Source organism: Mesorhizobium sp. LMG17149 (assembly GCF_024518695.1).
Classification (GTDB): domain Bacteria; phylum Pseudomonadota; class Alphaproteobacteria; order Rhizobiales; family Rhizobiaceae; genus Mesorhizobium.
The window spans coordinates 1-456,714 of the sequence record NZ_JANIFL010000005.1 but is presented as its reverse complement, the minus strand read 5'-3'; the positions used below and the strand labels follow the sequence as shown (position 1 = coordinate 456,714).

Annotated in this window: 431 protein-coding genes, 3 tRNA genes, 1 pseudogene and 1 riboswitch (1 of these 436 only partly in view); of the genes and pseudogenes, 234 read left to right on the top strand and 201 right to left on the bottom strand. The window is 63.4% G+C overall.

What is annotated here, in order from left to right:
- From NP945_RS14285 to NP945_RS14275, 3 genes are all read left to right on the top strand, one after another.
- Positions 1–1,014, top strand: partial view of a glucoamylase family protein gene (locus tag NP945_RS14285; RefSeq protein ID WP_127266934.1) — the 3' portion only. It extends 336 nt beyond the left edge of the window; only the last 1,014 of its 1,350 coding nucleotides appear in the window; its start codon lies off the left edge, out of view; the stop codon is at positions 1,012–1,014.
- Entirely contained in the window at positions 1,004–2,536 is a 1,533-nt protein-coding gene (locus tag NP945_RS14280) for a mercuric reductase (protein WP_256746697.1), read from the top strand. The genes NP945_RS14285 and NP945_RS14280 overlap by 11 nt, the downstream gene beginning before the upstream one ends.
- Positions 2,537–2,763: 227 nt before the next feature.
- Positions 2,764–3,939, top strand: coding sequence for a glycosyltransferase family 4 protein (locus NP945_RS14275; protein WP_256746696.1), 1,176 nt, complete (start codon positions 2,764–2,766; stop codon positions 3,937–3,939).
- 100 nt (positions 3,940–4,039) lie between these two features.
- Here NP945_RS14275 and NP945_RS14270 read toward each other — a convergent pair whose 3' ends face one another.
- From NP945_RS14270 to NP945_RS14260, 3 genes are all read right to left on the bottom strand, one after another.
- The gene (locus NP945_RS14270; protein WP_256746695.1) at positions 4,040–5,014 is read right to left on the bottom strand and encodes a hypothetical protein; all 975 of its coding nucleotides are present in this window, start codon (positions 5,012–5,014) and stop codon (positions 4,040–4,042) included.
- A gap of 233 nt (positions 5,015–5,247) precedes the next feature.
- On the bottom strand, positions 5,248–5,823 hold the full coding sequence (locus tag NP945_RS14265) for a DUF1349 domain-containing protein (protein ID WP_256746694.1): 576 nt from the start codon (positions 5,821–5,823) through the stop codon (positions 5,248–5,250).
- Between the two features lie 77 nt (positions 5,824–5,900).
- A complete protein-coding gene (locus NP945_RS14260; RefSeq protein ID WP_256746693.1) occupies positions 5,901–7,340 on the bottom strand; it encodes an aldehyde dehydrogenase family protein in 1,440 nt (479 codons plus the stop codon).
- A gap of 269 nt (positions 7,341–7,609) precedes the next feature.
- Here NP945_RS14260 and NP945_RS14255 point away from each other — a divergent pair, with 269 nt between their 5' ends.
- From NP945_RS14255 to NP945_RS14230, 6 genes are all read left to right on the top strand, one after another.
- Positions 7,610–8,269: a TetR/AcrR family transcriptional regulator gene (locus tag NP945_RS14255; protein ID WP_256746692.1), complete on the top strand. Its 660-nt coding sequence runs from the start codon at positions 7,610–7,612 to the stop codon at positions 8,267–8,269.
- Positions 8,270–8,479: 210 nt separating this feature from the next.
- Entirely contained in the window at positions 8,480–10,891 is a 2,412-nt protein-coding gene (locus NP945_RS14250; protein ID WP_127266941.1) for an FAD-dependent oxidoreductase, read from the top strand.
- An 82-nt stretch (positions 10,892–10,973) separates the two neighbouring features.
- A complete protein-coding gene (locus NP945_RS14245) occupies positions 10,974–12,227 on the top strand; it encodes a sarcosine oxidase subunit beta (RefSeq protein WP_128287591.1) in 1,254 nt (417 codons plus the stop codon).
- Between the two features lie 9 nt (positions 12,228–12,236).
- Positions 12,237–12,503, top strand: coding sequence for a sarcosine oxidase subunit delta (locus NP945_RS14240; protein WP_127272032.1), 267 nt, complete (start codon positions 12,237–12,239; stop codon positions 12,501–12,503).
- Positions 12,500–15,376, top strand: a complete 2,877-nt coding sequence (locus NP945_RS14235; RefSeq protein WP_256746691.1) for a sarcosine oxidase subunit alpha family protein — start codon at positions 12,500–12,502, stop codon at positions 15,374–15,376. Before NP945_RS14240 ends, NP945_RS14235 begins: the two co-directional genes overlap by 4 nt.
- Positions 15,369–15,908, top strand: coding sequence for a hypothetical protein (locus NP945_RS14230; RefSeq protein ID WP_256746690.1), 540 nt, complete (start codon positions 15,369–15,371; stop codon positions 15,906–15,908). Before NP945_RS14235 ends, NP945_RS14230 begins: the two co-directional genes overlap by 8 nt.
- A gap of 20 nt (positions 15,909–15,928) precedes the next feature.
- Here NP945_RS14230 and NP945_RS14225 read toward each other — a convergent pair whose 3' ends face one another.
- The 15 genes from NP945_RS14225 to NP945_RS14155 all read right to left on the bottom strand — a co-directional run bounded on the left by NP945_RS14225 (position 15,929) and on the right by NP945_RS14155 (position 32,306).
- Positions 15,929–16,414: a hypothetical protein gene (locus NP945_RS14225; protein ID WP_256746689.1), complete on the bottom strand. Its 486-nt coding sequence runs from the start codon at positions 16,412–16,414 to the stop codon at positions 15,929–15,931.
- Positions 16,415–16,531: 117 nt separating this feature from the next.
- Entirely contained in the window at positions 16,532–17,092 is a 561-nt protein-coding gene (msuE, locus tag NP945_RS14220; protein ID WP_127256266.1) for an FMN reductase, read from the bottom strand.
- Positions 17,093–17,155: 63 nt separating this feature from the next.
- Entirely contained in the window at positions 17,156–18,403 is a 1,248-nt protein-coding gene (locus NP945_RS14215; RefSeq protein ID WP_128307108.1) for an SfnB family sulfur acquisition oxidoreductase, read from the bottom strand.
- Positions 18,404–18,427: 24 nt separating this feature from the next.
- Positions 18,428–19,234, bottom strand: a complete 807-nt coding sequence (locus tag NP945_RS14210) for an ABC transporter ATP-binding protein (RefSeq protein WP_128307107.1) — start codon at positions 19,232–19,234, stop codon at positions 18,428–18,430.
- Positions 19,235–19,313: 79 nt separating this feature from the next.
- Positions 19,314–20,651: an ABC transporter substrate-binding protein gene (locus NP945_RS14205; protein ID WP_256746688.1), complete on the bottom strand. Its 1,338-nt coding sequence runs from the start codon at positions 20,649–20,651 to the stop codon at positions 19,314–19,316.
- Between the two features lie 82 nt (positions 20,652–20,733).
- On the bottom strand, positions 20,734–21,774 hold the full coding sequence (locus tag NP945_RS14200; protein WP_256746687.1) for a branched-chain amino acid ABC transporter permease: 1,041 nt from the start codon (positions 21,772–21,774) through the stop codon (positions 20,734–20,736).
- A 3-nt stretch (positions 21,775–21,777) separates the two neighbouring features.
- Positions 21,778–22,677: a branched-chain amino acid ABC transporter permease gene (locus tag NP945_RS14195; RefSeq protein ID WP_256746686.1), complete on the bottom strand. Its 900-nt coding sequence runs from the start codon at positions 22,675–22,677 to the stop codon at positions 21,778–21,780.
- Positions 22,674–23,609, bottom strand: coding sequence for an ABC transporter ATP-binding protein (locus NP945_RS14190; protein WP_127808172.1), 936 nt, complete (start codon positions 23,607–23,609; stop codon positions 22,674–22,676). Before NP945_RS14190 ends, NP945_RS14195 begins: the two co-directional genes overlap by 4 nt.
- A gap of 112 nt (positions 23,610–23,721) precedes the next feature.
- Positions 23,722–24,825 carry a dimethylsulfone monooxygenase SfnG gene (gene sfnG, locus NP945_RS14185; protein ID WP_127270760.1) on the bottom strand — a complete coding sequence of 368 codons (1,104 nt, stop codon included), beginning with the start codon at positions 24,823–24,825 and terminating at the stop codon, positions 23,722–23,724.
- Between the two features lie 166 nt (positions 24,826–24,991).
- The gene (locus NP945_RS14180; protein WP_256746685.1) at positions 24,992–26,452 is read right to left on the bottom strand and encodes an FAD/NAD(P)-binding protein; all 1,461 of its coding nucleotides are present in this window, start codon (positions 26,450–26,452) and stop codon (positions 24,992–24,994) included.
- Positions 26,449–27,621 (bottom strand): FMNH2-dependent alkanesulfonate monooxygenase, encoded by a 1,173-nt coding sequence (gene ssuD, locus NP945_RS14175; RefSeq protein WP_256746684.1) that lies wholly within the window; start codon positions 27,619–27,621, stop codon positions 26,449–26,451. The genes NP945_RS14180 and ssuD overlap by 4 nt, the downstream gene beginning before the upstream one ends.
- 239 nt (positions 27,622–27,860) lie before the next feature.
- Positions 27,861–28,799, bottom strand: a complete 939-nt coding sequence (locus NP945_RS14170; protein WP_128302819.1) for a sugar ABC transporter substrate-binding protein — start codon at positions 28,797–28,799, stop codon at positions 27,861–27,863.
- A 14-nt stretch (positions 28,800–28,813) separates the two neighbouring features.
- On the bottom strand, positions 28,814–29,809 hold the full coding sequence (locus tag NP945_RS14165) for an ABC transporter permease (protein ID WP_256746683.1): 996 nt from the start codon (positions 29,807–29,809) through the stop codon (positions 28,814–28,816).
- Positions 29,809–30,807, bottom strand: coding sequence for an ABC transporter permease (locus NP945_RS14160; protein ID WP_245463572.1), 999 nt, complete (start codon positions 30,805–30,807; stop codon positions 29,809–29,811). The genes NP945_RS14165 and NP945_RS14160 overlap by 1 nt, the downstream gene beginning before the upstream one ends.
- Positions 30,804–32,306, bottom strand: coding sequence for a sugar ABC transporter ATP-binding protein (locus tag NP945_RS14155; RefSeq protein WP_256746682.1), 1,503 nt, complete (start codon positions 32,304–32,306; stop codon positions 30,804–30,806). The genes NP945_RS14160 and NP945_RS14155 overlap by 4 nt, the downstream gene beginning before the upstream one ends.
- Positions 32,307–32,645: 339 nt before the next feature.
- On the opposite strand from NP945_RS14155, the gene NP945_RS14150 reads away from it, so the two are divergent.
- The 4 genes from NP945_RS14150 to NP945_RS14135 all read left to right on the top strand — a co-directional run bounded on the left by NP945_RS14150 (position 32,646) and on the right by NP945_RS14135 (position 36,231).
- Positions 32,646–33,320: a GntR family transcriptional regulator gene (locus NP945_RS14150; protein ID WP_127322224.1), complete on the top strand. Its 675-nt coding sequence runs from the start codon at positions 32,646–32,648 to the stop codon at positions 33,318–33,320.
- A gap of 19 nt (positions 33,321–33,339) precedes the next feature.
- Complete coding sequence (locus NP945_RS14145; protein ID WP_256746681.1) at positions 33,340–33,669, top strand: L-rhamnose mutarotase; 330 nt, start codon at positions 33,340–33,342, stop codon at positions 33,667–33,669.
- Between the two features lie 235 nt (positions 33,670–33,904).
- Complete coding sequence (locus tag NP945_RS14140; RefSeq protein WP_256746680.1) at positions 33,905–35,416, top strand: UxaA family hydrolase; 1,512 nt, start codon at positions 33,905–33,907, stop codon at positions 35,414–35,416.
- A gap of 68 nt (positions 35,417–35,484) precedes the next feature.
- Positions 35,485–36,231, top strand: a complete 747-nt coding sequence (locus tag NP945_RS14135) for an SDR family NAD(P)-dependent oxidoreductase (protein ID WP_256746679.1) — start codon at positions 35,485–35,487, stop codon at positions 36,229–36,231.
- Positions 36,232–36,245: 14 nt separating this feature from the next.
- Here the strand turns inward: NP945_RS14135 and NP945_RS14130 are convergent, their stop codons facing one another.
- The 6 genes from NP945_RS14130 to NP945_RS14105 form a co-directional block, all read right to left on the bottom strand.
- Positions 36,246–37,151 carry a dihydrodipicolinate synthase family protein gene (locus NP945_RS14130; RefSeq protein ID WP_256746678.1) on the bottom strand — a complete coding sequence of 302 codons (906 nt, stop codon included), beginning with the start codon at positions 37,149–37,151 and terminating at the stop codon, positions 36,246–36,248.
- Positions 37,152–37,158: 7 nt separating this feature from the next.
- A complete protein-coding gene (locus tag NP945_RS14125; RefSeq protein ID WP_256746677.1) occupies positions 37,159–38,871 on the bottom strand; it encodes an IlvD/Edd family dehydratase in 1,713 nt (570 codons plus the stop codon).
- A gap of 14 nt (positions 38,872–38,885) precedes the next feature.
- Positions 38,886–39,665: an SDR family oxidoreductase gene (locus NP945_RS14120; RefSeq protein ID WP_256746676.1), complete on the bottom strand. Its 780-nt coding sequence runs from the start codon at positions 39,663–39,665 to the stop codon at positions 38,886–38,888.
- A gap of 15 nt (positions 39,666–39,680) precedes the next feature.
- A complete protein-coding gene (gene araH, locus NP945_RS14115; RefSeq protein WP_256746675.1) occupies positions 39,681–40,631 on the bottom strand; it encodes an L-arabinose ABC transporter permease AraH in 951 nt (316 codons plus the stop codon).
- An 11-nt stretch (positions 40,632–40,642) separates the two neighbouring features.
- Complete coding sequence (gene araG / locus NP945_RS14110) at positions 40,643–42,154, bottom strand: L-arabinose ABC transporter ATP-binding protein AraG (protein WP_127267762.1); 1,512 nt, start codon at positions 42,152–42,154, stop codon at positions 40,643–40,645.
- 68 nt (positions 42,155–42,222) lie between these two features.
- Complete coding sequence (locus NP945_RS14105; protein ID WP_027039820.1) at positions 42,223–43,212, bottom strand: arabinose ABC transporter substrate-binding protein; 990 nt, start codon at positions 43,210–43,212, stop codon at positions 42,223–42,225.
- A gap of 200 nt (positions 43,213–43,412) precedes the next feature.
- Between NP945_RS14105 and NP945_RS14100 the strand changes: the two genes are divergently transcribed.
- Entirely contained in the window at positions 43,413–44,159 is a 747-nt protein-coding gene (locus NP945_RS14100) for a FadR/GntR family transcriptional regulator (RefSeq protein WP_127267761.1), read from the top strand.
- An 8-nt stretch (positions 44,160–44,167) separates the two neighbouring features.
- The gene (gene dgoD, locus NP945_RS14095; RefSeq protein ID WP_256746674.1) at positions 44,168–45,316 is read left to right on the top strand and encodes a galactonate dehydratase; all 1,149 of its coding nucleotides are present in this window, start codon (positions 44,168–44,170) and stop codon (positions 45,314–45,316) included.
- A gap of 190 nt (positions 45,317–45,506) precedes the next feature.
- On the opposite strand, the gene NP945_RS14090 is transcribed toward dgoD, so the two are convergent.
- Both NP945_RS14090 and NP945_RS14085 read right to left on the bottom strand, forming a co-directional pair.
- A tRNA-Ala gene (locus tag NP945_RS14090) sits at positions 45,507–45,582 on the bottom strand.
- 172 nt (positions 45,583–45,754) lie between these two features.
- On the bottom strand, positions 45,755–46,144 hold the full coding sequence (locus NP945_RS14085) for a TIGR02300 family protein (protein ID WP_256746673.1): 390 nt from the start codon (positions 46,142–46,144) through the stop codon (positions 45,755–45,757).
- Between the two features lie 206 nt (positions 46,145–46,350).
- Between NP945_RS14085 and aroA the strand changes: the two genes are divergently transcribed.
- From aroA to rpsA, 4 genes are all read left to right on the top strand, one after another.
- Positions 46,351–47,721 (top strand): 3-phosphoshikimate 1-carboxyvinyltransferase, encoded by a 1,371-nt coding sequence (gene aroA / locus NP945_RS14080; RefSeq protein ID WP_256746672.1) that lies wholly within the window; start codon positions 46,351–46,353, stop codon positions 47,719–47,721.
- A 2-nt stretch (positions 47,722–47,723) separates the two neighbouring features.
- Entirely contained in the window at positions 47,724–48,671 is a 948-nt protein-coding gene (locus NP945_RS14075) for an Abi-alpha family protein (RefSeq protein ID WP_256746671.1), read from the top strand.
- Between the two features lie 12 nt (positions 48,672–48,683).
- Complete coding sequence (cmk, locus tag NP945_RS14070; protein ID WP_256746670.1) at positions 48,684–49,325, top strand: (d)CMP kinase; 642 nt, start codon at positions 48,684–48,686, stop codon at positions 49,323–49,325.
- Positions 49,326–49,534: 209 nt separating this feature from the next.
- Positions 49,535–51,232, top strand: coding sequence for a 30S ribosomal protein S1 (rpsA, locus tag NP945_RS14065; protein ID WP_013528183.1), 1,698 nt, complete (start codon positions 49,535–49,537; stop codon positions 51,230–51,232).
- A gap of 104 nt (positions 51,233–51,336) precedes the next feature.
- On the opposite strand, the gene NP945_RS14060 is transcribed toward rpsA, so the two are convergent.
- The 4 genes from NP945_RS14060 to NP945_RS14045 all read right to left on the bottom strand — a co-directional run bounded on the left by NP945_RS14060 (position 51,337) and on the right by NP945_RS14045 (position 55,319).
- Positions 51,337–52,044, bottom strand: a complete 708-nt coding sequence (locus NP945_RS14060) for an SDR family NAD(P)-dependent oxidoreductase (protein WP_236383291.1) — start codon at positions 52,042–52,044, stop codon at positions 51,337–51,339.
- A gap of 184 nt (positions 52,045–52,228) precedes the next feature.
- A complete protein-coding gene (locus tag NP945_RS14055; RefSeq protein ID WP_256746669.1) occupies positions 52,229–53,806 on the bottom strand; it encodes a 5-guanidino-2-oxopentanoate decarboxylase in 1,578 nt (525 codons plus the stop codon).
- On the bottom strand, positions 53,803–54,450 hold the full coding sequence (locus NP945_RS14050; protein ID WP_236383290.1) for a TetR family transcriptional regulator C-terminal domain-containing protein: 648 nt from the start codon (positions 54,448–54,450) through the stop codon (positions 53,803–53,805). The genes NP945_RS14055 and NP945_RS14050 overlap by 4 nt, the downstream gene beginning before the upstream one ends.
- Entirely contained in the window at positions 54,447–55,319 is an 873-nt protein-coding gene (locus NP945_RS14045; RefSeq protein ID WP_127328869.1) for a dimethylarginine dimethylaminohydrolase family protein, read from the bottom strand. Before NP945_RS14045 ends, NP945_RS14050 begins: the two co-directional genes overlap by 4 nt.
- A gap of 213 nt (positions 55,320–55,532) precedes the next feature.
- Here NP945_RS14045 and NP945_RS14040 point away from each other — a divergent pair, with 213 nt between their 5' ends.
- The 8 genes from NP945_RS14040 (at position 55,533) to NP945_RS14005 (ending at position 62,258) form a co-directional block, all read left to right on the top strand.
- On the top strand, positions 55,533–56,348 hold the full coding sequence (locus NP945_RS14040; RefSeq protein WP_127320830.1) for an ABC transporter ATP-binding protein: 816 nt from the start codon (positions 55,533–55,535) through the stop codon (positions 56,346–56,348).
- Positions 56,349–56,402: 54 nt separating this feature from the next.
- Positions 56,403–57,203: a transporter substrate-binding domain-containing protein gene (locus tag NP945_RS14035; RefSeq protein ID WP_023811511.1), complete on the top strand. Its 801-nt coding sequence runs from the start codon at positions 56,403–56,405 to the stop codon at positions 57,201–57,203.
- Between the two features lie 156 nt (positions 57,204–57,359).
- Positions 57,360–58,073 carry an ABC transporter permease gene (locus tag NP945_RS14030; RefSeq protein WP_256746753.1) on the top strand — a complete coding sequence of 238 codons (714 nt, stop codon included), beginning with the start codon at positions 57,360–57,362 and terminating at the stop codon, positions 58,071–58,073.
- The gene (locus tag NP945_RS14025) at positions 58,073–58,882 is read left to right on the top strand and encodes an ABC transporter permease (RefSeq protein ID WP_027039831.1); all 810 of its coding nucleotides are present in this window, start codon (positions 58,073–58,075) and stop codon (positions 58,880–58,882) included. The genes NP945_RS14030 and NP945_RS14025 overlap by 1 nt, the downstream gene beginning before the upstream one ends.
- Before the next feature lie 131 nt (positions 58,883–59,013).
- Positions 59,014–60,015: an Ldh family oxidoreductase gene (locus NP945_RS14020; protein WP_164749058.1), complete on the top strand. Its 1,002-nt coding sequence runs from the start codon at positions 59,014–59,016 to the stop codon at positions 60,013–60,015.
- Between the two features lie 240 nt (positions 60,016–60,255).
- On the top strand, positions 60,256–60,537 hold the full coding sequence (locus tag NP945_RS14015; RefSeq protein ID WP_127270320.1) for a hypothetical protein: 282 nt from the start codon (positions 60,256–60,258) through the stop codon (positions 60,535–60,537).
- Positions 60,538–60,734: 197 nt separating this feature from the next.
- The gene (locus NP945_RS14010) at positions 60,735–61,187 is read left to right on the top strand and encodes a DoxX family protein (protein ID WP_256746668.1); all 453 of its coding nucleotides are present in this window, start codon (positions 60,735–60,737) and stop codon (positions 61,185–61,187) included.
- 93 nt (positions 61,188–61,280) lie between these two features.
- A complete protein-coding gene (locus NP945_RS14005) occupies positions 61,281–62,258 on the top strand; it encodes a complex I NDUFA9 subunit family protein (protein WP_256746667.1) in 978 nt (325 codons plus the stop codon).
- 27 nt (positions 62,259–62,285) lie between these two features.
- On the opposite strand, the gene NP945_RS14000 is transcribed toward NP945_RS14005, so the two are convergent.
- Positions 62,286–63,659, bottom strand: a complete 1,374-nt coding sequence (locus NP945_RS14000; RefSeq protein WP_127270315.1) for a cytochrome P450 — start codon at positions 63,657–63,659, stop codon at positions 62,286–62,288.
- 205 nt (positions 63,660–63,864) lie between these two features.
- Between NP945_RS14000 and NP945_RS13995 the strand changes: the two genes are divergently transcribed.
- The 4 genes from NP945_RS13995 (at position 63,865) to NP945_RS13980 (ending at position 70,927) form a co-directional block, all read left to right on the top strand.
- Positions 63,865–64,434, top strand: coding sequence for an NADPH-dependent FMN reductase (locus tag NP945_RS13995; RefSeq protein ID WP_256746666.1), 570 nt, complete (start codon positions 63,865–63,867; stop codon positions 64,432–64,434).
- Positions 64,435–64,558: 124 nt separating this feature from the next.
- Positions 64,559–67,144, top strand: coding sequence for a caspase family protein (locus NP945_RS13990; RefSeq protein WP_256746665.1), 2,586 nt, complete (start codon positions 64,559–64,561; stop codon positions 67,142–67,144).
- Between the two features lie 161 nt (positions 67,145–67,305).
- Positions 67,306–69,777, top strand: coding sequence for a DNA topoisomerase (ATP-hydrolyzing) subunit B (gyrB, locus tag NP945_RS13985; protein WP_127322107.1), 2,472 nt, complete (start codon positions 67,306–67,308; stop codon positions 69,775–69,777).
- A gap of 232 nt (positions 69,778–70,009) precedes the next feature.
- The gene (locus tag NP945_RS13980) at positions 70,010–70,927 is read left to right on the top strand and encodes a hypothetical protein (RefSeq protein ID WP_256746664.1); all 918 of its coding nucleotides are present in this window, start codon (positions 70,010–70,012) and stop codon (positions 70,925–70,927) included.
- A gap of 77 nt (positions 70,928–71,004) precedes the next feature.
- On the opposite strand, the gene NP945_RS13975 is transcribed toward NP945_RS13980, so the two are convergent.
- The 10 genes from NP945_RS13975 to NP945_RS13930 form a co-directional block, all read right to left on the bottom strand.
- Positions 71,005–72,402 (bottom strand): NAD(P)(+) transhydrogenase (Re/Si-specific) subunit beta, encoded by a 1,398-nt coding sequence (locus tag NP945_RS13975; protein WP_127331420.1) that lies wholly within the window; start codon positions 72,400–72,402, stop codon positions 71,005–71,007.
- A gap of 6 nt (positions 72,403–72,408) precedes the next feature.
- On the bottom strand, positions 72,409–72,834 hold the full coding sequence (locus NP945_RS13970; protein WP_127267394.1) for a proton-translocating transhydrogenase family protein: 426 nt from the start codon (positions 72,832–72,834) through the stop codon (positions 72,409–72,411).
- Positions 72,834–74,102 (bottom strand): Re/Si-specific NAD(P)(+) transhydrogenase subunit alpha, encoded by a 1,269-nt coding sequence (locus tag NP945_RS13965; protein ID WP_256746663.1) that lies wholly within the window; start codon positions 74,100–74,102, stop codon positions 72,834–72,836. Before NP945_RS13965 ends, NP945_RS13970 begins: the two co-directional genes overlap by 1 nt.
- A gap of 84 nt (positions 74,103–74,186) precedes the next feature.
- Positions 74,187–74,411 carry an aa3-type cytochrome c oxidase subunit IV gene (locus NP945_RS13960; RefSeq protein ID WP_127267396.1) on the bottom strand — a complete coding sequence of 75 codons (225 nt, stop codon included), beginning with the start codon at positions 74,409–74,411 and terminating at the stop codon, positions 74,187–74,189.
- A 195-nt stretch (positions 74,412–74,606) separates the two neighbouring features.
- On the bottom strand, positions 74,607–74,756 hold the full coding sequence (locus NP945_RS13955; protein WP_013528205.1) for a DUF3096 domain-containing protein: 150 nt from the start codon (positions 74,754–74,756) through the stop codon (positions 74,607–74,609).
- A 119-nt stretch (positions 74,757–74,875) separates the two neighbouring features.
- On the bottom strand, positions 74,876–75,655 hold the full coding sequence (locus NP945_RS13950) for a hypothetical protein (RefSeq protein WP_256746662.1): 780 nt from the start codon (positions 75,653–75,655) through the stop codon (positions 74,876–74,878).
- Between the two features lie 150 nt (positions 75,656–75,805).
- Positions 75,806–78,118, bottom strand: coding sequence for a bifunctional diguanylate cyclase/phosphodiesterase (locus NP945_RS13945; RefSeq protein ID WP_127267398.1), 2,313 nt, complete (start codon positions 78,116–78,118; stop codon positions 75,806–75,808).
- Between the two features lie 144 nt (positions 78,119–78,262).
- Complete coding sequence (locus NP945_RS13940; protein WP_256746661.1) at positions 78,263–81,757, bottom strand: indolepyruvate ferredoxin oxidoreductase family protein; 3,495 nt, start codon at positions 81,755–81,757, stop codon at positions 78,263–78,265.
- A 219-nt stretch (positions 81,758–81,976) separates the two neighbouring features.
- Positions 81,977–82,513 carry a hypothetical protein gene (locus tag NP945_RS13935; RefSeq protein ID WP_256746660.1) on the bottom strand — a complete coding sequence of 179 codons (537 nt, stop codon included), beginning with the start codon at positions 82,511–82,513 and terminating at the stop codon, positions 81,977–81,979.
- A complete protein-coding gene (locus tag NP945_RS13930; protein ID WP_127271073.1) occupies positions 82,506–83,117 on the bottom strand; it encodes a CGNR zinc finger domain-containing protein in 612 nt (203 codons plus the stop codon). The genes NP945_RS13935 and NP945_RS13930 overlap by 8 nt, the downstream gene beginning before the upstream one ends.
- Before the next feature lie 149 nt (positions 83,118–83,266).
- Between NP945_RS13930 and NP945_RS13925 the strand changes: the two genes are divergently transcribed.
- The 4 genes from NP945_RS13925 (at position 83,267) to NP945_RS13910 (ending at position 87,771) form a co-directional block, all read left to right on the top strand.
- A complete protein-coding gene (locus NP945_RS13925; protein WP_256746659.1) occupies positions 83,267–84,172 on the top strand; it encodes a branched-chain amino acid ABC transporter permease in 906 nt (301 codons plus the stop codon).
- A 186-nt stretch (positions 84,173–84,358) separates the two neighbouring features.
- Positions 84,359–84,943 carry a TRAP transporter small permease subunit gene (locus NP945_RS13920; protein WP_127266510.1) on the top strand — a complete coding sequence of 195 codons (585 nt, stop codon included), beginning with the start codon at positions 84,359–84,361 and terminating at the stop codon, positions 84,941–84,943.
- Positions 84,940–86,724 carry a TRAP transporter large permease subunit gene (locus NP945_RS13915; RefSeq protein WP_174800303.1) on the top strand — a complete coding sequence of 595 codons (1,785 nt, stop codon included), beginning with the start codon at positions 84,940–84,942 and terminating at the stop codon, positions 86,722–86,724. The genes NP945_RS13920 and NP945_RS13915 overlap by 4 nt, the downstream gene beginning before the upstream one ends.
- 18 nt (positions 86,725–86,742) lie before the next feature.
- Entirely contained in the window at positions 86,743–87,771 is a 1,029-nt protein-coding gene (locus NP945_RS13910) for a zinc-dependent alcohol dehydrogenase family protein (protein WP_164748951.1), read from the top strand.
- 84 nt (positions 87,772–87,855) lie between these two features.
- Here NP945_RS13910 and NP945_RS13905 read toward each other — a convergent pair whose 3' ends face one another.
- Positions 87,856–88,965 carry a TRAP transporter substrate-binding protein gene (locus NP945_RS13905; RefSeq protein ID WP_013528215.1) on the bottom strand — a complete coding sequence of 370 codons (1,110 nt, stop codon included), beginning with the start codon at positions 88,963–88,965 and terminating at the stop codon, positions 87,856–87,858.
- 262 nt (positions 88,966–89,227) lie between these two features.
- Here NP945_RS13905 and NP945_RS13900 point away from each other — a divergent pair, with 262 nt between their 5' ends.
- Positions 89,228–90,001 carry a gamma-glutamyl-gamma-aminobutyrate hydrolase family protein gene (locus tag NP945_RS13900; RefSeq protein WP_127266508.1) on the top strand — a complete coding sequence of 258 codons (774 nt, stop codon included), beginning with the start codon at positions 89,228–89,230 and terminating at the stop codon, positions 89,999–90,001.
- Here the strand turns inward: NP945_RS13900 and NP945_RS13895 are convergent, their stop codons facing one another.
- The 5 genes from NP945_RS13895 to NP945_RS13875 form a co-directional block, all read right to left on the bottom strand.
- On the bottom strand, positions 90,002–90,406 hold the full coding sequence (locus tag NP945_RS13895; protein ID WP_256746752.1) for a hypothetical protein: 405 nt from the start codon (positions 90,404–90,406) through the stop codon (positions 90,002–90,004).
- A 77-nt stretch (positions 90,407–90,483) separates the two neighbouring features.
- Positions 90,484–91,467 (bottom strand): 2-hydroxyacid dehydrogenase, encoded by a 984-nt coding sequence (locus NP945_RS13890; RefSeq protein ID WP_256746658.1) that lies wholly within the window; start codon positions 91,465–91,467, stop codon positions 90,484–90,486.
- Complete coding sequence (locus NP945_RS13885) at positions 91,464–92,486, bottom strand: LacI family DNA-binding transcriptional regulator (protein ID WP_081738944.1); 1,023 nt, start codon at positions 92,484–92,486, stop codon at positions 91,464–91,466. The genes NP945_RS13890 and NP945_RS13885 overlap by 4 nt, the downstream gene beginning before the upstream one ends.
- 77 nt (positions 92,487–92,563) lie before the next feature.
- A complete protein-coding gene (locus tag NP945_RS13880; RefSeq protein WP_164748949.1) occupies positions 92,564–93,448 on the bottom strand; it encodes a DMT family transporter in 885 nt (294 codons plus the stop codon).
- A 192-nt stretch (positions 93,449–93,640) separates the two neighbouring features.
- Entirely contained in the window at positions 93,641–94,048 is a 408-nt protein-coding gene (locus NP945_RS13875) for a DUF2000 family protein (protein ID WP_127331396.1), read from the bottom strand.
- Between the two features lie 49 nt (positions 94,049–94,097).
- On the opposite strand from NP945_RS13875, the gene NP945_RS13870 reads away from it, so the two are divergent.
- Positions 94,098–94,967 carry an AraC family transcriptional regulator gene (locus NP945_RS13870; protein WP_256746657.1) on the top strand — a complete coding sequence of 290 codons (870 nt, stop codon included), beginning with the start codon at positions 94,098–94,100 and terminating at the stop codon, positions 94,965–94,967.
- Positions 94,968–94,991: 24 nt separating this feature from the next.
- Here the strand turns inward: NP945_RS13870 and NP945_RS13865 are convergent, their stop codons facing one another.
- Positions 94,992–95,462, bottom strand: a complete 471-nt coding sequence (locus NP945_RS13865) for a MarR family winged helix-turn-helix transcriptional regulator (protein WP_127396003.1) — start codon at positions 95,460–95,462, stop codon at positions 94,992–94,994.
- Positions 95,463–95,528: 66 nt separating this feature from the next.
- On the opposite strand from NP945_RS13865, the gene NP945_RS13860 reads away from it, so the two are divergent.
- A complete protein-coding gene (locus NP945_RS13860) occupies positions 95,529–95,714 on the top strand; it encodes a hypothetical protein (protein ID WP_127266502.1) in 186 nt (61 codons plus the stop codon).
- Here the strand turns inward: NP945_RS13860 and NP945_RS13855 are convergent.
- A complete protein-coding gene (locus NP945_RS13855) occupies positions 95,678–96,409 on the bottom strand; it encodes an intradiol ring-cleavage dioxygenase (protein WP_256746656.1) in 732 nt (243 codons plus the stop codon). The two genes, NP945_RS13860 and NP945_RS13855, sit on opposite strands and share 37 nt — an antisense overlap.
- Positions 96,410–96,604: 195 nt before the next feature.
- Here NP945_RS13855 and NP945_RS13850 point away from each other — a divergent pair, with 195 nt between their 5' ends.
- Both NP945_RS13850 and NP945_RS13845 read left to right on the top strand, forming a co-directional pair.
- Positions 96,605–97,645, top strand: a complete 1,041-nt coding sequence (locus NP945_RS13850) for a GTP-binding protein (protein WP_256746655.1) — start codon at positions 96,605–96,607, stop codon at positions 97,643–97,645.
- A gap of 257 nt (positions 97,646–97,902) precedes the next feature.
- Positions 97,903–98,877 carry a WD40 repeat domain-containing protein gene (locus tag NP945_RS13845; protein WP_256746654.1) on the top strand — a complete coding sequence of 325 codons (975 nt, stop codon included), beginning with the start codon at positions 97,903–97,905 and terminating at the stop codon, positions 98,875–98,877.
- A gap of 6 nt (positions 98,878–98,883) precedes the next feature.
- Here the strand turns inward: NP945_RS13845 and NP945_RS13840 are convergent, their stop codons facing one another.
- Positions 98,884–99,336, bottom strand: coding sequence for a hypothetical protein (locus NP945_RS13840; protein ID WP_256746653.1), 453 nt, complete (start codon positions 99,334–99,336; stop codon positions 98,884–98,886).
- Between the two features lie 156 nt (positions 99,337–99,492).
- Here NP945_RS13840 and NP945_RS13835 point away from each other — a divergent pair, with 156 nt between their 5' ends.
- From NP945_RS13835 to NP945_RS13820, 4 genes are all read left to right on the top strand, one after another.
- On the top strand, positions 99,493–100,872 hold the full coding sequence (locus NP945_RS13835) for an aspartate aminotransferase family protein (protein ID WP_256746652.1): 1,380 nt from the start codon (positions 99,493–99,495) through the stop codon (positions 100,870–100,872).
- Positions 100,869–102,290, top strand: coding sequence for a glutamine synthetase family protein (locus NP945_RS13830; protein ID WP_372337967.1), 1,422 nt, complete (start codon positions 100,869–100,871; stop codon positions 102,288–102,290). Before NP945_RS13835 ends, NP945_RS13830 begins: the two co-directional genes overlap by 4 nt.
- An 86-nt stretch (positions 102,291–102,376) precedes the next feature.
- Positions 102,377–103,612 (top strand): putative DNA modification/repair radical SAM protein, encoded by a 1,236-nt coding sequence (locus NP945_RS13825; RefSeq protein WP_256746651.1) that lies wholly within the window; start codon positions 102,377–102,379, stop codon positions 103,610–103,612.
- Positions 103,613–103,614: 2 nt separating this feature from the next.
- A complete protein-coding gene (locus NP945_RS13820; RefSeq protein WP_256746650.1) occupies positions 103,615–105,072 on the top strand; it encodes a UdgX family uracil-DNA binding protein in 1,458 nt (485 codons plus the stop codon).
- A 62-nt stretch (positions 105,073–105,134) separates the two neighbouring features.
- Here NP945_RS13820 and NP945_RS13815 read toward each other — a convergent pair whose 3' ends face one another.
- The 4 genes from NP945_RS13815 to NP945_RS13800 all read right to left on the bottom strand — a co-directional run bounded on the left by NP945_RS13815 (position 105,135) and on the right by NP945_RS13800 (position 109,631).
- A complete protein-coding gene (locus tag NP945_RS13815) occupies positions 105,135–106,400 on the bottom strand; it encodes a glycerate kinase (protein ID WP_128307372.1) in 1,266 nt (421 codons plus the stop codon).
- The gene (locus NP945_RS13810; RefSeq protein WP_127331376.1) at positions 106,397–106,900 is read right to left on the bottom strand and encodes a heme-degrading domain-containing protein; all 504 of its coding nucleotides are present in this window, start codon (positions 106,898–106,900) and stop codon (positions 106,397–106,399) included. Before NP945_RS13810 ends, NP945_RS13815 begins: the two co-directional genes overlap by 4 nt.
- Positions 106,901–107,095: 195 nt before the next feature.
- Positions 107,096–108,412: a guanine deaminase gene (gene guaD / locus NP945_RS13805; protein WP_256746649.1), complete on the bottom strand. Its 1,317-nt coding sequence runs from the start codon at positions 108,410–108,412 to the stop codon at positions 107,096–107,098.
- A 1-nt stretch (position 108,413) separates the two neighbouring features.
- The gene (locus NP945_RS13800) at positions 108,414–109,631 is read right to left on the bottom strand and encodes a urate hydroxylase PuuD (RefSeq protein ID WP_256746648.1); all 1,218 of its coding nucleotides are present in this window, start codon (positions 109,629–109,631) and stop codon (positions 108,414–108,416) included.
- Positions 109,632–109,793: 162 nt separating this feature from the next.
- Here NP945_RS13800 and NP945_RS13795 point away from each other — a divergent pair, with 162 nt between their 5' ends.
- The 3 genes from NP945_RS13795 to NP945_RS13785 all read left to right on the top strand — a co-directional run bounded on the left by NP945_RS13795 (position 109,794) and on the right by NP945_RS13785 (position 113,093).
- Positions 109,794–110,714 carry a LysR family transcriptional regulator gene (locus tag NP945_RS13795; RefSeq protein ID WP_027039874.1) on the top strand — a complete coding sequence of 307 codons (921 nt, stop codon included), beginning with the start codon at positions 109,794–109,796 and terminating at the stop codon, positions 110,712–110,714.
- 103 nt (positions 110,715–110,817) lie between these two features.
- Complete coding sequence (locus NP945_RS13790; protein WP_256746647.1) at positions 110,818–111,831, top strand: LLM class flavin-dependent oxidoreductase; 1,014 nt, start codon at positions 110,818–110,820, stop codon at positions 111,829–111,831.
- Positions 111,828–113,093: an LLM class flavin-dependent oxidoreductase gene (locus NP945_RS13785; protein WP_256746646.1), complete on the top strand. Its 1,266-nt coding sequence runs from the start codon at positions 111,828–111,830 to the stop codon at positions 113,091–113,093. The genes NP945_RS13790 and NP945_RS13785 overlap by 4 nt, the downstream gene beginning before the upstream one ends.
- Positions 113,094–113,105: 12 nt before the next feature.
- On the opposite strand, the gene xdhC is transcribed toward NP945_RS13785, so the two are convergent.
- The 4 genes from xdhC to uraH form a co-directional block, all read right to left on the bottom strand.
- Positions 113,106–114,116 carry a xanthine dehydrogenase accessory protein XdhC gene (gene xdhC / locus NP945_RS13780; protein WP_256746645.1) on the bottom strand — a complete coding sequence of 337 codons (1,011 nt, stop codon included), beginning with the start codon at positions 114,114–114,116 and terminating at the stop codon, positions 113,106–113,108.
- A 73-nt stretch (positions 114,117–114,189) separates the two neighbouring features.
- Positions 114,190–116,550 (bottom strand): xanthine dehydrogenase molybdopterin binding subunit, encoded by a 2,361-nt coding sequence (xdhB, locus tag NP945_RS13775; RefSeq protein ID WP_256746751.1) that lies wholly within the window; start codon positions 116,548–116,550, stop codon positions 114,190–114,192.
- 208 nt (positions 116,551–116,758) lie between these two features.
- Complete coding sequence (gene xdhA / locus NP945_RS13770) at positions 116,759–118,240, bottom strand: xanthine dehydrogenase small subunit (RefSeq protein ID WP_256746644.1); 1,482 nt, start codon at positions 118,238–118,240, stop codon at positions 116,759–116,761.
- 3 nt (positions 118,241–118,243) lie between these two features.
- The gene (uraH, locus tag NP945_RS13765; protein WP_127328582.1) at positions 118,244–118,618 is read right to left on the bottom strand and encodes a hydroxyisourate hydrolase; all 375 of its coding nucleotides are present in this window, start codon (positions 118,616–118,618) and stop codon (positions 118,244–118,246) included.
- Positions 118,619–118,821: 203 nt separating this feature from the next.
- Here uraH and puuE point away from each other — a divergent pair, with 203 nt between their 5' ends.
- From puuE to NP945_RS13695, 14 genes are all read left to right on the top strand, one after another.
- A complete protein-coding gene (gene puuE, locus NP945_RS13760; protein WP_256746643.1) occupies positions 118,822–120,240 on the top strand; it encodes an allantoinase PuuE in 1,419 nt (472 codons plus the stop codon).
- Positions 120,241–120,250: 10 nt separating this feature from the next.
- Positions 120,251–121,114 carry a bifunctional allantoicase/(S)-ureidoglycine aminohydrolase gene (locus NP945_RS13755; protein WP_256746642.1) on the top strand — a complete coding sequence of 288 codons (864 nt, stop codon included), beginning with the start codon at positions 120,251–120,253 and terminating at the stop codon, positions 121,112–121,114.
- The gene (locus NP945_RS13750) at positions 121,111–121,602 is read left to right on the top strand and encodes an ureidoglycolate lyase (RefSeq protein WP_256746641.1); all 492 of its coding nucleotides are present in this window, start codon (positions 121,111–121,113) and stop codon (positions 121,600–121,602) included. The genes NP945_RS13755 and NP945_RS13750 overlap by 4 nt, the downstream gene beginning before the upstream one ends.
- Before the next feature lie 67 nt (positions 121,603–121,669).
- On the top strand, positions 121,670–122,263 hold the full coding sequence (locus NP945_RS13745; protein ID WP_127269858.1) for a nucleoside deaminase: 594 nt from the start codon (positions 121,670–121,672) through the stop codon (positions 122,261–122,263).
- An 82-nt stretch (positions 122,264–122,345) separates the two neighbouring features.
- The gene (locus NP945_RS13740) at positions 122,346–124,331 is read left to right on the top strand and encodes a CocE/NonD family hydrolase (RefSeq protein WP_256746640.1); all 1,986 of its coding nucleotides are present in this window, start codon (positions 122,346–122,348) and stop codon (positions 124,329–124,331) included.
- Between the two features lie 154 nt (positions 124,332–124,485).
- On the top strand, positions 124,486–126,072 hold the full coding sequence (locus NP945_RS13735; RefSeq protein ID WP_256746639.1) for an ABC transporter substrate-binding protein: 1,587 nt from the start codon (positions 124,486–124,488) through the stop codon (positions 126,070–126,072).
- 15 nt (positions 126,073–126,087) lie between these two features.
- The gene (locus NP945_RS13730) at positions 126,088–127,047 is read left to right on the top strand and encodes an ABC transporter permease (protein WP_127268156.1); all 960 of its coding nucleotides are present in this window, start codon (positions 126,088–126,090) and stop codon (positions 127,045–127,047) included.
- Positions 127,048–127,056: 9 nt separating this feature from the next.
- Positions 127,057–127,881 (top strand): ABC transporter permease, encoded by an 825-nt coding sequence (locus NP945_RS13725; RefSeq protein WP_127268157.1) that lies wholly within the window; start codon positions 127,057–127,059, stop codon positions 127,879–127,881.
- A complete protein-coding gene (locus tag NP945_RS13720) occupies positions 127,881–129,536 on the top strand; it encodes an ABC transporter ATP-binding protein (RefSeq protein WP_127268158.1) in 1,656 nt (551 codons plus the stop codon). The genes NP945_RS13725 and NP945_RS13720 overlap by 1 nt, the downstream gene beginning before the upstream one ends.
- A gap of 183 nt (positions 129,537–129,719) precedes the next feature.
- Positions 129,720–131,309 (top strand): ABC transporter substrate-binding protein, encoded by a 1,590-nt coding sequence (locus NP945_RS13715; protein ID WP_256746638.1) that lies wholly within the window; start codon positions 129,720–129,722, stop codon positions 131,307–131,309.
- Positions 131,310–131,407: 98 nt separating this feature from the next.
- Positions 131,408–132,247, top strand: a complete 840-nt coding sequence (locus NP945_RS13710) for an alkaline phosphatase family protein (protein WP_256746637.1) — start codon at positions 131,408–131,410, stop codon at positions 132,245–132,247.
- 159 nt (positions 132,248–132,406) lie between these two features.
- Entirely contained in the window at positions 132,407–132,973 is a 567-nt protein-coding gene (locus NP945_RS13705) for a sigma-70 family RNA polymerase sigma factor (RefSeq protein ID WP_127268161.1), read from the top strand.
- On the top strand, positions 132,970–133,638 hold the full coding sequence (locus tag NP945_RS13700) for an anti-sigma factor (RefSeq protein ID WP_127808228.1): 669 nt from the start codon (positions 132,970–132,972) through the stop codon (positions 133,636–133,638). The genes NP945_RS13705 and NP945_RS13700 overlap by 4 nt, the downstream gene beginning before the upstream one ends.
- Complete coding sequence (locus NP945_RS13695; RefSeq protein ID WP_256746636.1) at positions 133,628–135,058, top strand: S8 family serine peptidase; 1,431 nt, start codon at positions 133,628–133,630, stop codon at positions 135,056–135,058. The genes NP945_RS13700 and NP945_RS13695 overlap by 11 nt, the downstream gene beginning before the upstream one ends.
- 11 nt (positions 135,059–135,069) lie before the next feature.
- On the opposite strand, the gene NP945_RS13690 is transcribed toward NP945_RS13695, so the two are convergent.
- Positions 135,070–135,564, bottom strand: coding sequence for a hypothetical protein (locus NP945_RS13690; protein WP_127271222.1), 495 nt, complete (start codon positions 135,562–135,564; stop codon positions 135,070–135,072).
- Positions 135,565–135,698: 134 nt separating this feature from the next.
- On the opposite strand from NP945_RS13690, the gene NP945_RS13685 reads away from it, so the two are divergent.
- Complete coding sequence (locus NP945_RS13685) at positions 135,699–136,607, top strand: LysR family transcriptional regulator (RefSeq protein ID WP_256746635.1); 909 nt, start codon at positions 135,699–135,701, stop codon at positions 136,605–136,607.
- 164 nt (positions 136,608–136,771) lie between these two features.
- A complete protein-coding gene (locus NP945_RS13680) occupies positions 136,772–138,016 on the top strand; it encodes an NAD(P)/FAD-dependent oxidoreductase (protein ID WP_256746634.1) in 1,245 nt (414 codons plus the stop codon).
- Positions 138,017–138,102: 86 nt separating this feature from the next.
- Here the strand turns inward: NP945_RS13680 and NP945_RS13675 are convergent, their stop codons facing one another.
- Positions 138,103–139,125 carry a LacI family DNA-binding transcriptional regulator gene (locus NP945_RS13675; RefSeq protein ID WP_127267792.1) on the bottom strand — a complete coding sequence of 341 codons (1,023 nt, stop codon included), beginning with the start codon at positions 139,123–139,125 and terminating at the stop codon, positions 138,103–138,105.
- Positions 139,126–139,488: 363 nt separating this feature from the next.
- On the opposite strand from NP945_RS13675, the gene NP945_RS13670 reads away from it, so the two are divergent.
- The 5 genes from NP945_RS13670 (at position 139,489) to NP945_RS13650 (ending at position 146,046) form a co-directional block, all read left to right on the top strand.
- The gene (locus NP945_RS13670) at positions 139,489–140,844 is read left to right on the top strand and encodes an ABC transporter substrate-binding protein (protein ID WP_127267791.1); all 1,356 of its coding nucleotides are present in this window, start codon (positions 139,489–139,491) and stop codon (positions 140,842–140,844) included.
- Positions 140,845–141,070: 226 nt separating this feature from the next.
- Complete coding sequence (locus tag NP945_RS13665) at positions 141,071–142,084, top strand: carbohydrate ABC transporter permease (protein ID WP_127267790.1); 1,014 nt, start codon at positions 141,071–141,073, stop codon at positions 142,082–142,084.
- A gap of 1 nt (position 142,085) precedes the next feature.
- Positions 142,086–143,240 carry a carbohydrate ABC transporter permease gene (locus tag NP945_RS13660; RefSeq protein ID WP_128307300.1) on the top strand — a complete coding sequence of 385 codons (1,155 nt, stop codon included), beginning with the start codon at positions 142,086–142,088 and terminating at the stop codon, positions 143,238–143,240.
- A 4-nt stretch (positions 143,241–143,244) separates the two neighbouring features.
- Positions 143,245–144,909 carry an alpha-glucosidase family protein gene (locus tag NP945_RS13655; protein ID WP_256746633.1) on the top strand — a complete coding sequence of 555 codons (1,665 nt, stop codon included), beginning with the start codon at positions 143,245–143,247 and terminating at the stop codon, positions 144,907–144,909.
- Positions 144,910–144,933: 24 nt separating this feature from the next.
- Complete coding sequence (locus NP945_RS13650) at positions 144,934–146,046, top strand: ABC transporter ATP-binding protein (RefSeq protein ID WP_127328567.1); 1,113 nt, start codon at positions 144,934–144,936, stop codon at positions 146,044–146,046.
- 77 nt (positions 146,047–146,123) lie between these two features.
- Here NP945_RS13650 and NP945_RS13645 read toward each other — a convergent pair whose 3' ends face one another.
- The 3 genes from NP945_RS13645 to NP945_RS13635 form a co-directional block, all read right to left on the bottom strand.
- Entirely contained in the window at positions 146,124–146,360 is a 237-nt protein-coding gene (locus NP945_RS13645; RefSeq protein ID WP_023813652.1) for a DUF680 domain-containing protein, read from the bottom strand.
- Positions 146,361–146,427: 67 nt separating this feature from the next.
- Positions 146,428–146,628, bottom strand: coding sequence for a DUF680 domain-containing protein (locus tag NP945_RS13640; RefSeq protein WP_256746632.1), 201 nt, complete (start codon positions 146,626–146,628; stop codon positions 146,428–146,430).
- 71 nt (positions 146,629–146,699) lie between these two features.
- Positions 146,700–146,897 carry a DUF680 domain-containing protein gene (locus tag NP945_RS13635; protein ID WP_027039902.1) on the bottom strand — a complete coding sequence of 66 codons (198 nt, stop codon included), beginning with the start codon at positions 146,895–146,897 and terminating at the stop codon, positions 146,700–146,702.
- A 509-nt stretch (positions 146,898–147,406) separates the two neighbouring features.
- A riboswitch (cobalamin riboswitch) is annotated at positions 147,407–147,609 on the top strand.
- A 114-nt stretch (positions 147,610–147,723) separates the two neighbouring features.
- On the opposite strand from NP945_RS13635, the gene NP945_RS13630 reads away from it, so the two are divergent.
- The 8 genes from NP945_RS13630 to NP945_RS13595 all read left to right on the top strand — a co-directional run bounded on the left by NP945_RS13630 (position 147,724) and on the right by NP945_RS13595 (position 155,463).
- On the top strand, positions 147,724–148,971 hold the full coding sequence (locus NP945_RS13630) for an aromatic ring-hydroxylating dioxygenase subunit alpha (RefSeq protein WP_127397674.1): 1,248 nt from the start codon (positions 147,724–147,726) through the stop codon (positions 148,969–148,971).
- Positions 148,972–148,996: 25 nt separating this feature from the next.
- Complete coding sequence (locus tag NP945_RS13625) at positions 148,997–150,097, top strand: hybrid-cluster NAD(P)-dependent oxidoreductase (protein WP_256746631.1); 1,101 nt, start codon at positions 148,997–148,999, stop codon at positions 150,095–150,097.
- A gap of 129 nt (positions 150,098–150,226) precedes the next feature.
- Entirely contained in the window at positions 150,227–150,658 is a 432-nt protein-coding gene (locus tag NP945_RS13620) for a PqqD family protein (protein WP_127320475.1), read from the top strand.
- Positions 150,659–150,707: 49 nt separating this feature from the next.
- Complete coding sequence (locus tag NP945_RS13615) at positions 150,708–151,757, top strand: serine kinase (protein WP_256746630.1); 1,050 nt, start codon at positions 150,708–150,710, stop codon at positions 151,755–151,757.
- Complete coding sequence (locus tag NP945_RS13610) at positions 151,754–152,506, top strand: glycosyltransferase family A protein (RefSeq protein ID WP_256746629.1); 753 nt, start codon at positions 151,754–151,756, stop codon at positions 152,504–152,506. The genes NP945_RS13615 and NP945_RS13610 overlap by 4 nt, the downstream gene beginning before the upstream one ends.
- Before the next feature lie 55 nt (positions 152,507–152,561).
- Positions 152,562–153,314, top strand: coding sequence for a glycosyltransferase (locus tag NP945_RS13605; RefSeq protein WP_256746628.1), 753 nt, complete (start codon positions 152,562–152,564; stop codon positions 153,312–153,314).
- On the top strand, positions 153,314–153,991 hold the full coding sequence (locus tag NP945_RS13600) for a glycosyltransferase family A protein (protein WP_127328592.1): 678 nt from the start codon (positions 153,314–153,316) through the stop codon (positions 153,989–153,991). The genes NP945_RS13605 and NP945_RS13600 overlap by 1 nt, the downstream gene beginning before the upstream one ends.
- Complete coding sequence (locus NP945_RS13595) at positions 153,988–155,463, top strand: nucleotidyltransferase family protein (RefSeq protein ID WP_256746627.1); 1,476 nt, start codon at positions 153,988–153,990, stop codon at positions 155,461–155,463. Before NP945_RS13600 ends, NP945_RS13595 begins: the two co-directional genes overlap by 4 nt.
- Positions 155,464–155,482: 19 nt before the next feature.
- On the opposite strand, the gene NP945_RS13590 is transcribed toward NP945_RS13595, so the two are convergent.
- The 8 genes from NP945_RS13590 to NP945_RS13555 form a co-directional block, all read right to left on the bottom strand.
- Positions 155,483–155,890 (bottom strand): type II toxin-antitoxin system VapC family toxin, encoded by a 408-nt coding sequence (locus NP945_RS13590; protein ID WP_127267349.1) that lies wholly within the window; start codon positions 155,888–155,890, stop codon positions 155,483–155,485.
- On the bottom strand, positions 155,887–156,120 hold the full coding sequence (locus NP945_RS13585; protein WP_127267350.1) for an AbrB/MazE/SpoVT family DNA-binding domain-containing protein: 234 nt from the start codon (positions 156,118–156,120) through the stop codon (positions 155,887–155,889). The genes NP945_RS13590 and NP945_RS13585 overlap by 4 nt, the downstream gene beginning before the upstream one ends.
- A gap of 100 nt (positions 156,121–156,220) precedes the next feature.
- Positions 156,221–156,967 carry an FAD-binding oxidoreductase gene (locus tag NP945_RS13580; protein ID WP_127320468.1) on the bottom strand — a complete coding sequence of 249 codons (747 nt, stop codon included), beginning with the start codon at positions 156,965–156,967 and terminating at the stop codon, positions 156,221–156,223.
- Positions 156,964–157,575: a sulfite oxidase-like oxidoreductase gene (locus tag NP945_RS13575; RefSeq protein WP_256746626.1), complete on the bottom strand. Its 612-nt coding sequence runs from the start codon at positions 157,573–157,575 to the stop codon at positions 156,964–156,966. Before NP945_RS13575 ends, NP945_RS13580 begins: the two co-directional genes overlap by 4 nt.
- 150 nt (positions 157,576–157,725) lie before the next feature.
- Complete coding sequence (locus NP945_RS13570; RefSeq protein WP_256746625.1) at positions 157,726–159,246, bottom strand: DegQ family serine endoprotease; 1,521 nt, start codon at positions 159,244–159,246, stop codon at positions 157,726–157,728.
- Between the two features lie 248 nt (positions 159,247–159,494).
- Entirely contained in the window at positions 159,495–160,214 is a 720-nt protein-coding gene (locus NP945_RS13565) for an MBL fold metallo-hydrolase (RefSeq protein ID WP_256746750.1), read from the bottom strand.
- A 35-nt stretch (positions 160,215–160,249) separates the two neighbouring features.
- Positions 160,250–161,416, bottom strand: a complete 1,167-nt coding sequence (locus NP945_RS13560; RefSeq protein ID WP_256746624.1) for a diphosphate--fructose-6-phosphate 1-phosphotransferase — start codon at positions 161,414–161,416, stop codon at positions 160,250–160,252.
- 100 nt (positions 161,417–161,516) lie between these two features.
- Positions 161,517–162,284: a L,D-transpeptidase gene (locus NP945_RS13555; protein WP_127322091.1), complete on the bottom strand. Its 768-nt coding sequence runs from the start codon at positions 162,282–162,284 to the stop codon at positions 161,517–161,519.
- 237 nt (positions 162,285–162,521) lie between these two features.
- On the opposite strand from NP945_RS13555, the gene NP945_RS13550 reads away from it, so the two are divergent.
- Together NP945_RS13550 and NP945_RS13545 are read left to right on the top strand one after the other, a co-directional pair.
- Positions 162,522–162,644, top strand: coding sequence for a hypothetical protein (locus NP945_RS13550; protein ID WP_127270199.1), 123 nt, complete (start codon positions 162,522–162,524; stop codon positions 162,642–162,644).
- A 96-nt stretch (positions 162,645–162,740) separates the two neighbouring features.
- Positions 162,741–163,364, top strand: coding sequence for a LysE family translocator (locus NP945_RS13545; RefSeq protein ID WP_127270197.1), 624 nt, complete (start codon positions 162,741–162,743; stop codon positions 163,362–163,364).
- A 52-nt stretch (positions 163,365–163,416) separates the two neighbouring features.
- Here the strand turns inward: NP945_RS13545 and NP945_RS13540 are convergent, their stop codons facing one another.
- Positions 163,417–166,206: an autotransporter outer membrane beta-barrel domain-containing protein gene (locus NP945_RS13540; RefSeq protein ID WP_256746623.1), complete on the bottom strand. Its 2,790-nt coding sequence runs from the start codon at positions 166,204–166,206 to the stop codon at positions 163,417–163,419.
- A 225-nt stretch (positions 166,207–166,431) separates the two neighbouring features.
- On the opposite strand from NP945_RS13540, the gene NP945_RS13535 reads away from it, so the two are divergent.
- Positions 166,432–167,754: a tetratricopeptide repeat protein gene (locus tag NP945_RS13535; protein WP_256746622.1), complete on the top strand. Its 1,323-nt coding sequence runs from the start codon at positions 166,432–166,434 to the stop codon at positions 167,752–167,754.
- A gap of 82 nt (positions 167,755–167,836) precedes the next feature.
- Entirely contained in the window at positions 167,837–169,291 is a 1,455-nt protein-coding gene (gene xylB / locus NP945_RS13530; RefSeq protein WP_256746621.1) for a xylulokinase, read from the top strand.
- 212 nt (positions 169,292–169,503) lie between these two features.
- Here xylB and NP945_RS13525 read toward each other — a convergent pair whose 3' ends face one another.
- Entirely contained in the window at positions 169,504–169,866 is a 363-nt protein-coding gene (locus NP945_RS13525) for a nuclear transport factor 2 family protein (protein WP_127269938.1), read from the bottom strand.
- A gap of 112 nt (positions 169,867–169,978) precedes the next feature.
- Between NP945_RS13525 and xylA the strand changes: the two genes are divergently transcribed.
- The 3 genes from xylA to NP945_RS13510 all read left to right on the top strand — a co-directional run bounded on the left by xylA (position 169,979) and on the right by NP945_RS13510 (position 172,414).
- Complete coding sequence (gene xylA, locus NP945_RS13520) at positions 169,979–171,304, top strand: xylose isomerase (RefSeq protein WP_127380251.1); 1,326 nt, start codon at positions 169,979–169,981, stop codon at positions 171,302–171,304.
- Between the two features lie 252 nt (positions 171,305–171,556).
- On the top strand, positions 171,557–172,033 hold the full coding sequence (locus NP945_RS13515) for a GNAT family N-acetyltransferase (protein WP_127322172.1): 477 nt from the start codon (positions 171,557–171,559) through the stop codon (positions 172,031–172,033).
- Between the two features lie 177 nt (positions 172,034–172,210).
- A complete protein-coding gene (locus NP945_RS13510) occupies positions 172,211–172,414 on the top strand; it encodes a hypothetical protein (RefSeq protein WP_256746620.1) in 204 nt (67 codons plus the stop codon).
- A 14-nt stretch (positions 172,415–172,428) separates the two neighbouring features.
- Here the strand turns inward: NP945_RS13510 and NP945_RS13505 are convergent, their stop codons facing one another.
- On the bottom strand, positions 172,429–173,409 hold the full coding sequence (locus NP945_RS13505) for a GlxA family transcriptional regulator (RefSeq protein ID WP_256746619.1): 981 nt from the start codon (positions 173,407–173,409) through the stop codon (positions 172,429–172,431).
- A 132-nt stretch (positions 173,410–173,541) separates the two neighbouring features.
- On the opposite strand from NP945_RS13505, the gene NP945_RS13500 reads away from it, so the two are divergent.
- The 7 genes from NP945_RS13500 (at position 173,542) to NP945_RS13470 (ending at position 181,391) form a co-directional block, all read left to right on the top strand.
- Positions 173,542–174,459: a 3-keto-5-aminohexanoate cleavage protein gene (locus NP945_RS13500; protein ID WP_127269383.1), complete on the top strand. Its 918-nt coding sequence runs from the start codon at positions 173,542–173,544 to the stop codon at positions 174,457–174,459.
- Between the two features lie 21 nt (positions 174,460–174,480).
- Entirely contained in the window at positions 174,481–175,110 is a 630-nt protein-coding gene (locus tag NP945_RS13495) for an HD domain-containing protein (RefSeq protein ID WP_127269384.1), read from the top strand.
- Positions 175,107–176,210 (top strand): carnitine 3-dehydrogenase, encoded by a 1,104-nt coding sequence (locus NP945_RS13490; protein WP_127269385.1) that lies wholly within the window; start codon positions 175,107–175,109, stop codon positions 176,208–176,210. Before NP945_RS13495 ends, NP945_RS13490 begins: the two co-directional genes overlap by 4 nt.
- 4 nt (positions 176,211–176,214) lie before the next feature.
- Positions 176,215–177,378 carry an acyl-CoA dehydrogenase family protein gene (locus NP945_RS13485; RefSeq protein WP_256746618.1) on the top strand — a complete coding sequence of 388 codons (1,164 nt, stop codon included), beginning with the start codon at positions 176,215–176,217 and terminating at the stop codon, positions 177,376–177,378.
- A 3-nt stretch (positions 177,379–177,381) separates the two neighbouring features.
- The gene (locus tag NP945_RS13480) at positions 177,382–179,460 is read left to right on the top strand and encodes an acetate--CoA ligase family protein (protein WP_256746617.1); all 2,079 of its coding nucleotides are present in this window, start codon (positions 177,382–177,384) and stop codon (positions 179,458–179,460) included.
- On the top strand, positions 179,453–180,235 hold the full coding sequence (locus tag NP945_RS13475) for a carnitinyl-CoA dehydratase (RefSeq protein ID WP_256746616.1): 783 nt from the start codon (positions 179,453–179,455) through the stop codon (positions 180,233–180,235). Before NP945_RS13480 ends, NP945_RS13475 begins: the two co-directional genes overlap by 8 nt.
- 217 nt (positions 180,236–180,452) lie before the next feature.
- Positions 180,453–181,391, top strand: coding sequence for an alpha/beta hydrolase (locus NP945_RS13470; protein WP_256746615.1), 939 nt, complete (start codon positions 180,453–180,455; stop codon positions 181,389–181,391).
- Positions 181,392–181,426: 35 nt separating this feature from the next.
- Here NP945_RS13470 and NP945_RS13465 read toward each other — a convergent pair whose 3' ends face one another.
- From NP945_RS13465 to NP945_RS13445, 5 genes are all read right to left on the bottom strand, one after another.
- Complete coding sequence (locus NP945_RS13465) at positions 181,427–183,085, bottom strand: FAD-binding dehydrogenase (protein ID WP_256746614.1); 1,659 nt, start codon at positions 183,083–183,085, stop codon at positions 181,427–181,429.
- Between the two features lie 40 nt (positions 183,086–183,125).
- A complete protein-coding gene (locus NP945_RS13460) occupies positions 183,126–184,112 on the bottom strand; it encodes a Gfo/Idh/MocA family protein (RefSeq protein ID WP_256746613.1) in 987 nt (328 codons plus the stop codon).
- 69 nt (positions 184,113–184,181) lie between these two features.
- Positions 184,182–184,757: a YceI family protein gene (locus NP945_RS13455; protein WP_256746612.1), complete on the bottom strand. Its 576-nt coding sequence runs from the start codon at positions 184,755–184,757 to the stop codon at positions 184,182–184,184.
- A 68-nt stretch (positions 184,758–184,825) separates the two neighbouring features.
- Complete coding sequence (locus tag NP945_RS13450; RefSeq protein WP_256746611.1) at positions 184,826–185,398, bottom strand: cytochrome b; 573 nt, start codon at positions 185,396–185,398, stop codon at positions 184,826–184,828.
- Positions 185,399–185,454: 56 nt separating this feature from the next.
- Positions 185,455–186,345 carry a LysR family transcriptional regulator gene (locus NP945_RS13445; RefSeq protein WP_127266811.1) on the bottom strand — a complete coding sequence of 297 codons (891 nt, stop codon included), beginning with the start codon at positions 186,343–186,345 and terminating at the stop codon, positions 185,455–185,457.
- Positions 186,346–186,441: 96 nt separating this feature from the next.
- On the opposite strand from NP945_RS13445, the gene NP945_RS13440 reads away from it, so the two are divergent.
- On the top strand, positions 186,442–187,437 hold the full coding sequence (locus NP945_RS13440; protein ID WP_256746610.1) for an aldo/keto reductase: 996 nt from the start codon (positions 186,442–186,444) through the stop codon (positions 187,435–187,437).
- Positions 187,438–187,581: 144 nt separating this feature from the next.
- On the opposite strand, the gene NP945_RS13435 is transcribed toward NP945_RS13440, so the two are convergent.
- On the bottom strand, positions 187,582–188,184 hold the full coding sequence (locus tag NP945_RS13435) for a nucleotidyltransferase family protein (protein WP_256746609.1): 603 nt from the start codon (positions 188,182–188,184) through the stop codon (positions 187,582–187,584).
- A 273-nt stretch (positions 188,185–188,457) separates the two neighbouring features.
- Here NP945_RS13435 and NP945_RS13430 point away from each other — a divergent pair, with 273 nt between their 5' ends.
- Entirely contained in the window at positions 188,458–190,938 is a 2,481-nt protein-coding gene (locus NP945_RS13430) for an autotransporter domain-containing protein (RefSeq protein WP_256746608.1), read from the top strand.
- 78 nt (positions 190,939–191,016) lie between these two features.
- On the opposite strand, the gene pheT is transcribed toward NP945_RS13430, so the two are convergent.
- The 8 genes from pheT to infC all read right to left on the bottom strand — a co-directional run bounded on the left by pheT (position 191,017) and on the right by infC (position 197,984).
- Positions 191,017–193,425 (bottom strand): phenylalanine--tRNA ligase subunit beta, encoded by a 2,409-nt coding sequence (pheT, locus tag NP945_RS13425; RefSeq protein ID WP_256746607.1) that lies wholly within the window; start codon positions 193,423–193,425, stop codon positions 191,017–191,019.
- Positions 193,422–193,844: a GFA family protein gene (locus tag NP945_RS13420; RefSeq protein ID WP_256746606.1), complete on the bottom strand. Its 423-nt coding sequence runs from the start codon at positions 193,842–193,844 to the stop codon at positions 193,422–193,424. The genes pheT and NP945_RS13420 overlap by 4 nt, the downstream gene beginning before the upstream one ends.
- Positions 193,841–194,938 carry a phenylalanine--tRNA ligase subunit alpha gene (gene pheS / locus NP945_RS13415; RefSeq protein ID WP_256746605.1) on the bottom strand — a complete coding sequence of 366 codons (1,098 nt, stop codon included), beginning with the start codon at positions 194,936–194,938 and terminating at the stop codon, positions 193,841–193,843. The genes NP945_RS13420 and pheS overlap by 4 nt, the downstream gene beginning before the upstream one ends.
- 142 nt (positions 194,939–195,080) lie before the next feature.
- Positions 195,081–195,482: a 50S ribosomal protein L20 gene (gene rplT / locus NP945_RS13410; protein WP_023672281.1), complete on the bottom strand. Its 402-nt coding sequence runs from the start codon at positions 195,480–195,482 to the stop codon at positions 195,081–195,083.
- A gap of 37 nt (positions 195,483–195,519) precedes the next feature.
- Complete coding sequence (gene rpmI / locus NP945_RS13405; protein WP_006201248.1) at positions 195,520–195,723, bottom strand: 50S ribosomal protein L35; 204 nt, start codon at positions 195,721–195,723, stop codon at positions 195,520–195,522.
- 181 nt (positions 195,724–195,904) lie between these two features.
- The gene (locus NP945_RS13400) at positions 195,905–196,549 is read right to left on the bottom strand and encodes an isoprenylcysteine carboxylmethyltransferase family protein (RefSeq protein ID WP_027039944.1); all 645 of its coding nucleotides are present in this window, start codon (positions 196,547–196,549) and stop codon (positions 195,905–195,907) included.
- A gap of 141 nt (positions 196,550–196,690) precedes the next feature.
- Positions 196,691–197,317: an isoprenylcysteine carboxylmethyltransferase family protein gene (locus tag NP945_RS13395; protein ID WP_256746604.1), complete on the bottom strand. Its 627-nt coding sequence runs from the start codon at positions 197,315–197,317 to the stop codon at positions 196,691–196,693.
- A 130-nt stretch (positions 197,318–197,447) separates the two neighbouring features.
- A complete protein-coding gene (gene infC / locus NP945_RS13390; RefSeq protein ID WP_013528312.1) occupies positions 197,448–197,984 on the bottom strand; it encodes a translation initiation factor IF-3 in 537 nt (178 codons plus the stop codon).
- A gap of 205 nt (positions 197,985–198,189) precedes the next feature.
- Between infC and NP945_RS13385 the strand changes: the two genes are divergently transcribed.
- The 4 genes from NP945_RS13385 (at position 198,190) to NP945_RS13370 (ending at position 201,561) form a co-directional block, all read left to right on the top strand.
- Complete coding sequence (locus NP945_RS13385; protein WP_256746603.1) at positions 198,190–198,960, top strand: carboxylesterase; 771 nt, start codon at positions 198,190–198,192, stop codon at positions 198,958–198,960.
- A complete protein-coding gene (locus NP945_RS13380) occupies positions 198,960–200,102 on the top strand; it encodes a benzoate/H(+) symporter BenE family transporter (RefSeq protein WP_256746602.1) in 1,143 nt (380 codons plus the stop codon). Before NP945_RS13385 ends, NP945_RS13380 begins: the two co-directional genes overlap by 1 nt.
- Before the next feature lie 118 nt (positions 200,103–200,220).
- Entirely contained in the window at positions 200,221–200,703 is a 483-nt protein-coding gene (locus NP945_RS13375) for a DUF2852 domain-containing protein (RefSeq protein WP_127266800.1), read from the top strand.
- A gap of 99 nt (positions 200,704–200,802) precedes the next feature.
- Positions 200,803–201,561, top strand: a complete 759-nt coding sequence (locus NP945_RS13370; RefSeq protein ID WP_256746601.1) for a M48 family metallopeptidase — start codon at positions 200,803–200,805, stop codon at positions 201,559–201,561.
- A 5-nt stretch (positions 201,562–201,566) separates the two neighbouring features.
- Here the strand turns inward: NP945_RS13370 and NP945_RS13365 are convergent, their stop codons facing one another.
- Positions 201,567–201,785 carry a hypothetical protein gene (locus NP945_RS13365; RefSeq protein WP_127289588.1) on the bottom strand — a complete coding sequence of 73 codons (219 nt, stop codon included), beginning with the start codon at positions 201,783–201,785 and terminating at the stop codon, positions 201,567–201,569.
- Between the two features lie 112 nt (positions 201,786–201,897).
- On the opposite strand from NP945_RS13365, the gene NP945_RS13360 reads away from it, so the two are divergent.
- The 6 genes from NP945_RS13360 (at position 201,898) to NP945_RS13335 (ending at position 207,638) form a co-directional block, all read left to right on the top strand.
- Complete coding sequence (locus tag NP945_RS13360) at positions 201,898–202,557, top strand: phosphoribosylanthranilate isomerase (RefSeq protein ID WP_256746600.1); 660 nt, start codon at positions 201,898–201,900, stop codon at positions 202,555–202,557.
- Positions 202,558–202,649: 92 nt separating this feature from the next.
- A complete protein-coding gene (trpB, locus tag NP945_RS13355) occupies positions 202,650–203,870 on the top strand; it encodes a tryptophan synthase subunit beta (protein ID WP_127380276.1) in 1,221 nt (406 codons plus the stop codon).
- A gap of 63 nt (positions 203,871–203,933) precedes the next feature.
- A complete protein-coding gene (gene trpA / locus NP945_RS13350; protein ID WP_256746599.1) occupies positions 203,934–204,773 on the top strand; it encodes a tryptophan synthase subunit alpha in 840 nt (279 codons plus the stop codon).
- 45 nt (positions 204,774–204,818) lie between these two features.
- Positions 204,819–205,745: an acetyl-CoA carboxylase, carboxyltransferase subunit beta gene (gene accD, locus NP945_RS13345; protein WP_013528321.1), complete on the top strand. Its 927-nt coding sequence runs from the start codon at positions 204,819–204,821 to the stop codon at positions 205,743–205,745.
- 119 nt (positions 205,746–205,864) lie between these two features.
- Positions 205,865–207,190 carry a folylpolyglutamate synthase/dihydrofolate synthase family protein gene (locus NP945_RS13340; RefSeq protein WP_256746598.1) on the top strand — a complete coding sequence of 442 codons (1,326 nt, stop codon included), beginning with the start codon at positions 205,865–205,867 and terminating at the stop codon, positions 207,188–207,190.
- Positions 207,191–207,218: 28 nt separating this feature from the next.
- A complete protein-coding gene (locus NP945_RS13335) occupies positions 207,219–207,638 on the top strand; it encodes a VOC family protein (protein ID WP_127268386.1) in 420 nt (139 codons plus the stop codon).
- Positions 207,639–207,690: 52 nt separating this feature from the next.
- On the opposite strand, the gene NP945_RS13330 is transcribed toward NP945_RS13335, so the two are convergent.
- The 14 genes from NP945_RS13330 to NP945_RS13265 form a co-directional block, all read right to left on the bottom strand.
- On the bottom strand, positions 207,691–207,909 hold the full coding sequence (locus NP945_RS13330) for a plasmid stabilization protein (protein ID WP_127268387.1): 219 nt from the start codon (positions 207,907–207,909) through the stop codon (positions 207,691–207,693).
- 68 nt (positions 207,910–207,977) lie between these two features.
- Positions 207,978–208,259, bottom strand: coding sequence for a cupin domain-containing protein (locus NP945_RS13325; protein WP_127268388.1), 282 nt, complete (start codon positions 208,257–208,259; stop codon positions 207,978–207,980).
- 131 nt (positions 208,260–208,390) lie between these two features.
- The gene (trxA, locus tag NP945_RS13320; protein WP_013528326.1) at positions 208,391–208,714 is read right to left on the bottom strand and encodes a thioredoxin; all 324 of its coding nucleotides are present in this window, start codon (positions 208,712–208,714) and stop codon (positions 208,391–208,393) included.
- 75 nt (positions 208,715–208,789) lie between these two features.
- The gene (gene addA / locus NP945_RS13315) at positions 208,790–212,311 is read right to left on the bottom strand and encodes a double-strand break repair helicase AddA (protein WP_256746597.1); all 3,522 of its coding nucleotides are present in this window, start codon (positions 212,309–212,311) and stop codon (positions 208,790–208,792) included.
- On the bottom strand, positions 212,308–215,442 hold the full coding sequence (gene addB, locus NP945_RS13310; protein ID WP_256746596.1) for a double-strand break repair protein AddB: 3,135 nt from the start codon (positions 215,440–215,442) through the stop codon (positions 212,308–212,310). Before addB ends, addA begins: the two co-directional genes overlap by 4 nt.
- On the bottom strand, positions 215,439–216,167 hold the full coding sequence (locus NP945_RS13305; protein ID WP_127267521.1) for a nucleotidyltransferase family protein: 729 nt from the start codon (positions 216,165–216,167) through the stop codon (positions 215,439–215,441). Before NP945_RS13305 ends, addB begins: the two co-directional genes overlap by 4 nt.
- Positions 216,164–217,675, bottom strand: a complete 1,512-nt coding sequence (gene tsaE / locus NP945_RS13300; RefSeq protein WP_256746595.1) for a tRNA (adenosine(37)-N6)-threonylcarbamoyltransferase complex ATPase subunit type 1 TsaE — start codon at positions 217,673–217,675, stop codon at positions 216,164–216,166. The genes NP945_RS13305 and tsaE overlap by 4 nt, the downstream gene beginning before the upstream one ends.
- Before the next feature lie 8 nt (positions 217,676–217,683).
- Entirely contained in the window at positions 217,684–220,239 is a 2,556-nt protein-coding gene (locus tag NP945_RS13295) for a PAS domain-containing sensor histidine kinase (protein WP_256746594.1), read from the bottom strand.
- A gap of 199 nt (positions 220,240–220,438) precedes the next feature.
- Positions 220,439–221,839, bottom strand: a complete 1,401-nt coding sequence (gene ahcY / locus NP945_RS13290; protein ID WP_023810629.1) for an adenosylhomocysteinase — start codon at positions 221,837–221,839, stop codon at positions 220,439–220,441.
- A gap of 181 nt (positions 221,840–222,020) precedes the next feature.
- Positions 222,021–222,317, bottom strand: coding sequence for an HPr family phosphocarrier protein (locus NP945_RS13285; protein WP_027039963.1), 297 nt, complete (start codon positions 222,315–222,317; stop codon positions 222,021–222,023).
- A complete protein-coding gene (locus NP945_RS13280) occupies positions 222,314–222,715 on the bottom strand; it encodes a PTS sugar transporter subunit IIA (RefSeq protein ID WP_256746593.1) in 402 nt (133 codons plus the stop codon). Before NP945_RS13280 ends, NP945_RS13285 begins: the two co-directional genes overlap by 4 nt.
- A gap of 164 nt (positions 222,716–222,879) precedes the next feature.
- The gene (locus NP945_RS13275; protein WP_164748904.1) at positions 222,880–223,326 is read right to left on the bottom strand and encodes an HPr kinase/phosphorylase; all 447 of its coding nucleotides are present in this window, start codon (positions 223,324–223,326) and stop codon (positions 222,880–222,882) included.
- 32 nt (positions 223,327–223,358) lie between these two features.
- Positions 223,359–225,143: a sensor histidine kinase gene (locus NP945_RS13270; protein ID WP_013528336.1), complete on the bottom strand. Its 1,785-nt coding sequence runs from the start codon at positions 225,141–225,143 to the stop codon at positions 223,359–223,361.
- A gap of 143 nt (positions 225,144–225,286) precedes the next feature.
- A complete protein-coding gene (locus NP945_RS13265) occupies positions 225,287–225,988 on the bottom strand; it encodes a response regulator transcription factor (protein WP_013528337.1) in 702 nt (233 codons plus the stop codon).
- A 343-nt stretch (positions 225,989–226,331) separates the two neighbouring features.
- Between NP945_RS13265 and NP945_RS13260 the strand changes: the two genes are divergently transcribed.
- The 4 genes from NP945_RS13260 to NP945_RS13245 all read left to right on the top strand — a co-directional run bounded on the left by NP945_RS13260 (position 226,332) and on the right by NP945_RS13245 (position 229,773).
- A complete protein-coding gene (locus NP945_RS13260; protein ID WP_256746592.1) occupies positions 226,332–227,957 on the top strand; it encodes a phosphoenolpyruvate carboxykinase in 1,626 nt (541 codons plus the stop codon).
- Between the two features lie 84 nt (positions 227,958–228,041).
- Positions 228,042–228,479: an alternative ribosome rescue aminoacyl-tRNA hydrolase ArfB gene (gene arfB / locus NP945_RS13255; protein WP_023810634.1), complete on the top strand. Its 438-nt coding sequence runs from the start codon at positions 228,042–228,044 to the stop codon at positions 228,477–228,479.
- Between the two features lie 88 nt (positions 228,480–228,567).
- The gene (lysM, locus tag NP945_RS13250) at positions 228,568–229,041 is read left to right on the top strand and encodes a peptidoglycan-binding protein LysM (protein WP_027039967.1); all 474 of its coding nucleotides are present in this window, start codon (positions 228,568–228,570) and stop codon (positions 229,039–229,041) included.
- Between the two features lie 102 nt (positions 229,042–229,143).
- Positions 229,144–229,773, top strand: a complete 630-nt coding sequence (locus tag NP945_RS13245) for an alpha-ketoglutarate-dependent dioxygenase AlkB (protein WP_127328524.1) — start codon at positions 229,144–229,146, stop codon at positions 229,771–229,773.
- On the opposite strand, the gene coaA is transcribed toward NP945_RS13245, so the two are convergent.
- From coaA to hisB, 9 genes are all read right to left on the bottom strand, one after another.
- Positions 229,760–230,719: a type I pantothenate kinase gene (gene coaA / locus NP945_RS13240; protein ID WP_127266882.1), complete on the bottom strand. Its 960-nt coding sequence runs from the start codon at positions 230,717–230,719 to the stop codon at positions 229,760–229,762. The two genes, NP945_RS13245 and coaA, sit on opposite strands and share 14 nt — an antisense overlap.
- Positions 230,720–230,743: 24 nt before the next feature.
- Positions 230,744–231,067 (bottom strand): phosphoribosyl-ATP diphosphatase, encoded by a 324-nt coding sequence (locus NP945_RS13235; RefSeq protein ID WP_127398493.1) that lies wholly within the window; start codon positions 231,065–231,067, stop codon positions 230,744–230,746.
- A 70-nt stretch (positions 231,068–231,137) separates the two neighbouring features.
- Positions 231,138–231,932 carry an imidazole glycerol phosphate synthase subunit HisF gene (gene hisF, locus NP945_RS13230; RefSeq protein WP_164873921.1) on the bottom strand — a complete coding sequence of 265 codons (795 nt, stop codon included), beginning with the start codon at positions 231,930–231,932 and terminating at the stop codon, positions 231,138–231,140.
- Positions 231,929–232,765, bottom strand: coding sequence for an arginase family protein (locus NP945_RS13225; protein WP_256746591.1), 837 nt, complete (start codon positions 232,763–232,765; stop codon positions 231,929–231,931). Before NP945_RS13225 ends, hisF begins: the two co-directional genes overlap by 4 nt.
- The gene (gene hisA / locus NP945_RS13220; RefSeq protein ID WP_127380293.1) at positions 232,762–233,505 is read right to left on the bottom strand and encodes a 1-(5-phosphoribosyl)-5-[(5-phosphoribosylamino)methylideneamino]imidazole-4-carboxamide isomerase; all 744 of its coding nucleotides are present in this window, start codon (positions 233,503–233,505) and stop codon (positions 232,762–232,764) included. Before hisA ends, NP945_RS13225 begins: the two co-directional genes overlap by 4 nt.
- Positions 233,506–233,509: 4 nt before the next feature.
- Positions 233,510–233,800: a DUF1330 domain-containing protein gene (locus NP945_RS13215; RefSeq protein WP_127380294.1), complete on the bottom strand. Its 291-nt coding sequence runs from the start codon at positions 233,798–233,800 to the stop codon at positions 233,510–233,512.
- An 87-nt stretch (positions 233,801–233,887) separates the two neighbouring features.
- On the bottom strand, positions 233,888–234,538 hold the full coding sequence (hisH, locus tag NP945_RS13210; RefSeq protein ID WP_127320231.1) for an imidazole glycerol phosphate synthase subunit HisH: 651 nt from the start codon (positions 234,536–234,538) through the stop codon (positions 233,888–233,890).
- 1 nt (position 234,539) lies between these two features.
- Complete coding sequence (locus NP945_RS13205; protein ID WP_027039976.1) at positions 234,540–235,016, bottom strand: DUF2628 domain-containing protein; 477 nt, start codon at positions 235,014–235,016, stop codon at positions 234,540–234,542.
- Between the two features lie 4 nt (positions 235,017–235,020).
- Positions 235,021–235,620 (bottom strand): imidazoleglycerol-phosphate dehydratase HisB, encoded by a 600-nt coding sequence (gene hisB, locus NP945_RS13200; protein WP_127266875.1) that lies wholly within the window; start codon positions 235,618–235,620, stop codon positions 235,021–235,023.
- Between the two features lie 228 nt (positions 235,621–235,848).
- Here hisB and hslV point away from each other — a divergent pair, with 228 nt between their 5' ends.
- From hslV to NP945_RS13170, 6 genes are all read left to right on the top strand, one after another.
- Positions 235,849–236,400 carry an ATP-dependent protease subunit HslV gene (hslV, locus tag NP945_RS13195; RefSeq protein ID WP_256746590.1) on the top strand — a complete coding sequence of 184 codons (552 nt, stop codon included), beginning with the start codon at positions 235,849–235,851 and terminating at the stop codon, positions 236,398–236,400.
- 71 nt (positions 236,401–236,471) lie between these two features.
- Entirely contained in the window at positions 236,472–236,984 is a 513-nt protein-coding gene (locus NP945_RS13190; protein ID WP_256746589.1) for a GNAT family N-acetyltransferase, read from the top strand.
- Positions 236,981–238,141, top strand: coding sequence for a hypothetical protein (locus NP945_RS13185; RefSeq protein WP_256746588.1), 1,161 nt, complete (start codon positions 236,981–236,983; stop codon positions 238,139–238,141). The genes NP945_RS13190 and NP945_RS13185 overlap by 4 nt, the downstream gene beginning before the upstream one ends.
- A 52-nt stretch (positions 238,142–238,193) precedes the next feature.
- On the top strand, positions 238,194–238,793 hold the full coding sequence (locus NP945_RS13180; RefSeq protein ID WP_256746587.1) for a DUF2585 domain-containing protein: 600 nt from the start codon (positions 238,194–238,196) through the stop codon (positions 238,791–238,793).
- Between the two features lie 4 nt (positions 238,794–238,797).
- The gene (hslU, locus tag NP945_RS13175) at positions 238,798–240,108 is read left to right on the top strand and encodes an ATP-dependent protease ATPase subunit HslU (protein WP_127328515.1); all 1,311 of its coding nucleotides are present in this window, start codon (positions 238,798–238,800) and stop codon (positions 240,106–240,108) included.
- Between the two features lie 232 nt (positions 240,109–240,340).
- Positions 240,341–241,300, top strand: coding sequence for a DUF1402 family protein (locus NP945_RS13170; RefSeq protein WP_256746586.1), 960 nt, complete (start codon positions 240,341–240,343; stop codon positions 241,298–241,300).
- A 246-nt stretch (positions 241,301–241,546) separates the two neighbouring features.
- On the opposite strand, the gene NP945_RS13165 is transcribed toward NP945_RS13170, so the two are convergent.
- The 3 genes from NP945_RS13165 to NP945_RS13155 all read right to left on the bottom strand — a co-directional run bounded on the left by NP945_RS13165 (position 241,547) and on the right by NP945_RS13155 (position 244,285).
- Positions 241,547–242,785, bottom strand: coding sequence for an NAD(P)/FAD-dependent oxidoreductase (locus NP945_RS13165; RefSeq protein ID WP_256746585.1), 1,239 nt, complete (start codon positions 242,783–242,785; stop codon positions 241,547–241,549).
- A complete protein-coding gene (locus NP945_RS13160) occupies positions 242,782–243,096 on the bottom strand; it encodes a MocE family 2Fe-2S type ferredoxin (RefSeq protein ID WP_027161041.1) in 315 nt (104 codons plus the stop codon). The genes NP945_RS13165 and NP945_RS13160 overlap by 4 nt, the downstream gene beginning before the upstream one ends.
- Positions 243,097–243,193: 97 nt before the next feature.
- Positions 243,194–244,285 carry a fatty acid desaturase family protein gene (locus tag NP945_RS13155; RefSeq protein WP_256746584.1) on the bottom strand — a complete coding sequence of 364 codons (1,092 nt, stop codon included), beginning with the start codon at positions 244,283–244,285 and terminating at the stop codon, positions 243,194–243,196.
- Between the two features lie 169 nt (positions 244,286–244,454).
- On the opposite strand from NP945_RS13155, the gene NP945_RS13150 reads away from it, so the two are divergent.
- The 9 genes from NP945_RS13150 to NP945_RS13110 all read left to right on the top strand — a co-directional run bounded on the left by NP945_RS13150 (position 244,455) and on the right by NP945_RS13110 (position 252,873).
- Positions 244,455–245,486 (top strand): LacI family DNA-binding transcriptional regulator, encoded by a 1,032-nt coding sequence (locus tag NP945_RS13150; RefSeq protein ID WP_127270620.1) that lies wholly within the window; start codon positions 244,455–244,457, stop codon positions 245,484–245,486.
- A 302-nt stretch (positions 245,487–245,788) separates the two neighbouring features.
- Positions 245,789–246,730, top strand: a complete 942-nt coding sequence (locus NP945_RS13145; RefSeq protein ID WP_256746583.1) for a sugar ABC transporter substrate-binding protein — start codon at positions 245,789–245,791, stop codon at positions 246,728–246,730.
- A gap of 112 nt (positions 246,731–246,842) precedes the next feature.
- Positions 246,843–247,919, top strand: a complete 1,077-nt coding sequence (locus NP945_RS13140; protein ID WP_027039989.1) for an ABC transporter permease — start codon at positions 246,843–246,845, stop codon at positions 247,917–247,919.
- Positions 247,920–247,921: 2 nt separating this feature from the next.
- Positions 247,922–248,689 carry an ATP-binding cassette domain-containing protein gene (locus NP945_RS13135; protein ID WP_023810655.1) on the top strand — a complete coding sequence of 256 codons (768 nt, stop codon included), beginning with the start codon at positions 247,922–247,924 and terminating at the stop codon, positions 248,687–248,689.
- 112 nt (positions 248,690–248,801) lie between these two features.
- Positions 248,802–249,797 carry an inositol 2-dehydrogenase gene (gene iolG, locus NP945_RS13130; protein WP_256746582.1) on the top strand — a complete coding sequence of 332 codons (996 nt, stop codon included), beginning with the start codon at positions 248,802–248,804 and terminating at the stop codon, positions 249,795–249,797.
- A gap of 32 nt (positions 249,798–249,829) precedes the next feature.
- Entirely contained in the window at positions 249,830–250,624 is a 795-nt protein-coding gene (locus NP945_RS13125) for an SDR family oxidoreductase (protein ID WP_256746581.1), read from the top strand.
- Between the two features lie 190 nt (positions 250,625–250,814).
- Complete coding sequence (locus tag NP945_RS13120; protein ID WP_127808287.1) at positions 250,815–251,081, top strand: type II toxin-antitoxin system Phd/YefM family antitoxin; 267 nt, start codon at positions 250,815–250,817, stop codon at positions 251,079–251,081.
- Positions 251,078–251,500: a type II toxin-antitoxin system VapC family toxin gene (locus NP945_RS13115; protein ID WP_256746580.1), complete on the top strand. Its 423-nt coding sequence runs from the start codon at positions 251,078–251,080 to the stop codon at positions 251,498–251,500. The genes NP945_RS13120 and NP945_RS13115 overlap by 4 nt, the downstream gene beginning before the upstream one ends.
- Before the next feature lie 281 nt (positions 251,501–251,781).
- A complete protein-coding gene (locus NP945_RS13110) occupies positions 251,782–252,873 on the top strand; it encodes a 3-deoxy-7-phosphoheptulonate synthase (protein ID WP_256746579.1) in 1,092 nt (363 codons plus the stop codon).
- A 196-nt stretch (positions 252,874–253,069) separates the two neighbouring features.
- On the opposite strand, the gene NP945_RS13105 is transcribed toward NP945_RS13110, so the two are convergent.
- A complete protein-coding gene (locus NP945_RS13105) occupies positions 253,070–253,705 on the bottom strand; it encodes a LysE family translocator (RefSeq protein WP_128306113.1) in 636 nt (211 codons plus the stop codon).
- A 129-nt stretch (positions 253,706–253,834) separates the two neighbouring features.
- Between NP945_RS13105 and NP945_RS13100 the strand changes: the two genes are divergently transcribed.
- Positions 253,835–254,536, top strand: coding sequence for a YafY family protein (locus NP945_RS13100; protein ID WP_256746578.1), 702 nt, complete (start codon positions 253,835–253,837; stop codon positions 254,534–254,536).
- A gap of 12 nt (positions 254,537–254,548) precedes the next feature.
- On the opposite strand, the gene NP945_RS13095 is transcribed toward NP945_RS13100, so the two are convergent.
- Entirely contained in the window at positions 254,549–255,658 is a 1,110-nt protein-coding gene (locus tag NP945_RS13095; RefSeq protein ID WP_256746577.1) for a Gfo/Idh/MocA family protein, read from the bottom strand.
- A gap of 155 nt (positions 255,659–255,813) precedes the next feature.
- Here NP945_RS13095 and NP945_RS13090 point away from each other — a divergent pair, with 155 nt between their 5' ends.
- From NP945_RS13090 to phnN, 9 genes are all read left to right on the top strand, one after another.
- A complete protein-coding gene (locus tag NP945_RS13090; RefSeq protein ID WP_164762714.1) occupies positions 255,814–256,659 on the top strand; it encodes a MurR/RpiR family transcriptional regulator in 846 nt (281 codons plus the stop codon).
- 141 nt (positions 256,660–256,800) lie between these two features.
- Entirely contained in the window at positions 256,801–258,735 is a 1,935-nt protein-coding gene (gene iolC / locus NP945_RS13085) for a 5-dehydro-2-deoxygluconokinase (protein WP_256746576.1), read from the top strand.
- A 34-nt stretch (positions 258,736–258,769) separates the two neighbouring features.
- The gene (gene iolD, locus NP945_RS13080; RefSeq protein ID WP_256746575.1) at positions 258,770–260,620 is read left to right on the top strand and encodes a 3D-(3,5/4)-trihydroxycyclohexane-1,2-dione acylhydrolase (decyclizing); all 1,851 of its coding nucleotides are present in this window, start codon (positions 258,770–258,772) and stop codon (positions 260,618–260,620) included.
- Between the two features lie 223 nt (positions 260,621–260,843).
- Complete coding sequence (iolE, locus tag NP945_RS13075; RefSeq protein ID WP_027040000.1) at positions 260,844–261,761, top strand: myo-inosose-2 dehydratase; 918 nt, start codon at positions 260,844–260,846, stop codon at positions 261,759–261,761.
- 58 nt (positions 261,762–261,819) lie between these two features.
- Complete coding sequence (locus NP945_RS13070; RefSeq protein WP_256746574.1) at positions 261,820–262,038, top strand: DUF3329 domain-containing protein; 219 nt, start codon at positions 261,820–261,822, stop codon at positions 262,036–262,038.
- A gap of 197 nt (positions 262,039–262,235) precedes the next feature.
- Complete coding sequence (gene iolB, locus NP945_RS13065; RefSeq protein WP_256746573.1) at positions 262,236–263,048, top strand: 5-deoxy-glucuronate isomerase; 813 nt, start codon at positions 262,236–262,238, stop codon at positions 263,046–263,048.
- Between the two features lie 153 nt (positions 263,049–263,201).
- The gene (locus NP945_RS13060; protein WP_128289661.1) at positions 263,202–263,909 is read left to right on the top strand and encodes a DUF1045 domain-containing protein; all 708 of its coding nucleotides are present in this window, start codon (positions 263,202–263,204) and stop codon (positions 263,907–263,909) included.
- Between the two features lie 13 nt (positions 263,910–263,922).
- Positions 263,923–265,062 (top strand): alpha-D-ribose 1-methylphosphonate 5-triphosphate diphosphatase, encoded by a 1,140-nt coding sequence (locus NP945_RS13055; protein WP_127269078.1) that lies wholly within the window; start codon positions 263,923–263,925, stop codon positions 265,060–265,062.
- A complete protein-coding gene (phnN, locus tag NP945_RS13050; protein WP_256746572.1) occupies positions 265,059–265,688 on the top strand; it encodes a phosphonate metabolism protein/1,5-bisphosphokinase (PRPP-forming) PhnN in 630 nt (209 codons plus the stop codon). The genes NP945_RS13055 and phnN overlap by 4 nt, the downstream gene beginning before the upstream one ends.
- A gap of 39 nt (positions 265,689–265,727) precedes the next feature.
- On the opposite strand, the gene NP945_RS13045 is transcribed toward phnN, so the two are convergent.
- The 4 genes from NP945_RS13045 to NP945_RS13030 all read right to left on the bottom strand — a co-directional run bounded on the left by NP945_RS13045 (position 265,728) and on the right by NP945_RS13030 (position 270,463).
- The gene (locus NP945_RS13045; protein ID WP_256746571.1) at positions 265,728–266,627 is read right to left on the bottom strand and encodes an aldose 1-epimerase; all 900 of its coding nucleotides are present in this window, start codon (positions 266,625–266,627) and stop codon (positions 265,728–265,730) included.
- A gap of 24 nt (positions 266,628–266,651) precedes the next feature.
- Positions 266,652–267,647 carry an ABC transporter permease gene (locus NP945_RS13040; protein WP_256746570.1) on the bottom strand — a complete coding sequence of 332 codons (996 nt, stop codon included), beginning with the start codon at positions 267,645–267,647 and terminating at the stop codon, positions 266,652–266,654.
- 53 nt (positions 267,648–267,700) lie between these two features.
- Positions 267,701–269,245 carry a sugar ABC transporter ATP-binding protein gene (locus NP945_RS13035; protein WP_256746749.1) on the bottom strand — a complete coding sequence of 515 codons (1,545 nt, stop codon included), beginning with the start codon at positions 269,243–269,245 and terminating at the stop codon, positions 267,701–267,703.
- Positions 269,246–269,500: 255 nt separating this feature from the next.
- Positions 269,501–270,463 carry a sugar-binding protein gene (locus NP945_RS13030; RefSeq protein ID WP_127330493.1) on the bottom strand — a complete coding sequence of 321 codons (963 nt, stop codon included), beginning with the start codon at positions 270,461–270,463 and terminating at the stop codon, positions 269,501–269,503.
- A gap of 574 nt (positions 270,464–271,037) precedes the next feature.
- Here NP945_RS13030 and NP945_RS13025 point away from each other — a divergent pair.
- The 5 genes from NP945_RS13025 to NP945_RS13005 all read left to right on the top strand — a co-directional run bounded on the left by NP945_RS13025 (position 271,038) and on the right by NP945_RS13005 (position 279,169).
- Complete coding sequence (locus NP945_RS13025) at positions 271,038–272,147, top strand: LacI family DNA-binding transcriptional regulator (protein WP_256746569.1); 1,110 nt, start codon at positions 271,038–271,040, stop codon at positions 272,145–272,147.
- A gap of 338 nt (positions 272,148–272,485) precedes the next feature.
- Positions 272,486–274,843 (top strand): EcoAI/FtnUII family type I restriction enzme subunit R, encoded by a 2,358-nt coding sequence (gene hsdR / locus NP945_RS13020; RefSeq protein ID WP_256746568.1) that lies wholly within the window; start codon positions 272,486–272,488, stop codon positions 274,841–274,843.
- Complete coding sequence (locus NP945_RS13015; protein ID WP_256746567.1) at positions 274,840–276,306, top strand: class I SAM-dependent DNA methyltransferase; 1,467 nt, start codon at positions 274,840–274,842, stop codon at positions 276,304–276,306. Before hsdR ends, NP945_RS13015 begins: the two co-directional genes overlap by 4 nt.
- An 8-nt stretch (positions 276,307–276,314) precedes the next feature.
- The gene (locus tag NP945_RS13010) at positions 276,315–278,009 is read left to right on the top strand and encodes a restriction endonuclease subunit S (RefSeq protein ID WP_256746566.1); all 1,695 of its coding nucleotides are present in this window, start codon (positions 276,315–276,317) and stop codon (positions 278,007–278,009) included.
- On the top strand, positions 278,006–279,169 hold the full coding sequence (locus NP945_RS13005) for an SIR2 family protein (RefSeq protein ID WP_256746565.1): 1,164 nt from the start codon (positions 278,006–278,008) through the stop codon (positions 279,167–279,169). Before NP945_RS13010 ends, NP945_RS13005 begins: the two co-directional genes overlap by 4 nt.
- A gap of 194 nt (positions 279,170–279,363) precedes the next feature.
- Here the strand turns inward: NP945_RS13005 and NP945_RS13000 are convergent.
- The 3 genes from NP945_RS13000 to NP945_RS12990 form a co-directional block, all read right to left on the bottom strand.
- Positions 279,364–279,440, bottom strand: a tRNA-Arg gene (locus NP945_RS13000).
- A gap of 266 nt (positions 279,441–279,706) precedes the next feature.
- A complete protein-coding gene (locus NP945_RS12995) occupies positions 279,707–280,630 on the bottom strand; it encodes a DUF1003 domain-containing protein (protein ID WP_256746564.1) in 924 nt (307 codons plus the stop codon).
- A gap of 384 nt (positions 280,631–281,014) precedes the next feature.
- A complete protein-coding gene (locus tag NP945_RS12990) occupies positions 281,015–281,899 on the bottom strand; it encodes a D-alanyl-D-alanine carboxypeptidase family protein (RefSeq protein ID WP_256746563.1) in 885 nt (294 codons plus the stop codon).
- 425 nt (positions 281,900–282,324) lie between these two features.
- On the opposite strand from NP945_RS12990, the gene NP945_RS12985 reads away from it, so the two are divergent.
- The 4 genes from NP945_RS12985 to NP945_RS12970 all read left to right on the top strand — a co-directional run bounded on the left by NP945_RS12985 (position 282,325) and on the right by NP945_RS12970 (position 286,991).
- On the top strand, positions 282,325–284,139 hold the full coding sequence (locus tag NP945_RS12985) for a methyl-accepting chemotaxis protein (RefSeq protein WP_256746562.1): 1,815 nt from the start codon (positions 282,325–282,327) through the stop codon (positions 284,137–284,139).
- A 344-nt stretch (positions 284,140–284,483) separates the two neighbouring features.
- Positions 284,484–285,584 (top strand): hypothetical protein, encoded by a 1,101-nt coding sequence (locus NP945_RS12980; protein WP_256746561.1) that lies wholly within the window; start codon positions 284,484–284,486, stop codon positions 285,582–285,584.
- Positions 285,585–285,937: 353 nt separating this feature from the next.
- Entirely contained in the window at positions 285,938–286,558 is a 621-nt protein-coding gene (locus NP945_RS12975) for a nucleoside triphosphate hydrolase (protein WP_128307774.1), read from the top strand.
- 85 nt (positions 286,559–286,643) lie between these two features.
- Positions 286,644–286,991 carry a hypothetical protein gene (locus NP945_RS12970; protein WP_256746560.1) on the top strand — a complete coding sequence of 116 codons (348 nt, stop codon included), beginning with the start codon at positions 286,644–286,646 and terminating at the stop codon, positions 286,989–286,991.
- Between the two features lie 18 nt (positions 286,992–287,009).
- On the opposite strand, the gene NP945_RS12965 is transcribed toward NP945_RS12970, so the two are convergent.
- From NP945_RS12965 to NP945_RS12955, 3 genes are all read right to left on the bottom strand, one after another.
- Positions 287,010–287,714 (bottom strand): glutathione S-transferase N-terminal domain-containing protein, encoded by a 705-nt coding sequence (locus tag NP945_RS12965; RefSeq protein WP_256746559.1) that lies wholly within the window; start codon positions 287,712–287,714, stop codon positions 287,010–287,012.
- Positions 287,715–287,874: 160 nt separating this feature from the next.
- The gene (locus tag NP945_RS12960; protein ID WP_256746558.1) at positions 287,875–289,083 is read right to left on the bottom strand and encodes a beta-ketoacyl synthase; all 1,209 of its coding nucleotides are present in this window, start codon (positions 289,081–289,083) and stop codon (positions 287,875–287,877) included.
- A gap of 5 nt (positions 289,084–289,088) precedes the next feature.
- Positions 289,089–289,343, bottom strand: coding sequence for an acyl carrier protein (locus NP945_RS12955; protein ID WP_013528393.1), 255 nt, complete (start codon positions 289,341–289,343; stop codon positions 289,089–289,091).
- Between the two features lie 222 nt (positions 289,344–289,565).
- Here NP945_RS12955 and NP945_RS12950 point away from each other — a divergent pair, with 222 nt between their 5' ends.
- From NP945_RS12950 to NP945_RS12930, 5 genes are read left to right on the top strand one after another with little or no spacing between them, the layout of a single operon-like run.
- Entirely contained in the window at positions 289,566–290,405 is an 840-nt protein-coding gene (locus tag NP945_RS12950) for an urease accessory protein UreD (protein ID WP_256746557.1), read from the top strand.
- Between the two features lie 28 nt (positions 290,406–290,433).
- Entirely contained in the window at positions 290,434–290,736 is a 303-nt protein-coding gene (locus NP945_RS12945; protein ID WP_127269528.1) for an urease subunit gamma, read from the top strand.
- A 10-nt stretch (positions 290,737–290,746) separates the two neighbouring features.
- A complete protein-coding gene (locus tag NP945_RS12940; protein ID WP_256746556.1) occupies positions 290,747–291,001 on the top strand; it encodes a DUF1272 domain-containing protein in 255 nt (84 codons plus the stop codon).
- Between the two features lie 33 nt (positions 291,002–291,034).
- The gene (locus tag NP945_RS12935) at positions 291,035–291,622 is read left to right on the top strand and encodes a HupE/UreJ family protein (protein WP_256746555.1); all 588 of its coding nucleotides are present in this window, start codon (positions 291,035–291,037) and stop codon (positions 291,620–291,622) included.
- Positions 291,623–291,630: 8 nt separating this feature from the next.
- Positions 291,631–291,936 carry an urease subunit beta gene (locus NP945_RS12930; protein ID WP_027040029.1) on the top strand — a complete coding sequence of 102 codons (306 nt, stop codon included), beginning with the start codon at positions 291,631–291,633 and terminating at the stop codon, positions 291,934–291,936.
- Positions 291,937–291,956: 20 nt separating this feature from the next.
- Here NP945_RS12930 and NP945_RS12925 read toward each other — a convergent pair whose 3' ends face one another.
- Both NP945_RS12925 and NP945_RS12920 read right to left on the bottom strand, forming a co-directional pair.
- Entirely contained in the window at positions 291,957–292,445 is a 489-nt protein-coding gene (locus NP945_RS12925; RefSeq protein WP_127808317.1) for a hypothetical protein, read from the bottom strand.
- A 129-nt stretch (positions 292,446–292,574) separates the two neighbouring features.
- Positions 292,575–292,958 (bottom strand): hypothetical protein, encoded by a 384-nt coding sequence (locus tag NP945_RS12920; RefSeq protein WP_127383078.1) that lies wholly within the window; start codon positions 292,956–292,958, stop codon positions 292,575–292,577.
- Between the two features lie 167 nt (positions 292,959–293,125).
- Here NP945_RS12920 and ureC point away from each other — a divergent pair, with 167 nt between their 5' ends.
- The 8 genes from ureC to NP945_RS12880 all read left to right on the top strand — a co-directional run bounded on the left by ureC (position 293,126) and on the right by NP945_RS12880 (position 299,357).
- On the top strand, positions 293,126–294,838 hold the full coding sequence (gene ureC, locus NP945_RS12915) for an urease subunit alpha (protein ID WP_128289909.1): 1,713 nt from the start codon (positions 293,126–293,128) through the stop codon (positions 294,836–294,838).
- Positions 294,839–294,930: 92 nt separating this feature from the next.
- Positions 294,931–295,524: a hypothetical protein gene (locus tag NP945_RS12910; RefSeq protein ID WP_127396918.1), complete on the top strand. Its 594-nt coding sequence runs from the start codon at positions 294,931–294,933 to the stop codon at positions 295,522–295,524.
- A 45-nt stretch (positions 295,525–295,569) separates the two neighbouring features.
- On the top strand, positions 295,570–296,175 hold the full coding sequence (locus NP945_RS12905; RefSeq protein ID WP_127383543.1) for a glutathione S-transferase family protein: 606 nt from the start codon (positions 295,570–295,572) through the stop codon (positions 296,173–296,175).
- Positions 296,172–296,765 (top strand): urease accessory protein UreE, encoded by a 594-nt coding sequence (gene ureE / locus NP945_RS12900; protein ID WP_256746554.1) that lies wholly within the window; start codon positions 296,172–296,174, stop codon positions 296,763–296,765. The genes NP945_RS12905 and ureE overlap by 4 nt, the downstream gene beginning before the upstream one ends.
- Positions 296,758–297,429, top strand: coding sequence for an urease accessory protein UreF (locus NP945_RS12895; protein WP_256746553.1), 672 nt, complete (start codon positions 296,758–296,760; stop codon positions 297,427–297,429). Before ureE ends, NP945_RS12895 begins: the two co-directional genes overlap by 8 nt.
- On the top strand, positions 297,426–297,866 hold the full coding sequence (locus tag NP945_RS12890) for a DUF3995 domain-containing protein (RefSeq protein WP_256746552.1): 441 nt from the start codon (positions 297,426–297,428) through the stop codon (positions 297,864–297,866). Before NP945_RS12895 ends, NP945_RS12890 begins: the two co-directional genes overlap by 4 nt.
- Positions 297,863–298,507 (top strand): urease accessory protein UreG, encoded by a 645-nt coding sequence (gene ureG / locus NP945_RS12885; protein WP_127268409.1) that lies wholly within the window; start codon positions 297,863–297,865, stop codon positions 298,505–298,507. The genes NP945_RS12890 and ureG overlap by 4 nt, the downstream gene beginning before the upstream one ends.
- Before the next feature lie 82 nt (positions 298,508–298,589).
- Positions 298,590–299,357 (top strand): class II aldolase and adducin N-terminal domain-containing protein, encoded by a 768-nt coding sequence (locus tag NP945_RS12880; protein WP_127268410.1) that lies wholly within the window; start codon positions 298,590–298,592, stop codon positions 299,355–299,357.
- A gap of 269 nt (positions 299,358–299,626) precedes the next feature.
- Here NP945_RS12880 and NP945_RS12875 read toward each other — a convergent pair whose 3' ends face one another.
- Positions 299,627–300,259 carry an HAD family phosphatase gene (locus tag NP945_RS12875; protein ID WP_256746551.1) on the bottom strand — a complete coding sequence of 211 codons (633 nt, stop codon included), beginning with the start codon at positions 300,257–300,259 and terminating at the stop codon, positions 299,627–299,629.
- Between the two features lie 258 nt (positions 300,260–300,517).
- Here NP945_RS12875 and NP945_RS12870 point away from each other — a divergent pair, with 258 nt between their 5' ends.
- Entirely contained in the window at positions 300,518–301,477 is a 960-nt protein-coding gene (locus NP945_RS12870) for a sugar-binding transcriptional regulator (RefSeq protein WP_127268413.1), read from the top strand.
- Positions 301,478–301,514: 37 nt separating this feature from the next.
- On the opposite strand, the gene NP945_RS12865 is transcribed toward NP945_RS12870, so the two are convergent.
- The gene (locus NP945_RS12865; RefSeq protein ID WP_013528411.1) at positions 301,515–301,700 is read right to left on the bottom strand and encodes a hypothetical protein; all 186 of its coding nucleotides are present in this window, start codon (positions 301,698–301,700) and stop codon (positions 301,515–301,517) included.
- 110 nt (positions 301,701–301,810) lie between these two features.
- Between NP945_RS12865 and gcvA (NP945_RS12860) the strand changes: the two genes are divergently transcribed.
- From gcvA (NP945_RS12860) to NP945_RS12815, 10 genes are all read left to right on the top strand, one after another.
- Positions 301,811–302,716 (top strand): transcriptional regulator GcvA, encoded by a 906-nt coding sequence (gcvA, locus tag NP945_RS12860; protein WP_127318224.1) that lies wholly within the window; start codon positions 301,811–301,813, stop codon positions 302,714–302,716.
- Between the two features lie 224 nt (positions 302,717–302,940).
- The gene (locus NP945_RS12855) at positions 302,941–304,251 is read left to right on the top strand and encodes a sugar ABC transporter substrate-binding protein (RefSeq protein WP_256746550.1); all 1,311 of its coding nucleotides are present in this window, start codon (positions 302,941–302,943) and stop codon (positions 304,249–304,251) included.
- A 124-nt stretch (positions 304,252–304,375) separates the two neighbouring features.
- A complete protein-coding gene (locus NP945_RS12850) occupies positions 304,376–305,248 on the top strand; it encodes a carbohydrate ABC transporter permease (protein WP_013528414.1) in 873 nt (290 codons plus the stop codon).
- An 11-nt stretch (positions 305,249–305,259) separates the two neighbouring features.
- Positions 305,260–306,084 carry a carbohydrate ABC transporter permease gene (locus tag NP945_RS12845; protein ID WP_023810705.1) on the top strand — a complete coding sequence of 275 codons (825 nt, stop codon included), beginning with the start codon at positions 305,260–305,262 and terminating at the stop codon, positions 306,082–306,084.
- Positions 306,085–306,153: 69 nt separating this feature from the next.
- Positions 306,154–307,152: an ABC transporter ATP-binding protein gene (locus NP945_RS12840; protein ID WP_127272484.1), complete on the top strand. Its 999-nt coding sequence runs from the start codon at positions 306,154–306,156 to the stop codon at positions 307,150–307,152.
- Between the two features lie 2 nt (positions 307,153–307,154).
- Positions 307,155–307,925 (top strand): L-iditol 2-dehydrogenase, encoded by a 771-nt coding sequence (locus tag NP945_RS12835; protein ID WP_127268861.1) that lies wholly within the window; start codon positions 307,155–307,157, stop codon positions 307,923–307,925.
- Between the two features lie 146 nt (positions 307,926–308,071).
- Positions 308,072–309,550: a mannitol dehydrogenase family protein gene (locus tag NP945_RS12830; protein WP_127272483.1), complete on the top strand. Its 1,479-nt coding sequence runs from the start codon at positions 308,072–308,074 to the stop codon at positions 309,548–309,550.
- A gap of 15 nt (positions 309,551–309,565) precedes the next feature.
- On the top strand, positions 309,566–310,249 hold the full coding sequence (locus tag NP945_RS12825; RefSeq protein ID WP_256746549.1) for an HAD-IA family hydrolase: 684 nt from the start codon (positions 309,566–309,568) through the stop codon (positions 310,247–310,249).
- A complete protein-coding gene (locus tag NP945_RS12820; protein ID WP_256746548.1) occupies positions 310,246–311,832 on the top strand; it encodes an FGGY-family carbohydrate kinase in 1,587 nt (528 codons plus the stop codon). Before NP945_RS12825 ends, NP945_RS12820 begins: the two co-directional genes overlap by 4 nt.
- Before the next feature lie 167 nt (positions 311,833–311,999).
- Entirely contained in the window at positions 312,000–313,403 is a 1,404-nt protein-coding gene (locus NP945_RS12815) for an MATE family efflux transporter (RefSeq protein WP_256746547.1), read from the top strand.
- 117 nt (positions 313,404–313,520) lie between these two features.
- Here the strand turns inward: NP945_RS12815 and NP945_RS12810 are convergent, their stop codons facing one another.
- From NP945_RS12810 to NP945_RS12800, 3 genes are all read right to left on the bottom strand, one after another.
- Positions 313,521–313,808: a hypothetical protein gene (locus NP945_RS12810; RefSeq protein ID WP_127268438.1), complete on the bottom strand. Its 288-nt coding sequence runs from the start codon at positions 313,806–313,808 to the stop codon at positions 313,521–313,523.
- 226 nt (positions 313,809–314,034) lie between these two features.
- Positions 314,035–314,493, bottom strand: coding sequence for a nuclear transport factor 2 family protein (locus NP945_RS12805; protein ID WP_127415094.1), 459 nt, complete (start codon positions 314,491–314,493; stop codon positions 314,035–314,037).
- 87 nt (positions 314,494–314,580) lie between these two features.
- A complete protein-coding gene (locus tag NP945_RS12800; RefSeq protein ID WP_256746546.1) occupies positions 314,581–314,940 on the bottom strand; it encodes a hypothetical protein in 360 nt (119 codons plus the stop codon).
- A gap of 80 nt (positions 314,941–315,020) precedes the next feature.
- Here NP945_RS12800 and NP945_RS12795 point away from each other — a divergent pair, with 80 nt between their 5' ends.
- The 3 genes from NP945_RS12795 to NP945_RS12785 all read left to right on the top strand — a co-directional run bounded on the left by NP945_RS12795 (position 315,021) and on the right by NP945_RS12785 (position 317,818).
- A complete protein-coding gene (locus NP945_RS12795; RefSeq protein ID WP_127808341.1) occupies positions 315,021–315,599 on the top strand; it encodes a TetR/AcrR family transcriptional regulator in 579 nt (192 codons plus the stop codon).
- A 44-nt stretch (positions 315,600–315,643) separates the two neighbouring features.
- Positions 315,644–316,909 (top strand): beta-ketoacyl-ACP synthase II, encoded by a 1,266-nt coding sequence (gene fabF / locus NP945_RS12790; protein WP_256746545.1) that lies wholly within the window; start codon positions 315,644–315,646, stop codon positions 316,907–316,909.
- Between the two features lie 93 nt (positions 316,910–317,002).
- Entirely contained in the window at positions 317,003–317,818 is an 816-nt protein-coding gene (locus NP945_RS12785) for an oxidoreductase (protein ID WP_256746544.1), read from the top strand.
- A 22-nt stretch (positions 317,819–317,840) separates the two neighbouring features.
- Here the strand turns inward: NP945_RS12785 and NP945_RS12780 are convergent, their stop codons facing one another.
- From NP945_RS12780 to speB, 4 genes are all read right to left on the bottom strand, one after another.
- Positions 317,841–318,488 carry an amino acid ABC transporter permease gene (locus tag NP945_RS12780; protein ID WP_127320424.1) on the bottom strand — a complete coding sequence of 216 codons (648 nt, stop codon included), beginning with the start codon at positions 318,486–318,488 and terminating at the stop codon, positions 317,841–317,843.
- Positions 318,485–319,141, bottom strand: a complete 657-nt coding sequence (locus NP945_RS12775) for an amino acid ABC transporter permease (RefSeq protein ID WP_256746543.1) — start codon at positions 319,139–319,141, stop codon at positions 318,485–318,487. Before NP945_RS12775 ends, NP945_RS12780 begins: the two co-directional genes overlap by 4 nt.
- Positions 319,142–319,147: 6 nt before the next feature.
- Positions 319,148–319,954: a transporter substrate-binding domain-containing protein gene (locus NP945_RS12770; protein WP_256746542.1), complete on the bottom strand. Its 807-nt coding sequence runs from the start codon at positions 319,952–319,954 to the stop codon at positions 319,148–319,150.
- Positions 319,955–320,039: 85 nt separating this feature from the next.
- Positions 320,040–321,101, bottom strand: a complete 1,062-nt coding sequence (speB, locus tag NP945_RS12765; protein ID WP_127269240.1) for an agmatinase — start codon at positions 321,099–321,101, stop codon at positions 320,040–320,042.
- Positions 321,102–321,307: 206 nt separating this feature from the next.
- Between speB and gcvA (NP945_RS12760) the strand changes: the two genes are divergently transcribed.
- From gcvA (NP945_RS12760) to NP945_RS12725, 8 genes are all read left to right on the top strand, one after another.
- Positions 321,308–322,282, top strand: a complete 975-nt coding sequence (gene gcvA, locus NP945_RS12760) for a transcriptional regulator GcvA (RefSeq protein WP_127808347.1) — start codon at positions 321,308–321,310, stop codon at positions 322,280–322,282.
- Positions 322,283–322,418: 136 nt separating this feature from the next.
- Positions 322,419–323,723: a nicotinate phosphoribosyltransferase gene (pncB, locus tag NP945_RS12755; RefSeq protein WP_256746541.1), complete on the top strand. Its 1,305-nt coding sequence runs from the start codon at positions 322,419–322,421 to the stop codon at positions 323,721–323,723.
- Positions 323,724–323,891: 168 nt separating this feature from the next.
- On the top strand, positions 323,892–325,334 hold the full coding sequence (locus NP945_RS12750; RefSeq protein ID WP_256746540.1) for a hypothetical protein: 1,443 nt from the start codon (positions 323,892–323,894) through the stop codon (positions 325,332–325,334).
- A 128-nt stretch (positions 325,335–325,462) separates the two neighbouring features.
- Complete coding sequence (locus NP945_RS12745; protein ID WP_128287691.1) at positions 325,463–326,767, top strand: ABC transporter substrate-binding protein; 1,305 nt, start codon at positions 325,463–325,465, stop codon at positions 326,765–326,767.
- Between the two features lie 38 nt (positions 326,768–326,805).
- Positions 326,806–327,687 carry a branched-chain amino acid ABC transporter permease gene (locus NP945_RS12740; protein ID WP_127321453.1) on the top strand — a complete coding sequence of 294 codons (882 nt, stop codon included), beginning with the start codon at positions 326,806–326,808 and terminating at the stop codon, positions 327,685–327,687.
- The gene (locus NP945_RS12735) at positions 327,684–328,646 is read left to right on the top strand and encodes a branched-chain amino acid ABC transporter permease (protein WP_256746539.1); all 963 of its coding nucleotides are present in this window, start codon (positions 327,684–327,686) and stop codon (positions 328,644–328,646) included. Before NP945_RS12740 ends, NP945_RS12735 begins: the two co-directional genes overlap by 4 nt.
- Positions 328,643–329,371: an ABC transporter ATP-binding protein gene (locus tag NP945_RS12730; RefSeq protein WP_127321451.1), complete on the top strand. Its 729-nt coding sequence runs from the start codon at positions 328,643–328,645 to the stop codon at positions 329,369–329,371. The genes NP945_RS12735 and NP945_RS12730 overlap by 4 nt, the downstream gene beginning before the upstream one ends.
- Positions 329,368–330,087, top strand: a complete 720-nt coding sequence (locus NP945_RS12725; protein ID WP_256746538.1) for an ABC transporter ATP-binding protein — start codon at positions 329,368–329,370, stop codon at positions 330,085–330,087. Before NP945_RS12730 ends, NP945_RS12725 begins: the two co-directional genes overlap by 4 nt.
- On the opposite strand, the gene NP945_RS12720 is transcribed toward NP945_RS12725, so the two are convergent.
- Positions 330,088–331,482, bottom strand: coding sequence for a sodium:proton antiporter (locus tag NP945_RS12720; protein WP_256746537.1), 1,395 nt, complete (start codon positions 331,480–331,482; stop codon positions 330,088–330,090).
- Between the two features lie 244 nt (positions 331,483–331,726).
- Entirely contained in the window at positions 331,727–332,341 is a 615-nt protein-coding gene (pncA, locus tag NP945_RS12715) for a bifunctional nicotinamidase/pyrazinamidase (protein WP_128309136.1), read from the bottom strand.
- 245 nt (positions 332,342–332,586) lie between these two features.
- Here pncA and NP945_RS12710 point away from each other — a divergent pair, with 245 nt between their 5' ends.
- Genes NP945_RS12710 through NP945_RS12685 form a run of 6 tightly spaced genes read left to right on the top strand, consistent with a single transcriptional unit; the run spans position 332,587 to position 339,729 of the window.
- Positions 332,587–333,441 (top strand): xanthine dehydrogenase family protein subunit M, encoded by an 855-nt coding sequence (locus NP945_RS12710; protein WP_256746536.1) that lies wholly within the window; start codon positions 332,587–332,589, stop codon positions 333,439–333,441.
- The gene (locus tag NP945_RS12705; protein ID WP_256746535.1) at positions 333,438–336,272 is read left to right on the top strand and encodes a molybdopterin-dependent oxidoreductase; all 2,835 of its coding nucleotides are present in this window, start codon (positions 333,438–333,440) and stop codon (positions 336,270–336,272) included. Before NP945_RS12710 ends, NP945_RS12705 begins: the two co-directional genes overlap by 4 nt.
- Positions 336,269–337,810 (top strand): 6-hydroxynicotinate reductase, encoded by a 1,542-nt coding sequence (locus NP945_RS12700; protein WP_256746534.1) that lies wholly within the window; start codon positions 336,269–336,271, stop codon positions 337,808–337,810. Before NP945_RS12705 ends, NP945_RS12700 begins: the two co-directional genes overlap by 4 nt.
- Positions 337,810–338,694: a UPF0280 family protein gene (locus NP945_RS12695; RefSeq protein ID WP_256746533.1), complete on the top strand. Its 885-nt coding sequence runs from the start codon at positions 337,810–337,812 to the stop codon at positions 338,692–338,694. Before NP945_RS12700 ends, NP945_RS12695 begins: the two co-directional genes overlap by 1 nt.
- Positions 338,687–339,271 (top strand): amino acid synthesis family protein, encoded by a 585-nt coding sequence (locus tag NP945_RS12690; RefSeq protein ID WP_127271009.1) that lies wholly within the window; start codon positions 338,687–338,689, stop codon positions 339,269–339,271. Before NP945_RS12695 ends, NP945_RS12690 begins: the two co-directional genes overlap by 8 nt.
- Complete coding sequence (locus tag NP945_RS12685) at positions 339,268–339,729, top strand: MarR family winged helix-turn-helix transcriptional regulator (protein ID WP_127271007.1); 462 nt, start codon at positions 339,268–339,270, stop codon at positions 339,727–339,729. Before NP945_RS12690 ends, NP945_RS12685 begins: the two co-directional genes overlap by 4 nt.
- A 40-nt stretch (positions 339,730–339,769) precedes the next feature.
- Here the strand turns inward: NP945_RS12685 and NP945_RS12680 are convergent, their stop codons facing one another.
- From NP945_RS12680 to NP945_RS12670, 3 genes are read right to left on the bottom strand one after another with little or no spacing between them, the layout of a single operon-like run.
- A complete protein-coding gene (locus NP945_RS12680; protein WP_127267673.1) occupies positions 339,770–340,738 on the bottom strand; it encodes a substrate-binding domain-containing protein in 969 nt (322 codons plus the stop codon).
- The gene (locus NP945_RS12675) at positions 340,735–342,051 is read right to left on the bottom strand and encodes an ABC transporter permease (RefSeq protein WP_256746532.1); all 1,317 of its coding nucleotides are present in this window, start codon (positions 342,049–342,051) and stop codon (positions 340,735–340,737) included. Before NP945_RS12675 ends, NP945_RS12680 begins: the two co-directional genes overlap by 4 nt.
- A complete protein-coding gene (locus tag NP945_RS12670) occupies positions 342,048–343,631 on the bottom strand; it encodes a sugar ABC transporter ATP-binding protein (RefSeq protein WP_256746531.1) in 1,584 nt (527 codons plus the stop codon). Before NP945_RS12670 ends, NP945_RS12675 begins: the two co-directional genes overlap by 4 nt.
- Before the next feature lie 220 nt (positions 343,632–343,851).
- On the opposite strand from NP945_RS12670, the gene NP945_RS12665 reads away from it, so the two are divergent.
- Positions 343,852–344,871, top strand: a complete 1,020-nt coding sequence (locus NP945_RS12665) for a LacI family DNA-binding transcriptional regulator (protein ID WP_127267670.1) — start codon at positions 343,852–343,854, stop codon at positions 344,869–344,871.
- Positions 344,872–344,903: 32 nt separating this feature from the next.
- Here NP945_RS12665 and NP945_RS12660 read toward each other — a convergent pair whose 3' ends face one another.
- From NP945_RS12660 to NP945_RS12650, 3 genes are all read right to left on the bottom strand, one after another.
- The gene (locus tag NP945_RS12660; RefSeq protein ID WP_256746530.1) at positions 344,904–345,905 is read right to left on the bottom strand and encodes an LLM class flavin-dependent oxidoreductase; all 1,002 of its coding nucleotides are present in this window, start codon (positions 345,903–345,905) and stop codon (positions 344,904–344,906) included.
- A 68-nt stretch (positions 345,906–345,973) separates the two neighbouring features.
- A complete protein-coding gene (locus NP945_RS12655) occupies positions 345,974–347,143 on the bottom strand; it encodes an AI-2E family transporter (RefSeq protein ID WP_127267668.1) in 1,170 nt (389 codons plus the stop codon).
- Between the two features lie 252 nt (positions 347,144–347,395).
- Complete coding sequence (locus NP945_RS12650; RefSeq protein ID WP_256746529.1) at positions 347,396–348,457, bottom strand: LLM class flavin-dependent oxidoreductase; 1,062 nt, start codon at positions 348,455–348,457, stop codon at positions 347,396–347,398.
- A gap of 300 nt (positions 348,458–348,757) precedes the next feature.
- Here NP945_RS12650 and NP945_RS12645 point away from each other — a divergent pair, with 300 nt between their 5' ends.
- Complete coding sequence (locus tag NP945_RS12645) at positions 348,758–349,186, top strand: DUF6481 family protein (protein WP_023761392.1); 429 nt, start codon at positions 348,758–348,760, stop codon at positions 349,184–349,186.
- 128 nt (positions 349,187–349,314) lie between these two features.
- Here NP945_RS12645 and sugE read toward each other — a convergent pair whose 3' ends face one another.
- Together sugE and NP945_RS12635 are read right to left on the bottom strand one after the other, a co-directional pair.
- Positions 349,315–349,629, bottom strand: coding sequence for a quaternary ammonium compound efflux SMR transporter SugE (gene sugE / locus NP945_RS12640; RefSeq protein WP_013528463.1), 315 nt, complete (start codon positions 349,627–349,629; stop codon positions 349,315–349,317).
- Between the two features lie 206 nt (positions 349,630–349,835).
- A complete protein-coding gene (locus NP945_RS12635) occupies positions 349,836–349,961 on the bottom strand; it encodes a hypothetical protein (RefSeq protein ID WP_013528464.1) in 126 nt (41 codons plus the stop codon).
- Between the two features lie 210 nt (positions 349,962–350,171).
- On the opposite strand from NP945_RS12635, the gene NP945_RS12630 reads away from it, so the two are divergent.
- The 3 genes from NP945_RS12630 to NP945_RS12620 all read left to right on the top strand — a co-directional run bounded on the left by NP945_RS12630 (position 350,172) and on the right by NP945_RS12620 (position 352,542).
- Entirely contained in the window at positions 350,172–350,981 is an 810-nt protein-coding gene (locus NP945_RS12630; protein ID WP_027040094.1) for a transglutaminase family protein, read from the top strand.
- A 129-nt stretch (positions 350,982–351,110) separates the two neighbouring features.
- Positions 351,111–352,076: a cation diffusion facilitator family transporter gene (locus NP945_RS12625; RefSeq protein ID WP_256746528.1), complete on the top strand. Its 966-nt coding sequence runs from the start codon at positions 351,111–351,113 to the stop codon at positions 352,074–352,076.
- 61 nt (positions 352,077–352,137) lie between these two features.
- Positions 352,138–352,542: a GFA family protein gene (locus tag NP945_RS12620; protein WP_127269361.1), complete on the top strand. Its 405-nt coding sequence runs from the start codon at positions 352,138–352,140 to the stop codon at positions 352,540–352,542.
- Between the two features lie 20 nt (positions 352,543–352,562).
- Here NP945_RS12620 and NP945_RS12615 read toward each other — a convergent pair whose 3' ends face one another.
- A complete protein-coding gene (locus tag NP945_RS12615) occupies positions 352,563–353,834 on the bottom strand; it encodes a DNA recombination protein RmuC (RefSeq protein ID WP_127269360.1) in 1,272 nt (423 codons plus the stop codon).
- A 103-nt stretch (positions 353,835–353,937) separates the two neighbouring features.
- Here NP945_RS12615 and def point away from each other — a divergent pair, with 103 nt between their 5' ends.
- Genes def through truA form a run of 4 tightly spaced genes read left to right on the top strand, consistent with a single transcriptional unit; the run spans position 353,938 to position 356,723 of the window.
- Entirely contained in the window at positions 353,938–354,468 is a 531-nt protein-coding gene (def, locus tag NP945_RS12610; protein ID WP_127269359.1) for a peptide deformylase, read from the top strand.
- 4 nt (positions 354,469–354,472) lie between these two features.
- On the top strand, positions 354,473–355,426 hold the full coding sequence (fmt, locus tag NP945_RS12605) for a methionyl-tRNA formyltransferase (RefSeq protein ID WP_256746527.1): 954 nt from the start codon (positions 354,473–354,475) through the stop codon (positions 355,424–355,426).
- A complete protein-coding gene (locus NP945_RS12600; protein ID WP_127271002.1) occupies positions 355,423–355,929 on the top strand; it encodes a GNAT family N-acetyltransferase in 507 nt (168 codons plus the stop codon). Before fmt ends, NP945_RS12600 begins: the two co-directional genes overlap by 4 nt.
- Positions 355,930–355,952: 23 nt before the next feature.
- The gene (gene truA, locus NP945_RS12595; RefSeq protein WP_256746526.1) at positions 355,953–356,723 is read left to right on the top strand and encodes a tRNA pseudouridine(38-40) synthase TruA; all 771 of its coding nucleotides are present in this window, start codon (positions 355,953–355,955) and stop codon (positions 356,721–356,723) included.
- Here truA and NP945_RS12590 read toward each other — a convergent pair.
- The gene (locus NP945_RS12590; protein ID WP_256746525.1) at positions 356,690–357,325 is read right to left on the bottom strand and encodes a transporter; all 636 of its coding nucleotides are present in this window, start codon (positions 357,323–357,325) and stop codon (positions 356,690–356,692) included. The genes truA and NP945_RS12590 overlap by 34 nt on opposite strands.
- A gap of 5 nt (positions 357,326–357,330) precedes the next feature.
- On the bottom strand, positions 357,331–358,524 hold the full coding sequence (gene dapE, locus NP945_RS12585; protein ID WP_127273255.1) for a succinyl-diaminopimelate desuccinylase: 1,194 nt from the start codon (positions 358,522–358,524) through the stop codon (positions 357,331–357,333).
- 126 nt (positions 358,525–358,650) lie between these two features.
- Here dapE and NP945_RS12580 point away from each other — a divergent pair, with 126 nt between their 5' ends.
- Entirely contained in the window at positions 358,651–359,691 is a 1,041-nt protein-coding gene (locus NP945_RS12580; RefSeq protein WP_256746524.1) for a 2-dehydropantoate 2-reductase, read from the top strand.
- On the opposite strand, the gene NP945_RS12575 is transcribed toward NP945_RS12580, so the two are convergent.
- The 4 genes from NP945_RS12575 to dapD all read right to left on the bottom strand — a co-directional run bounded on the left by NP945_RS12575 (position 359,594) and on the right by dapD (position 362,040).
- Entirely contained in the window at positions 359,594–360,367 is a 774-nt protein-coding gene (locus NP945_RS12575) for a hypothetical protein (RefSeq protein WP_127318320.1), read from the bottom strand. The genes NP945_RS12580 and NP945_RS12575 overlap by 98 nt on opposite strands.
- A gap of 13 nt (positions 360,368–360,380) precedes the next feature.
- Positions 360,381–360,758, bottom strand: coding sequence for a DUF805 domain-containing protein (locus NP945_RS12570; RefSeq protein WP_023810766.1), 378 nt, complete (start codon positions 360,756–360,758; stop codon positions 360,381–360,383).
- On the bottom strand, positions 360,751–361,113 hold the full coding sequence (locus NP945_RS12565; protein ID WP_127318322.1) for a DUF805 domain-containing protein: 363 nt from the start codon (positions 361,111–361,113) through the stop codon (positions 360,751–360,753). The genes NP945_RS12570 and NP945_RS12565 overlap by 8 nt, the downstream gene beginning before the upstream one ends.
- A gap of 72 nt (positions 361,114–361,185) precedes the next feature.
- A complete protein-coding gene (dapD, locus tag NP945_RS12560) occupies positions 361,186–362,040 on the bottom strand; it encodes a 2,3,4,5-tetrahydropyridine-2,6-dicarboxylate N-succinyltransferase (RefSeq protein WP_127269742.1) in 855 nt (284 codons plus the stop codon).
- A gap of 227 nt (positions 362,041–362,267) precedes the next feature.
- On the opposite strand from dapD, the gene NP945_RS12555 reads away from it, so the two are divergent.
- Entirely contained in the window at positions 362,268–363,113 is an 846-nt protein-coding gene (locus tag NP945_RS12555) for an LOG family protein (protein ID WP_023810769.1), read from the top strand.
- A 101-nt stretch (positions 363,114–363,214) separates the two neighbouring features.
- On the opposite strand, the gene NP945_RS12550 is transcribed toward NP945_RS12555, so the two are convergent.
- Complete coding sequence (locus tag NP945_RS12550) at positions 363,215–363,931, bottom strand: pyrimidine 5'-nucleotidase (protein ID WP_127808367.1); 717 nt, start codon at positions 363,929–363,931, stop codon at positions 363,215–363,217.
- Positions 363,932–364,091: 160 nt separating this feature from the next.
- Between NP945_RS12550 and NP945_RS12545 the strand changes: the two genes are divergently transcribed.
- The 3 genes from NP945_RS12545 (at position 364,092) to NP945_RS12535 (ending at position 366,660) form a co-directional block, all read left to right on the top strand.
- The gene (locus NP945_RS12545; protein WP_127269432.1) at positions 364,092–364,853 is read left to right on the top strand and encodes a GGDEF domain-containing protein; all 762 of its coding nucleotides are present in this window, start codon (positions 364,092–364,094) and stop codon (positions 364,851–364,853) included.
- A 194-nt stretch (positions 364,854–365,047) separates the two neighbouring features.
- Positions 365,048–365,224 (top strand): hypothetical protein, encoded by a 177-nt coding sequence (locus NP945_RS12540; RefSeq protein WP_256746523.1) that lies wholly within the window; start codon positions 365,048–365,050, stop codon positions 365,222–365,224.
- Positions 365,221–366,660 carry a GMC oxidoreductase gene (locus NP945_RS12535; protein WP_256746522.1) on the top strand — a complete coding sequence of 480 codons (1,440 nt, stop codon included), beginning with the start codon at positions 365,221–365,223 and terminating at the stop codon, positions 366,658–366,660. Before NP945_RS12540 ends, NP945_RS12535 begins: the two co-directional genes overlap by 4 nt.
- A gap of 10 nt (positions 366,661–366,670) precedes the next feature.
- On the opposite strand, the gene phhA is transcribed toward NP945_RS12535, so the two are convergent.
- Positions 366,671–367,507 carry a phenylalanine 4-monooxygenase gene (phhA, locus tag NP945_RS12530; RefSeq protein WP_256746521.1) on the bottom strand — a complete coding sequence of 279 codons (837 nt, stop codon included), beginning with the start codon at positions 367,505–367,507 and terminating at the stop codon, positions 366,671–366,673.
- Positions 367,508–367,646: 139 nt separating this feature from the next.
- Between phhA and NP945_RS12525 the strand changes: the two genes are divergently transcribed.
- A complete protein-coding gene (locus tag NP945_RS12525; protein ID WP_256746520.1) occupies positions 367,647–368,123 on the top strand; it encodes an Lrp/AsnC family transcriptional regulator in 477 nt (158 codons plus the stop codon).
- 116 nt (positions 368,124–368,239) lie between these two features.
- A complete protein-coding gene (bchE, locus tag NP945_RS12520) occupies positions 368,240–369,799 on the top strand; it encodes a magnesium-protoporphyrin IX monomethyl ester anaerobic oxidative cyclase (protein WP_256746519.1) in 1,560 nt (519 codons plus the stop codon).
- A gap of 8 nt (positions 369,800–369,807) precedes the next feature.
- Here the strand turns inward: bchE and argB are convergent, their stop codons facing one another.
- Both argB and NP945_RS12510 read right to left on the bottom strand, forming a co-directional pair.
- Positions 369,808–370,701, bottom strand: coding sequence for an acetylglutamate kinase (argB, locus tag NP945_RS12515; protein WP_013528489.1), 894 nt, complete (start codon positions 370,699–370,701; stop codon positions 369,808–369,810).
- 159 nt (positions 370,702–370,860) lie between these two features.
- The gene (locus tag NP945_RS12510) at positions 370,861–372,360 is read right to left on the bottom strand and encodes an amidase (protein WP_256746518.1); all 1,500 of its coding nucleotides are present in this window, start codon (positions 372,358–372,360) and stop codon (positions 370,861–370,863) included.
- Between the two features lie 151 nt (positions 372,361–372,511).
- Between NP945_RS12510 and NP945_RS12505 the strand changes: the two genes are divergently transcribed.
- From NP945_RS12505 to msrB, 4 genes are all read left to right on the top strand, one after another.
- Positions 372,512–373,051: a sigma-70 family RNA polymerase sigma factor gene (locus tag NP945_RS12505; protein WP_127267227.1), complete on the top strand. Its 540-nt coding sequence runs from the start codon at positions 372,512–372,514 to the stop codon at positions 373,049–373,051.
- Positions 373,048–373,776, top strand: coding sequence for an anti-sigma factor domain-containing protein (locus tag NP945_RS12500; RefSeq protein WP_256746517.1), 729 nt, complete (start codon positions 373,048–373,050; stop codon positions 373,774–373,776). Before NP945_RS12505 ends, NP945_RS12500 begins: the two co-directional genes overlap by 4 nt.
- Before the next feature lie 224 nt (positions 373,777–374,000).
- Positions 374,001–374,558, top strand: a complete 558-nt coding sequence (locus NP945_RS12495) for a fasciclin domain-containing protein (protein ID WP_027040113.1) — start codon at positions 374,001–374,003, stop codon at positions 374,556–374,558.
- Between the two features lie 212 nt (positions 374,559–374,770).
- A complete protein-coding gene (msrB, locus tag NP945_RS12490; RefSeq protein ID WP_127267220.1) occupies positions 374,771–375,274 on the top strand; it encodes a peptide-methionine (R)-S-oxide reductase MsrB in 504 nt (167 codons plus the stop codon).
- Between the two features lie 176 nt (positions 375,275–375,450).
- Here the strand turns inward: msrB and NP945_RS12485 are convergent, their stop codons facing one another.
- Together NP945_RS12485 and NP945_RS12480 are read right to left on the bottom strand one after the other, a co-directional pair.
- On the bottom strand, positions 375,451–377,049 hold the full coding sequence (locus NP945_RS12485) for a DHA2 family efflux MFS transporter permease subunit (protein WP_127808376.1): 1,599 nt from the start codon (positions 377,047–377,049) through the stop codon (positions 375,451–375,453).
- Between the two features lie 22 nt (positions 377,050–377,071).
- A complete protein-coding gene (locus NP945_RS12480; RefSeq protein WP_256746516.1) occupies positions 377,072–378,271 on the bottom strand; it encodes an HlyD family secretion protein in 1,200 nt (399 codons plus the stop codon).
- A gap of 132 nt (positions 378,272–378,403) precedes the next feature.
- On the opposite strand from NP945_RS12480, the gene NP945_RS12475 reads away from it, so the two are divergent.
- Positions 378,404–379,138 (top strand): TetR/AcrR family transcriptional regulator, encoded by a 735-nt coding sequence (locus tag NP945_RS12475; protein ID WP_256746515.1) that lies wholly within the window; start codon positions 378,404–378,406, stop codon positions 379,136–379,138.
- A gap of 23 nt (positions 379,139–379,161) precedes the next feature.
- Here the strand turns inward: NP945_RS12475 and yihA are convergent, their stop codons facing one another.
- From yihA to NP945_RS12460, 3 genes are all read right to left on the bottom strand, one after another.
- Positions 379,162–379,821: a ribosome biogenesis GTP-binding protein YihA/YsxC gene (yihA, locus tag NP945_RS12470; RefSeq protein WP_024502094.1), complete on the bottom strand. Its 660-nt coding sequence runs from the start codon at positions 379,819–379,821 to the stop codon at positions 379,162–379,164.
- Positions 379,818–380,456 (bottom strand): CatB-related O-acetyltransferase, encoded by a 639-nt coding sequence (locus tag NP945_RS12465; protein WP_256746514.1) that lies wholly within the window; start codon positions 380,454–380,456, stop codon positions 379,818–379,820. Before NP945_RS12465 ends, yihA begins: the two co-directional genes overlap by 4 nt.
- 124 nt (positions 380,457–380,580) lie before the next feature.
- Positions 380,581–380,895, bottom strand: a complete 315-nt coding sequence (locus tag NP945_RS12460) for a hypothetical protein (protein ID WP_256746513.1) — start codon at positions 380,893–380,895, stop codon at positions 380,581–380,583.
- Between the two features lie 177 nt (positions 380,896–381,072).
- Between NP945_RS12460 and NP945_RS12455 the strand changes: the two genes are divergently transcribed.
- Genes NP945_RS12455 through NP945_RS12445 form a run of 3 tightly spaced genes read left to right on the top strand, consistent with a single transcriptional unit; the run spans position 381,073 to position 384,360 of the window.
- Positions 381,073–381,537, top strand: coding sequence for a MarR family winged helix-turn-helix transcriptional regulator (locus tag NP945_RS12455; protein ID WP_256746512.1), 465 nt, complete (start codon positions 381,073–381,075; stop codon positions 381,535–381,537).
- Positions 381,530–382,822 carry an HlyD family secretion protein gene (locus tag NP945_RS12450; protein WP_256746511.1) on the top strand — a complete coding sequence of 431 codons (1,293 nt, stop codon included), beginning with the start codon at positions 381,530–381,532 and terminating at the stop codon, positions 382,820–382,822. The genes NP945_RS12455 and NP945_RS12450 overlap by 8 nt, the downstream gene beginning before the upstream one ends.
- On the top strand, positions 382,819–384,360 hold the full coding sequence (locus tag NP945_RS12445) for a DHA2 family efflux MFS transporter permease subunit (RefSeq protein ID WP_256746510.1): 1,542 nt from the start codon (positions 382,819–382,821) through the stop codon (positions 384,358–384,360). The genes NP945_RS12450 and NP945_RS12445 overlap by 4 nt, the downstream gene beginning before the upstream one ends.
- Positions 384,361–384,743: 383 nt before the next feature.
- Here the strand turns inward: NP945_RS12445 and NP945_RS12440 are convergent, their stop codons facing one another.
- The 4 genes from NP945_RS12440 to rpmH form a co-directional block, all read right to left on the bottom strand.
- A complete protein-coding gene (locus NP945_RS12440; protein ID WP_127271417.1) occupies positions 384,744–385,304 on the bottom strand; it encodes a fasciclin domain-containing protein in 561 nt (186 codons plus the stop codon).
- Between the two features lie 179 nt (positions 385,305–385,483).
- Positions 385,484–387,283 carry a membrane protein insertase YidC gene (gene yidC / locus NP945_RS12435; RefSeq protein ID WP_127270245.1) on the bottom strand — a complete coding sequence of 600 codons (1,800 nt, stop codon included), beginning with the start codon at positions 387,281–387,283 and terminating at the stop codon, positions 385,484–385,486.
- Positions 387,284–387,297: 14 nt separating this feature from the next.
- Positions 387,298–387,651, bottom strand: coding sequence for a ribonuclease P protein component (gene rnpA / locus NP945_RS12430; protein WP_027040126.1), 354 nt, complete (start codon positions 387,649–387,651; stop codon positions 387,298–387,300).
- A gap of 16 nt (positions 387,652–387,667) precedes the next feature.
- A complete protein-coding gene (gene rpmH, locus NP945_RS12425; protein WP_008833937.1) occupies positions 387,668–387,802 on the bottom strand; it encodes a 50S ribosomal protein L34 in 135 nt (44 codons plus the stop codon).
- Between the two features lie 278 nt (positions 387,803–388,080).
- Between rpmH and NP945_RS12420 the strand changes: the two genes are divergently transcribed.
- Complete coding sequence (locus NP945_RS12420; protein ID WP_256746509.1) at positions 388,081–389,583, top strand: HAMP domain-containing sensor histidine kinase; 1,503 nt, start codon at positions 388,081–388,083, stop codon at positions 389,581–389,583.
- Between the two features lie 219 nt (positions 389,584–389,802).
- Positions 389,803–389,879: transfer RNA gene (locus NP945_RS12415), tRNA-Arg, on the top strand.
- A 445-nt stretch (positions 389,880–390,324) separates the two neighbouring features.
- Here NP945_RS12415 and NP945_RS12410 read toward each other — a convergent pair.
- Together NP945_RS12410 and NP945_RS12405 are read right to left on the bottom strand one after the other, a co-directional pair.
- On the bottom strand, positions 390,325–391,065 hold the full coding sequence (locus NP945_RS12410; protein WP_206516808.1) for a hypothetical protein: 741 nt from the start codon (positions 391,063–391,065) through the stop codon (positions 390,325–390,327).
- Between the two features lie 172 nt (positions 391,066–391,237).
- Positions 391,238–391,474, bottom strand: a complete 237-nt coding sequence (locus tag NP945_RS12405) for a hypothetical protein (protein WP_127318860.1) — start codon at positions 391,472–391,474, stop codon at positions 391,238–391,240.
- A gap of 262 nt (positions 391,475–391,736) precedes the next feature.
- On the opposite strand from NP945_RS12405, the gene NP945_RS12400 reads away from it, so the two are divergent.
- From NP945_RS12400 to NP945_RS12385, 4 genes are all read left to right on the top strand, one after another.
- On the top strand, positions 391,737–393,152 hold the full coding sequence (locus tag NP945_RS12400) for a LuxR C-terminal-related transcriptional regulator (protein WP_256746508.1): 1,416 nt from the start codon (positions 391,737–391,739) through the stop codon (positions 393,150–393,152).
- 290 nt (positions 393,153–393,442) lie between these two features.
- Positions 393,443–394,207, top strand: a complete 765-nt coding sequence (locus tag NP945_RS12395) for an SDR family NAD(P)-dependent oxidoreductase (protein ID WP_256746507.1) — start codon at positions 393,443–393,445, stop codon at positions 394,205–394,207.
- 196 nt (positions 394,208–394,403) lie between these two features.
- Positions 394,404–395,912: a multicopper oxidase family protein gene (locus tag NP945_RS12390; RefSeq protein WP_256746506.1), complete on the top strand. Its 1,509-nt coding sequence runs from the start codon at positions 394,404–394,406 to the stop codon at positions 395,910–395,912.
- Between the two features lie 26 nt (positions 395,913–395,938).
- Positions 395,939–396,475, top strand: a complete 537-nt coding sequence (locus NP945_RS12385) for a cytochrome c (protein ID WP_256746505.1) — start codon at positions 395,939–395,941, stop codon at positions 396,473–396,475.
- A 71-nt stretch (positions 396,476–396,546) separates the two neighbouring features.
- On the opposite strand, the gene NP945_RS12380 is transcribed toward NP945_RS12385, so the two are convergent.
- On the bottom strand, positions 396,547–397,248 hold the full coding sequence (locus tag NP945_RS12380; protein WP_127268040.1) for a GntR family transcriptional regulator: 702 nt from the start codon (positions 397,246–397,248) through the stop codon (positions 396,547–396,549).
- A gap of 238 nt (positions 397,249–397,486) precedes the next feature.
- On the opposite strand from NP945_RS12380, the gene NP945_RS12375 reads away from it, so the two are divergent.
- From NP945_RS12375 to NP945_RS12335, 9 genes are all read left to right on the top strand, one after another.
- Positions 397,487–398,527, top strand: a complete 1,041-nt coding sequence (locus tag NP945_RS12375; RefSeq protein ID WP_128369683.1) for an ABC transporter substrate-binding protein — start codon at positions 397,487–397,489, stop codon at positions 398,525–398,527.
- 79 nt (positions 398,528–398,606) lie between these two features.
- Positions 398,607–399,689, top strand: a complete 1,083-nt coding sequence (locus NP945_RS12370; protein ID WP_256746504.1) for an ABC transporter ATP-binding protein — start codon at positions 398,607–398,609, stop codon at positions 399,687–399,689.
- Positions 399,689–400,615, top strand: a complete 927-nt coding sequence (locus NP945_RS12365; protein ID WP_127268037.1) for an ABC transporter permease — start codon at positions 399,689–399,691, stop codon at positions 400,613–400,615. Before NP945_RS12370 ends, NP945_RS12365 begins: the two co-directional genes overlap by 1 nt.
- Positions 400,612–401,412, top strand: a complete 801-nt coding sequence (locus NP945_RS12360) for an ABC transporter permease (RefSeq protein WP_127328093.1) — start codon at positions 400,612–400,614, stop codon at positions 401,410–401,412. The genes NP945_RS12365 and NP945_RS12360 overlap by 4 nt, the downstream gene beginning before the upstream one ends.
- A gap of 48 nt (positions 401,413–401,460) precedes the next feature.
- On the top strand, positions 401,461–403,047 hold the full coding sequence (ggt, locus tag NP945_RS12355) for a gamma-glutamyltransferase (protein WP_256746503.1): 1,587 nt from the start codon (positions 401,461–401,463) through the stop codon (positions 403,045–403,047).
- 90 nt (positions 403,048–403,137) lie between these two features.
- Entirely contained in the window at positions 403,138–404,664 is a 1,527-nt protein-coding gene (locus NP945_RS12350; RefSeq protein WP_256746502.1) for an acyl--CoA ligase, read from the top strand.
- 2 nt (positions 404,665–404,666) lie between these two features.
- Entirely contained in the window at positions 404,667–405,647 is a 981-nt protein-coding gene (locus tag NP945_RS12345) for a 2-dehydropantoate 2-reductase (protein ID WP_256746501.1), read from the top strand.
- A gap of 95 nt (positions 405,648–405,742) precedes the next feature.
- Positions 405,743–406,126 carry a VOC family protein gene (locus NP945_RS12340; RefSeq protein WP_127328086.1) on the top strand — a complete coding sequence of 128 codons (384 nt, stop codon included), beginning with the start codon at positions 405,743–405,745 and terminating at the stop codon, positions 406,124–406,126.
- A 104-nt stretch (positions 406,127–406,230) separates the two neighbouring features.
- Positions 406,231–406,464: a hypothetical protein gene (locus NP945_RS12335; RefSeq protein WP_256746500.1), complete on the top strand. Its 234-nt coding sequence runs from the start codon at positions 406,231–406,233 to the stop codon at positions 406,462–406,464.
- An 85-nt stretch (positions 406,465–406,549) separates the two neighbouring features.
- Here the strand turns inward: NP945_RS12335 and NP945_RS12330 are convergent, their stop codons facing one another.
- The 15 genes from NP945_RS12330 to NP945_RS12260 form a co-directional block, all read right to left on the bottom strand.
- Entirely contained in the window at positions 406,550–407,608 is a 1,059-nt protein-coding gene (locus NP945_RS12330; RefSeq protein WP_256746748.1) for an aminopeptidase, read from the bottom strand.
- 177 nt (positions 407,609–407,785) lie between these two features.
- Positions 407,786–408,757: a branched-chain amino acid ABC transporter permease gene (locus tag NP945_RS12325; RefSeq protein WP_127267612.1), complete on the bottom strand. Its 972-nt coding sequence runs from the start codon at positions 408,755–408,757 to the stop codon at positions 407,786–407,788.
- A gap of 22 nt (positions 408,758–408,779) precedes the next feature.
- Positions 408,780–409,667, bottom strand: a complete 888-nt coding sequence (locus tag NP945_RS12320) for a branched-chain amino acid ABC transporter permease (RefSeq protein ID WP_127321083.1) — start codon at positions 409,665–409,667, stop codon at positions 408,780–408,782.
- A 7-nt stretch (positions 409,668–409,674) separates the two neighbouring features.
- Positions 409,675–410,385, bottom strand: coding sequence for an ABC transporter ATP-binding protein (locus NP945_RS12315; protein ID WP_127267608.1), 711 nt, complete (start codon positions 410,383–410,385; stop codon positions 409,675–409,677).
- On the bottom strand, positions 410,378–411,157 hold the full coding sequence (locus NP945_RS12310; protein ID WP_127380924.1) for an ABC transporter ATP-binding protein: 780 nt from the start codon (positions 411,155–411,157) through the stop codon (positions 410,378–410,380). The genes NP945_RS12315 and NP945_RS12310 overlap by 8 nt, the downstream gene beginning before the upstream one ends.
- A gap of 12 nt (positions 411,158–411,169) precedes the next feature.
- Positions 411,170–412,378, bottom strand: a complete 1,209-nt coding sequence (locus NP945_RS12305) for an ABC transporter substrate-binding protein (RefSeq protein WP_027040146.1) — start codon at positions 412,376–412,378, stop codon at positions 411,170–411,172.
- Positions 412,379–412,584: 206 nt separating this feature from the next.
- Complete coding sequence (locus NP945_RS12300) at positions 412,585–414,348, bottom strand: ABC transporter ATP-binding protein (RefSeq protein WP_256746499.1); 1,764 nt, start codon at positions 414,346–414,348, stop codon at positions 412,585–412,587.
- Positions 414,349–414,559: 211 nt separating this feature from the next.
- The gene (locus NP945_RS12295; RefSeq protein WP_128306890.1) at positions 414,560–415,504 is read right to left on the bottom strand and encodes an acetamidase/formamidase family protein; all 945 of its coding nucleotides are present in this window, start codon (positions 415,502–415,504) and stop codon (positions 414,560–414,562) included.
- Positions 415,494–417,137, bottom strand: a complete 1,644-nt coding sequence (locus NP945_RS12290; protein WP_256746498.1) for an ABC transporter substrate-binding protein — start codon at positions 417,135–417,137, stop codon at positions 415,494–415,496. The genes NP945_RS12295 and NP945_RS12290 overlap by 11 nt, the downstream gene beginning before the upstream one ends.
- A gap of 34 nt (positions 417,138–417,171) precedes the next feature.
- Positions 417,172–418,092: an ABC transporter permease gene (locus tag NP945_RS12285; protein WP_127268209.1), complete on the bottom strand. Its 921-nt coding sequence runs from the start codon at positions 418,090–418,092 to the stop codon at positions 417,172–417,174.
- Entirely contained in the window at positions 418,089–418,955 is an 867-nt protein-coding gene (locus tag NP945_RS12280) for an ABC transporter permease (protein ID WP_197031628.1), read from the bottom strand. The genes NP945_RS12285 and NP945_RS12280 overlap by 4 nt, the downstream gene beginning before the upstream one ends.
- A 19-nt stretch (positions 418,956–418,974) precedes the next feature.
- On the bottom strand, positions 418,975–419,592 hold the full coding sequence (locus NP945_RS12275; RefSeq protein WP_127268207.1) for an ANTAR domain-containing response regulator: 618 nt from the start codon (positions 419,590–419,592) through the stop codon (positions 418,975–418,977).
- On the bottom strand, positions 419,589–420,683 hold the full coding sequence (locus NP945_RS12270; RefSeq protein ID WP_128363158.1) for a transporter substrate-binding protein: 1,095 nt from the start codon (positions 420,681–420,683) through the stop codon (positions 419,589–419,591). Before NP945_RS12270 ends, NP945_RS12275 begins: the two co-directional genes overlap by 4 nt.
- 176 nt (positions 420,684–420,859) lie before the next feature.
- Positions 420,860–421,357, bottom strand: a complete 498-nt coding sequence (locus tag NP945_RS12265) for a hypothetical protein (protein WP_127328068.1) — start codon at positions 421,355–421,357, stop codon at positions 420,860–420,862.
- Between the two features lie 162 nt (positions 421,358–421,519).
- A complete protein-coding gene (locus tag NP945_RS12260) occupies positions 421,520–422,389 on the bottom strand; it encodes a helix-turn-helix domain-containing protein (protein WP_256746497.1) in 870 nt (289 codons plus the stop codon).
- Between the two features lie 92 nt (positions 422,390–422,481).
- Here NP945_RS12260 and NP945_RS12255 point away from each other — a divergent pair, with 92 nt between their 5' ends.
- Together NP945_RS12255 and NP945_RS12250 are read left to right on the top strand one after the other, a co-directional pair.
- Positions 422,482–424,026, top strand: coding sequence for a 4-hydroxyphenylacetate 3-hydroxylase N-terminal domain-containing protein (locus tag NP945_RS12255; RefSeq protein WP_256746496.1), 1,545 nt, complete (start codon positions 422,482–422,484; stop codon positions 424,024–424,026).
- Between the two features lie 6 nt (positions 424,027–424,032).
- Complete coding sequence (locus NP945_RS12250) at positions 424,033–424,542, top strand: flavin reductase (RefSeq protein ID WP_127328062.1); 510 nt, start codon at positions 424,033–424,035, stop codon at positions 424,540–424,542.
- 75 nt (positions 424,543–424,617) lie between these two features.
- Here NP945_RS12250 and NP945_RS12245 read toward each other — a convergent pair whose 3' ends face one another.
- The 6 genes from NP945_RS12245 to NP945_RS12220 all read right to left on the bottom strand — a co-directional run bounded on the left by NP945_RS12245 (position 424,618) and on the right by NP945_RS12220 (position 431,731).
- Positions 424,618–425,274, bottom strand: a complete 657-nt coding sequence (locus tag NP945_RS12245; protein WP_127266743.1) for a methionine ABC transporter permease — start codon at positions 425,272–425,274, stop codon at positions 424,618–424,620.
- Entirely contained in the window at positions 425,255–426,352 is a 1,098-nt protein-coding gene (locus NP945_RS12240; protein WP_256746495.1) for a methionine ABC transporter ATP-binding protein, read from the bottom strand. The genes NP945_RS12245 and NP945_RS12240 overlap by 20 nt, the downstream gene beginning before the upstream one ends.
- Positions 426,353–426,440: 88 nt before the next feature.
- Complete coding sequence (locus NP945_RS12235; RefSeq protein WP_127396249.1) at positions 426,441–427,295, bottom strand: MetQ/NlpA family lipoprotein; 855 nt, start codon at positions 427,293–427,295, stop codon at positions 426,441–426,443.
- A 252-nt stretch (positions 427,296–427,547) separates the two neighbouring features.
- Complete coding sequence (locus NP945_RS12230) at positions 427,548–429,035, bottom strand: aldehyde dehydrogenase (RefSeq protein ID WP_256746494.1); 1,488 nt, start codon at positions 429,033–429,035, stop codon at positions 427,548–427,550.
- The gene (locus NP945_RS12225) at positions 429,032–430,225 is read right to left on the bottom strand and encodes a cytochrome P450 (protein ID WP_256746493.1); all 1,194 of its coding nucleotides are present in this window, start codon (positions 430,223–430,225) and stop codon (positions 429,032–429,034) included. Before NP945_RS12225 ends, NP945_RS12230 begins: the two co-directional genes overlap by 4 nt.
- A 57-nt stretch (positions 430,226–430,282) precedes the next feature.
- Positions 430,283–431,731: an APC family permease gene (locus NP945_RS12220; protein WP_256746492.1), complete on the bottom strand. Its 1,449-nt coding sequence runs from the start codon at positions 431,729–431,731 to the stop codon at positions 430,283–430,285.
- A 173-nt stretch (positions 431,732–431,904) separates the two neighbouring features.
- Here NP945_RS12220 and NP945_RS12215 point away from each other — a divergent pair, with 173 nt between their 5' ends.
- From NP945_RS12215 to NP945_RS12190, 6 genes are read left to right on the top strand one after another with little or no spacing between them, the layout of a single operon-like run.
- Positions 431,905–432,675 (top strand): IclR family transcriptional regulator, encoded by a 771-nt coding sequence (locus NP945_RS12215; RefSeq protein WP_256746491.1) that lies wholly within the window; start codon positions 431,905–431,907, stop codon positions 432,673–432,675.
- Entirely contained in the window at positions 432,675–433,955 is a 1,281-nt protein-coding gene (locus NP945_RS12210) for a Tm-1-like ATP-binding domain-containing protein (RefSeq protein ID WP_256746490.1), read from the top strand. Before NP945_RS12215 ends, NP945_RS12210 begins: the two co-directional genes overlap by 1 nt.
- Positions 433,952–434,620, top strand: a complete 669-nt coding sequence (locus tag NP945_RS12205; RefSeq protein WP_256746489.1) for an HAD-IA family hydrolase — start codon at positions 433,952–433,954, stop codon at positions 434,618–434,620. The genes NP945_RS12210 and NP945_RS12205 overlap by 4 nt, the downstream gene beginning before the upstream one ends.
- Before the next feature lie 20 nt (positions 434,621–434,640).
- Positions 434,641–435,990, top strand: coding sequence for an aminotransferase class III-fold pyridoxal phosphate-dependent enzyme (locus NP945_RS12200; protein WP_256746488.1), 1,350 nt, complete (start codon positions 434,641–434,643; stop codon positions 435,988–435,990).
- A gap of 34 nt (positions 435,991–436,024) precedes the next feature.
- The gene (locus NP945_RS12195; protein WP_256746487.1) at positions 436,025–437,317 is read left to right on the top strand and encodes an aminotransferase class III-fold pyridoxal phosphate-dependent enzyme; all 1,293 of its coding nucleotides are present in this window, start codon (positions 436,025–436,027) and stop codon (positions 437,315–437,317) included.
- Positions 437,314–438,336: a phosphotransferase gene (locus NP945_RS12190; protein WP_256746486.1), complete on the top strand. Its 1,023-nt coding sequence runs from the start codon at positions 437,314–437,316 to the stop codon at positions 438,334–438,336. The genes NP945_RS12195 and NP945_RS12190 overlap by 4 nt, the downstream gene beginning before the upstream one ends.
- A 27-nt stretch (positions 438,337–438,363) precedes the next feature.
- On the opposite strand, the gene hpaH is transcribed toward NP945_RS12190, so the two are convergent.
- From hpaH to NP945_RS12165, 5 genes and pseudogenes are all read right to left on the bottom strand, one after another.
- A complete protein-coding gene (hpaH, locus tag NP945_RS12185) occupies positions 438,364–439,170 on the bottom strand; it encodes a 2-oxo-hept-4-ene-1,7-dioate hydratase (RefSeq protein WP_256746485.1) in 807 nt (268 codons plus the stop codon).
- Complete coding sequence (locus tag NP945_RS12180; protein ID WP_256746484.1) at positions 439,167–440,039, bottom strand: fumarylacetoacetate hydrolase family protein; 873 nt, start codon at positions 440,037–440,039, stop codon at positions 439,167–439,169. Before NP945_RS12180 ends, hpaH begins: the two co-directional genes overlap by 4 nt.
- Before the next feature lie 235 nt (positions 440,040–440,274).
- A pseudogene (hpaD, locus tag NP945_RS12175) lies at positions 440,275–441,254 on the bottom strand (3,4-dihydroxyphenylacetate 2,3-dioxygenase).
- A 14-nt stretch (positions 441,255–441,268) separates the two neighbouring features.
- Positions 441,269–442,786 carry a 5-carboxymethyl-2-hydroxymuconate semialdehyde dehydrogenase gene (gene hpaE / locus NP945_RS12170; protein ID WP_256746483.1) on the bottom strand — a complete coding sequence of 506 codons (1,518 nt, stop codon included), beginning with the start codon at positions 442,784–442,786 and terminating at the stop codon, positions 441,269–441,271.
- An 11-nt stretch (positions 442,787–442,797) separates the two neighbouring features.
- Positions 442,798–443,184, bottom strand: coding sequence for a 5-carboxymethyl-2-hydroxymuconate Delta-isomerase (locus NP945_RS12165; RefSeq protein WP_127266759.1), 387 nt, complete (start codon positions 443,182–443,184; stop codon positions 442,798–442,800).
- A 214-nt stretch (positions 443,185–443,398) separates the two neighbouring features.
- Between NP945_RS12165 and hpaR the strand changes: the two genes are divergently transcribed.
- The gene (hpaR, locus tag NP945_RS12160) at positions 443,399–443,794 is read left to right on the top strand and encodes a homoprotocatechuate degradation operon regulator HpaR (protein WP_127276380.1); all 396 of its coding nucleotides are present in this window, start codon (positions 443,399–443,401) and stop codon (positions 443,792–443,794) included.
- Positions 443,795–443,885: 91 nt separating this feature from the next.
- Here the strand turns inward: hpaR and NP945_RS12155 are convergent, their stop codons facing one another.
- The 4 genes from NP945_RS12155 to NP945_RS12140 all read right to left on the bottom strand — a co-directional run bounded on the left by NP945_RS12155 (position 443,886) and on the right by NP945_RS12140 (position 449,815).
- Positions 443,886–445,016 carry an aminomethyltransferase family protein gene (locus NP945_RS12155; protein ID WP_306283139.1) on the bottom strand — a complete coding sequence of 377 codons (1,131 nt, stop codon included), beginning with the start codon at positions 445,014–445,016 and terminating at the stop codon, positions 443,886–443,888.
- 53 nt (positions 445,017–445,069) lie between these two features.
- Positions 445,070–445,846 (bottom strand): ABC transporter substrate-binding protein, encoded by a 777-nt coding sequence (locus tag NP945_RS12150; protein WP_256746481.1) that lies wholly within the window; start codon positions 445,844–445,846, stop codon positions 445,070–445,072.
- Positions 445,847–445,971: 125 nt separating this feature from the next.
- Positions 445,972–447,729 carry a hydantoinase B/oxoprolinase family protein gene (locus tag NP945_RS12145; protein ID WP_127320872.1) on the bottom strand — a complete coding sequence of 586 codons (1,758 nt, stop codon included), beginning with the start codon at positions 447,727–447,729 and terminating at the stop codon, positions 445,972–445,974.
- Between the two features lies 1 nt (position 447,730).
- The gene (locus NP945_RS12140) at positions 447,731–449,815 is read right to left on the bottom strand and encodes a hydantoinase/oxoprolinase family protein (protein ID WP_256746480.1); all 2,085 of its coding nucleotides are present in this window, start codon (positions 449,813–449,815) and stop codon (positions 447,731–447,733) included.
- A 220-nt stretch (positions 449,816–450,035) separates the two neighbouring features.
- Here NP945_RS12140 and NP945_RS12135 point away from each other — a divergent pair, with 220 nt between their 5' ends.
- The 5 genes from NP945_RS12135 (at position 450,036) to NP945_RS12115 (ending at position 456,464) form a co-directional block, all read left to right on the top strand.
- Complete coding sequence (locus NP945_RS12135; protein WP_256746479.1) at positions 450,036–450,863, top strand: ferredoxin--NADP reductase; 828 nt, start codon at positions 450,036–450,038, stop codon at positions 450,861–450,863.
- A 153-nt stretch (positions 450,864–451,016) separates the two neighbouring features.
- On the top strand, positions 451,017–452,066 hold the full coding sequence (deoC, locus tag NP945_RS12130; RefSeq protein WP_127380899.1) for a deoxyribose-phosphate aldolase: 1,050 nt from the start codon (positions 451,017–451,019) through the stop codon (positions 452,064–452,066).
- A 71-nt stretch (positions 452,067–452,137) separates the two neighbouring features.
- Positions 452,138–454,510 carry an aldehyde dehydrogenase family protein gene (locus NP945_RS12125; RefSeq protein WP_256746478.1) on the top strand — a complete coding sequence of 791 codons (2,373 nt, stop codon included), beginning with the start codon at positions 452,138–452,140 and terminating at the stop codon, positions 454,508–454,510.
- Positions 454,511–454,693: 183 nt separating this feature from the next.
- Positions 454,694–455,425, top strand: a complete 732-nt coding sequence (locus tag NP945_RS12120) for an SDR family oxidoreductase (RefSeq protein WP_256746477.1) — start codon at positions 454,694–454,696, stop codon at positions 455,423–455,425.
- A gap of 193 nt (positions 455,426–455,618) precedes the next feature.
- The gene (locus tag NP945_RS12115; protein WP_256746476.1) at positions 455,619–456,464 is read left to right on the top strand and encodes a fumarylacetoacetate hydrolase family protein; all 846 of its coding nucleotides are present in this window, start codon (positions 455,619–455,621) and stop codon (positions 456,462–456,464) included.
- Positions 456,465–456,714 lie beyond the last annotated feature (250 nt).

Genomic DNA, 456,714 nt, shown 5'->3' with positions numbered 1-456,714 from the left:
CGCGTCTGGCGCTGCGAACTGTCGATGGTGGATACGGCATTGCTGATATCGGGCATGCTGGTGGCGGGCGCCTATTTCTCCGGTGACGATGACGAGGAAGCCGAAATCCGCCAACTGGCCGAGGCGCTCTACCGGCGCGTCGACTGGCGGTGGGCACAAGGCTCAAGCCCGACCTTGCGACAAGGCTGGAAGCCGAAGAGCGGCTTTCTCCACTATGGCTGGGAGGGCTACAACGAAGCCACGATCCTCTACATCCTGTCGATGGCTTCGCCCGACAGCCCGACCTCGGACAACAGCTACGAGGGCTGGACGGCGACCTATCAGTGGGAAAACATCTACGGCTACGACGTGCTGTATGGCGGTCCGCTGTTCATGCACCAGTTCTCGCATGCCTGGATCGATTTCGCCGGCATCCGCGACGCCTTCATGCGCGAGAAGAACTCGGACTATTTCGAAAACAGCCGCCGCTCGACCTATCTGCACCGCGACTATGCACGCCACAACCCTTACGGCTATGGCGGCTACGACGAGAACCTTTGGGGTCTTTCGGCGGGCGACGGGCCAGGCGGCTTTCGCACCAGCGTGGAGCGACAGCGCCGGCGGTTTTCCGGCTATGCCGCGCGCGGCGCGCCGTTCGGGCCCGATGACGGGACGATCGCGCCTTGGTCCTATCCGGCATCACTGCCTTTCGCCCCGGAGATCTGCTTGGCGGCGTTGCGCCATCTCGGTGACCGCTACCCCGAGGTGATCGGTAATTTCCGACTGCCGAGCGGTTTCAACCCGACATTGGCGAACCGGCGTAAGTTCGGGAGGCACGGCTGGGTGTCGGAAGGCCACTATGGGCTGGATCAAGGCATCGTGGTGATGATGATCGAGAACCATCGGTCAGGGTTGATCTGGAGACTGATGCGGTCAAATCAACACATCCGCAACGGCCTGCGCAAGGCCGGGTTCAATGGCGGCTGGCTGTCTCAGCCAGCAAGCCCGGCGTCGGGTGGCGGCGATGTCGCGTGACCGGACCAGGGCTACCGCCTTTCCTGTCGATCACAACGACATTGAGCTGATCAAGGGCGCCCATCCGCCGCACTGGAAGAACCCGCAGCCGGACGATCCCTACAATATCGTGGTCATCGGTGCCGGGCCGGCTGGGCTGACCGCCGCCTACGAAGCGGCCGGCCTCGGCGCAAAGGTCGCGCTCATCGAGCGCAACCTGATCGGCGGAACTTGCGTCAATGTCGGTTGCATCCCGTCGAAGTCGATCATCCGCACCGCAAGGCTTTATGCCGACATGCGCGATGCCGAGAATTTCGGCGGCGACATGCCGGACCGTCTTCACGTCAACTTTCAGCGCGCCATGACGCGGATGCGGCAGATCCGGCAGCGGATCAGCCGCGCCGATGCCGCCGATAGCCTGGTTTCCGAAGGCATCGACCTTTATTTCGGCGAAGCGCGGTTTTCCGGAAGGGACACTGTCACGGTCGCCGGACAAATCTTGCGTTTCAGAAAGGCGCTGATCGCGACAGGCGCGCGCCCGAGGCTGCCGACGATCCCGGGGCTTGCCGACGCCGGCTATCTCAGCAACGAGACCATGTTCGATCTCACGGAGTGCCCGAAGCGGCTTCTGGTCATCGGCGGCGGACCGCTCGGTTGCGAGGCGGCGCAGGCCTTCTGCCTGCTGGGCGCGAAGGTCATCCAGGCGCAGCGCGAACCGATGTTCCTGCCCGGTGAGGAACGCGATGCCGCCCAGATCCTTTCGGATGCGCTGGCGCGCGAAGGTGTCGAGGTTCGCCTCAACACCGAGGTGGTGGCGATACGAACGGAAGGCGACAAGAAGCTCGCCGACCTGGTGTGCGACGACATCACGACGACGATTTCCGTCGATGAGATCATCACTGGCATCGGCCGATCGCCCAATGTCGACGGCCTCGACCTGGAAAACGCCGGGGTGGCATACGATGCCGACGGTATCAAGGTGGACGACTGTCTCCTCACCACAAATCCGCGCATCTATGCGGCGGGCGATGTCTGCCTCGCCTACAAATTCACCCACACCGCCGAGGCGACAGCCCGCATGGTCGTACGCAATGCCCTGTTTCTCGGACGCAGGAAGCTGAGCGAACTGGTCATTCCGTGGTGCACCTATACCGATCCGGAGATCGCCCATGTCGGCCTCTATCCGGCGGAGGCGCGCCAGAACGGCATCGCGGTCAAGACCTATACAGTGCTGATGCACGATGTCGCCCGTGCGGTGATGGACGGCGAGGAGGAGGGTTTTGTCAAAATCCACGTCAGGGAGGGGTCCGACCGCATCCTGGGCGCCACGGTCGTTGCCAGCCATGCCGGCGAGATGATCAATGCGGTGTCGCTGGCGATCAAATCGGGCATGGGATTGCGTGCGCTGGCCGACGTCATCCATCCATTCCCGACGCAGGCGCAAGGCATCAAGATGGCCGGCGACGCCTATCGGCGGACAAGGCTCACCTCATCGTGGAAGCGTCTGGCGGGCCGCTGGTTGGCGTGGTCCAGGCGATGGTGATATTCCGGCAGCCTGCCGCAACTGGTGCATCTGACAATCAGCGACGATGCGGCGCTTGACGAAAGCCTCGTTCGGCTGAACAAGTCGAAGCCGATTGTTATGGTTTGGGGCCGTCGCGCATGCCGTCTGGAATGAAGCCTCCGGCGCAAAGCCCAGAGTGCCCCGCTTTGAAACCCGCGGGCGCACAACCGCTTGACGCTGTCTCCGCGGCGAAAGCCGGACAACGTGTGCTGGTTGTGTCCCACGATCCAGCCTTTCCGCCGATCTCCGGCGCGGATCTGAGGAACTACCGCAATGCTGAGTCTGCTGCGCAATTCGGCTCGGTCTGCCTGGTGTCTGTGCTGCCGCAGGCGACGGAAACAACCGATCCGTCGATCCGCACCGAAGCCTTGTCGATCAAGGGAGAGGCCCGCTCCGCCTCGATCGGGTGGTGGCGTATAAGGGCGGAGCGTCGCATCTCGCGCGTCGCCTTGACGCGGCTGGAGACACTGGTTCGGGACTTCCGCCCGGACACGGTGCTGATCGAGGGCATCGGCCTGTTCAAGCTGCTGCGGCCTTTGCGGGCACTGACGAAACAGCTCATCCTCGACATGCACAATGTCGAGTCCGACCTGGCGGGACAGTTGCGGCACGTCGATGCGAAGCGGGCTGCGGTGGCGACGATCAGCGAGGGCCTTGGCATCAGGCGTCTCGAGAGAAAGGCGCTTGCCCTTGTCGACAGGGTCTGGGTCTGCTCGAGCCAGGATCGAGAGCGGTTGATGGCGCTTTCCCGGCACAAGTTGCCGATCGATGTCGTTCCAAACGGAATTCCGCACGCCGGGCACAGCCCCGAAACGCTGCCTGCCGAGCCCGTATCCGACGAAGGCTTTCCGGTGATCCTGTTCGTCGGCCATCTCGGCTATCCGCCAAACGTCGATGCCGTCCAGAGGTTAGCCGGCTCCATACTTCCGCGCATCCGACTGGCCTTGCCGACCGCGACACTGATTCTCGCCGGGCGCAACCCGACAACGGCCGTGCAAGCGCTGGCAGGATTGCCTGGCGTGGAGCTCGTCGAAGACCCCGAAGACATGGCGCCGCTTCTGTCGAGAGCGCATCTCACCATCATCCCGCTTGCGGCAGGCGGCGGCACCCGCATCAAGATTCTGGAGGCGATGGCGTGGGGCGTGCCGGTGATCGCCACGCCTCTGGCGGCCGAGGGCCTGGACCTGGTCGACGGGGAGGAACTGCTGCTGTCGGATACCGATGAAGGACTTGCCGAGACGGCTGTCGGACTTTGCCTGGACGCGGACCGCAGGGCACGGCAGCGCATCCGCGCGCATCAAGCGGTTTGGGCAAGGTTCGGCCCAGAAGCCATCCGCAATGCCGTCCTCGGCGGGCTGGGGCTGGACGAGGCTGGCACATGATCCCTCGCTCCACCAGATATGGAGGAGCGACATCGCTCCACATCGCTTGCAGGAGCTCCGCTTCGCACCGCGTCCAACCGGAATTTCGTGGCCTGCCCTATCAGGATGCGTGCAGAAGCTCTTGCCGAATGGGTCCGAGATAGGTTTGCGGATGCAAGCGTCGCCAAACATGGTCCCGGTCGGTCAGATGCGCGACCTGCTCTATCCAGCGTCTCGGCGCATCGGGGTCCCTCACCTCATGCCAGTCGTCGACGATAATGACAGGCAGGCCCTGGTAGAGCGGGTCGAGCGGCGAGGTCCTGGTGACGACGATGCAGCCGAGATAAAACAGTTCCCATGTCCTATGGCAGTCCAGGCCGTTGCCTTCGGTGGACAGCACGAGCGGGTATTGCGAGTACAGTTGCCAGATCGAGCGCTGCGAGACGCGTTTCGTCAGGAAATCGACGTGCGGACATCCGCCCAGGGCATCAAGCAGTTCCCGGCGCTGCCTCGAGCCATTGCTGATGCTGAAATCAGAGAACAGCCTGGGCGGACGGCGGTCCACATGATCCTGCCGGGCGCGTATGATTTCCAGTTGCTTCACAAGCCCTGCCGGCGTGGCAAGAGACCTAGGCGTGTGAAGATCGAGCCCGATCGGGAAAGGCTTCACCCTAGGGTGAGTGCCATCACAATTCTGGCTGTACCAGGAGACCAGGAAAGGGTTGGCGAGAAGCTGGTCGACGGTGTCCTTCGCCAGATCCGACGGCACCGAAGCATCCCCATCGGTCGTCAGCAGTGTGAACGGTGCCGCGATCGTCGGCAGCACGATCCTGACGAACGTGTCGAGGTCGCAGGTTTGCGCATCCCTGGACAAGGTGCTCAGGCGCAGCCAGACGATGCCATGCGCGCCGCTGTAATGTTGGCGAAAAAATGCCTCGCTCTGCGTCGATGCAGTTGGCGCGTTGCGATACCAGCGCGGCCCGGCGAAATCGCAGAAATGCCCGATGCCCTGCGACCACAGCACGGGCGGAACGCCAAGAAACCTTAGCGCCCTGGAGTAGACGGCTCTTTTGACAGCCCTTCGAAACCTGCCCATCGGCAACTCCTAGCGCGGATGCCAATAGCGTTGCAACGTCCTGCCTTGCACCGCCTTGAGCCGAACCAGGGGCCAAAAATTTCGAACCGTCTGGCGGCATCGCAACTGGCTGACGATCTCGCCGGCTGCAGTGCCGCGACGAACTCCCGGCACGGCCGGAGGCACGCGGCGGTCTACAGACTTGATTGTGGCAAAGGTCGAAGTGCTTGCGGTTCAGCGCAAGACCGCACGTCTCAATCGTGCAATTCCCGCGATATCGGCGGACCGAGGGAGAAATCCGAGAACGTTACCTCAAAGCCTTCGCGTTGCGGCGAACAGCACATCATGCCGATATCGACCGTCTTCGAGGTCGGGAAATAGGCAAGCCGCACAGGCTTCCAGTGGCTGTCGGAAGCGTCGAGGTACTGGACGCGGATCGCCTCGGCGTGACGGGTCAACCGGATCCTGACGCCGTTCGGATCGGCATGAATGGCGACCAGCGACCAGTCTGACGTGTCGTTGGTGACGACGACGGAGAAATAGGCAAGGCCGTCGGTGTACTCGATACCGGCCTTGATCCAGTGCGTTTCGCTGAGCCGGACCATCAGCCCGGCCTGATCATAGAGGACCTCGTAGTCGCCTTTGACCGTGACTTCGGCGCTGAAATCGCCCTCGACAGGCCGGTGCAGGAAGTGGCCGTTGTCGCGCCAGAAACCGTAGAAGGTCTCGCGCCAGAAATCGGTCTCCTTGCCGGTGCGCACACGAACGCTATCGCCCTCGATGGCGTGGTGCGGCGGCGGGTTAAGCCAGGTCAGGTTCTGCACTGTCATCCCTTCGCGCCGCTCCAATCCAGATGTGCATGGCGGTGTGCCGGTCCGATCAGTCAGGCTGATCGGTCGACGGCCGATCAGCCTGCGAACGTATAGGCCGTCTTCACCGTGGTGTAGAACTCCGCCGCATAGTGGCCCTGCTCGCGCGGCCCATAGCTCGAGCCCTTGCGGCCGCCGAAGGGAACATGGAAATCGACACCCGCCGTCGGCAGGTTGACCATCACCATTCCGGCCTCCGAATTGCGCTTGAAGTGCGTGGCATGCTTGAGGCTCGAGGTGCAGATGCCGGAGGTCAAGCCGAAAGGCGTGTCGTTGGCGACGGAAAGCGCTTCGTCATAGTCCTTGACGCGAATGACGCTGGCGACAGGTCCGAAAATCTCCTCGCGCGAACTGCGCATGGCATTGGTGGCCTCGATGAGCAATGCCGGCTGCAGGTAGAAGCCTGGCGTCTTGCGGTCGAGCCGCTCGCCGCCGAAGGCGAGCGTGGCACCTTCCCTGACGCCGATGGCGATATAGTCCTCGTCCTGCTTCAGCTGCGTCGCGTCGACGACAGGACCGATCTGGGTCTGCGCGTCGAGCGCATCGCCGATGACCAGTTTGCTCATGCGGTCCTTGAGGGCATCGACGAAACGGTCGTGAATGCCGTCCGCCACAATCAGCCTGGATGACGCGGTGCAGCGCTGGCCGGTCGAGAAGAAGGCGCCATTGAGCGCGCAATCGACGGCGATCGCAAGATCGGCATCGTCGAGCACGACCAGAGGGTTCTTGCCGCCCATTTCAAGCTGGAACTTGCGCATGTGTTCGATGCTTGCCGCGGCAACGCGCTTGCCGGTACCGACCGAGCCGGTGAAGCTGATGGCGTTGACGTCGGGACTGTCGAGCATCGCCTGACCGACGACCGAACCCTTGCCCATGACGAGATTGAGCACGCCCTTTGGCAGGCCGGCGCGATGCAGGATGTCGACAATGGTCCAGGCGCTCTCGGGAACCAGCTCCGCCGGCTTGAAGACGACGGTGTTGCCGTGGGTTAATGCCGGAGCGATCTTCCAGGCCGGAATGGCGATCGGAAAATTCCATGGCGTGATGATGCCGACCACGCCGACCGCCTCGCGCGTCATCTCGACGCCGACGCCCGGTCGCACGCTCGGCACGACCTCTCCGGTCAAACGCAACGTTTCGCCGGCAAAGAAATCGAAAATCTGGGCGGCGCGAATGGTCTCGCCGATGCCTTCTGCCAGCGTCTTGCCTTCCTCACGCGCGAGGTTGCGGCCGATCTCGTCCTTGCGCGCCAAAATCTCGTCGGAGGCCTTTTTCAGCACCGCGTGACGCGCCAGCGGACCCGAACGAGACCAAGCCGGGAACGCTGCCTTGGCCGCGGCGATCGCCTGCTGGGCCTGTTCGACACCCGCCGAGGCATAGTCGCCGACGATGTCGCCGGTATCCGAGGGGTTGATGTTGCGCGAACCGGCCTCGCCGACCCACTCGCCATCGATGAGGTTCTTTCGAAACAGCGTCATATCGTGTGTTCCTGCTTGTTGGCCGCGCGGGCATCTGTCTGAACTGGTATTTGCCAGACAATTGCCTCGCGGGAAAGCAAACAGTGAACCAGCAGCCGCGACAAAAATCCCCCCGCTTGCGCCGCGCGGATGGCGGGTGACGACATTGCCTCATCGAGCCTCGATGCGGCCAACATCCATGGTGCGTCGTCCGGCTTGGGCCGATTTCCTCTATACACTTCTGTCCATAGCCTTGATTTGCCTGAGGCAGCATGTCATGCGTCGTGCCGATGGCAGCTCTCGAAACGACGATTCAGCGCGCCGGCGCCACCGGCAATATCAAGGCCACTCGCGAAGACTGGCTGAAGCTTGCGCTCGAAACATTGATCTCTGACGGTGTCGAACGCGTCCGCGTGCAGACGCTTGGACAGAAGCTCGATGTGTCGCGTTCCAGCTTCTACTGGTATTTCAAGAGCCGGCAGGATCTGCTCGACCAGCTGCTGGATTACTGGCGGCAGACCAACACCAAATTCATCGTCGAACGCGCCAGGCGGCCATCCGCCACCGTCATTCGCGGGGTGATGAGCATTTTCGAATGCTGGGTGGACGAAAGGCTGTTCGATCCACAGCTGGATTTCGCGATCAGGGCCTGGGCCCGCCGCTCGCCCGCCATCCGGCGCGCCCTCGACGAGGCCGACGAGGAGCGTGTCAACGCCATCCGCGACATGTTCATGCGCCACGGCTATGAGGAAGAAGACGCGTTCGTGCGAGCCCGCGTGCTGTACTTCATGCAGATCGGCTATTACTCGCTTGAGCTCAACGAGCCGATGAGCAGCCGCCTGCCTCACGTCGCCGGCTATCTGCGCAGCTTCACCGGCCAGGAGCCTCCGGCGGAGGATGTCGAAGACTTCTCGCGCTATGTCGAGAAGACGCTTTCGCGCAACCGATAGTAAGGCCCGCTCGGCCGCCGCGGCCTGACGATTTCGCTTAGCGCATCCCAATAGCAAGCACGTTTGCTGCCGACAGCAGCAGAGGGCCCCTCTGCTGCATCGGCGCAGAGCGGAGTCATGGGCCGCTCATTCCATCGCCTTTCCAAGCTCTAGACACATATGTACAATACCGATAGGGTTCGCCCCACTGAATGGGTGGAGTGCGACAGGATGAAATCCCAATACAGGGCGATCGTCATCGGCGGCGGCGTGGTTGGAGCCTCGGTGCTCTATCACCTGGCGAAGTTCGGCTGGAACGACGTCGCGCTGATCGAACGCGAGGTACTGACAGCGGGATCGAGCTGGCATGCGGCCGGCGGGTTCCATGCGCTGAACGCCGATCCCAACATCGCCGCCCTGCAGGCCTACACGATCGACCTGCTCTCCGAAGTCGAGAAGGAATCGGGCCAGAGCATCGGCATGCACATGACCGGCGGCATCTCGGTCGCCTCGGCGCCGGAGCGCTGGGAATGGCTCAAGGCCTCCTACCGCATCTTCCAGACCATGGGCATCGACGATGTCCACCTGGTCGGTGTCGATGAGATCAAGCAGCGCTGCCCGATCCTCAACACCGACGGCATGCTGGGAGGCCTCTATGCCGCGCGCGAGGGCCATATCGATCCCTCGGGCGTCGTGCACGCCTATGCCAAGGCAGCCAGGCTGCGCGGCGCCGACATCATCGAGCACAACCGGGTGCTGGATCTCAACCGCCGCGCCGATGGCGGTTGGGACGTGGTCACCGAGAAGGGCACGGTGATTGCCGAGCACGTCGTCAATGCCGGCGGACTGTGGGCCAAGCAGGTTGGCAGGATGGCCGGCATCGACCTGCCGGTATCGCCGATGGAGCACCATTATCTCGTCACCGAGGCGCTGCCCGAAATCCAGGCGCTGGACAAGGAATTGCCGCTGATCGTCGATCTCGAAGGTTTCACCTACATGCGCCAGGAGCAGAAGGGTCTATTGCTCGGCATCTACGAGATCAACCACAAGCACTGGAACATGGACGGGGCGCCCTGGGACTACGGCATCGAATTGATCCAGGAAGACACCGACCGCATCGCCGACGAACTGGCGCTCGGCTTCAGCCGTTACCCCTGCCTGGAGACAGCCGGCATCAAACGCTGGGTGAACGGCGCCTTCACCTTCTCGCCGGACGGCAATCCGCTGGTCGGCCCGGTGCGCGGCGTGCCCAATTACTGGGTGGCGTGCGGCGTCATGGCCGGTTTCCTGCAAGGCGGCGGCGTCGGCAAGTCGCTGGCCGAATGGATGATCCATGGCGAGCCGGAAGCCGATGTCTACGGCATGGACATCGCCCGCTATGGCGACTTCGCCTCCAACCGCGAATACATCAGGCAGACCACCGGGCAGTTCTATTCGCGCCGCTTTGTCATGAGCTATCCCAACGAGCAGTTGCCGGCGGGACGGCCCTTGAAGACGGCCGGGGCGCATGACGCGATGGAGGCCGCGGGCGCGCGCTGGGGCAATTCATGGGGCATGGAAGTGCCGCTCTATTTCGCGCCGCAAGGCTTCGTCGAGACACCGACGCTGAAGCGCTCCAACGCCTTCGACATTGTCGCACAGGAATGCCGCAAAGTGCGCGAAGGTGTCGGCCTGCTCGATATATCAGCCTTCTCGCGCTACGAGATCATCGGGCCGCAGGCCGAAGCCTGGCTCGACCGGCTGCTCGCCTGTGCGCTGCCCAGGCCGGGTCGCGCAAAACTCGCGCCGATGCTGGGTGAAAACGGCAAGCTCAAGGGCGACCTCACCGTCTTCAATTGGGGTGATGGCTCCTGGTGGATCATGGGATCCTACTATCTGCGCCAGTGGCATATGCGCTGGTTCGAGCAACATATGAGCGATGGCGTCACCGTTCGCGACATTTCGGACGCCGTCGTTGGTTTCTCGCTCGCCGGTCCCAATGCGCGAATGCTACTTGAGCGCCTCACACATCAGGACGTTTCGCACCAGGCGTTCGGCTTTCTCGCCTGCAGGACGTTCGATGTCGGACTGGTGCGGGCGAAGGTCGGACGACTGTCGGTCATCGGCGAACTCGGCTACGAGATTCATTGCCGGGCCAATGAGCACATGGGCCTGCGCCGCGCGCTACTTGCCGCAGGCAGCGATCTGGGAGTCACCGAATACGGCTTCAGCGCGGTCAATTCGCTGCGGCTCGAAAAGAGCTTTGGCATCTGGTCGCGCGAATTCACGCAGGACTATACGCCTGATGAGACCGGCATGGACCGCTGGGTCGCCTTCGACAAGGGCGATTTCATCGGCCGCGAGGCGGCCCTGAAAGAGCAGAAGGCTCCATCGAGGCGCACGCTGGTGACGCTCGAAATCGACGCGGCGGATGCCGATGCCAGCGGCTACGAGCCGGTCTGGAACAGAGGCAGGCTGGCCGGCTTCGTCACCTCCGGCGGCTATGGCCATACGGTCGGCAAGAGCCTCGCCATGGCGCTGGTCGAGCGCGAAGCGGCCGATATCGATACGCCGTTGACAACCCACATCGTCGGCGTCGAAAGAGATGCGCGCGTCATCGCTTCGTCGCCATATGATCCACTGGGCAAGGCGATGCGGGCATGACCGATCGAACCGATGACGTCGGTGCGAAAGACCATTCGATGATCCACATTTCTTTCCGAACATCAGGCCTGTCCGGCACGTCATGACCACACGCTATTCCGCCCTGTCGCTGTTCAAGGAGGGCCTGGCTGGCCAGACCGGCTGGCAACCGGCCTGGCGATCGCCCGAGCCGAAGCCGTCCTACGACGCCATCGTCATCGGCGGCGGCGGCCATGGGCTGGCGACGGCCTATTACCTGGCAAAGAATCACAATATCACCAGGGTGGCCGTGCTGGAAAAAGGCTGGATCGGCGGCGGCAACACAGGGCGCAACACCACTGTGGTACGCTCCAACTACTATTATCCCGAAAGTGTCGAACTCTACGGGCTGGCGCACCAGCTCTATGAGGGATTGTCGAAAGACCTGAACTACAACGTCATGCTGTCGCAGCGCGGCATGGTCAATCTGTGCCACTCGACTGCCGAGATGGAGATCGGGGCGCGCACCGTCAACGCCATGCAGATCAACGGCATCGATGCCGAGCTGTTTTCACCTGACGATGTGCGCCGGGTGGCGCCGATCTATAATTTCTCAGCCGATGCGCGCTTCCCGGTGTTCGGCGGCATCTGGCAAGGCAGGGCCGGTACGGCGCGCCATGACGCCGTCGCCTGGGGCTACGCGCGGGCGGCGAGCCGGCTCGGCGTCGATATCATCCAGAACTGCGAGATCACCGATTTCATCGTCGAGGGCGGCCGCTGCCGCGGCGTCCAGACTTCGCGGGGCGCGATCCGTGCCGAGCGTATCGGCATGGCGGTGGCCGGGCATTCCTCGGTGCTGGCGGCCAAGGCCGGCTTCCGGCTTCCGATCAATTCCTATGCGCTGCAAGCCTGCGTGTCCGAACCGGTCAAGCCGATCCTCGACACGGTGGTGCTGTCGCCCGGCTGCGGCGTCTATGTCAGCCAGTCGGACAAGGGCGAGATCGTCATCGGCGGCGGCCTCGACCGCATTCCTTCCTATGCGCAGCGCGGCAATTTGCCGACGCTGGAGGCGGTGATTGCCGGCGTGCTGGAGATGTTCCCGATCTTTGGCCAGCTCAAGCTGATGCGGCAATGGGCAGGTATCGTCGACGTGGTGCCGGATTCCTCGCCGATCATCGGCGAATCGCCGCTGCCCGGCCTGTTCCTCAATTGCGGCTGGGGCACGGGCGGCTTCAAGGCCATTCCCGCCGGTGGCACGCTGCTGGCGCAATTGCTAGCGTCAGGCAAACACAACGACATCAGCCGCCCCTTCGATCTCGATCGCTTCGCCACCGGCCGGCTGATCGACGAAGCGGCCGGCTCCGGCATCGCGCATTAGAGGTTTGCCATGCAGCTCTTTCCTTGCCCATTCTGCGGCCCGCGCGACGAAACCGAATTCCACTATGGCGGCGATGCCGGCAATGTCAGGCCGGATGGCATCGACGTGCCGACCGATCGCTGGGCTGGCTACCTCTATCTGCGCGGCAACCCGAAAGGCACGGCGCGCGAGATCTGGGTCCACATGATTTGCGGCGAGTTCTTCGTCATGGAGCGGGACACCGTCACCCACAAGGTGCTGTCTTCGGCCGCTCTCGACGGGGAGCATGCCGCGTGACCGCCTCACGTCTTGCCACCGGCGGCAGCGCCATCGACCGCTCGCGCCCGATCCGCTTCAGCTTCGACGGAACCATCGTGCAGGGCTTTGCCGGCGACACCATCGCCTCGGCGCTGCTGGCGGGTGACGTCGCGGTCGTCGGCCGCAGCTTCAAATACCACCGGCCGCGCGGCATATGGGGCGCCGGCGTCGAGGAGCCCAACGCGCTGGTCGATATCGGCGGCTCGCGGGCGACGCCCAACACGCGCGCCACGACCGAGCCGGCGCGCGACGGACTGGTGGCGAAAAGCGTCAACGCCACGCCCAGCGCACTGGCCGACCGCAACGCCTTCCTGGACCGTTTTGCGCGCTTCATCCCGGCCGCGTTCTACTACAAGACCTTCATGTGGCCGGACTGGCACAGGTTCGAGCCGCGCATCCGCGCCATGGCGGGGCTGGGCACGGTCGATGCTGACTGGACCTCGCCCGGCACGGCCGACCAGATCAACCATCATTGCGACGTGCTGGTGGTGGGCGCGGGACCGGCAGGGCTGGCGGCGGCAAGACTGGCGGCCGGCGCTGGTCTGACCGTCACACTGGTCGACGACCAGCAGAGCCCCGGCGGATCGCTTGGCTATCGTGCCGGTGAGATCGATGGCAAGCCGGCGGCCGTATGGGTCAAGGAGACGATTGCCGAGCTTGCCGCTGGCGGTCACCTCATCCTGCCTTCGACCACCGCCTTAGGCATTTACGACCACAATCTGGTCGGGCTGAACCAGCGTCATTTCGACGGCCGGCCGGATATGCTGTGGCGGGTCAGGCCGCGCCAGATCGTGCTGGCGACCGGCGCCATCGAACGGCCGCTGCCTTTCGCCAACAACGATCTGCCGGGCATCATGTCGGCGGATGCGGCGTTCGCCTATCTGAGGCGCCACGCTGTGCTGGTCGGCCGCCGCATCATCGTCGCCACCAACAATGACAGCGCCTATGAGGTGGCGGGGGCGCTTGCCGAGGCCGGCGCCGAAGTCAGGCTTGTCGACATCCGGCGCAACGGCACGCCTGCCGCGCCGGCCAATGCCCGGTTGATCAAAGGGCGTTCTCTCGCATCCGCCAGCGGCAAGCTGCGCGTCGACGGCGTGACGCTCGACGACGGCACGAGGTTCGATGCCGATTGCGTCCTGGTCTCCGGCGGGTGGACGCCGACCATCCATCTCTTCGGCCAGGCCAAGGGCAAGCTCGCCTGGAGCGATGCGCGCGCCGCCTTCCTGCCAGGCGATCCGGTCGACGGCATTGCTGTTGCCGGTGCCGCTGCCGGCGCGGTCTCCTTGTCGGATGTGTTTGCCGGCGTGGGAAAGGCATTCGCTGGCCAGGCGAACGCGGCAACACCACGCAGCACCGGGCCGGAGGCGACGGCCGGCATTCTGGCGGCATGGCCAATGCCGGGCTCGAAGGGACGCATCTGGATCGACTACCAGAACGACGTGACGGTGAAGGACGTCGAGCTGGCGGCGCGCGAAAACTTCGTCTCGGTCGAACATCTGAAGCGCTACACCACGCTCGGCATGGCGACCGACCAGGGCAAGACCTCCAACCTGCCCGGCCTGGCGCTGATGGCCGGTATCACCGGGCGTACGGTGCCGGAGGTTGGCACCACCACCTATCGGCCGCCATTCACGCCGGTGCCGCTGGCAAGCTTCGCCGGCGCGCGCGTCGGCGAATTGATGGCGCCGGTGCGCCGGCTGCCGCTCGAAAATGTCCACCGCGCCAATGGCGCCGTCTTCCAGGAATATGGCGGCTGGCTGCGCCCGGCCCACTATGGCGGCTACGCGGACGCGGAGCGTTCGATCGCGGACGAGGCGCTACGCGCCCGTCAGTCGGTCGCGCTGTTCGACGGCTCGACGCTCGGCAAGATCGAGGTGACCGGACCGCAGGCGGCCGCGTTCGTCGATTTCCTCTATTACAACACCATGTCGACGCTGAAGCCGGGCCGCTGCCGGTACGGCTTCATGCTGTCGGAAAACGGCGTGGTCTTTGATGACGGCGTTCTGGTACGGCTCGACGAACATCGCTTCGTCGTCTCGTGCTCGTCCTCGCATGTCGCTGCCGTTCACGCCCGGCTGGAGGAATGGCGCCAGGACCGCTTCGGACGCGGCGCCGTCTACATCCACAACGCCACATCGGACATGGCGACGCTGACCGTCTCGGGGCCAAACTCCCGAAAACTGCTCGAAGCGCTTGGCCTCGGTCTTTCGCTCGGCGATGCCGACCTGCCGCATATGGCGATCGCTCATGGAAGCTATGCAGGCGACGAGGTCCGCATTGCCCGCGTCAGCTTCACCGGCGACAGGAGCTATGAGATTTCGATCCGGGCCGATCGCGCCGAGCCGTTATGGGCGCATCTGCGCAAGGCGGGCCAGGCGTTCGACGCCGTCGTCATCGGCCTGGAGGCGCTGATGATCCTGCGGGCCGAGAAAGGCTTCATCGTCATCGGCAAGGACACTGACGGCACCACGCTGCCGCATGATCTCGGCGTCGACGGCCCGCGCGTCAAGCGCCAGACCGAGTTCGTAGGCCGCCGCTCGCTGTTCACCGAAGAGGCCTCGCGTGACAACCGCATGCAGCTTGTCGGATTGGCGGTGCCGCAAGGCGAAGCGCCGCTGCCTACCGGAGCGCATGGCATCAAACGGAGCGACGGCAGATTGCGCAGCCAAGGCTTTATCACCTCGAGCTACCACAGCCCGACGCTCGGCCGCCCGGTTGCGCTTGGCCTGATCGAGCGCGGTGCGACGCGGCATGGCGAGACGATAGACATCCAGCATCTCGGCAAGATCAGCAACGCGACGATTACCGCCCCTTGCGCCTTCGACCCGGCAGGAGACCGGCTGCATGCGTGATCTCGCGGAAAAATGGTCCATTACTCCGGACTGGCAGAGCGCAGTCATCGCCACGCCGGGTCTTGCGATACGAGCCGTCCTCGACCTCAACCAGTTGATGGTCAGCGGCGACCTCGACGCGTGGACACGGGCTTCCAGCATCGGCGGGACTGGCGTGGGTGCCTTTGGTATCGCACAGGGCGACCGCTACGCGGCGCGGCTGGCGCGCGACCGGTTGCTCGTCGTATCGAAGAGCCCGCTCGCCATCGCCACGGGCTGGCATGCAGACGGGTTCGCGGTGACGGCGATCAGCGCTGGGTTGCAAATATTCGAGGCCGAGGGCATGGCGCTCGACGCTTTCATCGCGCGTGGAACGACGCTCGATCCCGCGAAGCCAAGTGCCAGTGCAGCACTTTCCTTCGCCGGCATCAGCGCCGTCGTCTATCGTCTTGACGGCAAGCTGCGCATCCATGTCGACCGTGGCCTTGCCGCTTATCTCTGGACATGGATGGAAACGGCCGCCGGCAACATCGCGACCGGATCAACCGACTAGCCGACGGCAGTGCGATCCGGTCAGAGCGTAAACGACCAGAACAGGCAGGCCAGCGTTGCGGCGGCAAAGACCACGAAGAACAGGCTGCGCAGCAGAACGTTGCGGCGCAGCTCGTTCATGACGAAGTGACAACCGACGACCGCCGCGGCAAACAGGAACCGCCAGTTCAGCAGCGCCCACACGGCGCTGCCCTGCCCGAACGCCCATCTGGCGACCAGACAGCCGACGATGGTCGCAAACAGCGCGATCACGGTCCAGAAAAGGGCGTCGGCGGCATGGGTCAGGACGATGCCGGCCGCCCTGATCGGCAGGATCATCATCAGCATCGCGCTGAAGAAATAGACAGCGGCAATCGGGATGAACACGCCGGCGTCGGCAATGCCGTCAAGGCGCCTGACGCCGATCGCGCCATAGGGATAGCCGTGCCTGGCCACAGCCAGGCTCAACGCCATGAGCAAGGCGGTCAGCACGGCGACCAGTGCGAAGGATGTGAGGGCTTTGCTCATGACGTTCCTGTCCCAGACGAATCAGACAGGAACGTTTTTAGCGGGCAGCCGTAAATTGCGTAAGCGAGATCAATCACCACGCCAATTTCGATTGCGGCGGAATCCGCCGACGGCAAGCTATTCAGCGGCGATCCTGCCGGCCGAGCGGTTGGCCAGCACGAAGCCGACCTCGTCGACCGCCTGCGCCGCACGCTTCAGGATCGCCTCGGAGCGCAGCACACCGTCGGTGAAATCCTTGTCGGTGGCGTAGACGGCGGTCGGCAGGGCAAAGGCCTCGAAGAAGCCGAACAGCGGCCGCAGCTGATGCTCGACGATCAAGGCATGGCGCTCGCCACCGCCGGTCGCCGTCAACACGATGGGCTTCCCCCGCAGCGCTGCCGGATCGATCAGATCGAAGAAATGCTTGAACAGGCCGGTATAGCTGCCCTTGTAGGTCGGCGAGCCGACGACGAGCACGTCGGCGGCGAGGATTTGTTCCAGGATCGCGCGCGCCTGGCCGTCGAGATCGCGGGCCCATTTCGCCGTTCCCAGCGACGGACCGAGGTCCTCGATATCATAGGTGCTCGCCGACAGGCCGTGGCTGGCGGCGATGTCCCTGGTGACCAGGTCGACGAAGGCGCGCGTCTTTGACGGCCTGGTGATGTTGCCGGAAAAGCCGACGACTGTTGGATTTGACATGGCAGTGGGCCTCTTGGATGGTCGAAGGTTTGACGTGGCAGGCCGCCCGCCCGCCGGTGGGAATCAGCTCCAGGCGTGCAGCGGCGGATTTTCGCCGTTGAGGAAATATTTGCCGAGGATCGAATATTTCCAGCGCACCGGATCGTGCAGCGTGTGCGTGCGCGCATTGCGCCAATGCCGGTCGAGATTGTGTTCGGCCAGCGTCGAGCGGGTTCCCGCAAGTTCGAACAGCCTGTTGGTCGCGGCTATGGCGATCTCGGTCGACAGGATTTTTGCCTCGGCGGTGACGATCTGGGCGTGCGCCACCGTGTCGGCGGTCGGATCGATCACTGCCCGGTCGATCGCATGACCGGCCTTTTCGAGCAGCGCCTGCGCCGCGTGCAGGCGCAGCGTCAGGTCGCCAATGGCCTGAATGGTGTAAGGATCGTCCCAGGCGTTGTCGACGCCGCTGTCGATCCAGGCGCGGCTTTTGGTCCTGACGAAATTGACGGTCTCGTCGATCGCCGCCTGGGCGATGCCGGTGTCGACCGCCACCTGGATGATCTGGAAGATGGCGCCGTCGGCGGTCGGCCTGTCGTAGCCCTTGTAGCCGGGTACCAGATGGGTCTTCGGCACCTTGACGTTGTCGATGATAACGGTGCCGGACAGCGTCGTGCGCTGGCCGAAGCTCGACCAGTCGTCGATGACCGTCAGCCCGGGTGCGGCACGGTCGGCGATCGCATACCAGGCGCGGCCCTCGTCATCGAGCGCCACGATCGGCACGAGATGGGCAAGCAGCGCGCCGGACGAATAGAATTTGCGGCCGTTGACAACCACATGATCGCCGGCATCGGTGAAGCGGGTCTCAAAATCGGCGGCGCGCTTGGAGCCGAACTCGGAAAAGGCGTTGCCGAACCGCGTGCCTTTCAACGCTTCGGCAAACAGCAGCTTCTGCTGGTCCGCGTCGGACACGGTGCGAATGGCGGCGACAACACCGAGATGGTTCTGGGCAACCTGGCCGATCGAGGAATCCGCCGCCGAGATGATCTCGATTACCTTCGCCAACGTCGCATAGGACACCTCCGGCCCACCGAATGCCTTGGGTACATTGATCGACCACAGGCCGCTTTGCGAAAAGGCATCGAGTTCGGCGACCGGCCAGATCCGCTCGCGGTCGCGCTGGGAGGAGTCCTTGACGAATTCGGCGGCGAGTGCGTGGGCAATCGCAATCGCCTCGGCATCATCCTTGATGATGTGCGCTGGGGCGGTCGGCCTTGCGACTGGCGGCACGGCGGCGGAAGCCTTGTCGGTTTTGACGGTCGAAACGGTCATTTCACTGCTCCTTGGGATTTTGGCTCAGGCAACGGCGTGGAGATGGGCGGGCCTGGTGGCGGGTGACACCTGTTGCCCGGGGGTTGATTGACCGAGATAGAAGGCCCTGATGTCCTCGCGCTGGCGAAGTTCGACGGCAGCGCCGGCGAGAACGGAAACGCCGTTTTCGAGCACGGTGGCGTGGTCGGCGTATCTGAGCGCGACCGCCGAGTTCTGCTCGGCAACCAGGATCGACAGGCCGGTCTCGCGGTTGAGTTTTTTCAAGCTCTGGAAGATGTCCTGGACGATGAGCGGCGCGAGTCCCATCGACGGTTCGTCGAGAACCAGCAAACGCGGTCGCGACATCAGCGCCCGGCCGATGGCGGTCATCTGCTGTTCACCGCCGGAGGTCAGGCCGGACAATGTCCGGCGCTTTTCCCGAAGCCTCGGGAAATAGCCGTAGATCCGTTCGAGATCCCCGTTGATCTCGGCGCGGCTCCCGCTGCGGCCGATTCCGCCGGCGATCAGATTCTCCTCGACGGTGAGGCTTTTGAAGCAGTGGCGGCCTTCCAGCACCTGGACCAGCCCGGCGCGCACCAGATCACCCGGTTTGCGGCGCGAGACATCGGACCCTTCATAGCGGATGGTGCCGGCATTGACCTGGCCACGTTCCGCCGGCAGCAGGTTGGAGACGGCCTTCAGCGTCGTGGTCTTGCCGGCGCCATTGGCACCGAGCAGCGCCAGTATTTCGCCGCGCCTGAGCTCAAAACTGACGCCATGCAGCGCCGTGATGGCGTGGTTGTAGGTGGCATGGACCGCGTCCATGGCAAGAATGACGTCATCGTTCGGCATAGGCTGTTCTTTCACGGTTCGGAAACCGAAAGAGGCCGGGCGCCACGGAACTTGGTCCGCGACGCCCGGCACTGACTGATCAGTTGGTGGTCACAGCATTGGCATCGTCGGCAGTGCGCAGCTTGATGCCCTTCTCGGCAGCGTAGGCCTCGGCGGACTTCTCGATGATCGGCCGCAGCAACGCCCAGTCCGGCGCGATCCAGTCGGAGACGACGTTCCACTTCTTGCCGTCCCACTGCTGGAAGGTCACGTAGCCTTCGCCTTCGTGATTGTCCCAGCTGACATTGATCGAATGGAACAGGTCCTTGGCGCCGAGCGCCTCGACCTTGGCGGGATCAAGCTTGAGATGCTCGAAGCCCCAGCGGACCTCGTCGCCGGTCAGCGTGCGGTGGCCGAACTTCTCCTGCGCGACCCGGATCGCCTCGACATTGAGGATGCCGTTGACAATGCCGAGATTGTGGTAGACCGAGCCGATGCGCGCCTTGTCTTCAAGGTTGCCCTTGGAGGCGCCGTAGACCGTCTTCACGATCTCCTGCACCACCGGGTAGGAGTTGCCGGAAGCCTGCGTGGTGATGGCGGTGTAGCCCTTGGCGGCGTCGCCGGCGGGGATCACGTCCTCTTCGGAATTCGACCAGACATTGCCGACGATATGGTCGACGGGGAAGCCGACCTTGACCGCCGTCTTCAGCGCCACCGGGTTCATCACGCCCCAGCCGCGCAGGACGACGAAGTCCGGCTTGGCGCGGCGGATGGTCAGCCACTGCGACTGCTGTTCGTTGCCGGGATGCGGCACCTCGATCTGCTGCACGGTGAAGCCGTATTTCTGCGCCAGCAGTTCATAGATCGGGATGGTTTCCTTGCCGTAGGGCGACCCATGATAGAGCACGACGATCTTCTTGCCCTTCAGTCTGTCGATGCCGCCTTCCTTGGAGGCGATGTAGTTCACGATGCCCGAGGTTTCGCTGTAGGGATTGAGCAGCAGCGGGAACACGTAAGGGAAGACACGCCCGTCGGTGGAGTCGGTGCGGCCGTGGTTGACGGTGATCAGCGGCACCTTGTCGGCGGTGATGCGATCGATCATGGCATAGGCGATGCCGACCGAGAGCGGGTTCCAGGCGGCGGCACCGGCATGGCTCTTCTGCCGCTCATAGCATTCGACACCACGCTCGACCTCATACTGGGTCTCGCATTCGTCCCAGGTCAGTTTGACGCCGTTGACGCCGCCGTCACGGATGTTGATGAGGTTGAGATAGTCGATGAAACCGCCGAAGAAGCCGGTGCCGCCGGCCGCATAAGGCCCGACGCGATAGCTCTGCAGCGGGAAATATTGTTCGTCGGCGTGCGCGGCGGGCAAGGCCACCGACACGATCATCGCCGCGGACAAAGCCGCCGCCTTGATTGTGCTGAGGAAAGTCATGGTCGAGATACTCCCGGTATGGGCCGTCTTGGGTTCGGCCCCTTGTTCATTTTCGGATTGGATTCATTTTCAATGCATCAGCTCAAGTCGGCTGCCAGGCGAACAGGAGCCGTCTTCGGACCCTGTCCCACAGCGCCACCAGCCCGTCAGGTTCAAGGATCAGAAACAGGATGATGAGCGCGCCCAGCACGATGCGCTGGCTCATGTCGAGCACGCCCGAGTCGAAGAGATCGCCAAGCAGAAAGCCGCCGAGGCGCGACAGAGCGAGTGGAAAGACCACGATGAGGGCGGCGCCGAAAAACGCGCCGCGGATCGAAGCCAGACCACCGATGATGATGATGAACAGGATCTGGAACGACCGGTCGAGATCGAAGCCATCCGGCTCGACGGTCCTCAGGTACGCGAAGGCCCAGATGACGCCGGCAACGCCGATGATAAAGGACGAGATGGCGAAGGCCAGCAGCTTGGTCTTCAGGACCGGGATGCCGATGATGCGGGCGGCGGTTTCATTGTCGCGGATGGCGATGAAGTTGCGCCCGGTCTGCGACGAGACCAGCCGATGGGCGAGGAAGGTCAGGACGGTGACGATGGTCAGCGCGAACAGATAGCGGCCGATGGCGCCGTCGAGCGCGAAACCTGAAATCGACAGTCTCGGCGCGTCGATGACGCCTGACGCCGAGTTGTTGGAGAACCAGCTGAACTTGGTCAGCGCCCATTGCACGAAGAACTGCGCGGCAAGGGTCGAAACCGCGAGATAAAAACCCTTCAGGCGCAGGCTCGGCAGGCCGAAAACGACGCCTATCGCGGCCGCCACTATGCCGGCCAGGAAGATGCTGCCGACCAGCGGCAGGCCTTCGACACGCAGGTTGAAATTATAGGCAGCAAAGGCGCCGGCCGCCATGAAAGCAGCACTGCCAAGCGACACCTGGCCGGCATAGCCGGTCAGGATGTTCAAGCCCACGCCGGCGAGGCTGAGCGCCAGGAAAGGCAGCAGGATGGCCTCGAACAGATAGCTTGAGCCGATCAGCGGCACGACGCCGTAAGCGAAAGCGAGCAAAAGCACGGGCACGACCCATTTCGGCAGCGCCGGCGCGGCGGCGAAATCGCTTGTTATCGCGGTCATCGTTCAGATCCTCTCGACGAGCTTCTGACCGAACAGGCCGGAAGGGCGGATCAGCAGGAAGACGAGCGCGACGACATAGGCAAACCAGCTCTCTATGCCGCCGCCGAAATAGTCGCCGATATAGACTTCGGCGAGCTTCTCGCTGGCGCCGATCAAGAGGCCGCCGACGATGGCGCCGAGGATGGAATCGAAACCGCCGAGCACCAGCACCGGCAGCGCCTTGAGCACCACCAGCGACAGCGAGAACTGCACGCCCAGGCGTGCGCCCCACAGCAGTCCCGCCACCAGCGCGACGAGGCCGGCAGCAGCCCAGACGGTGGCCCAGATCAAGGGCAGCCTGAGGCCGACCGCGAGAGCGGCGAACTGGTCATCCGCGACCGCGCGGAACGAGAGGCCGATGCGGGTGTAGCGGAAGAACAGCGACAGCAGCAGGACCATGCCGGCAGCGACCACGGCCGCGAAGATGTCGAACTGGCTGATCAGCACGCCGCCGATTTCCAGCGGCACGTCCTCGATGCCGAGATCGAGGCCATGGACCTGCGTGCCCCAGATCAGCTGGGCGGCGCCCTCGATGATGTAGGACAGGCCAAGCGTTGCCATGAACAGCGTGATCGGCGGCTTGTTGGTCAGCGGCCGCAGCACCGTACGCTCGATGGCGACACCCATCGCCACCATGATGGCGAAGGTGATCACCAGCGCCAGCGCGAAGGGAACGCCGCGCTCGACAAGGCTGACGAAGGTGAGTGCGGCGAACAGCAGCATCGCGCCTTGCGCGAAATTGAGCACGCCCGAGGTCTTGTAGATGAGCACGAAGCCGATCGCGACAAGCGAATACATGACGCCTGAGAGCAGGCCTCCGACGAGCACTTCGATGAAGAACTGGCAGTCGAAACCGGCGATCATATGCCTGCCCCGTCTTCATTGTCCGAGGCGACGCCGAGATAGGCATCGATGACGCGCTGGTCGTTCCTGACCTCATCGGGCGTGGCGTCGGCGATCTTGCGGCCGTAGTCGAGAACGGCGATGCGATCGGACAGACCCATGACAACACCGACATCGTGCTCGATCAACACCACGGTGGTGGCGAAACGATCGCGCGCGGCACGGACGAAAGCCGCCATCTCGCTCTTTTCGCTCGCTGTCATGCCGGCCATCGGCTCGTCGAGCAAAAGCAGGCGCGGCTCGGCCACCAGAGCGCGGGCCAATTCGACACGCTTCTGCAGCCCATAAGGCAAGGTGCCGACAAGACGGTCGCGAATGGCGGTGAGATGGAGGAATTCGAGGACCTGTTCGGCACGGCTGCGTGAATCGCGCTGCTCGCCACGCGAGCGGCCGATGCCGAGCACCTGGCCGGCAAAGTTGGAGCGGACCTTGTAGGCAAGGCCAGAGGCGACATTGTCGAGGACGCTGAGGCCCTTGAACAGTGCAAGGTTCTGGAAGGTTCTGGCGACGCCGAGATGGGCCAGCCGCTGCGTCGGGACCTGGGCATAGAAGGTACCGTCGAGCTGGACATGGCCACGATCCGGCCTGTAGACGCCGCTGATGACGTTGATCAGCGAGCTCTTGCCGGCCCCGTTAGGGCCGATGATGGCACGGATCTCGCCTGGTAGAACCGACAGGTCGATATCGGCAAGTGCGACGACGCCGCCAAACGACAGGCTTATGCCCTGAAGCGCGAGCAAGGGAGAGGCGGCGTCGGCAACGGACCCTGCCGGCCTGGCGGCATCTTCGAACGACTGCTCCGACCGCAGGCCTGACGGCAAGCCGCGTGCAAAGACTTCCGGCGCATAGACCGAAGCGTCCATCACTCCGAGCGTATAACTGGGCAACGGCATTCCAATCGTCCTCGATTAGGCGCGCAAAATCCTATTGCCGCCCGACGGATCAGCGCGCCGGGCAAGCTTCATGTGTGCAGGCCGGCGCCTGCCCGGCGTGCCTATGGGGTGACTACTCCGCCGCCAGCGACGCCGCCGCCTCGGCATCTTCCAGTTCGCGAACGAGTGGGATGACATGCTTGCCGAAATACTCGACCTCTTCCTGGAAGTGCAGGAAACCGAGCAGGATGAGATCCGCACCCGCGCGCTTCAGGTCGACGACGCGTTGAGCGACCTGCCTGGGGGTGCCGATCAGGTTGGAGCGGAAGCCGTCATTGTACTGGACCAGGTCGTCGAAGGACGATTTCGCCCAATTGCCCTCACCTTCCGGCGAGGCCTTACCGGCGTTCTTGACCTCATGGCCGAAAGCATTGACCGCTTCGGGATTGGCCTTGGCGATGATTTCGGCGAGCACCGTCTTGGCCTCCTCCTCGGTCTCGCGAACGACAGCGAAAGCGTTGACGCCGACCTTGACGGAATGGTTGTTGGCCTTCGCCTTGGCCCTGAGGTCGTCGACCTGCTTGGCGATTTCAGCCGGCGTGTTGCCGTTGGTGAAGTACCAGTCCGAAACCCGTGATGCCATGTCGCGTGCGGCGCGCGACGAGCCACCCTGGAAGATTTCGGGCAGCGGCTGCGGCGGCTTCGGCTTCAGCGAATATTCGTTGAAGCGGTAGAAATCACCACGGAAGGTGAAGCTGTCTTCAGTCCATATTCCGCGCAGCGCACGAATGAATTCTTCCGAGCGGCGGTAGCGCTCGTCATGGTCGAGCCAATGCTCGCCAATGGCGTGGAACTCGCCGCGGAACCAGCCGGAGACAAGATTGATCGCGACGCGGCCGTTGGTCAGGTAGCTGATGGTGGCGATCTGCTTGGCCGCCAGCGCCGGGTTCCATGGCCCGGGCAGGATCGCGGCGATGACCTTGAGCGTGGTGGTCGCCGCCAGCAGATCATGGCTGAACGCCACCGATTCATGCTGTTCGTCGGCGCCGTAGCCAGCGGTGAAACGGATCTGGCTGAGCGCGTAGTCGAAGCCGGACCTCTCGGCGATCTGCGCCAGCTTGCGGTTATACTCGGCCGAATGGTTGGTGCGCTGCTCGATGTTGGAGATCACCAGGCCGCCCGAAACATTCGGCACCCAGTAGGCAAACTTGATCGCGTCGGTCTCTGCGTGTGCCATGAAATGTCTCCCATTCAGGCCGTGTCATTGATCGATCCGGCCGCAGCCGGACTTCGCCGATATTTATTATGTTTATAGAATATATATACAAAGAAGGATTTTCCGTTTTTGGGGCACTCTTGGGGCGGAAATACCAATTTTCGCTGCCGAACCCGGCCTGCAGATGTCAGCCCGCAAGAGGTCCATGCGCGGCATGGGCGCCGATCGCCTGCGCTGACGGCAGCGTAACCAGCAGCTTGGCAATTTCCCCCGCGACCGCCTGGGCATGGCGGGCGACTTCCGGCAGACCCATGAGCTCGCCGAAAGTGCCTCTTGCCAGCGGGCCGGCGACCAGGAGTGTCGCAACCGCCTCACCGTCCGAGCCGATTGCGCGGCTGTCGAGACTTGTCTCGATGCCAAGTCCATATTGGTCCGTCCTGATCAAGCCGGCTTCCGCCAGCGAGCTCAGCGCCGGGTTCAGCTGTAATGCCTGCCCATGAGCCGGACCCGTAGTGTTGATGACGGCATCGAAGCGCGTCGTCTCGATCCGTGTCTGCCCGCGTCGTTGAAAGCTGACAGCCAGGCTGCCGTCCTCATCGTTCGACGCGACAAGCCTGGCGGCAATGGTGTCGAATGTTCCGGCCGCATGACGCCGGTCGAGCACCGCCGCCACCTGCGGAGCGATCCTGAAGCGATGCACGTCCCAGAACACGCGCAGCCGGCGGACCAGCCTTGCCCGCTCCGGCGGGGCAAGTGCGGCCCACAGCACCGGCCCCTGCAGGCGCAGTTGGTCGAAGACCGACTGCCAGTTGACATTGGCCGCTCTCGCAGCTGTCAGCGTCGCGCGAATGGCCCTGAGCAGGCCGAGCGCCGTCGTGGCCGGCGCGGATGCAAAATCGCCAAAAGGCTCGCCCCTGACATCGGGGGGTCCGCGCGAGCGTAAGCCGCGGCGCGACAGCGCGAGGATGCGGCCGCGATGGCCACGACGGTCGAGTTCGGCGACCATGTCGGCAGAGGTCAGCCCGGAGCCGACGATCAGCACCGACGCCTCCGGACCAATCCCGGCAAGCGCCGCTGGTGCGTACGGGTCGGCGATGAAACCCGGTGCTTCCGTCAGATGGATCAGCGCGGCTGGAATCGCGGGCTGTGGGTGCGTCGCTGCCAGGACGACGATATCGGCAGCGACCAACCCACTGGACGTATGCACGGTCCAGCCCGCGCCACTGGCATCGCGCGTCACGCGTATGGCGAGACCTTCGACATGACGGACAAGGCCGGAACCGAGATACGGCGCCAGATGCTCGGCGACATAGCGGCCGAACACGCGCCGGCGCGGAAAAGCGTCGCCGTTCTTCCAGATGGCATCCGGGTCGTGTTCGAGTTCTCCGCTGCCAGTCAACCAGCGTGCAAAATGCTGCGGGTCGTCGGGAGCCATGCTCATCCTGACTGCGGGGACATTGACCCGGTGCGACGGTTCCTCGCTGGAATAGGCAAGGCCGCCGCCGAGCGCTGGTCGCGGCTCGATGACGGAAATCGACAGGCGCTCCGATTGAGGTGCTCGCGCCAGGTGCCACGCCACCGCCGCGCCGGAAAAGCCGCCGCCAATAATGGCGACGCGCAACCGCGAGGACGCAGGAAGCAAGTTCACGAGGCGCTGGCGAGCGACTTCGGCCGGTGGTCGCCGGCGATGGTTTCGCCGAACGGACCGGTGTTGACGGACGAGCCGGCTGCCTTGACCAGATGGTCGGTCGGCAGTTTCGGCAGCACCAGCTCACCAAAGCGATAGGCTTCTTCGAGATGCGGATAGCCGGAAAGGATAAAGGTATCGATGCCGAGGCGCCGGTACTCGTCGATGCGCTCGGCGATCGTGTCGGGATCGCCGACAAGTGCGGTCCCTGCGCCGCCGCGCACCAGGCCGACGCCGGCCCACAGATTGGGCGCGATCTCGAGCTTAGCGCGATTGCCGCCATGCAGTGCGCTCATCCGCGCCTGGCCGACCGAATCCATGCGGGCAAAGACCTTCTGCGCCGAGGCGATCGTCGCATCGTCGAGCCGGCTGATCAGCCTGTCGGCCGCGGCCCAAGCCTCCTCGGTGGTTTCGCGCGCGATGACATGCAGCCTAATGCCGAAGGAGAGATTGCGGCCGGCCTTCTGCGCCAGTTCACGCATGCCGTCCAGCTTGCGCTCGACATCGGCTGGCGGCTCTCCCCAGGTCAGGTATTTGTCGATCTCCTGCGCCGCCACCACGGACCCAGCGTCGGACGACCCGCCGAAATAGAGCGGCGGATAGGGCGTCTGCACCGGCGGAAACAGCAGCCTTCCATCCTCGATGCGGAAATGCTTGCCCTGATGCTCGACCGTCTCGCCGCTCAGCACCCGCTTGTAGATGCGAAGAAATTCCTGCGTCACCTCGTAGCGCTCGGCATGCGACAGGAAAATGCCGTCGCCCTTGTTCTCCAGCGGATCTCCGCCGGTGACGACGTTGATCAGCAGGCGGCCATTGGAGATGCGATCCAGCGTCGCAGTCATGCGCGCGGCCAGCGTCGGCGACTGCAAACCGGGCCGCACGGCGACAAGGAAACGCAAGCGTTCGGTCATCGGCACGAGGGCCGATGCGATCACCCAGGAATCCTCGCACGAGCGGCCGGTCGGCAACAGCACGCCATAGTAGCCGAGCGTGTCGGCCGCCTTCGCCACTTGCGTCAGATACGGCAGATCGACCGATCTGCCGCCCTCGGCCGTGCCGAGATAACGGCTGTCGCCATGCGTCGGCAGAAACCAGAGCACCTTGATGCGGTCTGGCACGACCCGGCTCATGGCCTTTCTCCCGCTGCCTGCCGAAGGCGGCCGGATATGCCTGCTTTGGTGAGTGGCTGATGCAAAGGAGTAGGCATGGCGTGGTCCTGTCCGGGTGGAAACCAGATCGCCAGTGCAGATTGCTTATTCCACAAACTCTGTAGAGTTAGTTTATTCCAATTCTGCCGCCGCTATTAGAATTTCTCTCTCTGGCAAGGAAAGGGGGCCGGCCCGAATACACCGGGCCGGCCCCCTTCGTATCAGAACGCTGGTTCGACCGCGTTGACGTTGTCCTTGGTGACGACGGTCAGCGGGATGGGCAGCCGGTCCTTGACCTGCTTGCCGTCGATGATCTCGGCCATCGTGTTGATTGCCAGGCGGCCGTCCTCGACGGGCGACTGGACGATGGTCGAGTACATTTCATTGGTGCGGATCGATTCGAACGCATCCTTCTGGCCATTGATGCCGACGATCGGCGGTGCGGCCTTGGAGGGGTTGGCCTCCTTCCATGCGTCGATGAAGCCGCGGGCCATCGTGTCGTCATTGGCGTAGACGCCGCTGATCTGGTCGCCGAAGCGTGTGATCAGATCGCGGCTGACCACCAGCGCCTTTTGCTGGTCGAAGTCGGCGTTGACCGTGTCGAGCACCTTGATGTCGGCATTGGTTTCCTTGAGACGGTCGGTGAAGCCGCTGACGCGTCCGATCGTGGTGCCGTTGCCGGCCTGGCCGGCGATGATGACGACGGAGCCCTTGCCGCCGAGCGCCTTGCTCAGCGAGTCCGCCGCCAGCTTGCCTTCCTCGTAGACATCAGGCCCGGTGAACGACTTGATGAACGGCTTGGCATCGTCGCTCATCGGCGAATTGATGAGGATCGCCGGAATGTTCGCCTGCTGCGCGCGCGCCAGCCCCGGTATGTATGCCTGCGGGTCGAGCGGCCACAGGATGATGCCGTCGACCTTGCGCGCAACGCAGGTGTTGAGCTGCTCGGTGCCTTTCTGGACATCAAAATCCTGGCTGAGGCTCAGGATCTCGATGCCGAGTTCCGCGGCACGCGCCTGAAGCGCCTTGTTGGCCGGCGTCGCGTAGGCATGCGAATCCGCTGCCGTCACGTAGCAGACCGTCTTGGCGCTGGCCCAGCCCGTCGATGCCAGCACAGCCGCCATGGCGGCGACGTGAAGCATGCTTTTCTTGCCAATCATGTGTTTCCTCCCAATCATGTGGTTCCTCCTTGAGTGATTGGATTGTCGCGAACGAGCGCCGGGCGCGTGCCCGGAGCCCTCCCCTTGGTGGTAACGGCCCGATCGAGCACGACGAGCAGGATCAGGATAAGCCCGGACACGACCTGCTGGACGTATGCGGGAACGGACTGGAACTCCATCGCGATGGTCAGCGAGCCGATCGTCAGCACGCCGCCGAGCGTGCCGAGCGCGGATCCCCTGCCGCCTTCGAGACGAGTTCCGCCGACAACGACCGCGGCAATGACGGCGATCGTCAGCTCCGAGCCGAAGACAGGCGAGCCGGTGTTGGTGACGAGGCTCTGGAGAACCCCCGCCAGGCCGGCAAGCGTGCCGGCAAAGACAAAGCCGAGAAAGACGATACGGTCCGAGGCGATACCGCTTTCCTTGGCAGCCGCCGGGTTGGACCCCACCGCAAAGACGTTGCGGCCCGGTATGGTGCGCGTCAGCCAGAAATGCAGCAGCACGATCAGGGCGATGAACAGCGCGCTGCGGAGGGTGAAGACATCGAGATAGATCTTGGCCAGCGCCAGGGAGAGCATGATATCGGCCCCGGTCACCGGCTGGCTGTTGGTGATCCAGTGCGCGAGCGAGCGGAAGATGAGCATCGTCGCGAGCGTCAGCACGAGCGAATTCACCTTCAGGCCGACGACCAGCATGCCGTTGACGGCGCCTGCCAGGGTACCGACCAGGATGCCGACGATCGCCGCAGGCAGGATGCCGATCTCTCGCTGCAGGATGACCGACACGATGCCGGCCAGGGCAAACACCGCGCCACCGGAGAGGTCGATCTGGCCCGATATCAAAAGCACCGTCAGGCCGATGGCGATCAGGCCGATCGTCGCCGCCCGGTCGAGGCCGAGGCCGAGGGTCGATGCCGAGAGGTAGCCGGGGACCACCAGCGCGGAAATGACGAGCGTCAGACCGAGAATGACGATGACGCGATACTGCGAGACAAGCGAAAGAAAACGCATCACGACACGCCCCGCTTGCGCAGCGCCGCATCCATGCCAACGGCGCCGACGATCAGGATGCCGAGCACGAAACCCTGGATCGGCGTGCGCACACCGTCGAGCACCATGACGTTGGTCAACAGTTGCACGAAGATGAGGCCGGCGATGGCCCGTGGCACCGATCCGAAGCCGCCGACGATCGACACGCCGCCGACCACCACCGCCGTGATGGCACTGAATTCGTAGCCGCCGCCGATGAGCGGCCGCGCGCTCTGCAGCGTCAGCCCGAGCAGGCCGCCGCTGATGCCGGAAGCCAGTGCTGTGATCACGAAGGCGCCAGCCTTCACGGCCTGCACCGGAACCGCACTTGCCTCGGCGGCGCTGTAATTGCCGCCGGTGGCAAGCGTCCATCTGCCCCAGAAGGAGCGGGACAGGACGAAATGGCCGACAAGAGCAATGACCAGGAAGATCAGCACCACGACCGGAATGCCGAACAGCCGGCCCTTGGCGAATTCGGCGGAGGCGGGATTGCTGCCATAGACAATGACCCCGCCGACAGCCGCCTGGACGATGCCCAGTCCGATCGTGCCGATGCCGAGCGTGGCGATGATGGGGTTGATGCCGACATAGCCGACCAAGACGCCGTTGAGCAGGCCTATGAGGCCGGCAAGGCCGACGGCCAGGACGAAGGCCGGCAGCGGCCCGATCACTGGCTGCAGCCCGAGCGACAGGATGGCGCCGCAGGCGATGGTGGCCGGCACCGAGAGGTCGGCCAGGCCGCCGACCACGAGCACGAAGGTCATGCCGACGACGACGATGCCGACGATGGACATCGAGGTCAGGACGTTGAGCAAATTGCCTGATGTGAAGAAGGCGGGGCTGACGAAGGAGCCGTAGAGCATCACGGCGAGGATGGCGAAGGCCAGCCCCGCCTTCGACAGGACACCGACAAGCCTGCTGCCGCGCGTAAAGCGGTCGTTGCGGTTCACACCGCCGATCTCCATGGCAGCTTCGGTCACGCCATCTCCTCCCCGGTGGCCAGCGCCATGATGCGTTCCTCGCTCAATTCGCTGCGCAGGAGAGGCTCGGAGGCGTGTCCATCGCGCATCACCACCACGCGGTCGCAGACGCCGAGGATTTCGGGCAGTTCCGAGGAGATCATCACCACCGCCATGCCGCCTGCGACGAGTCGGCCGATGATGTGGTGGATCTCGGCCTTGGCGCCGACGTCGACGCCCCGCGTCGGCTCGTCGAGGATCAAGACCAGGGGCTTGGCGGCAAGCCATTTGGCGATGACCGCCTTCTGCTGGTTACCGCCCGACAGAAGGCTGATGCGCCGTTCGCCGTCGGGCGGTGAAATCGAAAACTGCTTGACCGAGTCCGCGGCAAGCGCGTGATCGGCGCTGCGGCTGATGCGCCCGAAACGGCTCAGGCGGCGCAGTATGGGCAGGCTGATGTTTTCCCGGATCGACATTCCAGGCACGACGCCGTCGCCCTTGCGATCTTCCGGAACATAGGCAATGCCTGCCCTGACCGCCTGGGATGGCGAGTTGATCGAGACCTCGCGTCCGTTGACGCTGACTGTGCCTTCGACAAGCCGCGACAGGCCGAAGATCGCGCGGGCGACCTCGGTGCGGCCAGCGCCCACCAGCCCGGTCAAGCCCAGTATCTCGCCGGCGCGTACATCGAAGCTGACATCGCGGATGCGCGCGCCGTCGCTGATGCGTTCGACGCGCAGCACCGACTTGCCGATCTCGGCCGGGCTTTTCGGGAAGACATTGCTGACTTCGCGACCGACCATCAGCCTGATCATGTGAGCGGCATTTATGCCTTCGATCGGCCGCGTCTCGATCATTGATCCGTCGCGCAGCACAGTCACCTCGTCGGCAATTTCGAGCACCTCCTTCAGTCGGTGGCTGATATAGATGATGGCGATTCCGTCATCGCGCATCTTGCGCAAGATCCGGAACAACGCCGCCGTCTCATGCTCGCTGAGGCTGGATGTCGGTTCGTCCAGGACGATGATCCTGGGCTGCGCCGCGTAGGCCTTGGCGATCTCGACGAGCTGCTGCTGGCTGATCGACAGGTTGCCGAGCCGTTCACGCGGGTTGATGGCCGCTCCGAGCTCATCGAGGACGGCGGCTGCAGCCCGGATCATCTCGCCCTTGCGCAGAAAGGTCCACTTGCCCGGCATGCGGCCGAGATAGACGTTTTCGGCGACGCTCAGGTCGGGGACCAGATTGATTTCCTGATGCACCATGCGGATGCCCAGCGCCTGGGCATCGGCGGGCCGGCGCATGCGCACTTCGGCGCCGCCGACCCTGATTGCGCCGCTGGTGGGTGCGTAGGACCCGTTGAGCACTTTCATGAGCGTCGATTTGCCGGCGCCGTTCTCACCCACGACCGCATGAACGGTGCCGAATTTCACGGCGAAATTGACGTTGGACAGAGCCTTCACGCCCGGGAACGTCTTGCTGATGCCTCGCATGTCCAAGGCGCAATCGGCGGCGACAGTCATATCTGGCTAGGTTCCTCCTGGCGGCCGGCCGATCGTCCTCGGTATCGGCCATCGATATGTTAGTATAATAGTCGCTTCAACACAGCTCGACCCCTCTTCGAACTGGCTTGAACGTCCGGGCTTTTGAACACGCGACTCAGTCCAGGCTCTCGGTTGCGGTTGAATTTCTCACCGCGGATGATGACTATTGCACTAATATAATAGTTCTGGCAAGGTGGATTTCCGGCGGTCGTTATGAACATCGTGTCCACCGACACCCGACCGCTTCCATTGGATGCGTTCCGATTGACATTCTAGTATTATCTGGCCATTTCTGGTGAACGAAGACACGGATTTGCAATGGACCTGGATCCTTCGACGCTCAATCGGGCTCTTCCGCTCCGCGATCAGATCTACCACAAGATCCGCAACCTGATCGTCGTCGGGCAGCTGAAGCCGGGAGAGGTCATCAACGAAGTCGCCATCGCGGAGGCCCTGGGGGTGTCGCGCACCCCGGTGCGCGAAGCGGTCAAGCGCATCAGCGACGAGGGCCTGGTCAAGATCTTGGCACAGACCGGCACCTATGTCGCTCCGATCAGCCGGGCCGACCTGGAAGAAGCCTATGTCATTCGGCGGGCACTGGAGATGGAGAGCGCCCGACGCGCGGCCGCCAAGTTCACAGCGGCGGCCAGCGAGTTGCTGGAAGACAACATGGCGGCGCACCGGCTCGCCATATCGCGAGGCAGATATGCCACCGCGATACAGCTCGACGATGTCTTTCACCGCACCATCGCCGAGATCTGCGGCCTGCCGATGATCTGGAGAGCCGTCGACATCTCAAAGGCACAGATGGATCGCGGCCGCTATCTCGCCATCCCCAGACCGGGCTATGGAGAACAGACGATCGAGCAGCACGAGGCCATTTTCGACGCGCTCAAGCGCCACGACGCCGAGGGTGCGGCGCAAGCGATGGAACACCATCTCGAGACGTCGTTCCGCAACACGCTCGAAGTCGCCGCCGACCTTCTCGGCTGAAGCCCTGCGAGCCACCGGCATGCAAAGAATGGGACTTTGTATCGGCGTGAAAGCAGAGGCGATCGCGGACTACAGGCGCGTCCACGCCGCTGTCTGGCCCGACGTCCTCGAGGTCATCAGCGGCGCCAACATCCGCAACTATTCGATCTTCCTGCGCGAACCGGAGAACCTTCTGTTCGCCTGCTGGGAGTATCACGGCAGCGACTTCGTCAAGGATGCGGCGCGAATGGGCGAGTCGCCGGCGATGCGCAAATGGTGGGAGCTGTGCGACCCCATGCAGACGCCACTGCCGACGCGCGCCGACGGCGAATGGTGGGCGGCGATGGAAGAGGTCTTCCATCTCGACTGACCGTGTCCCGGCCGGGCGGCGATCCGTTGTTTCATCCAGCCGTTTGCCGCCCTCAAACTGCGCCGCAAGGCGCACTCATCGCACGCCACTCACCTGACCGATCCGCCGCAACGCCCTGCAGTCCAGGCCTTTCGCAACCGCACCTTGACCACTGACATTCTATTATATTAGTATTCCAAATCACTTTTGCCTCTCGACGCTCCTTGTCGGGGAGAGCTTTTTCAGAGTTTAGGTCATGGCACGGTTCATCAAGCTGTCGGATACCGACAACATTCTTCTGGCGGTCGATCCGTTGAAGATCGGCGACAAAGCCGGGGACGTGGCAGCGAAGGCGCGCATACCGCGCGGGCATAAGATGGCGCTGCGCGACATCGGCTCGGACGAGCCTATCGTGAAATACGGCCAGACCATTGGTTTTGCGCGGGAACCCATTGTCGCCGGCGACTGGGTTCACGAGCACAATGTGTATCTGCGCAATTTCGAACGCGACTACGTCTTCGGCACCAATACCAGGCAAACCGAGATCGTTGCCGAGGCCGAGCGCGCTACTTTCATGGGTTACCGCCGGCCGAGCGGCAAGGTGGGCACGCGCAACTTCATTGCCGTGCTGACGTCGGTGAACTGCTCTGCCAGCGTCGCCCGGTTCATCACCGACGAGGTCAATCGGTCCGGCATCCTGCGCGACTATCCCAATGTCGACGGCATCATCGCCCTCGTCCACGGCACCGGCTGCGGCATCGACACCAAGGGTCCCGCTTACGACCTGCTGAAGCGCACGCAATGGGGCTTTGCCACGAACCCCAATGTCGGCGGCGTGCTGATGGTCGGGCTCGGCTGCGAAGCGTTCCAGATTCCGCGCTGGATGCAGTCGTACAACATCGAGGAGAGCACGATTTTCCGCACGATGACGATCCAGGAAACCGGCGGCACGCGAAAGACAGTCGAGGCCGGCGTCAAGGCGATCGTCGACATGCTGCCTACGGTGAACGCCGCCGAAAGGACGCCGCAACCAGCCTCCGAACTGGTGCTAGCACTGCAATGCGGCGGATCGGACGGCTACTCCGGCATCAGCGCCAATCCGGCACTGGGTGCTGCGGTGGACCTGCTTGTCGGGCAAGGCGGCACGGCCGTGCTCTCGGAGACGCCCGAAATCTATGGCGCCGAACATCTTCTCGCCTTGCGCGCCGAGAGCCGCGCGGTGGGTGAAAAGCTGATCGAGCGCATCCGCTGGTGGGAGGATTATACCGCCAGGCACGACATGGAGATGAACAACAACCCTTCGCCCGGCAACAAGCTGGGTGGGCTGACGACCATCCTGGAGAAATCGCTCGGCGCCTCCGCCAAGGGCGGCACCACCAATCTGCGCGCAGTGCTGGAATATGCCGAGCCGATCAACGAGCGCGGCCTCGTCTTCATGGATACGCCTGGCTACGATCCGGTCTCGGCCACCGGGCAGGTCGCCGGCGGCGCCAACATATTGTGCTTCACCACCGGCCGCGGTTCGGCCTTCGGCTGCAAGCCGACGCCCTCGATCAAGCTTGCCTCCAACACCTTTATCTTCGAGCAGATGCGCGAGGACATGGACATCAATTGCGGGGATGTACTGGACGGCGTCTCGCTGGCCGAGAAGGGCCGGGAAATCTTCGCCGAGATCCTGCGCGTCGCATCCGGCGGGCGCACCAGGTCGGAAGCGCTCGGCTATGGCGACAACGAGTTCGTGCCATGGAGCCTTGGCGCAACCATGTAGCGATATCGCCCGCCTGCACAGGCCGGCCTTTATCCCGGAAGTAGCTCAAACGGAAAGAACCGCTCGACATGAACAGGATCGATCTTGACGGCCAGCACGCTGTGGTCACCGGCGGCGCCCAGGGCCTCGGCTTTGCGATGGCCAGACGTTTCGTCGCCTCCGGCGCGACGGTAACCTTGTGGGATCTCGATGAGGCCCGCCTCGAAACCGCCAAGAAGGAACTCGGCAACGCCGCCACGACGGAGACCGTGGACGTCGCCGATTGGGCGTCGGTGGACGCGGCGCGCGCCAGGACCGAAGAGTTGGCCGGCAAGATTTCCATTCTGGTCAATTCCGCCGGAATTGCCGGCCCGGCCGCCCCGCTCGACGTCTACGACATCGAGACGTGGAAGAAGGTCATCGACGTCAACGTAAACGGTACGTTCTACGTCAATCGCGCCGTGGCTCCCGGAATGAAGGAGCGCAATTACGGACGGATCGTCAACATCGCTTCGGTGGCCGGCAAGGAAGGCAACCCCAACGCCTCCGCCTATTCAGCCTCGAAGGCGGCGGTCATCGGCTTGACCAAGTCGCTCGGCAAGGAACTGGCGCAGTACGACATCGCCGTGAACTGCATCTCGCCGGCCACGGCACAGACGCGCATCCTCGAACAACTGACGCCGGAGCACATCGAATATATGCGCTCGCGCATTCCGCGCGGCCGCCTGCTGGAGGTTGACGAAGCCGCGGCGATGGTCGCCTGGCTCGTCTCCAAGGAGAACAGCTTTACAACCGCCTCCACGTTCGACCTGTCGGGTGGACGGACGACCTACTGAAAGGCAGTTGCCGTTCAGCCAGGCAACCGACCCAGACCAATCGCAAAGCGCTCCACCATTGCGAGGCCAGGCTCGCCTGGCCGCATCGCCGGAGCCCGGTCATGTACCGGGATGCCGGCGCGGGCGCCGAACAGCCGCTTGCCGTAACAGACCAGGCTCTCGATGCCTTGCATGACGAAGACGGCAGCCGGCAATATTCTTGCATATTCAGCCTCGGCCGTGACTTCGTCTCCGGCGCGGAACGCATGATAGGCGCGCACGGCATAGTCGGCGCAATCCGGCGCCAGGATCATGCCGCGGCAACCGATGCGGAAATTGTCGATCAGTTCCAGGCCGCCGCGTCCGTTGAAAACCGGTATCCGGCCTTCGGTGCGCTCGATCAGCCCGGCGATGTCGGTGACCGGACCTTCGCCCTTGATCAGCCTTATGTTGGGATGCAGCGTGACGAGTTCGCGGATTTCGTCCGATGACAGGCCGCGCCCGAAAAAGGCCGGCGCGTTCTGGATCGCCACCGGCAGGTCGGTCGCCTCGGCGACGCGGCCGAAGAACTTGATATATTCCGGCGCACCATAGGATCCGGCTGGCGGCGGCTGCAGGATCACCCAATCCGCTCCGACGCTTTCGGCATGGCGAACCTGCGCCACCTGCTCAGCCACAGAAGAACCGAAGATGGTGAAGGCGAGCGGCACTTTTCCTGCGGTGTCTTCCGCCGTCCAGTCCATGATCGTCCGACGCTCGGCCTCGGTCAGCTTGGCGACTTCCGTTGCCAGGCCGAGCGCCGCCATGCCGTGCACGCCGGTCGCGAGGCAGATCTCGACCTGCCGACGCATCGCCGCGCGGTCCAGCTGTTCGTTCACGTCAAAGAGCGCGTAGAGAATGGCGTGAATACCGTGGAAATCATCTGGTTTGAATTTTGTCACGCGTACCTCAATGGCTTTCGCGTGGAATGGCATGGCCACGGCTTCCGACGAGAAAGTCGAGGTCGGCGCCACGATCCGCCTGCAGGACATGGTCGACGTAGAGGCCTTGATAGCCGCCGCGCATCGCCGGGACGGGCGGTAGCCAGGATTCACGACGCCGCGCCAACTCCTGTTCCGACACGTCGAGATGCAGCTTCCTCGCTTCGACATCGAGCTCGATGAAGTCGCCGCTCCTGACCAGCGCCAGCGGGCCGCCGATAGCGGCTTCGGGTGCGGCATGCAGAACGACAGTGCCGAAGGCGGTACCGGACATGCGGGCGTCGGAGATGCGGATCATATCGCGGACGCCTTGCTTCAGCAGCTTCCGAGGCAGCGCCATGTTGCCGACTTCGGCCATGCCAGGATAGCCTTTCGGCCCGCAATTCTTCAGCACCATGATCGACGCATCGTCGATGTCCAGCAAGGGATCGTCGACGCGCGCCTTGTAGTCGTCGATGTCCTCGAAGACGACGGCGCGGCCGCGATGCTTCATCAGCGCTGGCGAGGCGGCGGACGGCTTGATAATGGCGCCGTCGGGCGCCAGATTGCCGCGCAGCACCGCGATGCCGCCGTGCGATGTCAGCGCCTTGTCGCGCGGGCGGATCACCTCCGGATTGTAGTTTTGGGCGTCAGTGATGTTCTCGCACACGCTCTTGCCGGTGACGGTCAGCGCGTCGAGATCAAGCAGATCGGCCATCTCCTTCATGACGGCCGGAATGCCACCGGCGTAGCAGAAATCCTCCATCAGGAAACGGCCGGACGGCATCAGGTCGAGGATGGTCGGCACATCGCGGCCATATCTGTCCCAATCGTCCAGCGTCAGCTCGGTGCCGACGCGGCCGGCGATTGCCAGCAGATGCACGACCGCATTGGTCGAGCCGCCGATCGCGCCATTGATGCGGATCGCGTTGGCGAAGGCTTGTCTGGTGAGGATAGCCGACAGGCGCAGATCCTCATTGACCATCTCGACGATGCGCCGTCCGGTCATGCGGGCGATGCGGCTGCGGCGTGCATCGACTGCCGGATAGGCGGCGTTGCCCGGCAGCGCCAGGCCGAGCGCCTCGACCATCGAGGCCATGGTCGAGGCCGTGCCCATGGTCATGCAGTGACCGGGTGAGCGCGACATGGCGCTCTCGGCATTGGCGAAATCCTGCTCGCTCATCACGCCGGCGCGAACGTCTTCCGAAAACTTCCACACATCGGTGCCGGAGCCGATCTCGCGGCCCTGGAACCGGCCATTGAGCATCGGTCCGCCGGAGATGACGATCGACGGCAGGTCGCAGGAGGCAGCCCCCATGACCAGCGACGGCGTGGTCTTGTCGCAGCCGGCCATCAGCACGACGCCGTCCATCGGGTTGCCGCGGATCGCCTCCTCGACATCCATCGAGGCGAGGTTGCGAAACAGCATCGCCGTCGGCCGCAGATTGGACTCGCCGCAAGAGAAGACCGGGAATTCGAGCGGCAGGCCGCCAGCTTCCAGCACGCCGGCCTTGATGTGCTCGATCAGAGCACGGAAATGCACGTGGCAAGGCGTGAATTCGGAGAATGTGTTGCAGATGCCGATCACCGGGCGGCCGTCGAAGGCATCATCGGGCAGGCCGTTGTTCTTCATCCAGCTGCGGTGAATGAAGGCATCCTTGCCCAGCCCGCCGAACCAGTGCTGCGATCGTCTCTTGGTCATGGTCTTTCCGGCGTTCAGGCGGGATGCTGGAGCTGGCTCAGTCCACCGTCGACGACGAGCGTGGCCGCGTTCATGAACGGGCACTCGTCGGAAATCATGAACACTGCGGCAAGCGCGATCTCGTGCGCCGTGGCGATGCGGCCGCCGGGGTGCAGTGCCATGGTGTTGGCGCGTGCTGTGGCCGGGTCGGCAAAGCTGTTCCAGTAATCGATCGCCTTCTGCGTCTCGACATAGCCCGGCGCCAGCGCGTTCACGCGCACGCCTTGCGCCGCATATTCGAGTGCCAGCGATTTGGTCAGGCCGAGCAGCGCGTGCTTGGCGACCGGATAGGGGAAGGTATGCGGGATGATGGTGAAGCTGTGCGTCGAGGCGATGTTGAGGATGGCGCCGCCGCCGCTCGCGATCATGCCCGGCAGCACCGCCTTGCTGCAGTTCCAGGCTCCCTTGACGTTGACGTCGAAGTTGCGGTTCCACTCTTCCTCGGTCGCCTCGAGCGGCGTCGAGAACACATTGACCCCGGCATTGTTGATCAGCGCGTTGATCGGGCCGATCTCGGCAGCCGCTTGGCTGACGGCAGCCGCAATCCCGGCGCTGTCGCTTATGTCGGCCGCAACATGTCCGACATGGCCTTGCGGTGCGGCAAGGCCGGCGACTGCCTTGTCCAGCAGTGCGGCATCGCGGTCGACCAGGAATAGTTTTGCGCCTTCGGCCAAACAGGCTTCGGCGATGGCAAGCCCGATGCCTTGCGCTGCACCCGTCAGGAAGATGCGTTTGCCGGAAAGGCGCTCAGCCATTTTTGTTCCTCCAGCCTATCGCCGACCCAGTGCCGATGAGCGCAGATTGTCGAGCAGCACGGCTAGCAGCAAAATAACGCCGCGCACGATGTACTGGTAGAAGGCCGGGATGTTGAGCAGGTTCATGGCGTTTTCGGCGATTCCCATGATCAGCACGCCGACGATGACGCCCGACATGGTGGCGCGGCCGCCGGCGAGCGAAACGCCGCCGAGCACGCAGGCCGAGATAACCGAAAGCTCGAGCCCGACCGCCGCGTTGGGCTGGCCCGAGGTGATGCGCGACGCCAGCAGGATGCCGGCGATACCGCAGACGACGCCTTGCAGCGCAAAAATCCAGATGCGCGTCCGGTCGACATTGACGCCGGCAAGCCGCGAGGCCTCCGGATTGCCGCCGATGGCCAGCGTGTTCTTGCCGAAAACGGTCCGGTTGAGGACGAAGCCGAAGATGCAAAACAGGATGGCAAGCACCCAGACCGGCGTCGGTATGCTGAGCAGTTTCGAGAGCGCCAGCTGATAGAAATCCGGGCTGTTGATGCCGACGGCGCGGCCGTCGGACGCGATCAGCGCAAAGCCGCGCACGATCTGCATGGTGGCCAGCGTCGTGATCAGCGCGTTGATGCGAAATTTGGCGATGACAACGCCGTTGATGAAGCCGACGAAAGCGCCGCAGGCGATTGCCGCCAGCAGGCCAAGCAGGATCGAGCCGGTGTAATTCGAGGCCATCACAGCGACCATGCCGGCAAAGGCGACGATCGAACCGACCGACAAGTCGAAGTCGCGCGCGGCGAGGCAGAACATCATGGTGCAGGCGACGATGCCGACGGTGACCACCGACTGCAGCAGGCCGAGCATGTTGCGGTCCGTAAGGAAGTTCGGCACCAGAGCCGACACCAACGCGAAGGCGACGACAAAGATGACGACGAGCCCCTGTTCGCCGAGCAGGATTTTTTTCAACTGGTCGGTCATGCCAAAAGTCCTCAGGATGCGATCGCGTCGGGGGTTTTCTGATCGGGGAGAGCGGCAGCCAGGATCGCCCTTTCGGCGAACTGGTCGCGGGTGAGCTCGGCGCTGACGCGGCCGCCGCACATCACCAGGATGCGGTCGCAGATGCCCATCACCTCCGGCAGTTCGGAAGAGACGACGACGATCGCCATGCCATCCTCGGCAAGCTGGTACAGTAGCTCATAGATCTCGGATTTGGCACCGACATCGATGCCGCGCGTCGGTTCGTCGACAATGAGAACCCGCACGCCCTGTTCGGACAGCCAGCGGCCGAGGATGACCTTCTGCTGGTTGCCGCCGGAGAGGTTGATGATGTCCTGCTTGCGCGACGGCGTGCGCACCTTCAGCTTCTTGATAAAGGTCTCGGCCGTGGCGATCTCGCTGGCGCGGTTGAGCACGCCGAAGCGTGTGTGATGGCGCCGCGACGAGATGTTGATGTTCTCCTCGACCGAGCGCCCCTGGATGATGCCGTCATGCTTGCGATCCTCCGAGCACAGCACGATGCCGGCCCGGATCGTGCCACGCGGATCGGTGGCGCGAACCAGCTTGCCGTCGACGGTGATGGTGCCGCCCGAGCGCGGATCGGCGCCATAGACCAACCGCATCAGCTCCGAGCGCCCGGCGCCGATCAGGCCGAAGAAGCCGACGATCTCGCCTGCCCTTGCCTCGAAACTGGCCGGTGTCTGCAGTTTGGGGCCGCTGAGAGCGTCGACCTTCAGGCGGACATCGCCTGTTTTTCGTGCGCGAAAACCCCAGATATCCGAAATCTCGCGGCCGACCATCTCGGCGACGACCTGATCGCGGGTGACGCCTTTCAGCGACGCGTGGTGCGCCGCGAGCTTGCCGTCGCGCAGCACGGTCAGGCTGTCGCAGAGCCGGAACACCTCGTCGAGCCTGTGCGAGACGTAGATGATGACCTTGCCCTCGCTGCGCAGGCGATTGATCAGGGCAAACAGGATTTCGCTTTCGCGCGAGGACAGCGACGAGGTCGGTTCGTCCAGCGCGATAACGCGTGCGTCGAGCATGACCGCCTTGGCGATCTCGACCATCTGGCGTTCGCCGATCGACAGCGTCTTGACCTTGCGGCGCATGTCGATGTCGATACCGGCCGATTTCAGCTTGGCGCCGACGTCGTCCAGCATCCGGCGACCGGCGATGATGCCGGCGTTGGCGGGGAAACGACCGAGGCTGAGGTTTTCGGCAACGGTGAGTTCAGGAACGAGTTGCAGTTCCTGATGAATGACAATGACGCCATTGTCGAAGGCATCCCGGGTCGAGGTATAGGCTTGAACCCTGCCGTCAATGCGGATCTCGCCCTGATCGGCATGCTGGTCGCCGGAGAGGATCTTGATCAGGGTGGATTTGCCGGCGCCGTTCTCGCCCATCAGGCCATGCACGGCGCCTTTGTCGACGCCGAACGAGACGTCCGACAGCGCCTTGACGCCCGGATAGGTCTTGGTGATGTGCGAGAAGTCGAGAAAGGACACGAGCCGATCCTTTTGAGCCATGACAAACAGGCGGCGGGATGAGCCGCCGCCTGTTTGTACAGGGAGGATTATTCGATGCCGAGGCCCTGGCGGACCTTCTGGTAGTCGTCACGCTTGGCGAGTGCACCGGAAGTCAGGATCAGCTTCTCCGGTTCCTTGTTGTTGGCAACCCAGTCATACATGTTGAGCGCCGTCTCGTAGCCATGACGCTTCGGCGAGATGATCACGGTGCCGACGAAGCCAGTGGCGGTCGGCTTCTTGAACTCGTTGATTGCGGAATCCGCGCCGCCAATGCCAACGCCGATCACGCTGTCAGCGGGGATGCCGACGCTTTCGGAAGCACGCACTGCGCCGAGCACCGCCTCATCGTTGAGGCCGAAGGAGACCCATTTCTTGATGTCGGCATGGGCGTTGAGCACGACCGTTGCGGCGTTGAGGGCGGCTTCGGTGTCGGTCTTGGCCTGTGGCGCGTCGAAGATGTTCTCGGCCTTGAAGCCGTTTGCCTTCAGCACCGAGATGGCACCTTCGACGCGGTCGACCGCGGTCGGCAGTTGGTCGTAGGAGACGCGGATGGCGCCGACCTCGTCGGCCTTCCAGCCGCGTGCCTTCATTTCGTCGACGATCGCCTGGCCGACGGCTTCGCCGATCTTGGTGGCCGAAATGCCCATATGCGGCACGTCTTCCAGCGCCTTGCCGTCGGCGCCGACCAGACGGTCGTCGACAGTCATCAGCTTGAGATTGTTGGCGGCGGCCTTGGCGACGATGCCGGGGCCAAGCTTCACGTCCGGTGTGCAGACGATGAAGCCCTGGGCGCCCTGGGCGCCGAGATTGTCGATCGCCGACATCAGCTTCTCACCGTCCTCGGCGCCGATCTTGACCAGGGTAAAGCCCTTCTCCTTGGCGGCCTGGTCGGCGAACTTCCATTCGTCCTGGAACCACGGCTCCTCGGGCTGTTTGACGATGAAACCGATCTTGGTGTCCTGAGCATATGCAGCGATGGTCGTGACGGACAGCACGGCAAGCGCGCCCGCGACGAGCGCGGTCTTCAAAAGTCGCATGATTACCTCCCAGCGATAGACCGGGCGCTCAGCCCGGATGCCGGAGTCTCTAATCGCTTTTATCATACTCGTCAATTGATCTGGTATGATAATTAATGTACATGCTCTGACCAGCGATCGCTGGCGCAATTGATCCGCATCCGTTAAGGGCGGACCGGCTGTGCGAAACCAGCGGTTCGCCGCCTTGGAGGAGGGCTGAGGTGACCGAGATTCTGAAAAAAGCCCCGGGAGATACGACCACTCGCCGCCCGCGCGTGATGCCGGATGTGACCAAGGCGATAGCCTCTGACATCTTCTCCGGGCGCTATCCGGCCGGCTCCTCCTTGCCGACCGAAAACGAGCTCGGCGTCGAGTATGGCGTCAGCCGCACCGTGATCCGCGAAGCCCTGAAGGTGCTGGCCGCCAAAGGGCTGGTGCTGTCGCGGCCACGCATCGGCACGATCGTCTGCAACGAGGACGACTGGAACATCATCGACCCGCAGGTGCTCGCCTGGCACGCGCCGCACGCGCTGGACGACAAGCTCTTCGACGCCATCCTCGAAACGCGCCGCGCCATCGAACCGCTGGTCGCAGAACTCGCCGCCACCCGCGCGACGCTACAGGAAATCGCCGATCTCGAAGCGGCATGGCGAGGCATGGCCGGCGCTGGCGAGGACCTCGCCGCCTTCTCGCGCAGCGACATCGCTTTCCACCAGATCGTCTATGCCGCGAGCCACAACCCGATCTTTCGCCAGATCGGTAATCTCATCGACACCGGGCTGAAATTCTCGCTCGAGGCGACGGCGGTGATTTCGCTCGACCGGCGCATGGAGGCCGTGGCGGCGCACCGCGAGGTGGTCGAGGCGCTGCGCATGCGCAATGCCGAGGCGGCACGCGGGGCGGCAAACAAGATCCTCGACCTCGCGGCGCGCGACCTCGGCAGCGCCAAGAAACTCAAGAGCAACTGAGACTGCGCATGAAAATCATCTCGCTCACCACCTACATCGTTCCGCCGCGCTGGCTGTTCCTGAAAATCGAGACCGATGCCGGCGTCACCGGCTGGGGCGAGCCGGTCGTCGAGGGCCGGGCACTGACCGTCGAGGCAGCGGTCAAGGAGCTTGGCGATTACCTCATCGGCAAGGATCCCCGCCTGATCGAGGACCACTGGACGGTGATGCACCGCGGCGGCTTCTACCGTGGCGGGCCGATCCTGATGAGCGCCATTGCGGGCATCGACCAGGCACTGTGGGATATCAAGGGCAAGGCGCTCGGCGTGCCTGTGCATGAATTGCTCGGCGGCAAGCTGCGCGACACGATCAAGGTCTATTCCTGGATCGGCGGGGACCGGCCGGCGGAAATCGCGGCGGGTGCCCGGGAAATGGTTGCGCGCGGTTTCCTGGCGTTGAAGATGAACGGTACCGAGGAGTTGCAGATCGTCGACAGCCACGACAAGATCGATGCCGCTGTCGAACGCGTCGCCATGGTGCGCGAGGCCGTGGGGCCCAACATCGGCATCGCCGTCGATTTTCACGGCCGCGTGCACCGGCCGATGGCGCGCGCCCTGGTCAAGGAGCTGGAGCCCTACAGGCTGATGTTCATCGAGGAGCCGGTGCTCAGCGAAAACCGCGAGGCGCTGAAGGAGATCGCCGCGCTTGGCTCGACGCCGATTGCGCTCGGTGAGCGGCTCTACAGCCGCTGGGACTTCAAGTCGGTGTTCGAGGAAGGTGTCGTCGATATCATCCAGCCAGACCTGTCGCATGCCGGCGGCATCACCGAATGCCGCAAGATCGCGGCGATGGCGGAAGCCTATGATGTGGCCGTGGCGCCGCACTGCCCGCTCGGGCCGATCGCGCTTGCTGCGTGCCTGCAGCTCGACGCGGTCAGCTACAACTGCTTCATCCAGGAGCAGAGCCTCGGCATCCACTACAATGCCGCCAACGACCTGCTCGACTATGCCGCCAACAAGGATGTCTTCCGCTACGAGGATGGTTATGTCGCCATTCCCGACGGACCGGGACTGGGTGTCGAGATCGACGAGGACTATGTCAAGGAACGCGCCAAGGAAGGCCATCGCTGGCGCAATCCGGTCTGGCGCCACAAGGACGGCTCCTTCGCCGAGTGGTGATCGGGCTGCCTTTCAGTCTCTAAGCGCTCCATGAACAGTGAGGACTTTGTCCGGCGAGCCATCGCTCTCAAGAAATGGCTCGTTCGTTCCGTTGATGGAGGCGCTTTCAGCGGCGTTGCCTGAACTGGCCACCAAGCGCAACGGCCGCAGTGCGGCACATTCATCGGCTGCGAATTGCAGAGGAACTGTTTGGTGGAGCCAATCGGGATCGAACCGACGACCTCTTGAATGCCATTCAAGCGCTCTCCCAACTGAGCTATGGCCCCACTTCCGGCAGTCAACCGGCGCCGTTTCCGGCGAAGAGATCCGGCGCGGGTTGGAGACCGCGCCGTTAGTGCAGGCGGCTTCTAACCCCGCCCTTCTCAGATATCAAGCCTTCGAGAGCCGCTTTTTCTTCACAGGCCTCGAAAGCCCGCAAACGCCCGCTTTCAAGGCCGATCAGACCTCGTCGTCGTCGTCGCCGACGCCGATCATGTCGGCGACATCGTCGTCTTCTTCCTCTTCGTCGGCAAGGAAGGTGTCATCTTCGTCGTCGCCGAGATCGACGTCGTCCTCGTCGTCGCCAAGATCCGGCAGGTCGTCGCCCTTGACGTCCTCATCAGCCTCTTCGAGCGAGACGACCTCAACGCCTTCTTCTTCCTCGGCGTCCACTTCCTTCTCGGCCACTTCCTCTTCCTCCTCGAGAGCGGCAATCTTGCCTTCCTCGAAATAGGAACGCGGATAGGTCTTGCCGGTGTAGGGCGAGACGATCGGGTCCTTGTTCAGGTCGTAGAATTTTTGGCCCGTCTCCGGGTCGATACGTTTTGTGCCAAGTTCGGTTTTTGCCACGGCAAGCCTCGTCAATAAAAGAGTGGTCCCCTTAACCACAGTTTGCAGCGGTGTCAAAGCGAAAAGCCGGCGTCACAAAACCATGCATTGAAAGGCCTCGCATCAAGTGACGACCATGGGGATGACCATTTCGCCCCACCGTGATACGAGACCGCCGCAACAAATGAAAAGCGCCGGCCTGCCGGCATTCCGTCCAGGGAAATTCCATGTCTCACGCCGCCGCCCCCAAGCCGGCCACCGCCCGCCAATCCCCAGCCCTTTCCGGCATCGCGCGCGTGCCGGGCGACAAGTCGATCTCGCACCGTTCCTTCATGTTCGGCGGCCTCGCCTCCGGGGAGACCCGCATCACCGGCCTGCTCGAAGGCGAGGACGTGATGCGCACGGGTGCGGCCATGAAGGCAATGGGCGCGCATATCGAGAAGAACGGCGACGAGTGGGTGATCCGCGGCACCGGCAATGGGGCGCTGCTGCAGCCGGAAGGCCCGCTCGATTTCGGCAATGCCGGCACCGGCTCGCGGCTGACCATGGGCCTTGTCGGCACTTATGACATGGAGACGACCTTCATCGGCGATGCCTCGCTGTCGGGTCGGCCGATGGGCCGCGTGCTCGAACCCTTGCGCCAGATGGGCGTGCAGGTGCTGAAGGCGACGCCGGGCGACCGCATGCCGATCACGCTGCATGGGCCAAAGCATGCCGCGCCGATCACCTACCGCGTGCCGATGGCCTCGGCGCAGGTGAAGTCCGCAGTGCTGCTTGCCGGGCTGAACACGCCGGGCATCACCACCGTCATCGAACCTGTCATGACGCGCGACCACACCGAAAAGATGCTGAAAGGGTTCGGCGCCAATTTGTCGGTCGAGACCGACGAGCGCGGCGTGCGCCACATCTTCATCGAAGGCCAGGGCAAACTGACCGGCCAGACGATCGCCGTGCCGGGTGACCCGTCCTCGGCCGGCTTCCCGCTGGTGGCCGCACTGATCGTGCCGGGTTCGGACATCACAATCGAAAACGTGCTGATGAACCCAACCCGCACCGGTCTTCTGCTGACGCTGCAGGAAATGGGCGGCAAGATCGACATTTTGAACCCGCGCAATGCCGGTGGCGAGGATGTCGCCGACCTGCGCGTGCGTTACTCCGAACTGAAAGGCGTCATCGTGCCGCCCGAACGGGCGCCGTCGATGATCGACGAATATCCGGTGCTCGCCGTCGCTGCCAGCTTCGCCGAGGGCGAAACGCTGATGCAGGGGCTGGAAGAACTGCGGGTGAAGGAGTCCGACCGGCTGTCGGCCGTCGCCAACGGGCTGAAGCTCAACGGCGTCGACTGCACCGAGGGCGAGGCCTCGCTTGCCGTGCGCGGCAAACCGGGCGGCAAGGGGCTTGGCGGCCATCCCAACGGCCAGGACACCACCGTGCAGACCCATCTCGACCACCGCATTGCCATGAGCTTTCTGGTCATGGGGCTGGCGACGGAAAAGCCGGTGACCATCGACGATCAGGCGATGATCGCGACGAGCTTTCCGGAATTCATGGGACTGATGACAGGGCTGGGCGCGGAGATTGAAGAGCGAGGGGGTTAAAAATGGGCGAGAGCGACTCTCAAAGAAAAATTGGAATAAATATCGACGTTGGTGTAGGCGCCAAGGCCGAAATAAAAGCTGAAATCCCGCCTCAATCCTCCGGCCGCTTGCTAGATGCGCTGACGGATTTAATCCGGCCGATGTCAGAAGCACGAGGCCTGCGCGCAGATCAGATCAGGCTTCAACGCGAAGATGTTCTCATTGAGATAGCCAAGCGCGCTCGACAACGCTTGGATATTGAAGGTGGCCAATTTAGCCCAATTCCCAACAAGATACTGGTACCAGCTCTGGAGAAAGCATCCCTCGAAAGCGCTGACGACAATGAAATGATTGAAAGATGGGCAGAGCTTATCGCCAATGCGGCCAAAGGTAACGGAATATCTCCGCATCTAGTAAACATACTCTCTGAACTTTCTTCGAGTCAGGCAGAACTTCTGGAGAAAATATTTTGGGAAGGCAATGCAACCGACGAGGTCGATTACAAGCCAGAACAGAAGGATAAGAAGTATATTGAATATGTAAATTCTATTGTTACTGAGCGGCCTATTGCACACCATCCTCGCAACTCACTGATTCTTAGTGGTGCCATTCGTAAGATTATCGATGTAAACGACCCTTATGAGTCATTTTTCTACTTCTCCCAATGCGTTTTGCCTGGCCCAGGGTCTTTTTACATGAGCGCCACCATCTCTAGCAAAGAATTTAGCATTATAGATCAGATACGTGACGCTTACGACGATGAGGATATTCGAGTTGACATCTCAGTACTTAGCAATTTGTCTCTAATTGAGAAACAAATTATTGCGTTCGACTCCAAGGATTCTACCATATTGTGCTCTATTGAGCTCTATCGCATATCATCTTTTGGCTACTATTTTTTGAGAAAATGTTCAAGAAACATCAGAGAATTCTTGGAAGATTTAGCAAGATCTGAAGATGAACCGTTATAATACGGAAAAGTGATGACCGTAATCGCCATCGACGGACCCGCCGGCGCCGGCAAAGGCACGCTGGCCCGACGGCTTGCCGACCACTACCGGCTGAACCTGCTCGACACCGGCCTCACCTACCGTGCCGTGGCCTATGCGCTGATCCAGCACGCGCTGCCGCTCGACAATGTCTCGGCCGCCGAAACCGCTGCCCGCCAGGTCAATCTGGCGAAGCTCGACCGGGCGGTGCTGTCAGCGCATGCGGTCGGCGAGGCAGCCTCGAAGGTCGCCGTGTATCCGACCGTGCGGCGCATCCTCGTCGAAAAGCAGCGCGATTTTGCCAAGACGCCGCCGGGTGCGGTGCTCGACGGGCGCGATATCGGCACCGTGGTGTGCCCCGACGCCGACATCAAACTCTATGTGACGGCGAGCGCAGAGGTGCGGGCACGGCGGCGGCTGGCGGAGATCGAGAGCATCGGCGGCACCGCTGATTTCACCGAGATCCTCGCCGATATCGTGCGCCGCGACGAGCGCGACATGGGCCGTGCGGACTCACCTTTGAAGCCGGCGACCGACGCGCACTTGCTTGATACCAGCGAAATGGCTATAGAAGCCGCGTTTCTTGCAGCCATGGCGATCATAGACGACGTGCTGGCCAAGAGAGACAAGGCCTGATCCGGGTTTTTCCCTCGTGTTTCCGTTGTCGGAGGCGAAGAAAATACCCATATCGGGCACGAACCAGCCTGCCAGCATTCTTCATGCGCCGGAATTGCCGCTTAAAGAGCGGCCCAGGGTTTTTGTAGCCCGGAACGCCAGCAGGCCAACGCAACGCTAACCTACGGCGCCCGTCCCGCTTCTAGATGCGGGGCACTCCAGGAGAAACAATGTCAGCTGCAAATCCCACTCGCGATGATTTCGCGAGCCTGCTCGAAGAATCATTTACCACAGGCCATTCCGGCGAAGGTCAGGTCGTCAAGGGTACGATCACCGCGATCGAAAAGGACATGGCCATCATCGACGTCGGCCTCAAGGTCGAAGGCCGCGTGCCGCTGAAGGAATTCGGCGTCAAGGGCAAGGACACCACCCTCAAGGTCGGTGACACCGTCGAAGTCTATGTCGAGCGCATCGAAAACGCGCTTGGCGAAGCGATGCTTTCCCGTGAGAAGGCCCGCCGCGAAGAGAGCTGGGTCCGTCTCGAAGAGAAGTTCACCAAGGGTGAGCGCGTCGAAGGCGTCATCTTCAACCAGGTCAAGGGCGGCTTCACTGTCGACCTCGACGGCGCCGTGGCCTTCCTGCCGCGCAGCCAGGTCGATATCCGCCCGATCCGCGACGTCTCCCCGCTGATGCACAACCCGCAGCCCTTCGAGATCCTCAAGATGGATCGCCGCCGCGGCAACATCGTGGTGTCGCGCCGCACCGTGCTCGAAGAGAGCCGCGCCGAACAGCGTTCGGAAATCGTGCAGAACCTCGAAGAAGGCCAGGTTGTCGAAGGCGTCGTCAAGAACATCACCGACTATGGTGCGTTCGTCGACCTCGGCGGCATCGACGGTCTGCTGCATGTCACCGACATGGCATGGCGCCGCGTCAACCATCCGACCGAAATCCTCAACATCGGTCAGACGGTCAAGGTGCAGATCATCCGCATCAACCAGGAAACCCACCGCATCTCGCTCGGCATGAAGCAGCTCGAGAGCGATCCGTGGTCCGAGATCGGCACCAAGTTCCCGATCGGCAAGAAGATCAAGGGCACCGTCACCAACATCACCGACTACGGCGCGTTCGTTGAGCTGGAGCCGGGCATCGAGGGTCTCATCCACGTTTCGGAAATGTCGTGGACGAAGAAGAACGTGCATCCCGGCAAGATCCTGTCGACGACCCAGGAAGTCGACGTGGTGGTGCTCGAGGTCGATCCGGCCAAGCGCCGCATCTCGCTCGGCCTCAAGCAGACGCTCGAGAATCCGTGGCAGGCTTTCGCCTCGAGCCATCCGGTCGGCAGCCAGGTCGAGGGCGAGGTCAAGAACAAGACCGAGTTCGGCCTGTTCATCGGCCTCGAAGGCGACGTGGACGGCATGGTGCACCTTTCCGACCTCGACTGGACCCGTCCGGGCGAGCAGGTCATCGAAGAGTACAATCGCGGCGACATGGTCAAGGCGCAGGTGCTCGATGTCGACATCGACAAGGAGCGTATCTCGCTCGGCATCAAGCAGTTGGCCAAGGATACGGTCGGCGAAGCGGCGACTTCAGGCGAACTGCGCAAGAACGCGGTCGTCACCTGCGAAGTCATCGGCGTCAAGGATGGCGGTCTGGAAGTGCGGCTGGTCGACAGCGGCATCGAGACCTTCATCAAGCGCTCCGATCTGAGCCGTGACCGCGACGAGCAGCGCCCCGAGCGCTTCACCGTTGGCCAGAAGGTCGATGCCCGCGTCATCGCCTTCGACAAGAAGACCCGCAAGCTGCAGGTCTCGATCAAGGCGCTGGAAATCGCCGAAGAGAAGGAAGCGGTCGCTCAGTACGGCTCGACCGACTCCGGCGCTTCGCTGGGCGACATCCTGGGTGCCGCGCTGAAGAAGCAGGGCAGCTAAGCTTCGGCTGTCTGCCGCGCCTCGCGCGCGGCCTCAACAAAAACCCCGCCGGAGCGATCCGGCGGGGTTTTTCTTTGACTTGACCGACGTGAAGGGTTGGAAGGTTACGCCCTGCCGTAAAGCGGCACCAGCGTGCCGCTCATCGCCTGATTGGCCGGCGAGGCAAGGTAGGCGATGGCCTCGGCGGCGGCTTCGAGGCTGACCCATCTGGTGACATCGGCATCCGGCATGTCGGCGCGGTTTGCCGGCGTATCGAGTGTCGACGGCGCCACGGCATTGACCAGGATGCCCCTGTGCTTCAGCTCTTCGGCCATCGCCACCGTCATCGCGGCAACCGCCGCCTTGCTGGCGGCGTAAGCGACCATGCCAGCGCCGCGCCGCGGATCGAGCCCGGCGCGCGCCGTGACGTTGACGATGCGGCCCGCCGTGTCCGACGACAGCATTGAGCGGATCGCGGCGCGGCAGCACAGGAAGGCGGTGCGTGCATTGGTGTCCATCATCTCGGCAAAGGACGCCGACTCGATCTTTTCCACCGGTGCGGCGGTGAAGCCGCCGGCCAGGTGGATTGAGCCCCACAGGCCTGGAACCTGACTGTAGAACGCTTCGACCTTGGCAGGGTCCGAGAGATCGACATTGTGCACCAACTGGACACGGTCATGCGCGGCGAAGGGAAAATGCGCTGGTGCGGCGGCATGGGCGTTGGGCACATGGCAGATCGCGCCGTCACTCAGCAGTTTGCCGACAACCGCACCGCCGAGCGCACCGGTTCCACCGGTCACGACGATATGCTTGCCTTCAAGTGTTTCCGTCATCTTGGACGCTCCTGTCATTTTTTATCGTTAGGTCGTTTCTGTGCCGCCGACGCGAAGCGTCGCGCCTTTTGCCCCGTCACTCAATTGACATCTCGACATGGCAGTTGTCGCGTCTTTGCATGCGTCCGCCCACCGGCCGGCCGTGGTTCAGGGCGGCGAGACGGGAAATACGTAGCACCGTCCTTCAGTCAACCGTGATTTCGATGACGCGCGGCAGTCCGGTGGCCCGGGCGCGCTTCAACGCGTCCGCGAGAGCGTCGATGTCGGCAAGCCGTTCGGCGCCGATGCCATAGGCCTCGGCCAGCTTGCAGAAATCCGGCGGCGCCGGCGATACGCCGACCGGCTCGACACCGACATCGAGCATCGAGGTTTCAATCTCGCGGTAGCCTCTGTTATTCCAGACGACGAAGATGACCGGCGCCTGCGCGTCGAGTGCGGCGCCCAATTCCGGCAACGTGAACTGGAAGCCGCCGTCGCCGGTCAGGCAGACAACCGGCGCATCGGGTATCGCAAGGGCCGCGCCAATCGCCGCCGGCGGGCCATAGCCGAGCGCGCCGAAGCCGGTGGCGGCATTGAACCAGCCGCCTGGGCGGTCGTGGTCGTAATAGAGGTTGGCGGCATAGATCGGCTGCGTCGAATCGCCGACGATGAGCGCGCCCGGCAAGGTGTCGCGGATCATCTCGACGGCGCGCACCTGTGCCTGCAGTGTCGGATTGAGCTCGGCAAAGGCTGCTTCCCGGGCGGCGGCGGCGCGTGTCGGCCCACCTTCGCTTGCCGGGATATGGCCCGTCTGCAGAAGCAGCGCTTCGAGCGCCTCGGCGCAATCGGCCTGGATCGAAACGGTTGCCGGGCGGCGGGCAAGCTGGTCGGCGCCGATATCGATACGGATCAGATTGGCGGGCAGGACAAAACCGCCATCGCTGTAGCCGTCATAGTCGGTCGGGCCGAATTCGGTGCCGGCGGCAATGACCAGGTCGGCGTCGGCCATCAGCGCCCGTACCGCCTTCAGGCTGGGACTGGCCGGCACGCAAAGCGGATGACCATGCAGCAGGCCGCGCGCATTGGTGGTCTGGACGACCGGCGCTCCCAGCCGCTCGGCCAGACGCCGCAGTGGCGCTTCGGCGCGTTTGGCGCCGCCGCCGACCAGGATCAGCGGGCGGCGCGCGGCACCGATGAGTTTGGCCGCGCTGGCAATTGCGGCACCTTCCGGCGCGGGTGGGGTCACATTGCTCAGCATGGCAGCGATGCCATCCGCCGACTTGACCATGACGTCGGTCGGGATCTCGATATGGACGGGGCCGGGCCGGGCCGATGAAAACAGGGCAAAGGCCTGCGCCAGGGCACCGGGCAATTCGCTGGCCTCGGTAACGCGCTGCGAAAACAGCGCCACCTTCTCCATCATGCCGCGCTGGTCCGGCAATTCATGCAGATGGCCCAGCCCCTTGCCCAGCGTCGGCGTGGCGTTGACGCCTGATATGATCAGCATCGGTACCGAATCGGCGCGTGCCTGCCCCATGGCGGTGATGGTGTTGGTGAGCCCCGGTCCGGTGATGACAAAGGCGACGCCCGGCTTGCCGCTGGCGCGCGCATAGCCATCGGCCATGAAGCCGGCGCCCTGTTCGTGACGCGGCGTGACGTGGCGGATATTCGAGCGCGCCAGCCCGCGGTAGAGCTCGACCGTGTGGACGCCCGGAATCCCGAACACCGTGTCGACGCCATGCGCTTCAAGCAGCGAGATGAGGGCTTCGCCGAGTGTCGTCATTGGTTTTCCTCCCCGTCCGGCGCGAGGCCTAGTTCGGCCTCGACAGTCTTGATGCCGATCGCCGCCAATTCGCCGGCCGAGAACATCTCGCCGGCCAGGCAGCCTTCGATCCAGAGTCCGTCGATGATCGCATTAATCGCGATGGCATGGTGGCGCAATTGGCTTGCGTCCGGATTGCGCCGTTCGGCGGCGAGCACCTCAGCCACAACCGCCTCCACCTCATTGCGAAAACCAAGGTAGCCTTCGCGGTGGGCGTGGGCCAAGGTCGGATCCGCTCTGGCGCGGCCGATGAAGGTTGCCCAGAGCGAAAACACCCGCGCATCGATGATCGGCGCATTGAGGTTGGCGGTGACGAAAGCCGCAAGGCGCTGGCGAGGCGAGGCATTCTCCATGACCAAAGCCGCTTTCGCCTGCTCGGTCATGCGGCCCATCAGCGCTGCATAGGCTTCCTGCAGCAATTCTTCCTTGCCGGGAAAATAGTGCCGGATCAGCCCAGCGGTGACGCCGGCACGCAATGCGATGGTGCGCAAGGTGGCGCCCTGCAGGCCATGTTCCGCCACGCTGTCCAGAGTGGCCTCGATCAGATCCTGCCGCCGCCGCTCCTCGCCCTCGCGACGGAACCTGCGGCGGGATGGCATATTCATTGGCGCAGGATCGGTCGCGTCAGGCATGTCGGCCCGCCCTCGCAGGCGATGCAGAGCGCATCCGCCTCGAAGATTTCGACCGTGCAGCCGGCGGCTTCCATCGCGGCTTTGGTCTTTGGAAAGCCTGCAACGGCAATGACCTTGTGTGGGCTGGTCGGCAGCACGTTCAGGCTAAGGCCGTTGGAAGCCGCGAACTCTTCGGCGTCGCCTTCGACCAGCCGGATGTTGCGCGCCTTCAGCATCTGATAGAACGGGGCCGGCAAAAGCGGTGAATAGACCAGTGCGAGGTCGTCGGCCAGCGGGCTGATCACCGACATCAGATGCAGGCACGCCTCTTCGCCTTGCCACAGCGGCAGATCAAAGCCGTAGACGGAAACGCCCAGCGGCGTCAGCAGGTTGGAAACCTGCTGGATGCCTTCCTGGTTGGAGCGGACACCGCGCCCGATCACCAGCGTGCGGGCATCGAGCCATACACAATCACCGCCTTCGACCTGGCCAGGAACCTCGACGCGGCCCAGGATTGGAATACCCAGCCTTCGGTAGGTTTCCTCATGCAGCGAGGGCTCCCTGGCGCGCAACGGCTTGCCCATGGACAGGATCAGCGCGCCGCGATCGGTCATCAGCGACGGGTCGTGCGTGAACACCGAATCCGAAAGTCCATCCGCCGTGTCCTCGATCCATTCGATTTCGGCACCGGAAGCCGCCACCAGTTCAGCAAGGAGCGCGTGCTGCGATGCCGCTTTCGCCGGATTGAAACCCGGGCCATAGTGCCAAGCAGCCCTGTCGGCATTGCGCATGGCGTTGGCCGCCGACCGCATCAGCACGCGGCGCAGCGGCGCCGCCATGGACTGTGATCCGAAAGCGCTCATCGAAGTCCTTTTTCGCTGAAAAAAATCGAGAAAATTTCATGGAAGGCTATTTATACACTTGCACAACAAGCTCGCAAGTGCCGTAATAAGCAGGATTGACGGGCTCGCGCCGTTGGGTCCATGCTGAAGTCTGGAGCGGGGCAGTACAGCGTATATGTTGATTAGCCGGATAGACGTTCGACGAACCGCCACCGACCCTGTAGAGGTCACCCAGTGAGCGTGGTGGAAGCTGCCACAGTCCAATCCGGCAAGGCGCATGACGGCGCCGCCGAAGCCATCCACGTCGAAAACCTGCACAAGAAGTTCGGTGAGCTGCATGTGCTGAAGGGCGTCTCGCTGTCGGCGCGCGACGGCGAGGTCATCGCCATCATCGGCGGCTCGGGCTCCGGCAAATCCACCCTGCTGCGCTGCATCAACTGCCTGGAAAACCCGACCAGCGGCATCATTCGCGTCAATGGCGAGGAGATCAAGCTCAAGGCCGACAGCCACGGCCACACCATTCCGGCCGACCGCAAGCAGATCGAGCGCATCCGCTCCAAGCTCGGCATGGTGTTCCAGAACTTCAACCTGTGGAGCCACATGACGCTGATCGAAAACGTCATCGAGGTTCCCGTACATGTGCTTGGCGTCAAGCGCGATGTGGCGATCGGCGAGGCCGAGAAACTGCTCGCCCGTGTCGGTCTGGCCGAAAAGCGCGACGTCTATCCGGCCTATCTGTCGGGCGGCCAGCAGCAGCGCGCGGCGATCGCCCGTGCGCTGGCCATCAATCCGCGCGTCATGCTGTTCGACGAGCCCACCTCCGCACTCGATCCCGAGCTGGTCGGTGAGGTGCTGAAGGTGATCGGCGACCTGGCGCGCGAAGGCCGCACCATGGTGCTGGTCACCCACGAGATGAAGTTCGCCCGCGAGGTCGCGACGCATGTCGTCTATCTCTACAATGGATTGGTCGAGGAAGAAGGCCCGCCCGAGCAGATCTTCGGCGCGCCCAGATCCGAAAGGCTGAAGCAGTTCATCCGCAACATCGGCTAGAACAGGCCGGGACGGAAGAAAACCGGGAACCAACAACAAACTGGGAGTCATGAAATGAAGACCGTTCTGAAGACATTTGCCGCAGCGCTGCTGCTCGGCGTCGCAGCCATGGGCGTGGCCAAGGCCGATCCCGTCAAGATCGGCGTCGCCGCCGAGCCTTATCCGCCCTTCACCTCGCCCGATGCTTCGGGCAAGTGGGTTGGCTGGGAGATCGACTTCATCGATGCCGTCTGCGCCGAGGAGAAGCTCGATTGCGTCATTACTCCGGTCGCCTGGGACGGCATCATCCCGGCACTGACGACCAAGAAGATCGACCTCATCGTCTCCTCGATGTCGATCACCGCCGAGCGCGCGAAGACGATCGATTTCTCGGACAAGTACTATAACACGCCGACCGCGATCATCGGCCCCAAGGACCAGAAATTCGGCTCCGCCCCGGACGACCTCAAGGGTAAGATCGTCGGCGTGCAGGTTTCGACGGTGCACGCTGTCTACGCCAAGAAGCATTTTGGCAGCACAGCCTCCGAGATCAAGGAATACCAGACCCAGGACGAAGCCAACAACGATCTTGCCGCCGGCCGCCTCGATGCGGTTCAGGCCGATTCCATCGCGCTTGGCGAGTTCCTGAAATCCGACCAGGGCAAGGCCTGCTGCGACCTGAAGGGCATGGTCGCTCCCGATGACGAAGTGCTCGGACCGGGCGTCGGCGCCGGCGTGCGCAAGGAAGACACCGAACTGAAGGGCAAGATCAACGCCGGCATCAAGGCGATCCGCGCCAACGGCAAATATGACGAGATCTCGAAGAAATACTTCGATTTCGACATTTACGGCGGCGGCGGCGCGCAGTCGAACTGACGATCCTCGCATGAGCCGTGGGGCATGGCGTCAGCGCCATGCCCCACCTGCCCGATCTTTCCCAGGCATGTTTGCCGCCGACACAGCCGTCGGCGGTTGGCCAGCACTTCGGGGGCGACGCTGATCGACGCACTTCTTTCGGCCTCCGCGGCCGGCATCACCGAGCTTCTCTCGCCCTACCCGCCAGGCTGGGGCGGGACGCTTCTGGTCGGGCTGCTGCACTCGATCGAGATCGCGCTGGGCGCCACGTGCCTCGGCCTTCTGATCGGCACCGGCGGCGCCTACGGCAAGCTTTATGGCGGGCCGGTGGTGCGCGATCTCCTGGCGGTCTACACCACCATCGTGCGCGCCGTGCCCGAACTGGTGCTGATCCTGCTGCTCTATTACGCCGGAACCGACCTGATCAATCAGGCGCTGACGGCCATGGGCTATCAGCGCGTCGATGTGAGCGGCCTTGCCGCCGGCATCGCCGTGCTCGGCTTCGTCCAGGGCGCCTATTCGACAGAGGTGATACGCGGCGCGATCCTGGCCATTCCGCAGGGCCAGATCGAGGCCGCCCGCGCCTATGGAATGTCTCCGGGCCTGCTGTTGCGGCGCATCACCTTGCCGTCAATGCTGCCCTTCGCCATACCGGGCCTCGCCAATCTCTGGCTGATCGCCACCAAGGATACCGCGCTATTGGCGGTCGTCGGCTTCTACGAACTGGCGCTGGCGACGCGGCAGGCGGCGGGTGTCACCAAAGCCTATTTCACCTTCTTTTTCGCGGCGGGCGTGCTCTATCTGCTTTTGTCGCTGTTCTCCAACCTCGTCATCGGCCGGGTCGAGACCTGGTCGCGGCGCGGCATGCCTTCGCTCAAGGACGCGCGCTGATGGCCAACGAGGCTGCCATCATCAACGTCGTCGCGCGAACATCGCTGTGGCTGCAGCCGCACCGCATCGTGCTGATCCTGATCGCACTGGGCCTTGTTTTGTCGGCTGCCTTTTTCATGCGCTGGGACTGGCTGCCGCAATATTATGAAATGGGCTTGATCGGCATCTGGCGGTCGCTGTGGATCCTGGCCGTCACCTGCGTGCTGGGCTTTCTGCTCGCCGTGCCGCTCGGGCTGGCGCAAGCCGCCGGCTCATTCTGGTTCGCCGCGCCTGCCAAGGTGTTCTGCACGGTGATCCGGGGCACGCCGCTGCTGATCCAGCTCTGGCTGCTCTATTACGGCCTGGGTTCGCTGTTCCCGCAATATCCGTGGATCCGCGAATCCTGGATGTGGCCATATCTCAGGCAAGCCTGGCCCTATGGCGTGCTGGCGTTGACCCTGTCTTTCGCCGGCTATGAGGGCGAGGTGATGCGTGGCGCCTTTGCCGGTGTGCCCAAGGGGCAACTGGAGGCGGCGCGTGCCTTCGGCATGAGCCGCTGGAAGGCATTCCGGCGGATCTGGCTGCCGCAGGCCATCTACCGGGCGCTGCCGACGCTGACCGGCGAGACCGTGCTGCAGTTGAAATCGACGCCGCTGGTGGCAACGATCAGTGTCATCGACATCTTCGCCGTTTCGTCCAAGGTGCGGCAGGACACCTACCTCACCTATGAGCCCCTGCTGCTGCTGGCGCTGATCTACATGACGATCACCGGTATTCTGGTCTTCGCCTTCAGCAGGATAGAAGCCAGGATTCCCAACAAGATTGGTTAGAGGGGAGTAGGGGAGTAGGGGAGTAGCCAGCCACTATTCACGTTCACAATTCCATCCCCATTCGCTATTCACTGCTCACCAATCCCCTATCCCCTATTCCCTTACTCCCCTATTCCCCTAGGATTGCCATCATGCAACTCAGTCTCGACCAGGCAAAAGGACTGTGCCGGATGGCGGCACTTGGCGCTGGCGCCAATGAGGAAGCGGCACAATCGCTCACTGCTTCGATCATATCAGCCGAGGCCGAAGGGCTTTCCTCGGTCGGTCTGTCGCATTTCATCGACTATCTCGAGGCGCTGGAAGCCGGACGCATCGACGGCAATGCCGACCCGGTTATCACCCGGCCGGCGCTTGCGGTCTATCTCTCCGATGCACGCCGGGGGCTGGCGCATACCGGCTTCGACCGCACTATCGACGACCTCGCCAAGGCGGCAAAGCTGTTCGGCGTCGCCATCTTCTCGCAGAAGAACGCCTATACATGCGGCGCGCTCGGCTATTTCACCGGAAGACTGGCAACACTCGGGCTGGTGTCGTTCGCCGCCACCAACGGCCCGGCCGTGCTTGCCGGCTCGGGCTCGGTCAAGCCAGTCTACTGCACCAACCCGATGTCGTTTGCCGCCCCCGCCGCCGACGGGGCGCCGCTGGTCATCGACCAGTCGTCGAGCGCCACCGCTTTCGTCAACATCCGCAAAGCGGCCGAGGAGGGCAAGACGATCCCTGAAGGCTGGGCGCTGGACGCCAGCGGCAACCCGACCACCGATCCCGCCGCCGCCATGAAGGGCGCAATGCTCGCCTTCGGCGGCCAGCGCGGCGCCAACATCGCGCTGATGGTCGAGGTGCTGGCGGCGGGCCTGTCGGGCGCCAACTGGTCGCTCGACGCGCCATGGTTCAGCGGCGGGCCGGACAGCCCCGGCACGGGACTATTCGTGCTTGCTATCGAACCCAAGCTGCTCGATCCGGATTTCGAGCAGCGGATGAAGGACCAGCTCGACCGGCTGCGGCGGCGCTTCGGTGTGCATGTGCCCGGTCGTGCCCGCGCAGAGGCCGCCGAGAAGGCGCAAGCGCGGGGCATCACGGCATCCAAGGCGGTGGTGCAGCGCATTTCCGAATTCGCCGCACGCTATTCTTCCTGAATAGTTTTTTATATCAAATAGTTATCTGACATCTGCCCGCCGCAGGCGCGGCGCGGTGCGATTTTCTTTGCGCGCTGCTGAACCTTTCCGCGCCTTGCTGCGACCCAGCTTTGTCCAGGGCAAGGCGAGCTTGCCCGATCCACACCGGGGGAAGCAACAAACCGAAATCGAAAGCCTGCATCACGCGAAGGCCGGTCCTTCGCGCCTCGGAAACCTCAACCCAAATCAAAGGAAATTGTCATGACCAACACCAAGATCACCATGCTGACCGCCGTCCTTCTGCTCGGCTCGTTCATGGGTGCCACACAGGCAGCCACCCTGAAGGCCGCGCCGGCCAAGCCGACCAGCCCGGGTGTCATCGCCGCCCCGAGCGGCGGCGCCACCGAAGACCATTACTGCAAGAACGGCCATGCAAAATTCGCCAATTGCAGCGCCGATTTCGTCGCCGCCTGCAAGAAGGTTGGTGGCACCATGTCGGATGTTCAGGGCTGGGGTGGGCGTACTTGCTTCACGCCCTCCTGATACCGTCTCAGGTCAGGCCGCTCCGTCGGCCCCTGACTTCGCATGGATGTCACCCGGAAAACCCCGCTTTGGCGGGGTTTTCTGCGTTTTGATCGCACAATGAATAAAACATTCTTGTTTTGGTCAACTTTTGTTTATTTGACTTCGGCCGACCCGACCGGCCGTTTGCGCTGATTGAGCAAAACAGAGGAGCTATAATGTCGGCAAGCACGGACAACCCCCGCAACGCCCTTGTCATCCCGGTCCTTGGCAGGTTTTACGCGTCTCTGCACGATGGTGCCGAAACCGTTCTTCGTGTCGTCGCCGGCGGGTTTTTCGCCATCCATGGTTCGCAGAAGATCACCAATCCTTTCGGCGCTGCCGAGATGGTCGAGGGTCTCGGTTTCTATCCGGGCGCGTTGTGGTCGTTGCTTCTGGCCTGCACTGAATTCTTCGGCGGCATCTTCATTGCCATCGGGTTTTTGACGCGGCCGGCCGCCTTTGCCGGCCTGTTCGTGCTGCTGGTCACGGTCTGGTTCCACTGGGTCACGATGGACCAAGGCTATTCGGGCGCGGAAAAGTCGCTGCTTTGGGCGGCGATCCTGCTCTTTTTCGTCATTCGCGGCGGCAACCGCCATTCGGTCGACGCCCGTATGGGCAAAGCGTTCTGACAGGCTGATAGCGACGACGCGTCGCCCTTTGCCTTTGGCACGAAACGGATTATGAAACGGCTTCAGCCAAGCTTGCGAGCGCCGGAGCCAGCCATGACCGAAATCCTGCAGACCCCAAAGCTCGTCGTCGTCTTTGGCGGGTCAGGCTTTGTCGGCCGCCATGTCGTGCGCGCGTTGGCCAAGCGCGGCTATCGCATCCGGGTCGCCTGCCGGCGGCCCGATCTTGCCGGCCATTTGCAGCCGCTTGGCAATGTCGGCCAGATCCAGCCGGTGCAGGCCAATGTGCGCGTGCGCTGGTCGGTAGACCGCGCCGTGCAGGGCGCCGACCACGTCGTCAATCTGGTCGCCATCCTGCATGAGAGCGGCCGGCAGAAATTCTCCGCCGTGCACGAGTTCGGCGCCCGCGCAGTGGCCGAGGCCGCACGCTCGGTCGGCGCCGGCCTGACCCACATTTCTGCGCTTGGCGCCGATCTGGACTCCGAATCAGACTACGCGCGCACCAAGGCGCTTGGCGAAAAGGCTGTGCTGGAGACGATCAAGGACGCCGTGATCTTCCGGCCGTCGATCAATTTCGGACCCGAAGACGGCTTCTTCAACCGCTTCGCCAACATGGCGCGCTATTCGCCGGTGCTGCCGCTGATCGGCGGCGGCCAGACCAAGTTCCAGCCGGTCTATGTCGGCGACGTGGCCGAAGCGGTGGCGCGCTCGGTCGACGGCAAGGTGGATGGCGGCCAGATCTATGAACTTGGTGGACCGAAGGTGCTCACCTTCAAGCAGTGCATGGAAGAGCTGCTCGACGTGATCGAGCGCAAGCGGCTGCTGGTGCCGATGCCGTGGTGGGTGGCCAACATCCAGGCCTCGGTCCTCGGCCTGTTGCCCAATCCGCTGCTGACCAAGGACCAGGTGACGCAGTTGCGCGAGCACAACATCGTTTCGGACGCCGCCAACAAGACCAACAGGACGCTTGCAGGGCTCGGCATCCAGCCGCAATCGATCGCGACGATCCTGCCCAGCTATCTCTGGCGCTACCGCGCCGCCGGCCAGTTCCAGCAACGCAAGCCTGCTGCTTGATTTATCACAACCGTCTGAAGCTGTGTCTCATGCCTGTCGCGGCGTGACCCGCATCGGCAGACCGCCTTGCGGCTGCGTGGTCAGTTTCTGTACCGGCCAGGGTTTGGTTTCGGCTGTCGTGTCGAAGCGGAAGCGCGACAGCATGATCGCCAGCGCGATGATCGCCTCCTGCATGGCGAAGCTGGCGCCGATGCAGACGCGCGGACCCGCGCCAAACGGCAGATACTGGAAGCGGTCGATCTTTTCGCGATTTCCCGGATGGAAGCGCTCCGGCAGGAAGGCATCCGGCCGATCCCACAGTTTCCTGTGGCGATGCACGACCCAGGGCATCACCAGCACCGCGGCGTGCTTGGGAATATGAAGATCCTTCCACATTTCCGGTTCGATCGGCTCGCGATTGATCGACGGCGCCGGCGGATACAGCCTGAGCGCTTCGTCGAAAGCCGCACGCGTGAACGGCATGGCATCGAGCCATTTCGTCGGATCGGGCTCGCGCGCCAACACCTGGTCGATCTCCTGCTCGACCCGGTCGCGCTCCCACGGCGATTCAGCCAGGCAATACAGTGTCCAGCCCAGAGCCCGCGCGGTCGTCTCATGGCCGGCGCCGATGAAGGTGATGATGTTGTCCTCGACCTCGGCCCGCGTCAGTCCATCGGGTCCCTCGGCCTTGAGCAGCAGCGTCAGGAAATCCTGCGGCACGGCATCGGGGTCGCGCTTGAATTTCGCTTCGCGCATCTTGACAGTGTCGGTGACGATCTTGCGGAAATAGGCCATGGTCTTGCGGCCGCGGATACGGGTCAGCCTCGGCAGCCAGTCGGGCGCGCGCAACAGATCGAGCGGATCGACGCGACCCATGGTCTCGAACAGGCGGTCGATCTCGTTGGCGAAACTGCCAGGCTCGCCCGATATCTCGCCGGAAAACAGCGTCTCGGCCAGGATGTCGTAGGTGAGCAGCGTCATGTCATGGGCGATGTCGGACGTGCCGCCGTCTTCGTAGCGGGCGACGAAGTCCAGCGTGCGTCTCAGCATCGGCTGGGCGAAGCCGAAGATGTGGCGCGGCGTGAACACCGGCGCCATCGCCTTGCGCGACCGCTTCCAGACCTCGCCCTCGGCGGTCAGCAGGCCATCGCGCAGGATCGGCCGCAGGATCTTCTGACGCACCGTCGCCATCTTGTAGTTCCTGGCGTTGTCGACCAGCACATGGCGGATCAGGCCGGGATCATTGGCGACGATCAGATGTCCACCAACACCACTGGCCGAGATCCACGGCTCGTTGTAGGTGTGCTCACCCCACAATTCGAGCGGGTTGCGGTAGACGATGCGGATCATCTCCAGCGTCGAGGGCGGCGTGGTGCGCGGCTTCGGCGCCGGGGGAATGAAGGGGGCGGGCTGGATGTCCATGGGCTGCTCCGCTGATACCCCAATGTAATGGCTGGCAATGCGGGCGTCCATGTGACCGAACGGCAGGCGCAAATATGCAGCCCGAGGCGTCACGGCAGGCGATCCGTTCAGCCGATTGTGACCGCCTCCATGGCGGTGCCGCCTTGTCCGCGGCCGTGCCCTGCCGTAGGTCACCAACAGATACCGCCAGACCTAGGAGCCCGCCTTGAAGCACCAGTTGAACATCATCATCGGCAGCACGCGACCAGGCCGCGCCGGACCGGTTTTTGCCGAGTGGCTGGACACGTTCGCGCGCGAGCATGGAAAATTCGAGCCGGTACTGACCGACATCGATACGTTCAAGCTTCCGGTGCTGGACGAACCGCACCATCCAAGGCTCGGCAATTACAAGAACGACCATACCAAGGCCTGGTCGAAAGCGATCGATGCCGCCGACGCCTTCGTCTTCGTGGCGCCGGAATACAATTATTTCGTGGCGCCGGCGATCGTCAACGCGGTCGATTATCTCTCGCGTGAATGGAAGTACAAGCCTGCAGCCATTTTCAGCTATGGCGGCGTCTCCGGCGGCCTGCGCGCGGCGCAAGCGCTGAAGCCGTTGCTGACATCGGTCGGCGTCATGCCGATCTCGGAAGGCGTCGCGCTGCCGATGTACCAGAAACTGCTCGATGAGAACGGCGCTTTCAACGCCAGCGAACAGGTGCAGGGCGGAGCCAAAACCATGCTCGACGAGCTGTTGCGCTGGAGCGAGGCTTTGAAGCCTATGCGGGTTGCCTGAAAACGCTGGTCTTCCGCAAAAAGCCCGGCTTGCTCATGGCATAAAGAGGTGGAATGTTTGCGCAAATGGACAAGCCGGGGGGCGGTTCGACTTGCGCTTGCTTTTTGCCTTGCTGCTGATGCTCATGAGCACCGCCGCCGCGGTGGCTGAGCGACGCGTGGCTTTGATCATAGCCGAGGACGGCTACCGCCTGGTTCGGCCGCTCGCCAATCCGGTCCATGACGGCGAGGCGATGGCAGCGGCGCTGAAGAAGCTCGGCTTCGAGGTCATCCTCGAAACCAATCGCGACCTGCGGCGAATGCGCCGCGCGCTCGACGATTTTCGCCTGGATGCCAAAGGCGCCGACGTGGCGCTGGTCTACTTCTCCGGCCACGGCGTGGAAATCTCGGGCGACAACCGGCTGCTCCCGATCGATGCCGACGCCTCCTCGCTCGATGCGCTGGAGAAGACCAGCCTGCCGCTGGAAGAGGTGCGCGACAGCGTGGCCGCCACGGCCAAGGTCGGCCTGATCATGCTCGACGCCTGCCGCAGCGATCCCTTTTCGGGAAGCAGCGGTGAAGGGCGCGGCGCGACATCGCTGGCAAAGGATGTCTCCGACAAGGTGAAGCCGGGTCTCGGCCGGATTGGCCGCGCCGAAAACATCCTGTTCGCCTTCTCCGCCGCACCGGGCGAGACGGCTGCCGACGGCACCGGCCAGAACTCGCCCTTCACGACAGCGCTGACCAAATATCTCGGCACCGACGGGCTCGAGATCCGCTCGGTGCTGACGCTGGTGCAGCAGGAGGTCTACGATTTGTCGCGGGGCAAACAGCTGCCTTACGTCGAGAGCGGCCTGCCGAAGCTGTTTTTTGCCGCGGCCGCCAAGCAACAATTGCCGGAGCGCGAGCGCCTGTTGCTTGCCATGGCCGACGTGACGCCGGAAATGCGCGGTGAGGTCGAGCAGGTCGCCAGCGATGCCGACATGCCGCTGGCGCCTCTCTACGGCGTGCTGATCAGCTCCGACGCCAGCCACCTTTCCGCGGACAGCCTGAATGCCCGGTTGCGCGAGGCGGCCGACGCCTTCGTCAAGGTGCGCGGCGAAATGAGGACGCTGGCCTCCGATGATCCGCAGGTGACGGAATTGCGCCGGCAGGCCGAGGAGCAGCTTTCGCTCGGCGCCTTCGATGGGGCTCGCGCCATCCTCGCAAAGGCCGCCGACATCGACAATGTTTCGCGCAACGCCTTGAGGGCCAACTTCGTCAACCGCACGCTGTCCGAGGCGGCGACGCGTTTCCTGTCGGGCGGTGCGGCGCGTGCCGACCTCGACTATGCCACGGCCATCAAGGACTATGAATCGGTGCTGGTCCTCTACGGCGAGGCCGGGCAAACCGATCTGACCCTGGACCAGGCCGACCGCCAGATTCGAACGCTGGACGAGCTCGGCAAGCTCTACACCCTTGTCGGCAACACCGATGCGGCAGGCCGCGCCTTTGCAGCGCTGGTGTCCAATCTCGAGCTGCGTTCGGCCCGGGAAACCGACCCGAGCGTCAAGCGCGATTTTGCCGTCAGCCACATCAAGCTCGGCAACATCAAGCTGGCGCAAGGAGACCTGCCGGAAGCGCTGGAAAACTATCGGACCGCCAGAACCATGCTCAGGGATTTGACCGCTGCCGAACCCGATCGGCTGTCATGGTTCAGCGACTTCGCCATGGCCGACGACAAGATCGGCAATGTGCTTGTGACGCAAGGCGATCTGGCTGGGGCCTCGCAGATCTACCAGGAAGGCTTGTCGGTCAAGAAGCAGCTTGCCGACAACGAGCCGGAGCGCGCCGAACTGCAGCGCGACCTGACGATCAGCTATGACGAGATCGGCGGCCTTGCCCGGGTCATGGGGCAACTGGACAACGCCCAGATGGCCTACGAGGAGAGCCTGAAGATCCGATTGGCATTGGCCGAAAAGAAGCCGCAGGATGCCGAACGGCAGCGCGATGTGTCGGTCAGCCATGATACGATCGGCGACCTCAAGCGCGAGCGCGGCGATGCGGCGGGCGCACTCGCGTCCTATAAAGCGGGCCATGCGATCGTCGAACAATTGGTGGGCCGCGACCCCGACAACAGTGAGCTGAAGCGCGACCTGTCTGTCGGCAACGCAAAGATGGGCAATGCGCTGAGCGATCAAGAGGACTGGCCGACAGCCCTCGCCGCCTATAGGCAAGCCCTCTCGATAGCCCGCATGCTGGCGGCCAGTGACCCTGCCAACGCCGACTGGCAACGTGACCTTTCGGTCAGCCTGGAGAAGGTCGCCGGCATTCTGGCGATTCAGGGCGACCGCGCCGGAGCGCTCAAGGCCTATACAGACAGTTTCGCTATCGCCGACCGGCTGGCCAAGCTCGACCCTGCCAATGCCGACTGGCAACGCGACCTGTCGATCACCCTGTCCGAGATCGGCATGCTCAAGGCCAAGCAGCGCGACGTCAAAGGCGCGCGGCAGGCTTTCCAGGACAGTCTCGACATCCGCCAGAAGCTCGCCCGGTCCGACCCAAACAACGCCACCTGGCAGCGCGACCTGGTGGTTGCCATGATCGACTACGCTCAGGTCGCCAAGAACCCCAAGACGGTGCTTTCGCAGGCGCTGGACATGACGCTGGAGCTCGACCGCAGCGGGCGGCTGGCGCCGCGATACAAGTTCATGATCAAGTTTCTCAGGGACCGGCTGGCCAAAGTGAAATAGGGCCTGACGGGAGGCTGCCATGGACAGCCGGCTCATTCCCCGTGAAATGCCTGCAAACCTTGGAAAAACCGCCTTTTGCGCCTATATCTAGTGCATATCAGAGGCGCGATTCGGAGCGGGTTTTTCGCGCCGTGCAAGCGGCATCCAGACAACAGGTTTTCATGAGCGATCAGATCGACAACAACAACGGCGCTGAAGCCGAATACGGCGCCGATTCCATCAAGGTTTTGAAGGGGTTGGATGCTGTCCGCAAACGCCCCGGAATGTATATCGGCGATACCGACGACGGTTCGGGCCTGCATCACATGGTCTATGAAGTGGTCGACAACGCCATCGACGAGGCGCTGGCCGGTCACGCCGATCTCGTCACCGTGACGCTCAACCCCGATGGTTCGGTCACCGTGATCGACAATGGCCGCGGAATTCCGACCGATATCCACACCGGAGAAGGTATTTCGGCGGCCGAAGTGATCATGACGCAGCTGCATGCCGGCGGCAAGTTCGACCAGAATTCCTACAAGGTCTCGGGCGGCCTGCATGGCGTCGGCGTCTCGGTGGTCAACGCGCTGTCGGCGTGGCTGAAGCTGAAAATCCGCCGCAACGGCCAGATCTTCGAGATGAGTTTCACGCATGGCAATGCCGACGCGCCGCTGAAGGCGACCGGCAGCTATGAGCAGGACAAGCAGCCGGGCACCTATGAGGGCCGCAGCGGCAGCCAGATCACCTTCTTCCCGTCGGCCGAGACCTTCACCATGGTCGAATTCGACTTCGGCACGCTGGAACACCGGCTGCGCGAGCTTGCCTTCCTCAATTCCGGCGTGCGCATCATTTTGACCGATGCCCGTCACGCCGACGTCGTGCGCCATGAGCTGCACTATGATGGAGGCCTCGAGGAATTCGTCAAATATCTCGATCGGGTCAAGAAACCGCTGATCGACAAGCCGATCGCCATCCGGGCGGAGCGCGACGGGATCACCGTCGAAGTGGCGATGTGGTGGAACGACAGCTACCACGAGAACGTGCTGGCCTTCACCAACAACATCCCTCAGCGCGATGGCGGCACGCATCTGGCCGGCTTTCGCGGCGCGCTGACGCGCCAGATCACCGGCTATGGCGAATCCTCCGGCCTGACCAAGAAGGAAAAGGTCTCGCTGATCGGCGACGATTGCCGCGAAGGCCTGACGGCGGTGCTTTCAGTCAAGGTTCCAGATCCGAAATTCTCCTCGCAGACCAAGGACAAGCTGGTCTCGTCGGAAGTCCGTCCTGTCGTCGAAGGCCTGGTCAACGAAGCGCTCGGCACCTGGCTGGAAGAACATCCGAGCGAAGGCAAGGTGGTCGTCGACAAGGTGATCCAGGCCGCGGCGGCGCGTGAAGCGGCGCGCAAGGCGCGCGATATCACCCGCAAGAGCTCGCTCGGCGTCACTTCCCTGCCCGGCAAACTGGCCGACTGCCAGGAACGCGACCCGGCGAAGTCCGAAATCTTCATCGTCGAGGGTGACTCCGCCGGCGGCTCGGCCAAGGGTGGGCGTTCGCGCCAGAACCAGGCGATCCTGCCGTTGCGCGGCAAGATCCTCAATGTCGAGCGGGCGCGCTTCGACCGCATGCTCGGCTCCGACATGATCGGCACGCTGATCACGGCGCTCGGCACCTCGATCGGCAAGGACGAGTTCAACGCCGACAAGCTGCGCTACCACAAGATCATCCTGATGACCGACGCCGATGTCGACGGTGCCCATATCAGAACCTTGCTGCTGACCTTCTTCTTCCGGCAGATGCCGGAGCTGATCGAGCGCGGCCATCTCTATATCGCCCAGCCGCCGCTCTACAAGGTGACGCGCGGCAAGAGCTCGCAATACATCAAGGACGAGAGCGCGTTCGAAGAGTTCCTGATCGGCTCGGGACTGGAGGAAGCATCGCTTACGCTCGGCTCGGGCGAGGTTCGCATCGGGCAGGACCTGCGCGGAGCCATCGACGACGCACTGGCGGTGCGCCAGCTGATCAACGGCCTGCACACGCGCTACAACAGAGGCGTCGTCGAACAGGCGGCGATCGCCGGCGGGCTCAACCCGGACGTGTTCACCGATCTCGGCCGCGCCAACGCCATGGCGGAGCGGATTGCAAAACGCCTCGACATCATTGCCGAGGACACCGAGCGCGGCTGGACCGGCCGCATGTCGACCTCGAATGAAGGTGTCGGCGGCTATGTGTTCGAGCGCACGGTGCGGAGCGTCAAGGAATACGCGCATCTCGATCTGGCGCTGATCAATTCGGCCGACGCACGCCAGCTCGACCGCTACGCACAGCGCCTCAGCGAGGTCTACGGCTCGCCGCCGGTGCTGCGCCGCAAGGATGTCTCCGAAACCATCTCGGGGCCGCTGGCGATGCTCAATGCGGTCTTTGCAACCGGCCGCAAGGGCCTGACAATGCAGCGCTACAAGGGTCTCGGCGAGATGAATGCCGAACAGCTGTGGGAAACCACGCTCGATCCGAACGTGCGCTCGCTGCTGCAGGTCAAGGTCAATGACGCGACCGACGCGGATTCACTATTTTCGAGGCTGATGGGCGACGAGGTCGAACCCAGGCGCGAGTTCATCCAGGACAACGCGCTGTCGGTCGCCAATCTGGATATCTGATCCGGACGTTAAATTCTGAATTGGCGCGCTGCGGCGCGCCAATTGTTCCACCGGCGGCAACAAAATCATTTTACAACGCCCCGGAACGGAAGTCTCTGCGGGACATTGTGACAACATCGATCACAATTTCTTACAGGAGGCCTTCATGGGACGCGGCATTTTGCTCTGGTTGCTCGGTATTCCGATCCCGATCATCATTCTGATCATGCTGTTCGTACGGTAGGGGGCTTCCATGCAGTCCACCCTATCGGCTGTCGACGTTTCCACTTCAACAGAATCCTCCTCCACCGCCGTCAGTTGGGGACCGATCATCGCCGGTGCCTTCGCGGCTTCGACGTTGACCTTCATCCTCATGCTGCTCGGTTCGGGGCTGGGATTGACCATGGTGTCGCCATGGTCGGGATCCGGCGCATCTGTCACCACTTTCGCGGCGTCCACCGCCGTCTGGCTTGTCATCGTGCAATGGCTGTCCTCTGGTGTCGGAGGCTATCTTGCCGGGCGGCTGCGCACCAAATGGGTCGGCATCCACACCGATGAGGTCTATTTCCGGGACACCGCACACGGCTTTCTTGCCTGGGCGCTGGCCACCTTGCTCGTCGTCGGCGTGCTTGGCTCCGCCCTTTCCGCAGCAATCGGTTCAGGCGTGCAGGCGGTGTCCACCGTCGCGTCTGGCGCTGCCATGGGTGCATCGGCGGGGGCTTCGGCCAATGCCGGCAGCGCATCGGTCGACAATGCGACATCCTACCTTGTGGATTCGCTGTTCCGTCCGGCCGATCCGGGCAGGCTGGCTGCCGCCAATCCAGACAGCGATACCGCCGCGACCGGGCAGGCCTCGCGCATCCTGATCGCCGGTGCGGCGGCAGGCGAGGTTTCGGCAGACGACAAGACCTACCTGTCGCAACTCGTCGCCGCTCGCACCGGTCTTTCGGAAGCAGATGCCAAGGCGCGGGTGGATGCGATCATCGCCAGGGCTCAGGACGCCAAGGTCAAGGCGCAGCAGGCCGCCGACACTGCCAGGAAGGCCGGTGCGACATTTGCCCTGCTTGGTGCGCTGTCGCTGGCCATCGGCGCCTTCATCGCCAGTGCTGCCGCGGCCCTTGGGGGCAGGCAGCGCGACGATGAGGAAGCGGTTTTTCTCACCAGCCGCTGAAGCGGCTCAGCATTGAAAAGCAAAAGCCCGGCCTTGCGCCGGGCTTTTGTGTTTGGGTCAGTCGCGCCGTGGCGAAATCAGTGGTCCATCGCCTTGACGATCTCTTCAGTCATCTTCTTGGCATCGCCGAGCAGCATCATGGTGCCGTCCTTGTAGAACAGCGTGTTGTCGATGCCGGCATAGCCGGAGCCGAGCGAGCGCTTGACGAACAGGCAGGTGCGGGCCTTGTCGACATCGAGGATCGGCATGCCGTAGATCGGCGACGACTTGTCGTCGCGCGCGGACGGGTTGGTGACGTCGTTGGCGCCGATGACATAGGCGACATCGGCCTGCGCGAATTCGGAGTTGATGTCCTCGAGTTCGAACACTTCGTCGTAGGGCACATTGGCTTCGGCGAGCAGCACGTTCATGTGGCCGGGCATGCGGCCGGCGACCGGGTGGATCGCGTATTTGACGTCGACGCCATTGGCCTTGAGCTTGTCGGCCATTTCGCGCAGCGCATGCTGCGCCTGGGCAACCGCCATGCCGTAGCCCGGCACGATGATGACTTTTTGGGCGTTCATCATCAGATAGGCGGCGTCGTCGGCCGAGCCCTGCTTGACCGTGCGTTCGATGCCGTCATCGGCGGCCGCTGCAGTCTCCCCACCGAAGCCGCCGAGAATGACCGAGATGAAGCTTCGGTTCATGCCCTTGCACATGATGTAGGACAAGATCGCGCCGGATGAGCCGACCAGCGCACCGGTGATGATCAGCGCCAGATTGCCGAGCGTGAAGCCCAGCGCCGCCGCCGCCCAGCCCGAATAGGAGTTGAGCATCGAGACGACGACCGGCATGTCGGCGCCGCCGATCGGGATGATGAGAAGGACGCCAAGGGCGAGCGAGGCGGCGACAATCAGCCAGAAGACCAGCTTGGACTCGGTGGTGACCAGCAGCACGATCAGCACGACGAGCGCGATGGCAAGTGCCGCGTTGATGAAGTGGCGTCCGCCGATCATGATCGGCTTGCCGGACATGCGGCCGTCGAGCTTGAGGAAGGCGATGACCGAGCCGGTGAAGGTGATGGCGCCGATGGCGACGCCAAGGCTCATCTCGATCAGCGCCTGGGCATGGATGTCGCCATCCGTGCCGATGCCGAAGCTTTCCGGCGCATAGATGGCGGCGGCCGCCACCATGACGGCGGCGAGGCCGACCAGCGAGTGGAAGGCGGCGACCAGCTGCGGCATCGAGGTCATGGCGATGCGGCGCGCGGTGACGGCGCCGACGCCGCCGCCGATGGCCAGGCCGAGCACGATCAGGCCGAAGCGGCCGGCCGAGGGGGTTGCCAGCGCCAATGTGGTGGCGATGGCGATGCCCATGCCGATCATGCCGTAGAGATTGCCCTGGCGGCTGGTGGTCGGATGCGACAGGCCGCGCAGCGCCATGATGAACAGGACGCCGGAGACGAGGTAGAGGAAGGACGCGAAGTTGGCGTTCATGGCGCTCTACTTGTCCTTCTTCTTGTACATGGCCAGCATGCGCTGGGTGACGAGGAAGCCGCCGAAGATGTTGACCGACACCAGCATCAGCGCGACGAAGCCGAAGCCCGCGGCAATGCCGGAGGCGGCGATGCCGACGGCAAGCAGCGCGCCGACGACGATGACCGAAGAGATGGCGTTGGTGACGGCCATCAGCGGCGTGTGCAAAGCGGGGGTCACCGACCAGACGACATAGTAGCCGACGAAGATCGCCAGCACGAAGATGGCGAAGCGGAAGACGAAGGGATCGATGGCACCGCCGGAGAGCGCATGCGCGGCATCACCCGCCGCGTCGGCACCACCAGGCGCGGTCGCCAGATTGTGCACTGCCAGCCGAACCGCGGCGGAGGCCTGGTCGAGCTGGTCGAGGGCTTTCTGCAGGGTCTGATCCATCACGCGATCCCTTTCGGCTTCGACGAGGGCGACTTGGATGCGGCCGGTTTCTTGGGCGCGGCTTTCTTGGGCGAAGCGTCGGCAACCATGGTTGTGGCCGGGATCGCCGCCGGTTCGACATAAGGCTGCTGGTCGGGCTTGGCGAAGGACGGATGCACGATCTTGCCGCCGTTAGTCAGCATCGTTGCCTTGACCAGATCGTCGTCCCGGTTGAAGGCAAGCGTTTTCGTCGTCTTGTCGACCAGCGTTTCGAGGAAGGCGAAGAGGTTCCGGGCATAAAGCAGCGATGCCGACGCCGCGATGCGGCCGGGCACATTGAGATGGCCGACAATCTTGACGTTGTTGGCGGTGGTGACGACCTTGCCGGCTTCGGCGCCCTCGACATTGCCGCCGCGCTCGACCGCCAGATCGACGAGAACCGAGCCTGGCTTCATCGAGGCGACCATCGCCGCCGATACCAGCTTGGGCGCCGGTCGGCCGGGAATAAGCGCGGTGGTGATAACGATATCCTGCTTGGCGATGTGCTCTGATGTGAGTGCCGCCTGCTTAGCCTGGTATTCCTTCGACATCTCCTTGGCGTAGCCGCCGGCCGTCTCGGCCGCCTTGAATTCCTCGTCCTCGACCGCAAGGAACTTGGCGCCGAGCGAGGCGACCTGTTCCTTGGCGGCAGGGCGCACGTCTGTTGCGGTGACGACCGCACCAAGGCGACGCGCGGTGGCGATCGCCTGCAGGCCGGCAACACCGACGCCCATGATGAAGACCTTCGCCGCCGGCACCGTGCCGGCCGCCGTCATCATCATCGGCAGCGCGCGATCATATTCCGAAGCCCCGTCGATCACCGCCTGGTAACCGGCAAGATTGGCCTGCGAGGACAAGACGTCCATCGACTGGGCGCGGGTGATGCGTGGCATGAATTCCATCGAGAAGGCGGTGACGCCAGCCTTGGCCAGGGCTGCCATAGCGGCATCATTGCCATAGGGATCCATGATGGCAATGACCGCTGTACCGGGTTTGTAGCTCTTCAGCTCGGCATCGCCGGGCCGACGCACCTTCAGCACGACATCGGCCTTGGCGACATCGGAAGCCTTGCCTATGGCGGCGCCGGCGCTCGCATAGTCGGCATCGACGATGCGCGAATTCAGACCGGCACCGGCCTCGACGACGACGTCGAAGCCCAACGCCGCCAGCCGTTTCACCGTATCGGGCGAGGCCGCGACGCGCGGCTCGTTGGCATCGAGCTCACGAGGGATGAAAACCGTCTGTCCCACCGCATGATCCTTTCGGCCGGAAGCTATTTCCCGCAAGACGCCGGCCGGCCTCGCGGCGGCGCCGTGGACAAGGTGTCGGAAAATCTATCGGAGGATAAAGGCGCCGACGGCCATAATCAGCACGAACAGGATGGTCGCCGAGAAGAAGCCGCCCGCGAAGAAGCCGAAGGCCATCGCCAGAAGCAGGGCTCCGCAGAAAAGCGATCCGTATTTGGCCAGCGCGAGGAAGCCCGCATAGGTGCGGTCATGCTCGGCATAGTCCATCTTCGCGCCCAGTTCGACAGGACCGGTCGGCGAGTGATCAGCCATAGGAATACCCCTTCGAAGACATCTTTCAGGCACATAGCGAAAAGCCGGGCCGAGAGCAATGGCGCTATTGCCGCACAACAGCGGACAACTGCCTCAACGGAAACTTGAAGCCGGCGGCCAACGCGCCGGAGCCGAACTCAGTGCGTGATGCGGAAAGATGCCCCAGAAGCGGTTGAGGCGGACGGTTGCAATCCCTCAGCCGGCTAGATGCGGAAATAGCCCGAGCAACCCGACGACGATCAGATAGAGCGCGACGATGTAGTTCAACAGCCTTGGCATGACCAGGATCAGCACGCCGGCGATCAGCGAGATAAGCGGGGTGAGCGCAAGTGTGGAAATGGTCATGACGGGTTCCTTTGGCATATCCGTGGATTCGGCGACCAATGGCGAGGACGACAAGGCGCCGAGCCATCAGAACGCGTATCCGGCCGGAAAGCTCCAGTGGTTCTGCGAAACGCCTAATCTCAGGCGGCTTCGCGAAAATATTTGGCAGTCGGCAGGATGGTCAGCGGCGCCAATTCTCCAGCACCAGGTGTCTCGAACAGCATACGCTGCTCCAGAGATGTGGATCGGAAGAATGGAAAGCGCGAGAACGACCGCTCGCGAATGGCAGCGACATTGGCGCGATAGAGCACGACCTTGTAGTTCAGGCCTGGATAGTCGCGCAGCTCGCCGATCTGCTCAGAACAGTAGATACGACGGTAGAAACCCGCATGTTCGGGCCGGATAGTCGAGAGACAGTAAGGTGCGTCGAAGTAGAAGCAGGCCATTCCGGCAAGGCGCAGCGTCAGGTACGGGATCTGCGGATAGACCTTCGACCAGTCTGGGTCGGCAGCAAAGCGGCTCGGATCGGCAAAGTGCGCCCCGGCAGCCAGCATCGGGCGCAGGATGTCGCCGTAGACAGTTGTAGACGGCGATTGCGGCGTGGCCCGGCTGGCATGATGAATGCGCACCGTGGAGACCAGGATGCCGTCAATATAGACGCCGAACTTGGAACAATTTTCAGCTTCGTCGAGCTCGTCATGCACAATATGTTCCGGGTTTTCCGGCACCATATCATTCAAGCGATAGGATTTGTAGCGTAACCTATAGATGTCTTCGAGGTCCTCTCCCTTGTCGCAGCGGCGATATTCCGTCCGCTCAAGCATCGCTGAAACATTGCGGGCGAAACTCGACATGCTGTCGGGCGAATTTTCTTCACCCCCGCCCGCCACATGGCCAAGCGCTTCCAACTGCACATCCATACTCAAACCCTCGTAAGTTTCCGCCGCAGTTCAACCTACGACGGGACCCTGAGATGTAAAAGATGAAAATGGAGCACACGTCGTTTACCGATCATTAACGTTAACGATCCGTAAATTTTTATGAAAAGGCGACATTCTTCCCGGCACCGGTCAGCGGCGTGCGGCTCTCTTGGCTGTATTGATGTCCTTGGCGAAAGGCCATACCGTGTTCGACATGGTCTCGATGCCGGAAGCGCTGAGCGCCGAACCGAACAGGAACCCCTGGACAAGGTCGGGCTTGACCTGCAGCGCCAGTATCTTGAGCTGCTCGAAGGTCTCTACACCCTCGACGGTGACCGAAAGCCCCAGCGGCCGCGATAGGTTGACGATACCCTTGAGCAGCTCGAGCGAACGGGGGTTCTGGGTGACGTCCATCAGGAACGAGCGGTCGATCTTGATCTTGTCGAGCGGCAGTTTGTGCAGATAGCTCAGGCTCGAATAGCCGGTGCCGAAATCGTCGAGCGCGATGCGTACGCCGATCTGCTTCAGCTCCTCGATATACTGGCGCGTCAGCGACTTGTCGTCGAGCAGCGCCGTTTCGGTGACCTCGATCTCGAGCCGGGAGGCGGCGAGGCCGGAGCCGGCCAACGCATCGCGAACCTTCTGGATGACGTCGCGGTTGCGGAAATCCTTGGCCGAGAGATTGACCGAGACGCTGGTCTGGTCCGGCCATTTGGCGCATTCGGCGCAGGCTGCCTGCAGCACGAAGGTGCTGATCTCGGAAATGATGCCCATTTCCTCGGCCAAAGGAATGAAGATGCTGGGCGAGATCGGCCCGAGATCGGGATGATCCCACCGGCACAACGCCTCGCAGCTGGCGATACGCATGGTGCTCATCGCCACGATCGGCTGATAGACCACCCTCAAGCCCTTGCTTTCCACGGCTGTACGCAGGTCCGCCTTCATCAGCTGACGGTTGCGGAAGGCGGCATCCATCGAGGCTTCGAACAGCCGCCAGCTGTTCTTGCCGAGCTCCTTGGCCTTGTAGAGCGCCAGGTCCGCCTTGACGATCATGGCGTCGACATCGGTATCCTTGACCCGTGACAGCACCGCGCCGCCGCTGGCCTGAATGCGCAGCCCGTGACCGGCGACGTCGACTTCCCCTTGCAGGCCGGCGAAAATCTCGTCGAGCTGGCTGGTCAGATGGCTCTCATCCTCGACGCGGTCGAAGAAGATCATGAACTCGTCGCCACCGAAACGGCTGACCGTGATATCTTGCCTGGCAATGGCGGCAAGCCGCTCGGCAACGGCATAGATCAAGCCATCGCCGATCGGATGGCCAAGCGTGTCGTTGACGCTCTTGAAATCGTCGAGGTCGAGCACCGCAAGGCCGCAGAGACGATCGCGATCGCCTGATACCATGGCCTCGCCTACCAGTTCATGGAAATAGGCGCGGTTGGGCAGGCCGGTGAGGTTGTCGTAACGTGCCATGAAGCGGATCTTGTCTTCCGCCTCGACACGGGCGGTGACGTCCTCGAAGGTGATGACGCCCAGTTCCTGGCTGCCTTCGCGCGCCGAGAACTCGTAATGCTGGCCGTTGGCGAGGGAAACCAGCACCTTGCGGTCGCGGCCCTCGCGCAGGGCACGCGTCAGCTGGGCCTCGATGTAGCGGCAATCCTTGGGCGCCAGCATGCCGCCGGCGACACCGCGCATCAACAGACCATGGATCGACCGGCCGAGCAGCGCGTCGGGCGACTTGAGCGACATCAGATGCGCGGCCTCGGCATTGGCCACCGCGACGCGGCCGTCCGGGCCGAGCATGACAAGGCCGTGCGACATGGTGTTGAGCGCTCGGTTGAAGCGCTGGGCGATGCGATTGGCCTTCTTTTCCTCGGACAGGGCGGCGAAAAGCACCTCGCGGACCAGATCGGCGAAGCGCTTGATAGCAAAAAGAAATGGCGCCGAAAGCAGGCCGAGAATGAAGTGATAGGGATCGCCCCGCAGGATGAAGCCCAGCGAGATCGGCCAAGTCATGGTCATAATGAAGATCACGACCATCCTGGGCGAACCATAGTTGCGGCCAGCAATAGACGTGGCGGAGGCAAGCGTCACGCAGACGGCAGCTATTTCCGCGAACGGGTCATAGGCAAGATAGATGCCGACAAAGCAGAAGGCGCCAAGCATGAAGCCATGCATCGAGCCGTACAGTATGTAGTCGTTCTCGCGGCGACGCGCCTCTTCCCAATTTTGAGGCGAAGGAGCGTGGCGATATTTCCTGATGTTGCGAAGACGAAGGAAGGCGACAGCCAGCAGTCCGAGGGTGACGGCGAGATAGGCCGGATCCATGGTTTTCCAGTAAACCAGCACGACCAGCAGGGTTTGGGCAAAGAATCCTATCGAAAGCGTCAACCCGTCGCGAAACAAGGTTTCCACGAACGGAATGTAGACGTCGACCGGAATCTCGTTCTTCTTTATCAGATTCAACGCCTGAATCCCAACCCTGGGGAGCCAAGCAGTGCCACATCCGCCTTAAGAAAGATTTAGAGAGGCCCCGCCGCTCCTGCCGTCAAGCCGGGTGACGTAACGGAAAGCAAGGAAATTGTCGTTCAGGTAAACAAGGCGTATCGATCATTCCGCGGCCTGAAGTTTCGGCCGCGCCAGCGTACTCGACAGGCGTTCGAGCAGCCTTTGGCGTTCGCTCAAGGCCTTGTCGGCGCTGGCTCGACGGACGTGGCCATAGCCGCGAATCAGGGCCGGCACCGAGGCCAGCGCAACCGCCGCATCGACCCTGGCCGGGGCCAGCGATCCGGCGATGAGCTCCAGATCCGCCTCATACTGCGCCAGCAGCCGCCGCTCCATGCGCCGTTCGGCGGTGTAGCCGAACAGGTCGAAGGCGGTGCCGCGCAGGCCCTTCATCGCCGACAGCAGGCGAAAACCCTTCATCATCCACGGGCCGAAGCTGGATTTCCTAGGGCTTCCGTCATTGCCGCGACGGCCCATGATCGGCGGCGCGAGGTGGAATTCGAGCCTTTCGTAGCTCTGGAACTGCTTGCCCAGTTCGGCGGCGAAAGAGCCGTCCGTGTAAAGACGCGCCACCTCGTATTCGTCCTTGATCGCCATCAGCTTGAACAGGTTCCTGGCGGCGGCCTGCGACACCGTGGTCGACCCAGGTATGGCCTTCGCTTCGGCGGCGCGCAAAACGGCCAGTTTTTCGGCATAACGCCTGCCATAGGCGGCGTTCTGATAGGCTGTCAGGAAGGCGACGCGGCGGGCGATGATATCGTCCAGTGTCTCGGCGACATCCGTGCCCGGGCCGGCCTTTCCAGCGACGGCTGGACCCGGCTGGGCAACGAGGCCGCGCACGAATTCCGGCTGATGGGCAGCGCGACGTCCCCAGCGGAACGCGGCGACGTTCATCGCCACGGCTTCGCCATTGAGCTCGATCGCCTTCTCGACCGCCTCGGCGGATAGCGGCAGCCCGCCATGCTGGAAGGCAAAGCCGAGCATGAACATGTTGGCGCCGAGCGAGTTGCCGAAAAGTGCCGTGGCGGTGCGGGTGGCGTCGAAGAAATGCGCCTTGTCGTCGCCCGCGGCCGCACGGATCGCCTTTTTCAGCCGCTCTATCGGCAACGAAAAATCCGCCGAGCGGGCAAATTCGCCAGGCATGATCTCGGCGGTGTTGGCGACGAAGATGGTGTGGCCCTCGCGCACCGCGGTCAGCACCTTCTTGGCGCCCGACACGACGAGATCGCAGCCAAGCACCAGATCGGCCTTGCCGGCCGAAACGCGGATGGCATGGATGTCGTCGGGGGTGCGGGCGATGCGGACATGCGTGAACACCGAGCCACCTTTCTGGGCGAGGCCGGCCATGTCGATCATGCCGCAGCCCTTGTCCTCGAGATGCGCCGCCATGCCAAGCACCGCACCTACGGTGACGACGCCCGTGCCGCCGACGCCGTCGATGATCGCCGCCCAGCCCTGCTCGCCAAGCGGGAATTGCGCCGGCACAGGCACGCCTTCCAGCGGATCGGCCTTGCCGGCCAGGCCCTCGGCCTTGCGGATCTTGGCGCCGTGCACAGTGACGAAGGACGGGCAGAAGCCGTTGACGCAGGAGAAATCCTTGTTGCAGCTCGACTGGTCGATCTTGCGCTTGCGGCCGAATTCGGTCTCGACCGGCTGGATCGAGACGCAGTTCGACTGCACGCCGCAATCGCCGCAGCCCTCGCAGACCAGCTCGTTGATGAAGACCCGCTTGTCGGGATCGGGGAAGGTGCCGCGCTTGCGGCGGCGGCGTTTTTCGGCGGCGCAGGTCTGGTCGTAGAGCAGCACGGAGACGCCTTTGACATCGCGCAGCTCGCGCTGGACGAGATCGAGGTCGTCGCGGTGATGGATGGTGGCGCCGGCCGGGAATTCGGCCTTGCCGGCATATTTGCCGGGCTCATCTGTGACGATGGCGATGCGGTCGACGCCTTCGGCGCGCACCTGCCTGGCGATCATGTCGACGGTCAGGCCGCCTTCGTGCGGCTGGCCGCCGGTCATGGCGACGGCGTCATTGTAGAGTATCTTGTAGGTGATGTTGGCATCGCTCGACAGCGCGAAGCGGATCGCCAGCGTACCGGAATGGTTGTAGGTGCCGTCGCCGAGATTCTGGAAGATGTGCTCGCGCTTGGAGAACGGCGCCTGGCCGACCCATTGCGCGCCCTCGCCGCCCATGGCCGTGAAACCGACGGTGTTGCGGTCCATCCACAGCGCCATGAAGTGGCAGCCGATGCCGGCCGCGGCGATAGAGCCGTCCGGCACCTTGGTGGACGAATTATGCGGGCAACCGGAACAGAAGAACGGTGTGCGCGAGCCGATGTCGGTGGCCTCGGTGAGCATTGCCTGGAACTGGCGCAGCTTCGCCACCCGCGCCGAAATCTCTTCGGACGGGCCGATGGTCCTGACGATCCTCTCGCCAAGCGCAATGGCGATCTCGTTGGGATCGAGCGCGCCCTTGGCCGGAAACAGCCAGTCGCCGCGCTCGTCCTTCTTGCCGATAATGACCGGTTGGGTGGCAGTGCCATAAAGGCTTTCGCGCAGCTGCACTTCGATCAGCGAGCGCTTCTCCTCGACGACGACAATGGTGTCGAGGCCGCGGGCGAAATCGGCGATGTGATGCAGGTCGAGCGGCCAGGGGCAGCCGACCTTGAACAGCCGCACGCCGATGCGGTTGGCGGCCGCCTCGTCGATGCCGATGTCCTCCAGCGCCTGACGGACATCGAGATAGCTCTTGCCCAGCGTGATGATGCCGATCTTCGGGTTGCGGCCGCCCGAATAGACGATGCGGTTCAGCCCGTTGGCAAGGATGAAGGCGGAAGCCGCGGCACGCTTGTGCTCATGCAGCCGCTCCTCCTGACCGAGCATATCGATCTCGTGGCGAATGTTGAGACCGCCTGATGGCATGTCGAAATCCGGCACGACGATGTTCAGCCGCTCGAGCGAGGCATCGACCGAGGCCGTCGATTCGATGTTGTCCTTGACGCATTTGATCGCCGCCCAGGTACCGGCAAAGCGCGACATGGCAAAGCCGTAGAGCCCGTAATCGATGATCTCCTGGACACCGGCGGGATTGAGGATCGGCACCATCGTGTCGACGAACAGGAATTCGGTGGCGTGCGCATTGGTCGAGGATTCGGCCATATGGTCATCGCCCATCAGCGCAAGCACGCCGCCATGCTTCGACGATCCGGCGAGGTTGGCGTGGCGGAACACGTCGCCTGAGCGATCGACACCCGGTCCCTTGCCGTACCAGACCGAAAAGACGCCGTCATGAGTGCCCTCGCCCAGCAGTTCCGTCTGCTGCGTTCCCCAGCAAGCGGTGGCGGCAAGCTCCTCGTTGAGACCCGGCTGGAAGACGATGTCAGCCTGGGCGAGCTGTTTCTTCGCCTTCCAAAGCTGCATGTCGAGGCCGCCGAGCGGCGAACCGCGATAGCCGGAGACGAAGCCGGCCGTGTTCAGGCCGGCGCGGCGATCACGCTCGCGCTGCATCAGCAGCATGCGGATGACCGCCTGCGCGCCGGACAGGAAGATGCGCTCCTTTGCGAGATCGAACTTGTCGTCGAGCGCGACGTCGTGCAGCGTCATCAGGCATTTCCTCTGCGGAGGCCACGCGGGGCAGGCAGCCAACGTCGGGGTCGGATGACGCATCCTTTCTCCCCTTGCAAGGCAGGTCAAACAAAATCGCAGATGCCAGGCAACGCGCAACGAACCGTCCGCGGCCATCCTGAATCGGGTATGAAACCGATCCACGGACATTGCCCGGCGCACGAAAATTTCAGCTGCGGCCCGGATGGCCTCGACGCGTCAGCCGCCCTTCGAGCAATCCGGCTTCGGTTCGCCCGGCAGCTTGCCGTCGGGATGGCCGACGAGATCGGGATTGGCGGTGTAGAGTTGGTCGATGACCAGCGGCCGGTCGGGCAGGATCGACTGGTCTTCCGTCGACATCAGCGTGGTATCGATCTTCTGCAGGACCGCGCCGTCGGCGCCCTTGATGCTGATGGCAATCGCATAGGGCTTGTTCTTGACGACGCAGGTCAGTGCCGGACTCTCCAGCGTCACCTTGTCGAGCTTCGGCCAGACCTTCTGCTCGACCACCAGAGGCGCGCCGCCGGCGGGATCCTGGAAGCTGGCGACTGCGACCTGGCCCTCTCCCATCGGCTTCAGCGGCCGCAGGGTCACGACATAAGTCGCCCTTGCGAGGCGGTAGTTGAAGACGAATATCTTACCGGAAATCTCGAACAGCTTGCCTTCGTCATTGCCGCTATCGCGGCAGGCGCCCAGCGCAACGGCCGCGATGAGTGCCGCGCCGACAAGGATCGAACGGGAAAGGCCGCTACGCATTCCTGACCTCATTTTCCGCCATGCGACGGCGACGATAGTGACGGCTTGCCTTCTGCCTGTTGCCACACACCGCCATGTCGCACCAAAGGCGGCTGGAATTGCGGCTTCTGTCGACGAACAGCCAGGTGCAATTGGGACAGATCCTCAGCCTCGCGACGGTGTCGTCACGCAGAAGCGACAACGCCGAAACCGCCAGTGCCGCCTCGAAGGCGATCGGCGTCAGGGGATCACCGAACGGCCTCCCCGGCGCACCGATCTCGGTCCGGCTGCCGGCAAGGCCATCGGCGCAGGCTCTCAGGAATCCGGGCAGATCAGTGGTGGCAACCGCGCCCTTCGACGCCGCTCCACGAAACAGCCGGTCGGTCGCCTCGCGGATCGACAGCACGACGGGTGCGATCGCCACCGCCGAGGATACCGCCAATGGCCTATCGCCAAGTTCGGCAGCGCGAAAGCGGCTCGCCGCATCGGCGAAGCGGGCAATCTCGGCCGGATCGTCGAAGCGATCGAAGGTTCGCCCCGGATCGCCGCGCAGCACGACGGTGTTCGCTGTGTCGAGCGCAAGCAGGCCGCCGGTGAAGCGGTGCGGGGTCCAGGATACCGTCATGGCGAAAATCTAACCTATAAATCGTATTTGACAAGTTAGATTCAGCGATGCACCCTCACTCTGGGCTGCGGCGATCTTCGCAGCCTTTTGAGCCTGTCGTTGGCCAGGACCGCTTCGCACTTTTGGGGCGGCATGCTTCGAGGTTTTGCATGCTCTATTTCTTCCAGCAGGTGCTGAACGGGCTGCATTCGGGCGCGCTTTATGCGCTGCTCGCCTTTGGCTATGTGCTGACCAACGGCATCCTGCACCGCACCAATCTCGCCTATGGCGCATTGTTCGCCTTTTGCGGCCAGACGATGATCCTGACCGCGGCCTTCGGCTATCAGATGCTGTGGCTGACGCTGCTGGCGGCGGTGGCGCTCGGCGTCGTCGCTGCGTTCCTCTATGCCGCGCTGATCAGCCACGTGCTGTCGCGCAGTGTCTTCGAACCTTTGGCCAACCGCACACCCAATGCAATCGTGGTGACGACGCTCGGCATCCTGCTGCTGCTGTCCGAAGCGAGCCGCATCGCCGCCGACACGCACGATCTGTGGCTGCCGCCGATGCTGGCGCAGCCTATCGTTTTCGCGCAGGGCGCCACCTTCAGGGCAACGCTGACGCTCATCCAGCTCATCGGCTGCGCCGTGGTGGTGGCGGCAATCGCGCTGGCCAGCTGGGCTTTTGCCCGGTCGAGCTTCGGACGGCGCTGGCGCGCCGTCTCCGACGACCCCAAGGCAGCCGCTATGTGCGGCGTCGAGGTGCGCGCGGTGTTCCGGCACGCGGTCCTGTTCGGCGGCTTCTGCGCCGCGCTGGCCGGTGTGATGGCCGGGCTCTATTACGGCAATGTCAGCTTCGGCTCGGGCCTCGTCTACGGCCTGAAAATCCTGTTCGTGACGGCGGTCGGCGGCTATCTCTCGCCATTGCGCGCGGCACTCGGCGCGGCCGCCTTCGGCATGGCCGAATCGCTGTGGGCCGGCTATTTCCCGGTCGAATGGCGCGATGCGTGGATGTATCTGTTCCTGGTCACGACGCTGATCCTGATCGGCGCCGGCCGCGACACCGGCAAAATCGCCTGAAACGTCAGACTTTGGTTGCATGACGCCAGGGCAGATCGCCGGTATTGGGCACTGTCTGCCATGCGATGATATTTGCTCCCTCTATCCTTGTTGACCCGTCAGTCCACGCGCGGCATACCGTTGGACCACGCGGCGTGACGGACAAAAGGGGGAAGCCGGCACGCCTCCGGTACAAGGGAGGAATGCATGGCAGGGCTTCTTGCTCTATCCAGGACAATTGATCGCGCCAACGAATTCATCGGCAAGTGGATATCGTGGCTGATCCTGCTGGCGATCCTGGTGAGCGCCGCCAACGCCATTATCCGCAAGGTGTTCGACATATCCTCGAACGCTTGGCTCGAGCTGCAATGGTATCTGTTCGGCGCCGCCTTCATGCTGGCCGCCGCCTATACGCTGAAGCAGAACGAGCATATCCGCATCGACGTCGTCTACGGCCTGTTTTCACGCCGCGTGCAGCACTGGATCGACCTACTCGGGCATCTCTTCTTCCTGATGCCGTTCGTGACGTTGATGGTGATCTATTTCGTGCCCTATGTGTCGCTGTCGTTTCGCAGCGGCGAGATGTCCAACAATTCCGGCGGTCTGATCATCTGGCCGGCCAAGGCCATCCTGCTCGTCGGTTTTTTCCTGCTCGCGCTGCAGGGCATCTCCGAGATCATCAAGAAGATCGCCATCATGCGCGGCGACATGGACGATCCCAATCCGTTCATTTCCGTGCATGAGCAGGCCGAACTCGAAGCCAAGGCGCTGGCCGACGAGGTGCGCTCGTGATGGAGTTCATCGCGCAGAACATGGCGCCGATCATGTTCGCCTCGCTGATCATCTTCCTGCTGATCGGCTACCCCGTCGCTTTTTCCTTGGCCGCCAACGGCTTGATGTTCTTCTTCATCGGCGTGCTGCTGTCGCCTTATTCCGGAGGATCGATCAACCTCGCCTGGCCGCTCCTGCACGCATTGCCGGATAATTTCTACGGCAGCCGGGTGATGTCGAACGACACGCTGCTGGCCATTCCGTTCTTCACCTTCATGGGCATCGTGCTCGAGCGATCGGGTATGGCCGAAGACCTGCTCGACACGATCGGCCAGCTGTTCGGGCCAATCCGCGGTGGCCTTGCCTATGCGGTGATCTTCGTCGGCGCGCTTTTGGCAGCGACCACCGGCGTGGTGGCGGCTTCCGTCATCGCCATGGGCCTGATCTCGCTGCCGATCATGCTGCGCTATGGCTATGACCGCCGGCTCGCATCCGGTGTCATTGCCGCCTCGGGCACGCTTGCCCAGATCATCCCGCCGTCGCTGGTGCTGATCGTGCTTGCCGACCAGCTCGGCCGTTCGGTCGGCGACATGTATGCCGGCGCGCTGATCCCCGGCCTCGTGCTCACCGTCCTCTATATGTCCTACATCCTGATCATGTCGATCATCCGGCCGAACTCGATGCCGGCGCTGCCGCTCGAGGCCCGTACACTCGGCCATGGCGTGATGTCGCTGCTGGTGGCTTTGCTGGTCACATTAGCGGTTTCCTACGCGGCGTATCGTTATCTGGCGCCGGCGCATGGCGACAATGCCGACATTCTCGGCGCGACTGCCGGAGTCCTGTTCATCTACATCGTCGCCATTGCCGACAAACGCCTGAATTTCAACATGATGTCCAGGCTCGCGCAGCAGGTGATCATCGTGCTGATCCCCCCGCTGGCGCTGATCTTCCTGGTGCTGGGCACCATCTTCCTGGGCATCGCCACGCCGACCGAAGGCGGCGCCATGGGTTCCGTCGGCGCCTTGATCATGGCGGCGGCAAAGGGGCGCTTGTCGCTTGACGTCGTCAAGCAGGCACTGGCCTCGACGACAAGGCTATCGTCCTTCGTGCTTTTCATCCTGATCGGCGCACGGGTGTTCTCACTGACCTTCTACGGCGTCAACGGCCACATCTGGGTCGAGCACCTTTTGACGTCGCTGCCGGGCGGCGAGGTCGGCTTCCTGATCGGCGTCAACATGCTCGTCTTCTTCCTCGCTTTCTTCCTCGACTTCTTCGAATTGGCGTTCATCATCGTACCGCTGCTGGCGCCCGCCGCCGACAAGCTCGGCATCGACCTGATCTGGTTCGGCGTGCTCCTGGGCGTCAACATGCAGACCAGCTTCATGCACCCGCCCTTCGGCTTCGCGCTGTTCTACCTGCGTTCGGTGGCTGCGCGCGTGCCCTATCTCGATCGTCTCACCGGCAAACAAATCGCGCCGGTGACCACCGGACAGATCTATTGGGGCGCGGTGCCCTTTGTCTGCATCCAGGTGATCATGATCGGGTTGACCATCGCCTTCCCGCAAATGGTGATGCACTACAAGGGAACGACCGTCGATCCGGGCACGATCGACTACCAGGTGCCGGAGATGCCCGGCCTGTCGCCGCTCGGCACGCCGCCGGCGGATGGCGCAGCGCCTGCCGGCGGCGGCACGGCTCCCGCCGCCCCCGATCTGTCGCAGCCGCCGAGCTTCGGCGACGCGCCGCCGGCCAAGCCGGCAACGCCACAGCCCGACCTGTCGCAACCGCCAAGCTTCAACTGAACCGGCATGGTCAAAACCATGAAAGCGGTGCGGCTGGAAGCAGTGGGCGGCATCACGCTGCGCGACGTCGACATGCCTGACATCGGTGCGGATGAGCTACTGGTGCGCATCGAAGCCTGCGGCGTCTGCGGCACGGATCGGCATCTGTTTCACGGCGAATTTCCGTGCACGCCGCCGGTGACGCCCGGCCATGAGTTCTCCGGTCTCGTCGAGGCGATCGGAAAATCGGTCTCGGGTTTTGCCATCGGCGATCGTGTCACCGGCGACCCCAACATCGCCTGCGGGCGCTGCGCGCGTTGTCACGCGGGACAAGTCAATCTCTGCAGCAATCTGCGCGCCATCGGCATTCATCGCGATGGCGGCTTTGCCGAATATCTTGCCTTGCCGCAGAAGCAGGCTTTCGTCCTGCCTGCGGGCCTCGATCCCATGCACGGTGCCTTCTGCGAGCCGCTCGGCTGTTGCCTGCACGGCGTCGACCTTGCCGGTATCAAACCGGGCAGCTCGGTGGTCGTGCTTGGCGGCGGCGTGATCGGCCTGCTCACCGTACAACTGGCAAGATTGGCGGGAGCCACGACCATCATCCTGTCGACCAGGCAAGCCTCGCGGCGCGCCCTCGCCGAGGACCTCGGCGCGACAATGACGATCGATCCAACCACCGCCGATGTCATCGATGCCATCGCCGGACCGGTGGGGCTGGTGCCAGGCGGTGTCGACGTCGTCTTCGAATGTGCGGGCGTGCGAGAGACCGTCGAGCAGTCGATGCGGCTGGCCCGCGCCGGTGGCACGGTCGTCATCGTCGGCGTGACGCCGCAAGGCGTGAAAGCTGAATTCGAGCCGTTCGACCTGCTGTTCCGGGAACTGAAGGTGCTCGGTTCCTTCCTCAATCCCTACACCCATCGCCGTGCCGCCGAACTCATTGCTTCCGGCACGATCGAGATCGATAGGCTGATCTCCAGGCAGGTGTCGCTTGAAGAAGCGCCAGCGGTGATCGCCAATCCGCCGGCGCCCGGCGAGGTCAAGGTTCTGGTGGTGCCGCGCCGAGGCTGAACCGCCGGTTTCGCCTCCGGTATATACAGAAAAGCTCCCTGAGCGGGTTCCGCCCAGAGAGCTTTTGAGCAGAAGTCCGGCCGACTACAGCTTGCCGTTGCGCTGCTGGACCATCATGAAGGTGTCGTAATTGTATTCGGCCACCTGCGCCCAGAGATAATGCTCCTTGCGGAAGCCCTTGATCGATTCCCAGATCTTCTTGAACGGGGCGTTGGAGGCTTCCATTTCGGTATAGACCTCGTTGGCCTTTTCGAAGCAGGCGGCCATGATCTCCTGGCTGAACGGGCGCAGTTTCGCGCCGCCGGCTACCAGTCGCTTCACCGCCGCAGGGTTCAGATAATCGTATTTCTGCAGCATGTTGGCGTCGGCCGCCTGCGCGGCAGTGTGCAGCAGCGACTTGTACGTCGGCGAAAGTTCTTCGTACTTCGCCTTGTTGAACATCAGGTGGACGGTCGGGCCGCCCTCCCACCAGCCGGGATAGTAATAATAGGGCGCGACCTTATAGAAGCCGAGCTTCTCGTCGTCATAGGGACCAACCCATTCGGCCGCGTCGATGGTGCCTTTCTCCAGCGCGGGATAGATATCACCGCCGGCGATCTGCTGCGGCACGACGCCGAGCTTCTGCACCACCTTGCCGGCAAAACCGCCGATTCGCATCTTGAGGCCGGAAAGGTCGGCCACCGTGTTGATTTCCTTGCGGAACCAGCCGCCCATCTGGACGCCGGTGTTGCCGCCCGGCAGGCCGAAAAGGCCCTGCGTGGCGAGAAACTCGTTGAACAGGTCGATGCCGCCGCCATGGTAATGCCAGGCATTCATGCCGCGTGCGTTGAGCGAAAAGGGAACCGCCGCACCGAGCGCCCATGTCGGGTCCTTGCCCCAGTAATAATATGCCACCGTATGACAGGCCTCGACCGTGCCGGCCGTGGTGGCGTCTGCGGCCTGCAGGCCTGGCACCAGCTCTCCGGCGGCGAAGACCTGGATCTGGAAGTTACCGTCGGTGGCTTCCGACAGCATCTTGGAGAACACCTCGGCACCGCCATAGATGGTGTCGAGCGACTTCGGGAAGGACGACGCCAGCCGCCACGTCACCTTGGGATTGGACTGGGCTATTGCGGGCGCCGCCAGCGTGGCCGCCGCCGCGGCGGCACCGACGCCGGTGACACCGGCCTTGCGAATGAATGAACGACGATCCATGAAGTTCCTCCCTTTTGGATCAACAGGCCGACGTCAGGAAATCCTCGGTTTCCGTGTCGGTTCGTTCGAGACAATACACGGGCAAGAAGTCGAGTCCAGCACGGCGGCCCGATTTGACGGCGAAGCCCGGCTGCCCTGCAACTATAGTCTAACAGGCCGTTTCGTGGCCCATGCGACACGCCGAAACTTGGCATGGAAAAACAACCGGGGATCGCCTATTTTAGCGGCAGGTATCCCTTGCCCAGATGGAACACAGAGCAAAATGCATCAGCCGCTCGTCGCCATATCGACCGACGTCCGTCAGTTCGACAACTACACCTGGCACGCCGCCCCGCAGCAATATCTGGAAGCGGCGATCACCGGCGCCGGCGTGTTCCCGCTGTTGGTGCCGTCATTTGGCGATCGGCTCGACTTCGACGAGCTCCTGTCGTCGGTGGACGGCGTCATGGTCACCGGCTCGAAATCCAATGTGCATCCCTCGCTCTATGGCGGCGACGCCAGCGAAGCCAATGGCCCCTATGATCCGGCGCGCGACGCCACGACGCTGCCGCTGATCCGCCGGGCGATCGAACGCGGCGTGCCGCTGCTCGCCATCTGCCGCGGCATCCAGGAATTGAACGTGGCGCTGGGCGGCACGCTCGGCACCGAGATCCAGGAGCGCGAGGGCTCGCTCGACCACCGCGCGCCGGTGAGCGACAAGCAGGACGAACGCTTCGCCATCCACCAGACCATTTCGATCAAACCTGACAGTTGCCTGGCCGGTGTGTTCGGTGCCGGCGACATCAAGGTCAATTCGCTGCACCGCCAAGCCATCGACCGGCTCGGTTCGAAGCTGCAGGTCGAGGCCGTCGCCACCGACGGCACGGTCGAGGCGGTTTCGGTGCGCGACGCCCGCGCCTTCGCCGTCGGCGTGCAATGGCACCCGGAATACTGGGTCAAGTCGGACAGCAATTCGGTGAAGATATTCCGGGCCTTCGGCGATGCGGTTCGGCTGCACGCCGCAGCGAAGGCTGGCGCGCGGGCCGCAGCGGAATAATCAGTCACCAGATTTCTTATCGCCTATGGCCGCCAGCGACAGCAGCGGCAGCGCTGGGGCATAGGATTCGTAGCCGTCGCCGTCGGCAGTCGCGAAGGTGACGATCGGATCGACGCCGTTGGCGCTGAAGGCGACCGTGCCGTCGTTTTGCTCGCGCCAGAACTTCGCCTGCTCTATGCCCGGCAAGAGCCGGCGGCATTTCGGAGCAACGGTGAGCAGCGACAAACCGTCCGAAATTTCGGCCCCGCGGCTGACTGCACAGACCGCCTCATCGCCATTGGCGACCAGCCTGTAGCTGTTGGACGGGGCAGCCTCGTTGGCCACGCTTTCCACGCCGCCGCCATGAAACAGCTGAATGCCACCAAACAGCGCTGCGGCAGCGATCAATGCGGAAAGTGCTTTCATCATTCTTCATCCACGTACACGGACAGGTTGAACAATGATTCCAAAGCGTTAAGCTGACGTTAATAAGTGTGGCAGCCTCAAGCTCGCGCCTTGACTTCCGCCGTCTCCGGCACCGGCGTCAACGGCCGACGCTCGGTGAACCAGGACACCAGATTGTCGACGCACAGATCCGCCATGGCGCGGCGGGTGTGGTCCGAGGCCGAGCCGACATGCGGCAGCAGCGAGGTGTTGGGCGCGTCGAGCAGCGCCTTGGGCACGTTCGGTTCGTCGGCAAAGACGTCGAGGCCGGCGGCGGCGATGGTGCCGGTGACAAGGGCTGCCGCAAGCGCTGCTTCGTCGACAGTGCTGCCACGGCCGATGTTGACGAAGACGCCGTTGGCGCCAAGTGCCGACAGGATTTCGGCATTGACCGCCTTCTCCGTCGAAGCGCCCCCCGGCGCGACCGAAATCAGCGTATCGACGGCCTCGGCAAGTCCTTTCAGGGTCGCATGGTACTGGTAGGGAAGACCTTCGATACGGCGCCGGTTGTGGTAGGCGACCGGCAAGCCAAAAGCTTCCAGACGCCGGGCGATGGCCTGCCCGATGCGGCCCATGCCGAAAATACCCACACTGCGCCCGCGCAAGGTCAGCCGGCTCAGCGGATAGTTGCCCTTGCGCACCCAGCTGCCGTCGCGCAGCCAGGTTTCGGCGCGCGGCAGATCGCGGATGGTGTTGATCAACAGCCCGATCGTGGTGTCGGCGACCTCCTCGGTCAACACGTCGGGCGTGTTGGTGACCATGATGTTCTTCGCTCGGGCATGGCCGACATCGACCGAATCATAGCCGACGCCGAAGGAGGCGATGAGCTCGAGGTTGGGTAATGCATCCATCATCGCCGCGTTGATGCCGGCAAACGAAGCGATGCCGCGCACATCGTTGCGCATCTCATTGGTGATGAGGGACGGATCGGCGCGTTCTATTCTGACACGCCTGAATGTGCGGTTGATGCGGTCGACCGCATGGTCGTTGAAATCGCCCGGCACCAGGATGGCGACGGTCTGCAACTGTTCGGCCTTGGTCATGCACGCTCCACCGGCTTGCCGGTCGACTGACGCACATGCAGTTCCGGCTTGATCAATTCCTGCGAGGGCCGCACCGTCTGGCCGTTGAGCTTGTCGAGCAACGCGCTGGCGGCGCGGCGGCCAACCTCGCGCTGGCCGTTCCAGACGGTGGTCAGCGCCGGCGTCGCGATCGCCGCCTCTTCGAGGTCGTCATAGCCGGTGACCGAGATATCGACGCCGGGCACCAGGCCGGCGCGCGCGATGCCGTTCATCAGGCCGATGGCGACGAGGTCGTTCCAGCAGCAGGCCGCCGTCGGTCTGTCCTTCAGCGCCAGGAACTGCCCGGCGGCCTCGAAGCCGGCCTGCTTGGTGCGCGGGCCGGCGATGCGCCAGGACGGCCTGACTTCCAGCCCGGCCGCCTCCATCGCGTTGACATAGCCCTGGTAGCGGTCGCGGCCGGTCGAGGTCTGGTCGGTGCCGCCGATCATGGCGATGCGCTTGTGGCCGAGCGAGATCAGGTGGTTGGTGGCGAGGCCTGTTCCATAGGAGTCATCGCCGCGAAAGACCGGCACGTCGGCACCCTCGACGGTGCGCGCGATCAGCACAGCCGGCAGGCCGTTCTCCTCGGCCATCAGGATGTCGGAAGCCGGCGTGCCGATGGCCGGCGACATGATGACGCCGTCGGCGCCGAGCTGCAAAAGCGTATCGATGAAGGTGCGCTGCTTTTCGAGCTGATCGTAATGATTGGACAGGATGAAGGTCTGCCGGCTGCGGTCGAGCTCGCTTTCGATTGAGCGCAGGATCTCGGCGAAGAATGGGTTCATGATGTCGTGGACGACGACGCCGACAATGCCGGAACGCGAGGTGCGCAGGCTGGCGGCGCGTCGGTTATAGATATAGCCGATGGCGCGGGCATGTTCCTTGATGCGGTCACGCGTGGTACCGGCAACCAGAGGGCTGTCGCGCAGCGCCAGCGAGACCGTGGCCGTGGACACGCCGAGCGCATCCGCGATCGTCGAAAGCTTGATTTTTTGTGCCAGCGACGTGTGCTCCCCGGACCTGAACTTTCAGACCTAAACTGTTTAAAGGCGGCGTTATGCCACCGATCGGGGGCAAATCAAAGTTTTTTTGCCAACGCCTCGGCCTCGACATCCGAGGCCGCGCGGCTCCGCAGCCGAAGCCTATGCTCGCGATGGACGATGTAGAGACCGCTGGCGACGATGATGGCGGCGCCGACCAATGTCCAGCGGTCGGGAAACTGCTTGAAGACGATCCAGCCGGAAATGATCATCCACACCATCTGCGAATAGGGATAGGGCGCCAAAGCCGTGGTTGTCGCCAGCCGGTAGGCCTGGACCAGCAGCCAGTGACCGACGCCGCCGAACACGCCGAGCATCAGCAGCACGAACCAGTGCCAACCGTCATGCGGCAGGGAAAACGAAAACGGCAGCAGGGGCAGAAGCAACAGCGCCGGTGCCAGCGCCGAAAACAGGATGAGGCTCTCCGATGTCTCGGTCGCCGACATGCGGCGCGTCATGATGACGTAGAAGCAGTTCGACAGCATCGAGCCGAGCGCGAAGAGATGTCCGATGCCGAAAACGCCGACGCCCGGCCGGGTGATGATGAGGACGCCGGCAAAGGCCGCCAGGATGGCCAGCCAGCGCCGCCAGCCGGCCCACTCGCCAAGCAGCGGACCGGCCAGTGCCGTGATCACCATCGGCCCGAAGAAATAGATCGAGGTGGTCTCGGCCAGTTGCAGGGATTTGAGCGCCAGGACATTGAATATGGTCGATCCAAACAGGAACGCGCCACGCAATATATGCGCCGGCAGGTTGACCGGACGAAACCGCACCGGTTGGCGCCAGCCGCGCAGCAGCGCGCCGACCAGCACGACATGCACGGCAAAGCGCACCCAGGCAACGACCAGCACGGAAACGCCGGCAAGGACGAGGTATTTGCTTGATGTGTCGAGGAAGGTGAAGAAGACATAGGTGGAAAGCATGCACATGATCGCCACCGGGGGCGTCGCGCTTTCTACATGTCTTTGGGGAGCACTCACTTGCAGGCCGGGTGGGAAGCTGGGCTGGAGCCCACCTTTGCGGGAATTGCCGGCTCCCGGCAAGCCAATTGTCGACTGCCGCGACATGAAAGCCTGCTGGCACAACAAGAGCCGCCGGCAGGCGTAGTGCCTTGGCTAGGCGTGCATGCGGGCGCCCTTGGTGATTTTATCGACCAGCTTCTTGTCGGCGCGAAGCGCGATCCCGACCACCTTGGCGTCTTCAGGCGCGAATTCGGCGAAGACGGCACGGTTGGCCGCGTCAAAGCCGGTCGAAAACATTTCCTCGACATAGAGCGAGGTGGTCACGCCGCGCTCCAGCGTGCGCCGGTGGATGGTGCCCAGCGTCGTCTGGTCGGCGGACAAAACGATGACCGGCTGGATCGACAGCGGGTTGTAGAGATTGCCGGCGCGGTCGCGATAGGGTTCACCGATGATATCGGGAAACTGCGCGACGATGCCGCTGGTCAGGAAAGCGGTGACGTTGAGTTTCTGCCAGACCGGCAGATCTTCCCTGAGCACGATTGCAAATTTCGTATCGAACATGAGACATTGGCCATTCGGTTTGTGCCCCAATGTGAGGCTGAAGGAGTCGATGTCGCACGATCTAGACAGCCAGGCCTTCAAGGGTCTTGGACGTTTGTGCATCGATGCGGCGGAAAACCGTATCATCTCCGCCCCCGATCCCGCAGGCATGGAGCGGATCGAGGCGCGCTTCCATGGCAGCGCGTTCGACCTCCATCGCCACGACACCTATGCGATCGGGGTGACGCTGCACGGTGTGCAGACGTTTCGCTATCTCGGCGCTGCGCGCCACAGCCTTCCGGGCCAGATCATCGTGCTGCATCCCGACGAGTTGCACGACGGCGGCGCCGGCACCGAGGACGGACTGCGCTACCGAATGCTCTATCTGGAACCGTCGCTGATGCTCGACTGCCTTGGCGGCGCGTCGCTGCCTTTTGTCAGGGATGGCGTGGTGACGGACGCCGCCTTTTGCGCAACGCTGCTTTCGGCGCTGGGTCCGTTGGAGCAGGAACTCGACGAGTTGTTCGTCGACGACTTCCTGACGGAACTGATGCAAGGCCTGATCCGGCATGGCGGCCAGTCGGCGAAGCCGATGACCAGGACGGCGTGGCGGGCGGCTGCGCTGGCGCGCGACTATCTCACGGAAAACCTGAACCGGCCGGTGCGTTCCGGCGAACTGGAAGCTGTAACCGGGCTTGATCGCTATGCCTTGTCACGGCATTTCCGTGCCGCTTTCTCCACCAGTCCACATCGCTTCTTGGTGATGCGCCGGCTTCAGCGGGCGCGGCGGATGATCGCCGCCGGCGAACCGTTGGCACAGATCGCGGTCGAAGCCGGCTTCAGCGACCAGAGCCATTTCATAAGGCAATTCAAGAAGGCGTTCGGCATGACACCGGGACGCTGGTCGTCGCTGATCCAGGGCTCTGCCGCGGCGGCTTGATCGCCTGCCGCAACAATCCGCCGGTCAGTCGTCCGACTCGGCGTCGTCGTCGATGAGCACCAGTTCCTCGTTCGAGAGGTTGGCCTCGATGCGGGCAAGCAGTTTGAACAGCGACTTCTGGTCCTTCTTGTCGAGACCCTTCAGCGCCAGCTTTTCGGTCTTCTTCACCGATTTCTCGATGGCGTGAATGATGTCGCGACCGGTGTCGGTGAGGAAAATATGCGCCTGACGGGCGTCGGCCGAGGAGGCGCGTTTTTCCAGAAAACCCTGGGCTTGCAGCCGGTTGATTGTCTTGGTGATGGTAGGCGGGCGCACGCCGAGGCGTCCGGCAAGATTGCCCGGCGTCTGGCCGTCCTCGCGGTCGAGCGCCAGCATGATCTGATCCTGGCCGGCATAGAAGCCGTGCGCCAGAAGCCGGGCCGCCAGCGCCGTTCTTGCCAGCCTTGCCGCCGAATGCAGCCGGCTCATTGTCGCAGTCTTATCCGCCTTGGCCATGGTCATCCCTCTTCGGCCGTACCGGTGCGGGCAGCATAGAGGCAGCCGGCCGGTTGGCAATCGACGATGAAAAAGATTCCGGAGCTTCAAACAGCTTTGCCGGCAAGCATTGTGGTGTCCGCCGTGGCTAATGCCAGATGTTTATTTCAGTTAGATGACAAACGAATTCCCAGCCGGAATTTTCGCCGCGAGCAAAGTGATGGAGTGACCGCCGCTCAGCCGGACTTCACCGCGATGATCATCAGCGCCTGATAGGCATCCTCCAGCTCGCGCAGCGCAGCCTGCGATTGCGGTCCGGCCCGCCTGGCTATGCCGTCCGCGGCATTCGAGGTGTCGCGCTCGCCCGACCGGTCGTTGTAGGGCGCGACAGCGGTGAAAATCTGCTCGCTGAGGCTGTCCGGGAAGAACAACTGTCCGGTCATCACCGAACTGTCGTCGGGAAAGACCTTGAAATGGATGTGGGTGGTGCGGCCGCGATACCAGCCGGGATAGATCGTGGCGAAGGAAACGATGCCACTCGCGTCGGTCCTTTGCCAACCACGCAGGAAGGTCTGGCCCGAGGTGTCGAGATCGCGGCCATCACCCTGTCCGGGATAGCCGGAATAGGCGCCTTGCGCGTCGCAATGCCAGATGTCGACACGAGCGCCGGCAAGCGGGCGGCAGCCCGCGTCGACAACCTGCAGCCGGACATTAAGGGCAATGCCCTTCTTGCCTTCGGTGACATCGGCGCGTTCTAGCTTCGGATCGAAATAGAACGGTCCCTCGGTCGCCTCGGGCGTGATGGTGCAGACACCGGCGCCGTTTTCGAACAAGGCCAGTCCGGCATAGGGTGAAGTCTGGTCTGCTATCGCGGCGGCGGGCAGGAAGGCACCACCGCCGGCGGTGACCGCGATCAAACCGAGCGCCTGGCGCCGGCTCATTGAGAACGAGGATGGCTTGCCGGACATATCTTGCCTCTCGAATTGGCCTCTGTCGCCCTGATCTAGGCGATCACAACGGCTTTCGCCAACGATTCGGCAATGCAGCAAGCCGGTTTGGCCCATCGGTTTGCCCCGTGCAAAAGCCCGGCGCACATCCTATATGGAGCCGACATTCCCTTTCTCAGGCCGAATTTCCGAGGCCCAGATAATTCGAGGCAAGCCATGAGCGACGCACAGACGCAGATCCCCGTAACCGTTCTCACCGGCTATCTCGGTGCCGGCAAGACGACGCTGCTCAACCGCATCCTGTCGGAAAACCACGGCAGGCGCTACGCCGTCATCGTCAACGAGTTCGGCGAAATCGGCATCGACAACGACCTGATCGTGGAATCCGACGAGGAAATCTACGAGATGAACAATGGCTGCGTCTGCTGCACGGTGCGCGGCGACCTGATCCGTGTCGTCGAGGGCCTGATGCGCCGACCCGGCCGCTTCGATGCCATCGTCGTCGAGACCACCGGGCTCGCCGATCCGGTGCCGGTGGCGCAGACCTTCTTCATGGATGACGACGTGCGCTCCAAGACCAGGCTCGACGCGGTGGTGGCGCTGGTCGACGCCAAGCACCTGCCGCTGCGGCTCAAGGATTCCAGGGAAGCCGAGGACCAGATCGCCTTCGCCGACGTCGTCGTGCTCAACAAGACCGACCTCGTCACATCAGAAGAGCTCGCCAAGGTCGAGGCGACAATCCGCGCCATCAATCCGGCGGCAAAGATCCATCGTACCACCCGCGCCGGCGTCGACCTGACCGAAGTACTCGACCGCGGCGCTTTCGATCTGTCCCGGGCACTGGAAAACGATCCACACTTCCTCGAAGCGCATGACGATCACGATCATCATGACCACGACCATGACGGCCACGATCATGACGGGCACCACCATCATGCGCATGCTTCCGACATCCATGACGTGACGGTGCAATCGGTGTCGCTGCGCGGCGGCGAGATGGACCCGAAGAAATTCTTCCCCTGGATCGAGAAGATCACCCAGATGGAAGGCCCCAACATCCTGCGGCTGAAGGGCATCATCGCGCTCAAGGGCGATGATGAGCGCTATGTCATCCAGGGCGTGCACATGATCATTGAGGGCGACCACCAGCGCGCCTGGAAGGACGGCGAGAAGCATGAGAGCCGGCTGGTGTTCATCGGCAGGGAACTCGACGCCGAGCGGCTGAAGAAGAGTTTTGACGCCTGCCAGGCGGCTTGATTTCCAGACTTTATAGCGCTAGCGCTGCCCCTCCTTCCTTCTCCCCTTGTGGGAGAAGGTGGCCGGGCGAAGCTCGGTCGGATGAGGGGTGTTCCAGCTTGGCGCTGACGGAGATCCGTCACCCACCCCTCAACCGTCTCGGCGCTGCGCGCCGATCCACCTTCTCCCACAAGGGGAGAAGGCCGGCCGCACCCAGCCGCGCTGGCGACCCAGCGAGGTTAGACGACCAGCATAAATCTCGAATGGAATAATCTCCCATGCCAACCGTCGCCCCGCTTGATCTCGAAGGCCATTGCATCGCCGCCGTCTTTCTCGGCGACGTGCCGCATTTTGCGATGGCCGACGGCGCCGTCCATCGGCTCGACCATGGCCACAAGACAGTTCAGGCCAATGACGGGGTGCTTGCCGCCTTCCATGATGCGGCCAATGACCGGCTGATCGCCGGCGGCGAGGACGGCAAGGTGTTTGCCGTGAAGGCGGGCGGCGAGGTCACGGAATTGGCAAGCGCGGCCAAGAAGTGGATCACCAGCGTTGCCGCCGGGCCGCAAGGCGCCATCGCCTATGCCTCAGGCAAGACCGCCTTCGTGCGCTTCGCCGACGGCAAGACCAGGGAATTCGTCCATCCGCGTTCGGTGGAGGGGCTGGCCTTCTCGCCCAAGGGCATGCGCTTCGGTGTCGCCCGCTACAATGGCGCGACGCTGCATTTCCCGGCCGCCGAGGGCAAGCCGGTCGAGCTCGAATGGGCCGGCGCCCACACCGGCATCACCTTCTCTCCCGATGGCGCCTTCCTCGTCACCACCATGCAAGAAAACGCATTGCACGGCTGGAAGCTCGCCGAAGGCAAGCACATGCGCATGACCGGCTATCCCGGCAAGGTCAAAAGCCTGTCGTGGAGTGTGAAGGGCAAATGGCTGGCGAGTTCCGGCGCGCCGGCGGCGATCGTCTGGCCGTTTTCAGGCAAGGATGGTCCAATGGGCAAGGCACCGCTGGAGCTCGGCACGCGCGGCAACGCCATGGTGACGGCTGTCGCCTGCCACCCGAGCCAGGATGTCGTTGCCGTCGGCTATGATGACGGGATGGTGATGGCGGTGCGTTTTGCCGACGCCAAGGAAGTGCTGTTGCGACGGCCGGGCAAGGGCGCCATCACCTCGATGATGTGGGACAAGGAAGAACGCCGGGTCGCCTTCGGTAGTGCCGCCGGCGATTGCGGCGTCATCGATATCACGGCCTGACCCCGCTCACTCCGCTCCGCACGACACTTTGCCGCTGATTTCAACCGGTTTGCCGTCCTGGTCCGTACCCGCCGCGGCGTCGTAGACGGCGAGCGTATAGTTCCCGTCGTAGACGCCTTCGTCGCTGGTCTTGGTCAGGATCGTCAGTTCGACCGAGTTGATCTTTTGCGCGACCTCGTGCTCACGATAGATGTTCAGCCGCAATTCCTTGCCGTCGAGCCAGTACTGCGTCAGGTTGGAATCCTCGAACACGGTCTTGCGCAGGCTGTCGCCGGCAGGCCGGCTCAGAATTTCGAGGTTGCCGCGAAAGTTGAAGGTCGGCCCGCCCATGCCTCTGGTGACGCCTGCCTCGACCTCGAATGTCGCCGCCGGGTCTTCGGTGGAGCACCAGATGCCACCCGACGCGAAGGCAGCGCCAGCCGACGACAGAAGCATTGCCACACACATGATCGTTCTCATTTTACCCCTCCACCTCAATTCCCGCTCATATTGGCGCTGACTTCGGCAGCACGGTCAAGCGCCGCTGCCAAAGGCTGAGCCAACGCAGGGCAGATGCGCGGCCAATTGCGGATGCGGACACGGATTGGCTAAGAGGGATCGACCAGAGGGGTTTTCATGCACAGCGACACGTCCAACACGTCCATCGGCGGCATCGGCCGCGACCGCATTGCCGATTTGCGCGAAACCGAGGGGGCAGCCTTCCGCAAGGCGCGGCCAAAATCGCAAGCCAAGATCGGCAACGGCCTGCCCGGCTTCTTCGGCGGCGTCCCGATGCACTGGATGAACGATTGGCCGACGCCGTTCCCGATCCTGGTCGACAACGCCAGGGGCGCTACGATCACGGATATCGACGGAAACAAGCTTGACGATTTCTGCCTTGGAGACACCGGCTCGATGTTTGGCCATTCGCCGCCACCGGTGGCTCGCGCCATCCGCCGCCAGGCCGGACGCGGCCTGACCTATATGCTGCCTTCGGAAGATGCGCTGGCCATTGGGCCGCTGCTGCAGCAGCGCTTCGGAATGCCATTCTGGCAGATCGCGACGACGGCGACCGACGCCAACCGCTTTGCGCTGCGTGTTGCCCGTGCCATCACCGGCCGCGAAAAAATCCTGGTCTTCAACGGCTGCTATCATGGCTCGGTCGACGAAACGATGGTGCGGCTGATCGACGGCAAGCCCGTCAACCGGCCAGGATTGGCGGGCGAGTTCCGCGACTTGACCCGCACGGCCAAGGTCATCGAGTTCAACGATGTTTCAGCACTCGAAGCCGCGCTTAGGGATAAGGACGTCGCCTGCGTCATCGCCGAGCCGGTGCTGACCAATTCCTGCATGGTGCTGGCCGATCCGGGCTACCATGACGCCCTGCGCAAACTGACACGCCAAACCGGCACGCTGCTTCTGATCGACGAGACGCACACGATCTCGACCGGCCCCGGCGGCTACACGAGGAAATATGGTCTCGACCCGGACTTCTTCGTGCTGGGCAAGCCGATCGCCGGCGGCGTGCCGGCCAGTGTCTGGGGCATGAGCGACGACGTTGCCTCACGCTACGCGGATTACAACAGGACCAAGGAGCCGGGCTATTCCGGCATGGGCACGACACTCTCGGCCAACCCGCTGCAGTTCGCGGCGATGCGCGCCACGCTCGAAGAGGTGATGACGCAGGAAAACTACGACCGCATGGATCATCTGGCGCGGCGGCTCGATGCCGGGCTGACCGGCGTGATCGATCGCTATCGCCTGCCCTGGCATGTTTCCCGCGTCGGCGCTCGTGTCGAGTTCATCTGTGCGCCCGGTCCGCTGCGCAATGGCGCCGAGGCGGAAATGGCGCATGCACCGGTACTGGAGGCCGCCATCCATGTCGCGCTGGTCAATCGCGGCGTGCTGATCGCACCCTTCCACAACATGATGCTGATCTCGCCGGCGACCTCGGCTGCCCAGGTCAACCGGCTGATCACCGCCTTCGGCGCGGTTGCGGCGAAGCTTGCGGCATGAGACAAGCGGCGATGGACCACCCCAACGTCATGATAACCTCACCTTCGGGCTCGACACCTGCCGAGGCGCAAGCCTTTCTCGACGCCCATCCCGAGATCGAGGCCTTCGATATCGTGCTGACCGATGCCAATGGCGTCGGCCGTGGCAAGATCGTGCGCCGGCATGAACTGAAGAGCATCTTCGAGGGCGGCCGCCATATGCCGATCTCGATCCTCGGCCTCGACATCACCGGCGAGGATGTGCACGAGACCGGACTGATCTGGACGACCGGTGATGGCGACCTCAGGGCATGGCCGATCCCCGGCACGCTGGTGCCGCTCTACGGTACGAGCCCGCCGCGCGGCCAGTTGCTGATGGCGATGTACATGCTCGACGGCCGACCGATGTCGTCGGATCCGCGCCTGGCGCTGGCTCGGCAGGTGGAGATCCTGGCGGCCAAGGGCCTCTATCCGGCCGGCGCCTTCGAGCTCGAATTCTTCCTGCTGGCCAATGAGCGCGACGCCGACGGCAAGGTGCAGCCGGCGCGCGCGGTGCTCGATGGCCGCGTCTCGGGCAAGACCGAAGTCTATTCGGTCGACCATCTGCACGGCATGGAGCCGCTGTTCTCCGACATCTATGCCGCGGCCAAGGCGCAAGGCATTCCGGCCGAGACGGTGATTTCCGAATATGCGCCCGGCCAGTACGAATTGACGCTGAACTACCGCAAGGATGTGATGCGGGCGGCCGACGATCTGGTCATGCTGAAGCGGCTTGTGCGGGCGCAGGCGCGCCGCCACGGCGTCACCGCCTGTTTCATGGCCAAGCCGATCGAGAAATATGCCGGCTCGGGCATGCATTTCCACGTCTCGCTGCAGGACAAGGCCGGCCGAAACGTCTTTGCCGAAGCCGGCGGCGAGAGCTGGTCGCTGCCGCTGCTGCAGGGGCTCGGCGGCCTGATCCAGACCATGGCGGAATCGATGCTGGTGTTTGCACCGCATTCCAATTCCTGGCGGCGTTTCGTCTCGCAATCCTATGCGCCGGTGGCGCCGACCTGGGGCGTCAACAACCGCTCGGTGGCATTGCGCGTGCCAGCGGGCGATGCCAAGAACCGGCGCATCGAGCACCGGCCGTCCGGCGTCGACGCCAATCCCTACCTGATCGCCGCGACCGTGCTCGCCGGCATCATCAAGGGCATGGATGAAGGCCTCGATCCCGGTCCCGAAACGACCGGCAACGGCTATGAGGCAGCGGTCACGCGCACGACCATGCCTGTCGACTGGCGCGCCGCGATCGAAGCGGCGCGGACGTCCAGCTTCCTGAAGAACGCGCTCGGCGAAGACCTGCACCGCACCTTCGTGGCGATCAAACAGTCCGAATATCTGCGGGTGGCACGCACGGTCAGCGAACTGGATTACCACCTCTATCTGCACGAGGTTTGATGGATTCATGATGGGCGGCGATCACTTTTTCGCCGCCTCCATCAAATGAGGTAGCGGATCTCCTGTTTAGAACATATCATGAACAGATGAGCGCACTTACCGTCCGTGACAAGCTGGCGATCCTCTCCGACGCCGCCAAATACGATGCCTCCTGCGCCTCTTCCGGTGCAGCGAAAAACGACTCGCTGAAATCAGGCGGCATCGGCTCCACCGAGGGCATGGGCATCTGCCATTCCTATGCGCCGGATGGCCGCTGCATTTCCCTTCTCAAGGTCCTGCTGACCAATTTCTGCATCTACGACTGCAGCTATTGCATCAACCGCTCGTCCTCCAATGTGCGGCGCGCCCGTTTCACCATCGACGAGGTGGTGAAGCTGACCATGGATTTCTACCGGCGCAACTACATCGAAGGCCTGTTCCTGTCCTCGGGCGTCATCCGCTCGCCGGACGAGACCATGGGCGAGATGGTCGAGGTGGCGCGCCGGCTGCGGCTGGAGGAGAAGTTCTCCGGCTATATCCACCTGAAAACCATTCCGGAAAGTTCGGCCGAACTGATCGAGAAGGCAGGGCTTTATGCCGACCGGCTATCGATCAATGTCGAACTGCCGACCGACGAGGGTGTGAAGCGGTTGGCGCCCGAGAAGAAGCCGGAGACAATCCGGCTTTCCATGGCCAGGCTGCGCCAGAAGATGGAGGAGAAGGCCGAGCCGACTTTGAAAACCAAAAAGCGCGAACGCTTTGCGCCGGGCGGCCAGTCGACGCAGATGATCATCGGCGCCGACAAGACATCCGACGACGGCATCCTTCACACCAGCGCGCGGCTCTATGGCAGCTATCATCTGCGGCGCGTCTATTACTCGGCTTTCAGCCCGATTCCGGATTCGTCATCGTCGCTGCCCTTGCTGAAACCACCGCTGATGCGCGAGCACCGGCTCTATCAGGCCGACTGGCTGATGCGGTTCTATGGGTTTTCGCAGCCGGAAATCCTTGCCGGGAGCAGCGACGGCATGCTCGATCTCGCCATCGACCCGAAGCTCGCCTGGGCGCTGCGCAACCGGGGGCAGTTTCCGGTCGACATCAACCGCGCCGACCGCGAAGCTCTGCTGCGGGTGCCGGGTCTCGGCACCAAGGTGGTGGCAAAGATTTTGGAGACGCGCCGGCATCGGCGCATGCGGCTGGAGGATGTCGGGCGGGTCTGCCAGTCGATCGCCAAGCTCAGGCCGTTCATCATCGCCGAAGGCTGGTCGCCTGGTGCGCTGACCGACAAGGCCGGCCTGCGCGACAAGATCGCCCACTCCTGCGAACAATTGTCGTTGTTCTGATCATGCGGCCGGCGGAACTCGATCTCGCCAGATACAGAGTTCGGCTCGACAGCGAGACGGATTTTGCCGGCTGGCGTGACGCGGCACGGCGGCTGGCCCTGAATGAGGTCAGGCCCGAGGACGTCTACTGGCATGTCGCGCCGGGCTCTGATCAGGCAGAATTGCCCGAAGTGCCTGCGCGCGCGCAACTCGTCGTGCCGCGCGACTTCATCGGGCATGCCGAAACGGCCTTCTGCCATTCCGATCCCGGCCGGTTTGCCTTTCTCTACCGAATGCTCTGGCGGTTGCGCGACGAGCCTAAACTGCTGGAAATCGCGTCGGATCCCGACACCAGGCGGCTTGAGGCCATGGAAAAGGCGGTTCGGCGCGACAGCCACAAGATGCATGCCTTCGTACGCTTCCGGAAAATCGGCGACGATGCCGATGAGCGCTATGTCGCCTGGTTCGAGCCGGATCATTTCATCGTCGAGCGCAACGCCGATTTCTTCGTCAGGCGTTTCACCGGCATGCGCTGGACGATCCTGACGCCCTACGCCTCCGCCGATTGGGATGGCGAAAGGCTGGCTATCGGACCGGGCGCGGCCAAGGGCGATGCGCCGGATCAAGACGACACCGAGGCGCTCTGGCGCATCTATTTCGAGAACATCTTCAATCCGGCGCGATTGAAGGTGAAGGCCATGCAGAAGGAGATGCCGAAGAAATATTGGCGGAACCTTCCCGAGGCTTCGCTCATTCCAGACATGATCGCAGGAGCGGACAAGGCCGCCAAGGACATGATTGCGAAGATGCCGACAACACCCGCGCCGCACCACGCCAAGGTGCAGGCACGGCATTGGCCGAAGCAGCCCGCCGAAGCACCGGAAGATGATGCAGACACGATTCCCGAGTTGCGTGAGGTAGCGAAAGGCTGCCGCCGCTGCCCGCTGTGGCGCGACGCGACGCAGACCGTCTTCGGTGAAGGTCCCGACAATGCCAAGGTGATCTTCGTCGGCGAACAACCGGGGGATCAGGAGGATCTTGCCGGCAAACCTTTCGTTGGTCCGGCCGGCAAGGTGTTCGATGCGATCCTGGATGATGCCGGTGTCGATCGGCAAAAGGTCTATGTCACCAACGCGGTCAAGCACTTCAAGTTCGAGCCGCGCGGCAAGCGCCGCATCCACTCCAAGCCGAATTCCGGTGAGATTCAGGCCTGCCGCTGGTGGATCGACCAAGAATTCGAGCTGATCAAGCCGAACCTCGCCGTGGCACTCGGCGCGACGGCGGCGATGTCGCTGCTCGGCAAGGCGATCCCGGTGACAAAGATGCGCGGACAAGTGATCGAGCGCGAGGACGGATTGCGCGTGTTCATCACCATCCATCCCTCCTTCATTCTGCGCATCCGCGAGTCCGCGGACAAGGAGGCTGAACGCGAACGGTTTCTGCAGGATATGAAGCTGGTGAAGCGGCTGATGGCCGCCTGATCAGTCTGTTTTCGCAATTCCGGACGGAAAACCGCTTCACACTTTTCCTGGAATTGCTTCAGCTACCTGATCAGAATCGCCCTGAGATCGTTGACATTCGTGCCGGTCGGGCCGGGTACGAAGAGATCGCCAACCGCGTTGAAGGCCGTCCAGGCATTGTTGCCGGCAAGCATGGCCTTGGCATCGACACCGGCCGAGCGCATGCGCGACACGGTCGAGCCATCGGCGAAGGCGCCGGCATTGTCTTCCGAACCGTCGATGCCATCGGTGTCGGCGGCCAATGCGTGGATGCCTTCGACGCCGTTGATGCCGATAGCAAAGGCGAGCAGGAATTCCGAATTGCGGCCGCCCTTGCCTTTTGCCCGTAGCGTGACGGTTGTCTCGCCGCCCGACAGGACCAACACCGGCTTCGAAAATGGTCGGTTGCGCGTCGCCACTTCACGCGCGATCGCGGCATGGACGCCGCCCACCTCGCGCGCTTCGCCCTCAATGGCATCGGAGAGGATAACGGCCTCGACACCCTGCCGTTTCGCTTCCGCAGCGGCGGCTTCCAGCGATACCCCGGCCGAAGCGATCAGATGCACCTCGTTGCGCGAAAAGCGTTCGTCATCCGGGCTTGGCGCATCGGCGGCCGGCGAATTGATGTGCGCCATCACCGAGGCCGGCAGTTTCATGCGATAGGCCGATATCGAGGCCAGCGCGTCGGCGCGACTGCCTGTATCGGGTACGGTTGGGCCGGAGGCGACCATTGCCGGATTATCGCCGGGAATATCGGAGACGATCAGCGACACCACCCTGGCCGGCCATGCGGCCGCTGCCAGCCTGCCGCCCTTGATGGTGGAAAGGTGCTTGCGGATGGTGTTCATCGCCGCGATCGGCGCACCCGAGGCGAGCAGCGCCTCGTTGACGGCGATCTCGTCGGCCAGCGTCAAGCTGCCGGCCGGCGACGGCAACAGCGCCGATCCGCCGCCGGAAATCAGCGCCACCACCAGGTCATCCTCAGTCAGATCCTGGACCTTGGCGAGCAGGCGCCGCGAGGCTTCCAGACCGGCAGCGTCCGGCACCGGATGCGCCGCCTCGATGATCTCAATGCGCTCGCAGGTCGCGCCATAGCCATAGCGGGTGACGACCAGCCCTTCGATAGGGCCGTCCCACGCTTTCTCGAACGCTGCCGCCATCTGCGCCGAGCCTTTGCCCGCGCCGATGACGATGGTGCGGCCCTTCGGCTTGGCCGGCAGATGATCCCGGATGGTTCGTTCCGGGTCGGCGGCGGCGATGGCGGCGTTGAAGATGGAGGTCAGGAATGCCTTGGGATCGAGCACGGTCATTCGGCGTCCCGAGGCAATGCCAGGCCGCGCTTGTCGACGCCCAAATGATCGCATAGCGCATCTACGACGACGCCGTGATCCTCGCGCTCCGGCAGTCCGGAGACGGCGATCACCCCGATGACGCCGGCGCCCTTGACGGTCACCGGAAAGCCACCGCCGGCCAGCACGTAGTCGGCAATATCCAGCCCTTCGCCGATCTTGAAGCTGCGGTCCGGGCGCTGCTGTTCCAACACCATACGATAGGTGCTTCTCAGGAACCGTTTGACCACATTGATCTTGCGCCGCGCCCAGTCGGGATTGGAAGCATTCGAGCCCGGCAGCGCGGCATAGAACAGCGGCCGATCCCACAGCCTGATATCGACAATGATCGGCATGGCCTCGGCCAGTGCCCGCTCACGGATCGCCGCGCCGATCTCGAAGGCGACGGCCTCGTCGAACGCCGGGAAGACCAGCGTCTCTTCCTGTTTCTGGATCAGAGCGATGTCGTCCGCAGCGGCCATTTTTGTTCTCCGAATCGTCACAAATCGTGTGTACGACAAGCTCCGCCCGGTCAAGGTCCCGTCGTCGCGGCCACCTTCTCCCCGAGGGGAGAAGAGACGAGCACGGGCCTCGGCTTCCTCCTCTCCCCTCGGGGAGAGGTCGGATTGTCCCGAATTGCCCTTCGCAATTCGGTTGGCAATCCGGGTAAGGGGGTCTTACCCCGCGATCATATCCGCCTTGGCTGCGCGCCCCGCCACATAAACCTCGCGCACGGTGCGGTCGTCGCCAAGCGTCTGCAGGAGAAACAGTTCCTGCGCCAGCGTCTCGACCGTTTCCATCCTGAGCCGCATCGCCGGCGTCGCCCTGGCGTCCAGCACGACGATGTCGGCATCGGTGCCCTCGTCCAGCGTGCCTATCTTTTCCGCCACCGACAGCGCCTCGGCATTGCCACGCGTCATCTGCCAGAAGGACTGGAACGGGTTGAGCTTCTCGCCGTTCAGCGCGATCACCTTGTAGCCCTCGTCCATGGTGCGCAGCATCGAATAATTGGTGCCGCCGCCGACATCGGTGGCGGCGGCGATGCGGAGCGGCTTGTCGCGGCGACGAAAGCGCTGATAATCGAACAGGCCGGAGCCGAGGAACAGGTTGGAAGTCGGGCAGAACACCGCCACCGAGCCACTGTCGGAAAGCGCATCCGCTTCGCGCTCCGAGAGATGGATGCAGTGCCCGAACAGGCTCTTTTTGCCCAACAGCCCGTAGTGCTCGTAAACGTCGGTATAGTCGCGCGACCACGGGTAGAGTTCCTGCGTGAAGGCAATCTCAGCGTGGTTCTCCGACAGATGCGTCTGCATGTGCAAATCGGGATGTTCGCGGCACAGCGCGGCCGCCATCTCCATCTGCTCCGGCGACGAGGTGATGGCGAAGCGCGGCGTGATGGCATAAAGCTGCCGTCCCTTGCCATGCCACTCCTTGATCAGCGCCTTCGTGTCGTCGTAACCCGATTGCGGCGTGTCGAGCACGCCGTCGGGCGCATTGCGATCCATCATCACCTTGCCGGCGATGTTGAGCATATTGCGGTCATGCGATTCGCCAAAGAAGGCCTCCGCCGAAGCCTTGTGCACCGAGCAGTAGGCGGCGACCGTCGTTGTACCGTGGCGCACCATTTCGTCGAGGAACAGCCGCGCGATACGGCGGCCATGTTGCGCGTTGGCGAACTTCGTCTCTTCCGGAAAGGTGTAGGTGTTCAGCCAGTCGAGCAGCTCAGCGCCATAGGAGGCGATGATCTGCATCTGCGGAAAATGCGCATGCGCGTCAATGAAGCCGGGCAGCAGCAGATGCGGCCGGTGGTCGATTTTTTTCGCTACCTCGCCGGCTTGCTTTTCAACATCGGCATAGGTGCCAGCGGCGACGATCCTGCCGTCGCGGATCAGCAGGCCACCATCCTCCTCGTAGCGCCAGGCGGCATGATCGTCGATGGTTTGCGGCCAGCGCACAAAGGAAAGCGTGCGGCCGCGCAGGAGTGTCGAGGTCATGCTACTTCCCCGCGCCTTCGAACCAGGCCACCAGCAGCGCCCGTTCCTTGTCGGTGATCTGCGAGACGTTTGCGGGCGGCATGGCGTGGCTGCGGCCGGCCTGCAGATAGATCTCGCGGGCGTGGTTGGCGATGTCGGCGTCGGTGTCGAGCATCACGCCCTTGGGCGCATGATAGATGCCCTCATAGACCGGCTCCGCCGCGTGGCACATCGAGCAGCGGCCGAGCACGGTGTCGCGTACGGCCGGGAAATGCGCTGAAGCGACATAGATTTGCGCCGCCGCAGATTCCCTGGGTTCGCCGGTCAGCACTTTCGGCGCGGTCGACAGCCAGATGATGACAATGAACAGGACAAGTGCCGCCATCCAGGTCCAGGTCGGGTTGCCCTTGCGCGCGTGGACCGAGTTGAAATAGTGCCGGATCAGCACGCCGATGATGAACACCAGCGAGGCGATGACCCAGTTGAACTCAGTGCCGAACGCCAGCGGATAGTGGTTCGACAGCATCAGGAACAGCACCGGCAGCGTCAGATAATTGTTGTGGAGCGAACGCTGCTTGGCGATCTTGCCGTATTTCGGATCGGGCTTGCGGCCGGCGATGAGGTCGGCGACAACGATCTTCTGGTTTGGGATGATGACCATGAAGACATTGGCCGACATGATCGTGGCGGTGATGGCGCCCAGATGCAGGAAGGCGGCGCGGCCGGTGAACAGGTGCGTCAGCCCCCAGGCAATGAACACCAGCACGCAGTAGAGCACCAGCATCAGGCCGGTATCGCTTTTTCCCAGCGGCGAGCGGCACAGCAGATCATAGACCACCCAGCCGACGCCGATCGTTGCCAGCGACAGCAGGATGCCTGTAGGCGCCGACATCGGCAGCACGTTGGGATCGATCAGGAACAGATCGGCTCCGGCGTAGTAGACGACGCACAGCATGGCGAAGCCGGACAGCCAGGTGGCGTAGGATTCCCATTTGAACCAGGTCAGGTGTTCCGGCATTTCGGCTGGTGCCACGAGATATTTCTGGATGTGGTAGAAGCCGCCGCCATGCACCTGCCATTCCTCGCCGAAGGCGCCGACGGGCATGCCGGGACGCTGGCGCAGGCCAAGGTCGAGCGCGACGAAGTAGAAGGACGAGCCGATCCAGGCGATGCCGGTGACGACGTGGAGCCAGCGCACGGCAAAACTCAGCCAGTCCCAGAAAATCGCGAAATCCATCATTGAAATCGTCCCTGCCGATCGGGCGACTTTACGGGTTGGAGCGCAAACGGAAAGAGGCGAGGTGCACGATGACTTTCAAAAAAAAATGGAAAATACTAGGGTAGTCACACGCAGCAGGATGGGAGCCGCCCGAAGGCGGCCTCAGGAAAGCCACTAAACCGCATGGCCTATCTCGACAACATTGCCGTCTTCGTTCGCGTGGTCGAACTCGGCAATCTGTCGGCGGCCGGGCGCGACATGCGGATTTCGCCGGCGGTCGCCTCCAACCGCATCAAGGAGTTGGAGAAGCACCTAGGCGTGCGTCTGTTCAACCGCACGACGCGGCAATTGATGCCGACCGAGCATGGCACGGTTTTTTACGGGGGCGCAAAGCAGGTGCTGGAGGCGATCACCGAAGCGGAAGCCGCGGTCTCGGCGCTTTCCGGTCAGCCGCGCGGCACCATCCGCGTCACCGCCCCCTTGGGCCTCGGCCGTCGGTTGGTGGCCTCGGGCATTCCCGATTTTCACGACAAATACCCAGACATCGAGGTGAGGCTGAGGCTTTCGGATCACAATGTCGACATCATGAAGGAAGGCATCGACGTCGCCTTCCGGCTCGGCATCATCGAGGATTCCAGCCTCAGGATGCGCGGCATCATGGAATGCGAGCGCGTGCTGGTGGCGGCGCCGAAATATCTCGAGGCGCGCGGCGAACCGATCGAGCCGCAGGAACTGATCGGCAAGAAGCACGACTGCCTGATGCTGCGTTATTCCGGCGCGCGCGAATATGTGTGGACGCTGCAGACCCCCACAGGCCCGCAGAAATTCGAGGTGCACGGGCCATATGACACCGACGATGGCGACGTGCTGACCGGCTGGGCGCTTTCAGGCCGCGGCATCATCAACAAGCCGCGCTTCGAGGTCGAGCCATTCATCCGCGACCGGCGGCTGAAGGTGATCCTGAGCAGCACGCCACCGACACCGGTGCAGTTCGCCGCCGTGTATCCGCACAAGAAGCTGCAGGATCCAAAAGTGCGGCTGCTGCTCGACTTCATGGCCGAGCGCTGCCAGCGACTGATCAACGATCTGCTAGCTGGGAAATAATGCTGGCCTCCACGTGACCGGCGGTTGGCCCAGCGCCAGCGGTTGCCATCCCCTGAAGTGGCGAACATAGTTCGGGTGGTATTTCGTCTCGCAGGCACCATCGATGGACAGCGGCGCCACAATGCATCTTGCCGTTTCGCTGTTTCCGGGGATCGCCGATCCATCGCCGGAACCGGGATTCAGCCGCCTGACTGGTTTCGTGCAAAAGGCCGAAGCAGCGGGCCTGGACATGGTGCTGCTTGCCGATTCCGCACCGGCGTCCGGCGGCGGTGCCGCGAACAGCCCGATGCCCTTCGAAGCGACCACTTTGCTGGCCGCATTGGCGACTGTCACAAGCAGGATCGGGCTCGTCGCCGCGGCATCGACCGTCGCCCACCAGCCATACAATCTGGCGCGCCGTTTCGCCTCGCTCGACATTATCAGCCATGGCCGCAGTGGCTGGAACGCAACCATGACGCAAGCGCCACGGGAAGCAGCCAATTTCAGCCGGCCCGGGGGATTTTCGCCCGACGATTTCCGCCGTCGCAGTGAGGAATGTATCGGCATCGTGCAAGGTCTGTGGCGGGGCTGGGATGCGGACGCGCTGCTGTTCGACCAGAGCGGCGGCCGCTTCCATGACCCCGAAAAGATGCATTTGCTCGACCATAAGGGCGAGTTCTTTTCCGTGCGCGGACCGCTGAACGTCGCACGCTCGCCGCAGGATACGCCAGTGCTCGTCTTGTCGGGCTTGAGCGAAGCCGACCTGGATATTGCCGCCCGCATCGCCGATGTCATCCTGCTGGATGACGGACCGGTGGAGGGCGCGACAGGACGCTATGACGATATCAGGCGCCGTGTCGCAGCCTGTGGACGCGACCCGGATGCCGTCAAGGTGCTGACGAACGTCGCGCCTACCGCCGATAGTAAGCCGGCTTCCGTCGCCGAGAGGCTGGAAGAGGAATTCCGGGCGAAAAGCTGCGACGGGTTCAACATCCTGATGCCGGGACAGCTTTCAGCGCTCGACGATTTCGTCGATCTGGTTTTGCCGGAACTGAGGCAGCGTGGCCTGTTTCGAGAGAACTATCGCGGCACGACGTTGCGCTCGCATCTCGGGCTTGCCGGCGGAGGTAACCGATGACCGCTCGCCAGATCAAGCTCGGCGCCTTCCTGTGGGCGACAGGCCACCACATCGCGGCCTGGCGCCATCCCAAGGCACACGTCACCGCCGGCACTGACATCGACCATTACATCGCGCTGGCGCGCACGGCGGAAGCGGCGAAGTTCGACATGATCTTCTGCGAAGATGCCGCAGGCCTGCGCGAAGCCAATGTCGGCATTGCCAGCCAGACTTCGCGCTCGATCGGCTTCGAGCCGATCAGCCTGCTTTCGGCGCTCGCCGTCCAGACCAGCCGCATCGGCCTCGTCTCGACAGCCTCGACAAGCTACAACGAGCCCTATGGCCTGGCGCGAGCCTTCCTGTCGCTCGACCATCTGAGCGGCGGCAGGGCCGGCTGGAACCTGGTCACCTCGGCCAGCCCTGTCGAGGCCGCCAATTTCGGCTCGACCGGCCTCAAGCCCCATGCCGATCGCTATGAGCGCGCGCGCGAATTCGCCGAGGTGGTAACCGGGCTCTGGAACGGCAAGCTCGATGGCGCTTCTGGATCCGGACATGACGGCCAGAGCTTTTCGGTTCGCGACCCGCTCGATCTGCCGCGTTCGCCGCAGGGCGCGCCGGTGATGGTCCAGGCCGGCGCCTCGGATGTCGGCCGCGACCTTGCCGCCCGCACCGCCGATGTGGTGTTCACCGCGGCGCAGACCTTCGAGGAAGCGAAGGCCTTCTACGACGATCTCAAGGGGCGTCTGGCGGCCTACGGGCGCGAGCCTGACGACATCAAGATCATGCCGGGCGTCGCGCCAGTGGTGGCGGAGACCGAAGCGGAGGCCCGTGAAAAATATGAGGAATTGCAGGCGCTGATCCCCGACGATGTCGGCGTTGCGCTTCTGTCCAGCTATCTCAGCATCTCCGATCTGTGGCGCTACCCGATCGACGGGCCGCTGCCGTATCTGCCGGAGAGCGAGGGGATGAAAAGTCGGCAGGCGCTGGTCATCGAGCAATCGCGCCGCGACGGCCTCTCTATCCGCGAGCTTGCCCGGCATTTCGCCGGCGCGCGTGGCCATTGGCGCATCGTCGGCACGGCGGCCCAGGTTGCCGATGAGTTGCAGGCGCGGTTCGAAGGCGGTGCCGCCGACGGCTTCAACGTCATGCCCTCTTATTTCCCCGGCGAACTCAATGCCTTTGCGATGCTCGTCGTGCCGGAACTGCAGCGGCGCGGCCTGTTCCGCACGGAGTACGAGGGCCGCACATTGCGCGACCAACTGGGTTTGAAACAGCCGGTTTAGCTGTGGCGCAGCCTAGCCTGCCATCACCCTGCCATGCGGAATTTGATGGTCGGCACTTGAGGTTGCATTGTGACTGACCAGCGCCGTCATGATCTCGGCCGCCGCCAGCGCCGCGATGACCTGCGGGCGCTTGTCCTTGACGGTGTCGCCGCCGATTGGCGAGACGAGGCGGGCAAACTCAGCTTGACTGCCATCCGCCGATTTCAGGAACCAGTTCCTGAACGTCGCTTTCTTGGTCTTCGAGCCGATCATGCCGACATAGGCGGTGTCGCCGCGCTTCAGCGCCTCGGCGACGATCAGGAAATCCAGCGCATGATCGTGGGTGAGGATGGCAAAGGCGGCGCCGGCAGGGGCATTTCGCACCATCGCTTCCGGCATAGCTGTCAGCCTGGTCTCGACGGTTTCCGGCATGCCTTCCAGTGCCTCGGCCCGCGTCTCGATGACGACGCAATGCACGGGGAGAAGTGCTATCGTCGACGCCAACGCCTGGCCGACATGGCCGCCGCCGAAGACGTAGACACGCGGCAAGTGAGCCTCCTCAGCTTCCGCAGCCGCAACCAGATCGGCGGCAAGGGCTGCATCGGCGAGCCGGATCAGCACTTCGACGCGCCCGCCGCAGCATTGGCCGATTTCCGGGCCTAGCGGGACGTCCAGGGTAGCGCAGACTTTGTCAACCTCGATGCGGGTTCCCCTCCTCCTCGAGGGGAGGGTGGCGGCGAAGCTGCCGGGTGGGGTCGGATCGACCGGGCTCAACGCCCTGGCGGTGCCTTCTGATAGGACCCCCTCTGTCGGCTTCGCCGACATCTCCCCCTCAAGGGGGGAGAAGAGCATCTGCCTCGCCTTGTCGATTGCCATGTATTCGAGCTGACCGCCGCCGATCGTGCCAAAGATCGCCGCCCGCGAGACGAGCATAAATGCGCCCTTCTCGCGTGGCGTCGAACCTTTCGTGCCAGCCACTTCGACCAGGGCAATCCGGTCGGCGCTGGCGAGAAAGGCTTTCAGGCTTTGCACTTTCGAGTTCATGGTTCGCATTCCCGTGCGGGAAATATAGGTTTTTTCGGCCCGGATTGCACGCATTGCCGACCCTGGGCCGGATTCAGGCGCCGGCCTCTTTCTTCAGTCGCTCAATCGCCATCAGCACCTGCTCCGGCGTTGCCGGCGCATCGAGGCGCGGACAGACCTTGTTGTCGGCGACGCTGGCCACCGCATCCGACAGCGCATGCAGCACCGACATGCCGAGTGGGAACGGCGGCTCGCCGACCGCCTTGGAGCGGTGGATGGTCGGCTCGCCGGCTTCCGGCCAGTCGGCCAAGGTGACGTTGAAGATCTTCGGCCGGTCGGAGGCGAGCGGGATCTTGTAGGTCGACGGCGCATGCGTGCGCAGCCGGCCCTTGGCGTCCCACCACAGTTCTTCCGTCGTCAGCCAGCCCATGCCCTGGATGAAGCCGCCTTCGATCTGGCCGATGTCTATAGCTCGGTTCAGCGAGCGCCCGCAGTCATGGAGAATATCGGTACGCTCGACCATGTATTCTCCGGTCAGCGTGTCGACCGAGACTTCCGAACACGAGGCGCCATAAGCGAAATAATAGAAGGGGCGGCCCTCGCCCTTGTCGCGGTTCCAGTGGATTTTCGGCGTCTTGTAGAACCCCGCCGCCGACAGCTGGATACGCGCCATATAGGCCTGCTTGACGAGGTCGGCGAAGGCGATTTCCTGGTTGCCGATGCGCACCCGGTTGGGCAGGAACAGCACCTGATCGCGCGGCACCTGGTATTTTTCGGCGGCGAAATCGGTCAACCGATCCTTGATCTGGCGAGCGCCGTTCTGCGCCGCCATGCCGTTGAGGTCGGAGCCGGACGACGCTGCCGTGGCCGAGGTGTTCGGCACCTTGCCGGTCGTGGTCGCGGTGATCTTGACCTGGTCGAGGTCGATCTGGAACTCTTCCGCCACCACCTGCGCCACCTTGATATAGAGGCCCTGCCCCATTTCGGTGCCGCCATGGTTCAGATGCACCGAACCGTCGGTGTAGACATGCACCAGCGCGCCGGCCTGGTTGTAGTGGGTGGCGGTGAACGAGATGCCGAACTTGACCGGTGTCAGCGCCAGGCCGCGCTTGATGAAACGGCTGTTGGCGTTGAAGGCCGATATCTCACGCCGCCGCCGCGCATAGCTGGCGCTTTCCTCCAACTCGGCGACGATGCGCTGGATGATGTTGTCCTCGACCGTCTGGTGGTAGGGCGTGATGTTGCGGCCCCCCTCGCTATCACCACTGGTGCCGTAGAAATTCTTTTTGCGGATTTCGAGTGGATCCTTGCCGACGGCAAAGGCCACCTCGTCGATGACGCGCTCGGCGCCAACCATGCCTTGCGGGCCACCGAAACCCCGAAACGCGGTGTTCGACACGGTGTTGGTGTAGAGCGGCGCCGACTGGGCATGCACCGCTGGCCAGAAATAAGTGTTGTCGCAGTGGAACAGCGCGCGATCGGTCACCGGGCCGGAAAGGTCCGACGAAAAACCGCAGCGCGCCGCGAACATGAAATCGACGCCGAGGATATTGCCCTCGTCATCGAAGCCGACCTCGTAGTCGACGAGGAAATCATGACGCTTGCCGGTGGCGATCATGTCGTCGTCGCGGTCGGGCCGGATTTTCACGGCGCGATGGTGTTTCTTCGCGGCGATCGCGGCCAATGCGGCAAACTGGTTGCCCTGCGTCTCCTTGCCGCCGAAGCCGCCGCCCATGCGGCGGATTTCCACCGTGATGGCGTTGCTCGGCACGCCGAGCGCGTGGCTGACCATATGCTGGACTTCGCTCGGATGCTGGGTCGAGGAATAGATGGTGACGTCCTGGTCCTCGCCGGGCACTGCCATGGCGATATGGCCTTCAAGGTAGAAGTGTTCCTGGCCACCGATGCGCATTTTTCCTTTTAGCCGGCGCGGCGCCTGACGGATCGCTGTAGCGGCATCGCCGCGCTTCAGCGTGAGAGGCGGCGTGACGAGCTTGTCCTTCTTCGGGTCAAGCGCGCCGATGTCGGTGACGAAGGGCAATTCCCTGTATTCGACCTTGGCCAGTCGCGTCGCGCGACGCGCCTGCTCGCGCGTCTCGGCAATGACGCAGAAGATTGGCTGGCCATAGAATTGCACCTTGGCGTCGGCAAGCACCGGCTCGTCGTGGCGGCCGGTCGGCGAAATGTCGTTTTCGCCGGGCACGTCCTTGGCCGTCAGCACGTCGACAACGCCGGGCGCTGTGCGCACCGCAGAAAGATCCATGCTGGTAATCGTGGCATGCGTGGCGCTGGAAAGCCCGAGGCAGCCATGCAGCGTGCCGGCCGGTTCCGGCATGTCGTCGATATAGACGGCGGTGCCACTGACATGCTTGTGGGCGGAGTCATGCCGTTGATCGGTGGCAACGCCGCCGGCGATCTTTTCAGCCTTGAGGTTGGGGGCAGCGTGCTTGTTCATCATGCGCGCCCTTTCCCTTCTCCCCGTTCACGGGGAGAAGGTGGCCCGAAGGGTCGGATGAGGGGCAGCGCCGACGTCGACAGCCTTGCAGACAAAGATCGACGACGGCGCCGCCCCTCATCTGCCTGCCGGCATCTTCTCCCCGTGAACGGGGAGAAGGACGCTACTCGCGACCGTTCGGCTGTTTGTTCACTGGCATTGGTGCTCATCATGCCGCCTCGTTGCGTGACACTTGGAATGGTGCCCGGGTATCCGTGGTCTCGGCGAAGAAGCGCAACAAAAGGTTGCGCGCCGCCAGTGCGCGATATTCGGCCGAGGCCCGCATATCGGTCAGCGGGGTGAAATCCCTGTCATATTCGGCCATCGCTGCCTCAACCGTCTGTTCGGTCCACGGCTTGCCGAGCAGCGCTTTTTCGACAGAAGACGCCCGCTTCGGCGTCGCCGCCATGCCGCCATAGGCGATGCGCACCTCCGCCACCGTGCCGTCCTTGGCCAGCGTCAGGAAGAAGGCGCCGAGGGCCGCGGTTATGTCCTCATCGCGGCGCTTGGTGATCTTGTGGACGGCGAATTTTGTGGCCTTGGGAGGAATAGGAACGTGCACGGCCTCGACGAATTCACCTAAGAGCCGGTCCTGTTTGCCATAGGCGATGAAGAAATCCTCCAGCGGGATCGTCCGCCGCTTCTTGCCCTTGCGCAGGGTGAGGCTTGCGCCAAGCGCGATCAAGGGCGGCGGCGTGTCGCCGATCGGCGAGCCGTTGGCGATGTTGCCGCCGATGGTGCCCATGTTGCGCACCTGTTCGCCGCCGATGCGATCGAACAACGGCCCCAGCGCCGGGATACGCTTCGCCAATGTCGCGAAGGCGTCAGTGTAGGTGACGCCCGCGCCGATCGAAATGACGCCGTTGTCTTCCGAGATGGTGCAAAGTCCGTCGAGATTGCCGATGAAAATGGCCGGCGAAATATCGCGCATATGCTTGGTCACCCATAGGCCGACATCAGTCGAGCCGGCAACGATGGTGGCGCCGGGTTCCTTGTCCAGCACGGCGGCGAAATCATCGACATCGGCCGGCACGACCAGCCGCGCCTTGGCCGAACCGATCTCGACCCGGGCGCCGTCATGCAGGGCCTCGAGCCTCGCGGTGATCGCCTTGCGCTCTGCGGCCAGCGGATCCTCCGCCGCCTTACCGTAGCTGGAGATGGCATGCGCGGCGCGCATGATCGCCTCGTAGCCGGTGCAGCGGCAGAGATTGCCTTGCAAGGCCTTTTCGATATCCGCGTTCGACGGATTCGATGACTTCATCCACAGGCCATAGAGCGACATCACGAAGCCCGGCGTGCAGAAGCCGCATTGCGAGCCGTGGAAATCGACCATCGCCTGCTGCACCGGATGCAGTTGGCCTGATACGCCGCGCAGATGCTCGACGGTCACGACATGGGTGGCGTCCAACGAGCCGAGGAAACGGATGCAGGCATTGACGCTTTCATAGACCAGCCCGCCGGCCGAGAGCTTGCCGACCAACACGGTGCAGGCGCCGCAATCACCCTCGGCGCAGCCTTCCTTGGTGCCGCGCAGCGACCGCTCTAGCCGCAGCCAGTCGAGCAGGGTCGCGTCTGACGCCACCGACGAAAGCGCGACGTCCCTGCCGTTGAGGATGAAGCGGATTTCTTTGCGGATGCTGATTTTGGCCATGCCTCAGCTCCCCCTGTATGTCGAGTAGCCGTAGGGCGAGACCAGCAGCGGCACATGATAGTGCACGGGCTCGGCCATGCCGAAGCGGATCGGTATTACATCGAGAAAGGCCGGTTTCGGCAGGCTCGACCCCTGCTGGCGCAAATAATCGCCCGCGGCGAAGACCAGTTCGTATTCGCCGGTGCGGAACTCCGCGCCGGCGAGCAGCGGCTTGTCGCAACGGCCGTCGGCATTGGTGACAACGGTCTTCAAATGTGTCCGTGCCTTGCCGTCGAGGTGATAAAGCGCGATCGACAGTCCCGCCGCCGGCTTGCCGGTCGCCGTGTCGAGGACATGGGTCGTCAGACGCCCGCCATCGGCATTCGACGTTTCTGCCATTGGCCGCCTCCCATTTCCGGTACGAGCGAATTGGCCCGGTACGATCAAGTATCAACAGTGAATTGTGCGCCAATTAAAGGCGATGCATAAGTCCCGGTCGAGCGGAGTGCGACAAAAACACTTTCAAAAATTTTCGGGGGAATGCGAGAGGCACCCTTTCGATATCCTGATCATACTTCGGGCCATGCCCGGCGGGAGGGACGATGCGTTACTGCAGAGACATGCGCGGCTATGGAGCCAATCCGCCGGACCCGAAATGGCCTGGCGGGGCACATGTCGCCGTGCAGTTCGTCGTCAACTACGAGGAAGGCGGCGAGAACTGCGTGCTGCATGGCGACAAGGCGTCTGAAGCCTTCCTGTCGGAAATCGTCGGCGCGGCACCCTGGATGGGCCAGCGTCACTGGAACATGGAATCCATCTACGAATACGGTGCCCGCGCCGGCTTTTGGCGGCTGCTGCGGCTGTTCACCGAGTCGCAAGTGCCGATCACCTGCTACGGCGTCGCCACCGCACTCGCCCGTTCGCCGGATCAGGTGGCGGCCATGCAGGAAGCCGGCTGGGAGATCGCCTCGCACGGGCTGAGATGGATCGACTACCGCGACCACAGCGCCGAAGATGAGCGCCGCGACCTCGAGGCGGCGATCAAGCTGCACTACGAAGTGACCGGCGCGCGCCCGACCGGCTGGTATACGGGTCGCACATCGATCAACACAGTGCGGATTGTGGCGGAAGAAGGTGGTTTCGACTATGTGTCGGACACCTATGACGACGAGCTGCCCTACTGGTTCGAGCATGAGGGCGGCGCGCAGCTCATCATTCCCTATACGCTCGACGCCAACGACATGCGCTTCGCCACGCCGCAGGGCTTCAACTCGGGCGACCAGTTCTTTGCTTATTTGAAGGACAGCTTCGACACGCTCTATGCCGAGGGCAAGGCCGGCCGGCCACGCATGATGAACATCGGCCTGCATTGCCGCCTCGTCGGGCGGCCGGGCCGGGTGGCGGCGCTGAAGCGCTTCGTCGACTATGTGAAGTCGCACGACAAGGTCTGGCTGGCGAGGCGCATCGACATCGCCAAACACTGGCAGGAGGTCAATCCTTATCAGCCGGCGGCACTCAGACCATCGAAGATGGAATTCGAGACCTTCGTCCACACTTTCGGCGGCGTGTTCGAGCATTCGCCCTGGATCGCCGAACGCGCCTACGAACTGGAACTGGGGCCGGCGCATGACACTTCAGGCGGCCTGCACAATGCGCTTTGCCGTATCTTCCGCTCCGCCAGCGAAACCGAGCGGCTTTCGGTGCTCAACGCCCATCCCGACCTTGCCGGCAAGCTGGCCAAGGCCAAACGGCTGACGGCGGAATCGACCAGGGAACAGGCCTCGGCCGGCCTCGACGCGCTGACCGACAAAGAGCGCGAACTGTTTTCCAAGCTCAACGCCGCCTACGTCACCACCTTCGGCTTCCCCTTCATCATCGCGGTGAAGGGCAAGACGAGGCAAGAAATCCTGGCGGAGTTCGAGGCGCGCATCGGCAACAGCCGCGGCGTCGAATTCGAGACCGCCTGCAAACAGGTCGAGCGCATCGCACTGCTCCGCCTCAAGGACATGCTTCCGCAATAGGTTTGAACCCATGGATACGATCAGGATGCCCGAGCGAACCTATTACGCACCACATGGCGGCCTCCCCGGCCAGAGCGAGCTTCTGACCGGTCGCGCCGTCTTCACCCAGGCCTATGCCGTCATTCCTCGGGGTGTGATGCAGGACATCGTCACCAGTGCCTTGCCGTTCTGGGACGAGACCCGCGTCTGGATATTGTCGCGACCGCTGTCGGGTTTTGCCGAGACGTTCTCGCAATACATAGTCGAGGTTGCGCCAGGCGGCGGCAGCGACCGGCCGGAACCCGATGCCGGTGCCGAAGGCGCGCTGTTCGTGGTCGAAGGCGAACTGACGGTTCTGCTTGCCGGCAAGAAGCATGTCTTGCGGCCCGGCGGCTTTGCCTTCCTGCCGCCGGCCAGCGGCTGGATGGTTCGCAACGAAGGCAAGGCCGACGTGCGCTTCCACTGGATTCGCAAGGCTTACGAGGCGGTCGACGGTCTCGATGTGCCGGAAGCCTTCTTCGCCAACGAACAGGAGATCGCGCCGACGCCGATGCCCGGCACCGAGGGCCGCTGGGCGACGACGCGTTTCGTCGATCCAGCCGATTTGCGCCACGACATGCACATGACCATCGTCACGCTTGAACCGGGTGCGGTCATTCCCTTCGCCGAGACCCATGTCATGGAGCACGGGCTCTATGTGCTGGAAGGCAAGGCGGTCTATCGCCTCAACCAGGACTGGGTCGAGGTCGAGGCCGGCGACTATATGTGGCTGCGCGCCTTCTGTCCGCAGGCCTGCTATGCCGGCGGCCCGGGCAAATTCCGTTATCTGCTCTACAAGGACGTGAACCGGCACGCCAAGCTCGGCGGCGTCGGTGTCCCTGGGCGGACGCCGTGACGCGGATCATTGCGCGGCCACTGACCCGCGAGAGCTTTGCTCCGTTCGGCGACGTCATCGACATGGGCGGCGACAACCACTACCCGATCAATGGCGGCCGCGCGGAACGCTATCACGATCTGGCGACCGCCGAGGCGATCGGACCGAATGCCCGCGTGCTAATCTCGATGGTGCGCGGCACGCCTTACGAACTGCCGCTGAAGCTGAGCATGGTCGAGCGCCACCCCTTCGGCAGCCAGGCCTTCATCCCGCTGTCGCCGCGTCCATTCCTGGTCGTCGTCTGCCATGACGGCGAGCAAGGGCCTGATGAGCCGCATGCCTTCATCACCGCACCCGGCCAAGGCATCAATTACCGGCGCAATCTCTGGCATGGCGTGCTGACGCCGCTCGGCGAGCCTCAGGATTTCCTGATCGTCGACCGTGGCGGCGACGGCTCCAATCTCGAAGAGTTCCATTTCTCGCACGCCTACGAGATCCATCTCCCTTAATTTTTTGTGCGTGTCGTTACCCCAAACCCGGGGGCACTTTGGGCGACATGCGGCAGGAGACCCCCTGATGACGGATATTTCGCTGATCGACCGCCTGCTCGACGTTATCGAGCACGACATCGTGCCGAAGACGGCCGACGGCGTCACCCATGGCAACAAGCTGTTCGGCGCCGCGATCCTGCGCAAGGACGACCGGTCGCTGGTGCTGGCCGAAACCAACAACGAGATGGAAAACCCGCTCTGGCACGGCGAGGTGCACTGCCTGAAGCGCTTCTACGAAATGCCCAGGGCTGAACGCGTCGATACGAAAGACGCCATCTTCATCGCCACGCACGAACCCTGCTCGCTCTGCCTGTCGGCTATCACCTGGACCGGCTTCGACAATTTCTACTATCTGTTCAGCCACGAGGATTCGCGCGACAGCTTTGCCATCCCGCACGACCTGAAAATCCTGAAAGAGGTCTTCACCCTCGATCCCGGCGGCTACAATGCCGAGAATGCCTACTGGAAGAGCTTTTCCATACGTCGGTTGGTGCGAACTTTGCCCGAAGCCGAGCGGCAACGGCTGGAAACACGTATCGGCGCGATTTCGGCGCGCTACGATGAGTTGTCCGGCGTCTATCAGGCGAATAAGGACGATAACGACATTCCGCTGAATTGACGCGGATTGACCAGCCGAATTCGTTGGCTGGCCCACGACGCGACCCCACCGGCTCCATCATCTGGCGATCCTGGAGCATGCCATGAAAACAGTCACCGAATTTTCCCGCAAGGTCGTCGAATTCCCGGACATGGGGATCGTCATGCCGGACGGCTGCCGGCTCTCGGCGCGGGTGTGGATGCCGGAGGATGCGGGCGACGATCCGGTGCCGGCGATCCTCGAACACCTGCCCTACCGCAAGCGCGACGGCACCATCTTTCGCGATCAGCTGACGCATCCCTATTTCGCCGGCCACGGCTATGCCTCGATCCGCGTCGACATGCGCGGCAATGGCGATTCCGAAGGGCTGATGGACGACGAGTATTCCGAGCAGGAATTGCAGGACGCCTGCGACGTCATCGCCTGGGCGGCAAGCCAGCCCTGGTGCAACGGCAATGTCGGCATGATGGGCATTTCCTGGGGCGGCTTCAACTGCCTGCAGGTGGCGGCCAAGCAGCCGCCGGCGCTGAAAGCCGTGATCAGCCTATGCTCGACCGTCGACCGCTATGCCGACGACATCCACTACAAGGGCGGCTGCCTGCTGATCGAGAACTTCGGCTGGGCCTCGACCATGCTGTCCTACTCGTCGCGGCCACCGGACCCGCTGCTGGCCGGCGACAACAGATGGCGCGATCTGTGGCTGACCCGGCTGGAGAACCAATCCTTCCTGGCGCCGCTGTGGCTGAAACACCAGCACCGTGATGCCTACTGGAAGCGCGGCTCGATCTGCGAGGATTTCTCCGCCGTCAAAGCCGCGGTGCTGTCGATCGGCGGCTGGCATGACGGCTACCGCAACACGGTCTCGCATCTGGCCAGCAACATCGAAGCCCCGGTCAAGGGCATTATCGGGCCATGGATCCACAAATACCCGCACTACGCAGGACCAAAACCCGCCATCGGCTTCCTGCAGGAGGCTCTGCGCTGGTGGGACCGCTGGCTGAAGGGTGTCGACACGGGTGTCGAGTCCGACCCGGCCTACCGCGCCTATGTCATGGACAGCGTGCGCCCAGCGCGCTGGCACCCCGAGCGGCCTGGCCGCTGGGTGGCGGAGCAGGAATGGCCATCGTCCAACATCAAGACGCAGACGGTCGATCTGATCCCCGCAACGGAAAAACCCGCCATCGTTGCCTCGCCGCAAAGCTGCGGCCTGGCCGGCGGCGAGTATTTTCCTTTCACCTTCGGCCCCGAACTGCCTGGCGATCAGCGCCCCGACGATGCCCTGTCGGCGTGTTTCGACCAGCCGGAACTCAGCGAGCCGATCGACATCGTCGGCGCCCCGGAGGTCGAGCTGCAGCTATCCTCTGATCGTCCGCAGGCCAACATCGCGGTCCGGCTTTGCGATGTGCATCCCGACGGCGCCTCGGAGTTGATCTCCTATGGCGTACTCAATCTGACGCACCGCAATTCGCACGAATTTCCGGAGGCGCTGGTGCCGGGTGAAACCGTGTCTGCGCGCGTAGTGCTCGATCAATGCGCCTACCGCGTGCCTGCCGGCCACCACCTGCGCGTTGCCGTTTCGAACGCCTATTGGCCTGCCATCTGGCCGTCGCCGGAGCCGGTCCGTCTGACCTTGTCGGCGGCGACGCTCCGCTTGCCGCTGCGGCCGCTGGCGACAGACGACGAAGCGGCGTTCGCCGAGCCGGAAGGTGCCACTCCCTGGGCAACGGAGACGATCCGCGCCAGCAATTCCGAGCGCCATATCGATCGTGACGAAAAGACGGGAATCGTGACGCTTTCCATCGTTGATGATTTCGGCGAGGTGCGCGATCTCGCTCATGGCCTGGCCAATGGCAGCATCGCCCGCGAGACCTGGACGATCCACCGCGATGATCCGCTGTCGGCCTCGGGGAAGACGCACTGGACGCAGACCCTGTCGCGAAACGGATGGTCGGTACGCACCGAAACGACAGCCGAAATGCGGTCGGACGCGCAAAACTTCATCGTCAGCGCCAGAATCGAGGCCTATGAGGACGAAACGCTCGTCTTCGAGCGCAATTTCGAGGAGAAGGTGCCGCGCGCGCTTCTTTGAGCACCGAGTTCATTGGTCCAATTGCGACGTACGATTTACGCCACGGCATGTCGCATTCGGTCTTGCTTACCGCTTTCCCTTGCGGTCATTATTCTCCTCACAAGAAATAAGAAAAACGACCGCAGAGTCGAACCAACAGAGTGAGGAACTCAAAATGTCGAACGAACTGGAATTTCTTAGCCGGCGTGTCGCGTCGGGCAAACTGAGCCGTCGTGATTTTCTCGGCCGGGCGGCGGCGCTCGGTATCTCCGCGCCCTTCGCCAACTCGCTGCTTTCAAGCGCTGCACGCGCGGCAGGTCCGGTCAAGGGCGGTACACTGAAAGCCGGCCTAGTCGGCGGTGAATCCACCAACAGCCTCGACCCGGCGCTGTTCATGACTCAGGTGCCGTTCGCCTTCGGCAAGATGTGGGGCGAATTGATTGTCGAGCTTTCGCCCGAAGGCAAGCTCGAGAATCGTATCGCCGAGGAGATCGGCTCGTCGGACGACGCCAAGGTGTGGACGCTGAAGATCCGCGACGGCGTCGAATTCCACAACGGCAAGACGGTGACCGCCGAGGACGTGGCCGCCACACTTGAGCGCCATTCCGACGAGAAGTCGAAATCCGGCGCGCTCGGCTACATGAAGGGCATCGAAACCATCAAGGCCAGCGGCAAGGAAGTCGTGCTGACCCTGAAGGAAGCCAATGCCGACCTGCCCTATTTGCTCAGCGACTATCACCTGATCGTCCAACCGAATGGCGGCAAGGACAAGTCCGACGCAGGCATCTCGGCCGGTCCTTACAAGGTCACGACCAATGAGCCTGGCGTGCGCCATGGCGGCGAGCGTTTCGCCAATTACTGGCAGGGCGACAAGATGGGCCACGCCGACCAGATCGAGATCATCGTCATCAACGATGCGACGGCGCGCACCGCCGCCCTGCAAGGCGGCCAGGTCAACATGATCAACCGCGTCGAGCCGAAGATCGTCGACCTGATCAAGCGCCTGCCCGGCGTCACCATCCGCAACCATGCGGGTCCCGGCCACTATGTCTTCATCGCGCATTGCAACACCGCACCCTTCGACAACAACGATCTGCGCATGGCGCTCAAGCTGGCCATCGACCGTGAAGAAATGCTCGACAAGATCCTGCGTGGCTACGGTTCGATCGGCAACGACTTCCCGATCAACGCTTCCTATCCGCTGTTTACCGAGATCGAGCAGCGCAAATACGATCCCGACAAGGCCAAGTTCCACTTCAAGAAGTCGGGCCATGACGGGGCCGTGCTGCTACGGACTTCCGACGTCGCCTTCCCCGGCGCCGTGGATGCCGCGCAACTCTATCAGCAGAGCGCGGCCAAGGCCGGCATCAAGTTGGAGATCAAGCGCGAACCGGGCGACGGCTACTGGTCGGAAGTCTGGAACAAGCAGCCCTTCTGCGCCTCCTACTGGGGCGGCCGCTCGACGCAGGACCAGATGTACTCGACCGCCTATCTATCGACGGCGGACTGGAACGACACGCGTTTCAAGCGTCCGGATTTCGACAAGATGGTGCTGGCGGCCCGGGCCGAACTTGACGAGACCAAGCGCAAGGCGATGTACCACGACATGGCTGTCATGGTCCGCGACGAAGGCGGCCTGATCTTGCCGATGTTCAACCAGTTCATCGACGCGACCGGTGCCAAGGTCGATGGCTGGGTCGACGATCCACATCAGGAACTGATGAACGGTTACGCCTTGGCGAAGTGCTGGCTGCAGGCCTGAGCCGGCTTTGCGGATATGTCTTCACCCATCCTGAAACTGATTGCCCAGCGCATCGCGCTGGGCATTCTCCTCTTGTTGGCCGTTTCGGTCCTGATTTTCGCCGGCACGCAGATCCTGCCCGGCGATGTCGCGCAAGCCATTCTTGGGCAATCGGCGACACCGGAGTCGCTCGCCAATTTGCGCGAGCAGCTCGGCCTCAACGATCCGGCCTATATCAGGTATTTCCGTTGGCTCGGCGGGGTGGTGACAGGCGACCTGGGTACCGCCATGTCGAGCGGCCAGGATATCGCCACGTCGATCAAGGGCCGGCTGTGGAACACGCTGTTCCTCGCCTTCTGGGCAGCGGTCGTCGCGGTGCCGCTAGCGATTATCCTCGGTCTGATCGCGGTGCGCTACCGCAATGGCTGGGTCGACAAGCTGATCTCCGGGCTGGCTCTGGCCTCGACCTCCTTTCCCGAGTTCTTCATCGGCTATGTGCTGGTCTATTTCTTCGCCGTGAAATGGCAAATCTTCCCGGGCATCTCGACCGTCTATGACGGCATGCCGTTCGGCGAGCGCATGCAGGCGATCGCTCTGCCGGCGGCAGCGCTGACGCTGGTCGTGCTCGCCCACATGATGCGCATGACACGCGCGGCGATCCTCAATGTCATGCAGTCGGCCTATGTCGAGACAGCGGAACTGAAGGGCCTGTCGGCCTTCAACGTCATCCGCAAGCACGCCTTCCCCAATGCCATCGCGCCGATCATCAACGTCGTCATGCTCAACCTCGCCTACCTGATCGTCGGCGTCGTAGTGGTCGAGGTGATCTTCGTCTATCCGGGCATGGGGCAGTATCTGGTCGACCACGTCACCAAACGCGACGTGCCGGTGGTGCAGGCGGTCGGCCTGATCTTCGCCGCCGTTTATATCAGCCTGAATATCATTGCGGACATAGCGGCGATCGTCGCCAATCCGCGTCTCAGACATCCGAAATAGGGGGCGGATATGCTCGATATCAAACGCATCCCCCTCCCCGCGCTGATCGGGATCGTGCTGACGGCATTGTTCGTGCTGGCGGCGATCTTCGCCCCCTGGATCGCGCCGCACGGCAATGGCGAAATCGTCGGCGACGTCTGGGAACCGATGTCGGCTGCCCATTTGCTGGGCACCGACAATCTCGGCCGCGATCTTCTGTCTCGCATGATCTACGGCGCCCGCATCACTTTGTTCATCGCGGTGCTGGCCACCGCACTGTCATTCTCGCTCGGCGCCATCCTCGGCTTCTCGGCGGCCGTCTTCGGCGGCTGGTTCGACACGCTGCTGTCGCGCCTCGTCGATCTCTTGATGTCGATCCCGACGCTGATCATGGGTCTCGTCGTGCTGTCAGTGCTGCCGACCAATCTGGTGACGCTGATCCTGGTGATGGGCATTCTGGATTCGACCCGCGTCTATCGCCTGTCGCGCGCGGTCGCCGTCGACATCAACGTCATGGACTATGTCGAGGCGGCGAAACTGCGTGGTGAGGGCAGCGGCTGGATCATCTTCCGCGAGATCCTTCCCAACGCATTGTCGCCGCTGGTTTCGGAACTCGGCCTACGCTTCATCTATGCCGTGCTGTTCCTGTCGACGCTGTCGTTCCTCGGCCTTGGCGTGCAGCCACCGGACGCCGACTGGGGCGGCATGGTCAAGGAAAACAAGGATGGCATCGTCTTCGGCATCGCGGCCGCGCTTATCCCGGCGGCGGCGATCGCCCTGTTGGCGATTTCCGTCAACCTGGTTGCCGACTGGGTGCTCAACCGGACGACCAGCCTCAAGGGAGGACGCGGGTGATGGCCGACACCAAAGCGAAATCAGGCCTGCTGCTCGACATCCGCAACCTGCGCATCGAAGCCACCGTCTTCCCGCCCGGCGAGCCGCCAAAGAACATCGTGTTGGTGCACGATGTCTCGCTGACGCTTGAAAAAGGCAAGGTGCTCGGCCTGATCGGCGAGTCCGGCGCCGGCAAGTCGACCATCGGCCTGTCGTCGATGGGCTATGGCCGCGGCGGCGTGCGCATCACCGGCGGCGAGGTGATCCTGAACGGCCGCGACATCCTCAAGGGCGGCAAGGACGGCTTCCGCAAATTACGCGGCCGCGAGGTCTGCTATGTCGCGCAATCGGCGGCAGCCGCCTTCAACCCGGCGCACCGGCTGATGGACCAGGTGGTGGAAGCCACGCTGCTGCACGGTACGGCAACGCGGGCCGAGGCCGAGAAGCGCGCGGTTGCGCTGTTCAAGAAGCTCAGCCTGCCGAACCCTGAAACCATCGGCGAGCGCTTTCCGCACCAGGTTTCGGGTGGCCAGTTGCAGCGCGTGATGACGGCGATGGCGCTGTGCTCCGAGCCGGACCTGATCGTCTTCGACGAGCCGACAACGGCGCTCGACGTGACGACGCAGATCGACGTGCTGGCGGCGATCAAGGATGCCATCCGCGACACCCATGTCGCTGCGCTCTACATCACCCACGACCTTGCCGTCGTCGCCCAGGTCTCAGACGAGATCATGGTGCTGCGCCATGGAAGGCTGGTCGAATGGGGCGGCACAAGGCAGATCATCAAGGAGCCGCGCCAGGAATACACCAATGCGCTGGTCTCGGTGCATGAGATCGAGCATCAGGAGCAGAAACCCGGCACGTCGCCATTCCTGTCGGTGAAGAACGTCACCGCCGCCTATGGCCGCAGCGACATCAAGGTGCTGAAGAACGTCTCGGTCGACATCTATCCGGGTCAGACGCTGGCCGTGGTCGGCGAGTCCGGCTCCGGCAAGTCGACGCTGGCGCGCGCCATCACGGGACTTTTGCCGCCCGAACAGGGCACCGTCACCTTCGACGGACGTCCGCTGGCCAACAGGCTGGCCGACCGGCCGAAGGAGGATTTGCGCCAGTTGCAGATGATCTACCAGATGGCCGACGTGGCGATGAACCCGCGCCAGACCGTCGGCACCATCATCGGCCGGCCGCTCGAATTCTATTTCGGCATACGCGGCCGCGAGCGCGACAGGCGCGTCGCCGAACTGCTCGACAAGATCGAGATGGGCAAGGGCTTTTCCGACCGCTATCCGGCCGAACTTTCCGGCGGCCAGAAACAGCGTGTCTGCATTGCCCGATCGCTTGCCGCCAAGCCGAAGCTGATCATCTGCGACGAGGTGACCTCTGCGCTCGATCCGCTGGTCGCCAACGGCATCCTCAAGCTGCTGCTGGAGTTGCAGAAGGAGGAGAACGTCGCCTATCTGTTCATCACGCACGACCTCGCCACTGTGAAGTCGATCGCCGATTCGATCGCGGTTATGTATCGCGGCGAAGTGGTGCGCTACGGCCCCAAGAGCCAGGTGCTAAGCCCGCCCTTCGACGCCTACACCGACCTGCTGCTCTCCTCGGTTCCAGAGATGGAAATCGGCTGGCTGGAAAAGGCAATCAAGGGACGGCGCATGGCCAGCGCGGGCAACTAAAGCAATTCGGGGAAAACTGGAACCGGTTCTCCCAGAAGAAGCGCATGGCGCTTCCCCCTGGGAATTGCACCAGACCAAGCCGCCACATGGGGCGCCGGCGACCGTCATCCGGATGCAACACTAGAACGCCAAACGTCCTTCGGGACGAGCGCCGCTCGCACGACTTTAAAACAGGGGTAGGACATGAAGACTGAACTCGATTATCTCGCCGAACTCGCCGGTCAAGGCCGGATATCGCGCCGCGCCTTTCTTGGGCGCGCCGCCGCGCTCGGCGTATCGGCGGCCCTGATGCCGGCGCTGGCCGGCAAGGCATTTGCCCAGACGGCGGTGAAGGGCGGTATCATCAAGGCCGGCCTGCAGGGCGGTGAATCCACCAACAGCCTCGATCCGGCGCTGAACCTCAGCCAGGTTACCTTCAGCTTCGGCAAGCTTTGGGGCGAGTATCTCGTGCGCCTCACCCCGGACAACAAGCTGGTCAACCTGATTGCCGAGGAGATTGTCGCCTCGGCCGACGCCAAGACATGGACAATCAAGATCCGCGACGGCATCGAGTTCCACAATGGCAAGACGGTCGGCGCGGAGGATGTTGCTGCCACCATTGAGCGCCATGCGGACGAGAAGTCCAAGTCCGGAGCACTCGGCATCCTCAAGAACATCAAGGGGATCAAGGCGAGCGGCAAGGAGGTCATCGTCACGCTCGGCGACGCCGATGCCGACTTCCCCTATCTGATGGCCGACTACCATCTCACCATCCAGCCGAATGGCGGCAAGGACGATCCGAACGCCGGCATCAGCGCCGGTCCCTATAAGGTTAGCGTCAACCAGCCCGGCGTGCGCCATGGCGGCGAGCGCTTCGCCAATTACTGGCTGGGCGACAAGGCCGGCCATGCCGACCAGGTCGAGATCATCGTCATCAATGACGCGACCGCACGGCTTGCCGCCCTGCAGGGCGGCCAGGTGCACATGATCAACCGCGTCGAGCCGAAGGTCGTCGATCTGGTCAAGCGCATCGCGGGCGTCTCCATCGAGAACGTCTCGGGCAAGGGCTACTACCCGTTCAACATGTTCTGCGACACCGCCCCCTTCGACAGCAACGATCTGCGGATGGCGCTGAAGCTTGCCATGGACCGCGACGAGATGCTGGAAAAGATCCTGCGCGGCTATGGCTCGGTGGGTAACGACTTCCCGATCAACGAGGCCTATCCGCTGTTTTCCGCCGACATCGAGCAGCGCAAGTTCGATCCGGACAAGGCGGCGGCAGCCTACAAGAAATCGGGCCACAGCGGCTCGATCGTGCTGCGCACCTCGGACGTCGCCTTCCCGGGCGCCGTCGATGCCGCACAGCTCTATCAGCAGTCCTGCGCCAAAGCCGGCATCAAGATCGAGATCAAGCGCGAGCCCGGCGACGGCTACTGGTCGGAGGTCTGGAACAAGCAGCCTTTCTCGCTCTCCTACTGGGGCGGACGCGCGACGCAGGACCAGATGTATTCCACCGGCTATGTCTCGACCGCCGACTGGAACGACACGCGCTTCAAGCGGCCGGAATTCGACAAGATGCTGTTTACCGCGCGCGGCGAGCTCGACCAGGCCAAGCGCCAGGCGATCTACCACGATATGGCAGTTATGATGCGTGACGAAGGCGGGCTGATCGTGCCCTTCTTCAACCAGTTCATCGACGCGGCCGCCACCAGCAGGATCGGCGGCTATGCCAAGAGCCCTATCGGCGAAATGATGGACGGCTACGCGCTTGCCGAGTGCTGGCTCAACGCTTGAGCGGACTCTGATCGTCCGATTTCATCTATCAAGAACGCCGTGTGCCCAAGACGGCACACGGCGTTCCCGTTTCAACTGCCAACCGCATGGAGCAGCCCGTGGCGCTCAAGTCCAAGCTTCTGCTGATCATCCTCGACGGCGTGCCTTACCGGAACTGGCGCCGGCTGATGGGCAATCTCGAAGGCTGGGTGCAATCGGGCGAGGCGCGCGTCTGGAAGATGCGCTCGGTGCTGCCGTCGACCTCGGCCTGCTGCTATGCGTCGATCCACACCGGGGTCTCACCGCAGGTGCACGGGATTCTCTCCAACGAGAACCGGTTCCGCGTCGAGCAGCCCGATATCTTCTCCGAAGTCAGCAAGGCAGGCGGCAAGACGGGGGCGGTGACGCATTCCTACTGGTCGGAATTCTTCCGCGCCTATCCGTTCGACGTGGTCGAGGACATGGAGTTCGACGAGCCAGGCGGGCCGATCACGCATGGCCGCTTCCACACCATGACCGGTTACAATCTTCGCAACCAGATGACGCCGAGCGATGTCGACCTGTTCGCGACGCTGACGATGCTGACGAAACGCCATGGCATCGACTACGGCATCCTGCACACCTGCACGCTGGACTCGATGGGACACCGCTTCGGCCACGACTGCCACGAGATGGACCATGCCGTCTATGCGATGGACGGGATGCTGGCCGCCTTCCTGCCGCGCTGGATCGAAGCCGGCTATGAGGTGATCGTCACCGCCGATCACGGCCAGACCGATCGTGGCCATCATGGCGGCCATGACGACGAGATGCAGGATTTCGCGCTGTACTATTTTGGACAAGGTAAGGGTCCGCAGGCCGACACGCTGCTCGACCAGCTGCAGCTGGCGCCGACAGTGCTGAGCCGGCTGGGTGTGGCAATGCCGGAGACGATGAAGGCTAAATCTTTCTTGGAGTGAGCGGGCGCAGAACTCTTCCCTTGGGGGGGGAAGGGAAGACCCTGCCTCTGGCAACACTTCCTTACTTCGGTTAGCCTCCGCAAAATTCCTTGGCGGAGGATGAACCTTTTTGGACCGATCAGCGACAGAGCAGACAGGAGCCAGGCGGCTCGACCGGCCATGACGGCAGCGACGGAGACCGATCGCGCTCTCGTCGACCGGGTCGCGAAGGGCGACCGTGCCGCCGTGCGGCTCCTGTTCATGCGTCACCACGCGCGGGTCTACCGCTTCGTGGCGCGCCAGACGGGATCGGAAATGATGGCCGACGATATCGCCAACGAAGTCTTCCTCGAGCTATGGCGCCAGGCGCCCGGCTTCGAAGGGCGTTCCGAAGTCTCGACATGGCTGCTCGGCATCGCCCGTTTCAAGGCGCTGTCCTTTCTGCGCAAGAAGAAGGAAGACTGGATCGACGACGAGGCCGCCGCCGCGGTGCCCGATGGCGCGGACACGCCGGAAGTCGTCACCATGAAGGAAGACAAGGCCGCCGCCCTGCGGCGCTTCGTCGACACCTTGCCCGAAGAGCATCGCGTGGTCATCGATCTTGCCTATTATCACGGACAGTCGGTGAGCGAGATCGGCGAGGTGCTCGACATTCCGGTCGCCACCGTCAAGACCCGGATGTTCTACGCCCGCAAGAAACTCGGCGAGGCCCTCAAGGCCGCCGGTTACGACAGGGGGTGGCCATGAGCGCCGCTGAAAAGATGTCGCGCCGCGACGAAATGGAAACGCTGCTGCCATTCTACCTGAACGGCTCGCTGGAAGGTTCCGACCTGGAAGCGGTCGAGGAGTGGCTGGCCAGCGATCCGGCCGCACTTGCCGCCCTTGGCGAGGCTGAAGCCGAATTCTCCGGCGCCACGGCCGCCAACGAAGCAATCCGGCCGCCGGCCGATGCGCTCAGCCGCTTTGCCAAGGCACTCGACGCCGAGGCCGGGCCTGCGCGCAAGCCGGCAGGATCGTCCTGGCTGGCGCAGGCCTGGGGCCGCTTCATGGCGGTGCCGGTCGGTGTCGCCTGGGCGGCAGCCGCGGTTCTGCTGGCTCTGGTCATGGTGCAGTCGTTTGTCGAACCCGGCGGCAAGGGCAATGATTTCGAGATTGCCGGCGCGCAAGACGATCCGGCGAAAATGCCGTTCGCCCTGGTCAAGTTCAAGCCGGATGCCAAGATGTCGGACATTTCCGCCTTCCTCGGCAGCAACGGGCTGAAGATCATCGGCGGACCGACCGCCGACGGCGTGTTCCGGCTTGGCATTCCGGCCGCGACAGCTGCCGACTACAACAAGCAAATCGGCCTTGTTGCCGCCCAGGCTTTCACGGAAACTGTGATCGAGGGAAGGAAACCCGTTGATGGCGGCTGAGGCGGTCATTCGATTTGCGGCAGTGCTTGCGACGGCGATGGCAATCGTCGTGCCCGCGTCGGCGCAGACCAACGACCCCAATCCAGACCAGACGAAAATCGACTGCCGCAACGGGACCAACGCGGCGGGCGCCGATTGCGCCAAGGATGGCAATGACACAAAGAGCGGATCGGACGCAGGCCAATCCGGCGCGGTCTTCCTGCCGGCGCTGATCGTCGACCTGTTTCCCAACCCGGCGGCGTCTCCAACACCGGTACCGACGCCCCGGCCGGCGCCCGCAACGCCGCCGGCCGATACTCAAGCCGGCCCCCCGCCCGGTGGCCCGATCGTCTCGCCGACCGATCTCATTGCGGTACAGCCGCCGCGCGCGGTGGTTGGCGATTTCGTGCCCGACGAGGTGCTGGTGACCGTCGACGGCGATGCCGGCGCCGTCCAGCAGATCGCCGCTTCTTTCGGCCTGCAGGTGCGCTCGCAGCGCCAGTCGCTTCTGCTCGGCACCACGCTGGTGCGCTTCGGCATTCCCGACGGCCGGCCCGTCGGCGTCGTGCTGGCGCAACTGGCCGCCGACGGCCGCACCCAGCGGCGCGAGCCCAACCATGTCTATTCGCTGCAGCAGGCCGCCGGCATCGTCAACTATGCGTTCGATCGTATCGCGCTCGATGCCAAACAGGCCAGCGGCGAAAACGTCCGCATCGCGGTGATCGACACCGGCATCGACGACACCAACCCGGCGCTGTCGGGCGTCATTGCCGGGCAGTTCGACGCCATGCCCGACGTGCCGATCGAAAAGCGCGATCACGGCACGTCGATCGACGGGCTGATCGCCGGCGTCGGCGTGCTGGAAGGCATGGCGCCGGGCGCAAAGATCTATCACGCCCGCGCCTTCGAGGGCGGCAAGTCGACCATGGACGTCATCCTGTCGGCGCTCGACTGGGCGGCGGAACAGGACGTGCGCATCATCAATATGAGCTTCGTCGGGCCGAAGAACGATTTGCTCGGCGTCGCCTGCCGCAATGCCCGCGCACTCGGCATGGTGCTGGTCGCCGCAGCCGGCAACAACGGGCCGAAGGCGCCCTATGGCTATCCGGCGGCTTTCGACGGCGTCATCGCAGTCACCGCAACCGACGCCAAGGACGGGCTGATGCCGCAGGCCAATCGCGGCGCCTATGTCTTCATCTCGGCGCCCGGCGTCGAGATGGTGGCGCCGAGCGGCGGCGGTTCGGACGTGGTCACCGGCACCTCGTTTGCGGCGGCGATCGTGAGCGGCGCTATCGCCAATCTCATCCATGCCGCGCCCGATCGCTCGGCCGACGACATCGAGAAGGCGCTCGCGGCGACGGCCAGGGATCTCGGCCCCAAGGGACGCGACGATGATTTCGGCTACGGTCTGCTGGACATCAGGGCGGCGGCAAAGGATTAGTCTGCGACAGGTCAAGTCGCGGCTTGCGGAGGACGCACCAGAAAATAGAGCGCGACGGTGTGCGTGATCATCAGCAGCGGCACGTAGATGATCGGGATCGCGTAGGTGGCGCCCAGTTCGCCCGCACGCTGGGGAAGGCCGACCTGGATGGCGTGGTAATAGTCTACGACGAGGTCGACAGTCCCGACCAGATTGAAGGCAACGACGAGCGCCCAGAAGATCCGAGGTATCCTTGCCGTGACCAGCGCCAGCATGGCCAGCACTCCTGTTATGAGGTCGCCGTAGGCAGCAAACACGGCAAAGCCGGCAGGCAAATCGGGGCCGACGACACCCGGAACGAGGAAGACCAGCCCGAAGAAGCGGAAGCTGTGCAGAGTGGCGACAGCGCGTTGCGTCGCGACCCGGTCCATAGACCTGAGCCACGGCAAACCGTATACGGCGAAGCAAAGCAGCCACGCGACATAGCCCAGAACAAGATGGATTTGGAACACGACCTCGGTTGACATCTGGCCTCTCTCGAAACTGGTTCACGCGACCTCCGACACCGCGTGAGACGCAGGGCAGCCCTTGGCGGACGACCTTGACCGACCTACTAAGCCCGCTTCCATAATTCGACCATCCGCTGTAATCACAACAACCCATGAAGCAGAACTACACAGTCCGGCACGGAGCGCTGGAGGGCGTCGAGGCATTCCTGGCCGTCGCCAGGCACCGCAACTTCCGCCGCGCCGCAGCGGAACTCGGCGTGACACCGTCCGCCGTGAGCCAGGCGGTGCGCGCGCTGGAAACACGCATGGGTGCGGCGTTGTTCGTTCGCACAACGCGGAGTGTCGGCTTGAGCGAGCCTGGCCAACGGTTCCTCGACCGTGCCGGCCCTGCTTTCGAAGAACTTGTGGCGGCCGGCGAGGCGGTGCGTGACATCGGCCGGCGGCCGACCGGTCTGCTGCGCCTGTCCGTACCCCGCGCCGTCGTGCCCTTGATCCTGGAGCCGATGATCGCGTCGTTCTGCCGGGCCTATCCCGAGATCGAACTGGAGATCGCCGCGAGCGACGAGATGGTCGATCTCGCGGCCGGCGGGTTCGATGCCGGTATCCGTCTTGGCCAGTTCATCGCGGTCGACATGGTCGCGGTGCGGCTAACCCCGTCATTTTCCTTCGTGGTCGTCGGCAGCCCTGACTATCTCAAACGCCATGGCCGCCCCGAACGCGTCGACGATTTGCGCAACCACGCCTGCCTGCGCTTGCGCCGTTCGAATGGCGCCATTGCTCCCTGGGCTTTCGTCGAGGGCAACGAGGCGATCGAGGCGATGCTCTCAGGCCCGCTGATTGCGCACGATTATCCGACATTGCTCGGGGCCGCGATGCGGGGCGTCGGGCTGGCGCAGACGCCTCGACCAATCGCTGAAGGTCCGATAGCCGAAGGTAAACTCGAACCGGTGCTGGACGGCATCGCCGCCACGACGCCGGGCGTCTTCCTGTATCATCCCGGCAAGCGCCAAGTCCTGCCGAAGCTGCGCGCCTTCATTGACCACCTCAAATCCGCGGCGTGAGATATCGGAATCCAGCCCCTTGCGGTGGCCTCCCCACTGCCGGCGTCGGGCGAGATTTTGATCGTGGCGTGAGCCGACAGAACTGCTATCTTGCCCTCGCACCTTCGGGGAGACTATGCGGACGCCATTTTTGGGCGACATGCACTAGCATCGGGATTGCGGCAATGACGAGTAACGCCAATGTCCTCGATGCGGTGGTCGTCGGGGCCGGCTGGGCCGGCCTGGGCATCAGCCATTCGCTGGCACGGCGGGGCCTAAGCCACAGGATACTGGAGAGAGGCCGCATCGGAGAGACCTGGCGCACACAGCGGTGGGACTCTTTCCGGATGAATACCCCCAACGTGCAGACCGTGATGCCAGGCGACTGCTATGACGGTTCGGATCCGTCCGGTACCCTGACGCGCGACGAATTCGTCGCACTCCTCGAGGATTTCGCCAAGCGGCACGGCCTCCCTGTCGAACAGGATACTGCCGTGACCGAACTCGCCAGTGGACACAATAATGGCGAATATAGGCTAACCACTTCACGCGGCACAGTTTTGGCGCGGAACGTGGTGATCGCAAGCGGCGACCTGAATTGTCCGGTGCGCCCAATTTGGGCCGGTTCGCTGCCGCCCGGCCTCTGCCAGATCGATGCTTCCGATTACCGCAGCGCCGCCGATCTCGCTGATGGAGCGGTGCTGGTTGTCGGAGGCGGCCAGTCGGGTGGCCAGATCGCAGAGGACTTGGCAGAAGCAGGCCGAACGGTCTTCCTTGCCACAAGCCGGGTTGGAAGACTCTCTCGGAGCTACCGAGGTCGCCACATTATGATGTGGCTTGTCGAGAGCGGGTTTCTCGACGTGCGTCGAGAGGAGATAATCCGTCTTGCGGAACGCATACCGGCTCGTGGTCTGCTTGGGGCAGAACGCACCATTAGCCTCCAAGCGCTCAGCGCCCGAGGTGTCGTGCTGCTTGGCGGGTTCGCAGGCGTCGAGGAAGGCGGCCGCCTCTCGTTCGCCGACGATCTCGAAGCCCATATTCGTTTTGCAGATGAAGCCTCCGCCAACGTCAAACGCTATATCGACGAATATATCAGTCGCTCCGGAATCGATGCTCCCGTTTCGGAACCCGATCCTGCGGAGACTGTCGCGGCATATCTGCCGGACCCTACTATTCGTTCTCTTGATGTTGCCGTGTCCGGCATAACGACCGTGGTGTGGTGTACTGGCTTCCGGGGTGATTTCAGTTGGGTGAACCTCCCTGGGGTGCTCGACTCGCAGGGACGGCCCGTTCATGAGGATGGCGTGGCTGCGCAGCCAGGCATCTACTTCGCCGGCTTAGATTTCGCCTCCACGCGCAAATCGGGCATAATATTAGCGATTGCCGAGGAGGCGCACCGCCTTGTCGAACACATCGTCGGGCGTTCGTGACGTACTGGACACAGCCGATCCATGATTGGGTAAACCGGGCGTCGCGTCTCAACTCGGTTCCCGCAGAGCATGGGTTTGATCTCCAGCTACGCAGGCGCCCCCGCCACGGATCCCCTGACCACCAGGTCGACCGGCCAGACCTCGCCTCGCGCCCCCTCCTCCAGTCCTGAAATCCGCGCCGCCAGCCGCTCGGCGACACGGGCGCCGGCGAGACGGATCGATGAACGCGTGGTCGACAGCGGCACCGAGAAATTCTCCGGCCTCAGCCAGGGGAAGACATCGTCATGGGCGATCAGCGAGACGTCGCTCGGAATGCTCAGGCCGAGGTCGCGTACGGCGCGCACGACGCCCAGCGCCATGATCAGGCTGGAGCAGGCGATCGCCGTCGGCGCGTCGTCCTCTTCCAGCAAACGCCTGGTGGCGCGATAGCCGTTCTCCTCGGTCATATCGACCGAGCAGACATGGCGTTCGCTCAATGACAGTCCGCTCGCGGCGAGCGCCCGGCGCACGCCGCGTTCGCGATGGATGGCGAAGGTCTCGCGGTCGTCACCGTTGATCAACGCCAGCCGCCGATGACCGAGTTGGATCAGCAGCCTGGCCGCCTCGTGGAAGGCGCCCTCATTGTCGATGTCGGTAAAGGCATAGTCGAAATCGAAACCTTCGCTGCGGCCATGGACGATGAAGGGAATGCCGAGCGTGTTGACCAGCGCCACGCGTCGGTCAGCGGGCCTTGGAGAGGAGATATAAACAGCGTCGACCTGCCGGTTGGCGACGATGCGCCGGTAGGTCGTCTCCTGGTCGTCGGCGTCGGCCGGCGACAGCACAAGGTCAAGCTCGTGCGAGCGGGCATAGTCACCAAGGCCGGACAGGAACTCGACGAAATGCGGATCGATGTCGACGGACGCACCGGTCGGCAGGACATAGCCGATCATGCCGGTCTTGCCGGTCGCCAGCCGGCGCGCGCTCGGATTGGGACGATAGCCATGGCGCTTGGCGGCATCCATGACACGCCTGCGCGTCTCCTCGTTGACCTCGGGATAGCCGTTCAGCGCACGGCTTACCGTGGTTTGCGAAAGTGCCAGCATATGGGCGAGCTGCTTGAGGTTCACGAAAGGTCTCCATTCCCTCAAAGCGCTTTTAAATTGAATCGACCCAAGTGCCCGCGGGGCCGAGCCATACCGAGCCGAACCATAGACGCGGTTCGGGCGTGTTTGAAACAAAAATTGCTGCTGCATCGCCATAATAGTATGTTGCAGCGCACTTTCAGGGGCGCAAATGCGCGAACCTAAATCGATTAATCCGCCAGCCTCTTGACTTCCCAGCAATTCAATGGCGTGATCGAAAAAGCCAAAGCGCTTTGGAAGGCTCTTCGAAAGGTTGCGGTTCCTTTCCGACTGAGTCACAGTCCTGCGGCGTCGGCGGGCGGAATGGAGGTTCCGTCCGGTGTGTGAGACCCACTGGGAGGAATACCGATGAAGAAAATGCTTTTGCTGGGTGCTGCGTTCGCCACGTTCGCCCTGAACGCGCCCGCGCAGGCCGAACTGAAGTTCAAGCCCGGCGAAGACAAGCGCTTCAACTGGGCGAACTACGAAGAGCTCAAGAAAGTCGACCTCAAGGGTGAGACGCTGTCGATCTTCGGACCGTGGCGCGGCGAGGACGAAGGCCTGGTGCGTGGCGTTCTCGACTATTTCTCAGAAGCCACCGGCGTCGAGATCAAATACTCCTCCTCGGAGAATTACGAGCAGCAGATCGTCATCGACACGCAGGCCGGCAGCCCGCCGAACATCGCCGTGCTGCCGCAGCCGGGGCTCATCCAGGACCTGGCGTCGAAGGGCCTTTTGACGCCGCTCGGTGACGACACCGCCAAATGGGTCAAGGACAATTACGGTGCCGGCCAGTCATGGGTCGATCTCGGCACCTTCAAGGACAAGGACGGCAAGCCGGGCTTCTTCGCCTTCCCTTACAAGGCTGACGTGAAGTCGCTGGTCTGGTATTCGCCGGATAATTTCGAGGAAGCCGGCTACAAGGTGCCGAAAACGCAGGAAGAACTTGCCGATCTCGAAAAGAAGATCATCGCCGATGGCGGCAAGCCGTGGTGCATCGGCCTCGGCTCCGGCGGCGCCACCGGCTGGCCGGCGACCGACTGGGTCGAAGACCTGATGCTGCGCACCCAGCCTCCGGAAGTCTACGACAAATGGGTGAAGAACGAGATCCCGTTCAACGACCCCGCAGTGGTCAATGCCATCGACATTTTCGGCAAGATCGCGACCGACGACAAGATGGTCGACGGCGGCGCCAAGGCGGTTGCGGCGACCGATTTCCGCGACAGCCCGAAGGGCCTCTTTTCGGTGCCGCCGAAATGCTACCTGCACCACCAGGCATCGTTCATCCCGACCTTCTTCCCGGAAGGCACCAAGGTCGGCCAGGACGCGGACTTCTTCTACTTCCCGCCTTATGCCTCCAAGCCTGAACTGGGCACGCCCGTGCTCGGCGCCGGTACGCTGGCGATGATCACCAAGGACAGCAAGAGCGCGCGCGCATTCATCGAATTCCTGAAGATGCCGCTCGCCCACGAGATCTGGATGGCCGAAGGCGGCTTCGTGACGCCGCTCAAGTCGGTCAACAAGGATGCCTATGCCAGCGACGCGCTGAAGAAGCAGGGCGAAATCCTCGCCAACGCCTCGACTTTCCGCTTCGACGGTTCCGACCTGATGCCGGGCAAGATCGGCGCCGGCGCGTTCTGGACCGGCATGATCGACCTGGTGGGCGGCAAGTCGGCGCAGGACGTCGCCACCGACATCCAGAAGAGCTGGGACGCGATCAAGTAGCGGTCGGCATGTAAGCGACCACCATTCTCGCACTGGATCCGGACCGTACTGGCCCGGATCCGACGGCGGCCCGTGCCGCAGCCTTTCGTCATGAGCGCATTGAAATGAAGCGCGATCGGCAATGTGCGCAAGCCGCCGATGACGCGCTCCAAACAACTGAATCGGCGCCTGGTCTCCGTTACCAAGGTCATTCCTTGTCGGGTCATGCGCAGGGGGAGAGGGACCCATGGCGGCTCAGATTTTCTCGGCCATAACAGTCATCATCGTCGGCGTCGGCGGTTGCGTCGCCTATTTCTGGGGCGCCAACAAACTGGTCGACCTGATATTCCCGTCACGCGGCGTCGCGGGTGCCGCGGCCATCGACAATCTGCGCCGGCAAGGGCTGGTCCGGCCATGGCTGTTCGTCGGCCCGGCGATGATCATCCTCACCATTTACCTGATCTATCCGGTGGTCGAGACGCTGCGGCTGTCGTTCCTCGATCGCAGCGGCATCAATTTCGTCGGCTTGGCGAACTATCAATGGGCGTTCGGCGATCGCGAGTTCCGCAACTCGATCCTCAACAACATCATCTGGCTGGCGGTGGTGCCGGCCGCCTGCACCTTCCTCGGGCTGATCATCGCCGTGCTTACGGACAAGATCTGGTGGGGCACGATCGCCAAGAGCCTGATCTTCCTGCCGTTGGCGATCTCCTTCGTCGGCGCCAGCGTGATCTGGAAATTCATCTACGAGTATCGGGGCGACGGCCAGACGCAGATCGGCATCCTCAACGCCATCATCCAGCATTTCGGCGGCCAGCCGCAGGTCTGGATATCGCTGCCGTTTTGGAACAATTTCTTCCTGATGATCATCCTGATCTGGATTCAGACCGGCTTTGCCATGGTCATCCTGTCTTCCGCCCTGCGCGGCATTCCCGAAGAAACGCTGGAAGCCGCCGTCATCGACGGCGCCAATCCGTTCCAGATCTTCTGGAAGATCATGGTGCCGCAGATTTGGGGCACCATCGCCGTGGTCTGGACCACGATCACCATCCTGGTGCTCAAAGTGTTCGACATCGTGCTGACCATGACCAACGGCCAGTGGAACAGCCAGGTGCTGGCCAATCTGATGTTCGACTGGATGTTCCGCGGCGGCGGCGATTTCGGCCGCGGCGCCACCATCGCCATCATCATCATGATTGCCGTCATTCCGATCATGGTCTGGAACATCCGCCAGGCGAACAAAGAGACGGGAGGACATTGAGATGGCCGTCGCGACCGGAAATTCCTTCGCCAGCCGTTTTGGCGTCCACATCGCCGTGCTCATCTTCGTCGCGATCTGGACCATACCGACGCTCGGCATCCTGGTCTCGTCGCTGCGCGACAAGAACCAGATCATCGCCTCGGGCTGGTGGAACTCGTTCGCCAGTTCCACCCAGACGGAAGCAGGCCGGCTCCCGCCCGCCTCGGCGCAAGTCGAGAAGGACGGCAAGTTCGTCCTCGAGGGCAATATCTTCGGCGACGGCGCCAAGCGCGACATCAGCGCCTTCGGGGTCAAATCGGCGACACCGACGCAATATCCCGCCGGCACGACAGCCGATCTCGGCGACGGCGTGACCTTGCAGCTCAATGCCGACGGCAGCTTCATCATGCATTCCCCGAAAGCATTCGAAGGCGATCGCGGCCAGCGCGTCTATTATGCTTCGTCGGCGCCGCCGAAATTCACCACCGACAATTACAGAACCGTGCTGTTCTCCGAAGGCATCGGACGGTCATTCATGAATTCCCTGACCGTCACCATTCCGGCTACCGTCATCCCGATCCTGATCGCCGCCTTTGCCGCCTATGCGCTGGCCTGGATGCGGTTTCCCGGCCGGGCGCTGCTGATCGCCGTCATCATCGGCCTGCTGGTGGTGCCATTGCAGATGTCGCTGATCCCGCTGTTGAAGCTCTACAACGGCGTCGGCGCTTTCTTCGGCATGCCGTCGAAGACCTATCTCGGCATCTGGCTGGCGCATACCGGCTTCGGCCTGCCCTTCGCCATCTACCTGCTGCGCAGCTACATTGCCGGCCTGCCGCGCGAAATCATGGAATCGGCGCGCATCGATGGCGCCAGCGATTTCGAGATCTTCGTCAAGATCGTCTTGCCGCTGTCGTTCCCGGTGCTGGCTTCGTTTGCCATCTTCCAGTTCCTGTGGGTATGGAACGATCTGCTGGTGGCGATGGTTTTCCTCGGTACAGAGGCAGACCAGATCGTGCTGACCGCCAAGCTCAACGCGCTGTTGGGCTCGCGCGGCGGCGACTGGGAGATTCTGACGACATCGGCTTTCGTGACCATCATCGTACCGCTGATCGTGTTCTTCTCGCTGCAGCGCTATTTTGTCCGCGGGCTGCTTGCCGGCTCGGTGAAAGGAGGCTGAGACGATGCAATCCGCTTTGAAGGCCAGCTCGAAGCCTGACCTCGCCATCGATCGCGACTGGTGGCGGGGCGCGGTGATCTACCAGATCTATCCGCGCAGCTATCAGGACTCGAATGGCGACGGCATCGGCGATCTCAAGGGCATCATAGGCCGCCTCTCCTACATCGCCGCACTCGGCGCGGATGCCATCTGGATCTCGCCGTTCTTCAAGTCGCCGATGAAGGATTTCGGCTATGACGTGACGGATTACTGCGATGTCGATCCGATGTTCGGCACGCTGGCCGATTTCGACGCGCTGACCGCCGAGGCACACAGGCTGGGCTTGAAGGTGATGATCGACGAGGTGCTGTCGCACACTGCCGACAGTCATCCCTGGTTCAAGGAAAGCCGGTCGAGCCGCAGCAACCCGAAAGCCGACTGGTACGTCTGGGCAGACGCCAGGCCGGACGGCACACCGCCCAACAACTGGCTGTCGATCTTCGGCGGCTCGGCGTGGCAATGGGACACCAGCCGCCAGCAATATTACATGCACAATTTCCTGGCCGAACAGCCCGACCTCAACTTTCACAACCACGAAGTCCAGGACGCATTGCTCGACGTCACCCGCTTCTGGCTGGAGCGCGGCGTCGACGGTTTCCGGCTCGATACCATCAATTTCTACTTCCACAGCCAGGGCCTGGAAAACAATCCGCCGCTGCCGCCGGAAGAGCGCAACGACCAGACCGCGCCGGCGGTCAACCCCTACAACTACCAGGACCATCTCTACGACAAGAGCCGGCCCGAGAACCTCGGCTTCCTCGAACGGTTCCGTGCCCTGCTCGATGAGTATCCGGCAACCGCAGCGGTCGGCGAGGTCGGCGATTCGCAGCGCGGGCTTGAAGTGGTTGCCGCCTACACCGCAGGCGGCAAGCGCGTGCACATGTGCTACTCCTTCGATTTCCTGGCGCCGGAAAAGATCAGCGCGGGCAAGGTCCGCTCGGTGCTGGAATCCTTCGGCAAAGTCGCCAGCGACGGCTGGTCGTGCTGGGCCTTCTCCAACCACGACGTGATGCGCCCGGCCTCGCGCTGGGCCGCCAATGAGGCCGACCCGACCGCCTACCTCAAGGTCATCTCGGCGCTGCTGATGTCGTTGCGCGGTTCGGTCTGCATCTACCAGGGCGAGGAGCTTGGGCTCGGTGAGGCAGAGCTGCGGTTCGAGGATCTGCAGGATCCCTATGGCATCCGCTTCTGGCCGGAATTCAAGGGCCGCGACGGCTGCCGCACGCCAATGGTGTGGGATGGCAGCGCCAAGAATGGCGGCTTCTCCCAGGCAAAGCCCTGGCTGCCGGTGCCGGCCAAGCATCTGGCGCAAGCGGTCAATGTCCAGCAGGGCGACGAGGCTTCGCTGATCGAGCACTACCGGCGCTTTCTCACCTTCCGGCGTGCCCATCCGGCGCTCGCCAAGGGCGACATCACCTTCATCGAAAGTGAGGGCGACACCGTCGCCTTCACGCGCCGCGCAGGCAACGAGCAGATCGTCTGCGTCTTCAATCTGGGAGCCGGGCCGGCCAAGGTTGACCTTGGCGGCCGATCGCTGCAACCTCTGCCCGGGCACGGATTTTCGGGGCAGGCGAACAGCGGTTCCATCGAGCTTGGCGGCTACGGCGCCTGGTTCGGGCGTCTCGACTGAATTCCAATCACTGGAGGAAACCAAATGGCCGATGTCACGCTAAGACAAGTGAAGAAGTCCTACGGCAATCTGAACATTCTCCACGGCATCGACCTCGATATTAAGTCGGGCGAGTTCATCGTCTTCGTCGGCCCGTCGGGCTGCGGCAAGTCGACATTGCTGAGATCGATCGCCGGGCTCGAGGAAATCACCTCCGGCGAGCTCAGAATAGCCGGCGAAGTGGTGAACGACGTGCCGCCGTCGAAACGGGGCATCGCCATGGTGTTCCAGTCCTACGCGCTCTACCCGCACATGACCGTCTACGACAACATGGCGTTCTCGATGAAGATCGGCAAAGAGAACAAGGCCGAGATCGACCGCCGCGTGCGTCAGGCCGCCGAGATCCTGCAGCTGACCAAATATCTCGACCGCCTGCCCAAGGCGATGTCGGGCGGCCAGCGCCAGCGCGTCGCCATCGGCCGGGCCATCGTGCGCAATCCGAAGGTGTTCCTGTTCGACGAGCCGCTTTCGAACCTTGATGCGGCGCTGCGAGTCGCCACCCGCATCGAAATCGCCAAGCTCAAGGAATCGATGCCCAACACGACGATGATCTACGTCACCCACGACCAGGTCGAGGCGATGACGCTCGCCGACCGCATCGTGGTGCTCAAGGACGGCCATATCGAGCAGGTCGGCACGCCGATGGACCTCTACAAGAAGCCCGGCAATCTGTTCGTTGCGCAATTCATCGGCTCGCCGGCCATGAATATCCTGCCCGCAACCATCGACAAATCAGGCAATCCGACCGTCGTCAGCCATGTCGGCGGACGCAAGGCAACCGTGCCGATCGCGACGCCGGCTTCGGCAAAGGGCGCTGCGGTGAGTTTTGGCGTGCGGCCGGAGGACCTGATCATCGCCAGCGGCGCGGACTATCTGTTCGAGGGGACGGTCGACTATGTCGAGCAGCTCGGCGAGGTGCAGCTGGTCTATGTCGACATCGGTCGCGCCGACCTGCCGCTGGTGACCAAGCTGCCCGGCAATGTCGAGGTCAAGCGCGGTTCGACATTGCGGCTGAGCGCCAATGGCGAGGACCTGCATATCTTCGACACCGATGGGCGGTCGTTTGCCCTTCATGAGGCTGAAGCGAAGGCGGCCTGACGCAGGACCGCGTCTTGGACGCAAAAAGAGCGGCGGGCCAGGCCCGCCACTCTTTTGTTGAAGATCAGCTTCGGCTGTTAACGGCCAAAGAGATTCCGGTCGCTGCCCTGAGGGGCGGACTTCTCTACGTCGCCCGACGAATTGAGCAGCTTCTCGACGAGGCCACCGCTGTTGCGGACCGAGCTCGTATGCGCGCTGTCAACCGAGGTAACCGCAGGCTGATTGGCGCCGTTGGAGCCAAAGTTGTCGCTGCCGGCGAAGGCACTGCCGGTGATGGCCAGAACGGCGGCGGCAGCAATAAGGATCTTGTTCATTTTAGTCTCCTGAATTCTGGATTTCGCCAGACGGCAGACACAGCTGCCGTCGCTTGCGAAATTGGTTTTAGCGACCGAAGAGGTTACGGTCGCTGCCCTGAGCGGGTGTCTCGGCAGCCGGTTCCGAGGTCTTGGTGGAAGCCGTGTACGACTGGTCCACAGCGGCGGCAGGCTGGTTGGCGCCGTTCGAACCGTAGTTGTCGCTGCCCGCGAAAGCGCTGCCGGTGATGGCCAGAACGGCGGCGGCAGCAATGAGGATCTTGTTCATCTTAAATACTCCTGAATGTCTGAATTTCGCCAGGGCAGCGGGCGAGCCCGCCGTCGACTGGGAATCGGCTGTTAGTTGTTGCCGAAGAGGTTGTGGTCAGCACCCTGGGCAGGCGCCTGAGCAGCCGGTTCCGACTTCTTGGTCGAAGCGGTGTACGAGCTGTCGACAGCAGTGGCTGCCGCGGCGTTCGAACCGTAGTGGTCGCTACCAGCGAAGGCGCTGCCGGAAATCGCCAGAAGGGCTGCGGCAGTGAGAATGATCTTTTTCATTTTTGTACTCCAGTATCGTCTTTTTCCGTCCGTCTAGCGGCGTGTCTTGGAAATGAAATCGCGTCGTTCGGACAGCCCCGATGTGGGAGGGCAACCCCGCCTTTTCCAATCACGAAGTTGTTCCGTGTGGACCATGAATCCACACCTTGAAATTGTGCCAGGGGAATCTAGAGATACATTTTTCTTCTTTATATCAGCATGTTAAGTTTAACCAGCCGATGGATCACTGACTGTTTCAAAGGCCCGGCGTTCACACCGTCCTGCACGCACCGTCAACAGAAACGAACCGTTCGGTTCGATTTTAGGTCAAGCTAATAGTCACTTTTCGAAACCGTTAACCTTTTTTGACCCCCGCCAAGGGTCGGATTCGGGAAGATCGCAGCCGGCAAATGGCCGCCCGGGAGGCGGGATTTCGGCCCGCGACGATCTGCGGTGACGTTTCGCATGCCGTGTCGCGCCGCATGGATACGATGTCGTTTTCATGCCGACGGCGCGCCAGCGATCGTGGTTAGATCATACCCATCTCAGGTGCCGCTTCGTGACGACGAGGCGGAGAATTGGGAAGCCGGTCAGAATCCGGCGCTGCCCCCGCAACGGTGGTGGAGTTCAAGTCGCAACGGGAGACCACTGGGCAACTGCCTGGGAAGGTGTCGCGATGGTCCGCAAGGACAACTCCAGAGCCCGGAAACCAGCCCGAGATTTTTAGACTCGACTGATCGCGGTGGGCGGTCAAGAGGTGGATAGCGCTGTCCGGCACCTAGCCGGCCTGCGTTTCAATCCTTCCTCCATCACCACCAGTTCAGTCCTTAGAAACTGAGGACAGGACATGGATACCCGCAACGACATGCTGAGGCTCCTGAAGGGGCGCCGGCAAGGCTTTTCGCTGGAGCAGCCCTTCTACACCGATCCAGACTACTTCAAGCTCGACATGGAGCTGATCTGGTATCGCGACTGGCTGTTCATCGGCCATGATTGCGAACTGCCGAAGCCGGGCAGCTACATCACCGTGCAGATCGGCGACTATCCGGTCGTCCTTGTCCGCGACCAGCAAGGCAAGATCAACGCCTTCCACAATTCCTGCCGCCATCGCGGCAGCCGCGTGTGCAACGCGGAAAAGGGTACGGCGGCAAAGCTCGTCTGCCCCTATCATCAGTGGACCTATGAGCTGGACGGCCGCCTGCTGTTTGCCCGCCAGATGGCCGACGGTTTCGACAAGAGTGATTTCGGCCTGAAGCCGGTCGCCTGCGAGAGCGTCGGCGGCTACATCTTCATCTGCCTGGCCAGGGAGCCGGCGGATTTCGCGCCGATGCGGGCGATGATCGAACCTTATCTTTTGCCGCACCGTTTGCGTGAGGCAAAGATCGCCTTTGAGAGCACGATCATCGAGAAGGGCAACTGGAAGCTGGTCTGGGAAAACAACCGCGAGTGCTACCACTGCGTCGCCAATCACCCCGAACTGTGCAAGACCTTCCCCGAGGCTCCGACCGTGACCGGCGTCCAAGGCGCCGACAGCGACCCTGAAATGGTCGCGCACTGGGCCAGATGCGAGGCATCAGGCTTGCCGAGCAAATTCCGCATCGATCCGGCAGGGCAGTACCGCGCCACCCGCGCGCCGCTGCTGCGCGATGCCGTCAGCTACACCATGACGGGAAAACGGGCGGTCCAGAAGAACCTGTCCGACAGCGTTTCAACCGACCGCATCGGCTCCTTGCTGCTCTACCACTATCCGACCACCTGGAACCATATCCTCGGCGACCACGCCGTCACCTTCCGCGTGCTGCCGATCAGTGCCACGGAAACCGCGGTGACGACGAAATGGCTCGTCCACAAGGATGCGGTCGAAGGCGTCGACTACGACCTCGCTGAGCTCACCCATGTCTGGACCGAGACCAACGACCAGGACCGCCGCATCGTCGAGGAAAACGCCTTCGGCATCCTGTCGCCGGCCTACGAACCAGGCCCCTATTCGGAGCTGCATGAGGGCGGCGTGATCCAGTTCGTCGAGTGGTACGCGTCGTTCATCGGGCCGCGCCTTGCCGAAGGCGGCCGGCCGGCCCTGCGCAGCGTCGCCTAGCTCAGGGGACAAGAGGATGAATGCGATGACGGACCTTGGCCTCTATCGCCATCTCGACCAGATGACGCCCTGGAACGACCGGCTGCAGGTGCTGGAAGTGATCGGCGTCAGCGACGAAGCGCCGGACGTGAAGACCTTCACCTTCCGCTCCGACAACCAGACCTGGTTCCGCTACAAGCCGGGCCAGTTCGTGACGCTGGAACTGCCGACATTGGACGGGCCGCTGATGCGCACCTACACGCTGTCGTCCTCGCCGTCGCGGCCATTCTCGATCGCGGTGACGGTCAAGGCGCAGGCGGGCAGCACCGGCACGCGCTGGATGTTCGACCATCTGACGCCGGGCTCGCACGTCAAGGCCTATGGGCCGACCGGTGATTTTTCGCTGCATAGCCACCCGGCGGCCAAATATCTGTTCATTTCGGCGGGCTCCGGCGTGACGCCGATGATGTCGATGCTGCGCTGGTTGAACGACTGTGCGCCATGGACAGATGTCGGCTTCGTCAACTGTGCGCGCCGCCCGGAAGAGATCATTTTCCGCAAGGAACTCGAGCTGCTCGGCAGCCGCATGCCCGGCCTGTCGCTCGGCTTCATGATCGAGGAGCGGTCGAGCCGCGAGGGCTGGTTCGGCCATATGGGCCGCATCGACGCGATCCGGCTGCCATTGCTGGCGCCCGATTTCCGCGAGCGCGAGATTTTCTGCTGCGGCCCCGATCCCTTCATGCGCGCCGTGCGCGGCATGCTGGACGCCGCCGGCTTCGACATGGCGAAATACCATCAGGAAAGCTTTGCTGCGCCTGCCGTGGAGGAAATCCCGGCGCCGTTCTCGCCGCTGGCGGAGGACGGCGCTGCTGCTGCCGTCGAGGCCGTGACACCTATCCGGTTTTCGCTTTCCGATGTCGATGCCGAATGCGTCGCCGGCCAGACCGTGCTGCAGACGGCACGCGCCTCTGGGGTGCGGATTCCCGCCGCCTGCGAGTTCGGCCTGTGCGGCACCTGCAAGGTGAGGAAGGTCGCGGGCGATGTCGAGATGAGTCACAATGGCGGCATCCTCGATCACGAAATCGAGGACGGCTTTATCCTCGCCTGTTGCTCGAAGCCGCTTTCGGCGCTTGAAATCGAAGCGTGACCGGCTGCGCTCCCCCGGAGCCTGCGCCATCTTGCCAAAAACCCTGCAAATGGTTAGACGCCTGCAACGGTGGGGTTGACCGTAAGGCCCGAAGATCATCTCCGCGGCCTGCTCGGCGGGGGAGCAAACATGCGACAATCCGGCATATATGCCATTGCCAGCAAGGATATCGTCTTTGAATCCTTCGACGGCGAAGCCGTCGTTCTTGACCTGACCACGGGCAAATATTTCGGCTTCTCTGATTCAGGCAGCAGACTTTGGGATGCACTGTCGTCCGGCGTGCCTGCCTCCGAACTGGTCGGCGCCGCGACCGGAATTGGCGCCCTCGATGCCGCCGCGATTGACGGCTTTGTTTCACAATTGCTCGAATTCGGTTTGCTGGCGGCCGTAACCGATGGCGTGGCAAGACAGGCTCCAAGCGAATTGCTGGCTCAGCTCGCCGCTGCCAGAGAGCCCCTCAAGGTCGACATCCATGACGATCTCGCCGATCTCATTGTCGTCGACCCCATCCACGAGGTCGAGGAGCCCCTCGGCTGGCCCGCGGTGAAGCAGGCCAACTGAAGCGCCCATCAGGTTCTCGTTGCCGGACAGCTCCGGAACAGGCAGGCCCATGCCGAACGTCACTCTCGAAAACTTGGTTGACTACGCACGTCATGTCCTGGCGCAAGCAGAGAGCAGCGCCGAGCATTATCCACTGACCCGCAAGGCGAGCTTGCCGCATCTGGATCTGACCGCGCATGTCAGCCCCGGCGCGTTGGCGGATGCCGTCGCTCATGGCTTTGTCAGTGCTCCGGGCAACCGAACGCCTGCCGACATCTGCCGCGTCTTCGTCGCACATCCCGGCATAGACGACATCGCGGCACCGGTCAGTTGGGGCCAGGGGCCCTTCACGCAGCATGGCTTCGCCACCCGGCTGGCGGAGGCCGGATTGCGCGGCAACCATTTTCACGACCTGGATTTCTGGCAGTTCTATGATCCGCAACGTCGCGTTGGCGTGCAATTGATGGCTTCGGCCGATGCCTTTCCACCGTGGGAGCCGGGAGCGCCGCTGCGGGCTTTCCTGCATTGGGAATATGCGGCACGCGGCATGCGGCTGGCCCATGCGGGGACGCTCGGGACTAAGGGCAGGGGCGTGCTGCTGGCCGGCGCGGGCGGGGCCGGGAAATCCGGAACCGTCGCCGCCGGCCTCCTCAACGGACTGGACAGCGTCGGCGACGACTATGTGCTGGTCGACCTCTCCAACGGCGTGACTGCCCGCCCACTGTTTTCAACACTCAAGCAGGATCCCCAGGGGTTCGTTCGGCTTGGGCTGAAGCATCGGCTGAAAGCGCATGGTCCGCTCAACTGGCAAGGCAAGCATGCTTTTCACATTGATGACATCGCGCCTCGGCCGGTGCCCGAAACTCTGGACATCATCGCGCTGCTGGTGCCACATATCGGCGGAGGCGAGGCAAGTTCGATCGTGCCGGTGTCGCGCAGGGATGCCATGATTGCCTTGGCGCCGTCGGGCATAGCGCAGATGCCGGGCGAGCGGGAGAGCGGCTTTCGCTTCTTCAGCGATCTGACCCGCCTGCTGCCGTGCTATCGTCTGTCGCTGGGGACGCAGCCACAGGAGATAGCCGGTACGATTGCGGACTTTCTCACGCGGGGCGCTTCGTGAAACTGAGCGTGATAATGCCCGTCTACAACCGTGAGCGCTATGTCGTTTCGGCATTGCGCTCGCTGGTGCGGCAGCGGGACGCCGCCGATCTCGACATCATCGTCATCGACGACGGCTCGACCGACGGCTCTGCTGAGGCCGTGCGCTCGATGATGCGCGAAAACGCCTGCATCCGACTGTTCCAGCAATCCAACATGGGCGTAGCCAGGGCGCGCAACGCCGGGCTGCGGCAACTGCCGCCGGATGCGGAGTTCGTTTCGTTTCTGGATTCTGACGACATCTCGCTGGCCGGACGGTTCAAGAAGGACCTCGCGCGCTTCAGAGCAGACCCCGGGCTCGAGCTAACCTACTCGCTGATGACGCTGGTTGATCGGATTGACGATGAGCGGCTGAAACCGGCAGTCGCCAGCCGCACGATGACGCTTCGGGGAATTTCGCTGAGCGCCGCCGTGTTCAGCAGAGGGCTTGTCGACCGGACGGGCGAGTTCGATGAGGATTTCGAGCAGGCTGAGGATACCGACTATCTGCTGCGCGTTTTCGAGGCGGGACCGAACTACGAATTGTTGGACGCCGTCGCGATCTACTACCGACGCCATGCCGGAAATGTCACCAAGGAACATAGCGGCAGGGTCCGCAACCACTTGCGTGCAATCCACAAGTCGATGCGGCGGCGCAAGGCCGATCCGGCACGGCGAGAGGTCCAAGGAATCTTCGAATTGAAGAGTCCCACCGATTGGCGGATGCTATGATGCTCGACACAATCAAGTCGGATCAGCCAAGCCCGGAATGCTGCCGGAGACGCCCATGAAGCTGAGCGTCATCATGCCGGTCTACAATCGCGAACAATTCGTTGGCCTCGCGCTGCGCTCGCTGCTCAGGCAGCGCGAAGACATCGATCTCGACATCATCGTCATCGACGATGGGTCGACCGATGGTTCGGCAGCCGTCGTACGGTCGTTGATCGACGAGGCCCCGTGCATTCGTCTTTTCCAGCAGAGCAATGGCGGCGTCACAAAGGCGCGCAATGCCGGGCTGAAGCAGTTGCTGCCGCAGACCGGCCTGGTGTCGTTTCTCGATTCGGACGACATCTCCCCGACGGGGCGCTTCAAGGCGGATCTCGCCTGCTTCGGAGAAGATCCTGGCCTGGACCTGACCTATTCGCGCATGACGCTGGTCGACAAGATAGATGGCGAGACGCTGGAGCCGGCCGCCGACAGCCACTCCATCACCGTGCGAGGGATCCACCTGTCCGCCGGGATCTTTGCGCGAAACCTCATCGAGCGCACCGGAGGTTTCGACGAGGATTTCAAACAGGCCGAGGACACCGACTATCTTTTGCGTATCTTTGAGAGCCAGACAAAATACGTTATGCCCGATACGGTGGCTCTCTACTACAGACGTCATCCCGGCAACATGACCAAGGAAGCCGATGTGCCCTTTCGCGAGTTCATGCGCGCCATTCACAAGTCGATGAAGCGTCGTAAGGCCGACCCCAACTTGCGCCGAGTGGAGGGAATCTTCGACTTCAAGGATCTCGCGCAGTGGCGGTTCCTTTGATGGCAGCCTACGGCGTCGTCATTCCGGCTTTCAACGCGGCCGCCACCATCGGCGCGGCCCTGAACTCCGTCCTGGCCCAGACGGCAAGGGCGGAGGCCGTCGTCGTGGTCGATGACGGTTCGACCGACGATACGGTTGCGGTGATCGATGCGATGAACTTGCCGGTGACGGTGCTGCGACAGGACAATGCCGGACCTGGCAGCGCAACGACCCGTGGCATTGCGGCACTCTCGACGCCGCTCATCGCGACGCTCGATGCCGACGATTTGTGGTTGGCGGACAAGATCGAAAAGCAGCTGGTCCATCTCGACCGTCATCCCGGGACAACGGGCGTCTTTACGCATTGGCGGACGTTTCGCGGCGACAGCCCCGATTTGCCCGATGCGACCAGTGGAGCTGGCTGGTCGCGCACGACGATGATGATCCGCCAAGAGGTGGTGCAGAGCGTCGGTCCCATCATCGACCCACCAGGCGGTCGCGGCGAGATGATCGACTGGATCGCCCGGGTTCGTGAGGCAGGCTTTGCCCTTGCCATGCTCGACGACGTGCTTGCATTGCGCCGCATCCGTCCGGGCAGCCTTTCCTACGGCCGCGATCCGGCACGCGACCGGGGCTACCTCCAGGTCGCAAGGCTCGCCATGCAGCGGCGAGCCCAGAACAAGGCAGGTTCCAGTTGAACGCCACGCCCGTTCGCCGCATCGGCCGCCGCTTCCCGGACTATGGCTGGTCGTGGCCCACCGGCCAGCTGGACCTGTTGCTGAAGGCGGCGCTGCTCTCCGATGAGGACGCAGCCGCTGCCTGTGCCGCGCGCTGGCTGGACGAGAACGACATCGATCTCGTCTCGTTTCGAGAACATCGCCTGCTCGCCGCCATCTCCGACAGGTTCGGCAGGAAGCTGGCCGGGCATGCCGCCCATCCGCGCCTCGTCGGCCTGCAGAAGATGCTGTGGACGAAGTCGCGCATGGCGATGCGCGAGGCCGAGCCGGCGCTGAAGGCGATGGCCGACGGCGGCGCCGACATCATGCTGATAAAGGGCGCCAGCCGCATTGCCTTGAACGCGTCGGCGCAGCGTGGCCGGGTGGCGCATGATATCGACATATTGGTGCGCCCGCGCGACATGGCTGCCGTCTTCGACATCTTGCGCGATCGCGACTGGCAGATCGCCTCGGGCGTCAGCGCGCAATATCTGCGAACCCGGTTGGCGTCGCTGCGGTCGATGAACTTCTTCAAGGGCCGTTTCGGTGACATCGACCTGCACCAGCTCGGCTATGACGGGTCGCAGACGAGCGCGGAAGACGACCTGGCGATCTGGCAACGGGCGGTCCCGGCACAATTCAGCGGCGTCGCGGTCTTCGTGCCGTCGCCGGCCGATCGCATGGCCCTGGCCATCGCCCATGGCGGCCTCGACGCCCATACCCACAGCGACTGGCTTGTCGACTGCGCGGTCGCCATCCATGGCGAAGACGTCGATTGGGACACGTTCCTCGACATCGTCGGCAGACGCGGCCTGGCGGTTCCAGCGGCGGTGGCGTTATCCTATCTGGCGTTTGAGATCGGCATTCCGGTGCCGGAACCGACAATGGTCAGAATCTTGGAGATGGCCGACGGGGCCGGCCTGTCGCGTTGGTCGTCGGTTCTGCAAGCCAAGCCGCGCACGGATTTCGGCGGTCTTGTCTGGCTGCCGCGCGGGCTTGCCAAGCAGTTGCGCCTGAAGCGGAAGAAGGGCCGGTTGCAACAGGAGCCACCCGCCAAACCTTGGCGCGGCAGACCGGCCGCGCGCAAGCCTCAAGCAGCATCGGCGCCTTTGGTGTTTTCGCAGGCCATCGCCTGTCCGCAAACGACCGGCGACATGATGCTCGAAATCATCGTCAGGATCGGCGTTCCGCCAGTCCGGCGCCGCATCGAGATGGAGATCAATGACGGTGGCGAGCATATTGCCCGCCTGCGCGCCATGGCCATCAGCCGGTCCGGCAGGGAACGCGTGCTGCATTTTCGCGGCAAGGTGACTCTCGACGGCGCGCGAGTTGCCTTGACGCTCGAGGCGCGACCATCGCGACAGTTTCGCGAGTGGAACGACGCGGCCACGGTGGCCGCCTATGGCGCCTTGCCTTTCCAGTTGCTGTCGGCGGATTTCTTTCCGGTCGGCTGAAGGAAGGCCCACCCGGCAGCTATAAGGCGTCGGGAGTGATCAGCCTCAAGGATGGGAAATAGGTCTGGTAGCGGCCGACATCACGGGTCAGAAGCGGAAGCTTGGTGACGGCGGCATGTGCGCCGATGAAGAAGTCAGGCAAGACGCCGGTCCTCGATCCTCCTGATCGGCGGTATTGCGTGAATACCTTTCCAGCAAGGAAAAGGGCGGCTCTTGGCATCGGAGCCATTTCGAGACCGGCCGCATCCAGAAATGCCTCAAGATCCTCGATTCTGATGTAGCGAACGGCAAGTTCTGCATAGACCGCATCATTGATCAACAATGGCCCATCGAGGCTTGCCGCCTCGAGTTGCGCGATCGACCAGCCCGCCCAATTGGGATCGTCCGTAACAAGGTCGAGCAGAACGTTGGTGTCGACGAACGTCACGCTCCGCCACGCGTCAGCGCCATGATAGCCTCGGTCGTGAGCCCCTCGCCGGCATGGCCGCGCAGATTGGCGAAGCGGCTCGCAGGCGGCTTTCTGTCAACCCGAGCCAACACCACGCTGCCATCGGCGGCGCGCCGGAAATCGACTCTGCTGCCCGGGACGATCCCCAGGAGGTCGCGGACGGGTTTGGGAATGGTCACTTGTCCCTTTGCCGTGACGGTGGTGGCCATCTTCACTCCTTGGTAATACCATATTCCGACAAGGTATTACCTCATCGGTCGATTTTCAAGGCTTGAAGCATCGTGTCTCGACCGAACCGCCAGAGTCCGTTCAAACTCCGTAGCGTTCGGTGCGAATGATTTCCGCTGCAACGCCGGCATCGATCAGCGCTTGGGCGGCCGCGGAAACGAAGGCGTTGGAGCCGCAGACGAAGGCGATGCCAGGCGGCTCCGGCAGCCGCGTCATGGCTTGAACCATCATCGCGACGTCTACCCGCCGCGCATAGTCGGCTGGACGGCGTGCGGCTTCGCGCGTCAGTGTCAGCATCAGGTCGAAGCCGTCCTGGCGTTCGTCGAGGGCGATCAACTCGTGACGAAAGATCACTTCGTCCCAGACCCGGACCGAAAAGACCAGGACGACGGGCACCGCTGAATTACGCGCGGCGCGGTGGCGGAGCATCGACATCAAGGGCACGACGCCCGAACCGCCGCCGACCAGAACAAGCGGTCCACTCTCATCCTCCGGCCAGACGAAATGCCCGCCAAGCGGCCCGCGCAGTTCGATTTCATCGCCCACTGCCGCGACCTCGTGGAAGAAGGGCGAGACCTCGCCATCGTCGAGTTTTTCGATCGCCAGTTCGATTGCGCCGCTCGTTTCGGGCGCGGAGGCGATGGAATAGGAGCGGCGCGCCTGATAGCCGTCCGGCGCCGTCAGCCTGACGTCGACATGCTGCCCGGCGCGATAGGCGAAGGGCCGAGACGGCTGGAAAAAGAAGCTGGTGACACGCGGCGTACGCTTTTCGATGCGGACGATACCGGCTGTTTGCCAGGGCGACTGCACTGCCGCCGCATCGCTCATGGATCGTCCGTGTAGCGCTGCTCGCGCCATGGGTCGCCATAGATGTGGTAGCCGCGCAATTCCCAGAAACCGGGCTCGTCTCGCGTGGTGAATTGCAGGCCGTTCAACCATTTGGCCGACTTCCAGAAATAAAGATGCGGCACCAGCAGCCTTGCCGGGCCGCCATGGTCCGGTGTGATCGGCTTGCCTTCGTAGAGCAGCGCCACCATGGCCTTGCCGGCGGTGAGATCCGTGACCGGTACGTTGGTGGTGTAACCGTCGAACGCGTGCGCCAGCGTGAAGCCGGTCGGCGGCTCCACACCCGCATCGGCAAGGATATCGTCGACCAGCACGCCCTGCCACGGCGTGTCGAACTTGGTCCATGCTGTCACGCAATGGATATCGCGTGTCATCTTGGTCATCGGCAGCGCGTTGAACTCGGTCCAGTTCCATTTCTTGATCGGGCGTGGCCCATGTTTCAGCGTGAAAGACCAATCCTCGGTACGCACGCGCGGCGTCGGACCGGCCGACAGCACCGGGAAACCCTGTTCCAGATACTGGCCTGGCGGGATGCGGGCATCGCCATCGGCTGGCGGGCGCCGTCCTGAAGAGAAACCTCGGGTGACCATAGCGGCAATCCCCATGCAATCAGGCCACTATCGGCCTGACGCAATGTTCTCGAAGATGCCGTGACGGGCAACCGAAATCTTGACGGGCGAAGACCGGCGGGATCGTCACCGATGGACCTGCCGCTCCCATGTTCACGTCAACGCCATTTCTCAGCCATTGGCAAAAGGCACCGCGATGTACATTTGAGCGTCGCCACGCTCGACCAGCAACAGCACCGATTTCCTGCCGGACTTGCCGGCCAAGGCGATCGCCTGGGTTACCTGCCTGGCGTTCTTGACCGGCACCTGATTGACGGCAACGATGATGTCGCCGGCCTGTATTCCGGAAGCAGCGGCCGCTTTGTCGGGGTTGACGCTGGCAACCACCGCGCCGTGCTGCTTGCCGGCTAGGTTCATCTGCTGGCGAATGTCGGGTGTTATATCCATCAAGCCGAGCCCTATCGCCGGAGCGCGCCCGGCGCTCGGCGCGTCGGACCCGTCGTCCAGGGACGCGGTCTTCGCATCGTCGCTGTTGTGGCCGACATCGACGGAAATCCGCATCGGCTTGCCCTTGCGCCAGACATCGACCGTTTCCCTGGCGCCCGGCGCGACATCGGCGACCGCCCGCGACAGGTCCTTGGGATCCTTCACGTCCTGCCCGGCAAAGCTGGTGATGACGTCACCCGTCTCGATGCCGGCGTTGGCCGCCGGCGAACCATCGTTGACCTCTGAGACCAGTGCGCCGCCGGAATGGTCGAGCCCGATGGCGCTCGCGACATCCGGTGTCACCTCCTGGATCTGTACGCCGAGATAGCCGTACTGGATGGAGCCGCCCTTCATCAGCTTGGCGACCACCTTCTGGGCCTGATCCGATGGAATGGCAAAGCCGACGCCGACGCTGCCGCCATTGGGTGAATAGATTGCCGTGTTGATGCCGACGACATTGCCGGCGACATCCACCAGCGGGCCGCCGGAATTGCCGTGGTTGATCGGCGCGTCGATCTGGATGAAATCGTCGAACGGGCCACTATGCAGGTCACGGCCGCGCGCCGAGACGATACCTGCCGTGACGGTGGTGCCGATGCCGAACGGGTTGCCGAAGGCCAGCACCTGGTCGCCTGGCATCAGCTTGTCGGAATCACCCCACTTGACGATCGGCAGGGGTTTGTCCGACTTGACCTTGAGTACGGCGAGATCGTTCTTGGCATCGCGGCCGATGAGCTTGGCCGGAAGTTCGGTGCCGTCGTCGAGCGTCACCTTGATCGAAGAAGCACCATCGATGACGTGGTTGTTGGTGACGACGGTGCCATCCGCGCCGACGATGAAGCCGGAACCCAGCGCCTCGGCGCGCTGCGGTTGCTGTTGTGGCGGCGTCTTGGGCGTCGGCATGCCCTGGTCACCGAAGAACTGGCGGAAATAGTCATCGAAGGGCGAGCCGCCGTCGAAAGGAGATGCATCGCTCATCGTTTCAGGTTGTGCCTTCATGACGGTGGTGACCGTCACCACCGCCGGCTTGTCGGCGGCAACGATGGGTGCGAACGAGCCATTGGGCGCGGTGATGCCGGCGACAGGCGTCTGGGTCGTCGGAATGGTGTTGCCCTCGCCTTGGGCGAAAGACATGACGAAGGGGGATATGATCAGCGCAGCGCCCAGCAAGGCCGCGACGCGATGCCTGCGAAGGATATCTGACATGGTCGTTTGTCCGGGCGAGAGTTGATCCAGCGCCGTGGCCTCTCCCGTGCGGGGAAATCGGTCATCGGCGTGTCGAGGTCGCAATTGCCCGTCTCGCCTACATGGCAGCCAACCGGATCGACGGCCTTGCATCTAGGGCGCGGATTGGCCCGATTTAGGGTTTCCGGGCGACCTTACGAAGATTTAATATCCGCACGGCGGCAGGTTCGCAAAGTCGTCGGGCCGCACCTTGCCGTCTCGCTGGAGCCTCAGCCACCGGCGGTTCGCTCGAGATAGGCCGTGGCAATATCGCGCATGCGCTTGCCGTCGAAGCTCGGTCCGTGTCCACCATGACCGATGCGGATCGGCAGGTCGAGCAGGCGCTGCATCGTGCTGACATAGGCGGCTCCGTCGGAATCCGGCAGGTCGTCGATCAGCATGGCGTCGTAGATGGCATCGCCGCTGAAGAACAGGCCGTCGACCTCGTCGAACAGCGCGATCGAATCCGGTGAATGGCCCGGCAAATGCAGCACGCGAAATTGCCGGTCGCCAAGATCGACGACATCGCCCTCGTCCAGGGTTCGCGTCAACGGCGCGGGCGGGATCCTGTAGTCGGCCGACTTCCATCCAGGCGCCGGCGGTTTCGAGACGGCACCCTCGAGGTCATGAAACATGTAGGCGTAGGTCGCGGCCTCATCCATGGTCTCGAACCGAGCCGCGCTCATCCTTGGCCCTGCCCGCAACGGGAATTCATGCAGCGAGCCGACGTGGTCGAGATGGATGTGGGTGGCAACGACCAGCAGCGGCTTGCCCTCCGCCGTCTCGATCTGCGGCGCCAGCGGACAGATGCCCATGCCGGTGTCGACGAGCAGGTCGGCATCGCGACCGCGCAGATGCCAGATATTGGCCCGAACATAGGCATGGACGAAGGGCTCGGTCAGCATCGTCGTCTTGTCGTCGACGACGCTCCTGCTGAACCAGTCGGGCATCACCTGTGAGCCGGGCATCAAGTGTGAGCCCGGCATCAGACGAAGGGCTTCCCGACCTTGTACTTTTCCGGCACCAGCCGCTTGAGATAGGCCATGCCGGCATCCGACAGCTGATTGACATCGGGCTTCATGAAATCGTCCGGCATGTGGCGTGTCTTGCCGGCGACGTTCTTGAGCGGCACTTTCTTCAGCACCGTTCTGGTGCCGTCATATTGCAACGCCACCGAGCCGCCGCCCTGTTCGGCGACGGTGACGGCGAAAGCGCCGGCATCGAACGCCTCCTGCGCGTCGACCGCGCTGATGGCGCCGATATAGCCGCGCGGCATGTAGCCGAGCGCATCGACGCGGGCCCGCTTGCCCGGCAGGCCTTCCGCCAACGCGCGCTCGAGTGCGGCCGGCAGGTCGCTGCCCGACAGCTTGACGTTGCCGTGCGCGTCGCGCTCGAGCTTGTCCGGCGGCACCAGGCTTTCGACCAGTGCCTTGCCGTCGGCGGTGCTGACCCCTTCCGAAACGGCGACGATGCAGCGCTTGTGGCGATCGAGCGTGGCACGCACGTCGTCGATGAAGCCGGCGGCTGAGAATGGGCGCTCGGGCACGTAGACGAGGTGTGGGCCGCTGTCGGGGTCGAGCTGCCAGGCGGCCGCGGCCGCGGTCAGGAAGCCCGCATGCCGGCCCATGACGATGCCGACATAGATGCCGGGCAGCGCACGAAAATCGAGATCGACGGACAGGAAGGCGCCGGCGACGAACTCGGCCGCCGAAATGAAGCCCGGCGTGTGATCGTTTTCCTCGAGATCATTGTCGATGGTTTTTGGCGCATGGACGAAGGCAATTGAGCCGCCGGCGGCATCGGTCAGGATCTGCTGGGTACCCGACGTGTCGTTGCCGCCGATATAGATGAAGGCGTCGGCGCCGGACTTCTTCAGGCCGTTGAGGATGACATCGCAATAGGCGGCGTCGGGCTTGTCGCGGGTCGAGCCGAGGGCGGCGCTCGGCGTGCCGGCAATCAGCCGCAGCCGGTCCTCGGGGATGGCGGAAAGGTCGACATAATTGCCGTCACGGATGCCGCGCACACCATGGATGGAGCCCAGCACCTTGGCACCGGGATGCCGCTTGCGGATCTCCAGTGTCGCCCCGACAACCGTCTGGTTGATGACGGCGGTTGGGCCGCCGCCCTGCGCGATGACAAACGTTCCAGCCATGCTTGATTTCTCCCGGCGCGATGGTTTTCAAGGCACCTTGGCCTGTCTTGCTGCATCGCGCAACGGGAGTTTCGAGCGGCGCCAACACGCCGCATAAGCGTCAGACGACGACGACCGGATTTTTTTTGGAGACGCGGCTGTAGAGGTCGATGATGTCCTGGTTGATCAGGCGCACGCAGCCCGACGACATCGCCTGGCCGATGCTCCACCATTCGGGCGAGCCGTGGATGCGATAGCCGGTGTCCTTGCCGTCCTGGTAGATGTAGAGGGCACGCGCGCCGAGCGGATTGGTGAGGCCGCCGGGCTGTCCGGCCTGCCACTTCACCAGTTCAGGCTTGCGGGCGATCATCTCCGGCGGCGGCGTCCAGGTCGGCCATTCCCTGCCGTACTGGATGTTGGCGCGGCCCGACCAGCGGAAACCATCCTTGCCGATGCCGACGCCGTAGCGAATGGCGTCGCCACCCGGCTGGACGAGATAGAGCATGCGCTCCTTGAGATGGACGACGATGGTGCCGGGCGCCTCGCCTGTCGTGTCGACGACGATCTGGCGGCGGAATTCCGGCTTGACCTTCAGATATGGCACTTCCGGCACGTTGAAGCCGCCGTCGGTCAGCCCGGCATACATGACGCCGGGGCTGGTGATGTTCTTGTCGACGCTGATGCTTGGCCGGATCGGCCGCACGGAACCCGTGGTGACGTCGTCGAGCTCGAGCGCCGGCAGACCCAAGCCCGAGGTCGAGCAACCGGCGGCGCTCAGCAGCGCGAGCGCCCCTGCCCCGGACAGGATGGCGCGGCGGGAAAGATGATGATCGGTTTCGATTGCGTCGCCATTTCGCGGCGGCGTCAGACCTTGCGGCAACTCACGCATATACCCAGACCCTACGCTGTCGGCGGGAAGCACGGTCCGGCCGGATAGCGGGCATTTTCATCATTCATGGTTGATAAAGCGTGAAGACCTTGCATAGCCTGCATTTGCGCATGGCCTTGACGATGTCCGACCTCTTGCCTGGGCTTGAACGAAGGCTGCTGCACAAAAAGACCTCGGTCGGGTCATATTCCCGGCGCCGGCGTTTCCTACTCCTCGAACCATCAGCGAGGGGCCTCCATGTGCAAGATCTTAAAAACCGACATCAAGCTTTTTGCCGCTGCCATTGTCGCGGCGGCAACCGTTCTCGGTGCCAATGTCAGCCTGGCCGATATCGTGAGCACGCTGAGCGGCGCGAACTGACACCGATCTGCCGCTGGCGCAGTCAGGGAAATCGCCTCTTTACATTCTCCTGGGCCTAAGGATTTATCCTCTTCTTTAAGCTCAAGGGAGACGAGCATGTCCTTCGAAAACTGGGCCGCCTTCGCCGCCGCGTCGACGATCCTCCTCATCATTCCGGGTCCGACCATCCTTCTCGTCGTGTCCTACGCGTTGGGCCAGGGCTGGCGCACCGCTCTGCCTATGGCAATCGGCGTGGCGCTGGGCGACTTCACCGCGATGACCTTGTCGATGCTGGGCATCGGCGCGCTGCTGGCAGCTTCGGCTGGTGTCTTCACCATCCTGAAGCTGATCGGCGCCGGCTATCTGATCTATCTCGGCGTGAAACTGTTTCGCGCCGGCGGCGCGCTGAAAGCCGAACCGCGCACCGACGCGGTCTCCTCGGCCAAGATGATGGCGCACGCCTGGCTGGTCACCGCGCTCAACCCGAAAAGCATCACCTTCTTCGTCGCCTTTCTGCCGCAGTTCCTCGACCGGCATGCCGATTTCTGGACGCAGATGCTCATCTTCGAGACGACCTTCCTGGCGCTCGCCTTCGCCAATGCCTTTGGCTATGCGCTGATCGCCTCACGCGCACGCAACGTGGTGCGCAATCCCAAGGCGATCCGGATCTTCAACCGCACCGGCGGCACGCTGCTGGTCGGCGCCGGCATCGCCACGGTGGCGATGCGTTCCAGCAATTAGGCTCTCTGTCTGACCATGCCCCCGAAACTGTTTTTCGGGGTCATGACCGGCCTTACCATTTGACGCTGAACCCAAGATTGCCTTCGAGTATCCGACGCTCGTCGCCGCCGAGATTGGTGGTGTAGTCGCCGGTGGCGAAGATGCTGACCTTGTCCGTCACCTTGGCGATCACACCGCCGCCGAACTCGAACGAGGTCGATCTGCCCTCGGTGGAGATATCGGTGGTGTCGAAATTGACATGGCTCGTGCCGCCGAAATCGTGCCAGATGTTGGCCTTGAGGTACGGCTGCAGCGCCATGCCATTGATCGTTGTTTCGCCTTGCAGCCGTGCGCCGAGCCGGCCGGTCACGTTGCCGTCGGTATCAAAGGAAACCGAAGCAAAGCGGTCCGATGCATCGTCGAGCGACAGTTGCTGCCAGACCAGTTGCGCCTGCGGTTCAAGCGTCCAGCCTTGCCCCAGCGCGATGGGATAGCCGCCTTCCAGCGAAGCGGTGACACCGGTCCCGCCGACGTCGATGCCGATGTCGCGCGATGATGTTGCGTCTCCGCCGAAGAAGGTGGCCATGAGGACGCCGTCCAGGTACCAGCCACCCTGACCGATCCGGGTCCAGTAGCCGCCGACGCTGGTGCCGTTGATATCCATGCTGCCGACGGACAGATTGTCCCAGCCCAGCGCCTGGCCGCGCACGTCGCCATTCATGCTGGCATAGGCGACGAACAGGCCGGCGCGATCGGTCTGGCCCGACGCGGTTTCGCGGCCGAACAGATCGAAGCCCGCCTGGAGGCCGAACAGGGTGCCGTCGAAGGACGGCGATACCGTTCCTGAATACGCCATCTTGCTGTCCTGGCCGAAGATGCGGCCCCAGACCGGCGACAGCTCGGTGTTCGACAACAGGCTCTGCTCGCCGCGCCGTTCGTGGAAGGTGCCGAGCGTCGTCATCGCCAGATGTTCGGCGACCGGGGGCAAGGCGGAATAGACCGGAACCTCGATGCGATAGAGCAGGATCTCCTCGCCCGCCGCCGGTGTCGGCAGGTCAGGCACATCCGTTGGCACAACCGGCGGCGGAGGGGGCGGATCCGCAACTGGTGCCGGCGGTGGTGCCGGCGGCGGCTCGGGCTCCGGATCGGCGGCCTGCACCGGCGGTGTCGGATCGACCGGCGGGTTGTTGATGTCGCCCTCGGTCGGAGGCGGCGTCGGCGGCAGCTCGGAAGGCGGCGGCGGCGGCGGTTCGGCCGCCGGCGGCTCTGGTTCCGGCGGCGCAGTAGGTTCCAGCGCCGGCGGGGCGGCGGCCGGAGGGGCCGGCGTGTTCAGCGTCGAGCGCAGGTACCAGTTCTCCTCGCTGCCGGCGCTGACGCCGCCCTTGAACAGATAATATTCAAAGGCACCGGCGGCGACCGGGGCGTCGAGCGCGAATGTCGTGGCGCCCGAGGTGGCGCCGTTGATTGCCTGGACGACCATGATGCCGTCCTGCGTGGTCGCAGCCCCCGCGCCGCCGAGATTGACCACGGAGATCCCGGTCGAACCGGAAGCCGTTCCGCTCGACAGGACCAACTTGTCGGATGCGGAGGAATCGTCACCGAGCTCGGTCTGGATAAGCAGCAGGCCACCCAGGCCGACATAGTTGCCCGAAATCGTCAGGCTGTCGGTGGCACCGGTGCTGCCATTGGTCAGGTCGATGCGGCCGGCATTGGTGACCTGCGCCAGCTGGCCCGCCGTAAAGGCCTGGATCGCCGTGTTGAAGCCGCCGCCATAAAGCGTGCTCGCGGCATCGACACTGAGCGAACCTGTGCCGGTGCCGCTATCGCCGAGCACCAGATTGCTGTCCATCGTCAGCTCGGTGTCGTTGGTGGCGTCGATGCTCTCCCAGTTCTGGAGCCGGCTGACCCCATCCAGTTTGACGTTGTCCAGGGTCAGCGCATCGGTGCCGAGGCCGCCTGATATGGCATTCGTGGCACCTAGATTGGCGTTGGTGAGGTTGCTGAGCCTGGCGGTGTCGTTGTCGCCGCCGAGATCGACGGCGCCATAGATGATGCCACCACCGTTCCAGACGAAATCGTCGGCGCCAAAACTCATCAGTATATCGCCACCGACCGTGCCGCCGGTGATCGTGACGCTGTCATTGCCGCCGCTGACGCTGATGTTGCCGCCGACGGTGCCGCCCGACAGGATGATCGTGTCCTTGTCGAAGCCGGTGACGAGGTTGCGGTCGATGGTGCCGCCGGACATGTTGAAGTAATTCTGGTCGAGCTTCATGTTGACGCGGCCGATGCGGCCACCGGTCATCACGGCGCGGTCGCCATCGTCGAAGAAATCGACGATGCGGCCGCCGGTCATGGTGAAGGTATCGAGGCCGTCGCCCTGGTTGAGCGAGCCGATCTGGCCGCCGCTCATGTTGAAGTCGTCGATGCCGGCGCCCTGCTGGACATTGCCGGCGACGGTCCCCGCGCCAATGGTGAAAAAATCCGTGCCGCCACCCTGATCGACGGTGCCGGTGATGGTGCCGGACTGCATGTCGATGCGGTCCGTGCCGACGCCAAAGCTGACATTGCCTGATATCTGCCCGGTGCCGCCGGCGGGAAAATTCAGCGTGTTATCGCCATCGGCATCGGTGAGGCTGCCGCCCGAGTCGCCGCTATCGCAGGTGTAGACGGTATTTCCGGCGATTGGGCCCAGCACGCATGCGGCAAACGCAGCTGAATTGGGCAGCAACGCAAAAGCTGTAGTTGAGAAGATGCTAATAAGCCACGGGTGTAGCGGCTGCGGCTTTCGCCGAAGCGAAGCAACTGCCACCTGAGCATCCCCCGAACGACTGTTCGGAGGCGAGTTCTTCATATGCCGCATCGCGTCCCCTCTCGATTCGCGATTCCAGCCCCCGCCAGCCGCCGTAATGAAGACACAATTCATTCGATTTTACAAAGCCTAATCTGCCCCGCATGGTTGCTAAACTGCAAAGACTACTGAAATGATCTGGCGTAGCGCGCGGTTGGCGTGTCCGTGGCCCATGCTTTAGGATCGGTTTGGGCCGAAGGATCGAGGCCCTGTCACGGATCGATGAAAGGACATCGCATGGCAACCAGGGACGCATTCGGCCTGGCGCTTTCGGGCGCGACGGCGGCGGGATCCACCCCCTACAGCCAGGCGGTGCGTGAACTGCAGTGCTTCATCGGCGACCCCGTAGCCTCCGTCGACCGCGCCATCGCGGAAGATCCCGGCTTCGTCATGGCGCATGTCTTCAAGGGCTATCTGTTCGGCCTCGCCACCGAGCGGGAGGCGACAGCGGTGGCCAAGGCTTGCCATGAGGCGTCACTGCCGCTTGCCGCGACCACGCGCGAGCGGGCGCATGTCACAGCCCTGGGTCATCTCGCCAACGGACGCTGGCATCAAGCCAGCCGCATTCTCGAGGACATCACCATCGAGACCCCGCGCGACGGGCTGGCGCTGCAGGTCGGCCACCAGATCGATTTCTTCACCGGCAATGCACGCATGCTGCGCGACCGCATCGCACGCGCCCTGCCGTCCTGGCAAAGCGGCATGCCCGGCTACCACGCCATGCTCGGCATGCACGCCTTCGGGCTGGAGGAAATGGGTGACTATGTCAGGGCCGAGCAGCTTGGCCGCGCGGCGGTCGACATCGAGCCGCGCGACGGCTGGGCGCAGCATGCCGTCGCCCATGTTATGGAGATGCAGAGCCGGCAAAGGGATGGCATCGCCTGGATGCTGACCAAGCCGGAAGCGTGGACAAGGGAGAGTTTCCTGCAGGTCCACAATTGGTGGCACCTGGCGCTGTTCCACTATGATCTCGGCGAGACCGACGCGGTGCTGGCCCTCTATGACGGCCCCATCTACAGCGTGCAATCGACGATGGCGCTCAACATGGTCGATGCCTCGGCAGTCCTGTGGCGGCTCGCCCTCGGCGGCGTCGATGTCGGCGACCGCTGGGCGGCGCTCGCCGCCAATTGGCATAAGGCCGGCGCCGGCAATTATGCCTTCAACGATGCCCACGCGATGATGGCCTTTGTCGGTGCAGGGTTAGATGCGCCGGCCCTCGCTTTGCTTGAGGCTCAGCGCGAGGCCATGCGTGGCAGCGACGACAATGCGGCTTTCACGCGGGATGTCGGCCATCCGCTGACGCTCGCCATCAAGGCATTCGGTGAGGGCAATTACGCCGAGACCGTGCGCCTGATCCGGCCGATCCGATCGATCTCCCATCGCTTCGGCGGCAGCCACGCCCAGCGCGATGTTATCGACCTGACGCTGATCGAGGCAGCGTTGCGCGCCGGTGACGGTGCGCTGGCCAGGGCGCTCACGGCCGAGCGTTCGATGGCGCGGCCCGACAGTCCGCTGTCAGCGCTGTTTGTGCGACGCGCCGCCGATTTGTCGGAGAATTGACCCGAAGCGGATCTTGTTTTAAAAACTGGCCAAGTCAGATTTTTTCGAGACCCGAAAAAATTAACTGGCGTGGGAGGAAGACATGTATCTGGGCCTCGATCTCGGAACGTCGGGCGTCAAGGCGCTGCTGATCGATGCCGGGCAAACCGTCATCGGTTCCGGCCATGGTTCGCTTGATGTTTCACGGCCGCATCCCGGCTGGTCGGAACAGAATCCCGAGCACTGGATCCGGGCCTGCGAAGACGCAATTGCCGAGCTCAAATCCTCCCATCCGGATGAACTCGCGGCAGTCAAGGGCATTGGCCTGTCCGGGCAGATGCATGGCGCCACGCTGCTCGACGCCGCCGACAAGGTGCTGCGTCCCTGCATCCTGTGGAACGACACGCGCAGCCATGCCGAGGCGGCTGTCCTCGATGCCGATCCGCGCTTCCGCGCTCTGACCGGCAACATCGTCTTTCCCGGTTTCACCGCGCCGAAACTTGCCTGGGTGAAAAACAACGAACCCGCTCTCTTCGCCAAGGTCGCAAAAGTGCTGCTGCCCAAGGATTTCCTGCGGCTCTGGCTTTCGGGCGAACACATTTCGGAGATGTCGGATTCTGCCGGTACCTCCTGGCTCGATGTCGGCAACCGGCGCTGGAGTACGGACCTGCTCGCAGCGACGTCGCTCGACGAGGAGCAGATGCCGTCGCTGGTCGAGGGTACGCACAAGGCAGGCGCACTGCGCAGTGAATTGGCCTCGAAATGGGGCGTCCAGGCCGGCATTCCAATCGCCGGCGGCGCCGGCGACAATGCGGCCTCGGCCTGCGGCATGGGCACGGTCGGCGCCGGCCACGCTTTCGTCTCGCTCGGCACATCGGGCGTGCTGTTTGCCGCCAACGCTTCCTACCTGCCCAACCCGGCTAGCGCGGTTCACACCTTCTGCCACGCCCTGCCGAACACCTGGCACCAGATGGGGGTCATCCTGTCGGCGACGGATTCGCTCAACTGGCTGTCCGAAATCACCGGGAAGAGCGCCGGCGAATTGACCACTGAGCTGGGCGACACATTGAAGGCGCCGAGCGGCGTGTCCTTCCTGCCTTATCTCTCGGGTGAGCGCACACCCTACAATGATGCCGCCATTCGCGGCGCGTTCGCCGGGCTGGCGCATGAATCGAGCCGTGCCGTGCTGACCCAGGCCGTGCTGGAGGGTGTAGCCTTTGCCTTCCGCGACAGCCTCGAAGCCCTGGCGAAAGCCGGCACGAGTTTGACGCGGGTGACGGCGATCGGCGGCGGCTCGCGCTCGCACTACTGGCTGAAGGCGATTGCCACCGCGCTTCAACTGCCTGTCGACATTCCCGCCGACGGCGATTTCGGCGCCGCCTTTGGTGCCGCACGGCTCGGCCTGGTCGCGGCGACGGGTGCCGATCCGCTTGAAATCTGTACGGCACCGAGGACGGATGCGACGATCGAACCGGACGCGGCGCTTGGCGGGGTCTATGCCGACGCCTATCAGCGCTACCGGGCGCTGTACCCAGCAATCAGGGCTGTAACCGCGTGAGTCAGTGCGAGGCGCCCCCCTCTGCCCTGCCGGGCATCTCCCCCTCTAGGGGGGAGATCGGCAGCGTTGACGGCTTTACTCGTCTTGCAAGGTTGATAATTAGCGAAGGCGGGAAAGACAGCCAATCTCCCCCCTTGAGGGGGAGATGGCCGGCAGGCCAGAGGGGGGCAGGCCAGAGGGGGGCGCTTCGCACCCGCCTCGCCCAGAAGTCCTTACTGCGCAGGCACCTTGTCGAGAAAGCCGGTGACGCTCTTCAGGCGGCCGTTCTCAATGATTCCGATGTCGGTACCTTCGATCACCGATGGCGTCCCCTCAGGCCCGAGATTCCACGAGAAGCGGATCTTGTCGGCAAAACCGTCCGGCGTGCCCTTCAGCGAGAACCGGAAGCCGGCAAAGCGCTGCTGCACGCCGTCGATCAGAGCCGCGACGCCTTCATGGCCGTCGCCCTGCATGAGCGGATCACGATAGCTGACGTCTTCCGTGAAGGTCGCCTTGAGCAATTCGGTCCGGCGGACGGCATCGCTTTCGTTCCAGGCGGTGATGTAGTTTTCAGCGATCTTGGTGAGGTCGGTCATGGTCTGTCTCCTTCATTTGACGGTTTTGACATGACCCTTTTCAACCGGCGCTGGCCTGAAACCAATTACGCCTGAGGTAATGGCGGCAGAACTTTGTGAGAGGACAGAAATCATGAGCAGCGGATTTTTCGGCGACATCAAGAAAATCAAATATGAAGGGCCGGATTCGACCAATCCGCTGGCCTATAGGTTCTACAATCCCGACGAGCTCGTCGCCGGCAAACGGCTGGAAGACCATCTGCGCTTCGCCGTCGCCTACTGGCACTCCTTTGCCTGGCCGGGCGGCGATCCGTTCGGCGGCCAGACCTTCGACCGGCCGTGGTTCCCCAAGGCAGGTGGCACCGACACGATGGAACTGGCAAAGCTGAAAGCGGACGTCGCCTTCGAGATGTTCTCGCTGCTCGGCGCGCCCTATTTCTGCTTCCACGACGCCGATGTGCGGCCGGAAGGCAAGGATTTTTCCGAAAGTGCCGCGCGCCTCGACGAGATCGCCGATTACTTCGCGGGGAAGATGAAGCAGACCGGCGTCAAGCTGCTTTGGGGCACCGCCAATCTGTTCTCCAATCGCCGCTTCATGTCGGGGGCGGCCACCAATCCCGATCCGGATGTCTTTGCCTACGCGGCGGCGACGGTAAAAAGCTGCATCGACGTCACCAAGCGGCTGAAGGGCGAAAACTACGTGCTGTGGGGCGGGCGCGAAGGCTATGAGACGCTGCTCAACACCGACCTCGCGCGCGAGCAGGAACAGGCCGGCCGGTTCCTCAGCATGGTCGTCGACTACAAGCACAAGATCGGTTTCAAGGGCACGATCCTGATCGAGCCGAAGCCGCAGGAGCCGACCAAGCATCAGTACGATTACGATGTCGCCACGGTCTACGGCTTCCTCAAGCGCTTCGGGCTGGAGAAGGAGGTCAAGGTCAATATCGAGCAGGGCCACGCCATCCTGGCCGGCCATTCCTTCGAGCACGAACTGGCTCTGGCCAATGCGCTCGGCATTTTCGGTTCGATCGATATGAACCGCAACGACTATCAGTCGGGATGGGACACCGACCAGTTCCCCAACAACGTGCCGGAAATGGCACTGGCCTACTACCAGGTCCTGCAGGCCGGCGGCTTCAAGACCGGCGGCACCAATTTCGACGCCAAGCTGCGCCGCCAGTCGCTCGATCCGCAGGACCTGCTGATCGGCCATATCGGCGGCATGGACTCTTGCGCACGTGGCCTGAAAGCCGCGGCCCGCATGGTTGAAGACAAGGCGCTATCGGCGCCGCTGGCCGAACGTTATGCCGGCTGGAACACGGCCGAGGGCAAGGCGATGCTCGCCGGCAAGCGCACGCTTGAGGATATCGCCGAGCGTGTCGTCAAGAAGAAGATCGAGCCGCAGCCGAGGTCCGGCCGCCAGGAACTGCTGGAAAATATCGTCAACCGCTACGTGTAAGGCGCGCGCCGCTCCATCTCTGGACCGACATCCGGCACCACTGGCTGAAAGCCGCCGCCATCGCTATCTGCTAGTCAGCCCACTTCGCGAGAGGCTGCCGAGGATCGCACAGATCTTCGGCAGCCAGCGTGAGATCAAGATGCCACGCGTGTCGCCGAAAGAGAGCCCGTGCGGCAGCCTTTATTTTTATGCATGTCGTCATCCCAAAACCGCTGGCACTTTTGGGCGACATGCATTGGCGGGAGACGGAAAATGGCAGAGGATCGAATCATCGTGCGCCCGGCGCAGGCGAGCGATATTCCGGCGTTGAAGCAGGTGCTGCAGGAAACGTTCGAAGGCACATGGCTGCCGAACATCACCGAAGCAGCGGCGCGGCGCTATGTCGAGACGGATATTGGCGGGCGCTATGTCGACCGGAGCTGGCCTGAGTTCGCCGTTGCCGAGATCGATGGCGAGGTCGCCGGCCTGATCCATTGGCGCGCCGATTTCATCGAGGCCCTGCACGTCATGGCATCCCGTCAAGGCCAAGGTGTCGGCCGCAAGCTGCTCTCCCATGCCGAACAGGCAATCGGCACCGCCGGGTTGGCGCAGGCGCGGCTGGAAACCGACACGTTCAACCTGCCGGCACAAGCCCTCTACAAGGCGGTCGGCTATGTCGAGAAAAACCGCTATCCAGACGACGAATGGGACAGTGGCTTTACCACGGTGCTGTTCGAAAAGCGGCTGTAGATCTCTCCTTGACCTGACCTGCCAAGGCGCAGGAACAGCTTTGCGCATGGCCCGGTCCCGCGACACGGTTTTGCCCTTCGACGCCCTTCAATGACCTCGCTCTTGCCTTCAAACAGCCGTCACGAATCTCGTATAAGACTGGCTTGTGGCGGGAGAGGAAGAAGGAGGCGAACCGATATGCAGAACGAACGTGAAATCGACGCCCTGCTCTCACCTGGCGAGGCTGGATCGATCATCGACCGGCTGATGGCGATGCCGAGGAAAACGGACGACGCCAAGATTTCGAATGAATGGGATCGCGCCGTGGCCAGCCGTTTCGAGACCCATCTGGCCAGACAGATGCGCTCGCAAATCGACGGCGACCGCCAGAACGCGGCCTGATCGCGCGTTGAAACCTACCCCCTCCGCAACCTGACCGGCGCTTCGCCGAAAGTCCTTGAAAACGCCCTCGAAAATGCCGCGGCGGACGAGAACCCGGTCCGCCCGGCAATGTCGGCCATGGCAACCCTTGTATCAATCACCAGCCGGCGCGCGGCACCGAGGCGCAGCCTGAGGTAATAGGCGCCCGGCGTCTCGCCGATCGATTTGCGAAAGATGCTCTCCAGGGTTCGCGCCGTCACGCCGGTGCGCTTGGCCACCGCTTCGATGGTCAGCGGCTGGTCTACATGCGATTCCATCAGCCGGATGGCTTGCGCAAGGCGCGGGTCGTAGCCATCGAGCCGGCCGAGCGAGACCAGCGGCTGTGCGTCGGTGGCGGCGCGCGCCTGGTCGTAGATGAAGACGCTGGCGACATCGAGCGCGACGGCCATGCCGAGCCGCGTGCGGATGAGATGCAGCATCAGGTCGAAGGTCGGTGACGCGCCACCCGACGTGAACACCGGCCCGTCGATGACATAGCGGTCAGGGCGGACATCGACGCCGGGGAAGGACGATGAAAAATCCTCCATGTCCTCCCAGTGGGTGGTGGCACTGCGCCCTTCCAGCAGGCCCGCGCGTGCGACCAGCCAGGTGCCCGCCTCGACGCCGCCGCAAGCACGCGCCGTGCGTGCGGCCCGGCGCAGGCCCGACAACAGAGCCGAGGTTGCATAGTTCTGGGTGCCGAAGCCAGCGACGACGACCAGAACGTCGGACGGCTCGGCCGCGTCGAAACGGCCGCTGACCGCCACCGGCAGGCCGCATGTGGTGACCGGAGCCTCGCCGGTCACCGAGACCAGCCTGAAATCGAACAGGGTCTCGCCGGAGATACGGTTGGCGGCGCGCAGCGGATCGACGGCAGATGCGACGCACATGATGGACGAGCCGGAAAACACCAGCAGCGTCACCTTGAGCGGCAGACGCTCGGCGCGAAAGATCGTTGGTTTTTCGCTTTTCGTCATGGAAGCTTCGTAAAACGCAAAACAGTTTCCGGCAAGTCGGGCATTGTTGATTAGTCTTTGTGCATGTCGTTATCCCAAAACCGGTTCCACTTTTGGGCGACATGCATAGTGTTTCTATCGGAGGAGAGTTTCATGCCGCTTGCGATGAACCGTGAGGTTTTCATTACCTGTGCCGTGACCGGGTCCGGCGGGTCGCAGGACCGCAGCCCTCATGTGCCGCGCTCGCCAAAGCAGATCGCCGATTCGGCCATCGACGCGGCCAAGGCTGGCGCCGCAATCGTGCACTGCCACGTCCGCGATCCCGAGACCGGCAAGCCCAGGCGCGATGTGCATCTCTACCGCGAAGTGACCGAGCGCATCCGCGAGGCCAATGTCGACGTCGTGCTGAACCTGACCGCCGGCATGGGCGGCGACATGGTGTTCGGATCGCCGGAAGCGCCGTTGCCGCTCAACGAAAAAGGCACCGACATGGGCGGCGCCACCAACCGCATGGAACATGTGCGCCAATGCCTGCCGGAAATCTGCACGCTCGACTGCGGCACCATGAATTTCGCCGAGGCCGACTATGTCATGACCAACACGCCAGGCATGCTTCGCGCCATGGGCGGCATGATGACGGCGCTTGGCGTCAAGCCGGAGATCGAGGCCTTCGACACTGGCCATTTGTGGTTCGCCAAGCAGCTGGTCGAGGAAAAGGTGCTCAACCCCGATGCGCTGGTGCAGCTCTGCATGGGCGTGCCGTGGGGGGCGCCGGACGACCTCAACACCTTCATGGCCATGGTCAACAATGTGCCGTCGACCTGGAACTGGTCGGCCTTTGCCATCGGCCGCAACCAGATGGCCTATGCTGCTGCGGCGGTGCTGGCCGGCGGCAATGTCCGCGTCGGTCTCGAAGACAATCTCTGGCTCGACAAGGGCGTACTGGCGACCAATGCGCAATTGGTCGAGCGCGCCGCCAGCATCGTCACCAATCTCGGCGCCAGGATCCTTGGGCCGGAAGAGGTACGGCAGAAGCTCAACCTCACCAAGCGGGCGCCGATCGCGGCATAAATTATTCGTCGGGAGGTCGGCATGACTACCGTAAAATTCACCGCAATGAAGGATGGCGACCGGGACGACTACGAGTTCCTGACCGCGCATGAGATCGATTATGCCGCCAGGACCGGCGAGCGGCTGCTCGATGCGCTGGTGCAGCTCGACGCGGGCCTATCGGGCTACAAGATCACCCGGCTCGGCCATTCGCTGCAGGCGGCGACGCGTGCCTGGCGCGACGGCGCCGACACCGACTGGATCGCCTGCGCGCTACTGCACGACATCGGCGACATCTACGCGCCATACAATCACGACGAATATGCCGCTTCGATCCTGAAACCCTTCGTGCGCGAACAATGCACTTGGGTGGTGGAGAAACATGGCGACTTCCAGCGGCTCTACTATGCCCATCACCTCGGCGGTAACCGCCATGCGCGCGACCGCTTTGCCGGCCACGCCTATTTCGACGATTGCGACCAGTTTTGCGAACGCTGGGACCAGTCCAGCTTCGACCCCGATTATGACACGCTGCCGATCGAATTCTTCCGGCCCTTCGTCCTCGAAGTCTTCGCCCGCAAGGCATACGACCCGTCCGTGATCCGCGCCGGCGAACGCGTGCCGCTCATAGATCCCACAACCGCCATGACCAGAACCGGAGCTTCCGCATGAGCATCATCAACAAGGCAGCCGCCATCGGTGGCGGCGTCATCGGCGCCGGCTGGGTGGCGCGGCTGCTGCTCAACGGCATCGACGTGTCGATCTTCGATCCCGATCCCGAGGCGTCGCGCAAGGTCGGCGAAGTGATGAAGGGCGCGCGCCGCGCCTACAAGCAGATGGTACCCGGCGGTTTGCCGAAAGAGGGCAAGCTGACCTTTGCCAAGACCATCGCCGAGGCAGTGGCCGATGCCGATTTCATTCAGGAAAGCGTGCCGGAACGGCTCGACCTCAAGCACCGGGTGCTCGCCGAGATCGATACCCACGCGCCGGCCAATGCGATTGTCGGTTCCTCGACCTCCGGCATCAAGCCAACCGACATGCAGGTGGCGATGAAGAAGCATCCGGAGCGGCTGGTCGTCGGCCATCCGTTCAACCCGGTCTATCTCCTGCCGCTGGTCGAGATCGTGGGCGGCGAGCAGACCTTTCCCGAGGCGATCGAGGTCGCCAAGGAGATGTATGCCTCGATCGGCATGAAGCCGGTCGTCATCCGCAAGGAGATCGAGGCCTTCGTCGGCGACCGCCTGCTCGAAGCGGCATGGCGCGAGGCGCTGTGGCTGATCAAGGACGGCATCTGCACGGTCGAGGAACTCGACGACATCATGCGCTATGGCTTCGGCCTGCGCTGGGCGCAGATGGGCATGTTCCAGGTCTATCGCGTCGCCGGTGGCGAGGCCGGCATGCGCCACTTCATGGCGCAGTTCGGGCCCTGCCTGAAATGGCCATGGACCAAGCTGATGGATGTGCCGGAGTTCAACGACGAACTGGTCGACCTGATCGCCACGCAGTCGGACGACCAGGCGCATGGGCTGTCGATCCGCGAGCTGGAAAAAATCCGCGACGACAATCTGGTCGCCATCATGGATGCGCTGTCGAAGCAGAACAAAGGCAAGGGCTGGGGCGCCGGCGCCCTGCACAAGGACTATACCAGGCAGCTGGCCAAGCTGGCGGCGAAGAAGCCCACGGCCTCCAAGGCTGCCGAGAAGGCCAAAGCCTTGAAACCGGTCAAGAAAGCCGAAAAGCCGAAGAAAAAGCCCGGCAAGAAGAAAGGCTGAGAGCATGGATTTCGGGCTGTCGGAGGAACAGAGGCTCATCATCGAGACGACGCGTGCGTTCGTCGAGAACGAGCTTTACCCGCATGAGCGCGAGGTCGAGCGCACCGGCGTGCTGCGCCGCGACCTGATCGAGGAGATCAAGGTCAAGGCGATCGAAGCCGGGCTCTATGCCGCCAACATGCCGGCCGATGTCGGCGGTGCTGGCCTCGATACGGTGACTTGGCTGCTCTACGAAAAGGAGCTTGGCCGCGCCAATTACGCGCTGCACTGGACCTGCGTGGCGCGGCCCTCCAACATCCTCCTGGCCGGCACGCCAGAGCAGCGCGAGAAATATCTGTTCCCCTGCATCCGCGGCGAGAAATGGGACTGCCTGGCGATGACCGAGCCGGGCGCAGGCTCCGATTTGCGCGGCATGAAGGCGACCGCCGTACAGGACGGCGACGACTGGGTGCTGAACGGCACCAAGCATTTTATCTCCCACGCCGACCTCGCCGACTTTGCCATCGTTTTCATGGCCTCAGGCGAAGAGGATTCGCCGCGCGGCAGGCGCAAGAAGATCACCGCATTCTTCGTCGACAAAGGGACGAAGGGCTTCACCGTCCGCGATGGCTACCGCAACGTCTCGCATCGCGGCTACACCAACGCCATCCTCGAATTCGACGATTGCCGGCTTCCCGCCGCCCAAGTGTTGGGCGAAGTCCACAAGGGGTTCGACGTCGCCAATTCATGGCTCGGCGCCACCCGGCTGCAGGTCGGCGCCACCTGCCTCGGCCGCGCCGAGCGGGCGCTTGGCCATGCCATCGAGTATGCCGCGCAGCGCCAGCAGTTCGGCCAGCAGATCGGCAAGTTCCAGGGCGTATCGTTCAAGCTTGCCGACATGGCGACCGAATTGAAGGCCGCCGACCTGATGGTGTTCGAAGCCGGCTGGAAGTACGATCAGGGCACTGTCACCGACCAGGACATGGCCATGGCCAAGCTGAAGGCCACCGAGATGCTTGCATACGTTGCCGATGAGGCGATCCAGATTCATGGCGGCATGGGACTGATGGACGATCTACCGCTGGAGCGCATCTGGCGCGACGCGCGCGTCGAGCGCATCTGGGAAGGCACGTCAGAGATCCAGCGCCACATTATTTCAAGGGCGCTGCTGCGTCCGTTCGGGGCATAACATATGCATAAACTTGAGCGTCTCCTGCGGCCGAAATCGATCGCCGTCTTCGGCGGTGCGCAGGCCGCGGCCGTCGTCGCGCAATCGATCAAGATGGGCTTTGCCGGCGAGATCTGGCCGGTGCATCCGACCAAGGACGAGGTCGCGGGCCGCAAGGCCTATCGTTCGGTCGCCGATTTGCCTGACGCGCCGGACGCCGCCTTTGTCGGCGTCAACCGGCATTTGACCATCGAGGTGATCAAGGCGCTGGCCGAGCGCGGCGCCGGCGGCGCCGTCTGCTTTGCCGCCGGCTTCCTTGAGACCGAGGCCTACGACGACGACGGCGAGCGGCTGCAGGCCGAGCTGGTTGCGGCAGCCGGCTCGATGCCGATCATCGGGCCGAATTGCTACGGCCTGATCAATTATGCCGACGGCGCGCTTTTGTGGCCCGACCAGCATGGCGGCATAAGACTGGCCGAGGGCGGCAAGGGCGTCGCCATCATCACCCAGTCCTCCAACATCGCCATCAACATGACGATGCAAAGGCGCGGCCTGCCGATCGCTTTCCTGATGACCGCCGGCAACCAGGCGCAGACCGGGCTGTCCGAAATGGCGCTTGGCCTGATCGAGGACGAGCGGGTCACGTCGCTCGGCCTGCACATCGAGGCTTTCGATTCGGTAGCCGGCTTCGAGCGGCTGGCAGCACGGGCGCGCGAGCTGAAAAAGCCGATCATCGCCATGAAGGTCGGCCGTTCCGAACAGGCCAGGCAGGCGACCGTCTCGCATACCGCGTCGCTGGCCGGCTCGGATGCGGCCTCGGGTGCGTTCCTGCGGCGGCTCGGCATTGCGCGTGTCGATTCGATTCCCGCCTTCATCGAAGCGCTGAAGCTGCTGCACATCACCGGACCTTTGCCCGGCTATAGGCTGTCGTCGATGAGCTGCTCCGGCGGCGAGGCCTCTGTCATGGCCGACAGCGCCGAAGGGCGCTGGGTCAATTTCCCTGTGCTGACCGACAGCCACCGCGCCCATGTCAAATCGACGCTCGGGCCGCTGGTCGCGGTCGCCAATCCCTTGGACTATCACACCTTCATCTGGAACAACGAGCCGGCGATGACCGCCACCTTCACCGCAATGGTGTCGGGCGGCTTCGACCTCAACATGCTGGTGCTGGATTTTCCGCGACCTGATCGTTGTTCGGTCACCGATTGGTGGGCGACGCTGCGCGCCTTCGAATCGGCGCTGAAGACCAACAAGGCGCATGGCGCGATCGTCTCGTCGCTGCCGGAAAACCTGCCGGAGGAGTACACCGCCGAACTGATGGCGCGCGGCATGGTGCCGTTGTTCGGCATTTCGGAAGCCATGGATGCCGCCGGGGCGGCGGCCTTCATCGGTTGGGCTTGGGCCGAACCACAGGCGCAGCCGATCGACACTTCTGCTGCCGGTGCGCCTCGTGGCGACCATGTCACGCCCGACGAGGCCGAAGCAAAATCGCGGCTGATCAAGGCCGGCCTGCCTGTGCCGAAGGGCGAACGCGCCGCCAATGCGGTCGAGGCGGTGATCTCTTCCATGGCGCTTGGCTTCCCGGTGGCGCTGAAGGCGCTCGGCGTCAGCCACAAATCCGAAGTTGGCGCCGTCAGGCTCAACCTCAGGGATGCCGAATCCGTCAGCACCGCGGCGCATGACCTGTTGCCGCTCGGCACCGGGCTCTATGTCGAGCGCATGGTGCGCGACGGTGTCGCGGAACTGATCGTCGGCTTCACCCGCGACCCGATGTTCGGCGCGGTGATGACCTTGGGCACCGGCGGCGTGCTGGTCGAACTGTTGCGCGACAGCGTCACGCTGATGCTGCCGGCAACCCGCGACGACATCGAGGCGGCATTGCGCGGCCTGAAACTGTTCCCGCTGCTCGAAGGCTATCGCGGCCGGCCGAAAGCCGATGTCGCGGCCGCCATCGATGCCATCTCGGGCATTGCCGGCTTCGTGCAGGAGAATGCCGGCGAGATCGAGGAACTCGACATCAACCCGCTGATCGTCTGTGCAGAGGGCAAGGGCGCCTGGATCGCCGACGCGCTGCTGGTGCTGGGAGAGAACAAGAATGTCTGACGTCATTTCTACCCGCCGCGAGGGCCCGATCCTCGAAGTCACCCTCGACCGGCCCAAGGCCAACGCCATCGACCTGAAGACCTCGCGGCTGATGGGCGAGACCTTCAAGGCGTTCCGCGACGATCCGGAATTGCGCGTGGCCATCGTCAAGACCGCCGGCGACAAGTTCTTCTGTGCCGGCTGGGACCTCAAAGCCGCTGCCGGCGGCGATGCCGTCGATGGCGACTATGGCGTCGGCGGCTTTGCCGGGCTGCAAGAATTGCGCGACCTCAACAAGCCGGTGATCGCTTGCGTCAACGGCATGGCGGTCGGCGGCGGCTTCGAGCTGGCGCTGTCCTGCGACCTCATCTACGCCTCCGATCATTCCTCCTTCGCGCTCCCCGAAATCCGCGCCGGCACGCTGGCCGACGCGGCAACGATCAAACTGCCGAAGCGCATCCCCTACCATGTCGCCATGGACCTTCTGCTGACCGGCCGCTGGATGGATGTGGCCGAGGCGCATCGCTGGGGCCTGGTCAACGAAGTGCTGCCCAAGGAGAAGCTCGAGGACCGTGTCTGGGAGATCGCCCGGCTGCTCGCAGGCGGCCCGCCGCTGGTCTTTGCAGCGATCAAGGAGACCGCGCGTGTGGCCGAGGCGCTGACCTTCCAGGACGCCATGAACAAGGTGACCCGCCGCCAGCTGCCGACGGTCGATGCCCTCTACGGCTCCGAGGATGGCATGGAGGGTTTTCGCGCTTTTGCGGAGAAGCGTGAGCCGGTTTGGAAGGGGAAGTAGTGGATACCGCCGGAACGATGGCGCTTACCCCCCTCTGGCCTGCCGGCCATCTCCCCCTCAAGGGGGGAGATTGGCAGCTTCGATCTCTGCACTCTTCTTGCGACGCAGAAGGTTGGCGAAAGTCTTCGCAACATCCGATCTCCCCCCTTGAGGGGGAGATGTCCGGCAGGACAGAGGGGGGCGCCCTGGCTCAGCCTTGGGCGCCTTTCCAGCACCCATGACCGATTACAAAATCCTCATCGACGCCGAGACCTGGGCGTTCATAGAGCGGACCAATTCCTACTATCCGCCCGACACGATCGATTACACGATCGCGCAGCAGCGCGGGATCTATGACCGCATGTGCCGCGAATTCTTTGCCGGCTATCCCGAAGGCGTGGCGGTCGAAACCTCAGCCATTGCGACGCCCACGCACGACATCCCGATCCGCACCTACCGAAGCACACACAAAGCTGCGGTGACGGTGCTCTATGTCCATGGCGGCGGCTTCATCCTCGGTGGGCTGGACAGCCACGACGATGTCTGCGCCGAGCTCTGTGCCCGCACCGGCTATGAGGTGGTCTCGGTCGATTATCGGCTGGCGCCGGAGCATCTGCATCCGGCGGCCTTCGACGATGCGATGAGCGCCTTCGAATGGGCCGCCGCCAATCGCGATCATCCTATCGTGCTGTGCGGCGACAGCGCCGGCGGCAATCTCTGCGCCGCCGTCAGTCACGCCACGCGTGACCGTTCGAAAAGGCCGTTTGGCCAGGTGCTGATCTATCCCGGCCTCGGCGGAGACCGCGCGAAAGGCTCCTATGTCAAGCACGCCGAAGCGCCAATGCTGACCGTGCGCGATCTCGAATTCTACAAGCATATCCGCACCGGCGGCGTTGATAGGACCGGGGACATCACGCTGTCGCCGCTCGCCGACACCGACTTCTCCAACCTGCCGCCGACTGTGCTGATCACCGCTGAGTGCGACCCGTTGTCGTCGGATGGTGAGGCCTATCACGACCTGGTCGTGGCGGCGGGCGGACGCGCAACCTGGTTCGAGGAAACGGGGCTGGTGCATGGTTATCTCCGAGGCCGGCACACGGTCGGCCGCGCCCGCGCAAGCTTCACCCGGATCGTCGATGCGGTGACCGCGCTTGGACAGGGCGATTGGCGCTGGTGATCGCGGCTGGACTCTGAGGACCGACCGGCCCCGGCTCATCCCACCGAAGCGGCCGCCGCACGGCCGGCGCTGCGGCCGGAAAAGATGCAGCCGCCGAGGAAGGTGCCCTCAAGCGCCGCATAACCATGCACACCGCCGCCGCCAAAACCGGCGGCTTCGCCGACGGCGTAGAGTCCCGCAACCGGCTGGCCATCGGCACCCAGCACGCGGCTGTCGAGATCGGTCTGCAGGCCGCCCAGCGTCTTGCGGGTCAGGATGTTGAGGCGCACCGCTATCAGCGGGCCGTTTGCCGGATCGAGCATCTTGTGCGGCTTGGCCGTGCGGATCAGCCGGTCGCCGAGATAGGCGCGCGCCCCGCGCAGAGCGGTGATTTGCATGTCCTTGGAGAACGGGTTGTCGAGCTGCCGGTCGCGGGCGCGCATTTCGCGCTCGACCTGGGCTACCTCAAGAAGCGGCTCGCCGCCGGCAAGCGCGTTCATGCGCGCGACCAGCGTCGGCAAGTCGGCCTCGACGATGAAATCCTCGCCCTTCTCCATGAACGCCTTGACCGGACCCGGAATGCCCGATGTGGCGCGGCCGAGCACCTGGCGCCAGCTCTTGCCGGTCAAATCGGGGTTCTGCTCGGAGCCCGACAGCGCGAACTCCTTCTGGATGATCTTTTTGGTCAGGATGAACCAGGAATAATCGAAGCCGGTGCTCATGATGTGGGAGAGCGTGCCCAGCGTGTCGAAACCGGGATAGAGCGGCACCGGCAGGCGCTTGCCGCGCGCATCGAGCCACAGCGATGACGGGCCGGGCAGGATGCGGATCGCATGATCGGTCCAGACCGGGGCCCAATTCTTGATGCCCTCGACATAGTGCCACATGCGGTCACGGTTGATGATCGAACCGCCGGCCCGTTCCGTGATCGCCAGCATGCGGCCGTCGACATGATCGGGCACGCCGGTGATCATGCGCTTCGGTGCGGCGCCCAGCCGTTTGGGCCAATTCTCCCGCACCAGTTGATGGTTGGCGCCGATGCCGCCGGAGGCGACGATCACCGCTTGCGCGTGAAGCTCGAAATCGCCTGATATTTCGCGCGAACTCTTGTGGCCGCGCTCGACAGCGCTGGGCTGCAGGATGTCGCCACGCACACCGGTCACAACAGCACCCGTCCGCGTCAGTTCATTGACGCGGTGGCGGAATTTGAAACTGATCAATCCGCGCTTTTGGGCCTCGCGCACGCGCTGGGCGAACGGTTCGAGCACACCGGGGCCGGTGCCCCAGGTAATGTGAAAGCGCGGCACCGAATTGCCGTGGCCGATTGCATTGCCGCCGCCCCGCTCGGCCCAGCCGACCACAGGAAAGAATTTCAGGCCGCGCTGCATCAGCCAGGAGCGTTTCTCGCCGGCGGCGAAGCCGACATAGGCTTCCGCCCATTTGCGCGGCCAGAAATCCTCCGGCCGATCGAAAGCCGCGGTGCCCAGCCAGTCTTCCAACGCCAGGTCATGCGAATCGCGGATGCGCATGCGCCGCTGCTCGGGCGAATTGACGAGGAAAAGGCCGCCGAACGACCAGAACGCCTGACCGCCCAGCGACTGCTCCGGCTCCTGGTCGACAATGATGATTTTCTTGCCGGCCTCGGCAAGCTCGGCGGCGGCAACCAGCCCTGCAAGACCGGCGCCGACAATGATCACGTCCGCATCGTCAGCCATCTTTCCTCCCAGAATTAGCCGGCTACTTCAATGCAAGGGGTCAGACTGTCTCCCAGCCTTCTTTGCCGCCGACGCGGAAGATGGCATCGATGACTTTCTGGTTGAGCACGGATTCCTCCAGCGTGAAGACGCGCTCCTTGCCGCCCTGTGCCGCACGCGCGAAGGTCTCGACCTCAAGCCGGTATTGCTGCGTGCCGGGAAAGCGGAACACTTGCGCCTCGGTGTGGTTCTGGTTGTGCAGTTCGACGCGGTGGTGGTCGTAAAGCCCGGCATTGAAAGGCGAGAACAGCTCGATGAAACCCTTCTCGCCGTGGAACACCATCACCTGGCGCGCCGCCATCTGCGTCGACAGATAGAAGGACAGCTCGAAGTCGCCGAAATCGGCGCGGATCGAGGAGTAGATGTCGGTGCCGAATGTCTTGTCGCGCTCGATCGTCGCCTGGACGCGCAGCGGCTCCTTGCCGGTCGAAAAGCGCGTCGATACGGTCGGGTAGACGCCGATGTCGGGCAACGCGCCGCCGCCGAGGTCGAGCTGGTTGCGCATGTTGCTGGGGTCGACATTGTAGTAGGAGAAGGCACCCTGCACATGGCGCAGCCGGCCGATGGCGCCGCTGGCGATGAGGTCGCGTACCTTGATCCATTGCGGGTGGTAGATGACCATGAAGGCCTCGCAGACCAGCACCTTTTTCTGGTCGCGCAGCTTGATCAGCGGCAGGATGTCCTTGGCGTCGAGCGCCAGCGGCTTTTCGACCAGCACGTGCTTGCCGGCTTCGATGGCCTTGGCCGCCCATTCGACATGCTGCGAGGTCGGCAACGGGATGTAGACGCCATCGACCTCGTCGGAGGCAAGCAGTTCCTCATAGGAGCCGAAGGCATGGCGCGCGCCGAAGCGCTCGGCCAGCGCCTTGGCCTTCGACAGGTCACGGCTGGCGATCGCCGACAGCACGCCGTTCTCCGCCTCGACCATCGCCGGCAACAAATGCTCGCGGCCGATCTTGGCCGTCGACAACACACCCCATCGGAACATCAGGCTTCTCCATCACGATTACAGGCAACGAGGTTTGCCCGAAATCGCCGGAAAAGCCAATGACGAGGGTCAGCCCCTTTTGCCGGTCAGCGTCATGTCGAAGTCGACGATGTTGGAATAGATTGGCGTGCCGACATCCATGCCGTAGCGCGACCTCAGCACCTTGCCGGTGACATGGAATTTGATCGTCCCGGCCTTGAGACCGCCAAGCTCGGCCGTGAACTTTTCCGGAAACGTCTTGCCGCGCGCCGTCAGCCGGCCGCTGACGAGGGCCGTGGTGTCGCTGGTTCGGGTCACGCTGGTAGAGCGGAACTGGATCTCCGGGTTGTTGGCGGCATCGAACACCGCGTCGGAGCGCAGGAAGGCATCGATACGGCCCTGGCCGGTGCCAACGCTTTCGGGAAAGATGGTGAAATTGACCTGCGAGCGCCCGACATCGCTGTTGTCGATGCGGATCGAGCCCTTGAAGCGGGCGAAGGCGCCATTCAGGCCGCCGCCGCCGACCTTGCCGATGGAGAAGTGGATGCTGGAGTTGGCCGGGCTGATCGAATAGCTGCCGGCGGCGTCGCCAAGCGCGACGGCCGCTGAAACAGGCATGGCGAGGCAAGCGGCGACCGCCGCAAATCCGAGAATGCGCGTGTACATGGGGATGTTCCTTGTTGGAGGCAGCGCATTCCTGCGCCCTCACTCCATGAACGAATGAACCGCTCGCTCTATTCCGGATCTGACGAAGGCGTGATCATGCGCATGAGCACGCCATCCCTGAGCTGGAAGTGATGCCGCAGTGCCGCCGCAACGTGGAGAGCCACAAGCGCCATGCCGGCATAGGCAAGATACCAATGCGCCGCCGCCCAGAAGCTTTCGGCACCATCCGATTCGGCCAGCGGCAGGTTCGGCATGACGAACAGGTTGAACGGCAGGCTGGGTATCTCCAGCATCGAGACCGACACCAGCGCCCAGCCGGACAAGGGCAAGGCAAGCTGAAACGCGTAGAGCGCAAAATGGGCCAACGGTGCCGCCCGACGTTCCAAAGTCCCGACCGAGCCCGGCAGCGCCGGCGTTGTATTGCCGCAGCGCCAGACGATGCGCAGGATGATCAGGCCGAGCAGCAGGAAGCCGAAGGATTTGTGCAGCTGGATCAGTTCGAAGGCGGTGCGCTGGCTGGTCACCCGCACCATGACGAAGCCGAGAGCGAACTGGCCGATGAAGATCAGCGCAATCAGCCAGTGAAGAATGATCGCGCCCCAGCCATAGCGGGTGGTGCTGTTGGTGATCGATGTTTGCATCGTTGGTGAACGACCGCGATGCCGGTTATCTTCCACCAAGGGGGGGCGAGCCCGCTCTATCCACTCACCTTGAAGAAATCGACAAACGCCCTGAGCGCTGGCCGCATCTGACGGCGGCTCGGATAATAGACAAAGAAGCCGTCGAAGGGCGGGCACCAGTCCTCCAGCACGCGGATCAGCCTGCCGTCGGCGAGCGGTGCGCGGACATAATCCTCAAAGACGAAGGCGAGCCCGGCGCCGTCGACCGCCGCCTGGGCGATCAGATGGTCCTCGTCGAGGATCAGCGGTCCCTCCACCGCCATCTCGATCGTCTCGCGGCCTTTCTCGAACTCCCAGCGGTAGAGGATGCCGCTGGAGAAGCGGAAGCGGATGCAGCGGTGGCCGGCCAGGTCGCGCGGGTGGCGCGGCTTGGGGTTGACCTCGAAATAGACCGGGGCGCCGACCACCGCGCCGCGAAGGTCCGGCCCGATGCGCACCGCGATCATGTCGCGCTGCAGGCTCTCGCCAAGCCGGACGCCAGCATCGAAGCCGCCTTCCACCACGTCGGTGAAGCGGTCCTCGATGACGATCTCCAGCACGATGTCGGGATAGGCCGACGCAAAGGCGCCCAGCCGTGGCGTCAGCGCCAAATGCGCTGCCGTGCGCGGCACGGTCAGGCGCAGATTGCCGGCCGGCCGGTCGCGCGTCTCGATTGCCGTCTCCAGCGCCAGGTCGATCTCCGACAGCGCCGGCCGCAGCCGCTCCAGCAACTGCGCACCTTCTTCGGTCGGCGCGACGCTGCGTGTGCTGCGCGCCAGCAGCCGAACGCCAAGCCGCGCCTCCAGGCTGGATACCGCGTGGCTGACAGCCGAAGGCGCGATGGCCAATTCCCTGGCGGCGCCCCGAAAGCTGCCGCATTGAGCGACAGTTGCCAGCACGGCCAATTGGGAAAGATGCGCGCGATTCATTGATCTATCTTTTAGTACAGCCCGTGCGGATGGAAGCCGATTATCGAACACAAGGCAAGGCGCTATTTCTCCCACATCGCAACAAGGAGACGCGTTATGCAAACCCGCAAGCTAGGAACTGAATTGAACGTCTACCCCGTCGGCCTCGGCTGCATGGGCATGAGCTTCGCCTATGGCGGCCAAGCGGAAGCCGATGCGATCGCCACGCTGCACCGCGCCGTCGACATCGGCGTCAATTTCTTCGACACGGCGGAGGTCTATGGCCCTTTCGAGAACGAGATTCTGCTCGGCAAGGCGCTGAAGCCGGTGCGTGATCATCTGACGATCGCGACAAAATTCGGCTTCCGGATTCTGGAGGAAGGTACAGGCCTCGACCGCATGGCGGGCGTCGACAGCCGCCCCGAGCACGTCAAAGCGGTCGCCGAGGCCTCGCTGAAACGGCTGGGCACCGATGTGATCGACCTCTACTACCAGCACCGTGTCGACCCCAACGTGCCAATCGAGGATACGGTCGGCGCCATGGCCGAACTGGTGCGCGAGGGCAAGGTGCGCGCGCTTGGCCTGTCCGAGGCGAGTGCCGCGACCATTCGCCGGGCCCATGCCGTGCATCCGATATCGGCCGTGCAGAGCGAATATTCGCTGTGGAGCCGCGACCCGGAAGACGAGGTGTTCGCCGTCTGCCGCGAGCTCGGCATCGGCTTCGTTCCCTATAGCCCGCTCGGCCGTGGGCTGCTGACCGGCACGATCGCCAAGCCCGAGGCCTTGAGCGACGGCGACTGGCGCCGGACCTTGCCGCGCTTCCAGGCCGAGGCGATGGAAGCCAACGCCGCTGTCATCGCCACCTTGGAAAAGCTGGCTGTTGAAAAGGGCGTGACCTCGGCACAGCTGGCGCTGGCCTGGGTGCTGCACCAGGGCGATTTCATCGTACCGATCCCCGGCGCGCGCAAGATACGCCATCTGGAGCAGAACACGGCGGCGGCGGACATCGCGCTAAGCGCGGCCGAGGTGCAGGCTATTGGTGACGCGCTGTCGCCCAACAAGGTTATGGGCAAGCGCTACACCGAAGAGTTGCTGGCACTGGTGAACGGCTAGGTCTTCCCCCTCCCCCTTGTGGGGAGGGTCGGCTCGCTGTCGCAGCGAAGCGGAGACAGCGGGACGGGGTGGGGGAGCGCCCTACGAAGACCCCCACCCCGCTCCGCTGCGCGGATCGACCCTCCCCACAAGGGGAGGGTGAGGTCACCACGGCACAACCGTAATCTCCGGCCAGCACTCCCTCGCCCTCGCCCCCTTCACCTCATGCGTCTGCTGGTTGTCCATCACCCGGTTCGGTGTGATGCGGAACGAAAAAACATCATCCAGCCCGAACGGCGCCACCAACACCAGCTGCCCGTCAGCATCGTATCGAACCCCGACGGCGTGCGTCTTCGACGCGAAATAGCAGACGGGATCGCTAGCGTTCGAATAGCGCGGGCACGGCCGCCCGAACTTCTGCGGATACCAAAGATGCACCCGCGCCTGATTGCGCACCTCGACCGGCAGCGGCAGTCCTTCGAAATGCTTCTCCGCGCGGCGAATAACGGCGTCCTCGGCCTCGTAGGAGAGGTCGCTGTCATCGAAGTAGAACAGGTCGACATCCCTGATGCCATACCCCGAAGGCTTGCCGGTCAGATGGTTCCAAACACTGTTGTAGAGCGCGCCGGAAACCACCAGCCAGTCCGGCAGGTCGAGCGTGCGAGCCAGCGCCAGCGCGTCGCGCAACAGCGGGTCGGCAAGCACGATGGCGAGAAACGCCGCGCGCTGCTCTTCAAGAGGAAGGCCCGAATAGCAGAGAGGATCCATCGCCCTTTGGAGAGCGATTCGGCAAGTATCCGCAATGCTTCGCCCATAGCGCCACCAAAGATGTGGCCAGATTGCAACGTGACCGGACCATGATGCTCGGCCTGGACCTAAAACAGCCCCACCCTCGTCATCTGACGACTATGCGCGTCTGCCCATCTGCCGGCATGGACGATTGCTATTGGAATTTTCCACACCGGCTGGGGTAGCCTGGGCATGCAGATATCGTCGGTTTGGCCAGCAGCATCGTCGAGAGGACCGATCGACAGGGCAAAATTGACTGCGAAGTGGTTCTGGATTGCCGCGACCTTCTGCGTTCTGATCGCAGCCTCGCTCAATGCAAGTGCTGCGGCGGAGCCGATCGTGATTTCCCCGGCCACGCTGCCGGATGGGAGAGTTGGTGAGCACTATGATCGGACGCTGATGGCTTCAGGCGGAGCTGGCGGGCCATACACGTTCGCGCTCACTTCGGGGGTCACGCCGGTCTCCTTCAGCAGCGGCGGCGTCCTCTCCGGGGCAGTGATAGCCGCCCCCGGCACCTATAATTTCAGAGTCCTGGCGACAGATCAGGTCGGCAACACCGGCACACGCGACTACACGATTGTGATCGCGGACAACCCGGTCTTGATTTCGCCTGCTGCGTTGCTCGGCGGGCAGATTGGCCAGCCGTATAACCAGGCGCTGACGGCTTCGGGTGGCGCTGGGGGTCCCTACACGTTCTCGATCGTTTCGGGCTCCATGCCCGTCGCCTTCAGCAGTGCCGGCGTCCTCTCAGGGCCAGTGATAGCCGCCCCCGGCGTCTACAGTTTCAGGGTCCGGGCGACAGACCATGTCGGCAACAGCGGCGAACACGACTACACCATCGTGATCGCGGACAACCCGGTCGTCATTTCACCAGCTGCCTTGCCCGGCGCGCAGATTGGCCAGCCCTATAGCCAGGCGCTGACGGCTTCGGGTGGTGCTGGCGGCCCCTTTACGTTCTCGATCGTTTCGGGCTCCATGCCCGTCGGCTTCAGCAGTGCCGGCGTCCTCTCCGGGCCGGTCATAGCGCCCCCCGGCGTCTACAGTTTCAGGGTCCGGGCGACGGACCATGTCGGCAACAACGGCGAACGCGACTACACGCTTGCGATCACCACTGGTCCGCCCATCGTAATTTCACCGGCAGCTTTGCCCAATGGCCAGGTTGGGCAGCCCTATAGCCAGATGCTGACCGCAACCGGCGGTGTGGGCGCGCCTTACACGTTTCAGCGGATCATCGGAAATCTGCCCGAAGGCGTTTCGCTCGCAACCGATGGTACACTCGGCGGCACGCCGACCGAGAGCGGATCATTTGCCTTTGCCGTCGATGTGTTCGACACCTCCGAGAACAGGGCAAGGCGCGAGTATACGCTGGACATCGCTGCGGCGCCCCGACCGACGGCGCCGTCACTGACCATGACCATCGTTGCCGGCATGTCGGCTTCGCTGCCGTTGACGCCGGGTGCTACCGGCGAACCATTCAGCGCCGCGGCGATCATGTCCAGCGCCCCCGCCGAGGGCGGCACGGCGACGCTGTCCGGCGCGCCCAACTACCTACTGACCTTCGCGTCCTCGCCGGTGTTTTCAGGCACCGTCATCGTAACGTACACACTGACCGGACCCGGCGGCGTTTCCGATCCGGCCACGGTGACCATCACCGTCACCACACGGCCGGACCCCTCCGACGATCCGGAGGTCGCCGGGCTGCTCAATGCCCAGGCGCAAGCGGTGCAGCAATTCGCCGCCGGGCAGACAGACAATATCAACCATCGCATGGGCGCTTTGCGAAGCGAGGCGTGCCGCAAGGCCTTTGCGAATGGGCTCGAACTGTCTGGCCAAGGCGCCGATGGCAATGCCGCCAGCGTCGACTTTCCAGACGGATCCGATTGTGGGGGCGACGCGGCAAAGCTGGGCTTCGGCTTGTGGGCCGGCGGCCACATCGATCTCGGCCATAGTTCGCCTGACGATAGCGCGGAGCGGGACTCCGTTTCGATCAACATGACCACCGGCATCGACTACCGTTTCAACGACCGTTTCGCCGCCGGTCTGGCCGTCGGCTACTCCAGCGACGACAGCGACATTGGCGGCAATGGCACCGAGAGTTCCGGCGAGGCCTACAGCGCGACGCTCTATGCAAGCTATCGCCCGGCCGAAAACCTGTTTCTCGATGCCCTGGCCGGCTACGGTTCGTTCAGCTTCGATTCGAAGCGCTTCGTGACAAGTGTTGGCGGCTTTGCCGACGGTCAGCGTGACGGCGACCAGATTTTCGGCTCGCTGACTGCCGGTTTCGATCATCGCGTCGGCGGGCTGCGACTCACTCCGTTCGCCAGGTTGACGGCATCCTCTTCGAGCCTCGACGCGTTTACCGAAACCGGAGCAGGCATCTATTCGCTGAGCTTCGGCAAGCAGAGCGTCGACAGCCTCGGCGGCACGCTTGGCCTTGCCGGCGGCTATGACATGCCGATGGCCCTCGGCGTCTTCACACCACGCTTCCGGGTTGAATACACTCACGAATTCTCCGGCTCGAGCGGCGTCGATATCCGCTACGCGGATAGTCCGGATGGCCTTGTCTATGGCTTCCAGACGCAGCCTTTGGCGAGTGACCAGGTGATGATCGGCCTGGGCGCCGATCTGCTGCTGCACCAAGGGTTATCCATCGGGCTCGATTATCGCGGCACAATCGGCTTTCAAGACAGCTACAGCCATGCCTTTGGCCTGAGGGTCGGCGGCGGGTTCTGACCATTGCGGCAACGGCTGCTCATCCGTCCCGTGGACGGATGAGCAGCCCCATCGCTAACAGTTCAGTCGCCTTGGGCGCTACGTCCTCAGAACGCCACCGGCCTGCTTGCCGACATTCTCGACGATACGCTTGGCCAGTGCCTCGAAATCCTCGTCGGTCAGTGTCTTTTCAACCGGCTGGATCGACACTTCGATGGCGATCGATTTTTTGTCCGTGCCCAGCGAAGCGCCTTCGAAGATGTCGAAGACCGAGACGGCGGTGATGAGCTTCTTGTCGGCGGCGAGCGCCGCGCGCACCAGCGTGCCGGCCTCGACCGTTTTGTCGACGACGAAAGCGAAGTCGCGCTTGACCGCCTGGAAGGGGGACAGTTCCAGTTTCGGCTTGGTTTTCGTCGGCTTGGCCTTCGGCTCGGGCACGGCATCGACAAACACTTCGAAGCCGCACAGCGGGCCGGAAACATCGAGGCCTTCCAGCGTCTTCGGGTGGAATTCGCCGAAGGTGCCGAGCACGGTTTTCGGACCGAGCTTGATCGTGCCGGAACGGCCGGGATGATACCAGGCCGGGCCGCCGGCCTCGATCTGCAGCCGGTCGACAGGCGCACCGCAGGCTTCCAGTGCGGCGATCGCGTCGGCCTTGGCGTCGAACACGCCGACCGCACCCGAATTGCCGGCCCAGTTGCGGCCTGAGCCGTCGAGCTTGGCGGTGCCGCGGCGCACGCCGGCGGCCACGCGCCGTTGCTGGTCGGCGCCGTCGCCCTCATAAGTGCCCGACACTTCGAACAGCGCCACGTCGCCGATACCCTTGTCGGCATTGCGCTGGGCAGCAGCGATCAGGCCCGGCAGCAGCGAGGGCCGCATGTCGGACATGTCGGCGGCGATCGGGTTGGCGAGCTTCAGCGCGGTCTGGCCGCCGCCGAACAGCTCGGCGTGCTTGGCCGGAATGAACGACCAGGTGACGGCTTCCATCATGCCGCGCACGGCAAGCGCGCGCTTGGCGGTGCGGGTACGGACCTGCAGCGTGGTGAGGATCCTTGCGTTGACCGCGTCATGCGCACCGAGCGGTTGCGGTGCGATGTTGTCGACACCATGGATGCGCATGACTTCCTCGACCAGGTCTGCCTTGCCGTCGACGTCGGGGCGCCAGGACGGCACGGCGACATTGACCACATCGCCCGAGCCCTCCGGCTTGAAGCCGAGGCGCGACAGGATGTCGAGGCTTTCCGCCCTGGGAACCTCGATGCCGGTCAACCTCTTCACTTCCGAAAGCGGGAAGGAAACGATCTTCGACTTGTGGCCGGCGTAGCCGACGACTTCCATTTCGGTCGGCGTGCCGCCGCAGAAATCGAGCACCAGTTTCGTTGCCAGCTCGACGCCGGGAACCATGAATTCGGGGTCCACCCCGCGCTCGAAACGGTAACGCGCGTCGGTGATGATGCCGAGCGTGCGGCCGGTGCGCGCCGTGGTGATCGGGTCCCAAAGGGCGGATTCGATCAGCACATCTGATGTGTTCTCGTCGCAGCCCGAATGCTCGCCGCCCATGATGCCGGCGATCGACTCGACGCCGTTGTCATCTGCGATGACGCACATTTCCGGCGTCAGCGTGTATTCGCGGCCGTCGAGCGCCTGCACCTTTTCGCCATCGCGCGCGCGGCGCACGACGAGATTGCCGGCAACCTTGCTGGCGTCGAACACATGCAGCGGGCGGCCGCGGTCGAAGGTGACGTAATTGGTGATGTCGACCAGCGCACTGATCGGTCTCAGCCCAATGGCGATCAGCCGCTGCTGCAGCCATTTTGGCGACGGCCCATTCTTGACGCCCTTGACCAGGTTGAGTGCGAAGCCGGGGCAAAGCTCCGGCGCTTCGATCGTTACCTTGACCGGACACATGCCGTTGCCGACATGCGGCATGATGGCGCCGCCGACGAGGCGGCCAAGCCCGCTCGCCGCCAGATCCCTGGCGATGCCGTAGACGCTGGTGGCATCCGGCCGGTTCGGCGTCAAATTGATCTCGATGACCGGATCGTCGATATGCGCATAGGCGGCGAAGCTGGTGCCGACCGGCGCATCCTCGGGCAGGTCGATGATGCCGTTGTGCTCGTCGGACAGTTCCAGTTCGCGCTCGGAACACATCATGCCGTGGCTTTCGACGCCCCTGATCTTGCCGACCGTCAGCGTCACGTCGATGCCGGGCACATAGGTGCCGGGCGCGGCAAAGGCGCCGATCAGGCCGGCCCGCGCATTGGGCGCGCCGCAGACGACCTGCACGGGTGGTTTGCCGTTGCCCGTATCGACGGTCAGCACGCGCAGCCGGTCGGCATCGGGATGCTGCACCGCCGTCAGCACCCTGGCGATGACGAAGGGCTTCAGGCTCGACTTGTCGTCGACATGCTCGACTTCGAGGCCGATCGAGGTCAGTCGCTCGACGATCTCGTCGAGCGTGGCGTCGGTCTCTAGGTGGTCCTTGAGCCAGGAGAGGGTGAATTTCATGGGACTGTTCCGTCTGGTCTTTTGACGCTTGTTTTCAGATGTCTCGGCAGGTCGTCGGACATATGCAGGAAGGGGAGCTGCTCACTGACATAGGCATGCTGCGTCGGCTCAAAATCGGCCGGCGCATCCATGGCGCCGAGCATGAAGTAGATGTCGTCCTCCAGCCGCTCGTCGACATAGGCGATGGGTGAGCCGCAGGTGCCGCAGAAGGAGCGCGTCACCGGGCCGTTCTCATACATCTTCAGCGCCTTGCCGGTGAACGCGACCTGATCGACCAGGAAGCCGACAAAGGCCGACATCGGCGCGCCGCTGGCCCGCCGGCAATCGCCGCAATGGCAATAGCTGACGTGATGCGGTTCGACTGATGCCTCGAACCGCACGGCGCCGCAGCGGCAGCCGCCGGCATAGGGCGCTGTCATGCGCTCAGGCCTCCGAACAGCGTCGGCATGTCGAGCGGCCTGAACCCGTAATGCGACAGCCAGCGCACGTCGGCATCGAAGAAGGCGCGCAGGTCCGGCATGCCGTATTTCAGCATGGCGATACGGTCTATGCCCATCCCCCAGGCAAAGCCCTGATATTCGTCCGGATCGAGCCCGCCATGGCGCAGCACGTTGGGGTGCACCATGCCGCAGCCGAGGATCTCCATCCAGTCGGAGCCTTCGCCGAAGCGCACTTCGCCGGGCCTGGAGCGGTCACACTGGATATCGACCTCGAGGCTCGGTTCGGTGAACGGGAAGAAGGACGGCCGGAAGCGCATCTTGACCTGCGGAACCTCGAAGAAGGCCTTGCAGAACTCCTCCAGCACCCACTTCATGTTGGCGACGTTGGCCGTCTTATCGATCACCAGCCCCTCGACCTGATGGAACATCGGCGAGTGGGTGGCATCCGAATCCTGCCGGTAGGTCTTGCCCGGAATGACGATGCGGATCGGCGGCTTCTTCGTCTCCATGGTGCGGATCTGCACCGGCGAAGTGTGGGTGCGCAGAAGCTTGCGCTCGCCCTTCTCGTCCGGCTGGAAAAAGAAGGTGTCGTGCATCTCGCGCGCCGGATGGCCTTCTGGGAAATTCAGCGCGGTGAAATTGTAGTAATCGGTCTCCATATCGGGACCTTCGGCGATGGAAAATCCGAGGTCGCCGAAGATCGCCGCAATCTCGTCGATGACCTGGCTGATCGGGTGTATACGGCCGCGCTCAGCCGGCGACTGCCGCACCGGCAGCGTCACATCGACCTTTTCGGCGGCGAGGCGCGCGGTGATCGCCACATCTTTCAACTCGGCCTTGCGCGCCGTCAGCGCATCTGTGACGCGGTTCTTGAGTCCGTTGATTGCGGGGCCTTTGACCTGACGCTCCTCGGCGGTCATCGCGCCAAGTGTCTTCAGCATCTCGGACACGGCGCCCTTCTTGCCGAAAGCAGCGATGCGCACGGCCTCGATGGCCGGCTCATCGGCGGCCGAGGCGATTTCGGCCAGAAGTGAGTTTTCAAGCGTATCCAGGCCAGTGGTTGCGTCGTTCACGGTCAAAACTCGCTACGTTGGAAATCAGCTCAAAGTGAAAGTCACTTTTAAGTTGAAAGTTCAGGCAAAAGAAAAACCCGCGCCAGCCGTGCCAGCGCGGGTTCCCCAAATCAGAATTGCGAATGCTTGGGAAGCGCTGGTCTTAGGCGACAGCGCTTTCAAAAGCGTTCGGCGTGGTGTTCTTCAGATATTCGAGCGCCACCTTGGCCTTGGCGACCAGGGCTGCGAAAGCCTGCGGCTCGTGAATGGCCATGTCCGACAGGATCTTACGGTCGATCTCGATGCCCGACTTGTTGAGGCCGTCGATGAAGCGGCCATAGGTCAGGCCATGCTCGTGCGTCGCGGCGTTGATGCGCTGGATCCACAGCGCGCGGAACGAGCGCTTGCGGTTCTTGCGGTCGCGATACGCGTACTGCATCGACTTTTCCACCGCCTGCTTGGCGATGCGGATGGTGTTCTTGCGGCGGCCGTAGAAGCCTTTCGCGGCTTTCAGGACCTTCTTGTGCTTGGCGTGCGAAGTGACGCCTCTTTTTACGCGTGCCATGTCATGATCTCCTTAAAACGTGTCCGGACCGAATGCCTTAGAGGCCGTTCGGCAGAAAATTCTTGATGACCTTCTTGCCATCCGGTTCAGCCAGAACCATCGTGCCGCGGGCATTTCGAATGAACTTGTTGGAACGCTTGATCATGCCGTGACGCTTGCCGGCCGCAGCCGACAGGACTTTACCCGTACCTGTGATCTTGAACCGCTTTTTGGCGGCGGACTTGGTCTTCATCTTGGGCATTTTGCTACTCCGTATCGTTGGCGCACTATCGCGCTTCTTGTTCGCTTCAGGCCGACCAAAGCCCGAAAAGCAAATGAAACCGCCACGGCATGCCCTGCCGGGCGGTTTTCTTGAACGGCGGTCCTATACGTCAAAGACGGCCCGCGCGCAACACCTGCCAGGATAGACGCTCTGTCCCCGGTCAGGGAAGCGTGAACCAGACCGGCAACATACCCGACAGCTGCGCCCCGTCGATCAATTCAAAGGCCGGCAGCGCGATGAGAAACACCAAGCCGTCGAGCAGCGTTGTCAACAGCAGGCGCGGCTTGAAGCTGCCCGTATCGCCCTCCTGGTAGAGCGACAGTTTCGGGAAGAAGCGCGGCACCCTCGCCAGATACGCCTGGTACGGCGCGCCGAGCGCTTCCTTGAGGAACTTCTCCTCGCGCAGGATGACGATGTGGAAGGCCCCCGCGCACAAAAGCCCGAAGAGGATGATGCCGGAGAAAGAACCGATCTGCGCACCGACGCCGGCCGCGGCTACGGTCGAGAATACATAGAGCGGGTTGCGGGTGATCGAGTAAGGCCCGCCGGTCACCACCTCGGAAGATTTGCGCCCGCCTATGTAGAGTGTCGCCCAAAGACGGCCCACGATGCCGAGGAAAATCAGCAGCACGCCGAACATTTCGATCGATTCGTGCACCGGCGTGTCGGGCGGAAACGTCGATTGACCAAATAGCAATGCTGCGAACAGCACGACCACGAGAACGGCAAGCACTATCCGGCGCATATGCTGGTAGTTGCCCAGCCCGTGTGCCTCGACGGGCGCAGACTTGATTTCATTGACCATGGCGGAATCCGATCGTCGAAAAATTTGCCGGCGATCGCAGCTTCTGGCCAAGAAAACAGGGCCCGCCGATCGTTGGGATGACTTGCAGGATAATTCAGGCGGATTTAATGCATGTCGCCTCTTTTGACTGCCTGCCGCCGCTCAATACAGCCAGAAGAGGACGGGAATTACACCGCTTTCCTGCCCGGACTCGATGAGTTCGAAAAACGGTATGGAAACCAGAAACATCAAGCTGTCGCGCAGCGTGTGATTGAAGATGCGCGGTGTGAAGGTGACCTCGGCCTGATCGCGATAAAGCCGGGGATTGGGAAAAAAGCGCGGCACCCGTGCGACGTAGTCCTTGTATGGCGCCCCGAGCACGGTCATCAAATGCCGTTCCTCGCGCAGCGTGACGATGTGGAACGCGGCCGCGCACAAAACCGCCGACGCTACCGCGACGATCGCGCTGCCGGTCTGGGTGCCGATGCCGACGGCCGCTACGGTGGAGAAAAAATACAGCGGGTTGCGCATCACCGAATATGGGCCGGTTGCAACCACTTCGGCCGACTTGCGGCCGCCGATATAGAGGATCGACCAGAGCCGGCCGCCGATCCCGATCAGTATCAGGGCGATCCCGTGCGCCTCTATGCGTTCGTGGGTTAGCTCATCGTGCGGGGAGCCGCCGAAGATCAGCAAAGCGCAAAAAGCGCCGATTAGCAGCGCCAGCAGGACGCGCCGGCGCCGCTGATAGCGACCCATTTCACTCGTAGAACGTGCCGCGGCGGTCATGGGGGGAATCCTTTCGCCGCGAGGACCGGCAACCAGAATCCTTGTCGAAGCAACTTGCGGAGAAATCATGGCGAAGACAAAACAAAACAAAAGGCCGCCGAAGCGGCCTTTGCTTTTGACGGGGATCGCTCTAGCGCGGCGACAGCACCATCATCATCTGGCGGCCTTCGAGCTTCGGTTCCGCCTCGACCTTGGCGATCGTCGCCACTTCCTCGCGGACCTTGTTCAGAAGCTGCATGCCGAGTTCCATATGCGCCATCTCGCGGCCACGGAAGCGCAGCGTCAGCTTGACCTTGTCGCCTTCCTCGAAGAAGCGGCGAACCGCCTTCATCTTGGTCTCGTAGTCATGGCTGTCGATGTTCGGGCGCATCTTGATCTCCTTGATCTCGATGACCTTCTGGTTCTTGCGCGCCTCGGCCGCCTTCTTCTGGTTGGCGTATTTCAGTTTGCCGAGATCGAGTATCTTGACGACGGGGGGCACCGCATTGGGCGATATCTCGACGAGATCGAGCCCAGCCTCTTCGGCGAGCAGCAATGCGTCGTTGATGGAAACATCGCCGCGGTTCTGGCCTTCGGCGTCGATAAGCTGGACCCGGGGAACCCGGATGTCACGGTTGGAGCGCGGGCCATCCTTGGTCGGCGCCGCTGCTTTGAAAGGTCTGCGAATGGTCGTGGTCTCCTTGGCCGTTTCGTTCAGGGTCTGTCAGTGTTGATGCATGGACGCGCCAATGTGGTGAGCGCGCGGGCGGAGTCAATAGCACAGCATTGACAGAAAATCACCCTGATCGCTGCTCTGCACCAAACAAACAACATCGTGAGCACTTTTCGCCACGCCACCGTCCGTGTCACAAGACCGGCGTTGAGGAAAAGCCATGACTGCCACGCCCCCAATCTTTCTGGATGTAGATGGATCGCGCATCGCGGTGCGCCATACTGCTGGCTCTACGCCGGGCATCGTCTGGCTCGGCGGTTACAAGTCCGACATGCTGGGCACTAAGGCGCAGACGCTGGCGGACTGGGCGGCAAAAGAAGGCCGCGCCTTCCTGCGCCACGACTATTCCGGCCATGGCGAATCCGGCGGCGCCTTCGCCGACGGCACGATTTCGACATGGCTTACGCAAAGCCTTGCCGTGTTCCGGCATTTCACCCGGGGCAGCCAGGTCCTGGTCGGCTCCTCGATGGGCGCCTGGATCGCGCTGCGCATGGTGCAGGAATTGCGCAAGGCAGGCGATAGCAACGTCGCCGGCCTGGTGCTGCTGGCGCCGGCCCCGGATTTCACCGCCGAACTTGTCGAGCCGATGCTGACCAAGGCGCAGAAGCGCGATCTCGCCAAAAAAGGGTTCTTCGAAGAGCCGTCGGACTATTCCACGGAACCCTACATCTACACCCGCGCGCTGATCGAGGACGGGCGCGACAACCTGACAATGACAGGCCCGATCGACACCCATTGCCCGGTGCACATCCTGCAGGGCCTGGCCGATGCAGATGTGCCGGCAAGCCATGCGCTGAAGCTGGTCAGCCTGCTGCCCGCCGACGACGTGACACTGTCGCTGATCCCTGACGGCGACCATCGCCTGTCGCGACCGCAGGATCTCGACATGCTGGTTAGGGCCGTCGATGCGATGGCGCAGAGGGGAAACTGATGCGCCTTTCCATCCCGATATCCGCCTTCGTCGCGGCGATCGTCGGCTTCGGCGGCACGCTGGCCATCGTCATCGCAGCCGCCACCGCAGTCGGTGCGACGCAGATAGAGACGGCAAGCTGGGTGACGACGATCTGCCTGGCCATGGCGATCGAGAGCCTGTGGCTGTCATGGCGCACGAAGATGCTTGTCATCACCGCCTGGTCGACGCCGGGCCTGGCGCTGATCGCGGCATCGAGCGGCTTTTCGATGGGTGAGGCCGTCGCCGCCTTCATCGTCACCGGCGTCCTTCTGATCGCCACCGGGTTGTTTCGGCCCCTGACGAAGCTGATCTCAAGGATACCGCCCTCCGTCGCCTCGGGCATGCTGGCCGGCATCGTCGTCACCTTCGCGCTCAATGCGGTGAAGACTGTTCCTGTCGACCCGTGGCTGATCCTGCCGCTGATTGCCGCCTTCTTCGTCATCCGCCTGTTCAACCCGGCGCTGTCGGTGCTGGCCGTGCTGATCGGTGGTGGTCTCGCCGCTTTCCTCACCGGCCGTGTCGGTGGCCTGCCGACACCGGAACTGTCGACGCTGACGCTGATTGCGCCTGACTTCACCACCAAAGCGGTGATCGGCCTGGCACTGCCGCTCTACCTCGTCACCATGGCCTCGCAAAACCTGTCCGGGCTCGCCGTGCTGCGCGCCGCCGGCTATCACCCGGAGCCCGGCCCGCTGATCGGCGTCACGGGCCTGTTTTCGCTGCTGTCGGCGCCGTTCGGCGGCTCGACGACCAATCTGGCGGCGATCTCGGCGGCGATCTGCACCGGACCGGACGTCCACCCCGATCCTGCCGAGCGCTGGAAGACCGGGCCGTTCTATGCGCTCGCCTATCTTATCTTTGCGATTTTCGGCGCTTCGCTGGTGGCGATCTTCGCGGTGCTGCCGCAGAGCCTGATCGTGCTGGTGGCAGGCCTGGCGCTGATGGCGTCGCTCGCCAACGCGCTGTCTATCGCGCTGAAGGAAGAGGCGGATCGCATGGCCGCCACCGTCACCTTTGTCGTCACCGCGTCGGGTCTGACGCTGTTCGGCGTTGGCGCCGCATTCTGGGGCCTGATTGCCGGGCTGGTCGTGCTTTTCCTCGATATGATCAAAAAGCGATAATCATTTCAGATGCTTGTCCGGATTTGGCGGACATTGTCTTGAATCGCCGTTTTTCTCTTCCCATTTCGATCCCACGCAGCCCGGATTTGGCTGTCTCCAACCGAAGGAATGGGAGAAAATGAACGCATCCGCATTGATCCGTCCGGCCTGGACGCCGGCAACCATCGCGTTGATGGTTGTAGGTTTCATGGTGTTCTGGCCACTCGGCTTCGCCATGCTCGCCTACATCATCTGGGGCGACCGCCTCGATGGCTTCAAGCGTGACGTCAACCGCGCGACCGACGGCATCTTCGCCGGCTGCCGCCGCGGTTCCGACAAGGCCGCGCGCTGGGGCAATGGCTCCGCCCGCACCGGCAACGTCGCTTTCGACGACTGGCGCGAAAAGGAACTTGAGCGGCTGAACGAAGAGCGCCGCAAGCTCGACGAGATGCTGACCCAGTTCGACGAGTATGCCCGCGAATTGCGCCGCGCCAAGGACCAGGACGAGTTCGACCGGTTCATGGCCAACCGCAACAAGTCGACGGCTCCGACGAAGACCGATCCAAGCACCGGAACGACGACCACCAAGCGTGGCAAGGGCTCGAACCTGCTTGACGACTGAGGCCAAGCGACTGGCCACATCGTGAAAAACGGCGTCGCGCGAGCGGCGCCGTTTCTTTTTTGTTCTAGTCGTTTTTCTCGAATCGCGTATCGTCCCGCCATGACTCTCGGCTTCTTTCGCAATCTGACAAAGCCCAAGCCCACGCCTGTCGTGGAGCGCGAATATTGCGTCGCCGGCCGCACGCTGCCGCTCAAGATCGTCGAGAGCGCCAGGGCGCGCCGAATGACGCTGCGCATCGATTCAGGCGGCCAGGGTCTACGCATAACCGTGCCGCCAGGCCTGCGCCGCGGCGAAGTGGACAGGTTCCTCGAGCGGCACCAGGACTGGCTGGAGCAGCGACTGGCCAAGGTGCCGACGCGGCCGCAGGTGCGGCCCGGCATCAGGATCCCGGTGCGCGGCGTGCCGCACCGCATCGTCCATGAACCATCAAAGCGCGGCACCGTCACCGTGTCGCGCGACGAACGTGGCCCGCTCTTGATCGTGCATGGCGACCGCATACATCTGCCGCGTCGCCTCGCCGATTTCCTCAAGCGCGAGGCCAAGAGGGAAATCGAGAAGCTGGTGGCCAAACACACCGAGGCGCTCGGCAAGCGCGCCAAGGCTATCCGCTTCAAGGACACATCAAGCCGCTGGGGGTCATGCACCTCCGAAGGCAATCTGTCCTTTTCCTGGCGCATCATGATGGCGCCGTCGCCGGTCATCAACTACCTCGTCGCGCATGAAGTGGCGCATCTCAAGGAGATGAACCACGGTCCGAAATTCTGGAAATTGTGCGAAAAGCTCTGCCCCGACACCGATCGCTGCAAGGACTGGCTGAAGCGCAATGGCGGTGCGCTGCAGGCGATCATGTTCGAGTAGATCGCTCAGTCGTCGTTGGCGGCGTTCAAGTCCTCAGGCCGTAGCCCCTCATCGCCATGATGCGGCCACGGCAGGAAATTGCCGTCGAATTCATCGCCGCCGAAATAGTCGAGCGCGCGGTGCGCCTCGGCGCCGTTGAAGGCGGCCTTGTCGATCAGGTGCGCGATGACCTCGCGCGCCTGCGCGATCTTCTGCCTGAGTTCGGCAATTGTCCTGTCGGTCATGATCGTGCTCCCGCCATGTGTCCTATTCATCCATAGGTAGCGCCTTTGGCCGCGCCGGCAAACAGCATGCTTTTTCTCGACTCTTATCGCTTTTCATGCCAATTCCCGCGCCATGGCACTCGACATCAAGATCTGCGGCTTGAAGACCGACGCGGCAATGGCCGCGGCGCTGGCCGGCGGCGCCAGCCATGTCGGGTTTATCTTCTTCGCCAAAAGCCCACGCTATGTCGAACCCGCCGAGGCTGGCCGTCTGCGCGAGGCGGCGCGCGGCAAAGCGACGGCGGTTGCCGTCACCGTCGATGCCAGCCACGCTTTCCTGGATGAAATCCTTGCCCAAATGCAGCCCGACATGCTGCAACTGCATGGCGCGGAAACGCCCGAGCGCGTCGCCGAGGTCAAAGCCCGTTATGGTTTGCCGGTGATGAAGGCGCTGCCGCTCAGCGAGGCTGCCGATCTCGAACGGATAAAGCCATTCATCGGCATATCAGACCGGTTCCTGTTCGACGCCAAGCCGCCGAAAGGCTCAGAACTGCCGGGCGGCAATGGTGTTGCCTTCGACTGGCGCATTCTTGTCGGCCTTGACGGCGGCGTCGATTACATGCTTTCCGGTGGGCTCAACGCCGCCAATATCGGCGATGCCCTTCGGCTTGCCGACCCGCCCGGAATAGACATTTCCTCAGGCGTGGAAAGCGCACCGGGCGTCAAGGATCCGGCGCTGATCGAACAGTTTTTCCGGGCCGTCAGGACCGCGCGGAACACCCGCGCAGCCTAGTAGTGCCTTAAACCAGAGCATGTCCCGGAAAAGTGGGAACCGGTTTTCCGACAAGGACATGCTTCATAAGTCAAGATGCCAGGAGATCGGCGATGAACAAGCCGGCGACACCCAATTCCTTCCGCACCGGACCCGATGAACAGGGCATGTTCGGCATTTTCGGCGGTCGTTTCGTTGCCGAAACGCTGATGCCGCTGATCCTCGATCTGGAGCGGCACTGGAACGAGGTCAAGAACGATGCGGATTTCAGGGCCGAGCTGACTGACCTGTCGACCCATTATGCCGGGCGACCCTCGAAGCTCTATTTCGCCGAAGGCCTCACGAAGCATCTCGGCGGCGCAAAGGTCTATTTCAAGCGCGAGGATTTGAACCACACCGGTTCGCACAAGATCAACAACTGCCTCGGCCAGATCCTGCTGGCCAAGCGCATGGGCAAGAAGCGCATCATCGCCGAGACCGGCGCCGGCCAGCATGGCGTGGCATCGGCCACGGTCGCGGCCCGCTTCGGCTTCCCCTGCGTCGTCTATATGGGCGCCACCGACGTCGCCCGGCAAAGCCCCAATGTCTTCCGCATGAAGCTGCTCGGCGCCGAAGTGCGCCCGGTGACCGCTGGTCACGGCACGCTGAAGGACGCCATGAACGAGGCGTTGCGCGACTGGGTGACCAATGTCGAGGACACCTATTACCTGATCGGCACCGCCGCCGGCCCGCATCCCTATCCGGAGCTGGTGCGCGACTTCCAGTCGGTAATCGGCACCGAAGCGCGGGCGCAGATCCTAGAGCAGGAAGGCCGACTGCCGGACACCATCATCGCCGCTGTCGGCGGTGGTTCGAACGCCATCGGCCTGTTCCATCCCTTCCTCGACGACAAAGAGGTCCGCATCATCGGCATCGAGGCCGGCGGACGCGGCCTTGACGGCATCGAGCATTGCGCCTCGATGAATGCCGGCGCGCCGGGCGTGCTGCATGGCAACCGCACCTATCTCCTGCAGAACGCCGACGGACAGATCATGGACGGCCATTCTATCTCGGCCGGTCTCGATTATCCCGGCGTCGGCCCCGAGCATTCCTGGCTGCGCGATTCAGGCCGCGTCGAATACGTGCCGATCCTCGACGACGAGGCGCTGGAGGCCTTCAAGCTGACGACGCGCGTCGAAGGCATCATCCCGGCGCTGGAATCCGCGCATGCCATTGCGCATGCCGTGAAGATCGTGCCCGCCATGGACAAGGACCAGATCGTCATCGTCAACCTGTCCGGCCGTGGCGACAAGGACGTGCATACGGTGGCCTCGATGCTGGGTATGGAGATCTAGGCCCCTTTGGACAGTTTCGATTTGGGAGTTGATTATGAGCAAAATTCGTCCAAAGGGCCAGACATGGTGACCCGCATCGACCGCCGCATGGCAAAACTGAAAGCCGAAGGCCGCCCGGCGCTCGTCACCTATTTCATGGGCGGCGACCCTGACTACGACACCTCCTTGTCGATCATGAAGGCACTGCCCGGCGCAGGCTCCGACATCATCGAGCTCGGCATGCCGTTCTCCGATCCGATGGCCGACGGCCCGGCGATCCAGGCGGCGGGCCTGCGGGCGCTGAAGGGCGGCCAGACGCTGGTCAAGACGCTGAAGATGGCGGCCGACTTCCGGACCAGTGACAATGAAACGCCGATCGTGCTGATGGGCTACTACAATCCGATCTACATCTATGGCGTCGACCGCTTCCTCAAGGACGCGATCGCCAGCGGCATTGACGGGCTGATCGTCGTCGACCTGCCGCCCGAGATGGACGAGGAACTGTGCATTCCGGCGCTCAAGGCCGGCATCAATTTCATCCGGCTGGCGACACCGACGACCGACGACAAGCGCCTGCCGAAAGTGCTGCAGAACACGTCGGGCTTCGTCTACTATGTGTCGATGACCGGCATCACCGGCTCGGCGCTGGCCGACACCGGCAAGGTGGCGGCGGCGGTCAAGCGCATCAAGGGCCACACCGACCTGCCGGTCTGCGTCGGCTTCGGCGTCAAGACCGCCGAGCAGGCCCGGGCGATCGGCGCCAATGCCGACGGTGTCGTCGTCGGCACCGCGATCGTCAATGCGGTTGCCAATGTGCTGGGACCGAAGGGCGAAAAGACCGCCGATCCGGCCGAAGCCGTCGCCACGCTGGTCAGCGGCCTTGCGCAAGGCGTGCGCTCGGCCCGCCTTGCTGCTGCCGAATAGTTCTCCTACCTCTTCCCAATCCTCGTCAGGACAGGAGCCGAAGCGATGAACTGGATCACCAATTACGTTCGCCCGAAGATCAATTCGATGCTCGGCCGGCGCACCGACATGCCCGAGAACCTCTGGATCAAGGATCCGGAGACCGGCGAGATGGTGTTCCACAAGGACCTGGAATCCAACCAGTTTGTCATTCCGTCCTCCGGACATCACATGAAGATCTCGGCCAAGGAGCGGCTGAAATTCTTCTTCGATGGCGGCAAATACGAGACCCTGGACAACCCCAAGGTGATGCAGGATCCGCTGAAATTCCGCGACGAGAAGCGCTATGTCGACCGGTTGAAGGACGCCAAGGCCAAGACCGGCCTTGAGGACGCGATCATCAATGCGCTGGGCACCGTCGAGGGTCTGCCGGTGGTGGTCACGGTGCAGGATTTCGCCTTCATGGGCGGCTCGCTCGGCATGGCCGCTGGCGACGCCATCGTGCATGGCTTCGAAGTGGCCCTGCAGCGCAAGCGGCCGCTGATCCTGTTCGCCGCTTCCGGTGGCGCGCGGATGCAGGAAGGTATTTTGTCCCTGATGCAATTGCCGCGGACAACGGTTGGTGTCGACCGGCTGAAGGAAGCCGGCCTGCCCTACATCGTCGTTTTGACCAACCCGACCACGGGCGGCGTGACCGCCTCCTATGCCATGCTGGGCGACGTGCACATTGCCGAGCCCGGCGCGCTGATCGGCTTTGCCGGACCGCGCGTCATCGAACAGACGATCCGCGAGAAATTGCCCGACGGCTTCCAGCGCTCCGAATATCTGATGGAGCACGGCATGGTCGACATGGTCGTATCCAGGCTGGAAATGCGTGAAACGATCGCGCGCCTGCTCAAGATGCTGCTCAAGCTGCCGGAAGAGCAAAAAACGCTGGAGCCGGAAATCCTGCCCCCGGCGGTGGTCGCCGCGGAAGCTCGGCCGCAAGCCTGAAGCGACACGAAGCGCCGCGACCGCGATTGCACGGGTGCTTCGGCGCGCTGTAGCTTTTGATTGCCATGGCCATCCGAAACCGATTCTGGTTTTCACGGCTCATGCGCTAGGATTCTGCCATGACGACGCTTGCCGCCGACCGCGAAATCGAAGCCCTGATGGCGCTTCATCCTAAAGGCTTCGACCTTTCGCTCGACCGCATTTCGCAGCTGCTGGAGCGGCTTGACAATCCGCAGGATCGGCTGCCGCCGGTCATCCACATCGCCGGCACCAACGGCAAAGGCTCGTGCGCCGCCTTTTCGCGCGCCCTGCTCGAGGCAGCGGACTACCGCGTCCATGTCCACACCTCGCCGCATCTGGTCAACTGGCATGAGCGTTACCGGCTGGCCGCCGATGGCGGCGGCAGGCTGGTCGAAGACAGGGTTTTCGCCGATGCCATTGCCCGTGCGGCCAGAGCCAATGAAGGCGAGAAGATCACCGTCTTCGAGATCCTCACCGCGGTCACCTTCCTCTTGTTTTCCGAACACCAGGCCGACGCCGCGATCATCGAGGTCGGGCTCGGCGGCCGCTTCGACGCGACCAATGTCGTCAAGGAGCCGGCCGTGTCGGTGATCATGCCGGTGTCGCTCGACCACGAGGCCTATCTCGGCGACCGTGTCGAACTGATCGCGGCCGAAAAGGCCGGCATCATCAAGCCCGGCTGTCCGGTGGTCATCGGCGCGCAGGAGAGCGAAACGGCGCTGCAGGTGCTGATCGAAACCGCCGAACGGCTTGAATGCCCCACCTTCGTCTACGGCCAGGATTTCCTTGCCTTCGAGGAAAACGGCCGCATGGTCTACCAGGACGAAGACGGCTTGATGGATCTGCCGCCGCCCAAGCTGCCCGGCCGCCACCAGTTCGCCAATGCGGCGGCGGCGATCGCCGCGGTCAAGGCGGCCGGTTTCGAGATCAGCCATCGCGCCGCCGAAAAGGCGATGATCAATGTCGCCTGGCCCGGGCGTATGCAGAAGCTGATGCAAGGCCGGCTGGCCGAACTGGCACCCAAGGGCGCCGATATCTGGCTCGACGGTGGCCACAATCCGGGGGCCGGCGTGGTGGTTGCCGAAGCATTGGCCGAGCAGGAAGAGAAGAACCCGCGTCCGCTGTTCCTCATCTCGGGCATGATCAACACCAAGGACCAGAGCGGCTATTTCCGTGCCTTCAAGGGCCTCGCCCGGCATGTCTACACGGTGCCGGTGAGCCTTAGCGAGGCCGGCGTGCCAAACGACGAACTGGCGGTCCGCGCGACGGAAGCCGGGCTGACCGCCGAGCCGGTGAGTTCCGTCGCCAGCGCGCTGATGCTGCTGCGCGACACCTGGGACGGTCCGGCGCCACGCATCCTGATCAGCGGTTCGTTGTATCTGACCGGCGCGGTGCTGGCCGAGAACGGCACCCCGCCGACCTGAAGGCGGATTTTTCTGCGAGGAACCTGTCATGATCAAAGTCAAGCAGCTCGCTCACGTCTGCATCTTCGCCAACGACCTTGAAGCGACACGAAGCTTCTATCGCGACGTGCTGGGCATGGACACCTGCTTCAATTTCCTGCGTGACGGCAAGATTTTCGGGTTCTACCTCGATTGCGGCGGCGGCAGCCATGTCGAGGTGTTCGGGAAAAACGAGGCCCGCTATGGCGACCTGAACCAGATCAACCACTTCTGCCTAGAAGTGGAGAACATTGATGCCGCGATCGCCCACATCAGGTCGAAAGGTGTCGACGTCACCTCAAAGAAACTGGCCTGCGATGACACATTTCAGGCCTGGATCCGCGATCCAAACGACGTGAAAATCGAGTTGTTCGAGTACACCCAGAAAAGCGCACAATTCACCGGCGACGACCGCATCGCTGATTGGTGAGACCAGCCAAGCCATGACACCGCATCAGGCGCCTTTCTAAGGGTCTCTGAAATCACAATGGTATGATTGCTTCCAGATCGATGTCGACGCCGATGCTTGCCGTCAGGCGGGAATAGAAGAGGGAGGCCGGTTCTCGCCCGGCCTCCCGAATCTCATAGGATTCAAGTGCGCGTTCGACGATATCAGCTATTGAACGGTTTTCGCGACGAGCGAGTCGATGAGCAATATCTCGTGCTTTTGCGCTGCGGACGGAAAGCTGGGGTTCGGCCATTTCAAACTCCCCTTTCTAGAAGATGTAGTCTCTCAGCGCCCATCAAGATGGCACATGATGGCATGCCGTCACCTCAATTCGATCTCGATAAAGGCATATTCGCCTTCGTTGGCGTTGATGACGTCATGTTCGACGCCCTCTTTGCGGAAATAGGGCGCGCCCTTCTTCATCTCGGCGAAGGTCTCGCCGTCCTTGGTCAACAGCTTCACCTTGCCGTCCATCAGCGGCACGACGACATAGTCGTGGCCGTGGCGATGCCAGCCGGTGTTTTCGCCCGGTGCGAAGCGGTATTCGGTGACGATGACGCGCTCATTGTCGATGAAGACGGTGGCCTTGGCGGATCCGGTCATGGGTTTCTCCTGTCTGGCTCAAGCAGATGACATGGAGTGGCCGGATGCGAGAGCCAGAGCCACGCACCGATGACGCCAACAAAAAGCCCGGCGCGAGGCCGGGCTTGATGGTCATATGAATTTCAGATGGATCAGGCGAGATTGCCGTTGATCCAGTGCGACAGCGCGGTCTTGGGCGCCGCACCGACCTTCATGTCGGCCATTTCGCCGCCCTTGAAGATCATCAGCGTCGGGATCGAGCGCACGCCGAACTGGGCGGCAAGCTCCGGATTCTCGTCGATGTTGAGCTTGGCGATCTTGACCTTGGCGCCAAGTTCGGTGGCAATGTCTTCGAGCGCTGGCGCGATCATCTTGCAGGGACCGCACCATTCCGCCCAGAAATCGACGACGACCGGTACGTTGGCGTCAAGCACGTCGGCCTGGAAGTTGCTCTTGTCGACCTTCACGGTTGCCATATGGAAAATCCTTTTGAAAGTTTTTGTCCCACCAAATGTGGTGGTGATCGCGCCCTTCTTCAAGCAGGTGTTGTGTCACGCTCCCGTGAGTCGGGCAAGGGCGTCGTCCATGGCACCGGCCGGCAGCTCGATCAGCCGCGGCGCCTCGGTGAACAGCAAGGCCGCCTTGACTGTGCGGCCGGGATAGAGCGGCTGCAACAGGGCGCGATAGAGTGCGAGTTGGAGCAGGTAGGCCGGCGGCACCTCGGCCAGAGTGGCCGGCGCCGGCCGATTGGTCTTGTAGTCGACGATCGAGACCGTGTCCGACGTCACCGCCAACCGGTCGATCTTGCCGGAAATCGAGCGCTTTTTGCCCTTTACTTCCAGGCTGCCCATGATCGCGACCTCGGCACGTGACGATGGTGCAAACAGCTGACCGAAGCCGACGTCGGCAAGGATTGATGTCACCGACGCCAAGGCTTTTTCGCGCTCTGACGGCGGCCAGTCCGCGCCCGTTCGCAAGAGATAGCGCTCCGCCGCGCGCTGGCGTTCGGGCTCGGCAATGCCGGGCAGCATCTGCAGCAGTTTGTGCAGGGCAAGCCCGCGCAGCACCGCAAAGCCCGGCTCGGCATCGGCGTCGAGCACCGGCGACGCCTTGTCGACCACAGCTTCCTTGCCTTCGTCTATCAGCGCCGCAGCACCGGATGGCGACAGCGGACGCGGCAGATCCTCGAAGGGGGGCAAGGGCCGGAACAAGGTCGCCGGCAGAGGTCCGAAAGCATCCGTCGGCCGCGCCTGCTCGCCGGAAGCCAGTGCGACCGGCGGCAGCTTGGTGACATGGAAACGATGCACCGGCTCGCCGCCGGCGGGATGCGCACGCTGCTCGCTTTCCGGCGCACCGATCAACGCGCGGCTGACGATCGAATGCCAGGTGCCGGCGTTCGGCGCCCGCTTGCCGTGATAGCCGCAGACGATCAGCCGGTCCTCGGCTCGGGTCATGCCGACATAGAGCAGCCGGCGGTATTCGTCGTCGGCGAGTTCCCGTGCCCGCGCCGCCGCTGCTTTGGAAAAGCCGTTGGCGACGTCGCTGGCAGAGCGCCAGAGATAGCCCTTGCCGTCCCAATTCGCGCCGGAGCCATCGAAGGGCATCAGGCGCGGCAGATGCTGGTCACTGAACGGGGCGGAACCGCCATCGACCAGGAACACGACCGGCGCTTCCAGCCCCTTGGCGGCATGCACGGTCATGACCCGGACCTCGTCGCGGGTCTGGTCCATCTCGCGCTTGATCTCGGGACCGGCGTTTTCCAGCGTCGACAGGAAGGCTTCAAGCCCCGGCAGACCGGTCCGTTCCTCGGCCAGGCAGAAGCTGAGGAACTCGTCGAGGATGTCGCCGGCTTCGGGCCCGAGCCGCGCGATCATCTTGCGGCGCACGCCATCACGCGCCAGCAGCCCGGCGTAGAACTCGAACACCGGTTTGAAGGCGGCCTCGTTCGTCCAGATGTCGACCTGGGCGACGATCTTCGCCAGTCTCTCGCTGTCGCCGGCGTGCTGTCGCAGCGACGCGATCAGCGACAAGCCGGACGGCCTCTGCGCGGCGAGCGTGAAAAGCGTCTCTTCCGGCAGATCGAAGATCGGGCTGCGCAGCACGGCGGCGAGCGACAGATCGTCCTGCGGCTGGATGAGGAGGTGACCGAGCGCAATCAGGTCCTTGACCGCGATGTGCCCGGGCAGGCTCAGCCGGTCGGCGCCGGCAACCGGAATGTCGCGCCGTTTCAAGGCACGGGTCAGCGCGTGGACGAAGCGATCGCGCTTGCGCACCAGCACCAGCACGTCGCCCGGCCGCAGCCGCGTGCCGCGGCCTTCGATGATCTCGCCACTGCCGATCCAGCCGGCGATGGTGGCGGCGACGTTCTCGGCCACGCGCACCGCAGGCGCATGCGCATGGTCGATGGCTTGCGTCCAGTCGTCGGGCTCATCGACGACATCGGCGCCGACTGACGGCCACACCTCGACATAGCCCGGTGCGTCGGTGCGGATCGCCTGGTGGCGCAGCGGATCGGGATCATGGCTGATGCCGCGCCGCACGCTCGCGTCGGCAAAGACGCGGTCGACCGCGGTCAGAACATCGTCGGTCGAGCGGAACGACCAGGTCAGCTTGAGGTCGGCAAAGGACGCCTCGGCGTCGCGCACCCGTCCGGCGAACAACAGCCGGCTGTCGGCGAAGGAGTCCGGGGCGGCACCCTGGAACGAATAGATCGACTGCTTCTCGTCGCCGACGGCGAAGACCGTGCGATGGACCCTGTCGCGCGCGCCAAAGCCGGCAAAGAATTCTTCCGCCAGCCGTTTCACCACTTCCCATTGGTCCGGACTGGTGTCCTGCGCTTCATCGAGCAGGATATGATCTATGCCCTGGTCGAGCTTGTATTGTACCCAGGGGCCGGCGTCTGGCCGCGCCAGCAGGTTGACGGTGCGGGTGATCAGGTCGTTGAAATCGAGAAAGCCGCGGCTGCGCTTCAGCATTTCGTAGCGGGCGATCAGCCAGTCGGCGATGGTCAGCGCCGCAGCCGTGCCTTCCAGCATCCGGAACAGGGCCAGCCGGTCGGTGGTTTCGACGATGGCATTGGCGGCCGAGAGATAGCGCTCCGCCAGATCCGGCAGCCGGTCGACCAGAGCCTTCTTGAAGGCCTTTGCCGGGTCGTAGGCGTCGCCATCGGTCTTGAGGAAGGCTCGCGCCAGCAGTTGCAGGCGCCGAATGGGATCGCCCTCGGCGAAAGCCTGCCGCGCATAGGGCAGGATGTTGTTCAGCACCGATCTGGCGTCGGTGGCCTCGGCTGCGTGGGCGAAGCCGGCAAAATAGTCGGGCAGGAAACCCGGCAACGGCCATACCGAAGCGGCTATGCCCTCGGCCGTCTGGCCTGGATGGAAATGGAATTCGTCGAACAAGGCCTGGAAGCGCGTGCCGTCACCACGCCCGACGGCGTCGATGAAATTGCGCAGGCCGTCGCGCTTGCGCACGATCTCGCCCAGCAAGGCGTCGAGCCCGGCTTCGCCGCCCCGATCGAGAATGGCGGCAAAAGCCTCGGCCAGATCCCTGTCGCCGGCGGATGTGCCGGAGATCATGTCGCGGCGCGCCGCGGCAAACAGCGAGGCTTCCATCTGGCCGTCGAGCATCTCGAAATGGGCCGGGATGTTGGCCTCCAGCGGAAACTGGTGCAGCACCGATTCGCAGAAGGCATGGATGGTCTGGATCTTCAGCCCGCCGGGTGTTTCCAGCGCCTCGGCGAACAGGCGCCGCGCCCGGCGCATGGTCTCGAGATCGGACCGGCGGCCTTCCAGAGCCTCGACCTTTGCCGCAAGGTCGGCGTCACCGAGCGTGGTCCATTCCGACAGTGTCGAGAACACCCGGTTGGACATGTTAGCGGCGGCGGCGCGCGTATAGGTCAGGCACAGGATCTTCGACGGATCGGTGCCGCGCAGCAGCAGCCGGATAACGCGCTGGGCCAGCACATGGGTCTTGCCGGATCCGGCATTCGCCGACACCCAGGCGGAATTGCCGGGATCGGCGGCGCGGGCCTGGCTGGTCGCGGTGTCGCTGGGGATGGGATAGGCCTTTTTCATGCCTCCCCTCCCTCGTCGCCGGCATCGCCGCCTGCCGACCATTCGAGCACGCGGGCAAGATGGTCGTAGTCGCCATCAGTCTCGCCTTCGCGGAACGGCAGCGCGCGCGACAGATAACCCGTCGCAGGATCGGCATAGTGGATCAACAGCTTTTCCAGCCGCGCCCAGGCCTCTTCGGCAAGATCGGTCGCGGTCCGCGGCTGGCGATTGTGTTCGAGGATGGATTCCTCGAACACCTCGCCATTCGGCTTCAGCCTGATGAAGGCCAGTTGAGAGGGCTCGCGTACGCCCAGATCCTTGAAGGCGCCGCGCCTGAGCAGCGCACCCTCCAGCGCCAGTTGCGGCGCAAGCAGTGTGTGCGCCTGCGCCTTGGACGGCGAGGAACCGGTCTTGTAATCCAGTATGTCGGCCATGCCGCCGGCCAGCAGATCGACCCGGTCGGCGTAGCCGGACAGAGTCACGCCGGATTGGCCGACGACAGTCTTGCCGGCGCGCTCCTCGGCATGGCGCCTTGTCACTGCATCGGCGCGCGTGCGCTCCCACTCGATGATGTTGGCGGCGAGTTTCTCGAAACGTGGCCACCACACCGCCTCGACATCGGCCGGAAGGGCCGCTTCGGCGAAACAGGCGCGGCCTGCAGCGATAAGGCCGGCAAGCGCATCGGGGGTGCGCGGATCGGCGACACTGCCTGAGAACAGGTGCAGGATGGCGTGAAACAGCGTGCCGCGCTCGGCCGCACCGGGGTCGCGGATGACCTGATCGAGCGGCATCAGGCCAAGGATGCGTCTCGCATAGACAGCGTAGGGGTCACGGCGCAGGGTCTCGATCTCGGTGACCGAGAAATGCGTCGGGCGCACCGACAGCGGCGGCTTCGGCTGCGGCCGTGGCGCGAAATCCTGCCTTGGGCCGGTATCCAGCGCGCGCGCCCAGGCGAGCAGTTCGTCGCCACGCCGGCGCAGCTCCGCTGCCTGGTCGCTGCCGATGAAGGTCAGCAGCCGCTGCAGCCAGCGCGACGGCACGGCGGGGGCGTCGCCGGCACGCGCCGAGCGGGACAGCACCACTTTCCCAGCGCCCATGGCCATCTGGAAATCATGCGCGGCAAGGCCGATGCGCCGCTCGGGCGGTTCGAGGTCGATGCCGGTCTTCATCAGCCGCGACATGAAGCGGTCGCTCTCGGGCTTGCGCGGCCATACGCCCTCGTTGAGCCCGCCGATGACCAGCGTGTCGACGGTCTGCAATCGGGCTTCCAGCGCACCCCAGATGGCGATGTTCCGGTCGGTGCCCTGTGCCGGCTTGACCGTTTCAGGCGCGATCAGCGCCGCCATGATATCGGGCCACTCGGTCGCCGCGAAGGACAGTGAAGCCGAAGCCGAGACCAGCCCGCGCAGCAGTTCGGCAAGCTTTTCACCGGCGTCAGCGGCATAGAGCTCGCCAAGACCACCGTCGGCGGTGCGGCCGAGATTTTCGAGTGTGGCGACGCTGGCCCTGACAAGCGCGGCAAGGTCGGCATCGTCCCGGCCGCGGAAGGCTGCGAGCGGCGCCAGCGCCTGCTTGAGACGTTCAAGCAAATTCCGGGCAGTTTCGATGGAGCGCACGGTCAGCCGGGAAAACCAGAAGGGCTGTCGACTGCCGCCGCCCAGGCCGGTGAGGCGGGCCTCGAACAGTTCCGGCAGCGAAACGATGTCTGGGCGGCCGGTGCCGCCGCGCAGCGCCACCAGCTCGACCAGTTCCGCTGCGTGGCGCACATCGGCCCGTTCGAGGCCGAGGCCAAGCAGCGGATGCTTGAGCAGCGACAACAGGCCGACCGGATCGCCTGGCCTGAACAATGCCTCGAGCGCCAGCCTGAGCAGGCTGGCCGCCGGGGTGTTGGCGAGCGGCGTGCCACCGGAATCGTCGGCGGCGACGCCGAAGCGCTGGAGCTCGATCGAGACGCGCCGCGCCAGCGCGCGGTCGCCGGTGACGAGAGCCGCCCTTTGGCCGGGCTGTTCGACCGCGCGCTTGAGCGCGACGGCGATGGCGACAGCTTCATCACGTTCGCTGGCAGCTTCGAGCAAGGTCACCCCGGCGAAGGCGCCGGCAATGTCGGACGCCGGGAAACCGGCACGTGTCTCGGCCCAGAGTTCGGTGGTTTCGGCCGGCCGCAGCGCTTCGCCGACAAGGGCGGCGCGAAGCGCAAGTCGCGGTTCGGCCACGCCAATCTCCTCGACGTCGCCGCGCAATACGCCGATCTTGCCTATCAGCCTGGCCAAGCCATATTGCGGGTGGCCGAGCACAGCTGGACGCGCGCCGGGCGCGGCAATCGCCTGGAATGACGCTTCGTCCAGCGTTCGGTCGAGACCCGGCAACACAATGGCGCCGCCGGGCAGGCGCGCGATGGCGGCAAGCAGTTCGGCCGTGGCGGGGATCGAGCCGGTCGACCCTGCGGCGATGACCGGGCCAGCGGGCGGATTGCGCTGCAGCCGCGCCGCCTCGGCGCGGATCAGCGCGCTGCGATGCGCGGCCGGATTGGAACGGTCGCTTTCCGCGAGGAATTTCGGCCAGGCTTCGGTGACGATGCCGAGGAATTCGAGGGTCACCTGCCACCATCCGGCAAGGTTGCCGGTCACCAGATCGGTGAGCTTGGCCCAGTCCGTTCCTTCCGTCTCGATCTCGTCCATCAGCCGGGCGAGATCGCGCGCCAGCCAGATTGCGTCGGCGGTGGAAGCCGGGATGACGATCTCCTCGGCGAAAAGGGCGGCGACATGCGCCGGCAGCCGGCGTTTCCAGGCCCGAACCAGCGGCGTCAGCAGCAACAGGCGTTCGATCGCGGCGATCGGCGGCGCGAGATCGATGGCCGCCGATGCCTCGGTCTCGAATGCGGCCTCATCCTCGTCGAACTCGCCGAGTGGCCGGATGACCGGCAGGATCGCCGAGCCGCCGCCGCCGCGTGCCGCCAGGCTGTCGACGAAGACACCCCGCAGAGCGCGCGCAGCACGGCGTGTCGGCACATAGATGGTGACATCGGCCAAAGCGAGCGGGTCGCCGTCAAATCGAAACCCCGGAACAAGGCGGCCGGCAAGCAGCGCCTCGGCAAGCGTCGGCAGAAACGGCGCTCCGGGCGGGATCGAGAAAACGCGGCTGGAGCCGCTCATTGCGACTCGATGAGCGCACCGGCGACCGCCGCTTCCGCGAGTGGTACGGCATCGGGCGTGCCGACGGTGATCCAGTGGCCATGCATGGGCATGCCGAACAGGCGGCCGGCCGCGATGGCGGAATCGAAATAGGCGTTGAGCGAGTGCGGCCCGGCCGGTGCACCCTCGAACAGGCGCGGATGGACGATCGCCGCCCCGGCATAGATCAGCCCCGCCGGGTCGCCTTTCGAACGCCGCAAGCCGCCATCCGGCGCCACCAGGAAATCGGTGCTGCCGCAGTGTCCGGTCGCCTGTTGGAGATCCGCCAGCATCAGCAGAATATCCATTTTCGCCGCGTCCCATGCAAGGGCGAGGCGCTGGAGATTGAGAGGACCGTCATCGATCCAGAACGTGTCGGCGTTGAGGATGTAGAAGGGCTGATCGCCCAGTTCGGGCAACGCCTTGACGATGCCGCCGGCGGAATCGAGCAGTTGTTCGCTCTCGTCGGAAATGACGATGTTTGGCGCGCGGCGGGCAGTGACATGGGCGACGATCTGTTCGGGAAAGTAGTGGACGTTGACGACCGCCTTGCCGACGCCGGCGGCGGCCAGGCTGTCGAGGCTCCAGTCGAGCAACGTCTTGCCGGCAATCTTGACCAGTGGCTTGGGAATGGTGTCGGTGATCGGCCGCATGCGTTTGCCAAGCCCGGCGGCAAGTACGATGGCGGTGTCCGGTCTTGCTGTCACAGCGCTCGCTCCTCCAGCAAACCGTGGGCGTCGTAGAACTCGCGCAGGCTTGCCAACGCCGGATGAGACAGGGCCCGGCGCAGATAATCGCGGATGCGCGGCAGGTGCTTCAGATAATAGGGCTTGCCGTCGCGTTTTTCGAGACGGACGAAGATGCCGAGGATCTTGGAATTTCGCTGCGCCGCCATGATGGCGTAGGATTCCAGGAAGCTTGCCTCGTCGAAAGCGCCGGCTGCGTGGCGCGCCGCGACATAGGCATCCAGCGTCTGTTTCTCGATCTCGGGCGAGATGGTGACCCGCGCGTCCATGGCGAGCGAGGCGACGTCATAGGCGTAAGGGCCGATCAGCGCATCCTGGAAATCGACAATGCCCAGCCGATCATGCCCTGAACGGTCGCCGCGCCAGATGATGTTGGGTGAATGGAAGTCGCGCAGCATCAGCGTGACCTCGCGGCCATGCAGCCGGTCGAGCAGCGCATTCCATTGCTTGTGGTAACCGGCGCGCAAGCTCTCGCTTGCCGGAGCGCCAGTGATTGCCGGCACGTACCAGTCGACCAGCAGATCGGCTTCGATCATCATGGCATCGCGGTCGAAAGGCGGCACCTCGTGGAAGCCGCCTTGCCCTGTTTCCAGGCGCTGCGGCCAGGTCCTGCCATGCATCATGGCCAGCAGCTCGGCCGCTGCCGCGCAGCGCTCGGCCAGCGGCTGGCCATCGCCGCCGAGGAAACCTTCGGAACCAAGATGTTCGAGCAGCAGGAAACCTTGCTCCTGGTCCTCGGCATGGATTTCCGGAACGCTGACCCCGCCTGCCTTCAAGGCGCGGTCGATGGCGACGAAGGCGGAGACCGACTGGGCGGTGTGCGCGATCTCGGCATAGGGCTTGCCGTCGCGAACCGGCGGGCCGAGCACCAGCCGTGGCGAGTTCATCAAAACCCGCGGCTTCTGGTCCGGCAACGAAACGATCTCGTAGGAGCGGGCCGAAGCATCGCCGATGAAATGGCGGCGCTGCGCTTGCGCCCAGCCGGCGTTCACGAGAAAGTCGCGCATGGCCAGCGATCGTGCCGCCCGATCGAAGGCATCACCCTGGCCTGACAATCGCGCCAGCCGGCCGTCGCCATGCTGGACGAGCTCGATCAGGACCGTGGTTTTCGGCAGATGGGCTTCCGCCCGTTCCGGCCATTCGACCAAAGCAGCACCCTGCGCCAGGGCTTCGTCGAACCCAAGCTCATCGATCTCGTCCGCCGAGGACAGGCGGTAGAGATCGAAATGATGGACCGGAATGCGGGTGTCGTAGCTCTGCACCAGCGTGAAGGTCGGGCTCGGAACGTCGAGGCTCGCATCGTCGGCCAGGGTCCTGATCAAGGCCCGCGCCAGCGTCGACTTGCCGGCGCCGAGATCGCCCTTGAGGGCAAGCACGTCACCCGGGCGCAGCGACAGCGCCAGATCTTCGCCCAGCCGCGCTGTTTGTGTCTCGTCGGCGAGTAATCGCTCCAGCACCAGTCCGGTCATCGAACGCGCTACTCGGCCGCGGCTCGGATGCCCGGCATGTCTGGAAAGGTGCAGATGACGGTCGTGCCCTTGTCCTTGCCGGTTTCGATGCGAACGCTGCCGCCATGCAGCTCAACGAAGCTCTTGACAATCGACAGGCCGAGGCCGGCGCCGCGCCGGCGGCCGCCATTGGCGCGCGGCTCGAAACGGCGGAACACCGAATCGAGCACATCCGGCGGCATGCCGGGACCATCGTCATGAACCGAGAATTCCACCCCATCCGCCAGATGGCGGCATGTGAGCCGGATGATGCTGGCTTCCGGGGCGTAATTGGCGGCGTTGCTGAGCAGATTGTAGAGGATCTGGCGGACGCGGACCTCATCGCCGTGAAACGTCTTCGGCGCCGCGATGGCGTCCACCTGGAGACTGATCGAATGCTCTTCCAGCCGGTCGGCCACCAGTTCGGCCGCAGCGGCGATGGTGCGATCGACCTGCACCTCGGAAATGTCGAGCTGCATGATGCCGGCGTCCACCGTCGCCAGGTCGAGTATGTCGTTGACGATGGTGAGCAGGACCGCGGAGGACGAGCTGACATGCTCGACATATTCGCGCTGCTTCTGCGTCAGCGGACCGGTCGTGGGCTGCGACAGGAGTTCGGTGAAGCCGATGATGTTGGTCAGCGGCGAGCGCAGTTCATAGGAGACGTGCTGGACGAATTCGTTCTTGAGCTGGTCGGATTTTTGCAGCGCCTCGTTCTTGTCCTTCAGCGCCCGCTCGACATGGACGCTGTCGGTCACGTCGACGAAGGTCATCATCACCTGCCCGTTGGGCAGCGGGATCATGGCGTAACTCAGCACGTTGCCGTTGTTGAGCTCGGTCTGTCCGTGGCGGTCGCGGCGCTCGTCGTCGAAGCCGGTGATGGCGGCAACGAAGCCAGGCCAGGGGCTGTCCGCGGCCTGCCGGTCGCAGAGGTCGCGGATCGTCGACACGTGGACGCTGGGCTTGGCCGCTTCACCGTTCAATCCCCAGAGAGTGGCAAAGGCAGGATTCGACAGCCGGAGCCTGCCGTCGGGTCCGAACACCGCCACGCCTTCGGCAAGATTGTCGAGCGTCTCGCCCTGAACCCGCACGGCTGTCTGGTAGCGGCTTTCCAGGTCCATCTTCTCGGTCAGGTTCTCGAACACCCAGGTCACGCCGCCCTTGGGCTGCGGATTGGCGACGACGCGAATGGTCTTGCCGTCCGGCAGATGCCACCAATGTTCCTGGGATTCGACGGCGCGATAGGCGCCGAGCAGGCCTTCCTTCCAGCGACGCCATTCAGGCTGTTCGGCGATCTTGCCCTCGCTGCGCAGCCGGTCGAGCAGCAAGGCATTGTCGGGTGCGCTGTGCAGGAAGCCGGCGTCCAGCCCCCAAAGCTTCTGGAAGGCTTGGTTGAAGAACCGCAGCTTCTCGTCGGTGTCGAAAATGGCGACCGCCGTGTTGAGCTGGTCGAGCGTGTCGGCGTGGCTTCGCACCGTCCGTTCGTATTCGCCGCGAACGGCCTCAATGGCACTGGTGTCGCAGGCAAGGCCGGCCGAGCCATCGCTGCCGGCGAAATCGGTGACCGCGAACACACGGCGGTCACCTTCGATCACGGTGGACAGCGACTGCTCGAAAACCGGATGCGTCTTGTGCTGGGCGGCAATCGCATCGCGCGCCTGGCCGCCGAGGAACTCTTTTTTCTCCCGGACCGCGGCTTCGGCATTTTCGGCTTCTACGGCATCGGCATAGGCGCGGTTGACCCACTTCAGCCCGCCATCCTCGCCGCGGAGCCATGCCGGCATGTTCAGCGCGTCGAGCAGGCCGATCATCGTGTCGTGGTCGGCGGCCAGCCGCTGGTTCTCGATCTTCAGCCTGGCCTGGCTGCGCTGCGTCTCCGAGAGCGAGACGAAACGCACGAGCACATGCGCGGCACTCTTGCGGCCATGCACTTCGAGCGGCGCACCGGCCTGCGATTCGATGACGAGGTCGAAGGGTTTGGCCTTCTCGCGCAATCCCGCGACGGCATGTTCGAGTGCCGCCGCCGAACGCGGCATCAGCCAGCGGCCGAAAGCGAGAAAAGCGGCCCTATCCTCGGGAGCGCCGCTTTCGACGGGCAATGTGCCGATAAGCTCGGGCTTCTTGTTTTCCGCGGCCCAGACGACCACGCGCTGGTCGCGCAGATTGAGCAGCGCCTCGGAGCGGCGGAGCGCCGCGTTGATGTCGGCGAGGCGGCTCCTGAGTTCGACATTCTCCGCCGAGGTGCGGGCTCTTTCGCGGATGAGAACGATGGCCGATATCAGTGCGGCACCCGTCACGCCGACGAACACGGCAAGCTGCATGACCTCGATGGCGCTCACCGACAGTCCCGCGACGCTGGCAGCAGCGGTTTCGGCATGCGCGACGGCGCCAGCCAAGGGGCCCGCGAGCGCGGAGGTGGCAAGGAATGTCGACGCACGGGCGCGCCAGGACAGGCTCCCGCCTTCCAGGGCGGAGCTAGCAATCCCCGAATCGTCATGGCCGCCGGAAACGGCCCGTCCCGCTCTGTGCGGGTGTTGCCCCGGCATGTCTTGGTCCTCTCCGCCGCCTGAATGCAAGACCGCCCTGATGCGTGCCTCTCTTGACCCTCTCGGGCTGGAAGCATCGCCGAATCACCTGACAATAACCCCTCGCCGAATCGCCGTGAAGGCTGATGGCGCGCAAAAATAAGGCCGGGCGAAAAGTCAATCGCCCGGCCTCAATATCTGGTAGCAATTTTAGCTTTGGTTAATAGCGGTAGTGTTCCGGCTTGAACGGACCCTGCGGCGTGACGCCGATATAGGCGGCTTGTTCACCCGACAGTTCGGTCAGACGGGCGCCGAGCTTGTCGAGATGCAGGCGCGCGACCTTTTCGTCGAGATGCTTGGGCAGGACATAGACCTGGTTCTCGTACTGGCCGGGCTTGGTGTAGAGCTCGATCTGCGCCAGCACCTGGTTGGTGAAGGATGCCGACATGACGAAGCTCGGGTGGCCTGTGGCGTTGCCGAGATTGAGCAGCCGCCCTTCCGACAAAAGGATCATCCGCTTGCCGTCCGCGAAGGTGATCATGTCAACCTGCGGCTTGACGTTGGTCCATTTCAAATTGCGCAGCGCGGCGACCTGGATCTCATTGTCGAAGTGGCCGATGTTGCCGACGATGACCATGTCCTTCATCGAGCGCATATGGTCGAGGGTGACGACATCCTTGTTGCCGGTGGTGGTGATGACGATGTCGGCGGTGGGGGCCGCATCTTCCAGCGTGACGACTTCAAATCCGTCCATCGCCGCCTGCAGCGCGCAAATCGGATCGACCTCGGTGACCTTGACGCGGGCGCCGGCGCCCTTGAGCGAGGCCGACGAGCCCTTGCCGACGTCGCCATAACCGCACACGACAGCGACCTTGCCGGCCATCATCGTGTCGGTGCCGCGGCGGATGCCGTCGACCAGCGATTCCTTGCAGCCATATTTGTTATCGAACTTCGACTTGGTGACCGAGTCGTTGACGTTGATGGCGGGGAAGGGCAGCAGGCCCTTCTTCTGCAGCTGATAGAGCCGGTTGACGCCGGTGGTCGTCTCTTCGGTGACGCCGCGGATCGCCGCCTTCTGCTTGGTGAAGAAGCCGGGCGAAGCCTTCAGGCGCTTCTTGACCTGGGCATAGAAGTATTCCTCTTCCTCGCTCTGCGGGTTGGACAGCACGTCCTCGCCGGCCTCGGCGCGGGCGCCGATCAGGATGTACATGGTGGCATCGCCGCCATCATCGAGGATCATGTTGGAGAGGCCGCCGTCGGCCCACTGGAAGATCTTGTCGGTGTAGTCCCAATACTCCTCGAGCGACTCGCCCTTGACGGCGAACACCGGGATGCCGGCTTCGGCGATGGCCGCGGCCGCATGGTCCTGGGTCGAGAAGATGTTGCAGGAGGCCCAGCGGATATCGGCGCCCAGTTCCTTCAGCGTCTCGATCAGCACCGCCGTCTGGATCGTCATGTGCAGCGAGCCGGTGATGCGCGCACCCTTGAGCGGCTGCTTGGGACCGAATTCCTCACGGCAGGCCATCAGGCCCGGCATTTCGGTTTCGGCGATCTCGAGTTCCTTGCGGCCCCAGCCGGCAAGCGAGATGTCGGCGACCACATAGTCCTTGCTACCCGTCATGGCAGTACTCCGATGCGAATGTTGTGCTTGCGAATTTGTTGCGGACACGCCCGCGCCGGTCGGCGCGTCGAAGGGCGCGAATTGCCGGCCTGACTAGCAGATCGGAGCAAGGACGACAATGGGATATAAAGAAATCTTTATCCCTGCATGTCTCTCAGACACGCATCGGCGCTCTACCTGATCAGCATTCCTCGCCAAAGCGGGACGCCACCAGCTGCTCCAGGGCGTCGATGACCTGCCGGGCTTCCGGTCCGCTGGCGGTGACGCGGATCGAATAGCCGGGGCTTGCCGCCAGCATCATCAGGCCCATGATCGAGGTGCCGCCGACCTTGACGCCATCCTTCTCGACATGCACCGAGGCATCGAAGCCGCTGGCCAGCTGGACGAACTTCGCCGAAGCGCGCGCATGAAGGCCACGTTGGTTGATGATGGGAAAATCCCGGACAATTTGGTCTTTTTCCGGGGACAGCGCGGTCATTTGCTGCTCAGGAGCTGGCTGGCGACATTGATGTATTTGCGGCCGGCGGCCTGAGCCTCATCGAGCGCGGCGGACATATTGTCGCCCTTGCGGATCGAGGAGAGCTTGATCAGCATCGGCAGGTTCATGCCGGCGATCACCTCGGTGCGGCCGGACTCCATCACCGAGATGGCAAGGTTGGAGGGCGTGCCGCCGAACATGTCGGTCAGAACGATGACGCCCGCCCCGGTATCGACACGGGCAACAGCGTCGACGATGTCGCGGCGACGCTGCTCCATATCGTCGTCGGCACCGATCGCCACGGTTTCGAAATTGTCTTGTGGCCCGACGACATGTTCGACGGCATGTCGGAACTCGGTGGCCAGTTGACCGTGCGTTACAAGCACGAGTCCGATCATTCTTTGGTGGCTCCCGTCATCGCCGCTTCACAGGCGCATTTTATGCTCGCCAGCCAATCCAGGCGGCGGGAGCGCTATCTTGTCGACGCACGGCCCGTTGACAAGCCCAAAATTGCGCAGGCACATGCCATTTTGACGCATTGCAGCAAAAAACCCGGAACGGATCATAGAAAAGGCGCGATCGACAGCCGCGCCATCACGACCGGCAAGGCGGCAGCGACGTTGCGTTCGACCGCATCGATACGCGGCACCCGACAGCCGGCGATGCTGGTGTCGGCATCCTCCTGAAAGCGTGCCGTTTCACCGGCCGGCGTCAGGCGGACATGCAAATCGACGATGGCGGCGGGCTCGAACGGCACCGCTCGCGGCCCGAGCCCAGGCACCTCGACGAGGCCTTCTATGATGGCGGGAGCGCGGCAGAGAAGCCGCCCGGCATGCACCTCGACAAAGAGCTGATCGTCACCGACGAGCCGCGAGAACAGGCCGCGATGGCGACAATGGTCGATGAGCGCCAGCGCCAGCGTCGTCTTGCCCGAACCGGAGGCTCCGGTGACGAGAATGCCGCGCTCGCCGATCAAAACCATTGTCGCGTGAATGTTTTCAGGCTGCACGGCTGGACCAGGCGTGGTTGGGATTCATGCTCTCAGCCTTCGGCCGGCAATGTCACCACAAAGCGTGCGCCCTTGATCTCGCCGGGTTTGGTGCCGGGGATGTTCTCGGCGGTGAGCGTGCCGCCATGGGCCTCGACGATTTGCCTGGATATCGACAGGCCAAGCCCCGAATTCTGGCCGAATGCCTCGCCGGCCGGCCGGTCGGTGTAGAACCGTTCGAAGATGCGGTCGATGTTGTCGGCCCGGATGCCGGGGCCATTGTCGTCGACGGTGACGATGTTGAACTTGCCGGCACGCGCCAGCGACAGGCTGATGTGGCCATGATCCTCGGGAACGAAGGAACGGGCGTTCTCGATCAAATTGGTGATGACCTGGCCGATGCGAAGATCATGCCCGACGACGACGTAGCCTTTGACGCCTTGCGGCAGTTTGGCCGCCTTGAACTCGATCTCGACCGCCTTCTTGTTGCGCGTCGCTTCGCGCGAAACGGCGACCAGATCGGTGATGAATTTCTTCAGGTCGACCGTCCCGGCATCTTCACGCGCGAGCTCCGCGTCCAGGCGCGATGCGTCGGAAATATCGGTGATGAGCCGGTCCAGCCGCCTGACATCGTGCTGGATGATATCCATCAGCCGGCCGCGCGAATCGTCGTTCTTGGCCAGCGGCAAGGTTTCCACCGCGCTGCGCAGCGACGTCAGCGGGTTCTTCAGCTCGTGCGAGACATCGGCCGCGAAGCTTTCGATCGCCTCGATGCGGGCGTAGAGCGCGTTGGTCATGTCGCGTATGGCGATCGACAGATTGCCGATCTCGTCCTGACGGTCGGAAAAGTCGGGGATCTCTTCACGGCTCTTGACGCCGCGCCGCACCCGCACCGCCGCCGCCGACAGCCGGCGCAGCGGATTGGCGATGGTGGAGGCAAGCAGCATCGACAGGATAGCGGTGACAAGCGCCGCGATACCGAAGACGCGCAGGATCGCCTTGCGCTCGGCGGCGACGATCTTGTCAATGTCGCCGCCTTCGGTCGACAGCATCAGTACGCCCAGGACGGCACGAAAGCGCTGGATCGGCACCGCCACCGAAACGATCTGTTCGCCCTGCTCGCTGACGCGCACGATGGTCGACGGGCTGCCGGTGAGTGCCTTGACCACTTCCGGGAAAGCGGCGCCATTGCCGCCCGGCTGCTCGTGATAGACCGGCAGCTCGGTGTTGCGGAAGAAGTCGAAGACGAATTTCTGGATGCGCTCGACCAGATCGGGCTCTTCCTCCTCAACCGGCGGCAGGTCGTAGCGCAGGATCTGGCCACGCGAATAGAGGTGGCGTGAATCGAGCAGCAGATTGGCGTCGCGGTCATAGATGCGGGCGCGGGTCCTGGTCGGCGAGATCAGCCTTCGCAGCACCGGGGCGACCCGCTCCGGGTTGATCGGGAAGTCGAGGTTGTCGAGTTGGTCGGAGCCCGGCCCCAGGCTTTCGCCGGCCTGCAGTTCAAGCAGCTTTTCCGGGTCGATGCTGATCGAATCCGTCTCGACCGTCGCCGACGCGGCGATCGCGCCGGCGATGATCTCGCCCTGGGTCATCAGGCTTTCGACGCGGGCGTCGATCAGCCCGTCTCGGAAGGTGTTGAGATAGAGGATGCCGGTCACCAGGACGGCAAGGCCGGCAAGGTTGAGGAACAGGATACGCCGTGTCAGGCTGGAAAAGATATGATGGCCAAGGAAACGGCGCATCGGCACCGTGATCTTCGACACGAAGGACGGCATGATCCGCGACGGCCGCCTGGAGGCGCCCGCCGGTCTTGTTCGCTGTGCTTCCACTGCCATCGAATAGCAGCTCCCGCCTAGTCTTTAGCTTGATGCATGTCGTTGTCCCAAAAACCGGGACCACTTTTGGGCGACATGCATTACTTTGCTCCGATGAATGTCGTCATCCCAAAACCGGGACCACTTTTGGGCGACATGCATCATTACGCTTCGCGGAACCGGTATCCGACTCCGTAAAGGGTTTCGATCATCTCGAAGTCGTCGTCGACGGCCTTGAACTTCTTGCGCAGCCGCTTGATGTGGCTGTCGATGGTGCGATCGTCGACATAGACCTGTTCATCATAGGCCGAATCCATCAGCGCATCACGGCTTTTTACGACACCGGGACGCTGCGCCAGCGAATGCAGGATCAGGAACTCGGTGACGGTGAGCGTCACCGGCTCGCCTTTCCAGGTGCAGGTGTGGCGCTCCTGGTCCATGACGAGCTGGCCGCGCTCGAGCGAGCGGGCCTGCTGGCTTGGCGTCTTGGCGGCAGCCTCGCGGGCACTGGCGCGGCGCAGCACGGCGCGCACCCGCTCGACCAGCAGGCGCTGCGAGAAGGGTTTGCGGATGAAGTCGTCGGCGCCCATCTTGAGGCCGAACAATTCGTCGATCTCATCGTCCTTGGATGTCAGGAAGATCACCGGCAGGTCGGACTTCTGGCGCATCCGGCGCAGCAGTTCCATGCCGTCCATGCGCGGCATCTTGATGTCGAGGATGGCAAGGTTCGGCGGGCGTGCCGCCAGGCCTTCCAGCGCTGACGCACCATCCGTGTAGGTCTCGACGCGATACCCCTCGGATTCCAGGGCGATCGACACCGATGTCAGAATGTTGCGGTCGTCATCGACAAGCGCGATTGTTGCCATTTCAAGCGGCTCCCTCATGAGCTGTCCCTTCTGTCGTAGAGAAGGGGCTTTTGCAGGACAAATTAGGTACAAAATGTGGCATAGGCCTTGTCCGCTGTCACGCGCGGCATGCCGGCGGCCACAATCCTACCTCGACATGGATTGGACGAACGGACATCGCCAATCCTTTGGGCAACCGCGAAACTTTTTGCACATATAAACGATTTAAACAACTTTCAAAATATTTAAATCGATTAATGATTTGATATCATTTGGCTTTTCTGGTTCTGACCATCTCAGCCCGCGTAATGGGCGTGCTGGAAACGTGCCGGCAAAGATGCGGCAAATCCAAGAGGGACACTCGATGTCGGAAGTCGGCAAACGCAATTCCGCCTGCGCGATCGATCATATCGGCCTGAAAACCACCGGCGTGGTGCGCTATAATTTCGGTGCGGCTGCCCTTTATGAGGAATCGATCCGGCGCGGCGAGGCCCGCTTGACCGCCCATGGCGCGCTGGTCGCCGAGACCGGACAGCACACCGGCCGCTCGCCCAAGGACAAGTTCGTCGTCCGCGATGGCGCCACCGAACCACATGTCTGGTGGGACAACAACAAGGCGATCTCACCGGCCCAGTTCGACACGCTGCTCGCCGATTTCCAGGCGCATGCCGCGGACAAGGACCTATACGTCCAGGATCTGGTCGGCGGCGCCGATGCGGAGTCGAGGCTGCCGACCAGGGTGATCACCGAATTTGCCTGGCACTCGCTGTTCATCCGCAATCTGCTGATCCGTCCGGATGCCGCCGAACTCGAACAGTTCGTGCCTGAGATGACGATCATCGACCTGCCGTCCTTCCGCGCCGATCCCCTTCGTCACGGCAGCCGCACCGAAACGGTGATCGCCGTCGATCTTTCGCGCAAGATCGTGCTGATCGGCGGCACCTCCTATGCCGGCGAGATGAAGAAGTCGGTGTTCACCATGCTCAACTATCTGCTGCCGGCGAAAGGCGTGATGCCGATGCATTGCTCGGCCAATGAGGGTGCGGCCGGCGACGCCGCCATCTTCTTCGGCCTGTCGGGCACCGGCAAGACGACGCTCTCGGCCGATCCCTCGCGCACGCTGATCGGCGACGACGAGCATGGCTGGGGGCCGCACGGCATCTTCAATTTCGAAGGCGGCTGCTACGCCAAGACGATCAAGCTGTCGGCGGAAGCCGAGCCGGAAATCTTCGCCACCACGCAACGCTTCGGCACGGTGCTGGAAAATGTCGTGGTCGACGCTGATGGCGTGCCGGATTTCAACGACGGAAGACTGACCGAGAACACACGCTGCGCCTACCCGCTGGACTTCATCCCCAATGCCAGCAAGACCGGCCGCGCCAACCATCCCAACAACATCATCATGCTGACCGCCGATGCGTTCGGCGTGATGCCGCCGATCGCGCGGCTGACCCCGGCGCAGGCGATGTATCATTTCCTGTCCGGCTACACCGCCAAGGTGGCCGGAACCGAAAAGGGCGTGACCGAGCCCGAAGCGACGTTTTCGACCTGTTTCGGTGCGCCGTTCATGCCGCGCCACCCTTCCGAATACGGCAATCTGCTGCGCGAGCTGATTGCACGCCACGGCGCCGATTGCTGGCTGGTCAACACCGGCTGGACCGGCGGCGCCTACGGCACCGGCAAGCGCATGCCGATCAAGGCGACGCGCGCCTTGCTTGCAGCCGCACTCGACGGCTCGCTGAAGACGGCCGAGTTCCGCACCGACCCTCATTTCGGTTTCGAGGTGCCGGTGGCTGTGCCGGGCATCGATAGCGCCATTCTCGACCCGATGATTCTGGACCCCCGGGCGACCTGGGCCGACAAGGCCGGCTATGACCGGCAGGCGGCACGGCTGGTCGGCATGTTCGCCGTCAATTTCGAGAAATTCGAAAGCCATGTCGACGCCGTGGTGCTGGGCGCGGCGCCGCGCATGCAGGAAGCGGCGGAGTAATCGCGCCACAGGGGTCAGCTTTCGTTGAAAGGCCCGGTTCGATCGGGCCTTTTCTTTTTCGATCCGCCGCGCCATGACTGCGGCATGGCGAGCGACGACAACATCATCATATCAGGCGATGCGGTGATCCATCCGGGCGACCTGCACGAGGATTTCATCCGCTCGTCCGGTCCCGGCGGCCAGAACGTCAACAAGGTGGCGACGGCGGTGCAACTGCGCTTCGACGCGGCCAACGCAACGGGTCTGTCGGAGCGCGTGCGCGAGCGGACGATCAAGCTTGCCGGCCAGCGTGCCACCAAGGACGGTGTCATCGTCATCGAAGCAGGCCGCTTCCGCACCCAGGAACAGAACCGGGCGGATGCGCGGGCACGGCTGACGGCATTGGTCGCCAAGGCCGCCGAACCGCCACCGCCGCCGCGCAAGAAGACACGGCCGTCGAAGGGTGCCGTGGAACGGCGGCTGAAGAGCAAGGCCGGGCGCGGCACGATCAAGAAGCTGCGGGGCCGGGTGGAGAACGATTAAGCACCACACCAATCACGCGCAAAACGACTTCCCATTTTGGACCGCAGATGCAAAGTTCAACCATTGCCATTAGCAAGGGAGACCAAGGATGGGCATGTTCGATTTCGTCAAGAGCGTCGGCAAGAAACTGGGCATCGGCGGTGACGACGAAGCCGCACCCACGGCCGACACACTCAAGAAGGAGCTCGATTCGCACAAGCTCGGCACCGATGGCGTCGAGGTCGTCGTCACGGGCGACACGGCGGTGCTGAAGGGTGTGGTCAAGGACCAGTCGATCTTCGAGAAGGCGGTCATCGCCGTCGGCAACACGCTCGGCGTCTCCAAAGTGCAGGCGGACGAATTGCAGGTCGCGCCAGCACCTGGCACGGCCGCCGCCCCCGCCAAGGAGCCCACCTTCTACACGGTGAAGAAGGGCGACAATCTCTGGAAGATCGCCGAGAAAAGCTACGGCAAGGGCCAAGGCGTCAAGAACACGGTCATATTCGAGGCCAACAAGCCGATGCTGACCCATCCCGACAAGATCTATCCGGGCCAGGTGCTGCGCATTCCCGACCTCGCCTGATCGGCGGCTGCCAATTCGACAAGAGCGGCGGCTTTCGGGTCGCCGTTTTCATTTGAACGTGACATTTTACGGTTCCGAACCATCCAAGAGGTAATCGAATCCGTGCTCGTCCTGCCCAAAGGCGTCCGCCACATGCCGGCCTACCTGTCGCGCAGCGCGCAGGAAGAGCTGGTCGACGAGGTGAGACGGATCGTGCAGCAGGCGCCGCTGTTCGTGCCGGCCATGCCGCGCACCGGCAAGGAGATGAGCGTGCGTATGACCAATTGCGGGCCGCTCGGCTGGGTCACCGACAAGGAGCACGGCTATCGTTACCAGCCGGCGCATCCGGTAACCGGGGCGCCTTGGCCGCCAATTCCGGATGCGCTGCTCGACCTGTGGCGCGAGGTCTCGGGCTATCCGCACCCGCCGGAAGCATGCCTCATCAATTTCTACACGCCGGACGCAAAAATGGGCCTGCATCAGGACCGCGACGAGACCGATCTTTCGGCGCCGGTCGTCTCCGTCTCGCTCGGCGACGACTGCCTGTTCCGAGTCGGCCAGACTACGCGTGATGGCGCCACCAAGTCGTTCAGGCTGCAAAGCGGTGACGTCGTGGTGCTCGGCGGCGAGGGGCGGCTGTGCTTTCACGGCGTCGATCGGATCTATCCCTCGACCTCGGCGCTGCTGAAAAACGGCGGGCGGATCAATCTGACGCTGCGGCGGGTGACGGAGCCGGCCGTCACAGCTTCCTGAGCGCCACTTCCTCGATCAGGTGGTCGGCGCCCTTGCGCAGGATCAAGTCGGCGCGGGCCCGCGTCGGCAGGATGTTCTCGCGCAGATTCTTCAAATTGATGTTGGTCCACAGGCCTTCGGCGATGGCGCGCGCCGAACTCTCCGACAGCTGCGAATAGCGGTGAAAGAAGGAGTCCGGATTGCGGAAGGCGGTCTCACGCAGCCGCATGAAGCGGGAAATGTACCAGTTGTGGATCAGCTTCTCGTCGGCATCGATGTAGATGGCGAAGTCGAAGAAGTCCGACAGGAAAGGGACGATCTTGCCGTCCTGCGGCAGCTTGCCGGGCTGCAGGACATTGATGCCCTCGAAGATCAATATGTCGGGCCGGTCGATGGTGACGAACTCGCCGGGAATGACGTCATAAGTCAGGTGCGAATAGACAGGCGCGCGGACATCGGGCAGCGCCGACTTGATGCCCGACAGGAAGCGCAGCAGCGCGCCCACATCGTAGCTGTCGGGGAAACCCTTGCGCTCCATCAGGTTCTCGCGGCGCAGGACCTCGTTGGGCAGCAGGAAGCCGTCGGTGGTGATGAGATCGACCTTGGGGCTCGACGGCCAGCGCGCCAGCAGTTCCTTCAGCACGCGTGCGGTGGTCGATTTGCCGACGGCGACCGAACCGGCAATGCCGATGATGAACGGTGTCTTGACCACGTCGACCGCGTTGAAGAAGGCCTGGCGTTGCCGAAACAGCAGCTGGCTCGCTTCGACATGCGCCGACAACAGCCGCGACAGCGACAGATAGATGCGCGTGACCTCCTCGAGATCGACCGGATCGTTGAGCGAGCGCAGGCGGCGGAATTCGTCCGCGCTCAGCGTCAGTGGGGTATCGGCGCGGAATTGCGACCATTGCTCGGCGGAGAAGAAGCGAAAGGGGGAATACTTCTCGGTCGGCGCGAGCTGATCCATCGAGATACCTGCCCTTCCTCGCGGTCAGCCCTTGGGCCGTGACGCCTTCTCGGCGATGCCCGAACGCCGGGTGCGGCCTTCGAGTTCCCTAAGCACGTCGCTCAGCGGTACCCCGGAGAGGCCGAGAACGACGAGCCAATGATATATAAGATCGGCGCTTTCTGAAACGATGGCCGGTTTGTCGCCCCTGACGGCGGCAATCACCGTCTCGACGGCTTCCTCGCCGAGCTTCTGCGCCGCCTTGTCGATGCCGCGCGCGAACAATTTTGCCGTCCACGAATCCGGATCTCCGGAATGGGCGCGTTCCCCAATGATTTTTTCCAGATCGGAAAGCGAAAACTCGGTCATGGCGTCATCTATCTGCTTGTTTAAGCATGATCTTTTCCGAAACCCGGTTCCCACTTTTCGGGATCATGCTTTAGGGCCGATTATTCACAGAGTCCAGCCGCATCGGCAGGCCGGCGGCGGCCATATGCGCCTTGGCCTGCGCTATCGTGTAGGTGCCGAAATGGAAAATGGACGCGGCCAGCACCGCGCCGGCATGGCCGTCGCGTATGCCTTCGACCATGTGGTCGAGCGTGCCGACGCCGCCGGAGGCGATCACCGGCGCACGCACGGCGTCTGATATCGCGCGGGTCAGCGCGATGTCGTAGCCGGCCTTGGTGCCGTCCCGATCCATCGAGGTCAGCAGGATCTCGCCGGCGCCGCGATCGACCATTTTCCGGGCGAACTCGACCGCATCGATGCCGGTCTTTTCGCGGCCGCCATGAGTGAAGATCTCCCAGCGGTCGGTCTCACTGGTGCCCGACACCTTCTTGGCGTCGATGGCGACGACGATGCACTGGTTGCCGAACTTGTCGGCGGCCTCGGCGACGAAATCCGGGTTCTTCACCGCGGCCGTGTTGATCGACACCTTGTCGGCGCCGGCCAAGAGCAGCTTCCTGATATCGGCGACCTGGCGCACGCCGCCGCCAACGGTCAGCGGCATGAAACATTGTTCGGCGGTGCGTGCGATGACGTCGAAGATGGTCTCTCGATTGTCCGACGAAGCCGTGATGTCGAGGAAGCAGAGTTCGTCGGCGCCGGCCGCGTCATAGGCCTTGGCCGCCTCGACCGGATCGCCGGCGTCGACGAGATCGACGAAGTTGACGCCCTTGACGACACGGCCGCTCTTGACGTCGAGACAGGGGATGACACGGGCTTTCAGCATCAGCGGCCCTCTATCGTGGCGATGAGATCGTTCAGCAACTGGCCGACCAGCGGCGGAACATCGGCCTGGGCGTCGAAGGCCGGGTCGTAGGCGGAGACGGTGATGCCGACGACCGGCACCGCAAGCGCCATGGCGCAAGTGGCATCGCGCAGCTGTTCCGGGCTCGGCCCGCCCGAAGTGATATAGCGGTTGGCCTGCAGCTCCCGGGGATCGTGCACGTCCATGTCGAGATGCATGTGCACGCGTCTGGCGCCGGCGATCTTCAGTCTTTCGGCCGCCTGGGCCACCCCGGAGCATTCCGTCCGCACGATCGGCAATGTCTCCAGCAGCCGCTTCTCGTCCGGATCGAGATCGCGCGCGTTGACGAGCACGCAACGCGACGGATCGACCGGCTTGAAGCCGGGAATGGCCGACGCCACCGGCCGCCAGCACAGGCCGAGCACCGTCGCCAGCGCCATGCCGTCGAGAAAGCCGTATGTGGATGTCTCGGGCGTGTTGAGGTCGCCATGCTGGCCGGCCCAGATGATCGCATCGGCGTCCTCGCCAGCAACCGCGCCGGCGCTGGTCAGGCAGTTTCCGGCAAGGACGATGGGAAACCGACCGGCGTCACGGGCAAGGCGAACCTCGGTCGCAACCGCGTTGCAGACGGCAAAGCCGGTGGCGATTTCACGCTCCTGGGCATCTCCAACCTTGCCGATATCCTCGATCATCACATCGTGGCCGGCCATCGTCAGGGCGTCGACGAGCCCGCCCGAGACCAACGCGTCCGGCCCCTGGCCCATGCCGCCATGGTAGTGGCCGCTGTCATAGGAGGCCAGGATAATGGAGATTTTCACGTCCGCGTCTCCGCCCTGCCCTGCAGGATCGCCAGGGCCTCGGCCGGATCGATGCGGCCATCATAGAGCGCGCGGCCGGAGATCGCGCCTTCGAGCTTTTGCGCATCGGGCATGGTCATGCGCACGATGTCGGCGATCGAGGCGAGGCCGCCCGACGCGATGACCGGGATCGACACGGCATCGGCGAGGTCGATGGTGGCGTCCCAGTTGATGCCGGTCAAAACGCCGTCGCGGTCGATGTCGGTGTAGATGATGGCAGCGACGCCGGCGCCCTCGAACTTCCTCGCCAGTTCGATGACGCCGAGGCTCGACGCCTCGGCCCAGCCCTCGACGGCGACCTTGCCGCCCTTGGCGTCGATGCCGACGGCGACCTTGCCCGGAAACGCCTTGCAGGCCTGTTTGACAAGGTCCGGGTCACGCACCGCCACCGTGCCGAGGATGACCCGGGCCAGCCCGCGATCGAGCCAGTCCTCGATCTGCGCCAGCGTGCGGATGCCGCCGCCGAGCTGCACCGGGTTCTTCGTTGCCTTGAGGATGGCGCCGACCGCCGCGCTGTTGACGCTCTGGCCCTGGAAGGCGCCGTTGAGGTCGACGACATGCAGCCATTCGAAACCCTGTTGCTCGAAGGCCCGCGCCTGCGCGGCAGGATCATCGTTGTAGATGGTCGCGGTCGCCATGTCGCCATGCCTGAGGCGCACGCACTGGCCGTCCTTGAGATCTATCGCCGGGAAAAGGATCATCCGTTCAGGCGCCTTCCACAATGGCGAAATGGGATGTCGAATAGAGGCGTCGGAATTTCAGCGCCACCTGGTATTCAGGCGAATGGAAGCAGGCGAGTGCGACCGCATAGCTCTCGAACTCGATGATGACATGGCGATTGCCCGATGGTCCTTCCGGGCTCGACGATTGACCGCCGCGGGTCAGGAACTTTGCGCCATATTTGTCGAAAGCCGCTTTGTTGGCGGCAATGTATAGCGGATAATTTTCCGGATCGGTCACCTCGACCATCGCCATCCAGTAGCCCTTCTTGCTCATGGTCTATCCCTCTGCTCGAGCATGATCTCCGGACAAACGGGAACCGTTTGTCCGAGAAAGCCGGGGTCCACTTTTCGGGATCATGCTCTAGGGCCTCCAGCGCAGGAAATTGGTGATCAGCGCGAGGCCGAGGGCCTGGCTCTTTTCCGGGTGGAACTGCGTGCCGACAAGATTGTCGCGGGCGACGGCCGCCGTCACCGGGCCGCCATAGTCGGCAACCGCCAGAACCTCGTCCGCCTTGCCCGCATCGAGATGATAGGAATGCACGAAATAGGCATGCAGCCCGCTTGCGCCAGTCGGTATGCCGGCAAACAGCGGATGCTGGCGCTTGAGCTCGATCGTGTTCCAGCCGATCTGCGGGATCTTCAGCGCCGGATCGGAAGGCATGATCTCCTTCACGTCGCCCGATATCCAGCCGAAGCCCTTGGTAATCGTCTTTTCGAGGCCGCGCTGCGACATCAGCTGCATGCCGACGCAGATGCCGAGGAACGGCCGGCCCTTGACGATCGCAACCTCCTCGACGGCTTCCCACATGCCTTCGACGGCCTGCAGGCCGGAGGCGCAGTCGGCATAGGCGCCGACGCCGGGCAGGACGATGCGATCGGCCGTGCGCACCCGCTCGGCATCTGCGGTCAGGTCGATATCGGCCGATATGCCGGCTTCGCGCGCGGCGCGCTCGAAAGCCTTGGTGGCCGAGCGCAAATTGCCCGAACCGTAGTCGATGATCGCAACCCGCATGTCAGCTTCTTCCCGGAATGTGGGTCAGCCCCAGCGCCATGCCCGGCTGCGCTGGCCGCGCGAGGGCAGCATCGGGGACCATACGCGGCGCCGGCACAACCTCATCGGCAAGCGCTTCCGCTTCCAGCGCATAGCGTGTGTCGGCGTCGTCGAGCCAACCGGCTTCGACCGCGCCCCATTCGTGCCAACCGCGCCGGCGAAGTGCCGCGATGCGCAGGCCTTGCCCTTCCAGTCCGACATAGAGCGAAACCAACAGTGACAGCAGCGAGCCGGCCAGACCAAGGCCGAGCTTCTGGCCCAGCATCGAAAGCAGGCCCATGACGACGAAGGCAAGCGCTGCCTCGATCCACAGCCGATGCCAGGCGAACCATAGCGGCGGCACCAGGAGGCCCAGCCAGGTGAAGCCATCGCGGACAAAGGCCGTGGCATCGGCCTTCTCGCTTCGGCCTGGCGGTTCCATCACGACATAGGTGGCCATGGCCTTATCCCTTCAACGATCCCTTGGTGGAGGGAACCGCATCCGGCTGGCGCGGATCGCGTTCGAGAGCCGCGCGCAGCGCGCGCGCCACCGCCTTGAAGCAGGTCTCGGCGATGTGATGGTTGTTGGCGCCATAGTGATTGGTGACATGCAGCGTGATGCCGGCATTCTGCGCCAAAGCCTGGAAGAATTCGCGCACCAGCTCGGTGTCGAAGGTGCCGATCTTCGGCGACGAGAAGGAAACGTTCCAGACCAGGAACGGACGGCCGGACACGTCGATCGCAGCGCGCGTCAGCGTCTCGTCCATGGCAAGGTCGATCGAGGCATAGCGCATGATGCCGCGCCGCTCGCCCAGTGCCTTGGCCAGCGCCTGGCCGAGCGCGATGCCGGTGTCCTCGACGGTGTGATGATCGTCGATATGCAGGTCGCCCTTGGCCCTGACCGTCATGTCGATCAGGGAATGGCGCGCCAGCTGGTCCAGCATATGGTCAAAGAAGCCGACGCCCGTCGAAATGTCCGATTTTCCGGTGCCGTCGACATGGACCGAGACGGCAATCTCGGTTTCCTTGGTCTTGCGGCTGACTTCGGCGGCGCGGGGCGGCATCACTCTATCCTTGTCCCAGAGGTTCACATCGTGACCGGCTCAGAGGTTCAAGCCCTCGCAGGCTTGAAAACGAAAGCCTTCTAGCAGCATGATCCGGCGATTGCCAGTTGCGAACCCGGCCGCTATCCAGCGGTTTGCAATCATCGGTCCCATGCATACATATGGCCGATCAAGTCACTCGTACCGCGCCGATCGCCTTATCGGGATGGCGCTGCTCGGAGCCAGAAAATGTCCGATAATCTGACCATGCACGCCACGACCATCGTGACGGTGCGCAAGGGCAACAAGGTGGTGATCGCCGGCGACGGCCAGGTCAGCCTTGGCCAGACCATCATGAAGGGCAACGCCAAGAAGGTGCGCCGCATCGGCAAGGGCGGCAATGTGATCGCCGGGTTCGCCGGCGCCACCGCCGACGCCTTCACGCTGCTGGAGCGGCTCGAAGCCAAGCTCGAACAATATCCAGACCAGCTGACGCGCGCCTGCGTCGAACTCGCCAAGGACTGGCGCACCGACCGCTATCTGCGCCGGCTGGAAGCGATGATGCTGGTGGCCGACAAGTCGGTATCGCTGGCGCTGACCGGCACCGGCGACGTGCTCGAACCCGAATTCGGCGTCATGGCCATCGGTTCGGGCGGCAATTACGCACTGGCCGCGGCGCGCGCGCTGATGGACAGCGACAAGGATGCCGAGGAGATCGCCCGCAAGGCGATGCAGATCGCATCCGATATCTGCGTCTACACCAACAACAGTTTCGTCGTCGAAACGCTCGATGTCGGCTGAAAAGGCCGGCCATGACCCCGAAAAGTGGAAACCGGTTTTCTCGGACGAACGGTTCCGTTCGTCCAGAGATCATGGCCGAACAAGACGATAATTACGATTTTCGGCCGGTGACGGAAAAAGACCTGCCGATGATCGCCGGCTGGCTCGCCGAGCCGCATGTTGCAGAGTGGTGGGACGATCCGGAGACGGAAATCGCCGGGATTCGCGAGCACATCGACTCGATTTCGGTCGAGCCGCTGATCGTCGAGCTCGACGGCAAGCCGATCGCCTATCTGCAGAGCTACGACCCGCATCTGGAAGACGACCATCCCTATGCCGACCAGCCGTTCGGCACGCTCGGCATCGACGTGTCGATCGGCGTGCCGGAGTTGCTCGGGCGCGGCCATGGCTCGGCAATCGTGCGCCAGTTCGTCGAACAGCTTTTCGAGGAAGGTGTTCCGCGCGTCATCATCGATCCGGATCCCGCCAATGTCAGGGCGATCCGTGCCTATGAAAAGGCTGGCTTTGTTGCCTTTGACACCAGAACATCGGAGTACGGGCCGGCCTTGATGATGGCGCGCGACGCGACGCAGGAGCCCAATTGATCAGCGCCGAAACCCTCGACAAGGCAGTCGCGAAAGGTTTGATCTCGCAGACCCTGCGCGATCAGTTGGAGGCCATGGAACGTGCGGTCGCTCTCGCCCCCGAGGCCAGGCGCGCCGATGACGAGGGTGACGAGGAAAACCTGCGGCTGGTCGGCGGCGGCAACGATCTGTTCGTCACCGTGGGAACCATTCTGCTCAGCGCCGGCTTCTTCTTTGTCCTGACCACCTTGCTTCCAGGCCAGACATTCTGGATCGCTGGCATCCTCGCGGTTTTCACCTGGGGGCTCGCCGAAATCGTCACGCGTCAGCACCGGATGAAATTATCGTCGTCCGTGCTTGCCCTGATTTTCATGGCCGCCATTCTGGCCGCTCTGGCGCTACAGGTGGAGGCCAGCTTCGGCATACGCAAGCCGGAGACTATCTGGCAGCTATTGGCGTTGCGCCAGACGGCGTCCCAGGCCGGATATCTGTTCCTGGGCGGAGGAATAATCGCGGCGGCGATCTATTTCTGGCGTTTTCGCGTCCCCATCATTGCCGGGGCTATCGCCATCGCCTTTACACTGCTTGCCTTCCTGCAAACGGCGATAATCCTGTATGACAGCGTGACAGCGGGTGCGATTGCGCCGCCGCGTATGGAGGATGTTCCCGAATTGCTCCGCGCGGCACTTTACATGCCGCTGATCTGCGGCCTGATCGTGTTCGCAACGGGTGTAGCTTTTGACATTTACGACAGGGATCGACGCAAGATCTGGTCCGATTGCGCTTTCTGGCTGCATGTCGTCTCGGCGCCCATGCTGGTGCATCCGCTCTTCATCATGGCAACCGGCCAGAACGTCGTATTCGGACATATTGCGCCGGATACCAATGCAACCCTCATGCTGACTATACTGATCCTTGGCTTCCTCTATGTCGCGCTTGCCATCGACCGCCGTTCGCTTCTGGTTCCGACATTGGCTTACTTCGGCTCGCTGGGCATCTATTATCTGGTGAATTCCGCCTCCGATTCGACGGGCATCCCGCCTTTTGCCTTGATCCTGGTCGTTGTTGGCGCGCTGATCATTCTGTTCGGGGCTGGCTGGCAGCGTATCCGGCGGATTGTGGTCAAACCCACCTTGCCGGCTGCCGTGATCCGCCGGCTACCGCCGCTGAAGGCGTGACAAGGCTTTGTGATGATCGAGACGGCGACGCGAAATGAGGGGGAATGAACCGATGACGACACCGGCCGCGGAGAACAGCTATTCGGCCTATGAAGACAGCTGGCGAATGGGGCTTCTGCTCGTCCTCGCGCTGATCATCTTCCAGGCCGGGGCGCTCTACGGCATGGGGCGAGCGCCGATCTGCACCTGCGGCTACGTCAAGCTCTGGCATGGCGTCGTGCAGAGTTCGGAGAATTCCCAGCACATTTCGGACTGGTATACGTTCTCGCACATCATCCACGGCTTCCTGTTCTATGCGCTGGCAAGATTCCTGTTCCCGCGTTCGCCGATCGGCTTGAGACTGGCGTTCGCCGTCTTCATCGAAGGCGGTTGGGAGCTGCTCGAAAACAGCCCATTCATCATCGAGCGCTACCGCGCCGGCACCATCTCGCTCGACTATTACGGCGACAGCATCATCAATTCGGTGTCGGACACTCTGGCCATGGTGCTGGGATTTGTGATGGCGCGAAGGCTACCTATATGGGTGATCGTCAGCCTTGCCATCATCTTCGAACTCGGTACCGGCTATCTCATCCGGGACAATCTGACACTCAACGTGATCATGCTGCTGCATCCGTTCGAGGCCATCAAGCAGTGGCAAAGTGGAATCTAGTGATATGAGCACATTTTCTCCCCGCGAAATCGTTTCGGAACTCGACCGTTTCATCATCGGCCAGAAGGACGCCAAGCGCGCCGTGGCCATCGCCTTGCGCAACCGCTGGCGCCGCCAGCAGCTGGAAGGCCAGATGCGCGAAGAGGTGATGCCGAAGAACATCCTGATGATCGGGCCGACCGGCGTCGGCAAGACCGAGATCTCGCGCCGCCTGGCGCGTCTTGCCGGTGCGCCTTTCGTCAAGGTCGAGGCGACCAAGTTCACCGAGGTCGGCTATGTCGGCCGCGATGTCGAGCAGATCATCCGCGATCTGGTCGAGATCGCCATCGGCCTGGTGCGCGAGAAGATGCGCGAAGACGTCAAGGCGCGCGCCCACGTCAACGCCGAGGAACGCGTGCTGGAAGCGCTGGTCGGCAAGACGGCGAGCCCGGCCACCCGCGATAGTTTCCGCAAGAAGCTGCGCGACGGCGAACTCGACGACAAGGAGATCGAGGTCGAGGTTGCCGACACCGGCAGCGGCGGCATGCCCGGCTTCGAGATTCCCGGCATGCCGGGCGCCAATATCGGCGTGCTCAACATCAACGACATGCTGTCGAAGGCGATGGGCGGCAAGAAGACCAAGACGCGCAAGACGACGGTCAAGGAGTCCTACGATCTGCTGGTCAATGACGAGTCCGACAAGCTGCTCGATCAGGACGAAGTCGTGCGCCGGGCGCTCGATGCCGCGGAAAATGACGGCATCGTCTTCCTCGACGAGATCGACAAGATAGCGGCGAGATCCGACATTTCGGGCGGTCCGTCCCGCGAAGGCGTGCAGCGCGACCTGCTGCCGCTGGTCGAGGGCACCACGGTGGCGACCAAATACGGGCCGTTGAAGACGGATCATATCCTGTTCATCGCTTCCGGCGCCTTCCACGTCTCGAAGCCGTCCGACCTTTTGCCGGAGCTGCAGGGCCGCCTGCCGATCCGCGTCGAATTGCGGGCGCTGGAGAAGGATGATTTCGTCCGCATCCTGACCGAGACCGAGGCGAGCCTGATCAAGCAGTATATCGCTCTGATGAAGACCGAAGGCGTCGAGCTGACCTTCACCGACGACGCTATCGACTCGCTGGCCGGCATCGCCGTCGATCTCAACGCCAGCGTCGAGAACATCGGCGCAAGGCGGCTGCAGACGGTGATGGAGCGGGTGCTGGACGAAATCTCCTACGATGCGCCCGACCGCAACGGCACATCAGTCACCATCGATGCCGCCTATGTGGAGAAGCATGTCGGCGACCTGTCCAGGAATACCGACCTGTCGCGGTTCATCCTTTAAACGACGGCGCCGGAACGTTCCGGCGCCGGTCCGGACAACATTTTCCGGCAAGCAAAATCATGTGTGGCCAGATGGTACCATCTGGCCACCTTTCGTAGTGCCGGGTGAAGGGGCGCTCTCGACTCGACCAAGAGCTTTACCTAGTTTGCGCGGCAATTCTCGATCTCTTGGTTTGACGCAATTCCGGGAAACCGTTTCACACTTTTCCTGGAATTGCTTGGGCGGCGGGTGCATGAAAAAACTGATCCTGGTCATTCTCGGCTTGACGCTGGCGGCGACGCTGTTCGCCGCCCAGGCAGCGACATTGGTGCCGGCGGGAAATCGCAATGCCGTGCAGCCCGACATTCCCGGCGCCTCCAGCCGGCGCACGCAGGCGACCAACACCAGCTTCCAGGCGAAGTACCGCAAGGTCTACGCCCTGCTGCAGAACGACGCCGATCTGCGCGGCAAGATCAAGAAGGCAGCAGCCACCTACGGCATCGATCCCTTGCACATCGTCGGCGCCATCGTCGGCGAGCACACCTACAATGTCGATGCCTATGACCGGCTGCAGACCTACTACGTCAAGGCGATCTCCTATCTCTCCAGCAAGCTGTCCTTCGCCTATGAAGGCGAGGACATCACGGATTTCGTGCAGCGGCCGGAATTCAAGAAATGCGCCGCAATGTCCGACAGCTACGATCTGTGGGAATGCCGCGAGCAGGTGTGGAACCATTCGTTTCGCGGCAAGAGCGTCGGCGGGACCAGCTTTCCCGACGACCGTTTCGGCGCCACCTTCTTCCAGCCTTACTATGCCGGCCAGACCTTCGGCCTCGGCCAGCTCAATCCGCTGACCGCCTTGCAGATGAGCGATCTCGTGCACAAGGTTTCCGGCCTGCCGAAGCTCGACGTCGGCGATCCCAATTCGGTCTACAAGACCATCATGGATCCCGACCTGACGCTGCCCTACGTCGCCGCGACGATCCGGAAATCGATCGATGCCTACAAAAGCATTGCCGGCTTCGACATTTCGGGCAATCCGGGGGTCACGGCCACGCTCTACAATGTCGGCAATCCGGAGCAGCGCGCCGACGCGCTGAAGGCGGAGAACGACAGGCGCCGCGCCGCCGGCGAGCCGGAAAAGCTGCCGGAAGAGAATTACTATGGCTGGCTGGTGAATGACAAATTGGCGGAGCTGAAGGCGCTGTTTTAGGCTGGGGTTCAGGCGCGCTGACGTTAATTTGCCGACGCCTGCGCCGCCCCTCATTGTCCTGCCGGACATTTCTCCCCGTATAGTGACGGGGAGAAAGGGGCTGGCCGTAACCTCGGCGCCCTTCTTGCGATGCTGGTGATTGGCGAAACCGGCGATGATAGCGCCCTTCTCCCCGTCACTATACGGGGAGAAGATGCCGGCAGGCAGATGAGGGGCAGCGCAGACGTCGGCAATTGGCGTGACGGCTCACGCCGCCAGCAGCGACTTCAGCTTGACCGCCTGTGATCCCAGCGCTTCCGGCGCCGGTTTCGCGTGCTTGCCGATCAGCATTTCGGCCAGCCTGATATCGCGGGCGACCGCGTTGCCGGGGCCGATGCCGCTGGCCGCCACCAGCCTGCCGTCTTGCGCCAAATGGAAGAGAATGAAGGCGCCATCGCCGAGGTCGCGGCGCACGGTGCTGCTGCCTTCGTCGGACAGCCCGGCGATCTGCAGGGACAGACCATATTGATCCGACCAGAACCACGGCACCGCCGCATGCGCCTCGCCGGCACCGAGCATGTTCCTGGCCGCCAGCGCGCCCTGTTCCTGGGCGTTGCGCCAGGCTTCCAGCCGCACCCGACGGCCGCCATAGACGGCGAGCGGAAACGAGCAGCAATCGCCGGCGGCATAGATGTCGGGATCGCTGCTGCGCAATTGCGCATCGACAGCGATGCCGTTGTCGATCGCCAGGCCGGCTTCGGCCGCCAGCCCGGTCACCGGCACGGCGCCGATGCCGATGATCGCGAGGTCGGCGACGATTTCCCGGCCGCCGGCAAGCGCTATGCGCACCTTGTTGCCGTCGTCGGCGATGGATGCGATGCCATCCCCGCACAGAATATCAACGCCCTCGGCGACATGCGCGTCATGGATGATTTCGGCGATCTCCGCCGGCACGCCGCGCATCAGGATGCGCGGCTGCGCCTCGATAACGGTGACCGCAGCGCCTAGCTTGCGTGCCGCGGCGGCAAGTTCGAGGCCGATGAAACCGCCGCCGATGATGGCGATACGGTTGCCGGGGGTGAGATGCGCGCGAATCGCGAGCGCGTCGGCGAAGGTCCTGAGATAGACGCAGTGCGCGCCAAGGCCGGGCATCGGCAGCTTGCGCGGCATCGAACCCGTTGCCAGCAGGAGCTTTTCGTAAGGCAGGACCGATCCGTCCGACAGGCGCACCGCATGCGCCGCCGGATCGATCGCCACGGCCTGGACGGAATGGATATGCCGGATCGATTTCTCGGCCAGAATGGCGTCGCTGGCGATCGCCTTGATCTCGGGCGCATCGCTGGCCATCGCCTCCTTGGACAGAGGCGGGCGCTCGTAGGGCAGATGCGGCTCATCGCCGACCAGCGTCACCGGCCCCCGATAATCGAGGTCGCGCAGCGCCAATGCCGCCCGCCCGCCGCATTCGCCGGCGCCGATGATGACCATTCCCCCCGCCATGTCGGTCATCCGATCTGAATCAGGACTTTGCCGGCGTCGACCTTGACCGGATAGGTCTTCAGGTTGACGCAGACCGGCGCGCCGCGGGCGTCACCCGTCTTGTAGTTGAAGCGGCCATTGTGCTTGGGACATTCGATGATGTCGTCCATCACCAGCCCGTCGGCCAGGTGCACCTTTTCATGCGTGCAGAGGCCGTCGGTGGCGAAGAACTCGTCGTCGGGGCTGCGATAGATGGCGAAGGTGCGGCCGCCATGGTCGAAGCGCATCACATCCTCCTCGTCTATGTCGCCGGTGGCGCAGGCCTCGACCCAGTCGCTCATTCAAGTCCTCCCCAAAAGCAAATCCAGGAAAAGTGCGCAGCGGTTTTCCGCCCGGAATTGCGTTAAAATAAACAGTCTAGATCGGATGGAAGCACGATCATTCCGCCGCGGCGGCGATAGTGTCGTTGTGGAATTCTTCGCGATATGGCCGTGCGGTCGGCGGCAGCTCGCGCTTGAGGAAATAGTCCTCGTTGCGCAGCTGGCGCAGGAAGACCGGGATCATCTCGCGATAGCCGGCCAGGATCGACGGTGTCGGTTCCGGCAGGTCGTGCTTGATCAGTTCGTGCAGCCTCGGCAGCGCATGGTACGGCACCATCGGGAACATGTGATGCTCGACATGGTAGTTCATGTTCCAGTAGATGAAGCGGCTGATCGGGTTCATGTAGACGGTGCGGCTGTTCAGCCTGTGGTCGGTGACATTGTCGGCCAGGCCGCCATGCTGCAGCAGCCCCACCATGACATGGTGCCAGGCGCCGTAGAGCCTGGGCAGGCCGACCAGCATCAGCGGCAGGAACGAACCGGTGTAGAGCGCCAGCCCGACGGTGGCGGCATAGATCGCCGTCCAGATGCGGGCGACGCGGATCGCCTTGGGCTGTTCCTGTTCGGGAATGAAGGTCTTTTCGGCGGCGCTGATGTTGCCGGCGGCGTTGCGCAGCATGTCTGACATCGCATGCCAGGCATCGAGCACGCCAACGAAACCCAGCATGGCGCGAACCAGATCGGGCGGCCGCATGACCGAGATTTCCGGGTCGCGGCCCACGATGACGGTGTCGGTGTGGTGGCGCGTGTGGCTCCAGCGCCAGGTCACCGGATTGCGCATGATCATGAAGCAGGCGATCTGATAGACCGCATCGTTCATCCATTGCGTCCGGAAAGCGGTGCCGTGGCCGCATTCGTGCCAACGCGAATCCGTCGAGGAGCCGTAGAGGACGCCATAGACGAAGAAGAACGGCACGCACCACCATGTGCCCCAGAACCAGGCGCCGCCGGCCCCGCTGACGATCAGCGCGGCGAACCAGATTGCCGTATCGCGGATCGCCGGCCCGTCGGAGCGCTGCATCAGCTCCTTCATCTGCTTGCGCGGTATGTCGGTGTGATACCACTCGGCCGCCGACAGGCCGGTCTCGACCGCGAGCTTGGCATCGCGGCCGATCAGGCTGTAGTCACGCCGGGACGGCGCAGTGGACATGATTGCCTCCCTCGGCAAAGGCATCCGCCAAGGCGAATGCCATGAATTCCTTTGGCTTCTAGCGTCAAAGTAACGCCGACCGATGATGGACTCAACATCATAAAGATAGTTTCTATCATTTCCCATCAGGATGCTGTACGAAGGCTCAAGCAAATCCGACGGGGCAAGCATGGTGAAGCGGCCGACCATATCTGATCTGGCGCGCATCTCGGGCGTCAGTGTCGCTACCGTCGACCGCGTGCTGAACAACCGGCTGCCGGTGCGCGAGGAGACAGCGCGCCGCGTCTACGAGACCGCTACCGATATCGGCTATCACGCCGCCGGCCTCATCAAGCAGCGCATGCGCCAGGAATTGCCGGAGTACCGGCTGGGCTTCCTGCTGCTGCGGGGCAATGATGCCTTTTACGGCGACTTCGCGCGGGAACTCGAACTGGCCATCTCGCGATCGCAGCGCTTCCGCGGCGTTGCGACCATCGATTTCGCCAGTTCCCTGGCTCCCGACGAGATCGCCTCCCAGATGCGCAGGCTGGCGGCGAAATCGAGGGCCATCGCCGTTGTCGGTCCGGACCATCCGACCCTGACAGCGGTCGTGGAAACCTTGAAGGCGAGAGGGCAGCCGGTCTTTTCCGTGCTGTCCGACTTTGCCGCCGGCATCCGGGAAGGCTATATCGGCCTCGACAACCGCAAGGTCGGGCGCACCGCCGCATGGATGATCTCCAAGGCAGCCAAGCGGCCCGGCAAGGTCGCCCTCTTCGTCGGCAGCCACCGCTTCCACGGCCATGAGCTGCGCGAGATCGGCTTTCGCTCCTTCTTCCGCGAGCACGCGCCGGAGTTCAGCGTGCTTGAAACGCTGGTCAATCTGGAAGCCAACCAGGTGACCCATGACGCGATGATCGATCTTCTGGCGCGTTATCCGGATCTTGCCGGCTGCTACGTCGCCGGCGGCGGCATGGAAGGCGCGGTTTCGGCGCTGCGGGCAGCGAAGCCCGCGACCATGCCGGTGGTCGTCTGCAACGAGATCAACGCCGAATCGCGTGCGGCACTCGCCGACAACATCCTCACCATGGTGATCTCGACCCCGCTCGCCGCTTTGTGCCGTGAGCTTGTCGACCTGATGGCGCATGCCATCGAGACCGGCGCCGCCAACGCTCCGGGCCAGACCTTCCTGCCCTTCGACATCTATCTGCCGGAAAACATCTAGCCCGCCGCCGCGCAAGGCCGCCGAGGCAAATGATAGAATCCATCAGAGCGAGGCGTAAATCGGCCCGCAGGCCGCGGAATCGCCCTTGACGCCCCGATGTGAAATGGAATAAATATTTCATCATCTGTGTATTTTGGTTCTTTCGTTCCGTAATATCTGTTTCAAACGGAGGGTTTGACGTTCCAGCCAGGAGGCAGGCGTCACCCGGAACAGAAGAGACATCAGGGAGAGATTCCCCGGGGAGATCGGGGATTCCGGATAAATCGGTGAAACCGGACACCAATATGTGGAGGAGAAACACAATGAAGAAATTGATTTTGGGCGTCGCCTTCGCGGCGCTGATGAGCTCATCCGCCCTGGCCGCCAAGGTTGGCGTGTCGATGGCCAAGTTCGACGACAACTTCCTGACCGTGCTGCGCAACGGCATGATCGAGCAGGCCAAGGGCATGAGCGGCGTCGAGCTGCAGGTCGAGGACGCGCAGAACGACGTTGCCAAGCAGCTTGACCAGATCAAGAACTTCGCCGCCTCGGGCGTCGATGCCATCATCGTCAACCCGGTCGACACTTCGGCCACGCAGGCGATGTCGGACGCCGCCGCCGCAGCCAAGATCCCGCTGGTCTATGTCAACCGCGAGCCGGTCAATGTCGACACGCTGCCCGACAACCAGGCCTTCGTCGCCTCGAACGAAGCCGATTCCGGCACGCTCGAGACCAAGGAAGTCTGCCGCCTGTTCAAGGAAGCCGGCAAGAAGGAAGCCAATGTCTATGTGATCATGGGCGAGCTTTCCAACCAGGCCGCCGTGCAGCGCACCAAGGACATCGACGACGTGATCGCGACGCCGGAGTGCAGCTTCATCAAGATCATCGACAAGCAGACGTCGAACTGGAACCGCGACGAGGCGCAGAACCTGATGACCAACTGGCTGTCGACCGGCAAGCCGTTCGACGGCGTCATCGCCAACAATGACGAAAGCGCCATCGGCGCCATCCAGGCGATGAAGGCCGGCAACATCGACATGAAGACGGTTGTCGTCGGCGGCGTCGACGCCACCCAGGACGCGCTGGCGGCCATGCAGGCGGGCGACCTCGACGTAACCGTGTTCCAGGACGCGGCCGGCCAGGGCGCCGGCGCTCTCGATGCGGCGCTCAAGCTCGCCAAGGGCGAGAAGGTCGAGCACAAGGTCTACGTGCCCTTCCAGCTGGTGACGCCCGCCAACATCGACAAGTTCCTGAAGAAGAACTGAGCCGCCAACGGTTCGATACGGAGCGGCGCTCTCGATCAAGACAGCGCCGCTCCCCTCTCTCCCTCAGCGCCGCAGGCGCGAGGGCGACCGCGGCTGATGGAGGACAGAATACGTGGCACAGACATCTCATGGCGTCGGCGGCGTCGGTTATGATGCGAGGAAGCGCACATGGCCGGCCGAGTTCAATGTTTTCCTGGCACTGGTCATTCTCGTCGTCATCTTCGAACTGATCGGCCGCATCTTTCTGGGCGACAGCTTTCTGTTCAACACACGCAGCGACGTCGGCGGCATCTTCAACGAAGCGCGCCTGCAGATCATCATCCTGCAGGTGTCGATCGTCGGCATCATCGCCATCGGCGTGACGCAAGTGATCATCACCGGCGGCATCGACCTGTCCTCGGGCTCGATCGTCGGCGCGACCGCCATGATCGCCATGAGCTTCGCCCAGGTGGCCACGGTCAACGGCAACCCCAATCCCAAGGCGATGTTCCTGGCGCAAGGCTGGACCGACCTGCCTGTCATCGTGCCGCTGCTGGTGGCGATCGCCTGCGGCCTGTTTGCCGGCCTGGTCAATGGCGCGCTGATCGCCTACACACGCATTCCGCCGTTCATCGCCACGCTCGGCATGATGGTGACCGCGCGCGGCATCGCCAAATGGTGGTCCAAGGGCCAGCCGATCTCGTTTCCCACCGAGAGTTTCGCCGGCATCGGCAAAGGCCTGATGCCCGTCGTCATCTTCCTGTCGCTGGCCATCCTGTTCCAGCTGATCATGACCTACACCAGGTACGGCAAGCATTGTTACGCGATCGGCTCCAACGAGGATGCCGCGCGCATGTCCGGCATCAAGATCGCCAACCACAAGATCCTGGTCTACGTCATCGCCGGCATTCTCGCCGCGCTCGCCGCCGTGGTGCTGAGCTCCAAGAACCTGACCGCGCAGTCCGGCATGGGCGTGATGTACGAACTCGATGCCATCGCCATGGCGGTCATCGGCGGCGTCTCCCTGTCGGGCGGCCGCGGCTCGATCATCGGCACGGTGATCGGCTCGCTGATCTTCGGCGTCATCATCTCCGGCTTCACCTTCCTGCGCCTCGACGCCTACTACCAGGAGATGGTCAAGGGTGTGATCATCGTCGGTGCGGTGGTTCTCGACCAGTGGCGCCAACGCCTGCGGGCAATGAGGGCATGACCATGTCAGACATCGTCCTGAAGACTGAAAACCTGACCAAGCGCTATGGCGGCGTGCACGCGCTGGAAGGGGCGAATTTCGAACTGCGCAAGGGCGAGCATGTCGCCATCATGGGCGACAACGGCGCCGGCAAGTCGACCTTCGTGCGCCAGATCACCGGTGTCGAGCAGCGCACCAGCGGCCAGATCTGGTTCGACGGCAAGGAAGTGAATTTTGCCGGGCCGATCGAGGCTCGCACGGCGGGCATCGAGACCGTGTTCCAGAACCTGGCGCTGGCCGACGATCTCGACGTGCCTTCGAACCTGTTCCTCGGCCGCGAGAAGGTTTTGTTCAACCTCGGCCCGTTCTCGATCCTGGACCGCAAATACATGCGCAAGGCGACCGAGGCGGCGCTCGTCCGCACGGCGGTGAAGATCCCCAATCTGTCCAACACCATCCGCCACATGTCAGGCGGCCAGCGCCAGTGCGTGGCGATCGCCCGGACGGCGACCTTCGCCTCCAAGCTGATCATCATGGACGAGCCAACGGCTGCCCTTGGCGTACAGGAGACCGCGCAGGTCGAAAACATCGTCCGTACGCTCAAGGACAATGGCGAGCCGCTGATCCTGATCAGCCACAATATGCGCCAGGTGTTCGATCTCTGCGACCGTATCGTCGTGTTCCGGCGCGGCCGCATCGTCGCCAATCTGCGCAAGGAGAACACCGACGGAAACGATATCGTCTCCTACATCACCGGCGCCAAGACCGGGGAGGCGGAACTCGCGGCCTAAAACAGGGCGATCACCCTGTTTTAAGGTATGCGTGCGTGAAGTAATCTTGCCCCCTTCCTCAGGGAAGGTGCGGACACAACTCTCTCAGATCCATCCCCCAGAGGAAATACCCATGACCGTTCGCTTCGCTCTCCTCGGTGCCGGCCGCATCGGCAAGGTCCACGCCCGCGCCGTCGGCTCCAACCCGCAGGCCAAACTGGTTGCCGTTGCCGATGCGTTCGAGAAGGCCGCCAAAGAGCTGGCGAGCGCCTATGGCGCCGAGGTGCGCAGCATCGAAGATATCGAGAAAGCCGGGGATATCGACGCCGTCGTCATCTGCACGCCGACCGACACCCACGCCGATCTGATCGAGCGCTTCGCCAAGGCCGGCAAGGCGATCTTCTGCGAGAAGCCGATCGACCTCAACGTCAAGCGCGTCGAGAAGTGCCTAGCCGTGGTCGAGAAGACCAAAGCGACGCTGATGGTCGGCTTCAACAGGCGTTTCGATCCGCATTTCGCCGCCGTGCGCAAGGCGATCGACGACGGCGCCATCGGCACCGTCGAGATGGTCACCATCACGTCCCGCGATCCGGGCGCGCCACCGATCGACTACATCAAGCGCTCGGGCGGCATTTTTCGCGACATGACCATCCATGATTTCGACATGGCGCGCTTCCTGCTCGGCGAGGAGCCGGTGGCCGTCAGTGCGCATGCCTCGGTGCTGGTCGACAAGAAGATTGGTGCTGCCGGCGATTTCGATAGCGTCAGCGTCATCCTCGAAACCGCTTCCGGCAAGCAGGCCGTCATCTCCAACTCGCGCCGCGCCACCTATGGCTACGACCAGCGCATCGAGGTGCATGGCTCGAAAGGCATGGTTGCCGCCGAGAACCAGCGCCCGGTGTCGATCGAACTGGCCAACGAAAAGGGCTACACCCGCCCGCCGCTGCACGACTTCTTCATGACCCGCTACCTCGACGCCTACGCTATTGAGATCGCCGCGTTCATCACGGCCGCGACCTCGGGCAAGAAAGCGTCGCCGAGCGGTGCGGATGGGCTGGTGGCGCTGAAGCTGGCCGACGCGGCGCTGAAATCAGCAACGACCGGCAAGACCGTCCGTCTCGACAAGTAGTAACCCTTAGAAAGAACCACGGGAGCAGAGCGATGAGCGGAACAGCCGATCGCAATTCACAGACACGCGCCGTCGTCACCGGCGGCGCGCAAGGTATCGGCTTTGCCGTCGCCGAAGCGCTGGCCGAGGAAGGTTGCCGGGCACTGGCGCTCATCGGCCGCTCGCAGGAGAAGGGCGACAAGGCCGTCGCCCATTTCAGGAAAGCCGGCGTCGACGCGATCTTCATCAGCGCCGACGTCTCGAAAGTGGCCGACTGCAAGGGCGCCGTTGCCACCGCGATCTCGCATTTCGGCACCATCAACGCGCTGGTCAATGCTGCAGCAACATCGGCGCGCGGCTCGCTGGTCGAAACCTCCGAGGAGCTTTTCGACACCATCTTCGACACCAATGTGCGCGGCCCGTTTTTCCTGATGCAAGGCGTGGTGGCGCATCTCCTGGAAAAGAAAGCACCCGGCTCGATCGTCAACGTGCTGTCGATGTCGGCGCATACCGGCCAGTCGTTCCTGACGCCCTATTCGACCAGCAAGGGGGCGCTGATGACGCTGACCAAGAACGTTGCCAATGCCTATCGCCACAACCGCATCCGCTGCAATGCGGTGCTGCCGGGCTGGATGGACACAGAGGGCGAGGACATCGTGCAGAAGAAGTGGCACGACGCGCCGGACGACTGGCTGGCCAAGGCCGAGGCGGCGCAGCCGATGGGCCAGTTGGTCAAGCCGGACCAGCTTGCACGGTTGATCAGCTACATGGTCAGCCCGCAGTCCGGTGTCATGACCGGATCGCTGGTCGACTATGACCAGAGCATTGCGGGGTCGTCTCCGGAATAGGGTCAGCCGAATAGCCTCTCGTCCAGAAGCAGCTCGGCCAAGCCTTGGCCGAGCTTGCCCTCGCCAGCGTGACCGGCTCCAGACCAAAATCACCAAGGGACCCGAGCTCTGAAAGCCCTCCCTTCCCCTGTTGCCGCCGCATCACCACTCCCATATAGTCAAGATAGTCAGACTGGTCATGGAGGTCGCAATGCTGTCTGCGCCCAAAGAGAATACCAATTGGACGGTCGCCGGGGCAAAAGCCCGGCTCTCGGAGGTTATCGAGCGCGCGCAGTCTTCGCCGCAGACGATCACCAGAAACGGCAAACCAAGCGTGGTTGTCGTCTCGGCCGAGGAATGGCAGCGCAAGACCGCGCGCAAGGGTACGCTTGCGGAGTTCCTGCTGGAGTCGCCGCTGCGCGGCGCCGATATCAACCTTGAGCGTCAGCGCGACGAACCGCGTGATCTGCCGCTGTGAGGCTTCTGCTCGATACGAATGTCCTGTCTGAAGTGACACGACCGGCGCCGGACGCACGCGTTCTGAACTGGCTGGATCGGCTTGATGAGGATCGCTCCTTCATCAGCGTCGTGTCGATCGCCGAGATCCGGCGCGGAGTCGCCCTCATGGATGAGGGTCGGAAACGTGAGGCCCTGGCCGAGTGGCTTGCTCGGGACCTGCCGCAGCGCTTCGAGCAGAGGGTTCTTCCGGTGGACGAATCGGTTGCCTTGGCCTGGGGCGACTTGATGGGGTTTGCAAAACGCAGCGGTCGCGGCCTGTCGTCGATGGACGGCCTGATCGCAGCCACGGCGATTGCGCAGGAGCTTACCTTGGCAACACGCAATACGAAGGATTTCGAAGGTTTTGGAATTGAACTTTTTGATCCCTGGACTGGATGACGATAGCAGCCTCATCAGGGCACGTGACAAGCGCCTCCGCATCGACTATATGAACCTCATGATCAACCTGACCGCCACATATTGGTACTTTAGGAGCTCGCTGGCGGCGGGAGGATTGCGCTCGATCTGAAGATTGCAGCAACAAGATCCGAACAGCCGCCATACCTGGCGGCTTTTTTGTTTCAGCCGGCAGGTTCCCTCTAAATCAAAGAGGAGCATGATGTCGTCCGAAAACCGCTTCACACTTTTCGGCATCATGCTCTCGACAGGAGCAGAAAGCCGTGTTGACCACCACAGACGACCTCCGGGTCAAGGAAATCCGAGAACTGAGTACGCCGGACGAGGTGATGCGGGAGATACCGCGCACGCTGACGGCGACGCGCACCGTGACCGCGTCGCGCAACGCGATCCATGCCATCTTGAACGGTACCGACGATAGGCTGCTCGTCATTGTCGGCCCGTGTTCGATCCACGATCCAGTCGCGGCCGTCGACTATGCCAGCCGTCTGGCGGCGCTGCGCGAGAGCCTGTCGGACCGGCTGGAGATCGTGATGCGGGTCTATTTCGAGAAACCGCGCACGACGGTCGGCTGGAAAGGCCTGATCAACGATCCCGACCTCGACGGCAGCTTCAACATCGACAAGGGGCTGCGGATGGCGCGCAACGTGCTGTCGGCCGTCAACAATCTCGGCCTGCCGGCGGCGACCGAATTCCTCGACATGACCACGCCGCAATACATTGCCGACCTGGTCGCCTGGGGCGCGATCGGCGCGCGCACGACCGAGAGCCAGATCCACCGCGAACTCGCCTCGGGCCTTTCCTGCCCGGTCGGCTTCAAGAACGGCACCGACGGCAATCTGCGCATCGCCGCCGAGGCGGTGAAATCGGCTGCCCAGCCGCATCATTTCATGGCGGTGACCAAGGGCGGGCGCAGCGGCATCGCCACGACCACGGGCAATGAGGACTGCCACGTCATCCTGCGCGGCGGCGTTCAGCCCAACTATGACGCGGCGAGCGTCGAAGCCGCCGCTGTGGAACTCGCCCGCATCGGCGTTGCGCCCAGGCTGATGATCGATGTCAGCCACGCCAACTCGGCCAAGAAGCCCGAGAACCAGCCCAAGGTCGCGGCAGATGTCGCCGGCCAGGTCGCGGCAGGCGACGAGCGCATCATCGGCCTGATGATCGAGAGCAACCTCGTCGCCGGCCGGCAGGACGTGGTGCCGGGCAAGCCGCTGCTCTATGGCCAGAGCATCACCGATGGCTGCATCGACTGGGCGACCACCGAGACGGTGCTGCACGGCCTTGCCGGCGCCGTCGAGTGGCGCCGCTCGGCACGCCGCGCCATGATCGACAACCGGCAGGGAGCCGCTTGAGCCACTATTGCCGGCCTTTGCCCGGCACGACCCCCACCCTAACCCTCCCCACAAGGGGGAGGGAACGCTGCCGCGCACTCCTACTCGAACCTTGACGCCTGAAAGCCTCGGCAGTTTGCCATTGTCAGCGCCGGCGGGAGTCTCCCTCCCCCTTGTGGGGAGGGGTTAGGGGTGGGGTCTTCTTCGCAAGAAATCCCTACGCCGCTCTCAGTCCTTCCCATGCGGTAAACACCGACACGGCAAAGAGCAGCAGTCCGGCCGCCCGGCCGGCAAAAATGGTGGCCCGCGGATTGGCGATCAGAAGGTTGCGGCTGCGGCCGGCCGTGATCGCCAGCCCGCCATAGATCGCAGCCTGCGTCACCACGGTCAGCAGCCCCATGATCGTCGCCTGCATCCAGATCGGACCGTAGTCCGGTTTCAGGAACTGCGGGTAGACGGCAAGCACGAACAGGTATGCCTTCGGGTTGATCAGGCAGGTCACAAAACCCTGGCGAAAGGCCTTCCATGCGGACCGGCTGCCGGCAGGCCCCTCCTGGCCGACAGTGATGGAACTGCGCATCAGCGTGATACCGATAAAGGCCATGTAGGCGGCGCCGGCAAGCAGCAGCGGCTTGAACAGGATCGGCACGAAATGCATCAGCAGGCCGACGCCGATGGCGCCGTTCAGCGTATGCACCATGCCGCCGACCATGATGCCGCCGGTCGCGGCGAGACCCCTGTCGCGTCCGCCGGTCAGTGCATTGGCAAGCACGAAGAGCATGTCCATGCCCGGAACGGCGATGATGCCGAACAGCAGGATAAAGAAAAGCCAGAGATTTTCCGCATAGCCCATGTCAGTTGCCTGCCGCCTCGCTCCGCCAAACCGCAACGGAACCTGTTGATTTTCAATTCGATAGGCGCTCCTATAGGTCAGCCCAACTGACAATGGTGTGTCAGTTGGGCGCGCGACCTGGGGTAAAAAATGCGCAAGGCGTCACGCCTGTTCGAGATCATCCAGATCGTGCGGCTGGCGCGGCAGCCGGTGACGGCAGCGACGATTGCCGAGCGGCTGGAAGTGACGGTACGCTCGATCTATCGCGACATCGCAGCGTTGCAGGCGATGCGCGTGCCGATCGAGGGCGGACGCGGCATCGGCTACATCCTGCGCCCCGGCTTCGACCTGCCGCCGCTGATGTTCTCGATCGAGGAGATGGAGGCGATCGTCCTGTCGCTGGCGCTGCTGGAGCGCACGGGCGACAGCGAGCTCAAGCAGGCGGCCAAGCGCGTCAGCGCCAAGATCGCCGGCGCGGTGCCGCCACCCTTGCGGCAGGCATTCGACGCCAATGCGCTGCATGCCTGGGGGTTCGCCGCGCCTTCGACCGGCGCGATCGACCTGGCGCTGGTGCGCCGCGCCATCCGCGACGAGGAGAAGCTCGATCTCTCCTATTGCGACGAAATGGGCCGCGCCTCCGAGCGTCTCATCCGCCCGATCGCGCTGATCTACTACGCCGAAACCGCCAACATCGTCGCCTGGTGCGAGCTGCGCCAGGCGATCCGCAATTTCCGCAGCGACCGGATCGAGGATTGCCAGGCGACGGGGCTACGCTTCAAGGGCGAAGGCGACCGGCTGCGGCAGGTCTGGGTCAACGGCTGGGAGACGAACGCTGCGGCCACCCTCGTCTGAAGCGGGCTTATATCACCTCACATCGACCCAGCGCTTTTCCTCGAACGAACGCGCCATCGCGTGCACCGTGCGCTCGATCTCCAGCCCTTCGGCAAACTCGATGAGCCGCGCCGGCTTGCCTTCAAGCCGCGTCAGCAGTTCGTGGCACTCGATGATCTTGAGATCGTTGAAGCCGAGGCCATGGCCTGGCGCCGGCACGAAGAGGTCATAAGGCTTGTGGTGCGGCGCCACCAGGATGGTACGATAGCCCTGCTCGGTCGGCCGGTCTGATGTGAGGTAGAGCTGGAATTCGTTCGATCGTTCCTGGTCGAACAGGATCGACCCTTTCGAGCCGAATATCTGGACGGCGATGCGGCCCTTGCGGCCCCAGGCCGAGCGGTTGACCAGCAGCGTGCCGGCAATGCCGTTTTCCAGATGCATCAGCACGCTGGCGATGTCGTAGGTTTCGACCGCGCGACGGCCGCCGCTGGCCAGCTTGCGATCGGCATAGGGTTTGGCCATGTCGCAGATGACACTGGCGACGCGGCCGAACAGGGCTGAGACCAGCGACAGCGGATGCACGGCGAAATCGTCGAGAGCGCCGTAGCCGGAAGCTGCTTCGTGCTTCCAGAAGAACAGCGCTTCGGGGTCGGCCATGAAGTCCTCGTCCATCTCGATGCGCAGATGGTTGACCTCGCCGATGATCTTCTCGTCGAGCAGCGCGCCGATGTGGCGGATGGCCGGGCTCTGGATGTAGTTGTAGCCGAGCGCCGCGACCTTGCCCGACTTTTTCGCCGCCGCCGCCATCGCCTCGGCCTCGGCAAAGCTCGGCGCCATCGGCTTTTCGCACCACAGATGCTTGCCGGCCTGAAGAACCGCGATGGCCATTTCCGGATGGAACTGGTTGGGCGTGGTCAGCGAGACGACATCGACTTCGGGATCGTTGACGACGGCGCGCCAGTCGCCCGACGCCTTGGCGAAACCGAACTCGCCCGCCTTGCGCCGGGCAAGCTCTTCATTGACCTCGCCGAGATGGACCAGCCGTGGCTTGGCAACGTCGGGAAAGACGGCGCTGACGGCACTCCATGCGATGGCGTGACACTTGCCCATGAAACCCGTACCGATGAGACCGACGCCGACCATTTTCCGTTTCTCCACTGCTTGAAGCGCTGCGTGGATGAATTAGTCCATTTTATCCCGGAATGGAATGTCTGCCTCATTTTTTATGGTGTTCTTGCGCAGGCTCGCTATGATGATGCACAGAGGACGCTTCACGTATGAGCCTGGACAGAGCGACGATGGACGAACGGGTACCTCGCGATTTCGAGACGCTGCGCACCACCATTCTGGAGCGGCGCGAAAGCCTGCCGAAGCGCATCGCCCAGATCGCTGCCCATGCGCTCGACAATCCTGACGACATCGCCTTCGGCACCGCCGCCAGCATCGCCGCTTCGGCCGGCGTGCAGCCGTCAACCCTGATCCGCTTTGCCCAGCAGCTTGGCTTCGACGGTTTCACCAGCCTGCAGCAGGTGTTTCGCGAACGGCTGCGCGAGCGCAACTCATCCTATGACGAAAGGCTGCAGGCGCTGCGCGCCAAGGCAGAAGGCGGCGCCGGCCATCGGGCGATTTTCGACGGCTTCGTCGCCGCCGCCTCGACCTCGCTCAACGACATTTCGCGCACGCTGGACGACGCGCATCTGGAAGAGGCCATTTCCCTGCTTGCCAAGGCGGAGACCATCTATGTGCTGGCCAAGCGCCGCTCCTATCCGGTGGCCTCCTACATCGCCTATGCGCTGGGCAAGCTGAAGATCCGCAACCAGCTGATCGAATCGGCGGCCGGGCTGAATGCCGAGATGATCGGCTTCGCGACGCCGGCGGATGCCGTCATCGCCATTTCTTTCTCGCCCTACGCACCGGCCACGATCGAGGAAGCGCGCAGCATTTCGGAACAGGGCGTGCCGATCGTCGCCATCACCGACAGCTCGTTTTCGCCGCTCGCCCAGTTCGCCAAGGTCTGGTTCGAGGTTGCCGAGGCCGATTTCGCCGGCTTCCGCTCGCTGTCGGCGACAATGGCGCTGGCCATGGCGCTGACCGTCGGCGTCGGCGAGAAGCGACGCGACACGGGCCGCAAGCGCAAGGCCTGATCCATCGCCGAAAAGGCACTTTTCACGGAAGGAACACTCATTCCATATTGACTATGGATTGGAATTATTATTTCATATTCCCGGCGCCACGCTGCCGCTCGCGCGTGTACCCCAACACAACAAGGCCGACGGGAGGTTCCAATGAGCGAAGCCGTGGACGCTGAATACGCGCCGCTCGACGTTATCACTATCGGTCGCGCTTCCGTGGACCTTTATGGGCAGCAGATCGGCTCGCGGCTGGAGGACATCACCTCCTTCGCCAAGTCGGTCGGCGGCTGCCCGGCCAACATCTCGGTCGGCACGGCCAGGCTCGGCCTGCGCTCGGCACTGCTCACCCGCGTCGGCGACGAGCAGATGGGCCGCTTCATCCGCGAGCAGCTGACGCGTGAAGGCGTCAATGTCGACGGGCTGAAGACCGACAAGGAGCGGCTTACCGCCTTGGTGCTGCTGTCGGTCGAGGACGAAGGCGTTTCGCCGATGATCTTCTACCGCTCGGACTGCGCCGACATGGCGCTGGCGCCGGAAGACATCGACGAGGCCTTCATCGCCTCGGCGCGCTCGATCGTCGTCACCGGCACGCATTTTTCCCGGCCCAACAGCGATGCCGCCCAACGCAAGGCGATCCGCATCATGAAGGCCAAGGGCGGCAAGGTGGTGTTCGACATCGACTACCGGCCCAACCTCTGGGGCCTTGCCGGCCATGCCGAAGGGTTCGAGCGCTATGTGAAATCGGACCGCGTCTCGGCCCAGCTGAAGACGGTGCTGCCCGATTGCGACCTCGTCGTCGGCACCGAGGAAGAGATCATGATCGCGTCAGGTGCAGACGATTGCCTGAGCGCGCTGAAGATGATCCGCTCGCTGTCGTCTGCCACCATTGTGCTCAAGCGCGGCGCAATGGGCTGCATCGTCTATGATGGGCCGATCAGCGACGATCTCGAGGACGGCGTTGTCGGCAAGGGGTTCCCAATCGAGATCTACAATGTGCTCGGCGCCGGCGATGCGTTCATGTCCGGGTTCCTGCGTGGCTGGCTGGGCGGAGAAGACCATGCGACAGCCGCGACCTGGGCGAATGCCTGCGGTGCTTTTGCCGTGTCGCGGCTGCTCTGCGCGCCGGAATATCCGACCTTCGAGGAGCTGCGGTTCTTCCTCAAACACGGCAGCAAGCATCTGGCGTTGCGCAAGGACGAGGCGATCAACCACATCCATTGGGCGACGACGCGCCGGCGCGACATCCCCTCGCTGATGGCGCTTGCCTGCGACCACCGCGTGCAGCTCGAGGATGTGGCGGCGAAGGCCGGCGCCGATCCGGCTCGGATCGAAGAATTCAAGGTGCTGGCGGTCAAGGCGGCTGCGAAGGTCGCTGCCGGCCGCGACGGCTACGGCATGCTGATCGATGAGAAACACGGCCGCAAGGCAATGTTCGAATTCGCCAGGCATTCCTTCGCCTGGCTCGGGCGGCCGGTGGAGTTGCCGGGTTCGCGGCCGCTGCGCTTCGAATTCTCGCAGGACATCGGCTCGCAGCTTGTCGAATGGCCGGTCGACCATTGCATCAAATGCCTGTGTTTCTATCACCCCGACGATGCGGCGGCGCTGAAGGAAGAACAGCAGCAGAAGTTGCGAGCCCTGTTCGAAGGCGCGCGGAAGGTCGGCAGGGAACTTCTCATCGAGATCATTGCCGGCAAGCATGGCAAGCTCGACGACACGACGATCCCGCGCGCGTTGGAGGAGCTCTATGCGCTGGGCATCAAGCCGGACTGGTGGAAGCTCGAGCCGCAGGCGTCGAGCGGCGCCTGGGCGAAGATCGAGGCCGTCATCCTGAAGCACGACCCGTGGTGCCGCGGCGTCGTGCTGCTGGGCCTGGAAGCGCCGCAGGACGAGCTGGAAGCGGCGTTCGCCGCCACCGCTAAGGCGCCCATCGTCAAGGGCTTTGCCGTCGGCCGCACCATCTTCGTCCATGCGGCCGAACAATGGCTGGCCGGCAAGATGTCGGATAACGAGGCGATCGCCGACATGGCGCAGCGCTTCGAACAGTTGACGGATGCGTGGCTTGCCGCGCGCGGCCGCAAGGCGGCATAAGAAGGCGCGGAATAGGACTGCGGAGGAAAACACCATGAGCAAGACAATCCGCCTGACAATGGCGCAGGCGCTGACCCGCTTCCTGTCACGCCAGATGACCGAGATCGACGGGAGCAAAGTCCCGATCTTCGGCGGCGTCTGGGCGATCTTCGGCCACGGCAATGTCGCCGGCATCGGCGAGGCGCTTTATCAGCTGCGCGACGAGCTGCCGACCTTCCGCGCCCACAATGAACAGGCGATGGCGCATGCGGCGATCGCCTACGCCAAGGCCAATTTCCGCCGCCGCTTCATGGCCGCGACCTCTTCGATCGGCCCCGGCGCGCTCAACATGGTGACGGCGGCGGCGCTCGCCCATGTAAACAGGTTGCCCGTCCTGTTTTTGCCGGGCGACGTCTTCGCCAACCGCATCCCAGATCCGGTGCTGCAGCAGGCCGAGGATTTCTCCGACGGCACGGCTACGGTCAATGACTGCTTCCGTCCGGTTTCACGCTATTTCGACCGCATCACCCGGCCCGAGCAGATCATTCCTGCCCTCAGCCGCGCCATGGCTGTACTGACCGATCCGGCCGAATGCGGCCCGGTGACGCTGTCTCTGTGCCAGGACGTGCAGGCCGAGGCCTACGACTACCCCGAGAGTTTCTTTGCCGAGAGGGTCTGGCACCAGCGCCGGCCGCGCCCGGATCGCCATGAGCTTGCCGCCGCGGTAGCGGCGCTCAAGGGCGCAAAAAAGCCGCTGGTGATCGCCGGCGGCGGCGTCCTCTATTCGCAGGCGTCGGACGAACTGGCGAAATTCGCCGAGAGCGCCGGCATCCCGGTCTGCGAGACGCAAGGCGGCAAATCCTCGCTGCCGGACGATCATCCGCTCAACATGGCGGCGGTCGGCGTCACCGGCACTTCTGCCGCCAACCGGCTGGCTGAGGAAGCCGATGTCGTGCTGGCCATCGGCACGCGCCTGCAGGATTTCACCACCGGTTCGTGGGCGCTGTTCAAGAATTCGGGCAAGACCATCATCGGGCTTAACGTGCAGCCCTTCGACGCCGGCAAGCACCGCGCCCTGCCATTGGTGGCCGATGCGGCCGAGGGCCTGGCCGAACTCAGTGCTGCGCTGAAGGGCTGGAAGGCGCCGGCAAGCTGGACCGACAATGCGTCCTCCGGCAAGAAGGCCTGGCAGGCCGAGGCGGCCAAGGTGACGGCGTCGACCAATGCCGCCTACCCGTCCGATGCGCAGGTGATCGGCGCCGTGCAGCGCGCCATGGGCTCCGGTGTGACGCTGCTGAATGCCTCCGGCGGGTTGCCGGGCGAATTGCACAAACTTTGGCAGGCGGGCGCGCCCGGATCGTATCATGGCGAATATGGCTTCTCGACCATGGGCTACGAGATTGCCGGCGGGCTCGGAGCCAAGATGGCGAAGCCCGGCGAGGAGATCGTCGTCATGATCGGCGACGGCTCCTACCTGATGATGAACTCCGAAATCGCCACCTCGGTGATGCTCGGCCTCAAGCTCACTATCGTGCTGCTCGACAACAGAGGCTATGGCTGCATCAACCGGCTGCAGATGGCGACCGGCGGCGCCAACTTCAACAATCTGCTGAAGGACTCGCGCCACGAGGTCCTGCCCGACATCGACTTTGCCGCGCATGCGGCGAGCATGGGGGCGATTGCCGAGAAAGTGCCGTCGATCGCCGGGCTGGAAAACGCGCTGGCACAAGCCAGGAAGAATACGCGCACAACGGTGCTCGTCATCGACACCGACCCGCTGGTTTCCACGGATGCCGGCGGCCATTGGTGGGACGTGGCGGTGCCGGAAGTGTCTGTACGGCCGCAGGTCAACGCGGCGCGCAAGGCGTATGACGAAAAGCGGAAGATGCAGAGTGTGGGTGATTGAGGTCGGCGCTGCCCCTCACCTGCCTGCCGGCATCCTCTCCCCGTATAGGGACGGGGAGAGGGACGCTGTCACCACCGGTTTCGCCAATCACCGCCGTCGCAAGAAAGACGCCGAGGTCGCGGCTAGACCCCTTCTCCCCGTCACTATACGGGGAGAAGGTGCCGGCAGGCGGATGAGGGGCGGCGGCAACCAAAGGATAACTGTTCTAAACCGGAGTGACGACTTGAAAGCCAAACTGGGCATGTCCCCCATTGCGTGGTGGAACGACGATCTTGCGGAACTCAGCGATGACGTGTCGCTGGAAGAATGCCTGCGCCAGTCGCGCTCGGCCGGCTTCACCGGCATGGAGATGGGCCGGCGTTTTCCCAATGACCCCGAAATCATGCTGCCGATCCTGAAGGCCGCCGACGTCACGCTGTGCGGCGGCTGGTTCTCCGGCACGCTGGTCGATGGGGAGATGGCCGACAACAAGGATCGCATCCAGCCGATGATCGACCTGTTCAAGGCGGTGAATGCGCCTTGCATCGTTTATGGCGAAGTCGGCCGCTCGATCCAGGGCGACCGCTCGAAGCCGCTGGCGACCAAGCCGAAGCTGTCGGATGACGAGATGAAGGCCTACGCGAAACGCCTGACCGCGTTTGGCGAATGGTGCGCCGAACAGGGTATGCCGCTGTCCTATCATCACCACATGGCGGCGGTGGTCGAGACCGAGCCGGAACTCGATGCCTTCATGCGCTATTCCGGAGCCGGCATTCCGCTGCTGCTCGATGCCGGACATCTGGCATTCGCCGGCGGCGACGTGCTGCGTGCCATCGACAACCATCACACCCGCATCAGCCATGTGCATGTGAAGGACGTTCGCATGGAGGTGATCGACAGGCTAGACCGCTCGAAGCAATCTTTCCTCGACGCCGTGGCGCTCGGCGCCTTCACCGTGCCGGGCGATGGTTCACTCGATTTCGGCGCCATCGTGCAGCGCTTCGCCGACCATGGCTATGAGGGCTGGTTCGTGGTCGAGGCCGAGCAGGACCCGAAGAAGAACCCGCCACTCAGGATGGCACAGGTTGGCTACAAGGAATTGATGCGCGTCATGACCGCCGCCGGCTATACGGTCGAGACGCAAGGCTTTCCAAATGTCTAGTTTCCCAATGGCTGGTGCGACGGGTTCCCGGCGAGACCGATTGCTGTAGATTGGCCCTATGAAAGATTCCGAACACCCCTTCTTCCGGCCTTTGTGGCGGCGTGCCGCCATCGTCGCGGTCTGCGTCATCTGGTCGATCATCGAGTTCGCCACCGGCACGCCGTTCTGGGGCATGATCGCGTTCGGCTTCGCCGGCTACGCCGTCTGGCAGTTTTTTTATCTCTACAAGCCTGCTGACGAGGCGAAGCCTTCGGTCGAGCCCGAGCCGAAGGAGTAACTGATCGCATGCGTTGGCGACTAGCTTGCAGTGCTTCTCGTTTCGTCATCCTGGGGCGGAGCAAGGAGCGAAGCGACGCGGCGCAGACCCTAGGATGACGAAGTTGGAAGGGCGCCGGCCGAAGATTTGCGATGGCCCTTTCAAACAGGCGGCTTGGCTTCACGGAGTCCTTCAAGCCAACGGAATAGGAGACAAAAATGTCGAAGCTGCTCGTCAAAGCCGACAAGGGCCATGGCCGCGTCGCCCATGTGACGCCGAAAGGCGCCGGCTGGACCTATGTCGGTTTCGACCTGCATCGGCTGAAGCCGGGCGAGAGCGTCTCCGGCAAGACGGAGGATCGCGAAGTCTGCCTGGTGTTCGTTACCGGCAAGGGCAAGGCTTCAGCCGGCGGCAAGGATCTCGGCCTGCTCGGCGAGCGCATGTCGCCCTTCGAGGGCAAGCCGTGGTCGGTGTATGTGCCTGAGGGTTCGGACTGGTCGGTGACAGCGGACACCGGGCTGGAACTCGCGGTCTGCTCGGCGCCGGGCCTTGGCGGCGGTCTGCCGGTGCGGGTGATCGCGCCGGACGACCTCGGCCAGGAGGTGCGCGGCAAGGGCACCAACACGCGCTACGTCACCAACATATTGCCGGAGGGCGAGCCGGCCGATTCGCTGCTGGTGGTCGAGGTCATCACGCCCGGCGGGCATACATCGAGCTATCCGCCGCACAAGCACGACCAGGACAATCTACCCGCCGAATCCTACCTCGAGGAAACCTACTATCACCGCCTCAACCCGGCGCAGGGTTTTGCCTTCCAGCGCGTCTACACCGACGCCGACAAGAATGGCCACCGCGCGCTCGACGAAGCGATGGCGATCGAGGATGGCGATGTCGTGCTGGTGCCCGGGGGTTATCACCCCTGCGCCGCCTGCCACGGCTACGACCTCTATTATCTCAACGTCATGGCAGGGCCGAAGCGGACGTGGAAATTCCACAACGCGCCCGAGCACGAGTGGTTGATGAAGGCCTGATCGGTCGCTGCGTGAGCACTCGCTCCCTGGTCCAGCACGAAAAAATCGTCGGCTAATGACCCCGCCGCAGCGTTTTGTTACCTGAAAGCCAGCAAGGCTTCGTCAATTCGTCATGGAAATCACCTATGGCAGCGAAGCTGACAAGGACTTTCCATGCGCTACGCCCTCTATTTCACCCCCCGGCAGGACGAGCCACTGGCGCGGATCGCCGCCGACTGGCTGGGCCGCGACGCGTTCGGCGCCGCGACGAGGCCGGTCGAAGCGGTGGCGGACCTGTCGGCGGCGGAAGTCGCTTTCCACACCGCTTCGGCGCGCCGCTATGGCTTTCACGCGACGCTGAAAGCCCCCTTCCGCCTGGCTGCCAACGAGACGGAAGCCTCGCTGCGCGCCGCACTCGACCAATTCGCCGAGGCGACGCCGGTGGTGACCATCCCGCGTCTCGTGGTCAGCCAGATCGACGGCTTCTTCGCACTGGTGCCGGAAGGGCCAGTGCCTGCGCTCAACCGGTTCGCCGATGACGTGGTGCGTGATTTCGACCGGTTTCGCGCACCGCTGAGCGAAGCGGAAATCGAGCGGCGCAGCCCGGATTCGCTGAAGCCGGCCGAGTTCCGCAATCTCTGCCAATGGGGTTACCCCTATGTCTTCGAAACCTTTCGCTTCCACATGACGCTGTCGGGCCGGGCGGGGTCACAGGAAAGCCCTCGTTTGCGCGCAGCGATCGACAGCCTGTTCGCGGAGGTGCTGCAACAGAAGGTGCTGGTGGATGCGCTGACCTTGTTTGTCGAAACCGAACCGGGTGCACCGTTCATGGTGCTCTCGCATCACGCGCTCGGGCGCCGCCCGGCCAGAAAAACCGCCTGAAGGACTGCCTGAAATGACCGCCGAGACTGTTCTCCACAATGCCCGCATCGTGCTTGCCGACGAGATCGTCGAAGGTTCGCTGGTGCTGCGCGACGGCTTTATCGCCGGCATCGAATCCGGCATCAGCCGCATCGGCGAGGACATGGGCGGCGACTATATCATTCCCGGGCTGGTCGAATTGCACACCGACCATCTCGAAGGCCACTACGCGCCGCGGCCCAAGGTGCGCTGGAATCCGATCGCCGCCGTGCTCGCCCATGACGCGCAGGTGGCGACCGCCGGCATCACCACCGTGCTCGACGCCTTGCGCGTCGGCATGGACGAAGACGCCGACCTGACATCGGCCGACATCCGCAAGCTGGCCGACGCGATCGAGGACAGTGTGAAGCAGGACCGTCTGCGCGCCGACCATTTCATCCATCTGCGCTGCGAGGTTTCGGCACCGGACTGCCTCAGGGCTTTCGCCAATTTCGACGGCGACGAGCGGGTCAAGCTGGCGTCGCTGATGGACCATGCGCCAGGCCAGCGCCAGTTCGTCGATCTCGAGACCTATGCCTACTATTACCAGCGCAAGCTGAAGCTGACCGATCGCGACTTCAAGCTGTTCTGCGAAAAGCGGATGGCCGAATCGGCGCGCAATTCGGCGCCGAACCGGGCGGTGATATCAGCCGCCTGCCAGGAGCGCGGCATCGTATTAGCCAGCCACGACGACGCCACATCAGGCCATGTCGACGAGGCGATCGAGCAGGGCGTGCGCGTCGCCGAATTCCCGACCACGGAAGAGGCCGCCAGGGCCTCGAAAGAGGCCGGGATGGGTGTGCTGATGGGCGCGCCCAACGTCATGCGCGGCGCCTCGCATTCGGGCAATGTCTCGGCCCGCACGCTGGCCAGCGACGGCCTGCTCGACATCTTGTCATCCGACTATATTCCCTTCAGCCTGATCCAGTCGGCGTTCTTCCTCGGCGATGTCGTCGAAGGCATTTCCCTGCCGCAGGCCGTCGCCATGGTCTCGAAGAACCCGGCCGATGCGGTTGGCCTGACCGATCGCGGCGTCATCGAACAGGGCCGCCGCGCCGATCTGGTGCGCGTGCGCGTCGACGACCATGTCCCGGTGGTGCGCACCGTGTGGCGGCAGGGAAGCCGGGTCGCATGATGGTGTCGGCATCGATCGAGCGGGAATTGTCGGCCGAGACGTTTCCGATCCGCGATGGCGTTTTCGTCGCCGTCGTCGGCCCAAGCGGCGCCGGCAAGGACACGGTGATCGGCTACGCCCGCGCCCGCTTTGCCGATGAAACGCGGCTGGAGTTCGTCCGCCGCGTCATCACCAGGCCGAGCGATGTCGCCAGCGAGGACCACGACACGCTGGCCGATGCCGCCTTCGTCGAGGCCGAAGCCGATGGCGCCTTCGCCGTCTCCTGGGAAGCGCACGGCTTGCGCTACGGCATCCCCGCCGATGTCGACTGGTCCGTTGCCAATGGCCGTGTCGCTGTCGCCAATGTGTCGCGCGCGATCATCCCCTCCTTGCGCGAACGCTATGCCAATCTGGCCATCGTCGAGATCACCGCCTCGCCTGAAGTGCTGGCCGAGCGTCTGGCGATGCGCGGCCGCGAGTCACGCGGCGAAGTGCTGGCGCGGCTGGCACGCAGCGCCAATGTCACTCTGTCCGGGTCCGGCGTCACCTCGATCGACAACAGCGGCCCGCGCGAAGCGGCCGGCGAACGCTTCGCCGAGGTGCTGCGCAAGGCGATGGCTTTTTCCGACATGTCGGGCCTGATCTAGATCGTCGGCTCCTGACGCCTCGTTCACGCGATGGGCGCTTTAAGCCCCAAGCGCAAAGGGCATCAGCGACACCGTGCCGGCCGAACTTTCACCTGGGGCGAGCACGATGGCGCCCTCGTCTGGATCGCTCCATCCGCCCCGGTTGAAAGCACCGGAGGCCATGGTCTGCGGTTCGACGCAAAAGTAAGGCTTGGCCGGGTCGGCGTACAGCATCAGGTGCTTGAAGATCGGATCGGCCTTGATGCGCAAACCCGCGCCGCGCGCCGGAAAGCGAAGCGTCGCCTCACCCGTCCAGCCGCCATAATCATTGTTGCGCCAGCCGGCGGGTAAAGGCCGGCCCTCGGCGAAGTCGAGTTCGGGCGCAAGCGCTATCGGATCGCCGGCGATGCCTTGCGGTTCCTCCAGATAGAACCGCGCGGCCTTGAATTGCAGCGTGACGTCCGGGTCGCGGTCGAACCAGGGATGCAGGCCGAAACCAAACGGCATGGAAACCGGCCCCGTGTTGGTCAGTGTCATGGTGACGTCGAGGCCTTCTTCGGACAGCACGAAAGCCTGCGTCGCGTGATAGGAGTAGGGTTCGAGGCCGGCTGCGATATCCAGCGACAGCGTTGCCTGGGCGTCGCCCGCTGCAGTGACAGTCCAGGGGTGTTTCCAGCCGCTGCCATGCACGTTGATGGCTTCGGGCGGATTGTTGGGCTGGACCCGCCAGCGCTTCGCTCGAAACTCGAAAGTGTTTCCGGCGATGCGGTTGGCGTAGGGCATCATCGGGAACATGGCGACGCCAAGCACATTGCCGGCTTCGCGATCATGGTCCGAGAGCCTGCGCATGAGATCGATGCCGCGCCAGCGCAGCGCGCTCACGCTGCCGCCGATACGCGGCACCAGTGCGACCTCAAGCGCGCCGGCCCTGAGCGTCAACGGTTCAGGAATTGCAGCCATCGCCTGCCATTCGCCGCGAGGCAGTTATTCCGCGGCCGCGCCGGCAGCGCCTTTGCGGGTGGCGTCGACCATCAGCCGCCGTTCCCGGAACACGCCCCATTGCTGGTCGACCAGCACGCCGATGAGGATGACGCCGCCCATCACCGCGAAGTTGAGCGAGGACGGGATGCCGAGCAGGTTGACTAGGTTCTGCAGTTCCTGCAGCAGCACCGTGCCGAGGATGACGCCGATCAGCGAGCCTTCACCGCCGCGCAGCGAGAAGCCGCCGAGCACGGCTGCGGCGATGGCGTAGAGTTCGTAGAACTGGCCGTGGCTGGCCGGTGAGATCGAGCGCGTGTACATGGCGAAATAGATCGCCGACAGCGCCGTCAGCACGCCGCAAATGACGTAGGCGGCGATGACGACGCGGCCGGTGCGGATGCCGGAATATTTCGCCGCCTCCTCGTTCTTGCCGATGGCGTAGAGATAGCGGCCGAACACCGAGCGGTGCAGCACCACCCACATGACGATCGAGATGACGATCAGGGCGATGAAGCTGTTGGGTACGCCATAGGAACGCCCGGCGGTGAGGAATTCGAGGTCGGGAAAATTCTGGCCGAAGGCAAAACCCGCGGTGCCGTCGGCGGTGTAGAAGCGGGCAACACCGCGGTAGATCAGCAGGCCGCACAGCGTGACGACGAAGGGCTGCAGCTTGAGCCTTGTGATCAGCCAGCCATGCGCCAGGCCGATGATGGCGCCAAGCACCAGGATGAGCACGAAGGCCAGCGGCCATTCCATGCCACGCACGGCGATGAAGTCGATGAACAGCGTTCCGAGCAGCGCGACCACCGAGCCGACCGACAATTCGATGCCGCCGGTGATGATGACGAAGGCCTGGCCGATCGACAGGATGCCGAACAGGCCGATCAGGTTCGAGGTGTTGGCGAGGTTGATCGGCAGCAGGAAGCGCGGATTGATGATCGCCACGATCGCCCCGACCACCAGGATCAGGATCAGCAGGCCGAGATCTTTCTTGCTCATCGTCTTCTCCCCAATGCCTGAGCGGATCGCGCTTGCGCGAGACCCCGGCAAAACTACTTCGGCTGCTTGCCCACCGCCAGCAGCAGCACGTTTTCCTGGCTGAACCGATCCTTGTCGAGAATGCCCGAGATCTGGCCCTCATGCATGACGGCGATGCGGTCGGACACGCCGATCACCTCTTCCATGTCCGACGAGATCATCAGCACGGCGACGCCGGCGTCGGCCAATGCGCGCATCAGCCCGTAGATTTCCGCCTTGGCGCCGATGTCGATGCCGCGCGTCGGCTCGTCCAAAATCATCACTTTGGGATTCATGGCCAGCCATTTGCCGAGCACGACCTTCTGCTGGTTGCCGCCCGACAGCGTGCCGGTGCGCGTCTGCACCGAAGGCGCCTTGATGCCGAGATCTTTCTTCTGCTTCTCGGCGGTGGCGGTCTCGGCGCTTTTGGACACCAGGGAGCGGCGCGCATGCGCGGGCAGATTGGGCAAGGAAATGTTCTGCGCGATAGACAGGTCGAGCAGGATGCCGGTGAGCTTGCGGTCTTCCGGCACCAGGAAGATGCCATGCGCGACGGCGTCGGCTGCCGAGCCCAGTGCAAGCGGCTTGCCGTCGAGTTCCAGCGCGCCGCCGAGCTTCGAGTCGATGCCGAAGAACACCCGCGCCAGTTCGGTGCGGCCGGAGCCGACAAGGCCGGCAAGGCCGAGGATTTCGCCGCGCCTGACGTCGAGATCGACCGGCCGGCCGGGATAGGCAGGCGTGCGGATGGCCTTGGCCGCGAGTGCTACGGCGCCGGGCGCACGCGCCGCCTCCGAGGCCTTTTCGCGCTCCTTCAGCATGCGGCCGATCATCAGCTTGACCATCTGGTCGTGGCCGATGTCGCTCTTCGGCAAGGTGCCGGCCAGCATGCCGTCGCGCAGCACGACGACGCGGTCGGCGACGCGCTCGACCTCGTGCAGGCGGTGCGAGATGAAGATGACGCTGATGCCGTCGGCCTTCAGCGCCTTGATGACGTCGAGCAATTTGTCGGTCTCGGCGAGCGGCAGGCTCGATGTCGGCTCGTCGAGGATGACCAGCCGCGCCTCGATCGACAGCGCCTTGGCGATCTCGACCATCTGCTGCTGGGCCAGCGACAGGGTCGCGACCGGCGTGTCGGCGGAAAAATTGGCGCCGACGCGCTTCAAAAGCGGCGCCACCATGGTGCGCAGCCTGGCGCGGTCGACGAGTTTCAGCGGCCCGGCGCGCAACGGCTCGCGGCCGAAGAAAATGTTGGCGGCGACGTCGAGATTTTCGAACAGGTTGAGTTCCTGGTGGACGAAGGCGATGCCCGAACCCAGGCTGGCTTCGACGGAGAGCCTGTCATGCGCGGTGCCGTCGACGGTGATGGTGCCGCTGTCGGGCGTGGTGACGCCGCCGAGGATCTTCATCAAGGTCGATTTGCCGGCGCCGTTTTCACCGACGAGGCCGATGACCTCGCCCGGCCTGACCTCCATGGAGAAGCCGTCGAGCGCGACGACGCCCGGATAGGTCTTGCGCACGTTCTCGAGGCTGAGGAACGGGGCGGTCACGGATGCAGCAATGGATGTGTCGGAATAGTTCATCATGCCTGACAGCGATTGGCGGAACGGCCTCCTCGCAGACTGACGGGCCTTGGGAGGCCCGTCAATAAAAAGCGAGGCGTCGCGCCGCCCCTCACCCTACCCCTTCCGGGGCGAGCCACTTGTCTCGCCCGTCCTTCGGACCCCCGTATAGAGACGGGGAGAGGGGGATTGCCAGCGTTGGAGCGCTTCCCTTCTCCCCGTCACCATACGGGGAGAAGGTGCCGGCAGGCGGATGAGGGGCGGCGCTAACGACGATCAGTTTCCAGACATCGCCTTCAGATTGGCGGCGTAGGCGTCGACGTCATCCTTGCCGATGATCTTGGTCGGGATGATGATGAGGTTGCCTTCCGGGATGCCCGACTTGTCGCCCTTGAGGTAGGCAGCCATCAGCTTCATGCCCTGATAGGCCCATTCGAAGGGCTGCTGCACGACGGTTGCGGCAACGGTGCCTTCCTTGACGCCGCCCAGCGTGATCGGATCGTCGTCGAAACCGACGACGGTGATCGAGCCGAGCTTGCCGGCGTCGCGCAGCGCTTCATAGATGCGCGGCGTGTTGTAGGAGTAGAAGCCGACCATGCAGGTGACGTCGGGGCTGGCGACCAGCGCGTCCTCGACGTTCTTCTTGGCGCGCGCCTGGTCGATGTCGTCGCCGCGCACGTCGATCAGCTCGATCTTGGTGCCGGCGAGGCCGTCCTTCATGCCCTGGATGCGCTCCTTGGCGTTGTCGGCGCCGAGCAGGCCGACGAAGCCGAGGCATTTTCCGCCATTGGGCATCGCCTTCTTGGCAATTTCGGCCGCCTGCTTGCCGGCATCGACATTGGACGAGCCGATATAGGCGACGCGCTTGGTCTGCGGTGCGTCAGAGTCGGTGGTGAACAGCGCCGTTTCCGAGGCGATCTTGTTCAACCCATCGGTCGAGGTCTTGGGATCGACGGCCGAGACCATGATGCCCTTGACGCCGGCGGTCACCAGATCGTCCATCAGCCGCTGCTGGATGGCGACCGAGGACTGCTCGGGATATTTGAGCTCAAGATTGTAGTCAGGCAGTTCGCCCTGCGCCTTCTTGACGCCGGCTTCGGCGGCCTTCCAGAAATCGGAAGCGCCGTTGACGACGAAGGCCAGCGTCGGCTTGTCTTGGGCGCGCGCGATGGCCGTGGCCGACAGGCCAAGCAGCAGCGCGGTCGCGGCTACGGATGCAGTTCGTATCAAGGATTTCATGTTCAACCTCCCGTTTGGCTCAGTCGTTGGACCGGCCGATCTTGCATTAACCTGATTTTGGCACTGACCTGATTTGCCGTTTGCAGCGTGGACGCCCTCCTCCTCAAAGGGGTTCCCGGCACCGAAGAATGGCGTCGTTCCAGCCACGATCATGGACCTTAGAGACTCATCCTTCGTTCGTAAATAGTCCGATTTGTCTGACATATCACATATCCGAGACAAGGGTTGCGGAGGTAGGATCCGCTCGCCACCGGGCCATTTTTCGCACTCTCCCGCCGCCCCGTACCTGACCGGCTGGCCGCGACGGATTGACGGTACAGCGCATTTTTGTATTAGTAAACAGTATTAGTTCCGAGCCAATGCCGGCGATTTCGCGTGTGCCTAACGCCGAGCCGTGGTCACCGCCGGCCCACTATCTCAGCCTTTTTCCATTTGAGTTTTGGCTTGTATGAGAATGCAGGTGGATGGACCTCCGGCATACTAATAGTTATAAACGGCGTTGACGTTATTCCTATAAATCGACGGCGTGACGCCATCTTGCCGGCCTGACCGGCCCGCCAGACTGGGATTTGCCATGAGCGAGACGACGGATCGGGCCAGCGACACGGCGAGGCGGCGCAAGGCGCCGGCCAAGGGCGCCAAGGGCCGCGTCACCATGATCGACATCGCCAGGGCCGCCGGCTGCTCGCAGGCGACCGTTTCCTTCGTGCTCAACAATTCACCAGGGATCAAGCTGTCGCAGCAGACCCGCGAACGGGTGATCGAAACCGCGCGGACGCTTGGCTACACCGCGCCCGCTTTCGAGGCCCTTCACCCACCGCTGCCGGCTTTCGAAGGGCTGGACGGGGTGATCGGCTTTGCCGTCGACCAGCTCGCCACCAGCCCGGAAGCCGTGGTCGCCATCGAGGGCGCGCGCCAGGCCTCGTGGAATGCCGGCAACGTGCTTCTGGTGGCGCAGACGCTGGGCGATTCCGTCATGGAGCCGCGCGCCATCGCCGCCCTCACCAAGCGGGGCATTTCGGCGCTGATCTACATGACCATCTTCACCCGCGAGATCACAGCGCCCGATTACCTCTACGGCCTCGACATCCCGGTGATCCTGCTCAACTGCTACACGGCGGACTACGCCTTCCCTGCCGTGGTGCCGAGCGAGATCGCCGGCGGCCAGAACTCGACCCGCCACCTGATCAGCCACGGCCACCGCCGCATCGCCACCATCACCGGCGAGCCGTGGATGCAGGCCGCACAGGACCGGCTGAAAGGCTACCGCCGCGCGCTCGCCACCGCCGACATTCCGTTCGACCCGGAGCTGGTGGTCGAGGGCGACTGGTCGGCCAGCGCCGGCTACGCCGCCACCGTCAAGCTGCTGGCGCTGAAAGACAAGCCCACCGCCATCTTCTGCCAGAACGACCGCACCGCGATCGGCTGCTACGAAGCGCTGAAGGAAGCCGGCCTGCACATCCCTGGGGATATTTCCGTAGTCGGCTACGACGACGAGGAAATCGCCAGGCATTTGTTCCCGCCGCTGACCACCTCGATCCTGCCGCACATGGCGATGGGCCAATGGGCGATCGAACAGCTGGAGGCGCCGGGGGTGGCCGGGCGGGGGCGGTATCCGATTACGAAGCTGGAGTGCCCGCTGGTGGAAAGGGAGAGTGTAAGGGGGGTGGTGGGGATGGCCTAGGCGTCTAGCGAGATAACGGCCGGCTGATAGACCCCGACAGAATTCGAACCTGTGACCTAGACAGGCTGTAAAACCGCGAGCGCTGCCCGCCGAAGGCAATGCTCCAATTCTCATGGCTTTCAATGGCTGATCAATAACCGACTGCGAGAATTAAGCATCTGTCATCTCGTGACGCACGATTTGTTTTAAGCCGTGGATTGGGGTACCACCAGGACAACATGGCGAACCTTGGTTGGATGGCGGCCTCGACGGTAACTAATTTCGGCTCCGATGTGATTGAATAGGGGATAAGGAGGCTCACCCTCATATGACATGCAGGGTTAGCCGGGGACGGAAGAATGGAAAAATCGGAAAAACTTAAGCTCAGCGAGTCTGACATTTGCGATCTTTTCATTTCGCCAGCCCTTAAGGCATCTAACTGGGACCCCATGACGCAAATTCGGCGTGAGGTTACGCTGGCGCCTGGGCCGATAATTGTGCGAGGCAATGCCTCGTCTCGCAACAAAAAGAAAAAGAAATTCGCCGACTATCTGCTGTCTTGGAAGCCATCGCTTCCGGTGGCAATCATCGAGGCCAAGAGCAATACCTTTTCGATGAGCCATGGTCTGCAACAGGCGCTGGACTATGCCGGCATCTTGCAGCTGCCGTGCGCCTTCAGTTCCAATGGCGAAGGCTTCGCCAGCCATGACATGACCGTCCCATCAGGAACGGATATCGAAACCGAATTGCCGCTCGAACAGTTTCCAACGCCGGACGAGCTATGGCGACGCTACAGGATATTCCACAACATCGGAGCTGATGAAGTCGCCCTAGTGGAGCAACCCTATTACCGCGAGATCGAAGGCAAGGAGCCGCGCTACTACCAGGTCGAGGCGATCAACCGTAGCGTTGAGGCGATCGCTAAAGGGCAGAGGCGGGTGCTTCTGGTAATGGCGACCGGCACCGGCAAGACCTATACCACCTTCCAGATCATCTGGCGGCTGTGGAAGGCGGGCAAGGCCAAACGCATCCTGTTTCTCGCCGATCGCAATATCCTGGTCGACCAGACCCTCGTCAATGACTTCAAGCCGTTTGGCCCGGTGATGACCAAGGTGAAAAACCGCAAGATCGATCCGGCCTATGAAATCCACCTAGGACTGTACCAGGCGCTGACTGGACCAAACGAATCCGACAAGATTTTCAAGTCAGTGTCGCCAGAGTTTTTCGATCTGATAGTCATCGACGAGTGCCATCGCGGCAGTGCTGCCGAGGACTCTGCTTGGAGGGAAATACTCGACTATTTTGGCAATGCCGTGCATGTCGGCATGACTGCGACTCCGATGGAGACCGAGTATGTCTCCAATATCAGCTATTTCGGCGACCCGGTTTACAAATACAGCCTGAGACAGGGCATCGAGGACGGATTCCTGGCGCCATACAAGGTTATCCGCATCGATATCGATCGCGATATAGAGGGCTGGACGCCACCGCCAGGCATGATTGACGATCTGGGTAATGCAGTCGAGGAGCGCGAATATAATCAAAGTGACATGGACCGCATCCTGATCCTGAACCAGCGCACCAAGTTGGTAGCGGAACGGGTGATGAAACTGTTGCTGGCAACCGACCCGATGTCGAAAACCATTATCTTTTGCGAGGATATCGACCATGCCGAGCGAATGCGTAAGGCTATTGTCAATGCAGCCGGTGATTTGGCGCGCGATAATTCTAAGTACGTCATGCGCATCACAGGCGACAGCGTCGAGGGAAAAGCCGAGCTAGATCGCTTCATCGATCCGGAAGAACTCTATCCAGTGATTGCTACAACTTCGCAGCTTTTGAGCACCGGCGTCGATACCAAAACTTGCAAGCTCATCGTACTCGACCGGACGATCAATTCGATGACAATGTTCAAGCAGATCATAGGGCGCGGCAGCCGCATCGACGAGGATAATAACAAGTATTTCTACACCATAATGGACTTCAAGAAGGCGACCGAGCTGTTTAGCGATCCCGATTTTGATGGCGAGCCGGTGGTGATCTACACGCCTGGACCAGATGACGATCCTGTGCCTCCGGATCCGGATCCAGAACTCGATAACTACGGCGAGGGTACCGATGGGCCAGCGGATCCGACGGGCGTCACCAAGATCCGGATTAGCGGTGTCGATGCTCGGATCGTCGCCGAGCGGATTGAGTATATCGGACCCGATGGTGCGCTGATCACCGAATCTTACCGCGAGTTCGCCCGCAAGCAGATCATAGCTGAATACAGCTCGCTCAATGAATTCGTGCGCAAATGGCAGGCGAGCGACCGCAAGCAGGCGATTATCGACGCGCTGGAGGAATACGGCGTTGTGCTGTCAAATCTCGCCGAAGAAGTCGGGAAGGACTTCGGCGATTTCGACCTGTTATGCCACATCGCCTATGGCCAGCCGCCACTGACCCGACGCGAGCGGGCCGAAAAAGTAAAAAAACGAAACTATTTTGCCAAATATGGCGACACGGCCCGCGCCGTGCTGTCGGCGCTGCTCGACAAATATGCCGATGAGGGTATCACCACGATCGAGGAAGCCAAGGTGCTGCGACTCAGGCCGTTTACCGACATTGGCACGCCGCTTGAAATCATCAACGGCGCATTCGGCGGAAAAGCGAAATATGAGCACGCTGTGCGCGAGCTCGAAGATCAGATTTATGAACAGGCGTCTAACGAATGACTAATATTTCCGGCGTTATCAAGTCGATCCAGGACATCATGCGCAAGGATGTCGGTGTCGATGGCGATGCCCAGCGCATCAGCCAGCTGGTGTGGATGTTCTTTCTGAAGATCTATGATGACCGCGAAAGCGAGCTGGAACTGATTGAGGATGACTTTAAATCGTCGATTCCGGAAGACCTGCGTTGGCGCAACTGGGCGGCCAATAGCGAAGGTATCACCGGTGATACACTGGCCGCTTTCGTCAACTTTCGGCTTTTCCCGCAGCTGAAAGCGCCGCAAACTGCGCAGGGTGAAGCCGGACGACGCGCGCAACTACTCTGCGACGTCTTCGAGGATGCCTACAACTATATGAAATCCGGCACGCTACTGCGTCAAGTAATCAACAAGATCAACGAGATAGACTTTAATAACAGCGAGGATCGCCATACGTTTGGCGCCATCTACGAGCAGATTTTGAAAGATCTGCAAAGTGCTGGCAACGCGGGGGAATTCTACACGCCGCGTGCGGTCACCCGTTTCATCATCGATCGGTTAGATCCTAAACTAGGGGAGATCGTCTTCGATCCGGCCTGCGGCACCGGCGGCTTTCTGACCTGCGCCATCGAACACAAACGCAAATCTGTGCAATCGCCATCCGATGAGGAAGTGTTGAGAAACACCATTCGTGGCGTCGAGAAGAAGGCGTTGCCGCACATGCTCTGCATTACCAACATGATCTTGCACGGCATAGACACTCCGAGCGGCATCACCCACGGTAACACGCTGGCAAAAGCCTATCGCGACTATGGCGAGCGTGACCGCGTGCATGTGATCGCCACCAACCCTCCATTTGGCGGCATGGAAGAAGATGGGATCGAGAACAACTTTCCGGCGCATTTGCGTACCCGCGAGACTGCGGATCTCTTCATGGCGCTGATCATCCGGCTTTTGCGCTCCCACGGACGGGCGGCGGTGGTGCTGCCGGACGGTTTTCTGTTTGGCGAGGGCACCAAATCGACCCTTAAACAGCAGCTGCTGGAAGAGTGCAACCTCCACACCGTGGTTCGTCTGCCGAATGGCGTATTCGCGCCCTATACCGGCATCAAGACAAATATCCTGTTTTTTACGAAGGGTTTACCCACCGAAACCATCTGGTTTTACGAGCATCCCTATCCGGACGGTGTGACCAGCTACAACAAAACCAAACCAATGCAATTCGAGGAATTTCAGTCTGAGCGCGATTGGTGGGGCAGCGAGGCCGATGGCTTCAACCATCGCAAGGTGACGCGACATGCCTGGAAGGTCGGTGCTGCCGAGGTCGCTGCCGACAACTACAATCTCGATCGCAAGAACCCTCATATGGCCGAGGTCATCGACCATGATCCGGAGCATTTGCTAGAGAGCTACCAAAAAACTCTAGGTTCCATGCAGGCGATCCGCGATCAGCTGAAATCGATCCTTGCCGAAGCGTTGGCACGGTGAGCGGAATCGTGAGCGTCGACACCCTTCTGACCGACCATCTCGATCTCTGGACCGCTGCGATCGCCCGCAAGTCGTCTGCCGGGCGCGGCCGTTCGAAGAAATTTGGCCTCTATGGCATCGACAAATTGCGGGCACTGATCTTGGATTTGGCGGTGCGTGGCAAACTGGTTGCGCAAGATTCGAGCGATGAGCATGCCTCAGCTGCTATGGCTCGAGTTACAGAAGCCAAACGGCGCTTAATTCAAAGTGGCCAGATGCGAAAGGCTGATCAGAGTATTCCGAAGAGGAATGAGCGATCTGCGGTTTTGCCGGGTGGATGGGTCCTGGCTACGATTTCGCAGATTGCCACGCCACAGCCGGGCTTCGCTTTCAAATCAAACGAATTCAACGAAGTTGGGTTGGGCTTGCCAATTATAAGAATAAGAGATGTGGGCCAGCCGTTTACAGGGACATATTATGCGGGTGAATACCGTGACGAATTCGTAGTTCGCGATGGAGACTATTTAGTGAGCATGGACGGCGAGTTCCGAGTTGCGACTTGGACGGGGCCATCCGCATTGCTCAACCAACGGGTGGCCCGCTTGGTATTTATTGGTGACGAGATTGAAAAGTCATTCGTCGCAATGGCCTTACAGATTGAACTCTCGAACCTTCAAGGCGTCAAAGCTTATACTACGGTTGATCACTTGTCCGGCAGGCAGATTGCTGAAGCTCAAATTGGCATCCCTCCTATCGCAGAACAAAAACGCATCGTCGCCAAAGTCGACGAGCTAATGGCGCTTTGCGATCGGCTGGAGGCCTGGACCTTTGGGGCCATAGAAGCACATCGCCTGCTTGTCGTAGAATTGCTGGCGACGCTAATCGCAAGCGGCGACGCCGACGACATGGCCGACAATTGGGCGCGGATCCAAGTCCATTTCGACATGTTGTTTGTTACCGACGACAGTGTCGATCAGCTGAAGCAAATAATTTTGCAAATGGCAATTATGGGAAAGTTATCTCGTCAAATCGAGGGTGACGATAGATCAAATCAGGACGACCTGCGCCTGGATGATCAGGCAGAGCCGTTCGACCTGAAGTCATTTCGCGCCCGCGCTCGGGTCTTTCCGGCGCCCAAAGGTTGGGCGGTTCAGCCTCTGAGCAGGGTTTGCAGCAATATTGTCGACTGCCCACACACCACGCCAAAATGGACAGTTGAGGGATATATCTGCGTAAAATCTGACCAAGTTAAACCCGGTTTTTTGGACTTAACCTCGCCCAACTTTGTCTCTGAGGAAACATTCGCTGAACGCATTGAGCGGTTACAGCCGCAAGAAAATGATATCCTGTTTAAGAGAGAAGGCGGCATTTTGGGGGTTGCCGCCCGTATTCCTTCAAACGTTCGGCTTTGCCTTGGGCAGCGCCTGATGTTGATACGAGCTACCAAGGCTCTACTACCCGAATTTCTTGAACTTGTTCTGAATTCAAAGTGGATAACGGACTTTGCGCTAGAAAAGACAACTGGTGGGGCAGCGCCTCGTGTAAATATGGCAATTGTACGAGCGTTCCCGATCCCAGTTCCTCCGATGTCGGAACAAGTTCGGATAATCTCCAAAGTCTTCGAACTCACGGCCCTTTGCGATGCCTATAAAGAAGCAGTGAAAGAAGCCGATAGCCAAAAACTTCGACTCGCAGATAGCATCGTAGCAAAAGCCGCTGGATGAATGAAATGGTGGCGAATGTTTCGAAAATAACGTGGTGCGATGAAGACGGGCATAGCCAATTTGAAGGTTTTTCAGATTTCAATGAATGGCTCGATACAAAGTTAGAAATTACATTTATCCGAAATAACGTTTCCTTGAGTTTGGCGCAATCGAGCAAAGCTCTCTACGCAGGGGACAAGGAAGCCTACCAACAGGCGTTCAGTGAGTACCGAATTGAACGCCGGGTTACCTGTTTGAACCAAGCGTATTTGCATGAGCTTTGTAGCGATGACCACTGGTTTGAGCGCAACGAACAGCGTTTTGATCAACTGGTGGAGCGGATCCTCTCTGGCGATGTCGTGCCCTTTGTCGGCGCAGGCATTTCGCAGCCAGGCGGTTTCAAGACATGGAAAGAGCACCTCAAGGACCAAGGCCGAACGGCCGGAATTGCAACGCACGACATCGAACAGTGTCTAGCGGCTGGCCAATATGAGCAGCTCATAGATCGGATCGAAAAAGGTATCGGCAGAGACGTATTCGTTCAGGAGATTAGAGACTCATTTTCCAAGACAGGCACGATCACGGAAGTGATCTACATTCTGTCTGAAATGTTTTCGGACACGCTCATCACCACCAACTACGATCGGCTCATTGAACAGGCTTACGATACCGGCGGAGAGCGCAAAACCCAAATACTGACTCCGAGTACCATTACTGATGCGCCCAAGGTCGACGAGACGACGATCATTAAGCTCCACGGAGACATTAGACACCCTGCTGGCTGCATTTTGAGCAAGGAACAGTATGACGCGGCTTACGGTGTTGTGGATATCGATCTTGCGCTGCCATTGCCGAGTATCCTCTCGTACTATTTCACAACGAGCAGCCTCCTGTTTCTAGGGTGCGGGCTGAACAACGACCGGACAATTGATGTCTTCAAAGCCATAAAGGCGAATCTGACGCCTGGGGGCTTCCTACCGCAGCATTTCGCTATTGAGCAGTGTCCTGAGACCGAGGCCGGCATCGTCGCTAGAAACGCCTATCTGGCTAAACTAGGCATCACGCCGATTTGGTTCCAATCCGGACAGTTTGAGTTTGTAGAGGATATCCTGCGGATGGCGAGAAGTGAGGTTCGCTATCGAGGGAGTCAGGCTCCTACAGGACTGGTTGGAGTGGTGTAGGTTTGTTGCTTGGCGACGAAGCTCCGAATTGGCCAGGCATATGGGGAAGCGTATCGTAGGCATCGCCTCCGTTCGTCTGTGTTGTCCAATATATAGCGAGCGCCAGGCGACTAACCTCGATCGCCGTGCTCCGGCATTACTCCGTCGCCGTACGGCTAATGCACAAGGCCAGTAACCAAATATTTCAGTGAGACTGGCGCACCCGACAGGATTCGAACCTGTGACCTCTGCCTTCGGAGGGCAGCGCTCTATCCAGCTGAGCTACGGGTGCTTTCAGGACCGGTGATCCGGAAAACGAACCAGCCGGTGAACCGGCAAGTCACGGCTTCTTAGCGGAAGCCGGGGCGGGCTTCAACGGGCAAATGGCGATTGGCTGCTGTCGGTCGCAAGGGTCGGGTTGGTCCCCTCACTGGTACCCGCTTGTTGGATATGGCGCTCCCCCTCTCGGTCTCGGCTTCGCCGAGCCACCTTGCCGGGGCGAGCCACGGGTCTCGCCCGTCCTTCGGACCCCCCACCTTGTGGGGGCGAGGAACCCCCTCACTGTCCCGCCTCGCCCCCCACCGTTCGCCGTCCGCGCACCGCCCGCTTTGGCTTCTTCGCGCCCGCCAGTTCGTGCATCGCATCCAGCTGCATCTGCTGCATTTCGGCCAGGCGCGTCCATTGGCGCGAGATGAGGTAGTCGAGTTTTTCGTGCAGATGGCGCACTTCCAGCTCGGCCTTGAGGTTGACGCGGTAGTCGTTGAAGGAGCGCAGGCGGTCCTTGGACTCCTGCCGCCGCTGGCTCATCATGATGATCGGCGCCTGGATGGCGGCGATGCAGGAGAGCAGCAGGTTGAGCAGGATGAAGGGATAGGGATCGAAGGCGCTACTCATGCCGGCGATCAAATTGATGCCGATCCACACCAGAAGCACGCTGCCAAACGAGATCAGGAACCACCAGCTGCCGCCGAAAGCCGCCATGTTGTCGGAGACGCGGTCGGCGAAGGTGCGGTGCTCCTCGAACTCCTCCTCCGAGTTTTCGGAAATCGTGTCTTGCCTGGCGATCGATTCGACCACCTGGCGGTCGAGCTCGGAGAATTCGCCGTGCTCCTGCTGCAGCAGCTCCTCCATGTAGCGCATGCGGTAGCGGCCGAGCTCGGCGCGGCTGATGCGGGCTCCGGCCGGCAGGTCGGGATGGTCCGATCGGATGCGGTCGGCGAGGCTCGGGCGCAGCGTGTCGATGCGCACCAGATCGCGCTTGCGGAACTTGCGGCCCGAGATCGCCGACGGTTTTTTCTTCGGCTTGCCACGGTGGGCGCCGGGGCCCGCGGGTTCGGAGTCCGGCACTTCGGGCGTGTCGAAATGCTCGTCCGATACCGGATCGGCCTCCAGCTCGCCAATGATCGGCGCCTCGAAATATTCGCCGCCGCTGTCGTGCTGGTTGTCTGCCGGTTGCTCGGGCGTTTTGGGGACGGTGCTCATGATGTGGGCTCCTGGTGGTGCTGGGCGACGTATGCCGCAACATCGCCAGCATCGCGACGGATTTCGTGGGACTACAAGTGTTTTTGATCGCTTCCCGACTTCGTCATCCACGGGCGGAGCGGGAGCGAAGCGGACGCGCAGACCCGAGGATCCATGCCGCGACCTGCGAGTGTCGCTTGCGGTGAAGAACTTGCCCGATGTTGGCGCCAATCACCCCCCTCTGTCCCGCCAGCGTGCGCAAGGTTCTGCACCGTGGTGACGCGTTTGGAGTCCCGGCATGGATCCTCGGGTCTGCGCCGCGTCGCTACGCTCCTTGCTTCGCCCGTGGATGACGAAGTGGTGGGCGGCAGCCGAGCACCCAGACGCAAACCGCCCCGCGTCCCACTACTGCTCGGCGAACATCAGCCTTGTCTTAGCGCCGTCCATGGTCGGCGACAGGCTGCGCTGGATCAGCGCCTCGACATGGTCGTTGCGCTGCCGGGCACTGTCGGCGCCCATCACCACGACGATCAAATTGCGACCGTCGGCGTTGTAGGAGGTGACGATGTTGAAGCCCGAGGCCCTGATGTAGCCGGTCTTGATGCCGTCGACGCCGCGCACGCGGCCGAGCATGTCGTTGTGGCCGCGCACGAGTTTGCCGCGGAACATGAAGTCGCTTTCGGAGAAATAGTGGAACTGCTGGGGAAAGCGCTGTCGCAGCGCCATGCCGAGCACCGCCATGTCGCGCGCCGTCGTCATCTGGCCACCGTCGGGCAGGCCGGACGCGTTGCGGAAAATGGTGCTGGTCATGCCGAGCTGGCGCGCCCTGGATGTCATCATGGCGGCGAACTGATCCTCCGAGCCGCCGAGATATTCGCCGACCGCGACCGCCACGTCATTGGCCGATTTGACGACGATGGCGCGGATCGCGGAATCGACGTCGATGCTCTCGCCGCGCCGGAAGCGCAGCTTGGTCGGCGGCTGCGAGGCGGCATGGTCCGAAACCGGGATCTGCGTCTGCTTGCTGACGCGGCCGGAGTCCAGCGCCTCGAACAGCAGATAGAGCGTCATCATCTTGGTCAGCGAGGCCGGGTAGCGCTGCGCCGTCGAGCTGACCTCGAACAGCTGCTTGCCGGTCCTTGCGTCGACGACGATGGCGGCATATTTCTGCGCCGGCGCCGGCACGGCCAGCACGCTGTCGGGCGGCGTCGTGGTCGAGCAGCCGGCAAGCAGCACCAGCAGGGCGAGTGCCGCAAAAAATCTCTGGATGAGCGGAAGGGGGTTGTACAAGGGCAAGTCTGTTCTGGGGTCGGCTGTTGCTGAGATGCGGCGAAGCTAACGTAACGCATGTGATGCGTCCATTTGGTTAATGGCGGCAGCAAGGCATTTGCCCAGGTTTGCGCATATTTTCAGAGCTTGGCGCCGCCCCTCATCTGGCTGCCGCCATCTTCTCCCCGTGAACGGGGAGAAGGACGCTCTCCTCGACGGGTTCGCCAACCGCCGGCGTCGCAGAGTGAACGCCAACGCCGCGGCATCTCCCTTCTCCCCGTTCACGGGGAGAAGGTGCCGGCAGGCGGATGAGGGGCAGCGCCGGTGTCGGCTATCGGCCCCGCCGAGCATCTGCCCCGAAAACGCCGGTTTTCCCGTGTCTTTCCTTGCCAGGGCCGCGTTTCCCGTGGGAAGGGGCGTGGTATCTCAGGGCTTGGGGGCTTGGCATGACGAATATCGGGGCCGGGGGCGCAGCGCCCTCGCTTATCAGGGCATCGCTCAGCCGCACCGGCAAATGGGCCGGCAGCGTCGCCTTTATCGGGGGTGCTGCCTCCGACATCCTCAATCCGCTGGCGCCGTTCGCCGCCTATATCGCGCTCGTCGCCGCGGTGGCTGCGGCTATCATCGCCATTGCCATCGTGCTCAGGCTGGTGCTGGCGGCCAGAGCGCTGCCGGCCTTGATCTTCGCCACAACAGCGGCGGCCGTCGCCGGCGGCGTCTACGGCCTGCAGCAGCAGACCAACGCCCAGAACGGAGTGATCGCCAGCCTGGTGCCGGCCATTGCCGGGCTGCAGCAGTCGATGGGCATCGTGTCCGAAAAAGTGGCCAGGATCGAGCAGACCGTCACGCAGACGCAAAAGACGGTCGAGGCGGTCAAGCAGACGACCGACACGGTGGCGAAGAAGGCCGACGAGATCGCCTCGGTCCAGCAGCAGCAGACGCAGCAGACGGCGGAAGTGCAGAAGACCACCGACGAGGTGAAGAAGCAGACCGAGACGCTGGCCGCCGGCCAGGCGCAGCAGCAGGCCCAGACCGAGAAGCTGCAAGAAACGACGCAGCAGATCGCCGCCTCGATCGACACCATCGCCAAGGGCTTTGCCGCCCTTGCCGCGCAGGGCGGGGCGATCGCCGAGCCGAAGCGGCCGGACGAGTTCTACCACAATGCCCGCGTCTACGAGCTGTCCGGCGACATGCTCAATGCACGGCGCTCCTACCTCGCCTTTGCCGGTTTCGACGTCGACGCCATCGACCCCTACACGCGCTTTGCCACGCTGCTTCGGGTGCAGGACGGCAAGGCCGGCGCGCGCGAGGTGTTCGGCGCGCTTGCCGACAAGGGCAAGGCGCTGTCGATCAAGCTGGTGCATATCCAGCAGTTCGACGACGCCCAGCGCCTCGACAAGCTCAACGCCTTCATATCAGCCAATCCAGATTTCGCGCCGGCCTATTTCCTGTTGGCGCAGGAGTTTTCGGAAGATCGGCTCGGCGCCCAGACGCTGGCCGACAAGCGCAACGAGGCCAAGGCACTGACCAGGTTCGTGTCCTACGAAAAGGATGGCGGGCTGCTCAAATATTTCGTCGACCAGACGCAGCTCGCCGACTGGCTGGACCGCAGCCGCAGCCGGCTGGCGGCGCTCGGCGACGTGCTCGATCCCGCCCGCTTCGTGCCTTCGCTGACGCCGATGCGCTCCAACCAGGGCTGGTCGATGACCATCTCGCTGCCGGAGCCGGCGACCGCCATCTCCTGGCGCATGGGCGACAGCGGTCCGTTCACCGACACCGGTTTCCTGGCGATGAACGATCAGACGACCGGCAAGCCGATGGCCAATCCGAGCTTCGAGATGCCCGACAGCACCGTGGCCGGCATTATCGCCATCAAATATCTCGACATCAGGGGCCGCGAGACCGGCCCGTTCGACATCCGCTTCGACCCGGAGACGGCGCTTCAGCAAGGCAACAAGCAGATCCTCGACCAGTTCTGGACCTCGTGGATCGCCTTCGATGCCAGCGGCAATCACGGGCTGGTCTATTTCACCCAGATGCTGTCCTACCGCTGTGCCATCAAACAGGTGCATTACAGCCTGAACGGCGCGGCACTCGACAAGGAGATCAAGATGCCGCCCTGCGACAAGAAGGACCCTTACGCCATCCCCTACGACTACCAGCCCTATTTCAAGGTCGCCGACAGCGTGAAATCGATGTCGGTGCAGGTCACCTACACCGACGACACCAAGTCGCCGGTGCGGGAATACAAGCGGCAGTAGAGGCGCCCACCCTCCCCCTTGTGGGGAGGGCTATCGCACGTGGAATTCTTGAGATGTCTGCCCGGCACGGACCCCCACCCCTAACCCCTCCCCACAAGGGGGAGGGAGACTTCCGTTGGCGCCGACCCAGGCTAGTCGCCTGTCTTTTCGGGGCAAAGAAAGAACAATTAAGGCACGCGGCAGCGTTCCCTCCCCCTTGTGGGGAGGGTTAGGGTGGGGGTCCTCTTCGAAAGAATCCATATGCGATGTGGGAGAGTGACAACTGATGCAAAATGCCTGCCGCAATGCTTGCGCAAGTGCCGCCGAACAGGCCAGTTTGCGCCTACAGAATCGGTGAGAGCGCGATGACCATCCACACCATCAAGGCCCGGGGCATTTCGGTTTCGCTCGACCTCACGGTCGGCCATATCGCCGATATGGTCGTCGAGGGCGGCGGGCGGCAGCTGAAGCCGCTGCATCGCGCGCCCTGGGTCGATGCGGGCGAGACGCTGCCGGACAATCTGCCGGAAGGTACGGTTCGGCTGTCCGGCGATTTTCTCTGCGCGCCGTTTTCGCGCAGCGATGTCGAGGAGGCGCCGCTGCATGGCTGGCCGGCCAACAGCGCCTGGGATGTGGTCGATAGTGCTGCTACAGGGGATGGCTGGCGAGCCGTCTACCGCCTGCGGCACAAGGTGATGGGCGCTTCGGTCGACAAGATCCTGACGCTGCGCGACGGCCATCCCTTCCTCTACCAGGAACATGTGTTTTCCGGTGGCCATGGTGCGATTTCGGTCGCCCATCACCCGATGACGGCAATGACCGGCGGCGGCAGGCTGGCCTTTTCGCCCAAACGTTTTGCCGCGACGCTGGACGATCCGCTGGAGCCGGATCCCGCCCGCGGCCGCTTCCTGCTGGCCTATCCGGCGCGCTCCGCCGATCTCGGCCATTTCCCCGCCGCAGGCGGCGGCACGCTCGACCTGACGGAATACCGCATGGGCGACCTGCGCGAGGATTTCCTCACGCTGGTCGAGACAGATCATGGCGGACCGGGCTGGACCGCGCTGGCGCGCCAGGCCGAGGACGATCTGGTGCTGGTGCTGAAGAACCCTGCCGAGCTGCCGATCACCATGCTGTGGCTCAGCAATGGCGGGCGCGACTACGCGCCCTGGAGCGGTCGCCACCTGGGCGTGCTCGGCATCGAGGATGGCCGTGCTGCCGTCGGCCATGCCGCCTCGATCGGCGACAACTGGCTGAGGCGCGAAGGGGTAGCGACCGCCTTTGCGCTGGGCGAAAGCCAAAGCGTTTCCTTTCGCCATGTCATCGGCGCGATGCCGCTGTCGGGCGGCGAGCCGCCACAAGAGGTCACGACGGCGGATGGCCGCATGCGGCTGGTGACGGGCGGCGCGGCGCGGGAGGTTCCCTTCGACAGCGATTTCCTGCGTATTGGGCAGCCTGTGGCTGCCTGAACGAACAGCACAGCTGACTTCTGTTCGTTCAAGGGTTCCCATCAATTGCCAAAGTTGGCGCCGCCCCTCACCTGCCTGCCGGCACCCTCTCCCCGTATAGTGACGGGGAGAGGGGTGCTCTCATCACCGATTTCGCCAACTACCAGCGTTACAGAGTAGGCGCCGAGATTGCGGCTGGCCCCTTCTCCCCGTCACTATACGGGGAGAAGTGCCCGGCAGGGCGATGAGGGGCGGCGCCAACTTTGGCAAAAGACCGCCTCCAATAGCTCAAATCCCGATTTGAAATTTCCGCCAACTGCCGACAAGATACAGCGGAAATTATCGTGCCGATCATCCAGGCCAGAGAGGCTCTCATGTCCGAAATCGCCCATCTCGCCGCCACCATCTTCAAACGCGCCGGCAAGGCAAAGCGCTTCATCGTCGCCATTGCCGGTCCACCAGGCTCCGGCAAGTCGACGCTGTCGGCAAGGCTGCATGAACTGCTGCCCGAAGGGGCAGCTGAGGTCGTGCCGATGGACGGCTTCCACTATGACGACGCCGTGCTCGAGCGGCGCGGCCTGCGCGCGCGCAAGGGCGCGCCGGAAACCTTCGACTTTGCCGGGTTTGAAGCCCTGCTGAAGCGTATCCGTGCCGGCGAACCCGACATCGCCATCCCGGTCTTCGACCGCAGCATGGAGCTGTCACGCGCCGCCGCCTCGATCGTCGCCACGCAAACCAAGTTCATCCTGGTCGAGGGCAACTATCTGCTGCTCGACGAAGAGCCGTGGTCGCGGCTGGCGCCGCTGTTCGATTTCTCGATCTTCGTCGACGTGCCGCGCAACGAGCTCGAGCGCCGCCTGATGGAGCGCTGGCACGGACATGGCCGCTCCGATGAAGATGCGCGCGCCTGGATCGCGTCCAACGACCTGCCCAACATCGAGCGCGTGCTCGCGCGGCGCCGGGCTGCCGATCTTGTGATCGGCCGTTCCGCTTGATTCGACGGATTGCGCAAGGGGAACCTTAAGACTTTCAGGCCGTTATCCCGACACGGCAATTGTGCCAAAAGAGGGATTCGGTCCAATGGCAATCAAGGCAAGAAAGCCCGCGCCCGCCAAGGGCAAGGCGACCCAATCCAAGGCCGGCGCCGGCCCGGCGATGACAGCCCGTTCGAAGGACGCCAAGCCGGCCTTCGGCAAGGCAGCGCCGAAGAAAGTGGTGCCGACCGCAGCGAAAGCCGCGCCGAAAGCCGCAAAGCCGAAGAAGCCCGCGAGTTCCAGCGACTCCCTGAGCGGCAGTGCGATGCGCACGGCCAAGGCGACGGCCAACGTCGCTGCCGGCGCGGTCATGGTCGCCGCCCGAGGTGCTGCGTCGCTCGCCGCTTCCGTCATGGGCAAAGGCGGTTCGAAGGCCAAAGCGAAGGCCAAATAGCCGCGCTTCGGAGGCTGGCTATCCCTTGGCGGGGATGGTCAGGCCTTTCTGCACCGCCGGCCGCGCCAGGCCGCGCTCCAGCCATGTCGAGACATTGACGAAATCGTCAAAGCCGACGAGTTCGCGGGCTTCGTAGAAGCCGATCAGGTTGCGCACCCAGCCGAGCAGCGAGATGTCGGCGATGGTGTAGTCATTGCCCATGATCCACTTGCGCCCCTTCAGCCTGCCGTCGAGCACACCGAGCAGTCGCTTTGACTCGTCGCGATAGCGCTCCAGAGGGCGTTTGTCGGCGATCTCGCGGCCGGCGAATTTGTGGAAGAAGCCGACCTGGCCGAACATCGGCCCGACCGAAGCCATCTGGAAGAACACCCACTGGATGGTCTCGTAACGGCGCGCGGTATCGATGGGCATGAGCAGGCCGGTTTTTTCAGCGAGGTAGAGCAGGATGGCGCCGGATTCGAACAGGCCGATCGGCTTGCCGTCCGGACCGTTCGGATCGATGATCGCCGGTATCTTGCCGTTGGGGTTGAGCGACAGGAATTCCGGTGTCCAGCTTTCGTTCTTGCCGATGTTGACCAGATGCGGCTCATAGGGCAGGCCGAGCTCCTCCAGGGCGATCGATATCTTCACGCCGTTCGGCGTTGTCGCCGAATAGAGCTGGAGCTGGTCCGGATGCTTGGCCGGCCAACGCGTTGCGATCGGAAAGTCGGACAGGTCTGCCATGGAAACTCCTGAATGGGGTTCGCGCCGAGCGGCGCGGTCTTGGCGGGTCGGCCAAGGATTAGACGCGGCGCACGGCACGATCAATATGGCGGTGAAGGTTTCGTCGTGCACGAACAATCAACGGAATGGTCTGCCTGAGGCAGATCGCGCGCCCCTTAGATCAGACGGCCTTGAAGGCCAGCACGGCATTGGTGCCGCCGAACGCGAAGCCGTTGCTGATCGCGGCGCGCACCTTGCGCTCGCGAGGCACGTTCGGCGTGACGTCGAGGTCGCAATCGGGATCGGCCTCGCGAAAATTGGCCGTCGGCGGCACGATGCCTTCGCGGATCGCCATCACGCAGGCGATCATCTCCAGCGCCCCCGATGCGCCGAGGCAATGAGCGTGCATCGACTTGGTCGACGACACCGAAAGCTTGTAGGCATGGTCGCCGAAGACGCGCTTGATCGCTGCCGTCTCGATCTGGTCGTTGGCCTTGGTGCCGGTGCCATGGGCGTTGAGGTAGTCGACATCCTCGGGATTGAAGCCGGCATCGGCCAGGCAGGCGCGCATGGCCGCTGTCGGCCCTTCGACGGTCGGCGCGACAATGTCGGAGGCATCGGCGGAGAGGCCGGCGCCGGCGACCTCGGCAAGGATGGTGGCGCCGCGCGCCATGGCATGCTCGTAGGTTTCCAGGACCGCCATGCCGGCGCCCTCGCCGAGCGACAGGCCCTGGCGATCCGCCGAGAATGGCCGGCAGGTATCGGGCGCCAGCACGCGCAATGCTTCCCAGCCCTTCAGGATGCCCCAGACCAGCGGCGCATCGGTGCCGCCGGCGACCATCACATCGGCGCGGCCAAGCCTGATCTGGTCGACGGCCGAGGCGATGGCGTGGTTGGAGGAGGAGCAGGCCGAGGTGACGCCGAAGACCGGGCCGCGCAGGCCCAGATTCATGCTGACATGGCCGGAGGCCGCGCTTGGCATGACCTTTGGCACGGTGAAGATACCGGCGCGGTTCTTGCCCTCGACCAAAATGGCGCGATAGCTCTCTTCGATCGCCTCCCAGCCGCAGACGCCGACACCGACGACGGTGCCCATCCGATAGGTGGTGGCTTCATTCGAAACCAGGCCGGCCTGCTGCATGGCTTCTCTGGCTGCGATGGTCGCCAGCAGGCTGAAGCGGTCCATCGACACGGTCTGCTTGCGGTCGATTCCGTGATCGGGAAGCGCCTTGATTTCGCAGCCGACCTTGACCTTCAAATCATGCAGTTGGGGACTTGTGATCTGGCCGATGGCCGAGCGGCCGGCGCGCATCTCGTTCCAGATCGCGGGCGCGCTGGTGCCGAGCCCGCAAATGCCGCCCATGCCGGTGATGACAACGCGCTGCCGCATTCAGTTCAGGCTTTTTTCGCGATCAGCGCGCGCACAGCTTCGACCATGTCGCCGACGTTCTTCAGATTGCTCCAGGCGTCGACCGTGTTCATCTCGATCTCGATGCCATACTCTTCCTCAAGATCGAAGATAATCTCCGTCAGCTCGAGCGAATGGATGCCAAGCGAGGTCAATTCGGTGGTGGTGGTGATTTCTTCGCCGCCCGGCTCGGCATGAGCCTTGATCTTCGCGATGATATCCGTTGCCAGCTGGTCGGCCATTCGGTTCCTTCCCCACTATCTCGACGTTTCCCGACGCCAACTGAGCAGCGCCCCTTTTTCTCCTGGTATCAAGCCGCCGTCGTCGTTTAATGCCCCCGCCAAGCGCAGCATGACCGTACCAAGGTGGTTCCCTCTATAGAAACCGAAACGTTGTCAAGCAACAAGCTATATCGAACTCCATATCGACAAAGCCGACGGAGTGCTTAACGTGCAGGCATGGATATGGGCGAACCTAGCGGCGAACATGGCGGGATTTCGACGCAGCGCGTTGCGGGCGTCGCGCGGCTTTCCTGCGCGCTCAGCGAGGGCCGCACGCGCCTGCGGCGCCTCTATCAGGACGGCGCCGCCAAGATAAGAATGCCGGCCGTCTCGGCCGATCCGTTTGAGGCGGTGCTGATCAACACCGCCGGCGGGATGACCGGCGGCGACCGTATCGCCTGGGACGTGGATGTCGGCGCGGCCGCTTCGGCATCGATCACCACCCAGGCTTGCGAGAAGATCTACCGGGCGGCATCCGACCGTGCCGAAGTGCGGGTCAATTTGTCGGTCGGGGAAAACGGCCGCATCGCCTGGCTGCCGCAGGAAACCATCGTCTTCGACCGGGCGGCCTTTGTCCGCACGCTCGACGTCGAGCTTGCCGCCGGCGCCGAGGCGCTGGTGCTGGAAGCCGCCGTCTTCGGCCGCCTGGCGATGGGCGAACGCGCCACGCAGGGCAACTTCCATGACCGCTGGCGTGTGCGCCAGGATGGCGCCCTCATTCATGCCGAGGATTTCCGCATCGGACCCGATATCGCCGCCACGCTCGACCGCCCGGCGGTTGCCGGCGGCGCGATTGCGGTGGCGACGCTGCTTCTGGTGTCGCCACGCGCCGAGGCCCTGCTCGACCGGGTTCTGGAGATCGTCGGCGACCACGGCAGCGCCAGCGTCTGGAGCGTGAAGAAATCTGGCAAGCTTCTTGCGAGGCTCTACGCCGGGGACGGCTACCGGCTGCGCCAGCGGCTGGTTCCACTCGTCGAATTGCTCAACGGAAGGGCGGGGTTGCCCAAATTATGGTCACTATAGGCCTGTCTCTACCAATCCAGGGAAACGCATGAACCTGACGCCGAGGGAAAAGGACAAGCTGCTGATCGCCATGGCGGCGATCGTGGCGCGCAAGCGGCTCGAACGCGGCGTCAAGCTCAACCATCCGGAAGCGATCGCGCTGATCACCGACTTCGTCGTCGAAGGCGCCCGCGACGGCCGTCCGGTCGCCGAACTGATGGAAGCCGGCGCTCATATCGTCAGCCGCGCGCAAGTCATGGAAGGCATCGCCGAGATGATCCATGACGTGCAGGTCGAGGCGACTTTTCCCGACGGCACCAAGCTGGTGACCGTGCACGAACCGATCCGTTGAGGAGGACAGGATGCTGGAGCTGCGTCCCAACTGCGAATGCTGCGACAAGGACCTGCCGCCCGAAGCGACGGATGCGCTGATCTGCACCTTCGAGTGCACCTTTTGCGCCGGATGCGTGGAACAGGTGTTGGGCGGCATCTGCCCCAATTGCTGCGGTGGTTTTTCGGCGCGGCCGATCCGCCCGCCAGCGATGCTGAAGAAATATCCGGCGTCGAGCAGACGCGTTCTCAAGGCTGAAGGCTGCGGCCCCCGCAAGGCGGCGTAAACACCAGACCGAGCAAAACGAAAGGCAAATAGAATGATCCCTGCCAAACGCCTCTGCCTGTCGGCGATCCTGCTGCTGGCCGCTGCCATGCCGGCCTATGCTCATGTCGGCATCGGCACGGCCTCCTCCTTCACGGCCGGCTTCATGCACCCGCTTTCCGGGCTCGATCATATGACGGTGATGGTCGCGGTCGGGCTGTGGGCGGCGCTCAAGGGCGGCAAGGCGGTTCTTGCCTGGCCGGCGGCCTTTGTCTGCGTCATGCTGGTCGGCGGCGCGCTGGGCATGCTGCACATGCCGCTGCCCTTCGTCGAACCGGGCATACTGGCATCGGTCGTGACGCTCGGGCTGCTGGTGGCGCTGGCGATCGATCTGCCGGTCTCGGCCGGGGTCGCCATCATCGGCCTGTTCGCACTTTTCCACGGCCACGCGCATGGCACCGAGGTGCCGGAGAATGCCGGCGGGCTTGAATACATGGCCGGCTTTGCCATCGCCACGCTGTTGCTGCATGCCGCCGGCATCGCTGCCGGTCTCAGTCTCGGCATCCGGTTCCGTGGAGTGGCCCGTGCTGCCGGTGCCGCCTGTGCGGCGATCGGCATCGGTCTCGCCTTCGGCATCGTGTGAGGGCGACCATGATCCCTGGTGAAATCATCACGGTGGGCGGCGACATCGAGCTCAACAAGGGCCTGCCGACCGTCACCCTGAAAGTCGCCAACAGCGGCGACCGGCCGATCCAGGTCGGTAGCCACTACCATTTCTTCGAGACCAATGAGGGGCTGAAATTCGACCGCGAGCGCGCCAGGGGCATGCGTCTCGACATTGCCGCAGGCACGGCGATGCGTTTCGAGCCGGGCCAGGAGCGCGACGTCACGCTGGTGCCGCTCGGCGGCAAACGCGAGGTCTACGGATTTCAGCAGAAGGTGATGGGCAAGCTGTGAAATCTTCCGGCGCGCGCAGCTCAGTTCGATGGCTTGGCCGCGGCGTAGATGACGATCTTTCCGGGATCGCCGAATTCGACGGCGAGGACATCCTGCGCCTGCACGCGCCGCGATTCGATGGCGTTGAACAGCAGCGCGTTGGCCTCGATCTCCTTGCGCAGCTCGGTGATGTCGTCCTGATGCTGCTTGACCTTGCTTTCGATCTCCGGCGGCGGGCCGCCTTCGCTGCGCGCGGCATCGGTGAGGAACACGATGTCGACCTTGTCGAGCTTGGACGTCTTGCGCACCGTACCGATGTTTTCACGCGTCCGGTCGATCGCCGTGTTGACGTTTGCGGCCTCAGTAGTGGCGTTGGTCTCTTCCTGCTTGACCTGCGAGCCGACGATGCGGTTAACGGTCTCAGTGCTTTCCAGCCCCTGCGCCTTCAATCCGGCAACAGGACCGGCCACCGCCAGGAACGCCATGGCGGCGATTGCCCGCATTCCGGTCGAGAAAGAATTGGTCGCCATCGCTCGCTCCTGAGAGAAATCGTTTCGGGGCGCGGGTTAGCGCGAAAAGAACAAAACGAATGCCGCCCGGCGAAGGTTCCTTTCCCGATGCGGCCGGCCGGCCGGATGCCGGCCCGCCGTGCCGTGGCGTCAGCTCGCCTTCTTGGTGATCAGGGTCAGTGCGCCATTGGGTTCCATACTGGCCGCGACCACCTGCGCAGAGGTCATTCCCTTGGCCTCCAGCGCCGACTTCACCTTGGGTGTGGCATCGATCGAGCTGCGCAGTTTCTTCAAGCCGTCATCGCCGCGCTGGGCGATCACCTGGTTGACCTGTGTCTGGGTGTCCTTTGGCAACTCGGTGATGTCGACGATGTTGACGCTTTGGATCGTCGGCACCGCAGGCTGAGCCTGGGGCGTGGCTGGAGCAGGCGTTGCCGGCGCCGGAGCAGGCTGTGGCGCGGGTTGCTGCTGGGCACTGGCGGCGCCCGCCAGCATCAGGCTGGCTGCGGCGGCAAGAATTATCGTTTTGCGCATGGATTTTCCTTTCCATCGATTGGCAAACGGTCGGTCTGGGGTGACCCCCTAACCTCAACCGCCAAATGGGATCAGAAGGTGTCGCCCAGCGGGTCATTGCGTGACCATAGGATGGCAGCAATGTGCAGCACCGCTTCAATCCAACCGCATTTCAGGAGCAATCGCTGATGGCCAGAATTACCCGCGCCGCCTATGCGCAGATGTATGGCCCGACGGTCGGCGACAAAGTGCGCCTTGCCGACACCGAACTGTTCATCGAGGTCGAGAAGGATCTCACCATCCATGGCGAAGAGGTGAAATTCGGCGGCGGCAAGGTAATCCGTGACGGCATGGGCCAGAGCCAGGTTTCCAGGGCGCAAGGCGCCGTCGATACCGTGATCACCAACGCGCTGGTGGTCGACGCCAGCGCCGGCATCTTCAAGGCCGATATCGGGCTTCGCGACGGCCGTATCGCGGCCATCGGCAAGGCCGGCAATCCGGACACCCAGGATGGCGTCACCATCATCATCGGCCCCGGCACCGAGATCATCGCCGGCGAAGGCAAGATCCTGACGGCAGGCGGCTTCGATGCGCATATCCACTTCATCTGCCCGCAGCAGATCGAAGAGGCACTGATGTCAGGCATCACCACCATGCTCGGCGGCGGCACCGGTCCGGCGCACGGCACGCTGGCCACCACCTGTACGCCGGGACCATGGCACATGGCCCGCATGATCCAGTCCTTCGATGCCTTCCCGATGAACATCGGCCTGTCGGGCAAGGGCAATGCTTCGCTGCCCGCAGCACTCGAGGAGATGGTGCTGGGCGGCGCCTGCTCGCTGAAGCTGCACGAGGACTGGGGCACGACGCCGGCAGCCATCGATTGCTGCCTGTCGGTCGCCGACGACTACGACGTGCAGGTGATGATCCACACCGATACGCTGAACGAATCCGGCTTTGTCGAGAACACGGTCGCCGCCATCAAAGGCCGCACCATCCACGCCTTCCACACCGAGGGCGCCGGCGGCGGCCACGCACCCGACATCATCAAGGTCTGCGGCCTGCCCAACGTCATCCCGTCCTCGACCAACCCGACGCGGCCCTATACGGTCAACACGCTGGCCGAGCATCTCGACATGCTGATGGTCTGCCATCATTTGTCGCCGTCGATCCCCGAGGACATCGCCTTTGCCGAAAGCCGCATCCGCAAGGAGACCATCGCGGCCGAAGACATTTTGCACGACATCGGTGCCTTCTCGATCATCTCGTCGGACAGCCAGGCCATGGGCCGCGTCGGCGAAGTCGCGATCCGCACCTGGCAGACCGCCGACAAGATGAAGCGCCAGCGCGGCTCGCTGCCGCAGGAGACCGGCAACAACGACAATTTCCGCGTCCGCCGCTACATCGCCAAATACACGATCAACCCGGCCATCGCGCATGGGCTGTCGAAAGACATCGGCTCGATCGCGGTCGGCAAGCGCGCCGACCTGGTGCTGTGGAACCCGGCCTTCTTCGGCGTCAAGCCGGACATGGTGCTGATCGGCGGCATGATCGCCGCAGCACCGATGGGCGACCCCAACGCCTCGATCCCGACGCCGCAGCCGATGCACTACCGGCCGATGTTCGGCGCCTATGGCAAGGCCAGGACCAACTCGTCGGTGACCTTCGTTTCGAAAGCCGCGCTCGAATCAGGCCTGCACGGCAGGCTCGGTGTCGACAAGCAGTTCGTCGCCGTCGAGAACACCCGCGGCGGCATCGGCAAGCATTCGATGGTGCTCAACGACGCCACGCCGCATGTCGAGGTCGATCCGGAAACCTACGAGGTGCGTGCCGACGGCGAGCTTTTGACCTGCGAGCCGGCGACGGTGCTGCCGATGGCGCAGAGATACTTTCTGTTCTGAAGCGGCGATTCGACCGGGCGAGTATTATCCGTTGCAGCCCTGGGTGGGAGGCAGCAATATGCGGCCGACCAACAGTTGCATTGTGATCGAGCATGGCCACCGAAATCGCTTCCGCCCACGACATTTTCCCCCATATCCGCATCGTCATGGGCATGGTGATCGGGCTTGGCGTCGCCCGCCTGCTGTCGGGGGTGGCGCGCATCGTCCAGCATCCCGGCCAGTACAAGCTCTATCCCGTGCATCTGGCCTGGGTCGTCTCGGTGCTCCTGATGCTGGTGCATTTCTGGTGGTGGGAGTTCGGCCTCTACGCCATCGAAACCTGGACCTTCGGCAAATATTTGTTCATCATCTTCTACGCGATCACGCTGTTCCTGCTGTGCGCGCTTTTGTTTCCCGATTCGATGCTGGACTACACCAGCTATGAGGATTTCTTCTATTCGCGCCGGGCGTGGTTCTTCGGCCTGCTGGCTGCGACCTACCTGCTCGACGTGGTCGACACGCTGCTGAAAGGGCCAGAGCATTTCGCCCGCTTCGGCAGCGAGTATCTGTTCCGCACGCCGGTCTTCGTTGCGCTGTGTATCGTCGCGATCCTGGTGCGCGATCGCCGCTTCCACATCGCCTTCGTCACGGCGGCGCTTATCTACCAGATATCGTTCATCCTGCGGCTCTTCGACACCATCGTCTGAACGAACGCGATGGTCTAGCTTGTTGGGGAAAGGCAAGGGTTCGACATGTACAAGGCCGTCGGATCGCGCGGATCCCGGGTCAGCCGCGTTCTCTGGATGCTCGAGGAGCTCGCGCAGCCTTATGAATTCGTCGAGGTTCATCTGCGCTCACCGGAAGCCTATGCGCTCAACCCATCGGGCAAGGTACCGATCCTCATCGACGGCGAACTGACGGTGACGGATTCGGCGGCGATCTGCGTTTATCTCGCCGACAAGCACGCGGACAAGGGAATGGGCGCCAATCCGGGTGTCGCCGGCCGGGCCGAGATGGATTCCTGGATGCATTTTGCCCAGAGCGAGTTGGAAGCGCCGCTGTGGAACAAATTGCGCCATCGCTTCCTGCTGCCTAGGGATGTGCGCGTCGATGTCGGTCCTGCGGCGGCTTACGATTTTGCCTCGGAACTGAAGGCGCTGGAGCGGCGGCTGGGCGACAAACCGTTTGCGCTCGGCGATCGGTTTTCCGCTGTCGATGTGCTGCTCGGCGACATGGGCGGCTGGGCTCGCGCCGGCCGATTCCCGATCGACTCCGAGCGCGTCAACGCCTATTTCGACCGCGTGCTGGCACGGCCCGCCCGTGCACGGGCGCAAGCAAATGGGGGATCCATGAAATGAAGCTCAACCTCAACACCGACTTCACCAAATTCCCGCGCGCCGTCTCCGTACTGTCCGCCGGCAATGCCGGAACCACCCTACCGTTGGGCCGGGCCATTCTCGCCCATGACGAGCGGCATCTGCGCCGCCGCGCCATCGAGCTTGCTGACGGCAGCAAGGTGCTGGTCGACCTGCCCGAACCCGTCGCCTTGAACGATGGCGACCGGCTGGTGCTGGAGGATGGCGGCCACGTCGAGATCATCGCGGCGCCGGAAGAGGTCTATGACATCCGCGCCCGCGACGGCGTGCATCTGGCCGAGCTCGCCTGGCACATCGGCAACCGCCATCTCGCAGCAAGCATCGAGGCCGGTCGCATCCTCATCCTGCGGGACCATGTTATCAAGGCGATGCTGGAGGGGCTCGGCGCCACCGTGACCGACGTTTCCGAACCGTTCAAACCGGTGCGCGGCGCCTATTCCGGCCATAGTGGGCAAAGCCACGATCACGGCCATGCGCATGCGCACAGCCACGCCGAAGCCCACAGCCATTCTCATGGCGAAGCGCATTCCCATTCGCACAGTCATGCCGGCCATCACCACGACCATGACTGACCAGCCTTCGAATATCGCCCTGCTGCGGCTGATGGCGTGGCTGTCGCCTGCCTTTCCGGTCGGCGGCTTTTCCTACAGCCATGGCCTCGAACGCGCGGTGCATGACGGGCTGGTTTCCGATGCAGAAAACCTCGCCGACTGGCTGGAAACGCTGGTCGAGATGGGCTCGGGCTGGAACGATGCCGTGCTGTTTGCCGAGAGCTGGCGCCGCGCACGCCACGCCGGTGATCTCGATGAAGTGGCGGCACTCGCCGAGGCGCTCGCCGGCTCGCGCGAACGCCATACCGAGACCATGCTGCAGGGTGCGGCCTTCCTTAAAGCGGCGGCGGCCTGGCCTAATCCGGTGCTGGCGCGCCTGCCGGCCGAATGCGCCTATTGCGTCGCCGTCGGCGCCATTGCCGGCGGCAACGGCATCGCGTTTCAGGACGCGCTGTCCGCCTTCCTGCAAACCTTCTTCTCCAACCTCGTGCAGGCCGCGATCCGGCTTGGCATCGTCGGCCAGAGCGGCGCGACCACGTTGTTAGCCGGCTTCGAGCCGCTGGCCCTGGCGACCGCAAGCCGCGCCGCGCGCTCGACACTGGATGATCTCGGTGGCTGCGCCTTCGTCTCCGATATCATGGCGATGAAGCATGAAACCCAGTATTCGCGACTGTTCCGCTCATGATTTTTCTCGCTTTCTCGCTCTCCCTTGCTCTGCTGCTGATCACCGCGCTGCATGTCTATTGGGGTCTTGGCGGCATCTGGCCGGGCCGGGATGCGGCCTCGTGCGCTCGCGCCGTGGTCGGTTTTCGCGGTGTCGATGAGATGCCGTCGCCGTTCGCCAGTTTCGCCGTTGCCGCGTGCCTGTGCCTGGCGACACTATGGCCGCTGGCGCTCGAAGGCGTCTTTGCTTCACCCTTCCCAAAGCAGGGCCTCGCCGCCACTTCGCTGCTCATCGGCCTGGTGTTCCTGGGTCGCGGCATAGCCGGCTTCACGCCATGGTGGCGGCGGCTGGCGCCGGAACAACCTTTCGCGCGGCTCGATGTCCGCTATTATTCGCCGCTCTGCCTGTTGATCGGGCTCGGCTTTGCCATCCTCGCCATCACGGAGTTTCCGACATGACACAGACAAATGGCCCGCTGCGCATCGGCATTGGCGGCCCGGTCGGTTCGGGCAAGACGACGCTGACCGAAAAACTGTGCAAGGCGTTGCGCGACGAGTTTTCGATCGCCGTCGTCACCAACGACATCTACACCAAGGAAGACGCCATGATGCTGGCGCGGCTGCAGGCACTGCCCGAGGACCGCATCATGGGTGTCGAGACCGGCGGCTGCCCGCACACCGCCATCCGCGAGGATGCGTCGATCAATCTGCAGGCAATCGCCGAAATGAACAGGAAATTCCCGGATCTCGACATCGTCTTCATCGAATCCGGCGGCGACAATCTTGCCGCGACCTTCTCGCCTGACCTCGCCGACCTGACGCTCTATGTCATCTCGGTTTGCCAGGGCGAGGAGATTCCGCGCAAGGGCGGGCCGGCGATCACCCGCTCCGATTTCCTGGTGATCAACAAGAGCGATCTTGCTCCTTACGTAAACGTCAATCTCGATGTCATGGAGAGCGACGCCGGCCGCATGCGCGGAAAACGGCCGTTCGGCTTCACCGACCTGTCGCGCGGCAAGGGGCTGCAGGAGGTGATCGATTTCATCATCGAGCATGGCGGCCTGCGGGCCAGCGGTGCCGCTGCCAGCACGGCAGCGTGAGACAGCTATCCCTGCACCAACCAAAACCGGTTGCGGACATGGGCTGGCCACGGCATTCTTGCCGAAACCGGAGGATTTTAGGATGAGCCTTGCCCGTCTGCAAAAGGAAACGCTGACCAACCTGCCCTACTATGAGGAGCGCGTCGATCTTGCCTGCGCCTTCCGCTGGACGGCACGGCTCAACATGCATGAGGCGGTGGCCAATCACTTCTCGCTGGCCGTCAATGATGGCGGGACACAGTTCCTGATGAACCCCAACCAGGTGCATTTCTCGCGCATCAAGGCGAGCGACCTTCTGATGATCGATGCCAACGATCCAGAAACGCTCTCCGGCCCCGATGCGCCCGACCCAACGGCGTGGGGACTGCATGGCGCCATCCATCGCAATGTGCGCCACGCGCGCTGTGTCATGCATGTCCATTCGATCCACGCCACGGTGCTGGCATCGCTCGCTGACTCGACACTGCCGCCGATCGACCAGAATTCAGCGATGTTCTTCAATCGCCATGTCGTGGACGCGCATTATGGCGGGCTGGCCTTCGAGGAGGAGGGCGAGCGCTGCTCGCAGCTTCTCGTCGATCCCAAGGTCAAGGTGATGGTGATGGGCAATCACGGCGTGCTGGTCATCGGCGACACGGTCGCCGATGCCTTCAACCGCATGTTCTATTTCGAACGCGCCGCCGAGACCTACATCAAGGCGCTGTGGACCGGCCGCCCGCTGCGCACGCTTTCCGACGCGATCGCAGAAAAGGCCGCGAGCGAGATGGACGACTATCCCGGCCAGGCCGAACGCCATCTCAGCGAGTTGAAGGCGATCCTCGACGAGCAGGAACCGGTTTACCGGAATTGAGGACCCTTCTCCCCGTCACTATACGGGGAGAAGGTGCCGGCAGGCGGATGAGGGGCGGCGCAAGCCCCGAAAGTGTGGGACGAACCAAAACTCGGCCTGACCGTGATCTCAATACGCCATGGAAAGCGCCTTCATTGTCAATCGCGGCGCCGCCCCTCATCGCCCTGCCGGGCACTTCTCCCCGTATAGTGACGGGGAGAAGGACGCTCTTATTCGCCGGTTTCGCCAATCATCGACGTCGCAGGAAGAGCCACCCACTTTCCCCAAGCTTAAAGCCCCAGTTCAGTCCGCAATTCCTCGGCGCTGTTGATGACGACGGCGCCGGGCGGGCCTTCCATCGGCTTTTCCGGCCAGAAGATCGTTTTCATGCCCGCCGCCAGTCCCGCCATGGCGCCCGGCCAGCTGTCGTCGATCGCCACGGCGTGCGTAGGGTCGACATCGGCCAGATAGGCGGCGCGCAGGAACGGCTCGGCATGCGGCTTGCCTTCGCGCACATCGTTGCGGCTGATCGTCTTCATGCCGGGGTAGATCAGGCCGACCATGCTCAGATTGGCGTCGACGATCATCCGGTCCGAATTCGAGACTACGGCCTGCTGGATGCCTCTTGCACGTAGCTCGTTGAAGATCTCGATCGCGCCCGGGCGCGGCTTCAGCTCCTCGACCAACGGCAGATAATGCTCGTATTTGCGCACGATCCAGTCGTCGAAAGGCAGGTCCAGGCCGAACTCGTCGCGCATCATCTCGTAGACCGGCCAGGCGGCGACACCGAGCACGCGCTCATGCAGATCGTCCGGCGGGACAAGGCCGACATTGCGCATCGCCGCCATCAGGGCTGCTTCGTGCAACGGTTCGCTGTCGACCAGCGTGCCGTCCATGTCCCAGAAAACCGCTTTCGGCATCATGTGAGGCTCCTTTTTGCCATCCCTTAAAGGGTTTGAGCCGGGAGATAAACCTTCGGGATCGAAGAACGTGCCGCCTGCCGCGGCCGCAGCCAAGTCTCTTTGGCGACAGAGACTTCGTGGGAGAAGAAAAACTGGGCCGTGCTTACGTCGATGAATAGCAAGCAATTGCCCCCGAGATTGACAATTGCGCAGCAGGCTGTTCCCTGCGAAAGTGGGCATGGGCCGCTCTCATGACCGGCGGTCTCGGGAGGCAGGACTTTGAATAGCCGGCAGGATGGTGGCAGCAACAGGCTGGACGATGCGGCGCGCGCCGGCTGGCTTTATTATGTTGCCGGCAACACACAGGACCAGATCGCTTCGACGCTCGGCATTTCGCGGCAAACGGCGCAGCGGCTGGTATCGCTGGCGGTGTCGGAGGGCTTGATCAAGGTTCGCGTCGACCATCCTATCGCCAACTGCCTCGATCTGGCGGCACGGCTGAGATCGCGCTTTGCGCTCGATCTGGTCGAGGTGGTGCCGAGCGACCCCAATTCGTCCTCGACCACGATCGGCATCGCCGAGGCGGCTGCCGCCGAGATCGAGCGGCGGCTGCGGTCACCGACCCCGATCGTCATGGCGATCGGCACCGGGCGCACGCTGAAGGCGGCGATCGAGCAGTTGCCGCCGATGGAATGCCCGCAGCACAAGGTGGTGTCGTTGACCGGCAACATCTCGCCGGACGGCTCGGCCGCCTTCTACAACGTCATCTTCACCATGGCCGACAGGGTCAAGGCGCGCTCCTTCCCGATGCCGCTGCCGGTCATCGCCTCGTCGCCTGAGGAGCGCGAGATGCTGCTCAACCAGCCGATGATCCAACCGACGCTTGCGCTTGCCGCCGAGGCCGACGTCACCTTCATCGGCATCGGCGACCTCGGCCCCAAGGCGCCGCTCTACGAAGACGGCTTCATTTCGGAGAGCGAATTGAAGGCGCTGCAGAAGGCCGGCGGCATCGCCGAGATCGTCGGCTGGGTGTTCGACAGGGAGGGCCGCATGATCGAGGGCATCACCAACGACCGGGTGTCGTCGGCGTCGCTTCCGTCACGCGAGAAATCGCTGGTCATCGCACTGGCCATGGGCGAACGAAAGCTGCCAGGCATCCTGGCGGCCGCGAACCGGCGGCTGATCAACGGCCTCATCACCGATGAACGGACCGCCGCCGCCCTGCTGGCCAACATCTGACCGGAACCACACCTGATTTGCGATAAAACCAACCGCGCTAGCTGTGCCGCCCGAAAGGGTCATTGCCATCGAGAAAACCGAGATCGCGCTGCAGATGCGGCGACAGGTCCCTGATGTCGAGATGTGCTCGTTTTTTGGCCGCGAACCAGCCGAATCCATCCGTCAGCCACGAAAACCAGCGGTGATCCGGTGCGGAAGTGCATTTTTGCTGCGCCATGGTCATGATCGTCAACCTTCGCTATCCTGAACCCGAATGACGGGTTGACTGGGAATGTCGGTCTTGACGGCAGTCTTTGCCAATCGAACGTCGATAAGGACCCATAAGGAGGCTTTATGCCGGACCTCAGCTCTCGGCAGGTTGCACAGCTTCCGCCGCTGCAGGCGATCCGGGTGTTCGAAGCGGTGGCGCGGCATCTTTCCTTCACCAAGGCCGCCAGTGAACTTGCCATGACGCAAGCGGCGGTCAGCTATCAGATCAAGGTGCTGGAGGAACGGGTCGGCGCGCCGCTGTTCCTGCGACGACCGCGCCAGATCGCACTCACCGAGGCTGGACAGCGCCTCGCGCCGGCGGTCAGCGAGGCCTTTGCCATTCTCGGTCAGGCCTATGCCGCGGCGCGTGGCGGGGCCGACGGCTTGCTGTGCGTCACGACGGTGCTGACATTCGCCTCGAACTGGCTCGCGCACCGGCTGGGGTCGTTCCAGATCGCCCACCCAGCGCTGGCGGTGCGGCTCGAAACGTCGAGCCGCCTGACCGACTTTGCCCGCGAGGATACCGATATCGCCATCCGCTCGGGCGGCGGCAAATGGCCGGGCCTGGAGGCGCACAAGCTGCTCGATGCCGACTTCACGCCGATGCTGAGCCCGAAACTCGCGGCGACCATCGGCGGCGTCAGGGAACCGGCGGACCTGTTGCGGCTGCCGATCCTCGATCCCGGCGACATCTGGTGGACGCAATGGTTCGAGGCTGCCGGCGTGCATTCGCACGATCTTGCCAAGCGGCCCGGCAGCAGCATGGGCGCGCAGGCCTATGAGGCCAATGCGGCGATCGCCGGTCATGGCGTCGCGGTCCTGACCAGGGCGCTGTTCAAGGCGGAACTTGCCGACGGGCGCCTGATCCAGCCTTTCGATCTGGTTGGCGACGACGGCCATGCCTATTGGCTGGTCTACCCCGAAGCGCGCCGCAACGTGCCGAAGATCCGTGCCTTCCGCGACTGGCTGCTGGCCGAGATCGCCTGCTGACCGGCAAGCTTTCGGGCTGCACCTGGTTTTCGCAGATCTATCCGCTGCTGCCGCACTGTATCCGGCCGGGACGCTCCTCGTCCTGGCAATTTCCGCTCGTCCCGGCCTGCGGTGTCGCCCGGGTGCTGCGCTGCAGCATCGAATCCGACTTGACATAATTCACGCCAAGTGAGTAATTGCCCAAAGCCAAGGCAAATGCTCATCTTGGTTCAAGGGAGGAATTGATGAAACTTCGCACGCTCACCCTGGGCTTGTTGTCGGCCAGCACGCTTGCGTTCGCCGCACACGCCGAATCCATCACCATCGCCACCGTCAACAATGGCGATATGGTCCGCATGCAAAAGCTGACCGAGGACTTCACCAAGGCGAACCCCGACATCCAGCTCAACTGGGTCACGCTCGAGGAAAACGTGCTGCGCGAGCGCGTCACCACCGACATCGCCACCAAGGGCGGCCAGTACGACGTGATGACCATCGGTACCTATGAGGTTCCGATCTGGGCCAAGCAGAGCTGGCTGCTGCCGCTCGACAAGCTCGGCGACGACTATGACGCCAAGGACATCATCCCGGCCATCGCCGGCGGCCTTTCGGTCGACGGTAAGCTCTATGCCGCGCCCTTCTACGGCGAAAGCTCCTTCGTCATGTACCGCAAGGACCTGATGGAGAAGGCCGGGCTGAAGATGCCCGACGCGCCGACCTGGGACTTCATCAAGCAGGCCGCCGACAAGATGACCGATCGCGCGAATGGCGTGAACGGTGTCTGCCTGCGCGGCAAGGCCGGCTGGGGCGAGAACATGGCCTTCCTGACCGCCATGTCGAACTCCTTCGGCGCGCGCTGGTTCGACGAGAACTGGAAGCCGCAGTTCGATCAGCCGGAATGGAAGAACACGCTGCAGTTCTATGTCGACCTGATGAAGGCCGACGGCCCTGAGGGTGCGTCCTCCAACGGCTTCAACGAAAACCTGGCGCTGTTCCAACAGGGCAAATGCGGCATGTGGATCGACGCCACCGTCGCTGCGTCCTTCGTCTCCGATCCCAAGGCATCGCAGGTCGCCGACAAGGTTGGATATGCGCTGGCACCCGACAATGGCCTGGGCAAGCGCGGCAATTGGCTGTGGGCATGGTCGCTGGCGATCCCCGCCGGCACGCAGAAGGCCGATGCCGCCCAGAAGTTCGTCTCCTGGGCGACCAGCAAGCACTATGCCGAACTGGTCGCTTCGAAGGAAGGCTGGGCCAACGTTCCTCCGGGCACGCGCTCCTCGCTTTACGCCAATGCCGAGTACCAGAAGGCGGCTCCGTTCGCCAAGATGACGCTGGACTCCATCAACGCCGCCGACCCGACGCATCCGACCGTCAAGCCGGTGCCCTATGTAGGCGTCCAGTTCGTCGCCATCCCTGAGTTCCAGGGACTTGGCACCACTGTCGGCCAGCTCTTCTCGGCGGCTCTTGCCGGCCAGTCGAGTGTCGACGATGCGCTGAAGCAGGCCCAGGACGCTGCCACCGCGGCAATGACCGAAGGCGGATACATCAAGTAAGGCTCCTCCCGGTGCCGACTGCCGGTCGCCTCCTTGACCGGCAACGGCCGCCCGAATTCCCAGTTCGGGCGGCCGCCTTTAACGCCTTTTGAAAATTCCGTCTGACCAGTGAAGGGTGACCGTCATGGCTACTCAGCAGACCCGTTCGCTTGCCCGTTTCATGATGGCGCCATCCGTGGTGCTGCTGTTCGTCTGGATGATTGTGCCGCTGGTCATCACCATCTGGTTCTCCTTCCAGCAGTACAATCCGCTCAATCCGATCCGCGACGGCTTTGTCGGCTTCTCGAATTACGCGCTGTTCTATTCCAACCCGGCCTTCCTGCAGTCGATCCTCAACACGCTCACATTGGTGGTCAGCGTGCTCCTGATCACGGTGATCGGCGGTATCCTTCTGGCGCTGCTGATCGATCAGCCGATGTGGGGCCAGGGCATCGTGCGCATCCTGGTCATTTCGCCGTTCTTCGTCATGCCGCCGGTGGCCGCATTGGTGTGGAAGAACATGATCATGCACCCCCAATATGGGGTGTTCGCCGACATAGCGCGCTTCTTCGGGGCCCAGCCGATCGACTGGTTCGGGCAGCATCCGATGCTGGCGATCATCATCATCGTCGCCTGGCAATGGCTGCCTTTCGCCACGCTCATTCTCTTGACCGCGCTGCAGTCGCTCGACGGCGAGCAGAAGGAAGCCGCCGAGATGGACGGCGCCGGCTTCATCAGCCGCTTCATCTATCTGACGCTGCCGCACATGTCGCGCGCCATCACGGTCGTCATCCTGATCCAGACGATCTTCCTTCTCTCCGTCTATGCCGAGATCCTCGTCACCACCAATGGCGGCCCGGGATACGCCTCCACCAACCTGCCCTTCCTCGTCTACCAGAAGGCGTTGCTGGAGTTCAAAATCGGCCAGGCATCCGCAGGCGGTGTGATCGCCGTCATTCTCGCCAACATCGTTGCCTTCTTCGCCATGCGCGCCGTCGGCAAGAACCTGGACAAGTAAGGGAGGCTACGATGGCACGCTCAGTCACCACCCAGCACAAGACGATTGCGACAGTTGCCGCCTGGATCGTCGCCCTGCTGATCTTCTTCCCGATCCTCTACACGATCATCACCTCGTTCAAGTCGGAGCAGGAAGCCATCCAGGGCTTCAGCATCATCCCGTCGGGAACGTTCGAGAGCTATGCCGAGGTTCAGGCGCAGAGCGGCTACTTCAAATTCTTCTTCAACTCGGTGCTGCTCTCGGTCGGCTCGACCATCCTGGCCCTGCTCGTCGCCATACCGGCGGCATGGTCGATGGCCTTCTCGCCGACCAAGCGGACCAAGGACATCTTGATGTGGATGTTGTCCACCAAGATGATGCCCGCGGTCGCGGTGCTGTTCCCGATCTACCTGATCTTCCGCGACACAGGACTGCTCGACAGCCGGATCGGCCTGATGATCATGCTGATGCTGATCAATCTGCCGATCGTGGTGTGGATGCTCTACACCTACTTCCGCGAAATACCGGGCGAGATCCTGGAAGCGGCACGCATGGACGGCGCGTCGCTGTGGAACGAGATCGTCTATGTGCTGACGCCGATGGCGGTGCCGGGCATCGCCTCGACGATGCTGCTCAACATCATCCTAGCCTGGAACGAGGCGTTCTGGACGATCCGGCTGACGACGACGGAAGCAGCACCGCTGACCGCCTTCATCAGCTCGTTCTCCAGCCCGCAAGGCCTGTTCTGGGCCAAGCTCTCGGCCGCCTCGACACTGGCCATCGCGCCGATCCTGATCATGGGCTGGTTCAGCCAGAAGCAGCTGGTGCGCGGCCTGACATTTGGTGCGGTCAAATAATTGATGGCGCGGTGAAGTAACGGAATTGCCCGAAGCAATCGGCAGAAATAACCCCTCGGGGAGGAAATCATGGGAAACATCACGCTCAAGAACGTCTCCAAATCCTTCGGAGCGACGTCCATCATCCCCGGTCTCGACCTGGTGATCGAGAATGGCGAGTTCGTCGTCTTCGTCGGCCCGTCGGGTTGCGGCAAGTCAACGCTGCTGCGGCTGATCGCCGGGCTCGAGGACACCAGCGGCGGCTCCATCAACATCGACGGCCGCGACGTCACCGGCGAGGCACCGGCCAAGCGCAAGCTCGCCATGGTGTTCCAGTCCTATGCGCTCTATCCGCACATGACGGTGGCCAAGAACATCGGTTTCCCGCTGAAGATGGCCGGCGAGGACAAGGCGACCATCGACAAGAAGGTGGGAGACGCCGCGCGCGTGCTCAACCTGACCAACTATCTCGAACGCAGGCCCGGCCAGCTTTCCGGCGGCCAGCGCCAGCGCGTCGCCATCGGCCGCGCCATCGTGCGTCAGCCGACCGCCTTCCTGTTCGACGAACCGCTGTCCAATCTCGATGCGGCACTGCGCGGCACCATGCGGCTGGAGATCAGCGAGCTGCACCATCAGCTCAAGACGACCATGATCTACGTCACCCACGACCAGGTCGAAGCCATGACCATGGCCGACAAGATCGTCGTGCTGAACGCCGGCAACATCGAGCAGGTCGGCTCGCCGATGGAGCTCTACAAGACGCCGAAGAACCTGTTCGTCGCCGGCTTCATCGGCTCGCCGAAGATGAACCTGATCGAAGGCACGCCGGCTGCCAAAAACGGCGCCAAGACCATCGGCATCCGTCCCGAACACCTGGAGATCTCGACCACAGCGGGCGAATGGAAGGCGGTCGTCGGCGTCGCCGAGCATCTCGGCTCCGACACCTTCCTGCATGTCCAGGCCGATGGCGTCGGCCCGCTGACGGTGCGCGCCGACGGCGAACTCGGCGTCCATCATGGCGACACCATCTATCTGACGCCCGACAAGGCCAAGCTGCATCGCTTCGGCGCCGACGGGAAGGCAATCTGAACATGCGGCTGGCCGGCAAATCCGCGCTGATCACAGGTTCGGCCCGCGGCATCGGCAGAGCCTTCGCCGAAGCCTATGCCGGCGAAGGCGCCACCGTCGCCATAGCCGACATCAATCTCGAGGCGGCGGAGAAGACGGCCGCCGAGATCGGCGGCAAGGCCTATGCGGTCAAGCTCGACGTCACCGACCTCGCCTCCATCGAGGCGGCGGTGAAAGCCGTCGAGACGAAGACCGGCGGCCTCGATATCCTGATCAACAACGCTGCTCTTTTCGATCTGGCACCGATCGTCGAGATCACCAAGGCAAGCTACGATAAATTGTTTTCCGTCAATGTCGCCGGCACGCTGTTCATGCTGCAGGCAGCCGCCCGCTCGATGATCGCCGCTGGCCGGGGCGGCAGGATCATCAACATGGCGAGCCAGGCCGGACGACGCGGCGAGGCGCTGGTCGGCGTCTATTGCGCCACCAAAGCCGCCGTCATTTCGCTGACACAGTCAGCGGGGCTCGACCTGATCAAGCACCGCATCAACGTCAACGCGATTGCCCCTGGCGTCGTCGACGGCGAGCACTGGGATCACGTCGATTCGCTGTTCGCCAAATATGAGAACCGGCCGAAGGGCGAGAAGAAGAAGCTGGTCGGCGAGGCAGTGCCGTATGGCCGCATGGGCACGGCGCAGGACCTCACCGGCATGGCGGTTTTTCTCGCCAGCAGCGACGCCGAATACATCGTCGCCCAGACCTACAATGTCGATGGCGGCCAGTGGATGAGTTGAGGGCGGGGGACGGCCTCTGCTCCTCGTCCCTCCGCGGGGAGCAGAGGCCGACATCAGCGGGCGCGTAGCCAGTGCCACCCCTTATCCTCTCCCCAACCGGGAGAGGAGCGTAACGAAGGCCTAGATCCGGCCAAAGGGTAAAACAGATGACCGTGAAACTCTCGTCCTCAAACCTCTCCAAACTGCCCGCTGAGGTCGCCGGCCCGAAGTATGACCGCGCGACATTGAAGGCCGGCATCGTGCATTTCGGAGTCGGCAATTTCCATCGCTCGCATCAGGCCGTCTATCTCGACGATCTGTTCAATTCGGGCGTCGGCCATGACTGGGCACTGATCGGCGCCGGCGTGTTCGACGGTGAAAAGATCGGCCGCGGCAAACTGGAAGAGCAGGACTGGCTGACCACGGTGGTCGAGCAGGACAGCGGCCATATGAGCGCCCGGGTCACCGGCGCCATGATCGACTTCCTGATGCCCGGCGATGCGGCCGGCATCATCGAACGGCTGGCCGACCCGGCGATCAAGATCGTTTCGCTGACCATCACCGAGGGCGGTTATTTCATCGATCCGGCATCCGGCGTGTTCAACCCGACCCACCCCGACATCCTCGCCGATGCGCAGCCCGGCGCGACACCGAAGACGGTGTTCGGCATCATCCTTGCCGGGCTGGTGCGGCGGCGCGATGAAGGCACCGTGCCGTTCACGGTCATGTCGTGCGACAACATTCCCCACAACGGCCATGTCACCTCGGACGGCGTCATCGGCCTGGCCCGTTTGATCGACGAGGATCTGGCGAACTGGGTCAGCGAGCATGTCGCCTTCCCGAATGGTATGGTCGATCGCATCACGCCGGCCACCACCGACCGCGAACGCGGCATCCTCGCCAAAGACTTTGGCCTTGAGGACAACTGGCCGGTGTTCTGCGAGCCGTTCCGGCAATGGGTGCTGGAGGACCATTTCACCGGCGGCCGGCCGCCGCTGGAAAAGGTCGGCGTGCAGTTCGTCAAAGACGTTGCGCCCTACGAATTGATGAAGATCCGCATCCTCAATGGCGGCCACGCGACGATTGCCTATCCGGCCGGCCTGATGGACATCCATTTCGTCCATGAGGCGATGCAGGAGCCGCTGGTGAGCGGGTTTCTGGCCAAGCTCGAACGGGAGGAAATCATTCCGACCGTGCCGCCGGTGCCGGACACGGTCCTGGAAGATTATTACCAGCTCATCGAGAGCCGCTTTTCCAATCCCAAGATCGGCGACACGGTGCGCCGGCTCTGCCTCGACGGCTCCAACCGCCAGCCGAAATTCATCATCCCGACCATCGCCGACCGGCTGAAGGCCGGAAAGAGCGTCGCGGGCCTGGCACTGGAATCGGCGTTATGGTGCCGCTACTGCTTCGGCACGACGGATAGCGGCGCCGTCATCGAGCCCAACGATCCGAGCTGGGGCCGGCTGCAGGCAACGGCAAAAGCGGCAAAGGATGCTCCCGCCGCCTGGCTTGCCATGGAGGACATCTATGGCGATGTCGGCCGCGCGACGGCGTTTGTCGAGGCCTTCGCCCATGCGCTCAACGTGCTGTGGGCGAATGGCGCGCGCGCGACGCTGACGCGCTACCTCGCCGGCAAGCTCTGAGAGCCATTCTCGGCCATGACGCCTGAACTGGTCATCTTCGACTGCGATGGCGTGCTGGTCGACAGCGAGGCGCTCTCCGTCTCGGCGCTGCTCGGCATGGTCAAAGTCGCCGGCGGCAGCGTCAGTGAGGATGCCGCCTACGAGCATTTCCTCGGCAGGAGCATGAAAAGCGTGCGCGAGATCCTCGGCCGCGACTTCGGGCTCGATATCACAGACCTGCACCTGACCGAGATGCGCGTCGAACTGATGCGCAAATTCCGCGAGGAGCTGAAGCCGATCGCCGGCGTCAAGAAGATACTGCCGAAGCTTGGGCTGCCGTTCTGTGTCGCGTCCTCGGGCACGCTCGACCGCATCCGCTACGCGCTCGACGTCACCGGATTGCTTGGGCTGATGGAACCGCATCTGTTCAGTGCCACCATGGTGGCCAAGGGAAAGCCGGCGCCGGATCTGTTCCTGCATGCCGCCGCCAGCATGCGGGCCCATCCGCGCAAATGCCTCGTCGTCGAGGACAGCCCGGCCGGCATCATTGCTGCGCGCGCGGCGGGGATGCACGTGTTTGCCTTCACCGGCGGCTCGCATGCCGGCAACCCGACCTTGAAAGCGCGGCTTGCGTCGAGTGAGCCGGACTTTATATTCGCTGACATGCTGCAATTGCCCGATCTGATTGCAGGCCTGGGAGCGAGAGACAGAGCATCTTGACGAAACAGTTCGTTTGCGCGGTCGATGTCGGCACCGGGAGCGCTCGCGCGGGCATTCTCGACACCACAGGCACCTTGCTAGGCCGCGCCGAGCGGCCGATCGCCATGAACCAGCCGAAGCCCGATCACGCCGAACATGATTCGCGCGATATCTGGTCGGCCGTCTGCACCGCCGTGCGCGCTGCCCGCGAAAAAGCCGGTGTCGAGCCTGAGGACATTGTCGGCATCTCCTTCGATGCCACCTGTTCGCTGGTGGTGCGCGACCGGCAAGGCGGCCAGCTCAGCGTCTCGGTCACCGGCGACAAGCGCTGGGACACCATCGTCTGGCTCGACCACCGCGCCATCGCCGAGGCCGACGAATGCACGGCAAGCGGCCACGCCGTGCTGAATTACATCGGCGGCGTCATGTCGCCGGAAATGGCGACGCCGAAGCTGATGTGGCTGAAGCGCAATTTGCCGAAGACATGGAATGAAGCCGGCTATCTATTCGATCTCACCGATTTCCTGACCTGGCAAGCGACCGGCTCGCTGGCCCGCTCGCAATGCACGCTGACCGCCAAATGGACCTATCTGGCGCATGAGGAGACAGGCTGGCGGCGCGATTTCTTCGAACTCGTCGGCCTCGACGATCTTTTCGAGCACGGCAGCCTGCCGGAAAAAGCCAGCCCGGTCGGCGCCGATATCGGTCGATTGACGGCGCAAGCGGCGGCCGAGCTTGGGCTGAGCGAGAAATGCCGGGTCGGCGCCGGGGTCATCGATGCCTATGCCGGCGCGCTTGGCGTGCTCGGCGGCTTCGCCGGCGACGAACAGGACATCGGCCGGCATTTGGCGCTGATCGCCGGCACATCGAGCTGCGTGATGGCGATGTCGCCCGATCCGCAGCCTTTCGCCGGCGTCTGGGGGCCATACTACGGCGCGGCGCTGCCGAGACTGTGGCTGTCGGAAGGCGGCCAGTCGGCGACCGGCGCCCTGCTCGACCACATCATCCGCTGGCACGGCGCCGGCGGCGAGCCGGATGCCGCCATGCATGCGAAGATCGCCGGGCGTGTCGCCGAGCTGCGCGCCACCGAGGGCGACAACCTCGCCGCAAGGCTGCATGTGCTGCCCGACTTTCATGGCAACCGCTCACCGCTCGCCGATCCGCATGCGGTCGGCGTCGTCAGCGGGCTGACGCTGGACTCCTCCTTCGACAGCCTATGCAAGCTCTACTGGCGCACCGCCGTCGGCATCGCGCTCGGCGTGCGCCACGTGCTGGAGGCACTGAACGAAAATGGCTATCTGATCGACACGCTGCACGTCACCGGCGGCCACACCAAGAACCCGCTGCTGATGGAGCTCTATGCCGACGCCACCGGCTGCACGGTGATCGTGCCGCTGGCCGACGAGGCGGTGCTGCTCGGCACCGGCATGATCGCCGCCACCGCAGCCGGGCTGTTTCCCGACCTCAACGCCGCCTGTCTTACCATGCAGCAAGGCGGCCGGACGCGCCCGTCGAACCCGAAATCATCAGGGCGTTTCGAGCGCGACTACAAGGTTTTCCTCGAGATGCACCGCCAGCGGCGGATGCTGGACGCGATCCGCTAGAGCATCGGGGCCGGTCGCTGGCTCAATCCGTTCCTGTCCCTCCTCTCTTGCCTTCATGTCGCGTTTCGTCCAGAAGCTGACGCAAACGCCGCGAAACCGAAGGTTTTGCCGTTTGACATGCGGCTTCCGGCTCTGGCCGACGTGCCGTAGCTGGAAAGAGCGGAACAATGTCTGCGATCGAAGCCGGCGCTCGCGCGCCGGAAAGTCTTTGGCGTCAGGAAATCAGGGCGACGCTGGCGCTTGCCTGGCCGATGGTGCTGACCAATCTCGGCCAGACCGCGATGACGGCCACCGACGTCATGATGATGGGTCGTCTGGGGCCGGATACGCTGGCCAGCGGCGCGCTTGGCGCCAACCTTTATTTCATGCCGCTGATCTTCGGCCTCGGCCTGATGCTGGCGACCTCGCCGATGATCGCCTCCGAGCTCGGCCGCCGCCGCTATTCGGTGCGCGACCTGCGCCGCACCGTGCGCCAGGGCCTGTGGCTGGCGATCCTGATCTCGATCCCGATCTGGCTCGTGCTTTGGCACGGCGAAGGCATTCTGCTGGCGATGGGCCAGGACCCGGCGCTCGCCCATCAGGCCGGCATCTATCTGCGCTGGCTCGAATGGGCGGTGCTGCCGTTCTACTTCTATATCGTGCTGCGCTCGTTCATCTCGGCGCTGGAACGGCCGGGCTGGGCGCTGGTCATCGTCTTCGTCGCCGTCGCCTGCAACGTCTTCTTCAACTGGGTGTTCATGTTCGGCAATCTCGGCGTGCCGGCAATGGGCATTGCCGGGTCGGGCCTTGCCACCTCGCTGTCCTCAGCGCTGATGTTCATCGGCATGGCTGCCGTGGTGATGCTGGAGAAGAAGTTCCGCCGCTACCGTCTGTTCGGGCGCTTCTGGCGGTCCGACTGGCCGCGCTTCAAGGGTCTGCTGCGGCTCGGCCTGCCGATCGCCGGCATTCTCGCCTTCGAGGTGACGATCTTCAATGCGGCGGCCCTGCTGATGGGCCTGATCGACGCGGATTCGCTGGCCGCGCACGCGATCGCCATCCAGATCGCCTCGATCTCCTTCATGGTGCCGCTCGGCCTCAACCAGGCGGTGACGGTGCGCGTCGGCCTTGCGCACGGCGCCGGCAATCCGGAAGGCGTCTCGCGCGCCGGCTGGACCGCCTTTGTCATCGGCGTCTCGTTCATGGCGCTGATGGGGCTGGTGATGATCCTGTGGCCGCATCCGCTGATCAGCGCCTTCATCGATCTGGGCAATCCGGCCAATGCCAGGGTGATCGAACTTGCCGTGTCGTTCCTGGTCTTCGCGGCGCTGTTCCAGGTCTTCGACGGCGCCCAGGCGGTGGCCGCCGGCATGCTGCGCGGCCTGCACGACACCAAGGTGCCAATGATCTATGCCGCGATCGGCTATTGGGGCGTCGGCCTGCCGCTCGGCGTGCTGCTCGCCTTCCATTTCGGCCTGCATGGCGTCGGCATCTGGATCGGCCTGTCGACGGGGCTGGCCGTGGTGGCCGCGCTGCTTCTGGCGCGCTGGCTGCGGCGGGATCGGATCGCGCCGCCGCTGGTGTTCGGGGGTTGAAACAGGACGGTCGCCATGTCCCGACCTTGTAGCTGATTAAGCGGCGCCTGCAGAAACGTTCGTGCCGTGAGCCGGCGCTTGGCACCGAGGCAATGAACGTCTTGGCCGAGAGCGGAACTATGTTCCCTTCACGATTCTCGGCTTGCTCGGCCGGCGGGATTGAGCTGCGCTCTCGAGGGCCTGGGCCAACCGCTTCTCGTCTTCTATGGCGCGATCGACTGCCTCGATTTCTTCCTGGAGCGCCTTCAGCTCGGCTCCGTAGCTGGAGCCATCGCTGTCCCCTATCTGAAAGCCACTTGCCCGCATTGCGTCGCGGGTATGGTGCACGTTGCGGACTCCTTCGCGTCGGGTTGCGACCAGGATTTCCCGGAACTCTCCAAGACGTTCAACGTGATTGCGAGTCATTGCGTTCTCCTATTTCGTCGTCATCGTCGCCGACGGCGATTCAGAACGGCTAAAAACTACGGCGCAGACCGTTTAAGTGAATACAGGAGATACTCTCGACAAAGCATGAGTGCGGAAGCTCAAATTTGAACGTCTTGCAACAAGTTGGAGCGCGGCAGCGGAGATGGCTCGGGAGCCGAGCCGGTCGGCGCATGGGCAACCCGGCCGTCCTCGGACCGCGCTTCTGCTAGCTTGTTATCTGTTCGGCGACAGCTTCTTCGAGGCCGGCTGCGGCTTGGGCGGCGAGGCCGCGAGCCGCCGCCTGTGAATCGTAGAATTCCTCGAGCGCATGGACCCTGCCCCACCGCAGCGTGAACACGTGGAGACCACGGTTGACGTAGGACGTATCGCCGTTGAGCAGGGTTGCGGTGCCATCCCACTGGGCAAACACGGTGGTATGCCACGGCCAGCCCTTCACCCAGATGTGGTTGACCGTGAGATGGAGAGTGGGCAGAACACGGCCGAGGCGCTCGAACCAGCGGCGCAGGGCTTGTTTGTCGTGGCGCTCCCCACCAAGCGCGTGGGCGCCACCAACCCGGTGATGGACATGCGGCGCGATAGCCTTCACCGCCGCGTCCCAGCGATGGTTGTTGACGTCGTCGAAGCTCTGCCGGATCGATTTCTCGACAAAATAGCTGTAAAGCATGTGACCTCTCTCCAAACTCATTGGTGGCGCGCCGTTCCGACGCGAGAGCCCCGGCCAGCATCGCGCGGCCGCGGCCTGCGCGTCAGGTCAGGGCATTGTCGCGTCGGCTCGCAGGGATGTGTCAGTCTCGGTCGAGACCGTCACCTCCTTACCGGACCTCGAGAACGCGTAGAGCGAGCCCGGGTGGCCAGGTATGGAAAACGCCACGGAGTCGCTGTTGGCGAGGCCCATGACGACCCGCAGCGGATCACCCCCAGTCTTCGGTGCGAAAGTGGCGGTGACCTCAAGCAGGTCGCCGTCCGGAACGTAGTAGGCCACCATGTCCAGGTGTCCCTGGTGCAGGCTACCGCCTTCGATCGGGCGTCCGATGGTGGCTTCCTCGGCAAGAGCCGGGGTTGCAAGAAACAGCGCTGCCAGCAGCGAGGCGCTCAGGGTTTTGCGGATCATCTCATTTGTCCTTTTTTAGATTGCGTTCACCCTCTATATAGGGCATAGATTACGAATGCAATCTAAAAAAGGAGATGACGATGCGTGTGAGTCGCACTCAGGCCGCGGAAAACCGCGAGACCGTGATCAATGTGGCAAGCCGGCTTTTCCGGGAGCGCGGCTTTGACGGCATCGGCCTCAAGGACCTGATGAAGGGTGCCGGGCTGACCCAGGGCGCCTTTTACAAGCAATTCGAGTCGAAGGACGATCTGGCGGCGCTGGCGTCCAGGCGGGCGATGGAAAGCGCCACCCACAAATGGTCGGCCGCGACCGCCGCACATCCTGGGAGCCCGCTCGACGGGGTGATCTCATTCTACCTCAGCATGGATCATCGCGGGGAAAAGATGGACGGCTGCCCGGTCGTTGCGCTCGGTTCGGATGCAGCCAGGCAGGGTGCCGAGGTGAAGGCGTCATTCGAAGCCGGCATCAAGGCGTACCTTGAGATGCTCGGCGGTTGGGTTGGCGAGGGCGACAGCGAAAAGACCGGCAACAAGGCAATGGCCGTTCTCTCGACGATGGTCGGCGCGGTGGTGCTCTCGCGGGTCGTCAACGACCCCGACCTCGCGCGGGCTTTTCTGGATGCGGCGGCCGATCAGGTTCGCGAAGCAGTCGCCCCTTGAACGGCGCGAGCAGTGCCGCCGGCACACCAAGGACAGGAGAGCAGATGCAACGGATTGTCGTCACGGGCATGGGAGCGGTCACGCCTCTTGCCGCCAATGTCGAAGCGTCCTGGTCACGCCTGCTTGCCGGCCGGTCGGGCGTTCGCAGGCTTCCGGACGATGTGGTGGGAGAGCTGCCGGTTAAGATTGGCGGCGTGGTTCCCTCCCTGGGCGAAGATCCGGAGGCTGGGTTCGATGCCGATGCCGTCCTGTCCGCGAAGGATCAACGCAAGGTGGACCGGTTCATTCTCTTTGCGCTGGCTGCGGCGGAAGAGGCGCTCGCGCAGGCGCAATGGAAGCCTGCCCTGGAAACGGATCGCCTGCGCACGGCCACGATCATCGCTTCAGGGGTCGGCGGGTTTCCCGCCATCACCGAGGCGGTGCGCACGGTGGACCTGCGTGGCGCCCGCCGCCTGTCGCCCTTTACGGTGCCGTCCTTCCTGGTAAACCTCGCGGCGGGCCACATCTCGATCCGTCATGGTTTCAAAGGTCCACTCGGCGCACCGGTGACGGCATGCGCGGCGGGCATCCAGGCGATCGGCGACGCCGCCCGCCTGATCCGCGCGAACGAAGCCGACATCGCCGTGTGCGGCGGAACGGAAGCGTGCATCAACACCGTCAGCCTCGGCGGTTTCGCCGCGGCGCGCTCTCTTTCAACCGGCTTCAATTGGGCGCCGGCTCAAGCCTCGCGCCCTTTCGACACATCGCGGGACGGCTTCGTCATGGGCGAAGGAGCCGGCGTGCTGGTCATCGAGGCATTGGACCACGCGTTGGCGCGCGGCGCAAAGCCGTTGGCTGAGCTCGTCGGCTACGGCACGACCGCGGATGCCCACCACGTCACCTCCGGACCAGAGGACGGCGACGGCGCGCGCCGGGCCATGCAGATCGCGATTGCCCAGGCAGGGATCTCGCCACGCGAGGTCCGTCATCTCAATGCGCATGCGACATCCACGTCAGTCGGCGACCTGGGTGAGATCGAAGCGATCAAGAGCGTGTTCGGGCGCGATTTCGCGATAGCTGTCAGTGCGACGAAATCGGCGACCGGACATTTGCTCGGAGCGGCCGGCGGGCTTGGTGCGATCTTCGCAATCCTGGCGCTCAGGGATCAGGTCGCCCCGCCAACCCTCAACCTGGGCGAGGCCGATCCGGCCGGCGACGGAATCGACTTCGTCGCAAACGCGCTCCGGCCCATGGAGATGGAGTACGCGATCGCCAATGGCTTCGGCTTTGGCGGCGTGAATGCCAGCGCCCTGTTCAGACGTTGGAACTAACCGGTTGCCAGACGCAGTCATGACCAACGCCCTTTGCCCCGGCCTCTCATGCTTTCCCCAATCCGATCCAACGCAAAGAAGGATATGATTTCCATGAACAAGACCAATCCTGGCGTCGCCCTGGTCACAGGGGCATCTTCCGGCATCGGGCGCGCTACCGCCGATGCCTTGCTAGGCGCCGGCTTTCGCGTCTTCGGAACCAGCCGTCGCGCGGCCTCCCGGCCATCCGCCGGCGTGACCATGCTGACCTGCGACGTGACCGACGACGCGTCCGTTGCGACAATGGTCGATGACGTTCTGGCCAAGGCCGGACGCATCGACCTGCTTGTCAACAATGCCGGCATGGGCCTGTTTGGCGGCGCAGAGGAGTCCTCGACCGCCCAGGCTAAGGCGCTGTTCGACGTGAACGTCTTCGGCGTCTTGCGTGTGACCAACGCGGTGCTGCCGGCAATGCGGCGCCAAGGGAAGGGCAGAATCGTGAATTTGAGTTCGGTGCAGGGGTTCATCCCCGCTCCCTATTTCGCACTCTACTCAGCGACCAAACATGCCATCGAGGGTTATTCGGAGTCGCTCGATCACGAATTGCGCCCGTTCGGCATCCGCGTTTCGCTGGTGGAGCCCGCCTATACCCGCACGGCATTCGAGGACAATCTTGCCGCCCCCGACCGGTCGCTCGAAATCTACGATTCCGCGCGCGCCGGGATGACTGTATCCGTGCGGAAATCGATGGAAAAAGGCGATGCGCCCGAAGTGGTCGCCAACACCGTTTTGGCCGCAGCGACCGATCCTGCGCCGAAGAAACGCTATGCGGCGGGAAAAATGGCGCGCCAGGTCAGTTTCCTGCGCCGTTTCGTCCCCGCGTCCGCATTCGACAAGAGCCTGCGCAAGCAGCTTGGGCTGCCGGCCTGAAATCGAGCGCTGCCTTGGCGCGTCAGCGAGCAGCCGCCTGTTTCTCCAGCCTGCGGGCGTATTGCGTCAGCGGAAAGCACATGACGAAGAAGATCAGAGCCACCAGCCCGTAGACCTTGAACGGTTCGAAGGTCGCATTGTTGATGGCGTTGGAGGTCCGCACCAGCTCCTCGAAGCCGATGATCGAAGTGAGCGCGGTCGATTTGATCAGCTGAACCAGGAAGCCGACGGTGGGTGCGCGGGTGATCGAAAAGGCCTGCGGCAGGATGATCAGCCTCAGCTCCTGCAGATAGTGCAGGCCAAGGCTTGCGCCGGCGTCCCATTGCCCCAGGGGTAGCGCCGCGACGCCGGAGCGCCAGATTTCGGCGAGATAGGCGCTGGCGAAGAAGGTAAGGCCGAGCGCCGCCGCCGTCCAGGGTTCGATGCGCAGGCCGAGCATCGGCAGCCCGAAGAACATCAGGAACAGCTGCATCAAGAGCGGCGTTCCCTGGAACAGGGCGATGTAGCCGGAGGCTATGCGCCTGCTCCACTTGTTTTTGGCGATCCTGAAGAACAGCACGATCAGGCCGACGATGCCGCCGCCGATGAAGGCGGCCAGCGATAGCAGCACCGTCCAGCGGGCCGCGAGCAGCAGGTTGCGCACGATGTCCCAGAAGGTGAATTCGATCATGACACGCCAGCCCCCAGGACGCGGCGTCCGCCTGTCACCAGCAGCCGGCGCAAGGCCATGGACAGAGCGAGATAAACCAGGGTCACGACGAAATAGGTCTCGAAGGAGCGGAAGGTGCGCGCCTGCAGCATGTCGGCCTCGTAGGTCAGTTCACGCACGGCGATCTGCGACACCACGGCCGACTCCAGCATCATGATGACGATCTGGCTGGTTAGCGCCGGAAAGATCACCTTGAGCGCCTGCGGCAGCACGATCTTGATGAACACCTGGCGGGGCCGCAGCCCAAGCGCGAGCGCTGCTTCTGTCTGTCCGCCGGGCACGGCGTCAAGCCCGGCGCCGACGATCTCGATGGTGTAGGCCGCCATGTTGAGCGTCATCGCCAGCATGGCGGCCAGGAGCGGGTCGAGCCGGATGCCGAGGCTGGGCAGCCCGAAAAAGATGAAGAACAGCTGCACCAGGAACGGCGTGTTGCGCATCACCTCGACGTAACAGGCGATTGCCCGCTTGAGCAGAACCGGGCCGTTTCGTCGCCCCGCGGCACCCAGGATGCTGAGCAGCGTTCCGGCCAGCGTGGTCACGGCGATCAGCAGGATCGTCGTGGCCGCACCGTGCGCGATGTCGCCGACAGCACCTGGAAGCCAGGCAAAGGCCACGGAAACTCAATCCTTGAGGTTTTCGGGATTGAGCGGCGTCTTCAGCCAGGTTTTCGAGCTTTCATCCAGCCTGCCGTCGGCCAGCATCTTGGCGATGGCATCGTTGACCGCCTTCTTCAGGCCGTCCTCATTCTTGTTGAGGCCGATATGCGAGGGCGAGGTCAGAAGCTGGAACTTCTGCTCCGGCTTCAGTGCGTCCTGCTTGGCCAGCACCTGCGCGCCGACATCGTTGCCGACGACCATCAGCTGCGTCTGGCCGGAGATGAAGGCCTGGATCACCGAATTGTAGTTGTCGAAGCGCTTGATGTCGGCCGACGCCGGTGCTGCCTCGGTGAGCGAGGTGTCTTCCAGCGTGCCACGATTGACGGCGATCGACTTGTCGGCGAGGTCTTCCTTGCCCTTGACCGTCAGAGCCGCCGGACCGATCACGGCGATGTAGTAGGGCGCATAGGCGGCGGCGAAGTCGATGACCTGTTCGCGTTCCTTCGAGTAGCCGACGCTCATCAGGATGTCGACGCGCTTGTCGTTCAGATACGGGATGCGGTTCTGGCCGGTGACGGCGATGGGGTTGAGCTTCACCTTGAGCGTATCGGCAATGTATTGCGCGACATCCATGTCATAGCCCTTGAGGCTCATATCGGCGCTGGCCGAGGAGAAGGGCGGAAAGTCGGCGAAGACGCCGACATTGATGGTGCCGGCCTTGGTGATGTCCGCCAGCGCATCGGCGCTTGCGGCTTGTGTGGCGAAGCCGAAACCGGCGGTGCCAAGCATCAGCACGGCGGCGATGGAGGCAAATGTCTTGCGGATTGTCATTGTTATTCCCCTGTCTGGACGCTTGTTTGTTGGATACGGCCGCCGGCTCCAGCGCGGCGGCCGCCTTCGTTCGGATTGGTAGAGGTCAGGATCCCTTGCCGGTGACAGCCGGGCTGAACACCATCAGGCTCAATATCTCGAACAGCACCTGTGCGGCGGCGTGCGCCGTGTTGGTGGTGGCGTCGTATTGCGGCGCCACCTCGACGACGTCGCCGCCGACGATGTTGAGGCCCTTGAGGCCGCGCAGCAGTTCGAGCACTTCGCGTGTCGTCAGCCCGCCGACTTCCGGCGTGCCGGTGCCCGGCGCGAAGGCCGGATCGACGCTGTCGATATCGAAGGAGACATAGGTCGGGCCGTCGCCGACTATTCTGCGCGCCTTCTCGATGATGGCCGGAATGCCGAGGCCGGTCACCTCCTCGGCATGCACTACGGTCATGCCGGACTCGTAGGTGAACTCCCACAGATATTCGGCCGAGCCGCGGATGCCGATCTGGATGGTGCGCGTCGGGTCGAGCACGCCGTCAAGCACCGCGTTGCGGAACGGGCCGCCATGGTGGAACTTGGTCATGTCGAACAGGCCACTGGTGTCGCAGTGGGCGTCGATATGGATCAACCCGACCGGAGCTTTCTTGCCGACGGCCTTCAGGATCGGGTGGCTGATCGAATGGTCGCCGCCGATCGAAAGCGGGATGACGCCGGCATCGACGATCTGGTTGGTGCGGCGCTCGATATCCTCATGGCTTGTCTCAAGCCGGTAGCGGCTGCGGAACGGCGTGTCGCCGATATCGGCGACCCGGAGCTCATGTGTGGGCGCGCATTCCAAAACGTGATTGTAGGGGCCGATGCGCTCGATGGCACGCAGCGCTCGCGGCCCGAAGCGCGAGCCTGGCCGGTTGGTGACGCCGAGGTCCATCGGCACGCCGATCATCGCTACCTGCAAATCGCCGAAATCCGGATTGTCGGCCGATATTTCGCGGTACGGCGCGGCGAGGAAGGTCGGGATGCCTGAATAGGGCGCCAGCCGCGTGCCGCTCTTGGAGAAGATCTTATCGGCGACCTTGCGGAATTTCGGGTCGAACATCTCGCCGCCATGGCTTTCACCATATTTGCGACGCAACGCGTCGAGCTTGCCGCGATCATATCCCATGTCCGCTCCTCCTGGGCTGATGCAGTGCCGCCGCGGATGACGCCTGCGAACCGACCGTATCCGGCCGGGCCGCTGTCCCGCTGGCTGCCTGCAGATTTCACGTCTTGATGCTGTTCCAGGTTCAGTGTCCGGCAGCGGCATTGAAAAATCAATTGATATTGTTAGGGTGTTTTCTGTGAGAAAATCTCACAATAAAGTTAATACCCATGACCAAGCGCCTGCCACCGCTTAATCCACTGCGCGCCTTCGAGGCAACGGCCCGACATGGCTCGCTGACCAAGGCGGCCATTGAGCTGAATGTCACCCATGGCGCCGTCAGCCATCAGATCAAGGCGCTCGAGCAGTCGCTCAATGTCAAGCTGTTCGAGCGGGCCGGCCAGCGGGTCAAACTGACACCGCATGGCGCGGAGCTTCTGCCGGCGGTGTCGACCGCCTTCGACGGCATCGCCGCCGCCACACAGCGCATGACAAGGCCGGCGAGCAGCGGCACACTTTCGGTCTCCTGCGTGCCGGCGCTTCTGTTGTTGTGGATGACACCGCGGCTCGGCAGTTTCATGGCGCAATATCCCGACATAAGGCTGACGCTTATCCCTTCCAACGATTCCAAGGATTTGCGGGCGCCCACCATCGATGTCTGCGTGCATTATGGCGACGGCAGCTGGACCGATTGCTGGATGCGCAAATGGTCGGGCCTCGAACTGTTTCCCGTGGTCAGCCCGACACTGATCAACAACCGGCCGATCCGCAGCGTCAGGGATCTCGCCGACCATGTCTTCCTGCATGGCGATGACGGCCGCGAATGGCACACCTGGCTGGCGGCCGCCGATGCGCTGGACCTGGAGCGGGGTCGCCGCCATCACCTCGGCGATGCGCGTATGGCGACCGAGGCGGCGGTGCATGGCCATGGCGTGGCGCTGGGCGACTCCGTGACGGCAAGTGCGCTGCTGGCCAGGGGCATGCTGGTCGCGCCGTTCAGCCTGTCGGTGCCGGCGGTCGACGATTTCTATGTCGTCTGCCGCAACGAGATGCGGGCGACACCGATCGTGCAGGTGTTCATCGACTGGCTGTTCGCCGAGAAGGCCGGGGATGACGGGCGCGCCGACGCCCCTGTGGCCGGCCGCATCGTCAGCCGCCGCAAGCGTCCGGCGCTCAGGGTGATGGGCGGAAAATCCGCAAGTTGATGCCAAGCCCTGCGCCACCGCATGCAGGCAGCTCTTTTTGTCGGGCCAGCCTGAAAGCGGGCAGCGTTCTGGCCGATTCGATGCTATGAGGCCTGTCGCGATTGTGGATGGCAGGCAGCGAAGGCGGTGTTGAGACATGGCTAAGACCGATATTGCGCGGCGGGTCTACAACCACACCTGGAAGCTCGACCCGATCGTGCGCAGCCTGCTCGACACGGATTTCTACAAGCTTTTGATGCTGCAGATGATCTGGGGCATGTATCCCAAGGTCGACGCAACCTTCTCGCTGATCAACCGCACGACCTCGGTGCGGTTGGCCGACGAAATCGACGAGAGCGAACTGCGCGAACAGCTCGACCATGCCCGCACCTTGCGCTTCTCCAAGAAGGAGATGATCTGGCTCGGCGGTAACAATTTCTACGGCCGCAAGCAGATCTTCGAGCCAGAATTCCTCGCCTGGCTGGAAGGCTTCCGGCTGCCCGACTACGAGCTGTCGAAGCGCGACGGCCAGTACGAACTGACCTTCAGCGGGCCGTGGATGTACACCACACTGTGGGAAATCCCCGCGCTCGCCATCATCAATGAACTTCGATCGCGCGCGGCGATGCGGGCGTTCGGGCCTTTCGCGCTCGACGTGCTCTATGCCCGCGCCAAGTCCAAGATGTGGGCCAAGACCGAGCGGCTGAAGGCGCTGCCCGGCATCCGCATCTCGGACTTCGGCACGCGCCGGCGCCATTCCTTCCTGTGGCAGCGCTGGTGCGTCGAGGCGCTGAAGGAAGGCATCGGCGAAGCGTTCACCGGCACCTCCAACGTGCTTCTGGCCATGGACAACGACCTCGAAGCGCTCGGCACCAACGCACATGAGCTGCCGATGGTGTTCGCCGCCCTCGCCGACTCGGAAAAAGAGCTGAGGCAGTCGCCCTACAAGGTGCTGCAGGACTGGCAGCGTTACTATGGCGGCAATCTCTTGATCGTGCTGCCCGACGCCTTCGGCACGGCATCCTTCCTGCGCGATGCGCCGGACTGGGTGGCCGACTGGACGGGCTTCCGCCCCGACAGCGCGCCGCCGATCGAAGGCGGCGAAAAGATCCTGTCCTGGTGGCGCGACAAGGGCAAGGATCCCAAGCAGAAGCTGTTGATCTTCTCCGACGGGCTCGAAGTCGAGACCATCGAGGAGACCTATCGCCACTTCAAGGGCAAGGTGCGCATGTCCTTCGGCTGGGGCACCAATCTGACCAATGATTTCGAAGGCTGCGCGCCGACGGAAACCAACAGCCTCGACGCCATATCGCTGGTCTGCAAGGTCACCGAGGCCAATGGCAGGCCAGCGGTCAAGCTTTCCGACAATCCGGCCAAGGCGACCGGCGATGTGAAAGAGATCGAGCGGTATCTCAGAATTTTCGGCGAGAAGGACCGCGTGGAGCAATTGGTCAAGGTGTGAGGGGTGGGGTTCCTGGATAGTACGAGTTCCCTGGCGCCCCCCTCTGTCCTGCCGGACATCTCCCCCTCAAGGGGGGAGATTGCTCCCTCATCTCTGCTTTCGCCAATCAACAACATTGCCAGGGAAGAGCCGGCGGCGAAACTGCCAATCTCCCCACCTGTGGGGGAGATGTCCGGCAGGACAGAGGGGGGCGCCGTAAAGTGCTTCCTTTCGCAAATTCTGCCCATTTGGCTCGCCACTTCATTGATCTCCCTCCCTACCCCCGCCTTCGCCCACGCCTCCGATCGCGGCCATGTCCTGCTCCTGCCGACCGGCTACTATCTGGCCGGCGGCGCCTTCGCCGTGGCCATCAGCTTCCTCGTCCTGGCGCTGCTGCCTGCGGATTTGCTCGACCGTTTCTGGCGCCGGCGCCTGCCGTTGTTTGCCCTGAGCGACGCCACCCGCGCCGCCATCAGCCTGCTATCCTTCGCCGGCTTTGCAATTCTCATCGCCGCCGGCTTTTTCGGCAGCCGCGACCCGCTTTCCAATCCTTTGCCACTGGTGATCTGGACACTGTTGTGGGCCGGCGTCACGCTGCTGCAGGGTGTCTTCGGCGACCTCTGGTCATGGCTGAACCCCTGGTATGGAGCATGGCGTCTCGCCTCGCGCCTGTTCGGGACCAGGGATCACGGAGCATGGCGCCTGCCCGGATGGGTCGGCTGCTGGCCGGCTGTCATCCTGTTCTTCGCCTTCGCCTGGTTCGAACTCATCGATCCGGCGCCCGACGATCCGGGGCGGCTGGCCTTGGCCGCCGGCCTCTACTGGCTGTTCTCTTTCCTCGCCATGCTGGCGTTCGGCTATCGCGACTGGAGCCGCAGCGGTGAATTCCTGACGGTTTTCTTCTCGATGGTGGCGCGCTTCGCCGTGGCCGAACGCAACCAAGACGGCCGGCTTGGCCTGTGCTGGCCCGGCGCCAAGCTGCTGACGGCGCAGCCCCTGCCGACCAGCGGCATCGCCTTCCTGCTGCTGGCCCTGTCGTCGGTGTCCTTCGACGGCCTGTCGAAGACCTTCTTCTGGCTCGGCCTGTTCGGCATCAACCCGCTCGAATTTCCCGGCCGCACCGCGCTGACCGGCAGCGGCACTTTCGGGTTGATCCTGACATTCGCGCTGCTGGCCGCGGTGTTCCTGCTTGCCGTCTGGCTCGGCCAGCGTCTTGCCGGCTGCGATCACACCCTTGCCCAGGCGGCCGGCGTGCTGGTGTGGTCGATCGTGCCGATTGCGCTTGCCTATCACGTTGCGCATTATCTGACGGCGCTGCTCGTCGACGGCCAATATGCGCTTGCGGCACTTTCCGATCCGTTGGCGATGGGCTGGAACCTGTTCGGCACCGCCGACATGCAGATCGAGGCCGGCATCGTTGCGGGAGCGGACTCTGCGTGGTGGCTGTGGAATATCCAGGCCGGCGCCATCATCCTGGGCCATGTGCTCGCCGTCCTCGTCGCTCACGGCTTCGCCTGGCGCCTGCACCCAGAGCCCTCCCGCGCGGCACTCAGCCAGTTCCCGCTCACACTGCTGATGATCGCCTACACCGTCTTCGGCCTCTGGTTGCTTGCCACGCCGACTGTCGGATGAGAAAAGGCGACCAGCATGCCTTCGGGGAAAGCCCGCTTGCCACGTCGGGGCTTTGGTGATTTAGTTTGTACACATGCGATTTTTTGCCTCGTTACAGCCAGTCAAAACTCAAAAACAGGGGAACTGCCGTGACTGACAAGAATGGGTTTTTCGATCTCTCCAGATCCACGCTCACCCGCCGCACGGCGCTGAAGGGTCTGGTCGCCGGCGCCGGCCTGGGCCTGGCCCCCGGCTACGTCCGCTATTCCCAGGCGCAGAGTTCGGCGCCGATCAAGATCGGCTTCCAGTCGCACCGCACCGGCATCGGCGCCGCCTATGGCCGCTGGTACGAGAAGACCACGGCTGCCGCGGTCAATGCGATCAACGCCGCCGGCGGCATCAACGGCCGTCAGGTCGAGGTGATCATCGAGGATGACGGCACCGATCCCGGCCGTGGCGCCGAGGTGGTCGGCAAGTTCGCCACCCAGCACAAGACCGACATCGTCTTCGGCACGCTGTTCTCGCATGTCGTCATTGGCTCTGCGCCCGCCGCCGGCGAAAACAAGATGCCCTATTTCGTCGTCAGCGAAGGCCATCACGTCGCCTCGACAAAGCTGAACCGCTATGTCTTCCAGCCCGGCATCACCGACGTGAAGAGCCAGATCCAGTCGATGGCGCCGTGGATCGCGGCCAATGCCGGCAAGAAGGTGACGCAGATCTTCCCCGATTTCGCTTTCGGTTACGACCATCGCGACTACCTGCCGCCGGCACTGAAGGCGCAAGGCGGCGAGGTCATCGCGCAGATCGCCATCCCGCCGACGGAATCGTCCTTCACCAAATACTTCCCGCAGATCCCGGCCGAGACCGAGGTGATCTACCACGTCATGGTCGGCCCGGCCGTGCTGACCTTCGTCAAGGAGCTCGGCGAGTTCTATGGCTCCAACCGGCCGCAACTGTTCGGCTTCATCGATTCGCTCGAAGCCACCGACATCAACAGTCCCGGCCTCGAATTCCTCGACGGCAGCCATTTCTGGGAAGGCTCGCCGCGTTATGCGCAGGCCAACGATTCCGAAGCGCAGAAGGCCTACCGCACCGCTGTCGGCATCGATGACAATGGCGCTGCCGTCGGCGATCCCAAGGATGTCTCCACCGCAGCCCACATGTTCGGCTGCTGGGAGACGCTCTATGTCGTCAAGAAGGCAATGGAAGACGCCGGCTACAAGGGTCCGGAAGACCGCGCCAAGCTGGTCGAGGCGACCGAGGCACTGACCGAGTTCGCCGAAGGCCCGCAGCATCCGCAGGGGCCAAAAACCTTCAACGGCAAGATCCACCAGTGCTTTGGTATCCAGAACATCTCCAAGGTCGAGGGCGGCAAGCTCAAGGTCGTGCACAAGACCAAGATCGAGGACGGGCTTTACGAGGCCGAGGGAGATTATACGACGCAGGCGCTGTGAGTTTGGCATTCCAGCAAGCGCCTGCCAGCGTGTAACCGATGCACTTTGGTCCCCACCTCCTCCTCGCTGCCCTCGAAGGCCTCGTCACCTCAGCCGTGCTGGCGCTGACGGCGCTTGGGCTGTCCCTGGTGTTCGGTGTCATGCGCGTGGTCAATGTCGCCCATGGCGAGTTCTTCATGCTGGGCGCGGTGCTCGCCTGGGCGATCACCACGGCCATCGGCGGTCACCCTGCGCTCGGCTTCCTGGCGGCGCTGGTGATTGCCCCGCTGATCGTCGGCGCCATTGCGCTGGTCGCCGAACGGCTGGTGCTGCGCCGGCTCAATTACAATCCGGAAGCCACCATCGTCGCCACCATCGGCATGCTCTACATCATCCAGCAGCTGGCGCTGACTTTCTATGGCCCGGAGGCTCGGCCGGTCGAGCCGCCGTTCAGCTACCGCATCCTTTTGCCGTGGTTCGGCTATTCCGGCTACAAACTGTCTGTTATCGCCGCTTCCGCGCTGCTGCTCACCGCGACATGGCTGGTGCTGACGCGCACCAGGATCGGCCTCGTCATGCGCGCCACGCAGTATGACAGCGAAACCGCACAGGCCTTCGGCATCCCTGTCGGCCGTGTCTATGGCGGCGTCTTCGCGCTCGGTGCCATGCTGGCGGCCATTGCCGCGGTGCTGATCGTGCCGATCAGCCAGGCGCATTATCTGATGGGACAGGATCCGCTGCTGCTCTCCTTCATCGTCGTCATCATCGGCGGCCTCGGCTCGCTGCGCGGCACGGTCGTCGCCGCCGTGCTGATCGGCCTCTCCGACGGCATCATCTCGATGTTCTTCTCGCCGACGCTGGCCAAGATCATTGCCACGCTGCTCGTCGCCATGGTGCTGGTGTTCCGCCCGCAAGGCCTGTTCGGGACGGCATCGCGATGAGCGAAGCTTCGCCGGCAAAAGCCTATGCCCTGCATCTCGGCGTCATCGCCCTGCTCTTCGTGCTGAGCTTCCTGCTGCCGGACTACTATCACGGCCTGCTTGCCCGCATCATGGTGCTGGCGGTCTTTGCCATGGGCTACAACATGCTGTTCGGCTATGCCGGCCTGCTCAGCCTCGGCCATGCGATGTTCTTCGCCGCCGGGCTCTATGGCGCCGGCCTTGCCGTCATCCAGCTCGGCTGGAGCGTACCAGCGGCATTCGCCTCGGGCCTCGGCTGTGGTGTTGTTGTTTCACTCGTGATCGGCCTGCTGGCGTTGCGCACCACGGGCGTCGCCTTCATGATCGTCACCATGATGTTCGCTCAAGTGTTCTACCTCCTCATCCTCTACTTCGCGACTTGGACCGGCGGCGACCAAGGCATGGTCGTGCCGCAGCCGGCGCGGGTGCTCAGCTTTGGCGCTACATCGCTCGAACTCACCAATCCGACGGTGCGCTACATGACAGCGCTGGCGCTGTTTTCCATCGTGCTGCTCGTCACATTGGCCATCGTCCGCTCCCGCTATGGCCGCGTGCTGGTCGCCATCCGCGAGAATGAGGAGCGCACGAAGATGCTCGGCTACGATACGTTTTCGAACAAGCTTGTCGCCGTCGTCATCTCCGGCATCATCTGCGCGGCCTCGGGGGCCGCCTATGCGCTGCTGTTCGGCTATGTCGGATCGAGCTTCGCGTCGGTGCAGTATTCGATCCTGCCGCTGCTGTGGGTGCTGCTGGGGGGTGCCGCGACGACGCTCGGACCGCTGATCGGCACGCTGTTCATGTACTATGTCATCGATATCACCAGCGGCTACACCTCCGCCTATCTGCTGATCGTCGGCATCGCGCTGATCCTGCTGGTGCTGTTTTTCCCGAAAGGCATTCTGGGCAGCATCCGCCAGCGCTGGCTCGGGTGGCTGCCATGATGCCGCTTTTGACCACCAAGGGCCTGTCGCGCAATTTCGGTGGTCTGCGCGCCGTCGACAATGTCGATTTCGCGCTGATGCCGGGCGAGATCCGCGCCGTGATCGGCCCCAACGGGGCGGGGAAGACCACCTTCGTCAGCCTGGTCAGCGGCCGCATCCAGCCGTCTGCCGGCATGATCGTCTTCGACGGCGCCGACATCACCAATCTGCCTGCCTATGTCAGGGTGCGCAGGGGCATCGCCTACACCTTCCAGCTCACCAGCGTCTATGCCAACCTGTCCGTTTACGCCAACGTCGCGCTGCCCGCGCAACTGACGCAGCGGCATGGCAGCCATTCCAAGAGCGCGATACAGGCCGCTGTCATGACCGCACTGGAACGCACCGGCCTGGCCGACCGCGCCCATATGCCGGCCGGGCAGTTGTCCTACGGCCACCAGCGCCTGCTGGAAGTGGCGATGGGCCTGGCGCTGAAGCCGCGCCTGCTGATTCTCGACGAACCGACGCAAGGGCTGGCCGACAGCGAGATCGACAATTTCATCACCCTGGTGCGCGAGATCGCCAAGAACGCCACCGTGCTTCTGATCGAGCACAACATGCCGGTCGTCATGCAACTGGCCGATCGCATCACCGTCTTCAATGCCGGCAAGATCCTCGCCGAAGGCACCCCCGAAGCGATCCGCGAGAACGCGGCGGTGCAGGAAGCCTATCTGGGGACCGCCCCATGACCGAGGCAAAGTCCGAGGCGCTGACCATCTCTGGACTGGACTGCTACTATGGCGAGGTCCAGGTGCTCTATGGCCTCGACCTGGTGCTGAACAAGGGCGAGGTGCTGTGCCTGTTCGGCCGCAATGGCGCCGGCAAGACAACGACGCTCAAAGCCATCATGGGGCTGGTTCCCTCAAGCGCCGGCTCGATCAAACTGGCTGGCCAAGAGTTGACTGGTCTGCCGGCGCATGAAGTGCCCAAGGCCGGCGTCGCCTATGTGCCGCAGGGAAGGCGGCTGTTCGCCGAAATGACGGTGGCCGAAAACATCGAGATCGGCCTGATGGCCCGCAGCAAGGGCAAGGCGACGCGTGAAAACGTGCTCGACCTCTTTCCATTGCTGCGCCAGCGGCTGCGGCAGCGTTCCGGCACATTGTCCGGCGGCGAACAGCAGATGCTGGCCATGGCGCGCGCGCTCTGTCTCGAACCGCAAGTGCTGCTGCTCGACGAGCCGACCGAAGGGCTGATGCCGTCGATGATCGCCAAGATCCGCGAGACGGTGTCGAAGCTGCGCGACATGGGCGTCTCGACCATCCTGGTCGAGCAGCGTGTCGATGCAGTGCTTTCGGTCGCCGACCACGTTGCCTTCATCGAAAACGGCCGCAACCGCGAGACGGTCGACGTCGAGGAGTTGCGCGCCGACCCGTCGGCGGTCCGCCGCTATGTCGGCGTCGGGTGATCAGCCGAAGAACAGAAAGCCCGCGACCAAAAATATCGGGATCAGCACCAGCCCAGACCACAGCATGTAGCCGAAGAAGCCCGGCATCTTCACGCCGCGATGGCGGGCGATGGCGTAGACCATGAAGTTCGGCGCATTGCCGATATAGGTGTTGGCGCCCATGAACACCGCGCCGGCCGAGATCGCGGCAAGCGTCGAAGCGAACTCCGTCATCAGGTGCCGGGGGTCGCCGCCGGCAAGCTCGAAGAACACCAGATAGGTCGGCGCATTGTCGAGGAAGGACGACAATGCCCCTGTCAGCCAGAAATAGGCGAGATCGTTGGGCGTACCCGAGGGTGAACTGACAAGCGACACCAGCGGCGCCAGTGCCCCCTCATGGCTCGCCCTGAGGATGGCGATGACCGGCACGATGCAGACGAAGATGCCGGCAAACAATTTGGCCACCTCCGATATCGGACCCCAATTGAAGCCGTTCGCCTCGCGGTGGCTCTTGTAGGAGAGCGGAAGCGACAGCAGGGCGAGCGCCAGGATGATGGCATCGCGCACCAGGTTCTGCAGTTCCAGGCTAACCCCGAACACGGAGAAGCTGACGCCCGGCTTCCAGGCCGCCGACAGCAGGATGGCGCCGATCACACCTGCCAGCAGCGGAAGGTTGGCCAGGCCGCGCAGACGCACCGTCGTGTCCGGCGTCGGATCCTTGATCTTCGGCGCGCCAGCCTCGCGCCGATGCAGGATGATGTCGATGCCCAGAAAAACGGCCAGCACGGCACCGCCGACGAACAGGGTCTCGCGCCAGAGATTGGCGGTCGTCCAGAAGAAGTCGACACCTCTGAGGAAGCCGACGAACAGCGGCGGATCGCCAAGCGGCGTCAGCGAGCCGCCGATGTTGGACACCAGGAAGATGAAGAAGATGACGACATGGGCGTTGAACGGCCTGTTATCGTTGGCGCGGATGATCGGCCGGATCAGGATCATCGAGGCACCGGTCGTGCCTATCACCGAGGCCAGCAGCGCGCCGACCAGCAGCAGGCCTGCATTCACCAGCGGCGTGCCGTGAATGTTGCCGGCAAGGAGAATGCCGCCCGAAATGGTGAACAGCGCAAACAGCAGGATGATGAACGACATGTATTCCGTGAGCAACGCATGCAGCACCGCTTCGGTCGCTGTGGGACCACCGAAGGCAGCCGCCAGCGGCACGATCACCAGTGCGGCCCAAAGGGCCGATATCTTGCCGTAGTGATGTTCCCAAACATGAGGAAACAGCAGCGGACCGGTGGCGATCGACAACAGCAGCCCGGCAAAGGGCAGCGCCCACCACAGCGACATCGAAGCACCGGGCAGGCCGTGGTCTTCGGCGGCGAATGCCTGTGCCGGAAACAGCATCGCGGCAATCATTGCAGCGCATGCTGCCAACAAGGGGATCAAATATAAAAAAGGCCCCCTCATCCGGCCGCTACGCGGCCACCTATGCCGGGGCGAGTCACGGGCCTCGCCCGTCCTTCGGACCCCCGCTGGGGAGAAGAGACGAGCTTCGGCGCCGGCAGCCTCCTCTCCCCTCGGGGAGAGGTCGGATTGCCCCGAATTGCCCTTCGCAATTCGGCTGGCAATCCGGGTGAGGGGGTGCTTGCCCAACGGCCGTTCAATCCGACAAAGGGTCTTCGAGCGTCACGCCGGCGTCGCGCAGGCGCTGCAGCATGGCATCGAGCGAACCGTTGAGATCGATGCCGCGGCAGGCATCGAGCCGCACTGTGGTTTTGAAGCCCTGGCTGACGGCGTCCAGCGCCGAAAAGCCGACGCAGAAATCGGTCGCCAGCCCGACCAGGGTCAGCGTGTCGATGCCGCGCTCCCGGAGGTAGCCGGCAAGGCCGGTCTGGGTCGTGCGGTCGTTCTCGAAGAAAGCCGAATAGCTGTCGATATCAGGCCTAAATCCCTTGCGAATGACGAGCTCGGCCTTGGTCCAGGCGAGGCCGGAATGGAAATCCGAGCCCAGGCTGCCCTGGATGCAGTGGTCCGGCCACAGCGTCTGCTGACCATAGGGCATTTCGATCATCGTGAAAGGCTGCGCGCCAGGATGGCTGGAGGCAAAGCTGGAATGACCGGCGGGATGCCAGTCCTGCGTCAGCACGACATGGTCGGTTCGCCGGATCAGGTCGTTGACCAGCGGCACGATCTCATCGCCGCCGGCAACCGCCAGCGCACCGCCCGGACAAAAATCGTTCTGCAGGTCGATGACGACAAGCGCTTCGTCGGCCATGGGCTTTCCTCTTCCGTATGCAGGCTCCAGTGGAAAATGCCGCTGACGCGACCGGACGCAGAAACTTGACCAGATGGCCGGCGGCGTCAACCTCTCGCGACATAACAAATGCGTGCCGGCCGGGCCGCCGCAAACTCGGGCTTTGACAAATCCTGCGGGCTTGATATCATTTGCATACGAATGAGTTTCTCGGCTCGAACGCCGGAAATACCGGATTCGGAAAGTTCCTTTCTGGAAGGCAAAGCGTGATCCGTTACGCGAAACCCACCTCGGTCGACGAAGCGCTCGCTTTGCTTGGCGAGGGCGCCTGGCGCATCCTTGCCGGCGGCACCGATTTCTATCCAGCACAGGGCAGCAAACCCTTCCGCGACAATGTTCTCGACGTTAACGGCCTGGCTTCGCTGCGCGGCATTGCCGAGACGCACGACCATTTCGTCATCGGCGCGCGCACGACCTGGACCGACATCGTCCGCCATCCCTTGCCTCCGGCCTTCGATGCGCTGAAACAGGCGGCGCGTGAGGTTGGCTCGGTGCAGATCCAGAACGTCGCCTCGGTCGCCGGCAATCTCTGCAACGCATCGCCTGCCGCAGACGGCGTGCCGGCCCTGCTCGTCCTCGACGCGGAGGTCGAGCTGCGCTCAGTTGCCGCGACGCGGCACCTGCCGCTGCAGGACTTCATTCTCGGCAATCGCCACACGGCTCTGCTGCCCGGTGAGATGGTTACGGCCATCCGCGTGCCTAAACCCAGCGGCACGTCGGCTTTCGTCAAGCTCGGCGCGCGCCGTTATCTCGTCATTTCCATCGCCATGGTGGCGGCGCGTCTGGTCGTCCAGGATGGCCTTGTCCGGCAAGCGGCGGTCGCCGCCGGCTCCTGTTCGGTGGTGGCCAAGCGGCTGGCCGGCGTCGAAGCCGCGCTGCACGGTCTGCCGGTGGACGGCGGACTCGCCGACGCGGTCCTGGCCGCGCCGATGGCAGAACTGTCGCCGATCGCCGATGTGCGCGGCAGCGCCGAATACCGGCTCGATGCGGTGCGCGAGATTGTTGCCCGCACGGTGCTCGCGGCTATGGGGCGTACGACTGGCGAAGAGGTGGCGGCATGAGCCAAATTCAGCCTGACGCGCGTGAAGCCCTGCCCGATCCGGGCAGGGCCCAGCCAGGGTTCGGCGCTTTGCGCGCCGATATCGCCTTCGAGGTCAACGGCGCCGCCGTCTCGGTCAATGTGCCGCCCCTGCGCCGCCTGTCCCTGGTGCTGCGCGATGAATTGCTGTTGACCGGCACGAAGGTCGGCTGCGACGCCGGCGACTGCGGCGCCTGTACGGTGCTGGTCGACGGCGATCCGGTCTGCGCCTGCCTGATGTCGGCGGCTTCCGCCGCCGGGACGGCGGTAACATCCGTCGAAGGCCTCGCCAATGGCCGGCTGTCGGCGCTGCAGGCCTCGTTCCTTGCCCATGGCGCGGCGCAGTGCGGCATCTGCACGCCGGCGCTGCTGGTCGCGGCAACGGCGTTGCTGGACAAACAGCCAAGCCCGACCGAGGCCGAGGTGCAGGATGCGCTGGGCGGTATTCTCTGCCGCTGCACCGGCTACCGGAAGATCATCGCGGCGGTGATGGATGCGTCCCTGCAGGGCGCAAGCCTCGATTTCCGCTTGCCTCGATCAGGCCATGCGATCGGCTCCTCGCCCGTCCGGCTCGATGGCGTGCCGAAGGTCACCGGGGCTGAGAAATTCGGCGGCGATTCCTTCCCCGCCGATGCGCTGGCCGTGCTGGTGGTCCGCTCGCCGCATTATCACGCCGGCTTCGCCTTCGGCGACCTCGACGGCTGGACGAAGGCGCATCCCGGCATAGCCGGTGTCTTCACAGCCGCCGACATTCCCGGAAAAAACTGTTTCGGCGCTATCGGCCCGTTCGCCGACCAGCCGGCGCTGGCCGAAGGGTTTGCGCGGCTCCGTGGCGAGGCGGTGGCGCTGGTTGCCGGCGAGCGCGAGGCGATACTCGATCTCGATTTGTCGGATTTTCCTATCCGCTGGAGCGAACTGCCGCATTTTCTGCAACCTGCCGAGGCGCAGGCTGAGGGTGCTGCGCTGATCCATGAAAGTCGGCCGGCGAACCTGCTCACCTCCGGCCTGGTCGAGCGAGGCGACCCCGAGACGGCGCTTGCCGGCGCTGCGTTCACCGTGTCCGGCGCCATCGACACCTCCTATGTCGAGCACGCCTATATCGAACCGGAAGCCGGCTATGCCTATCTGGACGGCGACACGCTGGTCGTCGTCGCCTGCACCCAGGCGCCCTATATGGACCGCGACGAGACGGCGAAGGTGCTCGGCCTAGCCGTCGACAAGGTGCGCATCGTGCCGACCGCGACCGGCGGCGGTTTCGGGTCCAAGCTCGACGTTTCGCTGCAGCCGCTGATCGGCCTGGTGGCGATGAAGACGGGGCGGCCGGCGGCACTTGCCTACACCCGCACCGAATCGATGATTTCGACCACCAAGCGCCATCCGGCCGAGATGAGAGCGACCATCGGCGCCGATGCCGATGGCCTTGTCACCGGCATGATCTTCGAAGGTGACTTCAACACCGGCGCCTATGCAAGCTGGGGCCCTACCGTGGCCAACCGCGTGCCGGTGCACGCCTCCGGACCCTACGCGACGCCGAATTACCGCGCCGAAGGCCGCGCCATCCACACGCATGGGCCGATCTCCGGCGCCTTCCGCGGCTTCGGCGTGCCGCAAGCGACGATCATGCAGGAGACGCTGTATGACGAGCTAGCCGGCAAGCTCGGCATGGACCGGCTCGATTTTCGCTTGAAGAACTGCCTTCGTAACGGATCCGAAACGGTTACCGGGCAGCTTCTGGAGTCCGGCGTCGGCATTGCCGAATGCCTCGAATCGCTGCAGCCGCATTGGGTACGGGCAACTGCCGATGCGGATGCATTCAACAGCGCCAGCAGGGATAGAAAGCGCGGCGTTGGCGTCGCGTCCTGCTGGTATGGCTGCGGCAACACCTCGCTGCCCAACCCGTCGACCATCCGGGTCGGCATCGCGGCTGACGGCACGGTCATCCTGCACCAGGGCGCCGTCGATATCGGCCAGGGATCCAACACGGTCATCGCCCAGATATGCGCCGACGCGCTCGGCCTGCCGCTTGAGAAATTCCAGTTGAAGAGCGCCGATACAGCCATCACCCCCGACGCCGGCAAGACCTCGGCCTCGCGCCAGACCTTCGTCACCGGCAAGGCGGCCGAAAAGGCTGGCCGCGCCTTGCGCGAAAAGATCCTGCGCTTCGCCAATGTTTCGGAAAAAGCCGCTCTGCAACTGGACGGTTCGGCGATCGTCATCCGCGAGGGAGAAGCCACCCGCCGCATCGATCTCACCACATTGGACGTGGATGCCGAAGGCTTCGTCTTTCGCGCCGAGGAGACCTACGACCCGCCGACGCTGCCCCTCGACGCCAAGGGCCAGGGCAAACCCTACGCCGTCTACGGCTATGGCGCGCAGATCGCCGAATTGGAGGTCGACCTCAAGCTCGGCACGGTGAAGCTGCTGAAAATCACCGCCGCGCATGATGTCGGCAAGGCGATCAACCCGTTGCTGGCCGAGGGCCAGATCGAAGGCGGCATTGCGCAAGGCATCGGCATGGCGCTGATGGAAGAGTATATCCCCGGCCGCACCGAGAATTTGCACGATTATCTCATCCCGACCATTGGCGACGTGCCGCCGATCGAAACCATCCTGATAGAAGTTCCGGATCCGGAAGGACCCTTTGGTGCCAAGGGTTTGGGCGAGCACGTGCTGATCCCGACGGCGCCGGCGATCCTCAACGCCATCCGCCACGCCACCGGCGTGCTGGTCACCAAGATTCCGGCGACGCCGACGCGTATCCGCGCTGGCATCCGCGAAAAAGATGGCATCCGCGAAAAGGAGGCACGCCGATGAGCGAGCTTGCCGAACGCTTCGAGACCCATGATCCCGGCGAGAAGCTGGTGGCGGAGAAGATCCGCTGCGATGCCTGTCCGGTGATGTGCTACATCGCTGACGGGCGCACCGGCGCCTGCGACCGTTACGGAAATGTCGGCGGCAGGATCGTGCGGATGGATCCGCTGACCATCCTCGATCATGCGGCCGAGACCGGCGCGGCGATCGTGCCGTTCGTCGCCGAGGGCGAGGCATGGGATGGCGAACTGGTCAACACCGGCCGCCGCTTCGTCACCGCAATCGGCGCCGGCACCACCTATCCCGACTACAAGCCGGCCCCCTTCATCGTCAGCCAGGAGGTCGAAGGCGTCGATCTCGTCACCGTCGTCACCGAGGGCATCTTCTCCTATTGCGGCGTCAAGGTGAAGATCGACACCGACCGTCATATCGGACCCGAAACGGCTGTCGTACGATCGCAAGGAGAAGCGATCGGCCATGTCACGACGGGCGAGTATGGCTCGCAGATGCTGTCGCTGGGCGGTGTGCACCATCTGACCGGCGGCTCCAAGGCCGAGGGACGCGCCACCTGTGACGCGCTGCTCAATCTGTGCAACCGCAAGCCGGTGGAACTGGCCATCGACGGCGGCGCCACCATCATAGTCGAAGCCGGCAAAGCACCTGTCATCGACGGCAAGCAGGAACACCGAATGCGCGTCGGCTGCGGCTCGGCCACCATCGGCATGTTCGCCACGCAATGGCGCGGCCTTGTCGACGAGGTGGTGGTGGTCGACGACCACATCACCGGCGTCGTTTCCGAGCATCAGGCCGGCAAGGTGCTGGGCTGGCAGGATACCGGGATAAAAATCATAGGCCGCCGTTCGACGCCGGGCCGCTATTTCAAGGTCTCCGAACCCGGGCTTGGCTGGGGCGGCACCAGCATTTCAGACCCGCTGTCGATCCTCGGCGAGTGGAACGCCAAGAAAGGCGCGCGGCCGGGGCTGTCGCTGCTGATGGTGTCGACCACCGGGGAACAGTTCGCCTATTACGAACTCGACGACGAACTGAAACCGGTGCAAAAACCTTTCCCCGAACGGCTGCAGAAGTCGGTCGGGCTGATCGAGGACAATTGCGAGCCAGCTTTGTGCACAGTGCTGTTCATCGGCGGCGCCGGCGGCTCGCTGCGGGCCGGCGTCACCGAAAACCCGGTCAATCTCACCCGCTCGGTTCAGGGCCTGACCACCTATGTCACGGTCGGCGGCGCGCCGGTCTATGTCTGGCCGGGTGGCGGCATCACGCTGATGGTCGATGTCACCAGAGTGCCGGAGGGTGCCTTCGGCTATGTGCCGACGCCGGCGCTGGTGGCGCCGATCGAATTCACGCTGCGCCGCGACGACTATGTCAGGCTTGGCGGCTACGAGGCCGAGATCCGCAGCGTCGAGGATATTGTCGCAAAAGGCGGTGAGTACCTCAATCCGCGCCGCGGCACAGGCGCCGAAGCCACCAATCCATGGCCGCCACTCGCGCAGCTGCGCCGTGCCGGCTCGAACGGGGCCGGGTGATGCAAGGCCCGCAAGCCAACTGGCTGCAGGACGGCAAGCGGCTGCATCTCAACCACGGGCCGATCGACCTGATCGTCGAGGTTTTTGGTGAGGCGGATGAATGCCGCCGAGCCTATGAACAGGCGGTAGCGCGGTTCCAGACGATCCTGATGGAGCTGGTCGAGGAGCTCCCCGAATTGCGACTACCGGCGTTTTTCCTGGCGCCGCGCAGCTTCGCCGGCCCGACGGCGCGCCGCATGGAAGCAGCCGTTATGCCCCTGGCGGAATGCTTCATAACACCGATGGCCGCCGTCGCGGGATCGGTAGCCGACGAAATGCTCGCCGCATTGCTTGCCGGTCGCAAGCTCGAGCGCGCCTATGTCAACAATGGCGGCGACTGCGCAATCCATATCGGCAGGGGAAAGTCGATGGGCTTGGCGGTCGCCGGCACCGGCAACGGCATGGCGGACCGGATCACGATCCGCGCGGAAGATGGCGTTCGTGGCGTTGCCACCAGCGGCTGGCGCGGCCGCTCCTTCTCGCTTGGCATTGCCGACGCCGTCACCGTGCTCGCGCGGACCGGCGCCGAGGCAGATGCGGCAGCGACCCTCATTGCCAACGCGGTGGACCTGCCCGGCAATCCCGCCATCAAGCGCATTCCCGCGCACGAACTGTCGCCCGACAGCGATCTCGGCGCGCGGCTGGTGACACATGGTGTCGGCACGCTTGGCCTTGGCGAAGTGGCGCGGGCGCTGGACAAAGGCCTTGCCGTCGCCGAAGATTTTCGCCGGCGCGGCCTGATTGCCGCATCGGCGCTGTTTCTTGGCGGTGAGATCCGCATTAGTGGCTCGGTCGCGCTTGCCGCGCCCAACAAAAGTTCGAGGGAGGAAGTTGCCCATGCCTGAGTTTTCGATCCGCAAAATCGCGGTGCTGACCGAAGAGATTTTTCACGAGGGCGGGCCGGTGGCCCAGGTGCCGCGCCGCCGCGCCGCCGCCATGGCCCTGGTGAAAAACCCGTTCGCCGGGCGCTATGTCGAAGACTTGCAGAGCGCCATGGACGATCTGAAGCCGCTCGGCCTGTTGCTCGCCGACCGGCTGATCGCGGCGCTCGGCGGCGACGTCAAGCAGATCGACGGCTACGGCAAGGGCGCCATTGTCGGCACGGCGGGCGAGTTGGAGCACGGTGCGCTGTGGCATGTGCCCGGCGGCTACGCCATGCGCGAACGGCTCGGCGACGCCAAGGCGATCGTGCCGTCGGCCAAAAAGGTCGGCGCGTTCGGTTCAAAGCTCGATGTACCGCTCGGCCACATCAACGCCGCCTATGTGCGCAGCCATTTCGACGCCATGGAAGTCGGCATCAGCGATGGTCCGCGCCCAGACGAAATCCTGTTCTGCCTCGCCATGACCTGTGGCCCGCGCATCCACAATCGCATGGGTGGTCTCGCGGCCGATGACATCAAAGCCTGGGATGGCTTGCGGTGAGCGGCGAGGACAATCTGCTCAAGCTGGTCGAGGTCGAGGCGCCGGACGACCAGGATTACCTGCTGCAGGAGCAGGTCGGCTTCATCCTGCGCAAGGCGCATCAGCGCCATGTCGCGATCTTTGCCGCGCATATCGGCGATCTGACGCCGCCGCAATTCGCGGCGTTGGCCAAGCTGCGTGACGTCGGCGAGACCTCGCAGAACCAGCTCGGCACGCTGATCGCGATGGATGCGGCGACGGTGAAGGGCGTCATCGACCGGCTGAAGGCGCGCGGCCTGGTCGAGCTTTCCAGGCACGAGGTCGACAAGAGACGGCTGCTGGTCAATCTGACCGCGGCAGGCCGCGATGCCATCGACCGCCTGATCCCGCTGGCGCGCGAGATCACCCAGGAAACGCTGGCGCCGCTCTCCGCCAAGGAGATCGCCACCTTCATGAAGCTGCTGGTGAAGCTGGCTTAGACCGCCGGGCGCCAAAAAGGCACCCGGCAGGAAGCTTGGCTCAGAGGCCGTTGTCCTTCAGCACCTGGGCGGCGTTTTCCTTGGTGATCTTCTCGGTTGGCAGAGTGATGGTCTTTTCGACCTTCTCGCCGTTGAGGAACTTGATCGCCTGGCGCAGGCCTTCGGCACCGGGAGTGACATAGGTGAAGGTTGCCGTCAGCTCGCCCTTGTTGACCATCTGCACGCCTTCGTTGGGCAGGCCGTCGATACCAATGAACTTGATGTCCTTCTCGCGGCCGACATCCTTGGCGGCGAGATAGGCACCATAGGCCATCGGGTCGTTGTGGCCGTAAACGAGATCGATCTTCTCGTTGCTCTTCAGCGCGTTGGCCATCAGATTGTAGGCCTGATCCTGCTTCCAGTCGCCCGATTGCTGGTCGAGCAGATATTTGATGCCCGGCTCCTTGTCGGTGAATTCGTGGAAGCCGTCGTGGCGGTCATGCGCCGGCTGGGTGCCCATGCCGCCCCAGATCTCGACGACGTTGCCTGCAGCCTTGCCCTTGCCGCCAAGCAGTTCGACGGCATATTCGCCGGCCGCGCGGCCGATCAGCGCGTTGTCGCCACCGACGAACTGCGTGTAGTCCTTGGTCTCGACATTGCGGTCGAGCACGAAGACCGGGATCTTGGCATCGATCGCCTGCTGCACGACGCCGGTCAGGCCGGCCGATTCCTTCGGTGACACCAGCAGCGCATCGACTTCCTGGCGGATCAGGTTCTCGACATCGGCGACCTGCTTTTCGGTCTTGTCCTCGCCGTCGGTGATGATCAGTTCGACCTCGGGATGCTTGGCGGCTTCGGCCAGAATGTCCTTGTTGAACTGCGCGCGCCAGGGCTCGATGGTCGTCACCTGCGAGAAGCCGATCTTCCACTTCTTGTCCTGGGCGAAGGCATTGCCGGTGGTCAGAAGCGCGGTGGTGGTCAGCAGTGCCGCGGTCACGGCGGCAAGCTTCAACATGTCACGTCGTTTCATTTCTTGTTTCCTCCGAGATTGAGAGACGGTGTCTCTTGCGACGGCCGCTTTGCCGCGGCCGTTTCCTTGTGCGCCGATTGCCCGCCGGGCAGGCGCAGATAGGCCAGGAGATCACCGGCATTGCGCTCCTGCACGAGCACGGTGCCGATGATGATCATCCCCTTCAGCACCAGCTGAAGGTTCGAATTGATGTTGTGGAGCTGCAGGATGTTGGAGAGCAGACCGAAGATCAGCACGCCGCAGAACGTGCCGGTGAGGCTGCCGCGCCCGCCCATCAGGCTGGTGCCGCCGATGACCACGGCGGCGATGGCGTCGAGCTCCAGCCCGGCGCCGGCATCCGGCTTGCCTTGCCGGTACTGTGCGACATAGAGCACGGCGGCGATCCCGGCGAGCAGCCCCGAGACGGCATAGGTTGCGATCTTGACGCGGCCGGCGGCGATGCCGGAGAGGCGCGCCGCCTCCTCGTTGCCGCCGATGGCGTAGACGTAACGGCCGAACGGCGTGAAGCGCAGCACCGCGCCATAGATCAGGATGGCGCTGAGGAAGAACAGGCCCGGCATCGGGATGATGCCGAACACCAGCGAGCGCAGGATCTCGAAATCGGCGGTCGCGTTGGAGCCGGTATAGACCGGCAGCACCGCATTGTTCTGGCCGGCGGTCAACCGTGCGATGCCGAGCGCCGTCACCATCATCGCCAGGGTGACGATGAAGGGCTGCAGCCGCCCGGCAACGATGATGAAGCCGTTGAGCGCGCCGAACAGCAAACCAACGCACGGCGCCACCAGCAGCACGCCGAGCACACCGAATTTCGGCTCGATCTGCGGCAGCAGAAACCACAGCGACAGGCAGCACAGGACCACGCCGACGACGGCGGGCGTGACCAGGCCGCGAATCCCGTCCAGCTTGATCTCACGGAGGAGGTCGGCGCCGGCACGGGATTTTGCCAGGTTCTGGAAAATGAAACGGGTGACGACGAAACCGAGGCAAAGCGCCACCAGGCCGACGGTTGGCACGCCCAGCACGACGCCCGGCGTCACGCCTGGAACCGTCAGCAGCATGGCGCAGACCACCGAGCAGATGGCCATTAGCGAGCCGACGGAGAGATCGATGCCGCCGGTGATGATGACAGCCGTCATGCCAGTGGCGATCAGGCCGGTGGTCGACACCTGGCGCAGCACATCGAGCAGATTGCCGTAGGAGAGGAAGATGTTGTTGCCCTTCGAGCTCATCGGCGAGCCCAGGACACCGATCAGGAAGATGGCGATCAGGCCCCAATAGAGCTTGGTCCGGGACAGGAGTTTCAAAACGGTCATGCGGCTGGTCTCGATATGGTCCGGCGCGGGGCGGCGAGGCGCATGATGGCCTCCTCACTGGCCGCGTCGCGGGAAAGAATGCCTGTCTGGCGGCCATCGGCCATCACCAGGATGCGGTCGGAGAGGTGCAGGAGCTCCGGCAGTTCGGAGCTGATGACGGCGATGGCGAGACCGTCGCGCGCCAGCTTGAAGATCAGGTCGTAGATCTCGCGTTTGGCGCCGACATCGATGCCGCGCGTCGGCTCGTCGAGCAACAGCACCCTCGGCTTCGTCGCCAGCCATTTGCCGATGACAACTTTCTGCTGGTTGCCGCCCGACAGCGTCCCGGCGGGCTGGTCGATGTCCCGGCAGCGGATGCCGAGGGCCTTGACCGCCTGCCGCGCCAGCCCCTGCTCGCCGGCCAGCGAGCGGATGCCGAAGCGGGCCAGCGAGCCGACCAGCGGCAGCGCGACATTGTCCGCGATCGAAGCCTGCAGATGCAGCCCTTGCGTCTTGCGGTCCTCGGTCACCAGCGCAATGCCCAGCCGCCTCGCATCGCGCGGCGAACGGATGTCCACGGGATGGCCGTCAATACGGATTTCGCCGCCGGTGCGGCCATTGCTCGAGCCGAAGATCGCTTCCAGGATCTCGGTGCGGCCCGAACCCAGCAGCCCGCCAATGCCGAGGATTTCTCCGGCGGCAAGATCGAAGCCGACGCCGTCGATCACCGTGCGCCAACCATGCGCATCGGGCTTCGACAGCGACAGGTTTTCGACCGAAAGCACGGTCATGCCGCTGGTGTTGCGCTCTTCCTCGGAGGAAGCGAGCAGGTTGCGGCCGACCATCGCCGAAATGATCGTATCTTCGTCGAGCCTGGCCATCGGCTCGGTCAGCACATGGCGGCCGTCGCGAAACACGGTGACGCGGCTGGCCAGATGCATGACCTCGTCGATGCGGTGCGAGATGTAGACGATGGCGACGCCGCTGTCGGCAAGCTGGCGGATGATGCGGAACAGCCGCTGGCATTCGGCCGGCGACAGCGCCGAGGTCGGCTCGTCCATGATCAGGATGCGCGCCGACATCGACAGCGCCTTGGCGATCTCGACCAGTTGCTGCTCGCCAACGCGCAGGGCGCCGACGCGGGCTTGCGGATCAAGTTCGATGCCGAGCCGCTGCAACAAAGCACCCGCCGCGCGGCTGCTTGCCTTGCGGTCGACGATCAGCCCGGCGATCAGCTTCTCGCGGCCGAGGAAGATGTTGTCGGCGACGCTGAGCTCGGGCACCAGGTTGAGCTCCTGATGAATGATGGCGATGCCGGCATCCTCGGCGTCGCGCACGCCCGCGAAGCTGACCGGGCGGCCATCGACGCTGACCGTGCCGTCATAACCGGTATAGACGCCGGAGAGGATTTTCATCAGCGTCGACTTGCCGGCGCCGTTCTCGCCCATCAAGGCATGAACCTCGCCGCGACGCAGCTCAAAGCCGACATCGACAAGCGCGGCGATGCCGCCGAAGCTCTTGGAAATGCGCTCGGCACTCAGAACGATGTGCGACCGATCGGCCGCACCGTGCTCCGGGGACAGGCAATTGCTCTCTTGCATGACAATGGCGGCCTCCCTTCCGTCGTCGTCAACTTCCCGCAAACGCTAATCTAAACGTTTCGATCATGTCAAGCCGATATAAGGTGCCGGACGTTTGGTGCAATTCGATTCTTGCTAAAAAGGACAGGATTCCGTACGTATTGGCCAGTAAGGGTGGCGAAACGTTTCGAAAATGACAGCGTCAGGGCAAAAAAGACACCGCAAATCCACCGCGCCCACCATGCTTCATGTGGCTGAAGCGGCGCGTGTTTCTGTGGCCACCGTTTCGGCGCTGATCAATGGCACGGCGACGGTCAGCCCGGAGCTTAGCCAGCGCATCGAGCAGGCAATCCGCGATATCGGCTACAAGCGCAATGCGATCGCCCGCAGCCTGAAGATGGGCACGACCCGCACCATCGGACTGACCGTGCCGCACATCACCAACCCGTTCTTCACCGATGTCGTCTCGGTCATCCAGCAGGCCTTCGACCGGGCCGGCTATGCCGTCATGCTGTGCTGCACGGACGAGGATTTGAACACCCAGGACGACCAGATCAGGCTGCTGCTCGACCGCATGGTCGACGGGCTGATCGTGGCGCGCGTCGGCGACGGCGCGATCCTCAAGCGGATCGTCGACGACGCCAACGTGCCGGTCGTGCTGCTCGATCGTATCTGCAAAGGCATCGACACCGATGCCGTGGTGCTGGACAACCAGCGCGCGGTGTTCGACGCCATCACCTATCTGATCAATCTCGGCCACCGGCGCATCGGTTACATCACCGGCACCTCGGACATCTCGCCGATGCATGACCGCATGGCGGGATATCGCGAGGCGCTTCACGCCGCCGGCCTGCCGATCGCCGAGGAGCTGATCCGCTTCGGCAATTTCCACGAGATCGACGGCTATAACGAAACCATGCAGATGCTTTCCTCGCATGATCGTCCAAGCGCGATCTTCTCGGCGAACAATCCGATGGTGATCGGCACCATGAAGGCGATCCGCGACATCGGCCTGTCCTGCCCGGAAGATATTTCGGTCGCCTGCTTCGACGACTTTCCATGGTCCGACGTGTTCCAGCCGCAGTTGACCACGGTGGCCCAGCCCGTGCAGGCGATCGGCGAACAGGCGGCCAATCTGCTTCTCGATCGTCTCGCCGGCAACAGGGACGCGCCGCCGCGCAAGCTTTTGCTCAAGGGCAGGCTGATGATCCGCAATTCATGCCGTCCGCTCGGCGCGATTGCGCAGAGCGTGAGCGCGTAGCCTTCCCCCGGCGTAAGTCGTAGCAGGGCCTGTCAGGCCGCCTGCGAAAGGGATTTGTGCGCCTCGGCCAGGATTTCGAACGACCGCACCCGCGCCGCATGATCAAACATCTGCGCAGTGACCATCAGTTCGTCGGCACCGGTGCGGCGCACGAAGGCATCGATGCCTTGCCGCACCGTTTCCGGGGAGCCTACGACGGCGCAGGACAAGGCCTGGCCGAGCATTGTCTTTGCCATCGGATCGAGATCGCGGTCATAGTTCTCGACAGGTGGCGGCAGCCGGCCGGCCCGACCGGTGCGCAGATTGACGAAAGCCTGCTGCAGCGAGGTGAACAACAAACGGGCCTCCGCATCGGTGGGCGCGGCGAAGACATTGAGGCCAAGCATGACATGCGGCTTGTCGAGCTGCTCGGACGGCTGGAAGCGCGAGCGGTAGACATCCAGCGCGTGATCCAGCTCCGCCGGCGCGAAATGCGAAGCGAAGGCGTAGGGCAGGCCGAGCATGGCGGCGAGCTGCGCGCCGTAGAGGCTGGAGCCGAGGATCCAGACCGGCACGTCCTGGCCTTCGCCGGGCACGGCGCGAATTCGCTGGCCTTCCTCGGCCGGCTGGAAATAGCCCATCAGCTCGACGACATCCTGAGGGAAATTGTCGACCCCGGCCTCGAGATTGCGGCGCAAGGCACGGGCGGTGCCCATGTCGGTGCCGGGCGCCCGGCCGATGCCGAGATCGATGCGGCCCGGATGCAAGGCGGCCAGCGTGCCGAACTGCTCGGCAATCACCAGCGGCGCATGGTTGGGCAGCATGATGCCGCCGGCGCCGACGCGAATGGTCTTGGTACCGCCGGCGACATGGGCAATGACGACGGCTGTGGCCGCGCTGGCGATACCCGGCATGTTGTGATGCTCGGCCAGCCAGAAACGCTTGTAGCCCAGGCGCTCGGCATGGCGGGCAAGATCGAGCGAGTTGGCCAGCGACTGCGAGGCATTGCTGCCTTCGACGATCGGCGACAGGTCGAGAACGGAAAGAGCGGTCATGGATGGGATCCTGTGTCAGGACCGCATGTAGGAAGCATCCGGCGGCGCCGCAAATTCAAAAATATTGATCAGCCTTTGATAGCTTCGGGGTCGGCGATGTCGTCCTCCTCGACGACAACCGCGTGCTGCGCGGCGAGAAAATTGCCGACATGGCTGAGCCCGTCGAAATGATCGCAGAATACCTTGATGACGACCAGCAGCGGCACCGCCATCAGGGCGCCGACGAAGCCCCACAACCATGACCAGAAGGCGATGGCGATCAAGATTGCCACGGCGTTGATCTCCAGACGCCGGCCGACCACCATCGGCGTCACGAACTGGCCTTCGACGATGTCGCACAAGATCACGAAGGCCGGCGCCAGAAGCGCGTAGAAGATGGTATCGAAGCTGATCAACGCCATGACCGTGACAAGCACGATGGTGATCAGCGCTCCGACATAGGGCAAGAAGTTGAGCAACGCCGCGGCGGCTCCCCAGACCAGCGGATTGGGCATGCCGAGCGCCCACAGACCAAGAGCGATGACCGTGCCGAGGCCGGCATTGATGATGGTGACGGTGAGCAGATAGTGCGAGATTTCGCGCTCGACGTCATAGACGACGCGCAGCGCCCGTTTCTTTTCGCTGAGGCTGGCGAAGGACTGGATGATCTTTTCATAAAACATCGTGCCGGAGGCGAGCAGGAACAGCGACAGCACGAAGATGATGGTCAGGCCTGTCCCGGCCGACAGGATGTTGCTGGCGGCCGCCGACAGGATGCCGGACTGCGCCATCGCCACCCTCTGGATGCCCGGCTCCTGCGACGTCTGGGTCAGCTGTTCGATCTGATGCGAAATCTGCATGATCTTCTCGAGTGGGCGGCGCAATTGCGCCAGCCGTTCGGCAAGTTGCTGGCCTATCGAAGAGGTGTTGTTGATGAGGTCGATGATCGGTCCGCTGAGCAGGTAGCCTACGCTGGCAAAGATGCAGATCGACAACAGCACCAGAAGGGTCGCCGAAACCACTTCGGAGATGCCGTGCCTGCGCAGGAGCCTAACGATCGGCGTCAGCGTCAGCGCCAGCAGGAAAGCCAGAATGACCGGCATGAAGAAAGCGCGAGCGAAGTAGAGCGCATAGATGGCCATGAACAGGAAAATGCCGACGAGCAGCGAGCGCATCAGATGCGTGTCGGCGCGGGCCGCAACGCGCGAATCCGACTCGTCGGCGATGGCGCGGCCCAAGGCAGCGGGTTCGGTTTTCATGCTCACCCTCGAGCCGGCGCCCTCGGCGATCGGCTATTGCTTGCATGAACGCAGAGTTATGGGCGCAGGTTCCATGAGCCGGCTTCCGGAATGAGGCCCGTTTGCACGGGTCCGGAAATCAGAGCGCGCCGCAGCATCCAGGCCTGCACTCACGGCATTGGAAGAGAGATTTGGCTTTCTTCCCAATGTCGTGGCGACGCGGACGAAAAATCCGGCCTTCTCAATTGCAGCAGCCAGCAGCCGACATTTCCGTCAGGCTGCCGGCGCGGTGACGGCTGTGCCAGCCCTGGCTGTTTCCTTGCGCACGATCGGCGCCACCCTGGTGCCGTAGAGTTCGATCGCCTTCATGATCTTGGCATGCGGCATGGTGCCGATCGCCATTTGCAGCAGGAAGCGGTCATTGCCGAAGATCTTGTGCTGGGCGACGATTTTTTCGGCCACTTGCTCGGGACCGCCGACGAACAACGCGCCGTTCGGGCCGCGCGACTGGTCGAAATGCGCTTGGGATGTCGGACCCCAGCCGCGCTCGCGGCCGATGCGGTTCATCACCTCCGCCTGCGGGCCGTAAAAATCGTGGGCCGCCTGCTCGGTCGTCTCGGCGATGAAGCCGTGCACGTTGATGCTGGTGGCAAGGCCCGCCGGGTCACCGCCGGCGCGCTTGGCGGCCTCACGGTAGAGATCGAACAGCGGCGCGAAGCGCGCCGGCTCGCCGCCGATGATGGCGAGCGCCAGCGGCAGGCCGAGCGCGCCAGCGCGGGCGGCAGACTGCGGCGTGCCGCCAATGGCGATCCAGACCGGTAGCCTGTCCTGGAACGGCCGGGGATAAACGCCGCGATCGTTGATCGGCGCGCGCAGATTGCCGGACCAGGTAACCTTCACGCTGTCGCGGATGGCAAGCAGCAGATCGAGCTTTTCGGCGAACAGTTCGTCATAGTCCTCGAGGTTGTAACCGAACAGCGGGAAGGATTCGATGAACGAGCCGCGCCCGGCCATGATCTCGGCGCGGCCGCCCGACAGAAGGTCGAGCGTGGCGAACTGCTGAAAAACGCGCACCGGGTCATCGGAAGACAGAACGGTGACGGCACTGGTCAGCTTGATGCGCTTCGAGCGCTCGGCGGCCGCGGCCAGGGCCACGACCGGTGCGGAGGCGGCATAGTCGGGCCGGTGATGCTCGCCGAGGCCGAAGACGTCGAGGCCGACCTGATCGGCCAACTCAACCTCCTCGATCAGGTTGCGCAGCCGCTCATGCGGGCCGATGGCGCCGGGGCCCGGCTGCGGGCTGACGTCGGCGAAGGTGTAGAGACCGAGTTCCATCTAATGTCATCCTGGTGTTGGAATTTGCCGCTAGACGTAGCCATCCGCCAACCTCGCCGCCAGAGGCGCGACGGTGAACAGTGCATGTCGTTTTCGGTTCAATCTCTTCGTCGCAATTCCCAAGGGAAAGCGCTGCGCGCTTTTCCCGGAAAACCGTTTCACACTTTCCCTGAAATTGCTCCAAAGGCGTCTCCCGAGTGCAACAGCCGACAATTTCATGGCTGCCATGCCGTTTTGGCGCTTGAACTCTCGGTTTTCGCGCGTATGTAAGCGTCGCGAATTGACTTCAGGGAAGTGGACTTGGCTATCTACAGGGAAAAAGACGTTTTCGAGCGGCGCAATGCCGCAAACGAGGCAAAGAAGGCGCTCCTCGAGCGCTTCAAGGCAAAGCCGGCGGCGGATGATCCTGCTGTGCTGGCACGGCAGGCTGAACGCAAGGCGATCCTTGCGGCCCGCGAAATCCGCGAGGCTGAAAAGGCTCGGCTGAAGCAGGAGAAGCTGGCACGCGAAGCGGTCGAGAAGGCCGAGCGCGAGGCAGCAGCCGAAGCGGCACGTATCGCCGCCGAGGAAGCTGCACAGGCTGAGGCCAAGATTCGGGAATCCGAAGAGAACGAGCGCATCGCCCGTTTTCTGGCCGACGAAGCCGAACGCAAGGCCAAGCGTGACGCGCGTTATGCGGCACGCAAGCAGCGCACCGGCAGGACGCCGCCGGGCTTCTCCGCCCGCTAGCCTCAGGATTACCGAAGCAGCCAGCTTCGACAATCAGGGTCGCCTCACAGCGGCCCTGAAGGTGTTTGTCCGTCGCCCAAATATTGGTCCCGGTTCTGAGAGGACGACATGCGCAAACCAAAAGACCGTCAGGCGGCGAACTTCAGCCCCATGATGCCGCAGACGATGAGCGCGATGCAGGCCAGCCTGATCGCGGTGGCTGGTTCGCCGAGCAGCCAGATGCCGAGCAGCGCCGTACCGACGGTGCCGATGCCGGTCCACACCGCATAGGCGGTGCCAACGGGCAGCGCCTTCAGCGCCAGGCCGAGCAGAGTGAGGCTGACGACCATCGAGGCAACAGTCAGCACGGTCGGCACCAGCTTCGAGAAGCCATCTGTATATTTGAGGCCGATTGCCCAGCCGATCTCGAACAGGCCCGCGAAAAAGAGAAGAATCCACGACATCGACAACGCTCCATCAGAGCATCGGACCGAAAGGTGATTTCGGCGTCCGACGATCAGTCAAACAATGGCGGGTCGTCCCGTCCGGATTTCGGGGAAGCGCGAGGTCGTCCCCGCCATGCCAATATAGGAATTTCGAGCGCTCGATCAACAGCGGCCGGCAACAGTGTCGCCGGCCGTAACCCTTATTGCGAAGTGGATCGCCGGACCTACTTGTCCTTGAGCTTCATCGCCTTGACCGGCGGCGCCTTCAGCGCGGGAGCCGGAGCGGGCTTCTTGGCGTCCTTCTTCGGCTTGCGGGCTTCCTTGCCTGCCTTCATCGCACCTTTAGCCATGATTCGTTCCTCCTGATGTGGGACGCCAAGTGAAACAAGAGAACCGCCCGACCGCAAGGGGTTAGCGACCGTTGCCGGCGTCGCCGGATCGCTTTCAACCGGTTTCTAATTTGCTCGTAAACCATGACGGTCCGTGCGATGGTCATTTTCGCACTGCAGCATCGACCCGAGCTTCGCCGGGTGATCGTCAGGCAGGCCGTCAGGACGACAATGCGAATCCACATCGGCTGCGAGATGAGCTTCGACTTTCCGCAGGAAACGCCGCTCATCGCGATGCTGAATGTGCATTATTCGCGTGCCTCCGATCTCGAGCGGCCGGATTTCCTGATTTCCAACCCGCCGGTGCCGATCGAAAGCTATCGCGACAGTTTCGGCAATTGGTGCAACCGGTTCGTCGCGCCGCCCGGGCGTTTCACCTTCGGCACCGACGCGGTGATCCGCGATCCCGGCACTTTCGAGATGGGCGATCTGATGGCCTGGCAGCACGAGGTTCGCGACCTGCCGGCGGACACGCTGCTGTTCCTGCTGCCCAGCCGTTTTTGCGAAAGCGACCTTCTGGCTGATGAAGCGTGGCGGCTGTTCGGCAACACGCCGCTGGGCATTCCGCGCGTGCAGGCGGTCTGCGACTTCGTCCACAACCACATCGTCTTCAACTACGGCAATGCTCGGCCGACACGCACCGCTGCGGAAGCGTATCGCGAACAGAGCGGCGTGTGCCGAGACTACGCGCATCTCGCCGTCACCTTCTGCCGGGCGCTCAACATCCCAACGCGCTACTGCACCGGCTACATCAGCGACATCGGTATGCCGAAACCATGGGCGAGCATGGATTTCTGCGCCTGGATGGAAGTCTATCTCGGCGGCCGCTGGCATGTCTTCGACCCGCGCAACAATGCACCGCGCATCGGCCGCATCCTGATCGCCTCCGGCCGCGACGCCGCCGACGTGCCGCTGACCCATATATTCGGCCCGGGAACGCTTGCCGGCTTCAAGGTGTGGACCAGCGAGATCGTCGAGTAGTCGCCGTTTTCCATAGGCCGATCTCTCTCATGATCGCTGGCTTGGACGACCCGACATTCGCGCGGTGTGATGCCTGTGGAGCTTTAGCGGCCTGGCCGCTAGACTGCGCCTTGAATGGGAACAAATGCCATGGCCGGGCACGGCGGCTCAAAAAAGGTGATCTACGCGGCGCTCGCCGGCAATTTCGCCATCGCGCTGACCAAGTTCGCCGCCGCCGCCTTCACCGGCAGTTCGGCGATGCTGTCGGAGGGCGTGCATTCGCTGGTCGATACCGGCAATGGCGGCCTGCTGCTCTACGGCATGCACCGCGCCGCCCGCCCGGCCGACCGGACGCATCCGCTCGGTCACGGCCGCGAACTCTACTTCTGGAGCTTCATCGTCGCGCTCCTCGTCTTCGCGCTGGGCGCCGGCGTGTCGTTCTACGAAGGCGTGATCCATATGATGGCGCCGGAGCCGGTCGTCAACGCCGAGGTGACCTACGTCGTGCTCGGCCTTTCCTTCCTGTTCGAAGGCAGTTCGTGGTGGGTGGCGCTGAAGGAGTTCCGTCAGCAGAAGGGCAAGCAGGGCTGGCTGCGGGCGGTGCAGTCGAGCAAGGATCCGAGCGTCTACACCGTGCTGTTCGAGGACAGTGCAGCGCTTCTCGGCCTGATCGTCGCGTTCGCCGGCATCCTGGCGGCGGAAGTTCTGGAGATGCCGGAACTCGACGGCGCCGCCTCGATCGGCATTGGGCTGATCCTGGGCGCGACGGCGATCTTCCTGGCCCGCGAAAGCAAGGGCCTGCTGATCGGCGAGCCGGCATCGCCCGAGGTGCAGATGAAGGTGCTGGCGATCGCCCAGCAGGATCCGGCGGTGCAGCGGGCGAACGGCGTCCTGACCGTCCATATGGGGCCGGCAGAGATCGTCGCCGGGCTCAGCATCGAGTTCGAGGACCATTTGACGGCGCCCGAGATCGAAGCTTGCGTCGAGCGCCTGGAGGCGCAGCTGAAGAAGGAAATGCCGGAGATCACGCGGCTGTTCGTCAAACCACAGGCGGCAGGCACCTGGGAGCAGCGGCGCAAGCTGATCGAGACCGCATCCGATCCGGCTCTGGACTAGCGCTGCGCCATTGCCTGGCTGGCTTGACCCGCTAGATTATCGGGATTCAGGAGGAACGAAGATGAAGATCGACGGCGGCTGCCACTGCGGCGCCATCACCTACGAGGCGGAGGTCGATCCGGAAAAGACCACGATCTGCCACTGCACGGATTGCCAGCAACTGACCGGCACGGCTTTTCGCCTGACGGTTCCGGCGCCGGAAAGCAACTACCGCATCACCAAGGGCACGCCGAAAATCTACATCAAGATCGTGGCGAGCGGCGCCAAGCGCACCCAGGCCTTTTGCGCTGACTGCGGCTCGCATCTTTACGCCACGTCTGTCGGCGATGGCCCCAAGGTCTATGGGATTCGCGTGGGGACCGCGCGGCAGCGCCAGGATTTGATTCCAACACAGCAGAAATGGCACCGCTCGGCGCTGCACTGGCTGCCTGAATTTCAGGGCATGACCACGTTGGAGGAGCAGTAGCGCCGGTCCGGCACCGCGCCTCAATCGTCGCCTTCAACGACCCTCAGCCTGAGCTGCCCGGTTTTCGAATCGGCAACGCGCGCGCCAGTATCGACCTTCGCGGCGGGAGCCCGTGACGCTGCGTCCGCGGCGGCATCGCCGTCGGGCTGCGCGCCGAATTCCAGTGCCTCGATCTTCTGGCCGCGCTTGGTGACCTTCGACGTCGAAACCAGGATGTCGTCGATGTCCTTGGCCGACTGACCGAAATGCACCTGCAGCTTGCGCACCCGCTCGTCGACGCGCGCGACATCCTCCATCAGCCGGATGACTTCGCCCTGAATCAGGTGCGCCTGTTCGCGCATGCGGGCATCCTTGAGGATCGCCTGGATGACCTGGATCGACAGCATCAGCAATGACGGCGAGACGATGACGATTCGGGCGCGGTGCGCCTTGTGGACGATCGCCTCGAAATTCTCGTGGATCTCGGCGAACACTGATTCCGACGGCACGAACATGAAGGCGGTGTCCTGCGTCTCGCCCTGGATCAGGTATTTTTCCGAGATATCGCGGACATGGATCTCGATGTCGCGGCGGAAGGCCTGCGAGGCGGCCTTCTGCAGGTCGGCGCCATCGGCGGCGCGGATGGCATTCCAGGCCTCGAGCGGAAACTTGGCGTCGATGGCCAGCGACGGCGCGCCGTTCGGCATCTTCACCAGGCAGTCAGGACGGCTGCCGTTCGACAGCGTCGCCTGGAATTCATAGGCGCCGTGCGGCAGGCCGTCGGCGACGATCGCCTCCATGCGAGACTGGCCGAAAGCACCGCGCGTCTGCTTATTGGAGAGGATCGCCTGCAGCTGCACGACCTGGCCGGCGAGCGACTGGATGTTGCCCTGCGCGACATCGATGATGGCCAGCCGCTCCTGCAATTTGGCCAGGCTCTCATGCGTGGATTTGGTCTGCTCGGTCATGGTCTGGCCGAGCCGGCCGGTCATGGCGTCGAGGCGCTGGCCGATCGACTGCGTCAGCTCCGCCTGCCGTGCGCCGAACACTTCGGCGATGGCGCCCATACGACCCTGCATTTCGGCCTGGCTTTGCAGAATGCCGGCCATCCGCACTTCCGCATCGCGGGCATGATCGGCGGCTTCCGCAGCCGCGACGGCGCGCGCCTTCGCCGACCGCCACAGCGCAATGACCAGCGCCACGAACAGGGCCAGAAACAGCAAAGCGCCGAAGGCCAGCGCATGGCCGAGCGTGACGGTTGTGGCGCCAAGCCGGGCGACAGGTTCGGAAAGGATGGTGCTCAAATCATTCATGTGGACAGCATAAACGATTCGCGCTGCCGGCACAGATCAAAACGTGAACGAGCCTCCAGCCTACCGGTTGACGCTTTTCTCTGGAGGTCTTAGGTGGAACGCCATGTCGATCAAGCCGCTCATCATCCTTCCCGACCCCATCCTGCGCCAGGTTTCCAAGCCGGTGGAGCGTGTCGACGCACCTTTGCGCAAATTAGCCGACGACATGCTGGCGACCATGTATGACGCGCCGGGCATCGGATTGGCGGCAATCCAGATCGGCGAGCCGCTGCGCTTGCTGGTGATCGATCTGGCCAAGGAAGACGAGACGCCGGCGCCGCATGTCTTCATCAACCCGGAAATCCTGGAGAGCGCCGACGCGCGCTCGGTCTATGAGGAAGGCTGCCTGTCGATCCCGGATTATTACGCCGAGGTCGAACGCCCGGCCTCCGTGCGGGTCAAATATGTCGACCGCGACGGCAAATTGCAGGATATGGAGGCCGAGGGCCTGATGGCCACCTGCCTGCAGCATGAGATCGACCACCTCAATGGCGTCCTGTTCATCGACCACATCTCGAAGCTGAAGCGCGACATGGTGGTGAAGAAATTCAAGAAGCTTGCCAGGGACAAGGCGCCGGGCAAGCTGGCGGGATAGGGCCATGCCCCTTCGCGTCATCTTCATGGGTACGCCGGAGTTTTCGGTGCCGACTTTGCGCGCGATCGCCGAGGCTGGCCATGAGATATCAGCCGTCTATACCCAGCCGCCGCGCGCCGCAGGACGGCGCGGGCTGGAACTGACGCCATCGCCGGTGCAGCGCGAGGCGGAGCGGCTGGGCATTGAAGTCCGGGCGCCGGTTTCGCTCAAGGGCGAGGCCGAGCAGGCCGCTTTCCGTGCCTTGCAGGCCGACGTCGCCGTGGTCGTCGCCTATGGCTTGCTGCTGCCGAAGGCGGTTCTCGAGGCGACCCGGCTCGGCTGCATCAACGGCCATGCCTCGCTTCTGCCGCGCTGGCGCGGTGCCGCGCCGATCCAGCGCGCCATCATGGCCGGCGACCTGGAAAGCGGCATGATGGTGATGCGCATGGAAGAGGGGCTGGACACCGGCCCGGTCGGGCTGGTTGAAAAATGCGCCATCGAACCCGATATGACAGCCGGCGATCTGCATGATCAATTGATGAGTGTCGGTGCTGCCTTGATGGTGGAAGCGCTGGCGCGACTGGAAAGGAATACCCTGACATTCACCACACAAGCTGTGGATGGGGTGACCTACGCCAAGAAAATCGATAAATCCGAGACTCGCGTGGACTGGACTCGCTCAGCAAGTGAGGTCCACAATCATATTCGCGGCCTGTCACCCTTTCCCGGCGCGTGGTCGGAGATAGGAATTGGCGGCCGCCAGGAGCGGCTGAAACTGCTTCGCTCGACGCTGTCGCAAGGCCTGTCGCTTTGGGAAGAGTTGGGCGAGTCGGGAGGAATTCTCGATGACCGGCTGACGGTCGCCTGCGGGGCAGGCGCGATCAGGCTGGTCGAAGTTCAACGCGCGGGCGGAAAGCCCGCTGCCGCGTCGGAGTTCCTGCGCGGGGCCAAGATCGAAAAAGGACTGAAATTCTCATGAGCATGATGTCGATACGCGCGGCAACGCCGCGGGATCGCGAGGCCATCCGCCTCGTCGAGGAACACGCTTTCGGCCAGCAGGCGGAGGCCGGTCTGGTCGACGCGCTGGTGACCGGCGGCGACGCTGTTGCCGAACTGGTGGCGGAAGAGGACGGCCAGGTGGTCGGTCACATCCTGTTTTCGCGGCTGTTCGTCCAGAATGGCGGCAAGACTTTCGCGGCCGTGGCGCTGGCACCGCTGGCGGTGGAGCCCTCGTTCCATGGCAGCGGCATCGGCGGCGCGCTGATCCGCGAGGCGCATATCCGCCTCAGGGATGCCGGCGAAACGCTGGCTGTGGTGCTCGGCGACCCCATCTATTACGGGCGTTTCGGATATAGCCACACGCGTGCCGAGAACTTCGAGAGCGAATACCAGGGCGAAGCGCTGCAGGCGCTGGCCTGGGGCGACGCGCCTGAGGCCGGCACACTGGTCTACGCCTCCGCCTTCACCGCTCTCGCCGCGTAGGCGAGAGCGTATAGCCGCCCGGCATGCCGCGTTTTCGCCTCGACATCGAATATGATGGCAGTCTGTTTGCCGGCTGGCAGCACCAGGCGGATCAGCCTTCGGTGCAACAGGCGATCGAGCGGGCGATCGAAAAATTCTGCGGCGAAGCGATCCGGCTGCGCGCCGCCGGCCGCACCGATGCCGGCGTCCATGCGACCGCGCAGGTGGCGCATGCCGACCTCGCCAAGGCGTGGCCGGGCGACAAGGTGCGCGATGCAGTCAACGCCCATCTGCAGGCGGCCGGGGCGCGCATCGCCATCCTGAAAGCGACGGTCGTCTCCGACAGCTTCGACGCCCGCTTCTCGGCCATCGGCCGCCACTATCTCTACCGCATCCTGAACCGCCGTGCCCCGGCCGCGCTCGACAAGGGCAAGGTCTGGTGGGTGCCGAAGCGGCTCGACGCCGGCGCCATGCACGAAGCGGCGAAAGTCCTGCTCGGACGGCATGATTTCACCACCTTCCGCTCGACCCAGTGCCAGGCCAACAGCCCGATCAGGACGCTGGAACGGCTCGATGTGAGCCGACAGGGCGACATGATCGAGGTCAGGGCTTCGGCGCGCTCATTCCTCCACAATCAGGTACGTTCGATGGTCGGCTCGCTCAAGCGCGTCGGCGACGGCGGCTGGACCGCGGCCGACCTGAAAACGGCGCTCGAGGCGCACGACCGCGCCGCCTGCGGCCAGGTGGCGCCACCCGACGGGCTGTTTCTCACCGATGTCGATTATCCAGTCGAGACGAGCCCGGACAGGCTCTGAACTCCGGCATCGTCCGGCACGGTGATGCCGAGCAGCGTCTGCAGGCCGAACAGCACCAGCAGCGAGGCGATGAACATGCTGACGAAAACGGCGGTGCCGACCGATGCGCCCCTGCCGATCGTGGCGTTGGTCATGCGCCAGGTCAGCACCATCGACAGGGCAAACAGGAACAGCGACACAAGGCTCGCAGCCTGGCTTGCGGACGACAGGAAAAGCCGGATTAGCGCCGAGGGCAGCATCAGCCAGGCGGTGATGGCCGAAGCCCAGTTGCTGGCGACAACGTAGTGGACGAAGCGGCCGCCTATGCCGGCGCGCGGCGCGATCAGGGCGAGCGCAATCAGCGGCAGCACCCAGGAGCCGATGTCGACCGTCGCCAGGCGCACCAGCATGCTGAAGCGGCCCGCGAAGGCGTCGGGATCGCCGATTTCGTTGGCGATGCCGACCCAGCCGACGATCAGCGCCGGTGCTGCAACGACAATGGCGAAGAAGGAATTCCAGAAGCCGTCGGCCGACAGGTCGAGCAGGCGCAGACCGTCGGCCTTGCCGAGCATCAATCGCCAGGCGCCCGTCAGCGAAGCTTGGGTTTCGTCCGCTGAAAGCATGCTGTTCAGCCCTGTCCGAACCAGTCTTCTATGAAGCGCTGGTAGATTTGCGTCAGCGTTTCCAAATCGGCAATGGCGACGCGCTCGTCGACCATATGCATTGTCTTGCCGACCAGCCCGAACTCGACCACCGGACAATAGTCCTTGATGAAACGCGCGTCGGACGTTCCACCGGAGGTCGACAGCGTCGGCTCCTTGCCGACCGCCGACTTGATCGAGCCGCGCAGCGTTTCGATAAGCCTGTCGTCGCGGGTCAGGAAGACATGGCTCGGCCGGTCGCGCCAGACGAGCTCGTAGTCGACCGGCGTCTTCTTGCCCTGCCGGTACTTCCTGCGCCTGGCCGCCTGGTCGAGCCGGTTGTGGATCTCGGCCTGCAGGGTCTCGTCCGTCCAGGTGTCGTTGAAGCGGATGTTGAAGGTCGCGGTCGCTTTGGCCGCAATGACATTGGTGGCGGGGTTGCCGACATCGATGGAGGTGATCTCCAGATTGGTCGGCTGGAAATCCCTGGTCCCCTTGTCGAAAACCGGATGCAGCAAGGCGTCGACCAGGCTCATCAGCCCGCGCACCGGATTGTCGGCAAGCAGGGGATAGGCGACATGGCCCTGGCGGCCATTGACGGTGACCGCGCCGGACATCGAGCCGCGGCGGCCGATCTTGATCATGTCGCCGAGAGCGTCCGGATTGGTCGGCTCGCCGACGACAGAGGCATCCCATTTCTCGCCCCGCGAAGCCGCCCATTCGAGCAGCTTCACCGTGCCGTTGATGGCCGGGCCTTCCTCGTCGCCGGTGATCAGCAGCGAGACCGACCCTTTCGGACCGCCATTGGCCTCGACATGGCGCGCCACGGCGGCGATGAAACAGGCAATGCCGCCCTTCATGTCGACGGCGCCGCGGCCATACATCTCGCCATTGGCGATCTCGGCGGCGAAAGGCGGATGCGTCCAGGCGGCTTCGTCGCCGACAGGCACCACGTCAGTGTGTCCGGCGAACATCAGATGCGGGCCATTGCCGGAGCGCCTTGCATATAGGTTTTCGATATCGGGCGTGCCGTCTTCGGAAAACACCGGCCGATCGACCAGGAAGCCGAGCGGTTTGAGCATCGTCTCCAGCGCGGTCAGCGCGCCGCCCTCAGCGGGCGTCACCGAAGCGCAACGGATAAGGGCGGCGAGGTTTTCGGCGGGATCGGTCGGCAGCGTCATGGCAAAAGCGATAGTCGAAAGCGCAGGGCCTGTCACGGCCAGACATAGGGGCCAGCGTCATGGCTGGCGATGCCGCCAATATTATGGTTTTCATGTCGTATAGCTCCGACCCGGCGCGGCGACAGGATGGCAGACAAGGACAGAAGGATCGTCATAGCCGGTGCCGGCAGCATCGGCTGCTATGCCGGCGGCTGCCTGGCGCTGGCCAACCGAGAGGTCATTCTGCTGGCTCGGCCGCGCATCGAGGCAGCGCTACGGCAGGGTGGATTGCGGGTCAGCGACCTCCAGGGCCGCGATCGCTCGATCAAGCCCGAGGCGCTTGTCGTCACCGTCGATCCGGCCGCCGCTTTGCCGCTGGCGGACGTGATCCTGGTCACGGTCAAGAGCGGCGCCACCCAGGATATGGCGGATCTTATCAAAGCCCATGCCCGGCCCGACGCCGTGGTGATCAGCCTGCAGAACGGCGTCGACAATGCCGACAGGCTGCGCGCTGAACTTGCCGGACGTACGGTGCTGGCCGGCATGGTGCCGTTCAATGTGGTGCAGTCGCCGGACGGCGAACTGCCGCTGCGCGTTCACCGCGCCAGCGACGGCACGGTAATGGTCGAGGATGGCGCCGCCGGCCTGGTCGGCCTGCTTGGCGTCGAAGGGTTTGCGGTCGAAGCCCATGGCGACATGAAAGCCGTGCTGTGGGGCAAGCTGCTGATGAATTTGAACAACGCGCTGGTGGCGCTTTCCGGCCTGCCGCTGGCGACCGAACTGGCCGATCGGCGCTGGCGGCTGATCCTGGCCAGCCAGATCGACGAGGCCCTGAGAGCGATGAGAGCGTCCGGCATCGAGCCGGCGCGGATCGCCGGCCTGCGGCCGGCGTTGCTGCCCAAGGTGCTCAGGCTGCCGGACTGGCTGTTCAAGCTGCTGGCGCGGCGCTTGCTGGCGATCGACCTGCAGGCGCGCTCTTCGATGTGGGACGATCTCCAGCGCGGCCGGCCGACGGAAATCGACGACCTGCAAGGCGCTGTCTTGCAGCTGGCGGGGAAGGCCGGCACGCCCGTGCCGACGGTTCAGCGGGTCACCGCTTTGGTGCGCGCGGCGGAAGCGGAGCGGCTTGGCTCGCCGGGCCTGGCGCCGGAGCGGGTTGTTGCACCGGCCGGCCGTCGATCAACGTGATCTTCTGCCAGATTTTCCGCGACAGGTTGGATGCCAGGTTCTCGATGTCGTTGACGCCGTCGATGACCACGTCGTCATTGACCGACTGTGCGAACAATGCGGCGATCTTGCCCGTGATCGACAGCATTTCGGAGCAATAGTCGAGGTAACGCGCCAGGTCGGCGGCATTGGTGATGCGGGCCGGCGAGTGCGCCGTCGGCTTGAAATCGGCCGAAAGGGCTGCCGGATCCTTGGTCAGCTGGTGCATGTCGATGACATGGATCAGCGAACGCAGGCCGTGCAGCTGGCGAAACACCCTTTTGCGCTTGATGCGCTCCTCGGTGCGGATCAGAGCAAGCAAGCCCAACACTGCGAGTATGACGGTGTTGATCGAAGCCTCTATGCCTTGCACCGACTGCAGGGCATCGTGGGTTCCCGAAATGCGGTCGATCGGCAAGATGGTACCGACGAACAGGAACACCAGCACACCCGTGACGAAGGCGGCGACGATGAGCCCGCGCAGCCACCAGATCGGTGCTTCGAGCACCTTGGCCGCCTTGGCCAGATCGCGCGACAGCGAGACCAGTTCGGCGGCGACGCCACGCAGTCCCGCTTCGGGGAAACGGTCGGCGATCCGCTCTTCCAGCCGCTCGGCGGTTTCGACGATCAGTTTCGGATCAAGCGTGCGGTAGCGCATGTCCGATCGGCCCTCAGGATTGTTCCGGCTCGTTGGTGCGCCGGCCATAGCGGTTGGGTCCAGGCTGCCCTGGAAACAGGCACAACACAAGGAAGGCGACGATCGAGACCACCGGCACGAACAGGATCAGCGCGGCAATGCCCGGCTTGTCCAAATCGTGCAGCCGCTTCACCGCCAGCGCGATGTTCGACCACAGCGAGGCGATGAAGGCGACGAAGAAGATGAACGACCACATGTTGCTCTCGGCCGAGCCTTCCGGCACCAGCGTGAAGCGGTAGAGCGGGAAGGCCTGGATGATGGCGACGAGCAACCCGCCAAGAAAATAGGCCGCGCGACTGACGCGGCCCGAGGTTTTGAAGAAAAGCCAGGTGAGATCTGATCTGTCAGGCAAGCGGGTCCGGTCCATATTGATTGGCGCCTCTGGCGCCTTCGAGAATGCCGCATTCCACCAGAAACCAGATCGGGCCGATGAGCGGCACCAGCATGATCAGGCTCCACCAGCCCGACTTGCCGCGATCATGCCAGCGCTTGGCGTAGACTGCGAGCGCGAAATAGATCGAGGCCAGAGCGATGAGAATGCCGATGATGCCGATCTGGGCGCCACTGGCGGTGGTCAGACGTGTACCGAGGATCGCATCGAGAATGAAGGCAACGATGCCAATGACGATGAAAACGCCAATCGCGGCCCAGAACTTGCCACGGTTGATGCGACCATCAAAACTTGTGAGCAGATACTTCCAGTCCATGTCACCCCTCCATCTTGAACCAGCGCGACCGATTGTCGCGCCGGCGGAAGGTGCGCTCGCTTTGCGCAAAGATCAATCGCGCAGCAATTCGTTGATCGAGGTTTTGGAGCGGGTCTTAGCGTCGACACGCTTGACGATGACGGCGCAGTAGAGGTTGGGACCCGGCTCGCCGTTCGGAAAGGGCTTGCCCGGCATCGTTCCGGCGACGACGACGGAATTCGGCGGCACTTCGCCATAGAAGATCTCGCCGGTGGCGCGGTCGACGATCTTGGTCGACTGGCCGATGAAGACGCCCATGCCGAGCACCGAGCCTTCGCGCACGATGCAGCCCTCGACCACTTCCGAACGCGCGCCGATAAAACAATTGTCCTCGATGATGGTCGGGCCGGCCTGCATCGGCTCCAGCACGCCGCCGATGCCGACGCCGCCGGACAGATGCACGTTCTTACCGATCTGGGCGCAGGAGCCGACCGAGGCCCAGGTGTCGACCATGGTGCCGCTGTCGACATACGCGCCGACATTGACGAAGGACGGCATCAGCACGGCGCCCGGTGCGACATAGGCCGAACGGCGCACGACCGACGACGGCACGGCTCGGAAGCCCGCCTTTTCGAAATCGACGGCACTCCAGCCGTCGAACTTCGACGGCACCTTGTCCCACCACACCGCCTCGCCGGGTCCCCCCTTGATGATCTCCATCGGGTTGAGCCGGAACGACAACAGCACGGCCTTCTTCAGCCACTGGTTGACATGCCACTTGCCGTCGGCCTGCCGCTCGGCGACGCGGACGGCGCCGCGGTCGAGCAGATCGAGCGCCGACTGGATGGCGTCGCGCGTTTCGCCGCGCGTTGCCGTCGAAATCGCGTCGCGTTCCTCGAAGGCCTTCTCGATGGTCTTTTCGAGGCTCGCCAGATCGGGCTTCGACATGAATTCGCTCCATTACCAAGCTGTTAAGGGGCAACGCCTTAACCTGTTTTGAAAGTCGCGCAGACCCCTTGGCAGGCTTTGCCTGCCTGGATCTTCGCATGTAGCAGGTTCTTGTCACAAAACCGCGGGACACTTTTGCGGAACCTGCTTATGTGAAGCCTTGGTGAGGGTCAATCGCGGCTGCGTCATGGGGCGGCGCAAGTGAAGAATTTGGACGGGTAGAGCATATGACACCTATGGAAAAGGCGGGCTGGACGCCACTGCCGCATTCGGACGAGGATCTGGAGCGGTCGAAGAGTGTGCCGGATACGCCGCAGACGCGTGCCGAAACCTACCGGCTCGCCTGGAACGATCCCGACTTCATGACGCGGCGCGAGTTGCGCGCGGTCCGGCTGCAGCTTGAACTCCTGAAACCGGAAATGATCCTGGCCGAACGCGGCATCCGTTCGACGGTGATCCTGTTCGGCGGCGCGCGCCTGCCGGAACCCGGCGGCGAGGCCTGGGCGGCCAAGAACGAGACGCAGAAGAAGAACCTCGAGGAAAACAGCAAATACTATGAGGAGGCGCGGAAATTCGCCCGCCTCTGCTCGCAGCAGTCGGCTACCTCCTATTACCGCGAATATGTCGTGGTGACCGGTGGCGGGCCCGGCGTGATGGAAGCGGGAAACCGCGGCGCCGACGATGTCGGCGCGCCGTCGATCGGCCTCAACATCGTCCTGCCGCACGAGCAGGCGCCGAACATCTATGTGACGCCGGAGCTCTGCTTCAACTTCCATTATTTTGCTATCCGCAAGATGCATTTCGTCATGCGCGCCAAGGCGGTCGCGGTGTTTCCGGGCGGCTTCGGCACGATGGATGAATTCTTCGAGACGCTGACCCTGATCCAGACAGGGCGCATGGAGCGCGTGCCGGTGATCCTGTTCGGCAAATCCTTCTGGAAGCGGGCGATCAATCTCGATTTTCTCGCCGAGCAGGGCACGATCAGCCCCGGCGATCAGGACATCATCGACTTCGTCGACACCGCCGACGAAGCCTGGGGGATCATCAGCCGGTTCTACAAGTTAGGGGAGTAGGGAAATGGGGAATTGAAGAGCTGACGAATTGAAGAATTGGGGAACTCGGGAACTCGGGAACTGGGAGAATCCGTAGAGACCGTCCTTCATTCTTCAATTCTTCAATTCCCCTCTTCCTCCCCCTCCACAATCGCCGTCAGAAACCCCGCCAGATCGTCGGTGACGAAATCGACATCATCCTCATTGGCTGGGTCGCGCTCCCAGATCTCGGAAAAGGTCGGCTCGAAATTGCGCGGCACGATAAGCACCGTGGTCATGCCGAGCGACTTCGGCACCGACAGGTTGCGGGCAAGGTCTTCGAACATCACCGCATTGTGGCCGGTGACGGCGTGGAGTTCGGCGAACTTCTCGTAGGTCTGGCGCGCCGGCTTGGGATTGAGCCCGGCGGCGACGATGTCGAAGATGTCGTCGAAATGGTCGAGGATGCCGAGTTGGCGCGCGGTGCGCTCGGCGTGCCTGCGGTCGCCATTGGTGAAGATGAACTTGCGGCCCGGAAGCTGGCGGATGGCGGTGCCGAGAACGGGGTCTGGCACCAGCCATGAATAGTCGATGTCGTGGACCTTCTCGAGGAAATCATCGGGGTCGATGCCATGACGTGTCATCAGGCCGTTCAGCGTCGTGCCATATTCGCGGTAGAGTTCCTTCTGCAACTTGCGCGCATCGTCGCGCGGCAATGCCAGCAGCTCGCCGACATAGGCGGTCATCTTGACGTCGATCTGCGAGAACAGATTCGAATGATGCGGATAGAGCGTGTTGTCGAGATCGAAAACCCAGTCGGTGACATGGGCGAAGCGGGCGGGGTCAGGGAGCGTGGTCATGGGCTCCTTATGGCATGAAACGCGCATTCCGGAAGCGACTTTATCCACAACTTCTGCTCGTTGAGGTTGCGTAAATCGCCTCACGATTCAAATTTTAGGCATCTGGGAAAGGTGGCCTTCAGGGCTTGCTGGCAGAGAGGCAGTCTTGTGGGAGCAAGCGATGAACAGCATAATTCTGAGATCCGCCGCCGTTGCTTTCGCCTCAGTCGCGGCCTCTCTCCTGCTGACCCTGATCATCGTTCCGGCCATGGGATTTCCGGTCAACCGCACGATCTGGCTGACCTCCACCCTCTGTCCGCTGGTGCTGGCGTGGGCTGCCAGCGCAAGCACTTTCTGGCAAAGCGACAGGCTGAAAAACGCGCATCGCGATCTCGCCCGAGCCCATGCCCAGCTCGCCGCCGCGCATCGCCGCCTGGCGGAAAAGGCGAGCCGCGACGACATGACCGGCATGCTCAACCGGGAAAGCTTCTTTGCCGCGCTCGACGGTTCGCGCCGCAAGTCCGATCGCGGCGCGCTGCTGATCATCGACGCCGACCACTTCAAGACCATCAACGACAATTTTGGCCACCTGACAGGTGATGACGCGCTGCTTTTGATCGCCAGCGCGATCCAGCGCGGCGTGCGCAGCGGCGATGTGCTCGGCCGCATCGGCGGCGAGGAGTTCGGCGCCTTCCTGATCGGCGCCACCGAGCAGGAGGCCAAGCGCGTCGCCGAACGAATTCGCCGCGAAGTGGAGCTGATCCGCTTCCGGCCCGTCGACGAGCGGACCATCCCGCTCACGGTCAGCATCGGCGGCACCGTCTGCGGCGAGGAAGCCAGTGTGTCGGAGCTGATGCGCGCCGCCGACCGGCGCCTTTACCAGGCCAAGCACCAGGGCCGTAACCTGACGATCATCGACACCGGCATTTCCGAGGCGGCGTGATCCGATCTGCCGCAACCGGCCTGTTAAGAAAATTCTAACCCTGTTTGCACTCGGTTGTACCGCTTAGCCGGGTTTTCACTGCTTTGCGGCCAGACTTGGCACGATACTGGCTTCCACGGTGATGCATGTGTCGTTCCGGGAATTGCCGTTCTGGGAACGCCATGCAGTGCCGAAGCCCAGCCGAGAGACGAGCCATGAGTTTCATCATCAAGAAAATGTCACGCCGCGCGCTCGTGCAGGCGTTGATCGCATTGCCTGCCCTGTCTTTGTTCCGCAAGCTGCCTGATGCCGATGTCGCCGGTCCAAAGCCCGACCCGAACGAGATCGTCGAGGTCAATGGCTGGATTCTGAGGCGGGGCGACCTGGCATGATCTTCGACAGCTACGAGGCGTATCGCGCCGCGAACTTCACCCCAAAAGTGTGCATCCTAGGCTCCGGTCCGGCCGGCACGACCATTGCCCGCAAGCTTGGCGCGGCCGGCATTCCGGTGGTGGTGATGGAGGCCGGTCCGCGCGAATTCAGCGACGAGTCGCAGGACTTTTACCGTGGCAGCACGGTCGGCGATTTCTATTTCGATCTCGACATAACCCGGCTGCGGTTGATGGGCGGCAGTTCCAACCACTGGGCCGGCTGGTGCCGCGTGCTCGACAAGCAGGATTTCGAGCCGAAGGCCTGGGTACCCGATACGGGCTGGCCGATCCGCCGCACCGACATCGAACCCTATCTGCCGGAAGTGCGCGACATTCTCGACCTTCCGGCCCTCCGGCCCGATATGCCGATCTCGGACGACATTCGCTGGGTGCAGCTGATCAAGAGCCCGGCCGTGCGCTTCGCCGAGAAGTTCGGCGATGAACTCGACAAGGCCAAGAACATCGCGGTGGTGCTCAACACTTGTGCCACCGAACTTTCCGGCGACGGCAAACGTGTGACGGGCGCCAGACTGTGGTCGAACGGGCAGGATGCCGGCTCCTTCAGTGCCGACTATTTCATCGTCTGCACCGGCGGGCTGGAGAATTCGCGGCTGCTTCTGTGGTCGAACCAGCGTTCGAACGGCGGCGTCGTGCCGAATGCGACGGCGCTTGGCCGCTACTGGATGGAGCATCCGACCTTCGAGGGCGGCAACGCGATCCTGGCCGACTACAACGCGTTCGAGGTCGACGCCGTCAATGAGGCCTTCTTCTCGCCGACCCTTGCCGCCATGGAGCGGCTGCAGATCATGAATTTCGGCATCCGGCTGATCGAGACGCCGTATCCCGGCGTCAAGAGCCTTATCGCCGACCTCGCCTGCACGGCACCCGACATGGCCGAGTGGATGTCCTCCAAGCTCAGTCAGAGACTGCGCTGCGCCGCCCAGCTCTACGTCGCCTGGGAACAGGCGCCGCTGGCCTCCAACCAGATCGAGTTGTCGAAGACCGATGTCGACCATGCCGGCGTGCCACGCATCGAATTGCACTGGAAGAAATCGGAAATGGAGCGCCGCACCCTGCTCGAAGGGCTCAGACTGTTCGGCATGACGCTGATCGAGAAGAATCTCGGCCGCGTGCGTATTGCCGACTGGATCAGCAATGGTCAGGATTATCCGACCAACGACGAGACGGCGGGCCATCATCACATGGGCGGCACGCGCATGGGCACCGACGTCAGCAAGAGCGTGGTCGACGCCAACTGCAAGGTGCACGGCATGGACAATCTCTATGTCGGCGGCTCCTCGGTGTTCTGCACGTCGGGCCAATGCAACCCGACGACGACGATCACCGCGCTGGCCTGCCGGCTGGGCGACCATCTGAGCAAGGTGGTCACCGCCTGACGGTTCTGCACTATAACGTCGCCGGGTCGAGCGCCGGCTGGTCCTTGCGTCGGGCGACGATCGCCGCGAAATCGGCGGTCTGGAAGGCATCGCGCAAGGCGTCGAAGGACGGCAGCACGAAATAGGCGCGCTGGAACTTGTCGATCTCGTGGCCGGTGCGCATCACCGTTTCGAGGTCGAAGGGCACGTGGTGGGCGTCATTGCCTTCGACCGCGAACTGCAGCTCGGTAAACGACGACATCAGGCCGGCGCCAAAGGCCTTTAGCGGCTGGCCGGCCTCCTGCATCAGGCCGTATTCGGCCGTGTACCAATAAAGCCGGGAAATCATCTCGTCGCCGCCCAGCGCGATGATGTCGCCGGCCTTCTCGCCATACATCTGCATGAAGTCGGCGAACACCGGTTGCGACAGCGCCGGCACGTGGCCGAAGAAATCATGGAACATGTCGGGCTCGACAATGTAGTCGAGCTCCTGCCTGGTCCGCAGCCAGTTGGTGACCGGGAAGCGGCGATCGGCGAGATGATCGAAAAACGGGGCCGCGGGAATGAGACCGGGCACCGCGACGATCTCCCAGCCGGTCAATTTGCGCAGCTTGGCGCTGACCTCGTCGAAATCGGGAATACGGTCGAGCAGGCCAAGTTTTTCGACGCCGTCGAGATAGGAATGGTGGGCGAGCCTGCGCGTCAATTTGGTCTGGCGGTCGCACAGCGTGCGCCACACCGCCTGCTCTTCTTCGCTGTAATCGTAACCCTGGGACACGGTGAAATCGGCGCGGCAGACCGAATAGTCACCGCGCAATCCTTGCGCCGCGCAGTCGCGGGCATATTCGGCAACGCTCATCGTCGTCATGGTTTTCCTCCTCGCAAATCATGAATGGCTGACGTGCCGAAAGGCTAACCGGATTTGCCGAGGCAAATCGGTTTTGATGATGGCTCGAACGGAATATTTGGGATAATATCCACTCACAAAACCCTCTATCGGAGTGAAAATGCCTCAATTCGACGATTTCGAGATCAAGATGCTCGATATCCTGCAGCGCGACGGGCGCAAGCCGGTTTCCGAACTGGCGCAAGAGATCGGCCTGTCGACGACGCCGTGCGCGCGGCGCTTCGAGGCGCTGCAGGCGGCCGGCATCATCAAGGGATTTGCCGCGGTGATCAGCCGCCGCGCGGTCGGCCTGATGGTCGAGGTGTTCATCCAGGTGCGCCTGGTCAGCCACAGCGACGGCTCGCCCGAAAGCTTCATCGCCGCCGTGCAGCGCATGGACGAGGTGTCCTCGTGCTGGACGATGACTGGCGACCATGACTTTCTGCTGCATGTCATGGTGCCGTCGGTCGACGAACTCAACGCCTTCGTTATGCACCGGCTGATGCGGCTCGACGGCGTGCGCGACGTCCACACGCAGTTGGTGCTGCAGAACATCAAGGGGCCGGGCCATGTGCCGCTCGGGCATCTCAGGCGATGACAATGCCTCCCTTCGCACTCCTTGGGGAAAAGCTGCACGCAAACTGCTGAAACGGGCCAAGCGCGCGTCGATATCGCCGGCCAGCTTGCGCGGACCAACTGCCCAAGAGGTCCGCCATGAAAACCGTCCTGATCAATCCGCCGCACACCGCCATCGGCAGCCGCGTGCCCGACGATCATTTGCCGCCGCTCGGCCTGCTGGCGATCGGCGGGCCGCTGATCGATGCCGGCCATCAGGTGCGCCTCGTCGACGCCGAGTTCGGGCCTATGCCGCTCGATGACGTCGTACGCAACGCACTGGAGGACCACCCCGACTTCGTCCTGATCGGCCATTCCGGCTCGACCTCGGCGCACCCGACCGCCTTGCTGATCGCACGCATGATCAAGCAGCGGGAGCCAGCTACCATCATCATCTATGGCGGCGTTTTCCCGACCTATCATTGGCGCGACATCCTGGCCGCCACCGATGCCTTCGACTTCATCGTGCGCGGCGAGGGAGAAGCGACCGTCGTGGCGCTGGTCGAGGCGCTGGAAATGCGCCAGCCGCCGGCGAGCGTGGCCGGCATTGCCTATCGCGACGATCTCAGCCGTCCCGTCGCCACACAGGCGGCCATGACCATTGCCGACCTCGACGCCTACCGCGTCGGCTGGGAGCTGATCGACCATACCAGTTACAGCTACTGGGGCGGCAAGCGCGCCGTGGTCATGCAGTTTTCGCGCGGCTGCCCGCATCTGTGCAACTATTGCGGCCAGCGCGGCTTCTGGACCCGCTGGCGGCATCGCGATCCGGTGAAATTCGCCAGGGAGATCGCCTGGCTGCATCGCCAACATGGCGTCGAGCTCATCAATCTCGCCGACGAGAATCCGACGGTCTCGAAGAAAGCCTGGCGGGCCTTCCTCGACGCCCTTATCGCCGAGAACGTGCCGGTGCTGATCGTGGGTTCGACCCGCGCCGACGACATAGTGCGCGATGCCGACACCCTGCATCTCTACCGCAAGGCCGGCGTCATCCGCTGGCTGCTCGGCATGGAAAACACCGACGAGCAGACGCTTCAATTGATCCGCAAGGGCGGCAGCACATCATCCGACCGCGAGGCGATAAGGCTGCTGCGCCTCAACGGCATCCTGTCGATGGCGACCTGGGTGGCCGGCTTCGAGGACGAAGGGTTCCGCGATCTGTGGCGCGGCTTTCGCCAGCTCATCGCCTATGACCCCGACCAGATCCAGGCGCTCTATGTGACGCCGCATCGCTGGACGCCGTTCTTCCGCATCGCGCGGGATCGCAAGGTGATCCAGCAGGATGCGCGCTTGTGGGATTACAAGCACCAGGTGCTGCAGATGACGCGGCTGAAACCCTGGATGCTGTTCTTCAGCGTCAAGCTGATCGAGCTGGCGGTGCAATCACGGCCGAAGGCGCTGGCCCGCATCCTGTTACACAAGGATCCCGAGCAGCGGCATTCGATGCGCTGGTACACACAGATGGGCCGCCGCGTCTGGTTCCGCGAGGTCTGGGGTTTTCTGGTCCGCGACGTCAGGGTGAAAGACGGCCCGACGCTGGCCGAATTCTGGGGCGCGCCGCAGGACGCCGAGGAGGAATCGATGTCCGTTCGACGCCCCGCCAGAACGCCCGCCATTCCCATCATCGGCAATATTGAGGCGAAAAAGTTAGCCGGCTGACGAGCCCATCAAGGCACGATCAGCGTGCCGGCACCGTGCTCGGTGAACAGTTCCAACAGCACCGCATGCGGCGTCTTGCCGTTGAGGATGACGACGCCTTCGACACCGCGTTCGATCGCTTCGATGCAGGTCTCGACCTTGGGGATCATGCCGCCCGAGACCGTGCCGTCCTTGATCAGCGCCTTGGCCTCGGCCACGGTCAGTTCGTCGATCAGCTTCTTGTTCTTGTCGAGCACACCAGGCACGTCGGTGAGGAACAGCAGGCGCGTCGCCTGGCAGGCGCCGGCAATGGCGCCGGCGAAGGTGTCGGCATTGATGTTGTAGGTGTGGCCGTCGCGGCCTGGCGCCACCGGCGCCAGCACCGGGATCATCTCGGAGCGTGCCAGAAGATCGAGCAAGGTGCGGTCGACCTCGACCGGCTCGCCGACGAAGCCGAGATCGAGCACGCGCTCGATGTTGGAGTCCGGATCGATCATGGTCTTGCGAGCCTTTTCGGCGAAAACCATGTTGCCGTCCTTGCCGCAGAGACCGATCGCCCATTCGCCCTCGGCGTTGATCAGCGCGACGATCTCCTTGTTGATCGAACCGGCCAGCACCATTTCGACGATCTCGACCGTCTTCTGGTCGGTGACGCGCAGGCCGCCCTCGAACTTCGATTCGATGCCCATCTTGGCCAGCATGGCGCCGATCTGCGGGCCGCCGCCATGGACGACGATCGGGTTGACGCCGGACTGCTTGAGCAGCGCGATGTCGCGCGCGAAGGCCTTGCCGAGTTCGATATCGCCCATGGCATGGCCGCCATATTTCACCACGACCGTCTTGTGTTCGTAGCGCTGCATGTAGGGCAGCGCCCGCGACAACAGGGCTGCCTGCATTTCGGCGGTGGCGGTTATTTCCGTCATCGGTTTGGTTCCCGGCTTTTTATTTTAAGCACGTCGTTGTCCCAAAACCCCTGGACACTTTTGGGCGACATGCATCAGGTAAGGACGGCGGCGTCTTAGCGGGAATTGGCGCCGCCCGCAAATGGCTTTGCTGTCATATTCAAGCGCTTCACGACCTCGTCATCGTGTCGGCGCCATCAGCGGCGCCCTGCGGTCCAGCCAACCCGAGATCTTCTCCATCTGCGCGGCGAGCGACAAAAGCGTCTCTTCGTCGCCCGGACGGCCGGCCGCCTGGACGCCGAGCGGCAGGCCGGCGTCAGTGACATGGACCGGCAGCGCGATCGACGGCTGGCCGCTGACATTCTGGATCGCCGGCCAATGGGTGAACCAGAGGCTCTTGTCCATCAATTGGCCGAAGAACGGCTTCAGCTTCAGCAAGGGTGTCAGGTGAAGCTTGTCGAGCAGGTTCTCGATGAGCTCGTCGGCGCCTTTGGGATCCATGGCGCCGCAGGCGAGCGGCGGGTGGGCAATGACCGGCATCAGCACGGCGTCGTACTGCACGGTCTCCGAAATCAGCTGCCGCGAGGCGGCATGCAGCCGCTGCAGGTCGGCATAGGTCTCGCCGGCCGACACCATTTCGCCGAAGCGGGCGAGCACCCGCGTCGCCCGCTCGATGTCACCGGTAACGGAACGGCCGACGCGCAGCGCTTCGGCCCGCATCGTGCCGGCGACGGCGGAGGCAACCGTCCTGCAGAAATCGGCGAAGAAATCGCGGCCGATAAAGGGCAGGTCGATCTCCTCGACCGTGTGGCCGCCCTCGCGGGCAAGCGCCACCGCCTTGTCGAGCGCCTTGAGCGTCTCGTCCGAGATCGGCAGGCCAAGCGGGGATTTGCGGTACACGGCCAGGCTGAGCTTGCCGGGGTCGCGCGCCGCGGCGGCCGCGAACGTGCCTTTCGGCGGCGGCGCGGCATAGGGCGACAGAGGATCGGACCCATGGGTGAGGTCGAGCAGCAGCGCGCAATCACGCACCGAACGGGTGAGCGCATGGTCGACGACCATGCCGTACCAGCTTTCGCTCACCAGCGGCGTCAGCGGTGTGCGGCCGCGCGACGTCTTCAGGCCGACAAGCCCGGTGCAGGCGGCAGGCACGCGGATCGAGCCGCCGCCATCGGAGGCATGTGCCACCGGCACTACGCCGGCTGCGACCAGTGCAGCCGCACCACCCGACGAGCCGCCGCTGGTGTGACCGGTGTTCCACGGATTGCGGGTGATGCCGAAGGCCCTGGATTCGGTCATCAATCGAAGCCCGTGCTCCGGCGATGTCGAGGTGACGATCGGGATAAGCCCGGCAGCGAGATAGCGGTCGGTCAGCACCGAATTGACATCGGCCAGCCATGCCGGAATGCGGCTGCCGCCATGCGTCGGCACGCCCTTGATGGCGATGCCTAGATCCTTGATGGCGAAGGGAACACCGGCCAGCGGCAGCGAGGGGTCGACGGTCTTGGCGCGGGCCCGCGCGGCATCGTAGAGCGGCTCGGCCGTGGCATTGATGTCGGGACGGGTGGCCTCGGCGCGGGCGATCGCGGCGTCGGTCAGCTCGACGGCCGAAACCTCGCCCTTGCGGACCAGATCGGCGAGGCCCGCGGCATCTTCCTCCCAAAGGATCCGTTCGACCGACATGCGCGCTCCCCCATCACTGAGGGCAAGCTAGCCAGTGGCGATTCCATTGGCAATCGGTCGACGGACCCGGCTGGCGACACACAAAAGCTTAGGCGTGCACAAGGTTATTTCCGCCGTTGCAAATACATTGCAATCGCCTAACTTGCCGCAGATGACGCCGCAGGACATCACCAAGCTGATCGTCCGGACTTCGATGAAGGATCGGGCCGCGTTCGATCTGCTTTACCGGCAGACCAGCGCGAAACTTTTTGGCGTCTGTCTTCGTGTATTGAACGACCGGGGAGATGCGGAAGAAGCGCTACAGGAAGTCTTCGTCAAGATATGGACGAAGGCGGATCGTTTTGCCGTCTCCGATCTAAGCCCGATCTCCTGGCTGGTGGCAATTGCGCGTAATCATGCGATCGATCGCATACGAGCGCGGCGCAGGCCTGCCGCCGACATCGATGCCGCGCTCGACGTGGCCGATCCGGCGCCGGGGCCTGAAGCGATGGCGGTGGCGGGCGACGAATCCGAACGTATCCACCATTGTCTCGATGAGTTGGAGAAGGACCGGGCAGCCGCCGTCCGGGGCGCCTATCTCAAGGGCGAGAGCTATGCCGAACTGGCGGAGCGCCATGGCGTGCCGCTGAACACGATGCGTACATGGCTGCGCCGCAGCCTGTTGAAACTCAGAGAATGTCTGGAAAGATGACGCTGGCAGAAGACACAGGACCGGAACGTGGAGGCGACGACCTGCTCGCCGCCGAATACGTTCTCGGCGTGCTCGATGCCGACGAACGCCAGATCGTCGCCCGCCGCATCGATGCGGATACGGTTTTTGCTCGTCTTGTCGAGGGATGGGAGGTCAGTCTCTCGCCGCTGGCCGCCGCCTACCCGAAAATCGAGCCGCCGGTTTCGGTGAAGACCGCGGTCGACCGCCGGCTGTTCGCGAACGCTGCCGCCGTGACCACGCCCGCCGAATCGCGCGGCGGCCTGTGGTCCAGCCTCGCTTTCTGGCGCGGCCTTGCCGCGGCTGCGGTTGCGGCACTGGCGATTTACATCCTCGTGCCCACTCTCAACCCACCGGTCGAGCAGCCGCAAGCGCGCCTCGTCGCTTCGCTGGCCGCCGAAGGCAGCGACGTCAGATACCTCGCCGTCTATGATGCCGCGCATCACGAAGTCGGCCTGTCGCATGTCTCCGGTGAGCGTGCTTCCGGCAAGGACTTCGAGCTGTGGATGATCGAGGGCAAGAACCCGCCGGTCTCGATGGGCATCATTCCGACCGGTGCTACGGCGCACATCGTCGTCTCGCCGGCGGCCCAGCAGAAGCTTGCCCAGGGCGCGGTGCTTGCCGTCAGCCTTGAGCCGTCAGGCGGTTCGCCGACCGGACAGCCGACCGGACCGGTGGTCGCCGCCGGCGACCTGAAGAGCATCTGACCGGCTCTTGGCGTCGCCAGACTCAAAATAGAGTACCTGAAGTGTATCTCCCACCTTCCACGCCCGTAGACAGCATGGTAGCCGGCAAGCCGTTGCGTGGCATAATCTTTTCGGCATCCCAGGCAAAATAAAAAATAAGAATATTTCTGAAACTCCCGCACTTCTGTTCCGTATCTCCTCGCGTCCCCAAAAATGGGAAGAGAAAACCCGAGGAGTTTGACATCATGCGTAGATACGCCACCCTTTTGCTCGCCGGTACGATCGCCGTTTCGGCCCTTGCCACCGCTGCCTATGCCGAAAACCCGATGGTTGGCGGCGCCGCGATGTATGCTAACAAAAACATCGTCGAGAACGCCGTGAACTCGAAGGACCACACCACGCTGGTCGCCGCCGTGAAGGCCGCCGGCCTTGTCGAAACGCTGCAGGGCGCCGGTCCGTTCACCGTGTTCGCTCCGACCAACGAAGCCTTCGCGGCTCTTCCGGCCGGGACGGTCGAGACGCTGCTCAAGCCTGAAAACAAGGACAAGCTCACCAAGATCCTGACCTGCCATGTCATCGGCGCCAAGGCGATGGGGGCGGATGTCGCCGCGATGGCCAAGGCTGACGGCGGCGCCCACAAGGTCAAGACGGTCGGCGGCTGCGAGCTGTCGCTCAAGGCCGACGGCGGCAAGGTCACCGTCACCGACGAGAACGGCAATGTCGCCAATGTGACGATCGCCGATGTCGAACAGTCCAATGGCGTCATCCACGTCATCGACAAGGTTCTTTTGCCCAAGATGTAACAAGGGGATTGCTGCCGGCGAACTGGCAGCAAGGGCCCTCCGTCGATTGCACGATCCCGCTCCCGTGATCCGCAATTGACCCGCGCACTCCGCGCCGCCCATATTCGGATGTGGGAGGGCGCGGAGTGTTCGTTCGAGGGGGCTACCGTCACCGGCTTTTGATTTCCGCGCGGCGGTATAGTTTGGCAAAAGGACATCAGGAGGAACCGGTCATGAACCGTCGCGACTTTCTTTTGAGCGGTGCCGCCGCCATCGGCGTCGTCGGGGCCGCAGCAACGATGCTGCGCATGGGCGATCCGCAGGCAGCACAGGCCGCCGAGAAATTCGAAGTCACCAAGACCGACGCCGAGTGGAAAGCCATCCTGTCGCCTGCCGCCTTCGACGTGCTGCGCAAGGAAGGCACGGAGTATCCCGGCACCAGCCCGCTGCTCAACGAACACCGTAAAGGCATCTTCGCCTGTGCCGGCTGCGACCTGCCGGTCTATTCGTCGGAGACGAAATTCGATTCCGGCACCGGGTGGCCGAGCTTCTGGCAAGAGATCCCCAAGGCTATCGGCACGACCGTGGACCGCTCGCTCGGCATGACGCGCACCGAGGCGCATTGCCGCCGCTGCGGCGGCCATCTCGGCCACGTCTTCGACGACGGTCCGGCGCCGACCGGCCTGCGCCACTGCATCAACGGCGTCGCGCTGACCTTCAAGCCCGCCACAGCCTGACAAATTCCAACTGGATATGAAAAACTCCGGGCTTGCGGCCCGGAGTTTTTTGCGCGGTCAGAGCTTTTTCGGGCGTGGACTGGAGGAGCTTCCCGAAACAGCTGCCCACGTATCTCTGTCTTGTCGCAATTCCTGACGGAAAACCGCCTTACACTTTTCCTGGAATTGCTCCGGTATCAGTGGCCGCCGCCACCACCTCCACCCGCCGCCGCGGCCGGCTTGCGGATCAACATGGTGAACAGGCCAAGCGTCGCAAACAGCACCGTCAGCATGAAGAACACATCCATGAAGGACAGCAGCGCCGCCTGCTGCTGGACCATGCCCGACAGCTTGGAGATGGCGGCACTTGTCGCGTCCAGGCCGGGGGTTTGCTCGAAATTGAGCGTCATGTTCTGCAGCTTGGTCTGCGCGGCTTCACTGCCCCATTGCACATGCTCGGAGAGCCTTGCGTAGTGGAAGGCATTGCGGTCGATCAGCACGGTGTTGATCAGTGCGAGGCCAACCGCACCGCCAAGGTTGCGGGTGAGGTTGAACAGGCCGGACGCATTCTTCAGCCGCTCGGGCGGCAAGGTGCCGAGCGCGATGTTGTTGATCGGCACCATGCACAGCATCATCGAGCAGCCGCGCAGGATCTGCGGGATGAGCAGCTCGTAGAAATCCCAGTCGGCGGTCAGATGCGTCATCCACCAGGTGCCGGTGGCGAAGCCGAAGAAGCCGATCATCATCATCAGCCGAGGGTCCATCTTGTTCGACAGGATGCCCGAGATCGGCGCGGTGAAGAACATGGCCAGGCCGCTGACGAACAGCGCCTCGCCGATCATCATCGAATCGTAGCCACGGATGCGCCCGAGATACACCGGGTAGAGATAGGTCAGGCCGTAAAGGCCGATGCCGATGACGAAGGAAAACAGCGAGCCGAAGGCGAAGTTGATGTTGGTGAAGGCCTTCAGGTCGACGATCGGCTCCTCGGCGGTGAACACCCGCCAGAAGAACAGCACCGCGCCGATGGTCATGACAATGGCGCAGATGAAGACGCCTTGGTCCTGCAGCCAGTCATTGTTGGGGCCTTCCTCGAGCACATATTCCATGCAGCCCAGGAAAGCCGCCATGCCGGCGAGGCCCCACCAGTCGAACTTGCTGAACAGCTTGAGGTTGGGCTTGTCGAAGTCGATCAGCGTCCAGGCCGCCGCTGTCACCAGGATGCCGGGCACGACATTGACCAGGAACAGCCAGTGCCAGGACATGGCATGGCTGATATAGCCGCCGACAGTCGGGCCGATGGTCGGCGCCAACGTCGCCACCAGGCCGATCATCGGCGAGACGAAGGCGCGGCGCGAGGGCGGGAAGATGGTGAAGGCAGCGGCGAAGACGCTCGGTATCATGCCGCCGCCGATGAAGCCCTGGACGGCGCGGTAGACAATCATCTGGTCGATGTTGGTGGCAGTCGCCGCCAGCGCACTGGCCGCGGTGAAGCCCGCCGCCGAGATCGTGAACAGCACCCGCGTCGACAGCATCCGGCTGAGGAAGCCCGACAGCGGGATCATCACCACTTCGGCGATCAGATAGGCGGTCTGCACCCACGGGATTTCGTCGGAGCTGGCGCTCAGGCCGGCCTGGATTTCCGACAGCGAGGCGGAGACGATCTGGATATCGAGGATGGCCATGAACATGCCGAACACCATCGCCAGGAAGGCGATGACGCGCCGCGTCGAAATGGTGTCAGGCACAGCCGGCCTCGCCGGCGGTGCTCCTGCTGTCAGGGTTGCGGTTGCCATGGCATTGCTCCCCGGCAGCCGCTCAGTTCGACGCTGCCGCTGATGCCGACCCGGATGGGGCGGTACGGCTGTCGACGTCGACGATGACGCTCAGGCCGGCGCGCAGTTTGCCGCTCTTCAGGACATCTGCCGGCACATCGATACGGACCGGAACGCGCTGCACGACCTTGGTGAAGTTGCCGGTGGCGTTTTCGGGCGGCAGCAGCGAGAACACGGCACCCGAAGCCGGCGCCAGCGACGAGACGGTTCCCTCGAAGTCCTGGCCGTCGGTCGCATCGACCGAGATCTTCACCTTCTCTCCGGGCACCAGCCGGGCAAGCTGCGTCTCCTTGAAGTTGGCGACGATGTAGAGCTTGTCCATCGGCACGATGACGGCGAGCTTCTGGCCGGGGCTGACAAGGTCGCCCTGTTCGACCGAGCGGTTGCCGACGATGCCGTCATAAGGCGCCTTGAGCACGGTGAAGGAAAGATCGCGCAGCGCCTTGTCATGGCTGAGCTGCAGGGACGCCAGCGTGCTCGCCGATTCCGCGCGTTGCGCCTGCAGCACGCCGATATTGGCCTGCGCGGCGGCGATCGTCGCGTCGGCGCCGACAAGGGCGGCATCGGCCTGCTGGACCGCCGTCTGGGCGTCGTCCAGCTGCGCCTGCGTGCCGACATGGGTCTTGAGCAGTTGCGAGGCGCGCGCCGCGACCTTGGCCGCATTGTCGGCCGCGGCCTGATCGGCGACCTTCTGCGCCTGCGCCTGCTGCAGCGAGGCGCGGGCCGCGTCGGTCTGGGCGTCGATACGGTCGAGCGTCTTGCTCAAAGTGGCGATCTGCGCCTCGGCCTGGGCGACGGCAATCTTGTAATCGCCGTCATCGACGACGAGCAGCGGATCGCCGGCCTTGACCAGCTGGTTCTCGCTGACCTTGATCTGATCGACATAGCCGGAAATCTTGGGCGATATGAACGCCATGTCCGCCTGGACATAGGCATCGTCCGTCGAGATCATGAAGCGGCCCGTGGTCCAGTAATCGTAACCATACCAGGCGCCGGCGCCCAGCAAGGCGACGCCGATGACCGGCAGCAGGAAGGAACGCACCGAACGCTTCTTCTTGGCCGGAGCCTCTGCCGGTGGCGACGAGACCGGCTGGACAGGCACTTCCGGAGCTTCCGTCGCCGGCGCAACCTTGGCGTTGGGAAAGGGACGGACTTCGGCAGTGGTCGGCGCGTTCGAGGACATGACATCTCTCTAAAGTTATAATATAATACTGAACCGTTCGGTTCGATCCGGCCGTTGACATAGCGCGTAAACAGGACCATATCAAGGGCAATCGAACCGCTTGGTTCGAATTATTTTCGAGGTGTGACTTTCATGGCCGAGACCCCGCCCAATGTCGAAAGCGAGTCGTGCGACGACCTGTTGGAAAGCTTGCGTCGTGGCCGCCCGGCCGCGGGCCAGGATCCGGTCAAGCGCAGCCAGATCATCGACGGCGCCCGTCGTGTCTTCATCGACAAGGGCTTCGAAGCCGCCTCGATGAACGACATCACCCGCGAGGCCGGTGTCTCCAAGGGTACGATCTACGTCTATTTCGCCAACAAGGAAGAGCTGTTCGAAGCGCTGATCGAGGAAGAGCGCGGCACCATCTTCAAGAACATGTATGACGTGCTGGACAATGCCGACAACCTGCGCGAGACGCTGGTGAAGTTCGGCAAGGTGCTGGCCCTCAAGATCACGTCGGCCAAGGTGATCCAGGCGCAGCGCACGGTGATCGGTGCATCCGACCGGATACCCGACATGGGCGCGCGGTTTTACGAGCGCGGTCCCAAGCGTGGCCACGACAAGGTCGCGGCCTTTCTCAATGCCGCCATCGAGCGCGACCTGCTGCGCATCGACGATGTCGATCTTGCCGCCTATCAGTTCACCGAACTGTGCCTGGCCGGTCTGTTCCGCCAGTGCATCTTCGCCTACCGCACCAAAGCCCCGAGCCAGGACGAGATCGACCGCATCGTCAGGTCAGGCGTCAGCATGTTCCTCAAGGCATACGGCACCGAAAGGCTTGTGGCGGAAGAAGGCCACCAGACGATTGCTATCGAGGCCAAGCCGTAGGCCATGCTCTAAGCTGTGGATGCTTAGCCGCCATTGGCGGCAAGCACGATGGCCGCCTGCAATTCCTGGAGGCCCTCGGCCTTTTCAGAAGAGGTGGCCAGCACGAACGGGAACGCCGCCGGCCGCTTCTTGATCTTTGCCAGCGTCTCCTCGATCAGCCTCGGCACGCCGGCAGTCTTGATCTTGTCGGTCTTGGTCAGCACGATCTGGTAGGACACCGCCGCCTTGTCGAGCAGCGACAGCACTTCGTCGTCCTTGGCCTTGATGCCGTGGCGGGCGTCGATCAGCACATAGACGCGCTTCAGCGTGACGCGGCCCTTGAGATAGTCGAAGACCAGCTTGGTCCACTCGTCGACCTTCTCCTTCGGCGCGGTGGCATAGCCATAGCCGGGCATGTCGACCAGCGCCAAGGGCGGCAGGTCGGCGCCCTCACCCGAAAATCCGTCCGGCACGAAATAGTTGAGCTCCTGCGTGCGCCCCGGCGTGTTGGAGGTGCGCGCCAGCCCCTTCTGGTTGACCAGCGCGTTGATCAGCGACGACTTGCCGACATTCGAGCGGCCGGCAAAGGCGATTTCCGGCGGCCCTTCAGGCGGCAGGAATTTCATGGCCGGCACGCCGCGGATGAAGATCCACCCTCGCGTAAACAGTTCGGTGCCGATTATGCTGCTGTTCAGAGCGTTCAAGCTGCTGCCTCCAGAAGAGAAATATCGGCGCCCCGGATAGCATCGAGGTTGCGACTGACCTTGTCCACCGGCCAGTCCCACCACGCCACCGCCAGCAGCCGCCTGATTGTCCGGTCGTCGAAACGCATCTTCACCACCTTGGCCGCATTGCCGGCGACGATCGCATAGGGCGGCACGTCGTGCGTCACCACCGATTTCGCGGCGATGATGGCGCCGTGGCCGATTTCCACCCCGGGCAAGATCACCGCCTCCATGCCGATCCAGACGTCGCTGCCGACAATGGTGTCGCCGCGCACTTCCTTCGACCACGTCGCCAGGTCAAAACCCTTTTCCCAGCCATGGCCAAAGATATTGAACGGATAGGTCGAAAAGCCGGACATGGCGTGGTTGGCGCCGTTCATGATGAAGCGCGCGCCCTCGGCGATGGCGCAGAACCGACCGATGATCAGCTTGTCGCCGATGAACGGATAGTGGTGCAGCACGCATTTCTCGGCGAATTTATCCGGCCCGTCGGGGTCGTCATAATAGGTGAAGTCGCCGATCTCGATGTTCGGCGCATTCACCAGTCCCTTGAGGAAGCCGACGCGGGTATGCATCGGGATCGGGTGCTTGATGTCTGGGTTGGGTCCGTCCATGTCGAAATCCGTCAGAGAAATGGCAGCCAGGCACATCCGAAACTCGAATGCGCCCGTTCAAAATAGCGTGATCCGCCCTATAGCACCAATCGGGCGACGAGCGAGCTTTCCTTGACGGCCTTGCTCATTTGCCGCCGCGGCAGATCACGATCGGATCGGACAGCGCGCTGTCGAAACCGCTGCCCTGATAGACGGTTACGTTCGCCGCGCCGGGCGGCAGCATGAAGCTGCCTTCGACGATTTTCTGATCACCGGCCGGCATGTGGAGAGCCCAGCTATAGGTGCAAAACTGAGGCGGCGCCCGGGGTTCGACGTGGCTGCAGTTCAATTGCGCGCCACCCAGCATCGCGGCGCCGCCGCAGCTGACGGCGTCCTTTGCGAGCGCAAGGCCAGGCCATCCCGCGATGGCCGCCACGGTCACGATCTTCAGCCAATTCATCGTCCTATCCTTGCCCGGCAACAGCCTGCTACCTGAGCCTTTTTGTGGTGTCGCAGCCCATGCGTCATTTTTTCCAGGCGGGCTTAGTCCGTCTTGCGCACCGCGTCCAGCGGGATTATGTGCATGATGATAATAAGCATGCTCACTAAAAGTTGCGCCGAAACTCCAGTACCTCCCATGCCATCGCCACCCAACATCAGCTTCGTGCTGCACGATGTCGCGCGCCTGCTTCGAAAGCGGTTCGAGCAGAGGTCGCGGGCATCGGGGCTGACCCGCGCCCAATGGCAGGTGCTGGCCTATCTCTGCCTGCATGAAGGCATCCACCAGAACAAATTGGCGGACCTTATCGAGATCACGCCGATCACGCTCGCCCGGCTGCTCGACAAGATGGAGGCACGCGGCTTCATCGAGCGCCGGCCCAATCCCGCTGACCGCCGGGCATGGCTGCTTTACCTGAAGCCGCAAGCTCATCCGCTCATCGAAATCATGCGCACCAATGGGCAGAAGACGCGGGACGAGGCCTTTGTCGGTCTTTCCGCGGATGCCCAGCTGCATCTGCTGCAAACCCTATCCCTCATCAAATCCAATCTGCTCGCGGCTTGCACCCAGCCTGCCGCCGACCGGGAGAAAACACATGGCTGAATCAACCTCACCAAAGAAGCCTGCCGAAGAAGACGGATCCTCCGCCGACCGGGCGCGCGACCAGATCATCCGACTGGACAGCGAACGCGAACAAAGGCGAGCCGGCACCCTCATCGACAATGACGAGCTCGAAGCACCGGTCGCCCTGGAGCCGGCGGCGCTTGAGGCGCCGTCCAAGGAGCCACGGCAGGCCGGGGTTGCGGTGGCGCCGCCGGCGCCGGTCAAGCCCAAGCGCGGGCGGGCACGGCCGATCCTGTTTGCCCTGCTTCCGGTCGCGCTGGTCGTCGGCGGCTATTACTACGTCATCGGCGGCCAGGTCATGACGACCGACAACGCCTACATCCAGGCGCAGTCGCTCGGCGTTTCCACCGATGTCTCCGGCACTGTGTCCGAGATCGACGTGCACGAGAACGAGGCGGTGAAGAAGGACCAGGTGCTTTTCCGGCTGCGGCCGGCCTCTTTCGAAACCGCTCTTGCCGCCGCTCAGGCGCAGCTCGGCACGGTGCGCAACCAGGTGCTGACCCTGCAGGCGAGTTATCAGCAGTCGCAGGCGCTGATCGAGCAGGCGCAGGCCGACATCCCCTATTACGAAGCCGCGTTCCAGCGCCAGCAGGATCTGCTCAAGACTTCCACCTCCTCCAAGGCGACCTTCGACAGCGCCCAGCACGACCTCGTCGCCGCCCGCCAGAAAGTGTCCGTTGCCCAGGCGCAGGCACAGGCGACGCTTGCCCAGCTTGGCGGCGACGCCAGCCAGCCGGTGGAGAAGAATCCGTTCTACCTCCAGGCGCAGTCGGCGGTGGACGACGCCCAGCGCAATCTTGCCGATTCCATCGTCAAGGCGCCGTTCGACGGCATAGTCACCAATGTCGACGCGCTTCAGGTCGGCAAGTACCTGCCGGCTTCGCAGCCGGCCTTCAGCCTGATTTCGGCGACCGATCTGTGGATCGCGGCGGAGCCGAAGGAAACCGAACTGACTTATGTGCGGCCGGGACAGACGGCGACGATCAGCGTCGACAGCTATCCCGGCACCGTCTGGCACGGCACGGTCGCCTCGATCAGCCCGGCGTCGTCGTCGAGCTTCTCCTTGCTTCCGGCGCAGAACACCACCGGCAACTGGGTCAAGGTCGTGCAACGCATTCCGATGCGCGTGACGGTCGACGATCTCCAGGGCAAGCCGCCGTTGCGTGGCGGGATGAGCGTCGTGGTCGGCATCGATACCGGTCATGCGCGCGGCTTGCCGGACTTCGTGACGGACCTCCTCGGCCGGTTCGGACAAAAGTCATGACCAGCGCGTCCGCGACAGGTGGCGTGGTCGCCAATCGCGGCGCCATCACCGCCTGCGTGATCCTGGCCGTGATCATGCAGGCACTGGACACGACCATCGCCAATGTCGCGCTACCCTATATCCAGGGCAGCGTTTCGGCGAGCGCCGACCAGATAAACTGGGTGCTGACGTCCTATATCGTCGCGGCGGCCGTCATGACTCCGCCTTCGGGCTATCTTGCCAATCGTTTCGGCCGCAAGCGCATCCTTCTGATATCCATCACCGGCTTCGTCGTCGCGTCGGTGCTGTGCGGCTTCGCGCAGTCGCTGCCGCAGATCGTCGGCTTCCGCCTGCTGCAAGGTCTGTTCGGCGCGGCCCTGGTGCCGCTGGCGCAGAGCATCCTGCTCGACATCTACAGCGTCGAGGAGCGCGGCTCGGCGATGGCGCTGTTCGGCGTTTCGGTGATGGTCGGGCCGGTGCTCGGGCCGGTCATCGGCGGCTGGCTCACCGAAAACGTCAGCTGGCGCTGGGTGTTCTACATCAATGTCCCGATCGGGGCTCTGGCTTTCGCCGGCGTCTCGATGTTCGTCCAGGAAACCAAGACGGACCTCAAGGCCAGGCTGGACTGGCTGGGCTTCGGCATGCTCAGCATAACCATCGCCGCGCTGCAGATGTTCCTCGATCGCGGCGAGCAGCTCAACTGGTTTTCGTCGTCCGAGATCATCGTCGAGGCGCTGATCTGCGCGTCGGCCTTCTACATCTTCCTCGTCCACACCTTCACCGCCAAAAACACATTCGTGAACCCGCGGCTGTTCCTCGACAGGAATTTCGCCGTCGGCATGATCTTCATCTTCATCATCGGCATCACCTATCTGGCCTCGCTGGCCCTGATGACGCCCTATCTGCAGACGCTGATGGGCTATCCGGTGGTGACGGCCGGCATCGTCATGGGGCCGCGCGGTCTCGGCACCATGGCTTGCATGTTCCTGGTCGGCAGGCTGATCGGCAAGGTGGACACGCGCTGGCTGCTGTTGACCGGCCTGCTGGTCACCGCCTGGGCGATGTACGACATGACCGGCTGGACCCCTGATGTGTCGCAATGGACGATCATCAGCACCGGCTTCATCCAGGGCGCGGGCCTGGGTTTCCTGTTCGTGCCGCTGACCACCATCACCTTCGCCACGCTGGCGCCGGAGCGGCGCGCGGAAGGCACAGGCCTTTACAATCTGTCGCGGAACATCGGCTCCAGCGTCGGCATATCCGTCGTCACCGCGCTGTTGACGGAGAACGTGCAGATCAACCACGCCAACATCGCCACCTATGTGACGCCTTACAACCAGGCTTTCAGCAATCCGGCCATCTTCCAGGCGATGGATCCCTACAGCGCCGCGGGCCGCGCCGCGCTCGACGGCGTGGTGACGCTGCAGGCGACTGTTATCAGCTACATGAACGACTTCAAGCTGATGATGATCCTGTCGCTTGCCGCCATTCCGCTGGTTCTGTTGCTGCGCAAGCCGGCGACTCCGGCGAAGATCGACCACAGCGCCGTGATGGAGTGATGTTTTGGTCGAGGGCCTTTTGTTGAAGCAAGTTTCGAATGCGTCACTGTCTACAAAATGGAAATACAACGTATGGCGACGTCGTCGGCTGTCCCGTTGCACGTGATGCTAGGTTGCCCAAGTATCCAGCTGATTGAGGACGGCAATCGCCGGATACGATTTCCTGCCGGCTAACCGGCATCTCGGCTACCCGCTCCGTTCAGGTATTTGTTCTCTACGGTCTTCGGTCCATGAACCAAAAGAAACCGGGGTCCTGTGAGGGACAGGACCCCGGCCGATGCCGATACGACTTCCCAAGAAACATGGCACCTCGTCATGAGGTGGGGATGGCAGGCCCGAGAAAGCCCCGACGGACCTGCCTTGATCCCCTTTGCCGAAAGCCGTTACTTCGGCAACAGCACCTTGTTGACGACATGGATGACGCCGTTCGACTGGTTGACGTCGGCGATCGTCACTCGCGCCTCGCCGCCTGACTCATCCATGATGTAGAGCTTGCCCTTCTTGACTTCAGCGGTCAGCGTGTCACCGGAGACGGTTTTCATCTCGTACTTGCCGCCCATCGCTTTGGCCTTCTTCATCATTTCGGCGCCCGAAATCTTGCCTGCCACGACATGCGCGGTCAGCACCTTGGTGAGCTTGCCCTTGTTCTCCGGCTTCAGCAGCGTGTCGACGGTGCCCTTGGGCAGTTTCGCAAACGCCGCGTTAGTCGGGGCGAAGACTGTGAACGGGCCAGCGCCCTGCAGCGTGTCGACCAGGCCGGCGGCCTTGACCGCGGCGACCAGCGTCGTGTGGTCCTTCGAATTGACGGCGTTCTCGACGATGTTCTTGGTGGTGTACATCGGCGCGCCGCCGACATTCGGGTTTTTGGCATAGGCGGGCGCGGCAATCGCCACGCCGGCGACGAACGCGGAAAGGGCGATGGTCCTGAATGACGGCAAGCGCATATGGTCTTCCTCCGGGTGAGGGCTGATCGGAATTGATAGCCTTTGGAAACGCACAGGCAGTCACGCCGCCGGCGGGGCGCAAGTTTCGCCGATCACAGGAACGTGATGCCGAAAGCGGCTTGAACGAAAAAGCCCCGCGCGAGGCGGGGCTTTGAAGGCTGGAGAAAGCGCTGCGCCTTCTATTCGGCCGGTGATGGTTTCTTTCGGAACAGCGCGACCAGATTGTCCCACAGCTCGATCTTGGCGCCCTGGCGCTTCATGATGATGCCTTGCTGCAGGATCGACAGCGTGTTGTTCCAGGCCCAGTAGATGACCAGGCCGGCCGGGAAACCCGCCATCATGAAGGTAAAGATGACAGGCATCCAGGTGAAGATCGCCGCCTGCGTCGGGTCCGGCGGCGTCGGGTTCATGCGCATCTGCAGGAACATGGTGACGCCCATGATCAGCGGCCATACGCCGATCATCAGCATATGCGGCAGCGTGATCGGAATGAGGCCGAACAGGTTGAACAGCGATGTCGGATCGGGCGCGGCCAGATCCTGGATCCAGCCGAAGAACGGCGCATGACGCATCTCGATGGTGATGTAGAGCACCTTGTAGAGCGCGAAGAACACCGGGATCTGCAGCGCCACCGGCCAGCAGCCGGCGATCGGATTGATCTTCTCGGTCTTGTACAGCTCCATCATCGCCTGCTGCTGCTTCATCTTGTCGTCCGCGTATTTCTCGCGGATCTCGAGCATTTTCGGCTGCACCTTCTTCATGTTCGCCATCGACGCGTAGGACTTGTTGGCGAGCGGGTAGAAGATGGCCTTGACGATGACGGTGGTGGCGAGGATGGCCAGACCGAAATTGCCGAAGAATTTGTAGAGCGTGTCGATCAGCCAGAACATCGGCTTGGTGATGAAGTGGAACCAGCCCCAGTCGATCAAAAGATCGAACCGCTTGATTTGACGGTCCTCTGCATAGGCGTTGATCTTGCCGACCTCCTTGGCGCCGGCGAAGATCTCGCTCTCCACCGTCGCCGATTGACCCGCGGCAACCGTTATCGGGTCGGTCAGGAAGTCGGACTGATAGCGGTGGCGGCCGTCCTCGAAAAAGGCGTAGCGCGGCTGGAACGGCTGCTTTTCGGTCGGCACCAGCGTCACCGCCCAGTATTTGTCGGTAATGCCCAACCATCCGTCAGTCGACTTGCCCGGCGTGAACTGCTTGTCCGATTCGATGGACGCGTATTTGTGCTCCTGCAGGCCTTCGGTGCCGGTGAAGCCGATCAGGCCCTCATGCAGCACATAGGTGCTGGCAACGAGCGGCTTGTCGAAGCGGGTGACGCGGCCGTAATTGGACAGCGAGACGGCGGCCGTGCCCGCATTCTGCACCGTGTCGGACACCGTGAACATGTAATCGGTGTCGACGGAGAAGGTGCGCTTGAAGGTCAAGCCCTTGTCGTTCGAATAGGTCAGCGTGACCGGGGTCGTCGGCGTCAGCGTCGCATTGCCGTCGACGGTCCACACAGTCTCCGGACCGGGCACCGCGCCGGTCTTGTCGTTGCCGACGAAACCGATCTCGGCATAATAGCCATTGGGCAGTGCCGCCGGGTTGAGCAGGCTGATCTCGGGCGAGTTCTTGTCGACCGTCTCGGTGTAGTGCTTGAGCTTGAGGTCGTCGAGGCGGGCGCCGGTCAGGTTGATCGAACCCTCGAGGCTCGGCGTGTCGATCTTCGCGCGGGTCGTCGTGGCGAGCGCCTGTTCGCGGCCGGCCGGCGTCACGGCGTCGGTACCCGGTGCATTCGGAATGGCGCCAGGTGCGGCGGGCGTTCCGGTGTCGGTACCGGCGGCCTTCTTCTGCTCCTCGATGCGCTGCTGTTCGACGCGGGCCGCCTCGCGCTGGGCTTCGCTGCGCGGCAACACGTAAAAATATTGCCATACCGCAAGGATCAGCACCGACAGCGCGATGGTGATGAAGAAGTTCCGGTTGTTTTCCATCGAAAGCCCTTGGCCTATCGTGTTCCGCGCAGTCGGCGGGAGAGTTCGGCCTTTAACTGGCCGAACGGAGTGGTAAGCACGTCTTCGCGCCCGACGATGACATAATCATTGCCAGGCGCCATGTCACTTGCAGCATGCGTACGGACGGCTTCTCGCAGCCGCCGCCGGACGCGATTGCGGACAACCGCATTGCCGACCTTCTTGGTGACGGTGTAGCCGACGCGCGGCGACAGGCCGTCGCCGCGGTCGAGAACTTCAACGAGAAAAAGCCGCCCGCGTCGTTTTTCACCACGACGGACAGCCAGGAATTCCGCGCGCTTCAGAAGCCGCTTGGGATTTGGTCCCACTGGCTTGCCGGTTGCGGGCAACGATCTCGTCTTCCGTTCAGGCGCTGAGCCGCTTGCGGCCGCGGTTGCGGCGAGCTGCGACGACGCCGCGACCACCCTTGGTGGCCATGCGGGCACGGAAGCCGTGCCGACGTTTGCGGACGAGTTTAGACGGTTGGTAGGTACGCTTCATTTGTTTTAATACCGCGGGGTGCGGCCCTTCTTGATTCTGTCACTGTGTAACAGGAGCTTTGCCGGGCCGGCTTTGGCGCGATCGAAACCGCGCCGGGACGAATGGCCCGAGCGTGTGCGGGCTTATAGAAAGAAGGCTTTTGGAAGTCAATCCGGAGTCGTCGGGCGCAATCCGGCTCCGTTCAGGCCGGTTTATGTTTGCGACCAAGGATGAAATTGGCAAAAAAGCCGTAATCGCCTAATCTGCGTTGATCAAGTGATCGTGAAGACATTAGCCGCATGAGCGAAACCATACAGGCACAGGAAGGGATCGGCACGGCGGCGTCCACCGAGGCGCCGGCCGCCGTGCGCACGGTGCCGCTGTCGCGCGGCCTGTCGACCAAGCTGCTGCTGCTGACCATCGTCTTCGTGCTTCTGGCCGAAGTGCTGATCTTCCTGCCCTGGATCGCGAGCTACCGGCTGAACTGGCTGAAGGAACGGCTGAGCACGGCGGCTGCGGTGTCGATCGTGCTGGTGCAGGGTGAGCCCGCCTCGCTGTCGCGCACGGCCCAGAACGACGTGCTGATGGCGATCGGCGCCAAGGCGATCGCGGTGCGCGACGGCGGCGTCTCGCGGCTGCTGGTGGTGGCCGAAATGCCGCCGAAGGTCGACGCGCATATCGATATCGCCTCGATCGGCATGATCAAGGGCATGACCGGCGCGCTCGACACGTTGTTTTTCGGCGGCGACCGGATGCTGCGCGTCTTCGGTCCGGTCGGTGACTCGGACAAGGAGTTCGAGCTGATCATGCCCGACAACAGCCTGCGCAATGCGATGCTGCGCTATTCGCGCAACGTCGCCTTCGTCTCGCTGCTGATCTCGCTGTTCACCGCCATGCTGGTCTACGCCGCCATCGACCTGATCATGATCGGGCCGATCCGCACGATGACGCGCTCGATGCTGTCCTTCTCCGAGGCGCCCGACGATCCCGGACGGATCATCCATCCGGCTGCCCGCGCCGACGAGATCGGCGTTGCCGAGCGCGAGCTGTCGCAAATGCAGGAGCGGCTGCAAAAAATGCTCTCCGAGCAGAAGCATCTTGCCGACCTCGGCCTCGCGGTCTCCAAGATCAACCATGACATGCGCAACATCCTGGCCTCGGCGCAGCTGATGTCGGACCGCCTGCGCCAGGTCAAGGATCCGACCGTGCAGGCCTTCGCGCCGAAACTGCTGCGCGCACTCGACCGTGCCGTGTCCTATTCCGAAGGCGTGCTTCACTACGGCCGCACCCAGGAGCCGCCGCCCGCGCGCCGCCGGCTCCGGCTGCGGCAGCTGGTCGAAGACGTGCAAGGCCTGCTCGACATCGAGCAAGGCATCGAGTTCGTCAATTCGGTCGAGCCGGCCTTCGAGGTCGATGCCGATTCCGACCAGCTGTTCAGGGTGCTCACCAATCTGTGCCGGAATTCCGTGCAGGCGATGGCGGCCGACAGCGAAAACGCCTTGGTGCGCCGCCTGGCGGTGTCGGCCGTGCGTCTGGGCAGCGTCAGCCGCATTGCCGTCAGCGACACCGGACCCGGCCTGCCGCCCAAGGCGCGGGAAAACCTGTTCGCGGCCTTTCGCGGCTCGGCGCGCAGCGGCGGCACCGGCCTTGGCCTGGCGATCGCGCACGAACTGATCCGCGCGCATGGCGGCACGGTGGAACTGGTCGAGAGCATTGGCGGGCGCACCACATTCGCCGTCACCATCCCCGATCAGCCGGTCCGGCTCGACCAGGCGCGCAATGGCCTGCGCCGCCCCGCCTGACCGTTTAGGGCGCTGGGTCTCCAATGAGCAGGAACCGGCTCGACTTCGGACCGTTGCCAGGTGCCGGAATCCCAGCCTTCATCGCCGGCCAAGGCACTTGTGACAAAACTTTTGCCGGATCGGCTTGCTTTTCCGAAATTCAGTCGCTAGGGAACACGTCTCGTCGCGACCGGTCGTTTACGATCGGATTGCGGGGTCATGGAAAGCATGGCCTGTTGCGCGCCCGTAGCTCAGCTGGATAGAGCACCAGACTACGAATCTGGGGGTCAGGAGTTCGAATCTCTTCGGGCGCGCCATTCCATCCATCTGAAATTGCTTGCCTTTCAGGCCTCGCTAATCAACCGCATCGGCATGAATTCCTGACGAATGGTGGCCCGCCTGTTGGTCAACAGACGATTCGATCAGATTCGCACGGATCGGGCTGGCGGTCATCGCGGTCGCTGGGTACACGCATCAGGCACCGGTGTTGATGTTGCCGGCTCCCAACGCAAAACCTAGGGAATGACTGTCCGAAAAAAGGCCGTTTTCAACTGCCGCCGATTCCTCGCGTTCTCATACATGCTGATCGCCGGGATGAGGCGCGCTCTCGCTCCGGCCCCTCGCCCGCACCTCGAATTTGGTGCGCTTCAACTCCGGAAGAGTCTTCTGATGCTGCAGATGATCCAGCACGGTCTTCTGCGCGACGTTGCCAAACCCCCAAAGGCGCCTGCAAGCAGGGGCCTCTGTCTTCGACATGGGCCGTCACGTTCGATCTCGGTTGCCGGCGGACGATGCCGGCGCGCTCCCGGCTCGCACCTCCTGGAGCAGCAGCAACAGGTCTGCCTTGGCCCAAAGCAGATAGCAGACAAGCAATGTCAGCGGCGCTGCGACGAGCGTCCAGGAAGCGCCCGACCATACCAGTTGCAGGGCACCGCCGCTCCCCACCGCGGCCGAGACCAGCGCCGGCAGACGGCTGGCCAGAACGGCACTCCGGAACGGATTGGGCCAGTTGGCTGGCCAGCCGGGCAACGGCTTGCCGTCCTCGAAGGCGCTGCCGAACTTGCCGAGCGCATGCAGCAAGCCCGAGGTCGCCGCAAGCACAGGTTCGCCGAACAGGAACAGGGCGATGCCGAGTCCGATCGCCCCGACCCCCGACGTGATGTCGCCAAGGCGGTTTAGGGACACGTCTGGGGACGGCTTCCTGGCCCATGCGCGGCAGTAGATCTCGCCGCTCCAGAAGAAGACCAGCGTGGCCAGGGTGAGCGACAGGGCAGCGATGCTGCCAACGAAATAATCGAGGAGCGCGGCATGGCCACTCACGGCGGAACCCGGCGGCACGGCAACGATCTGGACCATGACGCCCGTCGCCAGCCCGAGCCCATTGCCGAGATTGTAATATCCTCCGGGACCTACCATGCGTGAACGGATTGCCGCGGCGAAACGCGACAGGCCTGAAGTGTCGCCCGGCTCTCCGGCGGCATCGGGAAGGTCATGCATGATCATTGATAACGAACCCCGCGATCAGGCAGCGCACGCAGAAGACGTGCTGGATCATCTCGATCCGAGCAGCAGACAGTTGGCCCGCACCTTCGACATATCGATGTTTCGACAAAAGCTGGTGTATGTGGCGCGCGGTGAGACCAGCTTAGATCAGACCGCGGTCGATCGGGCTTCCTTAGGTGTTCGGCTCGGTCGTCATCGTGCTCTCGTCGTTTTCCGCCCTGTTCAGATTGGCGCAGTGCGGGTGAGCGTTGGCGGGGACAATCTCATAACCGGCTGCGATCAACTGGAGACTCATCTCCTCGAAGTGACGCTTCGAGCCGCTGACGATCGATTCAGGCGTGTAGTTCCAGCCGTTGCGGGCAGCATTGGCCAAGATGCTGGCATAGGCATGCATGCTGGCGATTTTCACGTTTGATTCCAGCAACTGTCGGCACCCGCTTGCGAAAGAAGGTGACGGTTGGGCGGAATAGCCCAAGGCCGTGCATGCCAGCACTATGGATACAGGACGCATGGAACCCCCCTTAGCCGATTGTTTGTTGCCGTCGGGGAAGCTAGCGCCGTGCGAGCCTGCGGCGGAATCGGGCAGATGCGGTATTCGGCCTAGTGCATTTGTAGCATTCTTCTGTAGCATTCTTCGGCTACGGAGGGGTTTCCAAGGACGGGGGTCCACAATGGTGCTCGGCGCTTCGAAAGCTCAAACGCTTGTCGCTTTGTCGGGTCGTGAGCGCGAGGTCGCGGAAAAATTTGCCGCCGGCCTGACCTATCGGGAGATCGGCAAGGCGCTTTTCATTGCTCCGGCCACTGTTCGCACTCACCTTGCGACCATCTACGGAAAACTTGGGGTGCGGACCAAGATCGGGCTCGCGGCGTACTTTGCCGGCGCTTCCGGCGCCAGGCCAGGTGGGCTGTCACCCCATCAAAGCGAAAAACCGCGGCTGGCGGTGATGCCGGTCAAGGGTCAGCTCGGCAAAACAAGGACCGATGCGGATGCATTGACGCGCGCGTTGACCGCAGAGCTCGGACGCTTCTCCCAGATCGGAATCGTCGCAGCGGCCACAATGTTCGCGCTCGCGAAGCGGCATCTCACTGTCAAGGAAATCGGCAGGACCACGGGAGCCAACTATGTCCTGGAGGTCGCGGTCCATAGCCATGACAAAGCCATGCACGCCTTCGCGCATCTCGTGGACGCCGAGGAGGAAGTCGAGGTCTGGAGCGCAAGATATGATCTCGCCCAGACGTCATCGCATGACGAATTGACAGGCGTGATCAGCGGAAACCTCTTCCAGGTGTTGATGAAGCACGCGGCAGGCCCGCCCGCCCTCGAGGAAGCAATTCAGCACCACAAGCTCTATCTGAAGGCGTTTTACCACGTCGAACGGCCGACGGCGAAAGGCATGGTCGTAGCGCGGCGTCTCTGTGAAAGGCTCCTCGCCGCCGAGCCAGAGCATGCCTTGATAAGGGAGACTCTTGCCTGGGTCGATTTCCACTCCTGCTTCAACGGATGGTCCACTGAACCCGTCCAGGCCTTTCGCCGGGCTGGTGATGAGGCTCGGGCCGGACTTTGTGGCCATGACCGGGAAGCATCTCTGCACAGTGCTCTCGGATTGGCCGAGACTTATCTCGGAAACTTGCAGACGGGCCTTGGCTGCCTGTGGCGGGCCATCGCACTCAATCCGAACGATGCAGAGTGTCGTACCTGGCTGGGAATTGGGCTAACTTACGCCGGAGATCTCGAAGGTGCACAGGCAGCTTTCGCGCGGGCCGACCTTCTCAGTCCGAATTATCATCCGATCTTTCTGTTCAGGGGCGATGCCGAATACGCCGGCGGGAACTATAACGCCGCGACTGCCTCGTTTGATCGATTTCTGATGGTCCTGCCTGAATACCACTGGGCACGGCTCCTGCGGGCTGCATCATACATGGGGATGGGCGATCTCGAGTCTGCGCGGAAGGACGTGTCGTTCGTCTCGCGCGAGTCGCCCAGGTTGACCGGCGAGTATGTCGATCGATTGCAGCAAGCGCGCGGTCCGGAGTTTAGAAATAACCTGTGGTCACGCCTCAGCGCAGCAGGACTGCCATGGAAGTGACCTATCGAGGATGACATTGGGCGCATAAGGTCCGGTTGCGTGTCAACTTGCGTCATGGCGGGCTCCAACCCGAACGGCGGGAACGAGTGACGGCCTGCGACTGCACGGCGGTGGCAGGATGGCTGGTCAACACCGGCCACGCAATGGACTAAGCATTCGGGCGGCGCCTACGCGGGTCACCAGGACGAAGCTCGGCTAAGCGGCGCAGAATGCTGCAGAGCAAATCTTCGCAGCGCCGTTGTCCAATCTGCGTGGTAAGACCGCGACAGGCGGAACCAGCGGAGCCCGATTTGACCATTCCCCATACCCGCATCAAACGCGCTTTGATCACCGGGGCCGGCGCGGCCGACGGCATCGGCTTTGCCATTGCCCGGCAGCTCGGCTATGCCGGTCATGCCGTTTTTCTCACCGGTGCCAGTGCGCGTGTGCTCGATCGCGCCGTTGGGCTCCGTGCAGAAGGCATCGATGCCAAGGCCGTGGTCGCCGATCTCACCATCGCTGCCGATGTCGCGCGGCTGCGGGCCGATGTCGGGGCGGTCGATATACTGGTCAACAATGCCGGCATGGGCTCGCTGGCATCGCCATCGGTCGACAAGGCGTTTCTCGCCATGACCGAGGCCGACTGGGACCAGGGGATCGACGTCAGCCTGAAGACGGCATTCCTCGTCACGAAGGCCTTTCTGCCGGCGATGGTCGAAGCGGGCTATGGGCGCATCGTCAATGTGGCGTCGGTCACCGGCCCGCTGGTGTCTTTCGAAGGCACGGCAGCCTATTCGGCCGCCAAGGCCGGCATGGCCGGCCTGACGCGCACGCTGGCGCTCGAAGTGGCGAAAAACGGCATCACGGTCAACGCCGTCGCTCCCGGCTGGATCGAAACGGGCTCGTCGAGCGAAATGGAGCGGCAAGCCGCCCTGCATACGCCGCCGGCGCGGGCCGGGCGGCCGGATGAAGTGGCCGCCGCGGTGGCATTCCTGGCCTCGGAAGGCGCCAGCTATGTCAATGGCGCGCTGCTGGTGGTCGACGGCGGCAACAGCCTTCAGGAGCGCAAGGGCTGAGAACTCTGCGGCTTCGCCGGAACGACCGGTGTTCATGATCGGACAGCGGGTCCGGGCTCTCACTACGTCGTGCGCCAACGCAGCTTCTATCGTCACCGTCGACTGCTCGATCTCACTTGACCTTCCAGCTGCTGGAACCCTTAGGGTCACGCGAGGTCTTCCGGCGGGCCTTTCATCGAGAGCAAGGAGCGGAGAAATGCATCGACGCGGATTTCTGACGGCAAGCCTGGCGACGGTTCTGGCGAGCCCGCGTGCGCTGGCGCAGACGAAGATGGACGATATGTCGATGCCCGGCATGGGCGGCCATGCCGGGCACTACGTGGCCGCGATGGTGCAAGACGCGGTCACCCTGCCCGAAGGCCAGGCGTTGCGCGCCCTGCAGGTGCTTGCCAACGAAGCCGACCGGCCGGGCTTGCTCAGGGCGAGGCTGACCGCGGAACCGGCCATTGCGAGGTTCGCCGAGGGGCGAGACACACCGATCCTCGCCTATAATGGCATCAGCCCGGGGCCGCTGATCGAGGCCTTCGAAGGCGACCGCGTCGAGATCACATTTGCCAACCGCATCGATAACGAGGTGAGCACCATCCACTGGCACGGCATGCCGGTGCCCGCCGACCAGGACGGCAGTCCGATGGATCCGGTTGCGGCGGGCACCGAGCGCGTTTATGCCTTCGAGCTGCCGGAAGGCTCCGCAGGCTCCTATTGGTACCACCCGCACCCGCACGGCAAGACGGCAGAGCAGGTCTATCGGGGTCTTGCCGGCGCCTTCGTCGTCAAGGCCAAGGCCGATCCCATCCCGGCCGAATATGGCGACACGGTGCTGGTGTTCACCGACCTCAGACTTGCCGCCGATGGCTCGATACCGAGCAACAGCATGAGCGATCTGATGAACGGCCGCGTTGGCGACCACGTGCTGGTCAACGGCCAGAAGAATCCCAGGCTCTCGGTGGCAAAGGGCGCCAAGCGACGCCTGCGCCTCTACAACGCCACCAACGCACGGTTCCTGAAGCTTGCCTTCGACGGCGCGACGATAACAGTCATCGGGACGGATGGCGGGCTGCTCGCGGCGCCGGTGGCGGCGGACGAGATCCTGCTCAGCCCGGGCGAACGCCTCGAGTTGGTCGCATCCTTCGACAGGCCCGGCCCCATCACCCTCGATACGCTCGGCTACGACCGTGGCTGGATGGGTCCCGGCCGCCCGGCCGATGCGGGGCTGACGCTGCTGACGGTCGATGTCTCGGAGAACGAAGCCGAGGCGGTGCCGCAGCTGCCGGCGCGGCTGCGGCCGATCGCACCGTTCGCCGACCCTGTCCTCAGCCGGCGACTCTTTTTAACGGAGACCATGGCGATGAAACCCACCGGCATGGAGATGGGTTTCCTGATCAACGGCAAGGCCTTCGATATGGGACGCGTCGACTTCGTCGCCAGGGCCGGCGAGATCGAGCTCTGGGAGATAGTCAACCAGGCCGACATGGACCATCCCTTTCACGTCCACGGTACTCAATTCCAGGTCGTCGAACATGAGCGCGACGGCGCGGTGTCCAAGCCGCCCTATCTCGCATGGAAGGACACGGTGAACGTCGCCCGCGGCGAGACGGTGCGGCTCCTGCTGCGCCAGGATAGGCCGGGGCAGCGCATGTATCACTGCCACATCCTCGAGCACGAGCAGCTCGGCATGATGGGCGTGCTCGATGTCATGGCATGAAGTTCGGCATCGCGTTCGGAGCGGTGGTGCTGGCGCTGGCCGGTTCGCTGAGCCTCTCCTCGCCGCAGGCGGTCGCCTCCAGTGATGAGATCGTGGCCGCACGCCAGGCCTCGATGAAGGCTATGGCGGCGGCAGCGAAAACCATCGCCGAGATGTTCGGCGGCAAGCGCGCCTACGACGCCGCCAGCTTCAAGGCGGCGGCGGAGGCGCTCAGCGCCCGTACCGGACCCGCCCTGATGGCTGAATTCCCGCCGGGCACGCTGGGCGCGCCGTCGGGCGCCAAAGCGGAAATCGATCAGGCGCGGCCGGAGTTCGAGGCGCTCGCCAGTCACATTGGCGAACTCGCCGATGCATTGGCAGCCAAGGCCGAAACCGCGCCTGCCCGGATCACCGGGGACATGCGCATGGGCGCGATGACGTCAATGGACGGGGGCAGTCTGCTCGGCAAGCGGCTGAAGACAACGCAGGCGGATCCGGCCGGATTGCCGGCGGAGCATCTTCTGCACCTTATCCTCCAGGATTGCTCAAGCTGCCATTCCAAGTTTCGGCAAAAGGTGAAGTGAGAACCGGCGATCACACCGCCATTTGTTGCCCTCTTGTGCAGCGAGGCGGAATGCCAGGAAGGCCACCTGTATCAAGACGCCTTCGCCAGAAAATTCCGATAATCCGACTTGGCCTGCAGCAGGCGCAGCACATTGTCGCGCGAGCCGCGCACATGGGCGCGTGCCAGCGTGCCGGCTCTGGCGGCGTCGCCGGCGCAGATGGCATCGACGATCTCGGCGTGCTCGTCGCGGGCGATCTTCCATTCGTCCAGCCACAGGAGTTCGGTCCAGACGTAGTGCTGGCACTTGTCGAGGATGCCGCACAGCATGTTGTGCAGCATGACGTTGCCGCTGATTTCGGCGATGACGCGGTGCAGGTCGATGCCGACTTCCAGTTCCTGGAATTTTTCCCGGTTCGTGCGTTCCGGAATGGCTGCCAGCCGTTCGCATTCGGCCAGCATGGCGCGCAGCCGCGCCTTGTCCTGTTCCGTCGCCGCCGTTGCCGCAAGTTCCGTCGCATGGCCGTCGAGCAGTTCGCGGATCTCGAAGGCCTCGCGGAACATGTTGATGTCGAACTCGGTGACGACATAGCCCTGGCGCGGCCGGCCGGTGACCAGCCCGTCACGCTCGAGGCGATTGAAAGCCTCGCGCACCGGGGTTCGGCTGACCGTCAGCTTCGCCGCGATATCGTTTTCGGTGACGCGGGAGCCCGGCGGGATCTGGCCGGTCACGATCATCGCCTTCAGCGCGGAGTAGACCGAGTCGCGCAGCGTATTTTTGGTTTCCTTGGCCAAGCTTCCCTTCCCACTTCTCCGGCCTTTCAGCCGGAACACGCATAGCTGTAGCCGCAGTCGGCGCAATTTGCCACGCCTCCGGCGAAGCCGTCCCTCACCAACCTGGTCCGGCACGAAGCGTACATTTCGAGCGCGCCGGCGGTGTTGACAACATCGATCGCTAGGCTACACTCAAAATTGTATACAAAATAGCATGCCAAATCAAAAACAATGGGAACACCGGTTGGAGAGCCGAAAAATGAACAGAACCAGAAACGTTAGCATCGTTGCGATGGCGGGCCTCATGGCTTCGTTCGCAGCCCCCGCCATGGCGGGCGACACCATCACCGTCGCCTCATGGGGCGGCACCTACCAGGAGGCGCAGACCAAGGCGTTTTTCAAGCCGACCGCCGACGCGCTCGGCATCACCATCAAGGAAGACACCACCAACGGCCTCGACGACGTCCGGCTGCAGGTGACCGGCAATGCGGTGAAGTGGGACATCACCGAACTTGGCGCCGACGAATGTGCGCGCGGCTCGAAGGAAGGGCTGTTCGAAAAGCTCGACTACGGCATCATCGACAAGAGCGGCATCAACCCGAAGCTTGTCCACGACGACTGGGTCGGCATTTCCTACACCTCGGTCGTGCTGATCTACCGGACCGACGTATTCGGCGACAAAGGCCCGAAGACCTGGGCCGATTTCTGGAACGTGGAAAAGTTTCCGGGACGGCGCGCGCTGAGCGGCAGCCAGGCGACGGAAACGCTGAGCGTTGCCGCACTGGCCGAGGGCATTCCGATCGACAAGGTCTATCCGGTCGATATCGACGGCGCGTTGAATTCCGTCGACAAGATCCGCGGCAATGTCGACGCCTGGTGGACCTCCGGCGCCCAGGCCATGCAGCTGGTTAAGGACGGCGAAGTCGACATGGCGAGCATCTGGAACGGCCGCGCCGGCACCTTGAAAAAGGAAGGCGCGCCGATCAGCTTTTCCTTCGACCAGGGCGTGCTGACCGCCGACTGCATGGTCATCCCGAAGGGCGCCAAGAACAAGGAGGCGGCCATGAAGGCGCTGGCGATGTTCGTCAGCCCGCAATTGCAGGCCAATCTGCCGCTCTATGTCGACAATGGCCCGGTCAACGAGAAGGCTTTCGAGACTGGCAAGATCCCGCAGGACAGGATCAAGGACATCAATTCGGCGCCCGAAAACGTCAAGAAGCAGGTGTTGCAGGATGCAGAATTCTGGCGCGACAACCTGGTCGAGGCGACGGAAAAGTTCAACAATCTGATCCAGCAATAGGCTGCGGCCGCAATCCAAACCACGGCAGGGCGACGCCTCGCCCTGCTTTCGCCGCCTCAGCCCCTGGGAGAGAAAAATCTTGTCCATTGCGCCATCCGCGTTGCCGATCGGCATGCGCGGGATCGAGAAACGATTTGGCAGTGTGCCTGTGCTGCGCGACCTCAACCTCGATGTCGAGGCTGGTGAATTCCTGACGCTGCTGGGGCCTTCCGGTTCCGGCAAGACGACGCTGCTGATGATCCTGGCCGGTTTCGTGCGGGCCAATGCCGGCTCGATCAGGGTCGGCGGCGACGAGATCATCACCACGCCGCCGCACAAGCGCAACATCGGCATGGTGTTCCAGAACTACGCGCTGTTTCCGCATATGAACGTCTTTCACAACATCGCCTTTCCGCTGAAGCAACGCGGCGTCGCCGCCGCCGAGACGGCCGAGCGTGTCGAGAAGGCACTCGATCTGGTGAAATTGCAGGGACTGGGCGAGCGCCGGGTCGACCAGCTCTCCGGCGGCCAACGCCAGCGCGTGGCGCTGGCGCGCGCCATCGTCTTCGAGCCGCGCATCGTGCTTATGGACGAACCCTTGTCGGCGCTCGACAAGGGCCTGCGCGAGCACATGCAGATCGAGCTACGCGCCCTGCATCGGCGGCTCGGCATGACCACCGTCTATGTCACGCACGACCAGCGCGAAGCCATCACCATGTCGGACCGCATTGCTGTCATGAACGGCGGACGCATCGAACAGCTCGACAAGCCCGAAAGCCTCTACGCCAGGCCGCAAACGCAATTTGTAGCAGGCTTCATCGGCGAATCGAATTTCATTCCGGTCGAGTGCCGCAACGGCTCCGTCTGGTACGAGGACCGAAGAATCCATACGGCGGCGGCGACGCCGGCGGCAGGCCAGTACCTGATGGTGGTGCGGCCGGAAAAGCTGCGGCTGCTCACCAATACCGAACAGCCAAAGGGCGTCAATGTGCTCGAGGCGACGGTCAACGACATCATCTACCAGGGCGACAGCTTCGTCTGCTACGCGGCGTTGCGCGACGGCCGGCAGCTGACGTTGCGCGATTATTGCCGCAGCGATGTGCTGGCGAAAATGCCGGCTCCCGGCCAGCCGGTCAGCTTCGGTCTCGATGCGCACGACACGATCCTGGTGGCGGCAGACTGATGAGCGCGCAGACCGCCCTCATGCAGGAGACCGGCAGCCCAGCAGGCCGGGAGCTCAACACGCAGGCACTTCGCGCCGACGCCCGGCGTGAATCACTACGGCTGCTGGCGCTGCTGTCGCCGAGCCTGTTGCTGGTCTTCGCCATCATCATCGTGCCCATCGGCTGGCTGTTCTGGCTGTCGTTGTTCGACGAAGCGGGCGGCTTCAGCGCCGCCAATTATGCGCGATTCTTCGAGCAGGCCTCCTACATCAAGACCTTTGTCACCACCTTCAAGGTCGCCTTCATCGTCACCGGCGCCTGCGTGCTGCTTGGCTATCCCCTGGCCTACATGCTGTCGCAACTGCCGCGCCGGGCGGCGTCGATCTGCCTGATCTTCGTCATCCTGCCGTTCTGGACATCGGTCCTGGTGCGCACCTATGCCTGGCTGGTGATCCTGCAGCGCAAGGGCCTGATCAACAGCTGGCTGATCGACCTCGGTGTCATCAGCCAGCCGCTATCGCTCGCTAACAATTTTTCGGGCGTCGTCATCGGCATGACGCATATCCTGCTGCCGTTCCTGGTGCTGCCGCTTTACGCCTCGATGAAGACAATCGACACCGACTGCCTGCGCGCCGGCATGAACCTCGGCGCCGGCCCGGCCGCCACCTTCCGGCAGATCTTCTTTCCGCTGTCGCTGCCCGGCCTCGCCTCGGGCGTGGTCATCGTCTTCGTGCTCTGCCTGGGCTTCTTCGTCACGCCTGCGCTGATGGGCGGCGGCAAGGTCATCATGTGGGCGATGCGCATGGAACAGACCACCAGCCTCTATTCCAACTGGGGCGCGGGTGCAGCACTCGGCGTGGTGCTGCTGGTGGTCACGCTGGCGCTTCTCGGCCTGTTCCAGTGGCTGCTCGGCGCGCGCGCCACAGGTGTGTGGAGTTCGCGATGAGCGAGGATTTTGGCCTGCCTATCTCGCACCGGCAACGGCTGTGGCTCTATTGCCTCGGCGGCCTCGTGCTTCTGTTCCTGATCGCGCCGTCGATCATCATCGTCATCATGTCGTTTTCGGACTCGACGCTGCTGCAATTCCCGCCGCAGCAATGGTCGCTGCGCTGGTACCAGACCTATTTCGGGTCGCTGGAATGGCGCGACGCGACGATCGTCTCGGTCAAGGTGGCTGTCATGACGGTGCTGGTGGCGACACCGCTCGGGACCGCGGCCGCCTATGCCATCAACCGGGGCACGCTGCGCTTCAATGGCACCATCAACGCGCTGCTGACGGCGTCGCTGATCGTCCCGGTGATCCTGATCGGCATCGGCACCTTCTTCCTCTATGCGCGCATCGGGCTCAACAACACGCTGACCGGCCTGGTCATCGCGCACACGGTGCAGGCGCTGCCGCTGGTGGTGCTGACCGTGCTTTCCGGGCTGCGCTCCTACGACATGAATCAGGAGCGGGTGGCGCGCAGCCTTGGCGCCGGCCGTGTCGCCGCCTTCTGGCAGGTGACGATGCCACAGATCCGCTTCTCGATCGTCTCGGGTGCGCTGTTTGCCTTCATCACCTCCTTCGACGAGGTGGTGGTTTCGCTGTTCATATCGGGCGGCGAGACCACGACATTGACGCGCCGCATGTTCAATGCGCTGCGCGACCAGATCGACCCGACGATCGCCGCCATCTCGACCTGCCTGATCGTGCTCTCGGTCGTGCTGTTGTCGGTTGCGCAGATCTTCGGCCGGCGGCATTGATTTCACCAGACGAATTCGCAGAAGTGACCCATGGGATATCCAGACAGAATGCGTGATTTCCAGTTTCCCGGCCGCTCGCCGGTTCGTGCCACCGAGGCGGTTGCCGCGACCTCGCATCCGCTTGCAACCCTTGCGGCCATCGACATGCTGCGCTCCGGCGGCAATGCCATGGATGCCGCGGTCTGCGCCGCCGCCGTGCAGGGCGTGGTCGAGCCGCAATCGACAGGCATCGGCGGCGACTGCTTCGTGCTCTATTCTCCCGGGGGACAAGGCAATGTGCTGGCCTTCAACGGGTCCGGCCGCGCGCCTGCCAGGGCGACAGTCGACTGGTACCGCGAGAAAGGCTTCGACCGCATCCCGTTGCAGGGGCCGCATGCGGTCACCGTGCCGGGTGCCGTCGACGCCTGGAGCCGCCTGCTCGAAGACCATGGCCGCAAGGGCCTTGCCGAGACGCTGGCGCCGGCCATCCACTATGCCGAGAGCGGCTATGTCGTGCACGACCGCGTCGCCTTCGACTGGGCCGAGCCGGAGACCGACCTGTCGGCCGACGAGCATGCCGCGCGCATCTTCCTGCCTGGCGGCAAGGCGCCGAAGGCTGGCGACGTCCACCGGCAGCCGGAGTTGGCGGAGACCTTGCGCATCATCGCCAAACACGGCCGGTCCGGTTTCTACGAAGGCGCTGTCGCCGACGACATGGTGAGTCGGCTCAATGCATTGGGCGGACTTCATACGGCCGAGGATTTCGCCGCGACCCGAGGCGACTATGTGGCGCCGGTCAGCACCTCCTATGGCGGCCATGAGATCCACCAGATGCCACCGAACAATCAGGGGCTGACGGCGCTTTTGATGCTCAATTTGCTGTCGGGCTTCGAGCTTGGCGGGCTGGATCCCAACGGTGCCGAGCGCCTGCATCTGGAGATCGAGGCCGGGCGCCTGGCCTATCGCGACCGCGACCGCTATGTCGGCGACCAGGACCATGTCCCAGTGCCGGTCAGAGAGCTCCTGTCCGGCGCCTATGCCGACCGGCTGCGCGCCGAGATCGACCGCGACCGCGCCATGACGCATCTGCCGCGCGTGGAGCTGCCCGACAGCGACACGGTCTACATCTCGATTGTCGATCGCGACCGCAACGCGGTGTCCTTCATCAACTCGACCTATTATTCGTTCGGCAGCGGTGTCGTCGGCCCCAAGTCCGGTGTCGTGCTGCAGAACCGCGGCTCCAGCTTTCGCCTCGATCCAGCGCATCCGAACGCGATCGCACCGGGCAAGCGGCCGATGCACACGATCATGCCGGGCATGGCGACGAAGAACGGCCGCGTGGTGATGCCGTTCGGGGTCATGGGCGGCGGCTATCAGCCGTTCGGCCATGTCCATCTGCTGACCAACATGATCGACTTCGGCATGGACCCGCAGCAGGCGCTGGATGCGCCGAGGGTGTTTTACAATGACGACACCGTGGAGGCCGAGCGTGGCGTTCCCACTGATGCAATCGAAGGCCTGCGCGGGCGCGGCCACCGCATAGCCGAACCACATCATCCGCTTGGCGGCGGGCAGGTGGTGCTGATCGATTGGGAGAAGGGGACGCTGACCGGCGCTTCCGATCCGCGCAAGGATGGTTTGGCGCTTGGCTACTGAGGCGATCCGTTGTCCAATGGCGTATCCATATCGAGGCAAGCCCGTCAGCGGGGCTTCCACCAATAGTCGTTCGAAATCCAGCCGGTGATCATGACCCAAACCGAAACCCACGCAGATCTCTCCCGCCGTCTCGCCGCCGGCGCCGACGATGCGCCCGCCATCCTGGCACCCGACAGGGCGACGCTTAGCCATGGCGAATTGCGCAGCCTGATCGCCGATACGGCAAAACAGCTGCATGCGCGCGGCATCGGCCGCGGCGACAGGGTGGCGATCGTGCTGCCGAACGGGCCCGAGATGGCCACCGCCTTCGTCGCCGTAGCGGCCGCCGCCTCGACGGCTCCGCTCAACCCCGCCTACCGGGCCGACGAGCTCGATTTCTACCTGACCGACATCGGCGCCAAGGCGATCCTTGTCGCGGAGGGCGAGACCGGACCGGCGGTGACGGTGGCCGAACGCCTCGGCATCGGCGTGCTGCGGCTTGTCGTGCAGCCCGGCACACCCGCCGGCAGCTTCACGATCGAGGGCGCAGCGATCGGACCACAGGCCGCGCCCGACATGGCGCAAGACAGCGACATTGCGCTGCTGCTGCATACCTCCGGAACGACATCGCGTCCAAAACTGGTGCCGCTCAGCCATGCCAACATCGCGGCCTCGGCTGCCCATATCGGCGGCACACTTGGCCTGACGCCAGATGACCGCTGCCTCAACATCATGCCGCTGTTCCACATTCACGGCCTGATCGCGGCCGTGCTGTCGTCGCTGGCTGCCGGTGGCAGCATCTACTGCACGCCCGGCTTCAACGCGCTGCGCTTCTTCCAGTGGCTGAGCGAGGCTCAGCCAAGCTGGTACACGGCGGTGCCGACCATGCATCAGGCGATCCTGCCCAGGGCAGCACGCAACACCGAGGCGCTGGCGGCGGCGCGTCTGCGCTTCATCCGCTCGTCCTCGGCGTCGCTGCCGGCACAGGTGATGACTGAGCTGGAGGCGACCTTCGGCTGCCCGGTTATCGAATCCTACGGGATGACCGAGGCCGCGCACCAGATGGCCTCGAACCGGCTGCCGCCGGGCCAGCGCAAGCCGGGCAGCGTCGGTGCCTCCGCCGGTCCGGCCGTGGCTGTCATGGCGCCTGACGGGCGGCTGCTCGCAGCCGGCGAGACAGGCGAGATCGTCATTCGCGGACCCAATGTCACGACGGGTTACGAGAAGAACCCGGATGCCAATGCCACGGCTTTCGCGCATGGCTGGTTCCACACTGGCGACCAGGGCGTGCTCGACGAGGACGGCTATCTCAGGGTCACCGGTCGGCTCAAGGAGATCATCAACCGCGGTGGCGAAAAGATCTCGCCGCTCGAGGTCGACGACGTGCTGATGGACCATCCGGCGGTGGCGCAGGTCGTCACCTTCGCCATGCCGCATGACAAGCTTGGCGAGGAGGTGGCCGCGGCGGTTGTGCTGCGCGAAGGCATCAGTGCCACCGAGGGCGACATCCGCACCTATGCCGCGACACGGCTTGCCGATTTCAAGGTGCCGCGCAAGATCCTGATCCTGGACGAGATCCCCAAGGGTGCGACCGGCAAATTGCAGCGCATCGGCCTTGCTGCCAAACTCGGGCTTTGACGATGAAGATCACCATCTTCGGCGCCGGTGCGATTGGCGGCTATCTTGCGGCCAAGCTCGCCATCACTGGGCGGACCGATCTTTCGATCGTCGCGCGCGGCGCCCATCTGGAAGCCATCAAGGCGGACGGCCTGCGCCTGATCGAGGATGGCCAGGAGATTTCGGTCCCCGTCCGGGCCGCCGCCAAAGCCGACGAGCTTGGCGCCCAGGATTACGTCGTGCTGGCGCTGAAAGCCCATTCGCTCTCCCCAGCCCTCGACCAGATCGCGCCGCTGCTCGGGGACCACACATCAGTCGTCACCATGCAGAACGGCGTGCCCTGGTGGTATTTCCACGGCGTCGGCGGGCCGCTCGAAGGCACCAGGCTGAACGCGGTCGACCCCGGCGGCGCGATCTGGCAGCGGATCGGACCGGACCGCGTCATCGGCTCGGTCGTCTATCCCGCCGTCGAGGTCGATGCGCCGGGTCTCATCCGCCATGTCGAGGGCAAACGTTTCTCGCTCGGCGAACCCTCCGGCGAGCGCAGCGAACGGGTCACGCTTCTGGCCGAGGAGATGGTCAAGGCCGGCCTGCAAGCGCCGGTGCGCGAGGACATCCGTAGCGAAATCTGGGTAAAACTGTGGGGCAATCTCTCCTTCAACCCGATCTCGGCGCTGACCGGCAGCACGCTGGCCGCGATCGTTGCCGACGATGGCACCCGCACGCTGGCCCGCACCATGATGCTGGAGGCGCAGGCGATCGGCGAAAGCCTCGGCGTGCGTTTTCCCATAGCGGTCGACCGGCGCATCAAGGGCGCCGGCGATGTCGGCGAACACAAGACCTCGATGCTGCAGGACCTGGAGCGCGGCAGGCCGATGGAGATCGACGCGCTGGTGAGCGCGGTGCAGGAACTTGGCCGGCTCACGGACAAGCCGACCCCGACCATCGATGCCGTGCTGGCGCTGGTGCGGCGGCTGGCGGTGGAACGCGGGTGTTATGGGTGAGATGGAAGGACAGGGCAAATCAGAGCCGTGGCGCGCGACGATCCAGGCCTTGAAGCGTCTTGGCCTCATATCCCGGCTTGACCAAGGTTAGCAGCATGCTGAACGCCATTCACCACGTCGCGCTCATCTGCACCGACTACGACCAGTCGCGACGGTTCTACGTCGAACTCCTCGGCCTCGATCTGATCCGGGAGGTTTATCGGGAGGAGCGGCAATCATGGAAGGCGGATCTGCGGATCGGGTCGGCCCAACTGGAATTGTTCTCCTTCCCTGCACCAGCGATGCGGCCATCCCACCCAGAGGCTACAGGCCTGAGACATCTGGCATTCGCTGTGGCTAATCTTGAGCCCGTAATTATCCGCCTGGAAGCCGCAGGCGTTGCCGTCGAGCCTATCCGGATCGACCCATATACGGACCAACGGTTTACCTTTTTCAGGGACCCGGATGGATTGCCGCTGGAACTCTACGAAGCCCCATAAGGAACGGTTCGCTTTCGCGACGGGCGCTGTGTACTGACGGTCTCGGTATCGGCGGACCGCGAATCTGTGCTAAGCGCCGCCCAACCAACCAAAGGACGACACCAATGAGCGAACTGACCGCGGCCGAGGCGACCGAGAGCATCTATGCCTCGCTCCGGGCGGACAATGCCGACATCGACACACATATCGCGGCGCTTAAGGCGGCGCTGACGCGAGAAGGGATCAAACAGGCGGTGTTCGATCCGGCCAAGCTGGCGCAGAACAACCGCTCGGGCCGCAAGTTGATGCAGGCTTATTTTCGGCAGCGCGGCGTGAGCGTGAAGTTCTCGGACCAGTAGAACCGCGCGGGCGATCTCAATCGCGCGATTTGGTTGGTTTCGGACGCAAGTTCCCCGACGCTTCGGGCCATCCCTTTTGACCGGCTCAATAACAGCGATCTGCCGCCGCAAGTGCATCGACGCGGTGAGCTTGGTCCAGTGCGCCAATCCGTCGGACTGACGCATAGAACCTGACATAGTCGCCCGAACACAAGTCGAACAGGCGCAGAAACGCGGTCACCCGATCGCTATAGACGGACGTCGCGGCGAGCTTTGCATTGTTGATCGGGGAAGCGAACCAGGCATCGTATCCCCGGTATCGGCCCCAGCGCCTGTCGCGCATGTGTCGGTAGCGCATCCGCAGCCGTTCAATCGCGGCCGTCTTCGCGGCCAGTTTTTGCTCCGAGGTGCCGGAGTTGGAATAGACTTGCGTCAGCTCGTCGCGGGTCCGCGACACCAGCGCAAGAAATTCAGCCTTGCGCCTCCGGGCAGCTTCGTAACGGCGCAATGCGGCGGTGTCGCCAGTCGCGCGCAGCCACTTTTTCACGCCGGTCGTTTCAACGGCGACAGCGAACGCCTCGTTGAATGCGGAATCGTCGTGCACGTAGACGCGCTGGTGGGCCAGTTCATGGAACACCAGCGCTGCGAGATTGGTTTCATCCTGGCCGAACATCGTGCTGAGCAGCGGGTCGCTCGACCAGCCAAGCGTGGAATATGCCGTGATGCCCGTCACATAGACGTCCATGCCCTGTCCTTGAAGTTCGACAGCGGTTTCAGTCGCGGACTTCCTGGAGAAATACCCCCGGTAGGGAACACAGCCGAAAACAGGAAAACACCATGTTCGCGGCGTCAGCGAAAATGCCGGCGCGGCGAAGACAGCCCATGTCACCGAGTCCCGACCAATGTCGACATAGCTGCGGTAGCTGTTGTTGTCAGGCAGCGCCAGTTCATCCGTTGCGAACTGTCGTATAGCGCTCGCCGATGCCATTCGCGCGCGCAATGCCTTCGGCGTCGACGGATCCTCGATCAGTTTTCCGACATCCTGGCGCGCTGTCATGATCCGCAGATGGCCCTGCACGGATTGCGCGTAGTAGGAAATACTGGTGCAACCGGTCACGCCGGACGCCATGATTACAACGACAAGCAATCGAAAGAATGCGCGCATCACGATTTGCCCAAAGCAGTGCTCACCCGTTCCGATGGAGTCGCAATTGCCCCAGGTCGCAAGCAGTCGCATCGATTTGATCGAGGTCTATAGCTTTCTGAAGTATCCGGACAGGTGCTCATTGGGGTGACGCATGCGTCACCACGCGCAAGCCGCGTCCCATCAACCTGCAGCTGATCAGTCCTTTCCCGCCCGCTTGAAAATCCGCGCGTAAAATTCGCCGACGATGCCGCGCCGGAAGACGAGCACGCACACCATGAAGATCAGGCCGGTGGCGATGGTCACCGGAAAGCCGGAAGTGGCAAGCGTGTTTTCCAGGCCGATGACAAGGCTGGCGCCGATGATCGGCCCGACCATGGTGCCGATGCCGCCCAGAAGCGTCATCAGGATCACCTCGCCCGACATCTGCCAGGTGACGTCGGTGAGCGTGGCGAACTGGAAAACGATCGCCTTGAGCGATCCGGCCAGCCCGGCCAGCGCCGCCGACATGACGAAGGCGCCGAGCTTGTAGTTGGCGACGGAATAGCCCAGCGAAATGGCGCGGTTCTCGTTCTCGCGGATCGAGCGCAGGATCATGCCGAACGGCGAATTGACGATGCGCCAGATGGCGAAGACGCCGACGAGGAACACCGCCAGCACGAAATAATACATGTTCAGCGAGACGTTCAGGTCGAGGACGCCTAGCAGCATGCCGCGCGGCACACCTTGGATGCCATCCTCGCCTTGCGTGAACGGCGCCTGCACGCAGAAGAAGAAGAACATCTGCGACAGCGCCAGCGTGATCATGGCGAAATAGATGCCTTGCCGGCGAATGGCGAAGAAGCCCATGACGAAGCCAAGCAGGGCCGCGCCCGCCATGCCGAGCAGAATGCCGGCTTCCGGCGGCCAGCCCCAGACCTTGACGGCATGCGCGGTGAAGTAGGCGGCGCCGCCAAAGAAGGTTGCATGGCCGAACGACAGGAGCCCGGTGTAGCCAAGCAGGAGATTGAACGCGCAGGCAAACAGCGCGAAGCACAGCATCTTCATCAGGAAGATCGGATAGACTAGGAAAGGCGCCACCAGCAGCGCCAGGATGCCGAGCCCGACCAGCGTCCATTCAAGCCGCGCCGAGGTTTTGGCCGATGTCTCGCGAAGCGTCAGTTCCGACATGTCAGATGTCTCTTCCGACATGTCAGGCGTCCCTTCCGAACAGGCCGGCCGGCCGGACCAGAAGCACGATGGCCATGATGACGAAGACCACGAGGTTGGAGGCCTCAGGATAGAAGACCTTGGTCAGGCCTTCGGCAAGGCCGAGCATGTAGCCGGTGACGATGGCGCCAAGGATCGATCCCATGCCGCCGACCACGACGACGGCGAAGACGACGATGATGAGATCCGACCCCATAAGCGGGCTCACCTGATAGATCGGCGCTGCCAGAATTCCGGCAAGCCCAGCCAGCGCGGAGCCGAGGCCGTAGGTCAGGGTCAGCAGCAACGGCACGTTGACGCCGAAAGCCTGGACGAGGCGGGGATTCTCCGTCGCGGCGCGCAGGTAGGAACCGAGCCTGGTCTTCTCGATCAGCACCCAGGTTCCGAAGCAGACGATCAGCGAGGCAACGACGACCCAGCCGCGATAATTGGGCAGGAACATGAAGCCGAGATTGGTGCCTCCCGAAAGCAGCGGCGGGACGGCGTAGGGGTTTCCCGAGACGCCGTAATAGTAGCGGAAGATGCCTTCGAGCACGAGCGCGAGGCCGAAGGTGAAGAGCAGCCCGTAGAGCGGGTCGAGATCGTACAGCCGCGACAGCGCCAGGCGCTCGACCACGATGCCGAAGACACCGACGATCAGCGGCGCAAGGATCAGCGCCGGCCAGTAGCCGATGCCGAGATAGGTGAGCAGCAGATAGCCGACGAAGGCGCCGAGCATATATTGGGCGCCATGGGCGAAATTGATGACCCGCAGCAGGCCGAATATGACGGCCAGGCCCAGGCTCAGCATGGCGTAGAACGAGCCGTTGATCAGGCCGACCAGCAACTGGCCGAGGAAAGCCTGAACCGGGATTCCGAAGATCATCGTCATGGCGCCATCATACACCCAGGACTTCGTGGAGCTGCGTCATGCGGTCCGGCAGCTCGCCGACCGGGAACCCTGCCACCACCTTGCCGTGCTCCATCAGATAGAAACGATCGGCGACACGGCTGGCGAAGCGGAAGTTCTGCTCGACCAGCAGGATCGTCATGCCGCGCTTTTTCAACGTCGCCAGCAACGCGCCGATGCGCTGCACGATGACGGGAGCGAGCCCCTCCGTCGGCTCGTCGAGAAGCAGCATTTTCACACCCGTTCTCAACATGCGCGCGATCGCCAGCATCTGCTGTTCGCCGCCCGACAGCCTGGTGCCGGGACTGTTGCGCCGCTCCTTCAGATTGGGGAACAGATCGAATATCTCCTCGACGCTCATGCCGCCCTCGGCCACGACCGGCGGCAGAACCAGGTTCTCGTCGACGGTCAGCGTGGCGAAAATACCGCGCTCCTCCGGCACGAAGCCGATGCCCTGATGCGCGGTGCGGTGCAGCGGCAGCCGCATCAGATCCTGGCCGTCGAAGGCGATCCCGCCGGTTCGCTTGCGGATCAGCCCCATGATGGCGCGCAGCGTCGTCGTCTTGCCGACGCCATTGCGGCCGAGCAGTGTGACCGTCTCGCCGGAATACACTTCCAGATCGACGCCGTGCAGCGCATGGCCCTCGCCATACCAGGCGTTGAGGCCGCTGACGGCAAGCAGAGGTGCGGTACTAGTCATCGGCGGTGCCCATATAGGCGATCTTGACGCGCTCGTCGCGGCTGACCGTGGCGTAGTCGCCGGCGGCCAGCACCTCGCCGCGCTGCATGACCGTTATCCAGTCGCAAAGGTCGGCCACGACAGTCAGATTGTGCTCGACCATCAGCACGGCGCGATCCCTGGCCACCGAACGGATAAGGTCGGAAACCGTGGCCACGTCCTCGTGCCCCATGCCGGCCATCGGCTCGTCCAGCAGCAGCACTTTCGGATCGAGCGCCAGGGTCGTGGCGATCTCGAGCACGCGTTTCCTGCCATAGGAAAGGTCGCCGGCGAGCCTGTTCCTGGCGTCGTCGAGACCGACCGAGCGAAGCAATTCCTCGGCACGCGGCGTCAGCCGGTCGAGCGCCGCCAGCGAGCGCCAGAACTGAACGCTGAGCCCGCCCGGCCGCTGCAGGGCGACGCGGACATTGTCGAGCACGCTGAGGTGCGGAAAAATCGCCGATATCTGGAACGAGCGCACCAGGCCCATCCGCGCGACCCTGGCCGGCGACGTGCGGGTGATGTCATGGCCAAGCAGCTCGATCCTGCCGCTGGTCGGCGCCAGGAACTTGGTGAGCAGGTTGAAGACGGTCGTCTTGCCGGCGCCGTTGGGTCCGATCAGGGCATGGATGTTGCCATGGCGAACATCCAGATCGACGTTTTTCACGGCGATGAAGCCGGCAAAGTCACGCCGCAACCCGCGGGCGGAAAGCACCACAGGCGGCTCGTTCGCGCTCAGGTCAGTCGGCGCCATCGGCCGCGCCGATCACTGGCCGGCCGTCGGACAGCCGCTTTCCTTTTCGCTCAGGAAGGCCTCGTTGCCAGGAATGGTGGCGAGATATTTGTAGTAGTCCCACTCCTTGGTGCTCTCGGCTGGCGACTTGACCTGATAGAGGTACATGTCGTGGACCATGTTGCCGTCCGCCTGCACTTTGCCGTTGGTTATCGCGGCGTCGTCCACAGGCATCGAATGCAGTTGCTTGGCGACGGCTTCGGTCTCGTCCGTGCCGGCCTTGTCGATCGCTTTCAGGTACTGCGTCACCGCTGAATAGGTCGAGGCCTGGATCATGTTCGGCATGCGGTTGGTGCGCTTGAAAAAGCGCTGCCCGAATTCGCGGCTCTTGTCGTCGCGATCCCAATAATAGCCTTCGGTCAGCACAACGCCCTGCGCCGCTTGAAGGCCAAGCCCATGCACCTCGGCCAGCGTGAACAGGAGTGCGGCAAGACGCTGACCGCCCTGCACGATGCCGAATTCGGCCGCCTGCTTGATCGAGTTGGAGGTATCGAGGCCGGCATTGGCCAGGCCGATGACCTTGGCGCCCGACGATTGCGCCTGCAGCAGGAAGGACGAATAATCGGTTGATCCCAGGGGATAACGCACCTCGCCCAGCACCTTGCCGCCATGGCTCTCGACGAACTTGGTGGTCTGATCCTTCAGCGAATAGCCGAATGCATAGTCGACGGTGACGAAGAACCAGCTGTCGCCGCCCTGCTGCACGAGAGAGCCGCCTGTCCCAACCGCTTGCGAATGAGTGTCATAGGCCCAGTGGAAGCCATAGGGCGAGCATTGTTTGCCGGTCAGCTCCGTGGTCGCCGCGCCGGTGACGATGTCGATCTTCTTCTTTTCCTTGGAAATCCCCTGGACGGCGAGCGCCACCGAAGAGGTCGTCAGTTCCATGATGGCATCGACCTGCTCGGTGTCATACCACTGCCGCGCGATGTTGGAGGCGATATCGGGCTTATTCTGGTGATCGGCGCTGATGATTTCTATCGGCGCTCCCTGCACCTTGCCGCCGAAATCCTCGACCGCCATCTTGGCCGCCTCGACCGACCACTTGCCGCCGAAATCGGCGTAGACGCCCGATTGGTCGTTGAGGATGCCGATCTTGACCTTGCCGTCGGAAATTTCGGCGGCCGAGGCGGGAATCGCGGATGCGGCGAGAAGTGCCGCGGAAACGAAAAGGCTTACCTTCATGGTTGACTTCCTCCCATAGCGATGAATCCGACCGACCCTCCTACGATCGATCATCGCAATGGTATTGAACATGAGGAAGATAGGGACAGAGGGCAAGAGGCCGTTAGGGATTTCGTGTGCGAAGCGATACCGTTTGGCGGGGGAACGCGAGCCTTGAGCGCGAGATAGAGACACAAACACGTGAACCGCCCGGCGGCAGTGCCGGCTCAGCCCTCGGCGGCGACGAGATGGCCGTTGCCGACATCCCTCAGCGCCAGTTTCAGCGGCGCCTCGCCGATCCTGCGGGTGGCGCTCGGGATCTCCTGGTCGAGGCGGGCGAAGCGGCTTCGTCGCTTGGCTGGATCGGGCACCGGCACGGCTTCGATGAGGCGTCTGGTGTAGGGGTGGCGCGGGTTGGAAAAGACCTGGTCGCGCGTGCCCATCTCGATGATCTGGCCGAGATACATGACGGCGACGCGGTCGGAGATGTTCTCGACCACAGCCATGTCATGCGAGATGAAGAGATAGGCGACGCCGAATTCGCGCTGCAATTCCTTCAACAGATCGAGCACGCGCGCCTGCACCGAAACGTCGAGCGCCGAGACGCTTTCGTCGGCGATGATCAGCTTCGGCCGCAGCGCAAGAGCGCGTGCAATACAGACGCGCTGGCGCTGGCCGCCGGAGAATTCATGCGGATAGAGCTCCATCTGATCGGCCGACAGGCCGACGCGCTCGAACAGCGCCGCGACACGGTCACTGCGCTCTTGCTTCGAGGCGATGCCATGGATCAGCAGCGGCTCGGCGACGAGTTCGCCGACGCGCATGCGCGGGTCGAGCGAGGCGTAGGGATCCTGAAAAATCATCTGCACGTCGCGGCGCACCGCCTTACGCTCGTCGCGGCCAAGGCCGGACAGATTGCGGCCGCCAATGGCGATGTCGCCGCTGTAGGGCACCAGTCCGGCCAGTGCCTTGGCGGTGGTCGACTTGCCGCAGCCGGATTCGCCGACCAGCGCCAGCGTCTCGTTGGGCGCGATCGAGAAGGTCACGCCTTCCACCGCGTGGACGCGGCGGGTGACCCGGCCGAAGAAGCCGCCATGCAGGTCGAAGCGGACATGCAGGTCGTTGACTTCTGCGACATTGGCCGGCATCGCCGTCTCGGCATCCCTGGATTTCTGGCGGCCGATACCGCTGCCGATGCGCGGCACGGCGGCAAGCAGTTCGCGCGTGTAGTCGGCTTGCGGCCTGGCAAAAATGTCAGCGGTTCTTCCCTCTTCGACCATGCGGCCATGCCGCATGATGATGACGCGGTCGGCCATTTCGGCGACGACGCCCATGTCGTGGGTGATCAGGATGACGCTGGTGCCGTGCTGGCGCTGCAGGTCGCGCAGCAGCTCCAGCACCTCGCCTTGCACGGTGACGTCGAGGGCCGTCGTCGGCTCGTCGGCGATCAGCACGTCCGGCTCGAGCGCCAGCGCCATGGCGATCATCACCCGCTGGCGCATGCCGCCGGACAGTTCGTGCGGAAACTGCTTTAGCCGGCTTTCGGCCTCTGAAATGCGCACCGCCTTCAACGCCTCGATGGCGCGCTGACGAGCTTCGCCCTGCGACAGGCTGGTGTGTGCCTCGATGGATTCGGTGAGCTGCCGGCCGATCGACAGCACCGGGTTGAGCGAGGTCATCGGCTCCTGGAAGATCATGGCGATGCGGTCGCCGCGAATGCGCCGCATCCGGCGCTCGTCGAGAATCGTCAGATCTGTATCGCCCAGATGGATTTTCCCAGACGATATGCGCGCCGCCGGCTGCGGCAGCAATTGCATGATGGCCAGTGCGGTCATCGATTTGCCGGAGCCGGATTCACCGGCAATGCAGAGCGTCTCGCCACGCGCCAGCGTCAGCGATAGATCGGAGACGACCTCACGCTCGCCATCCTCGCCGCGCACGCTGACGCAGAGGTTGGCGATGTCGAGGATGGGTTCGGGGGTTGAGGTCATTGCAAAGGCAAAGTTCTGAGAGGTTTATTCCGGCACGCCCCCCTCTGTCCTGCCGGACATCTCCCCCTCAAGGGGGGAGATTGGCCGTCACGTGGGCCGGCGCTCCCCCTTGCAACATTAGAGATTGGCGAAAGCCGAAGTGACATCTGATCTCCCCCCTTGAGGGGGAGATGTCCGGCAGGACAGAGGGGGGTGCAGCGCCGACTTGACATCATTCAAACACGCAGCGCGGGAAGTAGAACGACACCACCCAGTTCGGCATATCGACGATCTCGCTGATCCTGAGATCACCGCAGACAGAGGCCAACATATAGGCTTCGACCGGGTCGATCTTGTAACGGCCGGCGAGCAGGTCGACCATCTGGGCAACCGCCTCCCTGGCGCCGGCCATCAGGTCCGGACCGATGCCGGTCGTCACCTCATAACCCTTGGCGTCGAGATGGCGCGTCACCGGGCCTGGCGTGGTGAAGCGCGGCGTCTTCAGCCTGGCATCCTTGACCAGATCGAGCTTGAGCACGACGTCCATCGGGCTTTCGATCGCCGTGCCGCAGACCTCGCCGTCGCCTTGCGCGGCATGGGTATCGCCGACCGAAAACAGCGCGCCCGCCACTTCCACCGGCAGGTACAGCGTGGTGCCGGCGGCGAGATCGCGGATGTCGAGATTGCCGCCGACGCGCCTTGGCGGCACCACCGAATGGTGGCCCTTTTCGGCCAGCGCGTTGCCAATGGTGCCGGCGAAGGGTTTCAACGGCACACGCGCATTTTTGCCGAACAGCGCCGGCTCGAGCGAGACGGCGTCGTATTTCCAGATGTTCAGCGCCGGCTCCTTGAAGTCGTCGGCGAGCAGCCCGAAACCGGGAATGTTGGCCGTCCAGCCGAAGCCGGATGGTTTGAACATCTCGATCGTCACCTTCAGTGCATCGCCCGGCTCGGCGCCCTCGACGAAGATCGGCCCGGTCACCGGATTGACGGTGGCGAAGTCGAGCCTGGCGACGTCGGCGACCGTGCTGTCGGCCTGCAACTGGCCGCCGGAGGAATCGAGGCACTGGAACTCGATGGTCGAGCCGGGCGCCACCCGCTCGGCCGGGACAAACGAATTGTCCCAGCCGAAATGATGTTGGCGCCCGTGGATGGTGTAGTCGCAGTTATTGCACATCTTTTACGTACACATTGTCGTAGTTGATCGGGATATGGACCGGGTCGACATAGAGGTTGTCGGCGCCGCCCATGCGCGCCGACTTCATGGTGAAGCGCTGCTCGTTGAAGACCGGCGCCCAGGGCGCGTCTTCCATCACCTTGTCGTAGATGGCGCTCCACATCTTGTCACGCTCGCCGGCCTTGGCCGGGTCGACCACCGAGTCGGCCTCGGCCGCCTTGGCCTCGAGATCCTTGTTGCAGTACCACGACCAGTTCCAGCCGCCCGGCACCGCGCCGGCGCAGCCGAGGATCGGGCCGTAGAAGTTCGACGGATCCGGGAAGTCGGCGATCCAGGCCATGCCGCCGGACCAGATCATCGGTGCGCCGGCCTTGTCGCCGCCGGCGGCAATGACGTTTGCCTGAGCCAGCGACTGGATGCTGGCCTTGATGCCGATCGCCGCCAGATCCTGCTGGATCGCCTGAGCGATGCGCGGGTTGGGATCGGTGTTCATGGCGAACAATTGCGTGTCGAAACCATCGGGATGACCGGCCTCGGCAAGCAGCGCCTTGGCCTTGCCGACGTCATAGGGATAGCCCTTGTACTCCTTGTCGTAGCCCGGCATCGACGGCGGCAGCGGCTGGTTGGCCGGCACAGCGCGGCCGTTGATGATCTGGATGATGCGCGCCTTGTTGATCGCCATGTTGACCGCCTGACGCACCTTCACATTGTCGAACGGCGCCATGGTGGTGTTCATGGTGACATAGCCGGTGTGCAGCTGGCCGCCTTCGACGACGCGCGCCTTCTGCTCCGGATCGGCCATCACCTCCTGGAATTTTGCCGGCGGAATGCCGTCGCCGGGCACATCGATCTCGCCCTTCTGCAGGCGCAGCAGCGCCACGATCGGCTCCTGGCCGATCTCGAAGGTGATCTTGTCCAGATGCGGCAGGCCCTTGTGCCAATAGTCCGCATTGCGCTCGAAGACGATGCGCTGGCCGAGTGTCCACTCGGCGAGCTTGAAGGCGCCGGTGCCGACCGGATGCTTGCCGAAATCGGCGCCGTATTTCTCGACCTCTTCCTTCGGCACGACATGCGAGAAGTTGATGGCCATGACATGCAGGAAAGTGGCGTCGGGCCGGGTCAGCTCGAACTTGACCGTATAGGGATCGACGACGGTGACGCCGGAGAGGCTCTCGGCCTTGCCGGCGGCGACATCGTCATAGCCCTTGATCGAGCCGAAAAAGCCGGCGCCGGGGCTCTGGGTTTTGGGATTGGTGACGCGGTCGAGCGAATATTTCACGTCGTCGGCGGTCATCTCGCGGCCATTGTGAAATTTCACGCCATGGCGCAGCTTGAAGGTGAAGGTCTTGCCGTCGGGCGCGATCTCGTAGCTTTCGGCAAGGTCGGGCTTCAAATTGGTGGTGCCCGGTTCGTAATCCATCAGCCCGTCGAACAGGCTCTTGATCATCGACCAGTTCTGCCAGTCATAGCCGATCGCCGGATCGAGCGTGGCGACATCGTCCTTGTAGGTGATGGTGATGGCGCCGCCCTGCTTGGCGTTCGGATCGATCGCGTCTTCGGCGCGAACACTTGTCATGCCGAGCATCAGCGCCAGCGCCGATGCCGCTACCGTGGATGCGAGAAACTTTTTCATTTTTATGTTCCCTTTCTCTGTCTGGTTTTCATTTTCATCTGAGCTTGATGCGGGGGTCGATGAAGGGCGCGATGACGTCGGCCAGCAGATTGCCGAGCACGATGGCGAAGGCCGAGACCAGGGTGACGCCCATGATGATCGGGATGTCCACGCGCTGGATGGCCTGCCACGCCAGCTGGCCAATGCCAGGCCAGCCGAACACGCTTTCGACGACGACGATGCCACCCATGAAGATGCCGATGTCGATGCCGATCATGGCGATGACCGGCAGGATGGCGTTGGGCAGTGCATGTCGGAACAGGATGGCTCGCCGCGCCAGGCCCTTGGCGCGGGCGGTGCGGACATAATCCTGACGCAGAACATCGATCATCGACGAGCGCATCATGCGGGCGTACCAGCCGGCGCCGAGTATGCCCATGGTCAGCGACGGCAGCACGAGATGACGCCAGGTGCCATAGCCGCCGATCGGGAACCAGCTGAGCCGCACGGCAAAGACGTAGAGCAGCAGCAAGCCGACGACGAATTGCGGCGCCGAGACGCCGACGAAGGAGGCGACCATCAGCGTCTGGTCGGTGCCGGTGCCGCGCTTGACGGCGGCGATCAGGCCCATGCTGAGGCCGAGCAGCAGCTCGCACAGGATGGCGCCGACCATCAGCAACAGGCTGGCCGGCAGCCGCGAGACGATCAGCTCGGTGACCTCGGAGCGCTGGATGTAGGAGCGGCCGAGATCGCCGCTGATGAGCTTTGTGAGATAGCGCCAGTACTGGACGATGAAGGGCTGGTCGAGGCCGAGCTGCTGGCGGATGTTCTCGACCGTCTGCGGCGTGGCGCTGCGGCCGGCGATCTGGCGCACCGGGTCGGCCGGCAAGAGATAGAGCAGCGCGAAGGTGATCAGCGAGACGCCGAGCAGGATCAGCAGCGACTGGATGAGGCGGCGGCCTAGATAGGCGATCATGCCCGGCCCCTCTGCGTCGGATCGAGAATGTCGCGCAGTGCATCGCCGATCAGGTTGAAGGCGAGCGCCAGCGCCAGGATCGCCGCACCGGGAAAGAACACCAGCCAGGGTGCGGCCTGGAAATAGGTCTGGTTCTCGAAGATGATGTTGCCCCAGGACGCCGTCGGCGGCTGCACGCCAATGCCGAGGAAGGAGAGCGTCGCCTCCAACAGCACCGTGGTCGAAATGCCGAGCGTGCCCCAGACGATGATGGTCGGCAGCAGATGCGGCAGGATGTGGCGAAACAGGATGCGCGGTGCGCTCGCCCCGATGGTGCGCTCGGCGTCGATGAACTCGCGTTCGGCGAGCGAAGAGGTCTCGGTGTAGATAACGCGGGCGGTCTGCACCCAGTTGACCAGCGCGATGACCATGGCGACGATCCACAGGCTGGGCTCGAACACCGCCGCCAGGCAAATGGCGAGCAGCAGTGCCGGAAAGGCCATCATCAAATCGGTGAAGCGCATCAGCGCACTGCCGATCCAGCCGCGGAAATAGCCAGCAACAACGCCGACCAGCGTGCCGATGAACAGAGCCACGCCATTGGCGACGATGCCGATGATCAGCGAGGTGCGCGCGCCGTAGAGGATGCGGGTCAACAGGTCGCGGCCGAGCAGGTCGGTGCCCAGCCAGAATTTTGCATCCGGCGGCAAGGGCGAGCCCTCGATGGTCAGGCCGTCGAACATCTGCTCATTGGGATCGTAGCCGGTCAGCCATGGCGCCAGCACGGCGCCGGCAACGACAATGGCGACAATGACCAGCCCGAGCAGCGCCAGACGACGCTTGACCAGCCGGCGCCAGACGCCGGCGCGCGGCTTGACCGGCATGCGCCCTGGCGCGGTGAGATCAGGCGCGATGGGACTGGTCATCGCCGCCTTCTTCCCCCGTTGCTTCTTCACTTGTCATGGCCACGATCCGCCGCGCGGCATCCTCGACGCTGATCTGCCAGCTCATCGCCAGCGAGCGAAGCTGCGCATAGGCGCGGCCGTCATCGGCGCCTTTCGCCAGTGCCGTCACCGCGCGCACGATGGTCTGGCGCTCGGCGACGCGCTGGCGAAGCGAGGCGATTTCGCTGGCCAGGTGTTTTCGCGCCTCGAAACTTTGCCTTGCGATCAGCAGTGCGCTGTAGACGCCGGCATTGCCGACCGGCTTCAAGAGTTGGGCGTCGGCCTTGTGCGACAATGCCCATTCGATGCGGCCGGGCGCCTCGGAGCCGATCAGCGCCACCAGCGGCATCGGCGCTTCGCCCGGCTTCCACGGGAATTGCTCGTCGAAGCCGAGATCGGCGTCGAAGAAGACGAAATCGGCCGCCAGCGCCTCGGGCGGTAGTTCGGGCCAGCAGTCCAGCGTGATCAGGCCGATGGCCGACAATTGCCTGGTGATCGCCTGCACCGTCGGGTGCGGACGGTGCAGGATGAAGGCCCTGGCGCCGCCGAGATTGGGGATGCGTGGGGTTCTCGTCACGACACCACCCTCAGGCGCGGGCGGCCGAATGTTTTTGCCGGGTCGTAGCGCGACAGATACGGGTCTGGCGCGACTTCGTCCTCGCGGCTGACGACCTCGAAGAAGCCATCCGCGATGCGCCCGATGATCACCGGCAGCGTTGCGTGCTGGGAATGCGCGTCGATGGCGATCGGCCCGAGCCGGGTGGAGAAGCGGCGTTCTGCGAAGGCTCTGGAAAATTCCGCCGGACCGGCTTCGGAATTGCTGGAGAGCACGTCGGCCATCACCTGCACGGAGGCATAGGCGGAGGCCTCGAAAGACGAGGCGAAGGCGGCCGGCCGCGGCGCGAAATACGGCCCGACCGACAGATGTCCCTTGCCGGATTCACCGATCGCCGGCAGCTCACCTTCGGTGAGGTTGCAGGAGATGACGGGACAAGTCTCGGGACTGAAGGCGGCATCCTCGTGACCCAGGTCGCGATAGGCCGCGAGGAAGGCGTAGGACGAGGTGCCGATCAGGTTGTTGAGGATGAAGTTCGGCCGCGTGGCGCGGATCTCCGCGATCAGCCGCGACACATCGGTCTCGCCGATGCGCAGATAACGTTCGCCCAGCACCTTGCCGCCGGCATCCGCGATCAGGTCGCGCGCGACGCGGTTCATCTCCCAGCCCCAGATGTAGTTCGAGCCGAGCAGGAAACCGTTGGCGCCGAAACGCGGCACGACATGCGCCATCAGCGGCACCAGATGCTGGTTGGGGCAGGCGTGCATGTAGACGACGTGCTCGTTGGCCTCGAAGCCCTCATAGGGGCAGGCGTACCAGAGCATGCCGCCCGCCTTCTCGAGCACCGGAATGGCTTCCTTGCGGCTCCACGAGGTGACGCAGCCGACGACATGGCGCGCGCTGCTGGTCCTGAAAATATCCTCGCACAGCGTCGCGTAGCGGTCCGCATTGCTTTGCGGATCGCGCTCGACCGGCACCAGTTCGATGCCTGAGCTGCGATCGGCGTTGATGTCGGCGATGGCGCGCATGGCGCCGATGCGGCACGCATCGGAGACGAGTTGATAGCTCCCCGAGCGGGAATACAGGATGCCGATCTCGATACGCCGTTTCAAACAGATCCCCAAAATGACAATGCCTCGCAGCCAGCGCCGGAAGGGCGAGGCATACGAGGCATTCTTGCCGCCCGGCGATCAGAGCCGGTATTTTGCGCTAGCGTATTCTGTCCGGCGGGTCAGTCAAGCCCTCAACGATATTTGCGTGACCGTCATCGCCGTTTCGCTGCCGCCGGCTATCTGGCCGATCTGGCCGCCGGCCTCTGACCGTGTTGACGCGCATAGGTCACGCAGGCGTCCACCGTGCTGACACAAAGCGCGTCGCGCCTGTTCGGCAAATTGTTGTCGCCGGCATAGGCAACTTCGGCGACGCGGCCGTCGACCATGCGAATTTGCGTGTCGCAATAGCCGCCGGGAGCGACATTGACGGAGCCGCCGACCGCCGGGATCGCGCCTACCGCTAGAGTCGGAACCACAATGCTGAGATTGCCGCGCTGGACGATGCGCTTGTAGGTCCAGATCTGGCCCGATCGGCCGGCGTCGGCGGTGGCGGTCGGAAACCCGGCGCACATTCGAACATCGGCTTCGCTGAGGCCGACCATCTCCTTGCGGGCGGCCGCCGCCGTTGGATCAACCTTGGCGATACGCGACGCATCGTCGGGAACGACGCAGGAAGACTGGATGCCAACGAAGAGAACAGGTAGGGCAAGCTTTTGAATGCAGGAAAATATCATGCCGACCGTCAGATTGGTCCGATGTCAGATTTGCGTGGCGCCCGCCGCTCCTTTCTACCTAGGCAGACAGGCGAAGGGATCAACCCGTTCGGCTTCACGAAAAAGTGGCTGTGGCTGCAACATCAAGGATTTGCGCGTCACGGGGTCTGCATTCGCGCAGGATCAATGGTCCAGCAAGTGCTTCCGGCGCCAGGCGGCGGGCGCTTCGCCGACCCGCGCGCGAAAGAACCGTGAAAAATACGCCGGGTCGTCGAAGCCGATCTCGTAGGCGATGTCCTCCACCGTGCGTACGGTGAACAGCAGCAGGCGCTTGGCCTCCAGCAGCCGCCTTTCGCTGACGACCCGCTTGACGCCGGCACCCAGAACCGCATGGGCAGCCTTGTCGAGAAGATGCGGCGTGGTGGCCAGCGCCTCGACGTAGCGATCGACCGGCCAGTTGTCGCGGAAATGCGCGTCGGCGAGCCGACGCAGGCCCCGCGCCAGCGAAGCATCGGAAGAGGCGGCAGAGGCGGTCACGCCGGGGCTCAGGCGCGCAATGTGGGAGAGTGCGACTGCGATCAGCGCCGGCAGGACCCTGTCATTGCCGGCTTGCGCCTCGGCATATTCGGCGGCGATCATCTCCAGCACCGCCGCCAGTCTCGCCCACGCTGCGTGTCGTGGCAGACCGTCGGCAAAGACCGGCCTGTCCAGCGGCAGCAGGCTGTGAGCGGCGATGGCCGCGAGCGCGCCGTCGGCGACCGAGACGACGATGGCGTCGGTGCCGGGTCCGATCGAGAAGCCATGCACGACAGCGCTCGGCACGAAGCTGACGGCAGGCGCCGAAAAGTCCCAGGATCGGTCTTCGATACGGTAGGTGCCGGAGCCGCTGGTCCAGTAGGTGATCTGGCCCATCTGCGGATGTTTGTGCGCCGCAACCTGACCAAGATGGATGTTGCTGCGCGCAAGCACCGTCTCGACATGCAGGAAACCGACATCGAGCGGCCTCACCGACTCGCCATAGACGAAGAAGTCGGGAATGGAATTCTGGCTCATGGTGCCTGAAAAAGTCCAATCGGTTTTGCCGTTCCGTCCATAACCGATGCATGCCCAAGGCGCTAGTGTTGCGACTCAAGAGGAGGACCATCATGCGATCAGAAGACTTCCGCACTGATAAGGCACGGCCGTTCACCGGGGCCGAGTATCTGGAGAGCCTGCGCGACGGCCGCGAGGTCTATATCAATGGCGAACGCATTGCCGATGTCACCACGCACCCGTCGATGCGCAATTCGGCGCGGTCGCTGGCGCGCCTCTACGATGCGCTGCATGATCCCCTGCGACGGGACACGCTGACCTCGCCGACCGACACCGGCTCGGGCGGCTACACCCACAAATATTTCCGGGTTGCCAAATCCTCGGCTGAGCTTGTTACCCAGCAGACGGCGATCGCCGAGTGGTCGCGCATGTCCTATGGCTGGATGGGGCGCACGCCCGACTACAAGGCGGCGCTGATGAACACGCTCGGCGCCAATGCCGACTGGTACGGGCCGTTCAAGGACAATGCTCTGTCCTGGCACAAACGTGCGCAGGAAGCCGCACTGTTCATGAACCATGCCATCGTCAATCCGCCGATCGACCGCCACAAGCCGGCCGAACAAGTGAAGGACGTCTTCGTCCACATCACCAAGGAGACGGATGCCGGCATCTATGTCTCCGGCGCAAAGGTGGTGGCGACGTCCTCGGCGCTGACCCACTACAATTTTCTGGCGCAGGGCTCGGCGACGATCACTGAGGATCCGTCGCTGTCGGTGATGTTCATCGTGCCGATGAATGCGCCGGGGATAAAGATGTTCTGCCGCGTCTCCTACGAGCAGACGGCCAACACGGTGGCGGCGCCCTTCGACTATCCGCTGTCGTCACGCTTCGACGAGAACGACGCGATCCTGGTGCTCGACAATGTCTTCATCCCCTGGGAGGACGTTCTGGTGCTGCGCGACGCGCAGAAAATCCTGTCCTTCCATCCGGCATCCGGCTTCATGCATGGCTACTGCTTCCAGGGCTGCACGCGTTTCGCCGTCAAGCTCGATTTCCTCGCCGGCCTGCTGGCCAAGGCGCTGCGCGCCACGGGCGGCGATGCTTTCCGCGGCAACCAGGCGGCACTGGGCGAGGTCATCGCACTCAGGCACATGTTCTGGAGCTTTTCCAACGCCATGGCCTACAACCCGATCCCGTGGGCGAATGGCGCGGTGCTGCCCAATCTGGAAGCCGCGCTCGCCTACCGCACCTTCATGTCGGAAGCCTATCCGCGCGTCATCGACACCGTGCGCCGGGTAATCGCGTCCGGGCTGATCTACCTGCCGTCGTCGGTGCGCGACTTCAACAACCCCGAGATCGACAGATATCTGGCGCAATATGTGCGTGGCTCCAACGACATGGGCCACATCGAGCGCATCAAGATCATGAAGCTTTTGTGGGACGCGACCGGCACCGAGTTCGGCGGCCGCCACGCGCTCTACGAGCTCAACTATGCCGGCGCGCCGGAAGAGGTGCGGCTGCAGGTGCTGAAAGGAGCTGAACGCGGCGGGCGGCTGAAGGCGATGGAAGAGCTCGTCGACACCTGCATGGCCGACTATGACGAGAATGGCTGGACGGGCGATACCTGGTTCAATCCGCTTGTCTCAACGGCCGAGTGAAACCAGATGGCCACGCAGATTTCGAAAGCCGATTTCCGCGACGCCATGGCGAGGGTCTGTGCGCCGGTCAACATCGTCACCACCGATGGCCCGGCAGGGCGCGGCGGCTTCACCGCCACCGCCATGTGCAGCGTCTCCGACGAGCCGCCGACGCTGCTGGTGTGCATGAACGGGCGCTCGACGCAGGCCGCCATGTTCCTGTCCAACCAGCGCTTCTGCGTCAACGTGCTGACGCATGACCACATGCATCTGGCGGGAAAATTCGCTGGCGCGGCCAGGGACATGGAGGCACGCTATGCCTCGGCGCGCTGGCAGACGCTGACCTCCGGCACGCCGGCACTCTCGGATGCGATCGTCAATTTCGATTGCGAGATCGAGACTGTACATGTCGTCGGCACGCACAATGTCATGATCGGCCGCGTCATCGACGTCCGGCACGGCAGCGGCGGCTCGGCCCTGCTCTATGTCGACCGCAGCTATACGCAGCCGACGCGGCTGGGCAGCTTTGGCGGGTGAAGCCGGGCGTCAGACGGTTTGGTGGCGGGAAGGCCTCCGCCTATCCCGTACGCGGCCGTGCCATCAGCCAGTCTTTCACCCCCGCCGATCCAGCCTCGCCACCAGCCGGTCCCCCGCCCACTGGATGCCGCAGACCAGGATGATCAGCACGATGACCACCGCGATCATGACGGACGTCTCAAATCGTTGATAGCCGTAGCGGATGGCGAGGTCGCCGAGGCCGCCGGCGCCAATGGCGCCGGCCATGGCCGAGGCACCGATCAGCGTCACCAGCGTCACCGTGAAGCCGGCGACGATGCCGGGCAGGGCTTCCGGCACCAGCACCTCGCGGATGATCGTCCAGCGGTTGCCGCCCATGGCGCGCGCCGCCTCGATCAAGCCACGGTCGACCTCACGCAACGACACTTCGGCAATGCGCGCGTAATAGGGCGTGGCGGCGATCGACAGCGGCACGATGGCTGCCCATGTGCCGATCGAGGTGCCGACGATCAGCCGCGTCACCGGGATCAGTGCCACCAGAAGGATGATGAAGGGCACCGAACGGAAGCCGTTGATGACGGCGCCGAGCGCCCGGTTCACCCACAGGCTTTCGGCAATCCCGCCGCGTTCGGTGGCGATCAGTGCCAGGCCGAGCGGCAGGCCGAAGACCAGCGAGATGAGGCCGGAGGCGGCTGTCATCAGGACGGTTTCCCAGATCGAACGCAGCAGAAGTTCAAACAGGATCGGCGACATGGCCAAGCACCTCCACCCGCGCCTGGCGGGTCTTCAGGAATGTGATGATGTCAGCGAGATGATTTGCATCGCTGCCGGGAACAGACAGGAACAGCGTGCCGACGGGCTGCTGCTGGATATGGTCGATGCCGCCGTGGATGAGGCGGAAGGCGCCTGGAACAGCCGTGGCAAGGTCGGACAGCAACGGGCCGCGTGCCCCATCGCCGGCCACGTCGACGCGCAGGATCGTCTCCGCGCCGGCCGCCGGCAGCAGCCGGGCCGCCAGTTCGGCTGGCAGCTGCGGCCGGATGGCGCCGAGCAGGCTTTTGGTGATGTCTGATTGTGGGTCGGCAAACACCGACCAGACCGGCCCTTGCTCGACGATGCGCCCGGCGTCGATCACCGCAACGCGGTCGGCGATCGAGCGGACCACCTCCATCTCATGGGTGATCAGAAGGATGGTCAGCCCAAGCTGCCGGTTGATGTCCTTGAGAAGGGCGAGGATGGAGCGCGTTGTTTCCGGATCGAGCGCCGAGGTGGCTTCGTCCGACAAGAGCAGCGCCGGGCGTGCTGCCAGCGCCCGGGCGATGCCGACACGCTGCTTCTGGCCGCCCGACAGTGACGCCGGATAGGCTTTTGCCTTCTCGGACAGGCCGACGAGGTCGAGCAGTTCGGCGGCGCGCTTCAGTCGCTCGGCCTTCGAGCGGCCCTCGATCTTCAGCGGCAGCGCCACATTGTCTTCGACGGTCTTGGCCGACAGCAGGTTGAAATGCTGGAAGATCATGCCGATGCGCCGCCGCAGCGGCTGCAGCTCGCGCTCGCCAAGCCGGCTGATCTCTCGGCCGTCGATGAACACCTCGCCGGAGTCAGGCCGTTCCAGCCCGTTCAGGCAGCGGATCAGCGTCGACTTGCCGGCGCCGCTGCGGCCGATGATACCGAGGATCTCGCCCTTGCGCACGGTCAGCGAGATGCCGTCGAGCGCCGCTGTCGCACCGAAGCGGCGCTTCAGCTCGACGAGGCGCACGACGTCCTGAGACGCGTCGGGCCGGGCATGGATCGGATCGGCGGTTTCTCCGGATGCCGTGATATGCTGGTTCATGAATGTTCCTGTTCCCGAAAACGCAATCGCGGCCCGCGCCTGAGCGCGGACCGCTGTTGCTATCGAACCGGGCTTCCGGTCGACCGGATCAATAGGCGCTGAGGCCGGTGCCCTTGTAGACCTTGTCGAACTCGGCCTTCACCGCCTCGTTCTGATAGGAGGCGACCAGCGTCTTCACCCAGGCCTCGTTCTCGTTACCGGCCTTCACCGCGATGAAGTTGCGGTAGGGATTGTCGGCGATCGGCTCCTGCGCGATGCGGTTTTCCGGCGTCAGGCCGCTTTTCAGCGCCCAGTCGGTGTTGACCACGGCCGCGTCGAGATCCTCGACCGAGCGGCCGACAATGCCGGCGTCCAGTTCCTTGATCACCACCTTCTTCGCGTTCTCGGCGATGTCGACGGTGGTGGCGAGAATGCCGGTGCCGTCCTTCAATTTGATCACGCCCTCGTTCTGCAGCACGCGCAGCGCCCGGCCTTCATTGGATGGATCGTTCGGCACGCCGACGACCGCGCCCTCGGGCAGGTCGGCGACTGCTTTGTACTTCTTCGAGTAGAGGCCGATCGGCCACACGCCGGTATAGCCGACGCGCACGATATGATACCCTTGAGTCTTGATCTGGTTGTCGAGATAGGGCTGGTGCTGGAAGGCGTTGGCGTCGATTTCGCCGCGCTCCAGCGCCTCATTGGGCTGGGTGTAGTCGTTGAACACCACGGTTTCGATGGAGAGGCCCTTTTCGGCGGCCTGGGCGACGACGACTCGCCAGACATCCTCGTCCTCACCGCTGATGATACCCACCTTGATCGCCTTTTTGTCCTCGGCGAACGATGCGCCGGGCGCCATCAGGCTGCCGATCGCCACGGCCGAGGCGAACAGCAGAGCAAGGCCACTGCGCCGGTTGACGGTTGACCCCGGGGAAGATGGCAAAGTGTTCTTGAAGTCGGACATGATTGATCTCTGTGGTTGTGAAGTCATGGCAGCGAGGCGGATTGCCTAGCCTTGGTCACATCCTCAGAAATTCTATCAAGTTTATCAAAGAACGCCTTTCGCCGTTCTCGCCAAAGCCGGGAATATTCTCTCAAAATTTTCGGGTGAGTGAGAACGAGACGCCATTGAATCGATCGCCGCGGGCTACGATGCGATCCGCTGCGCTTCGGAGGTAAGATCGGACTCTCGGAAAAACCGGCGCTGACGCCAGGCTCAAAGCGCGATCCACGCCGTCTTCAGTTCCAAATATTTCTCCAGCGCGTGAAGCGACTTGTCGCGGCCGAAACCGGACTGTTTGACGCCGCCGAGCGGCACGGTGATGTCGGCGCCGCCATAGGTGTTGACGTGGACGACGCCGGCATTGATGGCGCGCACCATGCGGTGTGCTGTGGAGAGGTTTGATGTCCACACCGCCGAGGCGAGCCCGTAGACGGTCGAATTGGCAAGCCGCACCGCCTCCTCCTCGGTCTCGAAGCGCATGACGCCGAGCACTGGCCCGAACACCTCCTCGCGCGCAAGCTGCATGTCTTGCGTGACATTCTCGAAGATCGTCGGCGCCATGTAGCTGCCGCCGGTCTCGGTCAGAATCCGCTCGCCACCGGTGACCAGCTGGGCGCCTTCTTCGGTGGCTCTGGCGACGAAACCGAGATTCTTGTTCAGTTGCTCGGCGCTCGACACGGCGCCGACATCGCTGGTGAGATCGAGCGGATCGCCGACTTTGAGCCGCGTGGTTGCCGCGACAAGTTCGTCCATGAACCGATCATAGACCGCTGACTGGACCAGAAGCCGCGAGCCGGCGACGCAGACCTGGCCGGAATTGCGAAAAATGCCGTTGGCCGAGACGACCGCCGCCTGTTTCAGGTCGGGAGCATCGGCAAAGACGATGTTGGGCGACTTGCCGCCGAGTTCGAGGAAGACGCGATTCAGATTGGAGCGAGCGGAATATTCGAGCAGCCGTCGGCCGACCGGCCCCGAGCCGGTGAAGGCGATGGCGTCGACATCCATATGCAGGCCGAGCGCTTCGCCGGTGACCGCGCCACGGCCGGTGACGACATTGAGCACACCGGCGGGAAGTCCGGCCTCGCTTGCCAATTCGGCCAGCCGCAGCAGCGTCAGCGAAGCGATCTCCGGCGGCTTGACCACCACGCAATTGCCGGCGGCAAGTGCGGGCGCGATCTTCCAGGCGCCGATCATCAGCGGAAAGTTCCACGGCACGATGACGCCGACGACGCCGAGCGGCTCCTTGTGGATCAGTCCGAGCACATTGTCGGCCGTTGGCGCGATCTCGCCGTAGACCTTGTCGATCGCCTCGGCATAGTAGCGGATGGTGCCGGCGGCCGAGAGCGGTTCGGCCTTGTAGGCCATGCCGATCTCGGTGCCATTGTCGCGCACGCCGAGCACGGCGAGCTCGTCGGCATGCTTTTCGACCAGCTCGGCGAATTTCGTCAGCACCTTCTTGCGAAAGGCCGGCGCTGATCGCGACCACGAGCCCTTCTCGAACGCCTTGCGCGCCGACTTCACGGCGCGGTCGATATCGGCGGCGTTGCCGTCGGCGATGCTGGCGAAAGGTCGGCCGTCGATCGGCGACGTCACCGGCAGGCTTGCGCCGCTTGTTGCCTCGATCTGCACGCCATCGATGAACAGGCCCCGTGCGCCGATCTCCGTCCTGCGCAGCGTGTCGATGGCATTCTGACTGATCATGGGTGACGGACTCCTAGGGAAACATGCAATGTGGTTGGCGCGCGGAATTCCCAGCCGCGAAACACCGGCTCCTTGCCAGGCACAAGGCTGAGATGGGGGAAGCGCAGAAGCAACAGCCTCACCGCAAGGCACATCTGCTCGCGTGCGAAAAACCGGCCCGAACAGAAATGATGGCCGAAGCCGAAGGCGGCATGATTGCCTTCGTCGCGGTTGATGTTGAAGCGGTCGGGATCGGCAAAGCGGCTCTCGTCGCGGCTTGCCGAGGAGACGAGTGCGGCGACCGCGGCGCCGGCCGGGATCGTCACGCCGCCAAGCTCCACCGCCTGCGTCGTCTGCCGCGTCTGCGTGCCGATCGGCGCCACCCAGCGCAGGCCCTCGTCGACCGCCTTCGGCACGAAGGTCTCGGGATCGGCGAGCACCTGCCGCATCTGTTCGGGATGGCCCAGCAGACCGGCGAGGATCGAGCCGGCGCCATGTCCGGGTTCCTGCATGCCGCCGAGCAGGATGACCTTGATGCTCGGCATCAAAAAATCGATCGGCCGCGTCGTGCCCTCCGGCATGCCGTCATGCAGCATATGCGACAGCGCGGAATCATCCGGCGCGTGGACAAGCCTTTCCAGCGTCGGCAAGATGGCGTCGCCGACCTCGGCACTGATCGCGTCGGCGATCTCCTGCCGCTTCGGGTCGTTCTCGAAATTGATGGCGCCCTGGGCAAGGCCATAGAACCAGCGGCGCAGCGTCTGCATGTCGATGTCGGCAAGGCCGAGCGAGCGCGCCAGGCTGAGCGTCGACACCGGTTCGAAATAATCGGCCATCAGCTCGGCGGAGCCTTGGTTGACGATCCGGTCGAGAAAAGGTTCGGCAATCGACCGCACGAGGTCGCCGGCATAGGCGGCGACGGTGCGCGGCCGGTATTTCGGATCAACGCCCTGTCGCAGCTGTTTATGCGTTTCGCCATCGGTGGTCAGGATGGTCGGCTTGCCGAAGGAGCGCTCGACCGGCGACGAGCCGACGACGGCGGAGAAGATGTCGGGCGACTTGGCGACGCTCTCGACATCCTTCCAGCGGGTGACGAACCACAGATTGACCGCGGGCACGAAAGCAACAGGCGCACTGCGCCTGAGCTCTGCATAGATCGGATAGGGATCGGCTTCCAAAGCCTCGACGGTGATATTTTCGGCAAAGCTCAAATCCGCCACTCCCCTTGTGGTGTAAGGGCGGCGTGGCACGCCGCCCCTTTGCTTTTCTCAATCTTTCAGCGGCTGGCCGAGGTTTTCGAAGGCTATGGGATCGCGGCTCTTCAGCGCGCTGGCCAGCAGCAGGCCGACGATCGCGGCGATCAGCACCAGCCCCGGCAGGAACACGCCAAGAAAGCCGCCGGCCCCGGACAGGCTGCCGAAATTGATGACGATCAGGTAGATGATGATGACGAAAGCGATGAAGGTCAGCCCGGGCAGGATGGTGGTCTTCAGCGCGTTCTCCTGGGCTGCCGGGTTGGCGCGGAAGAACATCACCACGGCCAGCGAGGCCACCGCCATCATCACGATGACGCCGAGCGTCGCGACATTGGTCAGCCACGAAAACAGCGCCAGCACCGGATCGAGGCCGAGCACGGCGAACAGGCCGACGACGACCGCGGCGAGCACGCTCTGGAGGACGGAAGCGACATGCGGGCTCTGGTGCACCGCATGCGTCACGCCAATCGTCTGCGGCAACAGTTTTTCGCGGCCCGAGACATAGATATAGCGCGCAACCGCATTGTGGAACGCCAGCACGCCGGCAAACAGGCTCGACACGAACAGGATGCTCATCGCCTGCGACAGCATCGTGCCGGCGTAACGATCCGACAGGCCGAACAGGAAGGTCGTCGGATCCTGCAGCCCTTGCAGCGTCGGCAGCAGCTTGTCGACACCGGCGCCGACCGCCATCAGCCATGCCGTGAGCATGTAGAAGACGCCGATCAACACGACCGAAAAATAGGTGGCGCGCGGAATGGTGATCTTTGGATCGCGGGCTTCCTCGGCATAGATCGTCGTCGCCTCGAAACCGATGAAGGCGGCAAAGCAGAACAGAATGGCGATGGCCGGCGAGCCTGATGTGATCTGGCTCCAGCTGAACGGCGCCGCCGACAGGCCGCTATCGCCGCCGGTCTTGAGGATGGCGATGTCGAGGACCAGCACCACAAGATATTCGCACAGCACCAGCACCGTCAGGATCTTGGCGGAGAGGTCGACCTGCCGATAGCCGAGCACGGCGACCAGCGCGATGGCGATGAAGCTCCACGCCCACCAGGGCAGGTTGATGCCCCAGCCGGCGAACAGGCCTGATGTCGCGGCGCCGAGCAGGCCCATGACCCCGATCTGCATGGCATTGTAGGACAGGATGGCGATCAGCGCGGTGGCGCCGCCGGCCATGCTGCCGAGGCCGCGCGCGGCATAGGCATAGAAGGCGCCGGCATTGCCGACATGGCGTGACATGGCGACATAGCCGACCGCGAACAAAAGCAGCAGGATGGTGACGATCAAATAGGTGCCCGCAAAGCCGGCGCCATTGCCCATCAGCATGCCGAGCGGCGTGCCGCCGGCGACGGCCGTGAGCGGGGCGGCCGCCGAAATCACCATGAAGGTGATGGCGCCGACGCCGAGACTGTTCTTGCGCAGCCTGTTGGCCGGCGCCTGTTCTGCAACTGCTGTCATTGATCCCTCCTGTTTGCAAACCCTCAGGCTCGCCGGCCGAATGGCCTGTCCCATGCACTCTGGCGGTTGGTTCATTATTTGAACCGTTATTTTGAATATAGACTTGCAAACAATGCCGATGCCTGTCAAGTTAATTCACACGTTAAATGATTGTCCCGAACCGGGAGGCAAATTTGAGTACGGTCGGAAAAGCGATCTCGCTTCTGGAGCTGTTCAACGTCGAAGAGCCCGAGCTCGGCCTGTCCGATCTGGCGCGCCGCTCGGGCTTCGACAAGGCGACGACACGGCGGCTGCTGGTTGCGCTGGCCGGCCATGGTTTTGTCGAGCAGGATATCGGCACGCGGCACTATCGCCTCGGCGCCGGCCTGTCGCGGCTGGCGCGCATCCGGGAGGCGCGCTTCCCCTTCCTGCAGACAGCTGTTCCGCTGGTGCGGGACCTGGCAGCATCGACGGCCGAGACCGTGCATTTGTCGGAATTCGGCGTCGACAGGCTGGTCACCGTCCATGTCGAGCATCCGGCATGGGCGAACCGGGTCAACATCGACATCGGTCAGTTGCTGCCCCTGCATTCGACCGCGTCGGGCATCGCCTATCTGGCCTTCGCCCGCGACGAGACCGTCAAGGCGTGCCTGACGGGTTCCCTCGACGCTTTCACGGCCCATACGCTGATCGAACCGGCCGCCATCTCAAGATGCATGAGCGAGGCGCGCGAGCGCGGCTATTCGATCTGCGACCAAGGCTATGAGGAAGGTGTGATCAGCGTCGCGGCGGCAATCCGCGGGGCGGATGGCTTTGCGCTCGGCACCATCGCGGTGGCGGCGCCAAAGGCCAGAACGACGGCAGCCGCGATCACAGAGCGGGGACTTGCCGTGAGGGAGGCGGCACGGGAGATTTCCATGCGCCTCAACGGCGAAAACCTGCAAATCTTGAGGAGGCAGGCCTGATGCCCTCGGAGACAGCGCCCCGCATCCTGGTCATCGGCACGGGCGACACAAAGGCCGAAGAGCTGCTGTTCATGAAACAGTGCATCGAGCAGTCAGGCGGCAGCGCCGTGATGATGGATGTCAGCGTGCTGGGCGACCCGCCCTACAGCCCGGACCACGACAAGCATGCCGTGGCCCGGGCCGTGGATGTGACGATCGCCGAGATCGTTTCGAGCGGTGACGAGAACACCGCCATGACGCTGATGGCCGGCGGCGCCGTGCAGCTGGTGCGCAAGCTCCATCAAAACGGCGAGATCGACGCCTTCATCGCCATCGGCGGTTCGATGGGGACAGATCTGGCGCTCGACGTGGCGCTTTGCCTGCCGCTCGGCGTGCCGAAATTCGTCGTCTCGACCATCGCCTATTCGCACCTCATCCCGCCCGAGCGCGTCGCGCCCGACCTGATGATGATCCTCTGGGCCGGCGGGCTGTACGGCCTCAACTCGATCTGCAGGCTGGTCCTGTCACAGGCCTGTGGTGCGGTCGTCGGCGCGGCCAGGATTGTGCTGGAGGCCCGCATGTCGGCTCCGGCAATCGGGCCGACCATCGGCATAACCTCGCTCGGCAGCAGCTGCCTGCGCTACATGAAGACGCTGAAGCCGGCGCTGGAACAGCGCGGCTATGACGTTGCCGTCTTCCACACCACCGGAATGGGCGGCCGCGCCTTCGAATCGATTGCCGGTCAGGACCATTTTTGCGCGGTGTTCGACTTCAGCCTGCAGGAAATTACCAATCATCTCGCGGGCTCCGTCGTCAGTTCCGGCACCGACCGGCTGGAGAATGCCGGCGCTCGCGGCACTCCGCAGATCGCCGCACCCGGGGCGGTCGACATGGTCGATCTGCCGACCTGGCAGGATTTGCCGGCTAAATTCTCGACGCGGCCCTTTCATGCCCACAACAGGCTGATCGCGTCGATCACCGTCGATGCCGACGATCGTCGGCAGGTCGCCAGGACCATCGCCGCCAAGCTCGGCGCCGCGAAAGGCCGCTCCGCCTTCATCCTGCCTACCGGCGGCATCCAGGAATGGGACGTGCAGGGCGAGCCGCTCTATGAACCCGAGGCTCTCGCGGCCTTCGCAGATGAAATGCGCAGGGCTATTCCCGCCGGGGTCGAGTTCCACGAGATCGACGCTCACATCAACAGCGACGACTTCGTCGGCAAGGCGCTCGAGATATTCGACCGCTGGGTCGAGGAAGGCATCGTCCCGCGCGGCAAGCCGGCCAAGGGAGTGGCAGCGTGAGCGCTGTTCCCGCCCAGGCGCTTGTCCTTGATTTCGGCGGCGTCGTCACCCGGACGCTGTTCGAGACGCATGCCTTAACCGAACAGGCGCTCGGCCTTGCGCCGGGAACGCTGCAATGGCGCGGGCCGTTCGATCCGGACAGCGATCCGCTGTGGCGCGCGATGCAGGCCGACGAGATCAGCGAGCGCGACTACTGGCGCTCCCGCACCAGTGAGGTCGGTCGGCTGGTCGGGGAGGACTGGCAGGCGATGGAGACCTTCGTCCAACGAGCGCGCGGCGCCGAGCCGGAAAAGGTGGTGCGGCCCGAGGCCGACAGCGCCATTCGCACGGTGCATGCGGCGGGTTTTCGGCTGGCGATCCTGTCAAACGAACTCGACCTGTTCTACGGCGCCGATTTCCGCCGGCGGCTGCCGTTGCTCGGCCTGTTCGACCTCATCGTCGACGCCACCTATACCGGCATCCTCAAGCCCGATCCACGCGCCTATGCCTTGGTCACCGAGGCGCTCGGCCTGCCTGCCGGCGCTTGCGTCTTCGTCGACGACCAGCAGCGCAATGTCGATGGCGGCTCTGCTGCCGGCATGCGCACGGTTCATTTCGACGTCGCTCGCCCGGCTCATTCCTATGCCGAGGCCCTCAGTCATTTCGGCCTCGTCCCAGTTGCCTGAGTTTTTTTGCGGAGTCCTCTATGCGCGACATCAATTTTCTCACCGAAACCAACGCCAAGCCAATCTGGCACCCGATGGCGCATCCGGCCGAGATGCGGGCCAACCCGCCAAAGGTGATCATGAAAGGCGAGGGTGTGATGGTCACCGACATCGCCGGCAACACCGTGCTCGACGCCGTCGGCGGCCTGTGGAACGTCAATCTCGGCTACAGCTGCGAACCGATCAAGCAGGCGATCGCCGACCAGCTCGGGGCGCTGCCCTATTATTCCGGCTTTCGCGGCACCTCGACCGGGCCGTCGATAGAACTCGCCTACGAACTCTGCGAATGGTTCGAGCCAGAAGGCATGGTGCGGACCTTCTTCACCTCGGGCGGCTCGGATTCGGTCGAAACGGCACTTCGGCTGGCCAGGCAATACTGGAAGATCCGCGGCCAGGCCGACCGGACAAAATTCCTCGCCCTGAAGAAGGGCTATCACGGCACGCATTTTGGCGGCGCGTCGGTCAACGGCAACGCCAATTTCCGTCGCAACTACGAGCCGCTGCTGCCCGGCGTCTTCCACATTCCCGCGCCCTGGACCTTCCGCAACCCGTTCGATGAGACCGACCCGGTGCGGCTGGCGAAACTGTGCGCCAAGGCGCTGGAGGACGAAATCGCCTTCCAGGGCGGCGACACCATCGCCGCTTTCATCATGGAGCCGGTTCTCGGCGCCGGCGGCGTCATCGTTCCGCATGAGAGCTTCATGCCACTGGTGCGTGAGATCTGCGACCGCCATGAAATCCTTTTGATCGCCGACGAGGTGGTGACGGGCTTCGGCCGCACCGGCGCATGGTCGGGCTCGCGTCTGTCCGGCGTGAAGCCGGATTTCATGACCATCGCCAAGGCGATCACGTCAGGCTATTTCCCGCTCGGCGCGACCTTGATCGGCGGAAAAGTCGCCGATGTCTTCGAGGCCGACAAGACCAGTTTTGGTGCGATCGGCCACGGCTATACCTATTCCGGCCACCCGGTCGGCTGCGCGGCGGGTCTGGCGGCGCTTGCGGAGACCAAACGGCTTCGCCTGAACGAGAACGCGGCGGCACGGGGCGTCGAACTCGCGGCCACGCTGGAGGGGCTGAAGGCCAGGCATGCGATCGTCGGCGATGTCAGGTACAAGGGCCTGATGGCGGCGCTGGAGCTGGTCTCGGACCGCACGACGAAAAAGCCGGCCGACAAGAAGACCATGGCCGTGGTTTCGGAGGCCGCCTATGAGGCCGGCGTCATGCTGCGTGTGTCGGGCAACACCATCATCCTGTCGCCGCCGCTCATCATCAGCGCTGCCGATGTGACGAAGATCGGCGAAGCATTGGATGCAGGCCTGTCGAAGGCCTGACGGTTAGCTGGCCACAACGGAGTTTCAAGACGCAATGAGCCAATCGCAAGAAGCACTGGTTAGCCGGCGTTCCCGCCTGCTCGGCGCGAAATCGCAATTGTTCTACGACGAGCCCGTGCATCTGGTGCGCGGCGAAGGCGTCTGGCTCTACGATGCCGATGGTCGGAAATATCTCGACGCCTACAACAATGTCGCACATGTCGGCCACTGCCACCCGCATGTGGTCGAAGCCCTGTGCCGGCAGGCCAGCCTGCTCAACACCCACACGCGCTATCTGCACACCGCCATCCTTGATTATGTCGAGCGGCTGACCGCGACCTTCGATGCCAGCCTGTCGTCCGCCATCCTGACCTGCACCGGCAGTGAGGCCAACGACATCGCGCTGCGCATGGCGCAGGCCGCAACCGGCCGCATGGGCATCATCGCCACCGACGCCACCTACCATGGCAACACCACGGCGGTTTCGCAGCTCAGCACCCGCATGCCGCCGGTCGGCGGCCGCGCCCGCAATGTCAGGCTGGTGCCGGCGCCTGACAGCTATCGCCATCCGGATGCGATGGCCAACGGCAAAGCCTTTGGCGACGCGGTGCGCGAAGCCATCGCCTCGCTGGAGCAGGATGGCATCGGCCTGTCCGGTATCATCCTCTGTCCGCTGCTCGCCAATGAAGGCTTTCCGACGCTCCCGTCCGGATTTTTCGACGACGCGATGCGCGCGGTGCGTGACGCCGGCGGACTGGTCATCGCCGATGAGGTGCAGCCTGGTTTCGGCCGCACCGGCAGCCATTTCTGGGGCCACCAGCGCGCCGGCTTCGTGCCCGACATCGTCACCATGGGCAAGCCGATGGGCAACGGCCATCCGGTCGCCGCGGTGGTCACCACCAAGGACACATTGGCGACCTTCCGCAACGCTTTCCGTTACTTCAACACCTTTGGCGGCAATCCGGTTTCCTGCGCGGTGGCCAATGCCGTCCTCGACGTCATCGAGCAGGAAGATCTCGTCGCCAACGCACGTGACGTCGGCGCCTGTGCGCTCGGTCTGCTGCGCCCGCTGGCCGAGCGCCATGAATGCATCGGCGAGGTCAGGGGCGCCGGCTTGTTCTTCGGCGCCGAACTGGTTCACGACCGCGAGACGCGCGAGCCGGCGCCCGACATTGCCGAGCAGGTCGCCAACCGCATGCGCCACCGCGGTGTGCTCATGGGCAAGACCGGCATCCACGGCAATGTGCTGAAGATCCGCCCGCCCATGCCGTTCTCGCGCGACAATGCCGACGTCCTGATCGGCGTCCTCGACGAGGTGCTGGGTGAAGTCGGCGGAGTGAAGGCGTGAACGCTGTTTCCACGCAATCCGAGCCCGAGACGGCAGCCGATGTCACCGAGCTTGCCAAGCGCGCGCTCGAACATTGGGGCATTCGTGAGGGTGAGCCGGAGCTGCTGAAATTCCGCGAGAACGCGGTGTTTCGCGTCATCTTGCCAACAGGCCAGCCGGCCGCCATGCGCATTCATCGGCTTGGCTATCACACGGACGCCGCCCTGCGCTCGGAACTGCAATGGATGGGCTTTCTGCAATCGGCCGGCATCGCCACACCCTCGCCGGTCGCCACGCCGGCCGGCGATCTGTTCGTGCTCGTCAGCGCCAACGCCTCAGTGCAACCCCGGCAAGTCGATTGCCTGAGCTGGCTGGAAGGCCGCGCCGTCGGTGCGCGAGGCGTGCCGCTGGATTTTACGCCCGAGCAGGCAAGACAGGTCTTTACCGCGCTGGGCCGAGCCATCGCCCACATGCACAATGTCACGTCTGCCTGGGCGCCTCCGTCCGGCTTTGCCCGCCATGCCTGGGATTCCGATGGCTTCTTCGGCGCGAACCCGAATTGGGGCCGCTTCGAGACCTCGCCCTTCCTCGACGGCCCTCATCGCGAGCTGGTTTTCCAGGCGCGGGAAAAGGCCGTGAAGGCGCTGTCGGAGCATGAACGCAGCGCCCGCAATTTCGGCATCATCCACGCCGATCTGGTGCGCGAGAACGTGCTCGTCCATGACGGCGCGATCCGCATCATCGACTTCGACGATTGCGGCCATGGCTGGCACATGTACGACCTTGCCGTCGCGCTCTACCAGAACCGCGATGAGGCGATCTATCCGCTGATCGAGGCCGCTTTGCTCGAGGGCTATCGGCAGGAGCGGGCACTGACCGCGCGCGACATCGCCGCGCTGCCGCTGTTTTCGGCGTTGCGTGCCTTTGCTTTCCTCGGTTGGGTGCAGAGCCGCGTCGAAGGCGACATCACCAGGGATGTCGGCCAGCGTATGTCGGCCATCGCAGCCGATGTGGTGATTGCCTATCTGCGTGGCGAATAGGGCCGATCGATAAGAACTGGCGGGTCGTCAGCCCTTCGCGAAATGGATGCTGACCGTGCCCGAACTGCCGAAATCGGCAACGATCGTGTCGCCGGGCCGCGCCTCGACCGGGCGCACGAACGATCCAGAGAGCACCACCTCGCCAGCCGCGATCGACATGCCGTAGCGGGCGAGCCTGTCCGCCAGCCAGGCGATGCCCATGGCCGGGTGGTTGAGCACGCCGGCGCCGAGCCCGGTTTCCTCGACCTCGGCGTTGCGCGAGACGATGGCACCGATCCAGCGCATGTCGGCCTCATCAGGACGTTGCCGCCGGCCGCCGATGACAATGCCGGCATTGGCGGCATTGTCGGAAATCGTGTCGAAGAAGGTGCGCACCTTCTTCGTCTCGGCATCGACGCGTTCGATGCGCGTATCGAGGATTTCCAGCGCCGGTGTGATGTAGTCGGTGGCGTGGAGCACGTCGGAGATGGTCACGCCGGGGCCTTTCAGCGGCGCCTTCATGACGAAGGCGATCTCGGCCTCGACGCGCGGCTGGATGAAGCGGCCGGCCGGCACCGTCGCGCCGTCATGGAAGAACATGTCGTCGAACAGCACGCCCGAATCCGGCGTGTCGATGGCAAGCGCGTACTGCATTGCCTTCGATGTCAGCCCGATCTTCCAGCCCTTCGGCTTCAGCCCGGCATCGATCTTTCGCGTCACCAGCGCCGCTTGCACGCGATAGGCGTCCTCCATCGTCGCATCGGGAAAATCGAGGCTGAGCAGACGGATCTGGCGGCGCGACCGCTCGGCCTCGAACAGCCGTGCCGCGGCGTCCTCCACCTGTTCCGGGGTCATTGCGCTGCCTCGTCGACGACACCGTTTCTGAGCACGCCGATGCCTTCGGCCTCCACCTCGATCACGTCGCCGGGCTTCAGCCAGATCGGCGGCTCGAAGCGGGCGCCGGCGCCGGCCGGCGTGCCGGTGACGATGATATCGCCCGGCACCAGCGTGGTGAAGGTCGAGATGTAGTTGATGATCTTGCGGAAGGAAAAAATCATCCGGCTGGTGCGGTCCTGCTGGCGCAACTCGCCATTGACGCGGGTGGTCAGTGCGATATCGGCGATCTGCGCCTCTTCGCTGAACGGCACCAGCCATGGGCCGATCGAGCCGCTGCGGTCGAAATTCTTGCCTTGCGTGACGTTGAACTTGGCATGCCGCACCCAGTCGCGGATGGTGCCTTCATTGCACAGCGACAGCGCCGCGATATGGCCGAGCGCGTCGGCCTCGGCAATGCGCCGGCCGGCCTTGCCGATGACGATGACGATCTCGCCCTCATAGTCGAGCTGCGGTGATTCCGGCGGCCGCACCAGCGGCGCGCCATGGCCGACGAACGAGCGGGGAAAGCGGATGAACAGTGACGGGTTGGAGGGCGCTGCCTGGCCGTCCTTGTACTCCTCGTTGCGGTCGGGGTAGTTGACGCCGACGCAGATGATCTTTTCCGGTGACGGGATCGGGATTTCATAGGCGATGGCGTCGAGCGGGAAATCTGCGGCGAAGGCCTCGGCCGCTTCCGCCAGCCGCCGCAAGGCGCCGGCCTCGATCACTTCACGCAGCGTCGGCCATTGGCCGTAACGAGCCGACAGGTCGATGACGCCCTTGCTCGTGATCGCGCCATAGCGCGCCTTGCCGCCGACGGTGAAGGTAGCGAGCCGTGCGGGGTTCATGCTGCGGCTCCGGCGATGGTGGTGGGCGAGGTGGGAGCTCTACGGCGCCCCCCTCTGTCCTGCCGGACATCTCCCCCTCTTGGGGGGAGATTGGATGTCATCTCTGCCTTCGCCAATTTCCAACGCTGCAAGAGAGGCGCTGACCATGGGCCTGGCCAATCTCCCCCCTTGAGGGGGAGATGTCCGGCAGGACAGAGGGGGGCGTGACGGAACGCTATCATCTCTGAATTCCCGTCTACGGTGCAATGACCGGCGAAGCCGCCAAATCCGGCTGGCGTGCCTTCGCTCCGGCAAACACACTGCCCTCCTCGAACCAGCTTTTCGGCGCCGGCGCGCCCCACAGCGTCTGGCGTTGCGGGTCCTTGAGGTCCCATTTTATCGGCTCGAGGTCCGGATCGACCGTCTGGTAATCCGAACAGTAAATCTCGATGCGGTGGTTGTCCGGGTCTCTGACATAGAGGAAGAAGGCGTTGGAAATGCCGTGCCGGCCGGGGCCGCGTTCGATGTTCGGCAAATAGCCCGTCGTTGCCATCAGATCGAGCAGGTCGATGATGTTGAGCGGCGTCGGCACCCAGAAGGCGACATGGTGCAGGCGCGGCCCGATGCCGTTGGTGAAGGCGATGTCGTGCACGCCGCCCTTGCGGTGCGTCCACGCCGCCCACAGCCTTCCGCTGCTGGCGTCCTCGGTATACTCGGTCACCCGGAAGCCGAGCTCGTTGTAAAAGGCGACGGACTCGTCGACATTGGGCGAGAAGCAGTTGAAGTGGTCGATGCGCAGCGGCTTGACGCCCTTGTAGAGCGCATACTTCTGGTGGATCGGCGGCAGCCGCTCCATCTCAGCGTAGAATTCGAGCGGAATGCCGTGCGGATCGCGGGTGCGGAAGGTGCGCGACTGGTAGGGTCGCTCGACCCATTCCACCGGCAGATCCCTGCCCTTGAAGAAGTGCTCGGCCTTGTCGAGGTCGTCGTCCGAGAAGACCTTGAAGCCGAGGTCGCCGGCTTCGGCCGTGGCCGCCTTCTTCAGCACGATGCAATGATGCCCACGCTCCTCCAGCGCCCTGAGATAGATGGTGTCTGAAGTCTATCGGTGACCTGCAGGCCGAGCGTATCGACATAGAAGGCACGGGATTTGGCGAGATCGGTGACGGCCAGCTCGACATGGCTGAGGCGCACGATGTTGAAGGCGGGGTAGAGATTGGGCTTGGGCAAGGGCATCTGATTTCCTCCGGTCAGCCGCCGAGTTTCTGGATCGCGTGCGCCGTCGTCGCAAAGGCTACGTTCTTCGTCTCCATGTAGAAGTCGAAGGAATGGTCCCCGCCGTCGCGGCCGATGCCGGAATTCTTGACGCCGCCGAACGGTGTCGGCAAATGGCGCACATTCTCGGAATTGACCCAGATCATGCCGGCATCGAGCGCGTCTGTGAAGCGGAAGGCGCGGGTGACGTCCGAGGTCCAGAGATAGCCGGTCAGGCCGTATTGCGTGTCGTTGGCCAGCGCAAGCGCCTCGGCCTCGTCGTTGAAGGGAATGGCGCTCAGCACCGGCCCGAAAATCTCCTCCTGCGCAATGCGCATGCCGTTGGTGACGTTGGTGAACAGTGTCGGGCCGACATAACAGCCGCCGCCCGGCCCATCGACCTTGCCGCCGCCGACGGCGAGCGTGGCCCCCTCCGACCTGCCGATGTCGATATAGGATAGCACCTTCTTCTCATGCACCGGATGGATGAGCGGGCCGACCACCGTTTTCGGATCGAGCGGATGGCCGACGACGATGCGCTTCGCCCTCTCCGCGATTTTGGCGGTGAAGCTTTCATAGATCGAAGCTTCGACCAGCAGTCGCGACGACGAGGTGCAGCGTTCGCCATTCAGCGAATAGATCATGAATACGGCGGCGTCGGCGGCGCGTTCGAGATCGGCGTCGGCAAAGACGATCACCGGGTTCTTGCCGCCAAGCTCGAAATGCACGCGCTTCAGCGTGTCGGCGCCTTGTTTCATGATCATCGAGCCGGTACGGCTCTCGCCGACAAAGCCGATCGCCTTGATGTCGGGATGCTCGGTCAACGCCTTGCCGGCATCTTCACCCAGGCCGTTGACCAGGTTCCACACACCCTTCGGCAGACCGACCTCCTCGGCGATCTCGACCAGCAGGCGGGCGGTCAGCGGCGAAAATTCAGCCGGCTTATGAACCACGGTGCAGCCGGCCGCCAGCGCCGGCGCGATCTTCCAGGTCGACAGCATGAACGGCGTGTTCCACGGCGTGATGATGCCGATCGGGCCGATCGGAACGCGTGTCGTGACGTTGACCTGGCCGGACGTCCGCAGCGTCTCGCCGTCTCGGGCTTCGGGTGCACGGTCGGCGAAGAAGCGGAAATTCTCGGCACCCCGCAACGCCGCCTTGGCCATGAACTTCAGCGCCTGGCCGGTATCCATGCATTCGACGAAGGCTATCTCCTCGGCACGCGCCTCGATCGCGTCGGCGATTCTGTGCAGCAGCTTCTTGCGCGCTTCGCCCGGCATGGCGGCCCAGGCCGGAAACGCAGCCTTGGCTGCCCTGGCGGCGCGGTCGATGTCGGCGGCTCCGCCGCGCGCGACGCTTGCCAGCGGCTTCAGGTCGACCGGCGACAGCGTTTCGAACGTCGCGCCGTCGAGCGCCGGTACCGCCTCGCCGCCGATCTGGTTCAACACGCCATCGCGCCTGAAGCGGTCCATATAGGCCTCGGCCTTGTTCAGATTGCCTTGCAGGTCGGACATGTCGGGTTCCGTCACTTGCCGCGCAGTCGCGGGTGGATTGCGTTTCTCTTCCAACTCAGCTCCGGGTCGATTTCCCGGATCTCGAGCGACAGGGCGAAATGCGGGGTCTCGAACAGCCCGGCGAGATATTCGCTCACCGCCGCGAAGACGGCTTCGCCGGTCCGCTTCTTCTCATCAGGGCTGCGGCCGGTGCCGATGCGAAACGACATGTCGAGAAAAGCGTTTTCCGGCAGACTGTCGGCCATCGCGTAAGCCTCGGCGCGAAAGGCCCGCACCCGCACGGCGCCGGTCTCGAACAGCCCGGTGTCCAGCACGGTGCGCAACACCAGCGCGCACAATTCGCCCATGTCGACCTTGGCATCGAGATTGGCTGAATACTCGATGGAGAAGTGAGGCACGGCGTTTCCCTGGTCTATTGCTTTTGTTGTAGTTAACGCGTTAATTACATGCAACGCCGACGAAGTCAAGTCTTGCATCGGCCTTGGCGCAACGATACGGGATGGCAGGAACGGGCCCTGGCAGGCGGATTCGGCTGAGGGAAGGCCTGTTTTCGATCGCAAGCGTGGGAGGCTCTTTTTCTTGCTGCCTGAAAACACCCGTCGTTCTCTGCCAATGGCGCTGCTTCATGCCCGCGAAGCGGTGATGGCGCGGTTTCGGCCGATGCTTGCGGCGCATGACGTGACCGAACAGCAATGGCGCGTGCTGCGCGTGCTGAGCGAAGCCGGCCCGGTCGAGGCGACGGAACTCGCCGACCGCGCCTCGGTTTTGCCGCCCAGCCTGACGCGCATCATCAAGGCGCTCGAGGGCCGCAAATTCATCACCCGCAACAAGGCCGAAGGCGACGGCCGACGCGTCGTTCTAACCATTGCGCCCGCCGGTTCCGCCCTGATCGACGCCCTGTCGCCGGAGCGTCGCGTCATTTATGACGACATCGAACAGCGCTTCGGCCACGAAAAGCTCGAGCAGTTGCTCGATCTGCTGGAGACGCTGATCGACGGCGAGAGCTGATCGTTCCGGCTACCTCAGAAGTTTCGACGGTCGCTTGGGTTGACGGCCCCGCATACCTTGGAAATGGCCGAAACACCCGAAGGGGGGTCAGCTAACCTCGCAACCTCGCCCCTTCCGGATCGAAGAACGGTATCGGAGCCACCACCGCACGCGTCGGCTTACCACCGATATCAATGCTCAATTCGGTGCCGACAGCCGTGAAGGGCAGCCGCAGATGCGCGGTGGCCAGCACCTTGCCGAGGGAATAGCCGTGGTCGCTGTAGGTGACGATGCCGGCGTCCTCGCCATCGGCCAGAATCCTGGCATCGGCCGCGGCCGGCTTGTCGCCGTCGAGGATCAGTCCGACCCATTGCTCGTCGAGGCCCTTGTCGCGAACCTTGAGCAAAGCTTCGCGGCCGATGAAATCGCCCTTGTCGAACTTGATCCAGCGGTCGAGGCCGACATGGAACGGGGTGCGGGTCTCGTCCATGTCGATGCCGTGCGCCGGATAGGCCTTTTCCAGGCCCAGCGTGAACATCGCCAGCACGCCATAGGGTTTCAGGCCAAAGTCACGGCCGGTGCGCATCAGCGCGTCCCAGAGAGAGGCCGCCTCGTCGGCGGGCACGAACAATTCGAAGCCGAGTTCGCCGGTGACGCCGGTGCGCGAGATCAGTACTCTCGTCTCGCCAACATGTCCCGACGTGAACGACCAGCGCTTCAGTCCATCCAGATCGGCATCCGCGATCAACGCTTTCAGCAGTTCGCGCGAGCGCGGACCCTGGATGGTCGGGAAGGCGATGGCCGCCGTGATGTCGGTGACATAGGCCTTGCGGCCCTGAGCGTGATGCTGCAGCCAGGGCAGCATCTTCAGGCGGTTGACCGAGCCGGTCACCAGCATGAAGTGCTCCGGGCCCAACCGAAACACGGTGAGGTCGTCCATGATGCCGCCATCCTCGCGGCAGACCGTGGAATAGCGGACCTGGCCCGGCTTCATGGCAGCGGCATTATTGACGATGACATGGTTGACCAGCGCCTCGGCGTCCGGCCCCTTGATATCCATCTTGCCCATGGTGCTGAGATCCTGCACGCCGACATTCCTGCGGGTGTTCAGGTGCTCGTCGGCAATGCCGGAATAAGTCTTGGCCGAGATGAAATCGCCCCCGACACGACCCATGGTCGCGCCCAGCCCGACGATGCTGCTGTAGAAAGGGGAACGCCGCTCAGCCAAGGAAGTCTCCATCATTCAAGAAAACGGCAGCGCCAGGCAGCGCTGCCGGAAGGCATCTGTTGTCGTTCTCAGCTGCCGTAGACGTCGAAGGAAAAGTATTTGTCGTTGATTTCCTTGTACTTGCCATTGGCGCGCAGCGCGTCGATGGCCGCATTGAGCTTGTCGGCCAACTCCTTGTTGCCCTTCTGCAGGGCGATGCCGACGCCCGGGCCGTGTATGGCCGGATCGGCCGTCAGCGTGCCGAGCAGCTTGCAGCAGGCGCCGTCTGGCTTCTTCAGCCATTCGGTCAGGATGATCGAGCCGTCCATCATCGCGTCGAGGCGGCCATTGGCCATGTCGGTGCGGGCATCGTCGCCGGTCGGATAGGCCTTGACGGTGGAGCCTGCATATTTCTGGTCGGCGAATTTCTGGTGGATGGTCGCGGTCTGCACGCCGAGCGCCTTGCCTTTCAGGTCGTCCGGCGAGGTGCCTGATATGGTCGAATCCTTCGGTACGGCGATGGCCGGCGGCGTCTGGTAGTATTTGTGGGTGAACTCGACCTTCTCGGCCCGCTCCGGCGTGATGGTGATGTTGATGATGGCGTCGAACTTGCCCGCCTGCAGCGCCGGTATGGAACCATCGAAATCCTGCACGCTGAATTCGCACTCGGCCTTCATCTGCGCGCACAGCGCCTTCCCCAAGTCGATGTCGAAGCCGCCCAGCGTGCCGTCGGCGCTGGCGTAGTTGAAGGGCGGATAAGCGCCCTCGGTGCCGATCCTGAGTTTTTTGTCCTGGGCGGAGGCGGCGCCCGTGGCAAGGGTGAGAGCGACGGAAGCGGCAAGCACGAAACGACCGAAAAGACGCATGTTCGAGTTCCCCGTTGAAAGCGGGAAGTCTACGGGCTTTCATGATCCCGGCGAAGACGGAAACGACATGTGCTGCGGCGATCGCGGCGCGGCGAGCGGACCAAGCCCTCACGATTGGTCGTGCGTTAGCCGGCGCGCTGCTTGTTCGTCGCTGTCCGGTCGATGCCGAGTTCGCCTGCCGAGAGGACAACGCCAAATTTTTCGTTGGCTTCCTCGACCGTATAGTAACCCAACGCCACGTCGCGCAGTACCAGATCCGGATCGCGCTGCAGCGGATCGCCGTAGCCGCCACCGCCCGGCGTGCCGACACGCACGCGGTCGCCGGCCTTGAGCGCGATGTCCTGCTCCTTGGACAAATGCGGCGGTACATGTTCCTCGCCGTTGCGGAAGACGGTCACCATGTTGACCGCGCCATCCCTGCCGCCGAGTGCGCCTTGGGGGCCGAAACGGCCGTGATCCATGACGAAAGAAGCACGGGCGTCGCCGCGCAGGATTTCGACCTCATAGGCGAGGCCGAAACCGCCGCGATGCTTGCCGGCGCCGCCTGAACCTTCGCGCAAGGCATAGTGGCGGTAGAGCACCGGGAATGCCTGTTCCATGATCTCGACCGGCGGCGATTTGGAAATGCCGATGGTCGAGCAGCCATTGGTCAGTCCGTCATGGCCTGAATTTCCGCCGTAACCGCCGCCGGAGATCTGGTACATGACGTAATCGCGACCGCGCGCCGGGTCGTTGCCGCCGAGCGCGAAATTGCCGCTGGAGCCGGCGGGCGCCGCCGTCACCTTGTCCGGCAACGCCTGCACCATGGCCGCGAACACCGCTTCGGCGATGCGCTGCGACACTTCAGCCGCGCAGCCCGAGACCGGGCGTGGATATCTGGCGTCGAGGAAAGTGCCTTCCGGCCGCTTGACTTCAAGCGGTTCGAAGGCACCGGCGCTGATCGGCACATCAGGGAAAATGTGGCGCATGGCGAGATAGACCGAGGACAAGGTCGTCGCCAGCACACTGTTCATCGGCCCGGCGCAGGGCTTTGACGAGCCGGTGAAATCGAAGGTCAGCGTATTGCCCTGTTTCTCCACCGCGAGCGCGATGGTCAGCGGCTCGTTGACCACCCCATCGGAATCGACAAACGCCTTGGAATGGTAGGTGCCGTCGGGAATGGCTGAGATGTTGGCGCGCATCTGCTCGGCCGCGCGGCGGCGCAGTTCGGCGATCGCCTCGACAACCGTTTCATCACCGTAACGATCCAGGATCCCATTGAGCCTGTCCTGACCGATCAGCAGTGCCGCAGCCTGGGCGCGGATGTCGCCGATGCGCTGGTCGGCGACACGGATGTTGGAGCAGATGATGGCGTAGATCTCCGGATCGAGCACGCCCTTCTTGAACAGTTTTACGGGCGGCAGTCGCAGGCCTTCCTGCTCCACGGCAGTCGCCGAGGCTGAAAATCCGCCCGGCACCGAGCCGCCAATGTCGGGCCAATGGCCGGTATTGGACAGCCAGCAGAAAATCTTGCCGTCCCGGTAGACCGGCATGGCAAAGCGCACATCCATCAGATGCGTGCCGCCGAGATAGGGATCGTTGACGATGTAGATGTCGCCCGGCTCCGGGGCCAAGCAGCGGCCATCGGCGATCATCTCGATCACCGTCCTGGTCGAATATTGCATGACGCCGACGAACACCGGCAGGCCCTGGCTGCCTTGCGCGATCAGCGAACCATCGACGGCCGAATAGATGCCGTCGGAGCGGTCATTGGCCTCGGCGATGACAGGCGAGAAGGCGGCGCGCGAGAAGGTCAGGTCCATCTCGTCGCAGACCTGCTGCAGTGCCGCCTGCAGGACCGAAAGGGTGATGGCGTCGAGCTTTGCCCTATCAAGATTTGGCATCTCAGGCCTCGCCAATGTCGATGATGATGTTGCCGTCGGCGTCGCTGCGTGCGCGGTCGCCGGGCTCGAGCACGGTGGTGGCATCCATCTGTTCGAGGATCGCCGGCCCTTCGATTTCAGCGTCGAGCGGCAGTTTTTCGCGCGCGTATACCGGCGTGTCGTGCCATTGGCCGGCGTACCAGACCGGCCGGATCTCGCGCCGCGCCTCGTCGAGCGTTGTCGCGCGCCCCGCCGGGTCGATCAGCCGCGACAGGTCGATCGCCGGACGCACGCCGGTCACCGAGGTGTTGAGATTGACGAGGTTGGCGCGGATTTCCGGAAGCTCTACCTTGAAGCGGGCGAAATAGGCCTTTTCGAAAAGCTGCTGCAGCGTTCCCCGCGTCACCGAGGAAGACGGCAGTGCCACGTTGATGATGTGGGTCTGGCCGACGAACTGCATGTCGGCGGAGTGCGTGACGCGGATCGTCTCCGGCTTCACCGCTTCCTTACCTATCAGCTCTTCACCTTCGTTTCGGTGGCGTTCCAATACAGTGTGAAGCTGTGTTTCGTCGAGCACCGCCACCGGCTGGTTGATGGTGTTGACGAAGTCATGGCGCAGGTCAGCGACGACGCAGCCGAGTGCGTTGGTGATGCCCGGACGCGCCGGTACCAGCACCCGGGGCAGGCCGAGTTCGCGCGCCAGGGCCGTTGCGTGCAGCGGGCCGGCGCCGCCAAAGGCGAACAGCGCGAAATCGCGAGGGTCATGGCCGCGCGACACCGAGACCATGCGGATGGCGCCGGCCATCTTCATGTTGCCGAGCCGCAGCACCGCGCCCGCCGCCTCGACGCCGGACAGGCCGGTCGCCTTACCGATCTTGTCTTCGAAAATGCCGGTGACGCGCTCTGATGTGACGGGATTTTGGACCGCCAGCAGCTTCTTCGGCGCCAGCCGGCCGAGCACCAGATTGGCGTCGGTAATGGTCGGCTCGAGGCCGCCGCGTCCGTAGCAGATCGGGCCGGGATTGGCGCCGGCACTTTCCGGACCGATCTGGATCAGGCCGGCCGCATCGACGCGGGCGATCGAGCCGCCGCCGGCGCCGACCGTGTGCACCGCCACCATCGGCACATGGATCGGCATCGCATATTCGATCTCGATCTCGTTCGACACTGCCGGCTCGGCATTGCGGATCAACGCCACGTCGGTCGAGGTGCCGCCCATGTCATAGGTGACGAGGTTTTCGAAGCCGGCGCGTTTTCCCGTATAGGCGGCGGCGATGACGCCCGAGGCCGGGCCGGACATGACCGTCTTGGCCGATTCACGTGTGACGAAGCGGGCCGAGATCATGCCGCCATTGCCGTTCATGATCAGGAAGTCGCGGGCATAGCCTTTGGCGGCCAATTCCTTGCGCAGCCGCTCGACATAGCGCTCGAGGATCGGCTGCACTGAGGCGTTGACCGAAGCGGTCACGCCGCGTTCGAATTCGCGCGCTTCCGACAGCAGCGCATGGCCTGCCGTGATGTAGCCGTTCGGCCAGAGTTCGGTGGCGATTTCGACGGCGCGCCGCTCATGTGCCGGGTTGGCGTAGGAATGCAGGAAATGGATGACCAGGGATTCGCAACCGGCCGCTATCAGCGTCTGCACTGCGTCGCGCATCTCGGTCTCGTCGAGCGGCGTGCGCACCGCGCCCGATGCTTCGACGCGCTCCGAGACTTCGAGCCTGAGATTGCGCGGAATGATCGGCACGAAGCTGCCGGTCATGCCATAGGCCTGCGGCCGCGTGCGCCGGCCCAGTTCGATCACGTCGCGAAAACCGCGCGTGGTGATCATGCCGGTTTTCGCCAGCCGGCGTTCGAGCACCGCATTGGTGGTGGTGGTCGTGCCATGCACGATGAGGTCGATGCTATCGATGGCAAATCCGGTGGCGCCGAGTGCCGAAACCACACCGAAAGCCTGGTTGTCCACCGTGGTCGGCGTCTTGGCCAGATACACCCGGCCGCCGTCGCTTCCGTCGATCAGGAGCAGGTCGGTGAAGGTGCCGCCGACATCGATACCGGCGACGACATTTCCCCGGGAATTGCGCGCTTGCGCCGAAATATTCTCTTCCATCGTCGAAACCCGAAATGCGCGGACTACGGATATGCGCCAGTTTGGAAAGCTGTTTTAAGGGAGCATCTTGACGCAAATATCGTTTGTATACTAATAAATTCCGGACACAAGAGCTTGCCGCTTTGCAGTGTGCGAACAGCCCGCCGGGATCTGAATGGTCCGGGCGTGCAGGTGAAAGTTTGGCGCCCGCGTCCACGGTTGGGCCAGAAGGTTGGATTTGATGAACACCACATCCGCTCTCAACACCGCCGGCGCCCGACTGCTGCAGTTCCCGATTCCGGCCAACGTCTATGCCGAAACCGTCGTCTCGGTGAAGCACTATACCGATCGGCTGTTCTCGTTCCGCATCACCCGTCCGCAGTCGCTGCGCTTCCGCTCCGGCGAGTTCGTCATGATCGGCCTGCCCAATGCCGAGAAGCCGGTGTACCGCGCCTATTCGGTGGCGAGCCCGGCCTGGGACGAGGAGCTGGAATTCTTCTCGATCAAGGTGCCGGACGGTCCGCTGACCTCCGAACTGCAGAAGATCCAGGTCGGCGACACGGTTATCATGCGCCAGAAGTCGACCGGCACGCTGGTGGTCGACGCGCTGACGCCGGCCAAGCGGCTGTTCATGATCTCGACCGGCACCGGCATCGCGCCTTTCGCCAGCCTGCTGCGCGACCCCGACACCTACGACAAGTTCGATCAGCTGATCCTGACCCATACCTGCCGCGACAATGCGGAACTCACCTACGGCCAGGAGCTGGTCGCGGCGTTGGAAAGCGACCCGCTGATCGGCGAACTGACCACTGGACGCGTCACGCTCTACAATTCGACGACCCGCGAGGACTCAGCGCGCATGGGCCGCATCACCGCGCTGATCGGCTCCGGCAAGTTCTACAGCGATCTCGGCATCGACAAGCTCAGCCCGGAAACCGACCGCATCATGATCTGCGGCTCGATGCATATGCTGAAGGACGTCAAGGAACTGGCCGAAAGCCTCGGCTTCGAGGAAGGTTCGCTGAGCCACCCGGCGACCTTCGTGGTCGAGCGCGCTTTCGTCGGCTGAGCCGCACCTGACATCTCGAAGTCTGCGTTTTTGACCATACGGTCAAAAACTGCTGCTTTCGCCGCCTTTTTCGGATATCATCGTCTGCAGGACTCGTGAAGTACGACTTCACGGGCTATCTTCGGCACACGTCGCTGAATGAAAGGGCAGGAGATGAGCAGCACAATCCGCGAAGCCGATGTTGGCTCGTCCAAGGTGACGCCGCTGCCGGCGCGTGCCGCCGCCAACACAGCCGTTCCACCGGACCATCGCATTGCGCGCAATCCCGGCATGAAGCTCGATCTCGGCTTCATGGAATCGGTGCGCAGCGTCAACCGCTCGGCGCTGGAACGGCGCGTCGCCAGCTTGACCAAGCGGCGCTCTATAAAGGCCGACAACCAGGCGGCCTGGCTGCTGCGCGCCGTCGCCTGCATGGATTTGACGACGCTGAATTCCAACGATACCGAGGAGCGCGTGCGCCGGCTCTGCGCCAAGGCGATCAATCCGTTCCGCCGCGACATCGTCGAGGGCCTTGGCATATCGGGTGAAACCATCCGCCCGGCCGCCGTCTGCGTCTACCATCCCTTCGTTGCCACCGCCGTCGATGCGGTGCGCGGCACCGGCATCCATGTCGCCGCCGTTTCCACCGCCTTCCCGCATGGCCTTACGCCGCTGTCGACCCGCCTGCAGGAGATCGAGGCCTCGGTCCGCGACGGCGCCGACGAGATCGACGTCGTCATCCCGCGCGGCCTGGTGTTCGGGGCCAAGTGGCGGGAGCTTTACAACGAGATCGTCTCGATGCGCGCCGCTTGCGGTGACGCGCATCTGAAGGTCATCCTCGGCACCGGCGACCTCGCCACGCTGCGCAATGTCATGCTGGCCTCGATGGTGGCGATGATGGCAGGCGCCGACTTCATCAAGACCTCGACCGGCAAGGAAAGCGTCAATGCGACGCTGCCCGTCGGCCTCGCCATGGTGCGCGCCATCAGGGCCTATTTCGAGGAAACCGGCTATCTCATCGGCTTCAAGCCGGCCGGCGGCATTTCCACCGCCAAGGCCTCGCTCGACTGGCTGGTGCTGATGAAGGAAGAGCTCGGCCGGCCATGGCTGGAGCCGGACCTGTTCCGCTTCGGTGCGTCGAGCCTCTTGACCGACATCGAGCGCCAGCTCGAGCACCATCTGACCGGACACTATTCGGCCAATCATCGCCACGCGATGGCTTGAGAGATTTACCCCCACCCGATCGGCAAGCCGATCGACCCTCCCACAAGTGGGAGGGGTGAAGGAGGCACCCAATGAACATTCTCGACCGCTACCACGCCATGGAATACGGCCCGGCGCCGGAAGCCCGCAACGAGGCCGACGCCTGGCTTGCCGCGCGCGATTTCGGCAGGGCGCTGTTCATCGGCGGCGACTGGAAAGCCGCGTCCGGCGGCAAGACCTTCGAAACCAGCGAGCCGTCTTCCGGCAAGCTGCTGGCCAACGTATCCGACGCCAACGCCGTCGACATCGACGCGGCGGTTGCGGCGGCCACCAAGGCGCTGCCGAAGTGGTCGGCAGCCTCGGGTTATCAGCGCGCCAAGGTGCTTTATGCCATCGGCCGCGCCATGCAGCGTCACCAGCGCCTGTTCGCGGTGCTGGAAACCATCGACAATGGCAAGCCGATCCGCGAAAGCCGCGACATCGACGTGCCGCTGGCGATCCGCCACTTCATACACCATGCCGGTTGGGCACAGGCGCTGGACAAGGATTTCCCCGGCCACAGGGGTGTCGGCGTGGTCGGCCAGATCATCCCGTGGAACTTTCCGCTGCTGATGCTGGCCTGGAAGATCGCGCCGGCGCTCGCCGCCGGCTGCACCGTGGTGCTGAAGCCGGCCGAGTTCACGCCGCTGACATCAATCCTGTTTGCCGAGATCTGCGAGCGCGCCGGCGTGCCGAAAGGCGTCGTCAACATCGTCCAGGGCGGCCCTGAGGCCGGCGTCGCCATCGTCAACCATCCCGGCGTCCAGAAGATCGCCTTCACCGGTTCTTCCGAAGTCGGCAAGATCATCCGGAAAGCCACCGCCGGCTCGGGCAAGAAACTGTCGCTGGAACTTGGCGGCAAGTCGGCCTTCATCGTCTTCGAGGATGCCGATCTCGACAGCGCCGTCGAAGGCCTGGTCGATGGCATCTGGTTCAACCAGGGCCAGGTCTGCTGCGCCGGTTCGCGGCTTTTGGTGCAGGAAGGCATCGCCGACGCCCTGATCGCCAAGGTCAAGACGCGGATGAGCCGGCTGCGCGTCGGCAGCCCGCTCGACAAGAACACCGATATCGGCCCGCTGGTCGACTTGACCCAGCTTGACCGCGTCAAGGGCCTGGTTGCCGAAGGTGCCAGGCAGGGCGCCGTCTGCTGGCAGCCGGATGCGGCGCTGCCGTCTTCCGGCTACTACCATCTGCCGACGCTCGCCACAGGTGTTTCGCCGGCTAACATATTGGCACAAGAAGAGGTGTTCGGCCCTGTTCTGGCGACCATGACCTTCCGCAACACCGAGGAAGCGATCGAGCTAGCCAACAACACGCGCTATGGCCTCGCCGCCTCGGTGTGGAGCGAGAACGTCAACCTTGCTTTGCACGTCGCGCCGCAATTGAAGGCCGGCGTGGTCTGGGTCAACGGCACCAACATGTTCGACGCCGCCTGTGGCTTCGGCGGCTACCGCGAGAGCGGTTTCGGCCGCGAGGGCGGGCGCGAGGGCATGTTCGAATATCTCACGGCAAAGCTGCCGCTCGGCCCGGTCATCAAGCCGGCGACGACCTCCGCACAGCCAGTCGAGCAGGCCGACGGCTCGGCAATCGACCGCACCGCAAAGCTGTTCATCGGCGGCAAGCAGGTTCGGCCGGACGGCAATTATTCGCTCGCCATCGCCACCGCCAAGGGCAAGCTTGCCGGCGAAGTTGGGCTCGGCAGCCGCAAGGATATCCGCGATGCCGTCTCTGCCGCCCGCGGTGCCAAGGCCTGGCCGGAGGCGACCGCCTATAACAGGTCCCAGGTGCTCTATTATCTGGCCGAGAATCTTTCCGGCCGTGCCGGCGAGTTCGCCGCCCGTCTCACCGAATTGACCGGCGCTACGCCCAAGGCCGCGCGGGAAGAGGTGGAACAGTCCCTCGAACGGCTGTTCCTCTATGCCGGTCTGGCCGACAAGTTCGAGGGCCGCGTGCACCAGCCGCCGGCGCGTGCCGTGACGCTGGCGCTTCATGAACCGGTCGGCGTCGTCGGCATCGTCGCCCCCGATAGCTCGCCGCTGCTCGGCCTGATATCGCTGGTCGCACCGGCTCTGGCCATGGGCAACACCGTGGTCGCGGTGCCGTCGGAGCGCTACCCGCTGCTGGCGACCGATCTCTACCAGGTCATCGAATATTCCGACATTCCCTCAGGCGCCATCAACATCGTCACCGGTCGCAGCGCCGAACTCGCCGGCGTGCTGGCCAAGCATGACGATGTCGACGGGCTCTGGGTGTTCGCCGACGCAGAGACCTGCGCCAAGGCGGAGGCAGAGTCCATCGGCAACCTCAAGCGCGTCTGGAGCGGCAATGGCCGCAGCCTCGACTGGGCATCCGACGAAGCCGCCGGCGACGCCTTCCTGCGCCGCGCCGTCGAGGTCAAGAATGTCTGGGTGCCTTACGGCGATTGATGTCCCGCCGCGCCGTTGAGACGGTTCGGGGTTGACGCACGGACAGATGTTCTTTAACGAGAAAAAACATCTTTATCAGTGAACGGTCAGCGGCGCAGGCTGCACGATCACGCGTGACTGGCACATGACGCCTTGGCCAGCCGCAGGTAGACCCGGACTATCCCAGCGGACGAGGAGAACAGCATGGCGGATCTGGCAGGCAAGGTCGTTGTCGTCACGGCAGCGGCGCAAGGCATCGGCAAGGCGAGCGCACTGGCGTTCGCAAAAGCTGGCGCCATCGTCCACGCCACCGACATCAACGAGGCACTGCTGGCGGAACTCGCCAGGACGCCGGGGATCAAGACCCGCAAGCTGGACGTACTCAACGACGAAGCCGTCAACGCCGCCTTTGCCGAGATCGGCGTCGTCGACGTGCTGTTCAATTGCGCCGGTTTCGTCCATTCCGGCTCGATCCTCGAGATGAAGGAAGCCGATCTCGATTTCGCGCTGGATCTCAATGTTCGCGCCATGATCCGCACCAGCCGGGCCGTGCTGCCCGGCATGCTGGAACGCGGCGACGGATCGATCATCAACATGGCCTCGCTGGCCGGTTCGACCAAGGGCGTGCCCAACCGCTTCGTCTACGGCCTGACCAAGGCCGCCGTCATCGGCCTGACCAAGGCGATCGCCGCCGACTATGTCGGCAAGGGCATACGCTGCAACGCCATTTGCCCCGGCACGGTCGAGAGCCCGTCGCTGCAGGACCGCATGCACGCGCAGGGCGACTATGATGCCGCCCGTGCCGCCTTCATCGCCCGCCAGCCGATGGGCCGGCTCGGCACGCCGGAGGAGATCGCCGATCTCGCCGTCTATCTGGCCGGCGCCACCTACACGTCCGGGCAGGCCTACAATATCGATGGCGGCTGGTCGATCTGACCAGAACCTCTTCCCGGCGTTTACCAGGGGATCGAAGAGTCTGAAAATCCCGCGCGCCGGCTATTTTGTATGGCGATCGCGCTTGTCCGGGAACAGGTCGATGGGTACGGTCCGCCGGTTCCGCGAAGGAGCCATCGCCTTGGCGGCAAGTTTGCAAAAGGCCATGAGGCCGCAATCAGGAGAAGGATTTTAGATGAAACTGCTGCGCTATGGCGAGGTGGGAAGCGAGCGCCCAGGTCTGCTCGATGCGGATGGCACGATTCGTGATCTCTCCGCTCACGTCACCGACATCGGCGGCAAGGCACTTGATCCGGCATCGCTGGCGGCACTCGCCAAGCTCGATCCCAAGTCGCTACCGGCGGTTTCCGGCAGCCCGCGCCTCGGCGCCTGCGTTGCCGGCACCGGCAAGTTTATCTGCATCGGCCTCAACTATTCCGACCACGCCGCCGAGACCGGCGCCACCGTGCCGCCGGAGCCGATCATCTTCATGAAGGCGAGCTCGGCCATTGTCGGGCCTGATGACGACGTGCTGATTCCACGCGGCTCTGACAAGACCGACTGGGAAGTCGAGCTGGCCGTGGTCATCGGCAAGACCGCCAAATATGTCAGCGAGGCCGACGCGCTCGACTATGTCGCCGGCTATAGCGTTGCCCACGACGTCTCCGAACGCGCCTTCCAGGCCGAACGGCAGGGCCAGTGGACCAAGGGCAAATCCTGCGACACGTTCGGCCCGACCGGCCCATGGCTGGTGACCAAGGACGAGGTAGCCGATCCGCAGAACCTCAAAATGTGGCTGACCGTCAACGGCAAGACGATGCAGAACGGCTCGACCAAGACCATGGTCTATGGCGTCAAATATCTGGTTTCCTATCTCAGCCAGTTCATGTCGCTGCATCCCGGCGACATCATCTCCACCGGCACGCCGCCCGGCGTCGGGCTGGGCATGAAGCCGCCGGTGTTCCTGAAGGCCGGCGATGTGGTTGAGCTCGGCATCGAGGGCCTGGGCCAGCAGAAGCAGACGTTCAAGGCGGACGTATAAGCCTGTCGCTCGACAGGTCTGCGCCGCCCCTCATCTGGCTGCCGCCATCTTCTCCCCGTGAACGGGGAGAAGGACGCTGTGACTGCTGCTTTCGCCAATCGCCAACGCTGCAAAGAAGGCGCCGGCGTCGCGCCAGTACCTTTCTCCCCGTCACTATACGGGGAGAAATGCCCGGCAGGGCAATGAGCGACTATCTGTGGTGTCAAGTTGCATTGGCGAACTCCATGCGCGCATCGCGTGCTTTTGCATT

Excerpts from the sequence above, each read along its gene's own strand:
- NP945_RS14170 (WP_128302819.1), bottom strand. The coding sequence starts at position 28,799 with ATGATTGGCAAGAAAAGCATGCTTCACGTCGCCGCCATGGCGGCTGTG.
- NP945_RS13895 (WP_256746752.1), bottom strand. The coding sequence starts at position 90,406 with ATGAAAGCACTTTCCGCATTGATCGCTGCCGCAGCGCTGTTTGGTGGC.
- NP945_RS13445 (WP_127266811.1), bottom strand. The coding sequence starts at position 186,345 with ATGAATCGCGCGCATCTTTCCCAATTGGCCGTGCTGGCAACTGTCGCT.
- NP945_RS14205 (WP_256746688.1), bottom strand. The coding sequence starts at position 20,651 with ATGACTTTCCTCAGCACAATCAAGGCGGCGGCTTTGTCCGCGGCGATG.
- NP945_RS13325 (WP_127268388.1), bottom strand. The coding sequence starts at position 208,259 with ATGACCGGATCCGCCAAGGCCACCGTCTTCATCGACAATGAGCGCGTC.
- deoC (WP_127380899.1), top strand. The coding sequence starts at position 451,017 with ATGAGCAGCACAATCCGCGAAGCCGATGTTGGCTCGTCCAAGGTGACG.
- gcvA (WP_127318224.1), top strand. The coding sequence starts at position 301,811 with ATGCCGGACCTCAGCTCTCGGCAGGTTGCACAGCTTCCGCCGCTGCAG.
- NP945_RS12890 (WP_256746552.1), top strand. The coding sequence starts at position 297,426 with ATGATTTTTCTCGCTTTCTCGCTCTCCCTTGCTCTGCTGCTGATCACC.
- NP945_RS13095 (WP_256746577.1), bottom strand. The coding sequence starts at position 255,658 with ATGGTCGGCGTCGGTCTCATCGGTACGGGTTTCATGGGCAAGTGTCAC.
- NP945_RS12255 (WP_256746496.1), top strand. The coding sequence starts at position 422,482 with ATGCGATCAGAAGACTTCCGCACTGATAAGGCACGGCCGTTCACCGGG.
- NP945_RS12800 (WP_256746546.1), bottom strand. The coding sequence starts at position 314,940 with ATGATCCGCAAAACCCTGAGCGCCTCGCTGCTGGCAGCGCTGTTTCTT.
- NP945_RS12455 (WP_256746512.1), top strand. The coding sequence starts at position 381,073 with ATGCCATCGCCACCCAACATCAGCTTCGTGCTGCACGATGTCGCGCGC.
- NP945_RS13910 (WP_164748951.1), top strand. The coding sequence starts at position 86,743 with ATGAAAGCGGTGCGGCTGGAAGCAGTGGGCGGCATCACGCTGCGCGAC.
- NP945_RS13090 (WP_164762714.1), top strand. The coding sequence starts at position 255,814 with ATGGACGAACGGGTACCTCGCGATTTCGAGACGCTGCGCACCACCATT.
- NP945_RS13635 (WP_027039902.1), bottom strand. The coding sequence starts at position 146,897 with ATGAAAAAGATCATTCTCACTGCCGCAGCCCTTCTGGCGATTTCCGGC.
- NP945_RS12305 (WP_027040146.1), bottom strand. The coding sequence starts at position 412,378 with ATGAAGGTAAGCCTTTTCGTTTCCGCGGCACTTCTCGCCGCATCCGCG.
- NP945_RS14135 (WP_256746679.1), top strand. The coding sequence starts at position 35,485 with ATGAACAGGATCGATCTTGACGGCCAGCACGCTGTGGTCACCGGCGGC.
- gyrB (WP_127322107.1), top strand. The coding sequence starts at position 67,306 with ATGAGCGATCAGATCGACAACAACAACGGCGCTGAAGCCGAATACGGC.
- NP945_RS12600 (WP_127271002.1), top strand. The coding sequence starts at position 355,423 with ATGAGCATGATGTCGATACGCGCGGCAACGCCGCGGGATCGCGAGGCC.
- ureC (WP_128289909.1), top strand. The coding sequence starts at position 293,126 with ATGGCCAGAATTACCCGCGCCGCCTATGCGCAGATGTATGGCCCGACG.
- NP945_RS14280 (WP_256746697.1), top strand. The coding sequence starts at position 1,004 with ATGTCGCGTGACCGGACCAGGGCTACCGCCTTTCCTGTCGATCACAAC.
- NP945_RS12200 (WP_256746488.1), top strand. The coding sequence starts at position 434,641 with ATGCGCGACATCAATTTTCTCACCGAAACCAACGCCAAGCCAATCTGG.
- NP945_RS12245 (WP_127266743.1), bottom strand. The coding sequence starts at position 425,274 with ATGTCGCCGATCCTGTTTGAACTTCTGCTGCGTTCGATCTGGGAAACC.
- NP945_RS12770 (WP_256746542.1), bottom strand. The coding sequence starts at position 319,954 with ATGACAATCCGCAAGACATTTGCCTCCATCGCCGCCGTGCTGATGCTT.
- NP945_RS12680 (WP_127267673.1), bottom strand. The coding sequence starts at position 340,738 with ATGAAACGACGTGACATGTTGAAGCTTGCCGCCGTGACCGCGGCACTG.
- ahcY (WP_023810629.1), bottom strand. The coding sequence starts at position 221,839 with ATGACGGGTAGCAAGGACTATGTGGTCGCCGACATCTCGCTTGCCGGC.
- NP945_RS13685 (WP_256746635.1), top strand. The coding sequence starts at position 135,699 with ATGAAGCAGAACTACACAGTCCGGCACGGAGCGCTGGAGGGCGTCGAG.
- hpaH (WP_256746485.1), bottom strand. The coding sequence starts at position 439,170 with ATGACCCCGGAACAGGTGGAGGACGCCGCGGCACGGCTGTTCGAGGCC.
- NP945_RS13620 (WP_127320475.1), top strand. The coding sequence starts at position 150,227 with ATGCGACAATCCGGCATATATGCCATTGCCAGCAAGGATATCGTCTTT.
- NP945_RS13970 (WP_127267394.1), bottom strand. The coding sequence starts at position 72,834 with ATGGATCAGACCCTGCAGAAAGCCCTCGACCAGCTCGACCAGGCCTCC.
- NP945_RS14260 (WP_256746693.1), bottom strand. The coding sequence starts at position 7,340 with ATGACGCTGTTTCGAAAGAACCTCATCGATGGCGAGTGGGTCGGCGAG.
- ureG (WP_127268409.1), top strand. The coding sequence starts at position 297,863 with ATGACACAGACAAATGGCCCGCTGCGCATCGGCATTGGCGGCCCGGTC.
- NP945_RS13540 (WP_256746623.1), bottom strand. The coding sequence starts at position 166,206 with ATGCGGCATATGAAGAACTCGCCTCCGAACAGTCGTTCGGGGGATGCT.
- NP945_RS14015 (WP_127270320.1), top strand. The coding sequence starts at position 60,256 with ATGACCAACACCAAGATCACCATGCTGACCGCCGTCCTTCTGCTCGGC.
- NP945_RS13975 (WP_127331420.1), bottom strand. The coding sequence starts at position 72,402 with ATGAACGCCAACTTCGCGTCCTTCCTCTACCTCGTCTCCGGCGTCCTG.
- NP945_RS13625 (WP_256746631.1), top strand. The coding sequence starts at position 148,997 with ATGACGGACCTTGGCCTCTATCGCCATCTCGACCAGATGACGCCCTGG.
- NP945_RS13060 (WP_128289661.1), top strand. The coding sequence starts at position 263,202 with ATGCGCTACGCCCTCTATTTCACCCCCCGGCAGGACGAGCCACTGGCG.
- NP945_RS13120 (WP_127808287.1), top strand. The coding sequence starts at position 250,815 with ATGCTGTCTGCGCCCAAAGAGAATACCAATTGGACGGTCGCCGGGGCA.
- NP945_RS13495 (WP_127269384.1), top strand. The coding sequence starts at position 174,481 with ATGACTACCGTAAAATTCACCGCAATGAAGGATGGCGACCGGGACGAC.
- rplT (WP_023672281.1), bottom strand. The coding sequence starts at position 195,482 with ATGGCACGCGTAAAAAGAGGCGTCACTTCGCACGCCAAGCACAAGAAG.
- NP945_RS14010 (WP_256746668.1), top strand. The coding sequence starts at position 60,735 with ATGTCGGCAAGCACGGACAACCCCCGCAACGCCCTTGTCATCCCGGTC.
- trpA (WP_256746599.1), top strand. The coding sequence starts at position 203,934 with ATGGTGACCCGCATCGACCGCCGCATGGCAAAACTGAAAGCCGAAGGC.
- NP945_RS12690 (WP_127271009.1), top strand. The coding sequence starts at position 338,687 with ATGCCTGAGTTTTCGATCCGCAAAATCGCGGTGCTGACCGAAGAGATT.
- NP945_RS13460 (WP_256746613.1), bottom strand. The coding sequence starts at position 184,112 with ATGTTCCGATGGGGTGTGTTGTCGACGGCCAAGATCGGCCGCGAGCAT.
- NP945_RS14210 (WP_128307107.1), bottom strand. The coding sequence starts at position 19,234 with ATGCCGAACGATGACGTCATTCTTGCCATGGACGCGGTCCATGCCACC.
- NP945_RS14150 (WP_127322224.1), top strand. The coding sequence starts at position 32,646 with ATGGACCTGGATCCTTCGACGCTCAATCGGGCTCTTCCGCTCCGCGAT.
- NP945_RS12475 (WP_256746515.1), top strand. The coding sequence starts at position 378,404 with ATGGCCGAGACCCCGCCCAATGTCGAAAGCGAGTCGTGCGACGACCTG.
- NP945_RS12905 (WP_127383543.1), top strand. The coding sequence starts at position 295,570 with ATGTACAAGGCCGTCGGATCGCGCGGATCCCGGGTCAGCCGCGTTCTC.
- NP945_RS12980 (WP_256746561.1), top strand. The coding sequence starts at position 284,484 with ATGACCATCCACACCATCAAGGCCCGGGGCATTTCGGTTTCGCTCGAC.
- NP945_RS14060 (WP_236383291.1), bottom strand. The coding sequence starts at position 52,044 with ATGACGGAAACACTTGAAGGCAAGCATATCGTCGTGACCGGTGGAACC.
- NP945_RS13700 (WP_127808228.1), top strand. The coding sequence starts at position 132,970 with ATGAGCGCCGCTGAAAAGATGTCGCGCCGCGACGAAATGGAAACGCTG.
- NP945_RS12325 (WP_127267612.1), bottom strand. The coding sequence starts at position 408,757 with ATGTCGGAACTGACGCTTCGCGAGACATCGGCCAAAACCTCGGCGCGG.
- NP945_RS12780 (WP_127320424.1), bottom strand. The coding sequence starts at position 318,488 with ATGATCGAATTCACCTTCTGGGACATCGTGCGCAACCTGCTGCTCGCG.
- hpaE (WP_256746483.1), bottom strand. The coding sequence starts at position 442,786 with ATGTCCGACCTGCAAGGCAATCTGAACAAGGCCGAGGCCTATATGGAC.
- NP945_RS12740 (WP_127321453.1), top strand. The coding sequence starts at position 326,806 with ATGCACTTTGGTCCCCACCTCCTCCTCGCTGCCCTCGAAGGCCTCGTC.
- NP945_RS13100 (WP_256746578.1), top strand. The coding sequence starts at position 253,835 with ATGCGCAAGGCGTCACGCCTGTTCGAGATCATCCAGATCGTGCGGCTG.
- msrB (WP_127267220.1), top strand. The coding sequence starts at position 374,771 with ATGAACCGTCGCGACTTTCTTTTGAGCGGTGCCGCCGCCATCGGCGTC.
- NP945_RS13695 (WP_256746636.1), top strand. The coding sequence starts at position 133,628 with ATGGCGGCTGAGGCGGTCATTCGATTTGCGGCAGTGCTTGCGACGGCG.
- NP945_RS13370 (WP_256746601.1), top strand. The coding sequence starts at position 200,803 with ATGACTCTCGGCTTCTTTCGCAATCTGACAAAGCCCAAGCCCACGCCT.
- NP945_RS13870 (WP_256746657.1), top strand. The coding sequence starts at position 94,098 with ATGTCGCACGATCTAGACAGCCAGGCCTTCAAGGGTCTTGGACGTTTG.
- NP945_RS13785 (WP_256746646.1), top strand. The coding sequence starts at position 111,828 with ATGACCGCTCGCCAGATCAAGCTCGGCGCCTTCCTGTGGGCGACAGGC.
- NP945_RS13645 (WP_023813652.1), bottom strand. The coding sequence starts at position 146,360 with ATGAACAAGATCCTTATTGCTGCCGCCGCCGTTCTGGCCATCACCGGC.
- NP945_RS13125 (WP_256746581.1), top strand. The coding sequence starts at position 249,830 with ATGAGCGGAACAGCCGATCGCAATTCACAGACACGCGCCGTCGTCACC.
- NP945_RS12235 (WP_127396249.1), bottom strand. The coding sequence starts at position 427,295 with ATGTCCGACTTCAAGAACACTTTGCCATCTTCCCCGGGGTCAACCGTC.
- NP945_RS12365 (WP_127268037.1), top strand. The coding sequence starts at position 399,689 with ATGAGCGCGCAGACCGCCCTCATGCAGGAGACCGGCAGCCCAGCAGGC.
- NP945_RS14200 (WP_256746687.1), bottom strand. The coding sequence starts at position 21,774 with ATGACCGCGATAACAAGCGATTTCGCCGCCGCGCCGGCGCTGCCGAAA.
- NP945_RS13235 (WP_127398493.1), bottom strand. The coding sequence starts at position 231,067 with ATGACCGAGTTTTCGCTTTCCGATCTGGAAAAAATCATTGGGGAACGC.
- NP945_RS12210 (WP_256746490.1), top strand. The coding sequence starts at position 432,675 with ATGCCCTCGGAGACAGCGCCCCGCATCCTGGTCATCGGCACGGGCGAC.
- NP945_RS13600 (WP_127328592.1), top strand. The coding sequence starts at position 153,314 with ATGGCAGCCTACGGCGTCGTCATTCCGGCTTTCAACGCGGCCGCCACC.
- yidC (WP_127270245.1), bottom strand. The coding sequence starts at position 387,283 with ATGGAAAACAACCGGAACTTCTTCATCACCATCGCGCTGTCGGTGCTG.
- NP945_RS12440 (WP_127271417.1), bottom strand. The coding sequence starts at position 385,304 with ATGCGCTTGCCGTCATTCAGGACCATCGCCCTTTCCGCGTTCGTCGCC.
- NP945_RS14055 (WP_256746669.1), bottom strand. The coding sequence starts at position 53,806 with ATGACGACACTCGGCGAAGCCCTCATCTCGCTGCTTGAAGCGCATGGC.
- pncB (WP_256746541.1), top strand. The coding sequence starts at position 322,419 with ATGGCTAAGACCGATATTGCGCGGCGGGTCTACAACCACACCTGGAAG.
- NP945_RS12670 (WP_256746531.1), bottom strand. The coding sequence starts at position 343,631 with ATGCAAGAGAGCAATTGCCTGTCCCCGGAGCACGGTGCGGCCGATCGG.
- NP945_RS13930 (WP_127271073.1), bottom strand. The coding sequence starts at position 83,117 with ATGACGGTATCCTGGACCCCGCACCGCTTCACCGGCGGCCTGCTTGCG.
- accD (WP_013528321.1), top strand. The coding sequence starts at position 204,819 with ATGAACTGGATCACCAATTACGTTCGCCCGAAGATCAATTCGATGCTC.
- NP945_RS12335 (WP_256746500.1), top strand. The coding sequence starts at position 406,231 with ATGAGCGAACTGACCGCGGCCGAGGCGACCGAGAGCATCTATGCCTCG.
- NP945_RS12895 (WP_256746553.1), top strand. The coding sequence starts at position 296,758 with ATGACTGACCAGCCTTCGAATATCGCCCTGCTGCGGCTGATGGCGTGG.
- dgoD (WP_256746674.1), top strand. The coding sequence starts at position 44,168 with ATGAAAATCATCTCGCTCACCACCTACATCGTTCCGCCGCGCTGGCTG.
- NP945_RS12390 (WP_256746506.1), top strand. The coding sequence starts at position 394,404 with ATGCATCGACGCGGATTTCTGACGGCAAGCCTGGCGACGGTTCTGGCG.
- NP945_RS13500 (WP_127269383.1), top strand. The coding sequence starts at position 173,542 with ATGCCGCTTGCGATGAACCGTGAGGTTTTCATTACCTGTGCCGTGACC.
- xdhC (WP_256746645.1), bottom strand. The coding sequence starts at position 114,116 with ATGAACTCGAAAGTGCAAAGCCTGAAAGCCTTTCTCGCCAGCGCCGAC.
- NP945_RS12465 (WP_256746514.1), bottom strand. The coding sequence starts at position 380,456 with ATGGACGGACCCAACCCAGACATCAAGCACCCGATCCCGATGCATACC.
- NP945_RS12480 (WP_256746516.1), bottom strand. The coding sequence starts at position 378,271 with ATGTCCTCGAACGCGCCGACCACTGCCGAAGTCCGTCCCTTTCCCAAC.
- NP945_RS13855 (WP_256746656.1), bottom strand. The coding sequence starts at position 96,409 with ATGTCCGGCAAGCCATCCTCGTTCTCAATGAGCCGGCGCCAGGCGCTC.
- ggt (WP_256746503.1), top strand. The coding sequence starts at position 401,461 with ATGCGTGATTTCCAGTTTCCCGGCCGCTCGCCGGTTCGTGCCACCGAG.
- NP945_RS12540 (WP_256746523.1), top strand. The coding sequence starts at position 365,048 with ATGAGTTTCATCATCAAGAAAATGTCACGCCGCGCGCTCGTGCAGGCG.
- NP945_RS14190 (WP_127808172.1), bottom strand. The coding sequence starts at position 23,609 with ATGCCGTTGCCCAGTTATACGCTCGGAGTGATGGACGCTTCGGTCTAT.
- NP945_RS13055 (WP_127269078.1), top strand. The coding sequence starts at position 263,923 with ATGACCGCCGAGACTGTTCTCCACAATGCCCGCATCGTGCTTGCCGAC.
- NP945_RS12315 (WP_127267608.1), bottom strand. The coding sequence starts at position 410,385 with ATGACTAGTACCGCACCTCTGCTTGCCGTCAGCGGCCTCAACGCCTGG.
- NP945_RS13380 (WP_256746602.1), top strand. The coding sequence starts at position 198,960 with ATGCGCCTTTCCATCCCGATATCCGCCTTCGTCGCGGCGATCGTCGGC.
- NP945_RS14120 (WP_256746676.1), bottom strand. The coding sequence starts at position 39,665 with ATGGCTGAGCGCCTTTCCGGCAAACGCATCTTCCTGACGGGTGCAGCG.
- NP945_RS13365 (WP_127289588.1), bottom strand. The coding sequence starts at position 201,785 with ATGACCGACAGGACAATTGCCGAACTCAGGCAGAAGATCGCGCAGGCG.
- NP945_RS13550 (WP_127270199.1), top strand. The coding sequence starts at position 162,522 with ATGTGCAAGATCTTAAAAACCGACATCAAGCTTTTTGCCGCTGCCATT.
- NP945_RS13025 (WP_256746569.1), top strand. The coding sequence starts at position 271,038 with ATGAGCGAGACGACGGATCGGGCCAGCGACACGGCGAGGCGGCGCAAG.
- NP945_RS13360 (WP_256746600.1), top strand. The coding sequence starts at position 201,898 with ATGGCACTCGACATCAAGATCTGCGGCTTGAAGACCGACGCGGCAATG.
- NP945_RS12320 (WP_127321083.1), bottom strand. The coding sequence starts at position 409,667 with ATGACGATGATCTTCGGAATCCCGGTTCAGGCTTTCCTCGGCCAGTTG.
- NP945_RS13905 (WP_013528215.1), bottom strand. The coding sequence starts at position 88,965 with ATGGATCGTCGTTCATTCATTCGCAAGGCCGGTGTCACCGGCGTCGGT.
- NP945_RS13880 (WP_164748949.1), bottom strand. The coding sequence starts at position 93,448 with ATGCTTTCCACCTATGTCTTCTTCACCTTCCTCGACACATCAAGCAAA.
- NP945_RS12460 (WP_256746513.1), bottom strand. The coding sequence starts at position 380,895 with ATGAATTGGCTGAAGATCGTGACCGTGGCGGCCATCGCGGGATGGCCT.
- NP945_RS13960 (WP_127267396.1), bottom strand. The coding sequence starts at position 74,411 with ATGGCTGATCACTCGCCGACCGGTCCTGTCGAACTGGGCGCGAAGATG.
- dapE (WP_127273255.1), bottom strand. The coding sequence starts at position 358,524 with ATGACGCTGCCGACCGATCCCGCCGAAAACCTCGCCGCCCTTATCCGT.
- NP945_RS12400 (WP_256746508.1), top strand. The coding sequence starts at position 391,737 with ATGGTGCTCGGCGCTTCGAAAGCTCAAACGCTTGTCGCTTTGTCGGGT.
- NP945_RS13925 (WP_256746659.1), top strand. The coding sequence starts at position 83,267 with ATGCTCTATTTCTTCCAGCAGGTGCTGAACGGGCTGCATTCGGGCGCG.
- speB (WP_127269240.1), bottom strand. The coding sequence starts at position 321,101 with ATGGGATATGATCGCGGCAAGCTCGACGCGTTGCGTCGCAAATATGGT.
- NP945_RS13950 (WP_256746662.1), bottom strand. The coding sequence starts at position 75,655 with ATGGATGTGCAGTTGGAAGCGCTTGGCCATGTGGCGGGCGGGGGTGAA.
- NP945_RS12615 (WP_127269360.1), bottom strand. The coding sequence starts at position 353,834 with ATGAATGATTTGAGCACCATCCTTTCCGAACCTGTCGCCCGGCTTGGC.
- NP945_RS12940 (WP_256746556.1), top strand. The coding sequence starts at position 290,747 with ATGCTGGAGCTGCGTCCCAACTGCGAATGCTGCGACAAGGACCTGCCG.
- NP945_RS12450 (WP_256746511.1), top strand. The coding sequence starts at position 381,530 with ATGGCTGAATCAACCTCACCAAAGAAGCCTGCCGAAGAAGACGGATCC.
- NP945_RS13860 (WP_127266502.1), top strand. The coding sequence starts at position 95,529 with ATGAAAAAGATTCCGGAGCTTCAAACAGCTTTGCCGGCAAGCATTGTG.
- addA (WP_256746597.1), bottom strand. The coding sequence starts at position 212,311 with ATGAAAAAGGCCTATCCCATCCCCAGCGACACCGCGACCAGCCAGGCC.
- rpmH (WP_008833937.1), bottom strand. The coding sequence starts at position 387,802 with ATGAAGCGTACCTACCAACCGTCTAAACTCGTCCGCAAACGTCGGCAC.
- NP945_RS13045 (WP_256746571.1), bottom strand. The coding sequence starts at position 266,627 with ATGGCTGCAATTCCTGAACCGTTGACGCTCAGGGCCGGCGCGCTTGAG.
- phhA (WP_256746521.1), bottom strand. The coding sequence starts at position 367,507 with ATGACGACGATGAGCGTTGCCGAATATGCCCGCGACTGCGCGGCGCAA.
- def (WP_127269359.1), top strand. The coding sequence starts at position 353,938 with ATGTCGATCAAGCCGCTCATCATCCTTCCCGACCCCATCCTGCGCCAG.
- NP945_RS13875 (WP_127331396.1), bottom strand. The coding sequence starts at position 94,048 with ATGTTCGATACGAAATTTGCAATCGTGCTCAGGGAAGATCTGCCGGTC.
- NP945_RS12795 (WP_127808341.1), top strand. The coding sequence starts at position 315,021 with ATGCGTGTGAGTCGCACTCAGGCCGCGGAAAACCGCGAGACCGTGATC.
- NP945_RS12695 (WP_256746533.1), top strand. The coding sequence starts at position 337,810 with ATGCAAGGCCCGCAAGCCAACTGGCTGCAGGACGGCAAGCGGCTGCAT.
- NP945_RS12115 (WP_256746476.1), top strand. The coding sequence starts at position 455,619 with ATGAAACTGCTGCGCTATGGCGAGGTGGGAAGCGAGCGCCCAGGTCTG.
- NP945_RS14105 (WP_027039820.1), bottom strand. The coding sequence starts at position 43,212 with ATGCGACTTTTGAAGACCGCGCTCGTCGCGGGCGCGCTTGCCGTGCTG.
- NP945_RS14145 (WP_256746681.1), top strand. The coding sequence starts at position 33,340 with ATGCAAAGAATGGGACTTTGTATCGGCGTGAAAGCAGAGGCGATCGCG.
- NP945_RS13835 (WP_256746652.1), top strand. The coding sequence starts at position 99,493 with ATGCACAGCGACACGTCCAACACGTCCATCGGCGGCATCGGCCGCGAC.
- NP945_RS12700 (WP_256746534.1), top strand. The coding sequence starts at position 336,269 with ATGAGCGAGCTTGCCGAACGCTTCGAGACCCATGATCCCGGCGAGAAG.
- NP945_RS14000 (WP_127270315.1), bottom strand. The coding sequence starts at position 63,659 with ATGGACATCCAGCCCGCCCCCTTCATTCCCCCGGCGCCGAAGCCGCGC.
- NP945_RS13850 (WP_256746655.1), top strand. The coding sequence starts at position 96,605 with ATGAGCGACGCACAGACGCAGATCCCCGTAACCGTTCTCACCGGCTAT.
- NP945_RS12650 (WP_256746529.1), bottom strand. The coding sequence starts at position 348,457 with ATGGAACTCGGTCTCTACACCTTCGCCGACGTCAGCCCGCAGCCGGGC.
- NP945_RS13490 (WP_127269385.1), top strand. The coding sequence starts at position 175,107 with ATGAGCATCATCAACAAGGCAGCCGCCATCGGTGGCGGCGTCATCGGC.
- NP945_RS13730 (WP_127268156.1), top strand. The coding sequence starts at position 126,088 with ATGTCTTCACCCATCCTGAAACTGATTGCCCAGCGCATCGCGCTGGGC.
- NP945_RS12445 (WP_256746510.1), top strand. The coding sequence starts at position 382,819 with ATGACCAGCGCGTCCGCGACAGGTGGCGTGGTCGCCAATCGCGGCGCC.
- NP945_RS12330 (WP_256746748.1), bottom strand. The coding sequence starts at position 407,608 with ATGCGCGCATTCTTTCGATTGCTTGTCGTTGTAATCATGGCGTCCGGC.
- NP945_RS14250 (WP_127266941.1), top strand. The coding sequence starts at position 8,480 with ATGAAATCCCAATACAGGGCGATCGTCATCGGCGGCGGCGTGGTTGGA.
- xdhB (WP_256746751.1), bottom strand. The coding sequence starts at position 116,550 with ATGAACAAGCACGCTGCCCCCAACCTCAAGGCTGAAAAGATCGCCGGC.
- NP945_RS12495 (WP_027040113.1), top strand. The coding sequence starts at position 374,001 with ATGCGTAGATACGCCACCCTTTTGCTCGCCGGTACGATCGCCGTTTCG.
- NP945_RS12810 (WP_127268438.1), bottom strand. The coding sequence starts at position 313,808 with ATGACTCGCAATCACGTTGAACGTCTTGGAGAGTTCCGGGAAATCCTG.
- NP945_RS13375 (WP_127266800.1), top strand. The coding sequence starts at position 200,221 with ATGAACGCATCCGCATTGATCCGTCCGGCCTGGACGCCGGCAACCATC.
- NP945_RS12785 (WP_256746544.1), top strand. The coding sequence starts at position 317,003 with ATGAACAAGACCAATCCTGGCGTCGCCCTGGTCACAGGGGCATCTTCC.
- NP945_RS13070 (WP_256746574.1), top strand. The coding sequence starts at position 261,820 with ATGAAAGATTCCGAACACCCCTTCTTCCGGCCTTTGTGGCGGCGTGCC.
- NP945_RS14075 (WP_256746671.1), top strand. The coding sequence starts at position 47,724 with ATGGGCGAGAGCGACTCTCAAAGAAAAATTGGAATAAATATCGACGTT.
- NP945_RS12865 (WP_013528411.1), bottom strand. The coding sequence starts at position 301,700 with ATGACCATGGCGCAGCAAAAATGCACTTCCGCACCGGATCACCGCTGG.
- NP945_RS12720 (WP_256746537.1), bottom strand. The coding sequence starts at position 331,482 with ATGATTGCCGCGATGCTGTTTCCGGCACAGGCATTCGCCGCCGAAGAC.
- NP945_RS12550 (WP_127808367.1), bottom strand. The coding sequence starts at position 363,931 with ATGACCACGCTCCCTGACCCCGCCCGCTTCGCCCATGTCACCGACTGG.
- truA (WP_256746526.1), top strand. The coding sequence starts at position 355,953 with ATGCCGCGTTTTCGCCTCGACATCGAATATGATGGCAGTCTGTTTGCC.
- NP945_RS14230 (WP_256746690.1), top strand. The coding sequence starts at position 15,369 with ATGCGTGATCTCGCGGAAAAATGGTCCATTACTCCGGACTGGCAGAGC.
- NP945_RS13260 (WP_256746592.1), top strand. The coding sequence starts at position 226,332 with ATGTCGGAAGTCGGCAAACGCAATTCCGCCTGCGCGATCGATCATATC.
- tsaE (WP_256746595.1), bottom strand. The coding sequence starts at position 217,675 with ATGACCGGACTGGTGCTGGAGCGATTACTCGCCGACGAGACACAAACA.
- NP945_RS13715 (WP_256746638.1), top strand. The coding sequence starts at position 129,720 with ATGAAGACTGAACTCGATTATCTCGCCGAACTCGCCGGTCAAGGCCGG.
- dapD (WP_127269742.1), bottom strand. The coding sequence starts at position 362,040 with ATGTCGAAGCCCGATCTGGCGAGCCTCGAAAAGACCATCGAGAAGGCC.
- NP945_RS13505 (WP_256746619.1), bottom strand. The coding sequence starts at position 173,409 with ATGACGAAAAGCGAAAAACCAACGATCTTTCGCGCCGAGCGTCTGCCG.
- NP945_RS13510 (WP_256746620.1), top strand. The coding sequence starts at position 172,211 with ATGCAGAACGAACGTGAAATCGACGCCCTGCTCTCACCTGGCGAGGCT.
- xdhA (WP_256746644.1), bottom strand. The coding sequence starts at position 118,240 with ATGGCCAAAATCAGCATCCGCAAAGAAATCCGCTTCATCCTCAACGGC.
- xylA (WP_127380251.1), top strand. The coding sequence starts at position 169,979 with ATGAGCAGCGGATTTTTCGGCGACATCAAGAAAATCAAATATGAAGGG.
- NP945_RS12880 (WP_127268410.1), top strand. The coding sequence starts at position 298,590 with ATGAGCCTTGCCCGTCTGCAAAAGGAAACGCTGACCAACCTGCCCTAC.
- NP945_RS12145 (WP_127320872.1), bottom strand. The coding sequence starts at position 447,729 with ATGCCAAATCTTGATAGGGCAAAGCTCGACGCCATCACCCTTTCGGTC.
- NP945_RS13480 (WP_256746617.1), top strand. The coding sequence starts at position 177,382 with ATGCATAAACTTGAGCGTCTCCTGCGGCCGAAATCGATCGCCGTCTTC.
- NP945_RS13190 (WP_256746589.1), top strand. The coding sequence starts at position 236,472 with ATGGCCGAACAAGACGATAATTACGATTTTCGGCCGGTGACGGAAAAA.
- NP945_RS13215 (WP_127380294.1), bottom strand. The coding sequence starts at position 233,800 with ATGAGCAAGAAGGGCTACTGGATGGCGATGGTCGAGGTGACCGATCCG.
- NP945_RS14240 (WP_127272032.1), top strand. The coding sequence starts at position 12,237 with ATGCAGCTCTTTCCTTGCCCATTCTGCGGCCCGCGCGACGAAACCGAA.
- NP945_RS12310 (WP_127380924.1), bottom strand. The coding sequence starts at position 411,157 with ATGGCGCCGACTGACCTGAGCGCGAACGAGCCGCCTGTGGTGCTTTCC.
- NP945_RS13135 (WP_023810655.1), top strand. The coding sequence starts at position 247,922 with ATGTCAGACATCGTCCTGAAGACTGAAAACCTGACCAAGCGCTATGGC.
- NP945_RS12555 (WP_023810769.1), top strand. The coding sequence starts at position 362,268 with ATGACACCTATGGAAAAGGCGGGCTGGACGCCACTGCCGCATTCGGAC.
- NP945_RS13475 (WP_256746616.1), top strand. The coding sequence starts at position 179,453 with ATGTCTGACGTCATTTCTACCCGCCGCGAGGGCCCGATCCTCGAAGTC.
- arfB (WP_023810634.1), top strand. The coding sequence starts at position 228,042 with ATGGCGAGCGACGACAACATCATCATATCAGGCGATGCGGTGATCCAT.
- ssuD (WP_256746684.1), bottom strand. The coding sequence starts at position 27,621 with ATGAGCCGGGTCGTGCCAGACCGCATCAAGGTGCTCTGGTTTCTGCCG.
- NP945_RS12485 (WP_127808376.1), bottom strand. The coding sequence starts at position 377,049 with ATGGCAACCGCAACCCTGACAGCAGGAGCACCGCCGGCGAGGCCGGCT.
- NP945_RS12960 (WP_256746558.1), bottom strand. The coding sequence starts at position 289,083 with ATGCGGCAGCGCGTTGTCATCACCGGCATGGGCGGCATTTGCGGGCTC.
- NP945_RS13155 (WP_256746584.1), bottom strand. The coding sequence starts at position 244,285 with ATGTCCACTGCGCCGTCCCGGCGTGACTACAGCCTGATCGGCCGCGAT.
- NP945_RS12830 (WP_127272483.1), top strand. The coding sequence starts at position 308,072 with ATGACCGTGAAACTCTCGTCCTCAAACCTCTCCAAACTGCCCGCTGAG.
- NP945_RS12995 (WP_256746564.1), bottom strand. The coding sequence starts at position 280,630 with ATGAGCACCGTCCCCAAAACGCCCGAGCAACCGGCAGACAACCAGCAC.
- NP945_RS14245 (WP_128287591.1), top strand. The coding sequence starts at position 10,974 with ATGACCACACGCTATTCCGCCCTGTCGCTGTTCAAGGAGGGCCTGGCT.
- bchE (WP_256746519.1), top strand. The coding sequence starts at position 368,240 with ATGAAAACCGTCCTGATCAATCCGCCGCACACCGCCATCGGCAGCCGC.
- NP945_RS12420 (WP_256746509.1), top strand. The coding sequence starts at position 388,081 with ATGAGCGAAACCATACAGGCACAGGAAGGGATCGGCACGGCGGCGTCC.
- NP945_RS12565 (WP_127318322.1), bottom strand. The coding sequence starts at position 361,113 with ATGGACTGGAAGTATCTGCTCACAAGTTTTGATGGTCGCATCAACCGT.
- NP945_RS12150 (WP_256746481.1), bottom strand. The coding sequence starts at position 445,846 with ATGCGTCTTTTCGGTCGTTTCGTGCTTGCCGCTTCCGTCGCTCTCACC.
- uraH (WP_127328582.1), bottom strand. The coding sequence starts at position 118,618 with ATGGCAGAAACGTCGAATGCCGATGGCGGGCGTCTGACGACCCATGTC.
- iolG (WP_256746582.1), top strand. The coding sequence starts at position 248,802 with ATGACCGTTCGCTTCGCTCTCCTCGGTGCCGGCCGCATCGGCAAGGTC.
- NP945_RS12535 (WP_256746522.1), top strand. The coding sequence starts at position 365,221 with ATGATCTTCGACAGCTACGAGGCGTATCGCGCCGCGAACTTCACCCCA.
- NP945_RS14255 (WP_256746692.1), top strand. The coding sequence starts at position 7,610 with ATGGCAGCTCTCGAAACGACGATTCAGCGCGCCGGCGCCACCGGCAAT.
- NP945_RS12805 (WP_127415094.1), bottom strand. The coding sequence starts at position 314,493 with ATGCTTTACAGCTATTTTGTCGAGAAATCGATCCGGCAGAGCTTCGAC.
- NP945_RS12825 (WP_256746549.1), top strand. The coding sequence starts at position 309,566 with ATGACGCCTGAACTGGTCATCTTCGACTGCGATGGCGTGCTGGTCGAC.
- cmk (WP_256746670.1), top strand. The coding sequence starts at position 48,684 with ATGACCGTAATCGCCATCGACGGACCCGCCGGCGCCGGCAAAGGCACG.
- iolB (WP_256746573.1), top strand. The coding sequence starts at position 262,236 with ATGTCGAAGCTGCTCGTCAAAGCCGACAAGGGCCATGGCCGCGTCGCC.
- NP945_RS13340 (WP_256746598.1), top strand. The coding sequence starts at position 205,865 with ATGACGACGCTTGCCGCCGACCGCGAAATCGAAGCCCTGATGGCGCTT.
- iolC (WP_256746576.1), top strand. The coding sequence starts at position 256,801 with ATGAGCGAAGCCGTGGACGCTGAATACGCGCCGCTCGACGTTATCACT.
- NP945_RS14050 (WP_236383290.1), bottom strand. The coding sequence starts at position 54,450 with ATGAATATGCCATCCCGCCGCAGGTTCCGTCGCGAGGGCGAGGAGCGG.
- NP945_RS13545 (WP_127270197.1), top strand. The coding sequence starts at position 162,741 with ATGTCCTTCGAAAACTGGGCCGCCTTCGCCGCCGCGTCGACGATCCTC.
- NP945_RS12240 (WP_256746495.1), bottom strand. The coding sequence starts at position 426,352 with ATGAACCAGCATATCACGGCATCCGGAGAAACCGCCGATCCGATCCAT.
- NP945_RS13655 (WP_256746633.1), top strand. The coding sequence starts at position 143,245 with ATGCAATCCGCTTTGAAGGCCAGCTCGAAGCCTGACCTCGCCATCGAT.
- NP945_RS13465 (WP_256746614.1), bottom strand. The coding sequence starts at position 183,085 with ATGGCTGACGATGCGGACGTGATCATTGTCGGCGCCGGTCTTGCAGGG.
- NP945_RS13580 (WP_127320468.1), bottom strand. The coding sequence starts at position 156,967 with ATGAGCGATGCGGCGGCAGTGCAGTCGCCCTGGCAAACAGCCGGTATC.
- NP945_RS12265 (WP_127328068.1), bottom strand. The coding sequence starts at position 421,357 with ATGATATTTTCCTGCATTCAAAAGCTTGCCCTACCTGTTCTCTTCGTT.
- NP945_RS12510 (WP_256746518.1), bottom strand. The coding sequence starts at position 372,360 with ATGTCGGTCGAACGGATCCTTTGGGAGGAAGATGCCGCGGGCCTCGCC.
- NP945_RS13105 (WP_128306113.1), bottom strand. The coding sequence starts at position 253,705 with ATGGGCTATGCGGAAAATCTCTGGCTTTTCTTTATCCTGCTGTTCGGC.
- NP945_RS13535 (WP_256746622.1), top strand. The coding sequence starts at position 166,432 with ATGGCAACCAGGGACGCATTCGGCCTGGCGCTTTCGGGCGCGACGGCG.
- NP945_RS13920 (WP_127266510.1), top strand. The coding sequence starts at position 84,359 with ATGGCAGGGCTTCTTGCTCTATCCAGGACAATTGATCGCGCCAACGAA.
- NP945_RS13295 (WP_256746594.1), bottom strand. The coding sequence starts at position 220,239 with ATGCCGGGGCAACACCCGCACAGAGCGGGACGGGCCGTTTCCGGCGGC.
- fabF (WP_256746545.1), top strand. The coding sequence starts at position 315,644 with ATGCAACGGATTGTCGTCACGGGCATGGGAGCGGTCACGCCTCTTGCC.
- NP945_RS13515 (WP_127322172.1), top strand. The coding sequence starts at position 171,557 with ATGGCAGAGGATCGAATCATCGTGCGCCCGGCGCAGGCGAGCGATATT.
- NP945_RS12285 (WP_127268209.1), bottom strand. The coding sequence starts at position 418,092 with ATGATCGCCTATCTAGGCCGCCGCCTCATCCAGTCGCTGCTGATCCTG.
- rpsA (WP_013528183.1), top strand. The coding sequence starts at position 49,535 with ATGTCAGCTGCAAATCCCACTCGCGATGATTTCGCGAGCCTGCTCGAA.
- NP945_RS12350 (WP_256746502.1), top strand. The coding sequence starts at position 403,138 with ATGACCCAAACCGAAACCCACGCAGATCTCTCCCGCCGTCTCGCCGCC.
- NP945_RS12975 (WP_128307774.1), top strand. The coding sequence starts at position 285,938 with ATGTCCGAAATCGCCCATCTCGCCGCCACCATCTTCAAACGCGCCGGC.
- pncA (WP_128309136.1), bottom strand. The coding sequence starts at position 332,341 with ATGGCCGACGAAGCGCTTGTCGTCATCGACCTGCAGAACGATTTTTGT.
- NP945_RS13650 (WP_127328567.1), top strand. The coding sequence starts at position 144,934 with ATGGCCGATGTCACGCTAAGACAAGTGAAGAAGTCCTACGGCAATCTG.
- NP945_RS12135 (WP_256746479.1), top strand. The coding sequence starts at position 450,036 with ATGAACACCACATCCGCTCTCAACACCGCCGGCGCCCGACTGCTGCAG.
- hslV (WP_256746590.1), top strand. The coding sequence starts at position 235,849 with ATGTCCGATAATCTGACCATGCACGCCACGACCATCGTGACGGTGCGC.
- NP945_RS13810 (WP_127331376.1), bottom strand. The coding sequence starts at position 106,900 with ATGGCCGCTGCGGACGACATCGCTCTGATCCAGAAACAGGAAGAGACG.
- NP945_RS13660 (WP_128307300.1), top strand. The coding sequence starts at position 142,086 with ATGGCCGTCGCGACCGGAAATTCCTTCGCCAGCCGTTTTGGCGTCCAC.
- NP945_RS12125 (WP_256746478.1), top strand. The coding sequence starts at position 452,138 with ATGAACATTCTCGACCGCTACCACGCCATGGAATACGGCCCGGCGCCG.
- NP945_RS12180 (WP_256746484.1), bottom strand. The coding sequence starts at position 440,039 with ATGAACCCCGCACGGCTCGCTACCTTCACCGTCGGCGGCAAGGCGCGC.
- rpmI (WP_006201248.1), bottom strand. The coding sequence starts at position 195,723 with ATGCCCAAGATGAAGACCAAGTCCGCCGCCAAAAAGCGGTTCAAGATC.
- NP945_RS12665 (WP_127267670.1), top strand. The coding sequence starts at position 343,852 with ATGCTTCATGTGGCTGAAGCGGCGCGTGTTTCTGTGGCCACCGTTTCG.
- pheT (WP_256746607.1), bottom strand. The coding sequence starts at position 193,425 with ATGAAATTCACCCTCTCCTGGCTCAAGGACCACCTAGAGACCGACGCC.
- NP945_RS13450 (WP_256746611.1), bottom strand. The coding sequence starts at position 185,398 with ATGCAAACATCGATCACCAACAGCACCACCCGCTATGGCTGGGGCGCG.
- NP945_RS13455 (WP_256746612.1), bottom strand. The coding sequence starts at position 184,757 with ATGTACACGCGCATTCTCGGATTTGCGGCGGTCGCCGCTTGCCTCGCC.
- NP945_RS13560 (WP_256746624.1), bottom strand. The coding sequence starts at position 161,416 with ATGGCTGGAACGTTTGTCATCGCGCAGGGCGGCGGCCCAACCGCCGTC.
- NP945_RS14215 (WP_128307108.1), bottom strand. The coding sequence starts at position 18,403 with ATGACCGTTTCGACCGTCAAAACCGACAAGGCTTCCGCCGCCGTGCCG.
- coaA (WP_127266882.1), bottom strand. The coding sequence starts at position 230,719 with ATGGATCAGCTCGCGCCGACCGAGAAGTATTCCCCCTTTCGCTTCTTC.
- NP945_RS12835 (WP_127268861.1), top strand. The coding sequence starts at position 307,155 with ATGCGGCTGGCCGGCAAATCCGCGCTGATCACAGGTTCGGCCCGCGGC.
- NP945_RS13720 (WP_127268158.1), top strand. The coding sequence starts at position 127,881 with ATGGCCGACACCAAAGCGAAATCAGGCCTGCTGCTCGACATCCGCAAC.
- NP945_RS12725 (WP_256746538.1), top strand. The coding sequence starts at position 329,368 with ATGACCGAGGCAAAGTCCGAGGCGCTGACCATCTCTGGACTGGACTGC.
- NP945_RS13335 (WP_127268386.1), top strand. The coding sequence starts at position 207,219 with ATGATCAAAGTCAAGCAGCTCGCTCACGTCTGCATCTTCGCCAACGAC.
- NP945_RS14005 (WP_256746667.1), top strand. The coding sequence starts at position 61,281 with ATGACCGAAATCCTGCAGACCCCAAAGCTCGTCGTCGTCTTTGGCGGG.
- NP945_RS13005 (WP_256746565.1), top strand. The coding sequence starts at position 278,006 with ATGAATGAAATGGTGGCGAATGTTTCGAAAATAACGTGGTGCGATGAA.
- NP945_RS14025 (WP_027039831.1), top strand. The coding sequence starts at position 58,073 with ATGGCCAACGAGGCTGCCATCATCAACGTCGTCGCGCGAACATCGCTG.
- xylB (WP_256746621.1), top strand. The coding sequence starts at position 167,837 with ATGTATCTGGGCCTCGATCTCGGAACGTCGGGCGTCAAGGCGCTGCTG.
- NP945_RS13755 (WP_256746642.1), top strand. The coding sequence starts at position 120,251 with ATGGATACGATCAGGATGCCCGAGCGAACCTATTACGCACCACATGGC.
- NP945_RS13525 (WP_127269938.1), bottom strand. The coding sequence starts at position 169,866 with ATGACCGACCTCACCAAGATCGCTGAAAACTACATCACCGCCTGGAAC.
- NP945_RS12230 (WP_256746494.1), bottom strand. The coding sequence starts at position 429,035 with ATGATCAGTCAGAATGCCATCGACACGCTGCGCAGGACGGAGATCGGC.
- NP945_RS12280 (WP_197031628.1), bottom strand. The coding sequence starts at position 418,955 with ATGCCGGTCAAGCCGCGCGCCGGCGTCTGGCGCCGGCTGGTCAAGCGT.
- NP945_RS12195 (WP_256746487.1), top strand. The coding sequence starts at position 436,025 with ATGAGCCAATCGCAAGAAGCACTGGTTAGCCGGCGTTCCCGCCTGCTC.
- NP945_RS12620 (WP_127269361.1), top strand. The coding sequence starts at position 352,138 with ATGAAGATCGACGGCGGCTGCCACTGCGGCGCCATCACCTACGAGGCG.
- NP945_RS14155 (WP_256746682.1), bottom strand. The coding sequence starts at position 32,306 with ATGACTGTCGCCGCCGATTGCGCCTTGGACATGCGAGGCATCAGCAAG.
- NP945_RS12970 (WP_256746560.1), top strand. The coding sequence starts at position 286,644 with ATGGCAATCAAGGCAAGAAAGCCCGCGCCCGCCAAGGGCAAGGCGACC.
- NP945_RS13180 (WP_256746587.1), top strand. The coding sequence starts at position 238,194 with ATGACGACACCGGCCGCGGAGAACAGCTATTCGGCCTATGAAGACAGC.
- NP945_RS13440 (WP_256746610.1), top strand. The coding sequence starts at position 186,442 with ATGCAAACCCGCAAGCTAGGAACTGAATTGAACGTCTACCCCGTCGGC.
- NP945_RS12505 (WP_127267227.1), top strand. The coding sequence starts at position 372,512 with ATGACGCCGCAGGACATCACCAAGCTGATCGTCCGGACTTCGATGAAG.
- NP945_RS13900 (WP_127266508.1), top strand. The coding sequence starts at position 89,228 with ATGCATCAGCCGCTCGTCGCCATATCGACCGACGTCCGTCAGTTCGAC.
- NP945_RS13575 (WP_256746626.1), bottom strand. The coding sequence starts at position 157,575 with ATGGTCACCCGAGGTTTCTCTTCAGGACGGCGCCCGCCAGCCGATGGC.
- trpB (WP_127380276.1), top strand. The coding sequence starts at position 202,650 with ATGAACAAGCCGGCGACACCCAATTCCTTCCGCACCGGACCCGATGAA.
- NP945_RS14020 (WP_164749058.1), top strand. The coding sequence starts at position 59,014 with ATGCAACTCAGTCTCGACCAGGCAAAAGGACTGTGCCGGATGGCGGCA.
- NP945_RS12635 (WP_013528464.1), bottom strand. The coding sequence starts at position 349,961 with ATGGCTAAAGGTGCGATGAAGGCAGGCAAGGAAGCCCGCAAGCCGAAG.
- NP945_RS13705 (WP_127268161.1), top strand. The coding sequence starts at position 132,407 with ATGACGGCAGCGACGGAGACCGATCGCGCTCTCGTCGACCGGGTCGCG.
- guaD (WP_256746649.1), bottom strand. The coding sequence starts at position 108,412 with ATGACCTCGACACTCCTGCGCGGCCGCACGCTTTCCTTTGTGCGCTGG.
- lysM (WP_027039967.1), top strand. The coding sequence starts at position 228,568 with ATGGGCATGTTCGATTTCGTCAAGAGCGTCGGCAAGAAACTGGGCATC.
- NP945_RS12120 (WP_256746477.1), top strand. The coding sequence starts at position 454,694 with ATGGCGGATCTGGCAGGCAAGGTCGTTGTCGTCACGGCAGCGGCGCAA.
- NP945_RS12910 (WP_127396918.1), top strand. The coding sequence starts at position 294,931 with ATGGCCACCGAAATCGCTTCCGCCCACGACATTTTCCCCCATATCCGC.
- NP945_RS13800 (WP_256746648.1), bottom strand. The coding sequence starts at position 109,631 with ATGATGGATTTCGCGATTTTCTGGGACTGGCTGAGTTTTGCCGTGCGC.
- NP945_RS14035 (WP_023811511.1), top strand. The coding sequence starts at position 56,403 with ATGAAGACCGTTCTGAAGACATTTGCCGCAGCGCTGCTGCTCGGCGTC.
- NP945_RS12875 (WP_256746551.1), bottom strand. The coding sequence starts at position 300,259 with ATGATGCCGAAAGCGGTTTTCTGGGACATGGACGGCACGCTGGTCGAC.
- NP945_RS12260 (WP_256746497.1), bottom strand. The coding sequence starts at position 422,389 with ATGAGCCAGAATTCCATTCCCGACTTCTTCGTCTATGGCGAGTCGGTG.
- NP945_RS12750 (WP_256746540.1), top strand. The coding sequence starts at position 323,892 with ATGTCCGGCAGGACAGAGGGGGGCGCCGTAAAGTGCTTCCTTTCGCAA.
- NP945_RS13205 (WP_027039976.1), bottom strand. The coding sequence starts at position 235,016 with ATGGCCACCTATGTCGTGATGGAACCGCCAGGCCGAAGCGAGAAGGCC.
- NP945_RS13400 (WP_027039944.1), bottom strand. The coding sequence starts at position 196,549 with ATGGTCAATGAAATCAAGTCTGCGCCCGTCGAGGCACACGGGCTGGGC.
- NP945_RS12500 (WP_256746517.1), top strand. The coding sequence starts at position 373,048 with ATGACGCTGGCAGAAGACACAGGACCGGAACGTGGAGGCGACGACCTG.
- NP945_RS12345 (WP_256746501.1), top strand. The coding sequence starts at position 404,667 with ATGAAGATCACCATCTTCGGCGCCGGTGCGATTGGCGGCTATCTTGCG.
- NP945_RS12290 (WP_256746498.1), bottom strand. The coding sequence starts at position 417,137 with ATGAAAAAGTTTCTCGCATCCACGGTAGCGGCATCGGCGCTGGCGCTG.
- NP945_RS12840 (WP_127272484.1), top strand. The coding sequence starts at position 306,154 with ATGGGAAACATCACGCTCAAGAACGTCTCCAAATCCTTCGGAGCGACG.
- NP945_RS14045 (WP_127328869.1), bottom strand. The coding sequence starts at position 55,319 with ATGAGCGCTTTCGGATCACAGTCCATGGCGGCGCCGCTGCGCCGCGTG.
- NP945_RS13395 (WP_256746604.1), bottom strand. The coding sequence starts at position 197,317 with ATGACCGCCGCGGCACGTTCTACGAGTGAAATGGGTCGCTATCAGCGG.
- NP945_RS13990 (WP_256746665.1), top strand. The coding sequence starts at position 64,559 with ATGAGCACCGCCGCCGCGGTGGCTGAGCGACGCGTGGCTTTGATCATA.
- NP945_RS13265 (WP_013528337.1), bottom strand. The coding sequence starts at position 225,988 with ATGGCAACAATCGCGCTTGTCGATGACGACCGCAACATTCTGACATCG.
- NP945_RS12935 (WP_256746555.1), top strand. The coding sequence starts at position 291,035 with ATGATCCCTGCCAAACGCCTCTGCCTGTCGGCGATCCTGCTGCTGGCC.
- NP945_RS13980 (WP_256746664.1), top strand. The coding sequence starts at position 70,010 with ATGCAGTCCACCCTATCGGCTGTCGACGTTTCCACTTCAACAGAATCC.
- NP945_RS12340 (WP_127328086.1), top strand. The coding sequence starts at position 405,743 with ATGCTGAACGCCATTCACCACGTCGCGCTCATCTGCACCGACTACGAC.
- addB (WP_256746596.1), bottom strand. The coding sequence starts at position 215,442 with ATGAGCGGCTCCAGCCGCGTTTTCTCGATCCCGCCCGGAGCGCCGTTT.
- NP945_RS13485 (WP_256746618.1), top strand. The coding sequence starts at position 176,215 with ATGGATTTCGGGCTGTCGGAGGAACAGAGGCTCATCATCGAGACGACG.
- NP945_RS12575 (WP_127318320.1), bottom strand. The coding sequence starts at position 360,367 with ATGCGCTACCGCACGCTTGATCCGAAACTGATCGTCGAAACCGCCGAG.
- trxA (WP_013528326.1), bottom strand. The coding sequence starts at position 208,714 with ATGGCAACCGTGAAGGTCGACAAGAGCAACTTCCAGGCCGACGTGCTT.
- NP945_RS13285 (WP_027039963.1), bottom strand. The coding sequence starts at position 222,317 with ATGACCGCGCTGTCCCCGGAAAAAGACCAAATTGTCCGGGATTTTCCC.
- NP945_RS14270 (WP_256746695.1), bottom strand. The coding sequence starts at position 5,014 with ATGGGCAGGTTTCGAAGGGCTGTCAAAAGAGCCGTCTACTCCAGGGCG.
- NP945_RS13470 (WP_256746615.1), top strand. The coding sequence starts at position 180,453 with ATGACCGATTACAAAATCCTCATCGACGCCGAGACCTGGGCGTTCATA.
- NP945_RS13170 (WP_256746586.1), top strand. The coding sequence starts at position 240,341 with ATGAAAAAACTGATCCTGGTCATTCTCGGCTTGACGCTGGCGGCGACG.
- NP945_RS13940 (WP_256746661.1), bottom strand. The coding sequence starts at position 81,757 with ATGACGCTGCACGACGTCGCGCTCGACGACAAGTTCGATCTCGCAAAG.
- NP945_RS12735 (WP_256746539.1), top strand. The coding sequence starts at position 327,684 with ATGAGCGAAGCTTCGCCGGCAAAAGCCTATGCCCTGCATCTCGGCGTC.
- NP945_RS13840 (WP_256746653.1), bottom strand. The coding sequence starts at position 99,336 with ATGAGAACGATCATGTGTGTGGCAATGCTTCTGTCGTCGGCTGGCGCT.
- argB (WP_013528489.1), bottom strand. The coding sequence starts at position 370,701 with ATGACGGAAATAACCGCCACCGCCGAAATGCAGGCAGCCCTGTTGTCG.
- NP945_RS12920 (WP_127383078.1), bottom strand. The coding sequence starts at position 292,958 with ATGCGCAAAACGATAATTCTTGCCGCCGCAGCCAGCCTGATGCTGGCG.
- NP945_RS13145 (WP_256746583.1), top strand. The coding sequence starts at position 245,789 with ATGAAGAAATTGATTTTGGGCGTCGCCTTCGCGGCGCTGATGAGCTCA.
- NP945_RS13795 (WP_027039874.1), top strand. The coding sequence starts at position 109,794 with ATGGCCTATCTCGACAACATTGCCGTCTTCGTTCGCGTGGTCGAACTC.
- NP945_RS13585 (WP_127267350.1), bottom strand. The coding sequence starts at position 156,120 with ATGGCCACCACCGTCACGGCAAAGGGACAAGTGACCATTCCCAAACCC.
- NP945_RS13845 (WP_256746654.1), top strand. The coding sequence starts at position 97,903 with ATGCCAACCGTCGCCCCGCTTGATCTCGAAGGCCATTGCATCGCCGCC.
- NP945_RS12580 (WP_256746524.1), top strand. The coding sequence starts at position 358,651 with ATGGCAGACAAGGACAGAAGGATCGTCATAGCCGGTGCCGGCAGCATC.
- NP945_RS13640 (WP_256746632.1), bottom strand. The coding sequence starts at position 146,628 with ATGAACAAGATCCTCATTGCTGCCGCCGCCGTTCTGGCCATCACCGGC.
- NP945_RS14195 (WP_256746686.1), bottom strand. The coding sequence starts at position 22,677 with ATGATCGCCGGTTTCGACTGCCAGTTCTTCATCGAAGTGCTCGTCGGA.
- NP945_RS13615 (WP_256746630.1), top strand. The coding sequence starts at position 150,708 with ATGCCGAACGTCACTCTCGAAAACTTGGTTGACTACGCACGTCATGTC.
- NP945_RS13565 (WP_256746750.1), bottom strand. The coding sequence starts at position 160,214 with ATGCCCGACTGGTTCAGCAGGAGCGTCGTCGACGACAAGACGACGATG.
- NP945_RS13830 (WP_372337967.1), top strand. The coding sequence starts at position 100,869 with ATGAGACAAGCGGCGATGGACCACCCCAACGTCATGATAACCTCACCT.
- sfnG (WP_127270760.1), bottom strand. The coding sequence starts at position 24,825 with ATGGCACACGCAGAGACCGACGCGATCAAGTTTGCCTACTGGGTGCCG.
- NP945_RS13690 (WP_127271222.1), bottom strand. The coding sequence starts at position 135,564 with ATGTCAACCGAGGTCGTGTTCCAAATCCATCTTGTTCTGGGCTATGTC.
- NP945_RS12140 (WP_256746480.1), bottom strand. The coding sequence starts at position 449,815 with ATGGAAGAGAATATTTCGGCGCAAGCGCGCAATTCCCGGGGAAATGTC.
- NP945_RS13035 (WP_256746749.1), bottom strand. The coding sequence starts at position 269,245 with ATGAACTATTCCGACACATCCATTGCTGCATCCGTGACCGCCCCGTTC.
- NP945_RS13740 (WP_256746640.1), top strand. The coding sequence starts at position 122,346 with ATGAAAACAGTCACCGAATTTTCCCGCAAGGTCGTCGAATTCCCGGAC.
- NP945_RS12660 (WP_256746530.1), bottom strand. The coding sequence starts at position 345,905 with ATGACCGCTCTTTCCGTTCTCGACCTGTCGCCGATCGTCGAAGGCAGC.
- NP945_RS12730 (WP_127321451.1), top strand. The coding sequence starts at position 328,643 with ATGATGCCGCTTTTGACCACCAAGGGCCTGTCGCGCAATTTCGGTGGT.
- msuE (WP_127256266.1), bottom strand. The coding sequence starts at position 17,092 with ATGTCAAATCCAACAGTCGTCGGCTTTTCCGGCAACATCACCAGGCCG.
- NP945_RS12360 (WP_127328093.1), top strand. The coding sequence starts at position 400,612 with ATGAGCGAGGATTTTGGCCTGCCTATCTCGCACCGGCAACGGCTGTGG.
- NP945_RS13270 (WP_013528336.1), bottom strand. The coding sequence starts at position 225,143 with ATGGCAGTGGAAGCACAGCGAACAAGACCGGCGGGCGCCTCCAGGCGG.
- NP945_RS12850 (WP_013528414.1), top strand. The coding sequence starts at position 304,376 with ATGGCTACTCAGCAGACCCGTTCGCTTGCCCGTTTCATGATGGCGCCA.
- gcvA (WP_127808347.1), top strand. The coding sequence starts at position 321,308 with ATGACCAAGCGCCTGCCACCGCTTAATCCACTGCGCGCCTTCGAGGCA.
- NP945_RS13040 (WP_256746570.1), bottom strand. The coding sequence starts at position 267,647 with ATGAGCAAGAAAGATCTCGGCCTGCTGATCCTGATCCTGGTGGTCGGG.
- sugE (WP_013528463.1), bottom strand. The coding sequence starts at position 349,629 with ATGTCGTGGATTCTTCTCTTTTTCGCGGGCCTGTTCGAGATCGGCTGG.
- NP945_RS13605 (WP_256746628.1), top strand. The coding sequence starts at position 152,562 with ATGAAGCTGAGCGTCATCATGCCGGTCTACAATCGCGAACAATTCGTT.
- hpaR (WP_127276380.1), top strand. The coding sequence starts at position 443,399 with ATGGCGCTGCTTCATGCCCGCGAAGCGGTGATGGCGCGGTTTCGGCCG.
- NP945_RS12220 (WP_256746492.1), bottom strand. The coding sequence starts at position 431,731 with ATGACAGCAGTTGCAGAACAGGCGCCGGCCAACAGGCTGCGCAAGAAC.
- NP945_RS12250 (WP_127328062.1), top strand. The coding sequence starts at position 424,033 with ATGGCCACGCAGATTTCGAAAGCCGATTTCCGCGACGCCATGGCGAGG.
- NP945_RS13030 (WP_127330493.1), bottom strand. The coding sequence starts at position 270,463 with ATGAAATCCTTGATACGAACTGCATCCGTAGCCGCGACCGCGCTGCTG.
- NP945_RS13745 (WP_127269858.1), top strand. The coding sequence starts at position 121,670 with ATGACGGATATTTCGCTGATCGACCGCCTGCTCGACGTTATCGAGCAC.
- NP945_RS13725 (WP_127268157.1), top strand. The coding sequence starts at position 127,057 with ATGCTCGATATCAAACGCATCCCCCTCCCCGCGCTGATCGGGATCGTG.
- hisH (WP_127320231.1), bottom strand. The coding sequence starts at position 234,538 with ATGCGGGTTGCGATCATCGACTACGGTTCGGGCAATTTGCGCTCGGCC.
- NP945_RS12950 (WP_256746557.1), top strand. The coding sequence starts at position 289,566 with ATGGGCGAACCTAGCGGCGAACATGGCGGGATTTCGACGCAGCGCGTT.
- NP945_RS12590 (WP_256746525.1), bottom strand. The coding sequence starts at position 357,325 with ATGCTTTCAGCGGACGAAACCCAAGCTTCGCTGACGGGCGCCTGGCGA.
- fmt (WP_256746527.1), top strand. The coding sequence starts at position 354,473 with ATGCCCCTTCGCGTCATCTTCATGGGTACGCCGGAGTTTTCGGTGCCG.
- NP945_RS13935 (WP_256746660.1), bottom strand. The coding sequence starts at position 82,513 with ATGCGTAGCGGCCTTTCCCGTTCGATCCTTGTCGGCGCGGCACTCATC.
- phnN (WP_256746572.1), top strand. The coding sequence starts at position 265,059 with ATGATGGTGTCGGCATCGATCGAGCGGGAATTGTCGGCCGAGACGTTT.
- NP945_RS13435 (WP_256746609.1), bottom strand. The coding sequence starts at position 188,184 with ATGGATCCTCTCTGCTATTCGGGCCTTCCTCTTGAAGAGCAGCGCGCG.
- hisA (WP_127380293.1), bottom strand. The coding sequence starts at position 233,505 with ATGATCCTTTTCCCGGCGATAGATCTCAAGGACGGCCAGTGCGTGCGC.
- NP945_RS13865 (WP_127396003.1), bottom strand. The coding sequence starts at position 95,462 with ATGGCCAAGGCGGATAAGACTGCGACAATGAGCCGGCTGCATTCGGCG.
- NP945_RS13160 (WP_027161041.1), bottom strand. The coding sequence starts at position 243,096 with ATGAGCGACTGGGTCGAGGCCTGCGCCACCGGCGACATAGACGAGGAG.
- NP945_RS12925 (WP_127808317.1), bottom strand. The coding sequence starts at position 292,445 with ATGGCGACCAATTCTTTCTCGACCGGAATGCGGGCAATCGCCGCCATG.
- NP945_RS13570 (WP_256746625.1), bottom strand. The coding sequence starts at position 159,246 with ATGTCAGATATCCTTCGCAGGCATCGCGTCGCGGCCTTGCTGGGCGCT.
- NP945_RS14165 (WP_256746683.1), bottom strand. The coding sequence starts at position 29,809 with ATGCGTTTTCTTTCGCTTGTCTCGCAGTATCGCGTCATCGTCATTCTC.
- hisB (WP_127266875.1), bottom strand. The coding sequence starts at position 235,620 with ATGCCGCCCCGCGCCGCCGAAGTCAGCCGCAAGACCAAGGAAACCGAG.
- aroA (WP_256746672.1), top strand. The coding sequence starts at position 46,351 with ATGTCTCACGCCGCCGCCCCCAAGCCGGCCACCGCCCGCCAATCCCCA.
- NP945_RS12295 (WP_128306890.1), bottom strand. The coding sequence starts at position 415,504 with ATGTGCAATAACTGCGACTACACCATCCACGGGCGCCAACATCATTTC.
- NP945_RS13330 (WP_127268387.1), bottom strand. The coding sequence starts at position 207,909 with ATGGCCGAACCCCAGCTTTCCGTCCGCAGCGCAAAAGCACGAGATATT.
- hsdR (WP_256746568.1), top strand. The coding sequence starts at position 272,486 with ATGGAAAAATCGGAAAAACTTAAGCTCAGCGAGTCTGACATTTGCGAT.
- ureE (WP_256746554.1), top strand. The coding sequence starts at position 296,172 with ATGAAGCTCAACCTCAACACCGACTTCACCAAATTCCCGCGCGCCGTC.
- NP945_RS13790 (WP_256746647.1), top strand. The coding sequence starts at position 110,818 with ATGGACAGCGGCGCCACAATGCATCTTGCCGTTTCGCTGTTTCCGGGG.
- hslU (WP_127328515.1), top strand. The coding sequence starts at position 238,798 with ATGAGCACATTTTCTCCCCGCGAAATCGTTTCGGAACTCGACCGTTTC.
- NP945_RS13820 (WP_256746650.1), top strand. The coding sequence starts at position 103,615 with ATGCGGCCGGCGGAACTCGATCTCGCCAGATACAGAGTTCGGCTCGAC.
- NP945_RS13150 (WP_127270620.1), top strand. The coding sequence starts at position 244,455 with ATGGTGAAGCGGCCGACCATATCTGATCTGGCGCGCATCTCGGGCGTC.
- NP945_RS13280 (WP_256746593.1), bottom strand. The coding sequence starts at position 222,715 with ATGATCGGACTCGTGCTTGTAACGCACGGTCAACTGGCCACCGAGTTC.
- NP945_RS13955 (WP_013528205.1), bottom strand. The coding sequence starts at position 74,756 with ATGACCATTTCCACACTTGCGCTCACCCCGCTTATCTCGCTGATCGCC.
- NP945_RS12955 (WP_013528393.1), bottom strand. The coding sequence starts at position 289,343 with ATGGCCGACCAGCTGGCAACGGATATCATCGCGAAGATCAAGGCTCAT.
- NP945_RS12410 (WP_206516808.1), bottom strand. The coding sequence starts at position 391,065 with ATGATCATGCATGACCTTCCCGATGCCGCCGGAGAGCCGGGCGACACT.
- NP945_RS12300 (WP_256746499.1), bottom strand. The coding sequence starts at position 414,348 with ATGACCTCAACCCCCGAACCCATCCTCGACATCGCCAACCTCTGCGTC.
- NP945_RS12855 (WP_256746550.1), top strand. The coding sequence starts at position 302,941 with ATGAAACTTCGCACGCTCACCCTGGGCTTGTTGTCGGCCAGCACGCTT.
- NP945_RS13825 (WP_256746651.1), top strand. The coding sequence starts at position 102,377 with ATGAGCGCACTTACCGTCCGTGACAAGCTGGCGATCCTCTCCGACGCC.
- NP945_RS12655 (WP_127267668.1), bottom strand. The coding sequence starts at position 347,143 with ATGAAAACCGAACCCGCTGCCTTGGGCCGCGCCATCGCCGACGAGTCG.
- NP945_RS13670 (WP_127267791.1), top strand. The coding sequence starts at position 139,489 with ATGAAGAAAATGCTTTTGCTGGGTGCTGCGTTCGCCACGTTCGCCCTG.
- NP945_RS13665 (WP_127267790.1), top strand. The coding sequence starts at position 141,071 with ATGGCGGCTCAGATTTTCTCGGCCATAACAGTCATCATCGTCGGCGTC.
- araH (WP_256746675.1), bottom strand. The coding sequence starts at position 40,631 with ATGACCGACCAGTTGAAAAAAATCCTGCTCGGCGAACAGGGGCTCGTC.
- NP945_RS12155 (WP_306283139.1), bottom strand. The coding sequence starts at position 445,016 with ATGATGGAGACTTCCTTGGCTGAGCGGCGTTCCCCTTTCTACAGCAGC.
- NP945_RS14140 (WP_256746680.1), top strand. The coding sequence starts at position 33,905 with ATGGCACGGTTCATCAAGCTGTCGGATACCGACAACATTCTTCTGGCG.
- NP945_RS14265 (WP_256746694.1), bottom strand. The coding sequence starts at position 5,823 with ATGACAGTGCAGAACCTGACCTGGCTTAACCCGCCGCCGCACCACGCC.
- NP945_RS13420 (WP_256746606.1), bottom strand. The coding sequence starts at position 193,844 with ATGACAGCGCCCTATGCCGGCGGCTGCCGCTGCGGCGCCGTGCGGTTC.
- NP945_RS12965 (WP_256746559.1), bottom strand. The coding sequence starts at position 287,714 with ATGGCAGACCTGTCCGACTTTCCGATCGCAACGCGTTGGCCGGCCAAG.
- NP945_RS12815 (WP_256746547.1), top strand. The coding sequence starts at position 312,000 with ATGTCTGCGATCGAAGCCGGCGCTCGCGCGCCGGAAAGTCTTTGGCGT.
- NP945_RS12630 (WP_027040094.1), top strand. The coding sequence starts at position 350,172 with ATGCGAATCCACATCGGCTGCGAGATGAGCTTCGACTTTCCGCAGGAA.
- NP945_RS12945 (WP_127269528.1), top strand. The coding sequence starts at position 290,434 with ATGAACCTGACGCCGAGGGAAAAGGACAAGCTGCTGATCGCCATGGCG.
- NP945_RS13015 (WP_256746567.1), top strand. The coding sequence starts at position 274,840 with ATGACTAATATTTCCGGCGTTATCAAGTCGATCCAGGACATCATGCGC.
- NP945_RS13680 (WP_256746634.1), top strand. The coding sequence starts at position 136,772 with ATGACGAGTAACGCCAATGTCCTCGATGCGGTGGTCGTCGGGGCCGGC.
- NP945_RS12375 (WP_128369683.1), top strand. The coding sequence starts at position 397,487 with ATGAACAGAACCAGAAACGTTAGCATCGTTGCGATGGCGGGCCTCATG.
- NP945_RS12525 (WP_256746520.1), top strand. The coding sequence starts at position 367,647 with ATGCCTCAATTCGACGATTTCGAGATCAAGATGCTCGATATCCTGCAG.
- NP945_RS13735 (WP_256746639.1), top strand. The coding sequence starts at position 124,486 with ATGTCGAACGAACTGGAATTTCTTAGCCGGCGTGTCGCGTCGGGCAAA.
- NP945_RS12930 (WP_027040029.1), top strand. The coding sequence starts at position 291,631 with ATGATCCCTGGTGAAATCATCACGGTGGGCGGCGACATCGAGCTCAAC.
- NP945_RS12625 (WP_256746528.1), top strand. The coding sequence starts at position 351,111 with ATGGCCGGGCACGGCGGCTCAAAAAAGGTGATCTACGCGGCGCTCGCC.
- NP945_RS12675 (WP_256746532.1), bottom strand. The coding sequence starts at position 342,051 with ATGACCGTTTTGAAACTCCTGTCCCGGACCAAGCTCTATTGGGGCCTG.
- NP945_RS13890 (WP_256746658.1), bottom strand. The coding sequence starts at position 91,467 with ATGACCAAGGCCGAACAGTTGCAGACCGTCGCCATCCTGGTGCCGGGC.
- NP945_RS13555 (WP_127322091.1), bottom strand. The coding sequence starts at position 162,284 with ATGCGTGAGTTGCCGCAAGGTCTGACGCCGCCGCGAAATGGCGACGCA.
- NP945_RS14225 (WP_256746689.1), bottom strand. The coding sequence starts at position 16,414 with ATGAGCAAAGCCCTCACATCCTTCGCACTGGTCGCCGTGCTGACCGCC.
- iolD (WP_256746575.1), top strand. The coding sequence starts at position 258,770 with ATGAGCAAGACAATCCGCCTGACAATGGCGCAGGCGCTGACCCGCTTC.
- NP945_RS13630 (WP_127397674.1), top strand. The coding sequence starts at position 147,724 with ATGGATACCCGCAACGACATGCTGAGGCTCCTGAAGGGGCGCCGGCAA.
- NP945_RS12545 (WP_127269432.1), top strand. The coding sequence starts at position 364,092 with ATGAACAGCATAATTCTGAGATCCGCCGCCGTTGCTTTCGCCTCAGTC.
- NP945_RS14125 (WP_256746677.1), bottom strand. The coding sequence starts at position 38,871 with ATGACCAAGAGACGATCGCAGCACTGGTTCGGCGGGCTGGGCAAGGAT.
- NP945_RS12985 (WP_256746562.1), top strand. The coding sequence starts at position 282,325 with ATGACGAATATCGGGGCCGGGGGCGCAGCGCCCTCGCTTATCAGGGCA.
- NP945_RS13815 (WP_128307372.1), bottom strand. The coding sequence starts at position 106,400 with ATGACCGTGCTCGATCCCAAGGCATTCCTGACCTCCATCTTCAACGCC.
- NP945_RS13385 (WP_256746603.1), top strand. The coding sequence starts at position 198,190 with ATGACTGCCACGCCCCCAATCTTTCTGGATGTAGATGGATCGCGCATC.
- NP945_RS12705 (WP_256746535.1), top strand. The coding sequence starts at position 333,438 with ATGAGCCAAATTCAGCCTGACGCGCGTGAAGCCCTGCCCGATCCGGGC.
- puuE (WP_256746643.1), top strand. The coding sequence starts at position 118,822 with ATGCGTTACTGCAGAGACATGCGCGGCTATGGAGCCAATCCGCCGGAC.
- NP945_RS12845 (WP_023810705.1), top strand. The coding sequence starts at position 305,260 with ATGGCACGCTCAGTCACCACCCAGCACAAGACGATTGCGACAGTTGCC.
- NP945_RS13165 (WP_256746585.1), bottom strand. The coding sequence starts at position 242,785 with ATGACCGACATGGCGGGGGGAATGGTCATCATCGGCGCCGGCGAATGC.